The following is a 459,487-nucleotide window of genomic DNA, read 5'->3' on the forward strand; positions in this document are numbered from 1 at the left end:
CACCATATTAGATTAAGTTTTATGGAAAGGTTTACGGAAAAAGTATTACGCAGTAAAATGGGATAGAAGAGGATAGCTTGGCATACCAATTTACCCGTTCCTCAGCCCATTCGCTCTTCTTCAATCATTTGCGGCTGAAGACTGTAACTTAACCAGTTTAGCTGCTTCTTCAAAAACGGCAAATTGAATGCAGCTATTACTTAAAGGAAGCTGATAAATATGAAATCACTTCTGCAAATATTCTCAAAGAAGAAGAAGATTAGTATCGAGTTTTGCCAGAATAATCTGGATCGTTTTTTGGATCCATCCTCATTCCAGGAATTTCAATCGTTTTTAGGGGATACAACGCTCCAATATAAAGAATATACATGCATGAGCGAATGCAAACTATGTAAAAAATCACCTTATGCGAAGGCAGATGGTGACCTCGTAACGGCTGAAACACCAGCAGAATTACTTAAAAAGTTAAAAGATAAAGCTATTATGAACTAGCTAAAAAAGGCGCCTCAATGGAATAAAAGCGGCTCAGATTGTCGACAAAGGGGTCGGAATGTACTCATTTTGTACCCCTTTTGTCATTTCGGTCGCTATTTAAGTACAAAGAGGCCGGTCTTTGCTGGTCTCTAGCATGAAACAGATGCTAAAAGTATTTTCAAATAAGGTGAGTTAAGTCAAGGTAACAGGACAATGCCTGGACGACCGACATTCCAGGTCCCTCCCTCCACCAAGTTATAGGTAAAGGAGAAATAAAGGGTTTCTTCCATTTTACGGATTAAACGGTCCTGCAGACAAGCTGGTCTTAAGCTACCATCTCTACAATCAACGTACCCCATTGGCAAGCCCAACCAAAAAACTGCAGGTAATCTGGATTTTCATCTTGTTAGTCTACAGTATGGGCCCCCCTCCTCGGAATGAAGCGGCTGTGTTTATTGAAACAAGGCAATTTCCCCTATGTTTCCTGCTGCAGAGGTAGCCGGACCGTGAGTCTTTTACTTAAGTTCTGCTCTAATAATTAGCCTGTGTGACGCAACCTCGATCGGATGGCAGGTGATTAATGTTAACAGGGAACGTTTTTTGGTCTCAGCGATTACAGATAAGTCAGTAGGTTTAACCACAAATTTATCAATGACCTTATATGTGTATACTCCTTTGCTGCCTTCCAGGATAATCGTGTCTCCCTTTTCTACTTCATCAAGCCTGTTAAAAAACCTTCCATATGTAAGGCTCCTATGTGCTGCAATGGCTATATTTCCCGGCTCACCCGGCATCGATGTGCCTCTCACATGTCCAGCGGCATTTTTCAGTTCTGATGGTCCAGCGCCTTCTACAACGGGAAGATACAAACCAATCTTTTTAATTTTAATAGTTCCAACAAGGAGCGGACTTTTTTTCTGATTTTTACTGGAGGTAGCGTCTTTCACCACATTATTTCCAGCTGCTTCTGCTGTTTCGCTGATATTTGCGGCGTTTCTAAATGCAATATCCAGTTCTTTGAGACTTTCAACGGCAGACCCCTTGGCAGGCTCATATTTATCTTTATTTTTCTCCCATTCCATAATTAATTGATTAGCTTTGTGGTCAATATACATTTGCTCGATCCAGGGAAACCCTATGGTACCAATGCCGCTCAAAAGTAACAATATTGCTATGACTTTTTTCATCTTTCACCTCGAATTACCAGAAATCGTTATATTCCCCTAAAGAAATACCCAAAGTTTGGAATATCAAACATACAAACAACATTTTTCCTTGTTCACAAACAAGGGCCACCGATGCAAAACAAGATCCATGACGAGCTTTCTAAGGGAAATAAAAGAATCTCACTGCATCTCCCAAAATAAAAAAGACCGATAGAGGGTATCCATCACCCTCGTATCGGTCTTTTACAACATATTAGTTTTCTGCAATTTTCACCTTATTTTCTTCAACAACTGCTTTAAAGCTTTTCACTTCCGGCATTTCAAAGATAAAATCGGCGATGCCATCTTCAAGTTGTTCCTGGATCACCCTGCGGAGCGGTCTAGCGCCGAATGAAGGGTGATAGCCAAGCTCGGCCAGTTTTTCTTTTGCTTCACTTGTAACCTCCAATTCGAGTCCTTGTGCTGCAATTGTTTCATGTAGCTCCGCAAGCATAATATCAACAATCTGAAGAAGGTCTGCTTTTTTCAATGCAGAGAATTCAATAATACTGTCAAATCTGTTTAAGAATTCAGGCTTAAAGTAGTTACCAAGTGATTGTAAAATCGTTGCTTCTTCAACGGCTGAGGAATCAGTACCAAAGCCCATCACTTTTCTCTTTTCTCCTACACCTGCGTTACTTGTCATGATTATTACTGTATCCTTAAAGTTTACCGTACGTCCCTGGCTGTCGGTCAGACGCCCATCTTCAAGAATCTGAAGGAACATATGCATGACATCCGGATGCGCTTTTTCAATCTCGTCCAGAAGGATAATGCTGTATGGCTTGCGGCGGACTTTTTCTGTCAATTGTCCAGCCTCTTCGTGCCCCACATATCCAGGAGGTGAACCAATCAATTTGGATACACTGTGTTTTTCCATGTATTCACTCATATCGAGTCGGATCATGGAATCTTTGGAACCGAATAATTCTTCGGCCAATGTCTTGGAAAGCTCAGTTTTCCCTACACCAGTCGGTCCAACAAACAAGAATGAACCGATTGGACGTGTTTTGGATTTAAGGCCTGCGCGGCTTCTGCGGATTGCTTTGGCAACCTTACGTACGGCTTCCTCTTGGCCTATTACCTTTTTGGAAAGCTCCTCTTGAAGGTGAAGCATTCTTGCTTGCTCATCCTCCTGAAGTTTACCTACAGGAATGCCAGTCTTTTGTTCAATGATTTCCTGGATGTGTTCCACTGAAACGGTCGGTTTTCCGGATACAGAATCAGATTTAAGCATTTTTTCCAATTTTTCTTCTTCATCTCGGAGCTTGGCAGCTGTTTCGTATGCTTCCTGTTTCAGGGCTTCCTCCTTTTCCTTATGGATTTGAGCTAATCTCTCATTGATGCTCTCTTCCTGTCCGCCTTCAATAGTAAGGTTGAGTTTAGAGCCCGCTTCATCCATAAGGTCGATCGCTTTATCCGGTAAGAAACGGTCCTGGATATAACGATGTGACAGTTCCACAGCCGCCTCCAGAGCTTCATCGCTGTAATGGACTTCATGGAAGGATTCATATCTTTCTTTTAATCCATGCAAAATTTCCAGCGCTTCTTTTGTTGACGGTTCGTTCACGGTTACCGGCTGGAAGCGTCGTTCCAAGGCAGCGTCTTTTTCAATTTTCCTATATTCAGCAAGAGTTGTAGCCCCTACCAGCTGAAGTTCACCACGCGCAAGCGCAGGCTTAAGAATATTTCCGGCATCCATAGAGCCTTCTGCAGAACCTGCACCTACTATTTGATGGATTTCATCAATGAAAAGGATGACATTTTTTCTCTCTTGCAATTCAGAGATCAGCTGTTTCATACGCTCTTCAAATTGGCCTCTGATACCTGTATTTGAAACAAGTGAAGCCACATCAAGCATGTAGACTTCCTTAGAACGAAGCTTTACAGGAACGGTCCCTGCCGTAATCTTTAAGGCAAGTCCTTCTGCAATTGCAGTCTTACCAACACCTGGTTCACCAATCAGCACAGGATTATTTTTATTTCTTCTATTTAGTATTTCGATAACTCTGCTTACTTCTTTATCACGGCCGATCACTGGATCAATCAACCCAGCCTTTGCACTCTGAGTGAGGTTGCGACCATATTGATCAAGCAGTCCCCCGCCTCTTCCAGCCTGGGTGTTCGGAACCTTCTCCTGCTGGCTTTGTCCGTTTCCGTTGAAATTGGATGGGTTTCCGAATGCTTTGAAGAAATCTTCGAATCCATTGTGTCCCATGTTCATTCCTCCCATAGCCGCTCCCATTTTATTACGCTCTTCTCTAAAGCAAGTGGAGCACAAATTTAGATTTTGTTGATGGCCATTAACATTAACATGAAGTGTTACATTGGCGTGGTTTTTTTGACATTTCTCACAAATCATATGTGACTCCTCCTTATAATTTTAGGTTTATTTATATCAATTTATTGTGAATTTCTTAGTAGAATAGAGTTTTCAATCCGGTTTGACTTTGACTTTCTTTGACCTTATATTTTTATTATACTCTGACCTTCTTTGACTTTCAAGTCTTTTGCCCAATAATTTAATGGGTTTAAAGATAAGTTTTTAACCCCATCAGTTCTTTGACCTTATTTGACTTTGTAACCATATTATAGTTTGACCTTTTTTGACTTTCAAGTATTTTGTCTGCATTTTGACAATTTTTCTTGAGATGAGGATTTTTGCCACAAATTTAGAGGTTTTTCTGCGAAAGATGTCAAAGTTTAACATATGACAAAATTGTTTACTTCTGAAAGAGGGACGAAAAAATATGGGTGAGCAGTTAAGCCATATCGCAGAATTGATAAAAGACAAACAGCAATTTTTAACAGACAAAGTGCTGACCTTTCAAAATGACCGCGATACTATTCTCAAATCTGATCGAGTGCGGGTTTACACGAAGGAATGCTTGGGCCTGCTTTTTAATCATTTGAATGACACTCTTGTTTCTTGCGAGGAAACGGCCATAAAAAATAACCATATATATGGCTCCGAGTGCGGACAGCTCGCCTTTGATTCAAGCCTTCCCCCGGAAATAGCGGTTGAAGCCTTTATAGAAGTTCGTAATGTGTTTCATGATTATCTCTATAGTTTAGTAAAGAACGGTTTCGCTTCCGCTTTGGCAGTTTTGAGGGCGATTAGAATCATAGATAATCTTATTGATCAAGCCTCCATTTGTTTAATAAACCACTACAACAATATACTGACCACAACCAAATCAGCATTGGCGGAATCCAGCAAAGATTTAAATATTACATTAAAGGAACTAAATGAATTAAAAGATGCATTAAATGAATCTACCATTTTCGCCATCACCGATCAAAAGGACAATATTTTATATGCAAATGACAAATTTTGCGAGATATCAAAATATTCATCGGAGGAGCTGATTGGAAGCAATCATCATATATTAAATTCCGGAAACCACCCAAAAGAATTCTTTGATGAAATTTGGAAGACGATCCAGAAGGGAGAAGTCTGGAACGGAGAAATCATGAATAAAGCAAAAGATGGCAGCTGCTATTGGGTAGATACAACAATCATCCCTTACCAGGACAAGGATGGAAAAACGTATAAGCATATCTCCATCCAAAAAGACTTGACCCAGCAAAAGAAAGCAGAAGAACTTCTCCATAAAACCGAAAAGCTTTCATTAGTTGGAGAACTGGCTGCCGGGATTGCTCATGAAATAAGAAATCCGCTTACTACTATTAAGGGATTTGTACAGTTGTTGAGTAAATCCCTGCCTGAAAAGGATCAGCCTTTTTCAGAAACCATACTTAGCGAAATCGACAGGATTAACTTCATTGTCAGTGAATTCATGGTGTTTGCCAAGCCACACGCCGTATATTTCAGCAAATGCGATGTATCAGAAATTCTTATGAGTGTGATCCACCTGGTCAGCGCTGAGGCACTGCTGAAGAATGTTACGATTATGCCCGAAATGAAAAGTACCCCTCCCATGTTCATTTATGGTGAAATGCATCAACTGAAGCAGGTTTTTTTAAATATGATAAAAAACGGAATAGAAGCTATGCCTTACGGCGGCTCAATCAGTATTTCAATAACTGAAGTTGACGGGAATATACAGATATCCTTTGTGGACAACGGGGTAGGCATGACTCCCGAGCAAATGGAAAGGCTGGGAGAACCCTTCTATACCACGAAAGACTCTGGAAATGGCCTTGGATTAATGGTGAGCTATAAGATTATTCAAAATCACAGAGGCCAAATAAATGTAAAGAGCAATGCATGCGGCGGGACTACATTTGAGATTGTGTTTCCCGCCATTTGATCATCGTATTAGGAAGTATGTAAAATTGTTGCTTATGTAATACGTCTCTCGTTTTGCTTCTTTATTCAGCTGCATTAGTAAGGCCCTCGTTTTTCTTATATCGCCGTAATTAGGGCACGGCTTCTTTTCATTTCAAGTAGTTTAACATGACTCATATAAGGAGCAGTCTTGGCATAATGAAGTTATCGGTGTTCCCCTTCCAGCCAGTTTTTCAATCTTTCTATATCCTGTTCGATCAATGGCCGTAAACCAGGATTATAAAAGATAGAAGCTGGATGGAAAAGAGGATAGATCGTATATATTTTCGCCGTCCATTCATACCTGTCCCCATCGTCGCTAAGCCTCTGTACAGGCTGTCTAAGAAAGCTTCCATGCACCCGTGATATGCTTTTATCCGCTCCAGCCAGCCTCTTAAGGCTTACATTTCCTAATGTCACAATAATAGGCGCATTTACATGTGAAATTTCGTAGTCCAAAATGGGGGCATGGGCTGTAATTTCTCCCCCGGTTGGCGGCCGGTTGTATTTTCTTTTGACAATCTGCCCGCTCCGGTCCTTTTTCTCTCCCCACTTATAAGGTCGGCTTCTGACAACACTGGTAATATAAACCTGTTCACGTGTAACTCCCGCCATGTGCAGGAACTTCATTAATTCATTTCCTGCACGGCCGCTGAACGGTACCCCATTTAGAATCTCTGTTTCTCCAGGCGCTTCCCCGACGAGCATCATCTTCGCAGCCGTGGGGCCCTGTCCATAAACAAATCCCTCCACCTGAAACTCCTTTATTCTTTTCTTTCCCCATTCTGCCAACCATTCAGGTATCCTCATTTCCGCTCACTCTTTCTTGTTTGTATGTAGTGATTCGGTAAAATAAATGAATAAAATTTGAAAACTCAGTGGAATCTAATCATTAGATTTTTATTTTTGTACTTGCCCGGTCTTAGCTTTTACCTTTCCAGCTTGTTTATCAAACAGAAAGTCTATAAAAAAAACCCCTATAAATCCAATATTTACAAAGTATCAATTTTCGGAGAAAACACAAATTAATAGTACAACAGAGCGAGGAGGTGAGACATATGTCAGGAAGACGCCGTCAAAGCGGAAGCAACAGAAGCCTTTTAGTTCAAGGAGCCGAACTAGCAGTGGAACAAATGAAGTATGAAATCGCTGCTGAGTTTGGTGTACAACTTGGTGCAGAAACAATATCCCGTGCTAATGGATCTGTAGGTGGAGAAATCACTAAACGCCTAGTAGCAACAGCTCAATCTCAATTAGCTGGCCAAGCTGGATTTGGTTCTGCAAGATAATTCGATCCCAAAAGCTAGAACAATTTATTTCATATCATAAACAATTTTATACAACTGGCATAAGGCCGCCTGCAGCAGCTGGCGGCCTTTAAATTTGATTTTGAACGATTAATTAATCGTGACAAATTTTAATGAAAGCTGCCTTCTTTTTGGAAGGCAATAAAAAACTCAGTACCAATAATGTACCGTGCTCTGTCTTTATATACTGGTCAGACTGTCCTTACTGCATTTCGGAAAAATCTATTTCAAAACCAAGGTCTTCCAGCATTCGATGATCTGCGGTGCTTTCTTGCCCTTCTGTAGTTAGATAGTCGCCAAAAAAAAATGGAGTTGGCCGCATACAGGCCGAGCGGCTGAAGGCTGCGAAGGTTTACTTCCCTGCCTCCAGAAATTCTGATTTCCTTGCAAGGTTTCACATATCGCATGAGGCACAGAACCTTCAGGCAATATCTTGGATTTAATTCATCCGTTCCTTCTAGGGGAGTGCCGTCAATGGCATGAAGAAAATTCACCGGGATGGAATCGGCATCCAGAACCCTGTAATGACCTCGCCATGTCTATAACATCCTGAAGAGTCTCCCGCATACCCACTATTACGCCTGAACATGGAGATATCCCCTGATGTTTAACGATTTGCACCGTATTTACTCTGTCCTGGTATGTATGTGAAGTGGTTATGCTGTCATGATGATTCTCCGAAGTATTAATGTTATGGTTGTACCTGTCAACTCCAGCCTCTTTCAGTTTCTTTGCCTGTTCTGGTTTAAGGAGGCCCAGGCAGGCACAAACGGTCAGCTTATATTTATCCTTAATTTCTTGGACCGCTGATGCCACATGGTGTATTTCTTTGTTGCTTGGGCCTCTGCCGCTGGCTACATTGCAATATGTCCCTACATTCAGATTATAAGCATTTGCAGCCCCTCTTACATTTGCAGCCCCTCTTAAGATGGATAATGATGGCGGATCAGGTAGGCACCATGCAATAGCTCGAGCAAATCCTCATCTGGACAAGTTAAGATTTGCATCGCCTCAGAATTGGTAATCTCATATCCCTCAAATGACTTGCAAGGCAAGCTCTTTCCAATTAATCATATTACACCCTCCTGGCTCGAATTAGATGGCCCGTTTTAGATTGTTGACCTGGCTCCGGGATGATACCGTTCTTTGGAGCCTGTATCCCATGAATGCAGCGAGCACTGCAAGTATGGTGTCCTTGATAGCAGGCAAAACCATCCATAACCAGGCTATTTTATATGAGAATTCTGGCGGTGCAGCTGCCCAGAATTTCAGGGCGAAATACATCCAGTTTGTACCAAATACATAGTTAACGACCAAGCCGGCGAGACTTGCTGCGATTAAAACAGGTAAAGATTTGCTTTTTTCTGCAATTTTGCCTACAACATATGCGGTAAAAATAAATGAAATGATGAAGCCGAACGTGGAGCTGAATATTGTAGCCACTCCTCCGCCCGCTTTTGCAAAAACTGGTACACCCGCTAAACCAACAAGGGCATATACGGTCATAGATATAGCACCCAGGCGGCTGCCCAAAATCATCCCTGCTAGTAAGGCGAAAAATGTCTGAAGGGTGATCGGGACTGTTCCAATTGTCATAAATGGAACCCAGGATGTAATATTTGCACCGATAGCCATCAATGCTACAAACATACTGGCAAGTGTCAGGTCTAATGTGCTCAGCTTTTTCTTCATGCTTTTTCCTCCAAATCTTTCTTCGTAATAATTTAAACATATAGGCAAAAAACGATATTTGTCAACTTATTACTCATTTTAGTTAACATATAATCGGTTATAAATTTTTGATATGCCAATAAATCGTGGTTTCCCTAAATCTTTCTGCGAAATAATGTACTTCCATACACTGATTTTAAATTTCCTTTGATTTCCTTAATTATAATTATTATAAAAAAACATTGATTTTTTATTAGTACATGCTATCATAAGTCTATGAATATAATTTACATATGAGGTGATTCTTTTTATGAGTAATAACAGGCTTACTACAAGCTGGGGTGCTCCTGTCGGAGATAACCAGAACTCTCAAACTGCTGGCCAGCGCGGCCCAACATTGATTCAGGATGTACATCTTCTTGAAAAATTGGCCCACTTTAATAGAGAACGTGTTCCTGAGCGTGTCGTTCACGCTAAAGGTGCAGGGGCTCATGGCTATTTTGAAGTAACCAACGATGTATCTAAATTTACAAAAGCGAACTTCTTGTCCGAAGTAGGCAAGCGCACACCTATGTTCATCCGTTTCTCAACTGTTGCAGGTGAGCTTGGTTCTGCTGATACTGTACGCGATCCTCGCGGTTTTGCAGTTAAATTTTATACAGAAGATGGAAACTATGATTTAGTCGGGAACAATACACCTGTATTCTTCATCCGCGATGCAATCAAATTCCCTGATTTCATCCATACTCAAAAAAGAGATCCAAAAACTCATTTAAAAAATCCTACTGCTGTTTGGGATTTCTGGTCCCTTTCACCAGAATCGCTTCACCAGGTAACAATCCTTATGTCTGATCGGGGCATTCCGGCAACACTTCGCCATATGCACGGATTCGGAAGCCATACCTTCAAATGGGTTAATGAACAAGGTGAAGGCGTATGGGTAAAATATCACTTCAAGACAGAGCAAGGTGTAAAGAATCTGGATGTAAACCTTGCTGCCAAGATTGCCGGGGAAAATCCTGACTACCATACTGAAGACCTATTCAATGCAATTGAAAACGGAGACTTCCCTGCATGGAAGCTATATGTTCAAATCATGCCGATGGAAGATGCAAACACATACCGCTTCGATCCATTTGATGTTACAAAGGTATGGTCTCAAAAAGATTATCCGCTAATTGAAGTGGGCCGTATGGTTCTTAATAAAAACCCTGAAAACTATTTTGCTGAAGTAGAGCAGGCAACATTCTCCCCTGGTGCATTCGTACCTGGAATTGAAGCTTCTCCGGACAAAATGCTTCAAGGCCGCCTGTTTGCTTACTCAGATGCACACCGTTACCGTGTAGGGGCTAATCATAATGCTCTTCCGATCAACCGTCCAAAATCTGAAGTAAGCAACTATCAACGCGATGGCCAGATGCGTTTCGACAGCAATGGCGGAGGCTCTGTTTACTATGAACCAAACAGCTTTGGCGGACCGAAGGAAACTCCTGAAAACAAGCCAGCTGCACTTGAAATTCATGGATATGCTGATAGCGTTGCGTATGATCACAATGATCACTATACACAAGCCGGAGATCTATACCGCTTGCTAAGCGAAGAAGAAAGAGCACGTTTGGTTGAAAACATCGTGGCTGCAATGAAGCCTGTCACTTTTGAAGAAATCAAACTTCGCCAAATCCAGCACTTCTATAAGGCTGATCCTGAATACGGAACTCGCATTGCTGAAGGCCTTGGTTTGTCTGTGCCAGTAGGAGTTTAAATACTCTAGTAATTTAAATTAGAATATGTTATTCTTATTCTCAATTTTATTCTCGTTTTCTCAATTAACAGGTATCTGCATATGCGGATATCTGTTCTTTTTATATTCTGCAACATAGTTTTATTTGTCACTGACTTTCAAAACTGGTTAAAGGCAGATATCCCTTCATTCTTATTGCATCTCTCATTACCTGGCGCACTTATCATTCTTTTAATTCATAGTATTACAAAAATATTCCGTTAGTATGATGCCAATTATCAATACGATTCATATAAATGAGAGCTTACCCCTTGTGAATGTCCGGCTAATAGTAATGTTCCAACTGAAGGGTACACACACTAGGTGTGGGGATCTATCTGATCCTTTAATTTAATTGGCACCATCTATAAAAGAAGACACACCTCTATTTCATAAAGATGTGTCTTGTATATCGCCATTTTGCAGAAACCCCAACATGTTTTGAAAACCGAGGAACCTGTATATACGTACTTGATGTCGAGCAGACCGGATTTGTCTGCTATTTAGCCTAGTCCGAGAAATTAAAGTTCAAGAAACTCCAAGACTTCTCCATCTGGACCTTTTATAAACAAAGTTTCCCAGCCGTTCTCTAACCGGAAGGGTCCCTCTAGTACGGTTATGCCCGCTCGTGATAATACTGTACGAAATGAAGCCAAATGATCGACTTCAAAGCATATGTGGATATTTTCCGTGAAAGAATGGGTTCCATCTTTTTTAATTAACTCGATCCTAATATTCCCCTTGCTGAGAAACACAATCTCCTCATCTATTATCCTTAATCTTATTTCTTCCAATTGTCCGAAAAGCATTTGATAAAACTCTATCGATCGTTCCAGGTTATTTACTTCCAAAGCTATATGATGGAGCTGCATTATTTGCCCACCCCCTATAAGATTAAGTTTACATCTCCAAACTCATGCCACAGATATTTTTCTTCAACTGCCTGTTGATAGGCCTTGAATAATTGTTCCTTTTGGATGAAGGCAGAAAGCATATCCAAATGGCTGGCTTCCGGTTCATGGAATCCTGTTATGATTCCATCAACCAGCTTTAACTCATAAGAGGAATCAATATACAGGTTAGTCCAGCCTTGGAGCTTTTGGCTGGCAACAGCCGTCTCCAGTGCACGCACAACTGTTGTACCTGCGGCAATAATCCTTCCTCCATCTCCTTTTGTCCGAAGCACTGAATCCATTGTTTGCTGAGGTATCTTATATTCCTCAAGATTTTCATCCGGACCTATATGCCATTTATCATCAAGCAAATAACTTAACCCCGTATGCAGCTGAAGATATGCAATATTGATCCCCTTCTTTTGCAGCTTAAAAAGGAGCTCCCAGCTGAATGCCCTTCCTGCCGAAGGCATTTCAACAGAACCAGGTACAGAGGCAAACACGGTCTGATAATAATCCAGATTCCAAGGAGTGCTAATATACTCATATCGTACAGGCTCCCCAATTCTATATATTTCATTTAACAGCTCCTGACCACCTTTAGAGAAGCACAGGATGGAAAAGGGAGAATCCATTTTCCTTTCGATCACTTCAGCAGTTAGACCGGAAGAAAAGGAAAATACATCCCCTATTCTTACGTCATCTGAAACAATTTGGACCTCCCAGATTTCCTTACTCTTTCGGTGGGCAAGCCTGATTTGAACTTTGGGCCCGGCAGCAGCACTTTCACGTTCCAGTTGTGCGTAAAGGATAGCCGGGATGGTTCGGCTGTTATTCAATACTATAAGATCCCCTGGCTTTAAATAATTCGCCAGATTATAAAAGTCATCATGCGATATTGCACCAGTAAACCGGTTTATTTCCATCATTCTTACATGGTCCCTGCGGACTCCCCTCCGCTCTGGCGGCGTTGTCGCATTCAAGCTGGAAGGAAGGGCAAAGTTAAGCTTAATTGCCGCCATTGCCGGTCACCTCCAAAGAAAATTCCTGTGCTTCAAAACGTTTTCCGCTAATTCCTGCTGATTGGTCAGATGCCAGGTATAGAAATACTTCCACTACATCATTCGGATCAGTAAGCTCGTAGTCACATTCTGGCACTGCCAGAGCATGCATTTCTGTATTCATTTCTCCCGGGTCTACCATGTTTATCTTTATACGTGTATCTTTGACCTCATCGGCCCAGGTCTGGGTCAACCCTTCTATCGCGAATTTTGAAATCCCATATGCCCCCCAGCCAGCATATCCGGTGTGCCCGGCTTCCGAAGTTACATTAATAATGGAACCTGAATTTCTTTGTAGCATTCCAGCAATGACTCTTCTTGTGACCATAAAGGCACTTAATGTGTTGATCCGAACCACTTCTTCAAAATCCTGCTCTGGATAATCCAAAAGAAACGGCATCGGGCTCGGCCCTAAGGTTGAAGCATTGTTAATAAGCACATCCACTCTTCCGTAAGTATCTTCAGCAATTGCTACAAACTTCTCCACGTCCCTTGATTGTGAAACATCTGCTATAACAGCCAGCACTTCTGCTCCCAGCTCCTGTGCTTGTTTTTTCACCTTTAATAATTCATGTTCACCGCGCGCACAGATGGCAAGCCTTGCACCCTGACTCGCAAATGTTAATGCCAATGCTTTTCCCAAACCTTTTGATGCTCCTGTTATCATTATTACTTGGCTTTCTTTACTCATAAGAAATCCTCCTGTAATCTTTCGTGACTTATATACCTATCTTATTTCTTGATCCAATTGTTTTCTTCGCCATTTGGTTTGATGTCTGGCTACAACTTTAGTCGTAAAGAATTGTCAGACCGGCGGGCATCAAAAAAAACCCTTAACCATAAGGCAAGAGCTTTTAAAAGGTAGATATACTTCAGTTACGAAGAGCCTTTACATATTCTTTTAGTCAAAGAGTTATTGCATCCTAGCTGAAAAATGCCTGTGGGTAAATCAACTCCCCTTTTACACTATGTAATGCTCCTGGACGCAGTTCATGCACCCTGAATACCTCATCAGGAACTGAGAACTGGGTCAGCTCTAACCCATACTTCCTCGCCGGCATAAAATGAAACCTTGGATAATAGCCAGGATGGCCAATTAATAAAACGAGGTCATACCCCATAGCCCTGCACCTGCTTAATCCCTCTTTAATTAAGCTGCTTCCTGCCCCGCTTTTCTGATATCCCGGTTTTACAGCAACCGGTGCAAGCACTATAACCTCATGCTCTGTATCGTCATTTATGATCTTAGCTTTACTTAATAGGATATGGCCTATAATTTCAGTTTCATTTTCAGCTACAATCGACAGCTCCGGGATAAACTGTTCAGATAATCGAATCCTTTCGACTAATCTCGATTCATCTTCCCTATTTTGAAAAGCTAAGTAATGGATTTGATACACTTTCTCATGATCAGCTGGTGTTTCGGTCCGGATATTCATATTTTCCCTCCCCCTATAGCGCCTATAATCTACTACGCATCTTCGAATCGTTTTCGATCATTCTATAAACGAAATTATAGTATGCATTCCCTATCACTTAACTGGTGAAAACCAGTACTTAATCTTCTTTGGCAGGATTAGGCCTTTACGAAATAAGGAAACCTATATTAAAGGAGGGATAGAATGATTGTAGAAGGCGAGATTATCTCAGGAGAACTTGATCCATTAAACAAAGAATTCTCTTTGCAGAAAGTAAAAAACTTCTATACGGAATCAACGCTAAAGGAACAGCAATTAAATAACATCTATCAATATTTGAAGAAACACGAAAATGAGGACGATTGGCAAATTATAACCTTATACGACCAAATGCCAGTACGATTATCCCAGGGCGAAATCAAACAGTTCATTAACGACATTGAACATGTACGCGCTTTGTATCGTGAATAATAGAACTTATCGTTCATATGCAAGTCTGCCATTCTTTGCTGATTCATCCCAAAAACCACCTGGCTGCATACCAGGTGGTTTTTGAAGCATATGAGTGTGACATCGGCGTTGGCTCCACAAGATGCGGGGTCAGTCAGCGTTTCCAGGCCCCACAGGACGTGGGGTCGGTCAGCGTTGCCACAGGACGTGACGACTCTAGCCGATGATCCTCTATATCGGTCTAAACCCATCGTTATTTTGATTTCGTCTGGTCTGGTTATATCCGGCCACTCCGGGTGCTCCGAAATTTCCGGACTGCCCTGTCGTTCCAGTGTATCCCTGGCGACCGGATTCTCCTGCACCGCCATAAAGCATGCTGTTTGGAGCAGAAACATTGAAGTCAGCACCAGATGCGTTGCCCATGTAGCCTGCACCACCTCCAGTCTGTCCACCGGTTGTTCCGGTGTTGCGTGCGGCGAAACCTGGGTTCATGCTACCGTATCCAGCATTCTGCACATCTTGGCCAAAATATTGATTTTCCAAGTCTCGTCCAGCCGGCTGATAACTATGAATAAATGTTTTTGCAGTATGATCCTGAAGTGTCGGCACCTGGTACAATCCTTGCTGATTCATGAAAACAAACACTTCATATGCCTGGTTAACACAGTTGACAGCACTGTTAATCAGCATCTGGCGAAGGTTGGGATCAGCGCATTCGAGTGCAGCCCAAATCCCGTTCCTTGCTCCATTTTTATGGCAAAGCAGCACGGCAGCTGCCACCTCTGCATCACTGAGAACGGCATCTGCTTCTGGCCTGAATTGCGGCGGGTTGTTTAATCCATACTTTATATCCTGAGGTTTTATACTTCTGATAACCGTATTTGGGGGAACTGGCGTAAAACCCTTATAATCATGAGTGTATGAGACCATGTCATTATAAGTTCTAATTTCCTCTTGCTGATGTCTAACGATCATATCCAGCAGCTGTGGATTTTTTGCCTCAGTTGCGTAAAAATTAAAGTGCGAAATCATATTAACTTTTTGTAATAAAATCTCATGTACTTCCATTGTTTCATGAGCGCCAAATGGCATAGGGAATCACTCCTTAGAATTTTTTCTAACAAAGAGTAATATCTCCCTTTTTCTTCCTACTATTCATCACATATTTTTAAAATTCATTTTTTGATGTTGAGGAAATTTTATCGGTAAATTTGCTCTGGGTCAGAAAGAAAAGGACACGGAAGGACCTTGTACAGAAGAAACGACATTTTGACCGCAAAGTTATCATTATGATCAGCATATACTTTATCCACTTGTTTAATATTCAGCGGCTGTGGAAAAAGATAAACATTGAACTGTAAGGCATAAAAGAAACGGAGGTGTTTTTATGCAGAAGGATAACGAAAACCGACACAATGACCGGAATGATTCCGCTGATGGCCAAGAGCATGGCGGAATTATGAAAACAGTAGACCAGGCATCCAATGCATTTGTCAATGCTGTGGGAGATGCGTTTACAGATAATGAGGAGACAAAGGATAAACAAAAGTAAAGTAAGTCTGCATATTATGTTTTTGACATAAGAGGAGCCGGGAGATGGCTCCTTTTTTGATTTATATTTCTTCAAAACATTTCACAGCCATCCGTATGAACGATCTTGCTCTAGCACTCTCATCAACTTTAGGTCTTCATCACCCCTATGAACGACCTTTCCCCTGCTCTCTCATCAACTTAGGGTCTTCATCGCCTCTATGAACGACCTTTCCCCTGCTCTCTCACCCACTTTGGGTCTTCATCGACTCTATGAACGACCTTTCCTCTGCTCTCTCACCCACTTTGGGTCTTCATCGACTCTATGAACGACCTTTCCTCTGCTCTCTCACCAACTTTGGGTCTTCATCGCCTCTATGAACGACCTTTCCCCTGCTCTCTCATCAACTTTGCGCCTTCATGTGCGACATAATGCTATTGCCTAAAAGCTGGGTACTCCGTTTTATTTCTGTTATTTAATGAAACCTTCAATGGCAAAGTTAGCTTTATGTGAGCAACACTTGGCTTCTGTGCACTAGCGTAGTTACTTATATAAGGTTGCACTTTTTTAAAAGGGATAGATGTGAGTACGAAAGAAATATGTAAGAATAACTAACATAAAACAAGATATTTTCAAAAACCATGTGAGAATTCCTTACATACATAGTGAAAAGTTATATAAAACAATGTATGATGTAAAAAAAGCGATGGGAGGTACTCAAAATAGCAAGCTTGCTGATTCAATTTTCCATAATCGCTATGGCGCTACTATGTGGCAATTACGCGGTAATACTTCTCCATCTTCCCCTGCCAGGAAGTGTGACGGGTTTAATAATTCTTGTTATCCTTTTGATTACCGGTGTTGTAAAAGTGGAATGGATTGACAAAGCTGCTTCTTTCTTATTGAAGCATTTAACGTTAATGTTTATTCCCCTGGTTATCGGAGTATTTATGTCCCCGGCTCTTAAAGGGATATTTACATGGAATGTAATCCTCGTACTTATATTAAGCAGCTTGTGCTGCTTGCTTGGTACAGCGATTTCGGTTGAGGGCTTTGAAAAACTGAAAAGGAGGAAAAAAGGATGAGCTTACACTTTATCAGCCATGCAGTTTTACTTTCCTTGACACTGGCCAGCTATACGGTATGTCTTAAACTTTTCCGTCGGTTCAATAAAGCCTGGTTGAATCCTTTATATACCTCCAGCCTGATCATTATAATGTTTCTGTTGTTTTTTAATATACCGGTTGATGTCTACCAAAAAGAAAACAAAGTCTTTGGGATGCTGCTTCAGCTCTCCATAGTAGCGTTTGCTTTCCCTTTGTATAAGCAATGGCCTCTTTTACAACGCAATTATCCTAAAATATGCTACGGAGTGCTGTCCGGCACAGCCGCAGGAGTTCTTGCTGTATTTTTCTCATCTCAGATCTTCCACTTTAATCATGAAGTCATTGCATCGCTTATTCCCCGTTCCGTAACACTCCCTATTGCTATAGCCGTATCAAGCGACCTGGGGGGCATAACATCTGTTACCGTATTCTTTGTCTTGTTTTCAGGCTTATTTTCAGTAATTGTAGGCCCGGCATTGTTAAATAAGGCCGGCATTACTAGCAAGGCTGCCAGGGGGCTTGCCATGGGTACCTCCGCACAAATGCTGGGTGCCAATCGTTCTTTAATATGGGGGGAGGAAGAAGGAGCCCTGGGATGTATAGCAATGGCTGCATCTGCTATCCTGCTATCAGCATCTCTGCCTCTTTTTCTGATTTTCTTATAAAAATAATAAAGAAAGAAGGATAAACATGAATATGACTGAATCCAGTGCTCCGGTTTTTTTACAAGGTGTTTCTGAAAAAGATAATGAGGTATTGCTGGCTGAGAAAATCATCCAGTTGGATATTTTAAGGGACCAGCTATATGAAGAGCTAATCATGATGGCTGGCAACCGTACACATGAGTTATTACGGTTCATGCAAAATAAATAACAAGAAAAGAAAAGGAGTGCATCCATATGTCCCTTCATTTTCGTAACGCAATTAAACAGGTAAAAGAATGCTATATTAATAAACTTGTAAAGGCAGGTATATATAAAGAAGCAGACCGGCAGCTTTATCATCTTACCTTAACCGAATTGCATAGCATGACCAAAAAAATTAGAACTAAATAACATTCCTGATAATTAAATCGATCGGGCTGGTGGTGGAGATAGTTTGGATTCATATAAGGAAAAAAAAGTGATTACAATCGGCATTGTCCGGGAACTCACCGGTCTTACAGACAGGCAAATCCGTTACTATGAAGAAAGAAAGCTCATCTTCCCGGAGAGAACGCAAGGCGGGAGCCGTAAATATTCGTTCTCGGATGTAGAACTGTTAATCGAAATCGCAAACAAAATAGAAGATGGTGTACAAACCAACGAAATAAGGGAAGAAATAAAGTATAAACAAGAGAAGGATACCAAATCGGACATCCGCAAGCAGATGCTTCAGGGACAGATTAACGCACATTTTGGCATCCGGAAATATTAGTTAGGTATAAGGGAAAAACGCCAAATTGCCAGGTCTCTAAATAGTATAAGTGTTACGCCAACAGCTGCGTTCTGTTGGCTTTTTTGCATAAAATGGGTGATATTTACCCATGAAGGAAAAATTTGCGATATCATTCGTGAGGGAAAAAGTAATTAGAAAAGGGTTAATTTTGTTGAAGCAGGGAACCAGGTACTTATTTTCATTTAAAAATAGTTTAATCATGCTCCTAGTCGCACATCATGCCGGCCAAGCCTATGGACCGGGCGGCTTGTGGTATTTTCAGGAGGGTGAATCCGCAGATTGGTTAAGAAAATTCTTTGCTGTCAACGCAGCGCTATTCATGAAATTATTCTCTTGCTGCAGGATTAGGCATTTATCGTCTGCTTCTTCCTCTGCCATTCCGTTGCCGGAAGATTCATTTGAAGAATATGATGTAAATGGTTCTTTATGAGCTGCTATATTTTTAAGCAAAGCATAAAGTGATTTTGGCATTTTATGCTTTTTATTTGGCTGTGTGGAACAAGCTGCATCATTCACAGCCACTGAAACTATTTCATACAGCGTTCAAAAAATGCAAAAAGCGGACTGAAACCAATACTGCTTTCCATTCGTAAATAAGGTAATCTCTTGTTCATTAGTTTTATGGAGCCTTACGATAAGATTCTAACGCCGCTTCTCGTATTATAACGATAAAAACCGGGTATACCGCAAAGGGAATGGCATCTGATTCAATCTTATTGTTGAGTAAATTTTGAATGAAAAAGGTGGAGTGTGTAAATGGTTTACTTATGGTGGGGTTTAACCATCCTCTTATTTGTCCTAAGCTTTGTAGGGATTATTTATCCCCTAATTCCTTCTATTGTGGCAATTTGGGGCGGATTTGCCGTTTATCAATTCTTAATTGATTCGAATGAATTATCCTTATGGTTCTGGATCAGCATGGTGCTGTTAAGCGTTGTATTAATAGCAGCAGACATTATTGCGAATAGCTATTTTGTGAAAAAATACGGGGGTTCCAAGAAATCGGAGACAGTTGCGGCAATCGCTACAATTGCAGGATCTTTTATCTTCCCTCCTTTCGGGATACTCATTGTTCCGTTTGCAGCGGTTTTAGTTACAGAAATCATTATCCATAAGGACTTGGCAAAGGCTTCAAAGATTGGTTTCGCTACTATCTTAGGATTTCTGGGAAGCAGCATCGCCAAAATACTCATACAGATCTTAATGATTGTTTGGTTTATTATGGCGGCTATTTTTTAGTCGTTAATTAAATAAATCATTAAAAGACAAATAACTCTCAGATTTACAAAGAGGTACATGCTACAAGGCGTACCTCTTTTTTTGTCTCAGCACTACTTTGCCGGGAATCAGTATGACAAATAAATAGAGATATGAATCAGCATATCTCTTTTACATTGCATATATAATAATAATAATAAATCCGTTGTCCAGCTAAGTTTTTAAAGCACCAAAAAAACAGCTGTTAAAAAACAAATAAAGCATAAGAATGCCTAAACGGCAATCTTATGCTTTTTTAATTTCGTTGACTTAAAAAAAGTTTACTCCACTATGTATGGTGGAGACGGTGGGAGTCGAACCCACGTCCAGACATAACGGCACTTAAGCTTCTACGAGTGTAGTCGATATATTCGTGTTTCGCTGACTCGTTTGCCTATCGACGGGCGTCAGAGCAGCTAGCCTGGTTGTTCTCTTCCTTCATCCTCAGACGGTGGAATCCGGCGTAGCCCACTTAGAGTGAGTCCCTTACCCTACCACATGGGCAATGGAGGGAGGAACCGCAATCAACTGTTATTAAGCAGCGAAAGCGAGGTTGTTGTTTTGTTTGCCAGTTATAGGCGTTGACGTTTTAACGAGGCCGATCCCCTCGACTCGCAACTCAAGCTCGAACTATCCCTGTCGAATCCGTAACGTCCCCTTGATAGAAATGGAACTTACGAGAATGAATAGCCAGCTTCTTTGCTGATATTCAATTGTCATCCTTACTTTTCTTATTATAACAGAAAAACAAAAAAATTCAATTGCCAGACCTTGAAAGAGGCATTACATTTTCTGCCTGTCGCGGAAAGCACGCTCAATATCTCGCTTAGCTTCTTTCTTCTTCAAGTCTTCTCGCTTATCGTATTGCTTTTTACCTCTTCCCAGCCCAATTAAAACCTTTGCGAAGCCATTTTTTAAATATACTCTTAACGGCACGATTGTGTAGCCTGCTTCTTTTGTCTCCCCAATCAGTTTGTTAATCTGTTTTCTATGGAGCAGCAGCTTCCTCGTACGCAAAGGGTCATGGTTATACCTGTTGCCTTGTTCATAGGGACTGATATGTGCATTATGAAGATATACTTCTCCCCGTTCGATTTTGGCAAACGAATCCCTTAGATTAATCTTTCCCGCCCGGATTGATTTGATTTCTGTTCCTTGAAGGACTATTCCTGATTCAAACGTTTCCTCTATAAAATAATCATGATATGCTTTTTTATTTTGCGCTACTTGCTTGCCTTCACCCTTTGGCATTGCTATTCCCCCTTACCGAAAAATTGTAGCAGATTTACAGCTTTACTTCAAACAGCAAGGGAGAGCCTCTCCATGGGGCTCTCCGCTTATATTACTTTTTTCGCCTTCTGCTCTTCCGTTTTGCTGATGGTGCATTTTCATAAAACTTTTTCTTTTTCCTCGGTTTTCGCTCAGAAGACCCTTTACCTTCATTATTGCTCCGTCCACCCTGGAAATCTTCGGACCCTTTTCTCCGTTTCCGATTTCCCGGCGTAGCTTTGAAAATGCGTTTCTCCCCTGTCTGGCGTGGACGGGTACTTTTCATGCCAACTATTTCAAAGTCTATTGCCCGCTCATCCTTGTTGACATTGGCAACCCTGATGGTAATTTCATCTCCGATACGGAAAACCTTTGCTGTCCGTTCCCCAATCATGGCAAGCTGCCGCTCATCAAAACGATAGTAATCGTCTGACATGGCTGTTACATGGACCAGCCCTTCAATTGTATTCGGAAGCTCGACGAACATACCAAAATTGGTAACCGAACCGATAATCCCGTCAAACTCCTCGCCTACCTTATCGAGCATGTACTCCGCTTTCTTCAGTTCATCGGTTTCCCTCTCGGCATCAACTGCACGCCGCTCCATTTTTGAAGTATGGTCCGCTATATCCCGCAGCCTCGCATCCCATTTCTCGCGGGTTGCCTCATCTACCTTGCCCTCAATCAGATATGTCCTGATCAGCCTATGGACAATCAAATCCGGATAACGGCGGATCGGTGAAGTAAAATGTGTATAATAGTCCGCGGAGAGCCCAAAGTGTCCCAGGCTTTCCGGGTCATACTTCGCCTGTTGCATTGAACGGAGCATCACAGTAGAGATAACCATCTCTTCCGGTTTGCCTTGCACCGCCTCGACGATTTCCTGAAGTGCTCGCGGATGGACCGAATTTGCAGTACCGCGAACGATATATCCAAAATTGGTTATGAATTCAAAGAACCTCTGCAGCTTTTCCTCTTTAGGGTCCTCATGGATCCGATATAAGAAGGGCAGTTCCATCCAGTGGAAATGCTCGGCAACCGTTTCATTTGCCGCTAGCATGAATTCTTCGATCAGCCTTTCCGCAACCGACCGTTCTCTTATGACAACATCAGTTGGATCTCCTTCCTCACTTACAAGCACTTTGGCTTCCTTAAAATCGAAATCGATTGCCCCGCGGTTCATCCTCTTGTTGCGAAGAATCTCTGCGAGCTTCTCCATTTCCTGGAACATCGGCACAAGCGGTTCATATCTTTTTATCAGTTCCTCGTCTTTATCAACAAGAATCTTGTTTACATCTCCATAAGTCATGCGCTCGGTTGTCTTGATCACACTCTGGAAAATCTCATGCTCGACAACCTCGCCTTTCGGTGTGATTTCCATTTCACATGAGAGTGTAAACCGATCCACCCTCGGGTTCAAGGAACAGATTCCATTAGAAAGGCGATGCGGGATCATCGGGATAACGCGGTCGACCAAATAAACACTTGTTCCTCTCTCATATGCTTCCCGGTCAATCGGGGAATTTTCTGTAACATAATGGCTTACGTCCGCGATATGGACACCAAGCTTATAGTTGCCATTCTCCATCCTTGTAACCGTAACGGCATCATCCAAATCCTTCGCATCCGCTCCATCGATCGTTACAATGGTTTCGCCGCGCAGGTCCCTTCTATCCTTAATGTGGCTTTCTTCAATAGTCTCAGGGACATCGTTAGCCTGCTGCATGACATCCTCTGGAAATTCCATCGGAAGACCGTGCTTATGAATGACGGACAGTATGTCGACCCCAGGGTCATTTTTATGCCCTAGAATTTGGATTACTTCTCCTTCTGCGCTAACCCGTCCCTCAGGATAAGCGGTTAGCCTGACGACTACTTTATGCCCTTCTACTGCGCCCATAGCAGCACTCTTTGGAATAAAAATATCATTTGCAATCTTTTTATCATCCGGTACAACAAAGCCAAAATGTTTGCTTTCCGAATATGTACCAACAATCTCTGTAACCCCGCGCTCCAGAATTTTTTCGACTGACCCTTCTCTGCGTGAGCCGCTCGTTTGTGAAGAAACGCGTACCAGCACTGTATCGCCGTGCATGGCATTCTTTGTTTCAGTCGGCGGGATGAAGATATCATCCATTCCTCCTTCATCCGGAGTGACAAATGCAAATCCCTTAGCATGCCCGGACAGCTTGCCGCGAATTAGATTCATCTTTTGCGGCAGACCATAACGATTGCTTCTAGTCCTTACAACCAGCCCTTTTTCTTCCAGTTTCACCAGAGCTTTGACGAAATCTTTAAAATCTATCGAATCTTCTACTCCAAGAGCCTCCTCGAGCTCCTGGACGGTTAATGGCTTATATGCTTCTTCTTTCATATAAGAAAGGAGCCTATCCATATGATTTCGAATACTATCTTCCAAATAAAACCCTCCTTTGCTAATCTTCTTGGTGTTTGTTTATATGATTACACTGACCAGTCCAGCTTTTCTAAAAATTGAAACACATCTTCATGGAGCTGGTCGCGTTCTTTATCAAGTGTTATTACATGGCCCGATTCTTCATACCACTTTATCTCTTTTTGGACCGATTCCACTTTATCATAGATAATATTGGCACTCTCCGTATTGATCATCTGGTCATTCCTTGCCTGAACCACGAATACAGGTGCATACACGTGATCAACATGGTTACGGACGTCTGATATTAACTCCTGGAGCGCCTCCAAAGTATTCATCGGCGCAAAGCGGGACATTTCTATTTCGATCTGCTCTGAGGTTTTCCCTTCCCGCTTTTTGAATTCTCGAGCATATTCTAAAACTCCTCTATACATGACTTCTTCGCTCTTTACATACATAGGCGCACACATGGGTACGATACCCTTTATTGGTACAGTGTAACCTAATTTTAAAGAAAATACGCCTCCCAGCGAAAGACCCGCGACAGCTATCTCATCATACCCCCTGCTTTTCAGGTAATCATATGCCATCATAACGTCCTTCCACCAATCCTTTGGGCCTGTTGTGACCAACTCCTCGGGCGGCACGCCATGTCCTTTGTACTGAGGTGCATGGCAGGTATAACCGCGTTTTTCCAAGTAGCGTCCAAGCATCCTGACATCGGCCGAATTTCCAGTGAAACCGTGAAGCAGCAAAACCGCTCTTTTCCCTCCCTCAAATGTGAATGGTGTTGGCATTTTAATTTTCATCAATTATTACTCCTTTTAATGGCACTCTCAGTAATTTATGTAGATACTACTTTAGTGTAGGAAAACACAACAATACTTTCAAAGGATAAGCATATTTTATCCCAATAAGTTTTTTACAAACCCTGCCGCAGACTCGCTTTCTCCGTAACCAATCTTCAAAGAATTTTTATGGTAAAAAAGCTCGTTCCCAAAAGCACGGATATTGATTACATTAGTCATGGCCCCGAGCCGGAACATCTCGTACTAAAGAATATAAAAACCCGGCCATTTAAGCCGGGTTCAATTTCAATATTATAATTTAAAGTATGTCACCAGCAAAGTTAACACAAAGAACAAAACAGCTAAAACGATTGTTATACGCTGTAAAACCAGATCCATACCGCGAGCTTTTTGTTTTCCAAATAGCTGTTCAGCTCCACCGGAAATAGCTCCTGACAATCCTGCACTTTTACCGGATTGAAGCAGCACAGTCGCTATTAGACCAATACAAACGATCACTAAAATAGTTACTAGAAAAGCATGCATATCGAAATACCCTCCCGATTTACCAATAAACATTACTTCTACTGTAACATATTTACCGTTCCTCCACAATGCAGCAAAGAAAATTGTTATCATACTCAGCGCCAATATATGCAACTTTCTACTCAAACAGCCCTGGAATGCTAGTTAACAGAAATTGGGCATACTAAAAAGGCATCCATTATTCCGTAAAAAAACCAGTTTATCCCTTAAATTTCACCAAGCAACAGCGTTATGGAGGAACACCAGATGATTAAACCTGCATCCATTCTGCTTATTTTAACAGCTGCATTTATATTTTTGTCCAGTTGTACAAACCTTCATAAACAAGAAAGAGAAATGAATGGAGTTACAAGCTTAAGGCCGCATTCCGGCAGCATTCCGGTTCTGGTCAATAAATATTCTTCGTTGCCGCCGGGTTACAAGCCTGACGATCTTGTATTCCCAAATGTCCCTTTTCTTTTTACTGAAAAAATTGAGAAAAGGATGCTTCGGAAAGAGGCGGCTTCAGCACTGGAATTGCTTTTTCAGGAAGCCGAGAAAGATGGAATATTTTTGGCAGGCGTCTCTGCATACCGGTCATATGAAGCGCAGCAGGCAATTTTCAATAGTTATGTTCAAGCGCAGGGCATAGAAAAGGCAAAAACCTTCAGTGCGTCACCCGGAACAAGTGAGCATGAAACGGGGTTAGCAGTAGATATCAGTGATAAAGACGGCAAATGCCCTGCAGTAGATTGTTTCGGGCAAACCACAGAGGCTGGATGGCTGGAGAAACATGCACATACATATGGATTTATTATTCGTTATCCCAAAGGAAAAGAGGATATTACCGGATATAAGTATGAACCTTGGCACCTTCGATATGTTGGCCCCCGAATCGCAGCAGAAATAAAAGAAAGAAATATTGCTCTGGAAGAATACTTGAAGGCCGAACCTGTCATAACAAAATCAGATTCGAAATGAGAAGGATCACAAAAAAAGAAATTAAAGCCTCCTTCGCGTATAAAAAGGAATACAGTCTGGCATGAAGAATAGTATGTTGATTTTTTTTGTAGGCGTGAAGATTCCTGCGGCAGCAGCAGGACAGGAGACCCCTCAAGGAGAGGCAGCAGACACTGAGCTCACCGTTCGCCCCGCAGAACGCACAACGCCGCCTGTCACTGCAATCAACAGACCCCTTATTTTACTTCTTCTCGGTATGGCACGAGATTTTCTACAATCTATAAGATATATGTCTTCTAATGTTTCATCCTAATCTGCTGTTTTTAGTGAATTCATAAATATTCAAGGCAATAGAGATGGTTTCATTAACCGTTAAAATTGGCACTGCATAGGATAATATCACTAATGCATGAGGATATAAAATATGAAACCATAATATCGGGTGTACATAATGCACCTATCAAATATTGAAAGGTAACTCCATAGTTGCTGATTATGATCTTACCTGCCTCACGCTTCAACCAAAACTGCTGGGCCGCCAGCCGCAAGTGACCAGGATGGCAATAATGCAGAGAAGAGGAGCGCAATTTCACTGTGCTCAATCGAATATCCTTTATCCTATGTCTCTGTAAAAATATGGTTTACTAAAGTGAGGAATCGAAATGTTTCCATGGAATATGCTTTTTCCCTTTCAAAAAGATAATAAGGATTCCTTTATGAACATGAAACCTAATGAAGTTCAATCCTTTATTAATCAAATATTCTCCCAGGTTATACCGGAAACCATGCAGCAATTAATGGACCAAAATCTGAATAACATGACAACCCCACAGGCTCAGGCTAGTCCAAACAATCCCCCTCAACCAAATTCACTTCAGAATAATACGAACGCCGAAGTATTTGAAACCCATTCACTGGTATATGTACGAATTCCTGTTACCAATACAGACTTAATGGATGATATAAGAGTGTTTCATACCACGAATCAATGCATTATTGAAGGACTTCCGGAAAAAGGAAAAAAACACGTTATTACTTTGCCTGCATTAATTCGAAAAAAAGGCTCCACTGCGAAATATAAGAATGGAACTCTAGAAATCAGATTAATCAAAAATTCAGATGATCAGCTTTCAGAAATTGATGTCACAGAGGAATAACCGTTTAAAGATCTTCTCCCACATAATAAAGCATGGAAGGAAAAACCATTATGGATATGAACAAGCTCCGAGAGTGGATTGAATTATCTCAATCGCATCAAGCTTCACAGTTCTGGCAACAGGTCTTTTCGCAGAACCATGGCCCGGGCAGCCAGACAGGTACCCACACTTCCTCTCAATACATTCAGCGTACTGCCGAATGGCCGATTTACGATATGTACGTAAATGGGGACAGGATTTATATAACCGTTGAAGTTCCCGGAATCGCCAAAGAGGATATTCAAATATCAGTTCATGAAAAAACGCTCACAATAAACGGCTCTTTCAAAACATTTTCCGAAGGGATTCACTATTACGTTAAAGAAAGGCGCCACCAAACTTTTTCCCGCCAAATTGAAATGCCTGACGCAATAGAAAAACATAAAATTCAGACAGTCCTTCAGAATGGATTGCTCATCATGTCCTTTCCGATTGAAACAGATGATATTCCGTCGATATAAGCTAATTCCATGGCCGTTAGATCAACTAGATAATAACGTTGATTGTTACTTTACTTCTGTCAACAAAAACCACTTAACATAATGCTGAATTTCCTGCACATTCAAACCCCATTATTTTACAGATCCTAGACATAAGAACCCCAAAACTTTTGCTTATGTACTCCCCTCTTGCTATATAAACAAGAGGGCTGAACTGTTCCTTTTCGGGTACATTTTTTTCAAAACAAAGGGGTGCATGGTTTAAAAACGGGGTAGGCTGTACTACAATTGAACTATAATTGATTTAAGGAGCTGTTTACATGAGAACGTTTTTAATTGAAAGTGCAGTAGAAATGTTAGTGGATAACTACAGTTCCAAAGAATGCAGAGAAGTTTTCTTTATGAGAGCTTTGGATTATCTTATTTACGATGAGGAAGTAAACCTATTAGGAGATATTCCATTATTAGCTGAAGTTATATATGAAAAAGACGCCCAATTCTTAATTGAGCCTTTAAGAATACATAATCGTAAAGCAGCATTAGAACTTGAAAGATTGCTTGCATAGAAAAATCATACAACTTGAAAGATTGCTTGCGTAGCAAAATCACATAACTAGATGATTGCAAACAGCATTGAACAAAGTGCATGCGAATGTCACATGGTTCCCCTATCCCAGCTGATATTAAATGTATTCCTTGATAGGAACATTAGATAAATTGATGGCATTGTGGTGGATATTGAATGGGTTACAGTGTTTTCTCTGTGCCTTTATCACGTGATGGAAGCATTAGTCTCAATCTTTGACCGTATAAGTAAATTCCTTGAATAAATGAGTGGTATCAGCAAATAAAAAACCCCCTGTTCAGTGTAGTAATTACACATAAACAAGAGGTTTTTAGTAAACAATTGTACGCCTAAATTCAGTATGATGTACTACACAGATCAGACGTCTCCAAACTGTCGTGTACACTGAATTCATGCTTGTTTTTTGCTGATATTATTACTTTTTAAGGTTGTAGAAGCTCTTTAAGCCGGCATAAACTGCTAAATCGCCAAGCTCGTCTTCGATGCGAAGAAGCTGGTTGTATTTTGCAACGCGGTCCGTACGAGACATGGAACCAGTCTTGATTTGTCCAGCGTTAGTAGCGACAGCGATGTCCGCAATTGTAACATCCTCAGTTTCACCGGAACGGTGGGAAACAACTGCTGTGTATCCTGCGCGCTTAGCCATTTCGATTGCATCAAATGTTTCTGTAAGTGTACCGATTTGGTTAACTTTAATTAGGATGGAGTTGCCTACACCCTTTTCAATTCCTTCAGCCAATTTCTTTGTATTGGTTACAAATAGATCGTCGCCGACCAGCTGGACTTTTCCGCCAAGACGGTCTGTCAGCAGCTTGTGGCCTTCCCAGTCGTTTTCATCCAATCCATCCTCAATTGAGATGATTGGGAACTCATTAACCAATTCCTCATAGAAGCCAACCATTTCTTCTGATGTTAAACCCGTGCGGCCTTCGCCTGAAAGGTCATATTTTCCTGTTTCTTTGTTATAGAATTCAGAGGATGCAACGTCCATTCCAAGGTATACGTCTTGTCCTGGCTCATAGCCGGCTTTTTTGATAGCCTCGATGATTACTTCAAGTGCTTCACGGTTAGAACCAAGGTTTGGAGCAAAACCGCCTTCGTCCCCAACAGCTGTGTTCAATCCTTTAGAAGAAAGAACAGATTTTAATGCATGGAACACTTCTGCACCCATACGGATTGCTTCCTTAAATGTTGGAGCCCCTACTGGAAGGATCATGAATTCCTGGAAGTCTACGTTGTTATCTGCGTGGGAACCGCCATTAATAATGTTCATCATTGGAGTCGGAAGCTGCTTCGCATTCATTCCGCCCAAATAACGATACAATGGAAGGCTTACGGATTCTGCAGCAGCATGCGCTACAGCCATAGATACACCAAGGATTGCATTAGCTCCCAATTTTCCTTTGTTTTCAGTACCGTCCAGTTCGATCAATGTGCGGTCAATGCCGACCTGATCTGTTACATCCATTCCGATGATCGCTTCAGCAATGATGTCGTTAACATTACTTACTGCTGTCTGAACTCCCTTCCCAAGATAACGGGACTTATCTCCATCGCGAAGTTCAACTGCTTCATACTCGCCAGTGGATGCGCCGGATGGCACAATTGCACGGCCAAAGTATCCGGATTCTGTCATTACTTCTACTTCTACTGTTGGGTTCCCGCGGGAATCAAGTACTTCACGAGCGTATACATATTGGATAAATGGCATGAAAAACTCTCCTTTTTAATAAGAAATTTTATTTGATTGAATATGTTACTTAATAAGCGATTTTCCGGTCATTTCAACAGGCTTCTCTACATTTAATAGGTCCAGCATGGTCGGTGCAAGGTCACCAAGAATACCGTCATTTCTTAAGCTGATCCCTTCTTTGGTGACAATGACTGGCACAGGGTTTGTGGTATGTGCAGTCATCGGCGACCCTTCCAGAGTTACAACTTCATCCGCATTCCCATGGTCAGCGGTAATGATCGCCGTTCCTCCTTTGGATATAATTAAGTCAACGATTTCACCAAGGCACTCGTCCACTGTTTCAATAGCCTTGATTGTTGGCTCAAGCATCCCGGAATGGCCCACCATATCAGGGTTTGCAAAATTCAGGATAATGGCATCAACCGTATCGCTGTTGATTTTCTCAATTAAGGCATCCTTTACTTCATAGGCACTCATTTCTGGCTTTAAGTCATAAGTGGCAACTTTAGGAGAATTGATCAGGATTCTCTCTTCACCTGGAAACTTGGCTTCCCGGCCGCCGCTCATGAAAAATGTGACATGCGGGTATTTTTCAGTTTCGGCAATACGCAGCTGAGCCAGATTATTCTGTGATAGAACTTCACCTAAAGTATTATCCAGATTAGCAGGATTAAATGCTACATACCCATCTACTGTTTCCGAAAAATGAGTCAAACATACAAAGTGCAGGTTTTTTGGATGGCCAGGCCCTCGATCGAAGGAACGAAAATCTTTATTCGTAAAAGTATTCGATATCTGGATGGCCCGATCAGGACGGAAATTATAGAAAATAACCGCATCATTATCTTTTAGGGTCGCAACCGGCTTCCCATCTTCAGCTGTTAAGACCGAAGGAATCACGAATTCATCGAAAATCCCGTGGTCATAGGAATCCTGCACACATTCCAATGCGGATGAATACGCAGGCCCGTCACCATACACCATAGCACGATACGATTTTTCAACCCGTTCCCAACGCTGGTCACGATCCATCGCATAATAGCGTCCTGAAATGGTTGCAAATTTTCCAACTCCGAGCTCTTTCATTTCGGATTCTGCTTCTCTGATGAACCCTTCTGCTGTTTGCGGACCGACATCACGTCCATCAAGGAATCCATGTACATACACGTTTTTTATGCCTTCATCAGCTGCAAGCTTTAACAGGGCATACAAATGATGAATATGACTATGTACGCCTCCGTCAGACAAAAGGCCAAACAAATGAAGGTCCGTCCCCTTTTCCTTGACATGCTTCATTGCATTTAGAAAGGTTTCATTCCGTTGAAACTCTCCTTCACGGATTGCTACATTGACCCGCGTCAGACTCTGGTAAACAATCCGGCCGGCACCGATATTAAGATGCCCTACCTCTGAGTTTCCCATTTGTCCCTCTGGAAGGCCAACTGCTTCACCGCTTGCAGTCAGCTGGGCATGCGGATACTGCTGCCAGTATCTGTCGAAATTAGGCTTATTCGCCTGGGAAACCGCATTTCCCATTGTTTCCTGGCGGCAGCCAAAGCCGTCCAGGATAATTAATGCAACAGGAGCTTTACTCATTTTGTCCAGCCTCCAGAAGCTTCAGGAAGGAGCCAACTTCAAGGCTTGCTCCGCCGACTAACGCACCATCAATATCTGTCTGTGACATATACTCTTTAATATTTTCAGGCTTTACGCTTCCACCGTACTGGATTCGAACCGAATCGGCACTTTCCTGTGAAAATTGTTTCGCTACAACAGAACGAATATGACTGCATACCTCATTGGCATCCTGTGAAGTCGAGGACTTGCCCGTTCCAATTGCCCAGATCGGCTCATAAGCAATAACCGTTCGTTTAACTTGATCTTCTGTTAAGCCCTCAAGAGCCTTCTGAACCTGGTTTCCTACGAGTTCATTTGTCTTTCCGGCCTCACGCTCTTCAAGAGTCTCGCCGCAGCAAACAATCGGAGTAATGCCATGCTTGAATGCAGCATGAACTTTTTTATTCACGGACTCGTCTGTTTCATTAAAAAGCTCACGGCGCTCAGAATGACCTAAAATGACATAATCAACACCGATGTCTTTTAGGGCTACCGGGCTGATTTCTCCAGTGAATGCGCCATTTTCTTCAAAATACATATTTTGTGCCCCTATTTTCACATCCGTACCTTCCGCGCTTCGCACTAAGTCCGCTAAAAACAGCGCAGGTGCACATACTACAGATTCAACTTTATCCTTATCTGGTACAAGGCTGCTCACTTCTTCAAGGAATACCTTTGCCTCAGAAAGTGTTTTGTTCATTTTCCAGTTACCAGCAATGATTGGTTTTCGCATGTTCTACCATCCTTTCTGTTGTTAAGACGGTTCTCTATAGCATTATGAATGCCGTTTATTTATCGTTTAAAGCCACTACCCCCGGCAGTTCCTTGCCTTCCATGAATTCCAATGAGGCACCGCCGCCAGTGGAAATGTGTGACATTTTATCCGCAAGGTTAAACTTTTCAACAGCAGCCGCTGAATCGCCCCCCCCGATGACACTATATGTCCCTTCAGAATCCGCAAGTGCCTCAGCTACCCGCTTCGTTCCGTTAGCAAATGTGTCGATTTCGAACACACCCATAGGCCCATTCCAAATGACAAGTTTGGAACTCTTAATCACGTCGGCATATAGCTCCCTTGTTTTAGGGCCGATATCCAGTGCCTCCCAATCTGATGGAATAGAATTGATATCTACCTCTTTTATATTGGCATCAGCGGAGAAATCATCTGCCACTACAACATCGATCGGCATATACATTTTTACGCCCTTTTCCTCAGCCTTCGCGATAAATGATTTAGCCAGGTCCAACTTGTCCTCTTCCAGAAGGGATTTCCCGATTTCATGTCCCTGTGATTTGATGAATGTGTACGCAAGTCCTCCGCCGATAATCAAATTATCCACCTTATCAAGCAGGTTCTCGATAACACCGATCTTATCTTTTACCTTCGCTCCGCCAATAATGGCCGTAAACGGTCGTTCAGGGTTAGACAATGCTCTGCCCAGCACATCCAATTCTTTTTCCATAAGCAGACCTGCTACAGCTGGCAAATGGTTAGCAATGCCTTCCGTTGAGGCATGAGCACGGTGAGCAGCTCCAAAGGCATCGTTTACATACACGTCAGCAAGCTCCGCAAAAGCTTTGGCCAATTCCGGATCATTTTTTTCTTCTCCAGGAAAGAAACGCACGTTTTCCAGCAATACGACATCTCCGCCATTTAGCTTTTCCACTTCCGCCTTCGCAGCATCTCCATAAGCCTCGTTTGCTTTTGCGACATTTTTGCCAAGCAATTCGCTAAGACGCTTTGCGACTGGAGTAAGTCTCAATTCCTCCACAACTTGACCTTTTGGGCGTCCCAGGTGGCTTGCTAAAATAACTTTTGCTCCCTGGTCGGAAAGATACTGAATGGTTGGAAGAGCTGCGCGGATTCTTGTATCGTCTGTGACATTTCCATTTTCCATAGGAACATTAAAGTCCACACGGCAAAAAACACGTTTGCCTTTCACATCAATATCCTTGATTGATTTCTTGTTCATCGCAAAGGACCTCCTTGATTATTTACAGGTACAGGGAATTGCCTGTGCAGGCGTCGAGCAGCCTGCCTAAGCTGCAGTTCGAAGAAACGCTGCACATGATGCCCACTCCCGGGATGGGCTGGATACATGGGTGGCTTTAGATTGAATCTACGGCTATTTAGACTGCCTCCGCGCCTGGAAACAGACCTTTCACCTTTTTCTCCGAGCTGACGCGCATTAGGCTATGCATCAGTCGGCAATTATGAGTAATGTCTATTCTAGTTAAAAAGGGAGAGGGCACACAGTGTTCCCATCTCCCCTTTTCCACAGTTTTCATTATAAATCTTTTGTTATATATTATCCAAAATTTACCTTGGAATATTTATTAAAGTCCTTTAGATGCAATGTAATCGACGAGGTCAACCACTCGGTTAGAGTAGCCAGTTTCGTTATCGTACCAAGAAAGAACCTTAACCATGTTTCCATCCATTACCATTGTAGATAGAGCATCGATGGAAGAAGAATATGTGCTGCCGTTGTAGTCTCTAGAAACTAATGGAAGTTCATTGTATTCAAGAATACCTTTTAGTTCGCCTTCAGCAGCTGCTTTTAAAGCTTCATTTACTTCTTCTGCAGTTACATCCTTTTCAAGTTCAGCTACAAGGTCAACTACAGATACGTTTGGTGTAGGTACGCGCATAGCCATACCGTTTAGTTTTCCTTTTAATTCAGGCAGTACAAGAGAAACCGCTTTTGCAGCACCTGTTGTTGTTGGAATGATATTTTCCGCTGCAGCACGCGCACGGCGGTAGTCGCTATGCGGAAGGTCAAGAATTTGCTGGTCGTTTGTGTATGAGTGAACAGTAGTCATCATACCGCGCTTAATTCCGAATTTTTCATGAAGCACTTTAGCAAACGGAGCCAGGCAGTTTGTAGTACAAGAAGCATTAGAAAGAACATGGTGGTTGGCTGCCTCATACTTGTCATGGTTAACACCCATAACGATCGTGATATCTTCGTCATTAGCAGGAGCAGAAATAATAACCTTTTTAGCGCCAGCTTCTAAGTGTTTAGCTGCGTCGGCACGCTTCGTGAAACGGCCTGTAGATTCAACAACCACTTCAACACCAAGGTCGCCCCATCCAAGTTGAGCTGGGTCACGCTCAGCAAGCACTTTTACTTTATGTCCATCAACTACAAGAGAATCGCCATCGACAGTTACCTTTTCAGGCAATGTTCCATGAACTGTATCATATTGTAATAGGTGTGCCAGCATATTTGCATCTGTTAAGTCGTTAATTGCCACGATTTCTACATTAGGGTTCTTTAATGCAGCACGAAATACATTTCGTCCAATACGACCAAATCCATTAATACCAACTTTTACCATGCTTAAGTTCCTCCTTTAAATTAGGAAAATAAAATTTTATATAAAAGGTTATTAACCCTTTAGTAACTCTTGTGCGGCTGCTTCATCTGTAATTAACACAGTGGAAGAAGGAGCCCTCCTCATATATGCGCCTATTGCCTTCGCTTTTGACTTGCCTCCAGCGACTGCAAAGACACTTTTTGCATGTTTCAGATCATCAAGCTGGATTCCAACGGTTTGTACTTTGTGAATGACATCGCCGTTCTCATTAAAATAATAGCCAAACGCTTCCCCGACGGCATGTTCATCTAGTAAAGTACGCATGGTATCCGGAGACGTTTTCCTGCGTTCAGCCATCGCCATTGCATCACCAATTCCATGCACTACCATGTTCGCAGATTTGATCAAGCGAATTACTTCCCTGATAGATGGTTCTTTCATGAAGGATTGATAGGCTTCCTGGCTTACCTGATCAGGAACATACAAAACTTTGTATGTAGCTTTTGCCTTTTCCGCCATCTTCGAAACAATCACGTTAGCCTGGTTTTTCATGTCTTCACCAATGCCTCCGCGGGCAGGAACAAAAGTCAGCTCACTTCCCGGAAGAGCAGGCGTAATCATATCTGCTACCTCGGCCATCGTCGACCCGCCAGTCACAGCTATGATATTTTCCCCAACCCATTCTTGTTTCATACGATTGGCACACGCTTTTCCTAGCTCGCTTTTCATCCATGGGGACTGATCACTGTCTCCTGAAACAACAATTACTTCCTTGACACCAAGTTTTCTCTTTAATTCCTGTTCAATTAAATCTATACCCATTACTTCACGCATTATCCCCTCTAATTGAAAAAGGATTTCTGCTCCATCGGCCGAAAGCTGCATTCCGGTGCTATACACCTCGATCAAATGCTGGTTCTTTAGAAAATCCACTTCACTGCGAAGCGTCCTTTCCGTCAGGTTCAAACTGGTAGCCAGGCTTCTGCGCCCCACAGGCTGCATAGTTTTGATATAACGCAGGATATCATATCGTTTTTGCATAACTGCGAGGAAATCGGGTAATAATTTCCTTTGAACATCAAGCAATGAGCGCATGTATCAAATCTCCTTGCAAATTAATCAGCAGGGACGCATTTCGTCCCGCATAGACATTTATTGTCCCACTTGGTGAAAAAAAATATTCCTGCTTACATTTCTTATTTTAGCAGGAATATCCTCCTTATTGCAACAAATTAGTCCTTTATTTTTGAAAATGGGCGTAAACCATTGATTTATCGATATTTCCATATTGTATAAGCTGTCCGTTCAGTTCCAAAACAGGAATCATCAGAGCGTACTTTTCAATCAGTTCATCATCTGAGTATATGTCTATCTCTTCATAAGTTAGCCCCGACTCTTCGCGGATCTCCTCCAGTATAAGTTTAGCCTTATCACACAGAGGACAGTTTCCCCTGCTGTATAAAATGAATGATGATCTATTCAATGTTCAGCCTTCCTTTTTTAAGCTCATTCTTTCTATCAATTTTCGTACCGTCTCCGCTTTGAGGATGATGGAATCCCAAGCTGTTCACGGTACTTTGCAACTGTTCTCCTTGAAAGGATGATTCCCTGGCTATCTTTGAGTATATTGCAGACATCCTGGTCGGAAACCGGTTTTAGTTTATTTTCTGATTTTATGATGGCCTGGATAGCATGCTTGGCTGTTTCAGACGAAATATCATGGTCGGCCGCCTGCAGTGTCGAGGTGAAGAAACACCTCATTTCAACTGTCCCAAAGGAGGTCTGAACATACTTGTCTTTCACGGCCCTGCTTACCGTTGATTCATGGACGCCCAGTTCATCTGCAACATCCTTCATCGTCATGGGCAATAAAAAGGAAGGGCCGCTACTAAAGTATTTTCCCTGTCTCTTGACTATGATTTTCATCACATTCAGGATGGTTTCCCGCCTTTGGGTTATCGCTCGCGAAATCCACTGATATTCCTGCCACTTTTCCTGCAGGAATTGATCGACCTTTGAGTCTCCGTGGCTCTTCATCTGATTAAAATAACCTTCGTTAAGGCTTACCCCTGATGAATGTGCCTCATAAAGAGAAATGGAGTATTCGTTGTTCTTATATTCCACTGTAACATCAGGAGTTATATAAGCAGCCTTTTCATTATAAAAAACGGCACCCGGCCTAGGATTTAAAGTCTTTATGTAATCGTACGCCTTTTGGATTTCACCGACTGGCACAGACAATTTCTTGGAGAGCTGTTTCCATTTCTTATCGGCAAACAGAAAAAAATCCTCAGAAATGATTCTTTCAGCAAGCCTATTACCGTCCCTGCGTATCTGTATAAGCAGGCATTCCTTCAGATGTCGTGCTCCAATGCCTGGCGGCTCCAGTTCATGAAGCAGAGCAATACATTCCTCGATATCCGTTTCCGGAAATCCAGTGATTGCTGCAGCCTCATCCACATTGATTCGCAAGTAACCATTTTCATCAAGGTTACGAATCATTTGCCTAAAGAGCCTCACACCAGGCTCTGAAATCGCCTTCAAATCTAATTGGGACAGTAAGTGTTCCTCCAGGCTTGAAGTCTCCTGGCCAATTTGTTCGATCCAATTCTTTGAGTTCGAATCGCTTTTAAGCACTTTGTTACTCTTTCTTTTTTTTGAGCCATAATCGGAGCGCAGTGCCTGTGTATGGGATTGATTCAGCGATAATAGCGGGTTTTCCATAGATTTATTCTCCAAAAAAGCGGATAGCTCCTGGGAAGAATACTGCAAGAGCGCAATCGCCTGGCTTAAATCCTGGGTCATCGTCAACTTTAATGTTTGATACTGAAATAGTCCCGCCTTCATCATCCTATCTCCCCCTCATGCCCATTTTACATGAATTGCGTACATTCTTGTATAAAAAGCTTCGAAAATCAATACAGTTTATTACAATTATAGATATGACAGAAAATCCCCAGTGATGCCTCAGTTTTCCCACATAACTGCATCCAGACATAAAAGCCTCCTGCTTTTATGTAAGCAGGAGGCTTTTGGTACGCCCTCGGCAGGAATCGAACCCACATCTCAAGAACCGGAATCTTACGTGCTATCCGTTGCACCACGAGGGCATAATAAAATGTTGTATTGCTGAAGCGATCGAGGGTGATTTATTACAACACGACCCCAAGACACTTTTATATAATAACCAAATTGCTCTTACATGTCAACGCCAAATAAAGGATATATCTTGCTGCATGTATCGTCTGCTTTTTAAAATAAGGATTCACAGGGGACTCGCCCCCTAAAAGGTCTATGTCTTCAGCCTCTTATGAACGCCCGTTTTTGCGGTTTGTCTCCAGTTGGCTACTCATCAATCATATAAGACCCTTCTTTCACTCTTTACTCAGGTTAGTGTCCTTCACTCTCACTTATAGAGAACCTTTTTGCTGAATTTGTTACCAGGTTCGTCACTCGTCACCTTTACAAAGAATCTTTTCACTAGTTTAAGTCCTTCATTACCCTTCCGAACGCTCTTCGATTCTAAATCTTGACGGAAACGGATCTCACACAATTCTGTTATACTTCAGCGGCAAAGAACCTCAGCATAATGACCGTACAAGACCCGGTAGTAAACTAAAGCTCCTGGTTTAAAACAAAAAAGAATGGGTATCATGGTTAAAGTCGCTGTTTTTGGAGAAATTGTCGAACAAATAATATAAGACACGAGTTTGTTTTGTTTGACCTTAATTGACCAAAAAGTGTATCATTACTTACATAAAGGGTTTTCACTGAGAAATCATCCCTAAAACATCTCTCTTTAATAAGGAGGAACAAATTCATGAATTTAATTCCTACAGTAATTGAACAGACAAATCGTGGAGAACGCGCCTACGATATTTATTCACGTCTATTAAAAGACCGCATCATCATGCTGGGCAGCGGTATTGATGATAATGTGGCAAATTCCATTGTTGCACAGCTGCTTTTCCTGGAAGCCGAAAATCCGGAAAAAGACATTACTTTGTATATTAACAGCCCTGGAGGCAGCATCACTGCAGGTATGGCCATCTACGATACAATGCAGTACATTAAGCCAAAGGTATCAACAGTATGTATCGGAATGGCTGCATCAATGGGTGCATTCTTGCTTGCTGCCGGGGAAAAAGGCAAGCGCTTTGCACTTCCAAATAGTGAAGTCATGATTCACCAGCCTCTTGGAGGAGCCCAAGGACAGGCTACAGAAATCGAAATCGCTGCAAGACGTATCCTGTTCTTGCGTGACAAGTTGAACAAGGTTCTATCAGAACGTACTGGTCAGCCATTAGAAGTAATCGAGCGCGATACTGAGCGCGATAACTTTATGACTGCTGATAAAGCGAAAGAATACGGATTGATTGATAATGTAATCTCCCGTAACACGGTTGAGAAAAAAGAAGATAAATAATGTTAGACATAAGAAAGGCTCAAGCGGCCTTATCTGCCATCAGCCTAAGTAAAACAAAGTCATACTTTCTTATCTATCAAAAAAGGATGCCGGTCCCATTTCAGGACGGCATCCTTTTTTCACACATTAGCAGCGAATTTATCAAACACCAAACGTGTCCTATTAAAATCCATGTTTCCAGGTTTTATTCTACATATGATCATTTTCGATGAACGCTTTAAGAGCAACCATGGCCTCTTCTTCATCGTTTCCATCGACTATCAGGCTGATCACCGTTCCTGAACTCACCGCCAGGCTCATCAACCCCATAATGCTCTTCGCATTGACTTTTTTTCCTTCCTTTTCAAGGAAGACATCAGAGCTGAATCTGCTGGCCTCTTGTACAAAAAGAGCAGCCGGACGCGCCTGCAAGCCATTTTTCAACCTGACCTCAACTTGTTTTTCTACCATTCCCTTACCTCCCCGGAAATTATATTTTTTGAGCAGAAAAGGATTCGCCAGCCCTTAATCTCTCTGCTATTTCGTCCAGTTTTCTTAATCGGTGATTGATACCTGACTTGCTTATATTCCCCCCAGATACCATCTCTCCGAGTTCTTTTAAAGTGACATCCTGAAAAGCAACCCGAAGTTCGGCAATTTCCCTCAGCTTCTCCGGCAATATACTTAGTCCTACCGTTTTTTCGATATACTGGATATTCTCCACCTGCCTGAGTGATGCACCGATCGTCTTATTTAAGTTGGCAGTTTCACAATTGACAAGACGGTTAACAGAATTTCTCATATCCCGTACAATCCTCACATCTTCAAAACGCAGGAGCGCTGAATGGGCGCCAATGATACTTAGAAAATCCGCAATTTTTTCCGCTTCCTTTAAGTACGTAATATGTCCTTTTTTTCGCTCCAAGGTTTTTGCCTTGAGATTAAACCCATCATTCATGAGTTTGCAGAGGGCATCGTTATGTTCTTTATATAGCGAGAAAATTTCTAAGTGGTATGAGGATGTTTCCGGGTTATTGACAGAGCCGCCCGCTAGGAAAGCACCTCTTAAATAGGCCCGTTTGCAGCACTTTTTAGCAACCAGGTCTTGAGAAATTGTATGCTGGATGACAAACCCTCCATCAAGGATCTTAAGGTCGTTTAAAACTTCCTGGCCGCCTCCCGACATCCTGACGATGTAAACATTATTCTTCTTTAATTTCATTTTCTTGCGGACCAGCAACTCCACCTGCACTTCATAGCTGCTTTTTATCAGCGTATAAATCCGCCTGGCAATGGCCGCATTTTCTGTCTGAATATCCACAACGAGCTTTCGGTTCGAAAATGAAAGGGAACCATTCATCCTGATAAGAGCACAGAGCTCTGCCCTACCGCAGCATTCCTTTTCTTCCAGCGTTGTCAGCTCTTTTTTGGTTTCTGAAGCAAACGACATGATATTGATATTTCACCCCGATCACAGAACAGCCCCTCAGCTCCCTTGAAGCTGCTGGCTATTCTCTTTATCTACGCAGAAAAACCTATTTGGTTTCATGCAAAAGCATATTGTAAAGGATTTTTGCCACCTTTTTGGTGTCATGTCTAATGACATTTCCTTCAAATTTAAAAATTTGGCCTTCGATTATATTTAATCCTAATTCTTTCAGACTATCGACATCGAAATGAACAGGCTGAGCGTATTCCTCTTTATACCGGTTTGAGATTGCTTCAGGAATCCTCTGATTATTCACTAGTATACTTGTAATAAAAGAGCCATTCATATGGTCATTGATGGCTTTCACATGGTCACTCGCAGTATAATCCAAGGTTTCGCCAGCCTGTGTCATAAGATTGCATATATATACCTTTTTCGCCTTGGAGCGGGCGACCTCTTCGCCCAGCCCAGGAACAAGCAAATTAGGCAGAATACTTGTATATAAGCTTCCCGGGCCTATAACAATAAGGTCTGCCTGCCTGATTTCCTGAATGGTTTCACTTAGAGGTTTTATTTTATCCGGCGTCAGGAAAACCTGCTTGATCTTCTTTCCGGAATAAGGAATTTTCGATTCTCCGGAAACGATGGAGCCATCCTCCATTTCCGCATGAAGAATGACGCTCTGATTCGCAGAAGGAAGCACTTTCCCCCTGACATTAAGGACCTTGCTCATCTCCTGGATGGCGTGAACAAAATCTCCGGTGATGGACGTCATCGCTGCGATTATAAGATTCCCGAGTGAATGGCCCGAAAGTTCATTCGCGCTTCTAAAACGATGCTGGAACATTTGTTCAACTAGCGGCTCGACATCCGAAAGTGCAGCAAGGACATTCCGGACATCACCTGGCGGAGGAATATCCAGTTCATCTCTTAATCGCCCGGAGCTTCCTCCATCATCTGCCACTGTTACAATTGCCGTAATATCAATTGGATATTTCTTCAACCCACGGAGCAGGACAGGGAGCCCGGTTCCTCCCCCAATCACTACTACTTTTGGGCTCTGGCCCTTATTTGGCATCATGCTGTCCCTTCCTCTTCTCAATATCACGATGAGTCACGTGGGTGATGAAATCCTTTTTAAAGTAATTCGCCAGGTACTCAGCCAGCGCAACGGAACGGTGCTGCCCCCCTGTGCATCCGATAGCAATCACTACCTGAGCCTTTCCTTCCCGCTTGTACTGAGGCAACATGAAACTAAGCAAATCGGTTACCTTCTCAAGAAACTTATTGGTTTCGTTCCATTTCAGGACATAGCCTGAAACCTCTTCATCCAGTCCGGTTTTCGGGCGCATATGTTCGACATAGTGGGGATTCGGAAGAAAACGGACATCAAACACCAAATCGGCATCAATCGGCAGCCCATGCTTAAAACCAAAGGACATGACATTTACGGCGAACATCGGCGCCTTATTATTGGAGAATTCTGTAAGAATTTTTTCCCTCAATTCTCTTGGCTTGAAAGTAGAGGTATTATATATAGTTTGAGCCCTGCCTTTTAATTCTTCCAGCAGACTTCGCTCCAGCTTTATTCCCTCAAGCGGCAATCCAGATGGTGCCAGAGGGTGTGTACGCCTGGTTTCTTTATATCTGCGCACCAGCACAGAGTCATCTGCATCCAGAAATAAAATTCTTGGACTTACCCAGGATGTTTCGGCCAGATCGTCCAGCGCTTTAAATAAGTGATCAAAGAATTCTCGGCCCCTTAAGTCCATAACCAGTGCAACCTTATTCATCTTATTGCCCGATTCCTTCATTAATTCCAGGAATTTAGGCAGCAGCGTAGGAGGCAGGTTATCCACACAGAAAAATCCAAGGTCTTCAAAACTTTGGATTGCGACTGTCTTCCCTGCCCCGGACATTCCTGTTATGATGACAAGCTGAGTATCATTTACAGCTCCTGTGCTCATTTTATCTCCCCCTAGAAGCGCATATGCCATGCTTTAAAAATGCGGCAGAGCGCTGATATAGTACAGTAATCCGGATAAACATGAAAAACAGCAGAGCTCTGCACAAGATTCATGTTAACGAAACAGAGCAGCTTACCCAGTCCTTATCACCAGTACTTTTTTATATTGCTTCGCGTATATGTTTTTTGAATAGCAGGTAAGGCATTTTACCTGCACAGCTGTCGTAAAAAATAAAAGCCTTCTTCCAAAAAGAATACGTAAAAATCTATTACTTCAGAAAACATGATAAAAGCCCCCGATTCTGGCACGAACTAAGGACCTTAGGTGAGAGTTGCTGTGTTAAGTGTGCGAATCCCATACTAGAAAATCAACCCGGATCCAGCCTGTAGGAGATCATTTCAAAGTCGGGTGTGTAGGTAAAGGTGCCATAGATGATACCCGTTCCATGGACCATATAATCCAGGATATGATAATCGCCCTCGGCCATCGGCAGTTTCTTTATTTCATCCAACGGCTGCCAATACAGCTCTCCTTCTTCAGATACATCTACATTTACTCCGTCGAATTCAGTTGCATAAAAGGTAAACATCATCCATTCAGATAGGACTTTGTCTCCTTCTTTTATAATAAAAGTGAAAATTCCTTTTATGGAAGGATTTTTCAAATAAATACCCGTTTCTTCCCGGTATTCCCGTATACATGCATCCCGGACTGATTCTCCTGGTTCCATCTTCCCTCCGGGAGCTACCCACCATCCCCGCCTAGGCTTTTTCAATAATAATGCCTGATTGTCTCTGACTAAAACGCAATTAGTTACACGCTGCACTTCCTTCACCTCAATCGACTACTACAACTGTGAATCTATATTGAACCTGGCAAAACATTCGAAACTGCTTCACGCATGCAAAGCTCTATGTTATTGTTAAGAATTAAAATATGTTACAGGATGTATTCTTATTATTATACTATCTTTAATAATCCTCCACAATGAACAAGGATTGTCAATTTACAGGAAAATGCGCAAAAAAGAGGCGCAGAATCAAATCTGCGCCAGCCAGGGTTTATATTTATAAAAGGGGGTCAATTTCTATTCTAAATATACCCAATCATTGTTTCACCCATGTTACAGCATAATTAAAACCCAATTACGAAATGTTAAGATTGGGAATGCGCCATTTTATGCAGCCCTCACGCAGAAATCATTATGCTTTTAATTTCAGCCGTTCCTTCAACTCTTCCACATAATGCTGGGCTGCCTGGGCAGCGATGCTTCCATCTCCTGTTGCTGTTACGATTTGGCGCAATGTCTTTTCGCGAATATCTCCAGCAGCGAAAATCCCTGGCACCTTTGTCTCCATTTGCTCATTCGTCTCAATATATCCATTTTCATTAGTGATTCCAAGATTTTCAAACGGTTTGGTTAACGGCAGCATGCCAATATAAATGAATATGCCATCAGCAGGGAAATTGCTTTCCTCTCCATTTACCGTGTTTACAAGGGTTACACTGCTCACCTTGCCGTCTGTCCCGTTTATTTCTTTTACTGTATGATTCCAGATAAAGTCGACTTTTTCGTTTGCAAAGGCGCGGTCCTGAAGGATTTTCTGTGCCCTTAGCTCGTCACGGCGATGAACGATCGTTACCTTAGAAGCAAATCGTGTAAGGTATACACCTTCTTCAACCGCAGAATCTCCGCCTCCTACGACAACAAGTTCCTTTTGTTTGAAGAATGCACCATCACAAACTGCACAATAAGAGACGCCTCGTCCACCGAGCTCCTTTTCGCCAGGCACGCCAATCTTTTTATACTCAGCACCGGCACTTATGATAATGGCCCTTGCCTTATATTCCTTTGATCCGGCGATGACTGTTTTGTAGTCCTCACCGTCAATGATTTCCTTTACATCGCCATATCCATATTCTGCACCGAATCTTTTGGCATGCTCGAACATTTTGGTAGAAAGCTCTGGCCCAAGAATACTCTCAAACCCGGGATAGTTTTCAACTTCCTCTGTATTCGCCATTTGTCCGCCTGGCATTCCGCGTTCCAACATTAATGTAGACAAGTTTGCCCTTGATGTATATACTGCAGCTGTCATTCCAGCAGGCCCGGCACCAATGATAATGACATCATAGATTTTCTCTTCAGTCACAATGAATCACTCCTTCAATCGCTCCAGTAGCTAAAAAACACTTTAAACTATATCTAGTATTATCCTATATAACAAATAATTATCAGTCCAAGCATTTGCTCAGCTGCAGCAGATTGTTTACATTTTTTATATATTTCGATAGTGTAGAGACCGAAATGAAGTGCTTATCGGATACTTCGTGCTGGCTCTTTTTTTCATTGCGCATTTTATACCATACGTATTCTACAGCCGCGGCCCAGGCTGACGGATTGTTTAGCCTTATGCCTGTCTTGACAGCTTCTGAAAACACAGAAAACCACATTAGGTAGAGACCGGCATCCGTCATGCTTACAGGCTTGTAATATTGATATAAGTGCTCTGCCGTCCTGTCTGCAAATTCAATCGCTGCATGCTTTACATTTTTCTCCATGATCATGTCTGCATAGGCTTTTTCAATTGGGGTAAATAACAGATTGTCTTTATAAAGCTTTTCCTTGATTATTACATCCTTTTGCATGGAATGCTTAGTCAGGAAGATGGCAAGCAGTCTCTCTTCCGTGAATTGACTTTCCAGACGCTTTAAAATTGAAGAGGGATGATGCTCCAATCCATCGGCCTCAGCATGTCCCCAAGGCTCCCTCCCTTCTTTTTCGGGACTGAATTCAATGACTTTCTTCCACGCCTGTTCCGCAGTGCGTTTGTACCCCAGATGGAATGCTGAATTAGCAAGCCAATAATAAAATGATCCATCCCCTTGAAACCCCTGCTTTTGAAGCTGCTTTAGCCACTTGTATGCCAGTTCATGTCTGCCGGTCAACCCAAATGTGGCACCTAGTTTAAACCTGTGTTCCTGAAGCATCGGGCGTATTTTATCAAGGAGCTTTACCAAATCCTCAACCTGATCCTCATTATTAAGATAGTGATGAAATACGAGCCGGTTGCACAAAGCATGGAGATTCCCCAGGTTTTTCTCGAGAACCACGTCGAGGGTCGAAAATGCTTCCTCAGTTTTGCCAAGATAAAAATAGGCTAACGCCAAATTATTATATGCAGACCAGAAATCCGGGTGTTCTTCAATGGTTTCTTTCAATACTTCAATTGCCTTATGAAAATCTCCTGCTTCCAAGTATTCACGGGCTTTCTCCTGTTTAAAAATCAGTCCATCCTGCTGTTCAAGGCTTTCTTCTGTTTCATCTGCCTCAAACGTAATAAGATCCAGCAAATCCTCTGCATCCTCGCTGAACTCTCCATCTTCCTCTTTATCAAGATATTGATTGGCATGCCTGAAAGCCTCTTTGAACATTCCCAGATGGGCATAATTGTTAGCCAGGAAATAGTGACATTCCGTCATATATGGATCAAGGACATCGAGAATATTTTCCAATAATAGATTTGAATAATCATATTCTCCGATTTCCGTACAAGTAATAGCAAGCTGGCAGGCTATCATTGGTTCTGTAGGTTCCAATTCAAGTGCCCGCTCCAGATATTTCTTTGCTTTATATAAATCACGTCTGTGATATAATTTTAAACCCTTTGAGAAGTAATACTCTCCTGTTGGGTGAAAGGATAAGATCTTAGCCTGTTGGCCAAATTTCGCATCATTGCCCATGAAATCCTCCATGTTAAAGTTGATTAGCCTTAGTAGTATACCATAAGAAGAGCCTTTTGAGGAGAACTGCCTCTTTTGAACTATGGATTACCATTTAGAATATCAATAAAACAGGTATCTTTCTCCGAAACACTCCTTTGTTACATTCTTGTAACATAATTTTCAATAGAGTCTTTCTATCTTTCTTTTAAAAGGATATGATTAATCGAGGGAGAAAAAGGTTATGTAATAATAAGGAGTCATTAATCAATGCATTTCATCATATACCTTTTTGATAACAACTTTTGATTACAGCCGACAACATTCAAAAGGAGAAAATATGAATAGAAAAATTATCAAAAAATTACTAGAGTTAACGGGACTATTAATATTCCCCGTTCTGGGATTCATATACGGCTGGTTGAATATGAACCACCAAGATGCACAAATCATATCGACAAAACTGGATTCCTATATTCCCTTTTTGCCGATTTTCATCATTCCTTACATCGTTTGGTATGCTTATGTTTTCGGATATTTACTGTACTTTTGGTGGAAGGATTCAGCAGTATACTGGAAATCCCTGGCTGCCATTTTGGTTGGTGAGGCGATCTGTTTCTTTATTTATTATGTGTTCCAGACAACAGTTCCAAGACCGCAGCTAGAAGGGGACGGCATTCTGATAGATTTGGTATCCGTAATTTATATGAATGATCAGCCCGTTAACTGTTTTCCAAGCATTCACGTTCTCACTACAAGCGTAGTCATGTTTTTTTCTCTTCAAATCAAGGGCTACCATGCCATCCACAAGTATCTCACGCATATTGTAGGCATATTGATTATCCTTTCCACATTATTTGTAAAACAGCATGTGCTCTATGATGTAGCAGCTTCTCTTTTACTGTCTATAACCCTGTACGGTTGTTTCTTCCTTTTCAAAGCTCCTGCATGGCAGCTCGAAAGACGGCCAGAGAGAAAAAAGCGCGAAGAGTACCAGACTTTTTAACACTCTCAGGGAGCCTCCTTCCGAAAGAAGGGTGACTTATAACCTCAAGTCGTCTAAGACCGCCGCATGTGGAAGGTCAGAGCTAATATCGACACCAGTGGAAGGTCAGCTAAGAACGCCAGTCGTGCGGAAACGCTGACGACCACGGTCCAGTGAGCCTGGCGGCATCGGCACATGTAAGTCGAAGCTAGACATCAGTCTCATTTAAAAAGTTGTACGTCTCATCAAATAAAAAACGAGAAGGAATCAGTCCTTCTCGTTTTTTGTATGTCTTTCCTTTAGAACATCCAGTACCCTTTGGAAAGGAAGCTCCTGTTCCTGGAGAAGGACAAACAGGTGGTAAATCAAATCCGCCGACTCCATTGAAAGCTCTTGTTTATTCCGGTTTTTTGCTGCAATGATGACTTCAGCCGACTCTTCGCCCACTTTCTTCAGGATTTTATCGACGCCTTTATCAAAGAGGTAGGTGGTGTAAGATCCTTCAGGCATGGCTTGTTTTCTTTCACCTATCAGCTTTTCCAATTCCAAAAGCAAGGAGGCATTTCCGGTACTTTCTCCATGACTCTCTGAATTCCTATATAAACTGTCGGCAAAACAGCTTACCGTACCATTATGGCAGGCAGGCCCATTCGGCTTTACCAATACCACCAATGCATCCTGGTCACAATCATATTTGATTTCAACCAGTTTTTGGGTGTTTCCGCTCGTAGCCCCTTTGTGCCACAATTCATTTCGCGAGCGGCTAAAAAACCATGTCTCTCCTGTTTCAACAGACAGTTTCAGAGATTCTTTATTCATGTATGCCAGGGTAAGAACCTCTTTTGTATTAACATCCTGTACGATTGCAGGAACTAACCCTCTCTCATCGAATGCAATATTTTCTATAGTCACCGTACCACCACTCCTTTTTGTTTGAGAAACGTCTTTACTTCCCTGACGGATGTTTCCTTATAGTGAAAAATGGAAGCAGCCAGGGCAGCATCTGCTTTTCCCTCCTCGAAGGCCTGCTGGAAGTGTTTTGCATTGCCTGCGCCACCTGAGGCAATGACCGGTACGGTTACAGCTTCACTTACAGCTTTAGTCAGTGCAATATTGAATCCAGTTTTCTCACCGTCTGCATCCATACTTGTCAATAAGATTTCACCGGCTCCACGCTCTACTGCTTCCTTCGCCCAGGCAACGGCATCACGTTCGGCCGGCTTTCTGCCGCCGTGAGTGTATACTCTCCAGGTCTTCCGCTCATGATCATATTTCGCATCAATAGCCACAACGATACACTGTGATCCAAAGTAGCTTGCACCTTCATTTATTAATTCGGGACGCAGCAGTGCCGCTGTATTTAATGAAACCTTGTCTGCTCCAGCGCGCAGGATCCGTTTCATATCCTCCAGTGAATTAATTCCGCCACCTACCGTGAATGGGATGGCAAGGCTCCCGGCGACAGCTCTTACAACGTCCACCATGGTTTCCCTGCCCTCATGGGAAGCCGATATATCCAGGAAAACCAGCTCGTCCGCACCTTCCCGATCATAAAACGCCGCAAGCTCGACCGGATCCCCTGCATCACGCAGAGAGACGAATTGAATTCCCTTAACGACCCGCCCGTCCTTTACATCCAAACATGGGATAATCCGCTTTGTCAGCATCTCAACTACGCACCCTCTTTAAAGCTTCTTCGACTGTAAACCGGTTTGTGTAGATCGCCTTGCCTGCAATCGCTCCTACAACACCTCGGCTTGCTTCCTTTTTCAGAGCCTCAATATCATCTAAGGAACTGACTCCTCCGGAAGCGATCACTCCTCTGCCAGTCTGTTCGGCCATCCTGACCACACCTTCAATATTCGGTCCTGAAAGCATGCCGTCTGTGGAGATATCCGTTACGATAAACAAATCAGCACCGGCGTCAGCCAAAGCTTTCCCCAGTTCGTAAGCATCTGTTTCAGAAGTCTTAAGCCATCCGTGTGTTGCCACCTTTCCATCTTTTGCATCAATTCCAATGGCAATCTGGCTCCCGTATTTCCTGATCATGTCTTTCGTGAATTGCGGATTGGATACAGCCGAACTTCCCAGTATGACCCTCTGGATACCGTTTTCCAGATAGTATACGATATCCTCTTCCGAACGGATTCCACCACCGATTTGGATCTTTGCCGAAAGTTCTTTGGCGGCTTTCACCACAAAGTGATGGTTGACTCTTTCGCCAAGCTTTGCTCCATCCAGATCCACCATATGAATCCAGGAGGCTCCCTGCCGTGTAAAGCCTTCAGCCATGTCAAAAGGAGAGTCTCCATAAATCGTTTCCTGATTATAGTCTCCCTGTATCAGCCGAACGCATTTGCCTCCCCGCATATCTATTGCCGGATATATGTCAAAAATGCTCATTTTACTGATTTCCCCTCTGTTAGGTCTGTAAAGTTTTTCAAAAGCGCCATACCCAGGCCACTGCTTTTTTCCGGGTGAAATTGCATTCCAAATACCGAACCTCTTCCGACCACGGCAGGAACGTCCCCATAATAATCGGCAGATGCAGTAACGACATCTTGGCTGTCAGTATTGACATAGTAGGAGTGGACAAAATACACATAATCCTCCTTCAGCCCTTTCAACAGCGGCGACTCATTCTTGAACTGAAGTTTATTCCATCCCATATGAGGAACCTTATAGCTCACACCTGCTTCGGTTTCACCCGCAAAACGGACGACCTTCCCGGGAAGCAGGGACAGCCCTTTGGCAGGGCCATTCTCCTCACTTTCCTCGAACAATAGCTGCATGCCCAGACATATGCCCAGCAGCGGCTTCCCCGCTGCTGCCCACTCTTTCAGGAACCCTGCGAGCTCCAGCCTGTCAAGCAAAGTCATTGCATCCTTAAACGAACCAACCCCGGGCAGAAGCAGCCCAGCAGCCTTTTCCAGTTCTTCCGGTTTGTCCGAAATAACGGAAGGGACCTCAAGCCGTTCAAGAGCCTTACTGACGCTAAAAAGGTTTCCCATCCCATAATCGACGATGCCAATCATTTACAACATTCCTTTCGTAGAAGGCACACCCTTTACTCTCGGGTCTATCGTAGTAGCCTCATCAAGAGCCCTTGCCAGTGCTTTAAATACTGCCTCGATCATATGGTGGGTATTTTGGCCATAATGGACGATCACATGCAGATTCATCCTTGCTTCTAAGGCAAGCTTCCATAGGAACTCATGCACTAATTCGGTATCAAACGTTCCGACTTTCTGTGACGGGAATGCGGCCCGAAATTCCAGATGCGGTCTGTTGCTTAAGTCCACAACGACCTGTGCAAGGGCTTCATCCATAGGTACAAATGAATTCCCATATCGCTTGATTCCCTTTTTATCTCCCAATGCAGCTACAAGCGCCTGACCAAGGCAAATGCCGATGTCTTCTGTCGTATGGTGGTCATCTACCTCAATGTCACCCCTTGCATCTACGGTAAGGTCAAAATGCCCATGCTTTGTAAACAAATCAAGCATGTGGGTCATGAACGGCACCCCTGTTTCGATCTTTGATTTACCTTCTCCATCTATGTTTAATTGCAATTTTATTTGCGTTTCATTTGTGTTCCGTTCAATATTCGCTGAGCGGCTCATGTTTTTTCACTCCCGTTCGCCCGGTAACCCGGTGAAAATAATTATGATTGATTCTTTCTCGATTCAATAGCTCTCGCGTGGGCTTCCAGGCCTTCCATCCGTGCAAAAGCTGCAATTTTTTCGGCATTATCAGTAAAGGCTTGCTCACTGTACATAATAATGCTGGATTTTTTCTGGAAATCATCCACATTTAATGGACTGGAGAATCGGGCTGTCCCATTTGTCGGCAGGACGTGATTTGGGCCTGCGTAATAGTCACCGACAGGTTCTGAACTATATCGGCCAAGAAAGATTGCCCCGGCATGGCGTATCTTAGCCATATCTTCAATAGGATTGGCTGTCAGTATTTCCAGATGCTCAGGCGCCAGTTCATTGATCGCAGCAATTGCCTCACCCATCGATTTACAGACAATGATCCGTCCAAATTCCTCAATGGATTTGCCCGCTATCTCTTTACGCGGCAGAACAGAAAGCTGCTTGTCCACTTCTGTTTTAACTCCTGCCGCCAGCTTTTCTGATGTAGTCACAAGTACAGCACAGGCTCTTGCATCATGCTCGGCCTGTGACAGCAAGTCAGCTGCCGCTTCAGCAGGGTTTGCTGTTTCATCGGCAAGAATTGCGATTTCACTTGGACCTGCAATCATATCAATTGCGACATCCCCAAATACCTCGCGTTTCGCCAAAGCAACATAGATGTTGCCCGGACCCGTAATCTTGTCGACACGTTTAATTGTTTCTGTACCGTATGCCAACGCAGCGATAGCCTGGGCACCGCCCACCTTGTATATCTCGGTTACGCCGGCAATCCTGGCTGCTGCAAGTACTGCCCCGGAAAGCTTTCCGTCCTTTCCTGGAGGAGACACCATGACAATTCGTTCTACCCCGGCAACCCTGGCAGGAAGAACATTCATCAGGACGGATGACGGATAGGCTGCAGTGCCTCCTGGAACATAGACACCTACCGCATCAAGCGGGGTTATTTTCTGTCCCAGCATGGTGCCTGTTTCATCCGTTGTCATCCATGAGTTGCGTTTCTGTTTCTCATGGAAAGACCAGATGTTTTTAGCAGCTTCCTCTATAATTTTATAGCTTTGCGGGTCAATCGTCCTAACTCCCTCTTCCAGCTCCTCGGCAGTTACTTTGAGGCTGTCCAGCTCGGCCCCATCGAAACGTTCCGTGTATGTAAATAATGCGCGATCTCCGTTTGATACAACATCGGAAATAATGTTCCGGACAGTATCCCGTTGTTCCCGGGTTCCTGAATCTACCGACCTCTTTAGCGAAAGGCCCTCAGTATAGTATTCAATTTTCATATGCCACCTCATTACTGGAAACTATCCTTCTAAAGTTTGATTGTTAATGACAACCGCCAATCGTTCCACGATTTCAGTGATCCGCTTTTCTTTTATCCGGTAGCTTACAGGATTGGCAATCAGTCTGGAAGTAACATCGGCAATCCTCGCATACTCGATTAGTCCGTTTTCCTTCAAGGTTTGTCCTGTTGAGACGATATCCACTATTCGTTCAGCCAGGCCAATCATTGGTGCGAGTTCAATGGAGCCATTCAGTTTAATGATTTCCACCTGTTCACCCTGCTCGCGGAAATAGCTGGACGCAATATTTGGGTACTTGCTCGCAACCTTTGGAGCTACATCACTGATTTTTTTCCCTGGAAGGCCTGCCACTGCCAAATGGCATGCACTTATTTTCAGATCCAGCAGCTCATATACATCCCGCTCTTCTTCGAGCATGACGTCTTTTCCTGCAATCCCGATATCCGCCACGCCGTGTTCCACATATGTAACAACGTCCATTGGCTTTGCAAGAATAAAGCGCAAATCTTCCTCTTCGATTTCAAGCACCAATTTACGTGAATCATCAAATTCAGGGGGAAGTTGAAAATCTGCCTTCCTCAATAAATCTGCCGCTTCTTCAAATATTCTGCCTTTTGGCATGGCAATGGTTAAGAATCTACTCATCCCTTTTGCCACCTCCCTTGCCAATAACATAGTGGACATCCGTAAATGTACGAATGAACGCATCCACATTCTGGACCGCATTGATATCCTGCATGGCGACCCTTACTCCCTGTGTCCGCCTGGTTCTTGCCAGTTCAAGCGCTTCTTTGCGCCGCTCCGGACTGAATAGGACGCACTCGATTGCCTGCGCTTGTACCGGCTCCCCCAAGGCTTCAGCAACCCGGTCCAAACGGATGGCAAATCCCGTGGCCGGCGCCTTAAAGTCAAACTTTTCAAGCAAATGGTCATAGCGCCCGCCATTCCCCACCGTGTAGCCAGCCCCGCTTGCATATACCTCAAAAAGGGTGCCTGTGTAGTAGCTCATATGGCTGACAAGTGTCAGGTCAAACGATATATAATCCTCTATGCCGTAATCACATAATTGAACATACAGCTCTTCAAGCTCCCGCAGCTGCGCTTTGCCGCTTCCGTTCTCCAGAAGTCCGAGTGCCTGGCGGATTGTATCCCTGCCGCCTCTTAATGTAATGAACTGCAGCAGTCTTTGTTTGTCTATCGAAGATAAAGAAAGTGATTTCACATGCTCCCTATAGCCGACATAGTTCTTCTCATATAAAAACTTCCGCAAAACAGAAGCACGATGCTCATTGCCTAGAATGCTGATGAAAAATTCCTGAAGAAATCCAATATGTCCAATCGTAACCTTAAAGTCATCCAATCCAGCTTTCTTCAACACCGATACAAGAAGTGATATTACTTCTGCATCTGCACTGATCGAATCATAGCCAATACACTCAATCCCGGTCTGTTCGAATTCTGCCGGCCGTCCTCCCTCTCTTTGCTGGGCCCGGTAAACATTCTCCGAGTAAGCAAGTCTCAGGGGAATCTGTTCCTTTAAAAGCTTTGAAGCTGCCACTCTCGCAATCGGAGCCGTCATATCAGGACGAAGTACGAGCGTATGGCCCTGCTGGTCTAGCAGCTTGAACAACTGCTGGTCGAGTATGGCGGAGGCCTCACCGACCGTTTCATAATATTCCAAAGCAGGGGTCTCAATAAATTGATAGCCCCAGCTTGTAATCTCCTCACTCATACCCTTTCTGATGGCTGCCTTCGTTTCATATAAAAGCGGGAGAGTATCCCGCATTCCCAGCGGTTTTTCAAACATAAACGGTTTTGCCAATCTAATCACGCCCTTGTATGTAACCATTATCGTAATGCTTTAGTTCGCTAATATGCTAATAAATTGAAGTATACTTGTAGTTTACTCTTCCTTTTCGACACAGTCAAGAAATAAACAGACAATTGTAATTTTTATACTATAATTCATAAAATCCTGCCGATCGTGTTCTTTAGTAAAAACAAGCTCGATGTTTGATTTATAAATAACTACCATGCAGCTGAACAATTGTAGTTATGACATTCAATGCTGCATACCGCATTGAAATAAAATGATGGCAAACCCTTTGATAGTAAAGTCGGGAGTTTTTACCATTTCCATTTTCCCCAATTACCGCCGATTAAATCTATCACTTTGTCTTGGCGCGGTCGCTAAAAAGACTACATGGATCTTCATCCAAAAGAGGGAAAGCACAAGGTCCTGGTCTCCTGCATAATCTGTGAGATAGTTGTGCGGCTGCCTAATTTTCTTTCTTGTTTAAGAATATGACAAACATGGGTAATGAAAACCTTACTATTGATTTAATCGGAGGGTAACATGATTAATGATAAACAGGAGAGCTTCAATAGATTTATTAAGCAGATTTACGAAACAGCTATTGAAAGAGAAGACATGTCCATGGATGAAATTATGACCCGCATAAAAATGGAGCTAACGAATATAGTCAATCCAAAACAAAGCTAACAGGCGGAATGCAATCCCTAAACGAAAATGGAGTAGCCAAGCGTGTTAGCACATCCGCTGCCTGCCGTTAAAATAGCATAGACAGAATATTATAAGTATAGGCCATTTTCACACGGCTTTTTTGTCAATGGCAGGGGTGCACTTTGATGAGTGCACCTTTTTATATTTGTTAAATGACTGGCTAATAGTATGCAATTGTTTTCATATCGCCGGGTTTATCCGGCGTTAGTCATTCTTGTTACTTATTAGTGCTTTTTGTATGTTGCCGGATGGCAAGATTGGAATCGTCTATGTCCAGGGAAAAAAGTTCTAGCATAAATTTTGAATTTCGAGCATAAATCACGAATTTCGAGAATAAAACTGCTTACACCGCCCATAAATACAGGATTTCGAGCAAAAAGCCCGAGTGTCGGTCATAATTGGAGTTCTGCCTAGCAAATTATTATCCTTCTTTTTACATTTTATCCATTTTCAAAAATTCTAAGTGATTTGATAGAAAAATGCGCTATGTTTTTCTTGTTGTTACTCCTTCTTCTCCAATAAATGCCAAAGTGCCAGCTAATGAATTTCCCAGCCGGGATGCCTGGAAAATAACACCGCATATCTTCATTTTGTTTCTCCGGAAAAATCGCCTGCCTTCTGATCGGTTATTATCTATGCTAAGCACACTCGGTATCTGGCGCCAGTTTTTAAAGAAACCCTGGGAGTTGACTAACACGCATGCATCGTCCGAAGCCCACGGCATGTTGTTACGAAACCCTATACCGTGCCGCTTCCAAAAAAAAGACCCGGTATAAGGATTGATGGATCCTTATACCGGGTCTTTTATTAATGCTCTATCTTGATTCAAGCTTTACCAGGAGCTAAACCTTAAGGAATGTATACAAGGAAGCCTTCATCGATCGTCACTATCAATTGCTACTTGCAGGGACCTCTTTAACATTTCTTCTTTTGTGTATATAACCTGCATCGGGTTCCCTCCAACAAAGGAACCGGCTGGGACATCTTTATGGACGAGGGTCCCCGCTGATACAATTGCTCCGTCCCCGATGATTACACCTGGAAGTATCGTAGAATTTGCACCGATCATCACTTCATCCCCAATTACCACGTCGCCCAGCCTATACTCTTTTATCAAATATTCATGTGCCAGTATAGTAGTGTTGTAGCCTATTACCGTATTCCTTCCAACCGATATGCGTTCGGGGAACATAACATCCAGCATGACCATCAAAGCGAATGAAGTCTGTTCGCCAACATCCATGCGCAGAAAAACCCGATACAGCCAATTTTTAATGCCCAGAAAAGGAGTGTATCTGGCAATCTGGATCACTGCGAAATTCTTGACTACCTTCCAAAAAGGGACTGTCTTGTACACATGCCATAGCGAATTGGGGCCTTCAACCGGGAATCTCTCAGTACGCCTCATGCTTTTTCACACCAAGGATTGTAAGCAAATCCCCCATATCATCAAGCATATAATCCGGATTAAATTCTTGGAGATATTCGCGGCCTTTAATGGTCCAGGCCACACCTGCCGTCTTTGTCCCTGCGTTTTTGCCCGCGAGGACATCATGATAGTTGTCACCGACCATTATCGATTCCTCAGGGTTAGAGCCTAACTGCTGCAGGGCTTTTAAAATTGGCTCTGGATCGGGCTTTGCCTTTTCCACCTCGTCCAGTGATACAATTACTTCAAAAAACTGATCCAGCTTAGTGAGGCTCAATCCCTTCAATACAACGTCCCTTTTTTTCGTAGTAACAATGCCAAGCTTATATCCAGCATCGTACAAGTATTGAATCGTCTCAAAGACGCCTTCATACTCCGTTACCATGTCATCATGATTTTTGATGTTATGCTCCCTATAACGGGTAATCATTTCGTCTACGCGCTCTGCATCAATGGAATAAAAAGTATCATGCAGGGTAGGCCCGATGAAAGGTAAAATATCATTTCTCGTATACTGGTCAGGATAATAATGATTCAGCGTCTCAGTAAAAGACGCGATAATTAAATCATTTGTATTGATAAGTGTTCCATCAAGGTCAAAAAGTAGGGTCGTTATCTCACTGTTCATATGCTGCTTCCTTCCTCCGTGTCTGGTATGAACGATTCCAAATAAATCCCACTGCCATAGTCAGCAGGAGCGCCACACTTACCCTTATGATCAAGAGCGGCAGTACCGGAATGCCTAACGGTACAAAAATAAGAGTATCCTCAACAACCGCGTGACAGGCAACCAGGAATATAAAAGCCAGTGTAATATCTTTTTTGCTCACATTATCTTCCTTCACAGCCTGTATCATCACGCCTGCGCCATATGCGAGTCCTATAGTAAGACCGGCAACAAGCGTCATGCTTGCGTTTGGTTTCATGCCAAGAAGCTTGGTAAACGGCGCTAACCACTTTGAGAATTGGTCGAGCCAATGAAGGTCCTTCATAATCTGAATGACCACCATCAGAGGAATGACTATAATAGAAAGCTGGAGAATACCGGCGGCCGCCTTAGTAAGAGCGTGCAGCATAACTTGTGCAGCCCCGCTCACTTCAGCAGCCGGACTTATGAATCCATACTGCGCCATCTCTTGTCCTCCATGCCATACAAGATTGATTATGACAGCTGACGACACGGCAAGCCCAATCCTTACGGTCAAAATAACCCACAATTTAACTCCCGTCTTTAACGCGACTCCTGACTCAATTAGCATATTGTGGCTAAAAGACAGCATAACTGCCAGAATAAATACTTCTTTTACAGAAAGATCCAGAGTGAGAATCCCTGCTATCCCAGCGTAAAGGTTTAAGAAATTCCCCAGAACGAGGGGGATTGCAGCCTCTCCTGGCAAGCCAAGAAGTTTCATGAATGGTGAGATTAGTTTTGTTAGCATGCCAAGTAAAGGTGTGTACTGTAGTATCGTAACGATCAGTGTGACTGGAAAAATAACCTTCCCCAGTGTCCAAGTCGTTCTTAGTCCGGAAAAAAATCCTGTTTTTACTGAATTAATCAAATCGCCCTTCCCCCTGCAACATGCTATTCCTCTAAGTATCTTTTATCGGAATAACCGCGTATTCTTCTAAATACTATGATGGCAAGTGACACTACAATAAGCACAATGGATATGACCTGGGCGATACGAAGATACTCCGTAAGCATAAGGCTATCGGTCCGTAAACCTTCAATGAAGAAACGCCCGATGGAATACCAGATCACATAGGTCAGAAACAATTCGCCACGGCGTAAATTTACTCTTCTCAGCAGCAACAGGATGACCACGCCTGCGAAATTCCACAAGGATTCATATAGAAAAGTAGGATGATAATAAGTGCCATCTATATACATTTGGTTAATGATGAAATCCGGTAAATGCAGATTTTCAAGAAACCCTCTGCTTACTTCGCCGCCATGAGCCTCCTGGTTCATGAAATTGCCCCAGCGCCCGATTGCCTGCCCTAACAGGATTCCAGGTGCGGCTATATCCGCGAGCTTCCAGAATGACAAATTCTTTACCCTTGAAAAAACATAGGCCGTAGCGACCGATCCGATCAGTGCGCCATGAATGGCAATGCCGCCTTCCCAAACTTGCAAGATTTCCGATGGATGCTTAGAATAATAGTCCCATTGGAAAATCACGTAATATATTCGGGCACAAAGGATTGCTATAGGAACTGCAAATAAAATCAAGTCGATAAACGTGTCTTTCGCAAGCCCTCTCCGGTCTGCTTCCCTAACCACCAGCCAGAGTGCCAAAAGTACACCGGTACCGATAATCAAGCCATACCAGCGCACTTCAAGCGGACCCAGGTGTATAGCAACTGGATCCAGCGCTCTAATTCCTTCTTCCATAAAATCTTCCCCTCTTTCCAGGATCTATTTAACTCTGCATGGCAGCCGGTTAGAGCTCCTCATGCTCTCCCTGCGAAATCGCATTATTGAGCCGGTTCGAAAATTGTTCGGCTGCATTTACACCCATTCGCTTCAGACGGAAATTCATCGCAGCGACTTCAATGATAACAGCGAGGTTCCGCCCGGGGCGTACCGGTACCGTCAGCTTGGTAATGTCTGTATCGATGATTTTCATTGTCTCCTCATCCAGCCCTACCCGATCATACTGTTTGTTCTTTTCCCAAAGCTCCAGATTGATGATGAGCGAGATTTTTTTATTGCTTCTGACTGCACCTGCCCCGAACAATGTCATTACATTGATAATTCCCAGTCCGCGTATCTCCAGAAGATGTTCGATCAGCTCTGGAGCATTTCCCACAAGCGTATCCTGGTCCTCCTGACGAATTTCAACGCAGTCATCCGCAACCAGCCGGTGCCCTCTTTTCACCAGTTCCAGTGCAGTCTCACTTTTTCCGACTCCGCTCTTGCCGGTAATTAAAACACCAACCCCATATATATCAATCAAGACTCCATGAACCGCGGTTGTCGGAGCAAGCTTTGATTCAAGAAAGTTTGTAAGGTGGCTTACCAGCCTGGTCGTTTTCATATTAGACCTCATAACAGGCACGGACTCGCGCTCGGAAGCAGCAATCAATTCAGCTGGTACCTCCTGGCCTCTCGTGACAATAATGCCCGGGGTAATATCCCGGCACAGCCCTTCCATCCTCACCTTTTGTTCAGCCTCGCTGAGCTTATCAAAAAATGTCAGCTCCGACATTCCGATGAGCTGAAGCCGCTCAGCAGGATAATAATCAAAAAATCCAGCCAGCTCCAGACCCGGACGCGACAGGTCGCTTGTTGTAATAGGACGGTTAATTCCCTCTTCCCCACTGATTAGCTCCAAATTAAATGTATCGATTACGTCTTTAATACGGACCTTTGCCATAAAGTCATACCACCCTTTCAGAGGTTTTGATATGTAAAGCCTGCCTGTACCTTTTCTGTGTAAAACAGCCCTGACAGCACATAACATATTACGAAACACACTTTGTGATTACCTTTATAAACTGCAAAACGCACTCAAACAGAAGCGTCGCAGAAATACTCCTTTATTTTAACATTTTTTGTGTAAGAACCAAATGCGAATTATTTTTTATGGTTAGGTGCTTGCATGGACAACCCTTGTTTTAGTTAATAAACTATGTATATGAGATTCATCTTTTCAGTCAAAATGAAAAAGGAAGGTACAAGCTATGAAAACTGACAGTTTGCTGCTTTATAACGCTCAAGTATATCTCGAGGAACAGGTAATCGATGATGGGTTTGTTTACATACAAGATGGAGCTATTGTTTCGGCGGGCCCCATTGCGCTGATGCCGAAGGATGACGCTATCAAAAAAACCGAATTGGAGCAAGGTTCAAAAATTATACCAGGCTTTATCGATGTCCATATTCATGGTGCAGCAGGAGCGGATACCATGGACGGAACGAAGGATGCGCTGGAGACGATAGCCACCCAGCTTCCTGCCGAAGGCACTACCAGTTTCCTCGCTACAACCATCACTCAGGGAAAAGACCGAATCAATCAGGCTTTGAAAAATGTGGCGAAATACCTCCAAACTGATAATCTCCCCGGTAAAGCCGAAATACTGGGTGTGCATTTGGAGGGTCCCTTTATCAATCCCTCTAAAAAGGGAGCACAGCCAGAAAACCATATCATCAACCCCGATCTCAAGCTTTTTGACGAATGGCAAAAAGAGTCGGGCGATTCTATCAGACTTGTTACAAGCGCCCCCGAACAGCAAAATGGAATTTCCTTCATCAAGCATCTTACAGAAAAAGGCATCATTTCTTCAATTGGCCACAGCGATGCTACCTTCGAGCAGGTAAAAGACGCGGTTGCAGCAGGTTCAACCCATGTCACCCACCTATTTAATGGCATGCGCGGATTGCATCACCGGGAGCCGGGACTTGCCGGCGCAGCCATCTTAATGGAGAAACTGAAGGCTGAAATCATCGCTGACGGTGTCCATGTCTCTCCAGAAATGGTGAAGCTGGCAGTCAAGGCCAAAGGCACAGACGGAGTGATACTGATTACAGATTCCATGCGGGCGAAGTGCCTCAAGAATGGACATTATGATTTAGGAGGGCAGGATGTCACGGTAGCTGACGGGAAGGCACTGCTTTCGGACGGAACCCTGGCCGGAAGTATTCTAAAAATGATCGATTCGGTATCCAATATTATAGAATTCACAGGATTGGAGCTTGAAGATGCCATTATGATGGCTTCTGTTAATCCCGCAAAACAGTTGGGTATCTATAATCGTAAAGGCAGCATTTCTCCTGGGAAAGATGCTGATATCGCGATTCTGAATCAACAAAATAACGTTGTCCTGACGTATTGCAGAGGAAAAGAAGCATATCGTGCCAAGTGAAAGAATTGGAATGGAGTGCTTAACTTGAATATTAATCTGTTAATCGCTGATAATTACGATGAAATGAGCCGCATGGCAGCAGAAATTTTGATCAATGAAGTCAAAGCGAATCCTTCTATCGTGCTTGGTTTAGCAACAGGCAGTACACCGGTTGGAATGTACAAGCAGCTGATTCAGGACCACCGTTCGAATGGTACAGACTATTCGCAGGTTCAAACGGTTAATTTAGATGAATATATTGGATTAGAAAAAACAGATCCGAATAGCTATTTCCGCTTCATGCAAGAAAATCTATTTAAGTTCATCAATATAGCGGAGGAAAAGCGGCACATTCCGAACGGTACCGCTGTCGACCCGCACGCCGAAGCTGAACGCTATGATCACCTGGTTCAACAGCTGGGCGGGATTGATCTTCAAGTATTGGGCATCGGACAAAATGGACATATCGGGTTCAATGAACCCGGCACTCCCTTTTCTATAAGGACGCATATTGTCAATTTAGCGGATAGTACCCGAAGGGCGAACGCCCGCTTTTTCGATAAATTCGAACAGGTTCCTGAACATGCCATCACGATGGGAATCGCGAATATACTGGAAAGCAGGCACATTTTGCTGCTTGCTTCGGGAGCCAGTAAAGCAGATTCTATAAAACGGCTCATGGAAGGAGATATTTCCGAGATATTTCCTGCTTCTGCATTAAAACTCCATAAAAATGCCACAATCATCGCTGATCAGCAAGCTCTTCAGCTTACCCAGATCAAGTAAATCGCCCGCTCGTGCTTCGCTGTCTTATCATGGCGGATGTGCCAGCGCATTCTCATACTGTCTGTCTCTATATGTACATCCAAGAATCACACATACGACTAAATGAACCAAGCTGCGCATAGGTTCCAGTCTCAGCTGGAATAACACCACTTTAGCAATTTGACCCAGCCACACTTTCAGGCAATGTCAAGAAGGTTGCATTTGGTTTAGTTTTTTTATTATTTTATTAGTCTTTCCGGCTCCTTTTATATATAAATCTTAAGGGGATATTTATAGAAGCCCTTAATCCATTGGGAAAGGAAGTGCTGGAAGAGATGAAAATCGTTTTGGATGCCGGACATGGCTATCAGACAAAAGGAAAAAGGTCACCAAACGGGATGCAGGAATATGAATTTAATCGGGCTGTGGCCGGTTATGTAAAACAAATCCTGACGAAGGATGAACAATGCGAGGTCTATTTCACACATTCAGATGAAAGGGATGTTCCGCTTTCTGAAAGAGTGTATCTTGCTAACTCTTTGGGTGCAAATTTGTTTGTATCCATTCACGCAAATGCTTTTGGCGATGGAAGCTGGAGTACGCCCGGGGGAATAGAAACATATGTGCATTCTTCAAAACCAAAGACTGCCTTGTCCCTCGCAGCAAAACTCCAAGAACGATTAATAGCAAAAACCGGATTAGCAAACCGAGGTGTCAAAGCAGCGAATTTTCAAGTATTGCGTGCAACGAAATGTCCAGCTATTTTATTAGAACTGGGTTTTATGACAAATGAAAAAGAAGCACATCTGCTGAAAACAGAATCCTACCGCAAGGACTGTGCCACTGCAATTGCTCAAGGAATCAGAGAACACTTTACGCTAAGATAACAAGGGGCCCGGCATTTTTTGTCGGACCCTTTCATGTTATTACTCGATGGTTATACTGCCAGACTTTGTTTCCGCAAAAATATGCATAGGCCGCATACTTGCGTCCTTAGTCTCGAATCTTAACAGCTTGTTGACAACTTCGTTCTTCTCTTCAACCACGATGACTTCTTTAAGATTCACTTGGAGACTCCCCATATTACTCTTTAGTTCCCCCTTGGCCTCCCGTCCTTCTTCTAAGTGAATGCAAATCCTTCCTGTAACTGTTTTTCCATGGATATACTTACTTTCAGTGCCGGTAAGTTCACAGGATATATCCCCTGTAAAGCTCTGCGCATCCACCTTATCAAAGCTTCCATCAATTTTAATGGCGCCATTTAATGTTTCTGCATTTAATTTTTCCAATGTACCTTGTTCCACCTTGATGTTTCCGTTTCCGGTTTCATAGTCTGCATGAGATCCAGTATGATTTAAAATGGTAATGTGCCCATTCGCCGTTTTCGCCTTCATTTTGGCTGCATGTATATTTTCCGAATGGATGCCCCCGTTGAACATGCGGACATCGAGCATGTCGTACTGGGATTGTGGTACGAAAATCGTGGCGTCGATCTTCATTGTCTTTTCCTTGGAGTTAAATCGAAGTTCGCCATCTTGAATATCAAAATGCGTCTGCTGTAAAAATAATTCTTTTGCTTCATCCTTGTTTTCCACACGATAAATTTTCGCAGCGCATTCTATACGAATACCATTCTGCTCCCAAGGAATAATTGATGTTTTACCGTTGTTGATATCGACTTGAATTCTATTAATTAATGCATCATCACGCTGAAAAACATGTTCCATTTCTACGTATGGGCCGAAATTGAAATCCAGGTCCGCTTCCTTTACTTTTTTAAACGCAGCATCGACAAAATCAAGCAGTCTACTTTTTGTACCCGTGACTTTTTTACCGATAGAATTCCCAAAAAAACCGTCCTCATTTTCCGAATAGGCATTGTCTTCCACATTCTTGCCGGCATGCTGTTTATCCAGAGCCGATAGGAGAGTTAAAGCTTCATCAACAGACAGCTTTCCATCCTGTACCATCTGCAGAATTCTTTCTCTTTCACTTTTCATACATTTCCCCTGCCTCTACCCTTAATATCACTTTATGATATGTACGTATCAGCCCCATAAAAGTTGCATAATTGTTTTGACAAGTGTGAATGACAATTACGTCAGATTCACTCGAATTTCCCCGGAAATATACGAAAATGCGTTTGGCTCTTTTTTGCTGAAATAGCGATCGAAAAGAGAAAAGGGGTCCGGAATGATAACATTCCGGACCCCTTTTGCCCAGTTTGGGCAGGAGCAATGCCCTGCTCTATACATGTTCATGTTCTTTTTCTTTTATCAGCTTATCCATGCGAATGCGATCGCGTTCCAGAATTGGTTTTAAGTACCTTCCTGTATAAGATTCCTCCACTTTGACAATGTCCTCGGGTGTTCCGCAGGCAAGGATGGTTCCTCCATTGTCCCCGCCTTCCGGTCCAAGGTCGATAATATGGTCGGCTGCCTTGATCATATCCAAGTTATGCTCAATGACAAGAACAGTATCCCCATTTTCCACCAATCGCTGAAGCACATCGAGCAGGCGGGAGATATCATCTACATGCAGTCCGGTGGTAGGCTCATCCAGGATGTAAAAGGATTTCCCGTTAGACCTTCTGTGAAGTTCTGAAGCGAGCTTGACCCGTTGTGCTTCCCCTCCGGACAATGTGGTCGCTGGCTGCCCGAGAGTAATATAGCCAAGCCCAACATCATAAATGGTTTGCAGCTTTCTCTTAATCCTTGGAATGTTTTCGAAGAAAGAAAGAGCATTCTCTACAGTCATATCGAGGATATCAGAAATATTCTTACCCTTGTACTTTACTTCCAATGTTTCACGGTTATACCGCTTTCCATGGCACACCTCGCAAGGAACATAAACATCCGGCAAGAAATGCATCTCGATTTTTATAATTCCGTCCCCCCGGCATGCTTCACAGCGTCCGCCTTTTACGTTAAAGCTGAACCGTCCTTTTTTGTACCCGCGGATTTTTGCTTCATTAGTTGCTGCGAACACATCACGGATATCATCAAATACACCGGTATAAGTGGCAGGATTGGATCTGGGTGTACGTCCGATTGGTGACTGGTCTATGTCTATGACCTTATCAAGATGTTCCGTCCCTTTGATCTCCCGATGCTGTCCCGGTTTAATCTTGGCTTTATGCAGCTTCTGGGCAAGGGACTTATGAAGAATTTCATTGATCAGCGTACTTTTGCCGGAACCGGATACACCTGTCACGGCAATAAAGGTTCCAAGCGGAAACTTTGCATTGACGTTTTTCAGGTTGTTCTCCTTTGCTCCCTTAATTTCCACAAACCTGCCGTCACTTTTTCGTCGCTCTAGCGGAAGCGGGATAAACTTTTTCCCTGATAAATATTTCCCTGTCAACGAATTCGGATCATCCATAACCTGTTCCGGAGTACCCGCCGATACGATGCTTCCACCGTGAACCCCTGCGCCGGGCCCTACATCAATCAGGTAATCGGCAGCTAGCATGGTATCTTCATCGTGCTCGACGACGATCAGGGTATTTCCTATATCCCTCATGTTCTTGAGGGTATCAATGAGCCGGTCATTATCCCTTTGATGAAGCCCAATGGAAGGTTCATCGAGAATATAAAGAACTCCTGTAAGCCTTGAACCAATTTGGGTAGCCAGACGAATCCGCTGCGCCTCTCCTCCGGATAGGGTGCCGGCTGCCCGGCTTAAGGTCAAATACTCCAAGCCTACATTAGAGAGGAAGCCAAGCCGTTCTTCAATTTCCCTAAGTATTAAATGAGCAATCTTTCGTTCTTTTTCTGTAAGCTCCAATTCGTTAATAAATTGGAGTGCTTCATCTATAGATCGGGAGGTTGTATGGCTGATATGCTGCCCATTGATCAATACGGCAAGGCTTTCCTTCTTTAGCCTATGGCCTTTACATGTCGGACAGTGATGCTCCGCCATATATTTTTCCATTTGTTCTCGAATATAGTCAGAACTTGTTTCCTTGTAGCGCCTTTCTACGTTCTTGATGACTCCTTCAAACTGGATATAGTTTTCGCGTACCTGGCCGAAATCATTTTCATAGCGGAAATAAATTTTGTCCTTTGAACCATATAAAATCTTCTCTATATCGGACTCCGAAAGATCCTTCAGAGGCACATCCATGTTAATGCCATGATGATTTGCCACGGCTTCCAGCAATTGTGGATAATATTGCGAGCTTGTCGGCTCCCACGGTGCTACCGCGTGATTCCTGAGTGTCAGGTCTTTATTCGGAATCACGAGGTCCTTATCCACCTCCAGCCTGGCACCAAGACCGTCACAATCCGGGCAGGCACCAAAAGGACTGTTAAACGAAAACATTCTTGGCTCCAGTTCTCCGATTGAAAAGCCGCAATATGGGCAGGCATGATGCTCACTGAAGAGCAGCTCTTCTTGACCGATGATGTCGATGATAACCCTTCCTTCGCCAAGTTTGAGTGCACTTTCCAGGGAGTCAGCCAAACGGGCAGCCACCCCTTCCTTGACTACAATCCGATCCACTACGACCTCAATGGAGTGCTTCTTATTTTTTTCAAGATTAATCTCTTCGCTCAAATCCATTAGTTCTCCATCGACCCGTATACGAACATACCCTTGCTTTTTAGTATCCTCAAGAATTTTCGCATGTGTCCCTTTTCGCCCCGAAACCAGGGGTGCCAATACTTGCAGCTTGGTCTTCTCAGGGTATTGCAGAATCCTGTCTACCATCTGTTCAACGGTCTGGGAGGAAATCTCAATCCCGTGAATGGGACAGGTAGGCCGTCCAACCCGAGCATATAATAAACGTAAATAGTCGTAAATCTCGGTTACAGTCCCCACAGTCGACCGCGGATTTCGGCTTGTTGTTTTTTGGTCGATCGAAATGGCCGGGGATAGCCCCTCGATAGCATCCACGTCCGGCTTATCCATCTGCCCGAGAAACTGCCGGGCATATGCAGACAGGGACTCCACATAGCGCCGCTGGCCCTCTGCATAAATCGTATCAAAGGCCAGGGAAGATTTACCCGAACCAGAAAGTCCAGTAAGTACAACAAGCTGATCCCTGGGAATAGTAACATCTATATTTTTCAGGTTATGTGCCCTGGCGCCCTTTACGATAATTTTATCCTTTGCCATGATTCAATTCACCCTTCCGCTTTTAGCTCAAGAAGCAAATCCCTTAGTTCTGCGGCACGTTCGAAGTTCAGTGCCTTCGCTGCTTCCTTCATTTCTTTTTCCATCCGTGCCATCATTTCGTCGCGTTCCTTCTTGGTTAACTTGCCACGGACTGGTGCTGCCTCGTATTGCGCCTCTTCCTCAGCCGCGTGAGTCGCACGTATAGAGTCGCGAATACTTTTTTGTATCGTCTGCGGAATGATGCCATGCTGTTCATTATATTTCTCTTGCACAGCACGGCGTCGTTTTGTCTCACTGATTGCCAGTTCCATGGAATTGGTCATGCGGTCAGCATACATAATGACATGCCCATTGGCATTACGTGCAGCACGCCCAATGGTCTGGATCAGGGAGCGTTCTGAACGGAGGAAGCCCTCTTTATCCGCATCAAGAATCGCAACCAGTGAAACCTCAGGAATATCAAGCCCTTCCCTTAAAAGGTTGATCCCGACCAGTACGTCGTATTTGCCCATCCTCAATTCCCGGATTATTTCAATCCTTTCTAATGTCTTTACCTCAGAATGAAGGTATTGAACCTTGATGCCGATTTCTTTTAAATAATCGGTAAGGTCTTCGGACATTTTCTTTGTAAGAGTGGTAACAAGAACACGTTCATCTTTCGATGTTCTGTCCTGTATCTCACTGATTAGATCGTCGATCTGGCCTTCAATTGGACGCACATCAATGTTAGGATCAAGAAGCCCGGTTGGCCGGATGATCTGCTCAATCATTTCAGGGGTATGCTCCAATTCGTAAGGACCCGGCGTCGCAGAAACAAATACGGCCTGATGTACCTTCGATTCAAATTCTTCAAAGCGCAATGGGCGGTTATCAAGTGCAGATGGAAGACGGAAACCGTGATCTACCAGCACCTGCTTGCGCGCCTGGTCACCATTGAACATGCCGCGTATTTGCGGCAGGGTGACATGCGACTCATCGACAACGATAAGGAAATCCTCCGGGAAGTAATCAAGCAAAGTATATGGCGTGGATCCGGGTGCCCTCAGCGTCAGATGGCGGGAATAGTTCTCGATGCCTGAACAAAAGCCCATTTCACGCATCATCTCAAGGTCATATCTTGTACGCTGTTCTAATCGCTGCGCTTCCAGCAGCTTCCCGTTATCACGCAGCTCCGTTAATCGTTCTTCAAGCTCTTTCTCGATATTATTTATGGCAACCCTCATCTTTTCTTCCCTGGTTACGAAGTGGGAAGCAGGGAAGATCGCTATATGGTCACGTTCTCCGATAATCTCTCCGGTGAGCGCATCCACTTCGCGAATCCGGTCAATTTCATCCCCGAAGAATTCTACCCGGACACAGTGCTCATCCCGGGAGGCCGGGAAGATTTCCACTACATCACCGCGTACGCGGAATGTACCGCGCTGGAAATCAATATCATTTCTCTCATATTGGATATCCACCAATCTATGCAGTAAAGCATTGCGCTCAAGCTCCATGCCAGTTCGGAGGGATACAACCATTTCCCGGTATTCTTCAGGCGAACCCAAACCGTAAATGCAGGATACACTGGCGATAATGATGACATCCTTACGCTCGAATAATGATGATGTAGCTGAATGGCGAAGTTTATCGATCTCGTCATTTATGCTTGAGTCTTTTTCAATAAATGTGTCTGTTGACGGAACATATGCCTCCGGCTGGAAGTAATCATAATAACTGACGAAATACTCAACGGCATTGTTTGGGAAGAAATCTTTAAATTCGCTGTATAACTGCCCTGCAAGTGTCTTGTTATGCGCGATAACAAGCGTGGGCTTATTCACTTCCTTGATCAAATTGGAAACAGTGAACGTCTTTCCCGTCCCAGTTGCACCGAGCAGTGTTTGATGTTTTTTCCCGCTGTTAATGCCAGCGACGAGCTCTTTGATCGCTGCCGGCTGGTCACCCTGCGGCGAGTATTTTGATACTAGTTCAAACGTATTCTTCACTAGTCAGTCCTCCTATCTCTACTGTTTTTATTCCCTCTATTTAAATAAGAAGGCGTCTGCCTTCTTGAAAAGTTACAATATATCCATAAATGTATGTTTAGTTATATTCACAGTTTAGCACAAAGAGCATTTTGTTAACCAGAAAAAAGCGAACATTCATTCGACATAATTTTCGACAAAACCGTTTCAGGATTGCCCATAGCAAGGTCCGCTCTCATCAATAAAGATCCCCGCCAATAAAAAAAGCACCCATCAGGCACTTCTTGTAGCTTTTCTCATTTTGGACGACAGCCAGAAGCCCGCTGTCAGGGAAAAGGCATCTATCATGATTAACCACCATGCATGTGTATAGCCTTTATAAGAGGACGCAGTGATTAATGCAACTGTCAGCACAAGTCCGACCACATGATTATAAGTGACACGGGAAAACAGCATTACCAGTAAGCCGGGAAAAAACAGTGCTGATAATACCTTAATCATCGTTCCATCTCCTTTAGGCAGAAAATCCTCAAATCCCATATTATTGCTGACACAATAAATTTATTTTATAGCATTTGTAACAAAATTGCCAATAAGGGGATCTGGTAAATTAGACCTACGTTTTAGCGATGCACCGTTACGTGACAAACCGGGTACTCCAGTTGGAATACCCGATTATGTTTTATTCAATATGGATCTGCTGAGCTCCCTTTCTCCTCTGCTTCTTGCGGTGCTGAAGCCGCATTTTTGGCAACGATCGGCTCCCTGTTTGAAGTGGATTCCGCGTTCTTTAATCCTTCCTCCACTCTTCTTCCCTATTCCGCATCACATTGCTTAAACATCTGGAACATCTTCGTTTTACCACACGGAGTAAGCGTATTTACAAGGTTCGTGATCAGCTCATCCTTTTCCCATTGTTCAAACTTGCGATAGGTTTCACCGGCCTGCCCGAAATTATTTTCGCGTTCTATAGATTCTCGCACTAAATTGCTTTCACTGTAGGTGTATGCGGCTTGCCGCTCATCTCAGTCTTTTAGTCCGCCGATTGGAGACGGCTCATAGTTACCATCCGGAATGTCCATTCCGTCGATAAGAATGCCTGTCCCGAATGCAGCCTGTTCTGCTTCGTTAAAATAGTCCTCAGGATGGCGGTCCAGTACCATTCTTCCGACTGGCATCCATGGGAATTTATCATCAGGCCAAAGCTTGGTATCATCTAAGGGATCGAAATCCAGTTGCGGGTGTTCTCATAATTTGGACAAGAAGCTCCCATTCAGGATAATTTCCCCGTTCGATCGCCCCATATAAATCCTGAGTGGCATGGTTGAAGTATTTGTCCTGGATTTGTTCTGCACTTTCCTGGGTTAAATTTTTAATTCCCTGCTTAGGCTCCCAATGATATTTTATCAGCACAGCCTTGCCTTCTTCATTAATCCATCTGTAAGTATTCACACCGGATCCCTGCATTTGGCGGTAATTGGCTGGAATGCCCTATGGGGAAAACAGGGATGTAATCATATGCATAGCTTCAGGTGTGGAGGCGATAAAATCGAAGATCCTTTGAGCATCCTGAAGATTTGTCACCGGATTAAGCTTAAAGATATGAATCAAATCAGGAAATTTCACGGCATCACGGATAAAGGAAACTTTGAACTTTCAGATTGTTTCCTTCTATATCCCAGTGTCCATCTTCCGTATAAAACTTGACTGCAAATCTGCGCAGCTCCCGCAGGTTCTCTGGGGAATGTATACCATGGGTCACTGCGGAAAAATGCACAAACACAGGCGTCCTTTTCCCTTTTTCCTGGAATAGTTTAGCCCGAGTGTATGCAGAACCGGTACATCACCCACAGTTCCATAGGCTTCTAAGTATCCATATGCCCCTGCCCCCGGCCATGGACTACGCGTTCAGGAATCCGCTCTCTGTCAAAGTGGCTGATCTTTTCCAAAAAATTGTAGTTTTCAAGGATTGCTGACCCTCTATTTCCTACCGTCCTTATATTCTCGTTATTTCTGACAGAATGGCCCTGGCGATTGGCGAGTGTATCATCTTGGTCAATCTCCGATTTCCTGTCTTTGAAAGAGTCACGATTATCCACAGACCATTCCTCCCCTATATAAACCTGCGATATATTCATTCTCTAGAATGGTAGTACAAAGTCTTGTTTTGAGGAATCGGCTTAAAATAGGCAAAAAGAAACACATGAATCGATTTTTATATAGTCTTATTTTACTAAATACCTTTTGGCACTTAAGAATTCTCAATAAAAACCGATGAGTAACATATAAATATTGACATGTCATATGTCCTTTTCATTAGACATTTTTTTTACGAAATATTCAGTTTTTTTAATGACTTTGTCAGTATTTAAGTTATAGTTATGGTAGGTGTATTTATTTGTAAATATATACAATTATAGAAAGGCGGCGATCAACATGAAAAGTAGAATCGGGATACTGATAGCATCCATGATGCTGTTTCTATCAGTGTTCTCAGTCACCAATTCTACTAATCAAGCATTTGCAGCAGTCCAGTTCAAAGTAAACGCTTCTGCTCTAAATGTCCGGGAAAACCCAAACACAACAGCCAAAATCATCGGCACCTTTGCTAAGGGCCAGAGCATTTCCGGCCTTCAGGATCTGGGTGGGTGGACCAAAGTCAATGTTGGCAGCAAAACCGGATGGGTAATGTCTAAATATTTAAGTAAACCGTCAGCTGGTACCGCAGTCAAAATTGGTTATGTCAACACATCACAATTGAATCTGCGCCAAAGCTATTCGACCAGCAGCAAATCCCTGGCACTGCTTACAAAAGATACACAGGTTACCATCCAATCTCAAAAAGGTTCGTGGCTCAAAGTATATCTATCATCAAAGAAGCTGACAGGATGGGTTTTAAACTCCTACATATCTGACAAGAAAACAGCAGCGGCCACTTCATCTGCAAAAACGGCCGTAACAGGATCCAAATACTATGTCACCGGCAATGAATTAAATATAAGGACACAGCCGAACACAAGCGGCAAAGTGACCACAAGTGTAAAAAAAGGCACCGCTTTAACTCTTTATGAGAAAAAAGGAGATTGGGGCCGGGTAAAAACAGCAGAAGGAAAGACTGGCTGGGCTTCACTTAAGTTCCTAACGACAAAGGCGCCAGCCGTTGCTTCAGCTCCAACTGTCAAACCAGCACCAGCACCAGCAGTAAAGACTGTAAAAAATTTCATTACGGCGTCGAAGCTGAATATCCGTTCCAAGCCCAGCACGTCTGCTGGTATTGTAACAATTTTGAAAAAGGGCGATTCAGTAACCCTTTACCAGAAAGACGGGTCATGGGGGAAAGTTACAACTTCCACCGGAAAAAGCGGATGGGCATCCCTTTCATATCTGTCGTCCCAACAACCTGTTGCTGCACCGGTCCCTGCCCCTCCAAAGACAGATGAGCCTGTAACCGAAAACCCGGGTAATAACACACCGGAAGATACAGAATTAACACCGGCTCCAAGTGAGACAGTATATTTAAGAGATGACAGCAATATACGCACTGGCCCTGGCACATCCTACAATGTTATTACATTGGAGAAAAAGGGCTCAGCCGTTACGAAAATCGGCGAAAAGGATGGTTGGGTCCAAGTGGTTACGGCTTCCGGCAAAACCGGATGGGTTGCCGCATGGCTAACCGGCACAAAGGAGAAAGGCCTTAAGGGGAAAGTGATTGTCGTGGATGCCGGGCATGGAGGAAAGGACCCAGGCACCAGCGGCATTAACAACACAGAAAAAGCGTTAAATTTAAAGGTAGCATTGGAACTGCAGGCACTTCTGAAATCAAAGGGTGCTACTGTAATCATGACCCGCTCAAACGATACCTACCCTACACTGACTGAAAGGGTAAATGTTTCAAATCAGTATAAGGCCGATGCCTTCATCTCCATTCATTTCAATGCAAATGGAGATAAATCGGTAAGCGGAATCGATACGTTCTACTACGCTAGCAACACTAACGAAAAGCAGCTTGCACAATGTATCCAGGAGGAAGTCATCAAGCAGGCCAAATTGCTTAATCGAGGTGTAAAGCAAGGAAATTTCCAGGTAATCCGCGAGAACAAACAAGCTGCAATATTGATTGAGCTTGGGTTTTTATCGAATCCAAACGAAGAAAAGATTGTTGAAACCAGCGAATATCAAAAAAGAGCCGCTCTTGGCATATTTAACGGTTTGGAAAAATTCTTCAGCTTATAATTATAAAAGTGCTGGAGTTAGAAATTTAGTGAAAAAAGTATATTCTTATCTATCCAAAAGAACTCGGCTGCATTCAATGCAGCCGAGTTTTTGTGTCCAAAAATTTTAATTAGGATTTCATCCCTAGCATTCCCTGCCAACGGCAGCTCGGGACGAGGCAGTTTTAATAGGAAATCTTTCTACAAAACCTTTAAAGTAGTGAAATGACCTCTGGAAAATGGGACTCTGGATAAAGGTATAAATGAACGTAAAGATAAAAACGGGACCGCCCAGTAAAAAGCCAATTATCACTATAATGCTCTCAACAATAATCCGGGCATTGCTCACCGATACCCCCGTTAAATCAGAAACAGTGAGCATAAAGCCATCTCTTGGACCTGCCCCCATTCCTGATGCAACGTACATACCTCCCCCTATACCGGCAAGGACAATACTGGCCCCGATGATCAAAAAATCTACCCAGCTGTGTGTCGCATCGGGAAGTATATCCGTCCAAAGAAAAAAGTCCATAATCGGACCGACAAGCATCGCATTAAGGATTGTTCCGAAATTAATATACTTCCTGTCTATTATCAGGGAGATAAAAATCAAGAAGATTCCGCATAGCACACCCCAGGTCCCGATTGTCAGCCCTAATCTGTTGAATAACGCAACATTTAGAACATCCCATGAATTCAGTCCAAGAAATTGGACCTTTACAGCCATCGCATTTCCCAGGCCAAGTAAAACCAATCCAGTGAAAAACATACACCATCTTATAACGCGAAGCATTCTGGTCTCCTCTTTTCCGCACATTCAAAAATCTGAAAATTCTTTAAATCTAACTATAGCATAGATTTTTACAAACGAGCAGATTTTTGCTTTAAAATTCTTGAACTGTATTTGCATCCATATCAAGCCACCTTCCAGGTGTTTGAATGGAAACCATTATGGTCATTCGTATGTGTGGCCAGAACCCTTATACCTCAAAAGAACATACATTACGGTAATGCCCATTCCGGCAGTGAAGCAAATCAGCATCCCGATGGACAAAAACAATCCGGGTAATCCAAACTTTTCTGCAAAGGACGTGCCATAAATGATTCCAAGGGGAGCAGCTGCTTCGCTATAAATTACTTCTTTCTAAACAGCGCGGCCCAGAGACTGGACGATCCAAACTCTGTATCAGGATCATGTTCCTCCATTTTTCTAAGCTCCAACACCTCAAACTCTTTAAATATTCTTGTTAACTTTTCCTCGGTAAAACCTAATCCTCCCTGCAGGCTTCGAAGACGGTATACTTCATAATCGGAGATAGCTGATCCTCCCAATTCACCACCCTCTACAAAACATGTCAGTGCAAACATACCGCCTGGCTTGAGCGCCTTCCGCAGCAGCTCCAAATAGCTCATTCGCCTATGCGGCGGAATATGATGAAAACATCCTGAATCATAGATAATGTCATAGTTGCTTTCTTTAATAGACAAACTAAAAATATTTTCCTGTATAAAGCAGACTTCTATGCCGCTTTCCAGGGCTCGATCCTTTGCCCATTCTATCGCTTCCCGGGATATATCGACTGCGTCTACCGTGCATCCTTGCTCAGCAAAGTATATTGCATTTCGTCCAGGTCCGCAGCCCAGTTCCAGAACTTGTCCCGGGTTAAATAAGCCTTTTTTAAAATATGTAACTAGATTTTCATCCGGCGAATTTATGAAGAAAGGTACTTTCCTTTCTCGATCCTGATAAAAAGAATCCCAATCAAACCGCCGCTGCTCCTGTAATAGTTGGTCTAACATCTTCAATAAATCCTCATGGGTTTCAATCATCTCGTTCTTTGCCATTGCATATCCTCCTTGGTCAGCCATATAAAATAATTCTAGAAGCCGCTTCCGTTTCCTGCCGTTCCCTGTCATACGAATTTCTCCGCTCTTTTTATAATCCATGCTTCTTCATTTCTTTTGAAATGGACCTACTCTTTATGCATGTCCGAATCATACGGTATCTTGTAAGAAAAGAGGAGGCCGATTATTTGGAAAATCAACTGTTTCAACAAATTCCTTTAGAGAATGACCTTACTCATAATGACTATTTTGACGATAGACAGCAAGGCTACTTCAGCCCTTACTATTATCCAAGGCCAAGGCCGCCGTATTATCCGTACTCCTACCCTCGCCCTCGCCCTCGTCCATATCCTTATTATGGCTATGGTGGAGGATACGGAGGATATGGCTTGCCCGGTGGATACGGTAGCCATGGCGGCTATGGCGGCCATGACGGATATGGCGGCTACGATGGCTATGGTGCCAGTCCCGCTGGATACGGCAGTCCCGCTGGATACAGTGGAAGCCCTGGCGGATACGGCAGTCCTGCTGGATACAGTGGAAGCCCTGGCGGATACGGCGGAACCACTGGATACGGTACTCCTGACCTTTACGGCGGTGGATATGGCAGTACCGGAGGCGGATATGGCAGATACTGAAACAATACGTTTTACCCCAAGCATACAAAAAACCGTTCGATAGTCCGAACGGTTTTTCCTTGATTAAAAAATGCGACTATATATTCTCAATAATGCGATTGCTTTGTATAAACGTTATTTGATTTTTGCCATTTTTCTTGGATTCATATAAGGCATGGTCGGCAAGCTGAATCACCATTTGGGGGTCCTCATGGTCTAGAGGCCATATCGCTCCGCCAATGCTGCAGCCGATTTTCACCTGTTTATTTTCAATCCTAAATGGCCAATTAATGGCTTTAATGATTTCGTTAGCAACGAACTCTCCTTTGGTGTAATAGTCCTTGTCTGCTGCAGGGATTACAACCAGGAATTCATCTCCGCCCAACCGCGCAATAAATGTGCCGGCAAACATTTTAGAGGCGAAACGGGCAGCTGTTTCCTGCAGTATCAGATCTCCTGAATGGTGTCCAAATCTATCATTCACCGTTTTAAATCCATCCAGGTCCAAATAAAGAAAAATGTATGGCTGCAGTTGCTTATCTTTATTTTTTTGAATGCTTTTTAATAACTCATCCAATGCCAGCCGGTTTGCCATGCCAGTTAGTTTGTCCTGATGGGCTAAATCCTCCATACGGCCGAGCCGGGACTCGGTTTTCTGCAGATTATCAAGCAGTTCCTTTAGAGAATCCGATAGAATCTCTATTTCTTTGATTCCTTTGTACCCGGGAATCTTTACTTTTCCTCCGCATCGTGCTTCATTTGCAGCTGATGATATTTTGTTTAATGGGCTAACAATCTTATCGGCCACAAACCATCCTATTATAGCAAACACTATAGCAGAAATTGCTCCAAGCCAAACGATAAATTGTTGAAGTTCCTTTACTGACAAGTAAGCTGTCGAGGCATCCTGCCGTACAAGCACTGACCACCCAAGTCCGGGATAGTTTTCATACCCATCACCAAATGCATATCCTGTTAAATAAGATTTCCCATCTGGCCATTTTTCAACTGTCCAGTTGTTTTTCTTGTCCATTGCTTTGTCGAGGCTATCCAGGTTGAGCGGCTTACCCACAACTGATTTTGGGCCAAGGAGCACCGTATTGTTCATAGAGCTCACAATGAGAATATCTACATCTTTTTTGCTTCTTTGCAGGGATGCACGTAATGCATTTTCTATTGTTTTCGACCATTCCCAGCTCAAATGGGCTGCTAATACACCTACAAATCTTCCGTCCCCGGTCTTAACCGGTGTGCTGATATCAACAAACTGAAGGGGTTCTCCGCCGGGATTGGGAAGAAGCTTTGCCAATAAAACAGCATCATGGACATCACCGGCAAAAGTTTTTTCCAGGGCATTCTTATATACGGGACGATTTGCAATGCTCTTGCCAACCAGTATCCCGTGTGTAGCGGCTTGAACAGTTCCCTGTGAATCTGTAAAACCTACCCAGGAGAAGGATGGTACATCTCTTTTCAGTTGATTCAGCAAAGCCTGAATACTCTCCGTCTCGCCCTGTCTAAACGTTTCCAGGCTGCTAAGCACCTTGATTTCTGCTGATCGTGACCACATATAGTGATCAAGCTTGTCCGCCATCTGATAGGCTGTAGCGGCAAGGGAGTTTCCAATTTCAGCTTCAAGTGTCTCGCTCGATTTCCGGCCAATGCTTACAGTCAGTACAGCAGTAAGCAATATAACCAGAACTGCACATAAGATAGAAAAATAAGTACGCATTTTAATAGACATTAACGGTGCTCAGTCCCTTTTACCTTTTACTAAAAATATCATAGTGTAATCTTCCAAAAACGGCCTCTATTATTCAAGATTTGGTCTACATTAATCCAAGTCCATATCTGAAAAGTAAACTGTCTTTACAATATAGCTAAAAAATCGTGTAGGCTTACTAAATACTCTTCATGCATTTTGAAATCTATATTTATGTTCCAGCTGCCGCTCGAATTCCTCGATGGGCACCGGCGGAGAATAATAGTAACCCTGTACTTCCTCACATCCTAGGTATCTTAATAACTCTACCTGGTTGAGGGTTTCCACCCCTTCAGCGATCACCCTGAGATTTAAGCTTTTTGCCAACGATATGATGGCCGATATTACTTCCTTTTTCTGCTGGATATTGCGGATGAAGGATTGATCGATTTTTAAAATATCCACATTTAACTTATCCAGATAACTTAAGGAGCTGTATCCAGTTCCAAAATCATCGATGCTAATCTTAATGCCCTGCTCCCGAAGTTTGTGAAGTGTACTGTTTACATCATCCTCATTTTTCATTACAACTCTCTCTGTAATTTCCAGTTCCAAGAGATTCCCAGCAATATGAAACTCTGAAATTTTCTCAAGGACGTAAGCTGCAAATCCCTCCTGCAGCAGGGTTATCAATGATATATTTATAGAAACCCGCTTGACTTCCTTGCCCTTTTCCAGCCAATCTGAAATGACCCGGCATGTTTCTTCAATTACGAACCTTTCCAAAGGCACAATCAGTCCGCTTTCCTCCGCCACGGGAATAAAAACATTTGGCGGGATGAATCCCTGTAAATCGCGCTTCCAGCGGATCAGAACCTCTGATCCAATGATTTTCTTATGTACTGTGTTAAATTTCGGTTGAAAATACAGCATTAATTCTTTATTTTCGATAGCCGCCCTTAAATCATTTTCCATATCAAGCTTGTTAAGAGCTGTGTCTGCCATTGCGCTATTGTAAAAGGAGTATCCGTTAGCCCCATTTTCTTTTGAATGGTACATGGCAATATCGGCGTACTTAAACAAATCATCAATATTTGTGGTATGCGCAGGATAGTTTGCTATACCCATACTGGCGGTTAACAGTACCTCGATTCCATTGATCAGCATCGGCGTATTGAATTCAGAGATGATGCTTTCTGCCAGTGGCTTATTTTTTGCAGACGGCACAAGAATCAGGAACTCATCCCCGCCGATTCTGGATACGATTCCCTGGCTTCCGATTAACCGGGACAGCTGATCTCCGATATGAATCAGAATTTTGTCACCGAAGGAGTGCCCGAATGTATCATTTATTCGTTTAAATCTGTCAAAGTCTATCAGCATCATGCTGAAATGTGTGTTTTCCTTGGCTAGCACGGCTATTTCGTTTTTTACCATACTGCGATTCGGAAGCTTTGTCAGTTCGTCATGGTACGCAAGGAATTTAATTTTTTGCTCCGATTCCTTTTTTTCGGTAATATCCTCTACAATGGCAAATGTCCCCATCATCTGATTATTGATCATGCTCCTGATCGGAGTGATTCTTACATTTACAGACGTTCCCTGCTTTTGAAGAATCTGTGTTTCAATATTAATGATCCTGCCGTCCAGTACATTATGTAAAGCGACGTTGATAGCCTGTTTATTCCTCTCATCAAAAAACGAGTCAATCGACAGTCCGATTAATTCCTCGTTCGGATAACCAGTAATTCTGGATGCTGCTTCGTTCGCATTGACAACATTGCCCTTCAGGTCCACGGAGAATACTCCCCCTGGATTGTGGTTAAACAGGGATTTATAAGCGTGACTATGTTTTAAAAGAAGGCGATCACCAAATAAATCAGGTACCAGCATAAGCAATAAATGGGCCAGGATCACAAAGATAAACGGGGTAAGCATCCCTGGTGTAATGGCATTGCCGCCATCCAATCTGATAATGGATATCAGTGTGATAAATGGGATTCCTGCCAAAGCAGCACCTGCTGCGACAGAGCCTATATGTTTCCACTTGCCGATGCCAACATGATCATCATTGGTAATCTGTATCAGAAACCGAAACAGGGAGAAAGAACACCCTAAAGTTAAAAGCCCTGTTACTATAAGGAGACTAACCTTCCAATCCATATCGTCATGGAATAAGAAAGAGTAACCTAAGGCATCTGTGCCAAGAATGCTGATTGCAATCAATATGCTCCCGGATATGTATTGCTTCCCTGTCACGCTCCCTAAATTGGATATCTTTAAAGCTATAAAGGAACCCCAGAAGCAGAAGAACAAACTGACTATAGAGTAAATCCCGAAGGCCATCATAGAGAATGGCACGTCGACCGAAAAGGCTACACTGGCATGAGTGAGCCAAAATGAAACAGCCAGTAAAGCAGAGCCCTGCAGCAACGATTTTCCTTTGCCATGAACTATTCGAACCTTTTTGCTGAATTCAATTCCAATGACACAGCTGGCTACGGCAAAAAAGACAGTAAGTATGATGAATTTATAATCAAAGAAATAAATTTCCGTGAAATAACCCAATTTAACGCCCCCTGCATAGAAGTAACAACCAATGGACTGAGGCTGAAAATTATATTCTTCATAGGCCAATGAAGAATAACCCAGTGATTATCTATTTTTATATCGGTTCACTCCTTTATAATTTATAGAAGAAAACCCTTAATTTTATGGCAAAAAGATAATATAAAAAGAAGGAAGGCGAACTGCCCTTCCTTCTGGTGTATGAACCCGTCCCTATTCTATTTCGATAATTTTATCCTTTTCTTTATGCAGCCGATACAATCGGTATGCATGACTTATTATAACCTTCAATACTGCATAGAATGGAACCCCTATGATCATTCCCAGCAGGCCTCCCATACTGCCTGCCACAAGGAGCACCAAAATGATCGTTAGCGGATGGATATCCAGCTTGCGCCCCATAATATAAGGAGATGTCAGGTTCCCATCGATTTGCTGGACAATTACCGCAACAATAATGACTTTTACAGCCATAAAAGGAGACGTGATCAGTGCAATAATGATGGCCGGAATAATTGCGATAAATGGACCAATGAAAGGAATGACGTTTGTCAGCATGGCAATCACTGCAAGAATGAGCGAATAATCGATCCCGATGATTAAATAACCGATGTACATCATGAAGCCAACGATGAACGAAACAATTGCCTGGCCCTGTATATATGAGCTTAATGCCTCGTCCATGTCCTTAATAATCAGCTTCGCCTCTGTAGCCTGAAAATATGGGAGATATTTCAGAACTCCATCGGAAGCACCCTCCCCGTCCTTCAGCATGTAAAACACAATAAACGGGACTGTTACAATCAATGTAATGACGCTCGTTATTATCCCTATAAAATTGCCGACTTTGTTTCCGAAGCCGGATACATTGGTCTTAAGGTAATCACTTACGGCTGTACTCACTTCATCCAATGTAAAATATTCATTTTCCTGGAATCGTGCGAACCACTTATTTTCCCTTAAATCCACTACCTGATCGCGCAATGTATCAATGATACCCGGGAAATTTTCAATCAGGCTCTTAAACTGCTTCTGTAATTCCGGTCCCAGAAGAAAGACAGCTAAAGTGCCGATCCCCAAGAAAAGCATATATATTAAAAGGATAGCAAGAGACTTCGGCACCTTTTTATCATGGAGAAATATAACGACCGGCCTCAACAGATAATAAATGACCCCTGAAATCAAAAATGGGAGGAATAAGGTCTGAAAGAAAACTACAAGGGGCCTAAACACAAAGTCCACTTTGGTTGCAAGCAGAATGATAATCAACATGATGATAATCGTGTAACCTAACCGAAAGTATTTTGAATTTGGCAATGAAACACCTCTTTTTAATTAAATTTGATAGATAGAAGCTATCGTTCTTTACCCTTCCTTCACAAAAAACATACCTGCGATAACCGATTTAGAACATATTGACAGCCAGCCGGCATCCCCTGTATTTTCATGCATTAAAAAAGAGAGCTTTCTTTCAGCTCTCTCAAGAAATGATTGATCATGGGGCAACCAGCTCCACCTTGATGCGGTCTGGATCCTCGAAAAAAACTGCGTAATGGGTTTTCCCGCCAGCAAAGGGGTATCTGTCGGAGTACAGCAGGGGAATGCCCCTTTCTCTTAATTTCGCAGTCAATTCATCAACATGGGACTGCGATTCAGCCTGGAAGGCCAGGTGGTTAAGGCCTACCCGGGAGCGATGGTAGGGAGGGTCCAGGAATCGGTCTTCAGCCTGGACAAACACAATATACGTATCTTCCAGCTTCCAGCTCCTCCCCTTTTCCCACTCCTGAAATGGACGATACCCCAGCTCCTCCAGAAACCAGCCCCAAAATTCGGTGGTTTTTCCTAAATCGGAAACATTCAATTCTATATGATGGAGCAAGCCAGGAGCCATACTCATCCGCCTCCTATTTTATAAACCACACTTTCGCAATCCTATCACCAATCACTTCATACATTGCCACGGCTTCCAGCTCGATACCATTTGCTCTTCCTGTTATGTATTCGTGGTCAATGACAATGCTGCCATGTGCGATGCGGGCCTTAAGTGCTGCATTCTGGTTCGGATTCTGCTCAAACAATGCTGCATATCTCTCTCTCATTTTTTCCAGTCCGGTGTATACAAGATTATTTGACGGAAAATCCAAGATTTGGACATCCTCGCTATAAACTTCTAAAAATGCATCAATATCTTTTGCGTTGTACGCATCCAATTGCCTCTGCGCAAGCTCAATCGCTTTATCCTTCATGTTTCCATCCTCCTTGTTATCTGAATATGATTGTAACAAAGTTTTGTTCTCAGTTAGCAAAATATATTTCTGTACCTCAGACCCCCTGTAAATATTTAGGTTGATTTTGTATACTTGATGTAAAAACAGGTGCAAAAAATGTATAAAATTCTAATAGTAGAAGACGATTGCAAGATTCGAAGCTTGATTGCCGAATATATAAAAAAATGGAATTTCCAGCCCCTGATCATAGAAAGCTTCGAGGATGTGGATCAGCAGGTGCTGACAGTAAAACCCCATATGGTTCTCCTTGATATTAACCTTCCGAATTTTGATGGCTTTTATTGGTGCAGCAAGATACGGCAGCATTCCGATGTACCGATTATGTTTATATCATCAAGGACACAGACCATGGATATCATCATGGCCATGAATATGGGCGGGGACGATTTCATTCAAAAGCCATTTTCATTGGAGGTGCTCGTCGCAAAGATTAACGCAGTCCTCCGCAGATCCCTTCAAAGCCAAGCCCCTGAAAGACAGGTGCTGGCAGTCGGTGAGATTCATCTGCACATAGAAAACGGCAAGGTCCATTTCCGGGAAAAGGAAGCCACCCTTACGAAGAATGAATTTCATATTTTATATTTGTTAATGAATAAAGCAGGCCATATTATTTCCAGAGATGAAATAATGAGGGCCCTGTGGGAAAACGAAGAGTTTGTCGACGATAACACTTTAACTGTGAATGTCACACGATTGCGAAAAAAACTTGAATCGATAGGGATTGAAAATGCGATCGTCACCAGAAAACGGCAAGGGTACGCGTGCTGCAATGACCATACTTCACTATTTGAGGGACGAAAGGCGAACACTTTGGACGTTTGCATTTATTCTTATATTCATTAATGCAGTCATCCTTCTGGATCCAGAATCGAATATCCACCCAGGCAGCCTGCTGTACATGGACATGGCATCTGTATTTCTCCTTGGCATCCATCTATGCTGCACCTATTTCCGGAAACAAAAATTCCTGGAACAATGGACGCAATACAGCAATTTTGGCGGTACAGCCGCGCTTCCAAAAACGACTTCATTTGAAGAGGGAATATACGTCGGCGCAATCACGAAATTGAATCAAAAACATACATCAGACATAACCCATCTCAATAAAGAAAAACAGGAGTGGCTTGAATACATAACCGCCTGGTTTCACGAAATTAAAACCCCTATCGCTGTAAGCAGGATGCTGTACGAGACACGCGGCAGCATCACAAGCCTGGAAGAAGAAATGGATAAAATCGAGCATTTTATCGAACAGGCCCTTTATTTTTCAAGACTGAATGATTTTAGCAATGACTACATCATACAGGAAATCGATATAGAAATGGCTTTAAAGGATGCCATCAAAGCAAATAGGAAAACCTTTCTGTCGAAGCGGATCAAGCTTGATTTACATCTTGCTTCCTTTGAAGTGCTGACGGATAAAAAAGCCTTGATATTTATAATAAACCAGCTTTTGTCCAATGCGCTCAAGTATACAGGTATGAACGGCAAAATCCTGATAATCATCAATGCTGAAAACAGGACAATGTCTATCTGCGACAATGGAATCGGGATTGCAGCAGAGGACCTGCCGCGTGTGTTTCAAAAAGGGTTCACTGGAAAAAATGGCAGGAAGCAGCATTCCTCTACCGGAATGGGCCTTTATCTGGCAAAAAGAATGGCGGGAAAACTGGGGCATGATATCACCATCAGGTCTGAGGAAGGAAACTGCACAGAAGCAGTGATTTCTTTTCCTGAACTGCATCGCTCGTACTACTTTTGATGGCGATGTTATATTGTTCTTGCATAGAAAAGGAGTGCGCTCTGCACTCCTTTTAATCAGTAACGACATTTTCATATTTAGTAAGAGTGATAAAATAATATAAAGAGTATATTACGATGTATAAACCAACAGAGCAGACAAATGGCAGCAGCATATTTATGTGCAAATACCGGGAGAGAGCAGTAATCAATATAGAACTGTGGCCAATCGCTATCACCAGCGGAAGCATGAAAATGGGCAACAGCTGTTTTGCAATGGCCTTTCGCACTTCGGGACGCCCCATGCCGATTTTGTCTAATATTTCATAACGCGGCCGGTCATCAGCTGCTTCTGTCAGCTGTTTGTAATGGAGCATGCTGCCGGTTGCGAGCAAAGACACCAGTCCCAGGAATGAACTTATAAATATCAGGATGCCGTACGTTTGCATACCCTTCTGATATTCTTGATAGAAGGAGGAAAAAATCGGCGGCTGTCCGGAAGAAGGATTCTGAGCAACAATTTTTTCAACAGCCTGGACAAGGCTCCCGCTTGATTTTTCATGATTTAATTTATAAATTCTCATTTGTGCAGTTTTGCCTTCTGCGATTTTTGCATATAATCCATCATCGATTACCATCGGAAAGGCCCCTAAGCTTTGATTCAACAGCCCATAATTTTGATACTTCACGATCCTTACTTTCTCTGATGAATTCAGTCTTATTTGTTTTCCTGTATAAGGATCCGTAGCTTGATTGATATTGCCATCGTAAAAGACGATTGCTTCATTTATTCCCAGCTCCAGATCATGTTCCTTGTCCATCCTACCTGCAAGCCGGTGAAAATCGGCTTCCGGAATCAGGATAATAGGATAATCGCTAGGCCATCTCCTCGTCGGAGATAAATCGCCTTCGATTTCCGTGTACCGGATTTGATCGGTATAGACTGTATCGGCATCCTTCATCAGCCTGTTAACCTTATCCCCTGATTCTGAACCTGGGACAGTATACATTAAACTGACGGGATGATTCTCGGTTGATATTTTATTCAAATTATTATAAAGCCCTGCTGTTGTGCCAGCAGTAAATATGGTTAAGGTGGCAAATAGGGAAATGACCCATAAAATAAGCACATTCCCTCTCATTCGAAATAAAAGATGCGACAAGCTGATCAAATTTGTGCTCTTAAAGTAGATTCTCTTTATCAGGGACAGACTTTTAATAACAGATACTGTAAAAGTCCTTAAAAATAAGTACGTACCTGTCACGAGGCAGCCCGCCGAGAATAAGATGGCGCGACCGCCCCAGTCTTTCCAAATAGCGGATTCAGCATTCTGCAAAAGGGTCCAATAAGCTGCACCTAATAGCAGCAAGGAACTAAACCCAATTATCACTGAACTCTTTCGCTGTATATCGCCTTTCTTTTCTGCATTTAGAAGCTGAAGCAGGGTAAACCGGTAGATGATCCTATAGTTATTAATGGAGGCGAGCAAAATGATGACGGAAAACACAATGATTGTCTGAACTGCAGCTTTGAAAGATAACGAGAATTCAGCGACAAAAAAAACCCCATTAATTTGACCAGAAGCATGGCGAACAATTTTGATAAAAATGCCCCCGCGAGAATCCCAATAATAATGGCAGCGATTCCCAGCAAGATATTTTCGCAGAACAGGAGCTGTGCCACCTTCTTCTTTGGAAAGCCGAACAGAGTGTATAAGGCAATCTCCTTCTTTCTCTTCCGCATAAAAAAGGCGTTGGAATACCAGATAAAAAATGCTGCAAAGATCAGCAGAAAAATAGAGGAAGCAGCAAATGCAGGCTCTATCTTATCCAACATGCCGGCTGCACCAATAATCTGCCGATTGTATTGAAGAGACACAAACGTAAAATAAATGATGATGCTACATACCATTGGATAAAAATATAACAGATACTGCTGGACATCTTTCTGTATATTCCTTCGGGCGAGGTTAAATACTGTCATATTGCCTGCCTCCTCCGAGAGCTGTCAATATATGTATGATCTGTTCAAAGAATTGTTTTCTCGTATGCTGTCCTTTTCGCAGCTCTGTAAAGATCACTCCATCCTTTATAAACAAGACGCGCGTGCAAAAGCTAGCCGCATATGCATCATGCGTCACCATCAGGATGGTGGACTTCTCTTCCTTATTGAGCTGGGAGAGGGTCTGAAGCAGAGTGAGAGCAGATTTGGAATCAAGCGCTCCTGTCGGTTCGTCTGCAAATATCAGATTGGGGTTTGAGATCACCGCCCTGGCTGTTGCAGTCCTTTGCTGCTGGCCTCCCGAAATCTCATATGGATACTTTTCCAGGATTTCCCCTAAATTAAATATCTTTGCAATCTGTTCAATCCGCTGCTCCATTTCCCTGACCGGCAAATTGGCCAAAGAAAGGGGCAGCAAGATATTTTCCTTTACTGTCAATGTGTCGAGCAGATGGAAGTCCTGGAATATAAAGCCCAGCTGTGCTCTCCTGAACTTAGCCAGTTCCGAGTCCTTAAGTGCATGAATATTTTCCTGGTTTATTTTAACCGTCCCCTGACTGGGTGAATCGATCGTGGAAAGGACATTCAACAGCGTGGATTTCCCAGCCCCGGACGGCCCCATAATCCCCATGAACTCCCCTCTTTCAACCTGTATATCCACCCCGTTCAGCGCACGATATACATTGCCCTTGGTTCCATACATCTTTGCAATTCCTTCAGCCTGTAATACCATTTCCATTGTCGTTGCTCCTTTGCTTCATTTCTATATGTCCACTTTAGAACATACGGAAAATCGCAGCCATAACTTTTCCTTACATTATTTTTGAGGAAGCTTACAATTTTGTCATCTTTACATCACATGTAACGGTTATTTTATTGATCGATGTATATCAGTATCTAAAGCAATTCGCATGTACAACATGAAAGGTAACTGTTTTATTTATATCCATGGATTGGTGTCAGAATTGCGAGACTCCTCTAATGTCTATGCGATGCCAATCCGGGGATATACTTCAGTGTCCTGTGGAAGAACGCCTAACAGCCCCCGCAGCGAGGTACGAGTGAGGAGGCTTGATGGCCAATTTGCGGAAAGCGAGTGATTCTGGCATAAATATTATTAAGATCGCGACCGGTAAAAAGATACGATAAAAACCTTGTTTCTATAAAAAACTTTGGTTCAGTCTTCTTAATAAAACAACCTTAATCATTTTCGGAAAACATATATCTTTTTGTTTTGGCAGAGATATTTAAAATAAGGTTTAATGCCAGCAAGGTTGCCAGTATGGAGCTCCCGCCATAGCTTAACAGAGGCAGCGGGATACCAGTGATGGGCACCAGGCCTATGACCATTCCAATGTTTTCAACAATGTGGAATGTAAGCATGGACGTCACACCCGCGGCTATTAAAATCTCATAATCCCCTTTATGCCTCAGCGCAATGATGATGATTCTATAAATCAGGAAAAAATATAATATTATGACAAGACTGCTCCCAATAAAGCCATATTCCTCCCCAATGACTGTAAAAATAAAATCGGAATGTGACTCAGGGACAATCACATCCCCGTTATTAAACCCCTTTCCTCCGGTTACCCCAGAGCCAATCGCCAGGATGGACTGAGTCAATTGATATCCTATCCCGTTTCGATAACCAAACGGATCAAGCCACGAATGGATCCGATCCAGCTGATATTGATCAAGGACAAGCAAAAGCAACTCAGGGAACTTCAAGTAGATGACAATGAGCGAGCATAACAGCAAGATTCCGAGCACAGCAAGACAGGAAATGAGCTTCCAGTGCACGCCTGATAAAAACAGCATTCCAAGCATGATTGCACATATCACCATCGCAGTCCCAGCGTCTGGCTGCTGAAGAATAAGCAAAATTGGAAGGAATGTCACAAAACCGGCTTTTCCTATTAAAACCAGGTCACTACTTATCGTTCTGTTGGGATGCTTGTCATTGTGCCAGACTATCAGATTTGCTAAATAAATAATTAAGAAGATCTTCATAAACTCAGCCGGCTGCAAAGAAAAATTAATCCCTGGTATAACAAACCATGCCCTGATCCCCTTGATTTCCGGAGCAATGGATTCTGGCGAGATAATAAGGACAAATAAAATAAGTACACCGAATAGATAAGGGATTAAAGAAATCTTCCTGATCTGCTCCAAATCGAGGAAGTAAATAAATGCCGACATTGTAAACCCTAATCCATACCACACCAATTGTTTCAGAGCAAAAGGCTCATCATATGGAAGGTATTTTTGCGAGCTATATATGGAAAGACAGCTGATCAGCATGAAAATGATGATGATAAACAATAAATAAATATCAAAATAATTCCTTGTGGCTCGCGTATCGCTTTCCTCCTTACAATCTGTACCCTATACAAGACTCCATGCCGTTTATCATTACAATAATATTACAATATATTTCCAAAATTACAAATTCCTCCAACCAAAAAAGCAGCTCTTTGCAAAAGAGCCGCCGGTTAACAGATGGTTACTATATACTAATATCCCTCTTCTGGAAAAAGACGAAAGTCAACACGATAAAAATAATATAATATACTCCCAGGATTCCCAGTGACATTGGAAGCGTGACATTTTCCAATATTTTATCCTGCAGGGCATAAACTGTTAAATCCAGATGCGGGAAGATCAGAAATTTTGCCCAGGTAAATTTCTTGGCAAGTACGACGATCAGGGAACCCAGGGCTGATGAGACAAAAAGCACAAAGATTCCGATTCCCACCGCCAGCGCCTGGCTCTTGAATAAGGTGGATAACATGAAGGATATAGTCATGATCACCAATAAGCTTGGCAAATAGTACAACACCTTCAAGAAAAATTGCGCACCGACAATGGTTTCCTTTTGGCCATCTATGGCAAGTTCAAAGATCTTTGCTGAATAATCGCCAGCTCCAAAAAGGACTAGACCGGTGATATACCCTGCTGCGATAAGAGTCACTACCAATATTAGTGAATAAATCAGCAACGATATATATTTGGACAAAAGAATGGACCATCTTTGGTGAGGGCGGATCAGCAGCTGTTTGATGGTGCCATCAGCAAACTCCGCGGAAACACTTGCACTTGACACAATAACCGTAAACAATGTTACCAGGACTGTAAGACCTGTTACCACCGAATTCATAAAATGCCAGTTGGATACCGCATTAGGATTTACATTTTCATCCAGATAATTCTGGTTAATTTCCATTTGTTCTTTAATAAACTTCTTTTCTGTGGCCGGAATTTCTTCATTCTGGAGGTCCTTCTCCGCTTGTGCTATCTGGGATTCGAGGTCCTTGCGCCAATTTTTATCAGGCTCGCCGCTGAAATTATGAAAAATTACACCTATCACGATTGCGGCTAATGCAATGATGATTATATAAATCCAGCTGGCCTTTTTGGTGAATGTCTTCATGAGTTCATTTTTAATTAGCGAGACCATGTGCCCGAGCCCCCTTTGAATCCTTATTGGTTATTTCAAGGAACCGGTCTTCAAGTGTTGCAGCCACACGGCCAATACCATATACCTCTATTCCGTTTTCCACCAGTAATTTATTTGCCATTGCAACTGTTTCCCTGTCCAGGTTCAGCGAAAACTGCTGCGGGGCAAAATGTCTAGCAGAAGGAGTCAGCCCCTTGCCCGTAAGCAGCCGAATGGCCTTTTCGGCATCGCTTACTTCAAATACGACCTCCTGTGGAACCTGCTGATCATCCTCCAAAGATTCGTTCATAGAGGAAATATGGATCAATTTCCCCTTTTCAATAATGGCAAAGCGGTCACACATGAGCTCCATTTCTGATAATAAATGTGAAGAGACAAGCACCGAAATGCCCTGCTTTGCAAGCGAGCGTAAGTAAACTCTGAACTCCCTTATTCCTTTCGGGTCTAAACCGTTCGTAGGTTCATCCAGAATCAAGAGGGATGGATTGTGCAGCAATGCCTGGGCCACTCCCAGCCGTTGGCGCATTCCCAGTGAATAAGTTTTGACCTTTTGTTTGATAGCCTGATCCAGTTCAACGAGCTTTACAACTTCCTGGATCCTTTCCTCTGAAATTTCTACAGCAGCCATGTTTGCATAATGTTTCAGATTTTTATAACCGCTCATATATTTGTAGAATTCGGGATTTTCCACTATCGCCCCAATTTCGCTCATGGTTTCTTTAAATTCTTGATCCAGATTATGTCCATTCACGATGACACTTCCGCCAGTACGTTTAATTAAGCTTACGATCATGCGGATAATGGTGGTCTTCCCGGCTCCGTTAGGACCAAGCAGCCCAAATATTTCTCCCTTTGCCACGTTAAAACTTACATCATCTACGATTGTCTTATTCCCAATCTTCTTCGTTAACGATCTCACTTCTAGTGCGTTTACAGACATACACTCTCCCCCTTTCTTTTTCACTTTCTATGTACCAATCCATTCTATATATATATACGTAAAAATTGTTAAAAAACTACAAAAGTGACATAGCCATCAAAGGGTTGGATTTTATTTCAATTCGTGCCCTGCGTTCCTTTTTCCTCCTTTTGAAATACCCTGGGAATGAACAAATAAGTTCGAAGGCTTTTAAAATCGGATTGTCACAGGAATTGGTCCAAACCCTATATCTGCGGTACTGGCTTTTTTTCCTTTTTGGAAGTTTATGTCTAACAAAGGACAGATGGAATAAAAAAGAGGAAAATAGGAAAATCATAACCCAATTATATAAAAGATAATCGAAGCAGAAAAATTGATTACAATGCAATATAAAGAGGGAATCCTGATTTTCAAGATGGATGATTTAATAACAACTTAAACAGCATGGCCAAAAAAAACCGGCATAGCTGCCGGCTCAATTAATTATTTTATTCATTCGTCCTGCCATGATTCTCGATAATTGCCTGCAGCTCAGCCCAGTCGGTGATCCGAGGGATGGTTAGATGCTGGTTATAGGATTGATTGACTGCATACGCCTTTAGCTTTCCGTCTGAAAGGGTGTCAAGGACAGCAGGCTTGTCATCAAAATAGTAATCCAAATCCAGCTCTGTAATGATTTTTACTTTGTCCTCATCCTTCATCCCGCAGAAAAACCTCCCCTCACGGACCGGAAACCCGTGTTCAATAAGCCAGTTCTTCGTCCGCTCTCCGTGCTCGCTTGGCCGAGCGGTAATATAATAGATTTCATGTCCCTGCTGATCCAGGGCCTGCAGAGTTTCTACTGCATTGGAATAAGGCGGGCAGTCTGTGTAGTACACCTCTTCCAGTGAACTTTCCCACATACGTTTGCCTTCTTCAGCAGATAATCCGAAGGGCTCATGAATTTCCACCGTCTGCAGCGCTTGGAACACATCCAGCGGGATATTTTTATTCAATGTTCTATTGTATATATGGAAGGCATGCTCCCTTAAGTTAATCAGCGTATCATCAATATCGAAGCCAAATTTCATAGCAAAATCCCTTCCAGCGCCAAAAAATTATGAGTCCGCCGCTGCATTTTGAGGATAACCCACAAATTTAAAATCCTTGCCCAGCTGTGTCACAGACACATCCGTAAGCTCTACGGCATCGCGCATTTTATCTATTCCTGTACCTTCTATAAATGTTGGGGCAGTCTTACCCCCAATCAGCTTAGGCGCGTAATAGATGACTACTTTATCTATCAATTTATTTTCAAGGAAGGAAGCATTGATTCCTCCTCCACCTTCGATCAACAAGGAAGAAATAAGCTGCTTTCCGAGTATTTCCAATACTTCAAGCGGATTAACGCGGTCAGGATGATTGGTAACAAAAACCTTTACGCCCCGCTCTTCCAGACTTTTCTTCCTCTCCCTGTGATATGCTTCACTTGTAAAAACCCATGTCTCCGCTAGTTCGTCTGTCACAAGCTTGGCATTCAAAGGGATCTTCAAAGTCGAATCCATCACAACCCGGATTGGATTCCTGCCATTTGGAATTCGTGTCGTCAATTCAGGATCATCTTCAATCACGGTATTGACACCCACTAAAATGGCCATATTTTCATTTCTCAGCTTATGGACATCGTACCTTGCCTCTTCTGATGTAATCCATTTGCTGTCCAAAGATGACGAAGCAATTTTCCCATCCAGTGTGGATGCTGATTTAAGCGTGACAAATGGCAGCTGGCGTACAATAAATTTATTGAAAACCTCATTCATCTTACGCGATTCTTCCTCACGGACACCTATGATGACATCAATTCCAGCTTCCTCAAGAATTTTGACACCATTCCCGGCCACAATAGGATTAGGGTCAAGCGTTGCAATGACAACCCTGCTGAGCCCGGCTTTCACAATCGCTTCCGCGCACGGACCTGTCCTTCCGTGGTGTGAACACGGCTCAAGTGTAACATAAATCGTTCCGCCCGTAGCCTTCTCTCCTGCCATTCGGAGGGCATGTATTTCAGCATGCGGCTCCCCTGCTTTAAGGTGAGCGCCCACTCCAACAATCCGGTTATCATTTACAATCACAGAACCTACTAGCGGGTTTGGATCTGTCTGGCCCTTCATTGCCCGGGCATTTTGAAGGGCCAAGTCCATATAAAACTCATGGCTCGTCATAATTTATAGCGCCCCTCCATCTCCAATATGGCCAGAGCGATTAATCTTGGTCTTTAAATACTTCTCATTAAATTCCGAAATATCTCCCCACAACGGCGTCCTGTCAGACACCTCCATCCCTGATTCCTGCAGGGCAGCCAGCTTTTTGGGATTATTTGTAATAAGGGTTACAGGCTTCGAGCGAAGTGCCTTTAAAACATGGATGGCATCCGTATAATTACGGGAATCATCCACAAAACCAAGACTGATATTCGCATCCACTGTATCATATCCGTTTTCCTGCAATACATAAGCCATTGCCTTGCTGAAAAGGCCAATTCCACGGCCCTCGTGGTTAGCCAGATAAAATAACGCACCTGTACCATGCTCCACGATCATTCTCATCGATTGCTTCAGCTGGAATCCGCAGTCACATCTCTTGCTTCCAAAGATATCGCCTGTGTGGCAAATAGAGTGCATACGAATTAGCGCATCTTCATTAAATTCAAAATCGCCGTACACCAGGACGCTTGACTGCTGATATTCCGCCAGGTTTTCGGATGACAGTTTTTCAATGATTCTCTCGTAATCCTCGGTGACCTCGTTGCAATTTAGCCAGCAGTACCATTTAAATGTAACAGTTTCACCATCTAGATTAACTGGCAGACGTATCGGTCCGACTAAATAAATAGCCCCGGAATCCCTCTTGATCAGCTGGATTTTATCTTCAAGAATTGAAATAATTTTATTTGGAATCTTTGTATTATTCATGTTAAATCACCTTTTTATTTTATTTTGCATCTTTAGTACAAACTCTATGCTATGACAATGCTTAGACCATTATGACAAAGAAGTTTTTGCCACTAAACACATTTACTTAATCGGCTTTTTTTGAAAAATGTTAATACAATCAAGCCGTATGCTAATCATTTATATTATCCAGAACGGAATCTATAACTTACTTTATGTAAGTAAGTGTAAATAGGCAACTTAAAACCGTCAAGTTTTGGCGCGCGCCAGTCATCCCTTGCAAAGGATAGGCAGGAAGGCCAAGTTTTCACCATTAGACCAGGTGAGGCCCCCGTACAATTATCACACAATTTAATTTACATATACATGATCAGATGAAGCTGGACTTGTGCCGAATAATTATCACACAATTCATGCAATAATGTCTACTTACAATTTACCATATTTACTGAGAATCCTTTATTATCTTGCCTGCAACGATGACAAGAGCAGTCTTCCATACGTCCCAGTCTCCGCTCATATTAATGTGCATTCACAAGTACATTCTTTGGTAACAATTTGAGAGAAAGTTCATCTGAAATCGGTGTATTTTACCTCCTCAATTTGTAATACGATATTCTAGAAACTAACTCCTTTGGGGTGTATGAAATAGAATTCTTACCTGTCCATATTTTTTATATCAGTTGCACGGCCAGGAATGAATTTATTCTTTGTTACATATTTTTGGCTTACTTACAGATGACAGAATACAGTTTACCTTTTGTTCCGCTTAATAGGTATTTGCTGAACAGAAGGATAGAATCTTTTGTCGACTACCTCTTTCATATGCATAGGGAAATCAGGGGCACTGCTCATTATTGCCTTCCTGATGTTAATTATGTTTATGTTCCGCTACTCAAAATCCCTGGGTTTTCTTTAGTTCATTTATCGGTTTAAGGAGGCATGATGAATCTAAATCGAACCTTATAATTGGGGCAATAATGGTTACATTATTGGAAAGGACGGTGAACAATTTGGATAAAAAAATGGATGATATCCAGCAAGAGGCAAACGTAGAGCTGGGCGGCATGGGCCTTTTTGGTACGACTTCAAATGTTGAGATTGCAGGCTACGAAGCCACAGGAGATATTGAGAATGCAGGACAGCTGGACAAGTTCAGAAAAGAGGAAGGACACAGGGGTGCAACTGCCTCTTTGCAGGGGAAAGAGCAAAGAGACTGATGATAAAAAATCCTTCTTGATACTTATTGTATTCCAGCACCCGTTCATTCGGGTGCTTTCTGTATGTAAGGAAAAAATAAAAAGGATTCATCCGAATCCTCATTAATTGGCTCTTTTATTATTTATTGTTCGCTGGTAATGCATCCAGGATTGATTTAGACTTTTGATTTCATAAATATTCTTTTCTGAAAAAGCCTTGGCTAATTGCAGCTTAATCCAAGTCGGCATATGATTTGCCCTCCAAATATCTTAATGCCTTTTTTATACCCGGCATCAAAGATATTGAATCAGACAATTTTTTCCATACAGACAGCCTGCGTTTACTTCTTAGCAATAAACTAGGTACGTGCGGATTACTCTTCGCCAGCTTTCAAATTAATTCTCTTCTTATTTAATAGGAACAAATCTCCGTGACACTTTTTGATGACTGTGTCTTCTTCTATCAGTTCGAGCCTTAAAAGCTCTTTTTTTATTTTGCGCAATAATAGCGCTGAAAAAAATATTGTACGATTAGGCTCAACAAGATAGGCCAAATCAATAATCCATTGATCCAGGCTTAGCGATACACCTTTTTTAGTGTAGTGGTCAGAAGTTTTCCAGGGAGTTTTTTTATGCTGATAATGTAAAACATCCTTGGACCAGGTTTCCATGATATTGTGCCTGAGTCTCACCACGTCGGACTCATCTAGTTCTTTTAATTTTTCCCCAATGTAGAGTTTTTCTTCTTTTAATACTTCGATCAATAGCCACCTAAACATATTTGATCGCTTCTTGCCGATTCCATCAATGGTTTCTAGCATCCATTTATCAATATATATGCCAGTGGCCACTTTTTTGTCGAGCAATGCTGCATTTCCCATAATAACAACCCTTCATTGTTTCGTAAAAATCAAAATAAACTGACTGTTTAGTTTATTTCATTATAGTATATTTTTTATACTCTCTCAATATATATCAATATATTTTTACAAAGCTTTTACTCATATATTCCCACTATGATTTTCCTTCATTTCTGTTCTGCATCTAATATATCTGCAGACCTTTATTATTTGGCTTGTATAACGATTTTTCTTTCTATCCCAAGGCAGTTAATAGCTAAATAAATTTATGGATATAACAAATTATTAAAAACAAAATTTTTATACTTTTTAAAATCTTCTAAAAAGTTTATAATAATAATATAATATTTCATTTTGATTGAAACCCTACCGAAGACTTATTTTTGCAAAAACCCCGCAAGACAGCTTAGATAAACGCTTGTGGAGCTTGCATAAGCAATCCGAACAGCAAGCCGCACTACGAACAAAATTACATGAATGAGGTAAGAAAATGCCGCCGATTGTATCAAACGAATATAAAGAAGAGAGAAAACAGATCATCCTTCAAAGCGCCTTTGAATGCTTCGCAGAAAAAGGATTTCAGATTGCTACAATAGACGATATTGTAAAACAATCAGGTATAAGCAAAGGGTCGATTTATAATTACTTTGACAGCAAAGATGACATTTATATTGAGTTAATGAATGCGACCACAAAGGAAAATATTAACCTTCTCAAAAACAATATGCAACAGTATAATTCCACAAAAGATAAGCTGGAATACTTTTTCTCTGTATATAGCAACCTTGAGAACAACGACCAGTATCTAAACTCCGTGCTCGTATACATAGAGTTTTGGTTATACTCCTCCAGAAAATCAGCACTGCGTAATTTAATGATTGACCGTTATCACTTATATCTGGACTTTTTTAAAGATTTGATCATAGAAGGAATTACTAACGGACAATGTTCGCCTACGGCAGACCCTGAAGAAATTTCGCATATTCTATGGGGCATCATTGATGGGGTTTCCCTGCATTATGCCATGCTGACCCCGAATAACTATCCTTTTAAAGAGATCATCAATCAATCCCGTTGTTTCATATTTAATGAGTTGAAAATCTAGTACCTTCTATATTGGAAGGTATTTTTTATTTTTGGGCATGTAAATACCTGTATTGTAAATCGAAGCAAATGATTCTTTCCCAAAAACCCACGATTTTTAAACCTGAGGGGGGCATTACCGGCAGTGACAGTAAGATAGCTATAAGAGCCGCCACTGTGGAGGACCTTATGATTCTTTGTTCTTTGCAGGCAATATAGAGCCCGGTACGGATGATCCAACCACTTCTCATAGCAAGGAAATCAGACAAAAAAGACAGCTGATATAACGATCAGCTGCCTCTTTTATATTATTTTACCGGGTTTTCATCAGTAACGGCTACTTGGTACCAGTCTTCAACCTGTCCACCCTTAATTGTAAGGCCTTTAACACGCTTGTTAGCTCCTGATAATGAGTAACGGAACAATGTAGGAATCATAGGCGCTTCTTCATTTACAAGCTCCTGCCATTCCTTGTATACACCCTTACGTACATTCTCGTCGAATGCTTCAGGAGCGATACCCTTCTTCAACAATTCATCATTCTTATCATTTACCCAGCGTGGGAAGTTAAATGGCTGCGTTTTTGCCCAGATTCCAGATGGATCTGGATCAGAACCAGTACCCCAAGCTCCCTGGAAGATATCGATTTTAGGATCGTCTTTTTGTACTCTGTCATAGAAGGAGTTGAATTCGTGCAGGCGTCCTTCAAGCAATTCTACATCCAATCCTACTTCTCTCCATTGCTGGATATAGTACTTTGCAAGAGGCTCTGCGATGTCATCTCCGCTCATAGAAGCGAAGTTAATCTTGAATGCCTTGCCGTTTGTATCTTCACGAAGGCCGTCGCCGTTTTTATCCTTGTAGCCTGCTTCATCAAGCAATTTCTTAGCCTTTTCCGGATCATACGTAAATCCTTTGATGGATGTATCATGATACTTAGGGAATGAAGGCGGGATTACTGTAGTCGCCGGGAAGCGAAGCCCCTTGTACATTCTTTCGCCAACTTCTTTGTTATTGATGGCATATCCAAATGCCTGGCGGACTCTCTTGTCTGCAAATTTAGGGTTGTCCATTACAGACACACCTTTTTCTGCATCGTAATGTCCTAATTTAAAACCAATGTAAGAATAAGCTAGATCGACAGTTCCAACTAGTTCAATATTTTTAAGGGATTTTGCCTGATCATACTGGTCAGCAGATACTGCGGCAAAATCGATATCTCCCTTTTGAAGGGAAGCTGTTGCTACCTGAGGATTTACCACCTTAAGTGATACGCCAGAAAGCTTCGGCTTGCCTTTCCAGTAATCGTCGTATCTTTCAAATTCCACAGCTTCCCCAGGAACGATTTTCTTCACTTTGAACGGACCAAAACCGATTGGGTTTTTGCGAATTTTTTCTGATGACTCCAATTTCTCGATTGGCACATCGCCCAGATATTTCTTATTTAAAGGTGTTGTCCAAAGCCCAGTCAGCATAGATGGATTTGCCTGTGTCTGCGTAATAGAAATTGTCTTATCATCAATTACTTTAACACCTGAAATCTTGTCTGCTTTACCTGCATGGTAGGCTTCCATACCTTCTACAAGCTGCATTTGCGCATCATAGCGTACTCCCTTGTATTTAGGGCTTCCAATTACAAGGTATGCGTACTCAAGATCCACTGCAGTTACTGGGTTTCCATCATGCCACTTTACATTGTCTTTAATCTTGATGGTGATTGTTTTATTGTCATTTGATAGCTCATAAGTCGCTGCACCGTCCTGGTCATATACCCAGTTCTCATCTGTGCTCAACAGGCTTTCTTCGAAGAATTGCAATACTTCAAAATCAGGCTGGCCTTGGTAAAATGCAAGATTCAATACTCCTTCAAAAGGTGTATCTGAAATAAGACCATAATTTAATGTACCATCAATTTCTTTTTTATCGTTTGAAACTTTAGCTGGAAACGCTGAAGTATCAACTTGCTCCGGGGCTTTCCCCTTTGATTTGCTGGATGAGCCCGACTCTTGGCCGCTGCAAGCTGATAGAAGCAGCGCAGATACTGCTAAAGCACTAAGGACTTTACTGTACTTTTTTACCTTCATGAAATTACACTCCCTTTTATTATCCTCTTCTTTGTCTAGCATCGGCCGAACGTTTTAGCGCTTCACCGATAAAATTTATACTAAGCATCAGCATGAGAATCATGACCGATGCAGGTAACCAAATCCACCATTTGTTTTGAAGAACATCCGGGTTTGTCGCATAGCTGACAAGCGTACCAAGACTCGGCGTGCTTTCCGGAAGGCCGAAGCCCAGGAATGTCAGCCCGGATTCAATCCCCAAATTCCCTGCCAGGTTCAATGTAAAGTTCACGATAATGAGTGAACTTACATTAGGCAGGACCTGGTACAGAATGATCTTCCAATGCGGGGTGCCAAGCGTCTGCGAGGCATGGACATAGTCCAATTCCCTCTCTGCCAGCACCTTGGAACGGATCAGCCTTGCTTTACCTGTCCAAAGGAACGCCGACATAATCAAAATAAAAGCTAAAACATTGAATTTAGGAACAATCGTTACGAACACGATGATCAGCATCAAGGATGGTAGAATGATGATGAAATCGATAATCCTCATCAGGATGTTATCCACCGCTCCGCCAAAATAACCAGCTACAAGACCCACGGTTAATCCAATAAGTGCAGTAAGTGCAGTGATTGCTAGGCTGATGGTAAAGGAATTTCGTGTTCCGATGATCAATTGTCCAAAGACATCGCGGCCGCCGTAATCTGTACCCAGCCAGTAATCGGCTGAAGGCGGCAGGTAAATGGATAGAAAGTCAACCTTCGTAATGGCAGCCTGGTCCATGAATAAAGCGGAGCCATATACTCCTACGAGAATCAGGGCAAGAAATATCAATGAGCCGAGCGCAAGTTTGTCTTTTTTAAACTCTCTCCAAATCGTTTTGAGGCCGGATGGAGATGGACCCACTTCCTGTGTGTTAACCGGACTCGTCTGTTGCTGTTCTGCTTTTAATTCCATTTTTTCCTCACCCTCTTCCTATTCAATCCGTATGCGCGGATCAACCGCACTCAATATAATGTCCGAAAGAAGAGTCCCAACCAGGGTGGCAAAGCTGGTCATCATGATCAGCGCATTGACCACACTGAAGTCCCGCAGCTGGATCGAAGACAGGAAGAGCTGCCCGATTCCCGGATAGCTGTAAATCGTCTCAAGAAAGATCGATCCGCCGATCAACCCGGTAATTTCGTATCCAAGGAATGCTGCAATCGGCAGGAAGGAGTTCCTCAGGACGTGCCTGCTGTAAACCTTTGATTCAGGTATCCCCTTTGACCTGGCCGTGCGGACGAAGTCCTTGATCTTGGTATCGATGATCTCGCTTCGCAAATACTGCACCGTGAACACGGTCTGGATCAATGCACCGCTCATCACCGGCAGCACCAGGTGATTGATCTTGCTCAGTACATATGCAAACGTGCCATTGTCCACCTTTGGATCGACGCTTCCCCCCACCGGGAACAGATCAAGCTTAAACCCGAAGATGAACAGTACGATCAGCGCGAAGATGAACAGCGGTGTGGCAAAGCCCAGATAGTTATAGCCGGTGATTGCCTTATCCGCGAGTGAATCGTTCCAGCGGCCGCTGACAATCCCGAGCGGAATCGCAATCAGGTAACTGACGATCAAAATTCCAAGCGCCAGGAACACCGTGTTCCAGATCTTTTCGCCGATCACGTCCGACACGGCAATCTTTTGTACATATGAGTCTCCCCAGTCACCCTTCAGGACATTGGAAATCCATCGGATATATTGCTCATGTACAGGATCATTAAGACCCATTTGTTCTCTTAGCTCAGCTATCCGCTCAGGACTCGCATTGGGATCCATCGCAGCTCCAGTCAGGGCATCGCCCGGCATGGCCTTCGCAAGCAGGAACACAAGGATACTTAAGATGAACAACTGGGGAATCATGACCAAAAAGCGTCTTACAATAAATTTCCACATTATACTTCCCCTCCTATGGCAATGCCACTCTATGTGTTTCGGAAATCGGCCTTAAATCAAAAGCCCTTCCGGTTTCATCGAAGTATTGGGAGAAGGAACGTTCATACTCTTCTTTTACTCCCCGCCTCATAAGGGCCTTTTCCTCACGGACCTCAGGCTTGATATCAGGAATTGCAGCGATCAGCCGCTTCGTATAGATATGCTGCGGATTTTCGTAAATCTCATCGCTCGTTCCTTCCTCCACCAGGCGGCCGCGGTACATGACGCCCATGCGGTCGCACATATGCCGGATGACGCCCAGGTCATGGCCGACGAACAGATAGGTCAGGTTGAATTCCTGCTGAAGGTCTTGAAGGAAGTTCAGCACCTGTGCCTGTACCGACACATCGAGCGCGGAAACCGGCTCATCGGCGATGATCAGCTTGGGCTTCAGCGTGAGGGCGCGTGCAATCCCGATCCGCTGCCTCTGCCCGCCGGAAAACTCGTGCGGGTATTTGTAGATCGATTCAGGATTCAGGCCTACCTTGTCAAGAAAATTCTGAACGACCTTTTTCTCTTCGCCCGCTGACATCCGCTCAAAATTGCGCAGGGGCTCTGCGATGATGTCGAGCACCCTTTTCTTTGGGTTCAAGGAGGAATAGGGATCCTGGAAGATCATCTGGATATCCTTGCGGAGAGGCTTGACCTGGCTTCTGCTAAGCCTGGCGATATCCTGTCCGCCAAAAAGCACTTGCCCGGACGTAATTTTATTCAGCCTCATGATCGCTTTCCCGGTCGTGGACTTCCCGCTTCCGGACTCACCCACCAGTCCGTAGGTCTCGCCTTCGCGAAGCTCAAACGATACGCCGTCCACCGCGCGGACATTGTCTACTACTCTTCTAAATAAACCGCCCTTGATGGGGAAGTATACTTTTAAATCATTAACTGTGAGCAAGCTCATGTTTCATCTCTTCTCCTTTTTCACCTTCAAAATAAAAGTGCTGATAGCAGGTGCAGCGTACCCAGTGATCTGCGGCAACCTCATGCAGTTCTGGAGACTCTTCGTGCGCATGTTCAGGAATCCAAGAGATTCTGTCTTTAAAGCGACAGCCCTGGCGCGGCATCTTCGCAATCGATGGCACCACACCCTGGATGACATGGAGGCGTTCCTGCTCACTTGTCGCAGACGGGATTGAATTCAGCAGGGAACGGGTATAAGGATGTTGAGGATTATTGAAAATCTCACGAACAGTACCCATTTCCACTACCTGGCCGGCGTACATGACGACTATTCGGTCCGCCACTTCAGCGACGACACTGAGGTCATGTGTGATTAAAATGATACCCATCTGGGTTTTCTTCTGGATTTCCTTCAGCAGGTCCAAAATTTGGGCCTGAATGGTCACGTCCAAAGCCGTTGTTGGTTCATCGGCAATAACGACAGATGGATTGCATGCTATGGCAATCGAGATCATGACCCTTTGCCTCATCCCACCGGACAGCTCATGCGGATATTGCTTATAGGTGCGCTCAGGGTAAGGAATACCCACCTGTGCAAGCAGTTCAAGTGTCCGGGCCTTTTTCTGATTTCTGTTTAACTCGGTATGGTAATCGAGGTTTTCCTCAATTTGTTTCCCTACAGTCATCAAAGGATTCAGGGCGGTTAGTGGCTCCTGGAAGATCATGCCCAGCTCCTTGCCCCTTACCTTGTTCATTTGTGACTCGTTCATGGCAACCAGGTTGTTCCCTTTATAATTGATGGCACCCTCGAATTTCGTCCTCTGATTATTGTGTAATTGCATAATAGATAGGGCCAGTGCACTTTTACCGCATCCCGACTCCCCCACTACGGCAACGATTTCGTTCTCATTCACTGTGAATGAGACATTATCAACTGCTGCATGGTATTCATCCTGTATTCGAAACTTTGTTGTAAGATTCTGAATTTCAAGAACCTTTTTTGCCATTACATAGTGCCCCCCTTACTTATAACCAGGCCTTTCTCCTTAGAAACTGACCAGTAAGTTTTTATGTATCTCTATCTGACTTTATTATTTTGAAAAATTATTAGAATTTTATAATAAAATGACCAGTAAGTTTATTTTAATGTAAGGTACCCTCTTTTTCAATACATTTTTTCTTCTAAAGATTCAAAATTCGACAAACTTTTATGATAATCGCTTACATTTTCTCCACAATATTATCCTGGTTTCTAGCTGGCCCTCGGTATATATCATAGGTAAATGTTACCGTAATATATCTTTCTTATACGCTTTATCGTATATTCGATGAATTGTAAAAAAACTAGTCCATAACAAAAAGGCCCATGTAGGGACCTTGGTCACTCAGGAAGATATTCATTTGAAACCTTATTATTGGTTAGATCCCAATTCATTTTGTGTCTGGATTACAAGCTCTGTGAATTTTTCATTTTCTTCAAAAAGCAGAGAGTGGGCTGATTTTTCAAACCAGATCCATTTTTTGTCCTTCATTTTCAGAGAATCGTAAAAAGCATTGGTTATTTGTGCAGGCACAGTTAGATCATGCGGCAGTTCCAGGCCCGCCATGCAGAAACAGTAAAACCGGCAAACTCCTATCTTGCCCCCGTATGGAAATCCACTGTTTCACACCTCCAAGTTCCAGATGTTTAAGTTCTGAAACGGAATTCTTTTTATTTATTAAAGGCGTTCTCCGTTTTAACATCAATTCCACCATGCTTTCCGTATTCTCACCTTACATACTCCTGCTTAAATCTTGAGAACAAACAAGATTGATAGAACTTTACCTGATAAGGATGAAGATTCATTATCTTAGAAGTTTCCTCAATAGACACTCCTTTTGAAGCATTCCATGCAATCTCATACTCCCTATCACCCAATACCCGTCTTGGGAATTTTTCGATGATTATTCTTGCTAAACAGACAGACAGAACGGATCCTTCCTGCAAGACACAATCAACTCCTTTCAATAAAAGAGCTGGATCCGTCGCTTTTAGAACATACCCATCTGCTCCTGCGGCCATAGCTTCAGTCATTGTCATTTCGTTTTTAAAGGTAGAGAGGATAAGAATTTTGCGATCGGGATAAAGCTGCTTGATGCTCTTTGTCGCATCTATGCCATTCATAATGGGCATGTGTATGTCCATTAAAATTAAATCAGGCTTTAGCTTCTCACACAGCATGATTCCCTCCAGCCCATTCCTGGCCATTCCAACTATTTGAAACGCCGGATTGCTTTCCAGGACAATTTTCAACCCTTTTCTCATAAGCTCTTGATCTTCAACAATCAAAATCCCTGCATGCACCATGACATCCTCCCCGTCCTATAGGGCGCCGAATGTTCCGGGAACCCTTTACCCCCTCTTATGGCTTATGCCGCCATATCAAACGAAAAGCCTAATGCAGGCGGCCATATACTCCTTTACATTCAGTTTAGGATGAAAAAGTCATATGCCTTAGTGACAAACGGATAAAAATAAGTCATGAATAGCCCCGGGGAAAACGCATTGGCCAATTCTCCCGAATGCGGCCTAATCCTCCATAAGCAACCTTGAAAAATGAAGTAACGTTTACAGAGGCATACATAAAAAAGGCTGACAGAAACCAGCCTTTTATCGAACCGTTATTGTTTTTACTTTTTTGGTACAAGACTCTCTTCCATAGCCTTCGTAATCGCAGAGGATCTGTTTTTAACATCCAGTTTTGAATAGATAACAGAAATATAGTTTTTGACAGTTCCCAAAGATAGGAACATAATTTCTGCTATCGCTTTATTTTGCAGGCCCTGAGCCAGATACTTGAGCACCCTCAGCTCCTGCTGGTTCAGGTTATAGGGATTGTCAGGCGATTCCTGGTTTTCCTTCGTTCCAGGGTATTTAGGATCGGCAGATATGTTTTGGAAGACCTCCCTTGCAAACTCCTGCGGCACCAGGGAACCACCATGATGGACCAGTTCAATGCCCCTTATTAAAAACTGCGGATCGACAGCTTTTAAAATATATCCCTCAGCACCGGCATTTAATGCATTCTTCACATGCGTGATATCCTGGAAGGTGGTAAGGATGATCACCTTAGTCTCCGGCCATCTTTCCTTGATTATTTTTGTTGCCTGAACCCCATCCATTACTGGCATTTGAATATCCATCAGGATCACATCGGGAACCTCATTTTCGCAAAGCCTGATTGCTTCCTGTCCATTTTCAGCAAGCCCTATTACCTTGATCTCTGCTTTACTCTCCAATACAATCATCAAGCTCTTGCGGATTAACTCCTGGTCTTCCACAATAATCGTCCGGATCATTTTTTTGCCCCCTTGTTCTAAAAAGCAGATACACGCATGCTGTACTTCTTCTATAATATTCCATTACTATTATCCTACCGTTCAATCAGGACGGTCAATAAAATATTTGGTGTTCACAAAAGGATTTAGACATAAAGACCGTTTACCTCTATGCTGCAAAAGAAATGCAGGTTTTACTTAGCAAAGAAAAAAGAATAGCCCTAATCGGCTATCCTTAAATATGACCATACTAATCAAGCAGGTTAATGTTAACGTCGTCATCCAATGTGTCTATGACAGTTTGTAAATCGGCCTTTGTGGCGAGCCCTTTTTCCGCTTTATTTTGTACATCCTTTATAATGTTTTTCCTCTCTTCCAATTCTTCGTTGGCAAAGTCCTGGACTTTTTTCAATAAGACCGGTGTTTCGGAATCTAAGAAAACATTCATTGCGGCCAGTGTATCATCCAGCTCCGAGACAAGCCGCTCCTGGTGCCGTTTTGTGAGCTTTTCTTCATCCATCCATTTTTCCAAGATGTCGGTGGTGTGATTGATTTTGGTTTCCATCACCTCAGCCCGGCCTGCGAGTTTTTCTCCCTTTGAATCGGCAGAAGAGGTATCTAATTCCACAGAACAACCAGCAAGCACAACAACAAGACCTGTAAAGAACAAACTTAAAATCTTCTTCATTATTAATCCCTTCCTTTTCCCGTCGTGAGGCAAGCGCCGACCGCCTCATAACTGCTTATATGTTTGATTGTTTATAGCTTAAATTTACAGATGGAAAGTAATAAGCATAAGTGACTTATAGCCACTTCCGGGTCACATCTTTTTTAAAATTAGCCTGTGTTAAACTTGGTTGTTGATTTCTGCTCCAAGCGCTTCGCTTTCCGCGGGCGGTACGGGGAGCCTCCTCGGCGCTAAATGCGCCTGTGGGGTCTTCCCTGTGCCGTACTCCCACTGGAGTCTTTGCGCCTCCTGCTCCAACCAACTTATTTATAAAAATCAGCATTGAACAACCTTGATACAGCCTAAAATTAAAATTTTGATGATTCTGCGTGAAAATAAAAAAACATGTCATGCAAAAGTTTGATTAAAACCTTATTGACCATATGAATTTAAGAATAAGATAATAGAAGTAGAATAGTTTGGAAGAAGGCGGTAATTATGGGAGGACTCTCACAACAACGAAGCTGGAATTGGCTGGATACCTTTTTATTTTTTGTAAGGACCTTGTGGATTTTATATCATTCCAGTTGGGTTCTAAAGAGTTATTCAGAAAAACCAAACGTCTGGTTAGTGATCTTTTTCTTATCCGTATACTTAGTGCCTTATATATTTAACCGGCCTGGATATATGAGAATCCATGGCTATCTCGCCGCTGAAACTGTACTCACCGGAAGTCTGTTCGTCTTTCTAAACCATCATTTTCAGGACACTGCCGTCTATGACCTGCTTTTCTTTCCGCTAATGACCATAGCATATGTATGCCAGACCGCCCCCTTTATTTGGATAGGACCAGTCGCCTGGACTTTGATCTTTATATCTGGTGCCCTTGCAGGGGATGCTTCTATGGGCATGGCTTCGATTATAGAACGTTTGATCAATGTTGCCCTCTTTTATATATTTGGTTTTTCATTAGGTAAGGTAACTTTGATGAATCACCGAAAAAAACTGCTGATCCAATCCATCGAAGAAAAAAATAGGACACTGGAGCAATATTCGAAAAGAATAGAGGAGCTTACCATTAACGAGGAAAGGCATCGTGTTTCCCAGGATTTGCATGATACTGTGGGCCATGTATTCACCTCGGTCATTACCAGCCTGGATGCCCTGCCATATGTCATGAAAGCGGACAAACAGGAAGCTGAACGGTACGTGAAAGAAATTTCCCTTCTGGCCAGGCAGGGGCTTGATGATGTAAGGAACACAATCCATCAGCTGTCTCCGGACAAGGAGGAAAATTCCCTGGCAGATTGTCTGCAGGATATCTCCAATGATTTTATGAAGCACACAGGAACACAGGTAGAGGTCGAAATTGACGGTGTTGAACACACGGTTTCCGAAGAGCTGAAAGAAACTTTAATGAGGTGCATGCAGGAATCGCTCACAAATGCAAAAAGGCATGGGCAAGCCAGCGCAATAAAAGTTGCTCTTACTTTTGGCAGGCATAACCTCTTGATGAGGATTAAGGATAATGGTACAGGTACCGATCATCTTGTCACTGGTTTTGGCCTTCGTACCATGATGGACAGAATAACCGTAATCGGCGGTTCATTGGACATCCATTCTTCAGTCACATATGGTACCGAACTTACCTTTGCAATTCCTTTAAGAAATAAACCAGTACCTGTAGAGTAACTGATTTTTTATACTAATCTACAGAAATCCCATCTGGTCCGTTATAGCCGGATGGGATGATTTTCGTTCAAATCACACTAAATCCGCCGTTAGTCTTAGAAATTCGTGTACATTTCCATGAAGGTTTGCAACGGATGCCTGCCAAAATTTTGGCTCCTGCAGGTCTAGCTGCAGATGCTTTTTCCCTATTTCCTCGATGGTTAACCGTGAAGAATCCGTTAATATTTCTCTCAGTATATCCCCTCGATTTGCTTGCTGCTTAATTTGTGCATAAATGCCCGTACTTACTAAGTGCGCGACAGTATAGGGATAATGAACAAACGGTTTCCTTGTCATATAGAAATGGCGCAGCGAAGCCCAAAAAGCCGGCTCATATGTATCAAAAAGATCATTGAAAATATCCTTTTGTTCCGCTTCCATCAGGTCGTTCAGCTGTTGAACACTTAATGCTCCCTTTTTTCTTTTTTCATAAAACTTCATCTCGAAGGAAAAACGGACAAAGCTATTTAGCAGCAATCCGATATCCCTGATCAGCTGGTTATCCAATAACCTAATTTTTTCCCCGACAGAACCACTGTGCCGGATTGCTCCTTCCATGAAGATGGTTTCGAACAGGGTGGAAGAAATTTCAGCAATCGACGGAGGTACATCCTGTAAAAAAATCGGGAGCCCATACATTAAATGATAATGATAGGCATGTCCCAGCTCGTGTGCGAGAACGCCGGCACTTTGCAGATCATTACTATAGCTCATCATGATTCGAGGCTGCTCCCATAAAGGAAAAGAGGCACAAAAAGCACCAGCCGGCTTGTCTTTTGAAATCTTCGCATCAATCCACCGATTCTCAGCTGTCTGTATAACAAACTCAGCGATTTCCTGGTCAAACACTTTCAGCTGCTTTGAAATAAAATGGATCGCATCAGGAAACACAATTTGGGAGCTATTATTTTTTATGGACAGAGGTGCAAATTGGTCAGCCCAGCTCAAGGAGTCTGCTTTCCATAGCTGTTGTTTCCTCTTCAAATAATCCAGCAACGGCTTCCGGTTTTCCTTTATGGTACTCCACATGACCTCAAGTGACTCTTCGGACATCCTGTTTTGGAAAAGGCTATTTTGAAGGATGGTTTGTTCTTGTCGATTCTCGTATACGCGGAGCCTAAACGCAGCAATATTATTGATCGATTCAGCGAAGATCTCCGCTTCCTCGCTCCAAGCCTTTTTCCACGTGTCAAAAAGCACCAAACGTTTACTCCGGTCTTCACCATAATAGACCATACTGCTCGCCTGTCCGATTGGAATATTGACCGGATCCTCTCCATCCGGCATAGATAGCTTCATTTTCCTGACCATCTTTAAATACAGGTCTCCCCAAGCGTGCAAGCCGGTATCTTCTACCTGCTTAAACGCTCTCTCTACGACAGCATTTCCAGATGCAGCAAATGCTTTCAACCTTAATTTTAAAACATCCTTTATCGGTTCCAGTCTTCCTGAGTATAGCTGTTCTTCTTGTCCCCCGGTTAAAGAGGCCAGGAGTTCGTCAATTTTTAAAGCACAGGTTTCATATTTCGCCGCTGCCTGGTTCAGCTTATCAAACCAGCGCGATAGGCTCTCCGCTTCATGATTGATCGACTGGAAGCATACAAGTACCTCCATGGCTTGATACCAATTCACATATACTTCCTGGCTCATTAATATCAGTTCTTCTATGTCGTTAGTTCCGTAGTTTTGACTGTCGGCTAAAAGAGGTATCTTTGATAAGAGCTCTTCTGCTTCAACTGACAATTCCTCCAAAAATCCATCCATGTCTGACATCCGTTCATCACACGTCACTTTATCGACTAGGTCCCATGTATCAAACACCACTGCTCACCTCTGCTTGCATTGTTTGGAATTCGTTTGATTTTACAAGCGCCTCTGCCCCTGCTTGGACAGAGCATATTACTTGGGTTCCTCCTTCTGAATGGGGCTGTACCCTGAATTCCCCTCCAATGGATGATAACCGTTCTTTTAATGTCACATAGGCTGGCAGAAGCTCATGTTCCACAGAGTACTGGCCGTCATCAATTATTTGGAGCGCGACCGAATCCACAAAAGACAACTTCACTGAAATCAAGCTTGCCTTTCCATATCTAATTGCCGCAGTCAATGATTCCTGCAGGCAGCGGACAAGGGTATACTTGATTCTTTCCGCCACGTCGATTTCCGTCCCCTTTATCACGAAATCGACACGCAAGCCGGGGTAATCATTAAAATCACCGACTATAGTAAGGCACAATTTAGACAGACAGTCAGAATGAGAGGCTGGTGACATGTTATGAATGGTTTTCCGCACATCATCGAGCCCTTTTCTTGCAAGCTCTGACATTTCCTTTATTGTCCTCTCTGCTTCGCCTTCATTTCGCCGTATCTGATATGGCAAGGCATCCAGACTCGTAATGACAGCTGTAAAAATATGACCGACCTTGTCATGTATTTCCCGGGAAACCCGGTTCCTCTCCTCGATGATTGTCAATTCCTCAATTTTACTGGCATATTGCTGCAATGTTTCGTTTTTATGATGAATTTGTTTGATTAGCTGCTTGCTTTTTTGATTCAACACGGAGTATCTGCCAAATGCAAAGCCCAATATATATAAGATATACGTATCGACAAGGGCACTGCCAGCCCTTTTAGTCAAGATTTCATATCCTGGCAATGTACCTGTAATGAACATGGCAGCACATATGATAGGTCCAATCCATAGGAATGGTTTTTGCTGGCAAACAAAGGCGATTGTAATAACTGGTACGTATAGAAAACTCGCTAAACCATTCAAATCAGACTGCAGCAATAAAAATAGAAAAAGACTGCCGCTTAACAAGCCTTCTGCAGCCAAATATAAAGGAATTTGCTTGTAGCCTGGCCGGTAGAAAAGACTTGGAACCACGTACACACCTGCAAACCAAACAATCAGCAACGCAGTGTGAGCTCCAGGATTCTCAATGATAACCCCTACCGTAAAAAAGATGATCCATATAGTCCGGAGGAAAAAAATAAAGGTATCCCTCCAATTCCAGCTTCCATTGCCAACGTAAGTCTTCATAATTCATCACCGGCTTTATTGTTCATTAGATTTTTTAAGGACTGCTTCGGATTTCCCTTTTACCACTATTATCCTATTTTCTGCTTCAACCGGTCAATATAATTATCGTTTGCCTTAGTTTCCATTACGGCGAGCCTGCCACAAGGCTGCCTTCCTGCATACTCCTCTATAATTACGATATAAAGTCTCAAAACCTGATAACATTTTAATGAAGCTGTGTATCAAAATTTGTATAGACTGTTGGCATAATTTTACTTAAAATGAATGTGCATTGATTTGATATAAGGGAGCCGAAAATATGTCAGTTTCTGCCCGCCATACGTTAACTGAATAATCAAAAAGGGGTAGAAACCGTGAAAAATAAATCGTTTACCTTTCTCTGGACAGGCCAGGCAGCAGCCAACTGTGCCGATATTCTCTATACAGTAGCTTTGGTGTCCATTGTTTACAGTCAATCAGGCTCAGCGATGGTCGTGGCCATGATTCCATTTGTAGTAACGGCCGCTAAATTTGTCAGCGGTCTGCTTGCACCAATTTTAGTTGATAAATACCGCTTAAAAGCCTTGCTGGCACATTCCCAGCTGGGTAAAACCTTCCTGCTCGGGATTTTATTTGTGATGGTCGTCTGGAATTCTTCCCACTTATCCAATTATCTTATATTTACGCTGGTATGTTTCATTTCATTTTTAGACGGCTGGGCTGCTCCGGCAAGGAACGCGATGCTCCCCCGGCTTGTACAACGTGAGGAACTGGTGAAGGCAAACAGCCTTGTATCCATTGCAGACCAGACTACCCAATTGGGTTCATGGGCAGTCGGAGGGATCCTGGTTGCCAGTATAAATGAAGGGAATGTTTTGTTGATTTCGCTTTTCCTGTATTTGGCCGCCACGGTTTGCATGTATCTAATCCATGATCCTATGGAATTAGAAACTTCCACCGGGGACTCTCAGCCGAAATGGGAGGCTGTGAAAGAAGGCTGGATTCTAATCTGGACAAGATCTTCACTCCGCTCCCTGCATACCATTTTCACGATTGAATACATTGCAAATGCAGTATGGATTGCCGCCATTCTCTATATTTATGTACAGGAAGTACTTCATATGGATAAGACCTGGTGGGGATACATCAATTCCAGCTACTTCCTCGGCCTTATTGCCGGAGGATTTATCGGAATGAAAAACAGCAGCTGGATCGATACAAAACTCAGCAATGTGATCATCATCTCATCCTTTGGAATCAGCGCAATGACTCTGGCCTTCGGGCTTATTTCAACACCATGGCTGGCGCTAGCCATTTGCGCCATCTACGGAGTGATGGAACAGCTGAAGATCATTTCCATGCAAACCGCCCTGCAAAAGAGCGTAACAGTTCAGCAGCTGCCAAAAGTATATTCGGCCCAAAGCGCTCTTATATCAGTCGTATTTGGCCTATCCTCCCTGATGTTTGGTTATATTACTGACCTTTTTAATGTAAGATTTTCCTTTCTCATTGCGGCCGGACTGCTCTGTGCCTCAGCACTGTTTGCGATGGCCAACAGGAATCGATTTGCGAAAATTGAAACGGAGACGCAGTAGACTGCATAACAAACAGGGGCTAAACTGGGTCCCTGTTTTTAATATATTTTTTGTGTGACTTTTGAAAGCTGCCAAATCAAATAAATTGGAGGCATTCCATGCTGATCAGAAAAATCACTATATCCGATGCAGAGAGTTTTCTTTCTTTATGTAAAACACTTGATCAAGAGTCCGCATTCATGATGCTTGAGCCCAATGAACGTACTGCCACTCCTGATTCACAAAGACAGGACATAGAAACACTCCTTTTAAACGGCCGATTCGTCATTTTGGTGTGTGAGCACGAAGATAAACTGATTGGGTATATTACGGCTCTAAGAGAACCCTTCAATAGGCTGAGGCACAGCGCGTATATTGTGATTGGAATCCTTCAGGAGTTTACCGGAAAAGGCATTGGAACGGCACTGTTCAAGGAACTGGAGGAATGGGCCAGGCTGCAGAAAATCCATAGGCTGGAGCTGACTGTCATGACCCATAATGCTCCCGCCATCCACCTGTATAAAAAAATAGGATTTGAAATAGAGGGGACGAAAAAACACTCTTTGATTGTTGATGGACAATATGTCGATGAATACTATATGGCAAAGTTTATGGACTGATTTTAATTCAGGGTTACATCGGAAATATGAAAGGTACAATCAAAGCGTTTTTTTGTGTTTCCTTGGCACAATATCGGCTTAGAAAGTTTAAAAAACTGAAATGCCGGGTAAAAACATCAATTCTATGAATGGTTTTTATAAAGAGAATATAAAATTTACAGACTAGCATTTGCTTATGAGCGATATTCGGAGATTTATGTTCGAAATCCGGATTTTATGAGCGAATTTGTGGTTTTATGCGCTAAATGCAGAATTCATGATCGATATGTGAAATTTATGATCGAATCGCATACCAGGCGCTACGCCATACTGTTCCAAAAATGAGGAATACCGGCAATTTGTACGGATCATGCAAAAAAAGCGGGGGACCGCCTCCCCGCCCTGTCTCACGCGTTATACTCTTCCTTAAGAATAGAATAATAGCTAAGGTCAATAGGCTCGCCCCACTTTACAACATGCTGCCTAAGAGTCCCTTCATGCTTCATTCCAACCTTCTCCATAATCCTCCAGGATCCTGGATTATCGGTAAAGGACGCTGCGAAAATCTTATTCAGGTTCAAGTTTTCAAAGCCAAGCTGAATTAAACGCTCGGCTGCTTCCGTTCCATAGCCTTTTCCCCAGTAAGGTTTGCCAATCCAGTACGCTAATTCTCCCCGTTGGTTCGGTTCATTCAGGCTAATATTTATGATGCCTATCAAGTTTTCTGTTTCTTTTTCTGTGATTGCATATATGACAAGCTTCCCTTGTTCTGCCGCAGCGGTAATGCTCGTTATGAAATCTTTTGCGGAACCTTCCGGATAGGGATGCGGAATGGTAAGGGTTGTCCTTGCTACTTGATAATCCCCTGCCAGCTCCTCCACTCTCGCTGCGTCCTCCAGGGTCAACCCCCGCAAAACAAGCCTTTCAGTATGTAAACTTTTCATGTTATTCTCCCCTCTCTTGCAAAGGCAATTTTTTCCGAAAAACTTTTTGGTAATAAAATAATAACAAACCTTGCCAATTTCAAGAATAGGGAAATACAAAACTAAAATTTAACTATAGTTGATGGCTTGCTTGTTCATCGATAGGGACAATATTCTAAACTATGATTTAAAAGACACTACTTCTCATTCTGGCACCTGGTGAAACAAGGATGCCATCCAAAGACAAACATACCAATAAAAGTTCTGTGCCATTTAAACTTCATTTTGGAAATAAGGACGGTCTAATATTGAAAAGTTCATTCTTTTGACGTCGCTGTTTTACGTAAGCGTTCAGTCTGCAGATCAGATATCAAGAAGATGCTGCTCAGTATAACAAAAAGACCAACAATCATCCCAATTGTAATTTGTTCCTTCAGAAACAAACCGCCCCATATAATGCCAAACAAAGGGATCATGAATGTGACGCTGGATGTTATTGTGGGACCTACACTTGTGATTAAGTAAAAATATAATAGATAGCCTATCGCGGTACATAGAATGGCTACGCCGACGACAGACAATATCACCATAGGTGTAAAGACAGTTTTCGAATCCGGCAAATTGAACATGGTGAACGGAATAAGCAATAAGCTTGCTCCCATTTGCTGCCCAAACGCCACGGATAATGCCGGTGTACCATGAAAATTCTTTTTGGCATAAACAGCAGCAAAACCGTAAGAAACAGTAGAAAGCATGGAAAAGATAACAGCAATAAGCACTTTTGGTGTAAATGGAAGGGGGCTCCATCCGACGAGGATAATCACTCCTGTGATACCAAGGAAAATTCCAGCCCATTTTTTAGAGCTTAATTTTTCCTTCGTCCACCCCCACACAACAAGAGCCGTAAAAAGCGGCGTCATCGAATTAATGATTGCAAGCATAGATGAGTTTAAATGGAGAGACGCTGTAGCAATCAGTGTAAATGGAATGGCAGCGTTTAATGCGCCGATTATGAAATATTGTTTCCAGCGCTGCCCGAATTGCGTTTTATGCCTAATTATCAGCATGTAAATTAATAATGCGATTGCGGCAATGGTTACACGTCCCTGAATCGTAAGCAAGGGCCCTATAGCTGGGGAAGCAATCCGTATAAATAAAAAGGAAGCTCCCCATAATGCAGCCAAACCGAAGAGGGCTGCGATATCCTGCTTTTTCATGAATAGTCTCCTCTTGTTCTTTTTCTATAATCTGTAGGTGTACACCCGAAATATTGATAAAAAATTTCTGAGAAGTGGGCTGAACTTCTATAGCCGGATAGGAATGCTATGTCAGTTATGTTTGTATTGGAGTTTCTAATGAGATTGCCGGCATGCAGCATCCTTATATTCGTAATATATTCCTGCGGTGTACTGCCTGTATTCTTTTTGAATAATCGATGCAAATGATATTTGCTCATTCCCACTTCCTTCGCCAATATATCCAACGTAAGGGCAGCCCCATATTCTTCCTCGATCTTTTTCCGGATGCGTTCAACTATTGCATCATGATTTGGCGCTTCCACTAGGTCCGGCCTGCAACGTTTACAAGGACGGAATCCTTCCTCTACCGCAATGGCTGATTCAGAAAAGTACAGGGTATTTTTTCGGAGAGGGGCCTTAGATTTACAAGAAGGCCTGCAAAAGATCCCTGTTGTCTTTACGCCATAAAAAAAATGCCATCGTATTTGCTATCACATGAATTCACTGCTTCCCACATTATATGATCTTCTAAATCCATCATACATTCCTCACCGCTCCTTACCTCTGTTTTAACATAAACCCTTACCACTTTTCATCCGGAATCTTGCCTTTCAATTTTTTTAAAGAGACCGCTTTAATGTTTTGCCTCTCTGTACGGGTCTGGTTCCCTTTCATGATTTAACGTAACATATGGGGTCTAGCCGCTCTTTAACAATTAAGCTTAACGTACAGGGCTATGATCCCTATGTTTTTTAATCCAACACTCAGGATTTGCTCCCTAACGCAATGCACCATGTCAGATCCCTCGGATTTTAGCCTGAACAAAAAGTCACAAAGAATATGACCAAACGAGTGACTAATGGCACATATTTTATTGACTTTTTGTGTGTAGATTAGTAGATACAAAGGACGATACATAACGGCTGTTGAGATTTCAGTAAGCATGGGATTGTAAAAGGAAGGGAGATACAAAATGACTGGAGCAGTAGAGATTCAGAATGTGACAAAAGTGATTAATGGTAAGACAATCATTGACGGGATCAGCTTCGTGGTGAATAAGGGGGAGGTATTTGGTTTCCTGGGTCCCAATGGGGCTGGAAAGACGACCACCATCAGGATGATGGTAGGCTTGATCGGCATCACTTCAGGCGACATTAAAATTTCTGGTTACAGTATTAAAAAGGACTTTGAAAAAGCAGTCAGCCATGTAGGCGCAATTGTCGAAAACCCGGAAATGTACAAATTCTTAAGCGGGTATGATAATCTAAGGCATTTTGCACGCATGTCAAAAGGCATTACAAAAGAAAAAATAGATGAAGCTGTTCAGTTGGTCGGACTGACAGACAGGATACATGACAAAGTGAAAACATATTCGCTCGGTATGAGACAGCGCCTTGGTCTGGCACAGTGCCTGCTGCATGATCCAGAGGTTTTAATACTGGATGAACCGACGAATGGACTTGACCCTGCTGGAATCAGGGAAATCAGGGACCATCTAAAGGTATTGGCCAGAGAAAAAAACATGGCTGTCATCGTATCCAGCCATCTTCTTTCGGAAATGGAAATGATGTGTGACCGCATTGGCATCATCCAAAACGGGAAGCTGGTGGATGTACAATTAGTAACCGATTTTGTCCAGCAAACTGAAAAAACTTATGTATTGGAAGTCCACCCGAAGCAGAAGTCACTCAAGCTTCTGCAGGATAAGTATGCATACATTCCTATTGAAAAGCACCATGACGGCATATCCATAACAATTGCCCGTGATGAAATTCCGGATGTAATTAAGATCCTTGTCCAAGCAAATATCCAAATTTATGGTGTCAAGGAAACGGTAAAAACGCTGGAGGACCGCTTCCTGGAAGTAACAGAGCAAAAGGGGGAACCACTTCATGCTTAACCTGATCAGAAATGAGTTAATGAAAATATTTAAACGCCCGGGCACATATGTAATGATTGGCATGCTTCTGATGATAGTGGGGATTGCGGGAGGAGTCATTAAGTATCAGGAAAGTAAACAGGATGCCAAGCAAGAGAACTGGCAGCAAACCGTGAAAGCAGAAATAAAGGAATACAATGAACAATTGAAGGCAGTAGATGGAGCACCGGCCTATGTAAAGCAGGAGCTAATGAAGGAAATTGAGTTGCGGGAGTACCGGCTCGAAAATGATATACCCCCTAATGATGATTACAACTTGTGGGGCTTCGTGGACGATGCCTCTGATATGATACAGTTCGCCGGCCTATTCACGATCATCATTGCAGCAGGCATTGTATCTTCAGAATTCAAATGGGGAACCATTAAGCTTGTGCTGATCAGGCCCATCAGCAGAGGGAAAATCCTCTTGGCTAAATATAGCGCCGTGATCATCGTGGCCCTTCTCTTCCTTGCGATTGTATTTGTGTTTTCTGCCTTGGTAGGAGTCATCTTATTCGGAACTCCAGAGAAGGCCGTACCTTACTTAAATTATTTTAATGGAAAGATTACAGAGCAAAGCATGGCCTTCCACCTGATTTTATTCTATGCCATGAAATCCGTCAGCATGGTGATGCTGGCAACAATGGCCTTCATGATTTCGGCTGTGTTCAGAAACAGTTCTCTTGCAATCGGGCTTATGATTTTCCTTATGTTCACCGGAACCCAGCTCACCGGTATGCTCGCCACAAAATTTGCCTGGGCTAAATACATTCTTTTTGCGAACATAGACCTCGTTCAATACTTTGAAGGAACACCGATGGTCGAAGGAATGACATTACCTTTTTCCATCATCATGCTGCTGATTTATTTTGCAGTGTTTCAATTTTTCGCCTATTATATTTTTAAAAAAAGAGATGTCGCCGCTTAATTCATTGTATATTAAAAATATGGAAATATCTGGTCTTCACATATCCTGCAGACCATTCTTTCATTTCCTGCCAGTACATAACCTGCTGCTCACAATGCAGGAGGAACAAAACAGCAAAAACTAATTCAAGGGGGAATAAAAATGAAAGGTTCACTCGATGCCATGCATGCGGATATTATTTCTTCCGCAAAAAAAGGATATCCAATACTGCTCTCCGGTGCCATTGTGTTTTTTATTTTCACCTTCCTTCCAATGGTTTTTCCGATGAAAACAGTGCATTTAATCTGGATTTTCGGGTTAATGGCGATATTTCCGTTTGGGCTCTTAATAGGTAAGATCATGAATATTGATCTATTGGCCAACGATAACCCCTTAGGAACATTGGGCGGTCTGGTCGCTGCTCCACAGGCATTTTTTATTCCTGTATTCATCATCGTTTATATGCATATTCCAGAATATATTCCATTCACCATTGGCTTGCTGGGGGGCTCACACTTTATACCTTATTTCTGGATTTACAAAAGCAAGGCATACCTTACTGTTACATTGGGTGTCTGCGTTTCTTCATTCATACTGGGTTCCTATTTCATTGATCAGGCATTCACTCTCGTTCCCCTTGCCATATCATTTTTTTACTTAGTGGGCGTCTTCCAGATCTTCCGGGAATTACGCCAAGAAAAAGCCTTCCAGCTAAATATGTAAACAAGCATTTAGCGGCATGCTAAGCATACTGATTAGTAGCGGCTTTGCCAAGCCCATCAATATGGGTAATTGTTAAAATGGGATGAGACCTGTACTTTACAAAACGGTTTTTGTTAAATTGGGATGAGACCTGTATTTTACAAACCGCGCTTTCTGTATATCATGATTCCTGTAATGATGGAGATCCAACCCTTAACTGGAATAACCGTTGCAATGGCCCCCTGCTCTTTGATGATTACAGACGCAAAATAAAAAGACGTGGCATTCACGTCTCTTTATTATATCTGTCCGCTTGAACCCGAGGGGATTGCCTTAGCTCTTTTTAGGCTTCGGATGTTTCTTCTTATCATCATACAAATCAATCTCGATTTCTCCATCGGTATTGATATGCAGATAGAAAACCTCCTCGATGGAAAGCTGCATTTCTTTCAGCTTTTGATCCAGCCAGTGCCGATCTTTCCCAGCCTCAGGCAGGGCGTTCGGCAGCAATTTCCCATCGGATATGATGGTATGATATCGTTGGACAGGCTTGGTTTGTAAACCGAGGGTACTGGCGGTCAATGGTTGTTTATCGCTTTTTAACAATACGCTCAAATCCCCCGGGGGTTCCATAATAGCAAATTCAACATCGGCCAGATTAAATACATTCTTTTTTCTAAGTAAAGCTGACAGCTCTTTTAATGAATAATTTTCTTTTTTCAGATTCTCCTCAAGGATTTTCCCATCCTGTATAAAAATCGTACCTCTTCCTTCCACCAAATCTCCAATCCATTTACTTTTTAAGGATAATCTATCAACTGCCAGGGTAAACAATGAAAAAATCCCGATAGCTATTGCTCCGTGAAAATAATGTTTTTCCAATCCCATAATCACCTCGCCGGCAACGCTTCCAATCGTAATGCCTGAAACGTAATCAAAAAAGGATAATTGAGAAAGCTGCTTTTTTCCTGTCAGCTTTGTAAACAAAAATAACACACCGATATACAGAAAGGACCGAAACACAACATCAGCATATTCAGGCATGACCTGCAGCTCCTCTTAACAAGTTTTTCCCTATTGCTTATTAGTGTTCATGCGCTTCCAGAAAAATATCCATTAATTTATAGGAAGTTTTCAGTTGCTGTAAAAAAGGAGCCCTACTTCAGCGGGTCGCGCTTACTCTGCACCTCTCTCTACTCTTAGATAAAATAACCAATTAAACCTAGAGATAAAATTATTGAGGACATTTCTGCACATATCCTGCATTCACCCATACAATATAGCGAAAATATGGGGAGGGACTGAAGTGTCATCTTATTATGATTATTATCCGAATATATACAGACAGAGCAACCAATTCATCAGGAACCTTGAAAGAGCCATAAACGGAGAGTATAGTGTTATAAATTGCTATGAAAAATTGGCCCGCATGGCTACAAACCAAGCGGAGCGAAATCAGATTCAAGAAATACGCCAGGACGAAATACGGCACTTTCAGCAATTCAGCCAATTATATACCAATCTTGCAGGCAGACAGCCGCAGCCTCAAATAACAGAGCAATGCCCAAATTCGTATCGCCCTGGACTGGAGTTTGCTTTCAGAGATGAGCAGGAAACCGTGGATTTTTATTTAGATATGGCAGAAAGTGCAGAAACCCAAGGCATTAAAGAAATGTTCCGGCGGGCAGCCGCTGATGAACAAAACCACGCTGTTTGGTTCCTGTCCTTTATGACACGATTGAGGTGACAGACTCGCCTCTTTGTCGGTTATGCGATATGAACGGTCACCCCTTCCTTTTACGAACAAAGCAAACATAAAAAACGACCAGTTGAGAGACTGGCCGCAGAAATATAGAAAAAACCTTTGTTTTCATTCAAAAAGATTCGACATAGTTTCTCATACCAAAAACTGTGGCACCATATGTTCTCCACTCTTGAATGAATCTGTAAAAGAGCGGTCACCCTGTGTGGAAGGGGTATCACCCTTGGTTACTGCTTTAACTGACTGAAGGGAGTCTGACCCTCGTAACTGTTTAACCAACTGAAGAAGGTCTGACCCCCGGCTATTCCACGTATTGTTTTCTCATATTATAACTATCAGAGAACCAGGTGGTTAATTCATCTGCTGTCATAGGCTTTGCGAAGTAGTAGCCCTGGATTACGGGGCGCTCAGGCATATGTGTTAAGAACTCCCATTGCTCGGCACTCTCGACTCCTTCTACCACGATTTTAAAACCAAGCGTATGGCACAAGGAGATGATGGCCTTTATAATCGCGGAATCCTTGTCTGAGTCAGGTACTCGATCCACGAAGGATTTATCAATCTTTAATGTGGAAATCGGCAATCGCTGCAGGTAGGACAGAGAAGACACCCCCGTCCCGAAATCATCCAGCGCAACCGAAAAACCATGTCTGCGAATCTCACCGACCGAACGGATCGCGTTTTCAATATTGCTCACAACACTGGTTTCGGTCATTTCAAGCTCCAGATTGTCCGCTTTTATGCCGTGTTTTGCAACACTATCCTTAAGAACCCGAATCAACCGGGAGGAAGTAATATAAGGACCAGGAATATTCACCGCTACTTGCCACGCTGGCATGCCTTTTTTCTGCCATTCCGAAATTTGCAAACAAACCCTGTCTATTACCCAGTCTGTAACGTCGAACAATTTGCCGCCTTCCTCCATCACCGGTATGAACATGGCTGGCGATAAAGGCCCATGGACTGGGTGATTCCAGCGTATCAAAGCTTCCAATCCCATGATATCTTGTGTGAAAGGACATACTTTTGGCTGATAAGCGAGGTAAAGCTCATCATTTGCCATAGCTTGATCGATGTCATTCACTAATTGCTGCTCTCTATTATAGATATGCACATTCGGATCGTACTCGACAACTTGATGTTCGTAGGCAGTCAGAGGATGATGCAGCACAGCAATGGCGTTCGCAAATAGCTGGCTGGCATTTTCCCCGTTGTGCCTGGCGGATACAACGGCCACCATGTCTATAAGAACGCTTTGTTCTTGAACGATCAGAGGCTGGCGAAGGATGGCGCACAGCCTTTCCAGAGTTGTTTTGATTTCGGCTGCCGGCTGGTTCTCATATCCAATAAGCGCAAACCTATTCCCTTCAATTCGATAAATCTCCGATGAAGGAGGCTTTAGCTGTAACAGCAAAGTGCTGACTGTCCGTATAATCTGATCGCCGAATTCGTATCCAAATCCGCTATTCCACTTTTCTAATCCGTGCAAATGTACGACAGCCACATTCTTTGCCGAGGTAAACATATCAATAGATTTTTCAAATTGTCTTCTATTCGGAAGCTTGGTCAACGAATCAAAAAAGTTCAGCCTATGGTCTACATATCTGTCCAGTATTCCCGATAAGCCGGAAAGGCCGAGGAGCATGACAATTCCTACAGTCACAGCAACCATTAGAATCGTGATTCCCATTTCATGTACCTCATGATTCAACCCGGAAGCATCGTCCTGCTGATAAAATACCACAGCAGCCATCCCGGTATAATGCATGCTTGAAATAGCCAATCCCATCAACGCGGCTGTGATTATTTTAATGAAACGATTATTCATATGAAGCTGTAATTTTTCAAAAATATAAAGGGCTATAAAGGACACTGCTATCGCGATCAGGATAGAGAATATAAAGATCCATGGCCGGTATGCATACTCCACCGCCATCTCCATTGCCTCCATACCAATGTAGTGCATTGAGGCAATCCCCAGACCCATAACAGTTCCTGCAATCACATAGGCAGTGAGGGAGCGTTTTGGACGATTGGCAATATAAAATGCAATGTGGGATGCCAGTAAAGCAGGGATTACTGAAAATATGGTCAACAACGGGTCATATTTCATACTTACAGGAAGCATGAAGGCTCCCATACCGATAAAATGCATCGACCAGATGCCAAAGCCCATTGCAAGCGATGCGAGCCCAATCCAAACAGAGCGGGGAAAGAAGCTATTTTGCTGAATCCGTTCATTCAGGGAGAGTGCGGTATAAGATGCACAGCAGGCGATGATAATCGATAAGACTACCACGGGCATGGAATATTCGCCATGAAGAATAAACACATCAGATTGAGGAACTGTAAACATGTTTGCATACTCCTTGTCGTAAATTCTTGCAGTCTCGAACTTTTGTAAATCCGCAATCAAACTCGATTGTTCCTGCGATTCACAAAATAATTATATCGGTCAGGAATCTATTTATTTCAGTCTTTCGTCAAAACTACTATATACAAATTAACAAGATTCGTCATTTATTTTTCAGACAAACCTAAATTCCAAATAATAACAGAAAAAAATCATTTATTAAGCAAATAAACAATTACAGAGCAGACAAATAAAAATGCCCTTTAAAAAATTTTAAAGGACATAATTAATTACTGTGGCGAAAAGCGCAGGTTAACCCACCCGGTTTCTATGTCTATTCATGCCTTCCACAAATAGAATTCCCAGTTCGTGATGCTCACCTTCGTAAAGGGCCTTCTGCACGAAGCGCAGCTGTTCATTGTTTCCGATTACCTCAAGCTTGCAGTGCGCCCTGTTTTTCTGGAGCGCCTCATACAATTCGAGTTCATCCCTTACAACAATCCCGTTTACCTTTGTGATGACCTCACCCATCATAAGCCCCATCTTATCCGCCGGGCTCTGGGGCAAGACTCCAAGAATACGGACACCCAACTTGCTTCTTGAAAAATAAAATGGCCTTTTTTCTTCACCAAGCCTTGTGAAATAATGGATCAATTCTCTGCCAAGAACGGCCAATACTACAGCCACCAAGGCCAGAATGTTATACCAGTGGCTGCCTGCCGCAATGGCAGTGATGACGATTCCTAAAACAATCACCTTGCGGCCATGTGCACTGATCGCTTCAATCGGCAGCCGGCCACGCACTTCCTGAGCAAAGCCGATCAAGAACGGCAAAAGTATAGGGGTTACATGAATTTCACCCAGCGAAAAGACCGGCCACCACGCAAATGGAGAAGGAAGGTCCCCGCCAGGTACCAGTGTCAGCACGGGTACCAGCCAAACCCTTTTTGAAATATATGAGCCGACCGTCAGCCCCCGCTTTGAGACAATCAAGGAAGGGGAAACTTTCTTAGAGCCATTCCTTATGATCAGGAAGCCTTCCGCAACCAGCATCAATCCCAATAAAATCGCCATGGCGGGGATGATTGGCTGTTTCAGCGCATCAAAGCTCTCCTGAACATATGGGAGCTCTATATTCCGTCCGTTCACAAAAAACAGCACGAAGAAAGCTAGACCAATCGTATATGCCGGAGACAGGAACCTAAGCCTGAACGTTAGGGCCAGAAGGAATGTAGCAGCGCCGATAAGGATCATTCCTGCCATCGGAAGCACTACGCCCGAAGCTAATGTAATCAATGACAAGATGAATCCCCAAAGGATTCCCAATGGCAATAAATATCTTAACTCGTGGATACTATCATATATACGTATATGAAAGTCACGGCGTTCCCGCTTCACCCGCAGAATCCCGATTGCAATGGCAAGCAAAATAGATATATAAAAGACCGGATGAAGAAATATCGCTCCCAACCCTTTCAAACAAGCATATAGCCATTCTTCAGCCAAAACTCTTCACCGTCCCTTGTCTATCCAAAACTAGTAATATAATTATCTCCTATTGTAGCAAAACAGCACTGTTATGCATACAGGGTCTGTCCGGAAAAACAGAAAAAACCCAGCGATGCACCGGGTCGTGGTTATTTGGTTATATAAAGCAGGGCAGTACGGAGCTGGACGTCATTTTCCTCATCCCTTACTTTATTGATTATGGCCTCTTCCAGCCTTCCAGCCGTTTTGTTATTCAATTCCCCTGTTACGGGCAGCCCTTCTATTCTTTGGAAGGCCTTGATTGCAATCTCCGTTTTCAAATCTAAATAACCGTCTTCCCGTCCAGGCTCAAAGCCAAGACCCTTTAACATTCCCTGCGCATATTTGATTTGAGAGTTAGCCATATCGCGCTTCATTGTTTGATCTACCTGCAGAGGATGGGAATTGAAATAATCCGGCTGCTTTACCTCTACGGTCGGCGCTATCCCCTTTTTATGAATCCAATTGCCATCCGGGGTGAGCCATTTAAACAAGGTCAGTTTAATACTGCTCCCATCCTCCATTTCAATCGGCTGCTGCACTGTCCCTTTGCCAAAGGTCCTTTCACCAATGGTAGGATAGCCTCCAGCCTCCTTCATCGCAGCGGCAAGTATTTCTGCGGCAGATGCACTCCCCTTGTCAGTCAGCACCGCTATCGGATACTCCTTTGGCTTTTTCAAGTCTGTTAAAAACGCTTGTGACTCGCCGTTTCTCGCTTCAATCTTCATATATGGCTTATCCTTCGTTATAAACAATCCCAATATTTCGTTTACACTTACCAATAGCCCGCCAGGATTGCCGCGTACATCAATGACCAGCCCTTCTATATCCTTGTTCTCCAGTTCTTTCAATTGCTTTTTAAACTCTTCTGCCGTTCCCTGTGAAAAACTCGTAACTTCCATATAGCCGATATCTCTTCCGGCGGACTCTTTAATAGAAGATATCACTGTATCAACCGGGATTTCATCTCTGACAATAGTTAAGGTGATAGGCTCAGGAACTCCCTGCCGCTTTATTTCCATCTTTACCTTGGTACCTTTTTTTCCGCGGATCATTAATCTCGTTTCAAATAAATTTCGCCCCTGAACGCTTTTCCCATCAATCTTCAGCAATTCATCCTTTGGCTTAAGGCCTGCTTTTTCAGCCGGGGAGTCTTTATAGGGAGAGACGATGATGATTTTACCATTTTCCATTCCAATTTCAGCACCAATTCCCTGAAAGGTGGATTCGAGCGTTTCCCCAAACTGCTTGGCCGTTTCTTTGTTCATATAAACGGAGTATGGGTCCTTAAGCGTGGACAGCATCCCCTGGATGGCCCCTTCCTCCAGCTTCGTTTTGTCCACCTTTTCCACATACTTCTTCATTATGAGATTATATGCCTCTTCTGCCTTCACCAAATGTCCTTCAGCACGCTCCGATTCCCTCTGATCCGTTTTAGACCCTGCTTCCCGCTCCTCCAAAAAATCACCCAGGGGGTTTTTCTCTGTTCCCGAAAAATAAACACCGCCAGCTGCTCCTGTGGATAAGGAGAGAATAACTGCCAGCGGCAGAGCCCATTTTTTCGCCATATCATTGCTCCTTCGCCATTCGAAATGGTTCCAGCAATCCATCTCTTTTTTTACATCCTATGAATGGCTTGTACAAAATATTACGCAAGACAGGGGCATGATGGAAATACGGGAAAATTTATTTAGATTATCATCATTTCTTGATGGGAAAAGGAATGCAGAAGGGAGTGAACAACATGCTATACGGCAGCATTGCGATCAAACTAATCATCGGGTTTATTGCCCTCCTCATTGTCATGCGCATTATGGGAAAAAAAGAAATGTCTGATATAACCCCATTTGATTTCATATACACCTTCATACTGGGCGGCATTCTGGAAGAGGCCCTTTATAGCAAAAATATCTCTGTCCTCCATATCCTGTTCGCAATCACACTATGGAGTGTTCTTATTTATACAGTTGAGGTCATCGTCCAAAAAGTAGATGTGCTAAGGCGCCCTTTGAAAGGAGTCCCGGACATGCTGATCGAGGAAGGAAAAATCAACCTTAGGGCGATAAAGAAAAACCATATAGAGATGGAGCAGCTTCGTTCCATGCTCCGGCAGCAGGGTGTGTTTTCCATTAAGGATGTGGAATATGCAATTCTTGAGCCAAATGGAGCCGTCAGCATCATACAGCATGAGCCCTCTGCTGCAGAGGAAAATACTGCGCCCAGGCAGCCTAAACCCTCGATTATGTTAATTGATGAAGGACGCATACTGGAAAAAGAGCTAACAAAAATCGGCAAGACCAAGCAATGGCTTCAATCCGAGCTAAGAAAACTGAATTTGTCTTCACCTGAAAGAATTTTTTATGCTGAATGGACTGGGCAGGGAGAGTTTTACGCAAAAGGGTATGATGATTAGGAGAAATTGTAGTCTAAAGTTTTAGTGCGTGCCTTTGCTGGAAATATGACAACTGGGTACTTGCGGGTTCGCTCATAAGACTTGAGTTTCGAGCATAAGAATGCAATATCGAGCATAAATCCCGGATTCCGAGCATAACAATGTGAATTTCGAGCATACACGGCCCTATTTCAAGCATAAAGGACTTGCAAGCCTATTAGAAACTCATAAATTATAACGATAAGCAGGTTTTTATGTAATGTGAGGAACTTTTTAACGGTTTATATCTATTTTTCTTTCAAAAATTCAAATTAAAAAGCGATGAACCTTACAACCGGGAATTTGTCATTAACTTCTTCAAAATGTCGTTATAATCTTGTTACCTACAATTAGAACAATGAATGGCCCACCAAACGGCTAACTGAAGATTTTAAAAGTCTAATAAACCAGCTGTCCAAATTTAACCACAAGAACAGAAGTATAGCACACTAGTTTACATAAACTTGCCCCTTCTTAGTAAAAAAAGAAAAGCCCGACTATTGCCTGCCGGGCCCATCCATTAATCTATACTTCTATTAATAATGAACATAATCTAAAGGATTCACAGCGTTGGATTTTGCAACATTCCACGGTCCTTTGTGGATTTCAAAATGCAGGTGCTGTCCGTATGAGCGGCCAGTGTTACCCATGATACCGACTTGCTGGCCCTTTGCCACCACTTGGCCTGTGCTTACGTTCATGGAGCGCAGGTGAGCATAAACAGTCGTCCAAACCTGGCCATTGATCGAGTGAGTGACCATTACACAGTTTCCATAGGTACTGGACACATAGGCGCGCATGACTACGCCGTCTGCTGCAGACACGATTGGCACAGTGCCCCCAGCAGCGATATCGATACCGGCGTGCTGCTTATTCCATCTTTCACCCATTGTTGAAGTGACTACTCCAGCGGATGGGTTGGTGAACAATCCAGCTGAAACAGCCGGTGCTGGGGCTGGGGCTGGAGCTGGTGCCGGAGCACTTCTGGTCTCAGGTGCTGACTTAGCAGAGCTGCTTGAATTTGAATGGCTTTTCGGCGCAGACTGTGCTGCACGTTTCCTTGCAGCCTCAGCTGCTTGCCTTCTTTCTGCCGCCGCACGTTCCCTAGCCTCTGCAAGCTCGGCCTGGCGCTGCTTCTCAAGGCCAATAGCTTTTTGCAATGCTACCTCTTGAGCCTGAAGCGTCTCTGCTTGTTCCTGAAGACCCATTTTTTCATGTACATGTTCTTTTTCTTCTATTTTCAACTTCTTCATTAAGATTTCTTTTTGAGCCATCTGCTTGGTAAGATTGGCTTTAATCGTTTGCAATTCAGAGAGCATGTCTTGCAGATTGGCAAGCTTATCTTCTACCTCTTTCTGCTTGTCTTCCAGATCTTTTTTGTCTCTTTCTTGCTCTTCAAGGATTTGCTGGTCCGCTTCCACAATGGTCGCAACCGCGTTTACACGGCCGACAAAATCACTGAAGCTCGAGGAACCCAGAAGAACCTCCAAATAATTCACGTTACCGCCTGACTCTTGGAAAGATACTGCCCGTTCCTTTAATAAAGCGTCTCTCTTCTTAATTCGCTCTTTTAAAATAGCAATCTCTTTTTCCAGCTCGGCAATTTTATTTTTCGTGTCGAGAATTTCATTATTCTTTTCTGTAATCTTTCGATTGGATTCATCAATCGCCGCTTCGATCCGCTGCATTTGTTCTTCCAGGCTGACCTGCTGGTCCTGAAGACGGTTGATTTCCTCATTGGCACTATGTATATCCGAACGGATATCCTGTCTTTTTTCCTGAATCCTGTTCACTTTTTGTTCCATGTCAGAGATGCTTTCTGCAGCTGCTCCCTGAACGGAAAAGATACTGGTTAATCCAAGTACGATTGTTGTATTTAATGCTACGATTTTCTTTTTCAATTCGCTTTCCCCTTTCTTTCTCTTCCCTGCAAGTGGAACTTAAAAAGAGAAGGTACAGGCCGTAATTGTACGGCCTCTGACGCCCTCCGCCCTGCTGTCCAGGGCTACCCATGATGTTTTGTCAAAAATCTCGTAACTGCTTTTACAAAAGTCTCGTAACCTATTACTAACTTTATATTTTCAGGAACTTTCTAACGGACATTAAGCTTCCCCAAACCCCGATCAATCCGCCCAACAGCAGCAGGATTGCTGCAATCTGATAGATAAATGGAGATGGCTGAAGTAATTCTACAAATTTAATATTAATCTTCGGATTGACGAAATCGAAAAGGTAGTAGTAAACACCGCCGATAATCGCAATCGGAACGAAAGCGCCCAATACTCCGAGCCATAGCCCCTCAAGGAAGAACGGCCAACGGATGAAGGTATTTGTCGCGCCCACCAATCTCATAATCTCGATTTCTTTTCTTCTTGCAACGATCGTGATTTTGATCGTATTGGAGATTAAGAACATGGCCGTGAACAGCAAGCCCAAAATCAGGACAATCCCGATATTTCTTGCAACGTTCACCACATCAAACATTTTTTCGACATAGCCCTGTCCATATTTTACAGACTGGACATAATTATAGCCTTCCGCTTCCTTGGCCACTTTGATAACATCCTGCGGACTCTTTGTCTTTACGACATATACATCACGAAGCGGATTATCCTGTTCGAACAGCTCGAAAGCCTGTCCGTTTTCGCCCATATCTTTAATTAAATTGTTTAATTCTTGCTCTTTCGGGGAAAAAGTAACTGAATCGACTTCTTTGATTTGCTCGAGCTTTGTACCAATCAGCTGCTGGTCCTGCTCAGTGGCCGCAGAATCTACATGAACCCTGATTTCCACATCTTTTTCGATGTTTCCGGCAATATGGTTCAGGTTCATCATGATGACAAAGAATACCCCGACAAGCAGCAGTGTCACCGTCACTGCGCTGATGGATGCGAAAGTCATCCAGCCGTTTCGCCCGAGATTTTTGCCGCTTTCACGGAAATGCCTGCGAAGTGTATTAAAACTCATAACCGTACTCACCTCGCTGCTCATCACGGACAATCTTACCGCCTTCAATAGCGATAACCCGATGCTTGATATTGTTTACAATGTCTCTGTTGTGTGTAGCCATGATTACCGTTGTACCCCGTTTATTGATTTCTTCAAAAATGTTCATGATATCCCATGATGTCTCAGGATCCAGGTTACCTGTAGGCTCATCAGCAATGACTACCTTTGGCGAATTGACGATCGACCTTGCGATAGAAACCCTTTGCTGCTCTCCACCGGATAACTCTGATGGCAGCATCCGGACCTTGTGCTTCAGCCCCACCAGGTCAAGCACCTCCATTACACGCTTCCTGATTTCCACAGGATGCTTTTCAATAACCTCCATGGCGAAGGCCACATTTTCATAGACAGTCAGCGTCGGAAGCAGCTTGAAGTCCTGGAAGATGACCCCTATATTCCTGCGGAACAAGGGTACCTTTGTATTTCTCAGCTTTGGAAGGCTTATCCCGTTCACGACAATATTCCCTTCTGTCGGACGCTCTTCCCGGTACATCATTTTTATAAAAGTGGATTTCCCTGCACCGCTGGGACCCACGACATATACAAATTCACCCTGCTTAATCTTGACGTTGACCCCGCTAAGGGCAACCACACCATTCGGGTAGGTTTTCTTAACCTCTGACATTTCTATCATAATAATAAAACCACCTATATTTTCATTCGTATTAGACTTATCACATTCAGTGAATCGTTTTGCGCCATTTTACAAGAGGCAATTAAGCCTGGCGCATCTATCAAAAATTATCAGAAATATCTTTTGCAGCTTTACAATGACAATAAACATGAAAAAATAACAGGTTTCCCTGTTACCCAAACACATTATAACATCTAACTTTGTCATTATAAGCTAAATATTATTACAGTTTCATTTCATTTAGATGTATGAACAACTGAACACCCTGCAAATAAAAACGCCCTCCCAAATGGAAGGACGAAAATATATCCTATTTTTTTCCGGCAAGCCATTCCGCAACTTTGGCAGCATCGTCTCCGGTAACAATTTTCGACGGCATAGAGCCCTTGCCTTCTTCAATTACCTTTTCGATATCTTCTTTTGAAAGCCTGCTCCCAATATCATTAAGTTTAGGTCCGACCACACCCTCAAGTTTTTCACCATGGCACCCTGAACACTTGTTTTTATAAATTTCCGCTGCATCGCCGTCTCCTGCTGAAGAAGTTCCGCCTTCCGCAGACTCATTATCATAGTTTCCACCGCCACATGCGGCTAAAATGAGTGCCGTTCCCATAAACAGCGTCAGTAGCTTCTTTTTCATAAGAAGTCCCCCCAAACATAATATACAAGGAATAGTATACCAGTTTTATGCCCGTTTAAAACCTTCACCAAGCACCTCTGAAGCATCGGCAACGATGACGAACGCCCTCGGGTCAACGTTTTTCACGATTTGTTTCAATTTCGTGAATTCCGATTGGTCAACAACACACATCAAGATCGGCCGCTCGTCCTCCGTATAGCCGCCCACACCTGATAATCTGGTCACTCCCCGATCGATTTCATGGATAATCGCATGGCGTACCTCTGGCTCTTGATTCGTGATGACCAAAACCATCTTAGAACGCCCAAGTCCAATTTGCACAACATCTATGGTCTTGCTTGTAACATAAAGGGCAATCAAAGCATATAGCCCTTTTTCAATGTCAAAGATGATGGCTGCCGTCAGCACGATCAGTCCATCAATCACCGCCACACATGTTCCCAGGGACCAATTCGTAAACTTGTGGATAATTTGCGCCGCAAGGTCTGTGCCCCCTGTTGATGCCTTCCCGCGGAACACAATCCCGAGCCCAAGACCTACACCAATCCCGCCGCAGATCGCACCCAACAAGGCATCAGTTGTCCATGGCTCCCAGTGCTTTGTCAGAAAAACAACAAATGGAAGAAATATAGTACCTACCAGAGTTTTCACACCGAACTGCATCCCAAGAAAAATCAGGCCGGCAATGAACAGAGGAACATTCAGCGCCCACTGTACATAAGCCGGTTCCCATCCAAGCGTGGCATCCACAATTGTACTGATCCCGCTTACTCCTCCTGAAGCGATTCTGTTCGGCAATAAAAATACATTAAATGCAATGGCCACGATTGCCGAGCCCAGCAAGACACACCCATACTCACTGAGCTTTGATAAAACAGGATGCTCCGGCTCCCTGTTCCTCTTTCTCATATTCATATAAAAAAGCCCCCTTATGTTAAACAGATTGATGTCTGATTTTGTAAATCATGCTGGCCGGTTTTTACCCAATTCATATTATTTCAAGCAATTTCGCAAGGTTTTCGTTAAAAATCCCTCTACCTATACTATTTCATAAAATAGCAATCTTAGTAGAAGGCCGAATGTAGTATAGCATCCGTTTTTACAAGATGTAAATGCCAGCCAGATAAAGCATTAAAGCAATACAATCTTGTTAGTAGAGTTTTTCATTAAATTCCTTTAGGACCGTGTGTTGGTGTATAGGTTTTTCTGGGTAAAACATACACATCCATTTTGATTAAAGATGCTGGGGAGAACATATGAAAATTGGACTTCTCAAACATTTTGAAGTCAGGGCAACGAAAAAAGATGTTTTTGACTGCGAAAGAATTTGCTGAATGGGTCCATAAATATAATAGATCTGATATTAACGCTGCTTTTACAGCTGTCGAGAACGGACATGGGGAGATATGCTATACGAGTGACCAAATCGGGCTTCGGCATCCTGGTTTCTTTTACTTCCATTTCAAAACCAAGGAAAAAGAAACTGAACTGCGGGCCCACCAATTTTAAAACATGATTAAGGCAAGACCGCATACCAAGATCCTAATATTTTCGCATGGCTACTTTTATAGTACTCGCCGGTTTCTGAAGGAAAAGGGATTTCGAGGAACTCATGGAAGAACTTTAATAAATGAGAATTGGCGGTATGGGACAAATACAAAAGCGGGAGGCGCCCTGAGTGACTTCTAAATGAAGGTGAAACTTGATACTAAAGATTTATTATACAGAATAGACCGGGCAGGGAGAAACATACTTAAAGGCCTACGATGTGGAGTAGAAATAGAGGAACAAGCCGCAAAAACAAGATTTCACAACTAACAGGCAGGCTGCTCGTATCCAGGTTCAATAATTCATACAACTCGATTTTCGAGCATAAAACCCGGTTTCGAGCATAAGATTACAGATATCGATCATAAATCCCTGATTTCGAGCATAGAAAAAGAAACTTAGAGCATAAAACCCAATATATCGAGCATAAATGGGTGAAACCCAATTAAAATTTCTTACTTTTAGCAACCTAGATTCAGGTTTCAATCCAATTCTTTCAGTTTTATAAGATAAAGATTATATTTTTCTTTTAAAAGACTGAAAAAAGAACAGAATATTTTATTTTGCAGGTAACATACAGAAATGATAGTTAGCAGACAAAAGTGAACTACCACACGCAGAGTTAATAAACAGAAACCCCTCCCATTAAATAGCTCAAAAGCTATTTAATTGTGGTTGCAAATTGGTAACATAGGCCTGTACCTCAATTTTGAACAGGTAGACTAAAACCTTTTTCCCAAGCTAGTGAAGGGAAAAGCACTACAATCCTGGCGGGCCTTTCACATAAGACGCATCTTGTAACGGCGCCGTCCATCTGGATAGATGACTTATGACTTGTGGCCGACAAACCGTCACGTCCTGTGCGTTAGAGCTGAGCGCTGGCCGGCTATATGCGCAACGTGTTGGCGGTCCGCTAAAACTACATAAGTGGCAGGGCAGCTAATAACGCCATATATAGAAGGTGAGCTAAACATGCCGTCTCCTGGGACAACTCTGACTTACCTTACGTCCTGTAACGCCTGGCAACATTGCGACCCACTTCCTGTGAGCCTGCCGACGTCACTAGTTCATCACGACCAGCAAAGCCAGCCACTAACCAGGTTTTCAATCCATAATTTCTTAAACTTAAAAAACCCAAAACCATAAGCATCACTCACGGTTTCGGGTTTCTTCCATACATATAATTAATTTAATCTTGAACGCAAATAGGAGTCGATAAACTGGCTGATGTCCCCATCCATTACAGCCTGGACATTCCCGGTTTCTGTGCCGGTGCGGTGGTCCTTGACCATGGAATATGGGTGGAATACATAGGAGCGGATCTGGCTTCCCCAGCCGATTTCCTTCTGCTCACCGCGGATTTCATCCAGTTCCGCCTGTTGCTGCTCGATCTCTCTTTGATATAGCTTAGCCTTCAGCATGTTCATCGCATGGGCACGGTTCTTGATCTGAGAACGTTCTGATTGGCAGGTTACCACTACTCCGGTAGGAATGTGGGTGATCCGCACCGCAGAGTCAGTCGTATTGATATGCTGACCGCCGGCGCCGCTCGCCCGGTACGTATCAATTTTCAAGTCCTCAGTCCGGATATCGATTTCGATTTCATCATTAAACTCCGGCATGACTTCACAAGAAACGAACGAAGTATGACGGCGGCCTGATGAGTCGAAAGGAGAAATACGGACCAGACGGTGTACCCCTTTTTCGGCCTTCAAGTAGCCGTAGGCATTATGACCTTTGAATAGAAGTGTAACACTCTTGATCCCTGCCTCATCACCAGGAAGATAATCAAGTGTTTCCACCTTGAAGCCCTGCTTCTCGCCCCAGCGGGTATACATACGAAGCAGCATGGATCCCCAGTCCTGGGATTCGGTACCACCCGCTCCCGGATGAAGTTCCAGGATGGCATTGTTTTTATCATATTCTTCACTTAAAAGAAGCTGCAATTCGAAATCATTCATTTTCTTCGCGAGCTCAGTGATTTCTTCCTCCAGCTCAGCCTGAAGCTCGGCATCACTTTCTTCCTTTACCAGCTCATAAGTTAAGTCCAGATTTTCAAAAGTCTCATTCAATTCAGTCAACTGATTAACCTGGTCCTTTAAAGCATTCGCTTCATTGATCACTGTCTGTGCTTTTTGCTGGTCATTCCAGAAGTCTGGATCGGACATTTCGTTTTCGAGCTCGGCAATGCGCGCTTCCTTCTCTTCTAAGTCAAAGAGACCCCCTAAAGTCCGCTAAACGTTTAGCTGTTTTTTCAAGCTCATTTCTGATATCTGCTAATTCCATCATTCTTCACCTCATAAAATTTCTATTCATCATGTTATTACTGTAATCGCTAAGTGTTACTTGATATATGGCCGAATACATGAAAAGAGGCGGTAAACATCATTACCGGACCTCTTATCCATCGTTCATTTATCGTATATTATTCCACCTGACCGTGGCAGTTCTTGAACTTCTTGCCGCTGCCGCATGGACAAAGTGCATTACGTCCAATAGAGACACCTTTACGGGTCGGCTTTCTTTTCACAGGTCCATCTTCTTCCTTAGGATTGACAGCCTGGCCCTTAACAACCTCCTGGCGCTCCAGGTTGTTCTGGATTTCAGCCTTCATGATATACCGTGCCACTTCGTCCTCGATCGAGGCAATCATATCCTCAAACATCGCGAATCCTTCCTGCTGGTATTCCTGAAGCGGATTGATCTGTCCATAGGCTCTCAAGTGGATACCCTGGCGCAGCTGGTCCATCGCATCAATATGGTCCATCCACTTGCTGTCAACGGCACGCAGAACGATTACCTTTTCAAATTCACGCATTTGTTCGTCAGAAAGCTGCTGTTCTTTCTCATTATAATGCTCAGTAATTCTAGCCAGCAGCATATCAACGATTTGCTGAGAATCCTTGCCTTTAAGGTCAGCTTCTGTCACTTCGCCCTCGCTCAAGAGATTGCCGTTGATATAGTCAGCCAAGCCTGTCAGATTGTAGTTCTCCTCTTCTTCAAACGACGGAACGAATGCTTCAACCGCACGATTGACAGAAGATGTTATCATTCTTTCCACAATTTCACGAAGATTTTCACTGGCCAGCACTTCAAAGCGCTGTTTGTAAATGATTTCACGCTGCTGGCGCAGTACATCGTCATATTGAAGCAACTGTTTACGCGCATCAAAGTTATTGCCTTCCACTCGTTTTTGCGCGGATTCCACTGCCCTCGTCACCATCTTGCTTTGGATCGGTTGGGTATCGTCCATTCCAAGGCGCACCATCATGTTCTTCATATTGTCAGAACCGAAACGGCGCATAAGCTCATCTTCCATAGAAAGATAGAACTGGGTGACACCCGGGTCTCCCTGACGGCCTGAACGTCCGCGAAGCTGATTATCGATACGGCGGCTTTCATGGCGTTCCGTTCCGATAACTGCTAGACCACCTAGCTCTTTCACACCTTCACCAAGCTTGATATCCGTACCGCGCCCGGCCATGTTGGTCGCAATCGTAACGGCACCCTGTTGGCCTGCGTTCAAAATGATTTCCGCTTCGCGCTCATGGTTTTTCGCGTTCAGGACATCGTGGCGTACGCCCTTCTTCTTCAGGTAATCTGAAATAAGTTCGGAAGTTTCAATTGCCACCGTACCTACCAGTACAGGCTGGCCTTTGGCATTGCGTTCGGCAATATCCTCTACTACTGCACGGAATTTTCCGTCCATGGTTGTATAAATCAAATCCGCTCTATCGTCACGGATTACTGGTTTGTTAGTCGGAATCACAACAACATTCATATTATAAATATTGCGGAATTCTTCTTCTTCCGTCTTCGCTGTCCCTGTCATACCGGAAAGCTTTTCGTACATACGGAAATAATTCTGGAATGTGATTGTTGCCAGAGTCATGCTTTCGTTCTGGATTTCCAGGCCTTCCTTCGCTTCGATCGCCTGGTGCAGACCCTCACTGTAGCGGCGGCCCTTCATCAAACGGCCAGTGAACTGGTCTACGATTACAATTTCTCCATCCTGAACAACATAATCGACATCGCGGTGCATCGTCACATGCGCCTTCAATGCCTGATTGATGTGATGGTTCAGGGAAACATGGCTGATATCAAAAAGGTTATCAATATGGAAGCCCTTCTCGGCTCTTTCGATACCTTCCTCAGTCAGCTGCACGCTCTTTGTTTTTTCATCATACGTATAATCACGGTCTTTTTGAAGTGTGCGTACAAAGGCATTTGCCTGGATATACAGTGTGGTCGATTTTTCAGCCTGGCCCGAAATGATCAATGGCGTACGGGCTTCATCGATCAGGATGGAGTCGACTTCATCGATTACCGCATAGTGAAGCGGACGCTGTACCATCTGTTCCTGATAAAGAACCATATTATCACGTAGGTAATCAAAGCCCAGTTCATTATTTGTGCTGTATGTGATATCCGCATTGTATGCTTCACGCTTTTCTTCGCTGGTCAAGGAGTTCAGATTCAATCCTACTGTCAGTCCAAGGAATTCAAAGAGCTGTCCCATCTCCTTGGCATCACGGCTTGCCAGGTATTCGTTGACCGTTACCACATGAACGCCTTTTCCGGTAAGCGCATTTAAATACACCGGAAGTGTTGAAGTCAATGTTTTACCTTCCCCGGTCTTCATCTCAGAAATATTTCCATCGTGCAGGGCAACACCACCCATTAACTGTACGTAGAACGGGTACATGCCAAGAGCGCGCTTTGCACCCTCTCGGACAACCGCAAATGCTTCTACAAGCAAGTCTTCAACCGTTTCTCCGTTTTGGTAACGCTGCTTGAACTCTTCTGTTTTTGCCCTTAGCTGTTCGTCCGAAAGCTTTTCCGTCTCAGCAGCAAGCGCTTCTATTTGATCCGCCTTTTTTTCAAGCCGCTTGACTTCCCTCTTGTTTGGATCAAATACTTTATTTAATATATTAAGCATATTTTAACGCCCCTCTTATTAAAGAATCTGATCAGCTCAGTACTCTATTAACCGGGTAACATACTTTCGCCCGGGCATTTCTGTATAATGAAAAATTCTCCTTATATAGAGAATCTGACTTTACTTCAAAACATTCACCCTTAATTCTAACATGTATGCAAAATGCAGACAACTTGATGTACTTAAATAAAAGATAGATAATTCGCGGCATTTCCGCTAAAATAAGAATGGATTATACTATCATTTAACAGAGCCTGCACATAATATTAAAAAATTAGAGAAACCACATATGGGATGTGAGAATATGACGATTGGGGACCGAGTTAAACGAATCAGGGAAGAAAGAAAAATATCCATCTCCGAGCTGGCCGAAAAGGCGGGGGTTGCTAAGTCTTATGTGAGTTCACTGGAGCGCAATTTACAAACCAATCCCAGCATCCAGTTTTTAGAAAAGATAGCAGCTGTATTGAAAGTTCCTCTGGATGCCTTGCTATATGATGAAGTCAATACCGAAAACGTCGATGCCGAATGGCTTAAGATTATTCAGGAGGCGATGAATTCCGGCGTTTCAAAAGAACAGTTCCGTGAATTCATTGAGTTTAACAGATGGAGATTGAAAAAGGATTAGAATAAAAACTTGGGAGCACTGGGTTATCTGTGCTCCCTTTTGTTGTGATTCTCTCCGCTGTTGGCCCTCTGTACAATATTTGATGTATGGATAGCAACCCTACAAATTCCAGATTATAATAACGCTAGGTTCAATTGGATTAATATATATTAGAAAAATCGTTCAGATGCTCTTCCTTTAGTATACAGGAACTTCCATTATTAACCACAATTACAAAAAGAAACCCTTCAAAGCAGATAGGATACAGGACTGCTTTTGAAGGGCTTGTTCATAAACATTATCCAGTTTTTCATAGAATCTCCTGACCGCGCGACTTGATTAAAAAGTCCCTGATTTCCTCAATCTTTAATCCAGCGTCCTTCGCTTCAATAATTAACTGCACCCATTCCCGATCCAAATCTAGTTGTTCACAAATTCTAACGAACACCATTCACCCTCCTAAAATACCCATTGTATTTCAGGCAGTCCAGCCGTCATAGTATATACCTACCTTAGACCCGTGACTTTGCGTCCCTAATTTTCAATAGGTTTGCCCTTTTCTGTAAAAATAATCCAAAATTTTCGAACTATAAGGAAATTATAACGAAGAACAAGTATTTACTTTGGAGATTGGTGTCGTAGAATTATAAAAGTTTTCTGTATTTTATTTACAACATGGCCCATATTTCTACAAAAACAAAAAAATACCGAAGGAAATACCCATAAATAGTCAGGTTATTGTCGATATTATAGAGATTATTCTTTCTTTTATACTATTTTTAAAAGTAATATCGAAACAGAATCTTTTAAAAACAGAACAAAGAAACGATAGAGCATTATGTTCATAACCGTTCCTGCTCTCTATGTTTAACAATTCACAAATTTAAGAACAAAAACCCTATGAATGTACTAAATGTGGAATGACCTGTTGCATCAGATTCTGCTAAAGACCGTTATTTTTTACGCTTATCTTCCTTCTGATTTGCTTTTATAATTTCCTCAAGAAACTTTTCATCAATAATGCCAGCTTTTAATCCACTGCATATCAAATCGTTCCAATCTTTAATAACCTTCTTGGGTTCGGTCTCCTGCTTTATACCCTTTGCTGGCAACACAACAAGATCTTGAATGGGGACTTCGAGCACTTTGGCTATTTTTAAAACAACTTCAACGGATGGGTTAGTTTGTATATTTCTCTCCATTTGGCTTAAATAAGATTTTGATATCCCAGTTTTTCTGGCCAAATGTGACAAAGTTAAATTTTTTTCCTTTCTGAGCTCTCTTATTCGTGTCCCCAACATCCCCGCATCCTCCTAATTGCGCTTCCTCCTTTTTGTGTTCATAAAAGACAACTCTGTTCTATTTTAAGAACAAACGAGCCGCACGAGCCCCTCTCCAATTACAATCATCCATTTGTCATTTGACAAGGCATTGTCTGGGTTCATCAATGAACGGGCTTCCTAGTTATTGCACAAACCGGTCTGAAAGTATATTTATATTCCGGGAAAGCCAAACAGGATGTACATCATCCTCTGACATAGCCCGGCCAGTTCAACCTCATTTGTTATACGTACTACCATCAAATTAAGTATAAATATTTTATTTAATGAACAATGTTCTTATTAAAGAACTTTTAATTCGAGTTTAGTATAATTTCCCATTACTTTCAAGAGACTAAAAAGGTTTAAAATCTCCTTAAAAATAAAAAAATCATCGTTTTTCTACACTTTACTCTCTCATTCTCATTCTTTTGTTTTTTTATTGATTTCGACTAAGAGAATAATCTATTAGACTGTAATCAAATCATTCCTAATGTTTCTCTTGGTGATTTTTGATTTTCATCAGTTTTTTGGTTGGAATAAATAAATTCTCGAACTTCATCCAACATCAACCCAATTTCTTTTGCTTGCTTTACGAGTTCGATCCATTCTTGGTCAAATTCCGCCTCCATAGCCAACCTAGCAGTCAAATTAAACCCTCCCTAAAGTATGAATGAAAACATCCCCAATTTAATCTGATCGGTTCCTTCCGATTGATTGGAATTTCACCTGGTATACAGTGTAAGCAAAAGCTCACCTGGCCATTATATAAAAATCATCATGAAATAGTTGCCGATTTATGTAAGGAATATAAATAAACTTTGACCCATTTTATTACATTTTTTTATCACCGGCACTATACGCGAATAGGGTTCCTTCTTCCCAGCTTAATGGCTTTCCTTGTGTCCTTCCTTTGTTGAAAACGTCCTACAAGACCAACTTGGTGAAATTTTTGGTTTGTCAGGTCATGTCCGCATGTTGGACAGATCCAGGTTCCGAATTCGGAACTTCCAAAAGATGGCTTATTGCAGTTGTAACAGTTTTTTTGCAGCATACAAACACCCCTAATTTTTATAGGCTTAGTTATATCGAATTAAAATGCTTGGAATGCATATTATATCTTGCGGCAGAGGTGAATTCTTTTCCGAGTTCTCTTAAGTAGAAAATTCAGATAAGAAAGACCTTACAACCACTCCTTATTTTGACTTTTTAACAGATATAATTCCTCTCTTCGCTTATTAATCTGTTTATTCACTAAAAATTGAACCTCGGCCAATTTTTCTAAGGAGCGAACATCCTGGCTAATATACCTTAATGTCTTCTTCACGTTTTTAGGCAAATTATCGAACTCTTTCAATCCCGTCATCTCCCTTGGGAGAATTGTATTACATGTGAAGAGCTTTGCAAACGGGGTTATTTTGTCGTGAATAGGCGAAGACGTTGGTTTAATTTGTCGGAATGGCATAGGAGTATAGGAGGGGGAAATTACATCCTTTTTTTCGAAATATAGATCATTTTTCACATTCTTTTACCCTGAAGAAAGATCTAATAAACCACTTATTCAGTCAGACAGAAAAAACCTCCGATAAAACTATCGGAGATTTGAATTAACCGAGGAATATGCCTCCATATACAAGCGCACCTGCAATCACGTAAGCAGGATGCACCTTTACTTTTTCCATCAATATAAAACTGATGATTCCGATTGCCAGAGTCTGCAGCCAGCCTACGCTTTCATATGCCGAGAAGAAGAAATCATAAGTCATGATGCCTAAAAGCACAGCAATGACCGGCCTGACTACAACCGTCATCCGCTTGACCTGAGGCGATTCCTTATATTTCATTAACAGACCCAGCAAGCCTAAAAGCAAAATGAGGGAAGGTCCGACCGTGGCGAGAATCCCCATGAAAGCTCCCAGTATGCCTCCCTGTTCATAACCGATGTATCCTGCCATTTTTGTCGCAATCGGTCCAGGCAGCGTATTACCAAGGGCAAGCACTTCACTGAATTCTTTCGTTGTCAGCCAGCCGTATCGGTCGACCACTTCATTTTCGATCAATGGAATGGAAGCCGGTCCGCCGCCATAGCCCAATATGCCAGGTACAAAAAATGCCCAGAAAATCTGCCAATAAATCATGCGTTTGAACTCCCCTTCCGATCTCTCTTAGGAGAATTCCTTTTTACAAGTGCTCCAATCAAAAGAACAAATATGATAATAGCGGGATGTACATGCAATAGCTGCATGAGCACCAATCCTGCAATGATGTAAACAAGGGTCCATACCCAACCCAGGCTCGACTCTCCCGATTTCTTAAAGAACTCCCAGGTCATAGTAAGGAGCATCACGGCCACAACCGGCACGACAGCTGACGCCATCCCTTTCACCCACGGTTCGTCCTTATAAGAATTCAATGCGGTCATCAAAATAATCATCAGGATGATGGTTGGGACCATGGTGGCAATAAGCCCGTTAAGCAATCCCCAAAATCCGCCGACCCGGTAACCAATATAACCCGCAAGCTTTGTCGCAATCGGTCCTGGCAATGCATTTGCCAGAGCCAATACATCACCGAACTCATCCGAGTCCATCCATTTGTATGTTTCGACAACCTCTTTCTTGATAAGCGGAATGGAGGATGGACCGCCCCCATACCCCAGCATCCCCGCCCGGAAAAACCCCATAAAAATGTCTGCCTGCTTCAATTGTATCAACCTTTCTTTGCCTGGTTAGGAAGAGGGTTTAAACGCTCTCTGCCCGTATACATTTTACCAGGCAGCAATGCTTCCGTCAGTACGCGGCTCTGTTCCGCCCAACAATACACCTGATTCCGGGTCACGCCAGATGATCTGCCCGCGTCCAAAACCGCCGGTATCAAGAGCCACTTCGATTTGATGCCCTTTACGGCTCAAGGCCTGGGCAATATGGTTAGGGAAGTGCGGCTCCACCTGCACTTTTTTCCCGCTGATCCATTGCCATCTTGGCGCATCAAGCGAAGCCTGCGGATTGAGGTGGAAATCGACAGTATTCATCACAACCTGCAAATGTCCCTGCGGCTGCATATAACCACCCATGACGCCAAACGGCCCAACAGCCTTCCCGTCCTTTGTCAGGAAACCAGGGATAATCGTATGATATGTCTTTTTGCCCGGTTTTAACGCATTCGGGTGCTCAGGGTTTAATGAGAAATCATGGCCCCTGTTCTGAAGTGAAATCCCGGTACCCGGCACGACAATTCCGGAACCGAAGCCCATGTAGTTACTCTGGATAAAGGAAACCATGTTTCCTTCTGCGTCGGCTGCTGCCAGGTAGACAGTTCCGCCCCTTGGCGGCTGGTACGGAGACGGATCCAATGCCATGTCTCCAATTTCGCTGCGGCGGGACTCTCCGTACTGTTCAGACAGCAGCTCTTCCACTGTCACCTTCATATCTGCCGGATCGGTAATAAATGCCTTTCCATCCGTAAAAGCAAGCTTCATCGCTTCGATTTGCTTATGGTATGTGTCAACCGTATCCTTATCGCCAAATTCAAAGCCCTTTGCGATATTAAGTCCCAAGAGTGCGACAAGCCCCTGCCCGTTTGGTGGAATCTCCCATACATCATAGCCCCGGTAGTTCACCTTGATAGGGTTTACCCATTCTGCCTTATATGCAGCAAGGTCCTCCTTGGAAATAAAACCGTTATACTTTTTCGAGAATTCGTCGATTTTGTCGGCAATCTCTCCGCGGTAGAAGCTTTCTGCGTTTGTTTCTGCAATCGAACGCAATGTACTGGCATGGCCCACTGAACGCCAAATTTCGCCAACTCTAGGCGCACGTCCATCCGGAGCGAAGGTCTCAAACCAATGCTGGAACTCATCATCTGTCAGAATTTGTTTGTACCTGCGGTAAGCAAAATCCCAGTACTTCCCGAGAATCGGTGATAAAGGATAGCCTTTTTCTGCATATTCTATTGCAGGCTGTAAGACTTCCTTAAGCGATAATTTCCCGAATCTGCGTGAAAGCTCAGCCCATGCAGATGGCGCTCCGGGCACTGTTACCGGAATCAGCCCGTGTACCGGCATCGTTTCAATCCCTCTCTCTTTCAGCGCATCGATTGAAATGGATTTCGGAGAAGGCCCGCTTGCATTCAATCCATACAGCTCATCCTTCACCCATACTAGCGCGAACGCATCCGAACCAATTCCGTTAGAGGTCGGCTCCACCACTGTCAAAGCAGCAGCAGTCGCGATCGCTGCATCAATCGCGTTTCCGCCCTTCTTCAAGATATCCAGGCCAGCCTGCGCAGCCAGCGGCTGGGATGTCGCCACCATCCCATTCCTTGCCATCACAGTAGTCCGCTGGGATGGATATGGATGGTATTGATAATCAAAATTCATGAGACACACCTCATTTATGTATTTTTATATTTAGTATACCGAAAGATTACTATTTTTTCAGAAAAAATAAATATTCTTGGGAAATATTTTATATTGATGCACATTGCCATTGTCCTGTATGATGCAAAAGGGACAAATGACCCCCTTAATTGGGAAGTTTTACATACTAAATCCTCATAGATTCATCATTAAGTCACATGCTATGATAATTGTAATATTTCCCACAAAACTATTAATCCTAAATAATAGTAAGAAAGGAAAAACGCGTATGATGATTCCAACCTATCAAAGCAAAACATCAAAGGTCGTACATATCGTGGAAGATCAAAATACGTGCTCGTGCGGGGTCAAGCATAACAGCTTCTACGAACTCAGTAGAAGAGATTTACGAAACATTGTATTTAAACCGGTCGAGGAAGTAACCTGCGAGGCGTGCAGGAAAATGCTGAGGTCATATTCCAACTGACCCAAAAACGCAGTTCTGGAATCCAGAACTGCGTTGCTTTGTGGTTATATTTTAATGTGGAATTTTGTCGATATCAGTTAGGTTCAATCAACCCGTAGCGGCCGTCCTTACGGCGATATACCACGTTGGTTGTATTCGTATCAGAATTCGTATAAACGAAGAAGTTATGGCCCAGCATATTCATTTGGAGAATCGCTTCTTCACTGTCCATCGGTTTTAAGTCAAAACGCTTGTTACGCACAACCTCGAGCTCGCTTTCCTCTTCCTCAAAAGGCACTGCCTCTGGCTCCGCCTCGAGAGTTGTTGCTGCAAATAGCTCAGCCGTGCTTCCATTCGTCCGGAACTTACGGTTAACCTTAGTCTTATGTTTACGTATTTGGCGCTCAAGCTTGTCAGTAATCAGGTCAATGGCTGCATACATATCAGCATTTTCCTCTTCAGCCCGAAGCACTAAATGCGTCATCGGAATCGTCACTTCCACCTTAGAGGTATTATTGTTCACCTTCAGATTGACCATCGCATTCGCATCAGGTACATTGTTGAAATACCTTTCCAACTTACCAATCTTCTTTTCTACATACTCTCTAATAGCTGGAGTTACCTCAATGTTTTCACCGCGAACGTTGTAGTTCATAAAGCGAGTCCTCCTTTGTAAATAAGACTATATAGTTAGATTCTACGATACCCTTTACAAACCCTTCACAAACCACAAGCTAAATGTGTCGAAATTTTGAAAGATCAGTCGTAAATTGGAAACATGAACTGATATCGTATTTACACAATTATAACATTATCTGGCTTGACACCCAAATGATGTCCTTTGGGGAAATGAAAAAACCGCCTGACAAAGACGGTCTTGATTTAATAAGATGATTATTGCTCAATGTTTAACACATTCCATATAATCATTTTCTTTGATCGTAAAACATACCATCAGTCACTATTTTTTCATATGGATTTACATACTTATTATTAGATACCCTTTTCGACTTCACTTGTTTTATATCATGTTGAATAGCTTTTTTTTGTTCTGTTAAAAGTAACATCAGTTTTTGTTCCAGGGATAATAAAGTAAATCCAAGTACCTTATCCCCACTAGTAAATGGTGTAACTATCGTGCTGATTAACGTTTCTCGCCTAGCAAGTAGCTCCTCTATTAAAACTATCTTTTCATCACGACTGTCGGGTTGCATTGTCTCCAGAATTTCAATCAATTCAGTTGTTACCTGGTAATATTCTTGTAGCAAGCCCATTAGATGCGTCCATTTGAAGAATGTTGTTTTTGCCGGTTGATTTGGATAGCCTGCTTCCATGTATCACGGAGCTCCCTGACAAATTGCTCAACCTCTTCCACGATTTCTTTATTGTTGTGTATATTCGCTTCTACCAATCTGCGATACAAGTAATCGTACATAGACATTAAATCCTTTGAAACAGTTACATCCATATTTAAGGTAACCATAAATTCTTGGATGATATTCTGCGCTTTCTGGATATTAATATTTCTTTTCTCGATTGATCCTGAATCAATGGCTTTTTTGGCCTGAGATAAAAATTTGAGACAACCATCATACAACATAAGAGTAAGTTCACCAGGAGATGCTGTGTTTACCGAATTCTGCTGATAGGTTTGATATGGGTTACCAAGCGCCATGTATTACACTTCCTTTTTTTTGCTTTAATATGGATACAGTTTAACTAATTCCTATATTCTGATGCGTCTGTTGCTTGTTAACAGACACAGATGCTTACTAAATTTTCTTATCAACCATAAGGCCAACAAAATCAGTCATTGCCGCATAAATATCCAACAGCTTTTTAGAAGGAATCTCTCGAATCGTCTCATGAGTTGAATCATCCACTACTGTTACATAATATTCATTTAACTTCTCATGAAACTCGAATTTTAGGGATGTATATGCAGGCTGTAGAAACTGATTCAACCCCTTCACAACCTGCTCAAGTTTTTCCTTCTCCTTAGGATTAAGAAATTTTCCATTTTCATCTGACGGTTGTTTATTTTGAGATGACGAGGCCTGCGTACTGTTCTGTTTACTTTCTAATGTTGAATTTGTCTGAGGTGTGGAGACGCCAATTTTATGTGAAATGTGATCTAGCATTCTAGTTCCCCCAAATACTATTTATTTTTATATCGGAGTCTATTCTATTTTTTTTAGTGTAGATAGTTCAGACTTAGGAAAATGATGCAGATGAAAGTGATATTCACTTATTTAAGAAAAATATATTAAATCCGATATATAGATATACAGCAAAAATTTCAAATCATTTAACAACTATTCAGGGAGTGTCATTTTCCAGTTTGCTTTTAATGACTATATAAATTTACACCCAACAGCAATATTGTCTTTTACTGAAACACTCAGTGGGTGTATTCAGATAAAAACCGTTTGAAATCTAATTCTTTTACAAACCTTAATCGCAAAGGAGAACACAGATGAGAATCACCGGCTTTTCAGGATTTGATACCGAATCTATGATAAAGGAATTAATGACTGCTCAAAGAAAACCACGTGAAAAACTAACCCAACAAAAACAACTTGCGGATTGGAAAATGGACGCTTATAGAGAAGTAAACACAAAAATCTCAGAATTGCGAAATATGATGCAGGATATGCGATGGCCAAGCGCGTTTAAAAAATCATCTACCGAATCCACTAATTCTGGAGTGGTCGCTGCTACAGTTATAGGAAGTCCATCCTTGACAACTTATGAAATAAAAGATGTAAAACTGGCAACGCAAGATACAACCAACACAGTGAAGTTCTTTACATCTGGAATCACCGACCCGGCTGTAACAAAATTGACGGATGCTGCAGTAGGTTTGACGGACGGGGATACTATCACCATAAACGATAAATCTTATAGAGTTACTGCAGATTCAACAATAAACGACTTGATAAATGCGTTTGGAACTTCATCTAAGGTCAAGGTTTCATACTCTGTGACAGAAAAATCTATAACAATTGATAGTTTAGGTAAAGGCGCAGCGGCACAAGCAATAAATATCTCATTTTCTAATACAGATGTTGCTAATAGGTTTGCGGGTAAATTGCACATCAAAGCTGGAACAGTAAGTAATACCAGCAACACTTATGCAACTACAACGCCCGATACAAATATTTCATCTGTACAGAGCACAATTAAAGCTCAAGCCCAAGCCACCATCAATGGAATTATATACAAATCTGATACAAACTCCATAAGCTATGATGGAGTTAGATTTGATTTAAAAATGACAACCACAACTGGTACCACACCAATAACAGTGACTCAAAAGCAGGATAGTACTGCTGTTTTTGAGTCGGTTAAGAAATTTATCAATACGTATAACGGCATTGTTGACGACTTGAATAAACTGGTTGGCGAAAGAAAAGCTCGTGATTATAAACCCTTATCAGATGAGCAAAAGGAGGCGATGAGTGAAGATGAGATCAAACGTTGGGAAGCTAAAGCAAAGGAAGGATTGTTAGGTAGAGATTCAGTCATCAGTAATTTATTGTTTAAAATGCGGTATGCCACAAACAATCCCGTAGTCACCATAGATGATTATGGATCAACATCAGCAAGTGTTGCTGATATTGGTCTTGGTTTAGCAGATAGTTGGCAGGACAACGGGAAAATAAAGCTAGATGAAACAAAGTTAAAATCGATGATAGAAACTGATATTACTAAAGTAATCGACGTCTTTTCAAAATCTACTAATAATATAACTGAGTCTACAGAAGCTGCTAAAAAAACTACACAAAATACAGAGAAATTCGAACAAAGTGGTATTGCTGACCGTTTGTTTGATCAATTAGAAGCAACCATGAAACAGTTAGGACAACAGGCGTTAAATGGACCTTCAAGTACAATAGGCAAACAAATTAACCAGTTAGATAACAAAATAACGGAATTTGATAAACGTATGATTGCTATAGAAAATCGATATTATCGTCAATTTAGCGCGATGGAAAAGGCTTTATCTCAAGCTAATAGCCAGAGTAGCTGGTTAGCTGGTCAATTAGGCGGAATGAGCTGAAATAGGTCAATTAAACGTTTAATATTAGCGTAGAGGGAAAGAGACTCTGGCAAGTGCCAGAGTTTCCTGCTTATTATGTATAGAGGTCATCAATGGGCCAAGAAATATTCAAATAATTTCCGACAGAAGTCTTGCACGATTTCTGCTGTATCAGGGTTTCATAATGCAAGGAGTTAATTCACCCTATACTAAGAAACAAAGAAGCATACAGACTAATCAGAATAAATCAGATGCTCTAAATCCAAAAAAGCTCATCTTTGGAAATAGACAGCTCCCTTTTGGCAATCCACAGGATGTAATACCTTACCACCAAACAAACACTTAATGCGGGAAACAATTATGTTCAAATGGCGGCTAATATTAAAATTTTTCTTAGACAATTCTTCTAAAGCAATCGCCGAAATAGCACTTACCACTTTTTTGACGATTAGAATTGCTTCGCTTACGAGATTCGTATGGTTCTTAGAAAATTCATATAAACTTTTAGGCGCTATTAATCTTTTTGTTGATGGTTGAAATAGCATAGCCCTCCTTCATCAAATGTTCCTTGTATTGCATAAATGAGAAGGATGCCGCATTTCTCAAAATGGCAGGCTTGAAACATTCCCTTGGATGTACTAGACTTGCATTTAAGCTCCCAATGTGGCAGATGTTAATGGCAGTCGGCTGATTCTTTATGTCCAAACAACCAACGACAAATTATTCACGATCCACATCACCTAAGAATTGCTTCAACAATTGATGGCCATCTTCTGAACTTCGAACACAGCGATCTTTGTACAGTATGCTAGATTCCTTTACTAGCTTTAGACTAACAATGTCCACTCGCTTTGCAGGCTTTTTCTCCATTTCCATTTTACTTTCAAGTAGTTCCATTTGTTTTACAGGTTTCATTGAGTATTGATTCATTTTTTCTCCTCCTAAAATAGAAATAGCCCCTACTTCGATGATTGCAGTAGAGGCTTAGAACGTTTGTTTCTTGGACATCAGGTGCTCACACAACAACACGTACGTTCTATAATTATAATATTTCTGAATATCTATTTATTACTTGTTATGGATTTTTTGTTACTTGAGTTTCTACATGGATACGAGATTCCGCAGCAGTTAGGTTTTAAGAAGATGTGTTTAGGTTGTTGATTGTGTGTTCTAAACGATTTTAATTCACGCATACGTTGCAAGATATCATGTTTTTCGTTTAATGCACCTTCAGCTGTTTGAAGCAATGAAATAAAATCTTGAGCATTTTTACTTACTTGATTTAACCCACGAATTTGTCCGCGCATTTTTCGGGAACGTATTATGAAGATCAAAACTCCATATAGACAATTTGTTGTCGAGAATGAGAGTGCATAACAAAAGAGACCCTAGGTACATTTCCTAGTGTCTCTTCTACTCTATTTACAATTATTGGATAACAAGATTGTAAGTCGTAGGACTTCCATCTTCAGCAATTGCACTCACTTCCATTGGTGAAGCTCTTATAGTTGTATCATTAGTAACTTCTGTTACTCCTGGAGCGTTAGCAGCATCAGAATAAATTTTAAGGCTACCTTTTCCATCATCGACGGAAAGGCTCGCTTTTATTTGACCTGCTGTTTTCCCATTAGCAACAATTATCTCGTGGTCTTCATTAATTACTGCTCTAACGACTGAGTTTTCTGCTGCAGTAGCTAAGACTGCATCTTCCAGAGTTATAATGTCAGTTGATGACAGAGACACATTACCAGCTGGATCAACTCCATATACGTTGTATTCACCTGCCAACAACCCTGATGTTGCTTAGTCAGCTGCTGTAACAGCAGCCTTACTTGCTGATCCACCTCAATTTTTTCAGCAACATAAAAATTTAAAAATTAGGCACCAGAGAACTTAACAAAGCCTTTTACTCCCTTGCATTAACTCAGATGGCTGGTAAATTTAGTATTTAGCATTGTAAAAATAAAAACACCTTACAGGGAGCCCATTATACACAAAGAGAGTGCATAATGGAGAACCAAGGAATTTTATAAACAGCCAAGTTTAGTACAAAAAAAGAAAGACAGAAGCATCAAAGCTCCCGTCTTTCCTAAATTAAGTAATTACTTGATTACTTTAGATGTTAATGTAACAACTTTAAACTTAATTACCTTATTATTACTATCTACCTCGTAGAGTGCAACATATTTATTTGTCGTTGTATTAACTCCAGTGATATCAGCACCAGTAATATATTCAGCAGCAGGACTGGCTGGAGCCGCTGATAAATATTGTGGAGCAGCGATAGTATCAGTTAGAACTTGATACATCAATTTGTTTCCAGACGCAGGTACCGTATAGAATTTCACTCCCGCAGTAGTTCCAAGTACAGGAGTAGCTTTCAACTCAGCTGCATTGATAACTTGAGTTACAGCAGTAGCATTAGTAAATCCGTTAGCTTCTACAGCAATAGTGTTACTGCCAAGTGGTAACTTTCCAGCTTTAATGGTAATTTTTCCATTTGATGCAGTATAATCAATTTTATTTTTTAGCACTGCACTATTTACAGTAACCTTTGTAATACTTTGTGCAAATAACTTCGTAGTGTCAGTAAAAGTAATATCGATTGGCTTATCAAAATTGTTAGCCGTGTTATCTGCTGTAAAAGTAAGTGCAGGTGCAAGGTTGATTGCTTGACCAGCAGGAGTAGAAGAGAATGTATTCCCAGCTTTGTCTTCCGCCTCAACTATTATCGTTTTTCCACCTAACGCATAAGGGAGTTTAATGTTAAAAGTCCCTCCTGTCTTAGCTTTCTTAGCAACGGTCGATGCAATTAGCTTTTTTGGATTGCCAGCTTCATACACAGAAACCTTAGTATCTGGATTAGCTTTTCCAGTCAATAGAGCAACATCAAATGAAGCAGTTGTAAGAGTTTGGTCTAGAGAATATCCTAATTGTGCTTCGCCTGGAGCCCAAGCTTCTTCACCTTTCAATGTAGCAAAGGGTGATGTTTTTTGACCTGCAGTCACAACAAGGTTTGAATAAACCATGTTTTTGTAATCAACAGATTCGTCTACCCCAACTGTACCAGTATTATCAGGAATATCTTTACCTTCAACAGTTAAGTTATACTTTCCTGCTGGAACAAATAATTCAAACTTGCCTGTCGTTGCTGCAGTTGTAGTCTCCCAAGTAGTAGTACCGTTAGAGGCTTTAACTGTAACACCAGCTAATGGAGTTGTACCATCAGCGGCATAGACTACATCAGATAATAAACCGGTTGTAGCAGGGCTAGCTGTTGTAGGTTCAACTAGTACCAGAGTAGCTTTAGATGGTGATTTACCTGTTTTATCTTCTTTAACTGTCACTTTGGTGTTGATCGTATTTGATGAACCTTTTGAGACTTGTAAAGTATAAACACCCGGAGCTAAAGCACCACTTTTGAATGTACCAGAGTTGTCTGTCACTGTTTGGTTTGACGGTGCAGTTACAGTTGCACCATTACTGTCCTTAATCGTAACAGTTGCTGCATTCACAACGCTTTTTTTATCATCATCAAGAACTTTTAATTCAATGTCTCCCTTGCCATCAGTAGGGTCTATAATAGATGCAAGCGCAGCAGTACTTGGAACAGCAACTGCTACAGCAAGTGCTGCAGCTATAAATTTCTTTGAATATGGAAATCTATTTTTCATCATTAATCCTCATTTCATACTTTTATTTATTATTCCTGTTGTATTTACCTTTGAAAGAGACTCATGAAAGAGTCTCTTCAAATGCTAATTATTAACGTAATAATTGAAGTACGCCCTGAGGCTGTTGGTTAGCTTGAGCAAGCATTGCTTGTGCTGCTTGGCCTAAGATTGAGTTCTTTGTTTGGTTCATCATTTCTTTCGCCATGTCTACGTCACGGACACGAGATTCCGCAGCAGTTAAGTTTTCAGAAGATGTGTTCAAGTTATTGATTGTATGCTCAAGTCTGTTTTGCTTAGCACCCAACTGAGAACGCTCATCCGATACTAATTTGATTGCTGCATCAAGAGTCGCTACTGCTTCTGTAGAAGTAGCTGAATCTGCTCCTAGGTCAATACCATCAACACCTAACGCTGCTGATTGCATATCTGCGAATGTCACATCAATGGTTTGAGTAGTATTAGCACCGATTTGGAATGTGAAAGTCCCACTGTTCCCACCAGTTGTATCCAAAAGGTTCATTGTATTGAATTGTGTTGTTGTCGCAATGCGGTCAATTTCAGCGATAAGGTCAGCGTTTTCCTTCTGGATCTGCGCTCTGTCATCAGCTGTATTTGTATCATTGGATGATTGAACAGCTAATTCGCGCATACGCTGAAGGATGTCATGCGTTTCGTTAAGAGCTCCTTCACCTGTTTGGATCATAGAGATTCCATCTTGAGCGTTACGAGAAGCTTGATCTAAACCGCGGATTTGCCCACGCATTTTTTCAGAGATTGCTAGACCTGCTGCATCATCACCAGCACGGTTGATACGAAGACCTGAAGATAATTTCTCCATTGATTTGCTTTGTGCATTAGTAGCACTGTTCAACTGACGATGTGTGTTAAGCGCTGCGATATTGTGATTAATTCTCATTTTAATTTTTCCTCCTTGAGTTCGGTTCCCACATCCATGTGGTTATTGACTGAAAAATAACAAAGTCGGCCGCCTTGTGTTCTTTATTCAGCTTTACATAACTAATATCGACATGTTCTTGGATTTATTTAGTAATTAATACAAATTTATTTATTTTTTTTAGAAAAAAAGGAACTAAAGTTATCTAAATTATTCCTTTTCGTATTTACAGCCTTATTGTTTTCTTCCTGGATCGATACATAGATTTCTTTACGGTGGATTTCTATGTTCTTTGGAGCATTAATCCCCAATTTTATTTGCTCACCATCAACAGCCAGCACTACCACTTCAATATCATCACCAATCATGATAGATTCGTTTACTTTCCTGGTTAACACTAGCATTTATTTTTCCTCCTGTTCTTGAGGAGAAGAAAATAATTGATGTTTAGTTATGTAAGGACTTCCGCTCATGATAAATTGTTTAGCTTGGTTATTTTGGAGGTTCAATATGACAGGCGCCTGCAGGTTGGCAGTTGTTTTACTGAAGGGTTCTTCCACAGTCAGTATCGTAAAAACCGAAACATCTTTTTCAGACTGAATATCTAATAAGTCTATAACTTCCTTTGATAAAACTATCTCATAGTCAGGGAAAAATGCGAATGGGCTTGTAATTATAAACGCCACCTGTTCATTCTTAATAGATTGAAGGGAAAGCAGCGGAGTGTCCTCAATCGGAAAAAGATAGAATTGCTTTTCATCCAAAAAACCGGGAATCCCTGAGCTGAAATGAATGATTTTGTCTTTATCTATTTCTTGCTCGCCATGAAACTTTGTATTTACATTCATTTTTTATTTATCTCCTATTCACTTTTTTCTGGAAACAAATTAATAAAATCTATGTCCAGTGTGTTCTTTTCCAAAACTTCGACCTTTGTATGTCCAGGAGTATATTCATGTACAGGCTTTCTAATCTCCACTTCTATAATTGGTTTTTGCGGAGTAATCCGTATATCTACCTTTGCTGGTTCATAGGCCAGTTTTACGCTATTGTAGGAAGGAATCCACCCAATGTTAAACGGTACCATGGGCTTTTCTGAGTTTTCCTTCGTCTGAATAGCAATTGGATTTCCTTTGTTCTCAATTTCCATCATTTCTCTTCCCTGCAGAGCTCTTCTTTCCATTCCCTTCAGCCAATCTTGATAGCCATTTTGAGCAAATTCTTCAATGCGTTTGGCAATACTTTTCAAGTCTATATCTTCACGGGCTTTGGTCTGGTCAATGGTCAGCTTGCTAGGTGACGTCCGGATTTCTATTAAGGCCTGTGGCTGTTGAATCGATTGTTTAGCCTGCGGCTGTTCAATCTGTTGAGTCGCTTGCTGAATATCCAGGCCCGTTTTAATGAAATTAGACTGGAGCCGTATTTGTGGCAATTGCATCCTTTCACCTCATTTACAAAAAAAAGCTATCCATAGATAGCTTATCTTAAAAAATCTAATAATGTCGGTTGTATAATCCTGGATCCAACACTCAATGCTGCACGGTGCACGCTTTCCTGTGTAGTGAGTTCCATGATCGTTTTCTCTACATCCACGTCTTCATTGTCAGAAAGAATGCGTGTAGAAAAAACCTCCTGCTGTGACAGCCTGTCTTCCATCAACTCTACACGATTCTGTTTCGCTCCTACATGTGCTCTTGCTAACAGAAACTTGTTTATGTTTTCATCGACGGTTGCCAACATAGTTGCTATGTCCGCAGTATTATTTTGCAGTTTATCCAGCAATTCAGGTATATCGGTATCAATCAAACCAGGGAAGAGTTCCGCTCCCGATAAATTAGCCTGGATCTTAATTCCGGAAAAAACCTCAATATTAATGGCACCAGAATCATAGACCATGCTTTCAGATGGGGGAACATTCGTGTTTCCCCCGTTAAAAATGTACTTTCCGCCTACCTGTGTGTCACCGATATTTTTCAGATGCTGCTGTAATTGTTTAATTTCTTCTGCAATATGGCCTCTCTGATCTGCAGTCAATGTGTCACTGCTTGCTTGGACCGTGAGCTCCCTTATTCGCTGGAGTGCTGTCACCCCTTCATCGACTGCCGCATCCGTACTCTCGATCCAATTCCTAACCTCAGCTATATTGTTAGTATATTGCTCGATACGGTTTAAATCCGTTCTGTAATTCATACCCATAATTGCAGCTACAGGGTCATCGGATGGCTTTGTGAATTTTTTCTGAGTGGAAAGCTGGTCTTGCAATTTCCCCATTCTATCGTAGCTATTACTCAGGTTGCGAAGCATATTATTGGATAACATCGATTGAGTTACACGCATTTATTCCACCCCTATCTGCCAACTACGCCCATTCCATTAATAATTTTATCCAGCATTTCATCAATCATGGTAATTTGTCTCGCGGATGCATTATAAGCATGCTGAAATTTAATCATGTTGGTCATTTCTTCATCCAAAGACACAGCACTGACGGATTGACGATTCTGTTCTACGGAATCAGCCAGAACTTTTGAATTCTTGCTGTTCTTTTCTGCACTTTGTGAATTTACTCCGAGACTGCCGATTAAGCCGGAGTAAAAGGTATCAACACTCCCAGTCAGTCCTTCAGGTATTTCAGATTCATACTTAATGAAACTTTTCCCTTTTAAATCAGCTAGAATGTGAGCATTGCCATTATCACCTGATGCTCCATTGCCCAGTCCAACTGCTAAAAGATCCGGATTATCTAAAATGGTTTGTGATACTGCTATCGTTTTTGCAGCATCCTCTTCAGTAAAGGTAAAAAAGTCTAGATTCGAAGGAGACGAACCACCCAGAGAGTATCCTTCCGAATGTATACGATTAAATTCATTTGCAAACGCTGTTGCCATTTTATTAAGGTTTTCAATCATCTCAGGAAAATACCCTTTGTCGCCATCTGCAGTCTTATATCCATAACTGGTGATCAAACCCTCTAATTGACCAGAGAATCGAAGGTCAGAAATGGATTGTCCACTTGTAAATTTCATTTCCGTAATAAAACCGTTATCTGAATTCACTGCCACAGTGTTCACTCCGATTATGCCTGATGATTTACTTACGGACACCAAATTGATCGGCGGGCTGTACGACCTTGCGTCATTTTGAACGAGCTCGATGTTATACAATCCTTCTGCAATAGCATTTGGGTTGCCATATTCTATAGGAATAACGCTCGTGACCTTTACATTTACGATAGAGGACAGATTATCAACTAGCAAATCACGCTGATCATAAAGATCATTAGGGATATAACCGTTCGGTTCAACTGCTGCGATTTGCTGATTAATATTATGGATATTGGAAATAAGATTGTTGATTTCGTTTACCTTCACATCAATCTGGGCACCGATGTCCTCTTTGATACGTGTCAATGAATTATAATAGTAATTTAACGTATCGGCTACCATTTGTCCTGAAGATACTACTACATCCCGTGCCCCGGCATTTTCTGTATGACTGGCAAGAGTTTGTAAGGAATTCCAGAACTTTTCTAAAGTAGCGTGCAATCCGCTGTCAGTAGGTTCATTCATGATTTCTTCCATCTTTGTGAGAGATTCACTCAATGTACCATAATAACCGACCTTGTTGTTTTCGACTCGATACTGTGCATCCAGGAACGCTTCACGTACACGCTGCACAGAACCTGCTTCCACTCCAGTCCCTATTTGTCCGGGTATTTTTGGGTTATTCATCCCAACCGATGGGTAAGGGGATGTTTGATTAAAATTCACTCTCTGGCGTGAAAACCCTGGTGTGTTTGCATTTGCAATATTATGGCCCGTAGTATATAAAGCACTCTGTTGAGTAACCATCCCCCTCCGTGCTGTTTCCAATCCCATAAAGGTTGAGCGCATGCTGGTACCTCCGTTTTAATAGTGTCTTTTAAGCTCTGGAATCAAACATGCTGTTAGAAGGCTGGCGTTTTTGCCCAGCAGGTTTACCATAATTAAATGTCTGGCTTTGCGGTCGAAGCATGTCCAAAGACAAATTAATGAATTGCAATGACTGATAGACAAGCTGCTGGTTGAGCTGGTTTTGCTCTTTAAGCTGCGCAGCTTCTTCAATCAATTCTTCTTTTAATCTATCTAAATCTTCCGCATGGGAAGTCGACGATAATTCAATAACAGTTGTAATGGTCGCTGGCCCAATTGCCCGCCCTTTGTTTTGCAGGAAGGCTTCAACCGCTGTTTGCCTATCCCTTTCAGTCATCTCAATTGCTTTTATATGTTTTTGCTCATCTATCAACAGCTGGTTGAGGGCTCCGGTGTCCCCTTTCTTGATGATATCCGTCTTCTTAGCGGCAAGGCTGTTTAAGCTTTTATGCAGCTTGATCAGCATTTCCAACGCTGTTTTGATGTGTTCGGCAGACATTCCTTTACCCCCTCAGCTATTTTTAATTTGGTTTGGTAAATTTTTTTGTAGCAATTTTCTCTATTTTTTTAAGTAAAAATCTACAATGCCTTTGGCGGTTTCTTTGGAATTCAGCTTATATGTTCCGTTCTCCACCTGAAGTTTTAAAGCTTCCACCTTGGCCTGTCTCTCAGCAGGTATTTGTGTGCTTTGCTGGAGCTCCTTTGCTGCTGTTGAGATTTCTAATTTATCTGCTTTGTTTACGCTGGTTGCGTTCGATTTGTGTACTTTGTTAAGCTGACGATTATAGGGGTTAATCCCTGAAGGTCCAAAGTTATTTATCTTCATACTGCAACCCTCTCTTTCGATCGATTTGTTTCTCCCTAAAGCTATTATCGGCGACCAGTAAAAAATTTTCATATTTTTTTCAACTTTTTTATTGACAAGTTTTGCTATCAATTGTCGAATTAGGTATATCCAACCGAGACTTTTATCACAAAAAAAACTGCAAGGAATCCTTGCAGCACGATTAGTTAATGACGAGCGAAATAAGTAGCCTTTTTTTCCTTTTCTTCTTGTCTAATCTTTTGTATATTCTCAACCTTCTTTAGTTCCGTTTGCAAGTCACCGCTACAGCTGTTACAAAGCCTTCCGTCCCTCGATATATTTCCACATTTTTCGCATGGCACCCCAAGATTCGGGAATTGAGAGGTTCGGAGCCGACCTTTCCTGACAAATTTAATAATTAAACCCTCATCAACCCCAGTGCCTTCCACAACGTGGTCAATGGTGGCCGTCCGGTTTTCTCGCTTTCGTATAAACTGATAAACCGTTTCAAATGCCTTTTCTTCTTCTTTATAACAAGCATCACATACATCACGAAATTGATTCCTGACAAACAGCGCGTCGCAGTTTGGGCAATTCGATAATTCCATCATTATATCCCCTTTACTTAACCCGTTATATATATTTTATATCGAATATAATGGATAGATATTTAGGGGTCATTGGCTCTTTTCTTCTTACCTTGCCAGAGTTATTGATGTAATTTCCTGCGCACCTGCGTGAACAAGAGCCTTTGCAGCATGCCTCAGGGTCGACCCAGTGGTATAAATATCGTCAATTAATATGATTTTCTTGCCTTCTATCTTTTGCTTATCCATTACTTGAAAGACCTGTGAAATGGAGATTCGCTCTTCACGGGACTTTTTCGACTGCTTTTCACTATGTAACCTGGAAAGGACATTGGCGGCTTCAATCCCTGCCGCTGCAATCAGAGCTTCCGCCTGGTTAAACCCTCTTTCAATTAGCCGTTCGTTACTTAACGGAATCGGGACTATTAGCGCATTTTTCATTTTTGTCAATTTCGGCAGTAAAAATGGTACAAAAGCTTCAGCAAGCGCATAATCCCCACGATATTTAAATGTTGCGATAATCTCTTTTAAAAAATCATTATAATGAAAAAACGACTCATTCTTCTTTAAATATCCCTTCCACTCTGAATCGTTTTCCCACCTCACGCAATCAAGACACTTTCCTTCACTTTGGTATCTCTCATCCAATTCCCTTGAACAGCTGGTACAGCGTTTTCCGCTGATAAATTCTAACTTCCCTTGGCACTCCTCACAGATTTTCCGTACTTCGTCATACCAAATGCTTTTCCAGGTAAATACATGTTTGATCTCATTATTACAGAACAAGCAAATTAGTCGTCTAATCATCAATCAAACCCCGGTTTCGAGCTTCTCTGTTCATCCCTTCGATATGGGAAACAGCCTTAATCATTTCAATACTTTTTCCGTAATGAAAGAACATGACATCCCCTGTAGGCTTAGCTGCATTCCTCCCCACGCGTCCAGCAATCTGTACCAATGCACTTTCTGAAAAGATAGAATGCTCTGATCCGATCACAGCTACATCCAGCTTGGGTATGGTTACACCTCTTTCCAAAATGGTTGTCGTCAGCAGCCCCGGGACTTTCCCCTCCCTCAAAACCATTACCTTCTCCTTCCTCTCAGGGTCCTCCGAATGTACGACTTGTAATTCACTCTGGAGTTGACGGAATAAAGGGAGGACCGACTCCATAATTTTGATACTCGGAAAAAATAGCAAAAAGGGAATTTCATGTTCCAATCGCTTCTTCATCCACTCTCTTACCATCGGAGGGATCGTTTTCTTTTTAAACTGCTTTTCCCAATTACCGCACCATTTCAATTGCGGAACGGGTATGGAATGCCTGTGAAAGCGGGCTGGAATTGTGACACCTGCAAGCTTTGCTGATTTGTATAAGTTCTGCATGCTTTTAGAGGGGGTAGCGGTTAAATAAATGGTTGTAGAGGTTTTCTTTTTCGCTTTCTGAACGGCGTATTGGAGGGAGGTGTCCATCGAATAGGGGAAAGCATCGACTTCATCGATGATGATTACATCAAATGCATTTTGAAATCTGAAGAGCTGGTGAGTGGTGGAGATGGTAAGAGGTGCAAAAAGATGACGGTCTTCGCTTCCTCCAAATAATGAAGCTACAGGAATATGCGGGAATGCTTGTTTCAAACGGGGAGTAAGTTCAAGTACTACGTCAGTACGAGGTGTAGCGATGCAAATCCTTTTATCCTGAAACAGGGCTGCTTCAATGCCTTTAAACAGGACTTCCGTTTTACCTGACCCACATACGGCCCAGACCAGCAGCTCGGAATCAGCAACTACTGCTTGAACCACCGCATCTGAAGCAGTCTGTTGCCCAGCAGACAATTTCCCGTTCCAGACCATTACATTCATAGGAATGTCAAAGACGGCTTCAGGCCCAGTCCAGGTGTACAGCCTGGAACATTGGCTGACCCTGCCCAACATTATGCAGGAGCGGCAATAGGTGCAGCTTTTCCCGCATCTGGCACAAGGAAATGAATAAAACATGGCCTGTTTCTCATTCCCGCAGCGCAGGCATCGCACTCCGTATTTCTCCTGTATAACACCGGCAGTTGCAGCAACCATTCCATGATTCAGGTGCTCTTTCACTAATTCTTGTTCAAAAGGAATTTCTTCAATTAAAAGGGAACGTCCGGATAAATGTTTTTGAAGCTCTTTAGAGTACGGATGAGAGGGGATTGGTGATTCGGTGGATACTAAATCTTTTTCTAAGACTCTCAATAAACAGCCTCCTTTCGCCTTTATATATTCTGCAAATATTAAAAATATCCTGCAAACAAAAAACGCCGAACTGTGCCCTAGTTGACGGACAATCTAATAAAAGTACCTAAGCTGCTAGTAAATGACCCCGTATTGTGCCAAGACGACTTCAGTTATCTTAGTGCTAGCTTGGGGAATAGGCTTTTATATTTCTAATGAGCAAATCACCGCTGGACTAGTTGGTTTTGTTATTGGACTTATATTAAATTTATTTATGTTCTTATTAAATTCCTTTTCCCATGTACCAAAAATTATGCTCAGAAGATAGAGCCCGTCCAAACGGAAGGGCTTTTTAATTTAAAAATAATTCACCAATTGATGGTTTTTCATGAAACAAATGCAAACCATACTCCGTTTAAAGAATTGTAAACAAATTAAGGGAGATGGTACAAATGAAAAGATGGAAATCTGTAACCGCATCAGTTATTACTGCATCCGTAATAATGATGAGTATTCCTTCAGTTATTGGAGCACAGGAAAATCTCAATTATTCAATCTTTACTATGCCGAAAGCCGGCTTGCTTAAGGTAGGTTCTCATGGTTCAAATGTGAAAATTCTTCAAAGAGCCCTGAACAAGGTGATTAAGTCTGGATTAGCTATTGATGGAGTATATGGCCCTAAAACAAAGTCTGCAGTACTTACATTTCAAAAAAAGTATAAGAATCTAAAGGATACAGGTATATACGACCGTAGTACACATGCAGAGCTTTCAAAAAAGGTTAATTCATTTGGCTTTTCGAACGGTGTGTTGAAAGAAGGAAGTCGCGGAGATGCAGTTAGATCCTTACAAAAAGGGTTAAACAATGTCGGATTCAAACTGGTAGTAGATGGTGAATATGGTCCAAAAACTAAAGCTGCAGTTTTAAAGTTCCAAAGTCGCTACCCCGATGTTAAGGACACTGGTATGTTTGATACAGCAACAAAAAATTTGCTAGATAAAGCATTGAATGATTGATTCTTTAAAAAAGTTATAAGCCCCTCCAAATGGAGTGGCTTTTTATATTGACTTAAGCTCCTCATCAATGCGTCAGCGCAACTTTTATCCTTAAATGCGCCTACCTGGACACGATAAAGTTTGTCTGGGGCTGCAGCTTTCACTGCCTTCTCTTTTTGGGGCAGACCCAAGGACTTAGCCGGCAGTGAAATCCTTGTTTTTCCTGTATCAATCCTGCAGATATAGAAACCATTCCATGATCAAGATGTTCATGAAGTAGTTTATGATCAAAGGGAATTTCATCAATCAAGAGGGAACGTCCGGATAAATGGTTTTGAAGCTCCTTGGAATAAGGGATTTTAAGGGGAGAATTGATTCGGTGAACCCTACATTACTTTCAAATATTTTCAATAAACAGCCTCCTTTCGCCGTTATATATTCTGCATACATCTTCAAATATCCTTCCAACAAAAAAAACGACCTACCAAACGGCAGGACGCGATGATTATTTTACTTTATACCAGCCAAGCCCCATGGCGCCTTCACCAAGATGCGTCCCAATGACAGGCCCAAAATAGCCGATGTCAAATTGCACATTAGGAAGCTGGGCCTCGATTTCCGCTCTCCAGGCTTTTGCCTCTTCTTCCCTTTGTGCATGGATGATGACTGCTTTATACTGTCCACCCTTCGTAGCTTCGGCACTAAGCAGGTCCACAATCCGTTTCATTGCCCTTTTTCGCGTCCGGATTTTTTCATACGGAACAATTACTTTATCCTCAAATCGCAGGAGTGGCTTTACCTGCAATAGACTTCCTATTAGCGCCTGGGCACTGCTCAACCGGCCGCCACGCTGGAGATTTGAAAGGTCATCCACCATGAAGTAGGCATCAACAGAGTTCTTCATTTCGTCAAGGCGGGCCACAATTTCTTCCGGGCCTTTTCCTTCACCCGCCATTTGGGCTGCTTCAATGGCGTAAAAGCCTTGAACCATACAGCTTATTTCTGAGTCATAAGCGTAAACTTGAATGCCTTCTACCATATCTCCCGCAGAGATGGCTCCCTGATAGGTACCGCTTATCCCGCTTGATAAATGAATACTTACGACTGCATCGTATTCCTTGGCAAGACGCTCAAATAGCTGAACAAACTCTCCGATCGCAGGCTGGGATGTTGTCGGCAGCTGATCCTGCTTTTTAATTTCTTGAAAAAACTGATCCGCCGTCAGGTCCACTTCTTCCCTGTACTCTTCATTCCCCATGATTACATTCAAGGGGATCATATGTATATTTAGATGATTGCGAACGTCCTTCGGTATATATGCAGTGCTATCAGTAACAACTGCCGTTTTCATAAAATAAAACCATCCTTATAGAAATTTAATAATATTAAACATATGTAACATTTTATATGAAAATGCACGTGAATGCACTTAATTATTAACAGTGTCTTTGTTCATAAAAAAGCAGATATTATAAAAGATACTCGGTACAATCACTTTATACGAATACCCATCGAAGCAACAATCCTACCTTCAACACCTGAATCATCAGTGCACAGACGCCTATTTTATGCCACCCCGATGTATGATTTTTGCAATAAAAAAACAATCCAAGCAAAATAAAGATTACTTTTCTATCATTTCGATACCTATATACTCCGAAAGTTCGATAACCTTCCTCAAAATAGGGATCAAGATCCTATTTAGGTGCCTATTTGACTGATATTTGAAGCATATATACATATTTCTCGTAGGAAGGGCAACGTCATTGAAAGATGGCTACTCAAAAATTTAGGGACTAAATACTAATCGGACTATGCTAGCTAGTTACCGAAAAAGAAACCACTTTAAGTACGGTTCGGAGGAATCTTTTGGAAAAGTATAACTGTGATTTATTAACAAAAAAAGAAGAAGGATGTTTTTGTTAAGGTGGTTGTGGGGTGCTCAAATTTCACTTCTCATATGGCCACTTTTTCTTCACATCATCTCGCTTATCATAGATTACTAAAATCTAACCTTGTTAATGTTACACCTTCCTCATAAATTGTATTTTGCAGTTATAAAATATTGCTAAAACTGCAAGTCTAGCAGTAGAAACTGATTCAATTCCTGCTTCAAAGAAAAAACCAGACCATATAATCGAGGTCTGGTTCGTTCTGTTAGTATCTATTGATTTCGGGCGCCGAAACGAGTTCTGTATAAACAACAAACCGTTCAGGAGCATCCCCGATAAATTCAAACGGATAGCACGTTGTAAGGGTTAAAGTTTCATAGTCAGTCGGGACAGCGACTGTCTTGTCATCGGCCTTGACGACCTTGAAACTCTTAGTTTTATAAACAAAGTCGCCATATGGTGTCGTAAAGGTGACCTTGTCTCCCTTTTTCAAATGCTTCAGTTTGGTGAATACGGTATCGCGGTGTCCACTCAGGATGACGTTACCGCCCTGCCCTGGCAGTGCACTCCCCGCAAAATGACCCGCACCATGTTTTAGCTGTTGATCTTCCGTTCCCTGGACAACTGGTACATTTAAATCGAGCGATGTAAACTTCAATTGTCCTATACCCTCACCAGGAGCCGGAAGAGTAGGCCACGGCTGGTCAAACTTCCTTTTTTCCAAATCTGGTTTGTATTCTTTAGTTGCTGAATGCGCTAGTAGAACGGATTGTTTTGTAAGGTCCAGTCCAAAATAGGCGACAATACCCACACCAATGGCTATAAACAAGCCTGGAATCCCAAAAGCCAACCATTTCCATTTCGACTTAGTGCTTTTCTTCTTTTTCTTTCTTTTTCTTTTCTCTTCCATTATTTAATTATGACTCAAGCGATTTTCTAGATCTAGCGATAGCCGGCATAAGGCCCGCTGTTCCTAGTAGAATCAACATACCGCCAATAGCGATGTATGTAGGATTGTCGGTCGCAGTTTTTGGAAGAGTAGCGCTTGGCATTGGAACGAATTTCCCTTCTGCTTCAAGTTGTTCCTTCGCGTCTACACCCTTTTTAAATGCATTGATTTTAGCTAAAATTGCAACCGAAGAAAGGTCTTCTAGAGTAGGGTCCAAAGTAGCCAGTAGGTTACCGTTCAAATCCTTAATCTGAAGTTGAAGACCTGTTGTTCCTGGCTCATAATCCTTAAGATCAGCGATGCTTAACGCACGTCCTTGGTCATCCACAAATGTTACATCTAAATGAGCTAGTTTGACATTATCCATGAAAAGACGGACTATTTCAGCTTTTTGCGCTGTAGTCAAATCCTCTACATTATTAGTCTTCTTAATAATCTGGTTCGCTCTTTGCGTGTTTTGATTAATCTGTGTTAGTTCCTTCTTGGATAGATCGATAGATTGTAAATAAGAGTAAAGATAATCCACATGATCCAAGTTTAAAGCTTCTAAGGAATCAACCAATTGTTGTGCCGGAGACGTTTGTGCAGCAAATGCAGGTGTCGAAGGAGATAATGCAAATAAAGAAAGTCCTGTCGATAGTGCGATAATTGCCGTACCTTTTTTAAAGGATTGTTTTAATAACATGTTGCCACCTCTTTTCGTTTATGGTATAAAGGGTATCATTTATTACCGTAATTTTCAATTGTTTACAGAAAAAAAGACAAGATTGGTAACATTTCCCTGCACCTTTCAACAAAACCTCCCAAATAATACCTGCCTTTTTTCGCAGACGAAGACTAAAATGCATTGTTTTAAGTTTATAATTTGGAGTATAAATTCTATATATACTTACAACTTAAGCATTTTAATAATTTGAGAGTAGATAAAGCAACTTGCTTTTCAACACGAAAGCTGGCTGTCAAACTTCTCGACATTCTCCTGATTAGAGGCCTTTTGATGTTAGGAAAGTTATCAATGAAAAAAAGAAGATAAAGTTCCCCATACTAAAAAAAGCGCTCTGGCTAAGCGCTTTCTGTTAATTAACTCTATAAATATTAAGTTTAAACTTATGTTTTTCTAACTTGTTAATTAACTTTGCTTTTAAGTCATTACACATGCAGTCACTTATAAGTATTTCGATTTCACACATTCTTACAAAATGCCAATAATACTTAAGTCGATAAAACATTTTCCTCATAACCTAACCTCCAAAGAACTTCATAAACCGTTAGAGCTTCTAAGGAGTCGTATTCGAGAACTGGCTGACTTAGCCCGCAGGACTTTAGCCCCTCTAGTTTTGCGTCCCCATCTTTCAATGAGTTTGCCTTTATCGTACGATTTATGAATATAGTATTATTATCGCACAATCACACTACATATTAATAGGTATATATAACTATTAATTACAGGCTGTTGAAAAAGTTCTTTCAAAAGACTTTTTATTGTTCTCATTACTTAAGATTGGATATAGAGATGGCAAGGTGTAACTGCTAGACTAAAGTGAACAGTTTTTCTAAATAAAAATGAACACTTTTTCACCTTTTTAAAGCTAGTTGAGCTATGGTAGTTTTTCGACATAGTTTAGCTGGAAGATTTGAAAGTTGGAAAAATTACATTTGTATACTCATGTTCATCAATTAAAGAAACAAGGTTTTAAGGTAGCTGCTATCTCCAAGAAGCTCGGTATACCACGAAACACTGTGTACAAGTATTTGGAGATGTCATTTGAAGAGGCAGCGAATTGGGTTGCATCATTGGGTTGCAGAAGTAAAAATATATTCTTACCAGGACCTGATTCTTAAATGGTTAAAAGAACACCCTAATCTTTCTTCTGCACAAGTAGACGATTGGTTAAAGGAAAAACATCCTGCTTTTGAGGTTGTGAGTAGTACCATTTAGGAATTGTATTAGTGAATAAAGGAATGTCTACCACATTCTGAAAGTGCTTCATGTTCGTATAATGAGGCGGTTGAGGAACTTCTGATGGTATGCAGGTTCAGGTGGATTGGGGAGAAAAAAGGGTTAAAAATACAGATAACAAAGAAGTGAAACTGCATTTTATATCTTTTGTTCTGTCGTATTCGAGGTTTAAGTATGTAGCATGGCTGGACAGGCCCATTTACCACAAGGGACACCATTAGGTGTTACGAATATGATTTCAGTACTTTGGAGGAATACCTGAGGAAATCGTTTATGACCAGGATCACCTCATCACTGTAAGCGAACATACAGGAGACATCATCCTGACTGGAGACTTTCAGCGCCTATAAAAAAGAGCGTGGTTTTAGAATTTATCTCTGTAGAAAATTAGATCCCCAAAGTAAAGGCAAAATAGAAAATGTGGTCAAATACATTAAGGTAACTTTGCCAGAACCGTGTATTCTCAAATATAGAAAGCTGAAATGAAAAATGCCTCTCCTGGCTTGAAAGGACAGATAACCATAATGTACATAATACAACCAAAAAAAGACCAGCAGAAGTGTACGCCCTGGAAAGGAACACTTAAGACCAGTCTCATCCCTGCTCTCTTTCGAAAGCAATCTAAGTAACAGTATAACAAGAACTGTCCATAAGAACAATGTTATTAAATACAAATCTAACCGATATTCACTTCCTCTTGGAATCTTCCGGCCCAAGGGAGACAATACGGTTTACATCGAAGTAAAAGAAAACGAGTTGATCATCCGAGCAACTCCGGATGGAGAAATTCTTGCCCGGCATAGATTGAGTAGTGAAAAGGAGAGTTAACAAGAATCGATATTACGCGAGAGATAGCTCCAAAGGCACTGAGGCATATAAGAGACTGTTGTACGCCAATTTTCTGACCTTGATCAGACAAAGCAATTTATTCAGGAATTCACCCATAGATAACCAAGATACTTAAGAGACCAACTACAAGTCATTAAGCAAACTATCATTTCAGTATAGGCTTGCCATTGATGAAGCACTGACACATTGGATAAGAAACCAACTGTGGAGTGGCTAGTGACCTCCGAGATATTGCGCAGGACCTTCTACGGCTCAAAGAAAAGGTAACACCATCCACCTCTCACTTAACCAAATAAAGAAGAAAAACTCCGTAACAAAAGCCCTCGCAGAAACACGGGATTTAACGACTTATGTAGAGATAATGGGAGGCATTCAACAATGGCAGGAACTGTAGAGCATCTTCAGGACAATTCCCTCCATCTTCTGATGGTAGAAATCGCAGACGAACTGCGGGCTTTACTTCAAAGTACAGAAAAGTATCCTTGGACTTATCTTGAATTCATTGAGGCACTTCTTTCTTTCGAACTAAAATGGCGCATAAGGAAAAGAAGCGGGAAAAGTGGCTGAAAAAGGCCAGAGTTCCCTTACTATAAAACGCTGGATGAATTTAAGATAGTAGAACAGCAGTCATTTTAGCTCCCGGCAAATTGAACAGCTTAAGGAACTAAATTGGCAAGATTTTTGCAATACAACATGATTCTTCTTGGACCTCCGGTGTTGGAAAAACACACATATAGCGATAGGACTTGGATTGGAAGTAGTTCATAATGCTTACAAAGTATTTTTAATACCATGGGAGAATTGATTAGCATCCTCAAAACCCAGGAGTACCTTCGGAAATCACAACTCCAACGAAGGCCTTTATAGAAGCAGATCTCGTAATCATAAACGATTTGATGTATATGGCAAAGGATCAAGAAGCATTTATTGTTCCACCTCATTAACGATCAGTATAAACGAAGTTCAGTCATCCTTACATCAAAAAAGGGACCAGAACAATGGGGAGAACTGATGGGTGGCAATTACCACTGCTATTTTGGACAGGCTTCTTCACAGGGTTAAAGTTATTCATCTTAATGGAGAGAATTATAGGAATTAAAAATAGAATGAGCAAAAACTGTTCAAAACTACTTGAGGGTTACACCTTGTTTTGGCAATAGCTCAATTGGACGGAGATCGTCCCCTCATTTATAGCGACCGGGGTTCCAGTAAACTCACCCAAGATTTAAGCGAAGATTATATCAAGCAGAGATTACGCAAAGTATGTCCCGAGTTGGCCGATGTATTGACAATAGTCCAATGGAATCCTTTTGGGGAACGCTGAAAAGTGAAAAGTTTTATCTGGAGAAATATGAGACGTTTGATAAGCTTTGCTATATTTATAGAAGAGTATATTTACTTTTATAATTACGACCGATACCACCAACGATAAACGGCCTTCGCCCTAAGGAATACAGAGTTAAAGCCGCTTAGATTGTGTTTATTATTTTCACTGTCTACTTGACGGGGTGTAGTTCATTATATCATTAGGCCCAGCCGGTAAGTTTTATCCTCACCGACATTTATTTGCTTAAATAACCATTGGGATGACTCTTATGCCAATTCCATGCATCAGAAATAATTTTTTCTAATGAATCAAATTTTGGTTTCCACCCTAATATCTTCCTTGCCTTTTCCGATGAAGCAATGAGAATAGCTGGATCGCCTGCTCTTCTCAACTTTACTTCCGCAGGAATCAGATGATTAGTCACCTTTCTAGCTACCTCAATTACTTCTTTAACTGAGTAGCCACTACCATTACCTAAATTTAAAATTTCACTCGGATTATCTTTTCTTAAATATTCTAACGCTTGATAATGTGCAGATGCTAAATCCATTACATGAATATAATCCCTAATACAAGTACCATCTTCTGTAGAATAATCATCACCAAACATATAAATTTTATCTCTTTGACTAAGTGGAACTTGTAAAATCAAAGGAATCAGATGAGTTTCAGGATTATGATCTTCCCCAATATTGCCACTTTCATGGGCTCCAGCAGCATTAAAGTATCTTAAAGAAACATATTTAATACCATAACCTTGTTCAAACCACTTCATCATTTTTTCCATGGCTAGTTTTGTTTCACCATAAGTATTTGTTGGCTTGGTTTCATCTTCCTCTAAAATAGGGATGTTCATGGGTTCTCCATAGGTAGCTGCGGTTGAGGAGAATACTATTTTTGTAACATTATTATCCTTCATAACATCCAATAGACACATCATTCCATATACATTGTTATGGTAGTATTTATATGGCTTGGCCATGCTTTCTCCAACTAAAGAGTTAGCTGCAAAGTGAATAACCGCTTCAATATTATGAGTTTTAAAAACGTTGTCCAAAGCATCTTTATCTCTAAGGTCTATATGATAGAAATAATCTGCATCAATTGATTTTCTATGACCACTCTGTAAATTATCAACAACAACAACTTCTTCATTATGATCTAAAAAATATCTAACTGTATGGGAGCCAATATAACCTGCTCCCCCGGTTACTAAAATACACATTTTCTTTATTTTTGCCCCCTATACTTCTAACACATCAGCAATTCTCTTACTTGCGAAGCCATCACCGTAAGGATTGCTTGCTTGACTCATTTTTTCATACTCTTTTTTATCTTCAAGGAGTAATTTAAAAGTCTGATAAATATTCTCTTCATCAGTTCCAACCAATTTCAATGTTCCCGCTTCTACACCCTCTGGGCGCTCAGTTGTATCACGCATAACCAACACTGGCTTACCTAAACTCGGAGCCTCCTCTTGAATGCCGCCACTATCAGTCAATATTAAATATGATCTTGATAGGAAATTATGAAAATCCAAGACTTCTAATGGTTCAATGATTCTTACCCTATCGTTATTTCCTAGTATGTCATTTGCAGCTTCCCTTACTACGGGATTCATATGAATCGGATAAATTGCCTTAATTTCCGGATGTTCATTAACAATCCTTTTAATGGCTTTAAACATATTTCTCATTGGTATACCAAGATTTTCTCTGCGATGGGCTGTTATCATAATAAGTGTGCTATCAGCTGCCCATCTTAGCTGGTCATGAGAATAATCATTTCTTACCGTTGTTTTAAGCGCATCAATGGCTGTGTTGCCAGTGACATAAATAGTAGAAGGCTCCTTACCCTCCTTTATGAGATTTTCCTTTGACATCTCCGTTGGTGCAAAATTATACTTCGCTAAAATTCCGACAGCTTGCCGATTAAATTCTTCCGGATATGGAGAATAAATGTTATATGTTCTTAGTCCAGCCTCGACGTGACCGACTGGAATCTGTAAATAGAAACACGCTAAAGATGTTACAAAGGTGGTAGAGGTATCACCGTGAACTAATACTACGTCTGGCCTTACTTCCTCCAATACATCCTTCATTTTTCCCAGGATATTTATAGTTACATCGAATAGCGTCTGTTTTGATTTCATAATGGATAAATCGAAATCAGGGACCACATTAAACGCATCTAATACTTGATCTAACATTTGTCTGTGCTGACCGGTAACACAAACAACCGTTTCCAATTTATCTCGTGTTTTTAGCTCCCTAACCAAGGGACACATTTTAATGGCCTCTGGCCGTGTCCCAAAAACAATCATTATTTTTTTTCTCATTAGTTATTAACCTAACCTTTCTTATATTTTAATTGATACCCCATATCCTTATACAATAATAATACTACCTATTTTGATTAATCCTTACATAAAAAGGGATTTATAACGAGAAAACCGCATACTCTACTCCACCAAAACCATTAACTGATTATTCTTCTTAATCTTACGAATAGATCTTTAATTAACCCTTTATTCATTAACTCTGCCACTAATAAGAATAGTATGCCTAATATTAGTGAGAATACGACAGCATAAGTAATCCAATCCATCCAAGACTGAATGGAGACTGCTACCAAACCATTCATTAAATTTATAGTTATTATTAATAATAAAACATTCAACAGTATTTTTATTAGCGAATTGGTGGGCTTTATGAGTAATATTTTTCCACTAGAATATAAAATAATATCTATCGAACGGTATAAATACGAAACAATACTGCCCAAAAGCACACCATATAGAGCGAAAAACTGCACCGCTATCAGAGATGCAATAACATTAATTGTAGCCTCGATTGCTGCTCTATTCCTGGTTTGAGTATAATGACCCGAGGCTTCAATCAAAGTATTCAGTGGTATTCGATATGCATTGAATAGACCTACAATTAAAAACATAACTGTTAACAATTCATTAGTATATGATGCATCATTAACGCCTTTTGTATATAGTTCAATAAAAGGATTTACCATAATAAACCCTATACAATATAGCCAGGTTGAAAAAGTATAAAATAAAGTTTCGTAATTTTTGAATATCTCAATTAAGCTAGTGTGACTTTCTTGATAAATTAAATTACCAAAACTTGAAACAGTAGACTTTGAAAACAATTGAAGTATTGTTATTAATGCACCAAAAATTAAGTTATATATTCCATAGATACTTGCATCCTTTAAGCCACAAAAAATTGAAACAATTATTAAAGGGGTATTGAATACTATAAGACCCGAGATTTGATGGGAAAGAACCGACCATCTTTGCCCCATTGATGAATAGTCAGGTTTAACTCTATAATTTATATAAGGATACTTACGTTTTATATACTTGGCTGTTAGAAACGTTCTGATCAACATCCCTATAATAAACATACCTTGAACTACTAAATAATCAAAACCGAGATTTATTGCTTTTATTTTTAGTATAGAGGTAATAATTACTGTTAGTATTAAAAAGGTATTTAATATATATGATTTCTGATCGGCTACTAACAGTACTTGCATCTTACCGTTAACGAAATATTCAACTATACTTCCGCCTGACATTACTATAATTAGTATAGTAATTTTATAATAGGCCTCATTCGAATCTATTAATAGGGGATATGCAATACTTACTATAAGGGTTAGTATTAAAAATAAGTATCCCGTCCTTTTATAAAGTTGATTACATGCAGATAAAATGGAGTTTATTTTTGGATAATTACTTTGTCCTATAGGCTTGTAAAGCGCTACAATGCCTGTTAAAGCTATCCCAGCTTCAACCAATTTTAAATAGTTTATTATCTGTGTTATTGTAAGGGCCAAACCATTTATTTCAGACCCAAATGAAATTAGAAACAGTCTTACAACGATAAAATTCATTAGCGCATTTACTAATTGATAAATAAATGATGTGGCTAGCGAATATAAAACATTTTTACTTCTCATTCTTTTCCTTCTTTATAATATTATTGAATTCTGAAATACTGTTACTGTTTTTAAATTGATAATTATTAACGTTATTTTTTATATTCATGTATTGGGTATAATCTACCAAAAGCTCTTTAACAGCTTCAAAAACCGCCTTACCACTTTTGTCAACTATTATTCCCTCTTTTTTATCAACGATAGCTTCCCCTGCACAGTTAAAGTTAGTACAAATAATTGGAACATGTAGTACTAAAGCCTCCATGATTGTTACAGGCAAGCCTTCATAATCAGAAGTTAATACTAGCATATCTGCATTAGCGAGATAGGGATAGGGATTTTCTTTATAACCTACTAATTCAATAAATAGATTTAATTTGTTTTTTATAATTTCGTTTTGTAACCACGTTTTATCCTTACCGCTTCCCACAATGTACCACTTAAAGTCTAGTATATTTTCTTGAACGAGTAACTTAGCACATTCAATTATTCTATCAAACCGCTTTTGAGAATTATCTATTCTAGCAACAGTAACGATATTTTTTTTGTTATTTATCCCAAAGGGGTTAAACTCTAACGATTTTTCTATTATTTCATTTATGTTTATTAGGTTATAAATCAAATACGATTTGTTTATTAATCTAGGCTCCAATTTTTCAAATCTATTTTTGCAATCCTTTGATACGCTAATTATTGCATCAAACTTATTATACAATTTAAAACAATTTCTAGTATTTATACCTAGAACTTCAGGGTTATTATGAATCCATGCTAATTTTTTATTAGTTTTAACCTTATTTAAAACAAAATAATCCCATATCCCAGGCATACCAGTATAAGAAACTGCGACATCAAAGCCTTTTATTTTTTTTATTCTAAACAGTAAAATTCTATATATTACTTTTTCTAATCCTATTTTTGATAGGTATCTAACAGCACCTTTAAATATATAATGTATTTTACTATTTTTTTTCAAATCACTCTTATGCGTAGACATAATTTTAAGTAAAGTATCAAGATACTTTGGTTGGGAAATAATATTTATATTTTCTTTTAGTTGAGAATTCATTTGATTTCCACGCCCAAGTATGCAAATTGTAATGTCATGCATTCTAGACAAATCATTTACGAAGTTAACCAGGGCCTTCTCCATACCACCATTATTTAAATTACTAACCACAAAAATTATTTTCATTTTCAACCCACACTAATTTATCTTTTTTTAAAGCTTATTCTAATAATTCTATTCATCTTTACTGCTAACCATAATTGTATATACTTGTCAAATACAAACATTAATAATATTGTTATATTTAATCCAAGAAATAAACCTAACCTTACGACCATGAAAGTATAAATAAATACAAAGTCTATTGAAGAAGTTTTATATATAAGTTTATCGAGTAGAATTACAAATACACACATTAATATAGAGAAAATGGGAGCACCTACAAAACCAAAATAGGAGTACCCTTGAATTATTAATGGTATTATTTGTGTTAAGGAGACTGAGCCTGTGGGGTCTACCCCATTAAAAAGGTAATTAAAAAAATACACCGTACTGTTTGTCTCATCAAGGCTCAGCATATTTCCTAGGTAGCCCGTCCATAGAAAGAGGTCATTAATCAAGGTTTCAAAATTTATATTACTATTAAACAATTCCACACTTTGTACGCCCAAAGCCACATTTTCCGGTCCGGATACATAAAGCTGCAAGTTATTAGCTAAGAAATTTAAACTTATATCGGTATCTCCCCCATCTGGTCTCCACGATCGTGGTGCAAATAATCTAAAGATTGATATGGCAGTTAGCATTCCTAAACCAAAAAAACTAATCAATACTATAGTGATTTTTCTTTTTGAATAAAAACAGTACCATAAAACCAGAATTACACAAATGATATCCACCAATATATTAGTTCTATTTTCCCCCTGGAAAATACCTACAAATAAAAATGAAACAAGTAAAGATAGTATATAATATATTATGTTTTTGTTATTCTCATATTTTGATGCAAAATATTTTACTAACAACAAATATAATACCATTTTAGAGATGATTAGCAATCTAATATCCAGTCCCCGAAAGTATGATATCGCACCCAGCTTAGCATCATCAATAGAGAAAAATTGAAAATTGCCTAATAGGGCCGGAAAGAGTGCTATCAGTAATGCTGAAATAGCAATAATAATTATATAAACAACATTTGTACTTTTTTTATTTAATACTTTAGGTTCATTTTTCACCTTACCATTTAGTAACAATTTATTTCCCAGTAATACAATTGTTATTACACAAGCTGTAAGTTCATAAATCATTAATATAATAGCCGAATTTAAATATTCACTTTTATACCCTATTGATGAATGCTCCATCCTCTCAACTATAACTAAGATTAAAGGCATTATACTGTATCTAATCATCATTACAAAATACAAAAATCCCAATCCTATATGTCTTGTTGCTAATATTGTAAATCTGGGAAACAGCATTAGTAAAATACTAAATGATAACGGCAAAAAACCAATCATATAATACTTATTTAAACTAAAAGTTATTAAGGAAATAATTATTGCCATAATCATTGAATAAATAATTACAGCAACATGTAAAACTTTATATTTTTCCATAGGAATATCTTTACCTCATTTCCATGCAAACCCCATTCTAAAATAATTTACTCATCTCTTTGGCAATATTCAAATAATGAAATTCATTTGCAGGGAACACATTAGTGTTGTCATATTGTTTTAGGTTATCGAAAACATTTTTTATTGAGTTAACATTATTCTCACAAAGTATATACCTATTGAATTTGGATAGATATGAATAAAGAGTCTCCTTTGTTTGTTCATCTCCATCAATAATAAATATAACCGGTTTATTTGTAGCGGCATAATAATTAAGTTTGGCTGGTATTTGTGTTCCCTTTATATTACACACTCCAATTAATATATCTACCTCAGATTCAACTTTTTCAATTTCATTTAATGAAACTCTTGACTTAACAGTAATATTTTTCGTCGTTTTCAGAGGAATGTCGGTATTTCCATATAAATGTAAATGAATATTATGATTGCTACTAATATAGGAATATAAAGGTCCTAAGTTTCTTACGTTAGTAAAATAATTACCAAAATATCCCACTTTTAATTCAGAGTAATTAATAGGCTTTTTCTTATATATCTTTTCTTTTATATAAGGAATAGGAATAAAGTGCATTTTATTGCCAAATCTCGGGAAAATTTCTCTTTGTTTGTTTAAAGTTAACGGAGAAACATATATCACTTCATCTGCATTTTCGATTAATTTTTCTTCTTTATGTTTTATATAGGAGTTAGGAAGCTTTAGCTTATTAGTGATGTCTATTAATATTGGATCACCATATAATTGTATCCACTTACCATAACAATTTCTGTGGTTTTTAAAAATCCATTTGCCAATTAAGTGAGATGACTTTGGGTCTGAAGCAGTAATCATTACATCATAATAGTTATTAAAAATATTTAGCGTAAATAACTTTTTTACTAGGATTTTATAATGGTCAAATAAAGAAAAACTATGAAATAATTCCCGCAATACCTTTTTTGCAGTGTATTTAATTTTAGAATTCTCACCATCCTTTGCTATAATAGTAGCTGTTCTATAACTTATTGGAACTATTTTTGCCTCATCTAATCCAAGGGAGCTAATTAATTCCTTATTATATAATGATGGTGATTCAGCGCATAAGATTGTAACTTTATTACCAAGTGCTAAAAGCCCTCTTATAATTGCTATATTACCTATATTTGCAGAACTGGTATTTGATATTGGTGAAGATGTAATATACAATATTTCCACGACTAACCCCCTATTTGATAAACTCCATAACTCTTTGAATAAAGTGATTATCCTCATCTATGATTTTAGCAAGTTCATTGTCACAGTCTAACCTGAATTTACCGATATCCATTCTCAAATATTCATGATATAGATCATCTGCCAAACTATTACTATCCAGATCTACGTTTATTCCTATACCGGCCTTACTAGCTCTTTCCCCAGAATGCACTTTGGGGTTAGCCCAAAAAGGAATTTTATATATTAAAGAGTCATAGTATTTGTTTGGCATTGCATATAAATTAGCATAACTTCCCGTTCCATAATATGCATTTATAATATCAGCGTTTGCTAATAGATTCATTTTTTCTTTTCTATTATACTTGCCTGTAATTTTTACATTAAGAGAGTTATCCTCACAAAATTGTTTGAATTTATCTGAAGTTACACCATAACCATGATAAGTAATATTAAATCGAACATCATTTGCCAATTTCAAAGCTATTTTTTTGTCAATTTCAAAATGTCTTACCGCTCCAATAAAAGTAATATTTATTGGTTCTTCAATCCCTTTTGACCTTTTAAATGATTTGGCTTCTTCTATTTCTTCTCGTATTATGTTATGAGATACTACATATTTATTTGATGATGGTAAAAATGTCTTAAATTTATCAGAAGAGATCGTGGTAAAAAATGAATTCTTTATTACCATGTTTTCTATCAATTTAAATGGATATAACTTTTCAAATGTGTAGTCCCTGATATCAAAAATATATTTATTTTTATAATTCTTGACCAAAAAATCACACATAAAAATACCGGTTAATGTAGTAAGAATTATTAACTTATCATATTTTCGTTTGCTAATAGTCTGTAAAACAAAATTTCTAAAGCCTAACAAATCCTTAATCTTTTTACCATATGATGAACTTAGCTTAGAAGTCTTGTTATAAACAATTGATTTATATTTTTCTGGACAATCGGGAGCTCCTAATCTATTCCAATAAATCACTTCAAAATCTTCATTTTCTGATTCTAAAACATCAATATATTTTTGCATATATGGTGCATAAGTTGTGTTTAGTAAAAATACTATACCTACCATATAATTCCCCTTAATTCAATTATTGACTTTATTTTTTTAAATATTTTAAGAAAATTGTTTATCTTATTCTTATTATCCAAACTATTTCATTTAGAGACTAATTGATAAATATTTTGCAATTTACTTTTGGACTTTTCTATACTAAACCTTTCAACAGTATCTTCATTATATAATCCCATTTTGTCTCTTAACACTTTGTTACTTTTTAATTCTTTTATTCCATTTGCAAAGCCATTTATATTTTTCGGGCTGTAACTATAACCAGTTTTACCATTCACTGAATAATCTACTATTCCTTGTATATTCGAAGTTATAATTGGTAGCCCAGAGGCCATAGCCTCAAGAGCAGCAATTCCAAGGCCCTCTCGTTTTGATGGAAAGGCAAATAGATCGGAAGCCTTACACATTTCAGCAATATCCTTACGGACACCTAATAGCCTTGTTTGGTGTTCAATTCCAAGCTCTTTAGATAAATCCCTTAAATGCTTCTCTAATGGACCTTGTCCACAAATTATATAATAAATCTTGGCATCATTAAGCATTGCTATAGCTCTAATAATTGCTTCATGATTCTTCCTTTCACCTAACTCACCTACTGATAGTATAAGAAACGCGTCATCAGGCACCCCTATTTCGCTGCGTTTCTTAGTCCTGTCCACAACTACTTCATTAAATTTTTTAGTATCAATCCCCACTCCTGGAATATATTCAATTCTCCCAGCTTTAAATGACTTATTAGCTCTTTCATAGTCTTCTTTATTAATTGTAATTAAAATATCTGTATATCTTGCAAGGTAGCGTTCAACCGGGTAGTATACTAACCAGTCTTTAAATGAAGCACCTTTATAAAAGTGAAAACCGTGCGCAGTATATATCACCTTTACATTATCAACTTTTTTACACGCAAGCCTAGTACACACTGAGGCTACTGGAGTATGAGTATGTACAACATCATATTCTCCCTCGATAATAAGCTGTTTTAACTTTTTATAAGCAACTATATTCTGTTTTTTAAAAGGTGAGCGTTGAAACTTTATATTATAAACTTTACAACCACGATTCAATAATATAGGACTAATTTCCCTATTAATATTGCAGGCTATATGCACTTCATGTCCCTGATCTAATAGCATTTCAATATGAGGAATCATAAATGCATTTATTGTATTTGAAATTGTAGACACATATAATATTTTCATAAAAAATTCTCCTGCCAATAATAGTAACTGAATGAGACTACCTTTTTATTTTTTTATTTTAAGTTCATTAAACTTCATCATATATATTCCTTCATCATACATTCCCATTTCACTAACATTAATATCTCCATTTACATTATTGATAATCATCCTTGGCACGTTTACCCCACTCTCAAACGCATGCGGGTAGCCTCCACCAAAACGAGGATTTACTTCAGAGATGTAATATTCACCTTTCACTTTAAAAATATCAATATCAATAATACCTTTAAACCCAATTATTTGAACTAAATTCTTAATTAATTCAAACAGCTGTTTATCCTTAATTGAAACGGATTTATCAGTTTCACCAGCCCTCATTTTTATTTTTTCCTTTGTAAATATTGCTACTGGCTCATCAGAAAAAATGTCGATATAAACATCAGCCCCGTATTCTGTTCCATCCATAAATTCCTGAATCATTAAATTATCAAATCTACTAAATAATAGTTCAATTTCCTCTTTCGAAGTAACCTTATTTATATTGATACTTGCGCTACCTTTCACAGGTTTTACAAATACTGGATAATTAATGATTCCTGCTTCCACATCTTTATAAAATTGCTCTTTGTCAACATAACTTTTAACGGTTTGGAATCCATTTTGAACCAAAAATTTAAACATTGTATATTTATCGAAACACATTTTAACTACTTCCAATTCTGAGATAATAGGGAGTGTACCAATATCTACAAATTCCTGTTTATGTTCTGCAAGGAAACTAAGTTCAGGATCTATTAGCGATAAGACAGCTTTAATATTATTTTCCTTGCAAATTGAAAGAATAACGTCTAGGTATCCTTCATCTCCCACTCTTGGAACAATAAAATGTTTATCTGCTTCATATAAAGCAGGTGCCAAATCGCTACAATCAGTAGCAATAACAAGCCCACTGCTGCCTAGTTCTTTTTTAAAGTACTGTACAATTTTATTTCTTGTCCCGCAGCTTAATATTAGTATATTTAACTCGTTACCCATTCGTCAGATCCTCCCAAAGGCTAGCCTTTTAAAAATCTACTGATTTAATTAGCTACATTGCTATAATCAAATAAACTTTTCCATTAATACTAAATCCTTATATTCACCTTTAATAAATCGTTCATCTTTAAATTTTCCTACTTTTTCATAACCTAGGGAGTGCCACATATGTGTAGCTGATTCATTATCAAATACAACATTTAACTTTATTTTTCTCAAGTTTAAATACTCTTTCGCAAATCGCTCAATTAATCTACATGATTCTTTTCCATATCCTCTACCCTGGGTACTTTTGTTTCCAATGTAGAGGCCTATTTCACTTGTACGATGAATCCAATTAATACTATATAAACCTACCATTCCAATAGGTAGATTTTCATTATCACAAATGATAAATCGCTTATTATTACCTGTAGTATCTATCATAGAGTCCATCCACTTTTCTTGTTGATCTATAGATGTTGGCATAAACCCCCCACCTAAATAACGATAAGTTTCTTCATCGTTTTTCCATTCATTTAAGAAAGTAATATCTTCTTTGAGAATAGGCCTAAGATATACTTTTTCTCCTTTGATCACATTCTCACCACTTTCATTTGTAATTGCCGACCCTATATAGACTTTTTTGTAGACTTTTTGTCAGTTTCCATATAGATATTTTCAGATTTAAAAAGCTTAAACACTGTTTTAAACAAAATCTTAATATCAAGCCATACATTAAATTCATCAATATATTTGTTATCTACAACAATTCTGTCATCCCAGCTAACTGAATTTCTTACTTTTACTTGTGCTAACCCTGTTACTCCAGGGTGCACTGTAAAACGTTTTTTTGCCCAATCAGGATAGTTTTCAAATCCATCGTATGGATAATAAGTAACCGGTGGGCGAGGGCCTACAAGGCTCATTTGTCCCATTACAACATTAAAAAGTTGGGGTAATTCATCAACACTTGTTGCACGGAGTATTTTACCTACCTTTGTTATTCGATTATCATTTTTACTTTTTACTGTTAATCCATCCCCAAGTTTTTCAGCATTAACAACCATTGTTCTAAATTTAATGATTTTAAAAATCTTACCATTCTTTCCTAAACGATCTTGTTTAAAAAACACAGGACCTTTTGATGTCAACTTAATAGATATGGCTATGATAATAAGAATTGGTGAAATCATAATTACACCAATTAGACTTCCAAAAAAGTCTATTAACCGTTTAATAAATAAATTCAAGACTCTCATTGATTATCTCCACAATCCTTTAATTATCTTAACAACTCTTTCTAATTCTTCATCCGTCATCTTTGTATCAGACGGCAAACAAACACCATTCTCAAAAAGTTTCTCCGATACACCTTCACCAATAAAATCAAATTTCTCAAAGAATGGCTGCATATGCATAGGTTTCCAAACCGGCCTTGATTCGATATTCTCAGCTTCCAATGCTTTAAATATATCAATAGGTCTAACTTCACAAGATAACGTTATCGAGCTTAACCAATAATTTGGTTCCTCCCATTCATTGCTAGGCATGAACTCCACACCTTCAAGCTCACCAAGCTCTCTCTTATAAAATTCAAAAATATAATTCTTTTTCGCAACTCTCTGATCTAACACTTTAAGCTGCCCTCTTCCAATCCCGGCAACAACATTACTCATACGGTAATTAAAACCTAATTCACTATGTTGATAATGTCTTGCTTGATCTCGGGATTGAGTGGCCCAAAATCTCGCCTTAGAAATTCTCTCTTCATTATTAGAAACAAGCATTCCACCCCCGGAAGTTGTGATAATCTTGTTTCCATTAAAAGAAAAGATTCCATAATCACCAAAAGTCCCAGTATGCTTACCTTTATAGTAAGTACCCAATGACTCGGCAGCATCTTCTATAACGGCTACATTATGTTTCTTACAAATCTCCATTATCTTATCCATATCTGCAGACAAGCCATATAGATGCACAACAATGACTGCCTTTACTTCTGGATACTTCTCAAATGCTTCTTCTAATGCTTTTGGGCTCATATTCCAAGTTTCATAATCACTATCGATAAATACAGGAATAGCATTTTGATAGATGATTGGATTTGCAGTAGCAGAGAAAGTAAGTGTCGGGCAGAAAACAATATCCCCTTCTCCGACTCCTGCTGCTTTAAGAGCCAAATGAATAGCAGCTGTTCCTGAAGACAGTGCTGCAGCAGCTTTAGAACCAACCCTCTCAGCAAGCTCTCTTTCAAATCCATTTACGTTTTCACCAAGGGGCGCAATCCAGTTTGTATCAAAAGCTTCCTGTACGTATTGTATTTCATAACCTTCATCACTCATGTGTGGAGAAGAGAGGAATATTCTTTCTTTCACTTTTGTCGATTCCATTTTCTACACTTCCTTCCAATTCGGGCAAAAGTTAAGCCCCTTTCCCTAAGAATCTCTGAAGGAAAAGGAGCTATATACTAATTACCTTTTGATAAATAAGAATCTGGCATTGCTAGGTTGCTAATGAAAGCACTTTGTTTTCTTTTCTGTTAGCAAGATTTATTACGTAAGTTTTTAATTCATTTGTTGAAAAGCCGTCAAACTGATCAAGTAAAAAACTGATTTCCGCTTCCTGTTCCAAGACAGCCTTTCCAATGAAGATTTTCGGAAACACAGGTTCTGGATAAACTTCTTTTTCATTCAACAATTCTTCAAACATTTTCTCGCCGGGTCGAATTCCTGAAAAATTTATGCCGATTTCTTCTATTGTATAACCAGAAAGTCTGATGAGGTTTTTAGCCAGATCAACAATTTTGACAGGTTCACCCATATCAAGCACAAACACTTCTCCACCACGAGCCAGAGTTCCTGCCTGAATAACAAGCGTCGAGGCTTCCGGAATTGTCATAAAGTACCTAGTCATTTCTGGGTGGGTAACAGTTACTGGCCCTCCAGCCTGGATTTGTTTCTTGAACAAAGGAATGACACTGCCTCTGCTTCCTAGTACATTACCAAAACGAACGGCAACGAATTTTGTATTACTAGTTTTGTCTAACTTTTGAATAATCATTTCAGCAATTCTCTTGGTAGAACCCATTACGTTAGTAGGATTAACAGCTTTATCTGATGAGATGAGAACGAATGTATCTACACCGAAGGTATCTGCGGCCTCCGCTACATTTTTTGTACCAAAGACATTATTCTTCACAGCTTCTCTTGGATTATACTCCATCAATGGAACATGTTTATGGGCTGCGGCGTGATAGACTACGTTAGGTTTGTATTCTTCCATTACCTCAAACATTCTTGTTCGATCTTGAATATCGCCTATAACAGGAATAATTTCAACTATACTGCCATATTGGTTTCGAAGTTCCATTTCTATCTGATAAATACTATTCTCTCCATGTCCAACTAATACAACCCGCGAAGGTTCGAACGAACAAATTTGCCTGCAGATTTCCGATCCTATCGATCCACCTGCACCGGTAACAAGAACAGTCTTTTCTTTTACATATTGGGAAATGGAGTCAATATCCAGGTCAATTGGTTCACGGCCTAATAGGTCCTCTACTTGTACATCTCTAAATTGGTTAACAGACACTTTACCAAGCATAATATCTTCTATCATCGGCATAATCTGAGTTTTCGCATTTGTTTTCGAACACTCTTTAAAAATACGATTTAGCTCTTTTTTGTTCAATGAAGGAATGGAGATAATAATTGTATCAATTTGCATTAATTGGACTATCTTCCCGATACTACTGGTTTTGCCTACTACAGGTAGACCCAGAATATCCAACTTAAATTTTTGCGGATCATCATCTATAAATGCTACTGGTTTTAACTCTATATCATGATTGTTTAAAAGCTGACGAGCCACCATTGTTCCAGCTGAACCGGCGCCGATAATTAATGTACGCTTTTTTTTGAGATTTGTTTTTATATAACGATCTCGGAACATACGCCAAGAAAAACGTGATCCTCCGATTAATAAAAGATGTAGCATCCATGTAATTAATAATGCCCTTATATAAACATTTTGGAATGCCAAATATTGCACTAAAGCTGTTACAATCATCGAATAACTTATCGCTTTCGAGATGGAGATTAATTCTCCTACACTCGCATATTGCCACGCCTTATAATACAACTTATATTTAGCCGCAAACATATGGTGACTTACTAATAAAGTAATAGATGTCACTAAAAGAGTGGGAATCTTAAAGATACCAAGGTCAGGATTTAAGATTAAATAACTAAAATAAATAGCAGTAACTACAATAAATGAATCTAATAGCGGCAGAAATGTTAATCGCTTTCGGTACGTCAACCAAATAGCCCCCCTTTAAGCATCATCTTCACCATAAATCAAAAAACCGTAATTCACCCAGACGGTTAAACCTCTATCCGAAAAATTAAACTAGTGTTTCTTGTGAAGAAACAACTTCTTTTAAATACTCTAAAATGTCTTCTCTTAAATCTTTGTGCTGCAAGGCAAATTCAATCGTTGTTTTAATAAATCCGAATTTCTCCCCTACATCGTATCGAATACCTTCAAAGTCATAAGCAAATACTCTTTGGATGTCATTCAACCTCTGGATGGCATCTGTCAATTGAATTTCTCCACCCGCACCTGCTTCCTGTCGATCAAGAAACATAAAAATCTCTGGAGTTAAAATATAACGTCCCATTATCGCTAGATTGGAAGGAGCCGTTCCTTGTTTTGGTTTTTCTATAAAGCTGTGCACTTGATATCGGCGTCCATCTTGACTAGCCGGATCAATGATCCCATAACGGTTTGTTTCTGTATCAGGCACAGTTTGTACCCCAATTACAGAGGATAGTGTTTCTTCATATTGATTTATTAACTGCTTAAGACAGGGAGTATCACTTTGAACTATGTCATCCCCTAATAAAACAGCAAACGGTTCATCACCTATGAAATTACGGGCACACCAGATAGCATGTCCTAATCCTTTCGGTTCTTTTTGGCGAATATAGTGGATATCCGTCAGATTAGTAGAATATCGAACCTTATCTAATATATCTAACTTCCCTTTTTCAAAGAGATTCTGCTCTAACTCAAGTGCATTATCAAAGTGATCCTCAATCGCACGCTTCCCTTTTCCTGTAACGATAATGATATCTTCAATACCGGAAGCTACTGCTTCTTCTACTATGTATTGAATAGTAGGCTTATCCACAATTGGCAGCATTTCCTTTGGCATAGCCTTAGTTGCCGGTAAAAACCTTGTCCCTAATCCCGCTGCTGGAATGATAGCCTTTCTTACTTTCTTCAAATATATCTCCTCCTCATTAAGTTGTCACAGGCAGTTAAATACAAAATGGTAAAACACAGCTTTAACCTATGTTCTATCATTTAATATTTAAATTACCAGCTAAACAAATTGCTTCTTAATCCGATAATAAACAAGATGGAGATTACATAATGTTAAAATTGATATTAATAAAGTGGGCATCTAACCCGTCCTCACAACATACTATTGGCGACAAGCACCTAAGGATACCTATAAAAGGCACCCCACAGTATGATCGAGTACTCCATCGGTAACGGATAGGAAGCCTCGCCGGTCAGGATGTCACTGACAGTATTACAATTATTTAAAAGATCCCAAGGAATTTTTTTACCTTCACTTTCTGAGGAATCTCTTTATAAATGGCATTGCCTTTAACTAATAGTTCAGCATTCTCGATAAAGAAATATACCATATCTGTGCCATATTGTTTTTCGACAAGATCTAAAGATTCGGAAAACATAAATCTCCGATTCGAGACATTATGAGCATCTGAAGAGATAAAATGAGCAAGATTCGCTCCTATTAATTGGTTGGTAAATTTGCTAATCTTCTTTCCAAAATAACCAACCATACTGGATGCCGTAATTTGGGTCAATGCCCCTTTCTTTACAAGCTGATATAAAATATCTGGATTCTCTATGATTTCCTGATTTCTTTCGGGATGAACAATAATTGGAATTAGGCCTTCCATCTGAATGTCATATAACAGTTGATCTGTATAACGCGGTACATGATTTGAAGGAAATTCAATGAATAAATATTTGTAAGTATTATTTAAAGTTAGTAATTCTCCGTTTTGATAACACTCTAGCATTTCCCCATATATTCTAGGTTCCTGCCCTGGCAAGATTTGAAGGGATAGGGATTGCTGTTTCAATACCTCATTTAATTCATCCACTTTTGATAAAATGGCGTGTTTAGTATTTTCATATTTCCCATTTCTATGATGGGGAGTTGCAATGATTGATGTGATTCCCTCTGAAATCGCGATCTTTGCCATTTCGATACTCTCATTGATAGATTGTGCGCCATCGTCAACGCCCGGCAAGATATGGCAATGTATATCAATCATTACATTCTCCTCCTATATTTTTCAAAATATTCCATCAATGAGCACTATGTCCTATAATATAACATGTTTCTTACATTATTGGGAGTAATTTGGAAAATTTTTTTAATTTGCACCGTAGTAATAGTAGTAATTATTGTCCTGGGTCTTTTTATTGTTCAAGACGACCCCTAACAGTTTCCCATTGGCCGTACTCAGTAATTCTTTTGCTTTCAGAATACTTTCTTTTTCCGTTTTCCCACTTGACACTACCAAAACTGTTCCATCGCAGCTATTTGATAGAATTTGTGCGTCTGCGACTGCCATGACTGGCGGTGTATCGAATATAATGAGATCGAATTCCATCTTGGCCTTCTCGATAAATTGTTCCATTGCCTTAGACCCCAATAACTCAGCAGGATTGGGTGGAATCGGGCCACTTGTAAGGATATAAAGGTTATTTTCCTCTGTCTGGTTGACTGCATCCGTCAATTCCATTTGCTTAGTTAACACATTGGTTAATCCAAAGGTATTGGTTATATTGAAGGTATAGTGGGTGGTAGGTTTCCTTAAATCCGTATCAACCAGCAAAACATGCTTGCCCTGTTGAGCGAACACCACAGCTAGATTAGAGGCGGTAGTCGATTTCCCCTCTCCAGGTCCTGCCGAAGTCACAAGCAGTGTCTGCAGATCATTGTCGATAGAAGAAAATTGTATATTCGTACGGATTGTCCTGAACTGCTCAGAGATTGGTGACTTCGGATTCAGTCTGGTTATTAATTTCCTTTTATGTTCGAACATTTTCTTTTTGGAATTTTTAAGAGCCAACAGTCTCACTCCTCGCCTTTGTGCTGTCTTGTTCTCCGATTATCGTGATTACACCCAATACAGGAAGCTCTAGTAATTGTTCAATGTCCTTCTCTGATTTAACAGTGCTATCCATATACTCAAGAAGGAAAGCTAGCCCTACTCCAGCCATCAGCCCAACCACTAACGCAATAGCGATGTTTAACAGTGGCTTTGGTTTTACAGGTGATTGTGATTCTGCAGCATCTGCCTTGGCAAGGATTTTTACGTTATCCACCTTCATGATATTAACGATTTGTGTCTGAAAGACCTCGGCTGTCTTATTGGCAATCTGTACAGCTTTGTCTGGATTTTGATCCTGGACTGTAACATTGATGACTTGGGAATCTTGTTCACTGCTGACAGTGATCTTCCCATTCAATTCGCTTGGTTTCATGTTTAACATCAAGTCGTCACTCACGATTTCTAGAATAGCTGGACTTTTAATGATCACGTTATATGTATTGATCAATTGAAGGTTTGTCTGAACTTGATTCATATCGTATAACGCTTTATCATCTTTTGACTGGTTTACAAGTATTTGTGTAGATGCCTGGTAAATCGGGGTTAAGAAAAAGTAGCTGATGATCCCACTCACCGTAACTGCGAGTAAAGTGATGACGATAATAAGACTCATTCTTTTTCGCAGTGTTTGAAACAACTCTTTCAAGCTAATCGTTTCTTCCATCATTTCCTCCTGCTCATGTCGTATAAAAACAATGAGTGTATTATACCATAATTTTGTAGATTTATAATGATTTTGCTGTTGTAATTTGTCAAAGTTGTTGTCATAATCGTAGTAAAAATGTCTCCCACGGCTATTAATATTAATACTAATGACACGTGGTTGAATAGTAGTTTGTCGTTATTGGTAGTAATTACATGTTTAACTGTAGTTTTTTTGGGGTTTATCAAAAATTCGGAGGTCCTTATGAAAGTATTCTTTGTGTCGATTGCTGCAATTGTTTGTGCCGCTGTGCTGGCTTTTGGCAATATTCATTATAATGACAAGATCAATACTACAGTTGGTGCAGCTCAGGGGAAAACAGATTCAGTTAACCCCGGGTCCAGCAGTAACAGTTCGGATATCACTTCTCTTATTTCTAATTGGCCAAAGGATAGTCAAAAACTATTCCAGAAGCGACAAAAGGAAAACAAACCCTTTAGACTTCTAATGGTTGGATCAGATACCCATTGGACTGAGCCTGTCGTGAATAGTTTAAAAGAAACTTATAAAGGCATTGTGGTCGAAGTTCAGCAATATGAACTAAATTCTATGGAATTTATTCAGCTGGGTAAATACGAAGAACTACGGCAGGAAAAGGCAGATTTAATTTTATTGGAGCCTTTCACGTTAAAAGATAATGGGGAAGTTCGGTCAGAGGATTCCTTTGCTAATATCAATACGATAATGGATCGAGTAACTCAGGATAAAAAAGATACAGCTTTTATCCTGCAGCCGCCTAATCCGTTATATAATGCCACGTATTACCCTATGCAAGTTGCGGAATTGAAAAAGTTTGCCAAGGAAAAAGGTATTACTTACATGGATCACTGGACATCCTGGCCAGATCAGAAATCTGAGGAGATGAAAGGATATTTAACTTCAGATGGCAGCACGCCAAGCGACAATGGCTACGAAGTATGGAGCCGAGCGGTAACTGACTTTTTGATTAACAAGGTTAAATAGAACACTAATACCCCCCGAATAAAGGATACTACAATCCTCTATCCGGGGTTTTTTATGTAAGGATTTCAAAAGTAAAACATAATAATTCTAGAAGGTTTTAAAAAAACTTGTTAGTATGGTCGTTAAGGAAAATAACCAAAAAGTCTAAAGCACTAATATTTATATTATAAAAAGAAGTATGGGAGATTACGATAAATGCTTAAAAATAACATAAATCAGTATAACCCTGTCTACATCTTCTTCAGCATCATTTGGGGTGCAATTCTCTTTTTCTGTATATGCGTTGCCAATTTTGATGGTACGTTCTTTCATTTCGAAGCAGCTGATTTTAGATGGAATCCTAATCCTAACTTTAGAGAACTTTTTATCTTAAGTGACCTGACACAAATCCACGAGTATTTTTTACTAATCAAAACAGGTCACTTTGTAGGTTTTGCGGTACTTGAACTTTTGTTGTTTGCAGCGTTTAGACGTAAAGGGCTGACCGTGCTTTTAGGCCTTCTACTTGCAATTTCGACAGAGGTGTTGCAATTATACTTCTGGCGGGATGGCCGGATTTACGACATGATCATTGATTCAGCGGGAACATTTTGTTCGTACTTAATAATAAGATCTAAGATTCAGCGAAGTGAAAAATAGATTGATTTCCTTTCAATATCTCCTTTGAATTAATTTCTACGATTACCACAGTTCTGCTCCGGGTAAAGTGTATCAATCCGAAATCAGAGGGGTACTCTTGTCAATTACAAAAAGAATATCTTATTGGTGGCACAGAATCCAAATCAATTACCACTACACCCTTTTAGAAGGGTGTTTAGATAAACAGCTTCGTGATCAATTGGAATCAAAGATCCATTTTCATAGAGAGAAGGTAAAGGAAGTACACTTCTCAACGTACATTTTAAAAAGTTAATAATCTATTTTCTATCGACAACTACTTTTGACAGCCTTTTAAACTTACTTTAATTAAACTAAAGTCAAGTTCTAAACTTGCGAGGTGTTTATTATGTTTAAGAGGCTGCCTGGTGGTTTTAAAGTAGTTTACACCTGGAGAAAGTTCAGAATTATCTACTTACAACTAATGCTGGAAAGCTGTTTTGACGAAAGCATCAGGAAGAAACTTATACATAAAATAAACTATCACAAAAATAAGCTGGAAGAATTATTTGAAGCACCTAGGTAGGTGCTTTTTATTTTACGCAGTGGAAGCGGTCCTGATTTTTAATTTATTCAAATGTAGAGAATAATTTTTTATCTAACAAATCTCAATCTAATAATGGTATAATTTTCCTAGTTTGTTTACCAGGAGAGGATATAGATGAAAAAGAGTTTTAGTATTTTATTAGTAGTTTTGTTATTATTATCCGCTGCATCCTTCGACTCTAAGAATGCAAGCGCTGCGACCATGTCATTTTCAACGAAAGTTTCGAAGACTAAATCCTTAAGTTCTTTAAAGACGGTTTTGACCGGCTCTAAATGGTATCACGTAGAATATGATACCAATGGAAAAAATGTGAGGTTTATGGCGTTTAAGAATGTCAATCCGTATGGAGGGGGTACAGGATTGGCAGTATTGAGGGCTCAGAAAATAGGTGGCTACTATACTGACGTTACTATCGCAAACCCACAAGACAAAGATGTACTCTATGCATCAAAAAGAGTCATGCAGCTCATCGGAGTGCCGGTTGACCAAAAGAGCTATTTCAGTATTATTGATAAGGCGATGAAGTATAAGAAAGTTTACTTAGCGAAGTGGGGCAAATACCAATTCAGGGTTTATTATGACTCAGTTAATAAAGGGCTCTATCTGTTAGAGACTGAATATAATAAATTTAAATGAGGCCTATATGAAAATATCAAATCGCCTATTGTCTTTTCTGATCACCCTGATAATGTACGTCCTGTTTTTTCTTTCTGTCTCCAATGTGGAAGGTGATGAATCCAGCAATTCAATCATTGCGGCTGGCGCATTTGTCGCCATGACCTGGTTCGTAAACTTCCCGCTTGCCTGGTTTATTATGTACAAAATCTTAAAAGCCGCCCGGAATGATAAATAGTATTTTAATCTATATAAGTTGAACTAAAGATTTTTGACTTTCATTTGGTTTCATCTATATTTAGGAACCTGTTGATTGGAGCGGAAGGCGCGAGACTCCTGCGGGACAAGCGGCATAGGGAGACCCCGCAGGCGCCAAACGCGCCGAGGAGGCTCCCTGGCTGCCCCGCGGAAAGCGGAGCGCCTGGAACGGAAATCAACAGCCATATCTTTAGGGATAACTTGAGTAATGCACTTTTAAAATAAAAAATCCTGAGCCTACAAACAGACTCAGGGAAAAGATTAGTTATTTATGAAATCTTATTCATTAAAATGATAGACATCCCAAATATCAGGTGTCTCGGACCCGATATACCAGGCTGCCGCACCGCCCAGGTGATACTGTTTCACCTGGTTCATACGGAGCGTAATCGATTTTTGATCCTCTATCCATATTTGATGTTTTTCTTTATTTACCGTGTATTCTACATAATACTGTCCGGTTTCCGGTTTCCAAATCTTTTTAAGGTTTTTGGCAGAAATGATTTTCTCCACCTCAGGCATGGTCCGATCTATGCTCTTTACTTCCTTCGTGTCGAGGTCCGTCACCCATTCTCTTGTATAAAAGGGTACAGCCAGAACGATTTTATGGGAAGGAACATCTTTCATAAGAAGTTCCAAACCTTCCTTCACCCACGGCATGGAGGCCACTGAACCTGCGACCGGGCTATTGCCCCAATGCTCGTCATACCCCATCATAATAATATAGTCTGCGATGTTCCCGAGCTTCTTTCGGTCAAGGCTTCCTGACCAGAACGGATCCCCATTCTCCCTGGTGACATCCACTGCTACCTTCATTCCATACGGCTGGATTGCATTCTTAAGTTCGGTAATAAAATTGACATAATCCTGCTTGTTCTTCGGATCAATGTTTTCAAAATCTACATTAATCCCGTCACTGTTTGTAGCGGCCAATGAATCCCTCAAGGCAGAAACCAGCTTCTGACGGCTTGCAGCATTACGCAACACCTTATCAGTCAATTGAGGATCAAAGAGATTCCCAATCAGCGGCCACACCTGCTTGCCATTGTTATGCGCCGTCTCCAGATATTTTGTATCAGCAGAAATCGCAACGAAATTCCCTGAATCCGCCAAAGTATACCAGCGCGGAGATACAACATTCAGGTTTTCATGGTTCAATTGGGCAGAATAACTCGCGGCCGTACCTTTAAATTTCCAGCCCATCACGATACGACTCTGTGTTTTTTGCGACAGCTGCGATTTTTTGACCCAGCCGTTTTTGCCACCCAGCAATTGTACCTGAATATAGTAATCCGGGATATTCAATTTCCGTCCAATTTGAATTATAGAAGAGCTCAAACGGTTCAACTTAGTTATGTCGGACTGCGACACGCCATATTTCTTAGCAAGGGCTGATAATGTATCCTCTTGTACTACGCTATGAATTTTGTATACTTGCGGTATTTTTAGCTTTTGGCCTACTAAGATTTTTGTGGATGTAAGAGAATTAGCCTTCTGCAGCTCATTTACGGGTACATTATATCGCTTGGAAATAACAGATAAACTCTCCCCTGCAGTAACAATATGAACGACTACATCAGCTGAATCTCCTGCTAATGTTGTAAGCACCGGGTATTCTTCCCCTTTTTGTAGTACCGCAACTACAGCCGATCCTTGTTTAGGCTGGCTATAAGCCTTAATGCCATTCGCCTTAACAGCCCCTATTGCAAGCTGGCTGGCTGCTTCTCCTTTAATAGGTGCAATACTTATGGTAACAAATAAAATGATGATAAGTTGCAAGAATTTAAACATTGAAACCAACGTCTCCTCTAGATGGTAACTTCGATAACTTAACTAGTTTAATATTCTGTGAGCCTAAAAGATACCGGCAGTTTGTGGGGAAGTTACCAACAGAAGAATAGGCAGATGGTTTGACTGGTTTCCTGAATTGAACACGACAACATTCGATGCTTCATATCTTAGTTCAGATAAAACTACGGCAAAAAAAGAAACCAGACACCAAACGGCATCTGATTCCTAACAAATCTTATTTAACTTCAACCCAGCCATTCTTGATTGCCAGGACAACAGCCTGGGTACGGTCGTTTACATTCATTTTTTGAAGGATGTTGCTTACGTGATTTTTGACGGTTTTTTCACTGATGTACAGTGTTTCACCAATTCCACGGTTGCTCTTTCCGTCAGCAAGGAGCTGAAGGACTTCACATTCGCGGCGAGTCAACAGGTGAAGCGGCCTTCTGATTTCAATAGCATGGCCATGCTCGCCTTCATTGCCTTCCTCAGACGCCAGTCTGCGATACTCCCTCACCAGGTTGTGAGTGACCTTCGGGTGAAGGTAGGATCCGCCATCAGCTACTACCTTTACCGCTTCGATCAATGCGTCGGCATCCATTTCCTTCAGCAGGTAGCCTGATGCACCTGTTTTCAATGCATGCTGTACATAATTTTCGTCATCATGGATGGAAAGAATGATGACTTTTGTCTCCGGGTATCGGTCAATCAGCATTTTGGTTGCTTCTACGCCATTGATGTTTGGCATGTTAATATCCATAATTACTACATCCGGATTATATTGTTCAACGAGGGCCATTGCCTCGCTTCCATCGTCACCTTCTGCCACAACGTCAAAAGATGATTCAAAATCCAAAATCCGCTTTACTCCCTCACGGAATAATTGATGGTCGTCGATAATAATAATACTTGTTTTCAACGACTTCGCCCCCTCGTCCAGTACTCGAATTATTTTATATAAATTTATTTTTTCATCATTGTTTAAATGGAACCTGGATATAAACCATAGTTCCTGCGCCCGGATTGGATTCGATTGTGATTTCCCCATCCAGCAGTTCGACTCTTTCCTTCATGCCCATCAGGCCGAAAGAACCTTCCTTCTTCTGGGTAGAATCAAACCCTTTTCCGTCGTCTTTTACCACAACGGTAACAAAGTCCTCAGTCATTGATAATTTAACCTGTATCAGCTTAGGACTTGCATGTTTTAATCCATTCTGGACAGCTTCCTGGATCAGCCGGAACAGCGCAACCTCCATTTCGGAAGGAAGCCGTTTCTCTTCCCCAAGATTGGCAAAGGTCAGCTGGATCCCATCGTTATACTCTTCCGTAGTAAGAAGGTACTTTTTCAGTGTAGGAATCAGCCCCAGGTCATCCAGAGCCATCGGCCGGAGATCGTATATAATCCTCCTGACCTCATATAAGGCATTGCGTACCATGAGCTTAAGATTGCGTATTTCCCCAAGTGCCTCCTGGGCTCCACGCTCACGATACACCCTTTCAATGAGATCTGAGCGCATCATGACATTGGCCAGCATTTGCGCCGGTCCATCATGAATTTCACGGGAAAGCTTTTTCCTTTCCTCTTCCTGCGCCTGGATAACCTTCAGCCCGAATTCCTGCCTGCGCTGGGCATCCTCCAACGCTTCCCCAACCTGTCTTAAATCGCTTGTAAGATAATTTAGAACCACTGAAATCTGGGTGGCAAGATGCTCAGCCCGGTCGATTGTCTGTTTGAGGGTCTTAAGCCTTCTCTCCAGATCGTCACGCCTGTCCCGAAGCTGCTTTTCCAGCTGGCGATTCATCTGCAGGTCAATCTGCAGCTTGTGCGCCCTCTCGTAAGCATCCCGAACCTGCTCCTCAGAGAACTGCTTGAAATTCATGCTTACCTCGGACAGCCTCTTCCGTGCAAGGCGCGCCTTTGTTTCCAATGCGTCTCCTTCATTGATGATGAAAGATACTTTTCCCCGGATTTCTGTGAGTTCTTCAGTGAAACTTTCAAAGTCCTTCCGGCATTGTTCCTCAATCTCGAAAATTTCCGACTTGCTCTCCCCAACAGTGTGAACCATCGTCTCGAGTATTGAGTCAAGTGCCTGGCTGTCTACCTTATTAATGGCCATACATCTTCCTCCGCTTTGGCCCAACAGAGTCCTGATCGTTTTGTATGTTTCATAGATTTGTTGGTTATGATAAAAATTCCATGCCGTGGCTTCTCATAGAAAGGGCCACTCAAAATGTAAAGTCGAAAGAAACTGACCACTGACCTCTTATGTACATAATGTGACAAAAAGCTTAACTCAGTTATATCGTATCATCAACCAAACGACTATAAAAAGGGAAAACATTGCCTGCAGGTTTTTCATGAAATGTGTTGACATTCTACTATTATCCTAAAGCATATTCCCGGGCGGATGCAAACTTATTGAGCATCACCCAGCCAGTGAACCGGTTGTCACCTCTATATTAAGAGACAGAAATCATCAGCATCTGATAAAAAAATCATTCTTTTTCACGAATAATATTCTTTTAAGCATATGTTACTATCTTAAAATAGTACTATATGCTGTATTTATTATAGCATGATGTTTGGTGCTTTATATTAAGATTCCTTTACATAACCTTACTGTTTGTTTACGATTTTTCAAGCCATTTCTGCCACTTATATCCTTTATTATTATACTTGACTCAAGGAATTTGCCACACTATGTCGCAAAGCCTATAATTAAATATACAAATTAAAATGTCATTTTCTTTACAAACTATAATTATTTTTATCAGGAGGTTTATCATGCTTCCACGTTATTTAACAGTCAGTACAGAAGCGGGAGAACATGAAATCGCGATCCAGAAGTCCCGGTTCATTGCACATATAAAGAGAGTAGAAACTGAGGCTGAGGCCCAGGAATTTATCCAGTCCATCAAGAAGAAGCACTGGGATGCAACCCATAACTGCTCTGCATATATGATCGGGGACAGGGATCAAATCCAAAAAGCGAATGATGATGGGGAACCGAGCGGGACAGCAGGCGTACCGATTCTGGAGGTTATCAAGAAAAAAGGATTAAAGGATACGGCTGTAGTTGTCACCCGATATTTCGGTGGCATTAAACTTGGTGCTGGCGGACTCATCCGCGCCTATAGCGGAGCTACGTCCGAAGGAATCAATCATTTGGGCATCATTGAGCGCAAACTGATGCGCATCATGCAGACAAAAGTAGATTACACCTGGCTCGGCAAGCTTGAAAACGAACTCCGCTCCTCCGTCTATGAAATAAAAGAAATCCACTATCTCGATAATGTAATTATAGATACGTATGTCGAGGAAGGCCAAAAACAGAATTTCACGGATTGGATGATTGAGCTAACAAACGGCCAGGCGATCATTACAGAGGGAGAAATGCTTTATCTTGAAAAGAAACTATAGCAAATCTCGAATTCCTTCTCCTCAAAGTCATAATAGTCCTCAGCAATATCAGGTACCTGACTTTCGAATATAACCTGTTTGGTCATATTTATAAGGAATACAAAGACTGGACTGCTGCGCGTCCCTTCATTTGCGCATTAAGTATCATAACCGGTCTATCTTTGAAAGATAGGCTTTTTTTACTGTCTTCCAGCAGGTTTATATGAAAACAATATAACTATTTACCACATTTACAAATAATGGTATATTAACCTCCTAAAACTGATGTTAGGAGTGTACAGAATAATGAAAAAATTTATTATAGGTTCGTGCCTGGCGTTAGCCATATCTACTGGAGTACCTGCAATTACTAATATTGGAGTTCACGAAACTGAGGCTGCCTCAGTTGCTGGAAAATCTTATTCCTACTATCTTTCCAAATCTCAGGCCAAAAGTGTTTATAAAAGCATGAAAAAAGCTGAAAAAGTTGGAGGTTGGGCAAGTATTTTTCTAGGACTGATTGCTAAAGGACAGGCAGCCAGTGTCGGCGTTGCCCTTTCAGCTAGTTCCGTTGGTAAAAAGGAAGTCGAAAAGGCATATCACAAAGGTATGCGATTAAAGGTTACTTATACTTATGGAGTTACCATGTCGTTAAATAAAACAACTTTTAAAGCAGTCAAATAAGACAAAAACAGTATTTGAGATATTTTGGGTTTAACCAAGAAGGATAATCACCTTACTGAAATGGCAAAACCCGTGTTTTCTTCTTGTCTGTGAGCCAAATAATCTTAAAACAAACTTACATTGCCAGAAATGTAGTTCACAAAGCACTCTTCGGGGTGCTTTTTTGCGTTGTCGGCAGGGAATTTGAGAATATGCTTGATCAAGTCGTGCGAACAATCAAAATCAAAAGCAATAGAATGATAAAACCTAATAGTTTCCAATGCGCAAGAGTCTCAAAGAGTCAAAGATATCTATGTTCCACAACAGTTAACAGAATGAGGTTTATGTGCAACGGATTCTATTGCTTACTGTATTAGAAAGATTTCCAAAAATTCGCTACTCTCCTAGATAAATTTTATTTTACGAAAGGTATAATCCATTGTAAAATAAAGTTTAGTCGATTTTTGCAGTTTTTTGAGATTAATGGATTCATCGTTTGATATATTGCAAAAAAGGAGAAACCATATGCCTACAACAAGACGCATATATAAGATAAAGAAGAAAAAGAAACGAAAAAGAAGAATATTGCTCCTTATGCTTCCGATTCTATTGCTCGCTTTAGGGGCTTCTGTCTATGGCGGCTATTTGATTACAAAAGCCCAATCGATGTTGGGAGATTCGTTTGAATCTATAGGAATGTCCTCCAAGAGGGATGAAAAAGTAGACCCTATGGCAGATAATGTGTCGCTGCTGTTTATTGGTGTCGATGACAGTAAAACCCGGAACCAGCAGGGACATTCACGCTCGGACGCTTTAATGCTGGCGACCTTTAATAAGAAACAGAAGAATATCAAGCTGGTCAGTATCCCGCGTGACTCGTATGTGTATATTCCCGAAAAAGGCTCTAGGACAAAAATCAACGCAGCTCACGCAATTGGCGGTCCCAAAGCTACAGTGGAAACCGTTGAGGAGCTTCTTGATGTACCTGTTGATTATTATGTCCGCATGAACTTCAATGCATTCATTGATGTTGTTGATGCACTCGAGGGAATTGAAGTGGACGTACCTTACGAAATCAACGAAATCGATTCAAAAGATAGAAAGAGAGCCGTTCACTTGATGCCGGGTCTACAGACTCTCAACGGAGAAGAGGCCCTTGCACTTGCCCGTACAAGAAAACAGGACAGTGACATTTACCGCGGACAGCGCCAGCAGGAAATCCTGAAGGCAATCATGAAAAAAGCCGCAAGCGCTGGCGCCATTACTAAGTATACAGACGTAATCGAGGCAGTTGGCGACAATATGACAACCAACCTCCAGTTCAGTGAAATGAAGGCCTTCATTCAATACGTGACCAATTCATCTGGCCTCGACATTGAATCTGTAAAATTAAATGGATCTGACAGTTATATTAACGGTGTTTACTACTACCAATTGGATGATGCATCGGTAGCGGAAGCACAGGCAGCATTGAAATCTCACCTGAATATATCTTCACCAGATTCGATGTCAGAGAACACTCAAACTGATAGCAGCTCAGATTCTTCTGAATTTTGATATAGTATTCCAACGAAAGGACGCCATACAGGCGTCCTTTTTGCTTATTTACATTTTTATATTACATTTTGGCTGTATAAGACACCCTCGATTCTGATTCTGTAAATTACACACGATTAAGCAAAACCGTCACTACTGCTACTATAGCAATTGTGATTGCAATGTATGTGCTTATAATGATTTTCTTTTTTCTTAATTTCTTTCCATAAATTTCTTCGGCTGTATTCCATCGGTTTTTATACATCAAATACACTCCTCATGTTTGATGGCAGCTGGCTGGCATTGTCTGTAACAGTAGCCCCTCTAGCTTTGCGTCATTATTTTTCAATAATTTTGCCTTTCAATATGAAGTGTACGATAACGCATCATCCAAAATAAGGTTCATTTTACTTATTTTCCACATCTTTCATAGGTGTGCTCATAGTACTAAGCCCATCCACTTCTATACGAATCTGTCTATCTCACAGTACTTATCGTACGGTATTAAAAAAACCCGGCGTTAGCCGGGTCCACTCATTTTTTGTTACTGAATATTTTGAGCAATGGTTGATAATTGGAGCCTACCAGCCCAATCTTTTCTACAATAAGTTCGATTGTGATAAGAAGAATTCCGACTATGATCAATGCTCCCCACATGGTGGCAAAAGAGAAGATGATCGCAGCCAGTCCAAACGCGGAAGCAAGTGCATAAATAAGCAATACTGCTTGTTTATGGGAAAAGCCTACACGTACCAGACAATGGTGGAGGTGGGACTTATCAGGAGCAGCCAGAGGCTGTTTATTGACCAGGCGGCGGATGATAGCGAAGAATGTATCGGAAATCGGAACACCAAGAATGATAATCGGTACAATCAAAGAAATCATCGTTACATTTTTAAATCCAAGGATCGATAGCACAGCTATGATATAACCAAGAAAAAGGGAACCGGTATCCCCCATGAATATTTTTGCCGGGTGAAAATTGAACTTCAGGAATCCAAGTGCCCCGCCAGTCAGAATAAGGGCGGTTGTAGCAACAAAGATATCCCCCATAATGATTGCCATGACTGACATGGTGACTAGTGCGATAGTAGAGACTCCCGCTGCCAGTCCATCGAGGCCGTCAATCAGGTTGATTGCATTCGTTATCCCAACGATCCAGAGAATCGTGATCGGTATACTGAACATGCCGAACTGCAATTCCCCGCCAAAAGGAAGGTTAATGAAGGTAACCTGCAGGCCGCCCCACATGATGACAATGAGAGCAGCAGCTACCTGGCCAAGAAACTTGGTTCGTGCCCTCAGTTCATAGATGTCATCAAACACACCAATAAGCATCACCAGTGTCGCACCAGCCATAATCGGCAGCATGGTAGTGTGATTGGGAGTAAGGATTAATCCTGCTATAAAAAAACTGATGAATATTGCGAGCCCGCCCATGCGAGGCATAATCTTCTGATGAACTTTTCTTTCATTAGGCTTGTCGGTGGCCCCAACCTTATTTGCAAGTCGGATGACTAGAGGGGTAATAAGCAAAGACAAGGAAAATGATAGCAATAAGGCCAAAATATACATAGACCCACCCCATAATAATATACTAAAGATTGAATACCCCTCGCAAGTTACGATAAAACCGGTCTGGGCCCAATCTATTTTCTCTATTCCTAACTAAACATTATAAAGGCTTTCGGCAATTTTCACCATAGAAATTTACTTTTTGGAATCAAAATGTAAATTTTGTGTAAATTATTTTCCAACAAACAAAGCCAAGCTACCACTCCCATAATGAAAAAGTTCAGCACCTTCTTCTATTACGATAACCAAAAAAAGTGCCTATATGAGCTCAACGTTCCATAAAACCAACAGTATACCCTTTTAAACATTAGACGCAGTACTGATGCCGAAGGTTTCATGAATTCCGCTATATTTTTACTGTTTCCTGCCCTTGGCCACATGGAGGATAAATAGCGGAAGCACCAGCATCCTCCTCCATCTGGAAGGCTGCTTGATCAGTCTGTACAGCCATTCCAGGTTCAGCTTCTGCCAGATCACAGGTGCCCTGTTCAGCTTTCCTGCAAGAATATCAAAGCTTCCTCCAACACCCATGAACAGCCCCTTTGGGAATATGGAAATGTATTTATGTATCCATTGCTCCTGGCGCGGGAAGCCTAATGCCGTCAGTATAATGTCAGGCTTCAGCTGCGCGATCCTTTCCGCAATTTCTCTTTCATTAATATCGATAAAACCGTGATGATAACCGACCAGCCGGAGGCTCGGATACTGCCGCTTCACATTTTCTGCAGCTTTCTCAATGACGGACTTTTCCGCACCAAGCATATAAACCTTAAGTCCCTTTTCGTTGGCGATCTCAAACATGTCGTGCATGATATCAAATCCTGCAACGCGTTCCTGCAACGGCTGTTTTATCATCTTTGAAGCAATGATGATGCCTATTCCATCAGGCGCAATCACATCAGCCTGGTCAAGGATATCTTTATACTCCGGATGGTTGTTTGCATATTCCACAATTTCCGGATTGGCAGTTACGATGAAGCGCTTCTGGCGGTTTTCCAGCGCAGGTTTGATGATATTCTGAATCAGATCTTTCCTAGTCGTATTTATAAAAGGGATATTTAAAACCTTTACTTTTTTTTGCATATTCTCAGCCTTCCTTTTAAACCTCAACAAAATTCCATCTGTTTTCAATCAAGCGGTTTTCCGCAATTAGTATTAATTATTAATGAACGCATTATGAAAAGAAAGAAAAAATAACAAAAAGCGACGAAAAATTCGCAGCCTTTCTTTATGCTGCCTGTACTTCCGTGTTGTCCTTTCTGGCTTTTTCAGCTTTACAGTCGGCACAGGAATAATGAATTGGGAATTTGGCAAGTATGCAATCACCCTTGCAGTAAAACGCTGCTACTCACTGTGGCTGCGAATACAAACAGCAGTCCTGACGGCGTCCACCATCCGGTTGGTAGCCATACCCTCAAAAATACAACGGCGTCGGATGAATGACATAGATTCCCATAGAGTATTTCCCAATGGAGGTAAGAATCTTCCCGGCGAAAAACGTATGTGAAATTTTTGGATACAGGGATAACAAAAAAAGTACAAAGGCAGGAATATAAAATAGATTTGCAGGTCTGGTAGACGTTAAGATTCCATTTTTCATAAAATTCATAAGTAATTCCAAGCAGGATCGCCGTGAATAATAGAAGGAATTCACGGCGGTATTTTTTTGCAGCAGCCAATACATCCTCCCAAAAATAAGAAAGTACCCCGCCAAGAACGAAATAACAAATCCAATGGACTACAAAAGAACGATCCAATAGAACAGTATGTATCAAATCATTATCTACTGTTTCCCAAACGACAGTTTAAGACATCAATATATAATTTGCTGTTCTGGTCTACGACAACTAAATTCTAAGAAAATCCTAGAATCATATAGCAGTTTGCCCTGCCATCTCAAAAAAGTTAAAAAATATGGGAACTACACACCATTTCATAAGGAAATCTTCCTCATAATAACAGCACTTCCAACAAACATACCTGACTTTAAGGACCGATGGCTTATGTAAATTATCTCATCTGTTACACAATTGTTAACTAACTGTAATATAATGCCCGAAACGGTTGCTATACCCATATATAGAGGTAAATAAACCTTCTTCGACAAATAAGACGAATAAAATATTATGTTACTATATCTCCATTGGATAATAGTAGACAATTAAACTACTATTTCCACATTCTTTTACTTTTTTCCAAATAACCAGACAGGAGGAACCATGAGAAAGGTCACAAAAAAATTCAGTTCACTATTACTCAGTTTTTCTTTAGTTTTTTCAGCTCTGCCTATTTATAGCTCTGCTGCTGTAAATGGAAGTACTGCTGAAAATACCATTGTCACTTCTGAAACAGAGGAAGCCATGTCGCTATGGAAAGATGAGAAAACAGACAGCGAGCTTGTGGCTTCGATTCCTAGCGGGTCAGAAATTACAGTATTAGAAAAAGGTGCTTCATTTACATATGTAAGCTACCTGGAGTTATCAGAACCAGTAGAGCATACTGGCTATGTAGAGAACAAGTTTATCGTGAATGCGGAAGACACAGCAAATACGGATTCCGAGCTTCCGACAGCAGATTCGGACACTGCGGTCTCTGAAGGATCTACACCTCAGCAAAATGCTGAACCCGCTGACAATTCTACTGAAACTTCAGAAAGTTCTGCTGCTATCCCTAAAGCTTCAAGAGCTTCCATTAGCAGTACTGCAGAGACAGGCAGCAGTGATCAAACATTAAACAGTGCAGGTACTGATCATACTGGAACTGCAGCGAGCACAGAGGATGCAAATAGCACAGAAACAGAATCAGCCGACATTCAAGCTTCCGGCATTACATCCACACAGTCCACCGGCACAGAAGTCGAAGCTGCTGCTGAAGAAGGTGCAGAAACCGAGCTTATGACAGGGATTGCCCTGAAAGGCCCGACAAATATTTATGCACAGACGAATGAGGAATCAAGAGTCCTAAAAAGTTATGCGCAAGGCACGCTGCTGAAATATCAGTCCTTCACCACCAGCTGGTATAGGTGTACAGTTTATATCAACGGCAAAGCAACAGCAGGATTTATAAAGAAAACAGATGTTGAAAACACAGTCGCTCCCCAGGTATGGATGACGGGTGTTACACTGCCCGCCATCATGAATGTGTATTCAAAGGCTTCTATTACCTCCAAACCTTTAAAGAGCTATCTACAGGGTACAGTAGTGAAATATAAAACTTTCATTTCTGGCTGGTATCAATCTACCGTCTATATCAATGGAGTCGCTGCCATATGCTATATAAGGAAGAGTGATGTCGAAAACACGATCACACCCCAACAGTGGTTAAACGGAATCTCCTTAAATACGACAATGAATGTTTATAACAGGGCTTCCACTGCCGGTAAGGTGTTAAAAACCTATCCGCAGGGTACTCTATTAAAATACAAGACTTTTTCATCCACGTGGTATCAATCAAGCGTATATATAAAGGGTAAGGCGACAGTCGTCTACATAAAAAAAAGCGGTGTGGAAAATACGGTTTCTCCTCAGAAATGGGTGAAAGGAATCGTTAAATACAGCAAACTGAATGTATATTCCAGAGCTTCCACCTCATCCAGGGCATTAAAGTCCTATGTCCAGGGTAGCATTTTGTCATATAAGACTTTTACTTCAGGATGGTATCAATCCACCGTCTATATCAACGGCAAGGCGACCACCTGCTACCTCAGAAAAAGTGATGTGGAAAATGCTGTATCAGAGCAGCAGTCCTTACGAGGTGTTACCCGCTATGCCAAAACGTATGTGTATTCCCGTGCGTCTGCTTCCTCCACTGATTTGAAATCTTATGCGCAGGGTTCGGTTTTATCCTATAAGACTTTTACCTCCGGCTGGTATCAGTCTACCGTGTATATCAATGGCAAAGCGACTACCTGCTATATCAGGAAAAGCGATGTCGAAAACACAATTTCACCGGTTCAGAATCTGGAAGGGCTCACGATGAAGGAGCCTGTTTCCATCTACAGTAAGGCAACAGGAAATTCCAACATTCTAAGAAACTATAAAAAAGGCGTCATCCTAAAGTTTTGGCCGCTAACGTCAGACTGGTATGAAACGAATATTTATATAAATGGCAAGGCGACCAGGGGATATATCAAGGCAGGTGATATAAAAGTGCTGGAAGATGACATAAACTTCGTCAGGGAATCAACTGATTACGGCCTGTCACTTGAAGAGGCAGCAGATATGCAAATGAAGGTCAACCCGCAGACTGACTCCTCAGGATCATGGAGTACAGCACCAAGGTCAGAGGTGGAACATTACCTGAATCCTGCCAATTTTGCACAGACATCGACAGCCTACTATCAGTTCCTTGTCCTATCCTCCTATGCAGGCACAGACCAGGATGAGCTGAACAATAAGATTCTCGCAGGAAAAGGTGTACTAGAGGGCAAGGGATCCTCTTATATCACTGCAGCGAAAGAGTATGGAGTCAATGAAATTTACTTGGTGAGTCACTCTCTTCTCGAGACTGGAAACGGATTAAGCCGTCTAGCCAATGGAGTTGCGGTTAATGGCGTAACCGTCTATAACGTTTACGGCATCGGTGCAATCGATTCGGACCCACTGGGCGGAGGATCCCAATTTGCTTATGAGCAGGGCTGGACCTCTGTTGAAAAAGCGATTGAAGGCGGAGCAAAATTCGTGGCCGACAACTATATCAGCAAGGGTCAAAACACATTGTACAAGATGCGATGGAATCCCGATGGCATGGAGCGATACGGATATGCCAACCACCAATATGCTTCGGATGTAGGCTGGGCTGTAAAACAGACCGATCGAATCGTCAGCATGTATAATCAATTATCGCGTTATACACTTGTGTTCGATTTACCGACGTATTACCTTTAATATAACGAAGCGTGCCTTAAACATCGGGCACGCTTTTTTCAAGCAAAGATAGTAGTTGTCTAACAAAGAGGATGTTTTCCTATATTAGCTTCATCCTTATAAAAAGCAAAAACCCTGTTTTCCGATAACAGGGTTCTTCCATCATGAAGCTATTTTCTCACAAGCATATGAAAGGTTTTGCAGGCATGCTTTCCTAAGGAATTCATCGCATACAAAGTCATACATCAGCTCGTGCTCCAGGGTTGAATATGCTTCAGATATGCTCGCTTCCTTTATTTCTTCGCCATTTTTCTCAAGGTAGCTTAAAATTTCTCTCTCAAAATATTCCACACTTCCAAATAATACAGTCAATTCCTGTAGGCCCACCTTTCTTTATGATTTTTGAGTCATCCGAACACCGATTAGAGGCAAGAACCAACCTACTTTTCGCCATATGTCTACCCATTTACCCAATTTTCCCCATACCAAACGCCAAAAGGAAAAGTCCACCAAAAAAGGCAGGCGGACTGAAAGAGCAAATGAAAATATGCTTCCCAGGTGCGATTCCGTACTGTGTGGCAACCCGACTATCGTAGTACTCAGACCTTAGACTCGTGGCTTTGCGTCCCTATTTTTCAATAGGTTTGCCTTTTCAATTGCTTTAATCATAAAACTTTAGTATGAATTTTTCAACAGCTTTCGACAACATTCTGGTAAACCAGTCTAAAAATAGTAAAAAAGGACCAAATGACAACAGAAAAAAACCCTGGTTATAACACCCGGGGCTCTTGTTCTCTATGTTTATGCCTTTGCCATGCTCCGCCTTTTTGTTGCATCCTCGCGAAATTTCTTCTGTTCGGCTTTGGACATCGCCTTGTATTCCTTCAAGAACTTCTCATATTTCGGCATGACCTCTTCAATGGGGCCATATGCCTTTACCTCGCCATGCTCGATCCACAGGGCCTTTTGACAAAATTGCTTCATTTGGCCAAGGGAATGGCTGACGAAGAACATAGTCTTTCCACGTGCTTTGAACTCATTCATTTTATCAAGGCATTTTTCCGCAAAGGCCTTGTCGCCAACGGACAGCGCTTCATCAATAATCAGAACGTCCGGGTCGATATGCACTGAGATGGAGAAACCCAGCCTTGATTTCATCCCGCTGGAATAGGATTTGACAGGCTGGTCAATGAACTTTCCAAGCTCGGAAAACTCAATGATCTCCGGCTCCAGTTCCTTGATCTGATTCTTGTCGAAGCCCATCATCAGCATTTTGAGCTCGATGTTTTCGCGTCCTGTAAGCTGGTTATTCAGCCCGGCTGCCACAGCAATCAGGGCAGTCTTGCCATCGATCTGCACATTGCCGTCTGTCGGAGGGACAATTCCGGCGATGATGTTGGAGAGGGTTGACTTCCCTGAGCCATTGACACCAACAAAGCCGATGACATCGCCCTTTTCTGCTTCAAAGCTGACATTTCTAATGGCATAGAAATCCTCTCCGTAGTTTTTCGGCAGGATGAGGTCCAATAATTTCTCAGATGTTTTATTATATAGTTTATATCGCTTCGTAACGTTTTTTACGACGACTGATTTTTCCAAAATATTCACTTCCATTTACATGAAATCTGCAAATCGGTCCCTGAATTTCACATGTAGGGAAGAGCCGATTAAGAAAAGGACAATCACTGCTCCCCAGAAATATAAAGTGTACTCCCAATTTTCGATGATATACCATGACCCGTTCACTAGCGATGCTCGATAGCCCTGGACTATATAGAATAAAGGGTTGGCCTTCATAATCGTCATGATCCACTGTGGCAGGTCCTCATGAAACCAGAGGATTGGAGTCAGGTAAAACAGGATCCTTACAAATGACGTAACCAGCATCTGCACATCCCTTACAATGGTTGCGAGGGTTGACACGATGAGTGAAAAAGATATTAGCAGAACCACAGCTGCAATGATAAAATATGGCAGCTGGATGATATACATACTAGGCAGGTAGCCAATGAAGGCCAAAATGACAATGGCGATTCCCAGTAGCATCAAATGCTGGTACAAACGAGCGAAGATGACATATGTCGGGATGACGCTCATCGGAAAGCTCATCTTTGACACCATGCCAAGCCTCGAATAAATCGATTTGGATGCCTGGGTAGTTGCCGGGTTCACAAAGAACCAGACCACAATACCGGCAAGCAGCCAGGGGAAGAATGGAAGGCCCTGCACTTCCCTTCCTTCGTTAAACATAAGAAAGCCAAAAACAAGCCAATAGATTGAAATTTGAATCATCGGGTTGATGATTTCCCACAGTATGCCTAAATAATTGCTACTGTTGGTGGCCTTCATCTCGTAAGCCGAGAGACGCCTGATCAGATAAAAATTTTTTATATGTTCTTTTATCACGGTTAAAGCAGACTTCATACTATTACACAGACCTTCCTGAAAACACTTTTTCTACTACGCGACGGGAGGCATTCCCATCCTCCAGGCCGCAAAACTTCTGATGAAATTCCTCAAAGGCCGGGTGCACAGCCATACCCTGCTCCTCAAACCTTTTAATCTCAGCTATTACAGCGTCTGTTGTCTTCACAAGAGGTCCAGGTGCAACATGTTCGAAATCAAAATAAAAACCTCTTAGTTTATCACGGTACCTATCAATATCATAGACGAAAAACAGCATCGGCCGTTTTAAGTTGGCATAATCGAAAAACACGGATGAATAATCGGTGATCAGGAAGTCTGAAATAAGATACAGATGGCTGATATCAGCGTAATTGGAAACATTATAGGCGAATCCTTCATAAACGGACAAATCAAGATTTTCCGAAATAAGATAGTGGAGCCTTAAAAGAATGACATAATCATCGCCCAGCTTATCCCGCATTTCTGCCAGCTCGAGCTTTAGGTTGAACTTGTATCTGCCCACACCATGGAACTCGTCATCCCTCCAAGTCGGTGCATATAATATCACCTTTTTCCCCAGAGGAATTTCCAATTTATCCTTCACCGAATGTATTGTACCACTATTATTTCCATTGTAAAGAAAATCATTTCTTGGGTAACCCGTTTCGATGATCCGCTCCGGTTCTACCGCAAATGCCCTTGTGAATATTTCGGTTGAATACGCATTAGGAGAAATCAGATAATCCCACTTGCTCGACTCCGAATGGAAGTTCCGCTTATATTTCTCCGTTGTCGTCCCGGGCATATGGACTTCCTTCATGTCAGCCGCAAGCTTCTTGAGGGGAGTTCCATGCCAGGTCTGTAAATAGACTGTAGCCTTCGGTTTTGGGATCCAGAGAGGCATCCGGCTGTTCGTCACCCAGTACCCTGCCCTAGTCATCTTTAACAACCAGGGGATGGAGAACCGCTTAAGGAAGGGAATACCCTCCTTTTCGAAGATGGCCGTATGCCTTTTATCAACACTCCAGTACATCTTGTAATTTGGATGATGCTCCTTTAAATATTCATAGATGGCCCGCGGATTGCAGCTGTACTGCTTGCCAAGGAAACTCTCGAATATGATCAATTCTCTGTCCTGTGGCAGCTTTGCCATAATGCTGAATGCCTTTTGATATATCCTGGTAAAGAGTCCTTTACCAATTCTTTTTATCTTTGAAAGATACTTCATTAATTTCTCATCCTTTAAAAGAGCTTCATGCTAATTCCCTCAGTTGAGTTTCTGATTTCAGCCCTGCTTGAATTAAATCTGTTTGTCGAATAGAACGCATATATCGTTTATAGTAACATAAAACAATCGCAAGCGGATTTGGAAATATATGAACTGAGCTGCTAGGCTGTTTTGATTCTTACGGGCTAGACTGAGGTCTTTTCCGTCAAAGTCCCCACATCCAATCAGGTTAGGCGGACCTCTCCGCTGTTCATCTGCCTGCTTCCAAGACTATCTACCCGTTTATTACAGCAAACACTCCTGGGGACGAGGCTCTTTTTCGCAATTTTCATCAAAACACAGCGATATTGCAAATAAAGGACCTCTGATATATATCAAAGATCCTTCATCATTTACTTTTTTAAGACGTGCTCTATGACTCGCTCGGCGGCTCTTCCATCTTCAAGTCCATTGAATTTCTGTCTAAAGTCCGCGTATTTCTGTGCATATAGCTTTTGTACTCCATTAATATTCTGGACAGCGTTTATGATATCATCGGTATCCATCAAGAAAGGACCCGGTGCTTCCCTTTCAAAGTCGAAATAGAAGCCCCGGATATTATCGCGGTAATCCTCCAAATCATAGGTGAAGTACAGAATCGGGCGGTTCGTGTTCGCAAAGTCAAACATGACCGAAGAGTAGTCCGTCATAAGAATGTCACTGATCAGATAAAGCTCCTGAATATCCGGATAGCTGGAAACATTCATGACAAAATCCCTGTATTCTTCCGGAATGCGCAGCTTATTGCTTACCACCACGTGCATCCTTAGGAGCAAGATGTACTCATCTCCCAATGCCTCCTTCATCTTCTCCAGGTCAAAGTTCAGCTCGAACACAAATTTATTGTTTTTCGAAGTCTGGTTATCCCGGAAGGTAGGTGCATATAGAATTACTTTTTTACCAGCTGGTATTCCAAGACGCGCCTGGACCGTCTCGGCAATCTCCTTTGCTTCCTCCTTGAAAAAGAGGTCGTTTCGCGGATAACCCACTTCGAGAATTTCACCGTCATAGCGGAAAGCACTCCGAAATGCATTTGTTGCATATGGGCTCGGCGATATCAGGTAATCCCAGGTTTTTGTAGCTTGGTGGACACGTTCCAGATATCCCTCATCCCTGCCCTGGATATTTTCAATATCAAAGAGCATTTTCTTCAGAGGGGTTCCATGCCAGGTCTGGATGTAGGTTGTCTCTTTCCTTTTATCCAGATAGGTAGGGAAGTTCTGGTTGTTCACCCAGTAGCCCGCCTTGGCTAAATAGTAGTAATATTGCGGGCTCAATCTTTGTATTTGCTTGGTCCGGCTGTCCTTTACAGGCAGAGGATCGTTATAGACCCAAACCTTCTTGATGTCCACATTCCTGTTCACGATTTCTTCAAAGATGACACGTGGACTGTCAGCATATTGCTTTCCAACGCCGCTTTCAAAAAGGATCAACTCCTTGTCCACCTTTACTGTCCGCATCATGATCTTATAGGCGATCTTCATGATTGGGAAGTAGTATTTGGAACGGCGGAAACGGCGGAAAAATGCCTGATAATAGCTGTTTTCGCCAATTTTTTTAGCAAGGCTCTTATCAAGATTAGCTTCTTTGATTACCCGGTAGATCCGGTCATTTGCTCCTTCGTCCCGATGCTTTACGAACTTGTTCGCTCTTCTTGCAAACTCGTCCTCCATCACAAAACCGTTTTTACTGTAATGCTCGGTCAAGGACAGCACACTTTCCAGTTCATAAGCAATCCGTCCCGGAAGGTCCCTGTCCAGGTTCAAATGGGATGGGCGTTTTCCGATAAAGCGGCCACGGTCAAATTGATAGTACACAACCGGCTTATGCAGGAAGCTGAAATCAAAGGCCACACTTGAATAATCCGTCAGCATCATCGCACTCTCCTTGATGAGCTGCTGGACGTTCACTTCACCCTGGCTGATTACACGGACCGGTGAGTCCTTGAAATAGGAAGTGAATTTCTGCATATTTGGGTGAAGGCAGAATATGATCTCAAAGCCATAGTCAGCTGCCATCTTATGGAGTGCCGGATGGTTCACCAGGGTTTTGTACCGGTCAAAATATTCACTCTCCAGGAACACTTCATCCGTTGTGATCCAGTCCCTCCACGTCGGAATGATCAATAGCTGGCGCTTTGTTTCAGTATCCTTCTTGAATAAGGAATCAAACCGCGACAATCCAGTCACGAACACCTGCTCCTCATCATAACCAAAGTCCGTTACAATCATATTTCTCTCAAAATCCGAGCTGACAAGAAAAAGGTCGGTATCGAATCCTGAAGCTTTTTTTCCATAATTGGCAATCATGTTCTTTGTTCCCATGACGCCATGCTGAAGGAAAATTTTTATGGCCTTTACTTTCCTCTTGAAATACTTTGTGCGCATAGGATACAGATAATCAGGATGGTGGGACGAGATGACCCTGGTCGAAATCAGGGTGTTCCAGACATGCTCTTTGGATTTGAAATACAGGACATTCCCAAGAGGTTCGACATTCCTTGCTTCCGGCGACTCCTTTTCAATGACGTAGTACACTTCCTTTTCGGGGAATTTTTCTCTCATATATTTAAAGAAATGATAGCCGGTATCCTGAGCCTTATAGCTCCTCTCCCCTACAAGCCACACATTTTTCCCCTTATTCATCAGTCTGTGGAAGAATGAAAAGCGAAGCCTTTTCTGCATGTATTCGTAGGTTTCTGTAGGAAAACCATATACCTCAACAGATAAATTGAAGCCTTTAAAGGTAAAGTAAGGATTCAGGATGGACATCTTATCTCCGGCAACAAATGTAGTATCTTTCAAGAAAAGTTTTACCCGTCCTGTTGGTCGCCCTATGCGGACCAATTTCGGTTCTTGCTGGTCGTGGAGCTGCAGGTCGATAAAGAAATCCATGATATCATCATCATTATGGCCGGAATGGAGCTTGTCCAAGCCGATTTCTGCCTTATAGCTATAACGATTGAAGCCAAACTTCATCCGGCTGACTTCCCGATTATGAATGAAGGATATGGGATCGGTGAAAGTCCTTTTACGGTTTCTGCCCTTTACGAAGAGCTGACCTGATACAATTTTAGAGCTTTTCGTAAACAGCTGACCTTCGATGACCATCTTGCCATCTCTATAATATAGTTTATCGATTTGGTTTTTCACGGAAGCAGCCGGTGTTTGGTTGACCAGAAGGGCTATGTTCCCCTTCTTGGTAATATAAACAGCAGCCCTTCTCTCACCGGATTCATATGGGTAAACATCCTCAATATCCATATACTGAAAACGGCCAAGCTTGATGAAATACTCTGCAAAGCGGTTTCCGCCTTCTTCAACGAATTCAGCCTTTGCCCCATCAAAATTTTCTAAATCTATTGCCTCAATCGGTCTTCTTATCTTCAAGTAAAAGTCATACACACTGGGTTCGTCAGTCATAATCATGGACAGACCCTCATCCAGGCTTACATGAAAACTGAACACCGAACTTGGCTTTTCTTCCGCCACTCGTCTTAAGTCTTCTTCTCCCCGCGCTTTAAGCCAGACCTCTTTCGCCCAATAACTTTCATCGGCAAATTCGCCGCTGATTTTCAGCATCCCCCGTTCCTGGCTTACAGCTAGTTGATGACGGAGTTTCTTAGCGCTACCTTTATTTAATTTTCGTCTCAATCTTCGAAGTAAATTTATCGCCATGAGTAACCACCCAAATGAATTTTATATACTTATCACCATATTATTTAACCATTAAAATGATAAACGTTTTCCCCTTATTTCTCAACACTTCATTATTGGAATATATGGACGGTAATTTTCAGCATAACTACTTTGACAATAGAAAAAGCACAAGCGTCCCGTTTAACAGACTAGCTAAGACACATCTTGCATTGAGCCTGCCTTCTGCACATTTTTAGGATTCATAACAACCAGTGTTACTTTGGCAATATAAATAGATGACTGATTTTTCGTTTGAGCCAGGGAAGAGATAGTTGGCCCACTAAGAAGTCATCTCCATGGCGGCATCGTTACTCGATCGATAGCTTGCCGGCATACTAAATAACAGATCCTACTTGCTCAATCTAAAAAAAGCCCTCCTTTTTGGAGAGCACTAGTACCGTTATTCTTGTCTTGCCAGAAGCAAGCCTAGATTATTCACTTTCGTTGTGTAGAACTCGACTTTCCTGCCATTATGGCTAATGTGATTTTTTAAGATTCTTTTTATGTTCAATAACTGGTACTCGTTATAGCGGATAAATATCGTAAACAAGGAGTCTTCTAGGGCATCTAGTTGTTCGAGCGGTATCTTGAAACTGCCGAAATTCCCATCTAGCTTAAACGGACATACTATTTCATTATCAAATCGCTTTCTGTCCCTAATGAGAATTGAATTGATATTGTCTATATCCTCCCCGTACACCTCAAACATCTGGTGGAAGACATCATTGATTACATAGGAATCGAGAGCCCTTGCAAACATCGGGACTCGAATGAATCGGTAGTTATCCGTAAATAGAGGCACTTCATAATAGGGCAGGCCATCCTTAATGGCAAAGTGCTTGTTCTTCTCTTGTTTGAGCCATACAAATAAATTGATTAGGTCATCAATCCTGCCCTCCATGAATAAGTCCACTGCACGCCTGTAAAAAGGAGTCTTAAACTCAGCAAGAATATCATATCTGAGGTCCTTTGCCATCTCCATAGCCTGCCTTAGAATGTCGATGAATTCTTCCTTTTTGTCCGATTTAACAAAAAGCTGGCTGTCAAAGGTTTTGACTATGTCATATTCATAAATTCTAGTAAGTGCTGCTTTTTCTTTTTCAATCGGCAGCTGCTTTTCCATAATGTACCGGATAACCTCTAAGTCAGCTCTTCTTTTGGTCAAAACATCGGTAACCCTTGTGAGTGATCCAGAATTTTCAGGCTTCCGATTCACAAAATAAATCGGCCATGTAGTTGTCGAAACAGTATTCGCGTGAAAGAAAACATCAGAGAAAAACAGCTTATCTTCCCCGAATTTAATATCAGGAAATCCTATTTCATTTTCTTTTAATAGAGATAACTTTATTAGCCGAGCTGTTGGGCCCATGTGATAAAAAAAGTGAGGAACAGCGAATGGGGTAATACTTCTTCTTTCTTCTACCGATGCGAATTCTCCAACTACAGCGGTATCCGTATCACTTGTATACTTGACGGTCTTACCCACGACATAATCGTCGCCTGTTTCCTCTAAGATGCTGTACAACCTTTCTATCCCATCCTCAGCAAACCAATCGTCCGCATCAAGAAAGGTGACATATTTGGCTGTAGCCAGCTGGACTCCAATATTCCTCGGTGTCCCAGGGCTACCCGTATTACTTCCCAATGTAACAAGGCATATGTTCGGATATTGTTGTGTATAAGATTTTACAATTTCATTCGTCCGATCGGTCGAACAGTCATCTACAATTATATATTCAATTTCGTCAAAGCCAATTGTCTGGTTTATGACTGATCGAATCGTATTTTCGATATATTCTTCAGCATTGTATACAGCCGTTATGACAGTAACCTTCTTTTTGTTTCCTTGCCATTTTTTCTTGATGCTTGAGGGATGATTAATGACGTTCATTTTTCTCTCGCTAATGATTCGCTTTGCACTTTGAAGTATGGATGAAATCACGAAATCTCCTCCTTGATTACAACTCTTTTAAAATTGTACTTATGCCGTCTGTAACACTTCAATTTTTTATCTTAATGTAGTGATGGATGACTATATACAAAGTTTGATTAATGGCATAAAGTATAATTTATAGGAAATAGTACATTCTAAACAATATGTACTTATACCCATTATTTTGTCGTATAAACCATTTATATCCAGTCCGATTCCCTCTTGTTACAGATATCCATAATCATTTCTTATTTATTTTCTCTTGTTATGGATACAAAAAAACAGTAAAATTATTACTGGTGTATCAAGTATATCAAAGATTTGTAAAATCTTTGTTGTTTAATCGTAAATTATTTCGGTTATAATTATGTAGATATGAAAACCTATGAATATATGAAAAATTCTATTTGTCGCTAAATGTCGCGGTTTGTATATGCAGAAACATTCTGACTCTAAATTCTCTAATTGTTTAACAGGAGGAAAAACCATGAAAAAGGTCATCACATATGGAACCTTTGATTTGCTTCACTGGGGACATATTAACTTACTGAAACGTGCAAAGGCTCTTGGAGATTATCTGATTGTAGCCATTTCATCGGATGAGTTTAATGCATTGAAAGATAAGAAAGCCTATCACAGCTTCGAAAACCGCAAGGCAATCCTTGAGTCAATCCGTTATGTGGACGAAGTAATCCCAGAGGATACGTGGGAACAAAAGCGCGAGGATATTATCCGTGAAGGCGTCGATGTCTTCGTAATGGGTGATGATTGGAAAGGGAAATTCGATGATCTAAGCGATATATGCGAGGTTGTATACCTTCCAAGAACCATCGGGATCTCAACCAGCAAAATCAAGAAAGACCTTCTCAAAGTCAACAATGGTTAGAGACCTTGCGATAGAGGGCTATCTGCTTATATTCAGAGCGGTGTTCTCTTTCTTTCGTTTATTTCCATTAAAGAGCAAGGCTGTCTTTGTTTCCTCGTTTGGTGACAACAGCTGGTTCATCCTGAATGAAATGGACAAGCAGCAGCTGCCCATTAAAAGAGTGGTCCTGAAAAAGAAAAGCTGCAAAATCGATATCAAAGGCGATGGGGATACCATCGTCTTTCACTTTGAGACAAAGAATCTGATTCACATGCTATTATCTATTTATCACCTGGCTACCTCCAGATGGATTATTGCCGACAACTACTTTGGCTTTTTATCCGCGGTAAACTTCAAAAAGGGGGTGAAGGTGGTACAGATTTGGCATGCAGCAGGTGCAGTGAAGAAATTTGCGAGTAAGGACCCTTCTATCAAATTTAGAAGTGAGCGTGCGAGAAATCGTTTTTTAAAAGTATACAGCCAGTTCGATTATGTAACGGCAGGTTCTGATATAATGGGCGATATCTTTAAGGAAAGCTTCCAAATCGGGGATGGTAATATCCTGAAGACAGGAGTGCCGAGAACGGATTTCTTTTTTGATCAGAAAGCCAAGCAAACCGCGTACCGTGCCTTGAAGAAAAGCTTTCCCGAGCTGGAAGGAAAGCGGACGATCCTGTATGCCCCTACCTACAGAAATGAAGAGTTGAAAACGGACAAGCTTGCCTTGGACCTGGACCTCCTCTACAGGGAATTGGAGCATGAAGATTATGTATTGCTGCTTAAGCTTCATCCGGCAGTTACAGCCGATATAGATTTCAGCAGCAAATATCCTGGATTTGTATATGACTTATCAACATTTCCTGACGTCAATCAGCTTTTGTTAATCACAGATGTATTGGTTACAGATTACTCCTCGATTCCGTTTGAATACTCCCTTCTTCAGAAGCCAATGATTTTCTTCGCCTATGATTTAGAAGAATACAGCAAGGAACGCGGATTCTGGGAGGATTATAAGGATTCGATGCCCGGCCCTGTGGTTTATACCACTGCCGATTTGCTTATGGAATTAAAGAAACATGACTATGACGTTGTAAAAATCGAGCAGTTCAGGAAAAAGTGGAATCACTATTCTGACGGACATTCCTCCAAAAAGCTTGTTTCATTCCTTTTCGGTGAACAAAGTCAGTAATGAACCCCCCGGCAGCGGCCGGGGGTTTTTGATTGCAAAATAATCTCCCTGGATTAGCAGTTCGAGTATAAATGCCGAATATCGAGCATAAAATTACCGATATCGAGCGTAAATGTTTCATTTCGAGCATAAACCTCGCCTTTTCAATCATAAAGTCTCCGATATCGAGCATATTAAAAGCTGGCTGCCAACCAAAATATCACTTTTAACTTTTTAAACCTTCGCAGGGATTTTTTATGTAGAATTTTTTAATTTTGGAGTTTGGAAGGCTTGAATTTTTTACAAAAACGAAACTTCTTTTAAATAATCCAAATACTCCCCCTTTATCCTTACATAGCAAGTACCCAAAGCATTGCGCTAAACCATCACAACGCTACCCAACAACCACACTTTATCACCTGGGACAAAAGTAACAAAATTCATTGTTTTCCACCATTTTCTACTATGTATATTTTTACCCTGATATAATTACAGTGTACGAGCATAATAGACTGGAGGATTCATGTGAGAAACTATAAACCATTATATGTATTGTCTCTATTATTTTTGGCAGGCATTTTCTTTTTTGCTTCAGGAAGTGGAGCTATGGCAGCTACTTCAACACTAACATTAGTCAACAGTGCCAGCTCAGCAGCCAAGACGTTACAAATACAGATCACCTACCCCGGTAAAGCCACTGGAAAGAATAATCCAGTGAAGGAGTTTACGGCAGCAAAGCAAAAGTATGCCACAGCCTATAAGGCAGTGAGCAAACTTCCAGCTGGCAAAACAAAATCCGAATATATCGCGAGATTAAATTCTGTCAACACAATTATAGTTCGCGGCGAAAGATACATAGACGCGGTTACAGCCGGCAAATTAATAGACAGGAAACGTGCCGAGCTTGAAAAAACGCTGCTGCCCAACAAATATGACCAAACCGCCCATCAAGCATATAACGCATTAAGCAGTGCTTTGAAATCAGGGAATGCAAAAATAAGCCTTGTGTACGGCCCAAAAACACGGGATCTGTTCAAAAAATATACAGTACCCGCGGAATCGCTTAAAACAAAATTGCTTTATCCATCTATTGTCAAACAGGCCATCAACGACACTGATATACTGTCAGGCAACTCTCTTACAGACCCGAAGCTGTTACCTGCCTACAAAAAAGTGATTCTTTATATGGACTCTGTGATCAATAAGACATATAAAGCGCAGCTAACAGCAGAATTTCAGCCTATTCATGATTCGCTTGTGACAAAAACGAATGGCACTGACACTGACCTTGCAAAAACAGTATTGCTTGAGCAGCGTTTCCAAGAGCTTGACAGCCTTGTCTCACCTGGAAAGTCAGATTCGAAGGTTCCTGCGCTGTATGATTCGTTGCAAATTGAAATGAATATATTAACAGCTTCAGAGAGAAACCTTTTCGCAAAGAAAATCTCTGCGGTTATGTCAGAATTAAACTATAGTGTAAAGGACTTAAAAACTCTTTTAACCAAGAAGGCAAAGGAGAATGGCATTCCTCCTGAAATTGTGAAGGCTATAGCCCTTGCTGAAAACTCTTCATTAAAACAGTTCACAGCGAATGGAGAAGTGTTTAAGTCGTCTGATAACGGTTTTGGGATCATGCAGGTTACTCCTCTATCCAATACAGATGTCCGGTTTGACTGGGATACAGTGAAGTACGATATAAGTGGAAATATAGATACGGGAATCAGCATCCTCAAAGAAAAATGGGGTTGGACATCTAAAAGAATACCGCTTATTAATAACCAGGAAGCTGCAATACTCGAAAACTGGTATTTCACATTGATGGCCTATAATGGCCTTTCAAGTACAAATGACCCTAACCAGGCTAAGGGAATTCCGTATCAGGTAAGGGTATATAACTATATTATTAATAATGGACAAGTGAAACCCTATTTACTGAAAAAGGAAGAAGTAAAGATCACGAAGAACGCAACTAGCGGAATACTCAGCTTCCAGGATAAAATGCAATATACGACACCAAAGAAAACCTTATCGACCCAGCTTTATAAAATGGGCGAAACTTTCGAGCTAAAAATTCAACTCCGTTTCAGGAGCACACCGACAACCAGCAGCAAAGAAAGCTATTCACCTAAGGGAACGAAAATTACGATCATAGACGGCCCTTATGAAGATGACAAAGTAGCTAACTTCTTCAATTGGTATAAGGTAAAAACTGTAGGCTCCAATACAATCCGATATATAGCATCTTCCAACCTAAAAATAGGTGAAGATGTCATAAAAAAATAGATTTACAGTTCCAAAGAAGGGCTGTCCGAAAAGCAGTTTTTACAGCAAAAATGATGAAAAATAAAAACCCAAGAATGCTGTTATTTCAACACATTCTTGGGTTTTTATTGTGGGAGTATTCTACTCTATAACGGACTTTCTGGACAGAGCCTTTTTCCAAGGTTTTTACAAAAAGTAGAGGCTGCCTGCAGGCAGCCTCTATTTTTTATTGATATCTCGGAACATCATACTCAAGGGTATAACTGTCGAGCAACTGATATAGTTGGTCCATATATTTCGTTTGTTTCGATGCCCAGCCTATATCCGTAGCATACTGGTGTGTCGGATAACCCTTTGCTTCCAGTCCTCCTGGATTCCAGCGCATTTCATACAGGGTATCCTGCCCGTCATGGATATATTTCTCGGCTGCGAATTTTGCCCCTTCAATGATTGCCTTCTCCACACTTGTCCAGCCTTCATTAAAGGCTTTCCTCGCGCCACATGTAACAGCACAGCTGTCTAATGCTCCAATGCCATACATGTTATAGACGATTGCTTCATAATCTGTCGCATCCTTGGAAAGCACAACAATTTCCTTTTCACCAGTCGTTTTATTTACAACCGGCAATCCATTAGCATCGAGCTTTTTCTTCACTTTTACTCCATTCGCTAACTGGGAAGTCCCGTTCCCGGTCTCAAGCGAAGAATGGGAAATGAGGTAAATTTCATTCACATTATATTTAAACCCTGCTTTAGTGAATGCTGATGCCCTGTTTTTCCTGATATCCTTCGTTCCATTAAGAATTTTGGAGTTAATTTCCGACTCATTTAACCCCGCAAAGGCTGAAAGCTTAAGAAATTGATAGTTTTGCGGTGCTGCAGTCTCGAAGTTTACAGGATTGATATAATACTCCACCTGGTTGGACAACGCATTTACCCATTGCCTCGAAATCTCATACCACAGCTTGTCATCCTTGCCGCTGACCATGTTATTAAGGATTTTGACCGATTCATTTTTAGCCAGGGTCCCCAAATTGCGGGATACCATATTTCCGGCATCGGAATATATAATTGTCGCCGCTTTTGCAGTACCAGTTTTAAGATCTTTAGATAAAGCTATCGCGTCGCTCGGAACATAGGCTCTGACCCCATTTTTCTGGTCGGTCTGCGGCTTTGTACCTGATATATTCATTTGCTTGGTCAATATTGTATCCAAAGTCAGGGCATAGTTTGTATAAGTGACTGACTTCTTCTGGCCTGACGCTGTCAAATTCACCTGGATTTTTGCCTCACCCGATTGATCAAAATATTCCACTTTGATTATGTGGATGCCTGCTTCAAGATCCAAAGTAATATTGAACGGATTAGTTCCGTTCTTCCACAAATCTACTTTCTTTTCTCCATCTACATAAACCCGGATCCCATCATCAGCTCCGCCGGAAAGCACATAGGTTCCAGTCATTTTCAGATTCGTTCTCTTTTCAAATTCTGCAGAAAAATCCTTCGGTACAGACGGATTAGGCTGTGCATCGAGCCAGTCAAACCTTAGATCATTGAAGGTAGTCTTAACTGCGTTGCCCTTTAAATCAATGGTATCGTAATAAGTAGCTCCCCACTTTTCAAGAGGAACAATAGCTTCGGCATCTGCCAGATTGAATGTCAAGCCGGCGGAAGCATCCCTTTCGTAATACTCTACTTTGATCAAATGCTCCCCTGGAGTCAGGGAAATCTGCTTTTCAAAGTTTCGCTGGCCGTCCTTCCAAAGGTCCACCTGCTTGACTCCATCCACATAAATTCGGATTCCATCATTAGTTTTTCCCATAAGGACATATTTACCTGCCTTGGTGATTGGAATCTTCCGCTGGAACACAGCAGAAAATTGATCCTTCGGGATACTTGTGTGCGGCGACCTTGTGCCCCAGTTTAAATTCAACGTCTTTACCGTTGTCTTGTACGGGGTCCCGGTTAAATTGACTGTAGGATAGAAAGAAGCAGCCCATTTGTCTGTCGGTATTTCTTCGGATGCCTCTTTTATATTTACATTGATCGATGCATGATATTTGTATTCGTAGTATTCCACCCGTATCTTATGGGTTCCCTTTGCCAGAGAAACATCCTTTGAAAAATTGCTTAATCCCTGTTTGCCCCAAGTATCTACCTGTTTGACACCGTCGACATAGATGCGCACACCATCATCCGAGCTTCCAGAGAATCGGTACTTCGCAGACTTTGCAAAAGACATTTGCCTTTCAAATATGGCGGAGAATCCATCCTGTGGGATCGCTTTATTTGGTGAGCCGGATTTCCAGTTGAGATTTAATGAATTGACAGTGGTTTTTACCGGTACACCGGCAAAATCAAGCTTTGGAAACAGTGTCGCACTCCACTTATCCGTCGGAACTGGGTCGATTACCTCTTTAAATCCAACACTTATCGCTGCTGAAGAGGTGCGTTCGTAATACAATACCCGGATTTTATGCGTTCCCTTTGCGAGCATAATATCCTTGTTGAAGGTATGGTTGCCCGCTTTCCAATAATCAACCTTAAGACTTCCATCGACATAGATTCGGATTCCATCATCAGACTTTCCTGACAGTCTATATTTTCCTCCCTTCGAAAGGATTACCTGTTTTTCAAAAATAGCAGAAAAATTATCCTTTGGTATTTTGCTATCCGGTGATTTAGCACCCCATGAGAAATTAAGCGTGCTGGCCGTCTTTTTCACAGGCGTACCTTTAAAGTCCAGCTTTGGATAATAAGCTGCAGACCACTGCGTTGTGGCCGCCTCTGCCTTGATACCGCCAGCCAGGTTGCCTGTACACAAAACCATAATCAGGGTGAACAAGGAAACAATCAGTACGTTTGGTTTGATAACTAACTCACTCCCAAATTTCTTTTTCTAGTATCTTTCTATATCTCTATTATCCTAGAAATTTTTTCATTTGTTAACACCTATTACAAATTACGGCATTTTTTACAGTTTAATGACCCATTACTTTTACCTTGATTTGTAGGGTTCTTAAGGGTTCACTGTGAAAAATTTAGGATTTTATGGGTAAAATTACTAAAAAATTTCGGTCTAAATGTGTGTATCTTTTCCATCTCACTGCTGATAAAATTTAGATTATTGTTGATATGATACTAGATTACTGGCGAATTACTATTTGGAGATTATGTGTTTCATATAAGTGATTTTATTAAAGAAAGAAGATGACTGGAGAATGAAAAAGAAGCCTTTATTGCCGCTGATCGCCGCATTGGCAATCAGTCTGTCAGGCAATGCAGCCGTTAATGCAAAAGAGATTGATTTTAGCCCGAAGGCTTCACCAGTCTTTAACAAAGCAGCAGAGTTCGCGGATCAGGAACTTGTTATAAGGTTCAAAAGCGGGATTGCAAAAGAAGAGAAACTGAAGATCATGAGCAAAGTACAAGGGAAAGAACTGGACAAGCAATCCAGGGGGAATTTTTCACTGGTTTCCGTCCCTAAAGGAACCGATTTAAAACAAGCTGCAGCAGCTCTCATGGACTCCAAGTCAGTGGATTTTGTCGAGCCGAATTACCAGCTGCAGGCCCAATACACGCCTGCTGATCCGTTCTACAGCAAACAATGGTATTTAAATAAAATCGGAATGCCGAAAGCTTGGGATACGAGCCGGGGTACTTCTGATGTTGTGGTAGCCGTAGTCGACGGCGGCATACAGACTAGCCATCCAGAATTATCCGGCAAAGTCTATCGCCCATATAATTCGATAACAGGAGGCAAAACAGTGCCGCCTGATGACCACGGTACTCATGTAGCAGGGATTATTGCTGCCTCTTCCGATAACAAAGGCACAACCGGAATTGCGCCAAATGTCAAAATCATGCCTGTGAATGTTTTTGACGGGGAGTATGCGGACGCCTATTTTATAGCCGATGGCATCATTTATGCCGTAGATTCTGGAGCGGATATTGTGAACGTAAGCCTGACAACGGACGAATATCCCGCCATTGTCGATTACGCGGTAAAATACGCAGCCGATCATGGTGTCCTGATTGTGGCAGCGGCTGGAAATGAGGGTGTGAAAAAACTGCAGTATCCAGCAGCCTTAAATTCAGTGCTCGGGGTAAGTGCCGTGGACTCGCTTGACAAGATTACCGCTTTTTCCAATTTTGGAACGTATATTGATTTTGCGGCTCCAGGATTGAACATATATTCGACAGTGTCCAAAAGTTCCTACCACTATATGAGCGGGACTTCCATGGCTTCACCAGTCGTTTCTGCAATCAGTGCACTCATTTTATCCAAGAATCCATTCCTGACTCCAAACGAGGTCACGAATATTTTAAAGGCATCTGCAGTGGATCTGGGTACCGCCGGGCGTGACAGCCAGTACGGCTATGGAAGGGTGAATGCCAGCGACGCTCTGGTTAAGACGCCTGCTCCGTTATCCCCTGTTACCTTATCTGATAAAACATTAATCGAGAATGGCACAAACAAGGCTAACATCTCATTTGACGCACCAAAAAACACAAAGGTATCTCTATATGTGCAAAATTCCCAGGGGAAAATCGTTCGCCATTTGATAAAAGACAAGCCCTGGAGCGGCGGAACGGTCAGCTTTGCGTGGGATGGCAAGCTTGGCAGCAACGCGTATGCCCCCGACAGCAGGCTGAAAATCGTCGCCAAAGCAGTGAAAAAGAGCCATACTCGATTGAAAGGTACTTATCTTTCGGTGGATGATCAAATTGTCCCTGAAATCAATTTCAGCGGCAGCCCTGTGACTTTCTCACCGGCTGTTAAAGGAAAGGTAACAATCCCTTTTTATGTAAATAAAAATGTGGCTGGATTAGCCGAAATTCGAGATACGAACGGGAATGTAGTCAAATCCCTGTTCACAGATAAACCATTCTTTGGCGGCAACCGGCTATTGGAATGGGATGGAAAAAACACAGCTGGAGCAAGGGTAAAGGATGGGAAATATACTGTCCATCTTTCCATGAAAGACAAGGACGGCCGTACAGCGCCTGAAGCTGTATTCCCAATCACCATAGATACAGCCGCACCTAAGGCCGCTGTATCGAATTCAACCTCCATATTCAAAATGGATGGCAAAACAAAAATAACAGCCAATATACGTCTCTTCGAACAGACAAAGCTCTCGGTCAACGTAGTCAATTCAAAAGGGACGATTGTCCAAAAGCTTGTCTCGGGTAAAACCTTTTCCGGCAACGTGACGTCCAGCTGGTTTGGTAAGACGTTAAAGAACGTATATGCAAGTGATGGAAGCTATCATTTCCAAATTACTTTGGCCGATCCTTCAGGCAACACAAGGGTTATAAACGTCACCCCATTTAAGCTCATCAATCTAAGGAAATAGCTACAAGTCCAAGTACTAGCCAACAGGAATAAAATTAAAAAAGCCCAAGAATGTTGATTTATATTAGCATTCTTGGGTTTTTCTTTTATCTGGCTTTAAACAGAAAATATCACTTTAAGGCCATCCCCTTTTTTCATGAGAAATATGGGAGAAATCAAGGTATTGAAATGCAGTTTTACCCTTATTTAAATAAAAACCCGGCATAATCGTCTTGGCAGCTTAATAAATTTTATGATCGATGTCTGCACTTATATGCGCGCAATGCAGGATTTATGCTTGTAATCGGCACTTCTATGCTCGAACCACAAAATCTATGCTCGAACGGCTAAAATCAAAGTTTCAATTTTTCACTTTACCACCAAACTTTTCCTACACTTCCTATTTTGTAACACAATTGTAATATTTGGAGATTGTATAACTTGGTAGAATTATGTCAAAAGGTGATTACGGGGGACAAAAAATGAAAAAAAGTGTTGTTGCTTTATCGGCTGCGGTCGCTTTATCTGCCACATTCGCCTCTAACGCGATGGCAAACACTTATACGGTAAAATCAGGTGATACTCTCTCTAAAATAGCAAAACAACATAAGACGACTGTCGCAAACATAAAGCAGCTTAACCGATTATCGTCTGATCAGATACATATCAATCAAAAGTTAATCATCTCCATCACCCAGGCTGCAAAGCAGGAGGCTAAGACTACAGCTGTGTATACAGTTGTAGCGGGAGATTCATTAAGCAAAATAGCAAACAAATTCAATATGTCGGTAGCCGAGCTTAAATCCCTCAATAAGTTAAACACAGATACCATTTATAAGGATCAAAGATTAACCGTTAAAAAAATTGCTGGCTCACAGCCGTCCGCTCCCGTTCCAGTGCAGCCTCCCGCACCTGCTTCTGATGAAATGTATGCGGCTCTTCCGGGCGACAGCTTATGGAAGATAGCGAATAAATTTGGCATCAGCATACAGGAATTAAAATCAGCCAACCAGCTGAAATCCGATTCCGTGTACGTGGGCCAGAGGCTGGCCATTCCAAGATCTGCGGCAAGCATACCAGATTCTCCTTCTCCAGGAGAATCTGTAAAAGCGGACACTCCGCCACCTGTTCAAAATGATAATCTAATAGAATTAGCGAAATCCCTTATTGGCGTCTCATATGCATGGGGAGGTACCACTCCCAAGGGGTTTGACTGCAGCGGATATATATATTATGTGTTGAACAATTCAGGGAAACAGATATCGAGAACTTCTGCTTCCGGATACTTTGCCAAAGGTGCGACGGTAGCTAACCCTAAGGCAGGAGACTTAGTGTTCTTTTCTTCCTCTCCCAGCAATAAAAAAATGATCACCCATATGGGCATATACCTCGGCAATGGTGAATTCATTCATGCAAGTTCAAGCAAAGGGGTGCGCATCGATACCTTGGGTCTGTCTTATTACCAGACGCGCCTGGCAGGTTTCAAATCCTTGTAGATTCAAACCATAACGGACTCTCTGTGGGTCCGTTTATATTTTGGGCTTCCCAATATTCTCTATCCCCAGCATTCATCCAATAGTTCATAACTTATAAGGAGAAGAATATGAAAAAATTAATCTATCTATGTACTGCAGCAATAGCCCTTTTTGTGATGCCCCTATCCTCCACTGGAACGGTCTACGCCCAATCCTATTACGTAAACCCTAACCAGGTGTACTCCTATTCCGATATGATTGCTGACATAAAGGAATTGAAGAGGGCATACCCGGACCTTATTCAATATAAATCCATCGGCAAATCTGAGTATGGCCGCAATATTTATGCCGTCTCCCTCGGAACCGGGCCTTCCAAGGTTTTTATAAATGGCTCCCACCATGCCAGGGAATGGATGACTACAACAGTAAACATGAATATGATTGATAAATATGCCTTTGCCTATAAAAAGCAGCAGAAGCTCGGAGGCTATGACGTTCAAAAACTATTGAAAAACACAACAATCTGGTTTATTCCAATGGTAAATCCGGACGGTGTAACCCTGCAGCAGGGCGGATTAAAGTATTTTCCGAAGAGTGTACATAGCGCCATCATCAAAATGAATAATGGCAGCAAGAACTTCAAACGCTGGAAAGCAAATGCAAAAGGTGTGGATCTTAACAGGCAATACAATGCCAAATGGTATGGAATTGAAGGACCTAACTCCCCAAGCTACAAAAATTACCGCGGGAAAGCGCCGCATACTGCAAGGGAAGTACAGGCCGTCCTTTCCTTCGTAAACAGCATCGATCCAGAAGTAAGCATCTCGTATCACAGCTCCGGCCAGATCATTTTTTGGAATTATGAACAGTCAGGAAGCCGGTATACTAGAGACTATGCATACGCAAAGACGCTTGGAAAAATGACAGGCTATGACCTTGTCTATCCAAAGTCTTTTAAGAGCGGCGGGGGCTTTAGCGACTGGTTCTCCAGAACGACGCTCAAACCTGCCTTCACAATCGAAATAGCACCATATGCCGGAGAAACCCACGTACCAGTAAGCAGATTCCCGGGAGTATGGCAAAAGAACAGCACCATTGGACTTTATGTTTCACAGGAAGGATTCAAGCTTTTCGATAAACGAAATATAGCTGCAAGCAAAAGCCTTGAAGCCGCGGTTCAATCATTCCTAAAGAGTGCTGACGATCTTGAAAGCTACTACTATAGCAGGGTGAAATCGGAATCCGACCTGAGGATCACAGAAGCGCATGAACAGCTGTATGCTAAAGTCCAGGCCGGAATCAAAAAGAATGAAACAGCCATCGGTAAGCTCCCAGTTTCATATCGAACCAAGCCGCTTGCTGCCCTGAAACCGGCAAAAACGTATAGAGACAGGTCTCTCTCCTTCATGAATACTGTAAAGACAGGTGACAAATTGCTATCGGATATATCAAAGCTTGAAATTCCCCTAAATCAAGGGTTGTTAAATAACAGCACGATTGCTTTATACAATTCATTAGCCAACTCCATCCAGGCTGCCGAAACTAAAATAAATTCAGCCTACGGAGTAACGGTTCGTAATATTGCCCGTTCTAAGTACGTTTCTCCGTCAAAAGATATGCAAAAAAATATTGGCTATGAAATACAAAGATATCAAATGCTCACAGGTATGCAGAAAAAGATTCATGATGGCAGGTATGACGAAACAGAGGCTGACCTTCAAAAGTTATATAATATAAATGAGCAGTCCAAGAAGCTAAAGTCCAGCGATCCATCAAGATATAAAACCTATACCAAGCTGGAAAGCACTCTTATGCAAATGCAGGCCGATATAGAAACTGCATTAGAGAACAAGCCTGAGCCGGAACAAACTGATCCGAACACCCAGACGGGTTCTGAAACGGTAACACAGACCGAACCAGCGGATGCAGCTGAGTAATTCCGGATTCGCCCCTTATACTCAAATCAAAACAATATTATTAATTTTACACACAAAACCAAGGCGGCAAGACTGCCTTGGTTTTTGTATGCAGTTTATGGGCATATAGTTCGTTTTTCATATTTTTTTACAAAGAACACAGCGATAACCATGACAAAAGTAATAAGTATTTTTTTTTTGGCAAAAACATTGTATAGTTAGGTAATGACCAGCAATTGCTTTTGTAGATTAATGTTTACTATATAGATAGAACCAAAAACGGTTCAGGGGGATACTATGAGAACAGAAAAGAGGAAAAAGAAAAAGAAACGAAAAGTGCTTAAAATAGTTGGCATATTTTTTCTTCTGTTTTTGGCTGCGGGGGGAGTATATGCGTACAGTGTCTATGATTCTTTAAAAACTGCGGTGAGCACTATGCAAGGTACCGATCATACCAGCGATAAGCGTGAAGGTAAGATTGAGTTCAAAGAAAAAGATCCATTTTCCGTACTTATTCTTGGAGTGGATGAGAGGGCAAATGATTCGGGCCGCTCCGATACCATGATTGTCATGACTGTTAATCCGCAAAAAGAGTCAGTGGAAATGCTAAGCATTCCCCGGGATACCCGTACAGAAATAGTCGGTAATGGCACCACGGAAAAGATTAACCATGCCTACGCACGCGGCGGCATCAAAATGTCCATAGCGACGGTAGAAAACTTTTTGGATATTCCAATAGACTATTATGTCAAAATGAACATGGATGGCTTTAAAGACATTGTGGATGCTGTCGGCGGTGTCACAGTGGAAAATGAAGCGACCATCTATCATAACGGCAAGGAATATGCACAGGGTACGCTCACACTGAACGGCGAGGATGCCCTCATCTATTCAAGAATCCGGAAAGGCCCTAATGCCGGTGGAGACTTTGGACGCCAGAAGCGCCAGCGTCAGGTCATTTCTGCGATTATCAATAAAGGAGCCAGCCTGTCGAGCCTGACCAATTATGATGAAATCTTCAAGGCACTAGGAAAAAACGTGGAAACGAATCTTAGCTTCGATGAGATGATGGACATTCAGATCAATTACAAAACAGCAGTTAAAAACATGGAGCAATACACCATTGAGGGCGATGGCCAGTACATCGGAAGCCTCTGGTATCTCATTGTTCCCGAAGAGGAACGCATGAAAACCCAAAACCGGATAAAGGAACACCTTGGTTTGCCGGCTGTTACAAACTCCGCCCAGCTTCATTGAAGCTGGGTTTTCCCTTGTACTCAAATACTCACATTTCCCCGGGACTTCTTGCATCCCGTTATATTCTATAGGTTTGTCATAAAAGACTGTCGAAGACTGTAAATCTTTGTTAAACCTTGTATAACTATTAATTTATTAGTAAAATAAGTAGGATTGAAAATTCCATATCTTCCTATGTTAATAATGGGAAATCATCCGAAATTTGCTTACTATAGACAGAAAGGTAAGGGACCATGCTATTTAGTTCTACAGTATTTCTATTTTTATTCCTGCCTATTGTTTTGATAGGCTACTTTATTATTCCCCGTACCATTAGAAATACCTGGCTCCTTGCAGCCAGCCTGTTCTTTTATGCATGGGGAGAACCAAAGTTTGTAATCATAATGCTTATCTCAATAGTATTAAACTACTTCTTTGCCTTGATTGTTGAATCGAACCGGAATAAAAAAACGGCAGTAAAATGGATAATGGGCGGAATGATCGTTTCAAATCTACTGCTCCTTGGAATATTTAAGTATGCAGGTTTTATTGTTGCCAATATTAATTCCATCCTACACACTTCACTTGATGTTCCCAATATCCCTCTGCCATTAGGGATTTCTTTTTTCACCTTTCAGGGTATGAGCTATGTAATTGACGTTTATCGCAAGGATGGGGCATTACAAAAGAATCCATTAAACATGGCGCTTTATATTGCCTTGTTCCCGCAGTTGATTGCCGGACCTATCGTCCGATACCAGACGGTTGCCGACCAAATAAATGTTCGAAAAGAGACCGTGGAAAAATTCGTTTATGGAATTAAGCGATTTATCATTGGATTGGGCAAAAAAATGTTCCTTGCAAATAATTGCGGCTGGATTGCAGACCAGATATTTGCCTTGGATCCTTCTGAAATGTCGGTTGGCCTGTCCTGGATTGGAATTATTGCGTACTCGCTTCAAATCTATTTTGACTTTTCAGGATATTCGGATATGGCGATTGGCCTCGGAAAAATGTTCGGGTTCGATTTCCTTGAGAACTTTAACTATCCGTATATTTCTCGTTCCATAGCCGAGTTTTGGAGAAGATGGCATATTTCATTAGGAAGCTGGTTCCGTGACTATCTTTATATTCCACTGGGCGGGAACCGTGGCAATAGCTGGATGGTGTATCGCAACCTATTGATTGTCTGGCTCGCTACTGGAATTTGGCATGGCGCAAGCTGGACCTTTATCGCCTGGGGCCTCTACTACGGGGCATTCATAATGATGGAGAGAGCTTTCCTTGGTAAGGTTTTAAAAGCATTGCCGAATTTTGTGCAATACGCTTACGCATTAATTATCGTCGTCATTGGATGGGTTTTCTTTAGGGCCGAAACCTTTACCTATGCAATTGATTATATCAAGACCATGTTTGGCCTTAATGGGATCGGCTTATGGGATACAAACGCCGGCTATTACTTCTCGCAATATGGCATACTACTGCTATTAGCGATAATCGGTGCGACACCATTGCTCAAAACCATCAACAAGGCTGTTATGTCAAGGCTCCGTTCAAACGAAACCAAGCCTGCCCTGTCTGTCTCCCTGTGGAACGGCACACAGACAGCGTACTATATCCTAGTGCTGGCGATTGCCATCGTAACAGTTGTATCCAGCACATTTAATCCGTTCATTTACTTCCGTTTCTAAGAATCATGGGAGGACTGGCAAAGAATGAAAACTAAAGTAAGTGACTTTCTGTTACTCTTCGTTTTCCTTGGAGTGATCTTCTCCTTTACCATCTGGTTCTGGGTAAAAGGCTCAGACTCCACTTCCATCCTGGAGAACAGGACCCTGGCACAACGGCCGGATGCGACCGCAAAGAATGTCCTCACAGGGGATTACCCGAAGAGATTTGAAACATTTTATAACGACCAGTTTCCTGCACGGGAAACTTTTGTGGAAACCAACTCAAAAATGAATAAATTTTTATTGAGACAGGATGTCGTCAGGAATGTATACGTCCATAAAGACGGCTACCTGCTTAGCCCGGTTCCGGAGTTCAGCCTGGATAGGGCAAAAGATATATCGCAGCGCATAAATACCTTTGCGCAAGATACGGATAAGTTCGGAGCGAAAACCTTCTTCGTATTGATGCCAAACAAGGCAGTGATGATGGAAGATAAGTTCCCTGATTATTTTCCAAGCTATGGGCGCAAGGATTCCAAACAGCTGCTTGGCCTAATCGACCCAGCTGCCAACCCTATATACCCATTTGATGCAGTAAATAAGCATTTGTCGGAAAAGAATATGTATTTCTATTCTGATCATCACTGGAAAGCAAAGGCTGCGTTTTATGCCTACCAGGATGTCATAGGAAAAATGGCTAAGACTTCTCCAGAAATCGGAAAGGCATTGCAGCTGGATGAGTTCACATGGACTGAGAAAGGGAAGCCTTTCTATGGTTCAGACTCAAGGAAAACTACGAAATCCTATGTGAAGCAGTCGGATACAATCACCGTAGCGACGCCTAAAACCAAAGAAAAACCATTTGAAATCCGTTATCGTGGCAAAGACGGTCAGTCTTTTTATAAGGAAAGTTTCTTAACTGACAATGAGCTTTATGCTAACCGTTATGCAGCTTATATGGGCGGTGACCATCCAGAAACAGTAATAACGAATCCAAATAAGCCGGAATCAGCACCAAAGCTGCTGATTATCAAGGATTCCTATGCAAATCCAACTATACAATTCTTCTCCAGACATTTTAAAGAAACCAGAGTGCTGGATTTGCGCCATTTCGATAATATGACGGTCCCGGAATATGCGAAGAAGCATAAAATTACCCATGTTATGATCCTTCATAATGTGAATTCCATTTATGTAACACCAAGCCTGACCAACTATAATAATCCTGGACAAGGGGAAAATCAGTAAAAAAATCAGGACAATAAATAAAGATGCCCCAAAAAGGGAGGCAATCAGATCGAGTACCATTGGAGCTGGAGAAATTCAGCTTTTATTATGGGAGGAGCAGATATCGTGGATAACCAAAACCAACTAAACAGCCTTATAGAACAATTAAAGAAAAACCCGCCAAAAATTATTGGCGGCTATAAAAAGCCTGGCTGGGCATTAAAGGTTCTGGACAAAATCAGCAATGATGCGGTGGAGGTTGAGCCTGATGGCCAAGTCACCGCCAAAACAATCCTGGAAGCGAATGATCAAACCTATTATCCGGCTTTCTTAACCATTGATGTTTCTAAAAAGGGCATAATTTCTGGAGCATACTTAATTTCAGAAGCTGCAGAGCAATTTGAACTGCTTCCTTTTGAAATAGCCAAGCATTTCGTTGGAAAAGCCGAAACTGACATCACTCCATTCAAGTACCGCACAATCGAAAAGGTTGATGGAGATGAGCAGCAAAAAAACTGGCCTGATTTTTCATAATACCAAACCCCGGTCTCACATGAGACCGGGGTTCTTTTTGCGTGTCTGGAGGCGCTGCTGCCCATTCACCTGCACCCTGCTATAAAAACCATTAGTTACCTGGAGGATAAACCTTCCACTTTTCTAATTGAGGTGCTTCTTTCGTGATAAGCCCTGCCGGGAATACAAACGTCCAAGGCTTGCTTGTATTCGCCTTGACTTCCAGGTCTTGAAGAGTAAAGCCTCCTCGAGCTACAATATCGCCTTCTGCATCCTCTACGACCAAAGGAATCTGTTCAAGCTTGATTGATTTCTCGCTCCCGTTGCGGATCAGCACTACGGCAGCAAGAGATCCGTCATCCTTCATGCTCGCCTCGATGCCCATGATATTCACTTCACCGGCAGCCAGCTTCGGCAGTCCTGCGACCATTGTTTCCAAATGTTCGCGCTGGGCAGGTGTCAGGCTGCTGCCCCATCTCTCATCAATATCCAGTGCATGCTCCTTTGCAGTGTTTGATTTCAGCTCAAAAGCAATCGTCCATTCTTCAGGAAGTGCTTCACCAAGCCGGTCTTCTTCGAAGAATAGGAACCGCCACGGCATGCAGGAAAAGGCTGGGATTTCCCCTATATCATCAACTTCAAACTGCTTCTTCGCAAAAGGGGTTCCTTCACTGTCCAAAAGCAGCAAATCCACCGTCTCGAACCGGATACCCCTGTCCAAGGTATTTCTCAAAAAAGCGACAACGACCAGATCCCCGTTTAATTCCTTAAGCTCAAGCCCCGTGATTGACAGCTGGTTTGGCAGTAGCGGAGCCAAATTTTGATGATGATATCTATAAACATATCTTTCAGCGGTGGACATCTCCCAATCAGGATGGAAAAACAAACTGGTGGCAGGTGTTCCGTCCTCCCTGATCGTTTCTTTTCCGTCCTGGCGTATTTCTATTTGTTCTGCCTGAATCTCCGCCAGTTCTTCGGGATACTTTGGCTTTCGTTTAAATAATCCCATCTTGGTCCTCTTCCTCTCCTGCATCTTGGACGTCAAACTCACTCTTAACAAATTCCATAAATCTGACGCTTATCCCCGCTTCGATATCCAGCATCAGCTGATTGAATTCATAAAGGGCTTCTTTTTCAAAAATGATATAAGGATCTTCCTGTCCATAGCTCCTTAGCTGGATGCCCTCTTTAATCTGGTTCATTAGGTTCAAGTGCTGGATCCAGTTCATGTCAATCTGCTGAAGCATGAACAGCCTTAACTGCTGGCCCAGCTCGGCATCCTCTTTTAATGCGATAATCATCTCTTTCAATGCATGGAACTCTTCCATTACAAGTCCTTGAACCTCCTGGGGCTCAAGGTCATTTATTTCGTGTTCTGTCCATGGAAGCTTAATGAAGATCAGCGAGAGCTCTTCAAGCATCCCTTTCTGATTCCATGCCTCTGCATCTTCCGCATAATGCTTTGATACAATATGGTTTAGATAACGTTCCATATACTCCAGCAATTCGATAAACATTTCATCCGAAGAGAGCCCAAGAATCCTGTCACGGGAGGAATAGATGATCTTGCTTTGCTCATCCATCACATTCTCCAGCTTCAACAGATGGCTCCTGGCGGAATAATGCATATTTTCTATCGTTTCCTGTACCTTTTTCACATACTTGACCGGGTCTGGGGCTATTACGAGACCCGTTTCATCTGTTTTGATTTTCTTCTCATATCTTTCTTTTTCGTCTTCATCATAATAACGGAACAAATCATCCTCAATCGAAATGATGAACTGCGAAGAACCTGGATCCCCCTGGCGGCCTGCCCGTCCGCGCAGCTGCATATCAATCCGGTTGCTTTCATGCCGCTCTGTCCCGATGATATGAAGTCCGCCGAGCTCTTTTATACCTTCACCCAACAGGATGTCGGTCCCTCGGCCCGCCATATTGGTAGCAAGCATGACCTTGCCCTTTTGTCCGGCCTGCGAAATCATGCCTGCCTCATCTTCTTCCGTTTTTGCATTAAGGATCTGGTGATTGATCTTCTCCTTAACAAGCAAATCGGAAAGTTTTTCAGATTGCTCGATGGACGTCGTTCCAATCAAAACCGGACGTCCAACTTTATTCATCTCTTTAACTTCTTCGATAATCCGCTTTACCTTTGATTGGTAATCTTTATAGACAAGGTCTTCATGATCGATTCGCATCACTGGTTTATTGGTTGGAATGGTTACGACGCGGAGGCGGTACGTCTCCCAGAATTCCTTCTTCGAAGGGGTAGCGCTCCCTGTCATGCCTCCCAAGTTTTTGTAAAGCCTGAAATAATTCTGGATTGTTACAGTCGCATGCGTTTCGTTCTCCTCAGAAATATCTACGCCTTCCTTCGCCTCAATCGCTTGATGAAGCCCTTCGCTGAAGGTACGACCTTCCATGATCCGGCCTGTAAATTGGTCGATGATAACGATTTTTCCGTCCTTAATGATGTAATCGACGTCCTTCTTCATGAGCACACTTGCACGGAGTGATTGCATAACATGATGCAGCAGCTCCTGATGCTCGGCATCATACAGGTTGTCAATGCCAAAAGCCCCCTCGATTTTGGCTGACCCTTCTTCTGTCAGGAATGTCTGCTTTGTTTCCTGATATAGGTCGTAGTCTATATCTTGCTTGAAGCCCTTGATGATTTCTGCCGTAATCATGAATAGCTCTGCACCTTCACTGGACTGGTTTGCGATGATTAGCGGCGTCTTGGCTTCATCGATAAGGATACTGTCGATTTCATCCACGATGGCATAGTGATGGCCTCTCTGCACCTTATCTTCACTTTTGTAAACCATGTTATCGCGAAGATAATCAAAACCGAACTCGGTACCTGTTCCATAAGTGATATCCGCTTCATAAGCATCCTTTTTTTCCGAAGGCTGCATCTGGGAAATATTAAGCCCAACCTTTAAACCAAGGAACTCATGAATCTGTCCCATTTGCTCTTTATCACGGCGCGCCAGATATTCGTTAGCTGTGATTACATGAACACCTTTTCCTTCAAGGGCGCGCAGATAGCTTGGCAAGGTAGCGACTAGCGTTTTTCCTTCACCGGTGTTCATCTGAGCGATGCTTCCCTCATTCAGCACAAAACCGCCGATCAGCTGGACATCATAATGCCTCATACCGATTACACGCTTGGCTGCCTCTCTGACTACCGCAAACGCATCCGCCTGGATATCCTCGAGACTGCTGCCATTTGCAAGCATGCTTCTAAATTGCTCTGTCGTTTCCCCTAGTTCTTCATCGGAATAACCTACATATTTTTCTTCTAATCTATTAACCTGTTCCACTAATTTATTTAACCTTTTTAAGTCCTTCGAACTGTCGTCAAACAGCTCTTTTACTCTAGAAATCATGGTTTTCTCTCCCATTACCATAATAATATTCTTTAGTCGAATTATATCATATTAAGTAATATTATGTTCCGATGGTAAAATTTACTGTTTTACGGCTTTTATCATATAAAAGCTTAGGTTTCAGGCGTTTAATCAATTAAATTTTTTAAAAGTATAGGAAATTGGCATGGTATCTTATATTTCACGATAGTTATATTCAGCTAGTTTTTGTAAGTCTTTGGTATGTTTTATCGCGAGGTTTTATTGTAATGCATAGGGAAATCTCCAGTGTCTGCATAACAGTACTTTTTCTCACACTGCAGTAATTTTCTTTAATCCAACTTGTCTGCGCCAGACTAATTCATATAGTTAGGAAGTCTACTTTGGGTTAAAATATTCTGTAGTTATTTAAGTGAATACCTAGATTCCCCTATGAACTGTAAGAACTCTCCAGTTGTTAGCGGTTCTATGTATTTGGTATTAAAAAGGACCAGAGACACAGTCCCTGGCCCTTTCCTTATTCATTATTGGTCTATCCTATCAATGGACACACCAGGTATGGATATTTGACCACCCATTGTGGAATCATAGGTGATTAACCCAGCGGATGTTCCCATGATCGTGATCACATCATCTTCTAACACCCTTGAATTAACAACAGCAGAGTCGAAGGAAGCAAACAGGATCGTATCATAATCACTATTAACGGCAAATCTTATTTGAGTTTCTCCATCACCTTCAATTACCTGTACAACCTTGCCACGGAACTTCACTTTTTCACCCATATATTTATCAGGAGTCCTCGCCAACTGGCTGTAGGTAATACCTGTGTTGTAACCTTGTTTTTCTTTTTCTTCTTGCTTTCGCTGTTCTTCGGCGGCTTTTCTTTCAGCCTCTTTCTTAGCAGCTTCTTCCTTCGCTTTTTCAGCGGCTAGACGTTTTTCTTCGGCGGCTTTCGCTTCAGCTTCCTTCTGTTTGCGCTCTTCTTCTTGCAATTTAAAGAATGGTTCAGCCTCTACCAATTTGTCATTCAACTTTCCATTTTCACCTTGCAGTCTTTCTATTTCATCACCGCGCTCATTTGCCTTTTCAGCGTTGTCATTTGCTTTGGCTACAACCTTATTATACTCTTCGGTTGAAGGACCCATATTCGCTCCAATAATCAGAGCAATAAATGCAGTAAGAATATATCTCCATCTTCTTTTCGCAAATCCTAAAACTTTGTTCACACCATTCATCCTTTTCTTATAAATTGATAAATAAAAAGAACCGGGTATATAGTTCCCAGTTCCAAAGTATAGCAATAATATTCTTTAATTTGGTAAGGTACTTATTACCAATGTCGTAAAACAGTAAATCCTCACGTATTTACAGGAACTCTGATAAAGGTTTTTGTTCCTGCTCATTGTAGCAGGAAAGGTTATTTTTACTTATATTCAGGAAGGGTAGCAGTGTAAACCTTCCGTGAAGCATATGCCCCTAGCTCAATTCTTATTCAGGTACTATATTTTACTTAATTATTGGTATATCGATACTTTATCTAGCTCTGTCTCGATTTGGTGCTGTTGTCGAAAATTTTTAGGAAGAATATTGCAGGATTTTAGCACTATTCCTCAGAATATATTAATTTAATGAAAATAATGACTGAATATTCATTCATTTTTTTCATTAATATATTCTATTAGGGAGGGAAGTTATGAACGGACTTTTTCAATCGGAAGGACGCGGTGGCAGAGGATTTTTAATTGCAATCATTGCTGTGTTATTGGTGCCGCTTGTATATGTGGCCATAATTCTTACTGCCAGCTGGGGTCCCTACGACAATCTGTCCAGTTTGCCTGTTGCAGTAGTCAATAATGACGAGGGCGGCATGTCGGGTGAAACGCCGATCAATGTCGGAAAAGACTTGGTGGAGAACTTGAAGAGCAATAAAACCTTAGGATGGGATTTTGTTGATTCTGAAACAGCCGCAAAAGGAATAGATGATCTCAAATACTATATGGTCATCGAAATCCCAAGCGATTTTTCTCAAAAAGTAACCACAGTTCTGGACGAAAATCCTCAAAAGCCCGAGTTGAAATATACTCAGAACGAAGGCCTGCACTTTATGGCTGCCCAGGTCACCAGCAATGCAGCTGAAAGAATCCGCAGCCAGCTTTCGACACAGGTAACTGAAACATATACAAAAACCCTTTTTGCGAGTCTCGGTGATATCGCAAAAGGATTCAAGGATGGGGCAGACGGCTCATCCAAATTGAGTGCCGGTGCAACAGAACTGCATAACGGTACTACTACGATGCTTAACTCTTTAACCGAAAAAGCAACTGATATCGATAAGCTCGCAGCCGGCACTATGGAACTTGAAAATGGAACTGGCACAATGCTTAAATCCCTTCAGGAAAAGTCGGGAGATATATCCAAGCTTGCGGATGGTTCAAAAAAGCTGGAAGCTGGATCTAGTGAGCTATTAAAATCTCTCCAGGACGGATCCGGAAAGATTGGGCAGCTTGCCGATGGAGCCAAGCAGGTTTCAGCAGGTGCTGCCGAGCTTGAAAAAGGCTCAGGCCAACTATTAGCTGGTTTACAGACGGCTAAAAGTGGAAGCGCTTCCTTAAATGGCGGACTTGCCCAATTGGCGCCAGGAAGCAAACAAGTAGCTGACGGCGCAACAGCAATCAGTGACAATTCATTACTGCTTGCTGCAGGAGCTGCACAAATAGCAGCCGGCCTGGAACGAATGGCTCAAGCCCAGCCTCAGTTAATGCTGAGTCCGGATTTCGTCAAGCTTAAGGAAGGCAGTAAATCGCTGGCACAAAATATGCAGCGGTTATCCGCAGGAGCTGAGGATCTTAAAAATGGTGCTGGCCGTGTCGCTGATGGCCTTGCACAGGCAGCTCCGGGAGCAGCCAAACTCGATGGCGGACTTAAGCAGCTCGTGGACGGCCAGGCTAAACTGAACCAGGGTGCCAAGCAATTGGCAGCAGGTTCCAAGACGCTGGCTGCCGGTAATGATACCGTCAACTCCTCATGGGGCAAGGTAACAGCTGCCGTTTCTACCATTAATGGCGGTTTGTCACAAGTAAGTGACGGAAACCAAGCCGTTAAAGAAGGCTGGGGTACTTTAACAGCGGGAACGGCAAGGCTCAATGATGGCATGAAACAGGTCAGTGCCGGGAACCAAACGGTCAAAACCGGCTGGGGCACTCTAACCGATGGAGTGAAGAAGGTTGATGGCGGAGTCGGACAAATTGAAGACGGCAGCAAGCAGTTAGCTGCCGGATTGGCAGGCGGCGCCGAAAAGACAAGTGCACTGAATACAGCTGATTCAAATGTTAAAATGTTCGCAGCACCTGTCCAAACAGCTGCGGAAGTTCAGCACAAATTTCCGATGTACCGCTACGCAAATGCGCCATATATTCTGTCTCTCGCATTATTCGTAGGCGCACTCGTCATGTCGCTATTATTTGACTTAAATCGTCCGGCAGTTACTGCTGTTACACCGATTAGATGGTATGCAGGCAAATACGGTACAATGGCAGGCCTGGCTGCAGCTCAGGGATTGCTTGTATCCTTAATCGCTGCTTTCCTGGTCAAGTCAGGTTTTACAAATGGACTGTATATGATTGGTTTATCTGTCCTGGCAAGCGTCACATTTATGACGATCATTTTCTTCCTGACTGTCCTAGCAGGCAATATCGGCCGATTTATTGCTTTTGCATTTTTGGTATTGCAGCTTTCTACAACAGGCTCGGCATTGCCGATCCACATGCTTCCCGACAACCTCCAGGCATTAAGCAACTTCTTGCCGCTTACTTATTCGATCGGGGCATACAAAGCTGTCATCACCCTTGATAACTATAGCTCTTTCTGGACAAATACAGGCACTCTGCTGATATTCCTTGCTATCGCAGCTGGATTGACTGCAGCAGTAGTCATGTTCCGTTCAAATAGGAGAATCGAACAGGCAGATGTGGCAGCATAACCGACAATATTAAGGGCCGGAGTCAATTCGGGGAAAAAGCCTTTCCAGTTTGTGCTGGAAGGGCTTTTTTTTATGAGGTCAGAATGGTAATCTTCTTATTTTTGAGAGAATTTATTACAGTCAAACATACAAGCAAGCTGTTGACTCATAAATTCGGCGTTCGCGCATAAAATTGCAATTTCGAGCATAAAGTTATAAATTTCGCATATAAATGCGAGATTTGTGAGCATAAAGTAAAGTTATACATTTCGCGCACAAATCCCTGAATATCGAGCATAACCCGCTGGCAGGTTAGTAGTAAAATAGTATTCTCAATAAATTTATAATGGTTATAACAGCTTTTTGCATGAAAAACACTTAAAATCTATCGTACAAACAAAGGAATTGGTGTCGTCGCAATGAAATTGAATAGCTAGCAACTTTCAATATTGTTACTTGCGCTTCCAACATCGATACGTTTTATATTTTTTTCTACTAAGGACCTTTCCTCCCCTAACTGATCTAATTTATCCTTTCATCTTTCTTCTACTGCTCTTCCGGTTTGAGGTTTCACCCTCCTTATACGTCACGTAATCGCATTTTGCTACACCCTGCTCCGCTAATTCTTTATAGCTTTGGCATGCCTATTAAAAAACTAAACCTTCCCACGTTACACTGGAAGGCTTTTAATGTCCATAATACAGACAAACTTAGCTCTAACAATTTGAAAAAGATTGTCGATAAAAGTAGTAATAGAAATCATAACGCATTAATGGTACAAAACATGGATCGTAAACAGCAGGCTTCTGTCCCCTGTTTCCTGGTTTCATTCGAGCCACAGAAGACACGGACAAAAAAACAAAATAGGGTGTGTAATGTGAAAAAAATAACTTTTATTATTGTGTTATCTTTGCTTATTGCCCCTCTCTTCCCTTTTAGCGAAACAAATGCAAAGGCAGCAACGGACCCGCTTTACAATTTAATCTATCAGGGCATTGTTTCCTACAAAGATTCTATTTCACTCGGAAAATATGGTACCAGCAGAGAGAAGATTTATACAACATACCAAAAGGTTCTGGATGACCATCCTGAAATATTTTTTTTAAATAATACATATAGATACAACGTTTCATCCGAATATAGCAGCGGCTATTTTTACCCCAGCTATAGTTTTCCTAAAGCACAAATTGCTACCATGAAGACAGAGCTCGACAAGAAGGTCGCATCAGTCTCCAATAACGCTAAGAAACTGAAATCCGAGCTCGACCGGGTTTTATACATACACGATTACATTGTGAATAACACGACATACGATTATGGTAATTATTTATCAGGGACCATTCCACAAAGTTCATATTCAGTATATGGTGCGCTCATTGGAAAAAAAGCGGTTTGTGATGGTTATGCGAAGGCGGCAAAGCTGCTTCTAAATAAAAGCGGAATTTGGGCAGTCAAAGTAACCGGATATGCAAATAAAGACCTTCATGCCTGGAACCAGGTTAGAGTTGATGGAAACTACTATTATATGGATATTACATGGAATGATCCGGTCTATAATGATATGAGGCCAATCCTTAGTTATAATTATTTCCTTGTGCCAGAGAGCCAGCTTTCCAGGGACCATGCTTGGAATAAAAGTGGCTTAAAAAAGGCCACCAGCATGAAATATAAGGCCCTTTATTCAGCGAAGGATTTTATCCGAAGTGGGTCCTACATTTATTATTCTAATGAAAAAGACCAACGGAAATTGTATCGGATGACATTGACAGGTTCAGGGAACAAAAAAATCTCCAACACACGAATGTACTCATTGGAGCTGCTGCGCGGTGCCCTTTATTTCAGCAATCTATCGGATTATAACCGCCTTTACAAAATGAAATTGAACGGCACTGGCCTGAAAAAGTTGACTAATGCACCTGCATATGGTCTTTACGTAAACGGCAGCTATCTTCACTATACAAACCAAAATACAAAAAAAGCAGGAAAACTGAAAGTATACTAGGGTGCTATAGCGGCACCCTTTTTATTAGTTTTATGTAAGGCATGATGCTTTAGAGTAAGATTTCACAAGAAGCCTTATTCCACACAACAAACAATGAATTATTCCGGCTTTTTTAAAATCCAACATTTAAAATGCTATTTATGTAAAGTTTCAGCAGAAAACGGATAAATTAAGAGGATTATTCATGAATTTCGGAAAAAGCCTTTATCAAGAAGATATTTTACTAACCTGCCAAGCTGGATATGCTCGATATCCCGGAGTTTATGATCGAAACTTTTAGGACCCCTTAATCCATTGGACACCGAAAATGCCTAACCCTTACACTAGGTACAAGTAAAAATAAGGGGGTGCATAAATGCCCAAAAGGAAAATTGATGTCATTGAGGATGTAAAAAAGCAATATGTCCGGATGGCGCTGGAAAGTGGAAGAATGGCCTCCATTGCCAGAAAGGCAGGAATTTCGACGAACACAATAAGAAAATGGATCAATGAATACGAGGATGAAGTCCGTGATGGCATGGAGGCTGAAGGGACTGCCGTCCTTTCAGAGAACCCTACGAAAGATGAACTGATGGAGAAGTATGAACAGGCGATGAAACTGCTTGGGGAAAAAGAACTGGAGGTTGCGATGTTAAAGAACCTGTTAAAAAAAAACAATTCCCCTAAGTAATCGTCTGGAGGAAATATACCTCTGGGCCAGCGAAGGTTTTCCAATAAAGCGTGCAGCCACCGCACTGGGAGTGAATCGATCCTTGTACTACCATCACTATAAAGAAGAAAAAAGAGACGAAGAAGGAACGGCCAGGCGTGGAAGGCCCTTCCCGAGCTTCTCTGAAACCCTGTCGGGTCATAGGATATCGGATGAAGAGATCGAGGAGTTCCTGATGGAGGCAGTCGAGGGGGAAGAAGGCATTTACGGATATAAAAAGCTGACCCACCACCTTAAGGTAAGGTATGGTCTGAAGATCAACAAAAAGAAGGTCATGCGGCTATGCAGGAAACTTGGGATCCTCTTGCCTGTACGGCATGCGCCCTCCCCTTATCCAAGAAGGCTGGCCAGGCAGCACGTGATCAACGGGCCAAATGAGCTGTGGCAGGTGGATATCAAGTATGGCTCCATCGAGGAGAGTGGCAGGTTCTTTTTCCTAGCCAGTGCCATTGATGTCTATGACCGGAGCATTGTCGGCCATTACCGAGGGTCAAGCTGCAGGGCAGAGGACATTACGGAGATGCTTAAGGAAGCACTCAAGAGCCGTAAAGTGGCGATTCCAAAGAAAGAGGATGAGTATTCCATCATCATCCGAAGCGATAATGGACCACAATTCCTGAGTAAGCATTTTGGTGAATTCTGTATGGAACAGAAGGTGTACCATGAACGGATCCCACCAAAAATCGCCCAACCTGAATGCCTATATCGAATCCTTTCACAGTATTATTGAACGGGAGTGTTACCAGCGACATGTTTTTGAGTGCTTCGAAGAAGCCTACTACTGGATCGATGACTTTATGGATTTCTATAACAACAGGAGGTATCATGGCAGCCTGAAATACCTCTCCCCTTCGGGTTACCACCAGCTTTTCATGGAGGAAGGGCCTGTTGAGGAGAGAGCAGTAAGCCTCTGATGTGCAGATTGACTCCTTCTTCACCTACCAACCAGGAAAGTGATGGAGCGAAAGTGTCAAGCGAAGTGGGCTTGACACTGCAGAGACATCATTTACAATCGGCAAAGGTGAAGCAGGAGGATAGGAAAATGAAAAAGATAGCTAAACGGAGAAATTAGTAGATCGTGTCCTAAATTAGGGGGCCAAGCCGGAAATTCCAGTTTTACGCGCGAAATCCACAACTTTATGCTCGAATTCCATATTTTATGCTCGAACTACACAATTTATGAGCGAACCGCTTGCTGGTCATACTTGAATCCAAATTAGTTACTACAAATATATAAATGCTCAGGCGTTCGAAATATTTCATCTGCACACTCCGCCCATTCGAACAACCCCTTGTTACAAACACACCTAAGCCTTAAGTCTTAACTCAAAATATAGCTACAGCTTATATTAACGATGCCTAAAAACATATACCATCAACTTATAAAAAACGAAGAGGTCGTGATTCTAAATGAAAAAGATCATCCCGATTTTCCTGGGAATCCTTCTGCTTTATTTTGTGGTAAATGGTTTGAATATCAGCTGGCTGCCATTCTCGAACAGTTCAACTGCTGAGGCTGGAGAGGATATTGGAACCATTGATATTCACATTGCAGGGGGAAGCACCGTCATCATTCCTGAAGATAGAACGGATGTAAGCGCAGAGTTAAATGGCAAGGGCAAGGCTGTTGTAAAAGAAAAAGGCGAGCGCATTGAAGTAACGGTAGAGCGCAGATGGTATGAATCGTTCCCCTTCTATAAAAAGGGTGATCTAAAGATTTACATTCCCGACGATTATACTGGGAGCATAAATCTTAAACTCGGTTCAGGAAATCTTCGCTTTTCAGGACTGTCTCCAAAAGAGCCAATGGAATTAAACAAACTCACCGTCGATGTAGGGTCCGGGAATACAAAGCTCGAAAATTTATCTGTAAATCGACTTACGGTCGACGAATCGTCAGGCAGTGTGGAAATCTCGTCTATGCGTGCAAAACACGGGACATTCGATATTAGTTCGGGCTCAACCCGGCTGGAGAATTACACCGGCGGCATCGAAGCTGAGCTCTCTTCTGGCAAATTTTCCGCCCAGCTTGATGATATCAATGAGGATATACTTCTAGATGTTAGTTCGGGCGAAGCTGTCATCGATCTTCCTGCTGATGCTGATTTCACTTTAAAAGGGGAAGCTGGTAGTGGACAGATTACCTCTAGCTTTCCTCTCAAAGGAAATGCGGGTACCGACAGCAATAAATTCGAAGGAACTTACGGCTCAGGAAAAAACCTGATTGAAGCCGAGGTTTCCAGCGGTTCCATAGATATAAGATAAAATAAAACAAGGAGGAAGCCGGTTCTTCCTCCTTTAGTAAATTTAATAGTCTGTTGACCTCATAATTTCCATATATCGTTCTGTGTTGCTTAATGGTTTAAAGCCGAATTGAGAATATAATGTATGGGCGTCATTTGTAGCCAGCATGAATCTCCTTAATTCCGAAAGCTCCGGATGCTCCACAATATTTTTCACCAGCCATTTGGACAAGCCCTGTCCGCGATGCTGCTTGAGAATAAATACATCTGCCAAATAAGCGAATGTAGCAAGGTCAGACACTACCCGTGCAAATCCAATTTGCTGAGCAGCCCCCTCTTTAGGATTTCCTATGTATATACCGAAACACACAGTGGAGTTTGTGATTGATTTTTCAATGACCGACCTGGGTCTCCCCTGAGCCCAATAAGATTCATCAGCCAAAAATTTCTCTATTACACCTATATCCAGGTATTTTTTATTGGTTGAAATATAAAATTCCCCGTTAGTCAATAATAGCTCTTCCATATGGTTCTCCCCTTTCCTACATGTTTGTTCTATTTTACTTTTCAGCATAAATTGTATCAATAAAAATCATATCCCGTTCATTTTTCAATAGTAACAAAAACAGCTACAATGAGAACAGAAATATCTTAGAAATCGGAAAGGACGAGAAGTTATATGGGAGGAAAAACAGCCCTCATTGCGGGGTCGACTGGGCTTGTTGGCAGGGAATTGCTTTCTATTCTTTTACATGCCAAAGAGTATGATAAAGTGATCTCTTTGGTGCGAAGCCCCCAGGGCATTAACCATTCTAAACTGGTTGAGAAGGTAGTCGATTTTGATCATCTTCACGCAGTGCAAGAGAGCTTTAAAGCAGATGATATATTTTGCTGTTTAGGGACGACCATTAAGAAAGCAAGGACACAAGAAGCCATGGCAAAGGTGGATGTTGACTATCCGCTTTCCATGGCACGGCTCGGAAAACAGGAAGGTGCAAAGCAGTTTGTCATCATCAGCTCCATGAGCGCAAATCCTAATTCCTCCATCTGGTATTCGAGAATGAAAGGAAACTTGGAGGAACAGCTCACGCAGATAGACATTCCGGCTCTCCAGATTGTACGTCCCTCTCTATTATTAGGAGACAGAAAGGAATTCAGGCTCGGGGAATCGGTGGCAGGCCGGCTGTTTCCGCTTTTATCGTTTGCCTTCTTCGGACCATTGCGGAAATATCGGGCGATTCAGGCTAAGACGGTGGCTCAGGCTATGTACCATATCGCACAGCAGGGGAGGCCCGGAGTGAACATCTATTTGTCGGACCGAATTGAAGATGCATCGAAGCAGAAAAACCTTTAGTACTATGCAACTAAAGGTTTTTCCTGTTTCTATCTATATATATTTTTGGAGGAACTGTACCATTGTCTTATATACGGTAATGGCATTTTCTGTTTTGGAAAAGCCATGGCCTTCATCCTCAAGAACCAGATATTCAATGTCCTGGCCCTGCTGTTTCATTGCCTCTACAATGACATCCGATTCCACTTTCACTACCCTTGGATCATTGGATCCCTGTATGACGAGCATGGGCTTGGTCATCTGGTCGATATAAGTCATTGGCGAATCCTCAATCAGTTTATCCCGATCAGCTACTGCGTCACCAATCGATTCAGCGTCCGCAGCCTTCCAATGCTCAGGCGCCGTTTCCAATGTTGTAAAAAGGTTGCTCGGACCGAATAAATCCACGAATGCTTTAAATCTGTCGGCATGCCTTCCGTGAAGAAGAAGCGTCATATAGCCGCCATAGCTCCCTCCGACACAGAACCACTTGTCGCTTGAGGATTTCCCCTGCTTATCGAGCCACTCCATCCCGGTGATGATGTCGAGCCTTGGGCCTCCTCCCCAATCCTTGTTCACCAGCTTCATGAAGCTTTCTCCATAACTGGTGCTGCCTCGGAAGTTCGGCGTAAATACACGGAAGCCCTGTGTGCATAAATACTGGATCACCGCTTTGAAAGATTTCCTTTCCGCCCACTGGGGACCCCCGTGCGGCCATAGCACAGTATAGCCATTATCAAGCTCTTCCTTCGGCTGATAATACAGGGCTTCAATCTCCAGCCCGTCGAAGCTTGGATAACGCAATACCTCCGGCTCTGAAAGCTCTTCCCTGCCCCTGCCGATAATCTTATGTTCGGTGATTTGCTCCCATGCCTCTAAGTCTGCGCTTCTATATATATTGGCAGGTGCAGTACTGGATTTTCCCAGAACAAATATCGTCCCTTTTTTTCCTGCTACGATGCTGTCCACAATGTCGACCGGGATTTCCAGCCTTGATGCCTGCCTCGTTTCAAGGTCATATACATATAGATGGTCTTCCACGCCCCGCTGAGCAACAAAAAATGCACGATTTCTCTCCTTATCCAAAGTTAAATTGACAAATTCATAGCCTTCAACTTCGGTCAATTTTCCAAATGAACGATCTGCCACATTAAAGGTTGCAAGATAGGTAAATTCGCTCTCGAAATTAGTCAGTACGAGAACTTCTTTGTCATTCAGATATTCAACTTGGCTTACACGGTGAGGAGTATCCTGTGATGGGGTCACCGGTATATGCTCTCCCTGTTGGGAAATATAGCCGAATACACTGGTATTTCCTACAGCTCTTGAGAAGGCAAACGAGCTTTCATCAGGGCTGACAGAGTATAAATAGCTTGGCCCTTCTTCCCCTTTGAAAAGAAGTTCCTTTTCACCGCTTTCAAGACGCAGCTTGTGTAGGTTCAAAAAGCTCGGGTTCCCTGCGCTCGTTATGTAATAAAGCGTTTCTCCATCCTTCGACAGGTCCCCATAATAGAATTTTTCACCTTTTTCCTGAAGGACAGGCGTTGTTTCACCGCCATGCATCGGAATGGCATAAATATGATAATCCTCGTCCCCGTCACGATCGAAGCCCGTTAATATAAACCTTCCTTTTGGGTCGTACTTTACAAAGGAATGCATTTGGTTTGCTGTTGTCATCTGGTAAGGATAGCCCTTATCCAGCTTCATGGCCCAAAGATTATAATAGCCATTCAGGTTCGTGGAATAAATCAGCTCGGTTTCATCCGGACTGACATCAAAGCCAGCTATATTCAGGGTTTGAAAAAAGCTTTCCACACCCGGTTTATTGAATGTAAACATGTATGCCCCCTATATCTTTATACAAGTATAATTTTATTTCTTGTCTGCTCTATATTCTGCATCCTATGTGAAAAACCCTTTTATTCGTTAAAAAACCCTGCAAAGTCTTCGGATATCTTAAAATGTCCATGTAGCACGGCCTTGTTTTTATTTTCGTGCTTTTTTCAAGGTCGAGTAATAATCGGATGAAACTTGGATTGTTCATCGAATTGCAATAATAAAACCCGAATCGAACCTTATCGGAGTGCGTTAATCGGGCTATGGTTTATTTTTAATGGGAATTCACATATGCACCATGATTTTTATACTTTTTTCAATAAAGAGCGGTCGATTTCCTTAATGGACTTCTTGCCTGCTAATGCCATTGTCAAATCAAGGTCGGCGAGGATATTCCTTAAAACCTGCTTCACTCCGTCTTCCCCAGCCAATGCCAATCCATAAATATATGGCCTGCCGATTAAGACAGCCTTCGCTCCCAAAGCAAGCGCTTTCACAATATCCGCTCCTCGTCGGATTCCGCTGTCCATTAAGACCGGAATTTCATCTCCTACTGCCTCGCAAATTTCTGGCAATGCATCCAATGCAGCAATAGCGCCGTCCACCTGCCTTCCGCCGTGATTGCTTACGATAATGCCATCTGCACCATGTGCCAGCGCAAGCCTTGCATCTTCAGGATGAAGTATCCCCTTCAATAAAATAGGCAGTGAAGTATGCATGCGAATGTATTCAAGGTCTTTCCATGTCAGTGTCGGGTTTCCAAACACCTGTGACCATAACATAATGGCGGATTGCATATCTTCACTTGGCGGGCGATTCAACCGTGAACAAAACACCGGGTCTTCGAGATAATTTCCAATTCCCTGGCCCATTAAAAAAGGAAGGTAGGCATGTTCAATATCCTTTTCCCTCCATGCCATCATCGGAGTATCCAGGGTGATTACAATAGCCCCATATCCTGCGCTCTCAGCCCTTTTTACCATGCTCGCAGCTATTTCACGATCCTTGCTCCAATATAATTGGAACCATTTTGCGCCGTCACCTGCTTCGGCTACCTTTTCCAGGCTATGCGTGGAAGCTGTGCTCGAAATGAATGGAACCCCTGCTGCGGCAGCCGCCCGCGCGGAAGCCAATTCTCCCTCAGGATGGACAATGGACTGTACACCGACAGGAGCACACAGTATTGGAAACGCATGTTTTTGCCCAAATAGCTCTACACTCAAATCCCGTTCGTCCGTATCACAAAACATCCTGGGTACAATCTTCCACTTATAAAACGCTTCCCTGTTCGCCCGCGCTGTTTCCTCAGCACCCGCAGAGGCAGCTACATAATAATATGGTCCATCTTCCAGCTTTTCCTTTGCTTTTCTTTCCAGCTCTTCGTAGGTTACCGGCACCACATTTTTCTCTAGATTTTGATAGACTTTCAGTTGCACTGTATTTCCATAATTCATGTCTTTCTCCTCCTTCATTCCAATGATCAAAAGATCTTGCCCTATATTATTTTACCATTAGCATCCAATTGTTGTGGGAATATTTAGTTAACTTTCGACATCCTGTAATTGGTTTATGACAATTGGCCTTAAGTATAAAACCTATTGCATAGAAAAATCACAGGCAAAAAAAGTGAAGGAACTTAGAAATTCAAAAAGAAATACTCATGACAAAAACCGGACCATAAAAAAATAGACTCAAAACGAGTCTGCGGCATGCTTATCCTTTTAACAGAAATTGATTCCCATCTTCATCTACGAACTGGACAAAGGTACCCCACTCCATTTTATTAGGTTCACCAAGCATTTCTACACCGTTTTCCTTCAGTCTTTCATATGTAGCCAAAATATCATCGCATTCAAAAACAATGGAAGCTTTCATGTTTTCATGGCCCTTCATCATTGATTTTGGATAGATGACCAGATGTGAATCTGCACCCTGTGGCGCTACCTCCAGCCAGAAAGCATTCGGTCCCATTTGATGTTCTGCAGCCACTTTGAAGCCAACCTTCTCCGTCCAGAATTTCTTTGCCTTTTTCTGATCTTCCACATATACCGCTACGGTCGCTATTCTCTTGATCATGGCCTTTCCTCCTTAAACAACTATTATTTTGCTACTGGAATTATACCTAATGCAAATTTACTTATCCAGATAACTTTAAATAAAACCGAATTATATTTAATACTGTGTTTTGATCCGCCCTTGCATTGATTACAAACATGTATAGAAGGAGGAGCTAAAATAAAAAAAGCTGCGCTTGCAGCTTTTTTGAACATTAGTACCCTATAAAAGAAGCGCCAATGATGATCAAAAGAATAAAAAGAACAACGATAAGCGCAAAACCGCCGCCGTAGCCATATCCAGCCATTTGTTTCACTCCTTTTCTTCATTTAAGAAGGGATCTTAAATGATTTATTCCTTACATACTATGTAGATTGGTCCCCGAAGGAAAGCCTGTTTTTTGGTGGGAGTTGTCACATGCACTTGTCTCGGCAAGCAAGCGAAAAATATGGCATCCATAACAGACGGGCTTTTTATTGCCAGGCATAAAACGCGACGTGCGAAGATGCAACAAAAAATTCAAAGTCTCTGACGAATTTTGCAGGTTTTAGCGGCTAATTAGCGAAATTAAGAAATAGTCTAAATTACCTATACGTGCTAGGAGGCTCCCATTACATGCTGGAGGACATCAATCAGCTTTTCAACCAGATTCTTATTGTCCTTGCCCTTATACATATTTATCATTTGTTTTTTCATGAGAACAGAACAAAAAGAAAAAAGATTACATCAAAATTGACCTTCATTCTGCTAATCATGCTATTGCTTATCATGACCATCCCTCTTATCTATAGGGATGGCTATCTATATGACTTGAGGATGATTCCCATCATCCTTGCCTTTTTTTACTGCGGTTTTCATTCAGGCTTGCTTATTTTCGGTGTTATGTTACTTTACCGCTTCTACCTGGGAGGCCTTGGCTTTTATGTTACACTGATCACATATTCTTTTATTGTGATCATTATATTATTCTTGGCCAACCGATTTGAAAAGTTGGCACTTAAGCGTAAACTTATTGGAGTTTCCTGTCTTTATTGGTTGTACTCGGTCACAAAAGCGATCACCCTGTGCTCAGCCCAGGAGAAAGCGCAGCTTCCTTTCATGGTTTTATTTTCTGTCATCACTTGGGCCGTACTGATTACAGTCTTATTGGTCATAGAAAATGTGAATGAGCAGGTCATGATACGTGATGAGCTGCAGAGGGCAGATAAATTGAACGTTATCAGCCAGCTTGCCGCGTCAGTTGCTCACGAGGTCCGCAATCCTATGACATCAGTCCGCGGATTCCTTCAACTTATAAGCAAGGATGAGAATCTGCATGCTTCCCAAAGAGACTACATCAGGATTGCCCTTGATGAATTGTCGCATGCACAGTCCATTATCAACGATTACCTGTCATTGGCTAAACCCAATACCGGAAAATTAAGGCTCCTAAACCTATCAGAGGAAATCCAAAACATAACTGATTTGATGACCTCATATTCCAACATCCAGAATATCTCCATTTACTCCTCGATTCAGGAGGGCTTATTTATTAAGGGCAATAAAGATGAAATCAAACAGGTTTTGGTCAATATCATGAAGAATGGGATCGAAGCTATGGAAACAGGCGGGTCCATTAATATTAGAGCATATTCAGCTGCAGAATCAGTTTTCATTGAAATAAAAGACAACGGAAAAGGGATGACAAAAGATCAGCTCAAACTGCTGGGAACCCCTTTTTACTCCACAAAAGAGAAAGGTACAGGGGTAGGGCTGACAATCTCATATCAGATTATCGAATCAATGAAGGGGATAATCACAGTAGAAAGTAATGTAGGACAAGGTACTAAATTTACAATTAAATTACCCCAAGTTGTGAAATAATTCCTTTATAAAGCAGCCTCTTTTTTAAAAAAAGGGGCTGTGTTTGAACTTGAAAAAGTTTTGTCGATTGCAGGTTTTACAAATTGTTTAATGGGTAAATATAATTTGGCGTATTGTTTGCATGCTGTACCAGGCAAGTAGCAGAAGGTTTTCGCTGAACCGAACCTGATTAATTACGTAGTGCATCGATGAATTCATGTTTCAATCTATTCATTCTTTTTTCTCGCTGGCTTTCCAAAGTTTTCTCTAAAAGTTATATTTCCAGATTATAACATTTAACGATGATTGCAGGAGTAAAGATACGATCTGGCGAATTGGCTGAAATATGGAACCGAAACACAAAAAACCACCTTAGGAGAGTTACCAATGAGTAAGATAGTAGCCATGATCATAAGTCTGCTGACTGCCATCGCCATGTTTTTAGCGGCCTAATTATGTTATTGCCGAAGCTGACTTCATCTTTATATACTATATGGATTTCCGATGAGCGACTATTCCCTTACATAATTCTACAATTTCCGAGGAAATAACTGCTTGCTTTAACTTGCCCTGAAAAATAGGCTGACATTGCGGCCTGCCATTTACTGATTCCCTCATATGAACCTTCCGTAAGTTAATCCCCCTCTTTTTCATCACTAAATTATAAATAAAAGCCTCCCTAAATAATGGTATAATACTTCCATCAATATCTATTTTAAAAGGTGGCGTTGTCATGAAACGGCTTTTGCCTCACATCTATATTGAAAATTGCAAGGAAGCATTGGATTATTATCAGCAAATATTCGGAGGGGAAATTAAAAATACACAGCTTTCTGACCATGTGGAAGGCTTCGAAGGACAGGAAGGGAAATACATACATGCCGAGCTGCATATTAATGAACACTGTACTATTTTTTTCGCCGATGTGTTTAGGCCTCTTACCAGCGGTACAAACATCTGGCTGATGATTGATTTGGAGTCCGCTGAAGAAATTGAATCTGCCTATTCCCTGTTATCAAAGGATGGACAAATCCAGATGGAACTTCAAAACACATTCTGGAATTCTACATACGCAGTTGTAAAGGACAAGTATGGAATCACATGGGAATTGAATTTTTCCAATCTGCCACCTTCTAAAGAATGATCGACGACCAAAACCGCAAATATAACTTCCAGCCTTATGCTGAGTTATTAAAATGAAAGATCCTTAAGCGGATTTACGATTCATGTCTATGAAGAGTGGAGAAAGCTTAGAGATAAAGCCAAAAAGCCATTGCCTCTGCATTGGCTTTTTTTCATTAAAGTGGAGGACACGATCCTGCAACTTTTGTCTTATAAAAAAACATTATTTTACCAGTATAATAGAAATTCCGCCTATGCTACGATATTTACAGGAATTGTCTTCCTTTTATTTAAAATAAAAACAGATAAGGAGAAATTAATCAATATGATCACTAAAAAAGCAATTGCAGCTTCCGTTCTGGCCACATCGCTGTTATTTTCAGGAGCAGCCGTTTCACCGGCCATCCCTTCCGTTTCCGCTGCAACTCAAATATCAAAATACCAATCTGAATTGAATACGTTTGCAACGCACTACGCTAAAATTCTGCATACTTTGGATGGATATACAAAGAAATTGGAACAGGCAAAAACAGAACAGGAACTAGCAAAGATTTACGATCAATATCTGACTTATTTTGATAGAGCTTTAGAGGATGATGCTGTCATTGCAAAGCTTAATCCTGAGATTCAAGGAATGGATGCTTACATTTATGACAGCCTGGTGGAAATGTTTAATCTAGAAGTGGATTATGTGAATGGCGATTTGACCGACGCACAATTCGAAAAAGCATACAATACTATGCTGAAATTTGTGGATGCACAGGATGCCAAATTCAAGAAGGCAGCTGCTGCATATAAGGCCAAGCATAAAGTCACATTCAGCCGTGATATGCTTTACCTTCTGGACCAGGAGCCGGAAGCACCTGCCAGTACAGCAACATATACTGTGAAAAAAGGAGATAATCTCTACCGCATTTCCAAAAAGTATAACACAACAGTTGCGGAACTTAAGAAACTCAATAACCTTAAGAGCGACTCCCTGAAAGTCGGACAGGTATTGAAAGTTTCTGCTGCAGCAGGAACGGCCGTCCCTTCTACCTACAAAGTGAAAAAAGGCGACACTCTTTACAGCATAGCCAAAAAGGCAAAATTGAGTGTTTCGGACCTCAAGAAATTGAATAATTTGAAGAGCGACCGCATCAATATTGGGCAGGTTTTGAAGTTAAAGAAATAAGTGGATGAAACATAAGCAGCGGGGCGATCCTTGCTGCTTTTTTGTTGTCGGTATACCTTGAAAGTAGTATGACCTTTAGTAAAAGCGATGAAGATGATATTCTTCTAGTAATCCAACTCATTTCTATTCTTCATAAGGGTTGTAAAGTACATCAAAAAGACTTTAGTCAGCATTCCCCAGTGATGACACATACCCCAGTTGATTGATGCTTGTGCTCTTATATAAACATTTGTAAAACAAAGAAGGAGCCCTCATCCCCAGATGATGGCCCCTTCTGTTATTTTACCGTTACAGTCTGTTCCTGGTGCTCATGGATTTCGTCTTTTTCAACATGAACGACTACTTGATACTGTCCCGGTGCTGCAAATGTATGATTCAGATTATACTCTGCGCCCGCCTGCTCTTTTGCTTCCAGAAAAGCATGTTTCTGCTCACCCTGCTTCCAGATCTCAAAACGGACTCTGGCTGCTGTTAAAGGCTGGTCTTTATGCATGATATGTGCGTTCAATGTAACTGGCTTCTTGGAAGTGACAGCTTCGTCGATGTCAAAATGAATGGCAACTTCTGCATTTCCGTGATGATGTTCGTGCTCAGGAGCTTCTTCTGTACTTTCTGGATGTTTTTGTCCTGCTATTGTGTCAGGAGTTCCTACAGTAATCTTTGTACTCGGCATATTATGCATATCGCGTGCGGTGACATGCGCTACCACAATATAAATCCCGTTGTCCTTAAATGCTTTCTTGATCGCGTAGACTCCGCTTCCCTGATTCTTGGCGTCAACCATTTCAGATTCTGCCTCGCCCTGTTTGCGGAATTCGAATTGCACTTCGTCTGCATCGTCTACCTTCTCTTTGCCCTGCGTTACAGTGGCTTCGAAGGTTACCACTTCATTCAGCTTCACTTTTTCAGGAGCTTTTATGGAAACTTCTATAAACTCCGGGGTTTCTTGTTTTGACCCGGAATTGTCATTTTGAGCACAGCCCGCTAACAGTAAAAACATACTGATGAATAAGATATAATATTTTTTCATGTCGATCCTCTTTTCATGTAGTTATCCATGATCATACATATTCTAATTATACTCCTTTTCCCTTTCAAGAAATGTGTACAAAAACGAAATACTTATTTGGGCTTTTTCAGGCAATCATAAGTGGTGGAAATGTATGTTTAATCAAATCAAATGATATAGCTTCCATAAATAACTTGTTTGGACATGCAAAAGCATGATTGTAAACTAACGAAAGTAACAAGGGAGGACTATTTTTGGAGGATCAAAAAGTCAAATATAGCTTGCCGAGCACGAAAATCTCCGCCTACCTTCAGCTCGCTTTAAATGTAGCATTATTATTCCTTTCCATTACTTTATGCGTTTTGCTTGCCAAGGAAATTATCTATTTTATTAGCATCTCTATCTTTACACCAAACCTCGATATCAAATATGACCACCTGGAACGGATACTGGTTTTCTTTTTGTACTTCGAGTTCATTGCGATGATCGCTAAATATTTCCAGGAGGAGTACCACTTTCCGATTCGGTATTTCCTGTATATCGGGATAACGGCCATGGTCAGGCTCATCATCGTGTATCATGATAACCCGTTACACACATTATTGTTTACTTTAGCCACTCTTGTTCTGATCCTTGGCTTTGTCCTCATGAATTCGGCTTCCGGAAGAAAAGGAAGGATGTAGCTAAGACACAGATCGACCGAGCCAAGATTATATGTTTTACGATATGAATTAATAACAAAAGCCGTGAACCCTGCAGGCAGGATCACCCTTTTGTTTTTTTTTGCTCATATAGACTATTATCAATGCGGCCATTTTCCAACTTTATAAATTATCTTTCCATAATTTACCTTGTATCTTTTATCCATAAACATGGTAATATTATCCCGTAATTCTTACCAAGGGGGATATAAATGAAAAAACATCTATTGTTCTTAGCCTCGTTCTTATTATTCCTTTCCATCTTGCCGACACAATCCTCAGCACACCGGGGAGCGTATGACAAGCTGGGCGGCCATTTCGACAACAAGACATGCAATTACCTGTTGCACAAGCCAACTACCTTAGCAAAAACAGCTAAATCAAAAGCTGAGCTTGTCTCGCTGGTTAAAAAGTATAGCAGCAACTCGTGCAAGAATAAGCTGATAACAAGCAAATTACATCTGGAAGGCATGTCATTGCCGACCGGGACTGCCGCAGCGCCTAAAGCACCAGCTGTAAAGCCGACTTTGAATACAAAATACACAGCTTATTTATCTTCTTGTACCGACGGGGATACAGCTAACTTTAGAATCAACGGCAAAGTAACGAAAACACGCTTCCTGTTCATCGACACTCCCGAATATACAACTACAAAAGAAAAGTACGGCAAGGAAGCAAGCCAATATACATGTAATCGTTTAAAGAAAGCTAAGAAAATTACACTGGAGCTTGACGGGAAAGACAAATACGATAAATATAACCGGTTGCTCGCCTGGGTATGGGTGGATGGCAGATTGCTGCAGGAGGATATCACAAAAGCAGGCTTAGTAGAGGACTTTTATGACTACGGAACATATCGATATGAAACTAGGGTCCGTACTGCCATGACCTATGCCAAGGTGCATAAATTAAATCTATGGAAGTAAACAATGCTAGACTCTCCTTTTTGGAGGGTCTTATTTATTTTCAATTACACCCAAAGTTCACTGCGTATTTCCGTGCTCAACTAAAAAAACCGATTAATGAAGTATGTGCTTCATTAATCGGTTTTGCGTTTTCACAACCGGATTGTTCCATATTTAAGCTATCAATCTGTACGATTTCCTTGCGGATTGCATCGATTTCGCCAAGGTTGAGGAAGAGCTCATCCGGATTAAGCAGGGTCACGAACCCCCGTTCAGTCATCATAACTCCTGTTACATAATTGATCTTGGAGCTGATGACCCCATCCATTCCCCTTAGATCTTTATGATCAACGTCCAAGATCTGTGTAGCTTCCTCTACCACCAATCCAATGGACAAATCACGAAAATACACCAGGATTATTTTACTTTCTTCATTACTCTCAAAGCCGGTTTCATACAGAACTTGGGCTACATCCAATATTGGTACCACTCTATCCCAAAAGTTGGTTATGTCAACCACCTAAATGGTAAAAAATTCTACTAACATTCTCTTTTTTTTGTCTGAATGAATGTATTTTATGATTGAAGGAATTTTAATTGATGTCGAAATATGGAGTTTTATGTCTAAAAACTATTGGACAACAGGATAAATAATCCATATGATACATACAGATGCCATTATGCCTATATCTTTTACAGTATTTGTTTATTTGCCAGGTGCCTTACACAACGTGAATTCATAGAGATTACTGGAATCTACGCGTTCCCATATTAGGTTTAATCTATATATACATAAAACAACAAGGAGACGATTTAACATGAAAGATTTGTCTATTTATCACCAATTTGAGGCCAATTGCAGAAGATTGAGAGCTTCTCTGAAAAATAGCAAAGTAAAACCAATCTCGCCCGAGTTAGCATTTCATTTATTCACGCAATATTCATCTGAAGTGGATTTAAAAATAATCAATAACAATATTGAAAAAATCCTAAACCGGAATGGCAACGCAGGCAACTACCTCTTAATGCTGATTGAACCGCTTCAAGAAAAGCTAGCAGCACAGAACGTCCATCCTATTCAGATTAGTATGGAAACAAGCACACAAAGCATAGAGAACGTTGCTTCCTCTTTTTAAAACAATGTTTTTGTTCTCCTGTAAAGATAGCCATTCATGTTCTTAATGAGTTCAAAGTGTACCAACTCAAGAAGCTGGGTATATATATATCATCATTAACCTGGGGTGGTACACTTATGGAACGAATCCGGCTTTATGCAATCAACGAATACAAATATGCGATTATCGCTGCGTCGTGCAAGGAAGACGCATGCCAGCTATTCTATGATACAGTAAAAGATAAATTCAATGGAAGTGTCCTATTTTCAAAGAACTTCATTACTGAAAAAATGATGCTGATTGACTCCATCAGTCCAGCTTATAAATATTACAGTTCCCAACTCCCTGAAAATGTGACGCTTCCCTATATCATCCTGATTTCCGATTAATCGCAAAAAGCCAGCTTAAGGGCTGGCTTTTTTATGTTCCAACTGTTAATTTTAATACAATTTATTAATTTTAGCGATCGCCTGCTTCAAGCTGCCCATTGTCTGTATATCTTTGAAATCAATCCCTAAACCTACCATAGCCTGGGCAATTTCTGGACGGATGCCTGTGAAAGTGGGCTTCACTCCAATCATTTTTAGAGCATTTGCAACCTGGAACAATTCAGAAGCCACCATTGTATCGACAACAGGAACACCGGATAAGTCTATTATAAGCTCGGAGTTTCCAATGGAAGCACACCTTTCAAGGGATGTTTCCATTAAAATCCTTGCTCTATCTGTGTCCAGCTCGCCTACCAATGGCAAAATCGCGATTTCATCTGAAAGCGAAACAACCGGTGTGGAAATTTCTACAATAGCCTCCCGAGCCATGGAAAGGGTTTTTTTATAGTTTTCGACATACGACACACTGAACAAATACGCTGCATGGTCCATAATCGAGTCAAGAATTTCATTCATCTTTAAAATGGTATCGATCCTGGCGTTTTCTTTGTCGATATGTTCTTTCAAAAAATCCCATATGACAGTACGATATACTTTGTTTGTACTGAGCAGCTGATCTATGCTTATTCCATAATTCACTGCTTCTTGTCCCGTTTGCCTGGACCAGTCCGTCACCTCATCCCACACACTATCTGTGTCCAAAGACATTAACGCGGTCCCTATGTATCCAATTAATTTGCCCCGCCATTTCACGATCTCCAGGTCCTCTAGACCGCTTTCTCCAAGAAATTGGTTGTACCTCTCTTTTAATCCAGTACTGATTCCTCTTGATAACTCAAGCTGCTGCTCTACAATCTGTTTCCCCAAAAGTTTAGCTGTCTCCAACGGTGCTCCCCCTCAAAACCTAAAAACTTATAACATGTAATTCTTTATTTTTCTAAATTATCCTCCTTTTCGGGCTAGCAGCATTTTTATAAGAGGAAAAATAATAAAGCCCCATAAATTTTATGAGGCTTTTAGATATTTAAAATAAGGTTTTATTATCCATCGGCAGTGTGTTGTGCGTTTTCGGCGGCGCTGGCTGCAGCTCTGGCTTCGGCGCTTCCGGTTTTGGACTGGTTTCATATTTAAATGAGCTATGCCCGTCCAGGCTTTCACCATTCGCCCATCTTCCAGTACTGCTTTCCTCACCTTGTGAGAAGTTATACAGCGTAAAGGCTACATCCAACCTCTCCTGTTCACGCGGGAAAGTACTTGGCACGAGCAGCCCTTCTTTTTCCTCCAGCTCCACTATGGCAGCTGCCCATTGGTTTTGATGATAGGAGTCGCGGGCGATCAGTACGGAAAGCAAGTCCTTCACTCCACGGTCGTCACTCATTTCATACAGCCTTACCGCTTGAAGGCGTCCCTGCGATTCCGCGTTAAGATTCGCGCGGAAGTCGGCCAATAAATTCCCGCTGGACGCAATGTAACTTCCCATCCATGGGTTTCCTACACTGTCAGTAGGCCTTGCTCCAAGACCAGACACGATTGCATGCTGAGGATTCATGCCTCCAAGCACGGCACCGATCACCGGGTCTTTTGCAGCCTCCTCCTGCTGGTCGACTGGCGCGTTGTCCAGTAAACGTGCTACCATCGTAGCCAGCATCTCAATATGCCCAATTTCCTCTGTACCAATATCCAGCAGCAGGTCACGGTATTTTTCATTGCCCCTCGTGCTCCAGCCCTGGAATAAGTATTGCATCGCTACGCTCATTTCTCCAAATTGCCCGCCGATCAGTTCTTGCATTTTTTTTGCAAACAGCGGGTCCGGCCTATCGGGTTTAGCTTCGAATTGCAGTTCTTTTACATGGTAGAACATTCTTATTCAGCCTCCTAATAGTCTTTTGTAATCCTTACCTCCATTTGATACCCATTGTTTCTGCCTGAAAACGCAGAACTGGAAGGTTCCAAAAAAATAGGTCTATAGACCTATTTACTTTTATTCTAGCTAACAGAATTAATTGTGGGTTTTTGTTTAACGTTATCGAAATTAGGATATTAGAGGAATGTACGTACAGACACACAATCTTTCTTAGGAGGGAAGTATTCATGGCTGAAAAAAACGATGGAAAAATGAGCAGGGAAGAAGCAGGACGAAAAGGCGGAGAAGCTACTGCCCGAAATCATGACAAGGAATTCTACCAGGAAATTGGCAGAAAGGGCGGAGAAGCTACCGCTGAGAATCACGATAAAGACTTCTATCAGGAAATCGGGAAAAAAGGCGGGGAAACTACTGCCGAAAATCACGATAGGGAATTCTACCAGGAAATAGGCAGAAAAGGCGGAGAAACTACTGCTGAGAACCACGACAAAGATTTCTATCAGGAAATCGGAAGAAAAGGCGGGGAAGCTACCTCCAAGAACCATGACAAGGAGTTCTATCAAGAGATTGGTGAAAAAGGCGGGAACGCGCGTAACAATAACAACAAAGATTAATCATTAATAAACGGTCAATTGCCTCCATTCAGAAATGAATGGGGGCATTCTTCGTGGTAATTCCTATCAATTCGGCTAGGAGAAGCACGTCTCCTTTATTTTCCCGTTAACACCAGCCCTTTTCTGTCCATGATATATTGAAGTGCTTTCCGGAAGGTCGAGAACGTTGTGAAATCCCGGCTTAATGACAATCCGGATCTGACTAACTCCTGCGATACTCCTGGTGTAAAACCTGAAAATATGACCTGCACGCCCATTAATTTTAATGCAGCATGTATATTCTCTATATATCTGCCAAATGTATCCATCTCACCGATTTCCTTAACAGAAATGGCAGTAAAATCTACGACAAGCCAGCTTACCTCTGATAACCGGGAATAATCCATCAATTTAGCATATATAATTTCAAATCTTTCAGGCGATAATTTACCCGAAACAGGAAGCAGCAGTGTATCTGGAACAACAGATTGGATGATCGGTACAGAAATGTCCTGTATTAGCTGTTCATATTCTTTTATTTTATGTTTATACTGCTCCATTTGCTCTTGCAATAATTCCAGCTCAGTCTTCTGCATACTCTCACCCCATTAATAAAATCCCTGTTTTTTTATTTGTATACTAGAAATGTAACACGCTCTGGCATCTTTCACCACTATTATATATATAACTCTACGACTATTTTTGCCAAGGGCTTTTAGGTATATGGCACAACAAACGGGGTCTGACCCCTGTAACGGCTTAAAGAACTAAAGGGGGCCAGCCCCCAGGAAATGGTTTAAAGCGCCACATATGGTCTGACGAACGTCAATAAATTTTAAGCTTCATATGGGCTCTGACCCTCATCAATAATGGTGAGCTTCAAACGGGCTCTGACCATCAATAATCTTGAATTTTAATCGGGTCCGACCTCATCAATAATCTTGAGCTTTGATCAGGGTCTGAACCTCGGCAATGGATGAAAGCGGAGAAGGCCGCCAAATTTGTGGCAGCCTTCATGGTTTTCAATATTTAGTGGAGTTCGTCCATGTTGCTCATGGAATCCATATGGCTCGCAATCATTGCGATGATGGTTCCTGCTTCTTCTCTGCTGAAGATAAAATTCGTTTCGTCCTTGATTATGTCATCCTCTTCTGTCCAGATGCGATTTACCCGTCTAAGAACACCGTCGCCTGTTTCCTGGACAACCCCAAATTGGTAGGTTACTTCTACTTCATCCTCTTCGAAATAGGCTGTAACCTCAGGTGTTTCCCATTCCACATCAATTTCACCGTAGACTTCGACATCCCCGTTCTCATCCAGCTCGCGCAGGTCATCTTCATTTACAAAGCCTTCTTCGTATTCGTCATCATCATCAAGGTATACTGTTTCAACGTCATCCCCATCATCCACATCAATATCATCGTCTGCATAAGATACTTCAGACATATCGCCATTCATATAATCATGGAAGCTTTCATGTACGGCGTCGACGATATCCTCGATGTCGGGAAGAACAACCTTGCTGATTTGGCCAAACTCGTCATCGATGGTCTCGATATAAAATTCCTCATTATGGGGGTCATAGAAGAGCGTACAGAAATACTCCCGATCCATATCCTCATCGCTTTCAGCATAAAACTCGATTCGTGGATGCTTGGCCCCGCGCTCTACAGACATCTCTCCTGTCTGGTCATACTTGTCACAAATCGACTCAAGACTATCCTGCAGCTCACCGGTAACTCTGTCAAACCATTCTAAAGACATGGAATTCCCACCTTTCTAAGGGTTATCGATTATATTATTGCCTCGAATGGCTCTTTTACCATGCCATATGGTGGTAACCAAATTTTAAGAATGCAAAAAGCCCAATCAGGGCAAATTACATTCATAGAGCACAACGCGAAAGGAGACTGACATTGTGAATGATAAAAATCGAGAAGCTTTCACAACTAATGATGAAAGTGATACCGTACAGGGAGTGAACAGGCTTACAAAACATATCGTCAGCGCTGTTAAAGAAACCTTCGGAGAGGATCATCAACAACCAGAAGGTAAAGACAACAATCAATAAAAAAAGAAGCCAGCTCGAGCTTGCTGACTTCCTGTACATATTACAGTTTGAATCGCGAAATTGCCTTTTGCAGATCTTCAGCAAGGCTGGAAAGAGAATGGGCTGAAACAGACACTTCTTCAATCGTGGCAAGCTGTTCCTGCGACGCAGCGGCGCTCTCCTGCCCAGCCGCAGCACTTTTTTCACTGATTTCTTTTACCACGATCACTGCATCAGAAATGTGGCTGCTTGCCTCAGTCAATTCACTGACTGACGAAGCCACCTTTTCGACCCTGGACACCACTCCATCTATGGAATCAGAAATGTGTTCGAAGGCTTTTTGAACTGCTTCTGTATCCTTCATGCCCTCTGTTACCTGCTGATTTCCTTCCTTCATGGCTGCCACCGCTTGTCCTGTTTCACTCTGGATTTCAGCAATCGTGCCTGTAATTTCACCTGCTGATTTCCTGGACTGCTCTGCCAGCTTCCGCACCTCATCGGCCACTACGGCAAAACCTTTGCCATGTTCCCCTGCCCTGGCTGCTTCTATCGCAGCATTCAGCGCAAGGAGATTGGTCTGATCGGCAATACTTGTAATCATTCCGACAATCTCGTTTATTTCACTCGACTTTGCCTCGAGAGATTGTATAAGCTTAGTCGCATGGGATACGGATTGATGAATATTCGTCATTTGATGTACGACATGGCCGACCGATTCGGTTCCTTGTTTCGTGGTGCCCTTAGCTTGTTCTGTCGCCTGAAGCATTTGCTCACTGTTTTGAGAAATATGTAAGATTCCTGCTGTCATTTCATTGACTGAATCGCTCACTTCTCTAAAATGGCTGAGCTGCTGCTCCATCCCTTGAGAATTGCGCTGGGAAATTTCAGCTACCTGCTTGGCGTTCGCAGTACTTTGCTCTGCACTTGCAGCCAGTTGCTCACTGCTGGCAGCAACCTGTCCCGATGATATATTCACCTGGGTAATTACATGCTTTAAATCTCGAAGCATCTTATTCAAGGATTGAGCAAGCTCCCCAATTTCATCTCTATTCTTGACCTGGATCTCTTCAGTTGTTAAATCCCCCGCCGCCACGCTCCTAAGAGCCTGGGATGCTTTTTTGACCGGCTTTGAAATAATACGGCTGATATAAACGGCAAGCAAAATTCCAATTAACACTGCTCCGATACATGAAATGGCAACAACGGCCTTCGTGAAAGAGACAAACTGTTGGGTTTTCCCCTTTTGAGCCTCTAGCGCCTCACTTTGATGCTTGATAATACGATCAGCATAACTGTTAACATCCCCTTCGGCCATCTTCGCAGTTGTTTTTAATACTGATAAATATTCAGAGGTCTTATTCTGGGCCCTTAAGTCAATTTCATGCTTCACTATATCCTGGAATTTTTGATGGACACTTTCAAGTTTTTTCATCATGTCCCTGACTTCAGCGGACTCGTGGGTCGATTCTATTTCATTCACCAATTTGTCAAAGCGTTTAACAGAAGCATAATATTCGGTAGTATAGTAAGACTCTCCTGTTAATAGATAACTGCGGACTGCATTGGAGGATTGCTTAATTTCCAATTTTAATTCCTTTACATCTTCCATTGTCTTTACTTCTTCTTCCATCAAATGAGAATAATTTGCATCCATGCTTGTTACAGCATAATTTGCATATCCTCCCGCTCCCCCTAACAAAAGGAGCACAATGGCAAAACTTCCGACCAGTTTTTTACGCAGGGAAAGCTTAAAGGAACTACCCTGCTTTTTTTGATCGGTTTTTTTCGTGCGGATATGGGCTTTTACCTTAGCAGACTTATTTTTTTTCATAAGAAAACAGCCTTCTTTTCCTGTAATTTTACAATGATAGGCTTTATATCGGATAAAATTACCAAAACATAAGGCCTTTTTTCTTATTTTTCATGAATTTTCTGGAAACTAAGCTTCGTTCGAGAGGTATTATAAATCGGACACAGCGCTCTGTGCCCAAATACGATTTGTAGCAGATGTCCAGTAAAAATAGTCACTCTAAAAACTGGCTGCTTCTACGCTTTTTCCCTTTCATTTACCTGACTTATTCAAGAGTCGGTCCAGCTTTTGGTCAAGCTGTGTAAACTTGCGGTTAATTTGTTTATATGTCAAGAATCCAGCAAAGGCTTTGACGGCAAAAAACAATACGGCTCCCATTGTAATCAGCACATAGTTATGCGCCAATCCACCAAGAAATTCATTTATTTTCATATATAAATCCTTTGTCTGACGTTTTACCCTTACTTTGGCTAAATCACTGAAATTTTATGCCCGGATTCAAGCCTAAGTAAAAAGCAAAGACGGCGTGAACATTAGCGTTTAGGTATTGTTCACGCCGGCCCTGTCCTTATCGTATTACCTCTCCTGTACATTGCCTGCCTGGCCATGGCTTCCCTGCTTGGCCAATGTGATTTTTACATTGGAATAATAAAGGGTAGTCAGACCCTCAAATCCAGAGTCCGTGCCAAAAAATGCCCACAGCTCCCCATTCGAATCTGTTTTTACGATAATAGGTTTCGCCATTTTCAATTTCTTCATTTCATACAGTTCGCCAGTCAGATTGTTTTTCGCAATATTGCCTATAACCTGAGCATTAGTACCGGAAACTGCTTGATTTCCTTTGTTTACATTCATCTGCAGATTGCCTTTTACTGCAACTGCTTTTGGCTCCGCAGGGGAAACACCAGCTTTTACATATACACTTTCACCAGGCGAGCCGCCGACTCCCATTAGGCCTTTTTCCACGTTTGTGTAAAATTCTACTTCCATGGAAAAAAGGTACGTACTATCAGGGACCAACCCTTCCGTTTGGCCAATCTTTTTCTTGGCATACATAAACAAATCATCACTCCGGTTCATCCCGCTTAGCATCAAACCCTTTTTAAGTGCCTCCCCTTTTAGCGGTATCATTTCATATCCAAAACGCAGAGCATAATCTTCCTTCTTATAATTTACAGGCAGGTCCGCAAATCCGCCGGCCCATCCAGAAAGGTTCTTGTCAAAGCTGTACTCAAGCACGACATTGCTTAGTCCCTCCTGCACGATGAAAGAAATGATTTTGTTTACATGCCATTTTTTATTTTCTGCCAGAAGATTATAAACAACGCCTTTTTTATACGGTTTTAAGGGCTGGATTTTCAGGGCCTTTTTATTTTTTGAATCAATATAGACTTTTACGGGGTGTATGCTTTTTGATCCTTGCTGGCGCACGTTCACCTTAAAATTTTTCAAATCAGACTGTCTCAGTGTACGGCCTGCGTCCACTGTCCAAACCTTTTTCACATCCGTAGTCGTTCGTACATTGCCGGAAGTGCTCTTGACCGGGTTATCGAAAAGCGGCTTACCAGTATCAGAATCCAGGGCCGTTAATGTAGTGTATGGCGGCAGGTTCACTCTGCCAACTACATACGGATACGTAATCACTGTCAGGTATTTCTTGTCCTTTTCAGGCAGTTCTTCCTTAAAATAAAGCTTCAATTGTTCAAATATTTGTTCCTGCTTTACCAAACGTAGCCCATAGCCTGAGCTCGGTTTTGGACCTAACGAGAACACATACAGCGACCCTTCCTTGTGAATGCCTTTTTGGGTTTTTACGTTCTCCACAAATGCTCGTTCTGACTCTGTCAATTGGTCCATTGTCAGCACCTGGAATTCCTGTGAAGGTTTTTGCGGTTGTATACCATTTTGTTCAGCAGATACCATGGATGTAGTGGAAATTAAAAAAAACACGCTCAATGCTGCTAGGATTTTTTTCAATTTTGACTGCCCCCTTATCTATTTTCCCTTAGTATGACGCAGGAGCGATCAAAAAAGTTTCATATATCTGGAAATTAACTTAAGGACAGAATAAAAGAGAAAGGAATTTAGACCTTTCTCTTTATCGTCTTACTCTATTGGAATTTTGGTTTTTAGCCCATCAGAATTCGAATGAATAGTTAGCTGTACTCAGCAATCGCAGTCGCAGTCAAAATCCCGGTGAGGATAGCCTCCATACATTCCCGGATAGCCGCCATGTCCATAGTGATGGCCGTACGGGTAACCGCCATGACCATAGTGTCCATAGCCTGGGTATCCTCCGTAGCCTCCGTAACCATGGGATCCATGGCCTGGATAACCGCCCATTCCCGGATAGCCGCCCATTCCCGGGTAACCGCCCATTCCCGGGTAACCGCCCATTCCTGGATAGCCGCCCATTCCCGGGTAACCGCCCATTCCCGGGTAGCCTCCGTGCATGCCTGGGTATCCTCCGTATTGTCTATCCATCTTATATCTCCTCCTCAAGTAATTTCAAAGATAGTGTATGTGTCCCATGCTAAAGCGGCATAGACGGCTGCCTATTATCAAAAGAATGCGCCTTCACGAAAATATGGCTTAAGGATACAAGGACTATGGATGTGTAACAATTTGAGAGGAAGTAAAACTTTTTGGGACGCTGTATTATGCCAACCATTGATTTTAGCTGCAGGCGGAATCCTGATATACAGATTGGAAATCCGAAGAAATGATTTTTGACCAAGTCATTTTTTAATGAAATTGTGTCATTCCCCCCATATCCACATAAGATAAATCAACCCATATTAGTACTTCCATATTAAAAATACGAAAGAGGAGTTGAACGCAATGGCTGACGGCGCAGTTGGATTTGCCGGTGGTGGTTTCGCTTTATTGATTGTGTTATTTATTCTTTTGATCATTATCGGAGCTAGCTTCTGGGGAGGATATGGCTGGTAATGAGCAAGGCGGCCCATGCAGGCCGCTTTTTTTTACTTTATGTTTTCAATGAAATGGCTAACGATTTTCACTCTCGTGGAAATCATGTGATCGATGATCTCAATCAGAATATGAAGCTCATTCAGCTGTAATAGTGGACAGACGGCCGGGGTCTTTTGAGGAAAATAACTGATGTGTTTATTTTAACTCTGGGGTTAACACTGTGTATTTTTAAATTTAATCAATCGTTTGATTAAATTTCCTCGAGTCCTTTACATTTGTCAGAGCCCGGTCGATGTTTTGCTTCAAGTCACAAGCACTTCTTTTTCGCGCTCCTCCGCCTGGTCCTCCACTTCCCTCAAGCTGGGAAGAAGGAATGCTAGCGATGCAACGGTTACCATAAGCAATCCAATCCCGATAAACAATGCCGGGATGCCCCATGCTTCGGCAATCGCTCCTCCTGCTGCCGCCCCGAGCGGAGTTCCAATTGTAGAGAAAAGCATCCGGACAGCAAATACTCTGCCCAACAAATTCTGGGGTACCCTCTTTTGATACAATGTCGTATTGTTGACTGTCATAACAGGCATGCAAAAGGCTGAAATGAAGATGAGAAGCAGGGACATCGGAAAAAATGTGGATATCCCCAATACGGCTGTTGCTGAACCATCCAGGATGACGGAACCAAGCATAATGTTCCGAAGGCTCTTTGGTTTTTTATAAAATCCGACCATGAGCGTACCTGTCAGCATCCCCAAACCCATAAAGGATTCAAAGAACCCGAAGTGAAGCGTTCCCCCGCCTACGACTTCTTTTATATAAGGAAGGAACATGGGAAAGAATGCACCTTTGCAGATGTTTAAAATCACGAGGATAATAGCCATCCAAAGCAGGAAGGAATTATCCTTATAAAAACTTAAGCCTTCGCGAAACTCAGTAGACCATGAAGCACGTTTCTCCTTATTTCCTTCTGTTAGATTAGGTAGGAAGATCAGCAGAAAGCCAGACACGAAAAGTACAGACACTAAGATCATTAAAACGGTGCCAATACCGAATAAGTAAAGAAACAGTCCGCTAAGTGCCGGCGAAACCAGCATCATGATTTGAGACAGGCTGTCATTTAATGAATTTGCTTTTATTAATTGCTCCTTCGGCAGCAGCTGACCAATATGAGCCATGCTGGAAGGCAGGTAAAGCGGGCTGAATAAACCGGTGATCATCAGAACGGCAGACAGGTGCCATACCTCCAGCTGATTGGTTATATACAGTATGAAGGGAATCAAGAAGGCTACGGCCCGCACCCATTCCGCGATGATCATGATATATTTCCGGTTCCACCTATCAAGATAAGGGCCAGACCATAGCAGCGAAATCGAACGTGATACAAGGAAGAACACCATCATGCCGCCCATCATCAGTTTCGACCCTGTCAAAGTATAAACAAGCCAGCTGATGACAAAAGACGAAAACGTATCACCGAGGCTGGATGCTGTATTACCCAGCAAAATAAAGACAAAACCGCGGTTCTTCAATAATTCCTTCATTGCCGCCCTCCATAGTTATTCAATTTTTTTTGAACAAAATTATAGTTTCATTATAATTAAATGTTAAAAAGTGTCAATATTCTATTTGAAAAAGGGAATGGCAAAACTAATCAAATAACCGCGTAGTTGATACGGATTAATCTCCAACTCACCAGGCGAATAGGCAAAATCCTACAGCGGAATGTTTTTTTACGCGAGTCGCAAAACTATCCAATTTGATTAGGACCCCTCCGTTTGTACATACCTGTAATGAACTTCGGTAGTATGCAAATTACCAAATTGGTAAAAAGTCGGTTCGAGCATAAAACGGCGGATTTCGCACATAAATCCTGGATTTCGAGCATAAAAACATAAATTCCGCGCATAATACCTTGGATTTCGAGCATAAGCTGTTTGCATCCTTTGTAAAAAGCATTCTCTGAGCTGTTTTTTTACCTTATTTCCTAAAAAACAGCCCCTCCTTGCCAATTAACTGATCATATGGGTAATAAAAATGCGTACAATTTCAACTCTTGTCTATGAGCTTTTAACTTGGATCATTCATCCTTGCTCCAGAATAAAAAAACACCTTCCTACTATGTAGAGTCAAGCATAAAATGACGGATTTCGCTCATAAATCCGGGATTTCGAGCATTAAAACATAAATTCCGTACATAAAACCTTGGATTTCGAGCATAAGCCGTTTATATCCTTTGTAAAAAGCATCTAAAAAATTAGAAACCCGCCTCTGATCTGTTTTTTACCTTATTTCTTAAAAAACAGCCCCTCCGTTTCCATTAACATCACTTATTAACAATAATAATGTGTACAAGTTCAAAGCTTGTCTATGAGTATTTAACTTAGATCATCCTTGCTCCAAATACAAAAAACACCTCCCTACTAAGTAGAGAAGTGCCTATGATTTTTATTTATGATCCGAGTACATATTCCTCAAGAAGTTCCTTTAACTGTCCGAACATATCCGGCCTTACTTCATACCGGTCATGCTTGTTCGATAAGTCTTTAATGCCGCGCACAAGCCCGGCTGTCCTCAAAAGGGTAAGATGGTAATGCAAATTGCTTTTGGAAATTTGAAGCTCCCGCGAAAGCTCGGTTAGATTATAAGGTTTGGAAGCCAGGATTCTAAGGATTTGAAGCCGCTTATCATCCCCCAGCGCCCTTGTCAGCCTGGATAATCGCATTGGTGGAATTTCCTTGTTTTCTCCAGGAATCTCCACCGGGAAAGTGATCATCAATATTTCATTGAGCGGCGACACGAAGTTCATAGGAGTGATATGATAGCTTGGAATCATAATCACTTGCTTTGTTACTTTATCAGGAACAATTTTTATGCCATTCGTTATTTGCTCGATTAGCTCCACAGAGTCCATGGAACCCACCGAAGATTCCACACCGGCTGCCTTTTCAGCAAGCTTATCAAGGATGTGCTCCGAAATGGGATACTTCTGATGCCAATACCTTAATACTTCAGCATAATAATCCCGAAACTCCCCTAATTCACCTGGCAAACCTGCAGACAAATAGGGCGACAAAAGCTCGTAAATATCGCCGGCTGAAAGCCCCTTGAGCCATTGTAAAAATGCAGGTATATCTTGTTTTTCAGGAGATTTGTAAATTAGCATCGTCATATAATCGACAAAAGGAAGCGGATCAGATTGCTGCATCTTTGTTAGAAAATCCTCGTTATCCATTCCGGACTTGATCTCATTCACCCATGTTTTCCCCAGGTCATGGTAATTGTTTTTTACCGTAAAAACGAATAGGCTTGTGAGCAGTTCATATACCGGGCTTACATCCGTTTTGATTTGTAACATACCGCAACCTCCCATAAGCTCATACCCTTATATTAAATGACATTCCTCTTTCAATCCACTAAATGGTATAAAAGGGTTGAAGAAGGCATGCATTCAAAAAAGGTAGAACAGGAGGCCTGGTAAGCGCGGTTATCTTCAATATATGAAAAAATTCTACCCTAACTAATAGACAGCTTCCGCATCAATTCATCTTCCTGGGAGTAATCATACGGCTCGCTGTCTTTCAGGCTATGTTCAAGCTCCCATTCGATCGTCTTTTGCAGTCCTTTTTCATATGAAACGGGTTCAGCATAGCCTAGTTCTTTACGAATCAAAGAGGAATCCACTACAAGCAATTGGTCCGTATTGATATTAGCCCGTTGCGATTCATCCAGCAAATCCGCCTTCACATTAATGACCTCGCCATTCCAGCCATATACTTTTCCAATATCCTCAATCCATTCCTTGTTGGAACGCGTGTGTGCTTCACCTATGTTAAAAATCCTGGATTCCGGCAGCGGCTTCTCTACTGCCTTGACGATCCCCGCCGCCACATTCCCGACAAATCCTTTTGTCCACTTCCAGTACCCATAGCCTTCATCCAGAAAGATCGCCGGGCGGTTATCCTTCATGCGCCGGATATATTCCAAGGCTCTGTGCTGATAATCGTATGGACCATACACGACAGGAAGCCTTAGAATCGTAGATTGAAAATCAATATTTCTCATTAGCTCCTTTTCATAAAGGATTTTCTCGTAATCCCCCCTGCCTTCGACGTCTTTATAAAGAAACAGGTTTTCCCTCACATCCGACTTCTCATCGATGATGCCATTCTCCGGCTCGCCTCCCTCGATTCCAACGATCCGGCCAAAAGCCTTATATACATCCATACTGCTAAGTGCCACGATCCGATTCGTGATTCCCTGTGCGACAGACAGCAATCCCTGCGCATCAGACTGTGTCATCGGAATCATATCCAGAATCACATCAGGGCGAAAACTATTGAATTGATGTTTATAGTCCGCCAGATTCTTTCTGTCTCCTAAAATATTTACCACAGGCTGGTCACTATCCGTCATGCCCCTATGAAACAAAGCAACCTCATGCCCCTTTTCCAAGAGCTGCTCCACCACAGCTCTTCCTATGAATCTCGTCCCGCCTATCAGCAGTACTTTCATCCAGATCACCCCATCCTAATCATTTTTCAGGTTTTACTGCATCGACAATCAAGGAAACAAAGCCTAGCTTGCCCCTCATGTTCCCGTGGACCAAACCGTTTGGACCTGCAAATAAAGCCTTCCTTCTTATCCCAGTCATTGAAATGAAAGTTTCCTTCCTCATCGCAATACACCCAGTAGCTTCACCCCAAAGCCCTCTTTTTCAAATTCATTCGTTAGTTCCCCCTTTTGATAAAGAGCTCAAATGCTCGTGTATCAATTTCCATTCTCCTCTAACCCTCTTAAAGACATTCGTAGCTCGCCCACTCCCGCTTACCTTGTCTCCTTTGTAAAAACCCTCCCAATGATGGTCATACAAACACATGGCTATACTTTCACTTTCACCAATCCAATTTATATTTCGATATGCTGTATACCTCCTCCTGTATAAGCCTCCATGTGCTGGGGAAATATTTCTCGATTTCCGGCAAGCCTTTGTATTCATTCTTTTGAAACCAATACACTGCAACGTTTGCCCATAACGTCGGACCTGCTGAAAATCATGGCTATTGGTCGCAGCTATGTATCCTAATAACGTTTGATGAACCTCAATCGTTACACGCCCAAAACTTTACTTGCTGCAGGAGAAAACTAAGAATAAAGGAATGCGCATTCTTCTTTTGTATTCTTCCAAGTCCCCAATATATTCCGGCTTCGGTGCACACTCGCTAAAGTCTTCAATTTTAAACCCGCTATTTTTCAGCAGCCTGTAATAATCCTCAATAGTCCTGTGATATTTGACCACTATCTGATCCATCCAGGGCTCCTCCCGCTTTCCTGTTTCAAAATACTGGTCAACAATCCAGTTTGTACGTCTGCCGGATATAGCCGCACTCTCTGTATGGGAAGTGAGGACAGGATGCTGGACACTGAACACAAACCGACCGCCTGTTTTCAGTGCAATATTTATCTTGTTAAAAATGGGCTGTACATCTTCAATATAGTGAAATACTAACATCTAGAAAGAACTGCATCATATTTTTCGGCAGGGAAACGCCAGTCCTCGAGGGAATAATGGTGAATTTTAGATGGGGTTCCTAACAGGTTCCGACGGGCTTCCGAAGCCATGTTCAAGGATCCTTCCACGCCTTCAAAGAAGGCACAGCCTTTCTGAATCAGCTCATAGCCATACCTTCCATCCCCGCACCCTAAATCAAGGATGTCCTTCCCTGAAACATCCCCGACCATTTTGGCAAAAACAGGCTGTTCTATCAGATTGTTTGGGCTTTCCAACCGATTTCTCTTACTCGTAAAAGCTTGAAAAAAATCATGATTGTCATATACCGTTGAACCCTTATAAACCATCTCATCCACCCTTTCTGCATAAAAAAACTAATGGCAGAACGCCATTAGTCCGTTAAAATCAGAGAAGCCATGTTTTCCATATTTATTTTGACAAAAATAGTATTGGAATCCATGCTGCTCCTCCTCACTCAATTTACATAATTTTCTATACGATAGTATACTGAACAGGTGCCTGAGTCAACATTTTATTATTATAGAGAAACAACTTACATGGGGATGAGTTTTAGATGGAATCGACAACACAAAGCTTCATCGGGAGCCGCTCTCTGCTTTAACGGAAGCTTCCATTAAACAGCTAATTTTGAATGGATTTTTAGATTACTTTCCAAAGAAAGATGATTCGTTTAACCCTGATATATATAATCATTTATAGTTTTATTCCCAACCAAACATATTGCTGGTCGGTAAAATGGATGCAGAAGTAGTCTGTACCGGCAGACTTATACAGGATTCCTATAACAAGGCAAGGATGGTCCGCATGTCAGTGGCAACACTTTTACAAACTTGGTTTTCCATTCCTCGTTCTTGAGGCTTTGGAGAATAAAGCAAAAAACCGTAACTTTAAAAGCTTGTAATAGAGACCACTTCCGAGTGGGAAAGCCCTATCAATATGTATAAGAAGTTTCATTATGAAGTGGACAGAATCGAGGATGGGTAAATTCATTTCATAAAACAGCTTTAATTGATATACAGACAGTCAGCTTTCAACAAAATGTTTTATTATTGGACACTAGCTGACGAAGTAGGTCGCAAAATCGGTTTTTTTATTTGATTCTTTGCATCCCAAATCCCTATATAATGAATCTGTGAAACATACATATTGGAAAGAAGGGATAGAACCTTTGAAAAAATTCAGTCGTATTTTATCCGTTTCCGCACTTAGTATCTCCCTTGCATTTTCGTCCGCCGCTATTACAAATCCTGTACAAGCTGCAGCCGCCACTCAAACACAAAAAGAAACCCTGCAATATAATCAATCCGATTTTTATAACTATATGGCCTATGATGCGTTATTGCTGAAAAGAATGGAGAATGTTACAGATAAATTCGAAAAGGCCACTAAAAATATAACGGATGTTTCTCCTGAATACATTACAGCTAACAAAGTATTCCTGAAAGATCTTCAGGCCATCGAAAAAAAATACAAGAGTTATACCATTAAAAATAAGGATTTCGCTGGGTTAAAGACAATCACAGCCCGGTCTATGAAGAGAATTACAGGCTTACAATCTCTTACAGTTCAAGTCTTGGATACCCAGGATGAAAAGCTGGCATTGGAATTAGACAAACAGCTTAAGGATTTTGACAGGCTGATGGATAAAGACGACAAAGACTATACCACCCTTGCCCAGAAAATAATAAAGAAATATAAAATTAAGCGAAATGCCGCCATCAATTACGCTGTATATGGAGACGAAGGTAAGACCATAAGCCCTAGCGTCATGTCTTACATCGTTAAAAAAGGTGATAGCCTTGCCTCGATATCCAAAGCCTTCGGTGTAACGGCGTCTGACCTAAAAAAATGGAACAATCTTAAAGCAAATCCAAAGACCGGGCAAAAAATCAAGATTCAAATAAAATAGGAGAAGAACTCCAAAAAAGTTAGCATGTTAACACACGCTAACTTTTTTCCAGTCTAAACTTTTTACAGCCCATAAAAACTTTCATGATAGGAAAACAGTTCCTCGTTTACGCATTCCACGCCTTCACCGGCCTATCATCTGGATATCCATATTGCTCCCGATGCCTTTTCCTTTCTGCGGTGAAGTCCCACCAGTTCTTTTCGCTGCCAGGGTTATTGGCATGATAAACCACACATCTTAATGAGTCCTCCACACAAGGATCCATCCAAACGCCATACTTTTTCTCAAGCTCAATTATCAGCTCTTCGCCTTTCTTGCTGCGTAATTGCTCAAAATCATAATATCCTAAATCGATGACTACATTATGTGCTAGATTAGGTCCTATAGAAGGGATGGATTGAAACAGGGCAAGAGCAATCAGCTCCCTTGCACGTTCCTGTGTACTACCTAATATCCCGGCTAATTCTTCGGGTCTATAGCTCTTAATTTCCGCTAACTTAATTTTATTTTTCCGGAGATACAAGCGCTCCTCCTGTGTCAGATCCAGCTTTGGCGTTTTACCCTTTCCCATCGTGATCTCACCCATTCATTCCAATCATGGCCCCTCGTTCATCAAATATGGATTTTGGGTTGAAGGCCACTTCCCATGCATTATTTTCCGGATCCAGAAACACGAACGTCCGCCCGCCCCAAAACGCATTCTCAGGGTTTTTAACAATCTTGCCGCCTGCCTTTTCTACAGCGATTGCCACTGTATCCACTTCTTCTGGAGAATCCACATTAATGCTTAGGGTGATTCCCCTTAAGTAATGTTTTGATTCAGGCTTCGGCAGTGATGCATCTTCCGCCAATTCTGATATGCCCCAAATGGAAAACATACAGCCTGCTGTTTGAAAGACAGCATACTCATCTGAACTCCATTCAGTCTCCGACCATCCCAGACGTTTATAAAACTTCCGGAGCTCCGCTACATTCCAGCTTCCAATCGTTACAAGACTCAACCGCTGCGGTACCATATGATCCCCCTTCCTCCGGATTTTTTATATAGATATATTTCGTACAGCACCCAGTATCTCCTCTTTCAGATACAAAAAAACCAATGGCAAAATACCATTAGTTTTTCGTGAGGTTAGCTCGCTGCTTGCTCTTTCTTCTTCGTTTTGGGCTTAATATACAGTCCTAATTCCTTCTGATCCGCCATCAGAGATTTATATAGGGAAACTCCCATTAAAATCATGATGATGGAGAATGGAAATGCAGCTACAACCAAAGCGTTTTGCAGGCCTTGCAATCCTCCGCTGTATAAAAGGATCACCGCTACAGCAGACTGCAAAATGCCCCATGTTAGCTTTACAGAATTCGGCGGATTGAGCGAGCCATGGGTGGTCTGCATCCCCAGTACGAATGTAGCAGAGTCTGCAGAGGTGATGAAAAACGTCCCGATCAGCAAGACACCGACTATAGAGAGGATATTTGACATTGGAAATTCACTGAACACACCAAACAATACCTGTTCAGTAGCCAGTTTGGTCAAGTCGATACCGCCACCCTGCTGAACATCGATTGCTGATGTCCCAAATACGGCAAACCAGATAAAGCTGACCAATGCTGGTGCCAGCAAGACTCCGATCAAGAATTCCCGAATGGTCCGTCCGCGGGATACCCGGGCGATGAAGATTCCGACAAATGGAGACCAGGAAATCCACCAGGCCCAGTAGAAAATGGTCCAGCCATTGATCCATTCCCGATCCCCGGCCTGCAGCGGTGCAATCCTGAAACTCATTTGAACGATGTTTTGCAAATAAGTTCCGAGGGTATCTGTAAATAAATTCAATATGAGGACAGTCGGTCCAGCTACAAACACAAGCAGAAGCAATAATACCGCAAGAGCGATATTCGCATTGCTCAGATATTTTATTCCTTTCCCCAGGCCAGACCAGGCTGAGATCATGAAAAGGACCGTCACGATAACAATAATGATGACCTGAACGGTAAAGTTGATAGGGATATCAGTGAGGTAAGATAAACCGCCATTAATTTGTGCTGCACCAAATCCTAGTGTTGTTGCAACCCCTATAACGGTGGCAAGAACGGCCAATATGTCGATCAAGGCCCCGATTTTTCCTTTTGAAAATTTGCCCAGAAGCGGGGTTAGAGTGGCACTAATGAGACCTGGCTCACCTTTGCGGAATTTGAAGTAAGCCAATGACAGAGCAACAAGCGCATAAATTCCCCAGGCATGCAATCCCCAGTGGAAGAAGGAGTAACGCATGGACTCTTTAACCGCAGAATTCGTTCCAGCTTCTGCGAGCGGCGGATCAACGGCAAAATGCGATAGTGGTTCTGCTGCTCCCCAAAAGACAAGCCCGATCCCCATGCCTGCAGAAAACAGCATGGCGAACCATGAAACCGTCGAGAACTCCGGCTTTTCATCAGGTTTCCCTAAGCGGATCATGCCTATCGGACTGATGATTAAAAAGATACAAAAAATAACAATGATTGAAACAAGAATTAAATAATACCAGCCGAAACTGGAAGTAATGAAATTCTCTACATTTCCGGCAGCCTTCTCTAACCCTTCCGGAAATGCCGCACCGGCAATCACCGCAGAGATTAACAGGGCCACCGAAACCCAAAATACAGTTGATACTTTCTTCATCCAATTCCCCTTTCGAAGTAAAAATATGAAATAGGTTACCTGCTTGCCGATGATAAACAGCAAGAGTCCTCACCTTAACAAAGATTGTATTCATTTTCAAAGGAAAGCCCTTATTCCCTGATTTTCCCTGTTGATATTTTACCTAAAAGCCAGTATTTGAAATTTATTGGTTATCTAATGGAAAGTTAACTCATGTGAACTGGAAGAAATTCAAATGACTTTAAACAACTGGATTAACAAACGAAATGAATTAGAAACAAAAAAAACAGGCATAAAAAGGAACTCTATATCCATAAAATAGGTCTCGTTACTTTAATTCTAGTTTTTATTAGTCATAGAAGCGTAAAAAAAGGACTAAAAATTAGTCCCCTTCAATCAAAAATGATTGTGTTCAGTCTCAGTAATATATAGGCCCCCATCAACTGGCGTTACTCTAAATTCATATCTTCCCCATCTAACTAATTGTGCATGGCCGGTTGATTTTGCTTTATTTACTACAGCCCAAAATGTTTTAGCACTTACCGGAACACCGGCTAGTTGCAACGATCGTTTAGCAACTTCTAAAACATCTTTATCCCTGGGATTTGCGATTGTCACATCAATATAATATCCGCCTATTTTCTGGCTACGTAATACAGCGACGGCTGTACTTAAGCCACCATAGTAATTGACCTTTTTGAAAGCAAAAAATCTAAGGTTCTTCCCCTCTTGGTCATACTCAACCTGTTGCCATTTTGCATTTACTAAAACTTTTTCCAGTGTGACGAATTTTTTGGCAGCAGTTACTTTAGTTGAAAATGTTGGCGTTTTGGCGGCTACGATTACATTGGTTTGTTCTAGCATAAATCCGAATACCATGATTGAAACTAGTAATATCGTAAAAAATTTTTTCAAAGATACTGACCCCATATATTTTTGAATACAGAAAGATAATACCATTTACAAAGGTTATTTAACAATAGGTTACATACATAAATCAGTGAGACAAATATAGCATGCTGCACACACGATCTTAGGTTTTTTAAAGGCCTCCTGTGGCAACATTGTAAAAAGGAAAAAGCCTGCAGACCTGTCTATACGCTAGACACCTTCTGCAAGCTTTTTATTAACGGTTAAAATAGTTTTCCAAACCTTTAGTGATTGCTGAGGCTGCTTTTGTCTGATAGGAACTGGTAGAAACAATCTTCAGCTCAGTCGGGTTTGAAAGGAATCCAAGCTCTACCAAGATGGCCGGATATTTGTTTTCACGAATGACATGGAAATTTCCAATCTGAACTCCTCTGTCATCCAATCCTGTTTGTTTGATAAGCTCTTCCTGGATACACTCAGCGAGTTCACGCTCATTAACATTGGATGCATAGTAGAAAGTATCAATACCGTCCGCACTCGTGCTTGTGCTTGAATTGTAATGGATGCTGATAAATGCGTCGGGCTTATATTGTTCGGCAACGTCCACACGCTCTGATAATGTCAGGTACTCATCGTTGGAACGGGTCATGATGACATTAGCACCCTTTGATTCCAGCATCGCTTCAAGCTTCAGGGCTGTTTCGAGATTCAATTTCTTCTCGACAGCTTTAGCTCCCGGATCCTTTCCGCCATGCCCTGGATCTATGACAATCGTTTGTCCTCTCACACCATTCGTAGGAGCAGTACGCGACAAGTACGGAAGATATGCCCAGCCAGAAACACCTGAACTGGTCGTAACTTTTCCCCAATTTCCGCTTGCTCCGGATACATTCAGCGCGGTACCGGCTTTAACAGCAGTAATGACTGCAGAATCCGTATTGGAGCCAGCCCTTACATTTAACGTGGACGTTTTCACATAGTATTTTACTTCCACATCACTTTTCCTGATATAGGCGGTTTTCGGTACGCCATTGACATACACGGTGGATTGATACCAGCCAGAAGTGAAGGTTTTATATTTTAATACGGCACCCTTGCTATAAGATTTTATTGGCGCTGAGTAAATTGTAGGTTTTGAATACACCTTAATGCTGCCGTTCAGGGCAACCCCTGTTAACGAAACCTGAGGGGATGCTGCGTTTTCTACGTTAGTTTTTCTAATATAGCAGGTGACAGCCTTGCCTTTAATATATACGGTTGACTGATACCAGCCAGACGTAAATGTTTTATATTTCAAAACAGAACCACCGGCATATGACTTCAAGACTGAGGAAGAGGTTGATGCCCTTGAATAAACATTGGTTGTGCTATTGGTTCTTCCAGTCAGCGATTTTTGTGTGGAGACAGCCGTTTCAACATCACTTACTCTTATATAGCATGTGAAGGATTTGCCATTTACATAAACGGCCGATTGATACCAGCTGGAGTTATAAACTTTATATTTTAATAGAGTACCCTGTGTATACTTCTTGAGTACGGTTGATGAAGTGGAAGCCTTGGAATAAACACTCAGGCTACTATTTTTGACAATTCCTGTAACATAGCTGCTGGTCGCTGCTTGTCCATGGATTTCCGTGAAACCATATAGCGGGAGACATGAAAGGAGCAAAACGAAGGCGAGCTTACGGGCAACAGTTTTTGTAAAACGTAACATGATTTCCTCCTATTGTATTTTAGGAAATACATACATGATATATGAAATACTTACAAATCCACCTATATTTCCCCAAGGAATATGTTAACATATTTACCTATATATAAAAGACTAGAAAATAATTCCAAACAGTTACTATTTGACTAGATTGCCCATTGCCACTGGTTTCATAAACCCATATTACAAAACTATTACTTATTTGTTACAAAGTTTACAGGAATAGAAGATTCTATTAGTAAATAAATCCACCATTCTCTTATTTAGTTGATATTACAAACAACAGGACAAAATAATTTTGTAATCGTATTGTAATAATCCAATCTTGCAAGGACGACCTCCCCTAACCATTTAAGGTTTAACTAGAGACGGAAGAGGGTATATAAATCCCTTTTAAAATGGTGATGAAATCAAGCTCCAATAGATGATCAGTATACATCTACACCTATATCAAAGGACCCGAAATAAATGATTTCTATAAAAGGTATTCAATCTTGTATTTCTTAATCTGTTACTATAAGCAGATAGGTGATTAAAAGGAAGTAAAATCTTGTAGGTTCATACGACTTTTGACAGGATTTTGGCGCTAGTTTTTTATTTCCTCTGGGTAAAACTCCTCATTTTGCTGAATTACCCTAGTATTTTAAGCTGATATGTTTAAAATAGATGAGGGTTCAGGAAGAGCCAAGTAATTACAACATCTAGGGGTTGATTTTCATGTTTAAACAATTACTAATTGCAGGTATGCTGATCAGCGGCGGCTTGTTGGCCGGATGTTCGTCTGATGATGCAGCATCAGGAAGCAGCGAATCGAAGGAAGAAGCCAAGCCATCAGAACAGAAGGCAAAGGATAGTGTTCCAGAACCAAAAAAAGATGAGAACGGGAATACTATTTTAGAAGAGCCAGGACAAAAGGCTGAGTCAGAAGAAGCGACTGCCGAATTATTGAACATCAAAAAAGTAAATGAAACAGTAAATATTAAACCTATAAAAGTGACTATCCAGGATATCAAGTTAATAAAACTGACTGACGTATCCAACGATTATGCTCTCAATGTATCGATGGGGTCACAAATAGATTCTGAAGTCTTGGAAAAAGGATTTTCATATATCCAGGTGAAATACACTGCTGAAAACACAGAAGACCGCAATATTGAGTGGTATGATCTCATGAATGTCGTGACCGATAAAGGTGAACAAATAGATGGACAAATGGTAGATTTCATTACTGATGAAGGTGACACAGATTCAGAGTTTATCGGAAAAGTGAAAAAAGAATTTGTGGATGGTTTCGTGGTAAAGAACGCGGATATCAATAAAGTGAAGCTTGTATTCGGTTCTTCAGTAGATTCCAGCACCTATGAAGATATTACCGGAGAACAGACAGTGGAATATTCATTTGAATAAGGGGGAATTCCCCCCTATTTTTTTGTCCCATATGCAATCCAGATTAACAAGGTCCCAACCGTCTACTTAGCGTGTTCTACATACTATTTTCGTCCTCTAGCCTCCCACATATCTTTTATAGATGATTGCGACAAGGCTGACCATCATCAGCAAGAGCCAGATGTAACTTCCAGAAATACGGCGTGTCAATCTCCTGAAAGAGAAATACAACAGGATAAAGACACAAACGAATAGGAGCAAGGCCCAGGCATCAGACATATACTTTCATCCCATTCTCAAAAACGTGCAGGCCACTCATGTTTAACCCTTCCCTTCATACATCCTATATTCTCGACAATCTATAAATTTCATAATAATATTCAAATAATTTATTCGTCCATCGCAAACCGGAAACCTCAGGCAATAAATCCCTATGCTGCCCCCAGTTCAAAATATGGATATCCTGGAGCTCTCTACTGGGGACCGATGCGATCTTTACGGAATTGTAGGCAGGTTTGTGGGCATGAATCAATAACCTTTCAGCCAATTCAATTTCCCTCGACCACACATCTTCAGACGGAGCCATCTCTCCCGCCAGCCTCCCCACAAAAATCCTTATGGAGTCAGCATCATAGTTGGTAAGCCAGCCTTCCTGAGAAAGCTGATTTCCAAAAGTATCCAAGTCTGCTTTGCCTATGTATAATAAAACTTCGTTTCCATATAAGGGATGCTTTCCGTAAATCTGATATAAACCGTAATCAAAATCTCCATGCTTCAATTCTGGGATATCATTTAATGTATATGCGCCATCCCACTGAATCTGTATAATTTGTGTATTAATCGCCGCCATACAATCACCTTTTTCCAATTAAATGTTCATACAAACCGTACAAGCTGATCTAACCTTACTTTGGCTAGGGAAACCGCTGCCTCGATGTATAATTCACCAAATATTCCCAATATCCTTCCTTGTCTATCAACAAGGTGAAAAAATGCTATGTTCTAGTCTATGTTCACATCCTGGTAAACAGGAAATATCCCTCCGGCTGTCAAATCTGTATAGCAAGATTATGAGATCCGGAGGGTACCATGGGAAATTATATCAGGCATGCAAAAGGGGAATTACTGGACATTCTGCAGGCTCAGGATAAAATGCTGTACTTTGTTAAAAATTATCTGCTCGAATTCCATGATTTTGAGGGCGCAAAAACAGGACTGGAAAATTTGCACGGGGAAATGTCCTCCTATTTCATTGAAAAATATGAAGGTGGCAAGCTTCGTGATACTCCCTACTGGTTTTACTTTTTTGAGATATTATCTAACATCACGCACTCTTTGGCCATTTGCCACGCATACCTAAAAGAACCCCGCAAAGCGGCAGAACTCGCGGACCAGGCCACAACCTTCAGCATGATTTTAGGTGCGGAATATCAGGAAAAAATAGAAACGCTCATGCAATTGGTCACCTGGGCTTACCAACACAAGCCCGATGAAACACCATCTCCCCTACTCTATGATTTAGCATGGAAAGAGCAAACTGGAAACATGGAAAAGAAAATCAGGCTCTGCTATAATGCCCTTCGAGTCAGGGCTGATCAACTGGGTTAAGCGAATTGTGTCAAAATTGTTTTAAGGTCTGCCTCAGTTAATTTTCTGATAATTATTCAAAGTCAACCTTCCTGAATGGTTCAGAAGCCATATCTTAACTTTTTGTATTTCGGGTCGATATATGTTGATATCTATTGAATTCTTTTTCAGCAATATTAAAAGGAGCATTATATGTCGTACTCTCGATACGTGTCAAAAATCGACCCTGAAAACACAGGAATGTTTTTTAAGATAAAAAAAGTTGGTGATTCTTTTATACACACATGTTGTGAAGGAGAATTGCTGTATCAATTAGGATTGGTTCCGAACGATGTGGCAGGCAAAGAAATTCACGACTTTTTCCCTCTGGATTTAGCAAAGGCTAAGATAGATTTTTATGAAAAAGCCTGGGCAGGGGAATTTCTGCAATATGAGACCCTTTTCAATGATGTTTGTTATCTGACTACCCTGAGGCCGATATTTCTCCAGGGAATAGTAGTAGAACTAATCGGCACAGCAATTAATATTTCCGATAAAAAAAGTAAAGAGGAAGAACTCCGCCATAAACAGCTGTTGTACCATTCTGTAGTCACAAATATGACAGAAGCAATCTTTATATTAGAAAAAGGCGGAAAAATAACAGTCTTGAACGAAAATGTGGAAAAGCTTACAGGTATTACAACAGGGACATACAACGGGACCACAGCCGCACAATTCGGCATTGAATTTTTTAATGAAGATGGCTCTAAAATGTCCTACAAGGACTGGCCTGGATTCGTCACGATTGATACAGGGAAACCCTGTCATAATGTTATTGCCAGAATTCAACGGAATGAAAAAACAAGATGGTTCAGATTGAATTCAAATCCATTGAACATCTCCGGTGACACCGCAGCCCTTGTATCGTTTTTTGAAATAACGATTGAGAAAGAACAGGAAATCCAGCTTAGAGAATCCTATGCCTTCCAGAAAACATTGCTTGACAACCTCGAAAGCGGAATAATTGCAACCGATCACGAAGGAAAGATTACGTTAATCAACCAAAAAGTGCATCAAATGTTTGCCCTGGAGGAAGATATAGAATTTTATATCGGCAAAAATGCAAAACAGTTCTATGGCTTATGGCAAGAAAAAACGAATACAACGAGCATGATGCCGGATTCTATACCAATTGAAGAAAGAACACAGATTACAAAGGAAATAGATACCACCAGCGGATATACTTTCGAAACCAGCTATATCCCTTTCAATATAGAGGATCGTTTTAGCGGCAATATATTTGAATTCACTGATATAACAGACAGAAAGAAGATGGAAAGAGCCCTGATCCGTGCCAAAGAAGAGGCAGAGAGGGCAAATAAAGCGAAGTCTGAGTTTCTGGCGAAAATGAGTCATGAGCTGCGCACTCCGCTTAGCAGTGTACTCGGGTTTGCTCAACTGTTGGAAATGGATCGTTCATTGAACATAGAGCAGCTAGATTCGGTCCAGGAAATCATCACCGGGGGGCGGCATCTTTTACACCTTATAGATGAGGTACTGGATTTATCAAGAATAGACTCTGGAAAGATTAAAATGGAGCTGTCCATAATTGAATTTTCCAATATCCTCAATGATTGTATCAAGAGTATCCAGCCGCTCGCCATAAGTAAAAACATCAGCGTAAAAAAACATCTGGATGGCTGCCGAAAAGTGTTTGTCAAAGCTGATCCTACTCGCTTAAAACAAGTAATACTAAACCTTCTGTGTAATGCTATAAAATACAATCGCATGAATGGTGAAGTCCTGGTATCCGTTCATTTACATGCTGACAGGCTTGAAGTCCATATTAAAGACACGGGCATTGGAATCCCCAAGGATGAATATCAAAATATTTTTCAGCCATTCTATCGGATTAATGGGACCGGTGAACAAGGGGCCGGAATTGGATTGCCGCTAGTCGAGCAGCTTATGCGATTAATGGATGGCAATGTGGGTGTATCCAGCGTTTTAGGAGAAGGCAGTGATTTCTGGTTTGAGCTAAAAATCGAAGCGATAGCTGAATTGGATGGTAAATCTGGTGTTGAGCATACAGAAACTCAACTAACAAACAGGGAGCTAAAACGTGTTTTATATATCGAGGATACTGAATCAAACATCTATTTAATGAAGCGCGTTTTTAACCTGGAGCCTGGTTATACACTTATAGTGGCTCGTAACGCACAAGAAGGATTGGAATTAGCAAATACAGAAAAGATTGATATCATTCTGTTGGATTTAAACCTGCCTGATATGAGCGGGGAAGAAACGTTCACACTTCTGAAAAAGAATAAAATTGTGGCGGATGTCCCGATCATTGCTTTAAGTGCAGATGCAAGACCTTCTGAGGTTAAAAGGTTAGTACAAAAAGGATTCACACATTATCTCACCAAACCTCTGGATATCGCAGAATTATTACAACTGCTAAATAAACTACAGCCCGTTTACTGAACAAAATGAAAAAAAAGATAACTTATCACAGCATCCTATAGAATTACATCTATAGGGTGTTTTTTGTGGAAAATGAACACTTCTGCACCTCTAAAGTTGAATTGTATTTCTCTCATACTTTATTCGGTTCGCTGCCATCCCACAAAATCTGTTCCCATTTATTAGCAGCCTATATTATAATAAAACCTGAATAATAAAAAAACCAGAGAGAGACCTTTGTCCCTCTCTGCCAATCTATTATTCACCTTGAATTTTTCTGGATCTTAGGGCCAGTGCTCCCAATACGATGAGGAGTGAGCCGGCAATGTAGAAACCTATTCTAGAAGATTCACCTGTTTTTGGAAGAGTGCCGCTTTGCAAGGTAGTATCATCTGATAACGCAGTTCCAGCTGACGTTATATCAGATATTACTTCAGATTGTGGCGCATCCTCTCCATTGTCATTATCAGATCCTAGGTCACCAGGTGACGCTGGTGCTTCTGGATTTTCAATGACCACTTCTTCATCTCCCGGTACAGTCGGAGTTGGTATTTCCGCTCCAGTATCTATCGATGGTTCTGGAATTCCAGTTCCAGGTCCAGCCGGTGGAGTTACTGTGCCAGGATCGGTTCCAGTTCCGGGATCGGTTGGCGGTAAACTTGTTCCAGGGTCAGTTCCTGGATTTGTCGGCGGTAAGCTCGTTCCTGGGTCAGTGCCTGGATTTGTCGGCGGTATGCTCGTTCCAGGATCCGTACCCGGATTTGTCGGTGGTGTGCCTGTTCCTGGGTCAGTGCCCGGATTTGCTGGCGGTGTACATTCACATGGGTCGGTTCCAGTTCCTGGGTCAGCGCTTACATCGCATTCTATTGTAATGACAAGCGTTCCATGCACCAGGCTATAGTGAAACTTATCTGTGTTTGAGAGCGGGAATGTTTTTACTTCCCCATTTATTGTTACCTGTATAGATTGAATTTTGTTAAAATCAACACCGGTCTGCAGGAGAAACTCTAAAACCGCTGTACCAGAATTCAAGTCAATGATTGTTTCATTCTTCAATACCAGCTTAATATTCTGTATAGGTGCTTTGCAGCCATCAAGGATCAGCTTTACTTTGCCAATTATGATGCTCTGTTGATCGTCTGCTGGCGGGATGGCCGGCGGCTCAGTTTCTATCAATCTTGAACACTGCTCGAACCAATAATTGATGGTTCCATTTGCTTCTACACCCACTCGCAGCTCAGCCGGTGTGACGACCAATTCTTTACCCGATAATGTAACAAGCTTGAATGCCTTCACATCGTCTTTTACAAACTCCCCTCCATCCTTCATCTTATATAGAGGAGAACTGCCCGGATTCGATAAAGTGAACCACTTGTCCCCAATCTGTACGGAAACTTCCTTTACTAATTTCGCACATTTTTTAAGATGCAGATGGATTTCGGTAGCTTTGTTCTGATGAGAGCCCTTCTCTGCTTCCCTTGCTTGTTTTTTAGCTTCCCGTTCTGTATGTCTAGCTTGTTCTTCAGCTTCCTGTTTTGCTTGTCTTGCTTTTTCTTTGGCTTCCCGCTCTGCCTGTTTCGCTTTCTGTTTGGCTTCCCATTCTACTTTTCTAGCCTGTTCCTTGATTTCTTGCTCTGTTTGTCTAGATAGCTTCTTTGCTTCTTTCTCTGCTTCCCTGGTTTGTTCTTTTGTTTCCCTTGCTAGTACTTTTGCTTCTTTTTCTAAATCCCGTGCCTGTTCTTTCGCTCCTTTTTGTTCAGATTTTGTTTGTTCTGTGTCATGCTTCTCTATGTCTTGACTTGTTGCTTTTTCTGGATTCGCTTGTGGAGAACTCTCAACTTGCTCTTTCTGTTCCTCAGACCCGGTGACATTTTGTTTATTCGTGGTCGCGTTCAAATCCAGCTCCACTTCCTTCTGTCCATTTTGGCCTGCGCTGTTTTCAGATGCCTTTGCCATCCCTATTGGAAAAACAATACTATAAATCAGTAAGAATGCGATAGATAGCGCATACAACCCTCTAATTCTTGTTTTCTTCAATTCGATACCCCTCCAAAGTAAGTAAGATAAATGATGAATGCATTACCGACCCTCCCTTTACATTTCTTTGCACCACCCCATTTAGGATTGATATTTAATTAAATTAAAGGATAAAATCCTTTAATAAAATCACGACAATAAAAAACGCCACAATTATGCTGATTGTGGCGGTCGGACGATCATAGTTATGAGTATTGCCTGCATAACCTTAGACTCCAGACTTTGCGTCCTATACTTTCGAATAGTTTGCCTTTAACTATGTAAATATATGGTTATATAACTACTTCTTTACAGTAGAGGAAATACCCGGGTTATTGCCTTTATAAACATAAAGCCTCACTTTTTTACAATTTCCATGATAAAAGTAGCAGGCGAAAGTGTCATTAACAGGCAAAATGTGTGTGATGCGGTCGTCCGAACGACCGAAATGTTTGGTATTTCAGAAATATAGACAAATTGCCTTATTTATTTTAGCCTAGAAGGAGAGTAAAACTCAGTACGATTACATGAAAGTATATTAAGGGAGTAAGCCATGGATTTTCAATATGATAAAATACTGCTCCAAATGCTAATGGTTTTATTTCCAATCATCCTTTTCTTAGCACTGGGGGCTGATCGATCTGGAAAACGGGGGAATATTGTTTGGGGGATCGTCTGCGGCTTTACCATGTATTCCAGTATGCTGGTCCCCATTACGATTGACGACGGAATCTTTCTGGATTTACGATTAGTCCCCTGGTTTCTGGCATTTATTTATGGCGGGACATGGATAGGCATCTTTGTCACCATATTTTTCTTCATCATCAGGTTTTTGTTAGGAGGCGTAGGAATGATTCCAGCCTTCATCGTCCTAAGTTTAAGCAGTTTAGTCATGTTTTTTTATAGAGAGAAATATATGGCATGGCCACGGCGTACCAAGATTACATATTCAGCAGCCTACCTGACTATTTCTTCTGCCATGCTGCCCATAATCGGCACGGTCATTCTGCATGACCCATTGACCCCAGTCAAGCTGGTTAGCTACATTTTCTTTGTCATAGCAAATGCGATCATGATCTGGTTTGCGATCTATATGCTGGAATCCCATCAGGAAAAGCTGGATTTAATGGCCGAGATTCAGAGAAATGAAAAATTGTATGTTGCTGGGCAATTGGCCGCAAGCGTTGCCCATGAAATACGAAATCCGATGACAAGCATTAAGGGCTTCCTGCAATTGCTGTCTATATCTAAAAATACTTCTGATGCTGAAAAGGAGTATATAAAAATATCTTTAGAAGAACTAGACCGGGCAAATGAAATTATTTCAGACTATTTATCATTGGGAAAAAACCAATCCAGCAGACAATTCACAACGCTGAATATAGGCGAGGAAGCGAAACGATCCGTAAAGGCCCTATCCTCTTTTTCCAATTATCATGGCGTCCAAATAGCACTTGATATCATCGGCGATATACGAATTTTTGGCATTTCAGGCAGGGTTCAGCAGCTGTTTATCAATATTATAAAAAACGCCATTGAAGCTTCCAAGATTCCTGGAACGGTACAGGTAAAGGTTTTTGCCGAAGACGGAACAGCCATGGTAAGGGTATCCGATAATGGGGAAGGCATGGACAAACAGCAGATCCAGAACCTGGGTTTCCCTTTTTATTCAACCAAGGAAAAAGGGACTGGACTCGGCTTAATGGTAAGCCTGCATATCCTTAAAGAAATGGGCGCAACCTTTAAAGTTACCAGTGAAAAAGGCAAAGGGACACAGTTCTTATTAATGTTTCCGCAAGCATAAATGGCGCTTTTTGTGATCATTATGAAAATGAACAACCTTCCAAAAACAGGAATATTATCGGATTTTGTAGAATAGATAACTCTTAAGTAATATATTGGGGGTATCATAAAGATGTTTTTCAAAAAGACATGCCATTTCTGCAAGAAGAAATTCCGTAAGACTACATTGTATTTTGGGACGTCCAAAATTCATGTATGCGATTTGTGCAAACCTTATGCCGAGAGACGCGCATTCAAAAGGCTATAAAGAGTGTTGTGAGAAGATCATTCGATGAACAAAATCCTTTTTCTTCAAAATAAAGATAAACCACTCATACTCCAGCAAATCAATTCATCTTTAGAAACAAAAAATAGATTACTGAAGCTTATAATCACTAATCCAGATAAAAAAACCAGTATAACCGTCAGCAGGGAAAAACGATTTCGGTATGAGGAGCAGATTATGATGCTGGAGAAAATCAAAGACATGGTGATTTCTTGCAATAGCCGGGACCAGCTGAAAAAGATTAATTCCATGATTGAGTATTATAATTCTTTAAGTCAATAAGTGCTGGATGGTCTGTCCGGCGCTGTTTTTTACTTTCAGCCTTTTCTACAACATATAAGCTAAAAATAATTTGCAATAGATTTACCGGAAAATCAAAAAAATCAATTATGACAGCTTCAGCAGGTTTGGGATGTATTAATTTCAGAGACTTGTGTGAAATTATGCTCGAATTCAGCCACTTTATGCCCGAAATATCAAATTTTACTCGATATATGGACTTTAATGGGCGAAATTCAAAATCTATACGCGATATGGATTTTTACCATTGAAATCAGATCTTTTATCTAAAATTTCAACTTGTACCTGGAGAGGAGTAGGAAGAACCCCATTAAAATTTGTAACGGATTCTGCTGAGTCAGAAAAAGGACAATTCACACACTATTTGGGGAAGCAATTCGCATAGCCAGCAGCTGCTCTTTTTTTGTTGTGACATCAATATTTCCACGTTTATCACATACATATACATTACCCAATTGATATGCTTTTCTTCGATGATCGGATCGTCCCAGATTTTGCACGCATCACCAGGGAATAGATCGTTCGGACGCCCTCTAAAACATTACTGACATAATGTATAGAACCTTAAAGAAAAAAAGAAGAGCTGCTTAAACAGGCGTTAAGCAACTCTTCCATTCAGTTTAATAATGCTGACTGACTTTTTGATTATCTATGAACCTCGGCTTTGTATATTCAATTAGTTTTAGCTGGTGCTGACTATTTTGATGCGAGTGGAAGGATAATTGTAAAACTAGTACCCTTATTCTCTTTACTTTTGACCTTAATCTCTCCGCCCATGGCTTTAACAATACTATATACGACCATGGTGCCAAGTCCTGTGCCTTTGTCTTTCGTTGTGTAAAAAGGTGTTCCCAGCCTCTTCAGTTGCTCTTCGCTCATCCCTGTTCCGCTGTCTGTGACACTTAATGATGCATGAGAACCCGCTTTTGTTATAGCGACACTAAGCTCTCCCCCTTCTGGCATTGCTTCAATCCCATTCTTGATCACATTAATCAAGCATTGATGAAGCTTGGCGGCCTCTCCGGAAATATACACTTTTTCCTTAAAGGATACATCAATATGTACATTATTCATATTTGCATATGGGCTTACAACCGTTAAAACATAATCCAATTCTTCAGTCAAATCCAATACCTTTACGTTTTCAAGCGACGGCTTGGCAAAGGTCAGATAATCCGTAATAATATGTTCTGCACGTTCCAGCTCATCCAATGAAATCGTGAGATACAGCATCTTATCCTCATCAGTATGATTACGCTCCTTTAACAGCTGCAGAAATCCCTTAATTACAGTTAGAGGGTTGCGCACTTCATGAGAGATGCTCGCAGCTATCTCACTGACTGTCTTCAATTTTTCAAGTTCCCTCATTTCTTTCGCCAATTCCCTAAAATTATTCGTATAACGGCTGATGATAAATACAGAAATAACAATTGCAATAATGACTACAAAAGATCCTATGGTTATAAAATTCCGGCCAATTTGATTCGCAGAAACCGCCAAATCTTTTTTTCCAATAACCGATATGTATTTCCAGTTTTGATTTGCCGAAGTGGTCACATGTAAAACAGATTTTTCGCCGTCTACGTTTGCCTCAAATATGCCGTCTTGCCCGATTGCTCCCAATTCGGGAATGTTCAATTTAGAAATTGGTTCAAAATTTAGTTCGGGCTTTTTAGGATGAGCAATAATCGTGCCATCTCTTTGCGTTAAAATCACATACCCTGTACCGCCTATTTTCACATCATGCATCAGGCTTGTCAGACCGTCGAGACTGACATCCAGCCCCATTACCCCGATTCTTTTGCCATCACGTTCAATGGTGACAACATTACTGACTATTTTATGGGGTATTCCAGATGAAACATAAGCACCTGTCATCAATACTTCGCCTGGATCCTTCAAGGCCTTAACATACCAGGGCCGCTTTCTTGGATCATATCCTGGGAGAGTGGGCCCTTCAGGGTATTGGACATACCTGCCATCCTCCGTGCCCATATACACATACATTGCATCAGGATGTTTTTTTCCAAAGTGAGAGAAAACTTCATAAATTTCCTTTTCCAACGCACCATTTTTGCTTGGCTGCATCTGGACGAATGTCCCTTTCTTTTTCATATCCTTATATGTCGTTATGCTGCTGTCCGCCTTCAGCACTCGCCGGTCAGTCGCCTGCATATTTAAATCTTCCTCTAATCCCTTAAAATACAGCGAGATTGCGTTATCTACCTTTTCGATTTCTCTTAGACTAGAATTCACATACTCCTGTTCAGTCATTTCCCGGACCTTTCCATTGGCAAGAATCGTAATAATGGAAAGGGGAATTAATAAAAGAAGGAGCGAAAACAATATCAGCTTCTTCTTTACTGAAAACCATTTAACTTCCATGACAAACTCCTTTTATCGCTAAACTGAAACATAATAATAATGTCAATTTCCAGGTATATTCTCCAATCTTAATATATTTTTTTGACTGATTAAAACCCTGTATTTGTTTTATTTTTTTATGAAGTCTACTACATTTCAGTGTTTCTTCTTATGTATGGTAATTGGCTGAACAAACGTAATCCTCTACTACACTTACCACAGGCTAATCTCTGTCATTCAGAAAGAGACAGAACAATAGGTCGATATCATGAAAGATGTATTTGAAAATGCACAATAGGGTGTAGAAATATCAGTTGAACTTCAAATAATTCGCTAGAATCCTAGACAGCACCCGAACCATCAGTCCGCAAATTGTTGAATTACCGACGGTGCAACAAATATCCGTCACCGTTCAGGAATTTGCATAGTATTATTACCTTATTGAGGAGGGAGTTAATTACACATGTTAATAACTGCAAGAATAAAAACGTAGCTGAATTATTTTAAAAGCCTACATAACGGGCTAATAAATAATACATTTTTATTACATTCCAGAAACACAAGCCCTCCACTTTGATAAAAATCTGCCTTTTTTGACCCGTTTTTTCGCATCATAGATACAACATAGTACCTACAAACCAGAAGATAAATCCACCCATTTAGCTACTTTTGGCACTATCACCCGAATTTTGTAATCTAATTGTAATATCCCTGTGAAATTGTCGTAAAATGTTTGTTATATAGTAGGTTTATCAGCCACACCAGGAGGGTAAAACACTATGTTAAAGAAAATTGTCGCAATAGTCACTCTTGCCATAGCAATCATAATAGTATCACCAACCTTAGGTGAGGCAGCAACACCAGCAAAAACAACCATTAAATATGTAAATGTCGTAAACGACACTTTAAATATGCGCACCACTGCTTCAGCAAACGCTAAGATCATCACTGAGCTAAAGCCTGGAACTCAGGTATCTGTACATAATGAAGCGAACGGATGGGCTAAGGTAACAGCTTCCGAGAAACAAGGCTATGTAAATGCAAGATATCTTTCCGCAACTAAGCCTATTGCAGCCACTGCAGCATCATCATACCGTGCAGTAGCAATCAACGTGGCAAAAAGCAATCTAGGGGTCAAATATAGATGGGGCGGAATTACTCCAAGCGGATTTGACTGTTCTGGACTTGTGAAGTATTCCTTTGACAAGGCAGGCAAAACTTTACCGAGGACAGCTGCACAAATGTACAGCACAGGTGCACGCGTTTCATCTCCTCTTCCTGGGGACCTGCTATTCTTTGCACCAAACAAGGCGTCTAGACCAACACATGTTTCCATCTATCTTGGAAATGGTCAGATGATTCACTCTGCTTCATCTAAAGGAGTTTCCTACTCCTCTACAAGCAATTCATACTGGAAACCCAAGTTTATTGGAGCAAAGCGCATATAATATCTCAACCACCAATCTGTTGATTGGTGGTTTTTAATGCATTTACGCATAAGGGCTACAGAATCTGGTGCGCCATCGCTGCCTTAAGAGACAATGAATTTTCCAACTTCCGAAAGATACGAATGGGTGCTGACATGTACCTGGACGGCAGTGGATCTACTACATATACAGCCGAGTCCCCTACCGAACACTTTTTATATTAAATAGACCATCCGACTGGAAGGAACGAAAGGGTAGCAAACTCAATATTGCTGGTTTCTGCCCCCTCTGAGTGCTGTTTCTGCCATACATTCAACCACAAGGGATTTAATAAAATTTCTTGTAAAAGTGGAAAGGTGTTAAAAGAGGAAGACATATTCAATAACGGAGTGACGTAAACGCGAAGTCCTCTCAGGATGGTAAGCTACTTGGTATAGCTATGTAGTTGTCTAGGTATTTCTTCACAGGAGAAGATATAGGGATGATTGATCCGGTGGCCCAATTACTTCTCCTATTCAACTATATCCACCCAAATATTCTGCAACTGTGAGGTGGATATATTTCTATTATTTATTTATATCATTCCTTGACCTTTTTTATATTCCTTGGATGCCACTTCCACGCACTCTCTATAATTTGTTCCAGTTTTATTTCTGTTTCCCAGCCTAATTCTTTACGTATCTTATCTGAGGCAGCTACAAGTCTGGCAGGATCAATTGTAATCCGTGCCAAAAACTGAGATTTTATCTCTTTGCCCCAGTAAATGCTGATGAATAATAAGAATTAAATGAGTCTCAGGATCATGATATACCTGGACCGGCAAGCCGAATCGGAGCAAAAGCGCAACATCTCATTCCTTTATCCCTGATTATTCGAATCGATAACACTACGGTATTCGCTGTATAATAACTTATAATTTTTAGGTTTTCATATACGAAATTTTTTCTCTTCCATTGGCATGTTGAACCCTATCTATCTACCCAGCTAAAGATCTTAGGGATACCATTGAATCAAAAAAAGAAAAAGCCACTCACCAAATCTCCCCTGTATTGAGAGCTTTGGTGATCGACGCGCACTGTCACCGTTTAATACATATCTTTTCTACTCGATGCTCTGCTTTAAAAGGGAAGCTTTTTTCTGCTACTATTCCAGATTTTTATATAGTGGTGTCCTTCCTCGGTCCTGAATACCTTAATACCTAGCATCCTAAAAGGTGTCCAGATTTCCTTCATTAATAACAAAGGCATGTAATCCTTTTCATCCTCTTTGCGGCAGCCCGACTATCATAGTTATCGATTCGGTAACATTAGATTCGTGGCTTTGCGTCCTTATCTTTCAATAAGTTTGCATTTCTCCAAAATTATTGCATGTTCTTACAATTATTATAGAAATAACTTCCAGAGTTTTTCCATGATAACTTTTCCAATAATTATTACAATTTTCGACTTACACCTATCAACGAAGAGATAGATTGTTATTATCCATATTTCCATTAAAAAATGAACTAGCTTTGTCACTAGTCCTTAACATTGAGTTCAACTTTTATTAGTTTTAGTTATGGTGTAACCAACAACAGACAACGGCATACTTTTCAAATCTGACAATCCTCATCAATTAAGGTCAGATCTTTTGCCTTAGGATGCATTGTTAATAGTGTTAAATCCTCTAATGACACCGCAGCAGCACATACATGCAAATCTTCATACCTCATTTCGCCAACACTTATATCGGTTACCATTTTACTACCGTTTTTTATAGTAACAGTTAAGCTCTTTGCTGACTAAATCCTTTGATATCCTTACATAGCTATTTTCATAAACTGAAATAGCATCGCTGCTTCTTAGCTGGTTGGTAATGTCAGTATTAGATCGACACAACAGCAACAAAATTTCATACCCCTATCCCACTGTACAAAAAATATGATACAATAGACTTACTCAAATGGTAAATTTTTCTCAAAGCAAAAACATCCCCTCGATCAAAGGGGATGTTTTTCTTATGATGCGAATATTTCATGTGTTGAATAAGCTTTAGTTAATTTAACGTTACTTAAGCCTGGCTAATGCAATTCTCAAATAAAAACTGTTCTTGTTAAGCAGCCTTTGGCTCGACTTGGTAGCCTGCTTTTCTCTTTCCGACTCTTCGTTTTACATTACCTACTATATAACTGCCAAATGGCAAAGCATGAATAATTTTAATAATAACTATTGATACCGCCAGGGTAATAAAGAAAAGACCGATGACCCTTGTGCTTGTATGTTCAAAATATGGGGCGACATAGGGAGCCAAAAACCGTTGAACCTGCCAGTGCACAAGATAAATTCCAAAAGAATAGTTGCTTATCAGATTAATGACTTTAAGGTTCGGTACAAGCTGGCCCCATGCAAAAACAGCAACGATGATGGCAAGTACTAGAGGAAACAGGTCATGCCTGTAAGATGCCACCCTAAAGTTTCCAGATTGATAAGACATGAAGAAGTAAAATATGGCGATAGCGACTCCCACTAACGAAAGCCATTTATACTTCCAGATTTTTTTGGCGAAAGATTGATAATGCTTCCCTATTATATAGGCTATTGCAAAATAACCGATCCAGGCTGTAAACGGAATTTTTAAGTGATTTCTATTTTCCTGTACAAATGGAAGATTTCCATTAAGTATTGTTAAATGGGCGACCATAATCATCAAACTAGCTGGAAGCAGCCAGTTGGTCGGGATTTTGTACTTGGTAATCACATAATGGAGCAAATAAAATTGAAAAATGATTAAAATAAAATATCCTTCATAATTTCCCATGACTAAATTGAGAAATATTCTTTCACCAAGATCGGTGCCAGGAGTAAAGTGTTTCGTAACAAATGCATCGATAATCGCAAAGGCCGCATAGGGCGCGAAAATCCACTTAAATCGTTTGGACCAGAACTTTTCCGGCAGACGATCAGGATATCGGTTTGCAAGGATGATTTCTGAAAGGACTATAAAGGTAGGAGTCGCATAACACAAAGCTGTCCGCAGCATATTATAATGTTCAATCTCTGGATAGCCTACTGCTCTGCCTGTTTGTGTTGTACTATGCAGGAAAACAATACTCAAACAGGCAATGGTACGCAGTAAATTCCACTCTTTTATCATCTCAGATACCTCTCTACGTTTTTTCAACATATAATTTTCCTTTTCCTTACTAAGGTAACATGAAGAAAATGTTGAAACAACAGGCATATGGTACCATATCGTTATATCTATATCTTTTTATTAACCTTTTATAAATATGAATGAAAACAATTATAAAAATTAAAAGGTATATTGATATAAGAACACACAGAGAGAGGACCTAAATCTTTAAATGAGGATATAAAGCTGGTAAAGTTCTTGCTTAACTTTCTTCATAAGTCACATTTTTAATGCGTTTAGCTATATTGTAAGATTTAATCTGTTAATTTAGCTTAGGAGGGGGTTGAAGCGGTTGACAGAGGAATTGTAATAATACCATTATTGAATGTTTTATGCAGTGGGAATGTTTGTAACTTCAGGCTACTTTGAACCAAATCTATCAAACTTTAAGATAACTAAAATTAAGAAGAAATAAAAAGGACATGCGCTCCGTACATACCGGATTCATGTCCAATAAACGCCGCCTAACGAAATCACTAAATTCACACGGTAGGTTACTTACCTATAGTGTTTTCAAGCATTCTCGGTAAATTATCTATCGTTCTATAAATAGAAAAAAGCACTCATTATGATGAACGAAAGAACGGATTGGCTTGTTGGAATCCAGCTTTAGTTCGAGAAGAGGACTTCCAATTGCTTTATCGAACCGTGAAGGTGAATATTTGAGTTCCACCAAGCTTTGTCCCTGTAGTCCCTTTCAGATTCCCACTGATGTCCACGCGGTATTTATGCTTGGACCTAATATGGACATCATTCACATTCAGCAGGATTGTATTATTCTTCAATACAGTAATCGTCATATTTTTTGTAACATCCACTTTCCCGCTCGTAACATCATAAACCTTGACGTATCCTTTTATGTTTTTCTGTGTAGCGGACGACAGCAGCTTACTCAATACAAATTCAACATAATTGTCTTTTCGGTCGCCGGATTGTGCATCTATATAATACTTTTCAACTCCAGTCGCCCCATTTTGGATCATCGTTTTAGCTCCATAGCTTGGGACGGTTTTTTCTACTCTATAAATCCTTAATGCATTCACAACTGCGGTGTCATATTTAAAACCAGAACGCTCCAATATCACACCATTCACTGCGACTGCGTATTTTCTATTATTGATGAATGCAGGTGTAACCTGGCTTATCGTTAATCTTCTGCCATCTGGAGAAAGTGTGACTTTCCCTGTCTTCCGTAGTTCCGTACCTGTTACGATGACTCCTTCAAAATCCTCCAATTTATAGGACTTAGCCAGCTGTAATTCTACTGATGAATTAGAAAGGACACGCGCTACTTTAACAACTGGGTTTAATCCAGAGATTTTTTTAGTAAGATATTCTATCTTTCCATTTAATACTTTATTCACGGCTTTTGTAAGTACTTGACGGTTTTTAGGCCCGTATACTTTTTCAATGGCCAAATATGCCTGATTCTTCTTATATTTAGCTAAGCCAAGGGTGCCACCCAGCGCTTTTACATTTTTAGACTGGGACGCTGTATCGATCTCCTTATAGAAGCTGGAAATTGACCTTAGTGCTGTCACATACTTCTCGGATCTTTGAAGATATATTTTATAGCTATCGAGGATAGCCTGGTATGCTGTAGCATCTTTCCCACCGTAAAGTGTTACGTCTTTGGTCGCCGCTTCATAGGCAGCTTCCCCTTTTTTGATAAGTGCTATCATGTTTGAGGCAGGGACTGTCTTGCCCGTATTCCCTATCTTGTTAAGCTCTGCAAAGGGTGCGTACATTGCTTTCTTGGCGTTTTCTACTGTTGTTTTTAGATTAGTAGCTGCTGCTGACTGGATTGGTGCAACAGCCGCAATAGTCGAGAACCCAATTGCTGATACTGTTGCAAGTTTAATAGCCTTCTTTTTCATCATTTTCTCATATCTCCTTATTGTTTGATAACGTTCGAGAAAAACTGTGAATAAAAACCAATCTTTTACAATAAGAAGATTATAATAAAATTTTTAGAAAAACAAGATAAAAAAATTAAATATTAAAAGTATGCAAAATAGTCTAAAAACATACGGTTTATTTAGCTATTTATCGACAATATTTCATTTTTTTCGAGTTACTATTTTCCATTGTGTGTATAAGTAACAAAATGGGAGAATCGCGATATCATTGTTTAAATTGGTAGGTACCTCATCTTCATATGTCACTGAACTGGCATAAAATTAAAAGAAAAAAGAACCTTTGCTTCGAAAGGCTCCAATTACCATTTCCAACGATATGGTTATACGTTTTTTATTTTTTAATCCTTCTTAGTTAGGCTATTAACCTTTATTTTTGTCCTGAAAACTACCCTATATAATCTATGCCCTTTTTAATTTTTAGTCATGCAATAGGTCAAGGATTTTATTTAGTATTTATCGTACATATTTGTTGCTAATAAAACCGATAAATGATTTATTGTTCACATTATACTTAACCTTATACCACTCATTTTTCGACCCAGAAACCGCAATGAGATTTACTCGCGTACCATAAGGAATAGTTATAATCACCTTGGATTTTGAACTAGCTGATTTTCTTAAATACAATCCATTCACACTATCAATAACGGCATAATCTGCTGAAATGTAATTCGCGGATATATATTTTGTTTGAACATATCCTTTAATCATCTTTCCGCCACGTGTTTTGTGAGTGACTTGCACCCAGTGATTAGCTACGAATTTTTTTACTAGGAGAGTATTAGGGGTTGGAATGGGATCGTTAGATTCATTATAAGATTGGTTAATTGTAGCGATTTTTTTGCCTACGGGTTTATTAAAAATATCTGCTTTTTTACCTGTTATATAAACTATATAGTTGGATTTCGGACTATTTGTGGTTGCAAAAGCAGTTTCACTTGATTGAAAAGGAAGCAAACTTATTAAAATGACGAACATAATAAAAGCACTGCGTTTATTCAATGAACACCCTCCTTACTGATGATCAGTTCTTAGTACTTCAAATCTTATTCGTTACATTACTCTTATCCGCCCAAGTAGAAGAATATCTACTGTCATAACAATCTGGTCCTCGGCTGTTCCACCCCTTTCCCCATTTTCATGTTACATTCATAATAAAACATCACAATTTTAGTACGTCAAGCAAAACTTTCGGGAATAAATCACCCTTTCAAATCATGTATTAAGCAATAATTCTTCTTCATGTTACCAATAATCACTTTATGATTCATTTACTTTTCGGTGTAAATTTCCAACAAATCACGACTTAAAATTCAGGATCTATAAAAAACACTACCGTTTTTCCTACCCTGGCTTCTTCATCAGTAATGTGTGATAAACAAATATTCGTGTAAAACCCCACGAAGGAACAATTTAACCAGTGTCTAAGAGCATTTTTGATGTAACTGTATAGTACTTCAATATATACGGTAGTCTATCATCACTTCACTCAGACTTTTGTGACTAAAAATATAGATAAAGATGAACCGGGTTATACAGTGGTGTTTAAAAAAAGGCGGTATTACACAGCAATGAGTAATATAAATCTAATAATTATCTCCAAGTTTCCTAAGTATGATCTGAGCAATATTTTTGTCAATTAGTGTCGCACAGTTTTTTGTAATATTCGAAATAAGTAATAGAACTTGTAGCGTGGTTGAAATATAATTGGGAAAAGAAGTAAGAAAGAATTGTTCCAGGAGGAGATGAGCCCAAAAATATCAGTTATGGCATTGATACTTCCGGTCATGAACATAGGAAAAATAAATAGTGCGGGTGTGGGGAATTGAAAAAAAATATTGCTCTTATTGGTTTGTTTTTGATGTTGGGGGTATTGGTTTTTTTGGGTTTACAGGAGGGGGTCGCTTTGGGTTCCTCCAATGATTCGACTCAAGTCATAACTAAACATATTACAAAAGATATAACTGTTGCAAACAAGCAATTTGCTGAACCAGTACTGACTTTAGTGGACTCGAGAAATGGAACCGTAATAAGAAAAGTAAAACAATCATTGCTCAGTGATAATCAAGCTGTACAAACTATAGCAAAACAGCTAGAAGTAAAGTTTGATCGCCCAATGATTCCCATGAGGAAAAAGGACAGTCGAATTGAACCGGGCCAAAGCCGTGTCGTACTTGACAGTAAAGAACTTGTGCACAGATTGACAGGGGCAACGGCCTTCCAGAGAGAAATAGATGTGCCAATAAAAGAAACAAAGCAAAATGTACACAAAAATGATTTGTCCAATATAGGACGTTCAGTATTGGCTTCTTATACAACGAGCTTTAACGGATCCGTTGTAGGGAGGAGCAAAAATATAGAGCTATCCGCTCGAGCGATAGATGGAGTCATCCTTGGACCAGGAGATCGGTTTTCGTATAATCTTATTGTGGGCGAACGTTCGGTTGAAAGAGGGTACCAAAAGGCAAACGAAATCGTCAACAAACAATTAGTTGAAGGAATTGGCGGTGGAATTTGCCAAACATCCAGTACTTTATATAATGCAGTAGAACGATCTGGCTTAGAAATAACAGAACTTCACCATCATTCAAAACCAGTCGGGTATGTGCCTATCGGAAGGGACGCTACTGTATCATATGGCGGGTACGATTTTAAATTTACAAACAACAAAAGATTCCCGGTTATGATTAACACCGTTTACCAACATGGAAGTATTCAAGTACAAATCACAACAGCTCCACAATATGTAGCTAATAAATAAAAAGACAGGTCCCATTGATAGCCCTGCCCCATTCATACACTAAGGAAAACCGCCTTTTTCAGGCGTTTTTTTGTTGAAGAAAAAAGAGTAAGAGGGATATTGCATCAGTTTACATGTTTTATTCGCATACGTTGAGTCAATGTTAAGGGAGCAGCTCCCCCTCTCGTTATAGCAAACAAATACCATTTTCGTTACGAAAGGGACCGGGTACTCTCTCTTTGACTAATCAGAAAAAAATACAGGGTCTCTTGTTCCCATTTTAACCGAAATCATAGAAAGAATGATTCTTATAGAAGAACCCTTCAGCAAGATTGGACAGCCAGCTATTAGAACATAAATAAAAAAAACAGCATCCAATTAGCCAAGTTGGATGCTGTGATTACCTAGGTTGGAATGTCCCTTGCTATTGTTTCTACGTTCCTTTGCATTTTATGAAACCTAGTACTCTAATACTTCTATATTCCTATTTCTACAGTGACCTTAAAAAGACTTTATCACCCGATACAGTACACTACGTTTTTTGTCCAATGTTGCTAGAAATTCCTGTTCTGAAGCATCTGCACTCAAAAATTTCGTCCTATTAATCTTTTGAGCTGTTACCTTTTTGTTGATATTCCACACCTCCTGAGTAACTTTTAATGTAATTCCGTTTAGGCCTCCATTATCTGCTGGAAGCTTATTTAGTTTTATCTCAGTGTAAGATTTTCTTTCATTAAAGTTCTTATCTACTAAAATATCTGTTTTTAGGAAGTTTCTCTTATCGAACATTCCTGATTTTTTCATCTCAGGTAATGATTTTTTAAATTCCGCCTTGAATTCCAGTAGCAAGTTTTTAAGCTCTGTTACAGAAACTACTGTATCGTCTCCTGTCACTTTATTCAATTCGTTGACTACAGTAGCAAATTCTTTAAGAGCTTTTTGGTCCCTTGACAGGTTATCAAGAAATGTTAACAATAGTCCTGGTACCTCATTGGCAAATACTTCAGCATGAATTTTGTGGCCTTTTACATTCTCTCCATTTACCTTATAAGATATATTGGTATCAACATTAATATGTTTAGGGTTGGGCAGGTCCTTCACCACTGAAGGAAGCAGTTTGGATTGAATGTTTTGAACGAATTTTTCACTTGAACCTGCATCCTGCATTGGAAGGCGGATGGCCTTGGAAGCCTGATCCAGAAGTAGTGACATTTGTGTTTTATCGGAATATAACTGGAATGGAATTTTGCCTTGTTTAAGCTGAACAAATCCGCCAATTGAGAAGGTGTCAGCGTTTTGCATTTTTGTCTGAACATGAAGCTTGGAATTATCCAAAAGATCCAATACTTTTAGATACTCCTTATCTTTTATGTCCGATTTTTTATAAGCAAGATCGAGGGATACGACGGTGTAGCTTTGACCCGATTTAATCTTTGCGTTATTTAAAATCATTTGATTTAAATTAACACCTTTAATCGAATCGCAGGCGGTCATTAACAAAATAGAGACAATGATAACTAGAAACAGTTTTTTAAACATAGAGTTCTCCTTTTCCTTTCGTTTTTTCCACAAATATACAAATCTAGCGACATAGCATAATTATAGCATATTTCCATTTATTACAAATGTAAACTAATAGAAATAAGTATCTCATTTGGAAAACAATCGTTTATATACACTGGGCACATAATCGTGTTACAAGCATCAAAGTCCTATTATTGGATCATAAAATGTGGTACCCGTGAAAACGAAAGGGGCTATCATATCTCATAAAAGCATCTCTACACTAAAGGAAATTTTCAGAAAAAGGTATAATATTATCATTAGGAGGTGACAAATTTATATGACCAGTTGTTTTTATATCTTAAGCTGACCGTTTACAGAGAAAGGCAGGCGGAAGTTCAAGGGAAAATTTATTACCACTTAATAAAAATGAAAGTGCAGCTATTTCCTTCAGCAAACACTACAATAAAGATGCCACGTTATATCAATGACACACTCAATAACAAATTTCTAACTCACCGACGACTACAGTAAATTATTCTTTTCACCAAGATATTGGTAAGAAAAAATCAAATAGGAGCATACGAAAATGAATAATATTATGAAAGCAATAGTTGCTCTCGTTATGGTTTGTTGTGTTTTTTCTTCGATCCCCATAGAATCACATGCCTCACCTATACTTTCTGGTACGGTCACAGCCAGCAAACTGAATCTCAGAGAAAAAGCCACTGCTTCTTCCGCTAGACTTGGTTCCATACCAAAAGGAAGCATCATCCATGTGTATTCGCTCACTAATAATGGATGGTCAGAGACATGGTTTAATAAAAAGAAGGCCTTTGTACAAACCAAATATATAAAACTATCCCCTCAGATAAGTTTCAAAAAGGATAAGAAGAAAGTGTACACCTATTGGGAATCAGGAAGCATCGGTACCCAGCGTTATTTACAAAAAATAAAAGGTAAGAATGTATGGGAGGCACAAGGAAACGGATATCATATTAGCTATATTGAAGATGAAACTAAAAATGGATTATATTACGAAACATCCGACGGTGGAAGAAAATTAGTCATTCCGTTTCCACTGGTGAGCGGGAAAACATGGTATGACGGCTCCAGACAAATAAACATTATTACTTCTTTAACTAAAACGGTTAAAACACCTGCAGGAACATTTACAAATGCGATAGAAATTAAAAGTGGTTCTCTTACATTTTATTTCGCCAGAAACCATGCACATATCAAAACCATAAATAATAATAGGGTCATTACACTGTTAAAAACCATTTCTTATAGAAAATAGGGATTTCAGATCCATCCAATCATCATTTAGTTCGCTATGTACTTCAGTAATTCCAAATGATTTTAAAAAGCAAGACGTTCATTATATCTCCGGGGATTTAATGAACGTCTTTTGTATAGATGTAATATTAGCTGTTGAAATTTTTTGATTATGACAGTACAATTTCCTCTAGCATTTATTTTTCGACTCTTAACAATATTACACTTTCGCCTAAAAGAATCCTTTATGTGAGTTAATCCAGGTAAGGGCATGTGAATGTGTGCCGCTTGTTTCATTTGACCACCAAGCAGCATGCTCATATACGGAATTAGGCAGCTATTGAAGAATTTTTATGATATCTTGAAAGAGGAACTTTAATTCTGGATAATATTATTGTTTATATTTGCCATCATATTTCCACTGATTTTCTGATGATTATTATTTCATCAAGAACACATGTTCCCACCTCTAAAATAAAGCCCATTTCTATCTAACAACCATGAATTGTTGCAGAATTTAATCCCCCTCTAAAAAAACCTGTTTTTTTACTTTCATCGACTAATGAACAGATATATTTAAGTGGCAATCATATTTTAATTCTAACGAATAAAAAAAGGCTTCTATGGAAGACTTAGAATAACCTAATAGCACCAGTTGGTTACTACTATTGATTATTAATATGTAAATGACATAAATTAAACCCAGGACAAATAAACAGTATAATTTCCCGTCCCCCTGGTATCTTATAGTAAATGAATACCAAAAGAAAATATATCCCCAACAAACCGCCACCAAACATGGCTACATTAAGCACAGCCAGAATCTCCATCTCCTGAGCAGTAAAACACATTATTACGAGTATTTCAATAAATCAAACCAATAATATCTTCCAGAACCTTATTGCCAGCTTCATGGTCAGTTTTACTAGTTTCCAATTACATTTGGAATATACCCAATTTTAAAAGCGTAATATGCTGCCGCTATCAATGCCAATGTAGCCACAAAACTTGAAATAGGTCTTGGTATATCGATAGAGCGCATAATCAAAAAGACAACTGAATAAACAACCGCACAAGCTATAATCAATAGGATCATGCCGGTAACAGCATGATCTAAAAAATCCGTTAGTTGACTGAGAATTTCATCTACCATCAAACCACTCCTTTATTTATTCTAATTCGACAACCTGGTATATTTTCCCTTTCTTCACCATATGTTTTCTAGGCAAATTATCGACCCTATTAGAGCCGAAGAAAGTGGTCACTTCTTCTGTAACTTTTAGTTTCTTCTTCTTCGACAACTAAATTCCAAATAATTACAAAATACACCCATCGACTTATTGTTTTTTCACATGGTAGCATAGTAATAAATACTGCTGGGTGTTCTGGTCCAGCGATGTCTGGAGGGAATTATGTCTGATCATAAGGAAATAAAAGTTATGTATAGAGGGAGCGAATATATATTGTTGCACAAATATGAATCAGGTTATTGTGAAATTCGTTCCATGGAGAATTTATATAAAATTGAATTAGTACATTATAACGAATTAACCTTCAAAGGATAATTTGCATGCACAATACCCCTCTTTATTATCCACTGGATATAAAGAAGCTTTTCTTTTAACTTAACTATTCTTGTAACCATCTCCCAGGAAAGAACATACCATCCCCGGCCATACAACATGGTATTCTGCTTGCTCGCCAGTCAGTATCAGGCAACAAGGATATTTCTTAGAAATTGTTAGATAAAAAATTGGGTTGACAAGGGGTTTTTTTTACAATTTTGTGAACAGAAAGGATTATGCGTAAACAATCAAGAAACACACTGAAAAAGGGGGAACTTTATGGAAACGAATATAATCGTACCTGTTCATTGTTCATGGTGTCGTAAAGAATTGGAAGCTATAGACTTAGTAGCAATTGATGAGTTGAACTATCTAACTCATATTCAATGCACTACTAAAACGGATACGCCACTAAAGGATTTAGGATATTATCAAGATATCGTAGAGAAATATCACTATAGCAAAGAATGAACAAGCCCTTCCACTTCTGGAGGGGCTTTTGTTAGGTTTTTTTAAGTCTGCATATTTCACATTTAGTGTACGCTTTCCATTAGCCTACGAGGGGCTTTCTCGATATATTCTTTAAGGTCCATTTCATAATTCTTATTTTATATTTACCTCTTCTATGGATTCGACTTATGAACCATCACATATGTCATAAAGTATCAAAATGCAACGACAAACTAATTTACAATAAAAGGAATTTCTGTATCAAAAGAGAAATAATGAAGTAGAAATATGAAGGGGGCATAGCAGGATGGCAACTATAATAACTTTAGGGATTGTTACATTTTTGGTTGTGACAATTATTGAAGAATACAGTAATTATTTTCTTAATAAATAATACATGTTTGGGAGCTAAGTTGATTAATAGGAGTATATAAAATTGTAAAATGCATACAGCTCTGATTTTGCCGTTAATTCAAAGGATAAATAATTTAGTAAAGGCTCGTTCTGAGTTCTCTGAAAAAACCAGCAGGCTGCAAAAAAAAGAACAACTATAAGGTAATCATAGGTGTTCTTAAAGTTAAATTGTTTGATATTCTTATTTTACGGGAAGTGTAATTCAATATCTTCTTCCGCCAACGCCACAAAGTCCAGTAGCTGCCTACCATAATTGGTATTAGGTTCAATCCTAGCTAGGTTTGCCTGCACCTGGTCGGTATAATACCGGGCATTCTCTTTCGTTTCTTGATACAATGCATAATAGTACGTCCTGCCAACGACCGCTTCATCTTCCGTTGCAGTGATTTTCTCAGTCAATACCCTTGCATAGGCTTTGGTGAGCACATCACGAACGCCGGGTCCATATACATTCTTAAATGCCGAAGAAGCACGGCTTCTGTAATACTTCATTTGATTGAATTCCGAAATGAATTTATCTTCAAAATCAATACGCGGGCTGTTCAACACGGAATCGTAATGGTCATAAACAGATTGAACGCCTTCCAATGCACCGACATAATAACTGGACCTTACCAGATATCGCTTGTAATTATCGAGACTGGCCTGATAATAAGATTTCTTTTTTCCACCATACTTTTTGATGATACCAGTGGCCTTCTCATAAGCATCCTGGCCTATCACAATATATTTCTGAACTGTTTCCTTAGGAACCGTTTTGCCCGAATGTTGGGTCTGATAATACTTGTCGAATGGAGCTTTCATCTTCTTTTGGGCCTTGGTTACTTCTGACGCCACGTTTATGGTTGCTGCTTCGGAATGTGAAGGGTAAAACGCAAAAGTAGATGAAGCCGCAACAATAAGAGCTGTCATGAATTGTAAAATCGTTTTCTTTAACATACCATCAATCTCCTGTATATCTAATATATGAATACCCCCTTTTAACTTTCATTATATAGTAGATTTTCTTTTCAGAAAACAAGAAATAGAAGTGGGAAATTTACCTAAAATCATTAATATAACTCATCCCCCTTAAGGTTTTGAGATATGCCAGCCACTTTGAAGGATTAATCCAGTAGTATCCTGTAAGATTCATATCGACTATGGACTGTTCAAGCTTAGGTTATTCTTTTAATGGAAGAAGTGAGCGGACCTCCCATTGCATCCCACGAAAAGTGTGACAGCTCTGCCTACAAATAATTCATTATAAAGACCCACTAATTTAAACAAATGGAAAAGGTTGTTCCACTCTTTTTTTGTTGCTTTACCCAGATGTTGATGTACTGCAGAACCGCTCTATACCGGCGATTCTTATTACTTGCACTAAATCTCAACCCAAACATATAAAAGAAGATACATCCTCTACTTCTCCTCTAATTGAGGCTAAATATACATCTTAAAAGAGCAATCTGAATGGAGAAAAGATAAAGCGGATATTTCGGAACATTTAGATGGCGATTAACTGGCAGAATTACACAAGGAGCTACTAGAATGAAATATTTAAATTGAAAGCCCATCATTGTGAACAGATTTATTAAGTTTGATGTCCCTGCTTTATAAAAGGCCCTATGGTACTTTCTATGGATTTAGCAAACTTCAATAAGACTATCAAGTACACAAATTACTTATTTGGGGAGGAGGAGGTTTAAATCTAGCATTCAAACATTTGATGAGATATTCAGTTTTAATTCCTATTTAAATGTGTTTCAAGCAGGGAAATCAACCATGATGTTTCTTCATAAGACAAAGTTAATCCCAATTCATGTTTCTCCTTAATTCTTTTTAAAATCCATCTAGTTGATTCATGAACATTATTTAAATTAATTTCTATCTCATTCATATATTACACCTACATTATAAGAATTTAACTCACCGTTATTTCGAGTAACTCAGACAAGCGCAGAAAAAAATGCCGTTCGGTTTTCTCCCGCCAATTTTATATTAAATATCAATAACTAATTTTCGCCAAAATCATTTCTTTTTCCTGCATAGGAGTACATCCATATTCCAGTCCTTTTTGAACTTCCGTATTTTGATTCGTTTTCTTCCAATCAACTGTATGTCCTTGTTGCTACTATAAAAATGAGCGAATAAACTCTATTTCGTATCATACTCGGTCACGCCCCCAGCCAAGAATTTATTCCGCAATTTCATTTTGTTCATCATAGGGTGCATCATCTATACCGCCGCAACCCAGCATTTGATTTTAAGCTTAATTTTCATGATCAATGAAAGAATGCCCCTCATAACCGTTTGCCAATGATTTTTTTCATTGTGAGCTATCTTCTTAACATCTTCTTGTGCTCCCATTGTTGAAAACCTACTATAACATAACGATGGTAACAAAGAATTGAAAACAATAGGTCCCACTAATATTCACAACTAAAACTGCAATTGATAAATAAGGATTCTAACTGATAGCTTCCTCGTATGAAATGAATAAAGAATAAATAGACATATCCTGAGACAAAAAAACAAAAGTAATAGATTTATATTATCCTCTTCAATCAATACACTTTTCCCCTGTCACTTTCACCCAAATTTAAAAGTCTCTAAGTCTTACTTACTAACCTGTCTCTTATTAAACAAGTAACACCCCAGTTTCATAAAGATACCTGATCAATATTACAACAAACCGAGTCTACTCTTTACACCGGCTCGGTTTCCAGCATTTGCATCATCTGTGTCAGCCCATTCAAACAGACTGAACATAATATTATATTATAGAAGTAAAGAATATTAATAGTGTTAAAAAGCATTAAGAACCTTAGTGTTTAGGAAGCTTACTGACATTGAGACCAAGTGCAACAATGAAACTGACAATCACAATCACGATGGCCGACAGGTAAATAACTTGACCAGTTGTTACTTTCCAATAGAGAAAAAATTTTTTGGTGCAGGAATTGATGAATCTAAAATGGAAGTTAACTGTAATAAATCAATGATACACGGCAAAGTGAGAAATTAATAATAGGAGGACAATGAAATGACACTTCAATCACCTGAATGGATGTTGAACGACGCTTTTTCCTCAGCTCTTTCTTACTCAATAGAAATCCTAGAAGACAAGGCACCAAGAGAAGAATTACTGGCATTAGTAAGTAATTTTCTTGAGCAAGCTGCTAAATTAAATCAGATTTTACAGAAAAGAAATGAATCTGAGAGATTACGCAAAGAATTTCTTGCTCAGGAAATATGGTTGTAATATAAAAAACAAAGCCACTACTTCTATAATCGAACTCCTTAAAGAACCCGCAGCGTCAACAAACACATATGAGATGACAAACAGAAAAAAGCAGAGTATTCAAATAAGAATTGCCTCTGCTTTTCTATTGATTTGAATGGGTTGAACCAAGTTAACAGCATAAATCGTCCGTAATTAGACAAAAAAATAATTTCGTAGGTAACTGAAAAAAATTTCCTTTTTATTGGAACAGTCGTTAATTACAATATATTTTGTTCTATAGAAACAAGGTAAAATAAGACCGCATACAGTTACGGTCTTATTTTATGTCAGATTGCCTTACGGTATACATAAGAGGAATACCCGCTGTATAACTTTTTCCCGTTTACTATTTTATAGGTCTTACTATTAGTTAACCCTTAATTTGCTTATGTTCTGAACCAAACAAAAAAGAGTATAGGTAAACCTACACTCTTTTCGATATAAGCTGAAATGTTCTTTGCTTATTAATCTTATCTTTTCGCTAAGGCTCCATTTATCATTTCAATGGCTGCAGGAATTAATGGTTCTTGATTGATAAAAGTGAATAAGTCCAATAATCTTTTTTCTGTCCATTCCCATTAACTTTATATACATATACCATATTGCTTGCTGCACTTGTGAATAAGTTGCGACACTCCTCGTATTTAATCGCTTTTACCGCATAGGAAATACTGTCCTTTGTCTCATTCCTGTTGAATTACCATATCGCAGTCGGTGTTATTAACTGTTGGAGGATGAACCATTTCTATTTCCTTTCTGATCACTGTATAAAAAATAAGATGCAAGGCGGAACGGTGTTAATCCCTTTTTGAACTTTCATGCGAGTACCAGAAGGAATCAACGTCTCTTTATTTAAAAAGCTAAATAAATCGACTTTACCTTTACCCTACCTTGCCAAGATCATAAGACATTATAAATGCATTCTCTTTAAAACAGGAGTATCTTATATTACAGATGTAAAAGGAAATTCAGGAGTTCTTAATTATTTTTGAAGAGGAAATAATTGTATGGAAGATTAATTACTGAAACAATAAGTGGCGATCTATTAGATGTGTTGCTGATATATCTAGCATAATTTACAACACCTTTACACACAAACAGACTCCAAAATGTTATCATGGCGTTTAGATAGTAGATATTTGTTGGGCAGGTATGCTGATTGTCGAAAAATTATTGGATTTAAATCTTACAGCAATATTGTCGATTTCGTAACGATTTCTGTTTGTGCATAGCCTCTATTTATACTTCAAAATTGATAAATCAGAATACCTTCACTGTTAGGATACTACAATTAATAGTAGAAATGTTTCCAAATAACTATTCACTTTTTAAAGGAGAAATAGTATGCAAAAAAGACTGAAGGTTTTGATTATTTTGGTATTGTCTGTGACGGCTCTTTCTACATTAACTGTTATCAAACTAGTAGATGATAGAAACAACAAGACACAAGATTCGTTTACGAATGCAAAAAATGTAATAATTTTCATAGGTGATGGCATGGGGCCATCCCATCGACAGGCTATTCAGCTGGCAACTGTAGGCCAATCCGGCGAATTGGCCATGGATGACATGCCTCATTCAGGAATAATCCATACAAGCTCCACTTCAGGCGTAACGGATTCAGCCGCCGCAGGGACTGCCATAGCAACAGGCGTAAAAACCTACAACGGGGCTATTGGCGTGGATGAGAATAAAAAACCGTTGAAATCAATCCTCGATTACGCCAGCCAAGCTGGTAAAGCAACCGGATTAGTCACTACAAGTCAAATCACAGATGCAACTCCTGCTGCATTCGGTTCAAATGTTACGGACCGTTCAGAGCATAGTGACATTGCCAAGCAATTTATCGAAAATAGTAAGGTGGATCTATTATTAGGAGGCGGAGAAGATTTCTGGTTCCCTGCTGGAAATGCCGGATCCTACCCAGATAATCCAGCCAAGGACCCTACAGAACAAAGCAAAGGGTCCGAGGGTAATCTGGTAGAGAAAGCAAAATCGCTTGGATATTCATATGTTACAGATCGTGCACAACTTCGAGATACAAATAGCAAAAAAATACTAGGGCTATTTGCAAATGAGGAGATGTTCGAATATGGCGAAGAAAGTGGGGACCAATACCAACCTGTTGTTCCCCTTACAAAAATGACAAAGACAGCTATAGATACGCTTTCACAAAATGATAAAGGCTTCTTCCTGATGGTGGAGGAAGAGGGAATTGATGCAATGTCTGAAGATAACAATGCAGAACTAATGATTAAAGCCGGCCAAGAACTAGATAAATCCGTGGCAATTGCGAAAGATTACGCCAAAAAACATCGCGACACATTAATTCTCGTATTAGCGGACCATGAAACAGGTGGATTGAGTATTGAAGATGCTAGTGGCCAAGTCACGTCTAATGATGGGACTTCTGAAGAACAGGGCCCATTTAAAATTGCCCATAGCAAAAAAAAATTTAAGACGCACTGGTCTACAAAAGAACATAGTGATAGAAGTGTGCCATTAACTGCTGTAGGACCTGGTTCTGAAATTTTCACTGGTAGTTATGAAAATAATCATATTTTCGATAAGTTGAAACAAGTGTTGGGTTGAAGAACAATTAGACTTTTTGGAATAACTCTTTTTTACAAAGGTATGTGCGGAACATTTACATTGAGAAACGATGAGCTTCCGAGCTTTTCACTGTAGGACTGATCATCATCTTTATCAAAGAATTCAGGTTATTGAGAAAAATCTCTTTTATTACTCCGAACCGTTTCCTCACTAAACCGGGCTTTGGGTCATTAAAGAAAGACTGCTGGATTTCTATTTATTTTTGACCCCATTTATTTTGATAAACGATGATCATATCTTCTGTGGGAATACGTTCATAAACGCGATTCGTAGTTAAATTGGCAGCACCATTTCATCAGCCATTCATTCAAGCCTAGCCCCCATTGCCAGCATGTTGTGGCAAATGTATGACGGTACGAGTGGGGGTGGAAATGATTGGTTTCAGCGTTAACAAATAAAGGCCCTGTACTACATGCTTCGGCTCCTTGGCAGCCGCAAGACGAAATAGTTAATATTCACTGGAAAATGCGAAAGAAAAACCTGGCCAAAGCCAGGAGTACATTGTATTTATTTTATTAAGGAAGAAGTTAAGTGATTCTCTCTCCTATATACGGAATCTTTCTGATTAGGTATGCTGCGATAAAACTTAAAATAAAGATACAAATCGCTAGTAGTGGAATCGAGAATACAGGGTTAAAAGTTATATTAAAGAACCCTGCCTTCATCAATAAAGTTCTGATCATATCGTGAACTAAATACATGCCAAAACTATACTTAGAAAGAGTATAAATTATGCGTAAATTCGGCTGTCTAAACTCCCTTTTGTTTAAAATATTTTTAGCAAATATAAATAAAGCAATACTTGTAAAAAATACATTGGCTCTTAAATATTTATAAAAAAAGACATCAGGAGCCCCTTTTTGCACAGAAATCTGAACCGTTGCTAAAATAGTAAAAAATGCAAAGAAAATTCCAAGAGTGTAGATCACCCGTGTTAGGGATTTACTTAGGTCGAATCGGGAAAAATAGTAGCCTGCCACAAAATACATAACATATCCCAATACTACATTAACATCAAAGTTCTCAAGAAATGGTGAAATTAGATTAAAGGGATAAAAATGGCCTAATGTAGGTAGTAGGCTGGAAAATACAAATGCTATGAGGAGGAAATATTCAATATCACTCTTCTTAGCGTTTCGAATAAACACCCTTAGAATTGGGGCAATAATATAGATGCCGATTATCATGTATAAAAACCATAAATGATAATGAGTGTTCCCTTGAATAATACTCAAAAGGGTTTCATACAGAAAATTAGTATCTAGTGGTTCTTGCTTATATAGTATTTTTTTATAAAACTCATAAATAAACGCCCACACCAAAAGGGCCGTTAAAATTCGTATAATGCTTTTGAAATATATGGATTTTACTGAAATGTCCCTTTTTATATTTAAGAAGAACATCCCGCTAAGCATTACAAAGATTGGTACACACCAACGGACGATGCTATCGTAAATATTTAGTACATTCCATTCAAAAGATGTCGGATTTAAGTCATCAAAACCAACCGCACTTACATGTATTATAATTACTGCCATAGTAGCAATGACTCTTAATAAATCCGCATATACCACACGGTTTTGCAATTTCCTGTCCTCCAATGATGTAAAGTAAATTAATGTTTTAGACATTTGTTCTCATATCTATAATATTACAAGTTTCGACAAATATCTAACAAAAGCTTGTAATTGGTAAAAAAGTTAACAACGCACATAAGGACAGACGCAAGTGAATTTTTCACACATCATGAAAGAAAGCAATACACACAAAACATTTGATCACTTGGTAAAAGTGTAGGTTTGATCTTATTCAGTAATCGCTACGTTCCGGCTAATTTGAATCCTCTATGATGCAGCGTTACTGCAAGGATATTTACGCTACAGGAGAGTTATCCAAACAGATAGATGTTTTCGCAGCTTACTATAAAACCCTAAATTGCGAAGGATTCTACATAAACTATTGGGTAGCTTTAGTTGAATAAGAAACTTAGGTATCGTAGTGTCAGAACATAAAAATTATGACTTAACAAGTTCTTACCTTGATTGTCAACGCCAGCGACGCAGTGACAGTATGTAAGAATAGTTTATTACTTTGTGGCATAAATAAATGGGATAGCCGAAATCTACAAACAAACAATTTAGAGGTTCGAAAATGGATTGGCAGGCATTCAACGAACTATTAGTGAAATTACAGCCAGAAGATACACTCATCGTCACCAAACTCAATCGCTTTGCCAGAAGTATGAGAGATGGCAGTGACCACGGCAAGGCTGTTCATTAACAAAAGTACAAAGGTTTATATACTGATTATCGGCATCATGGATAACAAGTCTGCCAGAAAACTCATTAGTAATACCTTCAGCTCATTCACGGAATTTGAACGTGATATGATTATCGAATTTACATAGAGGGTAAAGCTACTTGCAGATTTCAGAGAGGGCAGGCCGAATAATTATAGTAAGAAGCAAAATTCAACATGCGCTGCAATTATTGAAAACTAATTCGTATACAGAAGTAGAGAACTTACAGGAGTCAGTAAGAGCACCCTTATCAGAGCTAATAAGAAACTCGGGACAGTCTAACGTGACTGTCTTATTTAATGTTGGGTATCAAATTATCTAACATGTTCTCCTAAAGAGTTTTTGAATTTTTTTTACATTAGCCACACCAATTAAACATAAGTACAGTTCTCGTACAGTATATTCTACTCCATTACTTGAACAGCAAAATACTCAATGCCAAACATGGCGAGCTTTTTATGTCAAATGTGCAACACTTCTGCTATTTACTGGTGTTTTTGCAAGGAAACAGTCGTTTCGTTTCCTTTGTTGTCCTTGCCTTGCATGTCTTGGGCATATTAAAGTGTTCAGTCCCTATCATTCTTTCTATAACTACAAGAAGAGGGAATCCTTGAAGGGTATTGCAATAAATTGCGATGAAAAGTTGTAGTAATAAATGTATATCTGTCTATAAAATGGTGTTGCGGGCTTAGTTGCCCTTGCCCTTAACAATATGCTCTATATTAAGATCGTTACATTCATTCTTGTATGTCTATCCTATCAAATCTCCTGAAAGGCAGGTGTCCTCTTTCTTTTTTACGCAATGAAAACCAGTAGTCTCGCCACGGACAAATGATGGAGGTGTTTAGGATGAAATGGTTCGTCTCGACAGCAATCGCTGTCCTTTTGTTTGCCACGAGTGGAATAGGCGGTGTTCACTTGGCACTGGCTAAGAATACCGGGGAACCGGCGGCTTCGGTACAGGCCAAGAAACACGCTAAACAGATTGCCTTGGAGCAGTTCCTCGCCTTATCCATCCAGAAAAAGCATGACAAGGCATACGGATACCTGAGCAAGGTCACCCAGAAAAGGGTATCAAAAAACAACTATGTCAAAGTCCAACGACTGTACGACCAGTACGAAGCATTCACCAGCTTCAAAGTGTCCCTCACCAAGAATCCAAATCAGCTAAAGGTCACATTCAAAGCAAAGAACTTTTATGACAACAAGGTGTACTCGAACTATTACATCCAGCAAATGAGATATGAAAGCGGGAAGTGGAAGGTGGACCTGTCCGGCCTGGATTGGGCTTCCGCGTTATCGGAGGCATATCTGTATCTTGGGGTCATGTACTATGATGGGAAGGGAAAGCCGAAGAATGTAAAGGAAGCCATGAAGCATTTCAATCTGTCTTTAGCCGCAAAAAAAACCTTCTGGGGATATTTCTTCCTGGGGCATGCGAATCTTACTTTGAATAAACCGAAGGAATCCATTGCCTATTTTGAGAACTCGCTCAACTTCCCTGCCGGTAACGCGGATAAAGCGGTGTCGGTCTACAACATCGCATACGCTTATTACGTACTGGGTGATTTCGCGAATGCTGAAGCCTACGCCGAACAATCCTTGCAGCTCGACCCGAACTATCAACAGGCCAAGGACCTGCTTGCAGAAGTGCAGAAAGGACAATAAAAGGAACGCCTTGAGTGCATGGTGCTCAAGGCGTTTTAACAGGTTGGGACTATCACTTTTTGTTTTTATAAGTCACGGTAATTACGAACTCAATGAATGAAAGGTGCGAGTATCTTGCTTGATTCAAGTCAGTCAAAAGGCCAAAAACAGGAGCCAACAAAAACAGATATAGCCAAGCAGGGCGAAGCATCATAGAAAGATCCTAGATCAACCTCACCTGATGATGCATAGGAAACGATGAATCGAATGTTAGATTGGGTGAAGGCTGGAGTTTATGCCATATGGTAATAATCCTTTCTCATCCAGAATTTGGGGCAGTTATATGATTTTCAAAATACCGATACTTTGTTAGATCTGTCCATGAGGATAGCAACAGTATTTCCTGCATTATGATGAACCTCATAGACCGATGGAATTAACCAATAATACCCTTCGATATGTCACAGTTGTCACTAAGGATATGGGCAAAGTAAAAACTGTTCAAGTGCTTTTTCCCGAGTTTGAATCGTACATAGGAAAAATCCTAAAAGGAAATGATGACATAACGGCTACTAATTTGAATGAAGCAGTGACAAACTATCATCGTCATCCTGTTCTAGCGTCTTGTCGAGAAATAATGCTGTATCGTTAAAACACTTGGTAATGTCGCTAAAATTAACATAATTAAAGGTACTGGCCTACAATAAGTCTATTTCGGGACATCCATTATCACCGGAAGCTATGAAGAAGAACAGGAATACTTCATTCAGGTAAAAGGGAAAAAACATTTTTTCTGATTGTTGAAGGGTGTTGACTTCTGCCGGTTTAGATTCTAAATGAATGTGCTAGGTATTCATTTAATTGATCCTTAGCAATGATATTGCGGGGGACATGTTCGAATTATCGGATTAGACCTAGATTGATATTTGGTTATATTTACTTATTACAGTTTATCTATTAATATAGGAAAAAGGAATCAGATGGTTATATTAAACATAGGGGAGAAAAAACATGAAGAAGTATTTGACTATCATTTTTGCAACATTCCTATTTCTAAGTTCTTCATCAGTTACGGAAAAACACGTATTAGCTGCGAGTAAGACATTTAAATGGGGCAAGATAGATTATCAGGTGAATTTAATTGGAAAAATTAGTGTTTTAAAGGATACCAAGAGCGTTATCATAAAAAACGGCAAATTGATCGCCGGTAAAACTTATAAAAAGGGCACGGAAGTGGGAGTTACGAATTATCGAAAAGATTATAACGGACTTTATGAGATATCAAAAGGCATGTATATAAAAAAATCTACAACTATAAAATATTATTCTCTATCAAAAGATCCATTGGCAGACAGTAAATTCGAAAAAGATTTCATCAGTAGGATAAATCAGGAGAGAAAGAACCAAGGTCTTACCCCGTTGGTTACCAGCTCAATTTTGAATAAGGCAGCCAAATTTAAAAGTGCTGATATGGTGTTAAATAAAGACCATGCCGAAAATTCTAGGATATTGGGTACTCCAGAAAGCATACTTGCCAATAATGGGATGAAAAACTATATTGATGCATACTGGATACAGCGAACACCCAAAGATCTGGAATCTACTATTCAAGAACAGTTTAGTATTGGCTCGATGAAGGAAAGATATTTGTCTTATAAATATGATGAGATTGGTGTAGGTTACATTAATCATCAAACATTGGGAAAAAAATTATTCATATTTCTAGTGCAGACAAAGGAGAAGGAAGATCCAAATCTAATTTCTATTTCTACATTGAAAGAATTACCTGAAGTGGATTATATGCAAGCACAACCTTCGCCAGCAATGAATACATATTCTTATTATTTGAAATTTAATCATACAGAAAGAAGAAATATTTTAAACGGTAAGGTTAGATACATACATTATCAATCAAGTTTTTCACCCGTTACCCATTTCAACAAAGAGGCATGGAAAAGTGCTTATGATATAGATTGGCTAGTTGGGTATGGAGGTTCCAATAATGATTATGCTACAAATTATATTTATATTATTTTTTTAGACAATAATCGGCAGCCAATTGGATTCGAAGAAGAAAGGTATGATTCAATTAAAATCAAACCTACTTTAGCTCCACTATATAAAGAGGCAGACTCTGCGGATTCTATTAGGGTGAAATTTCAAATATCAAACAATAAATATCTTTATGTGTACGATTTAAATGCGGCACAACCAAATGAACAGTATGCTTACTATACTATTCACTACACTGATCAAAAGAAGTCTATTACGGATTTATTAGAAAGCGGTAATGAGGAATTTAAATCAACACTGAGTATGGGAGTCTCTCCTAATGTAAGATTTAAAAACATACAGGTGTTCTATGCGACAGTTATCGCATACAATAGTGAGTTCCAGGCTGTCTCATCATTAACTAAAGAATTTAATTTGAGCGATTTTAAATAAAGTAAACTTTAAGGCATCCTTTATTTAAGGGTGCTTTTTGGTCATTTGTCACATCATTAGAGAGAATTCAAAAGAGTTCCTTGAAATCGGTCAAAATAAGTTACCACTATTACGTCAATACAATTATGCTCGACTAAAGACAAAGTTTTATATCACCATCCCGACCTTCTTCCTTAGTCTCGCTTTTTTCTTCATAAATGAAAATTTCCTTTAAGTGAAAATTATTATTTTTACAATAATCTTCTATTGCGCTACATTGATTGGGAATACTTGCTTTGGGTTGTAGATTCCCGATGTTCTTGCATACCCTGCTGCTGTTCTTACGTAATCCATTAATCCAATTCCTTCATATTTATCAGGTATTGATGAGGGATCAGAAATCTCTTTAGCTACATGATGTATCAGAACAATAAATCGAATCATTATCAGCGGCAGTTTCATTGATGGTAGTTCAGAAATATATGTGTGTTCCTTTCTATCAATAATAGACAAAAACTTTTTACCTTTAGCTTTTCGGTTAAGAGCTTACTTATCTCCGACGAGTTTCTATTTGGAGAGGGGCCACTTTATCGGCAACTGTTGGTCCAACTTCCTTAATAAAACCTTTTTATACACCTCGAAGACCAACCCTCACTGTAACCATTATGAACACACGCTCCCTTTCCTTATTATATCAAGTTAAGGAAACGGCTAAATTAAGAGGAACAGATGCAGTTAAAGAAGGCGGTGCAAGAGAAATTAAAAATTTATGAAGAAAAACAAATGGAAATAAATAAACTGCTTGAATAGGAGCCTTTTAAGACACGATACAATGAAATAACTAAGATAAAAAATAGAGTAGTACGTGAAGATACGTTAAAGCATTTGCACCAGGAAATGAATTAGGTTTTTAAAAATAAAAAGAAAGACGTTAAATAAATATTTAAATTAATGCTCTATGAAAATTTAATGTTGACATTTTATTATAATAGAAAAAAGGACCTATATTTCAGGTCCTTTTTTCATGTCTTATTTCACTAAAATTTCCTCAGTATAAATAGGAAAATGAGTACTACAGCCACCCTTATTCAAACACTTTTTAGTTTCTTTTCAAAATGTATAAGTTCTATACTAGAAAGACTTTGTTCTCTTTAATAGGAAAAACTTTATAAACACCATTAATTAACATAAGTAAAGCTATCTACCACTTTTTCTATTCATTAAGCCTATAAATGAATGAAGTGCATTTTGCAATCAAAAAATGCCGTTTATGGCAGTATGTTTTCTTTATGCAAAATAAAGAATTATATACAATCATGAGATCTTGGATATAACTCCTTATTTAGAATCTATGCTCATTTCATTAAAGCATCCCTGAGTTTAACTAGAAATATGCACATCTCATATTCATTTTAACATAAATATACAATAACAAGATTTTCTACTTTCTAAATCAACCTCTACCTCTAAGATGCCCCTAATTTTTAAAATCACTATTTAAAACACGAGCAAGTGATGTTGCAAACTACTAAAATAACATGAAAAAATGTCGAAACAACTTACATCTTGTTCCAGTTCGTTATATCTAAATAACTTCAATTTATCTTACAAATCACAACCTGATGTCTCCATACCTAATTAACACGTACGCTCTTTTTAGATATACCGTTATTCCGATTGTTATAATTATAGAAAGAATAGGATTTATTAACTATACAAACTGGAGTGAATTAATTGTTAAAAGAATGTAAAAAAAGAAGAGCCTTTTAAAAGACTCTCCTAAAATCGTGGGGACTGTCCCCCATTTCCCGATTATTTCCCAGCTGTATTTGCTTTACTTTTTTATTATGAAAGGTTTTGTACTCTTCAGCTCTTTATGTGTGGAATCAAAGACAACGAATCGATATTTCTCCTTTGCGTGGATGCTCGCTTTACTCACTGTAAAGATAGCAGTATCATCCTTGCTGCCCCTCCAGATTACCCTGGTGATGCCTCCATCTTGATCGACTAACTTCGTATACTTAGGGGCACCATGTACCTCCATAACATAAGCATTTCCTTTAGTAGACAAGCTTTGAAGCTCCATCTGTTTCATTTCCCCAAGAAAATATGATTTATCCGGGTGCACATTCATGTTTGCTGTAGTGTCTACCGAGTAGCGTTTTCCGTGAAGCAAATCATATTGAATGAGCTTTAAATCAAGCATTTCTTTTGACGGACTTCCTATTTCCTTTTTAAATTTTGCATAAGGGATGACTGACTTTTCCTGTTCCCTCAGATTATCTAAAATAGCGGTAACGTTATTACCTTTTACACCAGCCATTTTCAGGGATAGGGCGCTAAACTGATTGGGTGATAGATTAAGCTGCTGAGATTGATTTCCCTCAGACTTCCAGATAAAGTAGGGAACACTATGGGTGGTTATAAAATCATCGTAGTCGTTCAGCATATTATTGGCAATTTTCGTTCCTTGCTTTCCGTAAACCAAATCGTTCGACGAAAAGGTTGGATAGTGATCCCCGAAAAAGATAAGAATCGTTGGTTCCGGTCGTTTTTTCACTTCATTGATAAGGCGTCCCAGCTCATTATCCACGCTATGAATCAGTTCAGTATATCGATTTAGGTATGTCCTTGTTTTCTCCGGAAGAGTCCCTTTCTGAAGAAACTTAGAATCCTGAAGCGGCTGATAGGATTGATGAGCCTCAAGCGAGACGGCGTGAATGAAATCGGGTCCATCTGTACGGTCAAGCTGCTGCAGGATTGTATCCGTCATATGCTTATCCTTCGGGTAGCCGTAACCAGATCCATTGACATGTTCCAGATCCATAAATTCCCCAGAAATAAATTGCTGAAAACCAAGCATTTTATATACTGATTGTCTTTGATAATACCAGTTATAAAAAGCGTGAACAGCAGTTGTATGATAGCCTGCATCCCTTAATGCATAGGCCACTGAAGGCAGCGGATGCTTCACGAACTGTTGATAAGCCACCACGTTATCTGGGAGAAACTGCCGGCTTAGCCCGGTAAGTGCTTCAAATTCAACATTCGCAGTTCCGCCGCCAAATTCCGGCGAATACATCGTTCCATGCAGCGACTCGTCATATAAACGATGAAAGTTGGGAATCGGGTCAGCTGTAAAATGCTCTTTTCGAAAGTGCAATGGATCCGTGAAGGCCTCGCTCATTATATAGATTACATTCGGCTTTACAGCAGGCTGCTGTGGTGATGCTGGCTGATACTTTTCCCCTATCGATTTTACTGTATCTTTTGAATACCCTTTTGGCGGCTGGATTTGACCTTGCTTGGCCATTAAAATAAAGTTTCCAATCAGTCCATTTCTCATGGTGCCTAGTTCAAGCCGCCAATATGTATTTTCGAACTGAACTTTTGCCATAGGAGAAATAGGAAACCCTGTCCATATAACCGCCCAGGCGGCAATTGACAAAACAAAAACCCCTGCTTTTAGTATCCATCTGTCTTTAAAGCGCGGGACCAAATAAATTCCTATAAGGACAAGAAGGATAGCCGCAGCAGAAATGATGATTGCCATTGTATTAATATCTATAGGCTGCTCAAGCCCTTTGAGTTCTTTAGATAAGGCAAGGTCTCCAATTGTAATCGGCGAATTCCTTAATTCTAATTTTATTTTATTTGCAATGGCAAATATGATAAGGAAGCCACTTAACAAAACACTCATCATCATATAAAGTCTGCGCGGAAGAATATAAAAAATATTATAAAGAGCCAGGATCATAACCATATTTAAAGCAAAACGCTTTGTGTACTCGCCTGTCCAATGTGTAAAGGGCATCCATAAATAGCTGCGGACGATCATTTCGCAGACAGCTAAGGTCATCAGCGGCAAAATCAGCATGAAAAACGCAGTCAGTAAATGAAGGGCAAGAGCTTTTTTTCTTGAAAGTATATATTCTAGAAATATAGCTTTTTTCTTAGAAGTATCAATGTTAGGTAAAGGACTTTGGGTCAAACTTACTCCTCCTATATTTTTCAAACAAATTAATATCAGAAAATTATATAGCTTTTTTAGTTGTTTACTTGTCGTTTTATATTTGAGATATACTAAATTTATCGACAACTTTTGCATTACCTAAACATTTTTATAATTTTTATAAGGGGGTTAAAGAAAAACAGAAAGCTTTAGCTTTCTGTTTTAATAGATTAATTATTGATCAGGTAAGTCGGTACATCTAATTGGATGCTATATTGAGCTAGTAAACTATACATCTCGGATATTTTTGAAGTCTGCTTGAAAACTGCATTCATTACAACCCCAAATATCTTCCCAAACTTTATCCATATTACTTGCCCCTTTAACATATCAGTATGCAACCTTCTCACTGTATGGTTTATCATATATGTGGATACAAAAATAAATTTTTTCATCTCTATAAGAACTTTGTTATCAAGGCTTTATTATCATATTATTAAACTTCATTAAGCTCGTTTCCCAATTTACAAACTCAGCAACTACGTGGTTTCATTTAGTTGCTGTTACCTCAGTGAGTAATCAAGTAGACCTAGTAACCCCCTCAATAGTATGCAGTGGTCACAATAAAAAGCCCTAAGGGATTTTCCTGAGCCGTTATCTTTTGTAATACCCGCAGGTATAAAAATATATATCAAAAGCAGCTATAAATCCATACTGTTTATCAGCTGCCTAATATTTAATAGGCAGTTGCTTATTGGTGTGCGTTTTTGCATGCTAAAAGACTTACTTATAACCTTCTTTTACATTCACTTTCCATTAGACTCCCATAGCTATCAAACCATACTCTACACCTTTCTTTGCCAACTGTTACGATAGCTGTATACTCTTGTAGGGAACCCCATCCACTAATTAAGCTAACAGAATGAACCCTTTCAATTTCCGGATGTATTTCTAGAAAATGTTTAGCTGCGTATCTCTCTGGCTTGTAAATGAACTCATAATACATACAAGCAATAAACATCGATACTATTGTTGATGAGCTTACTAAAAATATGAATGTCCATTTTATTATTTTTTTCTTCAAATGGTTCTCCATCCCATAAATTATGTTATTATTTTTTAATTTCGTAGCTATGTTGTTTAACCTAACCTCTCCGTTACAATAAGCCACTTGTCGATTTTACCACAAAATACCTCTTAATAATGCTAAAAGCAGTGTGATTTCGATTGTGAAATCCACTGCTTTTCTACTTGTTTTTATATATGCGATTTCCTGTGCGGGTGCTTCAAAAGAGAACGGCTCACTTAGGATTTTCCCTCAGGCTTTAAAATAAATAAATCATTCACCATATTCATCCAACATCTTTTTGTGCTCTTCAATCTCATAAAATTGAAGCAACAAGGACCGTTGAAAAGACCACCCCATTCGAAACAGCCGTTAATGTAGCAAGGATTGCAAAAAAAATATTTCGACATCACAAAATCTTAAATCAATGCCTTGTTAATACACATTGATACTTGCTTCGAATAGAGATCAATGGACTGAACCATATTAGTTCCGGACACTGTGACAGCTATGAATAAAGAACATTATTCTTTCTTTTCCTTCTGGTGCGGACAACTTGCTTTATCAACCAACCATTGACTTGACTTTATTCGTAAAAAAGTTCTTGAAGCATTTACAACAACAGAACTGAAGTTACATTTGTCTCTACCAGTTTTTCGCTCCTGAAGTAACAGAAGTTGAAGATGGTGCGACTGTATTGCTTACTCATTTTGTCTTTAAAATGCAAATAATCAAGCACATTGGTGCGGAAGAAGCCACTGCTGCCATCCAGTGACGAACAGAAAGATAATCAAGTTACAATAAAGAAAGCGAAGCTGTGAAGAATTCATGTTACAAATTCCCCTAACATACTTTTAACTATCTTGTGTCTTTTAGACAAAAGTCTCTTGCTTTTTTAATATTGCATAGTTACTATATCAGGGGTCTCAAATAGTTTGTATTAAAAAAACATGAAGTTTTCCAGGAGGAAGAAGAATTGAATTATGAGGTGTCTATAAAAGAAGCATGTACGTCAAATTCCTTTTGGTCTTGTTTAGAGCCAGCGGATTGGTTTCAGTTTGCATCTGCTATCATAGCGATAGTATCGGCAGGAATAGCCCTTTATACAGTCAAAAAATCATGGGAGGCAGCTAATAAACAGTTAAAAGAAACTGCTCAGCAAAGAATAGATACATTTAGACCTGAACTCTTCATTAAATACATGCAATATCATTTTTGCTATGACAGAAAAAAAGTGAACCCATCAGTAGCCCACGGAGTTTTTTCCAACATTCTTGAAGTAAACCCTGATTATAAACCATCTAACTTATATTTAAATATTAAAAATATTGGGGAATACCCTGCAAAGAAGATACAAATTAATTGGGACTTTGAAATATCTAAATGCATTGAATTTATAAAAGCAACTCAAAATAAAAAACAATATATTATATCTTTTCAAGAAGGATATCAAGTTATCTTTAGAGAAAGCAGCACTACATATTTAAAAGAAGACTTAAACTGCTATTTCCCATATTGTTTTGAACAAGGTGAGGATACTAAAATCACTTTACCTTATTCTTATACAAAAATTCTCTCGATTTTAATCCACTTATACATTGATGAAAAGGAATTTCTGAATGATAACATTCCAAAATTAAAACTGTCCCTAACATTTGAAGACGTGTTAAAAAATCAATTCCCTCCAAAAGTGTTTACGATTAAACCCCATTTTGAAGGAAACAGTCTTGCAAAGGCCGATGATATAGTTATTAGTTATGATGGGAAAATAAATTTGCAAATTGAGGAAGTATCGTAAAAAAGTCGCTCGCTAACTCGATTTGTTTATGTAACTGGGAACTATATGGTTTATCATGGAAATAAAAGGTATGAAAGGGTGCATACTTAATTGAAGATTACTGTTCAATCATTAGTTATTTCCTTTGTAATTCATTTAATCTATATAGTAGGAACATTGATAGTAGGCTATATAAAAACAAGAAATTATAAACCCGATATCGCAAATAAATGGGAAAAAGTAGAAACACTTCAAAATGAAGTGGCTTTTGGGGTAGTAGGCTCTCCACTGTTTTTCCTATTTACCTTCATCGGGGTAGCATTGATTTGCAGATTAATAATCAGGAGATTGTTGAGTTAAAATAAATCAAATATTTTCAACACACAAGATAGGGATACCTGCAATTATTGTAGCTTCCCTTTAATTTGTTTTATTTTTGGCTATGTTAAAGTTGTTGGTTGATTTTAATGATAAGGACAAAGACTACATTTTAGATTATTTATCTCGCCATTTCTCGCCGTCTGCCTCACAACAAGGCGCTTTCTCTGCTTTAGACTACAAAAAGGAATAAAGGATAAACATTTATCCTTCTCTTCTAAATAATTTACTCCCTGAATGGGCGGGATTAAAATTATCATAATGAACATGTAGTGGTTCTTCTGCTACAAATACTTCTTTAGCAGCTACCGGACCAGCAATAATTACTCCTAACACCCCCCAATTTGATTGCTTAACTTATAATTTAATATACATTGGACTCTTTTTGCTGGCTGCTTCTTCATTTGCATTCCTCCTTCCAGTAGTTCCAATTGCTGTACTGCTTGTACTTCATACGCTTGCATTAAGTTTCCCTCCTAAATAGAAATAGTCCTAACTCCTCGGAAGGAGTTTAGGCTTATTATTGATATACAAATACATAATATATATTTACTTTTCTGTTAGATTCATTTATTTCTATATAAAAGAAAACAGAGAGCTATATACTCTCTGTTTTCTTTTATGGTTATTAAGCAAATTCTTTAGCTACCGATATTATTTATCAGGTGATAACGAGTGCAGATTGATTTCAGCCCTGTAAAGCCATTTATGGACGACTTATTTATTAACTTTTTGTTCCCTTTGTACTTTCGATTGTAATCAGAATCATTCTTATTAAAATTAAAATTCTCAGAACCATCACTTCTACTATAACTATTTTTTTGTTCATTTTTGGAGCATACAAGATTTTAATTATGAAACCGGTAAGGTGCCATGCCGAAGAGAATTGATATTGCGTTATATTTAAGGATGGGCCAAAAGTTCTTAGGAAACTTCGAAAGCTGGATATCGATCTTGTATTCCCCGATAGCGCCTTTTCTTTCCGCAACGTTGTTATTTATTTTTCTGTTAGTTGCTGTTTCTCAGTGTTTTTAGACTCCTGTTGGTCACCCGACCTTTTAAATAACTTCTTTATAAAATCCATTTGTTACCCCTTTTTAATATCGTGATTAATTCTTGTATCGGAGTAAAAGTGATTTTCTCAAGTAGATAAAGCATATAATACAAAATAGTGCTTTCTGCTGTTGTGTCTAAACAAAGGAAAACAGAGAGCAAAATACTCTCTGTTTTCCTTTGTTTAGACACAATTATGTGTATGCGTGAAGGGAGCAACACATCTCGTAGCAATCATGGGGTGTACTCGTATCACTAGCAATTGGAAAAAGAATTAGGAATAGAACCTGTCATCGCAAGTAAGTTTGAATTAATTGAAGATGATTGGATAATTGAATATTATCAAAACAAATGGACCTTGATCACTGCATTGTACACATATCCAACCTGTATTTTCTACATCCATCGTTGCAACACCCCTAGAAGTGGGGATTTTTCAGCAGGAATTACAAATATTCAAAGTTCTTAACGGATCATGCGTATAAATTCCCTCCTCAATAGAATAACAAGGAGACCGCAGCCGCGGTCTCCTTATCATATAGCCTCTCTATCGTTATTTACTGCTAGTAAATCAAGAACATGTTGAACTGCCTTCATTTGCCCTGCATTAAACAATTTATAATGCGAATCACTCTTGGTCTTTAACCAATTAACCTGTCTGCTAATGTCGTCTTGAACCATTTCTAGTAATAATTCATACTCCTGGGCTGAAATTTTCATGAAATTCCTCCTAAAAATTATTATATTCCATACCACAAAAATTGAGGTATGTAGGGAGGAACTTCACCAAGGTAGAATGCATTATCCTACCTTAGTACCAATTTATGCTTGGATATGCCAAATTTCAGTTTATTTCTATCTATCCATAACCAAAAATAAAAAGAGAGCCTTGGTAGGGATTTCAGCGTAATTTTGCAGAAAAGGGCGAAAAAGAAACGCCTTACTTTTCTTTACTGTAGGCAATTTTTACTTTTAAACTTTCTTGTAAACCATCACTAGTCTTACTCACCCAGATAAATCCTGCCTTTTTCCCTAATTGATCTAAAGGTATACTAATGCTGGATGAGTTAGCCTTCACAGTCTTAATTAGTTTCTTTGAACTTGAGTATATTTTGATAACGTCATCTTTTTTTATTTTAGATATATTAATAATATCTTTCTTTTTTGTATTAAATACTTTCACTTGGCTAGCTGATAGAGAATTTGTAACCTTAGGCGCTTTCAACTTTATCGCTGTTCTTTTGCCCTCTACCCCAAATACATTTGTTACTGATAAATATATTTGGTTAAGCTGACTTGGTAAGTCGAATCCAAAACTAATCCACCCCGAGTGCGCATCAACAGAACGTAATAGTTTACCACCTGTTGGTTTGTCATAAATTTTAACAATATCTTGGGGTTTTAATGTTTCCAGTGTGACACCTATTGATTTACCCTCTTGGGTTACTTGTATTTCTCTTAATGAAAGTGTTCTAGGTTTAATAGTTTCAGGATTCCTATCATTTATATTTACTATTCCGTTGTAACTTTGATAATATCCATGAAATTCAGGAAGCACAATCAATCTTTCACCGTTTGTAACATTGATACTAGTGCCTTTAGGAATAGCGAAAGAATATTTATCTTGATTATTCGGTTTTACATCCCCAAGTTTATTTACAACTTCATAACCGGAATTTTTCGTTACATAAATTCCATAAGAGACAATATTTTTTTCACTTCTTGGCTTTTTCCAAGTCACTGTTCCAGAAACTTTATTCGTTTCGTTGTCACTGTCAACAAATCTTGTTTCTTCAATATTAGAAATAGGAAAATTTAAGAGTCCTACCGCTATGTACTCTTTGCTTTCTCCAAGTTCACTTTTTGCAAAGACACCAATTGCGGCAGCATTGTTAGGTTTATTTGCACTGGTGAGTTTCGGGAGACGAATATCATTCATTCCATCTTCTAAAAACAGCTGGCCAATTTGCTCTATTTTATTTCCCGCCGCGTCTAAGTAATACAATACTGCCATTCGAATGTCTTCTGGTGCATATTCTTTATACTTATCTTTAAAACTCCAATCTGTAATTCTATCCTTCGTGTACACATGAATCCAAGGGGCTAAATCACTTGAATTCATTCCTGCTTCCCATTCAGAATAACTTACAAAGATTTGGTCTCCTTCAATATCTACATTTTTAGGTGGTACCGCTGATGTATTGTCTAATAATCCTGCTGTCATTCCTAACCAATCAGATGAAACTCCTGGCTTGTAAGTCATATCTACACTAATCCTACTGGTATTTTGAGAAATATCTGTATTTTCAGGTATGAAAAATATATATTCATTTTTTCCTGTTGCTTTTAAGCTTCCAATCTTTTGTGATTTATTTTGATTATCTTCTAGTGTTATTTCATAACCACTTAGCATCTCCGTATCATTTCCACGCACATTGATTGTTAAATTTCCGCTAATCTCTCCTGGCGCTGGATCTTTGTCAATAAAAGTAATGCTTTCAATACTAGGTTGTTCTAAAGTTTCTGCGTGACCAATAAATTTTACCGGGAAGAAAGCAAAGACAATAGCACAAATGCAAAGTAAAAGTTTTTTCATTAGTGTGTAAGAACTCCTCATCTAGTTATATTTTAGTAGATCACTAGGTAATTATAACCAATAATTACTAGACATTGAAGGTTCTTAAGTCAAATTCTTTTAATAACATATAAATTTTTTTATTTTTATCTTTTTTGTATCACTCCAGGGACCAAAAATTTCATATTTTTCTTTTAGCTCTAGCAATAAATGTGAATAATTTTTTAGAATTTCAAATTTATCAAATATGAACTTTACGATTTCCGCCTCCTTGTTATTAATTTGAAGATATCGTTCATCATCAAGATCGTATCCAAATGGTGTATTATTTTTATGGAATTTTCCAAGAGACTGCATGCGTTTTCTTCCATCTTTTAGTCTGTCCGCCCGGAAATTATTTTCCATTTCAACTTGCAGACCCGCCATTGAAATCTGTATGGGTGTTAACTCTATGCTATTAGCATTTTGCATTATGCTTAGTACTCCAATGCCTTTATGTTTCAGTGCGGTTACTGTCTTAGTAAACTCTAACGAGTCGCGATTCAGTCTATCAAAATTTGAAACGACCACTGTATTAATGTATTCCATATCTAGTCTAGTCATCATCTGAATATAACTGTCTCTTCCTTGAACTTTTGTCCCACTCTTACATTCATCTACATAAATCTGGTGTAGTTTAATCTCTTTTTCATGACAATACTTTTCTATAGACCTTATCTGATTTGGAATACTCGTTTTCGGATTAATAAGGCCTGAGGTTCTTGCATACCCGACAGCTGCTTTAAAATTCAATTTAACTCATATCAATAAAATCAATAAAAGTTAAAAAAGGGAGCTGACTCAGATATAGTTTAGACCTTTTCCTGAATTGCTCTTCTAATTCTGCATCTGTCATAGTGTTAAAATAAAATAAGATAACATCGATAAAGCTTTGTTCATAGCAATAATTTGAAAGAAGCTTTGTATTTTCATTCAACATTAATCGCTCGGTTTTCACCGGCATTTCCAGATTTTTAATTTCACCCTTTCGTTCTAATAAACGTTCTACCTTGCGCGCTATTTTCCAACTCTTCATTTGGTATTGTACAATGAGCTTGTCCATTATCTTTTTAAATATCAGTATATTTTGGTTTTGAAACACATAGTCTGATAATTGTTTTTGAATTACAGAGCTTACCTTGTTCTTTTCTACATTTATTGAACATTTGACACAAGATATTACTTCTTTATTATTTTGTAGAATGGTTCCACAAAATCTACATATCATAATAGTAGGAAGTGGATGTGTTTGGTTTTTCTTTCTCCCACTAGTTTCAGATAGTAACTTATGCTGCACCATATGGAAAATTGTCGGATCAATAAGACACTATACATTTGCTTCAGGAATGTAGTAGTGTTCTGACTTATTTAACCCTCCGGACAGTACACCAATGTATGCTTTATTTTGTAGAATCCACTGTACAGATTTGTAATTCCAAGTAGCCCCACGCCTGGTTAGACCAAACTTATGATTTAGATCTTTAGCAATTTGACGTAGAGAGCTATTATCAAATAAATATGCCATAAAAATATATCTTACGATTTCTACTTCTTGTTTCTTGATTTCGCTCACTTCTATCGTATCTTCGTTAATAATTAGTCGGCCATCTTTTTTGTCTACACTATAGCCAAGGGGAGGATAGTTACCATCAAAATTTCTATAATAGGTCACCTTCGATTTCCTGCCATCCTTCAGCTTGCCTAGTAAGATGTCTCTCTCTTCTTGTGCCATCGAAGAGTAAATTAAAAAAAACATATTAAAATGCTCAGCTACGGTGGATATGCCCTGCTTTACGAACGTAACCTTGCCCACTTTCTCAATAATCGATGATATCAAATCAATATTAATCATTGTATCTCTTCCCAATCTGTCGATTGAGTATATTAACACTTCATGGATTTGTTCATCACAGTCATCCAAGAAGGAAAAAAGGTCTGTTAATTCCGGCCGCTTGAGTTTCGTCCCCGAAATCCCAACATCAGTAAACTCTTTTATAACTTGCAGATTATTATTGTCAGCATATTCCCTGATTTTTAACTGCTGATACGCAACGCCTTCCTCTTTACTTTTTCTCCCATCCTTTACGGATTTACGGTAATATGCAATCGCTCGATTCTTATCCATCAATAACCTCCAAAAAATAAAAAAAGCAAACCTAATCTCTATCTCATTAGAAATTAGGTTTGCTTTTGTTGTCCCTCAATGTCATGTAATCTATTCATTATTAATAATTTGCATAGATAAGATAATTACGATACATACTATTTTTTTTATAGTGGGAAATGAAAATTAGGTAGTTCTAACGATAGATATTGTTGAGATAAAGCAGATTCATACTACATAAAAGCCACCTTCTCTTAGTCCTAAAAGGTGGCTTGAAATTAGTACTTTGTTACGATATTTAATAAATAGAAAAACAGAGGGCTGAGTATGGACCCTCTGTCGTTTTCACACCCCACAATCAATGCATGCATGAAGGGAGCACTGCTTTTACCGTTGCAATTAATGGGGTGTAGTGCTATATTAATTCCCTTCGCCTGTTTTACTACTCGTAGCTACGCCGTCTAAATTACTTATGGTGCTTGTGTAGCCTTGTTTGCTATCCAAAGCTTCTTCAATGTAGTTCTTTAATTCACCGATTGTTGTAAATTCAGTAGAAGTTGATTTTATAGCGTAATACATAACTTCTGTTTTCTCCGTGGGCTGATCATTATATTCCAAATGTAGCTCGTTTAATATTGATTGGAATTCTACTACCGAACTTACTTCTTTAACCTTCTTTAACTTGCTCTTAAATGCAGCAATCTTCTTGGTGACTGTATTCATCATTTTATCTATATTATTAAAAGTCTCAAGATTAGGCAAAAGTTCTTCACTAATGACTTTGCGACCATCTTTTCCAATGTTAATGTAATCATCTCCTAGTTCATTGATAAGGAGAGTTTCCAATTCTTTTGCAGTTTTTATTGTTTTAAAATTTTCTTTTGAATTTATGTCCTCAACCATTTCGTTAACTTTCGTTCTTGCACTATATTCTTTATATATTGCTTGATATCTCTCTTCGAGATTAGTTTTCAATGGACAAAATGAAGCCTCGTGTATAGAGAAAGAAATCTCCTTTAATTGTTGATTGTCGATACTTTCTGGATTGTCTTCTAGAACCCGTAGTAAATCATTGGCCGTATATAAAAGCTTTAGTGTAATGATTCTATATTTAAATTCTTCCACATCATTAAGAGTGGAAAGGTTAGATAGTTTCGATTCGATATCTAACAATAATTGCTTATCAGTCACAGTAGCCTTTTCAAGATGCAATAATTTGTCTTCGATATCGTTCCTTAGAAATTCGAAGTTATAGCTTTCGGTAGAAGTGACACTAATATTATACTCAGTCAAAGAATTAGTAAAGGGATGTTTGGTAAGATCTTGTGCTGTTGAAAAAGGTACATCTTTAAAACAGAGGGCTAACATTGTGATTCTCCTATCCTAATTGTATTTAACAATAGTTTTGTCAAATAAAAATTGACCAACCATCCTTTATAGGAGGTTGGTCAATTAATATTTCTACATTAGCAATTATTGAGCGTTAATTGCAGTTTGAATTGCTTGTTTGATAGCGCTAAGTGAAGTAAACGGAGTTTGAAGATCACCAGCGTTGTCTCCAGTTGCAATAAACGTTAAGTTACCTTTGAAAGTTTCTGCAACTGCCAATCTATCTGTAGTAGATAGGCTATCAAATGCAGTATAATTTACAGCATTTAGTGCTGCTTCTACTTGTGAGAAACTTGATGAAGATGTTAACGTGTTAACACCATTCAATATAGTTACATGCGCTTGAAGTGCACCAGCACCAACAGTAGCTCCAAGAGATGCTTTTACAGCTTCTGCGTCTGCAAATACTGGGTTCGGCGTATTATCGTTACGATCTGCCAACACTAACTCAGCAACTTCAAGTTTTGATTGATTGCTTAGGTCTAGGTACGCACCATCAACATCAGAACCTGCATCTGTAGAAACAAAGTCGACTAATGCTGCACGAACTTCAGCAGGAGTTGTAGCTTTGTTTAAAGCAACCACTGCGTTAATTGTGTTGATTGCATTTTGTAACGTAGCCTTATCCGTAGCAATAGCTGTAGCAGAAATATTGCTAGAAATGATTGCTTTGTCAGTCGCGTATGCATCGATATTTGCATCAACAACATTTTCAAGAGCCAAATGTTGTTCTTTCAGAAGTGTTAAGAATGTTGCTTTCAATGCATCTGTATTAACAGCAAGATCAGCAGCTGTTTGAATAGCATCCATTGCATCAGTCACAGCAGCGTCATTTTTAGCTACAATTACATCTTCAATAGCTGCAGCTTTTGCTGCATCTGTAGCAGTTGTCCAGTTAATAAGTGCTTCAGGATCATCTGCTAACTGTACTTCTGTCTTAAGAGCGTCGATATATGCACCTGCTAAAGTTGTATCTACTTTAGTTTCATCAAAATCGGAACTTACAACACCTAAACGGTTCAATAAAGTAACAATAGTTGCTTTATCAGCTGCAAGGGAAGAATCTAGGTCAGTTGGTGTAGCTGCACCATCTACAACAGTTGTGACTGCATCTACAGCTTCTTCAAGTTCTTCAGCATTTACAGCGTCTACCAATGTTGTTTTGATATTAGCATCACTAGATAGTGAATCTTTTACTGATGCAAGTTTTGCAAAGTACTCAGTTGCTAATGCGTCATTCACAACAAGAGTTGTAGTAGATAGCACTGGGTTCTTAAGTGCTTCAAGTAATGCTGAAGCGCTAGCTGCATTTTTCACAGCATTAACTGCTGCAGTTGTTTTAGCAGTTGTAGAACCCGTAATGATTTGAGTGTTGATTTTTGTTGCAGTATTCAACGCAACGTTTTTATCTTCAACCGCACTAAATACAGTCCAGTAAGTTGACTTATCAGCATCGGCAACTGTCAAACCAAGTTCAGTTGACTTTAAGGCAGCTAAAAGCTGGTCAGCATTGTTAGCATTGATAACATCCAAAATTGCTTTTACATCATCAAGAGCAGAAACAAAATCAGCTTTTGTAGTTGTTCCAGCGACATCATCTTTAACGAATGCTAGAGCATCTTTAGCAGCTTGATATTTTTCTGTTGTTACTGCTTCAGCATTTGTAGATCCGCCTTGAGCAGCTTCTACTAAGCTATCAACAGCTGTAACGTTTGCTGCATCAATTTGCGCTTGTACTGCAGCAACAGTTGTTTCATTTCCATCAATGCGATCGCCGCCAACTGTGTAATTAACAATAAAGGCAGTATTTACACGGGCAAAAGTATCTGTGTTATTGTTAAGTGCTGCTGCAATGTTGGATTGAAGACCAGAATGAACCGCTAATAATACTTCTTTCAATGATACATATGAATCTAACTCAGCTTGTAGGTCTTTCTTAGGAGTTGGATCACCTACAACTGTGCTATCAGCCGGAAGGGCATTCACAGCAGCTTGTGCTTCGTTGATTAGAGTAGCTGTTGGAACACCTGCAGGTAATACGCCTGTGAATGCTGCTTCAACTTCATCAACTTTTGTTTGTGCTGCAGTTACTAATGCTACAGGTGCAGGATTAATGATCTTAGTTTGAATTTCAGAAATAGAATCCACATTAGCTGAACCAGTAATTGCAGAACCACTTGCATCAACTGCAGCGGACACATAACCACCGAAATAAACATCTAAATTCACATTTGTTAAAACGCCTGTTTTAGCACCGTATTCAATAGCAGCAAACAACTTAAGTTGGTCTACAGTATTAGCAGTGTTATAAGCAACAAATGAATTTTGAACTTTTTCAACTGTATTTACAGAGTAAACAGCAGTTTGAATATCTTCAACTTTTGTTTCAGCTGATATTTCAGCAGCATAATCTAGTAGAAGAGTTGCATCGTAATCAGTAAAGAATGCTAGTTCTCTGTCTAGAGTAATCTGGTTTCCTGCAGTAACAGCAGCATTTACAGCAGCAACTTTAGCAGCAAGTTGATCTTCTACAGCCTTAGCTTTTGCGTCAACTTTAGCCTGAAGTTCAGCTTTAGCATCTTCTTTAGTTACAGCAGTAACTGCATCTTGAGCTGTCTTCTTAGCTTCATTTACAGTAGCGATGTCAGCATATTTAGCAACTGTTGCTGCTTCGTAAGCTGTTACAGCTTCTGTAGCTACTACTACAGTGTTGTCGAATGTTACTTCTTTGGACTTTGTAGCTTTGTTTCCAGCAGCATCTTCAGAAGATACTTCGAAAGTAGTCTTTCCAGCTTCTAGAGTGAATTCTTTAGAGAATGAACCGTCTTCTCCAACAGTTACTTCTTCACCATTCACTGAAAGTTTTGCGCCAGCTTCAGTTTTACCTTCAACTTTGAAAGTATTTTCGTAAACTGTCACAGCATCTTCATTAACTTCCAATGTAGGAGCTTGTGTGTCAACAGTGAAGTTTACTGTAGTTGTAGCTGTTAGGCCGTCACGTGTAGCTGTCACTGTCAATTTGTATGAACCGTCAACAGTTACTGCAGAACCAAGTTCATAACCATTTACTGCTACTCCATCTTTTTCAAGAACTGCAGAGTATTGAACACCTTCTACACTTGTTACTACAGGTGTTACAGACTTCGCAACAACGCCGTTACCAGATACTACTGGAGCTTCAGGTGCTACTGGATCTGGAGTTACAACTGGAGCTGTATATTTGAATCCTGATTTAGCTAATGTTTTGCCGTCAAGTTTAACTACATATTCTCTACCGTCATTTAGAGCAGGAGAAATGTCGCTAAGTGTTACAGTCTTTCCATCTTCAGAAACAGTAACTTCTCCAACTTCACGTGTTTCTTGACCTTGGATTGTTACGCCTTCGAACTTTTCAACTGTAGTAGTGTTCTCAAGTTTCAATTCAACAGTTGTTGCGTCAATCGCACTTGCTGATGCAACTTTTGGAGCAAGCGCTTCAAGAGCAGCTTCAAGTTGTTTGATGTAGCTTTGAGAAATGCGGTTGAAAGCAGCTTTTAAAACTGCACGGTTGTTTGGTCCGTAAACTTTCCCGATACCAACATGACCTTTGTTTTTAGAATTTTTCAAAACTGCAATAGCTGCTTTGATTTGTGCTTCATTTTCTGATGTAAGAGCTGTTTTAGCTTGCGCGTAAATTTTAGTAACTTCATTTAACGCTGCTACATACTGCTCAGAACGAGTTAAGTATACTTTATAAGCATCAAGTTTAGCTTGAAGCTGTTTCGAAGATTTACCAGCTTTTTTAACTGTAGCAGAAGCAGATTTGTAAGCTGCCCATCCTTTTTTAACTTGTGCATCTACCGTTGAAGCAGAAACTGTTTTACCAGTGTTGCCCGTTTTGTAGTATGTGTCGAATGGTGCTTTCATTGCTTTTTGAGCATCTGTAACTGTCTTTGTATAATTTACAGCTGCCTCGGATTGTACTGGAGCAACTGCTGCAAATGCTGAAGCTGCAATAGCAGAAGCAGTTGCTACTTTGATTGCTTTCTTTTTACTCATTTGGTAAATATTCTCCCTTCGGATATCTAAAGTTTGCATTGGATCAGTTGGAGCAATAGAACCTAATTTCCAATGGCTAACAAAACTAACGACGATAGCACCAGATACTTTGAAACACTTTGTGTTTATCTATGTTCCCCCGTAAAATCTAGTACCTAACTCACACAAGAATAAATTCTAGTAAATTACCAATTCATTCTTGTAAATCTATAATAATACAAGATTTTAGGAATATCTAGCTTTTTATTCATTTTTTTACCTAATTAGACTAGTAATTACTTCCAATATAACACTAATATTCCATTAATATTACTAAATGATACAAAAAAATACATATTTAATTACGAAAGAATAACATGAATGTCATTTAATGTAGTATCTATTTCGTATATCTGAAGAACTATCGACAGGAAAATTCATGGTTTTTATTCCATCAATTAGGTTATATAACTTGTCGTTTTTTAATGGTTTTTGTTTCTCCTGAAGGCAAATATAAGATGTCCTTAGGTTAATAGACTTATTGCTTCGCCATTTTTATGAGGGATACTCTCTATTTATCGCCAATAAAAAACAACAGGTGAGAGAGCCTGTTGTTTTTTTATTCTATTATTTTTCCGCAAATTTCTTTAATACCGGCATGGTCTTCTTAACCACATATGGACTTCCGCCTTTTTCTTTTACATCCTCCATCATCCAAGCCATAAGCAGATTAGGATTTTTGATGTTCATGACGACGAACCAGCCATTTTCCTTCCCGTTTTCGCCTTTGGTCTTCTTCATTTCTGCTGTTCCTGTCTTTCCTGCTAGAGGAACTCCAAGCTTGCTGGCAGCATGTGGTGTACCATTCGGATCCTCAATGACACGTCCAAGCATTTTGAGTATCATCTCTGCCTGGTCCTGTTCCAGAGCTTTTTCCTTCCATGCCTTTTTCTCAGCAGCGCCTCCCTCAATAATTAGAGAAGGTTGTAGAATATTCCCTTGGTTAAGGAACATTGTATAGGCTGTAGCAGCATGAATGGTGCTCATCTGTGTCTGCGCCTGGCCATAGCCGCTGTCAGCCAGCCTTCCTTCATTGTCAATCTTGCCTACCTTCGAGGAGGTAATCGGATAATCAAATGGAAGCTTTTCTTCATATCCAAATGATTTGAGACCGTCGGAGAACTTCTTGGTTCCCAGTTCAAGTGCCTGACGCGCGAAGTAGATATTATCTGAGTAAATTAACGCAGTCTGCATATTTACCGGTTTACCTGGATCATGTACACGGGTAATGGAGTGATCTTTCCAATTTTTCTTGGCCCAGGATAACCCTTTTACATTTATTGTTTTAGCTGGGTTGATGTTATTCTTTAATGCAATCGCCGCAGTCAGCGGCTTCATTGTTGAGCCTGGTGCATACACAGAACTGAATCGATTCAATAGCGGCTGGCGCGGATCTTTTTCAAGTGCTTCCCTTTCAGCTTTTGAAATTCCAAGGACAAATTTGTTCGGGTCGAATGACGGTGAGCTGACAAGAGACAACGTTTCCCCGGTTACCGGGTGAATGACTGCTGCTGAACCGATATCCTTCCCTTTTTGGTATTGGCTGTATATGCTCTTTTGCAGCACCGCATCTATCGTTAGCGTAATAGTTTCTCCTTCTTCCGCAACCTTTTCTGCAATCACCTTTTCCTCTCCATTTTCTGCTTTAATGAAGATTTTTGCGCCACCTTTCCCTTTCAGGCGTTCCTCAAGGATTTGTTCAAGGCCCCTTTTCCCGATCGTGTCGTTTGCCGTGTAGCCTTTGAGCTTTTTCAGGTCTTCAGCTGATACAGGACCGATATAGCCAATGAGATGTGCAGTTACCTCCTTATATGGATACACTCGTTCCGGGACTTTATCTATTGACACTCCTGCTACCTGTCCCACTTGCTCAATTAACGAAGTATTGGAAGGGTCTATCTTTTTGATCGGTACCCGAAGTGATGGCTGGACCCAAGGTTGGTTCAGCTTTTTCTCAATTTCTTCTTTCGACATATTTAAAAGATTGCTAAGCTTTGCTAAAACAGAAGCCTCTTGTCCGGCCATTTGCTCAGGCACGATGGAGACTTCCGCTACATGACCGTTCAAGGCGAGTCCCCGTTCAAACCGGTCGACAATTTCCCCGCGTACAGCAGGTGATGTGGAGATGCTGATTTTCTCCCCGTTTTTTAACTCTTTAAAGATAAAACCGGTATTCCAGTTAATGTACCAGTTTGCTTTGTCATCCTTTCCTTCCCGAACCATGGATGCTTTTTGATCAAACGCTAGCTCACCAGCCATCGTGTCCATTTTTACGGAAAACGGGAGATTAGCCTTCTCGTCGTGCTCCTTCGGTTCCTCGGGTTTTTTATAGGTAACCTTCAGATTCTTGACTTCTATATCTTTATATATTTTTTCATATCGTTCCTTGAATTCCTTTTTACTAATCTCTTTTCTGGCATCCGAGGATAGGTAGCCATACATTTCGTCAAACTTTTGGTCGTTCCATAGTTTTACATATTCGGCAAGCCGGTCCTCTGGTTTCGGTTCATCGTCTGAGCATCCGGCAAGAAGCAGGATGATGGCAGCCAACATGCCGAAAATGATTGGTAGCTTTTTCATAGCATTCCTCCTCGTTTTATTCATTCATTACCCATATTACCAAAACGAGGGGGATTTCGTTTACTATTTGTATCCAATTTGTAGATAAATCGACATAAAAAAAGGAAGAGCAGCATGCCCTTCCTTTCTTTCTATGATACTAACTTACTGATTTTCGCCATAAAGTCTTCCATAACGGAAGCTAGTTTCTTTTCCGCTTCCTGCCTTGAATCTCCCTGTACCCCGAAATAGAACTTGATTTTCGGCTCGGTTCCGGATGGCCTTAAGCAGACCCATGTACCGTCCTCAAGGAAGTACTTCAATACATTGGATTTTGGAAGATTGATTGTTTCTTCTTCCTTCGTTGTATAAGAGATTTTCGTACTATTTTTATAATCCTCCTGGCTGACTACCTTCTGTGATGCCAGCTCCTGGGGCGGATTATTGCGGAACTCATTCAGTATGCCCTGTATTTGGGATGTTCCCTTGATTCCCTTTAAGGTTAGTGACTTTAAACCTTCCAGGTAGTAGCCATATTTGTCGAATACAGCTGTCAGTCCATCATAAAGAGTTTTGCCTTGTTTCTTATAATAAGCGCAGACCTCGACAGCGAGTAAGGCAGCCTGTACAGCATCCTTATCCCTTGCGAAATCCTTGATCAAGTATCCATAGCTCTCTTCATATCCGAACAGGAAGGTCTGACTGCCCGTTCCTTCATATTCCTTGATCTTTTCGGCTATGAATTTAAATCCAGTCAGGACGTCCACACTCTTCAGGTTAAAGCTTTCCGCAATCGTTCTCCCCAATTCAGATGTAACGATTGTCTTGAGAACGACTCCATTGCCTGGCAGCTTACCTTTTTCCTTCTTTTGCGAAAGGATATAATCCAACAGGAGCGCACCGGTTTGGTTGCCCGTTAATACGACATATTCCCCTTCATCATTTTTAACCGCAACACCCAGCCTGTCTGCATCCGGGTCAGTTGCGATCAACAGGTCTGCTGATACTTCATTCCCAAGTTTAATAGCAAGTTCAAAAGCCGCATGCTCCTCAGGATTCGGGGAAGTAACAGTCGAAAAGTTCGGGTCTGGAAGCTCCTGTTCCTCTACGACATATACATTCGTGTAGCCCAATCCTTCCAGTCCGAGCCGGACAGATTTGTTTGCTGTTCCATGCAGCGGAGTGAAGACCACTTTAACATCCACCTCTTTAGCAAGGGATGGGTCTTCAGATACCGTCATAAGCTTTTCGTTGTAAGCATCATCAAGTGCTTGTCCGATTATTTCTATTAATCCTTGCTCTTTTAAGCTGTCTTCCTCTCCCACTTGAATGGCCAGCTCATTTTCTACGGCGTTTACATATTCGATTACCTTATCAGCCGGTTCCGGAGGCAGCTGAGCCCCATCTGGCCCATATACTTTGTATCCATTATATTCAGGAGGATTATGGCTTGCAGTGACGACGATTCCTGCGTAAGCATTAAGATGACGTACCGCAAATGATAGCTGTGGAGTCGGGCGCAGTTCATCAAATAGATATACCTTTATCCCGTTTGTTGCAAGTACCTTCGCTGCCTCCATCGCGAATTCCGGGGATTTATGGCGTGAATCAAAGGCGATGGCAGTTCCGCGAGCCTTCGCTTCTTCTCCAAACGAGCTTATATAATCCGCTAACCCTTTAGTTGCTTTTCTTACAGTATATAAATTCATCCGGTTTGTTCCGACACCGATTTCACCGCGCATCCCGCCGGTCCCGAATTCCAGGTTCTTATGAAAAGCATCCTCCAGCTTTTCTTCATCCATACTGATCTCATCGAGCTGCATACGCAACTCTTCTTGTAGTTGAGGGAAGTTTTTCCAGGACGTGTAGCTCTCTTTCCAGCCCATCATATCTCTCCTTATTTTGTATGTTTTTGATACTTATAAGATATCATTCTTCTATTGTTATTTATATGTATTCGACAGTAAAAGTGCTAATACGTCAAAAGCTTTCACAATCACTTACAAGCCTTTATTTTCAATATGCACGAAAGAATGACGATTAATATTATTTAATATGGGTAGAAGAAAATGTATCGGGCAATAATGACAATCTTGGAGATATCAGCCTTTGGACAATCAGTACAAATTGATTTGTAAAGGAGACAAAGAGATGTCAAATGTAAACTTAGCAGTCATTTACTACAGCTCTACTGGAACAAACTATCAACTCTCCAAGTGGGCAGAGGAAGGCGCAAAGGAAACTGGTGCTGAGGTAAAAGTTCTGAAGGTGCCGGAGCTTGCTCCACAATCGGCGATTGACTCAAATCCGGCATGGAAAGCCCATGTAGAAGCCACTAAGGATGTACCAGAAGTATCACTCAATGATATTGAATGGGCAGATGCCATCATCTTCAGTGTGCCGACACGTTTTGGAAACATGCCCTCCCAGATGAAGCAATTCCTTGATATGACAGGAGGCCTGTGGTTCAACGGAAAAACAGTGAACAAGGTGGTCAGCGCCATGACATCCGCGCAAAACCCCCATGGCGGACAGGAAGCAACAATCCTATCATTATATACCACCATGTATCATTGGGGAGCAATCGTTGTGACGCCGGGTTATACGGACCCTGTGTTATACGGGGCAGGCGGCAACCCTTATGGTACCAGCGTATCTGTGAACCAGGACGGAAAAATGGTTGAGGATGTCGAGGCTGCGGTAAAGCATCAGGCGAAGCGTACGGTTTCGATAGCTGAGATGGTGAAGAAAGGTAGTCAGTGAGGTAAGAAGCAGAAGGGATCTATGAACCTTCTGCTTTTTTTTATGTATATTTCAGTTTTTTAGCTTAATTTTTTGCATCCCCCAAATTGCGGTTCGAGCATACATATAGGATTTCGAGCATAAAACCTTTGATTTCAAGCATAAGTCCAGGATTTCGAGCATAATCATCCAGATTTCGAGCATAAATCCATGAACATCGAGCATAACCATCTTGCAGGCAAAGGAATAGGCCTTCTTTCATTATAAATCTATCAGTTTTAAGCATAATTGCGACATTGAAAGTGGATAATCATAATAAAGTTATTAGTTTTTCCAATAGTTATCGGTTTTTTTGATTTCGAAAGTTTGAACTTTAACAGATTTAATCGCAGCCTTATTTCCGCATTCGAAGTATTTCTCATCTTGGTCCAACTATACCCAACCGCAACCACATATGACTCCCATCATATTCCGTCCTCATACAACCAAAGTTCATTGCAAAATAACTTACTCACAACACTCAATCCTATATTGTGCATTCTACATATTTACCATAAAATACTAATATATTAACCCTTAGGAGTGGTTTAGTTGTTTTGTCCAAACTGTGGGGCTTCCCTTGCCCAACGTTCCAATTATTGTCCGGGCTGCCGCCAAAAGATAAAATCTAAAACTAACAGGTTTATGATATTTTTAGTGACTGCCTTGGTCCTTGTTTGTGGAGGCGTGGTTTCATACGCGGCTATTCTATGGAAGGAAAATATGACGGCAGAACCAGTCGTTCAGGTAAAGAAAGAGGAAAGTAAGGAAGTGGCTGCACCCGCCAAAACCGCCGAGGTTGTTTCAAAACCGAAGCCGCAGGCAGCTGCCAAACAGCCTTCAAAGACTGTGGCTCAAATCATTAAAGCTGCCCAGCCTAAAGTTTTTACGATTTTTGCAGGCCAGGCACAGGGATCAGGTTTCCTAATAAACAAACACGGGGACGTATTGACGAATGCCCATGTTGTGGAAGGAAGCCTCGATGTTATGCTTCATAATAATAAAGGTGAGGAACTGCAAGGCACGGTGATCGGCTATAGCAACAACATCGATATTGCCGTAATCCGGGTAGATGCCCTGGCAGGAAAAGAGCCCACGGCGCTTGAGACCAGCAAGAAATCTGAATTAGGCGATGAAGTGATTGCCCTTGGCAGTCCACAGGGCTATGAGAATACTGCAACGCTTGGGAATATCAGCGGAGTTGACCGAAGCTTTGTGATTGAACCCCGCACATATGAGGATATTTATCAAATTACCGCGCCCATTGCTCCTGGTAGCAGCGGCGGTCCACTGCTGGATAAAAAGTCAGAAAAAGCCATTGCAATCAATTCTGCAAAACATAATGGCGAAGACAATATCGGCTTCAGTATTCCTTTATTTAAAGTGATGGGAATCATAAATGGCTGGGTTGAAGCTCCAATGAGTGCTTCTGATATTTCGGAGTTATTTTACAATCAGGCAGGCAATTACTTCTATCAGGATATGTACGGCAGTGATGGCGAATATTACTTTGACGGCGGTTCCTATGATGATCAGTATGGGGATTATCAGGACTACTATGATGACTACTATGGCGACGATTATAGTGATGAAAGTGACAGCCAGAGCTATAGTGATGACTACAGTGACGAGTCTTATGAAGATGAAAGCGACAGCTACAGCGATGATTCATCAGATGAATTCGATGACGATGGCTCCACTGGTGAATATTATGATGAAGAAGAATCTGAAGATGTTTACGAAGATGGGTCAACCGATGAATATTCCGATGACGAATCTGATGAATACTTAGAGGATGGAACCAATGAGTCAGAAATCGAGGATGAGTATATAGACGAAGAACCAGAATCTGAGGAAGTTCCTGATGATGAAATGGAATATGAAGAAGAGGTTAATGATTCATTGAGTAATGAGTCAGTGGATGATAGTGATTTGTAAGAATATAATCAGATTGTAGCCCGAGACATACCTGTTTCGGGCTTTATTAATTTTGCCTGTATTTCCTCTTACTGTGGATTCCGCTGAAAATTAGACAGGTGGTCACTGTAAGTCGTGCTGTGCACATATTTCTATTAAGTTCCAAGAAGCTGGTATAATTTCTTTCAATGTAAACATACAAGAAAAGGCAGCTGACTCACTGTTTCTTATTGTTTTCCGTCCAAGTAATGAACACAATTTGCTAGTTTCGGATAAGAAGATAATTTACGCTTGATATCAAATGTCCATTTCCAATAACTAAAAAATCGTTACTATTACTATTGGATAATATTCTTTTGCATTTCTACTTAAATGAAGCCGATTAAAGATAAAAAGACAATTTTTTAGACATCATTTAAATGATTAAAAATGCCAGAATAAGATATTCTGAACCATAAATAACCAATTGTTTTATATAATGAACAATTACCTGCTGTATACTCCCCTATTCTCTATATTTCTAACTTTTTTAGATTTATTGTTTTATATAGTGAATCATCACTTCATCAGATTACAGAGGGCCAGATCCCTTCACTCTGCTAAAGCCAAAATTTAATCAATCGTTTGATTAAATCGGATTGCTATGCCAAAAACTGGATTGGGATTATACTTAAAGAGAGAAACTGATTTAAGGAGGTAATATTCCATGAACAGACGTCCGGAGCAGGATGAGTTTCATAGCTATTATTCTACATATGTGGCGATGGTACCCGAGGGAGATATCATTACGATTTTAGAAAAGCAGATAGAAGAAACGATTGATTTGCTGGAGGATTTATCAGACGATCAAGCTCTTTTCAGGTACGGAGAGGATAAGTGGAGCATCAAGGAAGTGCTTGGCCATGTTACGGATACGGAAAGAGTGTTCAGTTATAGGCTGTTAAGCATTGCAAGAGGTGAAACTGCGGCACTGCCCGGCTATGACCAGAATGCCTATGTCGAGATGGCCTCCTTTGATAATCAGCCACTTGTGCTGCTTGTAGAAAACTTCCGTGCGGTCCGTCAATCGACGCTGTATTTGCTGAAGAGCTTGAACGAGGATACATGGCTGCTGCGTGGAAATGCGAACGGATCAGATGTCACTGTGCGGGCATTGGCGTATATGATTGCAGGCCATGAGCTTCATCATCGGCGCATACTGCAGGAACGCTATCTGAAATAGCAAATAAAAATGGTCCTGCTCCCATTTGGCAGGACCATTTATTAAAATAATTGCTTCTTTCTGCTTTTTTGTTCTTTCATCCAATTCTTCAAAGCAAAAAAACCCAGGATTAATGAAATGACAATTCCAGAGAGAGCCGTAAAAAATGAAATATATTCAAACATGGAATAGTCGGGCACTTTGCCCCAGCGTGTTTTCCCCTTCCAATCTTCAATTACTAAGTTCATTCCAAAGATACCGGATATCACGGTATAGATGGTCAGGATCTGCAGGAGATAGCTGCTTCGTTTGCTCGAAATCTTCTCCTGGTTTTGATAGAGGCTGGCAAGCGTCTTTTTCACGTCATTATAGAGTGTGTCAATATTAAAAACATCCTTCACCATATGGAACATTTCCTTGCCTGAGTATGTGCTGTTTACTTCTGCGAACAAGAATTTTGCGGAAAACTCCGTAATCATGACAATCAAAAGTTCTGTATCTGACTGGTCTTTCTCAATGTCAACAGCAGCATGCTCATGCGTCAATTTAAGCAGGACTATTTTATAATAGAAGAAAAGCAATAATCCATAATAGTTCTGGCCATACATTTGCCTCGCTATTTGTGCCTCTTTCTTGTCATCTGCCCGTGTGATCGAGGTGAAGGAGTATTCACTGAATACATAATACGTCTCATCTCCCCAGCGGTCATATACCCTCTTTTTGAAATACCGGTTGATATATTCATCGCTGTTCGCTCCGACAAACGGTTTTCCTGCCTCATCATAGCCGCTTAACTGGCCGGCGCGGAATAAATCCCCTTTGGTAATCTGGCTGTCTTCTTCGAGCGCTATATGGCCGATGACATACATCCTTTCATCAATGAAAAAGGGCAGGCTCCCGAAATAGGAGGAATCTGCTTTCATTTGGTCTATGTAGTCCTTGAGCATGGGTGCGAGTTCGGAATAAATCAGGTCCTTCACTTGATTATGCATTTTTTTATCCTTAAGGCCTACGCTTGTATGCTGCTCATCCTCCACAATGGGCTCCATTACACGAAATGTATTGCCGAAATGAAGCACATCCGAGTATTTTAGATTCTCAGGCAGTGCTATACGTATATTCATCATCCCTATGTGAAATGGGCACAAAAAAATATCCAGGGAATTTATAGTAAAATCGGTATCTAACTGAGGAGACTTAAAAGTTCCTTGCAGATTTAACTTTTTGGAGAAACGGCGGAAACCTTCCCTTTCCGTATCCTCGGCAGGAAATAAGATCGGCTCGACATTCGGCAGGAAGAACTTTTCAAGTTCCCTGTGGAAAACTTTTACGCCGCCATAAAACTCTTCCTGAAGATCGAGATCCTTCAGTTTAAAAAATGTGAATCCTTCCTTTTTTAAACTTTCGGTAATATCATTCTTCGGTTTTTGGGACAATGCGAACGGGAAAACAAATTGAAGCATGGACCTCTTTGTTTTCAATTCATGAAGGTGATTCGTATTTTTTTCCTGAAAATCACTCATGCTTTCACCTCCCTTTAAAATCGCATCTATTATAGTACCCTATTTTGTAAGGAATAAACTGATACATTATGTAACCTTCAGTTTTGGATTATTTATTTTTTATTTCTTCCTCTCCTCGGCTAATTCCTCCATTTAATCTCTATGTCGACTTTTTTCTTTCTGTACTGACAGCATTTTTTTGTGCTGGGATTGTTTTAGAATGGGTAAAAGGAACTGGAAAAATATAGTGAACTTATCTTTACGTTATTATATAATGCAGGGTGGGCCAGGCAATATGGCCACGTGATTGCAAAAGTACATAAAAAAATCCCACAGAAGTATTTTCTGCGGGCCATCGGCCTTCCTGATCGGAAGACCACGAATTCGGGTACTAGAAACTGAGGTTTCCAGCAAGTCAGACTGTTGCGGGAACGGAATCCCTTCGTAAGCACTGACTGGCACTCCATTAATGACGGCTGTTCATACTTTCATCAGATAGAACAGTTCAAAATTATTTAAACATTTCATGATGCATATGATAAACTCCCGTTTTTGCTTTAAATTTTGCATTTTAGGTGATTTACGCCCTTTATCTGAGGTTTAAACAGTAAACCTGTATAAAAATATAACTAAAAGAATATTTTTTGTGCTTTGACGTAGTATTTGGTTGCTTTTCACAAAAAAATCTAACAAAAACATTAAAAAAATATTATATATGCGGTTTATTGAAACAGGCAGCGGGTATAAGTGAATTAGCGAAGTATGTTAGTGCGAAGATATCAGTCTATACTATATCACTCAGCAAAGGAGAGACAGCATTGAAACTGGACCGATTAAAGCTGACACAGTCAGCTGCAAGGAAAGAACCAAAAGCAGGAATCCAAATCAAATCATCCAGCCGCAGCCAGCGCCAGCAGATGATTGATTTTCTGGATAAACGTAAAAAATCAAGCGCAAACTAACCCCCATGGCAAAACCATTGTTGTCGTGGGTTTTTTGTTTACATTGTTTAGTTCGCAAGCTTTGTACGCTCTTCCTGCTGTAGAAAGCATGTTTTGATTCCACACATCTTAAGGAACTGCTTTATTTTTTCCAAGGAAAGAGCTTCGTATTCCTTCACAATGGTGAATTCTTTTATATATGCCACTTTTTCACTGATCCTGCTGACGCTCTCATTTTTCACCAACCTCCCTACAGGTGCCTCACATGTATAAATAATCGCTTCCCCCAGCTTCTTTAGCTTGTCGTGAAAATAAAACGAGAACACAATCGCGCATTCTTCATCATAAAAAGAAGGACGAACCCTCATATTAATATCTATCATATTATTGCACCCCTCTCTGATTTGTTATAATCACTATATCAAAATCACAAAAAGGATATATTTCCTATTTACAACTGATAAATGCATATATACCAGCATATATACCCACTACTCTGCCTAAGCTCCAAAACATATAACTTTAGGAATATTCCTGTAAGAATATTCTCAATTGTTTTTGGGTTGTCATGGGGTCTGCCCCACTTTATTGTATTAAAATACGCCTCCGGTCATGGAGGCGTATTTTTCGGGTACTACCCTGGTGCATAGTGTTTTTGTATAATATTAATAGATTGATGGCAGCTCTTGAGTGGTAACACCCGGTGTAACTGTTGTGCTGTATATTGATGGAAGCTCGTTGGTAGTAGATGAAGATCCTTTTTTCGTGCTGTATATAGAAGGTAATTCCGCAGATGCAGTTGCAGCTCCTGTGCCCGCTGCTAGAAGAAATGCTGCCGTGATTCCTATTAATTTCTTTTTCATTAGGTAATTCCTCCTTTTTTGGCGAAAAATATTGGTTTTATTAGAAAAAACTTCTATAGTTATATATAACCACATAATAAAAAAGTAGTATTTTTTGTTATTTGCCCGTTTTTAATTAAAATAGACCTTTCTATTAACTATTTTCCTTCTTTTTTAGTTAAAAATATAACTTTAGGAATATTTAAGGGGATCTGTTATGGATTTTTCTGCAGTTGGACAAAAAATCAAAGAACTTAGGAAAGAGATGGGTATATCTCAGGGAGAATTAGCAGAGGGAATATGCACTCAGGCTCAAATCAGTAAGATTGAAAAGGGAGATGTGTATCCGTATGCATCCACTTTGTATTTAATTTCTCAGAAATTGGGAGTGGACGTAAACTACTTCTTTGATATTGGAATGACACCTCGACTGGATTATGTGCAGGAAGTGTTCCAGCAGCTCAAGCTGGCAAGGCTCAGCATGAATTATAACGAAATTCGCCAGATTGTTAAGGCCGAAGAAAATAATCCATTATTCACACAGAACTCTAGGAACTACCAAATACTGCTTTGGCATAAGGGTATCTGTGAATATGAAATGAACAAAGATTATAAAGAAGCTATTAAGTATATCGAGCAAGCGATTTCCTCCACACAAACTACCGAAAAAAGATATTCGGAACGTGAAATTGAATGCCTAGTGAGTATTGCTGTTATATATTTTGAAGAGAAAATGTATGATAAAGCACTCGAAATAAATAAAGATGCCCTAAAATACTTAAACAACCTTCCCTATGTATCCGATAACAATCTCAAAAGTCATTTAAATTATAACATAGCCCGCATTTTGACTAGAATGGGAAGATATGATGAATCTATAGAATACTGTAAAAAGGGGATCAAATGGTGCGTCCAGCACAACCTATTGTTTGCCTTACCAGAATTCCATTATCATCTTGGATATAACCATGAATTGAAGAATGAATTTCAGGAAGCCAAAAATTATATGGACAAAGCATACAATATATTTGAAGTTACAAAGGAAACACGCTTTTGTACCTTCATTAGAGAAAAATATGCAAAATGGAGAAACGAAAACAAACTGCCATCCTAAACGTAAGGTTAAGGATGGTTTTTATTTTGCTCTCTCCTGGTTTCTTAAAAAATCAGAGCCCCCCGTTCAAATTCACTATAAAAATGAAGTATAATAATGAGATACGCGGAAATCCATTTCGCTTTGGTGACATACGTACTAACCGGGGCCGAGTCCTCTAGGCTTTCCACGTTTAAGCGGTAGTAGCGCTTATTTGGAAGGTTTCAAGCACTATTGAGGTCGTTTTAAGTTCATCTTTCGTTTCTGTTAATAACGCTTGATCGCTGTTCCACTTATATTGCTACGCTTTTTTGACGATATTGGCTCTTATGGGGTTTAAGTGATTATATTTGCTTGTTTGCGAGAATCGGTTTTGATTTAAATATCCGGAGTAACATCGGGCCTCAAATGGATAGCCATGCAAGTCGTGGCGATTATTGAATTGCTCGGAGGAAATGATATTCCAGTCACTATTAATCAATCCTTTCTAAATAAATTAGGGTTTTGCACGCGCCGTTGGAATACCATAAATGGGTTCTAAACATCTATATTTCTTTAACTCACTAAACGGGGTCCGGCCCCCCGCAATTCTTTAACACAGTAAACGGGCCTGATTCCTTGAATTTTTTAACAAACTAATACGGTCTGACCCTTAAAATACTTTAACACAGTACTCAGGGTGTGACCCCAGCTGGGAGGTTGTGTATGTCGAGTGAGTTGATGTTATTTGCTGAGAAGCTGGCAAGGCTGCTTGATCCGAAGAATGAAGTGGATTCAGCTGTTGTCCAAAAAGGGCTTAACCTCCACCGTCAGGATTTGGTTTATGGCAAAACTGAATCGCCTGACGAAATGAAGGCTACCATCCAGGATGTTATTCCTGTCCAGGTGTCATTGAATTTGCTTGATCCGGCAAGCAGTACCTGTGAATGTGACCCGGAAGGCTTTTGTCGCCATAAGCTTGCCCTGTTCTTTTCGTCCTACTCAGAGGTTGCAAGCATAAGTGACTGGCTGCGCAGCTGGCGTTCGAATTCTCCCATCCCTAAGAAGCCGGCAATTGGCGACCTTCCTATCCAGCGGGCAAGTGACCTTCTGAAGGCAAGACAGGCCATACAGCCTGAGAAGAGCTATGACGGCTGGAAGAAGTTCGTACAGAACAACTTTGAAGATCATCTTGAGCCGCATTTGAACCTTCCCGGTTATGTAGTCGAGGATAAAATTAATACATTTATGAAGAAGCTTAAAGCCCAGGAGCCATTCGAACGGGAGTGGAAAACCCTATATTCTTTCGTTGTCAATTTTGCTGTTTTACGCCTTCTTGTCGATATCCTGCAGAAGGATTCCTACCAGCAATCGGTGCTGCGCGCTCTGTATGCGTTCGCTGATGACATGATGGAAGAACTGCATCATTTACTGCAGCATCTTGGGCGCCAGGCCCGCCCTTTTGCCTTTGATCCTTTCTTTGTAGGCATCCGTAATGATGTACCAGCTCTCCTTTCGGGGAAGGATGGTCTTGATTATGAGAAGACCGAGGTATATCGGGCTATCTGGAGTCTTCTTCTGACGAAGTCCAATTGGCGGCAGGAGGAACGGTCCTTTATCAAAGAGCGCCTTGAATCCGGCGAGCTGAATGGTGCAGAGATTACGGCCCATAAAGTCGCAGCCATTCATCTAGCACTTCTGACCAGCCACCAGGACGAAGCAGAAAAAATTCTTCAGGGCCTGGACAGCGATGCCTGTCCGTATATGTTTTATTGGCTTAATTATTTGGCGGAAAATGACTCGGATTACCGTAGTGCCGCCTTTATCGAATTTCTCAATTCACATATTCGGGAATACATTAAAGGACTGCGTGATTACTATAGAGCCACCGATTTTGTACGGACTTTCACCTCCCAGGTGAGTTCTTATTGCTACAGAGCCAAGCGGCTTGATTTGCTGGAAAGATTTTATCGGGAGTCCCTTCCCTATAGCTACTGGAATTACGCAAATTTCCTATTTGAACAGGGTTCTTACAAAAAATGGGTGGAAATGCATATTTACTCGGAAATCAGCATTGATGTGATTAGCACAGAAAACATCAAAAAGGTTGTGGCCGAGGATCCATCCCTGGTCCTGCCATTGTATTACCATGCCGTCCAGGACAATGTCAGCATGAAAAACCGCTCAGCCTATAAGCAGGCTGTCCGCTATCTCAAAAAAATGCGGACCATCTATAAGAAATTAAAAAAAGAAGACTTCTTCCACGATTATGTGGCACATCTTTCGGAATCGACAAAGCGATTGCGCGCTTTTCAAGAAGAGCTGAAAAGAGGTAAGCTGATCGATGCTTAACATAGGAAAATTAAAAGTACAAGTTGACTTATTGGATAATCGCAAATACGCCATTTCCGTTACCGATGAGCAAGGTCAACCTATAAAACCACAGACGGTACGCAAGCTGCTTTTCACATGGGACGAAGCAAGCTATTACGGAACGAGGCTTGAACACGAAGACCGGGACGGGACTGCTATATTTATACTGGATGCCTGGGGACTGCTTCACCTATTTGCAAAGGAAGGGTTCAATTCCTTTATTGATTGGGAATGGTCAGAGCTTTCTTCCCTTCTCCTGTCTGCAGCTCCTATCCTTTATGAAACGATTGGCGAGGGAATCCCCATTCCTGACTTTGGGAGCCTTCAGCAGGGAGCTGTAGCCTGGCATTTGCCTGAAGAAGTGGTTGATGAATTCAATTCCGCCTTCTGGGAGGACACCATATATCCTGACGGTAATAAGCCGATGACCGTACAAAACTTTATCAGCAGCCTTTATAACGAAGCTGCTTCCAGGTATCTGGAAGTGTATTCACCGGTGCGGGACAAGTGGAAGCAAGCCGTTTCCGCCCTCCAGGATACAAGAATGTCACCGGATGAGCTTCAGGCGTTCTTTGACCGCGACAGCTGGCTGGAATGGCTCGGTGTGGAGGATGACCCTAAACCGTTTAAAACGGGGCTTCGATTATCCGAACCTCTCGACGGAGAAGGGCCCTGGAAGCTTGAAATCGTCCTTCGCTCCAAAAAGGATGAGACTGAAACCGTTGTATATCCTGCAAAGCGATTGCCGCGCAAATATACACAAGAGGTTGAGCAATCCGTCTCGCGCTGGTTAAAAGCCGTACCATGGCTTGAGGAGGATTCTACTTTTAAAAAGGAATTATCCGAATTTGAAGCCTGGGATTTTTTGACGGAAGCAAGTGAGAAATTGATATTCCTCGGTGCTGAAATCCTGCTCCCTTCCTGGTGGATGGCATTGAAGGAATCGTCCCTTAAGGTTAAGGCAAAGGTAAAAGGCCAGATGTCCAGAGGCCCTTCCTATGTTGGCCTTAACGCGCTGATGGATTTCGATTGGAGGTTCTCTGTCAACGGCGAGGAATTATCTGAGGATGAATTCCAAAAGCTTGTGGAGGAAAAAAGGCGCCTTGTCTATATACGGGGCCAATGGGTCAAGCTGGATGAATCCTTCATTAAGCAGATTCAGGAGCTGATGGAAACCGCTAATCAGAAAGGACTTCATTTAAATGACCTCCTCCAGCAGGAATTTATAAGCGATGCCGTGGATGAGGATGAAGATTCTGAAGAGGGAGACATGCTAAAGATTCAGTTCGAATTGAATCAGGATCTGAAAAAGCTGGTCAGCCGCCTTAGGGAAACAAAGAATATCCCTGTATTGCCCACTCCTGAGGATCTCCAAGGAGAGCTGCGGCCTTATCAGATGCAAGGAATGAGCTGGCTTTTATTTTTACGTGAGAATGGGTTTGGTGCATGTCTTGCGGATGATATGGGTCTGGGGAAAACAGTCCAAATGATTGCGTATTTGTTATATGTAAAGGCCCATGAAGAGGTGCATGCCAACGAGTTTATGTTCGATTACCATGAGCCGGTCCAGCATTCCCACACAGTGATTGTGGAACAGGATGAAGATGCCCAATCAGAGCATATCGATGAGGCTGAGTTTGAACAAGACTTGCGATCCGGAGACGAAACTCCGGTCACACCAGTAAAGGCTTCTCTGATTGTGTGTCCAACATCCGTACTGGGCAACTGGCAGCGGGAATTGGAACGCTTCTCACCCGAATTGAAGGTCCATCTGCATTATGGTTCCAACAGGGCCAAGGATGATCGTTTTGTACCAAGAATCGCTGATTGTGATGTTGTGCTCACTTCATATGGCCTTACTCACCAGGACTTTGATGAACTGACATCCGTACAGTGGAACAGTATTATTTTGGACGAAGCCCAGAACATAAAAAATGCTGGAACCAAGCAGTCCCGTGCTGTTAGAAAGCTGAAGGGCCGCCATCATGTCGCTCTGACCGGCACTCCTATGGAAAACAGGCTGACGGAGCTTTGGGCGCTATTTGATTTTATCAACAAGGGCTATCTTGGAACTCTCGGACAGTTCCAGCAGAGATATGTCTCTTCCATTGAACGCGATGATGAAAAGGAAAAAATTAAAGAGCTGCAAAGCTTGATTCAGCCATTCCTTTTGAGAAGGACGAAAAAAGACAAGGATGTGGCGCTGAATCTTCCGGATAAGCAGGAACAGAAGGAATTCGTTCCGCTTACGACAGAGCAGGCTTCCTTATATGAGCAGCTGATCAAGGACACGTTTGCCAATATTGAAGGACTGTCAGCATTCGAGCGGAAAGGCTTGATCCTTCAAATGCTGGGAAGATTGAAGCAGCTTTGCAATCACCCTGCCCTTTATTTGAAGGAAGAAACGTCTGACCTGGATCAGGCGTCTAAGAGGTCCGGAAAGCTTGAAAAATTGGCAGAGCTAGTGGATGCGGTCCAGGAACAGAGCGAAAGCTGCCTGATATTCACCCAGTATATCGGCATGGGGAATATGATCAAAGAATTGCTGGAGAAGCGCTACGGAATGGAAGTTCCATTCCTGAATGGAAGCAACAACAAGCAGCAGCGTGATGACATGATTGCGAGATTCCAGGACGGCGAGTTCCCAATCTTCATCCTTTCGCTTAAGGCAGGCGGTACCGGCCTGAATCTGACGGCCGCCAATCATGTCATCCACTTTGACCGCTGGTGGAATCCGGCAGTCGAAAATCAGGCGACCGACCGCGCTTACCGGATCGGGCAAAAGCGATTTGTTCACGTCCACAAACTGATCTGCACAGGTACTCTTGAAGAAAAAATTGATGCAATGATAGAAAAAAAGCAGGCGCTTAACGATGAAATCATCAGCAGCGATAATTGGATCACCGAATTATCCACAGAAGAAATCAGAGATTTAGTGGCACTGCACTAAGTTAAGCAGGTTGGCTTAGAAGATCACCAAAAGGTTGGCTAGACAGCCTTCTGGTGATTTTTTTTATGGATATCACATTTAATCAAACGATTGATTAAATTACTTTTTGAAGTGGGGACTGGATTGATCGAGTTTAATCAAACGATTGATTAATAATTAGCATCATATTCTCCAGTTCCTTGGCAGGCTTTTATTGAATCTACGAAAATTATTATCCATACGATGAATCACCCGCTAGCGCACCACTCAACACCGAAGCTTTCAGGCGGTCTTTTTTATTGCGTTTTGCTCCTTTCCCCTTAGGAATGTACGTAAGAAAAACAATTTTGTTCTCAGCTTTTATCCCGATTCTTTGGACGATATCATATAAGCTTTCTTGCCTGGAAGTTTGATAGATTGTCCCAGCTTCATTTATAGCTTCTTCTGTATGCTGCTTTTTGTTAATCGTAATCTTTTTTTGATGGGCGGTAATTTGAAGGCGGGAGTAGTCTGGGTGGCCAACTGAGTGGAATGTAACACAGATGTCTTGTTGAAGCTTGTACAACTCATATTTGATTTGTTTGGAATTTGACCATTGTTGCAATGCATCGAAGAAAGTAAAGGTACCTAGCTGCGTAATCCCATTCGCATGGACAGTCCGTATAATTACTGCCGGCTTCTTGTCCTCATTATTCTCAGCTACCTTTTTCAAGAAATAGTTCTCCATGTGTTTCCCTTTTCCATTTCGTATTTTAACCTCTTAACTTTCACATGCCCTTAGTAAAATCCTGCGTATTTTTTACTGGTGATTTGAACGATTTATGAAGTGCAAATGATGCATTTCCCCTATGGGTATAGTGTAAAATTGCTGTTATAGGCCTAGCTCGGTCTTCTCTTAGACGAAGAAGTGTAAGTTTGTTCTAATGGAGAACAATTGTTTTTGTTCTAATACGTGTCATAAACCCATTTTTCTCCCTTTGAGTTGTACGTTAAGGTAAATGACGAAAACGGAGAATGAACAATGAGCTTAGCAGACAAGCTACGGGAAATGCGTGACGGAAAGGGTTGGTCGCAGCAATATGTTGGCAATAAGCTGAATATCAGCCGCTCGGCCATTTCCAAACTTGAAACCGGAAAACAAACTCCCTCAATTGAAATTTTAAAACAATACGCAAAGCTTTTTCATATTGATCCCCAAGATTTAATATCCGAGCTGACCGGAGGAACTATCAGCAAGGAAGAAAGGCCTGCTTATCGATACAAAAAATCAGATGAAGAACGTGCTTTGGAAGAGCTATATAAACGAAATCCTAAACTGAAAAGGACCCTTTTGGAGCTAGAAAAATATCCCGCCAAAGAACAGCAGCGCACCGCGGAATTTCTGGAGACGTTTGTGAAGGGATTGCGGAAGAGCTAAAGTGAGACTAATAAACTTCTATATTCAGTCTCAACTGACTGTCCATAGGAGTTCTTTTATGGGAAAGCGTCAATAAACCATTATTATCTAATAGTCTTCAAAACGTTGAAGGAGCAGTACAAGGGTATTCATATGCCTGGCAAGCTCAGTAGAATAATATATCAAGAACCTCCCGGATTACAGGAGGTTCATTTTTATCTATCAGTAAAATTACTGTTTCGCCTCAACATTCTCTAAAAACTTTCCCACTACCTCAACATATTCCTGTTGCTGTTCAACATAACCGCAATGTGAGCTTTCTTCGAAGACATGAAACATAGAGCCCGGCACCAGACTGCTGAAAAATTCAGCGGATGCAGGTGTCGCCTCATCAAACCGGCCGCACAGAAATAAGGATGGCTCGCTGATCTCATGCAGCCTGTCCGTACAGTCGAAGTCTTTTAAATTTCCTGTAACGCAAAATTCAGACGGACCCCACATCAAATTATATATTTCTTTATTGCCAAGCTTGGAGGCTTGCTCCATGGATTCCGGCCGAGGATCTAGCCGGCAGAGGTGCTTCCGGTAATACTGCTTTGTCGCTTCCTCATATTCCTCTGAATCCGTGGTTCCCTCCGACTCACAGCGCTGGATGATTTCCTGAATATCTTCCGGCATGTCCTTTAACAGTTCAGTTTGATCATCTGCCCATCGAGGCGCACTCAGGCACGGACTTGAAAAAATCGCACTCTTAATCCCGGTTGGTTTAGCAAGCAAATATGCTGCTAGCAGCGTTGTCCCCCAGGAATGTCCCAAAATATGTACCTGATCCAGTCCCAATTCTTTTCTAACCTGGCCTAACTCCTCCACAAAGCGCTCCAGCTTCCATAAGGACGGATCGGTCGGCCTCTCAGAATAGCCAGATCCCAGCTGATCGTAATAAATTACGGGCCGGCCTGCAGCCAGTTCATCCAGAGTTCTTAACGCCAGATGATTATTTCCGGGACCTCCATGCAAAATCAATAGCGGTGTGGCTGTTTCGTTCCCCGCTGTTACTTTCCTATACCAGACTTTGCCGCCGGTTACCGTTACTAACCCTTCTTCAACTGACATGTTCTATTTCTCCCCTTGCCTTATCTATTATCAACTTTATCTTAACATTTTCGTTGATTTGACGTTCGTGCATTTTTTGCTTTTTATGGTTCGAGCATAAATTTTCTAATTCAAGCATAAACTCTGGAGTTCAAGCATAAACTGCCACACTTCGAGCATAACACTCTGAATATCGCGCATAATATATGTTATTTCGCTCTTAAGCTTTTCTTTTTACTGTTTTGCATCGCAATCGGGTTTATTTAAGGATTGAACCAAAAGGAAAGGAAAGATTAACAATTTGATAGAGAAGGACCTAATTTTTTACGTGGCGGAGGTAGTTTTTTACTATTCGAGCATAAAACTTGTGGTTCGATCATAAATCCCGGATTTCGAGCATAAACTGGCGCTTAGCGAGCATAACAGCTCTAGTTCGAGCATAAAAGCACATAAGCTTTTCTGTTTACTCTTTTGTACGTATTTTAATCATGTTTATTTTAAGATTGAAACAAAAACAAAAGAAAGATTAACAATTTGATAGAGAAGCACCTGATTTTTTACGTGGCGGAGGCAGTTTTTTACTATTCGAGCATAAAACTTGTGGTTCGATCATAAATCCCGGATTTCGAGCATAAACTGCTACATAGCGAACATAACTGGACTTCAGTCAAGAAAGTGGACAATAGGCTTTGATTTTATTTTGTTCTAAATCTCTAGCGCATTTCGTTTGCTGAAGGTTTCTGAAAGTGATCAGTCAAAAACCTGACTGTTCACTTCATACCCAAATGGTGAAATTATTAGTTATAAACTAGCTTGCGAAACCCATATTTCTCTCGAATTGATTAGGTGAACAGAAGCCTAAAGTCGAGTGTTTCCTTCTTTGGTTATAAAAACTGCTGATGTAGTAATTGATTGCTTTTGTTGCTTCTGCCCGAGACTTAAAACGTCTTCTATAAATTAACTCTTTTTTAATTGTCGCATGAAACGATTCTATGCAGGCATTGTCGTATGGATTGCCTTTTCTGCTCATGCTGATTTTAACGTTAAGTTCCTGCAGCCTCTCCACATACTGGTTAGAACAATACTGGGATCCTCGGTCAGAATGGTGGATTAATTCCTTTGTAGGCTGCCGCGTCAGGAGCGCCATGTTTAAAGCCTGCAGCGGCAGTTCCTTTTTCATATGGGAATCCATGCTCCATCCCACTATTTTTCGGGAAAACAAATCCATCACGGTCGACAAATAAACCCATCCTTCCAGGGTCCAAATGTATGTAATATCTGCTACCCATATCCGATCCCGCGCTTGCGCACGAAATTCTTGATTTAAAAGATTAGGATAAAGGCGCAAATCATGATTGGAATCCGTGGTCACGACAAATCTTTCTTCCGGGATAGCACGCAAACCTAAATCCTTCATGATTCGTGCGACCGTTTTTTTTGAAATCGTATATCCCCATTCGATTAAATCATGATGGACCCTGGGACTTCCATAAGTTCCTTCACTTTCATAGTAAGATTTTTTTATTTTCTGCTGGATTTCTTTCTTGTAAGCCTCTCTTTCGAGGTCGACCCTATCTTTGTTATCTATCCACTTGTAATATCCACTCTTCGATACTTTTAAGACTTTACACATCATCACCACAGTATGTTCATCCCGATGAGCATAGATGAAACTGTAAATTATGCTTGGTTTTTTGTGAAGATGTGCATAGCCTTTTTTAGAATTTCATTTTCCTCTCTTAACTGCTGAATCTCTTTTTCATGCTGTTTTTGTAGTTTTTTAAGTTCTGCAGGTGTTATATATGTCTCTTTTTCTGTCCCGTTTCTTAATTTCTTCTTATATTCACTAACCCACCTGCGAAGAGTGGGATACGGCACTTCCAGCTCGTATGCTACTTCCCGGGCTACCCGGCCCTCCTCAACCACTAATTTAGCTACATATTCTTTAAATTCCGGATCACGATGTTTCCCCACTCTGAACACGTCCTTTTAATAATTATGTTTATTATAAGTTATCTTTTTTACGTGTCCACTTTTTAGACTAACTTGATAACAGCTCCAGTTTCGAGCATAAAACCTCGGATTTCGCGCATAAGCTTTTCTTTTTACTGTTTTGAATGTATTTCACTCGGGTTTATTTAAGGATTGAAACAAAAACAAAGGAAAGATTGATAAATTAGTATAGAAGCAACAGACTTTTTACATTGTGAAGGAAGTTTTGTACATTTCGAGCATAAAACATGTGGTTCGAACATAAATCCCAATTTCACGCATAAACTGGCGCTTAGCGAGCATAACAGCACCCGTTTCGAGCATAACCCCCTAGATTTCGCACATAAGCTTATCTTTCTATTATTTAGAATGCATTTAAAATCTGATTTTTCAAATATAGGAGCAACAATAAGAGGAGAAACTGCTTTTTAGATTGTAGAGGGCTTTTTTATAGTCACATTATTAATTTTGATACAATTTTAGATTTTGGTTAGAAGGGATTAACAGATTAATGAAGAATAAAATATAAAAACATAGAGAGGAGCATATTATTGATAGCCAAGCAGCGTGAAATACCAATTATATTAGCAAAGTTGCAAGCCTTATTGCGCCGTCTGCCGAGTCAGCATCCAAAGAGGCAGCTTATCGAAAAGGATATGGCAAAACACAAAGCAGGGTTCAAAGGTGAGCAGTCCGTAGATTACCATTTGAAGAATATATCAGAGAAAGATTACTATATTCTCCACAATTTACGCCTCACTGTTGAAGAGGAAATATTTCAAATTGATGCACTGTTTGTTTCCCAAGCCTTCGCATTAACCATTGAAATTAAGAACATTTCCGGCACCCTTCTATTTGACCCCACCTACAAACAATTAATCCGAATTTATGACGAAAAAGAGACAGGATTCCCTGATCCAGTGTCACAGGTAAAACGCCAGCGAAGGCGACTGTTATCGTGGCTGAAGTCTATGAAATTCCCGCCAATGCCGATTGAATATTTGGTAGTGATCAGCAACCCTTCAACCGTTATAAAAATTAGTAATCGCCACTCTGGTGACTATAAAAGGATTTGCCATGCCTCAGAGGTTGAGGAAAAGCTTAAGCTTTTCGAGGAAATTCATACTACAACGACCCTGGAAGTTAAGGAAATGAAAAAATTATCACGACACCTGATTAGGCATTATACTCCTCAGGATGTCGACATTCTCGCAAACTATCAAATTAAACCGGCTGAATTACAAACGGGAGTTTTTTGCCCTGATTGCGGATTTTTACCGCTGAAACGACAGCATGGTTGCTGGCATTGCCCTGCGTGTAATACTAAAAGCCTTAACCCGCATGCAGCGGCTCTTGATGATTATTTCCTCCTCATAAGTCCCACTGTAACAAACACCGCTTTCAGAAACTTCCTTCAAGTCCCCTCAAGGCATGTCGCTTGCCGGTTGCTTCACTCACTAAATCTCCCTTTCAACGGCCACAACAAAAATCGCGTATACTTTCCACTCAATAACTAGCACTCACAAGAAAAAAAGCATGTACCGGGCCTCCCCAATGCATGCTCTTTTCATCTACCAAGGAAATATTTCATCCTTTTTTGTCCCAATACTGCTCTCTGGCACGAGTCTGTAATATAGCTCCTTATATTTCGCTGAGGAAGCATCCCAGCTGAAGTCCAGTGACATGGCACGCTCTGCTAGCTTTCTCCATCTATTCCCCTGGTATCTATACAGCCACACAGCCTGCTCAATAACATACAGCATGTCATGAGCATTGTAATTCGTGAAGCTGAATCCATAGCCTTCCCCCGTAAATTCGTTGTATGGCTGGACCGAATCCTTAAGCCCGCCTGTCTCCCTCACGATTGGAATTGTGCCGTATCGAAGGGCCAGCAGCTGGCCGATTCCGCATGGTTCAAACTGGGATGGCATTAAGAACATATCGGACCCTGCATATATTTTGCGTGCAAGGGTGTCATCAAAGTAATTCTCGAAACGGACTGTGTCCGGGTTTTCTGAAGCTAATGCCCTTAATGCGTTTTCATACTTCCAGTCACCTGTGCCAAGGATCACCAATTGTACATTTTGGCTCAAGATTTCACGGAAAACATGCAGGACCAAATCGATTCCCTTCTGATCCACCAGCCGCGTAACCATCGAAATGATGGGCACACCTTCATCCACCCGCAGATTCAGTCCCTGCTGGAGCTGTGCTTTATTTTCCATCTTACCTGCATAGTCCGTATAGTTCGTAAACAATTGAGGGTCGGCGGCTGGATTATAATCCTCCGCGTCAATCCCGTTCAGGATCCCTTCCAGCCTGTCACTTCTCTTTCGCAGGAACCCGTCTAAATTTTCCCCATAGTATGGCATCTGGATTTCTGAAGCATAGGAAGGGCTTACCGTTGTCAAATAATCAGAGTATGCAAGCCCTGCTTTCAGATAGCTCACATTTCCATAAAACTCAAGGCCGTCCACATTGAAATAAAGCTCACTCAGGTCGAGAAGCTCGGCCAATACATTTTTTGGGTAGACCCCTTGATAGCGCAGATTGTGTATGGTGAACACTGTTTTAATATTCTTATACAATGGATCTCTTCCATAATGCGCCTTTAAAAAGACAGGAATGAGCCCGGCCTGCCAGTCATGGCAATGAATGATGTCCGGTTTGTCGTCCAGGTATGGCAATGCTTCGAGCACCGCCCGTCCAAAAAAAGCAAACCTTTCTCCATCATCAAAAAAGCCGTAGCTGCCATGGCGTTTAAAATAATACTCATTATCAAGGAAGTAATAGCTGATCCCGTCCTGCTCCAGCTTTTCAATGGCACAGAACTGCATTCTCCAGCCAACAGGTACTTCAAGATCCGTGATAAACTCCATCTGTTGCTTATATTTGAAGTCCAGGTCGCCGAATTTAGGTAAAATGACCGTTACTCCAACGCCTTGGTTTTTCAATGCCTTTGGCAATGCGCCAATCACATCGCCAAGCCCTCCGGTTTTAATAAATGGTGCACATTCTGATGCAGCAAATAGTACGTTCATCGTTGTCCTCCTGTTATATGACTTCTGCTTTCTTTATGACTTTAGGCTGGGACCCACCAACGATAACCTTCTCTTTGCCCACCTGAACCTGCTTGTCCATAATCACATTCTCAATGTATGCCCCTTCGCCTATATCGCTTTTCTGCATGATGATGCTGTTTTTGATCACTGCACCGGGATGAATTTTCACTCCCCGGAAAATTACGCTGTTTTCGACGATGCCTTCAATTTCGCATCCGTTAGCAATCAAAGAATTGATGACATTCGAAGTCTGCGCATATTTGGCGGGAGCTTCATGCTTTACCTTGGTAAAGATATCCCATCCATCATAAAAGAAGGAACGGACCACCTCAGGATCTAGAAAGGCCATATTGCTGACATGATAGCTCTCGACGGAGTGTATGAATGGCATTTCGCCTGTAAAATTATACCCATTCACCTGCAGGCGGTGAAGGTTTGCTTTTACCGCATCCTTCAAGAAGTCATATTCATTGTTTTCGATGCACATCTTGATCAAGTTGATCAATCGTTCTTTATTAACCACATACATTTCCAGGCATACGGAATCTCCTTCTCTTGGAACTGTATATAAATCGATATCAGAAATTTCATTATCCGATTCCAGTATACAAGTATGATAGATTGGTTTTTCGACGGACCCGCCAACATAGTCCTTCACCACCACTGTGATATCAGCACCCGAGTTTCTATGCTGTTCCACTACATCATCAAAATCAATCTTACAGACATGGTGGCCTGGCGTGATGATGACCGTTTCATGAGGGGACCGCTCAAAAAACTCAAGATGATCATAGAATTGCTGAACATCACCTTTTATAGCTTCATCCGGATGAATCGGAGGCAGGATAAACAAGCCGCCATTTCTGCGGTCTAAATCCCATTCCTTCCCTGAATTCAAATGGTCCATAACGGAACGATATTTATCCTTGGTAAACACAGCGACCTTGGTAATATTCGCATTTACGAAATTTGACAGTGTAAAGTCAATCAAGCGGTATCGCCCAGCAAATGGAACTGAGGCCAAGCAACGGTTTTGTGTCAACTCTCTTAAAAATGATCTTTCATTAATCAGATTGATAACTCCAAGTACCTTTTCCATATTCAGCGCCCCTTGTGTTAGTAGTGTAATTAAGAAAAGGCTGTTATTTGCTAGTTTATAGTTTTTCAAACAACAGCCTGAGTACGTAGTTAGCTGCATTCTTTCCGTAATCCCTTGCTGACATGTAAAGGGTTTACGAAAAGAGGCTTAGGAGGGATCTCCCTTAAAATACTTCATCCATTTTCTCTGATCGGGGATAGTATCCAATCAGCTTTATATCTTCCGGGCTTGCCGGCTGGATGACGGTTCCTTCCTCTATCACTGAATTGCTGGTAATAATCGCCTTTTCAATAATGACATTATCCTGGATGACGACATTTGGCATAATGACAGCATCCTTAATGCGGGCGCCTTTTCCGACGCGGACATTGTAGGAGATGACAGAATGATCTATGTTTCCATGGATGATACTGCCTTCATTGATCAGCGACTGGTTTACTTTGGCATCCGGTGAAATGTATTGAGGCGGATGGTTAGGATTACCTGCGTAGACCTGCCAGGATGGGTCATTCAATTTGAATTCCGGTTCAGGTTCCAACAGGTCCATATGCGCTTCCCACAGACTCTGGATCGTACCGACATCCTTCCAATATCCGTCAAAACGGTATGCGAACATATTTGTTCCATCCTTAAGCATCTTAGGGATGATATCCTTTCCAAAATCCTTTGAGGACTCAGAATTCAGCTCATCCTGGACTAAATATCTTTTTAACAGCTTCCAATTAAATAAATACACACCCATGGAGGCCAAATTGCTTTTTGGTTCGGCAGGCTTTTCGTCAAAATCTGTGATTTTATCAGTCTCATCCGTGTTCATGATTCCAAAACGGCTAGCTTCCTGCCATGGTACCTCGATTACAGCGATGGTTGCACCGGCTCCGTTTTTCACATGTGACCGAAGCAGCTTTCTATAATCCATCTTGTAAATATGATCTCCGGAAAGAATCAGTACATGTTCAGGCTCATACGCATCAATGTATTGGATGTTCTGGAACACGGCATTCGCTGTACCCTCATACCACTGACCGCCCTGTTTGCCCATATAAGGAGGCAGCACAGACACTCCGCCGTTATTTCTGTCGAGATCCCACGCCCGGCCATTGCCTACATAGGCATTCAAAAGATGGGGCTGGTACTGGGTCAGCACACCGACTGTTTCAATCCCTGAATGAGTACAATTGCTCAAAGCAAAATCTATAATTCTATATTTTCCGCCGAATGAAACGGCCGGCTTAGCCAGTTCCGTTGTCAATTCTCCAAGTCTCGATCCCTGTCCTCCTGCCAATAGCATCGCGATCCATTTTTGTTTTTTGGCCATTATGATAATCTCCCCTGTCGTTTTTTAGTTTGTTTCATAAAAATAGCTACTCCCAATGGAGGGATGGTAATTTCCATGCTGTACTGCTGATTATGATACGGCTTTTTTTCTACCAGAAGTGGGTTCTCATTTCGTACTCCGGAGCCTCCATAGGCTATGTCGTCACTATTAAAAACCTCTACATACCGTCCGGTTGAAGGCACACCAATCCGAAAATCCCTATATACGTCGGCTGAAAAATTGCACACCACTATACAGTAGTCGCCTTTACGCCTGCCTTTTCTGATAAAAGAAATGACACGTTCCTTTTTGCTGTTGGGATCAATCCATTCGAATCCTTCAGGATCATGATCCAGACGCCAGAGACACGGCATGGATTTATAGAAATGATTCAGCTCGGCGAGATAGACATTCACTTTTTGGTGGGATGGATAATCGAGCAGCATCCAGTCCAGCTCCTCTTTATCCTTCCATTCGGCAAATTGGCCGAGTTCGCTGCCCATGAATAACAGCTTTTTGCCTGGGTGCGTCATCAAGTACCCATACAAAAGCCTAAGATTAGCGAACTTTTGCCAGTAATCACCCGGCATCTTATTTAATAGGGAACGTTTTCCATGGACTACATCATCATGGGAAAACGGAAGTACAAAATTTTCAGAGAAAGCATAGAACATAGAAAAGGTTAAGAGGTTATGATGGTATGGACGGTGGCTCAGTTCATGCTTCATATAGCGCAGGACATCGTTGACCCACCCCATATTCCACTTGTAGTTGAAGCCAAGGCCTCCTGCATCTGTCGGTGCGGTTACACCGGGCCATTCAGTAGCCTCCTCCGCCATCATGAGGGCATTCGGATATTTTTGAAAGATCGTTTCATTCAACTTCTTTATAAAATCAATCGCCGCAAGATTTTCCTCACCGCCATATTTGTTGGTGAGCTTTTCCGGCAGAGGGTTGTCGTGGTTCAAATACACCATGGAAGACACAGCATCAATCCTGAATCCGTCAACATGGAAAATATCCATCCAGAACATGGCATTGGAAATCAGGAAGCTGATTACTTCTGGCTTTTCATAGTCAAAATTATATGTTCCCCAGAGCGGCCGTTCCGATCTCATGGGATCCACCGGTTCGTAAAGGGGTGTTCCGTCAAAGCGCCCCAGTCCATGAGCGTCCTTGCAGAAATGGGCAGGAACCCAATCCATAATCACACCAATACCCTTCTGGTGGCACTGGTCAATAAAATACATCAGGTCCTCCGGCTTGCCAAAACGGCTTGTGGCTGAAAAATATCCGGTAACCTGGTATCCCCAGGAGCCATCAAATGGGTGCTCCATCACTGGCATAAGTTCAATATGTGTAAATCCGTGTTCAATCACATAGTCAATCAATTCATCGGCGAGCTCCCGGTACGTGTATAAATCGCCATTATCCTTTAGCTTCCACGATCCGAGATGGACCTCATAAATCAGCATCGGCTTATTATATGGGACTTTTTTTACCCGCTTCGCCATCCACTTTTCATCACGCCATACATATTTGTCCAAACGTTGGACTATAGAGGCAGTTTTCGGCCTCACTTCAGAAAAAAAAGCATATGGATCCGATTTAACGACGAGTGAGTTGTCCGGCGTCAGAATTTCGTACTTATACAGATCTCCTTCTTTGATCCCTGGAATGAATGCAATCCATATACCGGATTTTTCAACCCTTTCCATCACATGACGATCCCCATCCCAGTGGTTGAAATCGCCAACGACCGACACTCTCCTTGCATTCGGAGCCCATACTACAAATTGGACTCCCTCAATACCCCCTTTCACATGGATATGAGCGCCAAATGTTTTATACGCTTCGAATAATGTACCTTCATGAAAAAGGTACAAATCAAAATCACTTGGGCGGTTATTCGCCTTTATTCCCATCATGTTTTTCACTGGACCACCCTCCTTCGACGTCTGCTGTGTAAACTATGAACACTTTAATCTTCTATGCAAAAAATGCGATTCCTTTAACGAAAAAGCACTTTTATTGTCGAAAGTGTAAAAATATTAAAATGTAACAGAACTGTAACAAAAAGGGAGGAGTGCTATACAATTATGGGATGTATATGCATGTGCAAGGCTGAACAATGAAACCCCTGCTTAAGCAGGGATGGAGTTATGATTTTAACTTTATGAAGGAGGAGGGAGATATTATGATTGATTTCTTTCGTTTATTTTTGCTGATGCGAATGAAAGGTGACAGGAACAGGAACTGTCTATCGTTTTAGATGTTTTTTGATAACGTCTAACTTTCTCTTTTTCGCTATGATTGGCTTAAATGGTAGATCGCAATTTTAAGAATTGAACTAGTAAAAAGAGAGTCAAACCTTGCATCCTTATTCCCATAATTCCGTCTTTTACTATTATGCGGCTTTAACGGTAGACCCCAACTTTATGATTGAGCTAGAAGGAAGATAGATAAAATTTGGAAAATGCGCACTTTACTTTGGATATTTTAATAGTGTAAATTCCTTTTATCATGAATAACCTCGTCTGAGCAGTTTGTTACATGCTTGGAATCAGAGGTTTATACTCAAACTACGGTATATATGATCGATATTGCAAGTTGTATGGGCGAAATCTCAAGTCTTATGCTCGAAATTCGATTTTTATGCTCGATTCCTAAAACAGGTAAATTACCTTAAAAACAAACTGGTTTTTTTTATAGTTTTGTGGTTGGATTGTCTTTTTTCATTATTTTCTGTTTATCTAACACATTAAATCCATCCAAACTCCATTTTGAACTTCTTTATGCTCGATATTAGGCTTTTATGCTCGAATCAGGAAAATTATGCGCAAAAAGCCAAGGTCTATGGGCGAAATCTCAAGTCTTATGCTCCAAATAGCATTTTTATGCTCGATTTCCTAAAAAGGATGAATTGCCTTAAAAACATGCTGGACTTTTCACATTTTTGTAGTTTGAATGTCTTTTTTCCTTATTTCCTCATTATCTAACACATTAAATCCATTCAAACCCCATCCTGAACTTCTTTATGCTCGATATTTAGGCTTTTATGCTCGAATTATGAAATTTATGCGCGATAAGCCAAGTTGTATGAGCGAATTCTCAAGTCCTATGCTCGAAATCCGACTTTTATGCTCGAACTCCGAAATAAGGCCGGACAGCGCAAAGCCATTTCGAAAACTAAACAAAATGCAGTTACGAGACGCATCATACACCTGCCGCATATCCAGGCCTGATAGCTAAGCGGAAATAAAAAAGCAAGGACTGAGTCATCCTTGCTTTTCTTACCTATTATGCCGCTTTGGTTAACTTTTTGTCGGCCTTGCTCTTCTTCTTTGGGTGGAACAGGCTGTATAGCACCGGTACGATAATCAGTGTCAGCAGCGTGGACGTAGTCAGTCCCCCAATTACTACCACAGCAAGTGATCTTGATACCAATCCGGCATGGCTGGAAATGGCCATTGGCAATAACGCTCCTACGGTTGCGATCGCCGTCATCAGGATCGGGCGAATCCTCACTACCCCGGCTTCCAGCAATGCCTGGTGCTTCTCCATACCCTGCTTCTCATTTTGCTTCACTCTGTCAAGAAGCACAATCGCATTCGTCACGACGATTCCATTCAGCATAAGCAGCCCGATCATGGCCGGCATTCCGATCGGTTCGTTCACTGCCCACAGGCCAATGAGTGAGCCGATTGCCGAAAACGGGATGGCGAACAGGATCACAAATGGTGCTTTTCCTTCCCCAAACGCCACAACCATAACCATATACACTAAAAGGATGCTCACGGCAATCGCGATCGCCATATTTTTGAAGCCTTCCTCCATGGCAGCGGAAGCACCTTCCTTATACCAGGAAACTCCCTTGGGAAGGTCAAGCTTGTTCAGAGCATCGTCTGCTTTCGCACTTACTTCTCCCGTGTTTGAATCGGTAATTGTCCCTCTTACAAACACATACTCTTTTCCGTTCAAATGATTGATCACCATACGGCTGTTTACTTTCTTCAGCGTGCCGATTTCATTCAGTGCCACTTGCTGTCCCATCATGTTTGTGATCTTTTGCTCACCAAGTGTTTCCACTGAATCAATATCATCGAGCTTCATGGTCAATTGAAGGTCTGTTGTTTCTTCATCAATGGACACCTTCGTAACGGTTTCACCTGTAATGAAGTTACGGACGGACTGGGCTACCATGGCAGGCATCAAGCCATGCTCGGCAAGCTTTTCTTCGTCCATGTCGATGGTAATCTCCGGTTTGTCGCCCTCCAGCGTAGTACGGACATCCGCGAGACCTTTCACATCTTTCAAGGCTTCTACCATCTGCGCACTTCCGGCTTTAATGTCATCAATATCTGGACCGTTCACGATGATCTGAAGGTAGGACTGACCGCCTCCCGTCATGTCGCCCGTGCTGCTGACCGTAATTTCCTTGGCTCCATCAATCTTGTCGAACTCTTTTCTAAGGTCGGCCGTGACCTTATTAACATTCTCTACACCGTCTTTGATTGTAAATGCAACAGAAGCACTTCCTTCTCCCACATTCGTACTTAGTTGTTTAATATCATCATTGTTTAATAGAACGTCCTCTATTTTTCCTGTAATCTCATTCGTTTTTGCTGAATTAATGCCCTGGTCCATTTCGATGGAGACATTGTATTCCAGCATCGTTTCCTGCGGCAGGAACGTAGTACCCAGTCTTGGTGCGATTACCCCAATGCTGAGCCCAAGAATCAGAACGGCTGCAAGCAATGTCTTCCAGCGGTTTGACAGGCTCCAGCTAAGCGTTTTTCGGTATACCTTCTGAATCTTGTTTTCTTTGTGCTCCGCAGGCTTAAGCTTTAATAGGAAGATGCGGGACATTAATGGAACTACCGTCACAGCCACTAAAAGCGAGAATAACAGCGAGACTACAATTGTCCAGGCCAGCGGAGCAAAGAATTTCCCGACAATTCCCGGTACAAATGCCATCGGAATAAATACGGCAACCGTTGTGATTGTTGAAGAGGTGATCGCTGATGCCACTTCCCTTGTTGATTCCTCTACCAACTGGCTGTTTCTTTCTTTTGCGGCACGGACCCTTCTGAATACATTTTCAATAACTACAATCGAATCATCCACGACCCTTCCGACCGCAACCGCAATGCCCGCAAGTGTCATGATATTCAAGGTATATCCTAAAGACTTCAATACCATTAATGATGCAAAAATCGATAGTGGAATCGAAATAATCGCAATTAAAGTTGACCGAATGTTCCGCAAGAATAATAGTGTTACCACTACAGCCATCAAAGCTCCAAGGAACGCCTCGCGAAGCATGGCAGATACTGAATCCTGGATTGATACTGACTGGTCGGAAAGCATCTTTAATTGATTCCCCGCCGGTATATCCAGCTCTTCAAGCTTGTCTTTTGCCTCTTTTACAATGGCAACAGTATTTGCTCCCGGTTCTGCTGTTACAGCAAAAGTGACGGCTTCTTCTCCATTAATTCTTGTATAGCTTTTCGTACCGCCGTTTCCATAGGAAATATTCGCAATGTCACTCAATTTAACAGCCTTTGGCTTTGCAGCAGGCTGGCCGGAAGCTGTTGGCATTTGCGGTAGAAGGATATCAATGTCCTCAATCACCTTTAACGAGGAGAGCTCCTTGCTTACCCTGACCGGAAGGACCTGATCATTTACGATAATTTCCCCGGTCGGTATAGAAAGATTATTTCCGCTGACAAATTGTTTTACCTGATCCGCTGACAGGCCATGCTTTTTTAACTGTTCCGGCAAAAGCTCCACATATACCTTTTTATCATCTATTCCCGCTGTCTCTACTTTTGCGACTCCCTCAATTCCTTCCAATGAAGGCTGCACAGTATCTTTTACAAACTTTTCAATTTCCGCTGTATCCCCTTTTGTTACGAAGCCGGCAGTAAATATAGGGAGGCTATCGAGACCCTGGCGATGGAACTGCAGCTGCCCGGCTGTTTCTGGAAGCTCCAGTTTCGAAAAAGCTTCTCTCGCTCGCTCTTCTCCTTCGTCCATCGTCACATCCATAGCGAACTCAAGTGTCAGCCAAACACCCCAGGCCGTTGCGTCACTATAAACATTCTTAACACCTTTAATATTCATTGCTTCTTTTTCAAACGGTTCTGCAATATCCTTTAAAGCTTGTTCAGGAGATGCCCCCGGGTATGTGATTTGTACTCCAAGGTATGGAATATCCACTCCGGGATACTTCTCCACATTCATTTCTCTCACTGCAAAGATTCCGCCGCCTATTAACATTACAATCAGCAAACAGATGGCGACAGTGTTTTTCATGCTAAAACGGATTATCGATTTCATCTCATAATTCCTCCATATTTCATTCCAGTTTAAGTATGATTTAACAAAAACTTCCTTAATAAATCTACCACACTAATGATTATAAAGAACTATTATTTTTCCATTAATAACCTTTAGTTTTATTTTTAATAAGCCTTAAGGCTTATAGATTACTCACTGCCTCCTCTTATTATTTTCGTAGACTACAAACTCGCCAACTCATTTCCATTTTCACCTAAGCACTTTTATGTAACTAAAGCTTATAAAAACAAAGTCACACCTGGTAGTGACCTTCAGCTAAAACTGGAGTGGTTACCTTCCACTATCAACCTGACCTTTTTCAGGCAAAAGGTGATATTGGTTACAGAATGAAATTGTCTGGAAAAATACTTCCTTATCACCGATCTTTTTTCAGACATAAAAAAATCCCCTCCATTAGGGAATACCTCGTTATTAAATAAGTTTCTTCGGACTGGTAGCATTCAGTGATACGGTACCCTGTCTCAAATTGTTGTTGCCTAAGCGCCATACAACCGCCATAAGAGAATGCCGCTCCAGGTCTTTTATTTATAAAAAATATTTGTTCTTCACACAAAAAAAAACATTCCCCATTTAGGGAATGTCTTGTCACAGATTGATTTTCTTCACGTCGTCTTCCACAGTTGCCAGGAGAAGGTACGATAGGGATACAGCCCATGCCAGCGGTGTATTTCCGTTTGGAACGTTCTTGCCGCCGATGTATAGCTCTGGAACCTCCCAGTTGTCAGGTACGATGTCTTTTGTTTTCCTAATATATTCCTGGACTTTATCGGTCATTCCAAGCTCCAGATAGCACATTCCCAGCCACGGCAGCCCGAAGCACCATTCCGCTTCGCTTCCTTCGTTATAATAACGGTCATTTTCATAGCGGATGCAGCCGTATTTGCGCTCAAGCCTGGTCGATACATCATTTATGATCTGTAAAGCAGTCTGTCTGTCCACAATTCGGTACGGATAGATTAGGGAAAGCAATGCAAGGTCAGTCACTTTTGTCTCACTTTCATGAGGAAGCATGAATCGTAATGTCTCCTGCCCTTTACGGATCAGGTCTTCATCTACCTGGACAAGCATCTTCACTGCAGAGAGGCCGGCGACACACGCTCCAACGCTCGAGGCGTGGATTTCCATATTCTCTTCCCACATTCCATTATCCTTAGCCTGCCAGTACTGGAGACATTCCAGATAATGAACCAGCTTTTGGACAATTTCCAGGTCTTTTTGATCACGGATCACTTTCTTGCCATGGCTGATCCCTTCACCAATTCCCCACAGAAAAGCACCAATTGCATCATTTTGTGCATGTCCCCACTCGACAGGAATCTCAGTCAGGTCCTTGGAATATCGTGCGTGAATGAATTCAAAAAGAAAGACAGGCTTCTTTTTTGTATGAATATCAATTTTCCATTCATAATTCCTGAAGAGATCGAGCAGGCTGTGATAGGCTTTTTCATATCGTTCACAAGGCGTATGCAAGAAAGGCAGAACTGTATACACGACGTCTCTTATCCATACATAGCTATAATCCTGGGAAGTACTGGCGGTATAAGCTCCATTGGGTAACCTCATCTTATCAAGAACAACTATTGCTTTATCGACATTCATGAATAATCACCCCGTTTATAATATTTACTCACATTTTTATCCAAAATAGACAATTATAAACAAGACATAAGGATATTGAATGCGCTTACTTTATTCTCCCTGAAATTGATATTTAATATATACTATGATGGGAGGAGCTTTTTTGACAACCTAGTTAGCTTGTATTTTATAATAGGAATAAGCACTTATTCTGTCGGAAAAGTCCGTCGACTATTCATACTTTTACCCAAAAAATTACAGGAATAATCCTCAATATCTTTCCTATGGCGATAAAAAATTCACATGCTAATTTTTAAGTGTGAATGCAAATATCCAATACACCCCTACAGATTAACGGGCCTTTCGAAATAACCGCACCAACCAAATATACAAGCATTAATTTATCAGTTCATGTAATGTTGTGAAGGCGAAGAAAGTTATCGCTTAAAAATGGTGCAGTTTTGCTCATGCCCGTGAAGGTCGGTTCTTCTAATCCGTCCTAGACTTACTAATGTCGAGAAGATAAAAAGCCAACTGTTCCTGGTTGGCTTTGGTTTATAGTTCTTTAAGCCATCATTATGACCATTGGCTGCTTTTCAGGACTAAAATGAACGGCTCCCAATTCCCGGCATCGGTTTTCCATCCAAAACTATTTTATCCTCTAATGAATTCCTATCCTGGCCGGGAAAATAATAGCCTGCGGCAGGCATCCAAGCATGTACCAATAGGTTCAGTTATTTCTAATGCAAAGGACGGTTCGAGGCTGATACTTTTTTCTGTTAAAAAAGCGGATACACGTATAAACTCATATATTCCATATAAAACGCAAAGTGATCCGGCTAACAATGCTGTTCTGACACCTCCCCCAATGGGTGAAATCCTTCTTTACACCATCCCCCAGCTAAAAAAAAGCTACCCACCGTTCTTCTATAACATATGCCGCTTCTAAGTCTAAATTTCTATAAAAAGCAATCGATTCTACTGGATTCCAGGTTTGATTTTGTGTTTCATGCGATTTCACCTTTCTCATACATCATGCCTGCATTTGTTTTTTATATATACAGATTATTGGAAGCATATGACGATTAAATCGAAACTTGAGATGAGAAGGCTTTCTGCTTTAGTCTTATTCATTGGTAATTTTATTGGGCTCCCTATCACTTCCCAGGGTACTCGCTGAATTGCCTCTGCTGCTAAGCAGGTACATGGAATCAAGCATGTATGTCAGCGAATATGTAATATCCCCCTGAATCAGTTTATCCGGTATCATGTGGAACACTTTTTTCAAAGCGATAATGTCACCAATTGGAAAAACCAGAGGGACATGTATGCCCCTCTTCTGGCCAACCTTTACAGCATATATTTCAAAGAAAAATCCTCTCCGCTAATCCTTTTAAATAATTCATTATATTTGTAACGTCCTGACGGATTGATGATCTGTTCTTTTAAGAAGGCACCAAACTCCTTTGGCTTATCTATGATGGCCGACCCATGCTTTTGTTCGAAAACCTTCGAAAGCATTTCACAGGTTACATCACCCATAAAATAATTATGAAGATAAATCGGGTGGGTTGTGAAGTGGATCATGAAAGCCCAAGGCGGTTCAGCCGTATAGGCTCCCTCCTGTAAAACCTCCTGCTGGTTTTTCCAATACAGATCATAAATGTCATCCAATGTGGCAATATCATTTTTATACAAGCTGTGGTCGAACAGGATTCTGCTTATTGCACGCAATGAATTGACCTTACGATGCCTCATCCTTGAAGAATTTTTTGTAAAAAACGGGACTGTACAGAAATCCCTGGAAAAGGTTTGCGATCCCTTCACTGATAATGCCGCTGACTCCCTTGTTGAGGATTTCTTCCTCTGGATTTAACAGGAAGGAATGGACGGCATGGCCTGTTTCATGCAGCAACACTCCATATTCATGATATTTGTTTTTCACATTGGCCAATATCCTTGAATCCCTGGCATTTTCAATTGGGAAATTATAGCCCCATTCCGATTTATTTGCTCTCGGAAAAATATCATATGTAATATTGAATTTTGCTATGTCGATATCAAATAATTGGAATAGTTCATCTATATTTTCATAATAATCAGACATATCAACAGATTCATTTAATGCAGGTGCGATTCTCGCATCAATATAGCCCTCATCCCATGGAAACATGCGGTCATCGTGTAAAAACTCATTCGCATATCTGCCCCTCGTTTCTTTCATAGCCGGCAGGATTTCATGAAGCTGCGGAAGCCAATTTTCAAAAATTGAACTATCCAGTTCGTTTTCTTCCAGCTTAAACGAGATGAAATCCTTCGAGCCATATTGCCTGGCATATTCTTTTCGCAGATTAATCAGCTCAATGAATCCTGCATCAACCAATGCTTTATTAATCTGATTCTTTGCTAAATAGGCTTCTTCCCTTAGCTTCCGGTCATCCTCACTGTTTAATACCTGATTCAATTCAACAGAGGATACCTCTTTTCCGCCAAACTGAAAACGGAAGGTATTCAGCACTTTGGATAATTCGTTTGTTTTCGTTTGAATGGCCATATTTAGTTCATTCAGCTCTTTAGACTGATGATAAGGTTTGAAAGTGTTAAAAACGAGCTCGGCCTTCCTCGCTTCCACTGGCGATAGTTCCTGCTCATAGTATTCTTTGACGATTTCAAAGGCTTTTTCATCCTTTAATGCATCGACCAATTGTTCATATTGCTTCTGAATGCCGAAGTCATAGCCGGTTGTATAGAGCGTCCAGCTCAGCTTTAAATGCTCCACACCCAGCCTGTGTATTTTTGAATAAATCTCATCAAGTTTTATCATGTTCTGCAACTCCCGAAAAATAGTATTTTATGCTTATTCTATTTCAATAGCAGAAACCCTGTTTTTTTATAAAAAATATTTCGGTGCTGCTATACAACTCAAGTTACAGGTATTAAATACCAACATTTTTAAAAATATCGATTACCAATAGCTGGGACATGTGATAAAATACCTATGTGCTTATACATTTTACATAAACGAGAAAATCTAATTATACTATTTTATATTGGAGAGGTTTATATGCGTATAGAAGGGATTGCACAAATCGTAAACAGTTTATGTGATGAACGAAAATATGCCCAGGCGCGTCACATGATCTCAAGCGAATGGAACCGGATTACGGAAAATAAAGCCTACCAGCTGCTGAATGACGATGCTAAACAACTGGTCAAAATCATCAGTGATGAAAGTATGAAAGGCACCCTCTCCAAAACAGAAAAGAAAATATTAAACCTGATCAATGAATCCATAAGGGATCTGAATCTCTCCTATGCGAAGCGGATCTTTATAGAGAACCAGGAATGGATCAAGAAGCCGGAAGCACAGGGATGGCTCACGGCAGATGCGAGATATCTTTGCGAGGTTTGGACCAAGGCAAAAGATGAAATACAAGTGTAACTGAATATAATGCAATAAAAGAGGCAGTGCCCCTTTTTTAGGGGACTGCCTCTTTTTCATTATTATTGTTTTGTGATTACGACTGTTTTTGTGGTTTTGTGGCCTGCAAGGTCAGTCGCTTCGAATACAAATGTATTCTTTCCTTTTGTAAGCTCCAGTTCAATGCCGCTGATTGTCTTCTGGAAGCTTCTCATCGCATACGGCTCTTTAAATTCATTATAGAAAATTTCACTGCCGTCAAGATACAGCCTGATTTCATCAAAGTTATCCGCTACAGTAACACTGACTTTAGGGTTGTCTCCCGTAGCTGATACAGTATTTTTTTTCGGAAGTCCGCTGATCGTCAGAGTCGGTGCCTTCGAATCCACGATCACCCTTCTGTTAATTGAAGTAGAGTTGCCCGCATTGTCCGTAGCTTTTACGATAATGCTATGGACACCATCAGTAAATGTTTTCGTGGTCGAGAAGGTGTATCTTTTGTTCACTGAATCGTATGTCAGCGGAACAGCCTTCCCATCTACTGTAAATTCCTTCACTCCTGACGGTTCAACCACATAACCGGCTATCGTGACAGAGCTCATGGAAGAGACGCTCAATATTTCAGGGCTCTGTATATGGATTTCAGGAATGGTAGTATCCAATTCCGGTGTATCAGCATTGAGATTGCCCTCAGCTGATGCTGAGTTGCCTGCAAAGTCAACGGCTATTACTTTAACTTTTGAGCCGGTGACTGTGTCCGGAATTGTATATTCCTTTGTAGCAGGTGCAAGAGGCTTATCACCCAGTATCGATTTTCCGTCGACTTGTACATCATAATAGTGCAAGCCTGAGCCGCCCACATTGTCAGAGCCGCTAAGCGTAAGGACCTTGCCTTTCTTGGCGAACTTCACCGACGGGAGACCTGTATCAACCTTTACCGGAATATTGAAGGTTTGGGCCTGCGCTCCCTGAAAATCGATCACTGCTTTGACCTGGTAAACATATTGGCCATCCGCAGTAAGTACATTTTTCACCTTTCCATCCCATTTGCGTACAGGATCCAGTGAGTACATGGCACTTTTACCGCCATCATAATAATTCTTACGGACATTATTTTCCGTACGGAGTTTGCGCAGCACTTTCCCGTTTGTGTCTAGAATACTGTACTCTACTGATTTCGCATTTCTTAAGAATGATAGAATCGGGATCACATCATCCTGGACGCCATCATTATTCGGAGAGAATGCAATCTTTTCTTTGCTTAAAGCACCCGTAACGACGTCTTCACCCAGGAAGTTAAAGCTGTTTCCAGCCGTAGTTACAGCACCTGTCAAACCATAGAAGGAATTGTCCGGGTTATCGTAAATAGAACCGTCAATGATCGGTGCCTTGTCCCAGTTCCCTTTGAAGCCTGCATATGGAACATGCAGCTCAGGATTTGTGTCGGAAGAATCCTTTAAGGTAACATATCCTTCCACAAAATAACCGTTAGGGAACACTGTATCAATTGCAACCGGCGTTTTTATGTCATTAGCCAAAACCTTAGCATTTGAAAGGTCGGCAGTGACTTCGAACGTTACAGATCCTTTAGCTGGCACTCTCACTTTCGCATTGTCCGAACCATTCACTTTAATGGATGCATCCAGGATCTTCTGTGTTTCCAGCACATTGGCACTATAGCCGAGCTGCCCAGCTCTTGAATAATCAGTTTGAAGATTTGCATTTACATCATATTCTACAGCCTGGTCACTGAAGTTCTGTGCAGTTAAAGCGAAATTAAAAGTATTTCCTTTTACTTCTTTAAGCGCTACTTTTGCTTCCTTGGTAGATGCTTCGGTGACTACTACAGGTGTTTTTAGAGCCGAATGCAGCTGCATCACACCTGCCCCCTGGCGGCGCGGCGAATACGGAAGATTCCATTGTAATGCTGCATTCACTGTTCCTTTATCAACCAATGGCTGAGCTGTATTCATTAAAAGTGTTTTGGCAAGTGCTACACGATCAAATCCAGCTGCACCAAAGTCCTTATCCACCCTTTGAAGAACGAGGGCAGATCCTCCGGATACATGCGGTGCCGCCATTGAGGTTCCGCTCATCATGCCATATTCATTGTTGTTCAAGGTTGAATAGATTTGTCCGCCTGGTGCTGTGATTTCCGGTTTGAAATCCAGATTCGGAGTCAATCCCCATGATGTAAAATCACTCATTTTTCCTGTAGACGGGTTAGCTGCTTTTACCTTGTCGCCATTAAATGTAACCGGGACTGTTTTTCCGGCAGCAAGCGCAGCCTGGATTTTGTCCCCATCAGATTTCAGCATAAAGAGCTGTGGGATCGTAATGCTTGAGTCGGTTGCCATAGAAACAAAGCCGTCCACATTATTATAGATAATGACACCTGCAGCACCTGCAGCCTGGGCATTTTTCGCCTTATCTACAAAGCCGATAGTTCCCCGTTGAATCAACGCAAATTTGCCTTTTACATCTACTGCAGCAAGTTCTTCTGGTTTACCTAACCCTGCATACACAAGATCATATGTTTTCTGATCCAAAGTGTTAGGATGGACACTGCTTGCCGACATGAATGGAGCTTTGGTCGATGTGCCGTCAATGTTATAGGTAACAGCATCCAAATCCATGAAATTATTTTCTACAGAAGCAACCTGAATGGAATCATAGGACAGTCCAGGTGCACCCGATACTCCTATATCAGGATTTGATGCATATGGATTCGCAAAACCGTTCCCGAAATGCGCAGAGTTGCCTGCAGAGATGGACATGACAACACCATTATTCACTGCGCGTGTGACAGCCTGCTGTTCAGGATCTTCAGGACTTACAAATCCCGCCGTTGAGCCCAAGCTCATGTTAAGCACGTCCGCTCCCAAAACGATTGCGTCATCAATGGCTTTTACATAAATATCTCCCCACGTAGTAGAAACAGCCGGGTCATTCCCAAAGACCTTTAATGCAAGAAGCTGGGCTTCTGGCGCAACTCCTTTGATGCCGCCATTCTCTTCGTCCCCATTTGCGCCTACAGTTCCTGCGACATGCATGCCGTGCATAGAAGCATCCGGGCCTAAATCACGAATCTCCTCATTTTCATCCATATAGTTATAACCGTATGGGACTTTTTCAGAATAAAATTTTCCTGGCAAACCGTTCGCAGCTGCCAGTTCCGTAACCTTGGAAGATGTAAGGTCACGCGGAGAAGTAGAGCTTAATACCATATCGCGATGTGACGGGTCGATACCGGTGTCGATGATCCCGACAACCATACCTTCCCCTTTATATCCGTAATCCCTCCATACCGCTTGAGCCTGAACCATTTCTTTGCTGTACAGCATGTCCGGTTTTTCTTCTGGACGCTCATATTCATTTACGATATGGACCTCTTTTACCTCTGGAATCGATTTAAGGCTTTCGATTTGTCCATACTCCACCTCGGCGCTAAAGCCGTTTACAACCGTGGTGAAAGCCTCTTTTTCTTGGAACTTAATATTCTTTTTTCTTGCCTGATCCTTGACGCGTTTATGTTCGGCCAGCCTGTCAGCCTTCAATTGTTTTTTCGTACTGCTTGGCAGGTCTTTATAACGTTTGCCCTGCTTTTGAGCAGCCGAAATCGCAGGCTCTCCTTTTGTTTCAACCACGATACGGACATTGTCTTTACTTCCGTATTTCTTATCCAGCGCATTTTGTTTTACTGTTTGCTTGTTTATGGTCTGTCCCTTTTGTCCTGTACTGCTATCCCGCGGATCCAACTGAGCTGCCGAGACTGCCGCCGTAAAGGACAAAAGAAAAATCAAAAACATCGCAAAGCTGCGTTTGATTAACATGTCGCTCCCCCTTATCCGATAATTCAGAATTTTATATCTACCAACAAAAGTAACATATTTAACCAGCAGGGTTCGCGGTATAATAGTCCCTATTTTTTATAGATTCGACAGGTATAAAGGACCATATTTTTATAGAATCGATAAAATAGGAGATTTTTGCAGAATATAAGGGGGAACTATGAGTCTTAACCGTAAACTTCTTTTAGTCGCTACATTTCTTGAGTACCGAAGGGCTCGAGCATAAATACTGGATTTCGCGCATAAAGCAGTGGTTTCGAGCATAGAGTCACTGATTTCGCGCATAATAATGAATTTTCGAGCTTAATAATGAAATTTCGAGCATATACTTTTAAACTTCAATCATAACAGCCAGCTGCCTATGAAAATATCCTATTAAAATTCAATTTTTACCGCAATGAAGCCCTTTTCTAATTTACCCTGTTAGAAAATCTCCATTATCCCTTCATTTTCTGCTGCCTTTTAAAAAATAGTTTGACTCTACTATTCAAAAGATTGATACTTGCAATGCACCCCGGTATGCACACAAAAAAATCCTGCCGCTTAATATCCCGGCAGGATTAATCATAGATATATAATGTGATACTAGTTTTTCATCCGCGGATCCAGGGCATCCCTTAGCCCGTCACCCATTAAGTTAAAGCCTAATACTGTAAGCATGATTGCCAGGCCTGGAAAAAGAACTGTCCATGGTGCCTGCAAAATGAACTCACGGGAGTCTGCAAGCATTTTGCCCCATTCCGGTGTCGGCGGCTGAGCCCCAAGACCGAGGAAGCCAAGGGCCGCACATTCAATAATGGCAGTAGCGATCGCAAGCGATCCCTGCACTATGATAGGCGCGAGGCTGTTTGGCAGAATGTGATGGAAAAGTATTCTCGAATCCTTCATTCCTATCGATTTGGCTGCCGTAATATATTCCTCTTCCTTGACACTTAGTACCCTAGATCGCAGCAGCCGGCCGAAAGTAGGAACGTTAATAACCGCAATTGCTATAAGAGCATTTCGGAGGGATGGTCCCAAAACTGCCACCACTGCGATGGCAAGCAAAATACTCGGGAATGCAAGAATAATATCAAAGATTCTAGAAATAATGGAATCTATCCATTTTCCATAATAACCGGCTATGATTCCCAGCAATGAACCTACTACAACGGATCCAGCTACTGAAATAAAACCGACCCACAGGGATATCCTTGCTCCATAAATAATGCGCGTCAAAATATCACGCCCAAACTCATCTGTACCAAACCAATGCTCAGAAGAAGGTGATAAATGTTTATCCGCATGTGTTACCTTATCAAATTCATAAGGTGCAATCACATCTGCAAAAATTGCTATTAAGATAAAAAATACCACGATTGATAGGCCGACAATGGCTAGCTTATTCTTTTTAAAATTCCTCCATGCTTCTTTCCAGGGCGAAATGGCTTTTCCCTCAGCTTCCTGGATCTGTGCAGGCAACACGGGAGGTGCATTATTCGCAAGTTCCGCCATGATTCTCCCCTCCTATTTATACTTGATTCTCGGATCGATCGCTGCATATAACAGATCGACAAGCAGGTTAATGAGTACAAAAATGGTTGCAATGACCAAAATGCCTGATTGAATGACCGGGTAGTCCCTTGAACCGATTGCATCGTAAATATATGTACCAATTCCAGGCCATCCAAAGATGGTTTCTGTCAAAATGGCTCCTCCGAGCAAAAGGCCCGTTTGAAGACCAATCACCGTCACAACCGGGATTAAAGCGTTCTTTAAAGAATGCTTGTACACAACCCAGAACATTCTCATCCCTTTTGCACGTGCAGTCCGGATAAAGTCAGAACGCATAACCTCCAGCATCGAGGAACGTGTCATCCTGGCGATAATTGCCATCGGTATTGTCCCGAGCGCAAACCCAGGCAGGATAAGATGCTTAATGACCTCGATGAATTGGTCCATTCTGCCGGCGAGAAGGGTATCTATTAAGTAAAGATTCGTGATTGCTTCTACCGGGTCCCTTATGTTATCCCTTCCAGTGGTCGGCAATAGATCCCATTGAATGGATACGATATATTGCTCCATTAAACCGAGCCAAAAAATCGGCATTGATACGCCAATCAAAGCAAGAACCATAGCAGCATAATCAAACCATGAATTCTGGAACCATGCTGATACAATTCCAGCATTCACACCGATTACAACTGCGAATATCATCGCTACCAGCGAAAGCTCCAGTGTAGCAGCCAGATATGGCCAAAGCTCCTCTGATATAGGTACGCCCGTTTTAAGAGAAACCCCCAGATCCCCCTTGAAGATACCTGTTAAATAGTCCCAGAATTGACTGAACCAAGGCTGGTCCAAGCCCAGTTCCTTTGTAAGAGCAGCCACAGCTTCTTTGGTAGCCTGCTGCCCCAGGATAAGCTGGGCCGGATTTCCGGGAATAGCCCGGATCATCATAAAAACTATGAATGCCATTCCGAGCAGTACTGGTATTAGTGCCCCCAGCCTCCTGATCGTATAAGCGAACATTATATTCACCTCTTTTATATAACATCTTTATCTTGTAATAAATTAAATTGATTTTGCAGTCAATTGGAATTCCTTCCTATGTATCGACCGTCAGCTCATCGTGCATATAACAAATAAAAATAGGGAGCATGAACCAGCCATACTCCCCAATTTCATTAAAATTACTTTAACGACGTGTTTATAAAGGACTGGGAGCCTGTTGGATGCGGTACGAAGCCTTCAATTGCGCTAGACCCAGCTAATTGCGGTTTAGAGTGTACAAGCGGAACCCATGGTGCATCTTCATGTATAATAACCTGTGCTTGTTTGTATAGTTCATTTCGCTTATCTTCATCAGATACAGTTTGTGCTTCAACTAAAAGCTTATGAACCTGCTCATTGCTGTAGCGAGAATAGTTGTTGGAACCAATTGTATCTTTGTCTAGCAATGTGTAAAGGAAGTTATCGGCATCTCCGTTATCTCCGGTCCAGCCAAGCATGAAAGTAGGTGCTTCTCCAGCTTGAACCTTTTCAAGATAAGTACCCCATTCAAACGTAACAATATTTGCTTCAATATTGACCTGCTTTAAGCTAGCCTGGATCGCTTCAGCAACTTTCTGTCCGTTTGGCATGTAAGGGCGTGGAACTGGCATTGCCCAAAGGTCCATCTTAAATCCTTTTTCAAGTCCTGCCTTCTTGAGCAATTCCTTTGCTTTTTCTACATTGTACTCGTAGTCCTGAACTTCATCGTTATACCCGCCGACAGATGGTGGCATTGGGTTCTTCGCAGGCTCTGCAGTACCTTCAAAGAAGTTGGTGATGATATCTTCTTTATTAATCAGGTGGCTGATTGCCTGGCGTACTTCTTTTTTATTGAAAGGTTCTTTTTCAACGTTAAATCCAAAGTAGCCAACATTCATGGAAGGGCGCTCGAATAATTGAAGCTTGCTGTTCTCTTTTACCTTGCTGATGTCACTAGGATTCAAACCGTCCATTAAGTCGATTTCACCCTTAATTACAGCATTCAAACGCGCTGAATTGTCTTTAATGACCTTAAAAGTAACTCCATCCAGCTTAGGCAATCCTTTTCTCCAGTAATTGTCGTTTTTGACTACTACTATTGTGTCATTCGCCTTATAAGATTTGAATTTAAATGGTCCTGTTCCGACCGGATTCTTCTTTAATGCATCTCCGCCCTTTTCAAATTCCTTAGGGCTGGCAATTGCAAATGGGCTCATGGCTAAGTTCTTCAAGAACGGTGCCTGAGGACGTGCAAGAGTGAACACGACTGTGTTTGCATCAGCTGCCTTCACTTCCTTGATTACATGGCCTTCGTCACCTTCGAATCCGCCAAACATGGAAGCATAATAAGCGAATTTGGCTTCGTCCTTGCTCTTTGCCCAACGCTGGAAATTCTTCACGACAGCATCTGCATTGAAATCAGATCCATCATGGAATTTAATCCCTTCATTCAGCTTGAAGGTATATGTCAAGCCATCCTGAGAAATTTCCCACTCCTTCGCTAAAGAAGGTTCGATTTCAGTATTGTCTTCACCATATTGAACCAAGTTTTCATAAATCTGTTCCGTTACGATGAATGATTCACCTTCAGTAGTCATGGCAGGGTCAAGGGAAGTGGAGTCTCCGCCACGTCCGTAGATTAGCATCCCGCCGCCTTTGTCTCCACCGCCATCGGAGCTGCTGCTTCCGCTTTCCTTGTTACTGCTGCACCCTGTAAGGGCAAGCGACAAAACAAGGGCCAGTGTTAAAAACAACCACAATGTTTTTTTCATGTTTCTATCCCCCAATTTTTATATAGTTGCCAAAAAATATTAGTACGCGATGTCATTCATATAAATGACAAGCTGCGTAGTGGCCTGGTTCAATTTCTTTCAGTACAGGTCTGACTGATGAGCATACATCCATCGCCTTCGGACATCTCGTGTGGAAAGGGCATCCGAGAGGCGGGTTCGCAGGGCTCGGCACATCCCCTTTAAGGATGATGCGCTCCTTCTGAAATTCCACGTCCGGTATCGGAACCGCTGAGAGAAGGGCCTCTGTATATGGATGCTTTGGATTTTCATATAGCTTTTCACTGTCTGCAAGTTCGACTATATGCCCTAGATACATGACACCCACCCGGTCGCTTATGTGGCGTACCACTCCCAAGTCATGCGCGATAAATAGATAGGTGAGATCAAATTCCTTCTGCAAATCCTGCATCAGGTTTAGGACCTGTGACTGTATGGACACATCCAATGCCGAGACAGGCTCGTCCGCAATAATCAATTTAGGATTAACAGCAAGCGCCCTCGCAATCCCAATCCGCTGCCGCTGTCCGCCGCTGAACTGGTGCGGATAGCGCTTCGCATGATAGCTGCTCAGCCCAACCACCTCAAGCAGCTCTTTTACGCGTTTTTTTCTTTCTGCCTTGCTGCTTACACCATGCACAATCAGCGGTTCTTCCAATATTTTTTCCACTGTATGGCGTGGGTTCAATGAAGCAAACGGATCTTGGAAGACCATTTGCATCTCCCTGCGCATTTTTCGCATTTCACTCTCTGAAAGTGCTCTAAGGTCCTTGCCCTCGAAATAGACCTTCCCCTCAGTTGCCTCTAAAAGCCGGAGCAGCAGCCGGCCGGTGGTGGACTTGCCGCAGCCGCTTTCACCCACCAGTCCCAGCGTTTCTCCTTTATTTATGAAAAAGGATATGCCATCGACTGCTTTTACTTCGCCAACCGTTTTACCAAGCAATCCTCCCTTTATCGGAAAATGCTTCTTCAAATTCTCAACTTTGACCAATGGCTCTGTCATGCTTGTCTGCTCCTTTCTGGTCTTCATACAGCCAGCAGCGAACCTGCTGTCCGTTTTCGAAAGGTGTAAGAGAAGGAGTCTGGCTTATGCATATGTCCATGGCATGTGGACACCGAGGAGCAAATTGGCATCCAATCTTCAGTGACCCCGGCTTAGGGACATTGCCAGGAATGGAATAAAGCCTCTCCTTCTTTTCCCGCATATCCGGAACGGATTGAATAAGGCCCACTGTGTATGGATGCTTTGGATTTTGGAATATTGATTTTACATCGCCTTCCTCGACGATCTTTCCAGCATACATGACAACGATCCGCTCGCACATTTCAGCGACTACTCCAAGATCATGTGTAATCATCATGATGGCGGTATTTGTCTCTTTGTTAAGCTTTTTCATTAACTCAAGAATCTGAGCCTGGATGGTAACATCAAGTGCAGTCGTAGGTTCATCCGCAATCAGCATCTTTGGCTCACAGATCATGGCCATCGCAATCATGACTCTCTGCCTCATGCCCCCGGACAACTGGTGGGGGTATTCGTTTAAAAGCTCCTTCGCTCTCGCAAGACCGACAAGCTGAAGCATTTCGACTGCTTTGACCCGAGCTTTCTTCTTGTCCCATTTCCTATGTATACGCAAGGATTCTATCAACTGATCTCCTATTGTAAAAACAGGATTCAGGCTGGTCATCGGCTCTTGAAAAATCATTGCGATTTCATTGCCGCGAATCTTTCTCATTTTTGCTTCTGACGCATTTGCCAGGTTTTCTCCATTAAATAGTATCTCTCCGTCAACCTTGCCTGTCCGGGAATCGAGCAGCCCCATAATGGAAAGAGAGGTTACACTTTTCCCGCAGCCTGACTCTCCCACTATGCCGAGAACTTCGCCGGGCTTTATATGAAAATCTATGTCATTAACGACTGGTATTTCTCCATCATCCGTAAGAAAGCTGGTTCGTAATCCCTTTACTTCAATAATGGGATTGATCATATAACATTCACTCCTCTCTCCTTGCCAACCCGCTGCTTGTATGAGTTCACTCTGAATTATGCCATTTTTGAGAAAATAACACAATACTAAAATCCGAATATTGTATTAATACAGAATAATACGAATAGTAAAAAGCTCCCATATTTCCGGGAAATATGTCGGTTTCTAATCCAGTAAAAAATTTTTTCTCTACAAAAAACGACTGCCTTAATTTTGGCAGTCTCAAGCTTTTTTCATCAAATTTGTATTATTAAATGCCTGGGCGGCCTTTAATAAAATGAAGCAGGTATGAGGAATTTTTTATCTTTCTGTGAAGGTTAGAGAGGATTCTTGCGGGGTGAGTTTTAAGGAGAATATTCCAGGTTTATAATGATTATTTGGTGAGGGATTGCAGGCGTGTTGTTTTAATGAGTAGCGGCTTATCAACGGCCAGCCAAGGAAGCCCTGACTGTTCCAGTGCCATAAGCCTTCGGGATAGTTCATCATTCTTTTCTTCCAGCATTTTATATTTCTGTTCCCAGCTTTCTGATGCCATTTGAAGCTGCACGATAAGGAATTCAGTATTGCTTGCTTTTACATGGGTTTTCCCAATAATTCTTGTAAGATCCCCAATGATCTCTTCCATTCGATTAAAACGCTGTTCAAAGCCGGCTGTTGCCACATCTCGATCGATCTGAGCCGCTAATATATTATGCCTGCAAAAACGGCACTGTAATGACTGTTCTTTCACACCAGCCATAACAACCCTCCTCTCCGGATTTAAATTTCTAATGCCTGTGGTACTTCCATTTTCTGCTCTTGGGGCCGTTGTCCAACAAATCGGACAGATTCTGCAACTACATCCGTAACATATACTTTTCTGCCTTCTTGATTATCATAGCTCCTGGTTTGTATTCTCCCGGTTATCCCGATGATTGAGCCTTTCCTGCAATATTGCGCTGTATTTTCGGCCGTTCTCTGCCAGATGGTACATTGGACGAAATCTGCATCATATTCTCCGCTGGCATTCCGAAAATTACGGTTTACAGCCAATGTAACATTTACAACAGCTTTTCCTTCCGGCGTATACCGCAGCTCTGGGTCCCGAGTCAACCTTCCTACTAAGGTTACTTGATTGATCACTTTATTCATCTCCTTTCTGCTTGCAATAAGCATATTCTAAAATTGACCATCTGAAAAATCGGCAAAAATAGTCCAAGTTGCCATTCTAGATGACAAAAAACTACAATATATGCTACAAAACAGATTTTTTTGTATGCATTTTGATTAATAATCCAGTTTTATATAGAATGAATAAATTTTTTAGAAAAAAACTTGTTCATCATTGCAACACAACCAGCCCATTTTCCTCAGACACAATCAAATTAAAAAGGCTTTTTTCCTTTTAAATATTGAGGTTTATCAGTTATGCTAATAACACGAATGGATTCCAAAAAGGATCTGCGGACAAAATGATGTAAAAGAATAGGAGGTACTGCCATGAAAACATTTAAGCTCATTTCGCTTCAAATATTGACTAAATCGAATGATTATGTAGAGGTTGAGCTTTCCGATGGATTAATCATCAATAAAGAAGACGATCAATCTACCTGGCTGATCGAAGCTTTTATTAAAGAAGAGATTCTCGCTTTATTCGATGATTTTAATCAAGATGATGAGCTGCTTGTCCAAGCGGTCATTACCAAAAAGGACAATGATCCGGTTTCGTTTAAAACTACCTTACGGACCGTGCAAACCGTAGACGGTCACGCCAGCATACTTCTCGAAGGACATCTCCGTAAAACACGCAGCAAGTATGCTGAACTGCTCCTTGAAAATTTAGTGGACAAAGGATTCGACGGCCAAGAGCTTTTGGAAGAATTTAAAGAAAAAATCCGCAGCCGTCCCAAGCTATCCGCACTTAATAAGTAATCAGCATAAAAATGGCCGGCTGGAATTTTTACCAAGCCGACCCTTTTTGTATTTACCTGTCATCATCATTATTATTGTTGTTTCGGTCAAGACCTGTGTCGTCTTCAATAATGTCCCTGCCGCCGTCGTCATTATCTTCATTATCATTGGTAGGGTCTAAATCGCCATCTTCTGCGTCATTATTATCCCTGTTGTTATTATTTAAATTGTTATTATCGTCATCTAAATTAGGAGCATCAATATTGTTATCGTTGTCATCGTTACGATTGTTCATATCATTTTGTTCAAGGTTCCCGTTGTTATCCTCTGGTGCGGGATTATCATTGTCATTATCGCCGCAGCCAGTCAGCAGCATGGTTGACATGAAAGAGCCAATCAGTAAGACAAGAAGTCTTTTTTTCAAAATGCCCAAACCTCCCTTCCCTATGTACTTGACCTGTGAGTCCTGGTCCTACTCATATTCTGCTCCAATACATTCAAAAATATAGACAGGAAAAACATCTTAGTAAGCTTCCTGATTCATTTTTGGGCAAAAAAAATCGGCCAGGCTATTAAAGCCTGACCTTTAAAAAAGGGAGAATAAAAAGTTACGGTTTACCAAACCAAAAAGTAAATAATAGATGACCATTAAATAATGGTGCTTCCACTCTATATTTACACACTTTTTCTCACCCTTAAACCTCTTTCAGTAAAAATCGTTCAAAAGAAGTTTCTAATTCCCATAGTCTTCCTGAATATGTATACAAAGACACAGGATATTTACATCATTTATTTACTGTAGTCACCACAAATCCAGATGCACTTATTCGTTTGCCCCGAAGCCGAACATGATTTCCGCCTCGCATGCAACTTCTCCTTCAACGGTTGCAATCGCCTTACCTTTGCCAAATGAACCACGCAGGCGAGTCATTTCAACCTCCAGGCGAAGCTGGTCGCCGGGCTTTACTTGTCTTTTAAAGCGGCAATTATCAATCCCGGCAAAGAATGCTAAACGCCCTTTATATTCTTCTTGTTTAAGTATGGCAACCGCTCCTACCTGGGCCAGGGCTTCAATAATTAAAACACCGGGCATTACTGGATAGTCGGGAAAATGCCCATTAAAAAAATCTTCATTAGCGGTCACATTCTTAATGCCCACTGCACGCTTCCCATCTTCCACTTCCAAGATTTTGTCGACCAATAAAAACGGATAGCGATGCGGAATGATTTCTTTAATTTGCTTTATGTCCAACATATTTATGACCTCCTAATAATCACTGCTTCTATGATAACATAATGAAAATATGAATGACCATGCCGCCCGTAAAAAAGAGACAGAAACCGCGGGACGACTGCACTGGGTTTCTGTCTCTTACATATCCTTATTAACAAGGTCTATAATATGGGTCCAGGTAGACTTCTTGAACACATCTGTTGCCTTACCGCCGCCAATTACACTATAGCCTACAATTGCTCCTGCAAGCATCGAAATAACGATCAGAACAATTACTACAATGAGCCTCAGCCAGATGGGAATCAGCCTGATCCTTACTTTCGCTTTCTCATCAGACGCTGATTTTGTGTCTTTTTGCTGCCGCTTAAATTCTTCTCTGGTCAATTTTTTCTCTTCCATGCGCTATTCGTAAGCTCCTTCAATCCTGTTTCATCAGTAATATTCTCGCACAATACGGAAACCGGAAAAGTCGTTATCGAATTCCATTTACCAACCCAAGCATTTGATCGGCAAGCGTGACTGCCCTGGCATGGAATTGATACTGCCTTTGGACAGTAAGTAAATCCGTCATTTCTTGAGAAAGGTCTACATTGGAACCTTCAAGTGCTCCCTGCCGCACCGAGATTTCCTCTCTCCTGGCGCCATACAGCCTTGTCATGATATCCTGTTCAGTAATCCCGAGCTGAGCCATATTGGCTGGAAGACCAAGCAAATTATCGCCCGCACGTTCTAATAATTGTGGCTTCTGGACTGAAACAATACCCAGGTCAAAAACCTGTTCGCCGCCGTTATCCAATTCGACTCTGAGCTGGCCATCTTTTGCAAATGTGACCTGTTTTATATTTCCGTCCGTTATAATTGGCTGGTCAGCATCATCAAGAACCGGATGCCCATCTCCCGTCACCAGCATCATCTGATTAGACCCATCAGAAACTGGGGTCAGAAAGAATGCACCGTCTCTGGTCAATCTTATATTATTCCCTTCACCAACACGGAAGAACAAATCTTCTTTTTCCAGGGCTACATCCAAAGGTCTTTCTGTATTTTTGATCGCCCCCTGGCTTAATGTGATCATTGCCTGGCTGATTCTTGCGCCATTACCTTGCCTGAGGCCCTGAGGTGTCAATCTTGGAGCTTGGTCTCCACGCTGATTATTGAGTTGCTGGACCAGCAAATCATTAAAATATGTTTCTTTTCGCTTATATCCATTTGTCTGGATATTGGAGATGTTTCCGCTGATTATATCCATTTTTTTCTGAAGCTGCCCAAGGGTATTCGTTGCAGTTATCATCGTTCTGTTCATTTTTTCTCCCCCCTTTTCTGGTTAAACTACTTATTTATATGAATTTTGATTTATCCAAGTTTGCCAACTTCATTTACTGCCTTTTCCATGCTGCGGTCATAGGCCTGAAGGATTTTTTGGTTTGCCTCAAAGGAGCGATAGGCAGCCGTCATATCGGTCATGGTCTTAGAAATGTCCACATTGGAAGCTTCAATAGCACCCTGCTGAAACTGAAAGCCCGCAGCAGGATTGTTAAAGGCACTTTCAAGCGGCTGGCCGGTTTGTCTAAGAAGGCCATCTCCCTCTTTTACCAGTGTATAAGGATTAGCTGCAAAAGCGGCTCCGAGCCTTGCTATCTGGATCCCATTTTCCGATATATATCCTTCTTCATTCACATTGAAATTTTCGCTCTGAAGCTGAATTCGATTGGAATTGTCATCAAGTACATAATAGCCGTCTGGAGTTGTCAAATACCCCTGCTGATCAATGGTGAAGTTGCCATTTCGGGTATATCGCGTCTCACCGGCACCATTAAGGACGGTAAAAAATACAGTACCTTTGTTTCCATCTGCAGCTACGGGCATGTTGGTATCCAAAAGGGCTATATCCGTTTTCCTCTGGGTTTGCTGAAGGCTGCCCTGCAGGAAATTCGGAGCCGCTTCCTGCATATATACCCCGGTATTCAAACTGCCTATCGCAGCATTTACCGGGAGGTTCAATCCTTTTTCGGTTGGAACGGTGGTTTCCCCCATGCGCCGTATCAGCATTTCCGGAAATGCCCTCATGCTTGACTGGTCCGCTTTATAGCCGGGGGTGTTAGCATTCGACATATTATTAGTCAGCATTTCAGTGCGTCTTTGCTGTGCATACATTCCGGAGGCTGCCGTGTAAAACCCTCTTAGCATATTGTCACCTCGTGAATGGAAAGAGCCGTCCTCTTTCCATGTAGTCGTCTTCTATATGTTTTATCGGCCGGGGACAGGTGGATTAAAGGCGAAAAATATTTTTTTGCGTTAAAAACAAAGGAATGGTGTTAATTCCCTTTAAATGGGGTATATCAGTATGGGGCGAATCCATTTCCTGATGAATTCGCCGCATAGACCATCCCTTCTTGCTTATCATGTTAAAATCTTATTATCCGCGTATCACGCAAACCGGCGGCGCTGAAGTTTATCCATATTATCCAGCATGATTCCTGTTCCAATAGCTACGCAATCCATTGGATTTTCAGCAACAAGAACCGGTACCTTTAATTCCTCTGAAAGCAGAGTATCGAAGCCGTGGAGCAATGCTCCTCCGCCCGTTAGAATGACTCCCCGGTCGATAATATCGGCAGATAGCTCTGGAGGAGTGCGCTCAAGAACATTTTTCGCGGCATGTACAATAACAGCTGCGGATTCACGAAGTGATTCTTCTATTTCTTCTGAATTTACCGAAATAGTGCGCGGAAGTCCTGATACCATGTCGCGGCCGCGGATTTCGATTTCTTCCTTACGGGAGTCGGGAAAAACGGTACCTACTTTGATTTTAATATCCTCCGCAGTCCGTTCCCCAATTAACAGCTTATACTTGCGCTTTATATAATTCAGTATTTCATTGTCAAACTTATCACCGGCCATTTTAATGGAAGCCGAAGTAACAATATCACCCATAGACAGGACTGCTATATCTGTTGTCCCTCCGCCAATGTCCACAACCATGTTTCCGCTCGGCTGGAAAATATCCATTCCAGCACCGATTGCAGCAACCTTTGGCTCCTCCTCCAGGTAGATCTTTTTGCCGCCGCTCTTTTCAGCCGCCTCTCTAATGGCTTTTTGCTCTACACTGGTGATGTTTGTCGGACAGCATATTAAAATGCGGGGCTTGGATAAAAAGCCCTTCACATTCAGCTTGTTTATAAAGTACTTAAGCATCGATTCTGTTACATCAAAATCAGCAATGACCCCATCCTTTAACGGGCGGATTGCGACTATGTTTCCAGGTGTACGCCCAACCATCTTCCTTGCTTCCTCACCGACGGCGAGCACCCGGTTTGTATTTTTATCAATAGCGACCACAGACGGTTCGTTTAACACAATTCCTTTGCCTTTAACATGTATCAAAACATTGGCTGTCCCAAGGTCGATTCCAATATCTCTCGCAAACATTCTTTTATTTCCTCCTTGAATATCCACTCATTACTACGACTTCTGTCCTAATTGTTTATTTTACCATAATTACCATAGTGGAAGTAAGATGCAATTACAAATTAAAGTAACTAATTGGATAATACTGTCGAACATACAAATTGAATTCATAAGAAAAATAAATCACAAGACGCAAAAACCGGATCACTGCGATAAACTTAGGCTTAAGGGATTTCCTCCTCGCCAGTTCATCGTCGCAATCCGGATCCTCAATTTCTCCAATGTCCTGCATTATACTACTTTAATATTTCCTCTTCTTTCTCTGAACGCTTGTATTTCATTTTTGTTGCCTCTCCGCCCCTAAGATGGCGGATTGATTTATGGTAATCCAAAATATCTTTTACTTCGTTTGCCAGCTCAGGATTTATTTCCGGTAATCTTTCTGTTAAATCTTTGTGGACAGTACTTTTGGAGACACCAAACTCCTTCGCGATTACGCGAACCGTTTTTCTTGTTTCCACGATATACTTTCCTATCTTGATAGTTCTTTCTTTGATGTAATCGTGCACACCACTCGCCCTCCCCAAATTGGATGTGAGAAGTGTGAAATGAGATTCGCTCCTGTTGGGAATTAACAGCTACCCCGGACATAACGCATGAATATATCTGCAACTATATATGAATTTTATTAAACGATTACTCACCTCAAACACTCTCTTTAGTTATGGTTTGTAACAGTTTATTAGCTTGGTTGAGGATATATGCACAATTTACTGAAACAGGACAACTTTCGTATGATTTTCCTGTAAATATACAGGCTGTAACGTTGCAGTGTTTTTCAAGTATTCTTAATTCCCTTGTTTATTTCCCGAGAAATTTGTCGAGAAACCTGATATAAGTTTGCTCCGGCACTATCATACAGTTCAATCAAAAGAATCCTTTCGTCATGTATGATTTCAGGTTCGCGTCCGGGTCTTTTTAACCCAATATTGCCCGAGCATCCCTCGAGTAAAACCGACCGAAGGAAACGGAATTTCATTTACAGTTGACTCATTTGTTGTAAAAAGTAAAAATAAAAAACCCGTGGCTAGACGGGTTTCTGAACCAAATTTTCAGTTGCGTTGTTTACGGGACATATACATGCTTCGCTTATGATTATCTTATTGCTCGACGTGGGAATCTGTTGATTCCTCTTTGCTGCTAGTGTCTTCCTGTTTATTGTCAGTATCCGTTTTGTCAGTGCTGTGTTCTGTAGTATCGTCTACATTTTCTTGAGTGCCATTTTCACTGGATGGTGTTGTATTGTCTATACCTTCTTCATCTTGTGGTGTTGTTTGAGTTTCATCCTGAACGGAAGCTTTTTTCTCTTTGGCTGTGTCAATTGAAGATAGCTGTTTGTCCAATACATCGATAGGGTTCACAGCAACATCGTCTTTCCGGATTTCAAAGTGTACATGAGTGCCTGCATCTTGATTCAGCAGACTTTTTCCAGCTTTTGCAAGAACTTGGCCCTGTTTCACTTCGTCTCCAACTGCTACTTTTACATCTGTGACAGATTGATAGTGAGTAACAACTCCATTGTCATGTTCTACCTGAATTTCATTGCCAAGAAGAGAGTCGTCTTTAACTTGTGTTACAATCCCACTCAATGATGCTACTACATCAAACGTCTTGCCATCCTTCGTTGCGATGTCGATTCCTTTGTTCGGTTGATAGATATTGTTGTAGGATACAAGTGCTGCTTCTCTTTCTTCTTTCGAACCTTTGACATCATAGAATTCTTTCTTGATGACCGCTGATTCTGCATCCGTTAAAGGATACATAATATTCTCCAGCTTACTGTTTACCTCAACTGCCGGCTGCTTGCCCTGTTCGGTGGTTTTAGCAGTTTCCTTGCCTTTTTCAGTAGATGAATCAAATCCATTTTGAACAAAGATAGCGACTGAAAGGACAATGGCTGCGCTGGCAATATAAATGGCTGGCAGTGCCCAACGCTTCTTGAGTATGCGCCGGAAAGTAGATTTTTGAGAAGTTTGTTTCTTTTCTTCCTCTCTCATAATTATCACCTCAGCAATCATTCTGAACAGATTGCTGGGTTTATATACATTTTGCGTGAAATTTTTTTGGATTTATTATGTGCTTTTCCACATTTGGCTATGCAAATTTATTTTATAAAAGCATTAAAGCCCCCTTTTCATTCCGCTTTTCCTTATATTCTGTTAAAATGGCCTATATCACATAATAAGGAAGTCATTGAATGAAGAAAATACTTAAAGCTAGTTTAACGATGCTGCCGATTCTTTATATGATCTTAATCTGGACGCTTTCCAGTCATCCTGATTCTGCCGTGGTAGAATTGAAGGACGATAAAGTGGACAACATCCTAAAAGAGTCATTACATCTCATAGAATTCGCCATTCTTTATATGCTATTCGCTGCCGCTTTGGCAGCTCATGGAAAGCTGACGCGATCATTTAGCTTATATGCAGCCCTTGCAGCTTGTTTATACGGGATTACCGATGAAATCCATCAATCATTTGTACCCTCCCGCAGCTCCAGTTTGATAGATGTATTGAAAGATATAATCGGGGTAACTGCTGCCTATTTTCATGTCAGATACCATTATTTCAAACGAAACCGGGGTTTTCTTACGATTATAGAAAGAGTAACTAACAAGTAGGCTTCCAAGGCAGAAGCATTACAGCTTCTTTGCATTAGATTCCTCTTGTATAGCGCCAAGCGATATAGAGATTTTAACATAATCTAAAACCAAGCTTTTTCGGTGTTATGGGACTCAGTAAAACACATACAAACAAAAAGAGATGGACCACATGCTCCCATCTCTTTTTGTTATCATTTTTTTGCGGTCATGGTATTTAAAAATGGATTGGAGGATTGAATGGCAACCCCTTTATAGTAGTGCTTAACGATGTCTTTATAATTTTTCCCCTCCAATGCCATTCCATTTGCACCGTATTGGCTCATTCCAACACCATGTCCGTAGCCTTTCGTTGTAACTACAATCTCGTTGCCTTTACGCTCCCAGCCAAAATCGGATGACCTTAATCCCAGAAGCTCCCTAATCTGTTTCCCCGTTAGCTGCTTTCCGCCGATTTCAATGACTCCTACTCTTTTTCCGGAAGTGCGTTTAATAATCGTTCCAATCGTTTCTGTCTGGCCAATCATTACGCCAAGCTTCCGTTCGAACTCTTGTACAGGTATGGCCGTCTTGCCGTAAAATTTGGGTGAGATCTTATCCCATGGACTTGCTACACTCTTTAAGTACGGGTAGGCATTTCCCCAATAATCCTCAGAGTCTTCGGTATATCCATTGCTCGTAGAAAAAAAGGTCGCCGTAATCGGATTCCCTTTATACGTAAGAATCTGTCCAGCTGTTTCGTTAACCGCTTCTGTTACCTTTTTTATTTTTTTGTCATAGGCGCTGCCCCAATCTTTCTTTAATTGCTCGTCGCTTCTGTATACCTGGTGAGCGATTGTATCCGTAACATCCGCTCCCTCAGGCAATCCCTTCTTGCCTTTCTGCACAAGCTGGCTCACTATATACGTACGCGCTGTTAAAGCTTGTGCCTTTAAAGCCTCCATCTCAAATTCCGCAGGCATTTCAGCAGCTACTACGCCTACAATATACTTTTCAATGGGGAGCTCCTCGACTGTTTTTTGTTCACTCCGGTAGACAGCCACATCCACCGAAGATGAATAGGCAGGGCTGGCTTTCTTTTTCTTGTTCACTTGCACCTCCAGCCTTTCCACTAATTTTCCAGGGGTTGTATCCAATGAGAATGGAAGCACAAGCACTGCTGGAATCATGATAATTACGAAGACTGTTACAACGAATACTGCTAACATCGGTTTTATTGCCTTCAATCTCCTGTTGCCTCCCTGTACATTTTTTCACTCCTTAAAATGTATGGAGGTGGACAAGCAAATATGACGGCATTATTAGGGTCTGGCCCTTGGCATCACTCTAAACCAAGAAAGAGGTTGTGGCCATCTTCATCGCTCTACATTGCCACAGAGGCTCTGCTCTTTCTGTTACTTTCACAACTGAAGTTCATGACAGGCCTGTAGCTATAAAAAAAGCTCCTGAATGATTCAGGAGCTTTCGTCATTTTATATTATGCATTTTCAGCTGCAATTGTTTCCGTGGCAGTAACTGTTTCGTCATTTACACGTTCCACATCTGCACCAAGCTCAGCCAGTTTTCCGTGGAAATTTACATAGCCGCGGTCCAAATGTTTTAATTCAGTAACGCGAGTGATTCCATCAGCGACTAAACCAGTCAGGATCAAAGCCGCGGCGGCACGCAAGTCAGTAGCTGCTACTTCGGCGCCTTGAAGATTGGACGGGCCATTCATAATAACAGAGCGGCCTTCGATTTTAATATCAGCGTTCATGCGGCGGAATTCTTCCACATGCATAAAACGATTTTCAAAAACTGTCTCTGTAATCATGCTAGTGCCCTGGGCACGCAATAGCAATGCCATCATCTGAGATTGCATGTCTGTAGGGAATCCAGGATGAGGCATAGTCTTGATATCAACAGCCTTCAACTTCTCCGGTCCGATAACACGAAGACCATCTTCTTCTTCAGTGATTGTAACGCCCATTTCCTGCATTTTTGCAATTAATGAAGACAAATGCTCCGGCACTGCACCCCTAACAAGAACATTTCCTCCTGTAATTGCTGCAGCAGTCATAAATGTACCCGCTTCGATGCGATCAGGGATAATATAGTGCTCAACACCATATAATTTATCGACACCCTCAATTTTTAAAGTGCCTGTTCCAGCACCTTTAATCTTAGCACCCATTTTATTGAGGAAGTTTGCAAGATCGACAATCTCAGGTTCTTTCGCAACATTTTCAAGGATGGTTGTACCTTCTGCAAGAGAGGCTGCCATCATAATGTTTTCCGTTGCGCCTACACTTGGGAAGTCAAGGTATACTTTAGCGCCCTTAAGCCTTCCATCAACGCTTGCTTCAATAAATCCATTACCAACCTTTACTTTTGCTCCCATAGCTTCAAAACCTTTTAAATGCTGGTCAATCGGACGAGAGCCAATTGCACATCCGCCTGGCAAAGCTACGCGGGCCCGGCCGTTTCTTGCCAATAGGGAGCCCATTACCAATACTGAAGCACGCATTTTTCGGACATATTCAAACGGCGCTTCATCAAAAAGCTCTTTTGATGCATCTACAGTTACTGTGTTATTTTGAAAGACAACCTCTGCATTAAGATTGCGTATAACTTCATTGATTGTATATACATCGGAGAGCGTTGGCACGTCTTTGATGATACTTTTTCCATCACTTGCTAATAATGTTGCAGCGAGTACCGGCAAAACGGCGTTCTTTGCACCTTCGACTTTTACTGTTCCGCTTAGCCTTCTTCCGCCGCGGACGATGATTTTTTCCAAGAGTATTCCCCTCCGCGTCCAATTTCTCTATATTAATATTCAAACGTGATGATTGGTGTGCCAACTACAAAGGTAGTCTTCCCGCCCAATCCTTCTGTTCTTAAAGCAACCTGCAAATTTAACTTTTCCATAGACAATGTGCGTTTAAATAAATCGGTATGCGACGAGACAGAAACAAAATTCTTTTCCTTAACGCTTTCTACTTCGTCTGCATGAAACAAATCTAGCAACCTTTCAGTTTCAGAGGTTAAAACCGTATCAATATTATCACTGAAAACACCCTTAACACAAGAGAAAATTGAAGGTTTTCCCCGAAATATGTCATTTATCCTGCTTTCGAAAACATTGTTAAAAAAAGCCTTGCCCCCATTGTCCCAATTATGCCCTTTAATCTCATAAATAATATAGGAATTAGGGACATTATTTTGACGTGAAGCTACCAATTTAATAGATTCTGTTAAACCGGTATCAGCATTTTTTAACACTCCGGACACCTTCATAGCTTGATCAGCGCCACTATCCAGTTTCCAGTCAAACTCGTGAAATTCGTGCTGCAGTTTTTTTGCTTCTTGTTGAAAATCATGCAAGTTCCTTACAGTGGTGCTGTTTTCCCTTGCGATGACAGACCATTCCTCTATGTTTAACTTTTGCTCTTGTTGAATAGTTTCAGCTATCGTAACGATATCGTACTTGCTTTTTGCCACAATCGTACTATTCCCAAACACCCATATTATGAAACCAAGAAATAATATGTATGGTAATAATTTTCTATAAAGAACGATCATATCCATCCCTCCCTTGCTACCATTGTCGGCTAGAAGGGAGGAAACCATACTTTTATTTTCTCGTCAGTTACTGACAACTTTCTAGTTGTTTTCTCTAGAATTCCATAGAGAACAGCACGGAGCCACTAGTTACATATTTCACATACATAACTATAGAGAGACCAGTAATCGATTACTCCTGATTAAACATGAAAGGAAGTTGCCGTGACCAGGATATATAATCCAGGAAGAAGCCGCTGACAGCCGACCCAATGGCTACGGTTAGCAATATATAAAGGATTCTTGCTTTCACTACTGAATTTGATCTGAGAAGTTTTTCAAAGTTCAAAGACTGAAGTGCCCACCAGGTAACCGCAATGAAAAACAAGTGTGAAAAGATTCCCGTCATCGCTTGTTGTCCAATCGCTGAATACATGAATAAACCTCCTTCAATGCTCATTAAACTATTGTAACACAACTGAAAAATAAAATTGGAATAAAAAAGGAAGAAGATTAAATTTTTTTTATTCACTTTTTTCAGAAAAAAAGAAGGGTATATATATCCCTTCTTCTTTACGTGGTTTTTGACTCTGTTTCATATAACTATGAAACCCTGCATGTCTATGAAACAAATAGAATCATGGCTGATGCCTATCCGCGCTGGAGTGTGCCTCTATTTCCAGCAGGACATTAGATTGGAGAATTAAGCCTACTGTTACAAAAATCTACCAAAGGCTAATTCTTTAGAATGTCAGAAAAATTCCCGAATTGATTATGGAGAAAGTCCAATGCCAAATTAGGCGCGACCCCTAGCATAACCGTTCCAATACCTGCTATTCCCAGAACCGCGGCTATTCCCGCAGGCACCTTAAAATCCTCAGTTGAATACGACGGTCTAAAGAACATCTGGGTCATGATTCCAAAATAATAATAATAGGACACAACCGTAGTACCTATCATAATAGAGGCCAAAACATAATGTCCTTGTACTTGTGATAATGCTCCCAGGAAGATGTTAAGCTTTCCTATAAAACCGGCCGTCCCCGGGATTCCAGCGAGGGATAAAAGGAAGACAGCAAGTGCTATAGCAAGAAATGGTGACCGCTTGTACAAGCCGGCAAATTCAGCAATGTCCCCCGAATTGGCACGATCCGAAACAAGCTGGATTACCGCAAATGCTCCTATATTCATCAGTACATACGCAAATAAATAGAACCATATCGCATCAAATAGAAAATTGTTTACATCCAGTACAGCCACCGCTACGAGCAGGTATCCTGCATGGGCAATGCTGGAATAGGCAAACAATCGCTTTATGTTCCTTTGCCTTAGTGCGATCACATTGCCTATAATCATCGTTATTCCTGCAAGAAATGACAGGTAGACTCCATTTTTTTCAAAGAATAAGTATATGCCTTCTGCATCTCCCGGTGCCCTGTAATACACCGATAACAGTATTCGAAGCAGGATTATAAATCCTGCCGTCTTCGACACAGTGCTCAAAAAAGCAGTGACAGGAGTGGGAGCTCCCTGGTAAACATCCGGTGCCCACATATGGAATGGGGCGGTTGCAATTTTAAAGCTCAATCCCACAACAATCATTAAGAAGGCCAGGGTAAAAAGGTATCGAAAATCTGCTTGAACTGGACCGGACATTGCATTGGATATTTCCTGTAAACTTGTACTGCCTGTAATCCCATAGAGATAACTCATCCCAAATAATGTAAAAGCCGTTGAAATACCACCATTAATCACATATTTCATCGCCGATTCATTGGACCGGACATTCTTTTTCCTCATACCCGCTAAAATGTAGGAGGAGATGGACAACAATTCAAGCCCGGTGAACAAGGTGATTAAATCACCGCTGGAGGCCATGATCATGGATCCCAGAAGAGCCGCAAGGAATAAATAATAAAACTCTCCACGATATTCGTTAAAGCCTTCTTTTGGCTCATAGCTATGAGCAAGCATTATGACCAGGGCTGCCCCCGCCAAGAGAATCAGCTTAAAAGCAATGGCAAAGGAATCCAGACGGAAGGTGTCTCCCAATATACTCACAAAGCCATTGTCTAAAAGTCCAATCAGGCTAATGAAGGAGAGCAGTATCCCTGTCAGTGCCATCCATGCCAGAGACCTTCTGTTTATGGTTTTCGGCATAAATATATCCATAATGCTAAGGAGGGTGGCGACTCCGAGGATGATCAACTCAGGAGCCATCGCTCCCCATTCTATAGAAAGCATTGTTTTCATATCCATTGTTGACTACCCCCCTATCCCTAACATGATGGCTTCTATTGACCCTTTTAACGGGGTACTCAATATGTTTGGATAAACTCCGATAATGATAATCAAGGACAGCAGTACAAGCACCGGAGCATATTCTATTCCATTAATATCATGAGAAGCTCCTCCAGCTGTACTTTCTGTCTTTCCAAAAGTCATACTCAGCACCGCTCTAAGCAAGTATAAAGCTGTCAAGATAATGCCAATCGCCCCGATTGCAGCCAGCACAGGCTGTTCCTTGAATAAACCCATAAATGCCATGAATTCACTTACAAAACCGGACATGCCAGGCAGCCCCAAAGATGCCATTGCTCCTGCCAGCAAAAATCCTGATAAAATGGGCATCGATTTTGCGAGTCCACTTATTTCCGGTATGAAGGAAGTCTTTAATCGGCCATGCATGACTCCAATTAAAAAGAACAAAAGTGCAGCAATTAATCCATGTGACACTACTTGAAAGATGGCACCCTGTATTCCCGCCTCGTTCAATGAACCAATCCCGATTAGCACAATCCCCATATGTGAAATGGAGGAATACGCCATAACCAGTTTGAATTCATTTTGAATCAGAGCCAAGAATGCTCCATAAAGGAGATTGATTACTCCCAGGACAGCCACAAAGACGGCAATTGTTTTAAATTGTTCCGGAAAGATTCCCATGCCGAAACGAATGAGGCCAAATGCTCCTATTTTTAACAATACTCCCGCATGAAGCATGACAACTGGCGGAGGAGCTTGAACGTGGACGCGCAGCATCCATGTATGAAGCGGAAATATAGGTAGCTTGATGCCAAAGGCAGCCAAGATTGCTAACAATAATCCATATTTCATAGTTTCTGATATCGGGGCAATCAGGGAAACTCCCCCAACAGTCATAATATGCCGTAATGCTTCGATGTTTGTTGTACCTATCCTTGCAAACAGGATCATGATCACAACCAGTAATATCGCTGACCCAACACCATTGTAAAGCAGGAAGTTATAAGCCGCCCTCTCCTTCTCCAGATAGCCCCACTTTCCAATTAAGAAGAACATTGGAATCAAGGTGATTTCAAAGAAAATAAAGAACAGGACAAGGTTTTGTGCGGTAAAAACACCAAGCATTCCTATTTCCAACAGTAGGAGCAGAATGAAATAGCCTTTCCATTCCTTCTTGATTTGTATCGAAGCAATTGCAGCCAGTGTTGATAAGACGGCTGTAAGAATTACCATGATTAGGGAAAAACCGTCTATAGCAAGCTCGTAATCCACTGCAAAAAGATTCGGGTCAAATTGCCTTAAGTTTGCAAAGGTAATCCAGTCTATCTTAACAGCAAACCTGGAGAGGTCGTTTGTTTCCGAATAGTAATTATATAAATACAAAGAGCTGATCAGTGATGGAATAGTTCCAAGAATGCCGAGCCTTTTAAGATTCTTTTCATCTTCCTTCGATATCGCGGCAATGAGCAAGATACCCAACAGGGGAGAGAAAACCAGAAATGTAAGCAAAAATGTACTCATCTAAAATATCCCCCTGTCCAGGCAAAAATCACCATAAGAACGGCCAATCCAAAAAAGGCGACAACTCCATATACCTGTACCTGTCCATTCTGGATCCTCGAACCAATCCTGCCTGCAGTCTGGACCGTTTGTGTCACTGCGTTCATCAGCCCTTCGACCAGGAATCTATCCACATATGAAAGGAAAAGGCTGATCCATTTTGTCACAGAGCCAATCGTAAATTGATAGGTCTCATCTATAAAATACTTATTGTACAAAACTGTAAATATCATAGAGTCTTCGCCGCCAAGCCAATCCCGGCTGATAGATTTTTTGGCATATATCAGATAAGCCAGCAGGATGCCAGATAGCGAAACCAGAGTCGCTGCAAACATTATCCATAACGGGCCCTCCGAATGGCTCTGGGAGAGGTACTGATCGCCTTCTGTAAGCCAATCCCCTAAAAACGTTCCGAGCCAAGGAGTATTGACATAGCCGCTGACCACCGCTAGGATCCCCAGCACCAGCATAGGCAAGGTCATAACAGAAGGAGACTCGTGTATATTATGCTTACGGCCGACCCTTTCCGTTCCTGAGAATACCATAAAGAACAGGCGGAACATATAAAAGGCCGTAAAAAACGCCGCTAGCAACGCCGTCCAAAACAGCAAGTGATGGCCATGTTCCCACGCAGCAATCAGAATTTCATCCTTACTGAAAAAGCCGGAAAACAGCGGCACACCTGAAATGGCAAGCGTACCAATAAGAAATAAGGGACCGGTTATCTTCAGCTTGTGCCATAGGCCACCCATTTCTTCTATGTTTTGAGTATGTACTGCATGAATGACACTCCCGGCTGCCAGGAAAAGCAGCGCTTTAAAAAAGGCGTGAGTCATTAAATGAAACACTCCTGCCACATATCCAGCCGACCCAAGGGCAAGCATCATATAACCCAGCTGGCTGACGGTCGAATATGCAAGCACCCTTTTAATATCCTTTTGGACCAGACCGATGCTTGCCGCAAAAATGGCGGTAAACGCCCCTGTAGCCGCCACTACCGTTAATGCCGTTTCACTTGCCAGATACAGCGGAAACATGGCCGCAACCAGATATACCCCGGCAGCTACCATCGTCGCTGCGTGAATTAAAGCAGAAACGGGGGTCGGGCCTTCCATAGCATCCGGGAGCCAGCTATGAAGCGGAAATTGCCCCGATTTTCCCATTGCCCCTATAAATATGAGCAATGCGGTTAAAGTAATCATTCCTTCTGAGATGCTCCCGGAGGCAGCAGCCGAAAATATTTCATCATATTCGAAACTGCCAACCTGCCAGAATAATAGGATCATACCGATTAAAAGCCCGACATCCCCGATTCTTGTCATGATAAATGCCTTTTTGGCTGCGTCTCTCGCTTCACTTTTATAGAAATAAAAGCCGATCAACAAGAATGACCCTAATCCTACAAGCTCCCAGAATACATATAGCTGCAATAGATTAGGGGACATCACCAGGCCTAGCATCGCAAAAGTAAAAAGCCCAAGATATGAGTAAAATACCGGAACCCTTTCATCGCCCGACATATAACCTTTGGAATAAACATGTACCAGAAAGCTAACTAAAGAAACGATCACTAACATTAAGGCATTTAATTGATTTATTTCTATACCCGCTGTCAGATGTACATCCCCTATATTTAGCCAGTTGGTTTCAGACTTATAGGTCGGATGATCAAACCGCTCAATTAAAACCAGCACTGAAAAGATTAAGGATGCAAACGCAAACAGCATTCCCAGAAGTGAACTGCCTGTTTCATTTAATCGTTTGCCGAATACAAGAAGTATCAGGAATGAGATAAGCGGGAATAGCGGTATTAGCCATGCATTCTCCATCATCGTATCAAATCTCCCCTACTAGAAAAGCGCAAGCGCCATTTTAAATATGAATCTCAACTAAACCCTGCCGCAAGTGGAAGGTCAGTTAAGAACGCCACGTCATGTGGCAACGCTGACGACCCACATCCTGTGAGCCTGGCAACATTGACGACCCGCATCCTGTGGACCTGGCAACACTGACCGACCTCACCCCTGATGCCAGCAAAACTCGGATGATTTAGAGACTTGGACCCCAGACGCACTTTTCAATTTTTACAGTCTCATATATTTATTATATTTAATGTTTCATTGAATCCATTTCATCGATATTGACTGTTTTATGGTTCCGGTATAGTCCCATTAAGATTGCAAGTCCGACTGCGGCCTCTGCCGCCGCAACAGTAATCGTAAATAGTGAAAAGATCTGGCCTGTAATAGAGGGAGTTACTCCAAACTTGCTAAAGGCAACAAGGTTGATGTTGACTGCATTTAGCATTAACTCAATTGATATCAGAACGATTACAATATTTGTTTTTGTCAGGGCACCATATAAGCCGATACAGAACAATATCAGTGCAAGAACAAGATATCCCGAGAGAGGAACCGTTGTCATGAGCGTCCCCCCTCCTCTTTATCATCATTCTTCGCCAGTAAGATTGCTCCGACAAGTGCAACCAATAAAATGACCGAAGTAATTTCAAACGGAATGATATGCTTCGAGTAAAGTGCCATACCAATCTTTTCAGTATTAGATTCATGAAGAGCAGATTGCTGTACCGGGATATCCAGCTTGTAAATGCCTAAATATACTGCCGCTGCAAAGCCTGCTATCCCTGCTAATAAAGCAATACGTCTCCAGGTGTTTATCTTCTTTTCCTGGTGGTCATTGTGCTTGGTAAGCATAATACCAAACAGCATGATGATTGTTACTGCTCCCGAGTAAATCAGTACTTGGACTGCTGCCACAAATTCTGCCGATAACATGACGTAAATACCTGCAATGCTGATGAATGAAAAGACGAGCGCAACCAGCATATGAATAACTCTTGTCAGGTTCAATAAAAGCAATCCGCCTGTTATCGCAACCAGTGACAGAGATATAAAAGCTAAAAATTCACCTGAAAGGTTCATACCTTGTTCACCTTCCGGATGTTTGTATCATTTTCATCAAGCCATTCCAGGTTCTTAAACAGCTGATCGCGGCTATACTCAGCTAGTTCGAAGTTATTTGTCATCACGATTGCTTCAGTTGGGCATACTTCCGTACACAGGTCACAAAGTATGCAAATTTCGAAATTGATATCATAAGTATCGATAATTTTTCCTTTCTTAGTCGGATCCGGATGCTTTTTGCCGGTTAATTGGATGCAGTCTGTCGGACAAATATTGGCACATTGGTTACATACGATGCATTTTTCAGGATAAAATTTTTGAATCCCCCGAAATCGGTCCGGTAAAGGCAGCGGTTCGTGCGGGTAACCATATGTTACTTTTTTTCGGGTTAGATTTTTCATCGTATAGCCCAAACCCTTGAATAAACCGCGCATATTTTCACCCCTTGTTTTACTTTCGTTTTCCGTCGTTTACTTTTTAGAGAGCGTTAAAGATTTCCTTTAAAATTGCTGTAAGTAAGATATTTGCCAATGCAGCTGGCAGCAGGACCTTCCACCCCAGTTCCATGAGCTGGTCAGCCCGCAGGCGCGGAAAGGTCACGCGCACCCATATCAGCAGGTAAATGACAGCACTGAATTTTAACGCGAACCAGACGGCTCCCGGTATAAATCCAAGGAACGGCAAAGGATGCCAGCCTCCCAAAAATAATATGGTTGTCAGTGACGCCATCGCAAACATATAAACATATTCAGAAAGCATAAAGAATGCCCAGCGAAAACCTGAATATTCGACATGGTAACCTGCTACCAGCTCAGATTCTGCCTCAGGCAGGTCAAAAGGTACCCGATTTAGCTCTGCAACCGAAGCAATCAAAAATATTACAAATGCAACTGGCTGCAATACGATAAACCACAAGTGTTCCTGTGCAGCAACAATATCGTTCAAGTTCAGGCTGCCTGTCAGCAGTATAATGCCAACCACAGACATCACAAGCGGTATTTCATATGAAATCATCTGGGCTGCGGCCCTCATTCCCCCAAGGAGGGAATATTTATTATTGGACGCCCAGCCAGCTGCTACGATACCTACCGTCGAAATTCCTGATATAGCAATATAATACAATAAACCTACCCCAATGTCGGCAAACTGATATCGTTCTGTAAACGGAATGGTTGCCAATACCATAAAAGATGGAGCAAATGCGATTATTGGAGCAATAACAAACAGCGGCTTATCTGCCAGCTTCGGGATCGTATCCTCTTTAATTAAAAGCTTCAAGACATCAGCTACCGTCTGCAGGAGACCCCACTTGCCTCCAACCTGGTTTGGTCCTACCCTCATTTGCATAAAGCCCATTATTTTTCGTTCAGAAAGAATCCCATAGGTGACAAATCCCAGGACAACGAACAGCAAAATTAGTGCCAGAAAGAAGAAAATAGCAAAATTCAATAGGCCCGGTGAGGATTGCAGCAGATTTTCAACCATCATCCATCCACCTCCCCCAGCACAATATCAATTGCACCCAGGATAGCAATGAGATTCGCCATATTTTCTCCCTTCAGCAGTTTAGGGAGAATTTGAAGATTATAGAAAGACGGCCTTCTAAATTTCAGGCGGTACGGTTCCTTTTTTCCGTCACTTGCAATATAGCATCCTATTTCACCGCGTGGAGATTCTATCCGCACGAAAGCCTCTCCCTTCGGTACTTTAATAATTTTCGGAACCTTAGCTATTACTGGTCCATCCGCCGGAAATTGTTCAACAGCCTGTTCTATAATTTTCAAAGATTCCTCAATTTCGTCCATACGGCATAGGTATCTGGCCCAGGCATCGCCTCCCTGACGTACAGGGATGTCAAAATTGAACCTGTCGTAAATCGAATAGGGTTCATTTTTCCGAAGGTCCCATTTTACACCTGCACACCTAAGATTTGCTCCGCTTAAAGAATAATTAATTGCTTCTTCCTTTGTGTACCTGCCAACACCTTTTACTCGATTAACAAATATTTCATTTCCTGTTACCAATTCATGATAGCCCTTCAACTGTTGCCTCATATATGGAACGAATTCGCGGACCTTTTCTATCCATCCCTCAGGCGCATCCCACTTTACGCCGCCTACACGCATATAATTAAAGGTTAATCTTGCACCCGATAGCTCATTTAAAAGATTAATAATCATTTCCCGTTCCCGAAAAGCATACAAAAATGGGCTTGTTGCCCCAATATCCAGCAGATATGTACCCCACCACACTAAATGGCTTGCAACCCTTCCAAGTTCCATGGTAAGGACACGCAAGTATTCTGCCCGTTCCGGGATTTCTATGCCCATCATTGTCTCGACAGCATGACAGATGACATAATTGTTTGTCATCGCAGCAAGGTAATCCATCCGGTCTGTATACGGAATGATCTGTGTATACTGCAAATCTTCTGCAAGTTTTTCAGTGCCTCTGTGCAGGTAGCCGATAACAGGTGTTGCTTCCTTGATAATCTCTCCATCAATCTTGATGACGAGTCGGAATACACCATGTGTACTTGGATGCTGCGGTCCTACATTGAGCAGCATTTCTTCCGTCCGTATCACTTGCTACACCTCCACGTCGTAAGGTTCATAATCTTTCCGTAGCGGATGCCCCACCCACTCTTCTCCAAGGAGGATTCTTTTCAAGTTCGGATGCCCTAAAAACACTATTCCTAATAAATCATACGCCTCACATTCTGGCCATTCAGCACCCTTCCATAGCGGCACGAGCGAATCGACTTCAGGGTTTGTCCGGTCCAGCTTGACCTTTAGCGCGACAGGCTGCTTATTCCTAAGAGAATAGAGGTTAACGTAGATTTCCATATGGGTTTCAAAATCACTGCCATGTATTTCGGACAAATATTCAAATCCTAATTGTTCATTATACTTTAAGAACTCCGCTACTTTTTTATATGTATGTGGCTTCGCAATCAAGGTTGGAATATCTTTAGATAGTTTATTAATGTACGCATCAAGCAAAACTTCATTTCCCAAATGGTTTTCGATGACGCTAATGTATTTGTTTAGAAGATGTTGATTCGGTGATGGAACTGTTTCTGTGCGGGTATCCTGGTCGGCAGCCTTCGTTTGGCCGGATTTGGCTCTTGCCGCCGCAGCTGCTTTCGCCTTTGCTGCGGCAATTGCTTTTTCCTTTTGATCCGCAAGGTCACCTTCTTGCGATGCATTCTCTGTGACTTTAGCGTGCCGTTTTGCCAGCGCGGCCGCTTTTGCTGCTGCTACCGCCTCTGCCTTTCTCTTTGCCAAGTCTTCTTCCCCTACGGACACTTCTGCCTCCGGAGTCTGTGCCTGGGTTTTTGCCTGTCGCTTCGCCAGTGCTGCTGCCTTTGCTGCTGCCACCGCTTCTGCCTTTCTCTTTGCCAGATCTTCTTCCCCTACAGACACTTCTGCCTCCGGAGTCTGCGCCTGGGTTTTTGCCTGCCGTTTTGCCAGTGCTGCTGCCTTTGCTGCTGCTACCGCTTCTGCCTTTCTCTTTGCCAGGTCTTCTTCCCCTCCGGACACTTCAGCTTCCGGAGGCGGTGCCTGGGTTTTTGCCTGCCGTTTTGCCAGTGCTGCGGCCTTTGCTGCTGCTACCGCTTCTGCCTTTCTCTTTGCCAGATCTTCTTCCCCTACGGACACTTCTGCCTCCGGAGTCTGTGCCTGGGCTTTTGCCTGTCGTTTCGCCAGTGCTGCTGCCTTTGCTGCGGCGGCCGCTTCGCGCTTTTGTTCTTCTAGGCTCTTGCCATCGCTCACAGCTAAATCACCTTCTTCCCGGTTTTAGCTTCATACCGGATTTTCTCTTTTAGCTTATTTATTCCGTATATTAGTGCAGCAGGGTTCGGTGGGCAGCCCGGTATATAAACATCTACCGGCACGATTTGGTCTACGCCCTTCACTACGGAGTATGAGCGGATATAGGGTCCTCCTGCTGTGGCACATGAACCCATGGCAATGACCCATTTAGGTTCAGGCATTTGATCATAGAGTCTTCGTAATATCGGGGCCATTTTCTTTGTAACCGTACCAGAGACGATCATTACATCCGATTGCCTTGGTGAAGTACGGAAGAAAGAACCAAACCGATCGAGATCATAATGGGATGAACCAACACCCATCATTTCTATCGCACAACAAGCAAGTCCAAAAGTCATCGGCCATAAAGAATTGCTTCTGGCCCACGCCTTTACCTGCTCGAGCGTTGTCAGAAAAACACTTCTGCGCATTTCTTCCATTTCTTGAGAGGAAATTCCATCCAGCTTTAAATCCATTTCAACACCTTCTTCTTCCATGCGTATGCCAATCCGATAACCAACATAAAAACGAAGATAAGCATTTCAATCAAAGCAAAGATACCGAGTTTGTCATAGGCTACTGCCCATGGATATAAAAACACTGTTTCTATATCAAAGATCACGAACATAAGGCCAAACATATAATATCTGACATTGAATTGTACCCGTGAATCGTGAAAGGGCTCAATTCCGCTCTCATACGTTGTATATTTCTCATCAATGGGTTTATACGGCCTGAGCAGCTTACCTAGGAATATTGCTACGATTGGCAATAAGACACCGAGAAATAAAAATACAAAAACGATAAGATAGTTATTCTGATAAATATGCAAGGCTTCCATTTCCTATCCCCCATTCCTAATTTACAAGTAAAAAGGTTGTACATTTCGGAAGGCTATGTATGGGTTGTGAAACTTGCCTGTATTTTCCTTTTTGTAAGCGTATACATTCTTACATCGCAGGCTTATACTGGCTAAGCCAGTTTCGAAATATTCCATCTCTCCATTCCGAAAACACTTATTTCTATATATCTTATTAGTTTGATAAACACCCTTTAATTACCTTTTTAATTTTGTGAAAAAATTTCTCTTTTTTGTTTCGAATCTTGTTTCGAAAACAGATCTACGCTGCTATCATATGCTGACTGATACCTAAAAAGACATAAAAGCTGTGATGATAATAGATTGGTAAATCCTTCTGATCGTAATGGAATGCATGTTGGAAAAGGGATTATTTAGCGCATTAGCTTTTATTATGTTATTGATAATTCAGGAAGTTCACAAAAAGGTCCACGTTTATTGTGAGATAATAATTCTTTTACCAATGAGAGAAAGACTTTTTTATTGTCGAGGTTAATTCCCAAAACATACAAAAAAGCACCATCTCCCTTAAGAGATAGTGCTTTCTATTAAATCCTGCCTTCAGCAACAGATAAACGGTTCACTGCACGCTGCAATGCTAGTTCTGCTCTTCTTGCATCAACATTGTCTTGTCTATCCTGCAAGCGTTTTTCAGCACGAGCCTTAGCAGCCTGAGCACGCGCTACGTCGATGGATTCCGCTCTTTCAGCAGATTGAGCCAAAATAGTTACGACATCAGGGCGCACTTCAAGAAAACCGCCATTCACTGCCAAATATTCAGTACCTCCGTCTTTCTTTAAGCGAACGGCACCGATTTTCAGCGGAGCAACCATAGGGATGTGACCGGGTAAAATACCCAGTTCCCCGCTTTGTGCCTTAGTGCTTACCATTTCGACTTCAGCATCATATACTGGGCCATCGGGAGTAACAACACTGACTTTAACGGTCTTCATTTAAATACCCTCCTTTGGTCCCTTATCAAGCCATTTGCTTGGCTTTTTCAACTACTTCTTCAATTCTTCCTACGAGACGGAATGCATCTTCCGGAAGATCATCGTATTTTCCTTCAAGTATTTCCTTGAAGCCTTTAACAGTTTCTTTTACCGGTACATAAGAACCCTTCTGTCCAGTAAACTGCTCAGCTACGTGGAAGTTTTGAGATAAGAAGAATTGAATACGGCGAGCACGAGCTACAACAAGCTTATCTTCATCAGACAACTCATCCATACCAAGGATGGCGATGATGTCTTGAAGTTCCTTATAGCGCTGCAATGTCTGCTGAACTTGGCGTGCAACTTCGTAGTGCTCTGCACCAACGATTTCAGGAGATAATGCGCGTGATGTTGAAGCAAGCGGGTCAACCGCCGGGTAAATACCCATCTCAGAAAGCTTACGCTCAAGGTTAGTAGTTGCATCCAAGTGAGCGAAAGTCGTAGCCGGAGCCGGGTCAGTGTAGTCATCCGCAGGAACGTAGATAGCCTGGATAGATGTTACAGAACCCACGTTTGTAGATGTAATACGCTCTTGTAATTGTCCCATTTCTGTAGCAAGCGTAGGCTGGTAACCAACCGCAGATGGCATACGTCCCAATAGGGCGGAAACCTCAGAACCTGCTTGTGTGAAACGGAAGATGTTGTCGATGAAGAACAAAACGTCCTGTCCTTGCTCATCACGGAAATACTCAGCCATTGTCAAACCTGTCAAAGCAACACGCATACGAGCACCAGGCGGTTCATTCATTTGACCGAATACCATTGCTGTTTTCTTGATAACTCCAGAATCACTCATCTCATGGAAAAGGTCATTCCCTTCACGAGTACGCTCACCTACACCAGCGAATACAGAAATACCGCCGTGCTCTTGAGCGATGTTATTGATAAGCTCCTGGATTAATACCGTCTTACCAACGCCAGCGCCTCCGAATAGACCGATCTTTCCACCTTTAATATATGGTGCAAGAAGGTCTACTACTTTGATACCTGTTTCAAGGATTTCTACTTCAGTAGAAAGGTTTTCAAAAGTTGGAGCTGATCTATGAATAGGGTCTCTGCGCACATCGGCACCTAACGGAGAGTCAAGGTCGATATTTTCCCCCAGTACGTTAAATACACGTCCAAGTGTAGGTTCACCCACCGGTACAGAGATTGGAGAGCCTGTATCAACAGCTACTGCTCCACGAGTTAATCCGTCAGTAGAAGACATCGCAACTGTACGGACTGAATCGTCCCCAAGGTGAAGGGCTACTTCAAGAGTTAGGCTTTTGCCAGACTCTGAAAATTCTATTCTCAACGCATTATGGATTCTTGGAAGCTGGCCGCTTTCGAATTTTACGTCAACAACCGGACCCATAACTTGAATAACGCGTCCTTTATTCATTCTGTTCCCTCCTAACATTACTTTTAACACAATCAAAAATCCGGAACGGAGGCTTGATTTCTGCCTCCTCCGGTTAAAGGTTATATGTTTAGCTTCAGCGACGAGCGCTTATGCTTTTCGTTTTATTCTAACGCTGCTGCCCCACCGACGATTTCGGTGATTTCTTGTGTGATGGCTGCCTGACGTGCACGGTTATATACCAATGAAAGGCTATCGATCAATTCAGAGGCATTATCCGTTGCATTTTTCATAGCAGTCATACGTGCAGCATGCTCACTTGCTTTTCCATCTAAAAGAGCACCATAAATCAAGCTTTCTGCGTATTGCGGCAGAAGGACTTCCAATATTTCCTCAGCGGATGGCTCAAATTCATATGATGTCATTTTGCCGGAAGGCTGGATGTCTGTTAAAGGAAGAAGTTTCTTCTCCGTAACGTCCTGCTGAATGGCACTGACATAGTGGTTGTAATACATGTAGAGCTCGTCAAATGACCCGTCAGAGAACATTCCGACTGCTGTACGTGCAAGTTCACTGATATCAGTAAACGAAGGCTGGTCAGGAAGCCCAACCACTTCAAGTGCCACGTTCATATTCCTGGCTGTGAAGAAGTCACGGCCTACTCTTCCGATGGCGATGATCGAGTATTCATCCGTTGATTGATGGCGCTTTTTAATGGTTTGGAATACTTCACGCAAGACACTGCTGTTATAAGCCCCAGCTAATCCACGATCCGAGGTTATTACGAGATAACCGGTCTTTCGAACTGGACGGGATACAAGCATCGCGTGTGAAGCACCCGTATTTCCGCTTGCAATGCTTCCAACGACTTCCTGGATTTTTTCCATGTACGGCACGAATGATTTAGCATTTGCTTCCGCACGGCTCCATTTAGAAGCGGATACCATCTGCATCGCTTTAGTAATCTGGCTCGTCTTTTTAGTAGAATTTATACGGCTTTTTATATCGCGCAATGATGCCATTCAATTTCACCACCTTATTTAACAAATATTAGACCTATTACTCAGAGATTACGAAGCTCTTTTTAAACTCGTTAATCGCAGCAACTATACCATCGTCCTTAGGCAGGTCGCCTGAAGTGCGGATGTGGTCTAATAGTTGTGTGTGGTTACGGTCTAACCAGCTAAGGAATTCATCTTCGAAGCGGCGAATATCCCCAACCGGAATGTTGTCCAAATGTCCGCGTGTCAACGCGTATAAGATCATAACCTGCTTTTCTACCTTAAGAGGCTTGTTCAAATCCTGCTTAAGCACTTCAACAGTACGTGCACCACGTGCAAGCTTAGCTTGAGTAGCCTTATCAAGGTCTGAACCAAACTGGGCGAATGCTTCCAATTCACGGAATGAAGCAAGGTCCAGACGAAGTGTACCGGCAACCTTCTTCATCGCCTTGATCTGTGCAGACCCACCTACGCGGGATACAGACAAACCAGCGTTGATCGCAGGGCGTACGCCTGAGAAGAATAAATCAGATTGTAAGAAGATCTGTCCATCAGTGATAGAGATTACGTTTGTTGGAATATAAGCCGAGATATCTCCTGCCTGCGTTTCAACGAACGGAAGTGCCGTGATGGAACCTGCACCGTGTGTGTCATTCAATTTTGCTGCACGTTCTAACAAACGTGAGTGCAAGTAGAATACATCCCCTGGGAATGCTTCACGGCCTGGAGGACGGCGTAACAGCAAGGAAAGCTCACGGTAAGCAGAAGCTTGCTTAGAAAGGTCATCATATACGACAAGTACATGCTTGCCGTTAAACATGAATTCTTCACCCATAGTTACACCTGCATATGGAGCAAGGTATAACAATGGAGCTGGTTGTGAAGCGGAAGCTGTCACAACGATTGTGTAATCTAATGCACCATGCTTACGAAGTGTTTCAACAGTTCCACGAACTGTAGATTCTTTCTGTCCGATCGCAACATAGATACAAATCATGTTTTGATCTGCCTGGTTAAGGATAGTATCAATTGCAACAGATGTCTTACCAGTCTGACGGTCACCGATGATCAACTCACGCTGGCCGCGGCCGATTGGAACAAGAGCATCGATCGCTTTAATACCAGTTTGCAATGGCTCATGAACGGATTTACGGTCCATAACTCCAGTTGCTGGGCTTTCAATTGGACGAGTCTTTGTAGTATTGATTGGTCCAAGTCCATCAACAGGCTGGCCAAGCGGATTAACTACACGTCCGATAAGTTCCTCACCTACAGGAACCTCCATGATACGTCCAGTGCGGCGAACCTCACTGCCTTCACGAATGTCTGAGTATGGTCCTAAGATAACAATACCAACGTTGTTTTCTTCAAGGTTTTGTGCCATACCCATGACACCATTAGAGAATTCTACGAGCTCTCCAGCCATGACTGTATCTAAACCATGAACACGTGCGATACCGTCCCCTACTACGATAACTGTACCTACATCGCTTACTTTAATTTCTGACTGATAATTTTCGATTTGCTTTTTAATCAGTGCGCTGATTTCTTCAGCTTTGATGCTCATAAATTTCACCCCTATTCTCGGAATGTTAACCTAACAGTTCTCTTTCAAGGCGTTCAAGCTTTCCGCTGACACTTCCGTCAAAAATGCGGTTGCCGATGCGAAGCTTGATTCCGCCAAGAACACTGCGGTCTACAATATTTTCAATGCGTAACGTTCTTTTGCCGACTTTAGCTGCAAATGCAGCCGATACTGCTTGCTGTTCTGATTCAGTCAGAGGACGAACAGTATAGATCGTAGCTTCTGCCACTGACTTTTCTTCGTTTGCAAGCTCTATGAAATCCACAGCCATTTGTGAAATAACATCCGTACGATGACGGTCCGTCATTAACAGCAAAGTATTGCGGACTAAGGTTGAAAGATTAGCAAATGACTCTGCGATAAATTGCTTTTTGCGTTCTGCATTTACTTTAGGATGCTGAAGAAATGCTAGAAGGTCATCATTGCCAGAAAATACTTCTCTTACTGCACGGAGCTCTTCCACTGTTTCATCCAGAAGGTTCTGCTCCTTTGCGAGTTCAAAAAGAGCTGTGGCATAACGCTTTGCTACTGCAATATCGCTCATCGCTCTTCTCCTGCCTCTTTAATATACTCATTGATCAGATTTTGCTGATCAGCTTCAGACAATTCCTTCTCAATAACTTTGGAAGCAATAAGGACGGATAGGGAAGCAACTTGTTCACGCAGCTGCGCAACAGCCTTTTCCTTCTCCTGGACGATTTCGCGCTTTGCTGATTCTTTAATGCGTTCAGCCTCTGCACGTGCTGACGTGATAATATCTTCACGCTGCGCCTCGCCCTGCTTCTTGGCATTTTCAATAAGTTCCCCTGCTTCAGTGCGTGACTGTTTCAGTAATTCACGCTGTTCCTCCAAAAGCTTGCTCGCTTCAGCACGGCTGGCCTCAGCATCGCTGATTTCTTTAGCGATTAATTGCTCACGCTCTTTCATGATGCCCATTAACGGACCCCATGCGAACTTTTTAACTAATGCTAACAAAATAATGAACATGACAAGCTGGAAAATGATATCCCCACTATTAAAATGAAGACCGCCTTCAGCAGCTGCTCCTAAAATAAATCCACTTGTTAACACGATCGGCTCACTCCCTTCAACCGTTTCACTGTATAACCTAAATTTTCAAATATCGAGATTTGAAAAGAACATTCTATATTTAAACAACTTGAATACTTTTGAATGTGAACATAAAGGAATGGCGAAGGTTCGCATCGCAATCTTCGCCATTACCCGTTTATCTTACTTTCTGCAAGTAACCTTGCGACACCTATTAACGTCCTAGAACGATAAATCCAATAACTACCCCAATGATTGGAAGTGCTTCAACTAACGCAACCCCGATGAACATTGTAGTTTGCAGCATACCACGAGCTTCTGGCTGACGAGCCATCCCTTCGATTGTACGACCAACGATAAGACCGTTACCAATACCAGCACCTAACGCACCTAGACCAACTGCAATAGCTGCCGCTAAAAGACCAATAGAACCTGACATGAATTATTTCCTCCTTGAAATGATAATTTTTTTATTATTGCTATAAATGATTGTCCAAGATTTCGGACATATTTTATAATTAATGGTCCTGACTCACTTTGTGTGAGATAAAAACCATCGTTAACATTGTGAAGATAAACGCTTGGATGCTTCCAACGAAAACAGAGAACCCTTGCCATGCCAGTGTCGGCAAGATTGCGGAAACTGTTCCGATAATACCGCTGCCAACTGATTCAGCATAGCCGCTGGTCGCTAGACCTGCGAGCAAGCTTAAAAGAATTTCCCCGGCATAGATGTTACCGTAAAGCCGCAGACCCAATGTAAGCGTGTTGGCAAATTCTTCGATAAGCTTCAGAGGGAACATAAAACTCATTGGCTGGAAAAAGCTTTTCCCATAACTCTTGGCACCCAACATTTTGACACCATAATAGTGGGATAATCCCATTACTAGTACAGCAAGCGTCATTGTAATCGCAGGATCAGCCGTCGGTGATTTCCACCAAAGTTCGTGCCCTACCACTACGGCGAATGGCAAGCCCAGCATGTTAGATACAAATATATACATGATAAGCGTCATTCCGAGCACAAGAAAGCGGCCGCCTGTGTTCCAATCCATTGTGCTATTGATAATCCCTTTTACGAAATCCATTACCCATTCCATGAAATTCTGGATTCCTGAAGGTCTTAGCGCAAGCTTGCGGGTGGAAACTACAGCGAGTATGAAGACTATGAGACTTGCAACAGTTATCATCATGATATTAGCCAAGTTGAAATGCAATCCCATAAACTCCCGAATAGGAGCTTCATGATTCATTAGTATTCACCTCTCTTTTTCTATCGTCGTAAATTTTGAACGAAATAATCTATCATAATGACCACATACGCTGTCATTAATCCTATAACCACACTTACAATATTAAAATGTTCTGGATACCTAAGCGCAATCACCGCAGCGAGAGCTCCGATCGTTAACCGTGTAAGCGACCCGAGGGATTTCACTTTCTTACCGGCTGAAACTGCTTCGGAAAACTTTCTGTTTTTTCGGACCATGGACCAGAAATTGAACAGACTGAAGGCAGTGCCAAGTATCAGGCCGTAGAAAATACTGTGGTACGGCGTTACTGCTCCACCCAGCAAATATAGCGCCAAAAGGAACATTATGTACTTGCGTTGCCTGGTAAACATCACTTCAAGTTCTGGCATTATAAATTTTAATCTCCTGAGAAATATTGTCGGACTGTCCGCTGCACAGCAAAAACCCCTGCAGCAAGCCCTATTAGAAGACCAACCACTAAAAACAGAGGTTCGAAACCCAGCCTTTTGTCTAGCCAGTTCCCGCAAAAAATTCCGAACAAGGTACATCCGGCCAATTGCGTTAAAATAGCAGACATTAGTGCCATTGCTCTAAATGGGTGGCGATTATTTCGACGCATTTTTGCATCCTCGCGGTTAAAAGTAGATGGATAAGAAATTTTTCATGGTTGAGAGTGGGTAATATCGTTGTCAAGAGTGTGGAAACCCTCACATTTCATATCCTTTGTAAGCATACAATAGGCTCGTTATTCATGTCAATCGCTGACTAGTGAAATTTGTCACACCCCTGCAATAGTTAACTAAATGTTCACATTTAATTTTCTTGACTTAACATCAACTTTCTGCTTATATTTAAGTTTTACTCAAAGTACTTATTTATATTAAATTTTCACTTTGTGAAATAAATTTCACTTACGTATAGTGCACTATAAAACTTGAAAAGGACCTGTAAATCACAGATCCTTCCTTCACTAGTATTAGTTGATTACTATTATTGAGTTTATTCTGCTTTCTTTACCCCCTGTTCTAGCAAAAACAACCGCTTTATATATACCTTTTTCCGGTATTTTCTCTTCTGATATTTCCTTGCTGACCATCCCGCTTGGAAGGTGTCTGCCCCAATCCAAAAAACCAGAAAACCTTAAGCTTTCTTCCTCATACAAGGCGATTCCAAATTCTTCAGCACCACCCGGCAAATACGCTTCATATTTATAAAGCCCTTCCTTGTCTCCGACCCCAAAATCAAATCCCATGACCCTTGGATAATCCGGTACTTCTTTTACATACAGAAAAGGAATATTCATCCTGGCCGTTCCTTCACGCATCGTTAAATAACCATCATAAATACCTTTCTGCAGCTGCCTGGGGTTAATTTGCAGCCCTAGTGCGACTGTTTTTTTACGACGCGGCCCGATTGAGAAAGAGGACGGAAGGTCCCAGGAGATCCCCTTTTCCTTACGGGGCATGTCAAAGGAATAATGCTTTGTTGATGACCCTGTATTTTCAATTGTTATATGCTGCTTGTGTTCATCAATGCCGCTTTTCTTTTCAAACATGCCAAAACCCAGTGTATTGGGAGATAATAATGTATCGGCTCGTATTGCCTGTTCAATTTGAAGCCTTCCAGCACCCTGCTCAAATGCCCGGTAAAATTCAAAATTACTTCTCTTCAAAGGTTTAGCTGTGCTCATTAACGCAGATTTGATCTGTTGGGGACTCCATTCCGGATGGGCCTGCAGAAGCAGCGCACATGCTCCAGCTACATGAGGGGCAGCCATGCTAGTTCCCTGCAATGACATATAGCCGGACGGAATGGTACTTTCAATATTCACTCCCGGAGCCAATATGTCCGGTTTAATGGCCCAGGTTGAAGTCACTGGCCCACGGGAGCTGAAGTCAGCAAGCAGGTCAAATTCATGCTTATAAAAAAAATCCCCCAGTAAACCATTGCGTGATACAGCTTCACGCCTAAGCATTTCCCCTTCATTCCTGGAAATGGATACGGCCGGGATTTTTGATTGTTCTTCGAGCGTACCAACGAAACTGCCCTTCATGTTATTAAAGATGATGACGGCCTTAGCCCCCGCCCTTTCCGCGTTTCTTACCTTTTTATCGAATGTGATTTTACCTCGCTTCACAAGCACAACTTTACCGTTGACATCCCGAAGATCGTCCTCCTTTCCCAAGCCCCCATATACTACTTGTTCAGAAAAGGATAACCGCCAATCCCTCGCTCCCTGAAGCGGCATCAATCTGACAGTCCTTTTTCGGCTGCCTAAACCATAACTGAAGTAAGGAACCTCCAATGGGGGCGTAGAGGCTCCTACAGAAATTGCCTTTTCCGCTGTTCCTGGTGAACCGACCGTCCAAAGACCGGGACCGGAGTTTCCATTTGACGCTACCGCGACAATTCCTCTATCCACAGCTTTATTCAATGCCATAGAAATCGGAAGGTCCGGCCCATTTATATTATTTCCAAGCGAAAGATTAATAACGTGGACTCTATCCTTTATAGCAGCTTCAATGGCTGCCAGTATTTGCTCGGTGGTTCCTGTTCCCCCCGGTCCAAGAGCACGATACGCTATGATGGAAGCTTCCGGAGCCACTCCCTTCATTTTGCCATTCGCTGCGATGATTCCCGCAACATGTGTGCCATGCAAGGTTGATTTCCACTTGCCACCCTTTGTCTCCATTGGATCATCATCGCCATCAACTAAATCCCTCCCATATGCATAGGATTTTCGCAAGTCAGGATGTGTATAATCCAATCCGGTATCTATTACGCCGACCCTGATGCCTCTGCCAGTAATACGCTGGTTCTTGCCATCGAATATGTTTCGGATCCTGTCAGTGCCTACAAAGGAGATACTCTCTCCCATTTCAGCACGATACTCCGAAACTTGATTTATACTTTCCACTGCGGTATCAGCCCTTAATTTTTTTAAGGCTTCCGGGCTGGCCGTAACGGATAAACCATTTAATGCTAATTTATAGACTTTTCTGATCTCGATATCGGGATATTGGTTTTTAATACGTGTGATCTGGTCTTCTGCAGCTGCTTTCAGGGTCACAATCGCAGTTTGTTTTTCAGTAGAAGATAGTGGTGGCAGAGGAGGAATTTTTACATCTGTGAATGCGAACGCTGCAGATGGCTGTACAATAAGCAACAATGCAAGAACCCATGTTTTTTTCATACTAATCCCCCTTTTTTCATAGGTTTTCTCTAAACAGTGATGCTATTCATCAAGAAAAAAGTATGGGATAAACAAAAAAACCGCCCAAATGGACGGTACATGTTGAATAGAGAAGTATTTGGCCTATGGCAGTTATGGCCGGAATGGTTCTGGCCTTCGATCAGTCGCTTTAAAATGGAAGCGGATGGCTTCTGCAATTCGACTCGAAGCATCCCCATCTCCATAAGGGTTCGACGCAACAGCCATTGCGCGATGAGCATCAGGATTGGCCAATAATTCACGGGCCATCGTATAGATGGTTTCTTCCTCTGTTCCTGCAAGCTTCAGCGTGCCTGCCTTGATACCCTCCGGACGTTCAGTTGTATCGCGCAGGACCAATACCGGCACCCCAAGTGAAGGCGCCTCCTCCTGAACTCCTCCGGAATCAGTCAATATCATATATGCCCTCGATGCAAAATTATGAAAATCAAGAACATCCAAAGGTTCTATCAAATGAATGCGATTATTGTTTCCAAGAATCTCATTCGCCAGTTCGCGGACAACTGGATTTAGATGGACTGGGTAAACAACTTGGACATCCTTATTTTCGTCTACGATCCTTTTTACCGCACGGAAAATATTTCGCATTGGCTCGCCAATATTTTCGCGCCTATGGGCAGTCATAAGGATGAGCCGGTCTTCAGCCAACTTTTCCAAAACAGGATGTCTGTATGTTTCTTTATTGACGGTCGTTTTCAAGGCATCGATAGCCGTATTCCCTGTAATATAAATGCTGTTCTCCTGCTTATTTTCCTGAAGCAGATTCCTCGCAGACTTTTCAGTGGGGGCAAAATGGATGTCAGCCATGACACCTGTCAGTTGACGGTTCATTTCCTCAGGGAATGGAGAATACTTATTCCAAGTCCTCAAGCCTGCTTCTACATGCCCGATGGCAATTTGATTATAAAATGCAGCCAGGCTGGCAATGAAGGTGGTAGTCGTATCCCCATGTACAAGTACGATATCCGGCTGGACCTCTTTCATCACCTTATCTAGCCCTTCCAGGCCCCTCGTTGTAATATCCACCAGGGTTTGCCTGTCTTTCATAATGTTCAGGTCATGGTCTGGAGTGATTCCGAAAATCTCAAGGACCTGGTCGAGCATTTGCCGATGCTGCGCTGTTACGGTAACAATTGACTCAAAATTTTCTGGCTGGTTTTGAAGCTCAAGAACTAGGGGCGCCATTTTGATTGCCTCCGGCCTTGTGCCGAATATGGTCATCACTTTAATGGGTCTGCTCATCATTTTCTCCTCAGCGGATGATTATTTTGTGTCTAACAACATGTCTTTGTATACCTTAGCTGCTTTTTATTTTGTTTCGAACAACATGTTTTTTTTATAAATTTTCTATTTCTTATTTTGTGCCGTACAATCTGTCTCCTGCATCCCCTAAGCCAGGTACAATATATCCGTGGTCATTTAGCTTTTCATCAAGTGCGGCAATGTAAATATCCACATCGGGATGTGCTTCACTTAAAGCATCGACCCCTTCCGGCGCTGCTACAAGGCACATGAATTTAATATTAACCGCCCCGCGTTTTTTAAGAGAATTAATTGCTTCAATCGCAGATCCACCAGTTGCCAGCATCGGGTCAACCACGATAAAATCTCTTTCCTCAATATCGCTTGGCAATTTTGCATAGTATTCTACTGGCTTCAGTGTTTCCGGATCACGATATAGTCCTACATGCCCCACCTTCGCCGCAGGAATCAATTTCAGTATTCCATCGACCATTCCAAGTCCCGCGCGAAGAATAGGAATGACACCCAATTTTTTTCCGGAGAGCATTTTGAACTTCCCTGTTGAAACCGGTGTCTCAATTTCCACCTCTTCAAGCGGCAGGTCTCTAGTAATTTCAAATGCCATGAGTGTTGCGACTTCATCGACCAATTCACGGAATTCCTTAGTTCCTGTATTTTTATCACGTATGTACGCTAATTTGTGCTGAATTAAAGGATGATCGAATACATAAACCTTCGCCATAATGGTATCTCCTTCTTCCATGGTTTTAATGTTTTACAGCCGAAAATTACGGTTGTTATTTTTCCTGCAAAATGACACTTCTACTCATTCTACAAAAAACCACGGCATACTTGCAACAAAATGATGAGCGCTTCGATTTAGCCGGATTGTTCAGCATATAAAAACAACCAGATAGCGCCTGTACACAAAAAGACCGCTCCATTAGCCGGAGCGGCCTTAAGAAAAATTAAAATGACGGGTAAAGCTGATACTTTGCAGAAAGGGCAGCAACTCTTTCTTCAGCTTCCTTAAGTTTGGTCTGATCTTCGTGATTTTTTAACACCAGTCCAATTATGGACGCAATTTCGTCCATGTCTTCCAGGCCAAAGCCGCGGGTAGTCACAGCGGCAGTCCCAATTCGGATCCCGCTTGTTACAAATGGGCTTTCCGGATCAAATGGAATCGTGTTTTTGTTAACCGTAATACCGATATCATCCAAAGCTTTTTCAGCAATCTTTCCGGTCAAGTTGATCGAACGGAGGTCCAATAGCAGAAGATGGTTATCCGTACCTCCAGATACCAAATCCAGACCCTCTTTTTTCAAAGCTTCACCAAGGCGGTGAGCATTATCGATTATCTGCTGTGAGTAGCTTTTAAACTCTTCTCGCAAAGCCTCTCCGAATGCGACAGCCTTTGCGGCAATGACGTGCATTAACGGGCCGCCCTGGATTCCCGGGAATATGGATTTATCTATTTTCTTCGCAAATTCTTCTTTGCAAAGAATCATTCCTCCGCGAGGTCCGCGAAGAGTCTTATGGGTTGTTGTAGTAACAAAATCTGCATAAGGCACTGGGCTAGGGTGATGCCCTGTCGCAACAAGTCCCGCGATATGAGCCATATCAACCATCAAATAGGCGCCTGCTTCATCAGCAATTGCTCTGAACCGCTTAAAATCTATTTCACGAGGATAAGCACTGGCACCCGCTACAATCAATTTAGGTTTATGCTGCTTTGCCTTGGCAAGAACATCCTCATAGTCTATGAGATGATTTTCCTGATCGACACCGTATTCTACAAAGTTATACTGCACACCGCTGAAGTTAACGGCGCTTCCATGTGTTAAATGTCCCCCGTGTGAGAGATTCATCCCGAGGACCGTATCACCAGGTTCCAGAACCGTAAAATACACAGCCATATTGGCCTGGGCTCCAGAATGCGGCTGTACGTTGGCGTGATCTGCACCAAAAATTTGCTTCGCACGGTCGCGAGCCAAATCCTCGACTACGTCTACATATTCACAGCCTCCATAGTATCGTTTGCCTGGATAACCTTCCGCATACTTATTGGTTAAGACCGACCCTTGAGCCTCCATAACAGCTTCACTTACAAAGTTTTCTGAAGCAATTAATTCAATCTTGCTTCTTTGACGGCCTAGTTCATCCTGAATGGCTTTAAAAACTTGTTCATCTTGTGTGGCTAAACGGTTCATGGAAATCCTCCTTTGGTTTGCGGTACATTTTTGATTTTTATGTACATTCCTATTTCGTGTTTCCGAAAATTCCCCTTTATTTTAACAGAACCATTCTGCGAAAGGTAGTAGTACGAAAAAGAAATTATCGAACGTTTTAGGTAAAATTTAAATAATCATTCGTGTATTTGTTGAATGGTATCGTTCATACGGAATATCACCGATGCTTGTCTTTAATCGAAAGGGCTTTCCCGCTGTTGTTTCACTGTAGTGTCTTGACTCTCTCGTTTTTCCGCAGGATAGTAACTACAACTTCGAAATAGATACCGCACAGTGGAAATGTGATTGTTAACGTGCAATTCACTCTGTTTATTTAACGCCCGATAAAATACTTAAAGATTTCACATTAACGCATAAGCGATATTTAATATAATGAATGTGAAGATTCATTTTAAGATAGGATGTGGAATATGCATTATAAATCTCGGACTGAACCGGTAGAATCACTGATTCTGAAATCTTTAAACTCCCGTATGAGTTTGCGGAATAAAGACAAACAGCATTATTACAATCTTAAAAAAGGATATGAAGGGGAACTGCTATTTGATTCATTGACACAAAACCTTGAGAGTGAGGTGTTTATTTTAAATGATTTGCTGTTTAAGCTGAATCAGACTGTGTTTCAAATCGACTCACTGATTATAACTTCAGAAACGATCTATTTGTTTGAAGTGAAAAATTATGAAGGGGACTATTATTACGATTCAGATCGATTATACAAGAGACCCAAAACTGAAATTAGTAATCCTCTGAACCAGCTAAGGAGAAACGAATCTTTGCTGCGCCAGCTATTGGAAAACCTCAAATTTGATATGCCCATTTCTGGTTCTGTCGTCTTTATCAACCCCGAATTCACCTTATACCAAGCGCCCATAAATACACCGTTTATTTTCCCAACCCAGGTTCGAAGATATTTGAAAAACCTTAATTCGAGCCCTTCACACTTAAACGGAAAACATAAGTTGCTAGCTGACAAATTAATTTCATTACATATTAAAGATTCACCTTATAAGCTGCTGCCCTCTTACGATTATGAGCTTTTACGAAAGGGACTTACTTGTGAAAAGTGCGCCTCATTTTCAGTTATTGATAAGGAAAAGTTTTATATCTGCAGTCACTGCGGACATGAAGAAGGCGCTGAAAATGCTTTAATGCGAAGCGTTAAAGAATTTCAACTACTTTTCCCTGATTGGAGCATATCAACAAATATCATTCATGAATGGTGTAACGCAGCGAAATCCAAAAAGAGTATAAGAAGAATCTTACGAAAAAACTTCAAAGCGGTAGGGGTTCATCAATGGACCTTCTACGAATAAATTTAAAAATAATAGGCGTCCAGTTTCAAATAATTCCTGTCACTAGTTTTGTTTTTGATCCTTCTAAAGACGACTCTTGACAACGCTGTCAGCAGATTTGTCTTTCATCCACCTCATGAAGAACCTTCCTCGATTCTTCTAACTAGTGTTGGTCCTTCACCGACCTGATGAACAATCTCTTCACAACTCTAACAGCCAATTTGAGCCATCATCTCGCCTATGAAGAACCTTTCTCGCATTTTCTCACTGATTTTGGTCCTTCATAGACCTCATGAACGACCTCTTCACCACTCTATCACCGAATTTGGGCCATCATCTCGGCTATGAAGAACCTTTCTCTCATTTTCTCACTGATATTGGTCCTTCATCGACCTCATGAACGACCTCTTCACAACTGTATCACCGAATTTGGGCCTTCATCTCGCCTATGAAGAACCTTTCTCTCATTTTCTCACTGATATTTGTCCTTCATCGACCTCATGAACGACCTCTTCACCACTCTATCACCGAATTTGGGCCTTCATCTCGGCTATGAAGAACCTTTCTCGCATTTCATCACTGATAGTGGTCCTTCATCGACCTCATGAACCACCTCTTCACCACTCTATCACCGATTTTGGGCCTTCATCTCGGCTATGAAGAACCTTTCTCGCATTTCCTCACTGATATTGGTCCTTCATCGACCTCATGAACCACCTCTTCAAAGCTCTATCACCGATTTTGGGCCTTCATCTCGGCTATGAAGAACCTTTCTCGCATTTTCTCACTGATTTTGGTCCTTCATCGACCTCATGAACGACCTCTTCACCACTCTATCACCGAATTTGGGCCTTCATCTCGCCTATGAAGAACCTTTTCCGACTTCCCTCACTGGTTTTTGGCCTTTATCGACCTCATGAACGACCTCTTCACAACCATCTCCCCGATTTCGGTCCTTCATCTAAGCTATAAAGAACCTTACTCCATTTTTCTAACTGATTTTATACCTCATCGACCTCATAGACGACCTCTTCGGAACTCTCACCCCTTTTCAGATCTTCATGAAAACAGTTTTCCCATTCCTAATTTGGCACATGACAAGTCCCATGTTATATATATCCCTAAATTAAAAACCCTCTTTTCCAAACCTACGAAAAGAGGGTTTCCCACATTGAAATCTAATCATCTGCAACTTTCATTTTCTGGCCTCGGCTCATATACCGCCCTGCTGCCTCCAATTAATTTAGGGCGTGTTTTTGCCATTGTTACGTGGGCTTCCCCAATTTGCTTGATTGTTCCTCGTACCGGAACCGCAACATGTTTTAGATGCATGCCGATGAAAGTATCGCCAATGTCAATTCCAGCATCCGCCTTAATATGCTCTACCACGACGGCATCCTTTAGCATGGAGAAAGCATGTGTAGCCATCGCACCGCCCGCATTCCTTACAGGGATCACCGACACTTCTTCATATCCCCTTTTTTCTGCCGCCAGCCGTGACAGCACAAGTGCCCTGTTCAAATGCTCACAGCATTGAAAAGCCAGATCCACCCCGGTCTTCTTTTGAAAAAGGTGCAGTTCCTCATATATCATTCCGGCTACATCAAGGGTTCCCTGTGTGCCAATGCGCTTTCCCATCACTTCACTGGTGCTGCACCCGATCACGAATAATTGGCCTTCTCGGAGCCGGGCTTCATTTTGGAACTCATGCAACAGCGTTTTGAATTGCTGCTTCCAATGCAACAATTGATTCTCCAGTTCAGAACGTTCTATAGCCAAAAAGATCACATCCCCTTTTTCAATCAGAAGTTTATAAAAGGTCTGCTGTGCAGTCATGTGTCCGTTTAAAATTAAACATAGACTATGTTAGCTTATGACGATCGGATTCCTCCAAGTATCCCGTCATCAGCTTTAACTACAGATTCTTATCTTCATATTCCTTAATCTTCGCCAGGCGATTACTATGCCTGCCTCCCTGGAATTCCTCACCAAGCCAAGCGTGTGCGATTTCCCTTGCCAAACCTGGTCCTATTACTCTTTCACCCATAGCCAGCATATTGCTGTCATTGTGCTGGCGTGTGAGCTTTGCACTGTATACGTCATGCACGAGCGCGCAGCGTATACCTTTTACCTTGTTAGCAGCAATGCTCATTCCTATACCGGTTCCGCAAATTAGTATTCCTCGGTCAAATTCACCCGCAGCCACTTTCTGAGCGACAGGCAGAGCAAAATCCGGATAGTCCACAGAGCTGGCACATTCACAACCAAAATCCTCGTATGGAATCTTCAGCTCGTCCATGAGCTGTTTAATTTCTTCCCGTATTTTCATTCCTCCGTGATCAGAGGCAATAGCCACCTTCATCGTAAATCCCCCTAAAACGAATCCAATCTTTCCTTTTATTTTGTCACAATTGAACGAAAAGATAAAGCCGGGCGAATGGAACCCGAAAATTCAAATAACATGACCGGTCCAAGTTAAAGTTTTTCAATCGTTATCACCCTACACGCAATTAAAAAGGCCAGGCAAAACGCCCGGCCGAGAACTACCTCTCATTATGAACACAATCACTATTCTTCACAAAACAGGGCTCCATACGAAACTGTTGTCGATCTCTTTAAAGATGCCTATTCCTTTTATTAAAGTTGAAAACGGGTGATTGTTTTTTTCAATTCCTCCGCTTGGGCTTTCAATTCATTTGCAAGCCTATCCACGTTCTCGATTACCATTGTTTGGCCTTGGGTAGCACTGGTGACTTCCTCCGCCCCCGCCGAAGTTTCTTCAGCAATGGCAGCTACCTCCTGGGACTGCTGTGACGTTTCCTGGATGCTCTCCATTTGCTGGCCAACCAAACGGGTGATATCCTCCACCGCTGCTGCGACCTTATGGATCGTGGCTGTCATTTCTTCAATAACATCATTGGTTTCCGAGCCTTTTTGGGCCTCTTTATTAGCGGTATTCACCTGGTCACTGATTTGTTTCACCACAACATGGACATCTGATTGGATGTTCTTGATCAATGAAGAAATACCCTGGACCGCTTTTGCACTTTGGTCGGCAAGCAAACGTACTTCTTCCGCAACAACCGCAAACCCCTTCCCGTGGTCTCCCGCCCGGGCGGCTTCAATGGAAGCATTTAAGGCAAGCAGATTTGTTTGTGCTGCAATGTCACCTACTAGTTGAATAATTTGTTCAACCTTCTGTGTATTTTCTTCAAGCCTTTTTACTGACTGCAGCGATCCTTGATTTTCTTGTGCCAGGTTCTGGATTCCTGTCACGAGGGAGTGGATGACCTGCTTGCTTTTTTTCAGTTCATTCACCATCTCCATCGCAATGCCGGAAGATGAATTAGCCTTGCTTTGTACTTGCTCCGCAATCATTATTACATCATCGACAGACTCGGCTGTATGTTGGATAGAAACCGCTGAATTATCCGCGCCAAGGGAGATTTCCTGGATCGTTCTTGCGATGTTTTCTGCTTGTTCAGCAGCCTGTGAAGATTCTCGGGAAATCCGGATCACACGCTCGTTTGTTTCACGGAAATTTTCATCTATACGGCTAACCATTTCACGAAGATTTGAAAGCATGTAATTAAAAGCGACTCCAAGGGAACGAATTTCATCATCCGCATTGGAAAGCTCCACATCCTCTTTAATGTTGCCCTCAGCAGCCATAAGAGCTACCTTTTCCAGCTTCTGCAGCGGCTTTACGATAAAGCCTGCTGCAAAAAAAGCAAGCACCCCGGACCAGAAAATACCAAGCATAAGGATGACCGGCGTAAAAACCGCCTCGCTTACATTTCCAAAGAATAATGGATAGACAAAATAAATAAAAACGCCGCTCGTGGAATAGGTAATAAGTGCCAAAGCTGTAATAAACAGAACCAGTTTCTTGCGCAGGCCAAATTTATATTTCTTTTTCTCTTCCGACAATGCTGCTTCCCCCTGTAGCCTTTCGTCAATCCTTAAGCTTTCCCACCAGTTGATCGATTAAAGCCTGAAGTTCTTGAAAGGTGCTATTATATATTTCCTCCGATCCCCCAAACGGATCAGAAACATCATAATTTTTAGCGTCCCATTGGACAAACTCCTTTAACGTGAAGGTCTTCTCTATAGCCTGGGGATAAGAGGACATAACCAGCTGTTTATGGCTTTCAGTCATAGTGAAAATATGGGTTGCCCAATCTATTTCCCGTTCTGTAAGCGGTGTTGAAAAATGCGCATGCTCGATCGCATTGTCAGCCAACACCTTCTTCGCAAACCGTGATGCATCCTGCCCTTGGGCAGCAAATACCCCCGCTGATTTAACTTCTACCCCGGGAATTCTTTTATGTTTCAAAATGGCCTCAGCCATTGGACTTCTGCAGGTATTACCGGTGCATACAAATAAAACTCGAATCACACCTTTTCCTCCTTTGTACCCATTATAATCCATATTTACATGCTTCAATAGTATCTGAAAGTACTTGATAAGGTAAAAATAACATAAATTCACTTTTCTGTAACATCTTTAATGCTAGAATCGCAACGCTTCACCCAGATACTGACGGAAGGGCGCTTTACATCATTTTTTCCTTTACACTATCAAGTAAACTACATACCCCTAGTAAAAATATAAAAACCCCTCACCGGGGCAGGGTCATAAAGAAAACAACAGCTTCAAGCCGAAAGCGCACAGAATGCTTCCCCCCAGCACCTCACTATAGACCCCGAGAAGCCCTTGTACCTTTCTGCCTGCCAAGAGGCCAACCCATGTCAGGACAGTAGCGGCAAAGCCGAAACAGGCAACCGCCATAACTGTTTTTGCCCCGTATATCCCTAAGGTTAAACCGACTGAAAAACTATCCAGACTGACACTGATGGCAAAAACCAGCAAGCCAAATCCCACAGGCGCGAGCTTGGCTCCTTCTCCTCCTCTAATGCCAGAGACAAACATTTGAATACCGAGCAGCATAAGCAGCATCCCCCCGGCATAAACGGCAAATGTCCCGAATTGACCTGAGATGAAACGGCCAGCTGCCATTCCCAATAAGGGCATCCATATATGAAAAAAGCCAACTGTTAAACCGATAAGAAAGATCTGTCTAAGCCTTAGCTTAAACATCCCCATTCCCAGTCCAACAGAAAAGGCGTCCATACCAAGTGCAAACGCCATTAGCATTAATGTTATCAATTCTCCCATGATTGTATGCAAACCTTCTACCTCCTTGGACGTTGCGTAGTTCATGATATGCCCGTCCAACAGGAAATAGAATCGGCATGTCTCAAAAATCATGGATAGGCCAATTCTGCAACTCAAAAAAGCTGCCCCGCGTTCTTATACACGGAAACAGCCATTTACGTTATTCTTGATTGATGATGTGGTTTCCCGCTGCCTTCATCAGCCGGTTCATGATAGCTTGTCCTATTCCATTCTCCGGATAAACCTCCCCAAAAATGATATCCACACCTAAATCATCAAATCTTCTTAGAGTGTCATACAGGCCGGCAGCCACAGAATCCAAATCATCAAAACCTCCAGGCGACAAGACATGGCTCGCCCTAAAGACATTTTCATGTTCTTTGGCCGCGAAAATTCCGACCTTTAACCCATGCGCCAGCTTTTCATCGACCAATTCCTGCAGGAACACAGGGTCGCCATTCACTAAAATAAAAGGGGACCTGGGAGCATAATGGGTGTATTTCATCCCCGGAGATTTTGGGGCAGCTGTGCTGTTTTTTAACGCTGCATCAAACCCTACCTCCCCGATAACCTCCTGCAGTTGTTCTTTTGTTACACCACCCGGACGCAATATCACTGGAATATCCTCTGTACAATCCAGTACAGTGGATTCAAGACCTACTCCCGTTGGCCCCCCATCCAAAATCCCACTTATTTTTCCACTTAAATCGTCTGCAACATGGCTCGCTGTTGTCGGACTCGGCCTCCCAGATGTGTTGGCACTCGGAGCAGCGATAGGAAGCCCAGCCTCTGCAATAAGACTTAAAGCTATGGGATGGTCCGGCATTCTTATCGCCACCGTCTCCAGTCCAGCCGTAACAATCTCAGAAACCGCCCCTTGCTTCCTTTTAAAAATAAGTGTTAACGGTCCTGGCCAGAATACGTCCATCAGTTTTTTCGACGTATCAGAAACACTTTGTACAATTTCCTTTAGCTGTTCGATGGATGCTATATGTACAATCAACGGATTATCTCCCGGGCGGCCCTTCGCTTCATATATCTTTTTAACCGCTTCATTGCTTTTAGCATTGGCTCCCAGCCCATAAACGGTTTCTGTTGGAAAAGCAACTACTTCATTGTCTATTAGCATGTGGGCAGCTTGTTTAATTTGGGGATAACTTTGCAAATTATCCACAGTTTTATCCACTGTCCAGTATTTCGTTTCCACTATACACACCTTCTATTCACTTTTCATCTTTGCTGTGGACTAAAAGCCAGTATATCCTACTTTCGGCCCCTTAAATGATGAATGATTATCTAAAAGTTACCCTGAAAGTATAAAAGAAGTATTAACATATTACAAGTTTTATCCACAAAATGTGGATAAACATAATAAAATAGTGGATAACTTTGTGGATATGTTGAATAGTTTTGGGCACAATGCGTTCTTTATATAGGTTATATTCTTGATAAAGAACAGATCAATCTGTCTCTTAAGGCTTCTATGAATCTAAACTGAATTCACATAAAAGAGTGTTGACCCAATCGAGTACCAGATTATGAATTATAATTACACTATTATCCCGCCAGCCTTTCATTTTCTTGCTATTAGATGCCAGGCTTATTGTTAATTAGTTCTCAACTGCTCAGGTTTCATCTTTTTCAGTAAGGGGTAAGCAAGCATACTTTCATGCAACCCCTTTCCCCCTCAAACTAACTGGATTACTGTTCCTTTGCACAAATTTTGCAGAGATCCGAAGCAAAAATTTTATACTTGTGGACAATCTGGGGATAACTTCTAAACCATGCTGAAAATTACAACACATCTAATGTAAAAAACCGCTGGATATATTCAGCGGCATTATTAATTAAAAAATATCCTGGACCAATTCTGCGAAGAAGGATTTAACCACAATCGGAGACTCATCCTGTTCCACATAAACCTGTTCCTTCGCTGCCGTTTTTTCATTCTCCAGGCTATCAGAATCAATGTTAGCCTGACTCTGTTCAGCATTCGCCTGATCAGATGGAACACTGGATGCTTCCGGTTCCTCCTGTTCAGGATACGGAGTCTGACTCACCGCTGTTCCGTTTGAAAAATCAAGGAAGCACAGTGGCGGAAATAACACACACCACCAATTGTCTCCCTCCCCTTCACCCAGCGTAATAACAATTGCCTCGTACTCGCCAGCCGGGTATAGATACTGGCCATACAATTTGGTGGGGAACTTGGCGTTTCCAAATTTCACTTTGACATTTTGCTGCTTGCCGTTCTTTTTTACGATATCTTCTGAAATGGTTTGAATATCCGGCAAGTGGGATTTAATGACCCTTCTTGCTTGGTCCAGAGACGTCAAATCCTGGACCCATCCTGTAATATTCTTATTCACTTCATCCCTGATCAGACGCTTCAGTGCCTGGTCTTCCTGTGAATTACTGTTTGCCAGAATCCTTAGCCTGATTGCTTCCTTGGGAATGACCACACTTTCCGCCTTGACAGGTTCAGCTTTAGGCATATATATACTGCATATGGTTCCTATAGTCAGAATTAATAGATACGCAATGGATAGATATTTTCTGTTCATCTTTGTCTCTCCTCCCCGTCTTACAAACAGTCTGGCCACTTTTCTACTTTCTTAAACTAGCAAAGTAAGAAACTTTCTCGTAAAACGCAACCGCACCGGGGAGGCCCAAATACGTTCAGTGTTTTACCTACCTTATACCCAGTTCACCTGTGGTCCAGTGCCATTCTTCCACGGAGATCCCTCATCAAAATGAATATACTTCAATCCATAAATCTCTTTTCTACTACCCTTGTATTCTGTTAAAAGCATAGGCAGACTGCCATATGTACTAATGCCATTCCACCCATCACCCGATAACTGCAAAAACCCGGCTCCGCTGCATGCAAAACCGGGTTCAACTTATTTTAAATGCGCAAAAACCATCCTGTCTTTTCCGTTTATGTCATATTCAACTGAAACGGATGCTTCAGGAAATGTCTCTTTTAACAATCCAGCAATCTGCGTCCCCTGCCCTGCACCGATTTCAAAGCCTATCAGCCCAGGTGTTTTTATAACCCGAGGGAGCTGCAGCATGAATCGGCGATAGAAATCGAGTCCATCTGTGCCTGCAAAAAGAGCTCGATGCGGTTCATGGCCAGTCACAACTATTGACATTGTTTCTTTGTCAGCGTCAGGAATATAAGGAGGATTTGACAATACTATATCAAATTTTTCCCCTGCTTCTATTGCCGGTTGAAGCAAGTCTCCCTGGACAAATATTATTTCTGCATGTAGCGCATCTGCATTGCATTTCGCTACCTTAAGCGATTCGGCTGCGATATCAGTTCCTGTCACCATCAGACCCGGCTTTTCCAATTTCATCGTGATGGCGATGGCACCGCTGCCCGTGCCTACATCAATGAGCCGGAGCGTTTCATCACCCTTGAAAATAGCAGGAATCTTGTTAATGGTATGGTAGACTAGTTCTTCGGTCTCAGGCCGTGGAATCAATACCTCTTCGTTCACCGTAAATGTACGTCCATAAAATTCTTCTATTCCGGTGATATATTGAACAGGGACACCGGTTATGTGGTCTTGAACTGCGTGGGAGAATCGTTCAGCCTCTTCGGCAGAAAGTTCATAGTGCAGGTTCGCCAATAGCTGCGGCCTGGTCATTTTAAGGAAAAATTTTAACAGGATTTCTCCTGCGTTCTCATCTCGTCCATGCTCCTTGAAAGCAGTAGAGGCCCAATTCAGGGCCTCGTATACCTTGCAAGCTGAATTAATCATTGTCATTTTGAAGCCTGGATGATTGATCTTCGATGATCAAGGCATCGATAATCTCATCCAATTTTCCTTCAATTATTTGGTCAAGCTTCTGAAGCGTCAAACCGATGCGATGGTCAGTCACCCGATTTTGCGGGAAATTATACGTACGGATACGCTCAGAACGGTCACCTGTACCGACCGCAAGCTTTCGGTTTTGATCATACTCAGCCTGGGCTTCCCGCTGGAACTTATCATAAACCCTTGCACGAAGGATTTTCATGGCTTTTTCCTTATTCTTCAGCTGGGACTTCTCATCCTGAATGGAAACAACTGTGTTTGTCGGGATGTGGGTCACCCGTACTGCTGACATGGTTGTATTTACGCTCTGTCCGCCGGCACCGCTGGATGCAAATGTATCAACCCTGACATCTTTGTCATGGATTTCCACTTCCACCTCTTCCGCTTCGGGCAATACAGCTACAGTCGCAGTTGATGTATGGATCCGGCCTCCGGACTCAGTTTCAGGAACACGCTGTACTCTGTGTGCCCCATTTTCAAATTTAAGCTTTGAGTAAGCTCCTTTCCCGTTGATCATAAAGATGATTTCTTTGTACCCGCCCAAACCGGTGGGACTGGCATCGACTATTTCTGTCTTCCAGCCTTGGGTTTCCGCATAGCGGCTATACATCCGGTAAAGGCTTCCAGCAAACAACGCAGCCTCATCTCCACCCGCAGCTCCGCGTATTTCCATGAAGACGTTTTTATCATCATTCGGGTCCTTCGGAATCAAAAGAATCTTCAGCTTCGCTTCAAGGTCTTCCAAGTTCTGCTCCAGCTCGCCGATTTCCTCTTTTACCATTTCACGCATGTCTGCATCAAGTTTATCTTCAAGCATTGCTTTTGCATCCTGCAATTGAGAGCGTACTTGCTTATATTCCTTATACGCCATTACCGTGTCCTGAATATCTGACTGCTCCTTGGAATACTCCCTTAGCTTCTTTGAGTCATTTATAATATCAGGGTCACTCAATAATTCATTTAACTTTTCATATCTATCTTCGACAGCCTGCAAACGATCTATCACGTTATTTCACCTCATAAAGAATACCTTATTTAATACTGCCTTTTTCTCAGCGTTTCTGGCAGAACGGACCTCCACCGTGCACTTTTTTACCTTTGTTCATTATAGTATAGCCAGGCAATCAACGTCAAAGCGAGATTTTTCACCCTAGAGAAGGGTGTACATTTCCAATTCAATATAACTGCCTTGGCAATAAAAAAAGCTTAAAGAAAGCAATCCTTTAAGCTTGTTCTGCGTTGTTTTCCGATAATCTTAACGCTATTTCCTTCATATCTTCATTTTTCCCCGGAATTTCATGGTGATGCCTGCAGCGCGGTTCATAGGATTCAGATGCACCGACGAGAATAATCGGGTCATTATAGCCGGCCGGAGAACCATTTATCAAGCGCTGAGTCCTGCTTGCTGCAGATCCGCAAACGGCACATACTGCTTGGAGCTTTGTTACAGATTCAGCAAGCGCCATTAGCTTCGGCACCGGACCAAACGGTTCGCCCCGGAAGTCCTGGTCCAATCCAGCAAGGATTACGCGATAACCACTATCCGCAAGGTGCTGGGCTACCTCGACAATTTCCTGGTCAAAGAATTGCACTTCATCGATCGCAATCACATCCAGCTCTTCAGTAAGATGTTTAAAAATCTCTGTCGAGTGCGAAATGGGCCTCGCCATAACGGATGTACCATTATGTGAAACTACAGCCTCTTCCGCATAACGGTTATCGATTACAGGCTTAAATACCGCAATCCTCATTTTGGCAAAATGCGCCCGGTTTACCCGTTTAATCAGTTCTTCGGATTTACCGGAAAACATGCTGCCGCAAATTAGCTCCATCCAGCCTGATTGTTTCATTTCGTACATTGAAACTGCCTCTCCCTTCCACACTGTTCCTTCAAACCATAAAGATAATTTATATCTGTAAGATGTTTTTATTCATATGCGGGATGCCTTGTCACACTTTTATACAAAGATCTCACATTAAGCATCATTATACAGGCTCAAACCAGACAAATCCCTAGGTTATTAATACCGGGTCCAATCCATTAAAAAAACAGGCAAGAGGAACTTGCCTGTTTTTTTATACAAACGGAAGTTATTACTTAATGCCGTATTTTTTGTTGAAACGGTCAACACGTCCGCCAGCTTCAGCGAATTTTTGACGTCCAGTATAGAATGGGTGGCATTCAGAGCAAGTCTCAACACGCACTTCATTTTTTACAGAACCAGTTTCAAAAGTATTACCGCAAGAACATGTAACTGTTATTTTTTTGTAGTTTGGATGAATTCCAGCTTTCATTCTTTTCAGCTCCTTTTGCCCTGAATCATTCGAAACAGAGTTTATATTCAGCATGTGAAGACAAATCCTCACAGATATTGTAAAAACACATTGAACTCATTATAACAAGATTATATCTTTTTTGCAACCATAGAGGGATAAGTTTCTTTTCCAAATCTGTAAAACTGCATTATTGAAATACAATAGGTGACTCCCTTTTCCAAGGACGATCCGTCGAGCCTCCCCCCGCGTACATTACTGCGGGAGCTCAACTGGCTCAATTTTCGCAGACCTGGAGCTAGAAACCTCGAGTAACCAGTTCACGAAGGAAATGCCATGCCTTTTCCAGGAGTCGCGAATTCTATGATATAAAGAAACAACAGTTTGAATGAACAAAGATTAAAGAAATATTATTGGCTGCTGCTGCGTTTGACTCCTGCTGCAGCCCCTTTTTTCATCTCTTCTTCCAGCCTGCTGAAAAATTCCTCATTGCCTTTGGTCTGCCTTAGGCGGCGAAGAAACTTCTCGGCAAAGTCCGGAGTATCTGACATTGTCTTGCGGATGGCCCAGAGCTTGTCCAGATGATCCTTTGGAATAAGAAGTTCTTCTTTACGCGTACCGGAACGCCGGATATCGATTGCCGGGAATATCCTTCTTTCGGCAAGTGCCCGATCGAGATGCAGCTCCATGTTGCCTGTACCCTTGAATTCTTCGTAAATAACATCATCCATGCGAGATCCGGTATCTACCAGTGCCGTAGCCAAAATCGTCAAGCTTCCGCCTTCTTCAATGTTCCTTGCAGCTCCAAAGAACCGTTTCGGCCTGTGGAAGGCAGCCGGATCGATACCTCCGGAAAGAGTTCTTCCACTCGGAGGAATTACTAGGTTATAAGCACGTGCAAGGCGGGTAATGCTATCCATTAAAATAATGACATCTCTCTTATGCTCAACGAGGCGCATCGCCCTCTCCAGCACCAGTTCAGCCACCTTAATATGGTTTTCAGGGACCTCATCAAAGGTAGAGCTTACAACATCACCTGCAACTGAACGCTCAATATCTGTAACCTCTTCGGGGCGTTCGTCGATTAATAGAACTATTAATTCAGCCTCAGGATGATTGGTCGTGATAGCATTTGCAATTTCCTTCAGCAACATCGTTTTACCTGCCTTAGGCGGGGCCACTATCAAACCACGCTGTCCAAATCCAACCGGTGCCAGTACGTCCATGATCCTTGTAGACAGGTTTTTAGGAACCGTTTCCAGCTTGATTTGTCTGTCCGGATACAGCGGAGTAAGAGCCGGAAAGTGCACGCGTTCCTTAGCTGACTCTGGGTTGTCCCCATTTACAGCCTCTACATGCAACAGACCGTAGTACCGTTCATTTTCCTTTGGAGGACGTACTTTTCCTGATACCTTATCGCCGTTCCTTAGGTCAAATCTCCGAATCTGGGAAGCGGAAATATATATATCCTCCGAGCTAGGAGAATAGTTGATGGGGCGAAGGAAACCAAAGCCCTCTGAAGGGATGATTTCAAGTACGCCTTCCATGAACAATAGACCATCCTGTTCAGCCTGCGCTTTTAAAATGGCAAAAATAAGTTCCTTTTTTGTAAGTTTGCTGTAATAAGATACCTTATACTCACGTGCAAGCTCATATAGGTCCTTCAGTTTCATGTTTTCAAGATTGGAAATTGTTAAATTCATTATGACACCACACTTTATTTGTTTAGGCTATGACTTTTTGTAATAAGGGATTATTTGTTTCCTGATTTTTTTACGTTTAACATCACCGGTTTGGAACGTTTTCGTCTCATTAACTATTTAAATTTGTATAATTTTAATTCACAAGCACTGCAGTTTTTCCGTAGACAGATGAGGAATCCGGCAGGAAAAATATACCCCAAGCGTTTTGACAACGCGCACCTGCCTCTAACCTTGCCAGCCTTACCGTTCCCTCGTTAAACCACCAGGCCGGATGCCCACGAACCTCTCTTCAGAGCAATAGGAAACTGCACCTTTTTTTTGCTCAGAACAGGAAAAAGAGTCATGCAGGGCATTTACACTTTTCGTTTTAAGAATAGAAACAATCCGGATATTGAAGAAAAGAGTTTGAGGCTTCCTGTACTTCTTCCGCTAGGAAAATAAAGCTGCTTGTTCCCACCAGGATATGAAAGCTACTATTTTCCATGAGGATTTATAAAGCCGCTTCTTTCCGACAGGAAATAAAGCTAAAGTTTGGAGTATGATTGCAGAAATGGTCAATTTGAAAATGCTCTAAAAACAAGCTTTATTTTACTTTCTTTGAGGTAAATAATCAACTATATTTTGATGAAAGACAAAGCGAGCGAATTTATCGCCCGCTTTAAAGGAAAAACACAGGTGCCCTCGTAATCAAGAAGCTCTTTTTCCTGTGTGCTTATTCTCTTTTAAATGGCCGCATATCTTTAACCATTATAGACAGAATTACTATCATTTAATCACTAGATTTGGTTTCTTTTTCAAACTGTGGCGGCCGTCCACAAAACGAACTGTCCCCGATTTGGCACGCATAACCAGAGAATGGGTTTGACCGTAGTTCCCTTTGAACTGTACACCTTTAAGCAGCTCTCCATCAGTGACCCCTGTTGCCGCAAATATGGCATCATCACCACGTACCAGGTCATCCATGAGGAGCACCCTGTCCAGATCTATACCCATTTTCATACATCTGGCAACTTCCTGGTCGTTTTGGGGAAGAAGTTTCCCTTGCAATTCCCCGCCAAGGCATTTAAGTGCAACAGCTGCGATTACACCCTCGGGGGCGCCGCCAGAACCAAACAAAATATCAACCCCTGTTGTATCAAAGGCTGTATTAATGGCCCCAGCTACGTCCCCGTCATTGATCAGTTTAATCCGTGCGCCGGCTTCCCGCAGCTCATATATGATCCTTTCATGGCGTTCCCTGTTTAAGACTGTGGCAACCACGTCCTGAATATCCTTATTCTTTGCTCGAGCGACTGCTTTCAAATTATCCAATATAGAAGCATTGATATCAATTTGTCCAACCGCTTCCGGACCCACAGCTATCTTATCCATATACATATCAGGGGCATTAAGCAGATTCCCATTATCGGCAACAGCGAGGACCGCCAACGCGTTCCAGCCGCCGGAGGCGACTATGTTCGTTCCCTCAAGGGGATCCACTGCAACATCTACGCGGGGGCCGTATCCAGTCCCAAGCTTTTCACCAATATAGAGCATCGGAGCCTCGTCCATTTCCCCTTCACCAATCACCACTGTCCCTTTCATCGGGACCGTATCGAAAACATCACGCATAGCTGAAGTAGCTGCCCCATCAGCTTCATTCTTTTTCCCTCTTCCCATCCAGCGGGCGGAAGCCAATGCAGCTGCTTCCGTCACCCGCACCAGCTCCATAGATAAACTTCTTTCCATTCCAGGTCCCCCTCAGCGCTACTTTATAAAATCAATAGTATGACACAATGATAATATTATTGTAACACATTGGACAGGAAGATGTGATTAACTTTTCAACTGTTCTACTTCTTCTTGCGACATTTTCTCACGCCAAATAGTCGCTCCCAATCCAGATAGTTTCTCTACCAAATGACTGTATCCGCGGTCAATATGCTCAAGTCCTGTAACTTCTGTAATGCCTTCTGCCATCAGCCCCGCAACAACAAGGCATGCACCCGCCCGAAGGTCGCTTGCTTTCACTTTCGCTCCCTGCAGCTGTATAGGCCCATGAATGATGGCGGACCTTCCCTCAACTTTAATATTTGCATTCATCCTGCGCAGTTCATCAATATGCTTAAAGCGGGCACTATATATTGTATCCGTAACAACGCTTGACCCGGCTGCCTTTGTCAAAAGGGCGGTAAAAGGCTGCTGAAGGTCGGTCGGAAAGCCGGGATATACAAGTGTCTTAATATCCACAGGCTTAAATTGAGACCCGGGAGAAACAAAAATCTGATCATCACCGGTTTCAACATTCACACCCATCTCGCGCAGTTTTGCGGTGAGTGACTCCAGGTGCTGCGGGATTACATTGTCGATCAATACACCATTTCCGGCAGCCGCCGCTAATATCATGAAGGTTCCGGCCTCGATCCGGTCAGGTATGATAGTATGCCTGCAGCCGCTAAGGTTTTCTACCCCATCGATACGGATTACATCTGTTCCTGCCCCTTTAATACGGGCACCCATATTTGTCAGCAATGTAGCAACATCGATGATTTCCGGTTCCTTAGCGGCATTCTCGATAATCGTTCTTCCTTTAGCCTTGACAGCGGCAAGCATGATGTTTATGGTAGCTCCTACACTAACAACATCCAAATAGATCCGTGCACCCCGAAGCTCGTCCGCCCTTAAATAGATTGCACCTTGTTCGTTTGTAACCTGTGCGCCCAAGGCTTCGAACCCCTTGATATGCTGATCGATAGGCCGCGGCCCCAAATGGCAGCCTCCAGGCAAGCCAATGACCGCTTTTTTAAACTTCCCAAGCATGGCACCCATTAAGTAGTAAGAGGCCCTTAGTTTTTTAACCCGGCCGTTTGGAAGCGGCATAGAAATCATCCTGCTTGGGTCAACTGTCATCTCTCCGTCTCGGAACTCTACTGTTCCTCCAGTTTCCTCAAGCAAACCTTTTAAGATTTCCACATCGGAAATATCCGGGAGCCCCTCGATAGTGACAGGGGAATCAGCTAGAATCGTTGCAGGGATAAGAGCGACAGCACTGTTTTTTGCACCGCTGACGCGGATACTGCCTTTTAGAGGATATCCGCCGGCTATTTTAAGTTTTTCCATTATTAAGCTCCCTTCTACACAAAGCAGTTGCGAAAAGTCTATCAAGATAATACAGGCATTTTTTACCATACCAAATCATTGGATTCCGGTAGTCTTAAATCTCTAACCTATAGTTTACACAAAAACTCATAAGTCATGTACTAAAATGAATAAAAAATGCCAGATTATTTCCAGAACATTTTCTTTGCATTGGCATAAGAGTTTCATATCCTTTATCAAGCCTCGTTTCGGGAATTCCAATCAGCCAGGAATGCGTCAATCCCCTTTTCCGTTAAGGGATGATTAAAGAGCTGCATAATGACCTTGAATGGCACAGTGGCAATATGCGCCCCCTTTAACGCTGCTTCTGTAATATGCATCGGATGCCTGATGGAAGCGGCTATGATTTCCGAAGGGATATCATGAATCGCAAAAATATCAGAGATATCTGAAATGAGCTGTAAGCCGTTAAAGCCGATGTCATCAAGACGTCCCAGGAACGGAGACACGTAAGTAGCTCCTGCCCTTGCAGCTAACAAAGCCTGGTTGGCGCTGAAAATAAGCGTCACATTTGTTTTTATACCATCCTTCGCGAGCGTTGAAACAGCCCTTAATCCATCGGGTGTCATAGGTACTTTAATTGTAATATTGGGTGCAATGGCAGCAAGCTCCCGAGCCTCTTTCATCATCCCTTCATAATCTAGAGAAATAACTTCAGCACTTACTGATTCTTTTACAATGCTGGTAATTTCCCTCAGCCTTTCGTGAAACGATACGTTCTTCTCCTTAGCAACCAGGGACGGATTAGTAGTAACCCCTGCTAGTATCCCCAGTTCGTAAGCCTGGCGTATTTCGTCAATATTGGCAGTATCAATAAAAAATTTCATTATATTCACCTCTCTGGTTTTTTCACTTATCTCTATGTATACCACAAAATCCAGCAGCTTGTATCTGATTATTCTAATAATTTAACATAAAGTTTTGCCATGTGCTTGCCACATTTTAATAGTAAAGGGAGAATGACTATTTCCAAGGGTTCTCGCCCTCGTTTGAACGGCAGACAGCCGGACTCAGGTAAAAATGTTAATAAGAAAAGGGGCCCATCTTAAGAGAGCCCCTATCCTGCTTATTAAGCTTTACCAGCAGATCCAAATTCACGAATTTTGCCGACGACAGTTTCTTTGATAGCCTCGCGTCCAGGAACAATGTACTTTCGTGGATCATAGACTTCAGCATCATTGTTAAGAACTTCACGAACAGCCTTTGTAAAAGAAATTTGGTTTTCAGTGTTGACATTGATCTTAGAGGTTCCCAAAGATATCGCCTGTTGGATATCCTTTGTCGGGATTCCTGTCCCACCGTGAAGAACTAATGGAATTTTTGTCAAATCACGCACTTCTTCCATTTCTTTAAAGCCCAGGTTAGGCTCGCCCTTGTAAGGACCGTGAACAGAACCCAATGCAGGGGCGAAGCAGTCTACGCCAGTGCGTCTAACTAATTCTTCACATTCTTTAGGATCAGCATAAATAACACCGTCTGCTACGACATCATCTTCCTGTCCTCCAACGGTACCTAGTTCAGCTTCTACGGATACACCTTTGGAATGTGCAAATTCTACAACCTTGCTAGTTGTCTCAATATTTTCTTCCAGCGGATGGTGAGAAGCATCAATCATAACAGACGTAAAGCCTGCATCAATCGCTTCCTTACATTTATCAAAGCTTGAACCATGGTCCAAATGAATTGCCACAGGTACAGTGATTTTCATATCTTCAAGAAGACCCTTAACCATCATTACAGTTGTGTAGAAACCGCCCATATGGCGAGCAGCACCTTCTGATACCCCAAGGATGACAGGAGATTTTTCCTGCTCTGCTGCAGCCAGGATCGCTTGAGTCCACTCAAGGTTATTAATATTAAATTGGCCTACTGCATACTTTCCATCTAATGCTTTGTTTAGCATCTCTGTCATTGAAACTAAAGGCATATTTCTTTCCTCCCTAAGCAAATAATTATATTGCTTGAACAGATTCTCTCTAAAATTCTCCCTTAATTATGTATTTCCTATACGCTGGGAAAAGAAAGAGAAATCAAAATCACCTATAGCATATCAATACATGAAAAAAACTACAACAAATAGACGATTTGGCTGAAAATTTTTTTTATTTAAGAGATCATGTAAGTGCAAACATTGGAAAAACAAGGTTTATCAAAAGAAAACTAGTATTGCTTTTCAACTAATTATAGTGTCCTTTCTTAAAAAAGGCTGTATTCTTTTTGAATACGGCCTAGGTCAATTGGAGCATAGATTAGTATATCAGTAATGTGCATGATGGATAATCAGTTTGAACTGACAGCTAAATATTCTTTGACAGCCTGACGGATATCATCAATATCGAACGGTTTGGCGAAATGAGTCATCGCACCCAGGTCCTTCGCCTCCTGAATCATATCCAGCTCTCCGTAAGCTGTCATGATGATTACCTTAATTTCCAGGTTTATCTGCTTCATCCGCTTGAGTATTTCTATTCCATCCATCCCTGGAATCTTCATGTCGAGCAAAACCAAGTCAGGAGAATGCTTAGTCACGATGTCTAACGCCTGAACTCCGTTTGCAGCCTGGTAAGTCGTATATCCTTCCTTGCTAAGCACCTCGTTTAACAATATTCTAATGCCGAATTGATCATCTACTATCAGGATTTTCCCTTTCATTGTCCCACCCTCTTTCGAACTTATTGCAACCAACACACCCTTGAATTTATTGAGTATCAAAGGTCTTGTCCTATCCATTACATTATTTCCCTTAATTCTTATATTCGCTACATTTTTTGCAAATCCTTCTTTCCCGCATTTTCATTTGATTATTTTTATAAGATAAAGCGGCGGCTGTAGATTCGCTTTCCATTTTTGATTGATTTATAATAATGCCAAGTGAAAATCAAAGGAGTAACGACACATGCTAAAAATGTTTACCACCCAGATAAGCGGTTTATTTAAGAGAATCATGGATGCTGAAGAATTTTCGTTTGAGGACAGCGCCCGTCTTTTGGCACAGGCCTCTATTGGCGACGGAACGATTTATATCCAGGGGTTCGGAGAAATGAAGGGTATTGTATCCGAAGCTATGGATGGACAGGAACCATTCCCCAATGCCCGGCCGCTCGATGAAATTGATCTTATAAACATCACCCTTGCCGATCGGGTCTTATTGTTTGCACGCCATTCCACTGACGAGGACGCCATAAAGCTGGCCAGACAATTGCAGGACAGCCGGATTCCTTTCACCGCTGTTTCCACTGTCATAGATTCATCGGATGAGTCGCTGCAAGAGCTTGCCGATGTGCATATCGACCTTAGACTCCAAAAAGGGCTTTTGCCTGATGAAACAGGAAACAGAATAGGATTTCCATCTCTTATGGCAGCTCTTTATGTTTATAACTGCCTTAAATTCACTTTAGAAGAAATCCTTACAGAATTTGAAGAACTTGATTAAGTGATGCCGAATATTCATGCAGCCATTGCCCATAAATAGGAAAAGCCCGGCAGGAATCGACTGGCCGGGCTTTCAACTATTATTAAGAATTATTGCTGTTCACTATACTTTAGTGATGCTTCAACAAAGTCCCGGAACAATGGCTGCGGACGAGTCGGGCGGGATTTAAATTCCGGATGGAATTGGGATGCAACGAACCAAGGGTGGTCCTGGATCTCGATGATCTCTATTAAGCGTCCGTCCGGGCTTGTACCTGAGAATACAAATCCTTGTGCCTCCATTGCCTGACGGTAATGGTTATTGAATTCAAAACGATGGCGATGACGTTCATATACCACTTCATCGTCATATGCCTGCATTGCTTTTGAACCTTCTGTAAGTTTGCATGGATACAGGCCAAGGCGAAGAGTTCCGCCAAGGTCCTCTACATCCTTTTGCTCTGGCAGAAGATCGATGATTGGATGTGGAGTTTCAGCATTAAGCTCTGTAGAGTGTGCCCCTTCAAGCCCCAATACATTGCGCGCAAATTCGATGGAAGCCAGCTGCATTCCAAGGCAGATGCCCAAGAAAGGCTTCTTATTGACACGCGCGTACTCGATAGCCAGGATTTTCCCTTCTACACCGCGGTCTCCAAATCCTCCTGGAACGAGAATTCCATCTGCGCTTTCCAGCAATTCATGGACGTTTTCGTGCGTTACATGCTCAGCATTGATCCAGTTAATTTTAATATCGGAATCAAATGTATATCCAGCGTGCTTCAGTGCTTCTACTACAGAAATATAAGCATCCTGAAGTTCTACATATTTACCTACCAATGCGATGGTAGTAGTTTTAGATAGGTTTGTTACTTTATGGACAAGCTGCTTCCACTCTGTCATTTCTGCTTCACGGCAATTCAATTTAAGATGGTCGCAGACAATTTGGTCCATTTTTTGGTCCTGAAGTGCTAAAGGAACAGAATATAATGTTTCTGCATCGCGGCATTCTATAACTGCTTTTGTATCAATATCGCAGAATAGAGCAATCTTATCTTTCATATCCTGCGAAATTTCCATCTCGGTACGGACAACTATGATATTTGGCTGAATACCAAGGCTTCGAAGCTCTTTTACACTGTGCTGGGTCGGCTTAGTCTTCATTTCACCGGCAGCCTTGATGTAAGGCACAAGCGTACAGTGAATATACATCACATTGTCGCGTCCGATATCACTTTTTATTTGACGGATTGCTTCAAGGAACGGCAATGATTCGATGTCACCCACAGTCCCGCCAATTTCAGTAATTACTACATCAGCATTCGTTTCATGCCCTGCACGGAAAACACGTTCTTTAATTTCATTTGTAATATGGGGGATAACCTGTACAGTTCCGCCAAGGTAATCACCGCGGCGCTCTTTCCTTAGAACAGTTGAATAAATTTTCCCTGTGGTTACGTTGCTGTGCTTGCCAAGATTGATATCAATGAATCTTTCATAGTGCCCTAAATCAAGGTCCGTTTCTGCACCGTCATCTGTAACAAACACTTCTCCGTGCTGATACGGGCTCATAGTTCCCGGATCAAGGTTGATATATGGATCGAATTTTTGGATGGTAACATTGAGACCACGGTTCTTTAAAAGCCTTCCCAGTGAGGCAGCTACAATTCCTTTACCTAATGAAGAAACTACACCGCCTGTAACAAAAATATACTTTGTCATTAACTTTCCCCCTCTTTTATCCTAAACAGAAAAACCATTTCCTTCTTCCAGAAAATCATTTGACCGGTTCACGTGCGCTATACCCGTGTAGTTTTTCCCTTTTACAGGGAAACCATTACAACACAGTTTTCTAAAAACAAAAAAATGATGCCTGCTGAATCATTCATTCATCGGTTCACCATTTTTTGATTTCCGGCTAAAGTTTGCACGAAAAAATAGAAAAACGCTCCGCTTACATTGTAAGGGAGCGTGATATTTTATCATTGTGTCCTTTTTTAAGGAGCCCAAAAATGATTCTACAAATTTCGGTATGAAATGTCAAGCTATAAGATGTTATTCCTTTTTGTCATCATCGTAATCTTCAAGCTCTTCCTCTTCCTCTTCTTCATCCTCATCGTCTTCAAGTCCGAACTCCTCATCCTCATCCTCATCATCTATAAGGTCTTCATCCAGCTCTTCATCATCGTCGCTATCTTCTAATAAGTCATCATCCGCTAAATCATCTTCATCAAGGTCATCAAGGAGATCATCTTCCTCTTCATCAAGATCATCAAGGAGATCATCTTCCTCTTCAAAGTCAAGATCCTCATCATCAAGATCCTCGTCATCCACGGCCTTCCTTGCCTTCTTCTTCTTAGGCTTGGCTGTATGTACAACTTCTTCTTCAATCTGATCGACCGGATACCAGGTCTTTAAGCCCCAACGGTTTTCTCCCAGTGAAGTGAACCGTCCATCCACATTTAAATCGGTATAGAACTGGGCCAGCCTGTTTTGCAAATCCTCGTCAGTAAGGTTTTGCAATTTCTTAAGCTCATCCACAAGCTCTTTAAATGACACCGGCTGTTTTTTTTCTGCCATTATTTCAAACGCAAGTTCCAATAATGACATTTCCATGATTTGCTCTGTAGAATATTGATTTAAACCCAAAGCCCGCACATCCTTTCTCTATTCCCAACACGAACGTGTTTTATATAAAATATCTCAGCATTGTTATTCGGTCAATATTTTTCCTTTTCCTGCAAGACATACTATTCATTATAAACAATACATTTGGGTTTATGCCAGTTCTATCTTTAACAGAAGCCAAGAAATACTAGCCGGAATGCTTATGAGTCAAAAAAACGCGAAGCCTCCTATTAATGGCTATGTTTTTTATTGTTTTTATTCCTCATTATAAGGCATCCTGTAAAGAAAAATATGGATAATAACAAAAAGGCAATGGCACCTAATGCATGTTCGTACAAGAAAGCGAATAAATACATAAAAAGTACGGATGCCAATCCATATAGGAAGTACTTCAATGCGACTCCACTCCTTACATTCAGATAAAACAATGCTTCAATTAGAAACCACCGCTCAATGAGCTATCATTATTACCCAGTTTAGTAGATTTTATAACCTATAGAAGTCATTATTATTTATATTCGGAAAGTGTTTTACACGAAAAAGGACTGAAACACTCTGTTTAAGTGCTCCAGATCCCTACCGTTAATCATCAGATTCATTTCTTTTGGTCATTACATATTTCTTCTATACTGTCCGCCCACTTCGTAAAGGGCTCTCGTAATCTGGCCGAGGCTGGCGACTTTGACACACTGCATTAATTCCTCGAATATATTTCTTCCATTGACGGCGGCCTCTTTTAATCTTTTTAAAGCAATTTCACATTGAGCCTTTTCAGCTTCCTGGAATAGGCGAAGATTATGGATCTGGCCTTCTTTCTCATCTTTGGTCGCACGTGCAACCTGCATGCTGTCCAGATGTTCCTCTGAAGGTGGATTTGGATTCAAGTAGGTATTTACCCCAATGATCGGCAATTCTCCTGAATGCTTCTTCATTTCGTATTCCATCGATTCATCCTGTATTTTACCCCTCTGGTACTGTGTTTCCATGGCACCAAGAACTCCACCGCGATCATTAATGCGGTCGAATTCCTGCAATACAGCCTCTTCCACTAAATCTGTCAATTCTTCAATTATGAAGGAGCCCTGGAGTGGATTTTCATTTTTTGATAGTCCCAGCTCTTTAGTGATGATCATTTGTATCGCCATGGCTCTTCGTACGGATTCCTCGGTTGGAGTGGTGATGGCTTCGTCATAGGCATTGGTGTGCAGCGAATTACAGTTATCTTGGAGGGCCATAAGCGCCTGCAACGTAGTTCGGATATCATTAAAATCTATTTCCTGGGCATGAAGGGACCGGCCAGAAGTCTGAACGTGATATTTCAACTTTTGGCTCCGGTCGTTCGCACCGTATTTATCCCGCATTACCGTTGCCCAAATTCTCCTTGCGACCCTTCCGATCACTGTGTATTCAGGATCTAGGCCGTTCGAGAAAAAGAAAGATAGATTAGGTGCAAAATCATCGATATTCATGCCGCGGCTCAAATAGTATTCGACATAGGTAAATCCATTAGACAATGTGAATGCAAGCTGGGAGATAGGGTTGGCACCCGCCTCTGCAATATGATATCCGGAAATGGAAACAGAATAATAATTCCTTACCTTATTGGCGATAAAATATTCCTGGATATCTCCCATCATTCTTAGGGCGAATTCCGTCGAAAAAATACAGGTATTCTGTCCCTGGTCCTCTTTCAATATATCAGCCTGTACGGTCCCTCGGACATTTTGGAGGGTATATGCCCTGACTTGACTAAACTCTTCCGGAGTCAGAACTCTCCCAAGCTCTGCTTCTTTTCGCTGTACCTGCTGGTCTATTGCCGTATTCATAAACATCGCCAATATAATGGGTGCCGGCCCATTGATGGTCATAGAGACCGAGGTGGATGGCGCACATAAATCAAAACCATCATACAGCTTTTTCATATCATCCAACGTGCAAATATTTACGCCGCTTTCTCCGACCTTCCCATAAATATCGGGGCGGTAATCGGGATCCTCTCCATAGAGGGTAACAGAATCAAAGGCCGTGCTTAGCCGTTTTGCATCGTCATCCTTGGACAGATAGTGGAATCTGCGATTCGTCCTGACCGGGGACCCTTCTCCCGCAAACTGTCGTTTCGGGTCCTCTCCTTCACGCTTAAAAGGAAAAACACCCGCAGTGAATGGGAATTGGCCCGGTACGTTTTCACGGTATACCCAGCGCAATATTTCCCCATAGTCGACAAACTTCGGTAAAGATACTTTGGGAATCGACAATCCTGACAGACTTTTTGACTTTAATGCGGTAATGATTTCTTTATCCCTGATTTTCGTTACAAAGTGCTCCCCGGAGTATTTCTCTTTGAATTCGGTCCAACCGCCGAGGATGCTGGATGATTCGGCTGTGAGCTTCGCTTCTGTTTCCGCACGCAAGGCCTGTAAGGAAGCAAGTATACCGGCATTCATTTCTTTTTCTTTGACGGCGTCGATTGCTCCGTCAAGCTGAAATAGCCTCCGGGCAAATTGCACCTGTTCTTCAGCTTTTTTATGATAATTACGGACAGTATCCGCAATCTCGCGTAAATAATAGCGCCGGTCATTTGGAATAATCACATTCTGCTTGTAAACATCTGCATCTTTGGAAAACTGTGTGCCCCACTCCGTACCCATTTTTTCGTTTACGACCTCAATCAAAGCTGCAAAAAGAGCGTTCGTTCCAGGGTCATTAAACTGTGACGCAATGGTACCGTATACAGGCATTTTACTTACGTCGTGATCAAACAGCATATGGCTTCTTTGATATTGCTTCTGTACCTGCCTTTTGGCATCTTCAGATCCTTTTCTCTCAAACTTGTTAATGACAATTAAGTCTGCAAAATCAATCATATCAATCTTCTCAAGCTGGGAAGGCGCACCAAACTCACTTGTCATCACATACATGGCAACATCGCATATTTTCGTTATTTCTGCATCACCTTGGCCGATTCCGCTTGTTTCAACGATCACTAAATCAAACCCTGCCGCCTTTACAACTGCTATGGCATCCTTAATCGCAAGGGATAATTCGCTTTTGGAGAGACGTGTGGCAAGGCTTCTCATGTACACTCGATTGGAGAAAATGGCATTCATGCGAATTCGGTCCCCCAGAAGGGCTCCGCCAGTTTTTTGTTTTGTCGGGTCTATAGACAGAACTGCTACCTTTTTCTCTGGTATTTCGTTAAGGAAACGACGAATCAGTTCATCTGTCAAGGAGCTTTTTCCTGCCCCGCCTGTTCCAGTGATTCCAATCACAGGTACATTTTTTGCCGATGTCTTGATTTGTTCAAGGAGGCTCTCTGCTGCAGCTGCAGCCTCTTCACTATGGTCCATTCTATTTTCCGCAAAGGTAATGTACTGTGCGACCGCAGTAGTTTCACCCTTGATCAGGTTTGAAAATTGATCCTGCAGGGATTGTTCCACCGTTGAAAAATCACATTCCTGAAGCATTACATTAATCATGCCTTGCAGGCCATTTATTCTTCCATCCTCAGGCGAAAAGATCCGGGCAATGCCATATTCATGCAGCTCCTTGATCTCACGCGGGAGGATCACGCCGCCGCCTCCGCCGTAAATACGGATATGGGGAGCCCCTTTTTCCTTCAACAAATCATACATATATTTAAAATATTCTACATGTCCACCCTGATAGGAAGATATCGCAATACCCTGAACATCCTCCTGTATAGCCGCGCTTACAACTTCTTCTACAGAACGATTATGTCCCAGATGAATGACTTCCGCCCCGCTGGATTGAAGAATCCGCCGCATAATATTGATGGATGCATCATGGCCATCAAAAAGGCTTGATGCTGTCACAAAGCGAATGTGGTTTTTCGGTTTATACACTTCAACTGTACCCACGGTTTAGCCCCTCCTTTTATGATCACGTACTTGTTTTCAAAGCCGGATTCAAACTAAGGCCATTCAATAACAATTCGGTCTGTAGCTCTATATACTCTTCCAGGGTATAAATCCGTTGCAATGCCCAGCGCCTGAATCCCCACATCTGACCCTGCACAAAAATGTTATGTGCAGCCAGGTGGATTTGATGTTCCGATATGCTGAGCTCGCCGTTTTTCACACAGCGCGCAATTACCTGCTCAAACATCCTCACCATTTCAATTTCCTTTTTCAACACATAGGGAAGCGCATCCTTAGATAGTGATTTGGCTTCCTGGTACATAACCAAAACCTCATCCTGCATGTCATCCATCACTTGAAAGAAATATGCAATCGTCAGCTTCAGGCTCTCCAGTGTGCCCTTGTTCATCTCTAGATCCTTTTGAAGCCGTTCTTTTACTTCATCATAAATAAAGTCACAAACGAGATATAAAACATCATCTTTCGTCCTTATATACTCATATAGAGTGCCGATGCTGAATCCAGCAGATTTAGCTATCTCCCTTGTAGTAGTCCGGTGGAAGCCTTTCTCCTTAAAGAGATTTACCGCACCCTTTATCATTTGGTTGCGCCTCATTCTCACCAGCTTCTCATCTTTAACCGAAGCATGCACCTCTCTTTTTTTCATAAGCCACCTCCACAAGAAAAGCATTGCCTCACACGGCTCCATACACCGGGTCAGCAGGGTTGTTTGCCAGGAACAACCCTATACCCGTTTTTATTCATGATTTCCAGCCAAACTACGACACTTTGGGGATTCCATCAATCTTTTGTGATCATTCTCGAAATGACCAGTTTTTGTATTTCTTGAGTACCTTCGTATATTTGTGTAATTTTTGCATCCCTCATAAACCGCTCGACTGGATAATCCTTCGTATAGCCATATCCGCCGAAAACCTGTACCGCTTCTGTAGTAACCTTCATTGCCGTATCGCCAGCGAACAGCTTTGACATAGCCGATTCCTTTCCATACGGGTGGCCTGCTGATTCAAGCCATGCTGCTTGATAGGTTAGCAGGCGGGCAGCCTCGACACTGGTAGCCATTTCAGCAAGTTTAAAGCCAATTCCCTGCTGCGCTGCAATTGGCTTTCCAAACTGTACCCGTTCCTTGGCGTATTCCACTGCTGCATCCAGGGCTCCCTGAGCGATACCAACAGCCTGTGCTGCTATTCCGTTACGTCCGCCGTCCAGGGTCATCATAGCAATTTTGAAACCTTCCCCTTCTTGGCCAAGAAGATTTTCCTTAGGAACCTTACAATCTTCAAAAATGATTTCTGTTGTTGGCGAAGATCGAATTCCCAGCTTCTTTTCTTTCTTGCCGACGCTGAAGCCGGGAAAGTCTTTTTCGATTATGAAAGCACTTGTTCCTTTTTGTTTAGACGATGGATCAGTCAGGGCAAAAACTACATAAGTGTCAGCGATTCCGCCGTTCGTAATAAATATCTTAGACCCATTTAAAATATAATGGTCTCCTTCCAATCTTGCCGTTGTTCTCATTCCTCCTGCATCTGAACCTGAACTTGGCTCCGTAAGACCATAAGCACCAATGGTACTGCCCTGAGCCATCGGCTTTAGGTATTTTTGTTTCTGCTCCTCGCTGCCAAATTTAAAGATCGGCCAGCCTGCAAGCGAAGTATGGGCGGATAAAGTGACACCTGTAGACGCACACACCTTCGAAAGCTCTTCGATGGCTATGCAGTATGCAAGATAATCGCTGCCAATTCCGCCATATTCCTCTGGCCATGGGATTCCCGTCAGTCCCAGTTCAGCCATTTTATCGAAAATCTCCCTGTCAAAGCGTTCCTCTTCATCCCTTTCAGCAGCACTAGGCGCCACTTCGTTTTTTGCAAAGTCGCGTACCATTTTTCTAATCATTTCATGTTCTTCTGTCAGCTTAAATTGCATGTTCGAATCCTCCAGTGTCTAATTTCTATAGATATTTAGTAATGACAATCCTCTGTATCTCGCTAGTTCCCTCGTAGATTTCTGTTATTTTGGCGTCTCTGAAATACCTCTCAACCGGATAATCCTTCGTATATCCATAGCCTCCAAAGATCTGCACCGCTTCAATCGAAACGTCGACGGCCGTTTTTGAAGCCATCAATTTGGCCATGCTTGCTTCCTTGCCGCAAGGAAGTCCCTGGGAACGCAGGTAAGCCGCCTGGTACACCAATAGCCTGGATGCTTCGATAGCGGTTGCCATGTCAGCAAGCTTAAATCCGACCCCCTGCTGGGATGCAATCGGCTTTCCGAATTGGATTCGCTGCTTTGCGTAGCCAACAGCCTGGTCGAAAGCACCTTCAGCAATCCCCAGCGCCTGTGCGGCGATGCCAATGCGGCCCGCATTTAGATTTGCAAGGGCAATCTTAAACCCCTCTCCCTCTTCGCCCAGGCGGTTTTCAGAGGGAACGAGCATATCCTCGAATGTAAGCTGGACAGTCCTCGAGCCATGCAGGCCCATCTTATGTTCATCTTTGCCTATAATAAGACCGGGAGTCCCCTTCTCTACGATAAAGGCGGTCACTCCTTTATTGCCGGCTTCCGGATTGGTGGAAGCAAAAACGGTATAGACATCTGCTTCCCCACCGTTGGTAATGAAAATCTTGGATCCATTTATTTTATAGGAGTCACCTTCTCTTGCAGCCCTTGTTTTCAGATTCCCTGCATCTGATCCAGCACCGGCTTCCGTTAAGCAAAACGCACCAAGGAATTCCCCACTTGACAGTTTAGGAATATAATTTTGCTTTTGCTGCTCCGTTCCGAAATACAGAATCGGGTTTGTACCCACAGAGGTATGGACTGATAGAATGACTCCAATAGTAGGGCTGATCCTGGAAATCTCATTGATTGCAATAATGTAAGAAACAAAATCCATGCCTGAGCCGCCATATTGTTCAGGAACGGGTATGCCCATCAATCCAAGTCCGCCCATCTTGTGCAAGATTTGTCGTGGAAACACACCTTGTTCCATTTCATCTACAAACGGGGCTATTTCTTTTTCAGCAAAATCACGAACCATTTTTCGCATAATGTTTTGGTCTTCTGTAAACCCAAAATCCATAACCTAGCCTCCCGGTGTCTCCGATCGTTTTGTCGTTCGTACCGCAGCGCATGCTCACCGGAGATGTGTAACGTGATGTTTTCATCTCTGTGCATGCACAAAATTCAGCCTCTAGTTATAGACGTAAAAGCCCCGGCCGGATTTTTTACCGAGCCAGCCTGCCTTGACATATTTTCTAAGCAGCGGGCACGGACGGTATTTATCATCACCAAACCCCTCATGGAGCGTTTCCATGATATACAGGCAAGTATCCAATCCTATAAAATCAGCAAGAGTAAGAGGGCCCATAGGATGATTCATCCCAAGTTTCATAACATCATCTATTGACTCTTTTGATGCAACTCCCTCATACAATGTATAAATGGCTTCATTAATCATCGGCATCAGGATGCGGTTTGACACAAAACCAGGAAAATCATTAACCTCAACCGGAACTTTGTCCAAGGATTTCGCCATTTGTTCGATTGATTTATACACTTCTTCTGCCGTAGCAAGACCTCTGATGATTTCCACCAGCTTCATGACTGGAACGGGATTCATAAAGTGCATTCCAATTACTTTTTCAGGCCTTGTAGTCGCAGCGGCAATTTCAGTTATCGGAAGTGATGATGTATTGGAAGCGAGAATTGCATGTTCAGGCGCTATTTGATCCAGATCGTTAAAAAGCTTTGTTTTTACTTCCATATTTTCAACGGCCGCCTCAATAATCAGGTCTGCCTCCGCAGCATTTTTTAGGTCAATCGAAGGCAACAGCCTTCCCAGGGTATCGTTTTTCTCACGTTCTGTGAGCTTTCCCTTTTCGACCGAGCGGGACAAATTTTTATCGATTACAGCCAAACCTTTATGCACAAACTCTTCCTTTAAGTCATGCAGGATGACGTCGTAGCCGCCCATCGCGCATATCTGGGCAATGCCAGATCCCATCTGGCCTGCGCCGATGACCATTACTTTCTGAATGTCCATATGACCCTCCAACTCTATAAATCTTGTATACTTTTATTGCTTAGGCACTTCTATAAGAATGGCATCCCCCTGGCCTCCGCCGCTGCAAATGGCGGCTATTCCAAGCCCTCCGCCACGTCTCTTCAATTCGTACATCAGTGTAATGATAATTCTGGCGCCGCTTGCTCCAATGGGATGGCCAAGTGCCACTGCCCCGCCGTTTACGTTAACTTTTTCCGGATTTACATTTGCAAGCTTGCCGCTAGCCAGTGCCACTGCCGCAAAAGCTTCATTGATTTCAAACAGATCAATCTCTTCGAGAGATTTCCCTGTCTTTTTTAAAAGCTCGTTAATGACCAGACCTGGTGTCTTCGGAAAATCCTTTGCCTCCACGGCAATTTCCGCATGCCCAACAATATAGGCAAATGGAGTTTTTCCTTCCCGCTCGGCCCTTTCTTCACTCATTAAAACAAGTGCTCCAGCCCCGTCATTAACCCCCGGTGCATTTCCGGCAGTGATGGTCCCTTCATTGTTAAAAGCAGGACCAAGCTTAGCAAGTTTCTCAACGGAGGTATCTTTTCGCGGCGCTTCATCCTGCTCTACAGTTACGGGTTCACCCTTTCGCACAGGTACATTGACAGGAACTATTTCTTCTGCCAGCACACCATTTTCAATTGCCGAAATCGCCCTTTGATGGCTTCTGAATGCCCAGTTATCCTGCTCTTCACGCGTTAACTCCAGTTCGGCAGCCGTGCTGTTTCCGTAAGTGCCCATATGGACGCCAGTGAAACTGCAGCTTAAGCCATCATGAATCATTAAATCCTTCAATGCTCCATCACCCATACGAAGTCCCCATCTCGCATTTGGAACGATGTATGGTGCATTGCTCATTGATTCCATTCCTCCTGCCACGATTACCTCTTCGTCACCCAGCCTGATGATCTGATCGGCTAATGTTACGCTGCGGAGCCCTGAAGCACACACTTTGTTAATGGTTTCTGTCTTTACTTCCCATGGAATGCCAGCATGACGGGAAGCCTGCCGGGAAGGAATCTGCCCCTGTCCAGCCTGGAGCACATTTCCCATAATGACTTCGTCAACCTGGCCGCCATCAAGCCCGGCACGATTCAAAGCCTCCTTTATAGCAACTCCACCGAGCTCAGAAGCAGTCAAACTGCTTAGTGACCCTCCATATTTGCCAAAAGGTGTCCTGGCACCGCTTATAATCACTGTTCTTGCCATAATGCTCCTCCTTTTTATGCTTCATTTATATATAAATATTTCATAACCAAGTTGACTGAACGCTCGCTCAATAAAGATTCATAAAAAACTGCCCTTAAAAATGAAAGCGCTTAATTTAATATTACACGAAAAGTTGGAAAAATTTAAATATTTAAAGTGATTTTTTATAAAAAAGCCCGCTCCTTAAAATATCTTATATTTTTAGAAGCAGGCTTTTCGTGTGAGCATAATATTAAAAATGTAATATACAGCGCGTACTATATTAGGCTATATCTTTTTAGGATACCAATTGCTTTTGTTCTCCAAGAATGGATTTCTCAAGCAGCTCGGCCACATCGTATGTTTTCACTTCATCTTCCACTTCTTTGGCCTTTGTTCCATCCGTTAACATTGTTAAGCAGTACGGACAGCCTGAACTGATTACAGAAGGGTTCACCGCCAAAGCCTGTTCTGTTCGTGCAACGTTAATGCGGTGGCCTGTTTCTTCTTCCATCCACATTAATCCGCCGCCTGCTCCACAACACATGCCATTCTGGCGGTTACGTTCCATTTCTACAAGCTTGACTCCCGGAATCGATTTAAGGATTTCCCTTGGTGGATCATAGACCTCATTATAGCGGCCCAGGTAACAGGAATCATGGAAGGTGATCGTTTCATTAACGGCATGCTTCGGAACAAGCTTGCCCTCTTGTACAAGTTTAGCAAGAAGCTCTGTATGATGATATACCTCAGCGTTCAAGCCAAAATCAGGATATTCATTTTTAAAGATATTGTATGCGTGAGGGTCGATTGTTACAATCTTCTTCACTTCGTTCTTCTCGAATTCTTCAATATTCTTTGTGGCGAGTTCCTGGAAGATAAACTCATTTCCTAGGCGGCGTGGAGTATCGCCGGAGTTTTTCTCTTTATTTCCTAGAATCGCAAACTTCACTCCTGCTTGATTTAAAAGCTTTGCAAAGGATAAAGCGATCTTCTGACTGCGATTATCGTAGGAGCCCATTGAACCTACCCAGAATAGATATTCAAACTCTTCGCCAGCCTTGTTCACTTCTTTTACTGTAGGAACATCAACATCATCGCGCAGTTCTCTCCAGTCTTCCCTTTCTTTACGATTAAGGCCCCAAGGGTTTCCCTGACGTTCGATATTTTGAAGTGCTCTCTGTGCGTCCGGGTTCATTTTCCCTTCTGTAAGCACTAGATAACGGCGCATATCAATAATCTTATCAACATGCTCATTCATGACCGGGCATTGATCTTCACAGTTACGGCAGGTCGTACAGGCCCATAGCTCCTCTTCAGTTATAACTTCTCCGATTAAAGCCTGGTTGAATTCCACTGCTGCTGCCGACTCCTGTGCCCCTTGCCCAGCACCTGCCAATGCCAGCTGGTTTCCTTTTGTATTGGAAAACACAAATGTAGGCACCCACGGCTGTTTAGCTGTTATGGCCGCACCTTTATTCGTTAGATGGTCACGCATCTTAATGATGATATCCATCGGTGACAGCATTTTTCCTGTTCCAGTTGCCGGACACATATTCGTACAGCGCCCGCACTCTACACATGCATATAGATCAATCAATTGGTATTGGTTAAAATCTTCAATCTTCCCAGCTCCAAAAGACTCCTGGGATTCATCTTCGAAGTCAACCGGTTTCAATTTTCCTGGATTGTCCAATCTGCTGAAATAAGTATTTGCTGGTCCTGCAATCAAGTGAGCATGCTTGGATTGAGGTACATACACCAGGAAGGATAATAGAAAAATCAGGTGAATCCACCATGCGATATAGAAAACAACTGTTGCGGCGGTAGCGCCCATCCAGCTAAATGCGGCAGCAATGCCGGAGGCCACCGGTTCTGACCATGTTCCCTCATGCCCATGCCAAATCATGCTCATTCCATTCCCCAGAAGAACTGAAAGCATTAGGCCACCTATGAACAAAAGAACCAAACCGGCTTTAAAACCGCGCTTTAACCGTACAAGCTTTTCAATATAACGACGGTAAAACGCCCAAACTACTGCAACCAATATCATCAGAGTTACGATTTCCTGGAAGAACGTAAATGCAGGATATAAAGGGCCTAAAGGCAAATGTGCTCCGGGCTTAATACCCTTGATGATAAAATCGATTGCTCCAAATTGAACTAGAATAAACCCATAAAAGAACATAACATGTATAGCACCGCTCTTTTTATCTTTCAAGAGCTTTTTCTGGCCGAAGACGTTAACCCATACCTTCTCCAGTCGTTCTTTGACACGGTTATCAAACTCTGCCTTCTTCCCGAGCTTAAGGTAAGCAATCCGTGTTCTAATGAGATAAACAAACAAGCTTATTGCGTAAGCGGTTACAAGTAAAAACGCAATAAAGTTAATCCATAGCAAGCCATTCATATTACTTGCGCCCCTTTCTATACTTTTGCTTAGACCCAAAATTAGAAACAGTTGTATTTTTCTGAATTTGTTACTCTTATTATATAATGAATGAGCGTTCAGTCAACTTTTTTCTGTTCTATTATGACGTTTTTATTCCGTGATTTTTAATCCCCCTCCAAATGATCATCTTGCACTTGGTTTCTGTGGGGGTCGCCTGATGGATGAGCTGGTTCACACTGGGTAAAAATACTGGTGTAAGTCTGAACAGACTGTGGAGGTATTTTTTCCTTTCTATAAGGGTATGGATTAAACATGGTTATAGAATTCTGCAATACTGGCGGGTTCCCGGTTTAATTGCATATGAACCAACTGCTGACTATTTGGGCGTAGTTTTTCATCATGATTTTACTTGATTCCATGTTAGAGGCTTACGATCAAAGATATATGTTGAGACCTGAATCACAAATGAGGCAGCTCTAGAGTCTATGAATGTGCGTTTGACCATTCTTGTTCCAAGAAATTTAGTTTTTTGCAAAGGAGGAGGACTTTATGAGAATACGGTTTGGTTATGTATCCACCGCTACTTCCCTTTGGGAGTGTTCTCCTTCAAGGACAGTTACCTTCAAAAGATATTCAGAGCTGCCTGAAGCTGAACGAATGCAGAAATTACTTGAGATAACAGCTCAAAATATACAAAATACAAAAAGAATCTTGTATTTCAACCTGGCTCACGAAATAGAGGTTTATCGCCTTTCAAGCTCTATTGTACCGCTTGCGACACATCCGGAAGTAGAATGGGATTTTGTAACACCTTTTGAGACAGAATGGAGGGAATTAGGAGATCTTATAACAAAAAACAAATTGAGAGTTAGCTTCCATCCTAATCAATTTACGCTATTTACAAGCTCCAAAAACAGCATTACACAAAATGCCGTAAAAGATATGGCCTACCACTATAAAATGTTTGTAGCGATGGGTGTGCAGCACAATTCATATCTGAATATACATGTTGGAGGAGCCTATGGAGATAAGCCGGCATCGATTGAAAGATTCCATAAAAATCTTGCTGCACTCCCTGCACATATCAAACACAAGATGACTCTTGAAAATGATGATAAAACGTATACGGCAGAAGAAACACTGGCCGTATGCCAAAAGGAGTCCATCCCGCTTGCATTTGATATACATCATCATATGGCCAATCCAGGTACCCTTTCACTTTCAGAACTTCTTCCGAAAATATTTCAAACGTGGGAGCATACAGGAATTCTGCCCAAGATTCATATTTCCTCACCAAAGAATGAGAAGGAGTTCAGATTTCATGCTGATTACGTGGATTTAGATTTTATCCTGCCTCTTATTAATGATTTGAAGGCACTGGGCAAGGACGTAGATTTTATGGTAGAAGCGAAAACAAAGGACAAAGCAATGCTGAAATTGATTGAGGATATATCAAAAATCCGGAGTATAAAGAGGATTAGCGGTGGTGCAGTTCAAATAAAATGATAGGGTGAGAGATATTTAGGGCAGCAAATCCATACTCCGTTTTTATG

Annotated in this window: 397 protein-coding genes, 1 tRNA gene, 1 other RNA gene, 11 pseudogenes and 7 riboswitches; of the genes and pseudogenes, 115 read left to right on the forward strand and 295 right to left on the reverse strand. The window is 41.3% G+C overall.

Annotated elements, in window-relative coordinates:
* Nucleotides 1-219 precede the first annotated feature (219 nt).
* Nucleotides 220-492 (forward strand): DUF1450 domain-containing protein, encoded by a 273-nt coding sequence (locus V1500_RS21905; RefSeq protein ID WP_409302592.1) that lies wholly within the window; start codon nucleotides 220-222, stop codon nucleotides 490-492.
* Between the two features lie 497 nt (nucleotides 493-989).
* Here V1500_RS21905 and V1500_RS21910 read toward each other — a convergent pair whose 3' ends face one another.
* The gene (locus V1500_RS21910; RefSeq protein WP_409302594.1) at nucleotides 990-1,661 is read right to left on the reverse strand and encodes a class D sortase; all 672 of its coding nucleotides are present in this window, start codon (nucleotides 1,659-1,661) and stop codon (nucleotides 990-992) included.
* Between the two features lie 232 nt (nucleotides 1,662-1,893).
* Nucleotides 1,894-4,041, reverse strand: coding sequence for an AAA family ATPase (locus V1500_RS21915; protein WP_409302596.1), 2,148 nt, complete (start codon nucleotides 4,039-4,041; stop codon nucleotides 1,894-1,896).
* A 388-nt stretch (nucleotides 4,042-4,429) separates the two neighbouring features.
* On the opposite strand from V1500_RS21915, the gene V1500_RS21920 reads away from it, so the two are divergent.
* The gene (locus tag V1500_RS21920; RefSeq protein WP_409302598.1) at nucleotides 4,430-5,953 is read left to right on the forward strand and encodes an ATP-binding protein; all 1,524 of its coding nucleotides are present in this window, start codon (nucleotides 4,430-4,432) and stop codon (nucleotides 5,951-5,953) included.
* 182 nt (nucleotides 5,954-6,135) lie between these two features.
* Here V1500_RS21920 and V1500_RS21925 read toward each other — a convergent pair whose 3' ends face one another.
* Nucleotides 6,136-6,780, reverse strand: a complete 645-nt coding sequence (locus V1500_RS21925; protein ID WP_409302599.1) for a uracil-DNA glycosylase — start codon at nucleotides 6,778-6,780, stop codon at nucleotides 6,136-6,138.
* A 248-nt stretch (nucleotides 6,781-7,028) separates the two neighbouring features.
* Between V1500_RS21925 and V1500_RS21930 the strand changes: the two genes are divergently transcribed.
* Nucleotides 7,029-7,259: a small, acid-soluble spore protein, alpha/beta type gene (locus V1500_RS21930; RefSeq protein ID WP_409302601.1), complete on the forward strand. Its 231-nt coding sequence runs from the start codon at nucleotides 7,029-7,031 to the stop codon at nucleotides 7,257-7,259.
* 220 nt (nucleotides 7,260-7,479) lie between these two features.
* Here the strand turns inward: V1500_RS21930 and bioB are convergent.
* The 3 genes and pseudogenes from bioB to V1500_RS21945 form a co-directional block, all read right to left on the reverse strand.
* Nucleotides 7,480-8,186 (reverse strand): annotated as a pseudogene (gene bioB / locus V1500_RS21935) (biotin synthase BioB); the annotation flags it as partial.
* A gap of 32 nt (nucleotides 8,187-8,218) precedes the next feature.
* A pseudogene (locus tag V1500_RS21940) lies at nucleotides 8,219-8,351 on the reverse strand (biotin synthase BioB); the annotation flags it as partial.
* Between the two features lie 21 nt (nucleotides 8,352-8,372).
* Nucleotides 8,373-8,969, reverse strand: coding sequence for a biotin transporter BioY (locus V1500_RS21945; RefSeq protein ID WP_409302603.1), 597 nt, complete (start codon nucleotides 8,967-8,969; stop codon nucleotides 8,373-8,375).
* 289 nt (nucleotides 8,970-9,258) lie between these two features.
* Between V1500_RS21945 and katA the strand changes: the two genes are divergently transcribed.
* Nucleotides 9,259-10,710 (forward strand): catalase KatA, encoded by a 1,452-nt coding sequence (katA, locus tag V1500_RS21950; RefSeq protein ID WP_409302605.1) that lies wholly within the window; start codon nucleotides 9,259-9,261, stop codon nucleotides 10,708-10,710.
* A 539-nt stretch (nucleotides 10,711-11,249) separates the two neighbouring features.
* Here katA and V1500_RS21955 read toward each other — a convergent pair.
* The 4 genes from V1500_RS21955 to V1500_RS21970 all read right to left on the reverse strand — a co-directional run bounded on the left by V1500_RS21955 (nucleotide 11,250) and on the right by V1500_RS21970 (nucleotide 14,121).
* Nucleotides 11,250-11,600: a VOC family protein gene (locus V1500_RS21955; protein WP_409302606.1), complete on the reverse strand. Its 351-nt coding sequence runs from the start codon at nucleotides 11,598-11,600 to the stop codon at nucleotides 11,250-11,252.
* 14 nt (nucleotides 11,601-11,614) lie between these two features.
* Nucleotides 11,615-12,643, reverse strand: coding sequence for an S-adenosylmethionine:tRNA ribosyltransferase-isomerase (locus V1500_RS21960; protein WP_409302607.1), 1,029 nt, complete (start codon nucleotides 12,641-12,643; stop codon nucleotides 11,615-11,617).
* Nucleotides 12,630-13,373, reverse strand: coding sequence for an SDR family NAD(P)-dependent oxidoreductase (locus V1500_RS21965; RefSeq protein WP_409302609.1), 744 nt, complete (start codon nucleotides 13,371-13,373; stop codon nucleotides 12,630-12,632). The genes V1500_RS21960 and V1500_RS21965 overlap by 14 nt, the downstream gene beginning before the upstream one ends.
* 232 nt (nucleotides 13,374-13,605) lie before the next feature.
* Complete coding sequence (locus tag V1500_RS21970; protein WP_409302611.1) at nucleotides 13,606-14,121, reverse strand: GNAT family N-acetyltransferase; 516 nt, start codon at nucleotides 14,119-14,121, stop codon at nucleotides 13,606-13,608.
* 183 nt (nucleotides 14,122-14,304) lie between these two features.
* Here V1500_RS21970 and V1500_RS21975 point away from each other — a divergent pair, with 183 nt between their 5' ends.
* Nucleotides 14,305-14,571 carry a hypothetical protein gene (locus V1500_RS21975; RefSeq protein WP_409302612.1) on the forward strand — a complete coding sequence of 89 codons (267 nt, stop codon included), beginning with the start codon at nucleotides 14,305-14,307 and terminating at the stop codon, nucleotides 14,569-14,571.
* A 210-nt stretch (nucleotides 14,572-14,781) separates the two neighbouring features.
* On the opposite strand, the gene V1500_RS21980 is transcribed toward V1500_RS21975, so the two are convergent.
* A complete protein-coding gene (locus V1500_RS21980) occupies nucleotides 14,782-15,642 on the reverse strand; it encodes a spore coat protein (RefSeq protein ID WP_409302614.1) in 861 nt (286 codons plus the stop codon).
* A 295-nt stretch (nucleotides 15,643-15,937) separates the two neighbouring features.
* Between V1500_RS21980 and V1500_RS21985 the strand changes: the two genes are divergently transcribed.
* The 8 genes from V1500_RS21985 (at nucleotide 15,938) to V1500_RS22020 (ending at nucleotide 19,863) form a co-directional block, all read left to right on the forward strand.
* Nucleotides 15,938-16,102: a hypothetical protein gene (locus tag V1500_RS21985; RefSeq protein ID WP_409302616.1), complete on the forward strand. Its 165-nt coding sequence runs from the start codon at nucleotides 15,938-15,940 to the stop codon at nucleotides 16,100-16,102.
* Between the two features lie 737 nt (nucleotides 16,103-16,839).
* Nucleotides 16,840-17,166, forward strand: a complete 327-nt coding sequence (locus V1500_RS21990; RefSeq protein WP_409306082.1) for a CidA/LrgA family protein — start codon at nucleotides 16,840-16,842, stop codon at nucleotides 17,164-17,166.
* On the forward strand, nucleotides 17,163-17,852 hold the full coding sequence (locus V1500_RS21995) for an LrgB family protein (protein WP_409302618.1): 690 nt from the start codon (nucleotides 17,163-17,165) through the stop codon (nucleotides 17,850-17,852). The genes V1500_RS21990 and V1500_RS21995 overlap by 4 nt, the downstream gene beginning before the upstream one ends.
* A 25-nt stretch (nucleotides 17,853-17,877) precedes the next feature.
* Nucleotides 17,878-18,060 carry a hypothetical protein gene (locus V1500_RS22000; protein WP_409302620.1) on the forward strand — a complete coding sequence of 61 codons (183 nt, stop codon included), beginning with the start codon at nucleotides 17,878-17,880 and terminating at the stop codon, nucleotides 18,058-18,060.
* Nucleotides 18,061-18,086: 26 nt separating this feature from the next.
* Entirely contained in the window at nucleotides 18,087-18,242 is a 156-nt protein-coding gene (locus V1500_RS22005) for a Fur-regulated basic protein FbpA (RefSeq protein WP_409302621.1), read from the forward strand.
* 43 nt (nucleotides 18,243-18,285) lie between these two features.
* Nucleotides 18,286-18,603: a MerR family transcriptional regulator gene (locus V1500_RS22010; RefSeq protein ID WP_409302623.1), complete on the forward strand. Its 318-nt coding sequence runs from the start codon at nucleotides 18,286-18,288 to the stop codon at nucleotides 18,601-18,603.
* Between the two features lie 109 nt (nucleotides 18,604-18,712).
* A complete protein-coding gene (locus tag V1500_RS22015) occupies nucleotides 18,713-19,054 on the forward strand; it encodes a hypothetical protein (RefSeq protein ID WP_409302625.1) in 342 nt (113 codons plus the stop codon).
* Between the two features lie 326 nt (nucleotides 19,055-19,380).
* Nucleotides 19,381-19,863 (forward strand): DUF456 domain-containing protein, encoded by a 483-nt coding sequence (locus tag V1500_RS22020; RefSeq protein ID WP_409302627.1) that lies wholly within the window; start codon nucleotides 19,381-19,383, stop codon nucleotides 19,861-19,863.
* Between the two features lie 314 nt (nucleotides 19,864-20,177).
* Here V1500_RS22020 and ssrA read toward each other — a convergent pair.
* The 5 genes from ssrA to secG all read right to left on the reverse strand — a co-directional run bounded on the left by ssrA (nucleotide 20,178) and on the right by secG (nucleotide 24,879).
* Nucleotides 20,178-20,539, reverse strand: a transfer-messenger RNA (tmRNA) gene (gene ssrA / locus V1500_RS22025).
* Nucleotides 20,540-20,664: 125 nt separating this feature from the next.
* Nucleotides 20,665-21,132 carry an SsrA-binding protein SmpB gene (gene smpB / locus V1500_RS22030; RefSeq protein ID WP_409302629.1) on the reverse strand — a complete coding sequence of 156 codons (468 nt, stop codon included), beginning with the start codon at nucleotides 21,130-21,132 and terminating at the stop codon, nucleotides 20,665-20,667.
* A gap of 91 nt (nucleotides 21,133-21,223) precedes the next feature.
* Nucleotides 21,224-23,545 (reverse strand): ribonuclease R, encoded by a 2,322-nt coding sequence (rnr, locus tag V1500_RS22035; RefSeq protein WP_409306083.1) that lies wholly within the window; start codon nucleotides 23,543-23,545, stop codon nucleotides 21,224-21,226.
* 68 nt (nucleotides 23,546-23,613) lie between these two features.
* A complete protein-coding gene (locus V1500_RS22040; RefSeq protein WP_409302631.1) occupies nucleotides 23,614-24,354 on the reverse strand; it encodes an alpha/beta hydrolase in 741 nt (246 codons plus the stop codon).
* A 291-nt stretch (nucleotides 24,355-24,645) separates the two neighbouring features.
* Nucleotides 24,646-24,879 carry a preprotein translocase subunit SecG gene (secG, locus tag V1500_RS22045; protein WP_409306085.1) on the reverse strand — a complete coding sequence of 78 codons (234 nt, stop codon included), beginning with the start codon at nucleotides 24,877-24,879 and terminating at the stop codon, nucleotides 24,646-24,648.
* 246 nt (nucleotides 24,880-25,125) lie between these two features.
* Here secG and V1500_RS22050 point away from each other — a divergent pair, with 246 nt between their 5' ends.
* The 4 genes from V1500_RS22050 (at nucleotide 25,126) to V1500_RS22065 (ending at nucleotide 28,020) form a co-directional block, all read left to right on the forward strand.
* The gene (locus tag V1500_RS22050) at nucleotides 25,126-25,839 is read left to right on the forward strand and encodes a D-alanyl-D-alanine carboxypeptidase family protein (RefSeq protein ID WP_409302633.1); all 714 of its coding nucleotides are present in this window, start codon (nucleotides 25,126-25,128) and stop codon (nucleotides 25,837-25,839) included.
* Between the two features lie 695 nt (nucleotides 25,840-26,534).
* Nucleotides 26,535-26,975: an Hsp20/alpha crystallin family protein gene (locus V1500_RS22055; protein ID WP_409302635.1), complete on the forward strand. Its 441-nt coding sequence runs from the start codon at nucleotides 26,535-26,537 to the stop codon at nucleotides 26,973-26,975.
* A 50-nt stretch (nucleotides 26,976-27,025) separates the two neighbouring features.
* Nucleotides 27,026-27,475, forward strand: coding sequence for an Hsp20/alpha crystallin family protein (locus V1500_RS22060; RefSeq protein ID WP_409302637.1), 450 nt, complete (start codon nucleotides 27,026-27,028; stop codon nucleotides 27,473-27,475).
* Nucleotides 27,476-27,774: 299 nt separating this feature from the next.
* Nucleotides 27,775-28,020 (forward strand): hypothetical protein, encoded by a 246-nt coding sequence (locus V1500_RS22065; protein ID WP_409302638.1) that lies wholly within the window; start codon nucleotides 27,775-27,777, stop codon nucleotides 28,018-28,020.
* 435 nt (nucleotides 28,021-28,455) lie between these two features.
* Here V1500_RS22065 and eno read toward each other — a convergent pair whose 3' ends face one another.
* From eno to V1500_RS22110, 9 genes are all read right to left on the reverse strand, one after another.
* The gene (gene eno, locus V1500_RS22070) at nucleotides 28,456-29,751 is read right to left on the reverse strand and encodes a phosphopyruvate hydratase (RefSeq protein ID WP_409302639.1); all 1,296 of its coding nucleotides are present in this window, start codon (nucleotides 29,749-29,751) and stop codon (nucleotides 28,456-28,458) included.
* A 45-nt stretch (nucleotides 29,752-29,796) separates the two neighbouring features.
* Nucleotides 29,797-31,329 carry a 2,3-bisphosphoglycerate-independent phosphoglycerate mutase gene (gpmI, locus tag V1500_RS22075; RefSeq protein WP_409302640.1) on the reverse strand — a complete coding sequence of 511 codons (1,533 nt, stop codon included), beginning with the start codon at nucleotides 31,327-31,329 and terminating at the stop codon, nucleotides 29,797-29,799.
* Nucleotides 31,322-32,083 carry a triose-phosphate isomerase gene (gene tpiA / locus V1500_RS22080; protein ID WP_409302642.1) on the reverse strand — a complete coding sequence of 254 codons (762 nt, stop codon included), beginning with the start codon at nucleotides 32,081-32,083 and terminating at the stop codon, nucleotides 31,322-31,324. The genes gpmI and tpiA overlap by 8 nt, the downstream gene beginning before the upstream one ends.
* Nucleotides 32,084-32,138: 55 nt before the next feature.
* Complete coding sequence (locus tag V1500_RS22085; RefSeq protein WP_409302643.1) at nucleotides 32,139-33,323, reverse strand: phosphoglycerate kinase; 1,185 nt, start codon at nucleotides 33,321-33,323, stop codon at nucleotides 32,139-32,141.
* A gap of 364 nt (nucleotides 33,324-33,687) precedes the next feature.
* The gene (gene gap, locus V1500_RS22090; protein ID WP_409302645.1) at nucleotides 33,688-34,692 is read right to left on the reverse strand and encodes a type I glyceraldehyde-3-phosphate dehydrogenase; all 1,005 of its coding nucleotides are present in this window, start codon (nucleotides 34,690-34,692) and stop codon (nucleotides 33,688-33,690) included.
* Between the two features lie 51 nt (nucleotides 34,693-34,743).
* The gene (locus V1500_RS22095) at nucleotides 34,744-35,766 is read right to left on the reverse strand and encodes a sugar-binding transcriptional regulator (protein WP_409302647.1); all 1,023 of its coding nucleotides are present in this window, start codon (nucleotides 35,764-35,766) and stop codon (nucleotides 34,744-34,746) included.
* 145 nt (nucleotides 35,767-35,911) lie between these two features.
* Nucleotides 35,912-36,154: a glutaredoxin family protein gene (locus V1500_RS22100; protein ID WP_409302649.1), complete on the reverse strand. Its 243-nt coding sequence runs from the start codon at nucleotides 36,152-36,154 to the stop codon at nucleotides 35,912-35,914.
* Between the two features lie 35 nt (nucleotides 36,155-36,189).
* Nucleotides 36,190-37,521 (reverse strand): RNA polymerase factor sigma-54, encoded by a 1,332-nt coding sequence (gene rpoN, locus V1500_RS22105; RefSeq protein WP_409302651.1) that lies wholly within the window; start codon nucleotides 37,519-37,521, stop codon nucleotides 36,190-36,192.
* A 188-nt stretch (nucleotides 37,522-37,709) separates the two neighbouring features.
* Nucleotides 37,710-37,781: transfer RNA gene (locus tag V1500_RS22110), tRNA-Arg, on the reverse strand.
* A gap of 710 nt (nucleotides 37,782-38,491) precedes the next feature.
* On the opposite strand from V1500_RS22110, the gene clpP reads away from it, so the two are divergent.
* Nucleotides 38,492-39,097 (forward strand): ATP-dependent Clp endopeptidase proteolytic subunit ClpP, encoded by a 606-nt coding sequence (gene clpP, locus V1500_RS22115; RefSeq protein ID WP_409302653.1) that lies wholly within the window; start codon nucleotides 38,492-38,494, stop codon nucleotides 39,095-39,097.
* A 189-nt stretch (nucleotides 39,098-39,286) separates the two neighbouring features.
* Here clpP and V1500_RS22120 read toward each other — a convergent pair whose 3' ends face one another.
* The 7 genes from V1500_RS22120 to V1500_RS22150 form a co-directional block, all read right to left on the reverse strand.
* Nucleotides 39,287-39,547 (reverse strand): HPr family phosphocarrier protein, encoded by a 261-nt coding sequence (locus V1500_RS22120; protein WP_409302655.1) that lies wholly within the window; start codon nucleotides 39,545-39,547, stop codon nucleotides 39,287-39,289.
* 19 nt (nucleotides 39,548-39,566) lie between these two features.
* Entirely contained in the window at nucleotides 39,567-40,526 is a 960-nt protein-coding gene (gene whiA / locus V1500_RS22125) for a DNA-binding protein WhiA (protein WP_409302657.1), read from the reverse strand.
* 85 nt (nucleotides 40,527-40,611) lie between these two features.
* Nucleotides 40,612-41,583: a uridine diphosphate-N-acetylglucosamine-binding protein YvcK gene (locus V1500_RS22130; protein WP_409306087.1), complete on the reverse strand. Its 972-nt coding sequence runs from the start codon at nucleotides 41,581-41,583 to the stop codon at nucleotides 40,612-40,614.
* Nucleotides 41,573-42,472 carry an RNase adapter RapZ gene (gene rapZ, locus V1500_RS22135; RefSeq protein WP_409302659.1) on the reverse strand — a complete coding sequence of 300 codons (900 nt, stop codon included), beginning with the start codon at nucleotides 42,470-42,472 and terminating at the stop codon, nucleotides 41,573-41,575. The genes V1500_RS22130 and rapZ overlap by 11 nt, the downstream gene beginning before the upstream one ends.
* Nucleotides 42,473-42,839: 367 nt before the next feature.
* A complete protein-coding gene (locus V1500_RS22140) occupies nucleotides 42,840-43,298 on the reverse strand; it encodes an NUDIX hydrolase (RefSeq protein WP_409302661.1) in 459 nt (152 codons plus the stop codon).
* A 376-nt stretch (nucleotides 43,299-43,674) separates the two neighbouring features.
* Nucleotides 43,675-44,625: a thioredoxin-disulfide reductase gene (gene trxB / locus V1500_RS22145; protein ID WP_409302663.1), complete on the reverse strand. Its 951-nt coding sequence runs from the start codon at nucleotides 44,623-44,625 to the stop codon at nucleotides 43,675-43,677.
* Between the two features lie 82 nt (nucleotides 44,626-44,707).
* Nucleotides 44,708-46,216, reverse strand: coding sequence for a tetratricopeptide repeat protein (locus tag V1500_RS22150; RefSeq protein ID WP_409302665.1), 1,509 nt, complete (start codon nucleotides 46,214-46,216; stop codon nucleotides 44,708-44,710).
* A gap of 319 nt (nucleotides 46,217-46,535) precedes the next feature.
* On the opposite strand from V1500_RS22150, the gene V1500_RS22155 reads away from it, so the two are divergent.
* Complete coding sequence (locus tag V1500_RS22155; protein ID WP_409302667.1) at nucleotides 46,536-47,201, forward strand: phosphatase PAP2 family protein; 666 nt, start codon at nucleotides 46,536-46,538, stop codon at nucleotides 47,199-47,201.
* A gap of 246 nt (nucleotides 47,202-47,447) precedes the next feature.
* Here V1500_RS22155 and hisIE read toward each other — a convergent pair whose 3' ends face one another.
* Genes hisIE through V1500_RS22195 form a run of 8 tightly spaced genes read right to left on the reverse strand, consistent with a single transcriptional unit; the run spans nucleotide 47,448 to nucleotide 53,959 of the window.
* The gene (gene hisIE / locus V1500_RS22160; protein ID WP_409302668.1) at nucleotides 47,448-48,092 is read right to left on the reverse strand and encodes a bifunctional phosphoribosyl-AMP cyclohydrolase/phosphoribosyl-ATP diphosphatase HisIE; all 645 of its coding nucleotides are present in this window, start codon (nucleotides 48,090-48,092) and stop codon (nucleotides 47,448-47,450) included.
* The gene (gene hisF / locus V1500_RS22165) at nucleotides 48,089-48,847 is read right to left on the reverse strand and encodes an imidazole glycerol phosphate synthase subunit HisF (RefSeq protein ID WP_409302670.1); all 759 of its coding nucleotides are present in this window, start codon (nucleotides 48,845-48,847) and stop codon (nucleotides 48,089-48,091) included. The genes hisIE and hisF overlap by 4 nt, the downstream gene beginning before the upstream one ends.
* 1 nt (nucleotide 48,848) lies before the next feature.
* Nucleotides 48,849-49,583, reverse strand: a complete 735-nt coding sequence (hisA, locus tag V1500_RS22170; protein WP_409302672.1) for a 1-(5-phosphoribosyl)-5-[(5-phosphoribosylamino)methylideneamino]imidazole-4-carboxamide isomerase — start codon at nucleotides 49,581-49,583, stop codon at nucleotides 48,849-48,851.
* On the reverse strand, nucleotides 49,580-50,215 hold the full coding sequence (gene hisH / locus V1500_RS22175; RefSeq protein ID WP_409302674.1) for an imidazole glycerol phosphate synthase subunit HisH: 636 nt from the start codon (nucleotides 50,213-50,215) through the stop codon (nucleotides 49,580-49,582). The genes hisA and hisH overlap by 4 nt, the downstream gene beginning before the upstream one ends.
* Nucleotides 50,216-50,803 carry an imidazoleglycerol-phosphate dehydratase HisB gene (gene hisB / locus V1500_RS22180; protein ID WP_409302676.1) on the reverse strand — a complete coding sequence of 196 codons (588 nt, stop codon included), beginning with the start codon at nucleotides 50,801-50,803 and terminating at the stop codon, nucleotides 50,216-50,218.
* A gap of 41 nt (nucleotides 50,804-50,844) precedes the next feature.
* Complete coding sequence (gene hisD / locus V1500_RS22185; protein WP_409302678.1) at nucleotides 50,845-52,116, reverse strand: histidinol dehydrogenase; 1,272 nt, start codon at nucleotides 52,114-52,116, stop codon at nucleotides 50,845-50,847.
* Between the two features lie 21 nt (nucleotides 52,117-52,137).
* Nucleotides 52,138-52,782 (reverse strand): ATP phosphoribosyltransferase, encoded by a 645-nt coding sequence (hisG, locus tag V1500_RS22190; protein WP_409302679.1) that lies wholly within the window; start codon nucleotides 52,780-52,782, stop codon nucleotides 52,138-52,140.
* Nucleotides 52,775-53,959, reverse strand: coding sequence for an ATP phosphoribosyltransferase regulatory subunit (locus V1500_RS22195; RefSeq protein WP_409302681.1), 1,185 nt, complete (start codon nucleotides 53,957-53,959; stop codon nucleotides 52,775-52,777). The genes hisG and V1500_RS22195 overlap by 8 nt, the downstream gene beginning before the upstream one ends.
* Nucleotides 53,960-54,493: 534 nt before the next feature.
* Here V1500_RS22195 and V1500_RS22200 point away from each other — a divergent pair.
* The gene (locus V1500_RS22200; protein ID WP_409302683.1) at nucleotides 54,494-54,640 is read left to right on the forward strand and encodes a hypothetical protein; all 147 of its coding nucleotides are present in this window, start codon (nucleotides 54,494-54,496) and stop codon (nucleotides 54,638-54,640) included.
* Nucleotides 54,641-55,535: 895 nt separating this feature from the next.
* Here V1500_RS22200 and V1500_RS22205 read toward each other — a convergent pair.
* From V1500_RS22205 to hprK, 5 genes are read right to left on the reverse strand one after another with little or no spacing between them, the layout of a single operon-like run.
* Nucleotides 55,536-56,069: an acyltransferase gene (locus V1500_RS22205; RefSeq protein WP_409302685.1), complete on the reverse strand. Its 534-nt coding sequence runs from the start codon at nucleotides 56,067-56,069 to the stop codon at nucleotides 55,536-55,538.
* Nucleotides 56,056-56,718 carry a pyrophosphatase PpaX gene (gene ppaX / locus V1500_RS22210; protein WP_409302687.1) on the reverse strand — a complete coding sequence of 221 codons (663 nt, stop codon included), beginning with the start codon at nucleotides 56,716-56,718 and terminating at the stop codon, nucleotides 56,056-56,058. Before ppaX ends, V1500_RS22205 begins: the two co-directional genes overlap by 14 nt.
* The gene (locus tag V1500_RS22215) at nucleotides 56,708-57,649 is read right to left on the reverse strand and encodes a nucleoside recognition domain-containing protein (protein WP_409302688.1); all 942 of its coding nucleotides are present in this window, start codon (nucleotides 57,647-57,649) and stop codon (nucleotides 56,708-56,710) included. The genes ppaX and V1500_RS22215 overlap by 11 nt, the downstream gene beginning before the upstream one ends.
* A 23-nt stretch (nucleotides 57,650-57,672) precedes the next feature.
* Nucleotides 57,673-58,485, reverse strand: a complete 813-nt coding sequence (gene lgt, locus V1500_RS22220) for a prolipoprotein diacylglyceryl transferase (protein ID WP_409302689.1) — start codon at nucleotides 58,483-58,485, stop codon at nucleotides 57,673-57,675.
* Between the two features lie 49 nt (nucleotides 58,486-58,534).
* Nucleotides 58,535-59,470, reverse strand: a complete 936-nt coding sequence (gene hprK / locus V1500_RS22225) for an HPr(Ser) kinase/phosphatase (RefSeq protein WP_409302691.1) — start codon at nucleotides 59,468-59,470, stop codon at nucleotides 58,535-58,537.
* 307 nt (nucleotides 59,471-59,777) lie between these two features.
* Here hprK and nagA point away from each other — a divergent pair, with 307 nt between their 5' ends.
* The 3 genes from nagA to V1500_RS22240 all read left to right on the forward strand — a co-directional run bounded on the left by nagA (nucleotide 59,778) and on the right by V1500_RS22240 (nucleotide 62,590).
* Entirely contained in the window at nucleotides 59,778-60,959 is a 1,182-nt protein-coding gene (gene nagA / locus V1500_RS22230) for an N-acetylglucosamine-6-phosphate deacetylase (protein WP_409302693.1), read from the forward strand.
* Between the two features lie 30 nt (nucleotides 60,960-60,989).
* Nucleotides 60,990-61,724: a glucosamine-6-phosphate deaminase gene (gene nagB / locus V1500_RS22235; RefSeq protein WP_409306088.1), complete on the forward strand. Its 735-nt coding sequence runs from the start codon at nucleotides 60,990-60,992 to the stop codon at nucleotides 61,722-61,724.
* A 290-nt stretch (nucleotides 61,725-62,014) separates the two neighbouring features.
* Nucleotides 62,015-62,590 (forward strand): N-acetylmuramoyl-L-alanine amidase, encoded by a 576-nt coding sequence (locus tag V1500_RS22240; protein WP_409302695.1) that lies wholly within the window; start codon nucleotides 62,015-62,017, stop codon nucleotides 62,588-62,590.
* A gap of 39 nt (nucleotides 62,591-62,629) precedes the next feature.
* On the opposite strand, the gene V1500_RS22245 is transcribed toward V1500_RS22240, so the two are convergent.
* The 5 genes and pseudogenes from V1500_RS22245 to V1500_RS22265 all read right to left on the reverse strand — a co-directional run bounded on the left by V1500_RS22245 (nucleotide 62,630) and on the right by V1500_RS22265 (nucleotide 70,926).
* Nucleotides 62,630-63,703, reverse strand: a complete 1,074-nt coding sequence (locus V1500_RS22245; RefSeq protein ID WP_409302697.1) for a DUF4097 family beta strand repeat-containing protein — start codon at nucleotides 63,701-63,703, stop codon at nucleotides 62,630-62,632.
* 247 nt (nucleotides 63,704-63,950) lie between these two features.
* A complete protein-coding gene (gene uvrA / locus V1500_RS22250; protein ID WP_409302699.1) occupies nucleotides 63,951-66,821 on the reverse strand; it encodes an excinuclease ABC subunit UvrA in 2,871 nt (956 codons plus the stop codon).
* Nucleotides 66,822-66,829: 8 nt separating this feature from the next.
* Nucleotides 66,830-68,809: an excinuclease ABC subunit UvrB gene (gene uvrB / locus V1500_RS22255; RefSeq protein ID WP_409302701.1), complete on the reverse strand. Its 1,980-nt coding sequence runs from the start codon at nucleotides 68,807-68,809 to the stop codon at nucleotides 66,830-66,832.
* A gap of 252 nt (nucleotides 68,810-69,061) precedes the next feature.
* On the reverse strand, nucleotides 69,062-69,289 hold the full coding sequence (locus V1500_RS22260; protein WP_409302703.1) for a CsbA family protein: 228 nt from the start codon (nucleotides 69,287-69,289) through the stop codon (nucleotides 69,062-69,064).
* Between the two features lie 185 nt (nucleotides 69,290-69,474).
* Nucleotides 69,475-70,926, reverse strand: a pseudogene (locus V1500_RS22265) (catalase).
* A 298-nt stretch (nucleotides 70,927-71,224) separates the two neighbouring features.
* Between V1500_RS22265 and V1500_RS22270 the strand changes: the two are divergent.
* Nucleotides 71,225-73,024: an SH3 domain-containing protein gene (locus V1500_RS22270; RefSeq protein ID WP_409302705.1), complete on the forward strand. Its 1,800-nt coding sequence runs from the start codon at nucleotides 71,225-71,227 to the stop codon at nucleotides 73,022-73,024.
* Between the two features lie 123 nt (nucleotides 73,025-73,147).
* Here the strand turns inward: V1500_RS22270 and V1500_RS22275 are convergent, their stop codons facing one another.
* Together V1500_RS22275 and V1500_RS22280 are read right to left on the reverse strand one after the other, a co-directional pair.
* The gene (locus V1500_RS22275) at nucleotides 73,148-73,795 is read right to left on the reverse strand and encodes a YczE/YyaS/YitT family protein (protein WP_409302706.1); all 648 of its coding nucleotides are present in this window, start codon (nucleotides 73,793-73,795) and stop codon (nucleotides 73,148-73,150) included.
* A 341-nt stretch (nucleotides 73,796-74,136) separates the two neighbouring features.
* Nucleotides 74,137-74,847, reverse strand: a complete 711-nt coding sequence (locus V1500_RS22280; protein ID WP_409302708.1) for a class I SAM-dependent methyltransferase — start codon at nucleotides 74,845-74,847, stop codon at nucleotides 74,137-74,139.
* A 188-nt stretch (nucleotides 74,848-75,035) separates the two neighbouring features.
* Here V1500_RS22280 and V1500_RS22285 point away from each other — a divergent pair, with 188 nt between their 5' ends.
* Nucleotides 75,036-75,485, forward strand: coding sequence for a hypothetical protein (locus V1500_RS22285; protein WP_409302710.1), 450 nt, complete (start codon nucleotides 75,036-75,038; stop codon nucleotides 75,483-75,485).
* Between the two features lie 76 nt (nucleotides 75,486-75,561).
* Here the strand turns inward: V1500_RS22285 and V1500_RS22290 are convergent, their stop codons facing one another.
* From V1500_RS22290 to V1500_RS22310, 5 genes are all read right to left on the reverse strand, one after another.
* Nucleotides 75,562-77,208, reverse strand: coding sequence for a diguanylate cyclase domain-containing protein (locus V1500_RS22290; RefSeq protein ID WP_409302712.1), 1,647 nt, complete (start codon nucleotides 77,206-77,208; stop codon nucleotides 75,562-75,564).
* A gap of 168 nt (nucleotides 77,209-77,376) precedes the next feature.
* On the reverse strand, nucleotides 77,377-79,734 hold the full coding sequence (locus V1500_RS22295; RefSeq protein WP_409302713.1) for an EAL domain-containing protein: 2,358 nt from the start codon (nucleotides 79,732-79,734) through the stop codon (nucleotides 77,377-77,379).
* A gap of 213 nt (nucleotides 79,735-79,947) precedes the next feature.
* Nucleotides 79,948-81,051, reverse strand: a complete 1,104-nt coding sequence (locus V1500_RS22300) for an AI-2E family transporter (RefSeq protein ID WP_409302715.1) — start codon at nucleotides 81,049-81,051, stop codon at nucleotides 79,948-79,950.
* A 178-nt stretch (nucleotides 81,052-81,229) separates the two neighbouring features.
* Nucleotides 81,230-81,625 carry a VOC family protein gene (locus V1500_RS22305; protein ID WP_409302717.1) on the reverse strand — a complete coding sequence of 132 codons (396 nt, stop codon included), beginning with the start codon at nucleotides 81,623-81,625 and terminating at the stop codon, nucleotides 81,230-81,232.
* A gap of 13 nt (nucleotides 81,626-81,638) precedes the next feature.
* Nucleotides 81,639-81,980 (reverse strand): nuclear transport factor 2 family protein, encoded by a 342-nt coding sequence (locus V1500_RS22310; RefSeq protein WP_409302719.1) that lies wholly within the window; start codon nucleotides 81,978-81,980, stop codon nucleotides 81,639-81,641.
* A 138-nt stretch (nucleotides 81,981-82,118) separates the two neighbouring features.
* On the opposite strand from V1500_RS22310, the gene V1500_RS22315 reads away from it, so the two are divergent.
* Together V1500_RS22315 and V1500_RS22320 are read left to right on the forward strand one after the other, a co-directional pair.
* Complete coding sequence (locus V1500_RS22315; RefSeq protein WP_409302721.1) at nucleotides 82,119-82,865, forward strand: response regulator transcription factor; 747 nt, start codon at nucleotides 82,119-82,121, stop codon at nucleotides 82,863-82,865.
* On the forward strand, nucleotides 82,792-83,784 hold the full coding sequence (locus V1500_RS22320) for a sensor histidine kinase (protein ID WP_409302723.1): 993 nt from the start codon (nucleotides 82,792-82,794) through the stop codon (nucleotides 83,782-83,784). Before V1500_RS22315 ends, V1500_RS22320 begins: the two co-directional genes overlap by 74 nt.
* Before the next feature lie 52 nt (nucleotides 83,785-83,836).
* Here V1500_RS22320 and V1500_RS22325 read toward each other — a convergent pair whose 3' ends face one another.
* The 9 genes from V1500_RS22325 to V1500_RS22365 form a co-directional block, all read right to left on the reverse strand.
* Nucleotides 83,837-84,892: a hypothetical protein gene (locus V1500_RS22325; RefSeq protein WP_409302725.1), complete on the reverse strand. Its 1,056-nt coding sequence runs from the start codon at nucleotides 84,890-84,892 to the stop codon at nucleotides 83,837-83,839.
* A 299-nt stretch (nucleotides 84,893-85,191) separates the two neighbouring features.
* Nucleotides 85,192-85,746: an FtsX-like permease family protein gene (locus tag V1500_RS22330; RefSeq protein ID WP_409302727.1), complete on the reverse strand. Its 555-nt coding sequence runs from the start codon at nucleotides 85,744-85,746 to the stop codon at nucleotides 85,192-85,194.
* Nucleotides 85,733-86,503, reverse strand: coding sequence for an ABC transporter ATP-binding protein (locus V1500_RS22335; RefSeq protein WP_409302729.1), 771 nt, complete (start codon nucleotides 86,501-86,503; stop codon nucleotides 85,733-85,735). The genes V1500_RS22330 and V1500_RS22335 overlap by 14 nt, the downstream gene beginning before the upstream one ends.
* Nucleotides 86,504-86,964: 461 nt before the next feature.
* Nucleotides 86,965-88,089 (reverse strand): FtsW/RodA/SpoVE family cell cycle protein, encoded by a 1,125-nt coding sequence (locus V1500_RS22340; protein WP_409302731.1) that lies wholly within the window; start codon nucleotides 88,087-88,089, stop codon nucleotides 86,965-86,967.
* Nucleotides 88,090-88,273: 184 nt separating this feature from the next.
* Nucleotides 88,274-89,224: an ABC transporter permease gene (locus tag V1500_RS22345; protein WP_409302733.1), complete on the reverse strand. Its 951-nt coding sequence runs from the start codon at nucleotides 89,222-89,224 to the stop codon at nucleotides 88,274-88,276.
* Nucleotides 89,208-90,164, reverse strand: a complete 957-nt coding sequence (locus tag V1500_RS22350; RefSeq protein WP_409302734.1) for an ABC transporter ATP-binding protein — start codon at nucleotides 90,162-90,164, stop codon at nucleotides 89,208-89,210. The genes V1500_RS22345 and V1500_RS22350 overlap by 17 nt, the downstream gene beginning before the upstream one ends.
* A 467-nt stretch (nucleotides 90,165-90,631) precedes the next feature.
* Nucleotides 90,632-91,213: a 5' nucleotidase, NT5C type gene (locus V1500_RS22355; RefSeq protein WP_409302736.1), complete on the reverse strand. Its 582-nt coding sequence runs from the start codon at nucleotides 91,211-91,213 to the stop codon at nucleotides 90,632-90,634.
* Between the two features lie 27 nt (nucleotides 91,214-91,240).
* Nucleotides 91,241-92,344, reverse strand: coding sequence for a bifunctional diaminohydroxyphosphoribosylaminopyrimidine deaminase/5-amino-6-(5-phosphoribosylamino)uracil reductase RibD (gene ribD, locus V1500_RS22360; protein WP_409302738.1), 1,104 nt, complete (start codon nucleotides 92,342-92,344; stop codon nucleotides 91,241-91,243).
* 3 nt (nucleotides 92,345-92,347) lie between these two features.
* Complete coding sequence (locus V1500_RS22365; protein ID WP_409302739.1) at nucleotides 92,348-93,094, reverse strand: GTP cyclohydrolase II; 747 nt, start codon at nucleotides 93,092-93,094, stop codon at nucleotides 92,348-92,350.
* 992 nt (nucleotides 93,095-94,086) lie between these two features.
* Between V1500_RS22365 and V1500_RS22370 the strand changes: the two genes are divergently transcribed.
* On the forward strand, nucleotides 94,087-94,293 hold the full coding sequence (locus V1500_RS22370) for a hypothetical protein (protein WP_409302741.1): 207 nt from the start codon (nucleotides 94,087-94,089) through the stop codon (nucleotides 94,291-94,293).
* Between the two features lie 102 nt (nucleotides 94,294-94,395).
* On the opposite strand, the gene cmpA is transcribed toward V1500_RS22370, so the two are convergent.
* Nucleotides 94,396-94,521, reverse strand: a complete 126-nt coding sequence (gene cmpA, locus V1500_RS22375; RefSeq protein ID WP_409302743.1) for a cortex morphogenetic protein CmpA — start codon at nucleotides 94,519-94,521, stop codon at nucleotides 94,396-94,398.
* A gap of 125 nt (nucleotides 94,522-94,646) precedes the next feature.
* The gene (locus tag V1500_RS22380; RefSeq protein WP_409302745.1) at nucleotides 94,647-95,153 is read right to left on the reverse strand and encodes a hypothetical protein; all 507 of its coding nucleotides are present in this window, start codon (nucleotides 95,151-95,153) and stop codon (nucleotides 94,647-94,649) included.
* A gap of 469 nt (nucleotides 95,154-95,622) precedes the next feature.
* Here V1500_RS22380 and V1500_RS22385 point away from each other — a divergent pair, with 469 nt between their 5' ends.
* The gene (locus tag V1500_RS22385) at nucleotides 95,623-96,237 is read left to right on the forward strand and encodes a TetR/AcrR family transcriptional regulator (protein ID WP_409302747.1); all 615 of its coding nucleotides are present in this window, start codon (nucleotides 95,623-95,625) and stop codon (nucleotides 96,235-96,237) included.
* A gap of 286 nt (nucleotides 96,238-96,523) precedes the next feature.
* On the opposite strand, the gene opp4A is transcribed toward V1500_RS22385, so the two are convergent.
* The 8 genes from opp4A to V1500_RS22425 all read right to left on the reverse strand — a co-directional run bounded on the left by opp4A (nucleotide 96,524) and on the right by V1500_RS22425 (nucleotide 105,165).
* Nucleotides 96,524-98,299, reverse strand: coding sequence for an oligopeptide ABC transporter substrate-binding protein (gene opp4A, locus V1500_RS22390; protein WP_409302749.1), 1,776 nt, complete (start codon nucleotides 98,297-98,299; stop codon nucleotides 96,524-96,526).
* Nucleotides 98,300-98,318: 19 nt separating this feature from the next.
* Complete coding sequence (locus tag V1500_RS22395) at nucleotides 98,319-99,236, reverse strand: ABC transporter permease (RefSeq protein ID WP_409302750.1); 918 nt, start codon at nucleotides 99,234-99,236, stop codon at nucleotides 98,319-98,321.
* Nucleotides 99,237-99,254: 18 nt separating this feature from the next.
* Entirely contained in the window at nucleotides 99,255-100,220 is a 966-nt protein-coding gene (opp4B, locus tag V1500_RS22400; protein WP_409302751.1) for an oligopeptide ABC transporter permease, read from the reverse strand.
* 13 nt (nucleotides 100,221-100,233) lie between these two features.
* On the reverse strand, nucleotides 100,234-101,160 hold the full coding sequence (locus V1500_RS22405) for an ABC transporter ATP-binding protein (protein ID WP_409302753.1): 927 nt from the start codon (nucleotides 101,158-101,160) through the stop codon (nucleotides 100,234-100,236).
* On the reverse strand, nucleotides 101,141-102,166 hold the full coding sequence (locus V1500_RS22410; RefSeq protein WP_409302755.1) for an ABC transporter ATP-binding protein: 1,026 nt from the start codon (nucleotides 102,164-102,166) through the stop codon (nucleotides 101,141-101,143). Before V1500_RS22410 ends, V1500_RS22405 begins: the two co-directional genes overlap by 20 nt.
* Before the next feature lie 761 nt (nucleotides 102,167-102,927).
* Nucleotides 102,928-103,506, reverse strand: coding sequence for a response regulator transcription factor (locus V1500_RS22415; RefSeq protein WP_409302757.1), 579 nt, complete (start codon nucleotides 103,504-103,506; stop codon nucleotides 102,928-102,930).
* Between the two features lie 323 nt (nucleotides 103,507-103,829).
* Nucleotides 103,830-104,498 (reverse strand): response regulator, encoded by a 669-nt coding sequence (locus V1500_RS22420; RefSeq protein WP_409302758.1) that lies wholly within the window; start codon nucleotides 104,496-104,498, stop codon nucleotides 103,830-103,832.
* Nucleotides 104,499-104,727: 229 nt separating this feature from the next.
* Nucleotides 104,728-105,165: a lipoprotein gene (locus tag V1500_RS22425; RefSeq protein WP_409302759.1), complete on the reverse strand. Its 438-nt coding sequence runs from the start codon at nucleotides 105,163-105,165 to the stop codon at nucleotides 104,728-104,730.
* 477 nt (nucleotides 105,166-105,642) lie between these two features.
* On the opposite strand from V1500_RS22425, the gene V1500_RS22430 reads away from it, so the two are divergent.
* Nucleotides 105,643-106,836, forward strand: a complete 1,194-nt coding sequence (locus V1500_RS22430) for a sensor histidine kinase (RefSeq protein ID WP_409302761.1) — start codon at nucleotides 105,643-105,645, stop codon at nucleotides 106,834-106,836.
* Between the two features lie 72 nt (nucleotides 106,837-106,908).
* On the opposite strand, the gene V1500_RS22435 is transcribed toward V1500_RS22430, so the two are convergent.
* Together V1500_RS22435 and V1500_RS22440 are read right to left on the reverse strand one after the other, a co-directional pair.
* Nucleotides 106,909-108,696: a M3 family metallopeptidase gene (locus V1500_RS22435; RefSeq protein WP_409302762.1), complete on the reverse strand. Its 1,788-nt coding sequence runs from the start codon at nucleotides 108,694-108,696 to the stop codon at nucleotides 106,909-106,911.
* Nucleotides 108,689-109,918 carry a sensor histidine kinase gene (locus V1500_RS22440; RefSeq protein WP_409302764.1) on the reverse strand — a complete coding sequence of 410 codons (1,230 nt, stop codon included), beginning with the start codon at nucleotides 109,916-109,918 and terminating at the stop codon, nucleotides 108,689-108,691. The genes V1500_RS22435 and V1500_RS22440 overlap by 8 nt, the downstream gene beginning before the upstream one ends.
* A gap of 353 nt (nucleotides 109,919-110,271) precedes the next feature.
* On the opposite strand from V1500_RS22440, the gene V1500_RS22445 reads away from it, so the two are divergent.
* Nucleotides 110,272-111,492 carry an MFS transporter gene (locus V1500_RS22445; RefSeq protein WP_409302766.1) on the forward strand — a complete coding sequence of 407 codons (1,221 nt, stop codon included), beginning with the start codon at nucleotides 110,272-110,274 and terminating at the stop codon, nucleotides 111,490-111,492.
* A 98-nt stretch (nucleotides 111,493-111,590) separates the two neighbouring features.
* Nucleotides 111,591-112,091 (forward strand): GNAT family N-acetyltransferase, encoded by a 501-nt coding sequence (locus tag V1500_RS22450; RefSeq protein ID WP_409302768.1) that lies wholly within the window; start codon nucleotides 111,591-111,593, stop codon nucleotides 112,089-112,091.
* Nucleotides 112,092-112,477: 386 nt separating this feature from the next.
* Here V1500_RS22450 and V1500_RS22455 read toward each other — a convergent pair whose 3' ends face one another.
* The 4 genes and pseudogenes from V1500_RS22455 to V1500_RS22470 form a co-directional block, all read right to left on the reverse strand.
* On the reverse strand, nucleotides 112,478-113,014 hold the full coding sequence (locus V1500_RS22455) for a GNAT family N-acetyltransferase (RefSeq protein WP_409302770.1): 537 nt from the start codon (nucleotides 113,012-113,014) through the stop codon (nucleotides 112,478-112,480).
* A 296-nt stretch (nucleotides 113,015-113,310) separates the two neighbouring features.
* Nucleotides 113,311-114,210, reverse strand: a complete 900-nt coding sequence (locus tag V1500_RS22460; RefSeq protein ID WP_409302771.1) for a DMT family transporter — start codon at nucleotides 114,208-114,210, stop codon at nucleotides 113,311-113,313.
* The gene (locus V1500_RS22465; RefSeq protein WP_409302773.1) at nucleotides 114,207-114,554 is read right to left on the reverse strand and encodes a helix-turn-helix domain-containing protein; all 348 of its coding nucleotides are present in this window, start codon (nucleotides 114,552-114,554) and stop codon (nucleotides 114,207-114,209) included. The genes V1500_RS22460 and V1500_RS22465 overlap by 4 nt, the downstream gene beginning before the upstream one ends.
* A 63-nt stretch (nucleotides 114,555-114,617) precedes the next feature.
* A pseudogene (locus V1500_RS22470) lies at nucleotides 114,618-114,716 on the reverse strand (Ada metal-binding domain-containing protein); the annotation flags it as partial.
* Nucleotides 114,717-115,204: 488 nt separating this feature from the next.
* Between V1500_RS22470 and V1500_RS22475 the strand changes: the two are divergent.
* The 3 genes from V1500_RS22475 to V1500_RS22485 all read left to right on the forward strand — a co-directional run bounded on the left by V1500_RS22475 (nucleotide 115,205) and on the right by V1500_RS22485 (nucleotide 117,779).
* Nucleotides 115,205-116,131 (forward strand): ABC transporter ATP-binding protein, encoded by a 927-nt coding sequence (locus tag V1500_RS22475; RefSeq protein ID WP_409302775.1) that lies wholly within the window; start codon nucleotides 115,205-115,207, stop codon nucleotides 116,129-116,131.
* Entirely contained in the window at nucleotides 116,124-117,077 is a 954-nt protein-coding gene (locus V1500_RS22480) for an ABC transporter permease subunit (protein WP_409302777.1), read from the forward strand. Before V1500_RS22475 ends, V1500_RS22480 begins: the two co-directional genes overlap by 8 nt.
* A 141-nt stretch (nucleotides 117,078-117,218) precedes the next feature.
* A complete protein-coding gene (locus V1500_RS22485) occupies nucleotides 117,219-117,779 on the forward strand; it encodes a DUF7010 family protein (RefSeq protein ID WP_409302779.1) in 561 nt (186 codons plus the stop codon).
* Between the two features lie 312 nt (nucleotides 117,780-118,091).
* Here V1500_RS22485 and V1500_RS22490 read toward each other — a convergent pair whose 3' ends face one another.
* Complete coding sequence (locus V1500_RS22490; RefSeq protein WP_409302781.1) at nucleotides 118,092-118,802, reverse strand: DUF421 domain-containing protein; 711 nt, start codon at nucleotides 118,800-118,802, stop codon at nucleotides 118,092-118,094.
* A 262-nt stretch (nucleotides 118,803-119,064) separates the two neighbouring features.
* On the opposite strand from V1500_RS22490, the gene V1500_RS22495 reads away from it, so the two are divergent.
* Nucleotides 119,065-119,505 (forward strand): ferritin family protein, encoded by a 441-nt coding sequence (locus tag V1500_RS22495; RefSeq protein WP_409302783.1) that lies wholly within the window; start codon nucleotides 119,065-119,067, stop codon nucleotides 119,503-119,505.
* A 316-nt stretch (nucleotides 119,506-119,821) separates the two neighbouring features.
* Here the strand turns inward: V1500_RS22495 and V1500_RS22500 are convergent, their stop codons facing one another.
* The 3 genes from V1500_RS22500 to V1500_RS22510 form a co-directional block, all read right to left on the reverse strand.
* Nucleotides 119,822-121,876 carry a putative bifunctional diguanylate cyclase/phosphodiesterase gene (locus V1500_RS22500; protein WP_409302784.1) on the reverse strand — a complete coding sequence of 685 codons (2,055 nt, stop codon included), beginning with the start codon at nucleotides 121,874-121,876 and terminating at the stop codon, nucleotides 119,822-119,824.
* A gap of 309 nt (nucleotides 121,877-122,185) precedes the next feature.
* Nucleotides 122,186-123,379 carry a PDZ domain-containing protein gene (locus V1500_RS22505; RefSeq protein WP_409302786.1) on the reverse strand — a complete coding sequence of 398 codons (1,194 nt, stop codon included), beginning with the start codon at nucleotides 123,377-123,379 and terminating at the stop codon, nucleotides 122,186-122,188.
* 131 nt (nucleotides 123,380-123,510) lie between these two features.
* The gene (locus tag V1500_RS22510; RefSeq protein WP_409302788.1) at nucleotides 123,511-124,968 is read right to left on the reverse strand and encodes a S41 family peptidase; all 1,458 of its coding nucleotides are present in this window, start codon (nucleotides 124,966-124,968) and stop codon (nucleotides 123,511-123,513) included.
* A gap of 176 nt (nucleotides 124,969-125,144) precedes the next feature.
* Here V1500_RS22510 and V1500_RS22515 point away from each other — a divergent pair, with 176 nt between their 5' ends.
* Entirely contained in the window at nucleotides 125,145-125,813 is a 669-nt protein-coding gene (locus tag V1500_RS22515; RefSeq protein WP_409302790.1) for a DUF421 domain-containing protein, read from the forward strand.
* A gap of 554 nt (nucleotides 125,814-126,367) precedes the next feature.
* Here the strand turns inward: V1500_RS22515 and V1500_RS22520 are convergent.
* From V1500_RS22520 to V1500_RS22540, 5 genes are all read right to left on the reverse strand, one after another.
* Nucleotides 126,368-127,732 carry a murein hydrolase activator EnvC family protein gene (locus V1500_RS22520; RefSeq protein ID WP_409302791.1) on the reverse strand — a complete coding sequence of 455 codons (1,365 nt, stop codon included), beginning with the start codon at nucleotides 127,730-127,732 and terminating at the stop codon, nucleotides 126,368-126,370.
* A gap of 172 nt (nucleotides 127,733-127,904) precedes the next feature.
* The gene (gene ftsX, locus V1500_RS22525) at nucleotides 127,905-128,798 is read right to left on the reverse strand and encodes a permease-like cell division protein FtsX (RefSeq protein ID WP_409302793.1); all 894 of its coding nucleotides are present in this window, start codon (nucleotides 128,796-128,798) and stop codon (nucleotides 127,905-127,907) included.
* The gene (gene ftsE, locus V1500_RS22530; RefSeq protein WP_409302794.1) at nucleotides 128,788-129,474 is read right to left on the reverse strand and encodes a cell division ATP-binding protein FtsE; all 687 of its coding nucleotides are present in this window, start codon (nucleotides 129,472-129,474) and stop codon (nucleotides 128,788-128,790) included. The genes ftsX and ftsE overlap by 11 nt, the downstream gene beginning before the upstream one ends.
* A 310-nt stretch (nucleotides 129,475-129,784) precedes the next feature.
* Nucleotides 129,785-130,114, reverse strand: coding sequence for a cytochrome c551 (gene cccB / locus V1500_RS22535; RefSeq protein ID WP_409302796.1), 330 nt, complete (start codon nucleotides 130,112-130,114; stop codon nucleotides 129,785-129,787).
* Nucleotides 130,115-130,159: 45 nt separating this feature from the next.
* Complete coding sequence (locus tag V1500_RS22540) at nucleotides 130,160-131,023, reverse strand: YitT family protein (protein WP_409306090.1); 864 nt, start codon at nucleotides 131,021-131,023, stop codon at nucleotides 130,160-130,162.
* Nucleotides 131,024-131,377: 354 nt separating this feature from the next.
* Here V1500_RS22540 and V1500_RS22545 point away from each other — a divergent pair, with 354 nt between their 5' ends.
* Nucleotides 131,378-131,623: a hypothetical protein gene (locus V1500_RS22545; RefSeq protein ID WP_409302798.1), complete on the forward strand. Its 246-nt coding sequence runs from the start codon at nucleotides 131,378-131,380 to the stop codon at nucleotides 131,621-131,623.
* 1,223 nt (nucleotides 131,624-132,846) lie between these two features.
* Here V1500_RS22545 and prfB read toward each other — a convergent pair.
* Both prfB and secA read right to left on the reverse strand, forming a co-directional pair.
* A protein-coding gene (gene prfB, locus V1500_RS22550) for a peptide chain release factor 2 (RefSeq protein ID WP_409306091.1) occupies nucleotides 132,847-133,948 on the reverse strand; the annotation gives its coding sequence in 2 pieces (ribosomal slippage) (nucleotides 132,847-133,875 and nucleotides 133,877-133,948; 1,101 coding nt in all).
* Nucleotides 133,949-134,087: 139 nt separating this feature from the next.
* On the reverse strand, nucleotides 134,088-136,601 hold the full coding sequence (gene secA / locus V1500_RS22555) for a preprotein translocase subunit SecA (protein WP_409302800.1): 2,514 nt from the start codon (nucleotides 136,599-136,601) through the stop codon (nucleotides 134,088-134,090).
* A gap of 304 nt (nucleotides 136,602-136,905) precedes the next feature.
* Here secA and V1500_RS22560 point away from each other — a divergent pair, with 304 nt between their 5' ends.
* Nucleotides 136,906-137,229: a helix-turn-helix domain-containing protein gene (locus V1500_RS22560; protein ID WP_409302802.1), complete on the forward strand. Its 324-nt coding sequence runs from the start codon at nucleotides 136,906-136,908 to the stop codon at nucleotides 137,227-137,229.
* A gap of 289 nt (nucleotides 137,230-137,518) precedes the next feature.
* On the opposite strand, the gene V1500_RS22565 is transcribed toward V1500_RS22560, so the two are convergent.
* The 11 genes from V1500_RS22565 to flaG all read right to left on the reverse strand — a co-directional run bounded on the left by V1500_RS22565 (nucleotide 137,519) and on the right by flaG (nucleotide 145,491).
* On the reverse strand, nucleotides 137,519-137,659 hold the full coding sequence (locus tag V1500_RS22565) for an anti-repressor SinI family protein (protein WP_409302804.1): 141 nt from the start codon (nucleotides 137,657-137,659) through the stop codon (nucleotides 137,519-137,521).
* 27 nt (nucleotides 137,660-137,686) lie between these two features.
* Nucleotides 137,687-137,773, reverse strand: a riboswitch (cyclic di-GMP riboswitch).
* 388 nt (nucleotides 137,774-138,161) lie between these two features.
* Nucleotides 138,162-138,509: a helix-turn-helix domain-containing protein gene (locus V1500_RS22570; RefSeq protein WP_409302806.1), complete on the reverse strand. Its 348-nt coding sequence runs from the start codon at nucleotides 138,507-138,509 to the stop codon at nucleotides 138,162-138,164.
* Nucleotides 138,510-139,006: 497 nt separating this feature from the next.
* Nucleotides 139,007-139,177 carry an anti-repressor SinI family protein gene (locus tag V1500_RS22575; protein WP_409302808.1) on the reverse strand — a complete coding sequence of 57 codons (171 nt, stop codon included), beginning with the start codon at nucleotides 139,175-139,177 and terminating at the stop codon, nucleotides 139,007-139,009.
* Between the two features lie 533 nt (nucleotides 139,178-139,710).
* On the reverse strand, nucleotides 139,711-139,884 hold the full coding sequence (locus tag V1500_RS22580) for a LytR family transcriptional regulator (protein ID WP_409302810.1): 174 nt from the start codon (nucleotides 139,882-139,884) through the stop codon (nucleotides 139,711-139,713).
* Between the two features lie 250 nt (nucleotides 139,885-140,134).
* On the reverse strand, nucleotides 140,135-140,665 hold the full coding sequence (locus tag V1500_RS22585) for a chromate transporter (protein WP_409302812.1): 531 nt from the start codon (nucleotides 140,663-140,665) through the stop codon (nucleotides 140,135-140,137).
* Nucleotides 140,662-141,231 carry a chromate transporter gene (locus tag V1500_RS22590; protein WP_409302814.1) on the reverse strand — a complete coding sequence of 190 codons (570 nt, stop codon included), beginning with the start codon at nucleotides 141,229-141,231 and terminating at the stop codon, nucleotides 140,662-140,664. The genes V1500_RS22585 and V1500_RS22590 overlap by 4 nt, the downstream gene beginning before the upstream one ends.
* A 63-nt stretch (nucleotides 141,232-141,294) precedes the next feature.
* Nucleotides 141,295-142,905, reverse strand: coding sequence for a gamma-glutamyltransferase family protein (locus tag V1500_RS22595; RefSeq protein ID WP_409302816.1), 1,611 nt, complete (start codon nucleotides 142,903-142,905; stop codon nucleotides 141,295-141,297).
* Between the two features lie 539 nt (nucleotides 142,906-143,444).
* On the reverse strand, nucleotides 143,445-144,005 hold the full coding sequence (hpf, locus tag V1500_RS22600; RefSeq protein ID WP_409302818.1) for a ribosome hibernation-promoting factor, HPF/YfiA family: 561 nt from the start codon (nucleotides 144,003-144,005) through the stop codon (nucleotides 143,445-143,447).
* A gap of 271 nt (nucleotides 144,006-144,276) precedes the next feature.
* The gene (locus V1500_RS22605; RefSeq protein WP_409302820.1) at nucleotides 144,277-144,684 is read right to left on the reverse strand and encodes a flagellar protein FliT; all 408 of its coding nucleotides are present in this window, start codon (nucleotides 144,682-144,684) and stop codon (nucleotides 144,277-144,279) included.
* Nucleotides 144,624-145,025, reverse strand: coding sequence for a flagellar export chaperone FliS (fliS, locus tag V1500_RS22610; RefSeq protein WP_409302821.1), 402 nt, complete (start codon nucleotides 145,023-145,025; stop codon nucleotides 144,624-144,626). The genes V1500_RS22605 and fliS overlap by 61 nt, the downstream gene beginning before the upstream one ends.
* Nucleotides 145,026-145,122: 97 nt before the next feature.
* Nucleotides 145,123-145,491 (reverse strand): flagellar protein FlaG, encoded by a 369-nt coding sequence (gene flaG / locus V1500_RS22615; RefSeq protein WP_409302822.1) that lies wholly within the window; start codon nucleotides 145,489-145,491, stop codon nucleotides 145,123-145,125.
* 335 nt (nucleotides 145,492-145,826) lie between these two features.
* Here flaG and fliD point away from each other — a divergent pair, with 335 nt between their 5' ends.
* A complete protein-coding gene (gene fliD / locus V1500_RS22620; RefSeq protein WP_409302823.1) occupies nucleotides 145,827-147,413 on the forward strand; it encodes a flagellar filament capping protein FliD in 1,587 nt (528 codons plus the stop codon).
* Nucleotides 147,414-147,664: 251 nt separating this feature from the next.
* Here the strand turns inward: fliD and V1500_RS22625 are convergent, their stop codons facing one another.
* The 16 genes and pseudogenes from V1500_RS22625 to V1500_RS22700 all read right to left on the reverse strand — a co-directional run bounded on the left by V1500_RS22625 (nucleotide 147,665) and on the right by V1500_RS22700 (nucleotide 159,494).
* The gene (locus V1500_RS22625; RefSeq protein ID WP_409306119.1) at nucleotides 147,665-147,937 is read right to left on the reverse strand and encodes a hypothetical protein; all 273 of its coding nucleotides are present in this window, start codon (nucleotides 147,935-147,937) and stop codon (nucleotides 147,665-147,667) included.
* Between the two features lie 43 nt (nucleotides 147,938-147,980).
* Nucleotides 147,981-148,262, reverse strand: a pseudogene (locus tag V1500_RS22630) (JAB domain-containing protein); the annotation flags it as partial.
* A gap of 311 nt (nucleotides 148,263-148,573) precedes the next feature.
* Nucleotides 148,574-148,708: pseudogene (locus V1500_RS22635) on the reverse strand (flagellin); the annotation flags it as partial.
* A gap of 112 nt (nucleotides 148,709-148,820) precedes the next feature.
* Nucleotides 148,821-149,183 carry a hypothetical protein gene (locus tag V1500_RS22640; RefSeq protein WP_409302825.1) on the reverse strand — a complete coding sequence of 121 codons (363 nt, stop codon included), beginning with the start codon at nucleotides 149,181-149,183 and terminating at the stop codon, nucleotides 148,821-148,823.
* 311 nt (nucleotides 149,184-149,494) lie between these two features.
* Complete coding sequence (locus tag V1500_RS22645) at nucleotides 149,495-151,069, reverse strand: carboxypeptidase regulatory-like domain-containing protein (protein ID WP_409302826.1); 1,575 nt, start codon at nucleotides 151,067-151,069, stop codon at nucleotides 149,495-149,497.
* Between the two features lie 88 nt (nucleotides 151,070-151,157).
* Nucleotides 151,158-151,982 (reverse strand): flagellin, encoded by an 825-nt coding sequence (locus V1500_RS22650; protein WP_409302828.1) that lies wholly within the window; start codon nucleotides 151,980-151,982, stop codon nucleotides 151,158-151,160.
* 146 nt (nucleotides 151,983-152,128) lie between these two features.
* Nucleotides 152,129-152,365, reverse strand: a complete 237-nt coding sequence (gene csrA / locus V1500_RS22655) for a carbon storage regulator CsrA (RefSeq protein ID WP_409302830.1) — start codon at nucleotides 152,363-152,365, stop codon at nucleotides 152,129-152,131.
* Entirely contained in the window at nucleotides 152,366-152,809 is a 444-nt protein-coding gene (gene fliW, locus V1500_RS22660) for a flagellar assembly protein FliW (RefSeq protein WP_409302832.1), read from the reverse strand.
* A 14-nt stretch (nucleotides 152,810-152,823) separates the two neighbouring features.
* Nucleotides 152,824-153,399 (reverse strand): DUF6470 family protein, encoded by a 576-nt coding sequence (locus V1500_RS22665; protein WP_409302834.1) that lies wholly within the window; start codon nucleotides 153,397-153,399, stop codon nucleotides 152,824-152,826.
* Between the two features lie 41 nt (nucleotides 153,400-153,440).
* Complete coding sequence (gene flgL, locus V1500_RS22670) at nucleotides 153,441-154,298, reverse strand: flagellar hook-associated protein FlgL (protein ID WP_409302835.1); 858 nt, start codon at nucleotides 154,296-154,298, stop codon at nucleotides 153,441-153,443.
* An 11-nt stretch (nucleotides 154,299-154,309) separates the two neighbouring features.
* A complete protein-coding gene (gene flgK, locus V1500_RS22675; RefSeq protein WP_409302837.1) occupies nucleotides 154,310-155,854 on the reverse strand; it encodes a flagellar hook-associated protein FlgK in 1,545 nt (514 codons plus the stop codon).
* 28 nt (nucleotides 155,855-155,882) lie between these two features.
* Nucleotides 155,883-156,371: a flagellar protein FlgN gene (locus V1500_RS22680; RefSeq protein ID WP_409302839.1), complete on the reverse strand. Its 489-nt coding sequence runs from the start codon at nucleotides 156,369-156,371 to the stop codon at nucleotides 155,883-155,885.
* Between the two features lie 60 nt (nucleotides 156,372-156,431).
* Nucleotides 156,432-156,698, reverse strand: a complete 267-nt coding sequence (gene flgM / locus V1500_RS22685) for a flagellar biosynthesis anti-sigma factor FlgM (RefSeq protein WP_409302841.1) — start codon at nucleotides 156,696-156,698, stop codon at nucleotides 156,432-156,434.
* A 185-nt stretch (nucleotides 156,699-156,883) separates the two neighbouring features.
* Nucleotides 156,884-157,288, reverse strand: coding sequence for a TIGR03826 family flagellar region protein (locus V1500_RS22690; protein ID WP_409302843.1), 405 nt, complete (start codon nucleotides 157,286-157,288; stop codon nucleotides 156,884-156,886).
* A gap of 84 nt (nucleotides 157,289-157,372) precedes the next feature.
* A complete protein-coding gene (locus V1500_RS22695) occupies nucleotides 157,373-158,071 on the reverse strand; it encodes a ComF family protein (protein ID WP_409302845.1) in 699 nt (232 codons plus the stop codon).
* The gene (locus V1500_RS22700) at nucleotides 158,064-159,494 is read right to left on the reverse strand and encodes a DEAD/DEAH box helicase (RefSeq protein ID WP_409302847.1); all 1,431 of its coding nucleotides are present in this window, start codon (nucleotides 159,492-159,494) and stop codon (nucleotides 158,064-158,066) included. Before V1500_RS22700 ends, V1500_RS22695 begins: the two co-directional genes overlap by 8 nt.
* A 431-nt stretch (nucleotides 159,495-159,925) precedes the next feature.
* Between V1500_RS22700 and V1500_RS22705 the strand changes: the two genes are divergently transcribed.
* Nucleotides 159,926-160,489 carry a peptidoglycan-binding domain-containing protein gene (locus tag V1500_RS22705; RefSeq protein ID WP_409302849.1) on the forward strand — a complete coding sequence of 188 codons (564 nt, stop codon included), beginning with the start codon at nucleotides 159,926-159,928 and terminating at the stop codon, nucleotides 160,487-160,489.
* Here the strand turns inward: V1500_RS22705 and V1500_RS22710 are convergent.
* From V1500_RS22710 to V1500_RS22725, 4 genes are all read right to left on the reverse strand, one after another.
* Nucleotides 160,414-160,632, reverse strand: coding sequence for an SPOR domain-containing protein (locus V1500_RS22710; RefSeq protein ID WP_409302851.1), 219 nt, complete (start codon nucleotides 160,630-160,632; stop codon nucleotides 160,414-160,416). The genes V1500_RS22705 and V1500_RS22710 overlap by 76 nt on opposite strands.
* 341 nt (nucleotides 160,633-160,973) lie before the next feature.
* The gene (locus tag V1500_RS22715; protein WP_409302853.1) at nucleotides 160,974-161,819 is read right to left on the reverse strand and encodes a DegV family protein; all 846 of its coding nucleotides are present in this window, start codon (nucleotides 161,817-161,819) and stop codon (nucleotides 160,974-160,976) included.
* A gap of 395 nt (nucleotides 161,820-162,214) precedes the next feature.
* Nucleotides 162,215-162,301, forward strand: a riboswitch (cyclic di-GMP riboswitch).
* A gap of 324 nt (nucleotides 162,302-162,625) precedes the next feature.
* Entirely contained in the window at nucleotides 162,626-163,270 is a 645-nt protein-coding gene (locus V1500_RS22720) for a class D sortase (RefSeq protein ID WP_409302855.1), read from the reverse strand.
* 7 nt (nucleotides 163,271-163,277) lie between these two features.
* A complete protein-coding gene (locus V1500_RS22725; RefSeq protein ID WP_409302857.1) occupies nucleotides 163,278-163,994 on the reverse strand; it encodes a cell wall anchor protein in 717 nt (238 codons plus the stop codon).
* A gap of 605 nt (nucleotides 163,995-164,599) precedes the next feature.
* Nucleotides 164,600-164,685, reverse strand: a riboswitch (cyclic di-GMP riboswitch).
* Between the two features lie 280 nt (nucleotides 164,686-164,965).
* On the opposite strand from V1500_RS22725, the gene V1500_RS22730 reads away from it, so the two are divergent.
* The 4 genes and pseudogenes from V1500_RS22730 (at nucleotide 164,966) to V1500_RS22745 (ending at nucleotide 167,217) form a co-directional block, all read left to right on the forward strand.
* On the forward strand, nucleotides 164,966-165,151 hold the full coding sequence (locus V1500_RS22730; RefSeq protein WP_409306092.1) for a helix-turn-helix domain-containing protein: 186 nt from the start codon (nucleotides 164,966-164,968) through the stop codon (nucleotides 165,149-165,151).
* The gene (locus V1500_RS22735; RefSeq protein ID WP_409306120.1) at nucleotides 165,075-165,248 is read left to right on the forward strand and encodes a hypothetical protein; all 174 of its coding nucleotides are present in this window, start codon (nucleotides 165,075-165,077) and stop codon (nucleotides 165,246-165,248) included. Before V1500_RS22730 ends, V1500_RS22735 begins: the two co-directional genes overlap by 77 nt.
* Nucleotides 165,249-166,496: 1,248 nt before the next feature.
* On the forward strand, nucleotides 166,497-166,685 hold the full coding sequence (locus V1500_RS22740; protein WP_409302858.1) for a hypothetical protein: 189 nt from the start codon (nucleotides 166,497-166,499) through the stop codon (nucleotides 166,683-166,685).
* 360 nt (nucleotides 166,686-167,045) lie between these two features.
* Nucleotides 167,046-167,217, forward strand: a pseudogene (locus V1500_RS22745) (ATP-binding protein).
* A 463-nt stretch (nucleotides 167,218-167,680) separates the two neighbouring features.
* Here the strand turns inward: V1500_RS22745 and galE are convergent.
* The 17 genes from galE to V1500_RS22830 form a co-directional block, all read right to left on the reverse strand.
* Nucleotides 167,681-168,670 (reverse strand): UDP-glucose 4-epimerase GalE, encoded by a 990-nt coding sequence (gene galE / locus V1500_RS22750; RefSeq protein ID WP_409302860.1) that lies wholly within the window; start codon nucleotides 168,668-168,670, stop codon nucleotides 167,681-167,683.
* An 18-nt stretch (nucleotides 168,671-168,688) separates the two neighbouring features.
* Entirely contained in the window at nucleotides 168,689-169,783 is a 1,095-nt protein-coding gene (wecB, locus tag V1500_RS22755; protein ID WP_409302862.1) for a non-hydrolyzing UDP-N-acetylglucosamine 2-epimerase, read from the reverse strand.
* 140 nt (nucleotides 169,784-169,923) lie between these two features.
* The gene (locus tag V1500_RS22760; protein WP_409302864.1) at nucleotides 169,924-171,426 is read right to left on the reverse strand and encodes a lipopolysaccharide biosynthesis protein; all 1,503 of its coding nucleotides are present in this window, start codon (nucleotides 171,424-171,426) and stop codon (nucleotides 169,924-169,926) included.
* Nucleotides 171,416-172,600, reverse strand: coding sequence for a glycosyltransferase (locus tag V1500_RS22765; RefSeq protein ID WP_409302866.1), 1,185 nt, complete (start codon nucleotides 172,598-172,600; stop codon nucleotides 171,416-171,418). Before V1500_RS22765 ends, V1500_RS22760 begins: the two co-directional genes overlap by 11 nt.
* 17 nt (nucleotides 172,601-172,617) lie before the next feature.
* Complete coding sequence (locus V1500_RS22770; protein WP_409302868.1) at nucleotides 172,618-174,036, reverse strand: O-antigen polymerase; 1,419 nt, start codon at nucleotides 174,034-174,036, stop codon at nucleotides 172,618-172,620.
* A 37-nt stretch (nucleotides 174,037-174,073) separates the two neighbouring features.
* Nucleotides 174,074-175,249, reverse strand: a complete 1,176-nt coding sequence (locus V1500_RS22775; RefSeq protein ID WP_409302870.1) for a hypothetical protein — start codon at nucleotides 175,247-175,249, stop codon at nucleotides 174,074-174,076.
* 10 nt (nucleotides 175,250-175,259) lie between these two features.
* On the reverse strand, nucleotides 175,260-176,333 hold the full coding sequence (locus tag V1500_RS22780) for a hypothetical protein (RefSeq protein WP_409302872.1): 1,074 nt from the start codon (nucleotides 176,331-176,333) through the stop codon (nucleotides 175,260-175,262).
* 86 nt (nucleotides 176,334-176,419) lie between these two features.
* On the reverse strand, nucleotides 176,420-177,532 hold the full coding sequence (locus V1500_RS22785) for a glycosyltransferase family 4 protein (RefSeq protein ID WP_409302874.1): 1,113 nt from the start codon (nucleotides 177,530-177,532) through the stop codon (nucleotides 176,420-176,422).
* Nucleotides 177,533-177,577: 45 nt separating this feature from the next.
* Nucleotides 177,578-178,549 carry an ATP-grasp domain-containing protein gene (locus V1500_RS22790; protein WP_409302875.1) on the reverse strand — a complete coding sequence of 324 codons (972 nt, stop codon included), beginning with the start codon at nucleotides 178,547-178,549 and terminating at the stop codon, nucleotides 177,578-177,580.
* A gap of 66 nt (nucleotides 178,550-178,615) precedes the next feature.
* Nucleotides 178,616-179,128: a GNAT family N-acetyltransferase gene (locus V1500_RS22795; protein ID WP_409302877.1), complete on the reverse strand. Its 513-nt coding sequence runs from the start codon at nucleotides 179,126-179,128 to the stop codon at nucleotides 178,616-178,618.
* Nucleotides 179,129-179,160: 32 nt separating this feature from the next.
* Nucleotides 179,161-179,790, reverse strand: a complete 630-nt coding sequence (locus V1500_RS22800) for a sugar transferase (RefSeq protein ID WP_409302879.1) — start codon at nucleotides 179,788-179,790, stop codon at nucleotides 179,161-179,163.
* Between the two features lie 3 nt (nucleotides 179,791-179,793).
* Nucleotides 179,794-180,906 carry a DegT/DnrJ/EryC1/StrS family aminotransferase gene (locus V1500_RS22805; RefSeq protein ID WP_409306094.1) on the reverse strand — a complete coding sequence of 371 codons (1,113 nt, stop codon included), beginning with the start codon at nucleotides 180,904-180,906 and terminating at the stop codon, nucleotides 179,794-179,796.
* A gap of 127 nt (nucleotides 180,907-181,033) precedes the next feature.
* Entirely contained in the window at nucleotides 181,034-182,854 is a 1,821-nt protein-coding gene (locus tag V1500_RS22810; protein WP_409302881.1) for a polysaccharide biosynthesis protein, read from the reverse strand.
* 85 nt (nucleotides 182,855-182,939) lie between these two features.
* Nucleotides 182,940-183,824, reverse strand: coding sequence for a UTP--glucose-1-phosphate uridylyltransferase GalU (galU, locus tag V1500_RS22815; RefSeq protein WP_409302883.1), 885 nt, complete (start codon nucleotides 183,822-183,824; stop codon nucleotides 182,940-182,942).
* Nucleotides 183,825-184,146: 322 nt separating this feature from the next.
* Nucleotides 184,147-184,914, reverse strand: a complete 768-nt coding sequence (locus V1500_RS22820) for a tyrosine-protein phosphatase (protein WP_409302885.1) — start codon at nucleotides 184,912-184,914, stop codon at nucleotides 184,147-184,149.
* 102 nt (nucleotides 184,915-185,016) lie between these two features.
* The gene (locus V1500_RS22825; RefSeq protein ID WP_409306095.1) at nucleotides 185,017-185,691 is read right to left on the reverse strand and encodes a CpsD/CapB family tyrosine-protein kinase; all 675 of its coding nucleotides are present in this window, start codon (nucleotides 185,689-185,691) and stop codon (nucleotides 185,017-185,019) included.
* A gap of 16 nt (nucleotides 185,692-185,707) precedes the next feature.
* Complete coding sequence (locus V1500_RS22830; protein ID WP_409302887.1) at nucleotides 185,708-186,424, reverse strand: YveK family protein; 717 nt, start codon at nucleotides 186,422-186,424, stop codon at nucleotides 185,708-185,710.
* A 243-nt stretch (nucleotides 186,425-186,667) separates the two neighbouring features.
* Here V1500_RS22830 and V1500_RS22835 point away from each other — a divergent pair, with 243 nt between their 5' ends.
* From V1500_RS22835 to V1500_RS22850, 4 genes are all read left to right on the forward strand, one after another.
* Nucleotides 186,668-187,426: an SGNH/GDSL hydrolase family protein gene (locus V1500_RS22835; protein ID WP_409302889.1), complete on the forward strand. Its 759-nt coding sequence runs from the start codon at nucleotides 186,668-186,670 to the stop codon at nucleotides 187,424-187,426.
* Nucleotides 187,427-187,621: 195 nt separating this feature from the next.
* On the forward strand, nucleotides 187,622-188,065 hold the full coding sequence (locus tag V1500_RS22840) for a VanZ family protein (RefSeq protein ID WP_409302891.1): 444 nt from the start codon (nucleotides 187,622-187,624) through the stop codon (nucleotides 188,063-188,065).
* 679 nt (nucleotides 188,066-188,744) lie between these two features.
* Nucleotides 188,745-189,266, forward strand: a complete 522-nt coding sequence (locus tag V1500_RS22845; RefSeq protein ID WP_409302893.1) for a hypothetical protein — start codon at nucleotides 188,745-188,747, stop codon at nucleotides 189,264-189,266.
* 7 nt (nucleotides 189,267-189,273) lie between these two features.
* Nucleotides 189,274-189,483 carry a hypothetical protein gene (locus V1500_RS22850; protein WP_409302895.1) on the forward strand — a complete coding sequence of 70 codons (210 nt, stop codon included), beginning with the start codon at nucleotides 189,274-189,276 and terminating at the stop codon, nucleotides 189,481-189,483.
* Between the two features lie 299 nt (nucleotides 189,484-189,782).
* Here V1500_RS22850 and V1500_RS22855 read toward each other — a convergent pair whose 3' ends face one another.
* From V1500_RS22855 to V1500_RS22865, 3 genes are all read right to left on the reverse strand, one after another.
* Nucleotides 189,783-191,294, reverse strand: a complete 1,512-nt coding sequence (locus tag V1500_RS22855; RefSeq protein ID WP_409302897.1) for a LysM peptidoglycan-binding domain-containing protein — start codon at nucleotides 191,292-191,294, stop codon at nucleotides 189,783-189,785.
* Between the two features lie 235 nt (nucleotides 191,295-191,529).
* Nucleotides 191,530-192,213, reverse strand: a complete 684-nt coding sequence (locus V1500_RS22860; protein WP_409302899.1) for a response regulator — start codon at nucleotides 192,211-192,213, stop codon at nucleotides 191,530-191,532.
* Between the two features lie 55 nt (nucleotides 192,214-192,268).
* Nucleotides 192,269-193,411: a sensor histidine kinase gene (locus tag V1500_RS22865; protein WP_409302901.1), complete on the reverse strand. Its 1,143-nt coding sequence runs from the start codon at nucleotides 193,409-193,411 to the stop codon at nucleotides 192,269-192,271.
* Between the two features lie 668 nt (nucleotides 193,412-194,079).
* Here V1500_RS22865 and V1500_RS22870 point away from each other — a divergent pair.
* The 3 genes from V1500_RS22870 (at nucleotide 194,080) to V1500_RS22880 (ending at nucleotide 196,914) form a co-directional block, all read left to right on the forward strand.
* Complete coding sequence (locus V1500_RS22870; RefSeq protein WP_409302903.1) at nucleotides 194,080-194,715, forward strand: YigZ family protein; 636 nt, start codon at nucleotides 194,080-194,082, stop codon at nucleotides 194,713-194,715.
* Nucleotides 194,716-195,000: 285 nt separating this feature from the next.
* Nucleotides 195,001-195,378, forward strand: coding sequence for a hypothetical protein (locus V1500_RS22875; RefSeq protein ID WP_409302905.1), 378 nt, complete (start codon nucleotides 195,001-195,003; stop codon nucleotides 195,376-195,378).
* A 504-nt stretch (nucleotides 195,379-195,882) separates the two neighbouring features.
* Nucleotides 195,883-196,914, forward strand: a complete 1,032-nt coding sequence (locus V1500_RS22880; protein ID WP_409302907.1) for an LCP family protein — start codon at nucleotides 195,883-195,885, stop codon at nucleotides 196,912-196,914.
* Between the two features lie 106 nt (nucleotides 196,915-197,020).
* Here the strand turns inward: V1500_RS22880 and V1500_RS22885 are convergent, their stop codons facing one another.
* The 3 genes from V1500_RS22885 to V1500_RS22895 all read right to left on the reverse strand — a co-directional run bounded on the left by V1500_RS22885 (nucleotide 197,021) and on the right by V1500_RS22895 (nucleotide 199,551).
* Nucleotides 197,021-197,158, reverse strand: a complete 138-nt coding sequence (locus tag V1500_RS22885) for a hypothetical protein (protein WP_409302909.1) — start codon at nucleotides 197,156-197,158, stop codon at nucleotides 197,021-197,023.
* Between the two features lie 20 nt (nucleotides 197,159-197,178).
* A riboswitch (cyclic di-GMP riboswitch) is annotated at nucleotides 197,179-197,262 on the reverse strand.
* A gap of 165 nt (nucleotides 197,263-197,427) precedes the next feature.
* Nucleotides 197,428-198,468 carry an MraY family glycosyltransferase gene (locus V1500_RS22890; RefSeq protein WP_409302911.1) on the reverse strand — a complete coding sequence of 347 codons (1,041 nt, stop codon included), beginning with the start codon at nucleotides 198,466-198,468 and terminating at the stop codon, nucleotides 197,428-197,430.
* 354 nt (nucleotides 198,469-198,822) lie between these two features.
* The gene (locus tag V1500_RS22895) at nucleotides 198,823-199,551 is read right to left on the reverse strand and encodes a WecB/TagA/CpsF family glycosyltransferase (RefSeq protein WP_409302913.1); all 729 of its coding nucleotides are present in this window, start codon (nucleotides 199,549-199,551) and stop codon (nucleotides 198,823-198,825) included.
* 1,136 nt (nucleotides 199,552-200,687) lie between these two features.
* On the opposite strand from V1500_RS22895, the gene V1500_RS22900 reads away from it, so the two are divergent.
* On the forward strand, nucleotides 200,688-203,354 hold the full coding sequence (locus tag V1500_RS22900; RefSeq protein ID WP_409302915.1) for a glucosaminidase domain-containing protein: 2,667 nt from the start codon (nucleotides 200,688-200,690) through the stop codon (nucleotides 203,352-203,354).
* Between the two features lie 141 nt (nucleotides 203,355-203,495).
* Here V1500_RS22900 and V1500_RS22905 read toward each other — a convergent pair whose 3' ends face one another.
* From V1500_RS22905 to V1500_RS22930, 6 genes and pseudogenes are all read right to left on the reverse strand, one after another.
* A complete protein-coding gene (locus tag V1500_RS22905; protein WP_409302917.1) occupies nucleotides 203,496-203,705 on the reverse strand; it encodes a hypothetical protein in 210 nt (69 codons plus the stop codon).
* 202 nt (nucleotides 203,706-203,907) lie between these two features.
* Nucleotides 203,908-203,992, reverse strand: a riboswitch (cyclic di-GMP riboswitch).
* Between the two features lie 142 nt (nucleotides 203,993-204,134).
* Nucleotides 204,135-204,932 carry a teichoic acids export ABC transporter ATP-binding subunit TagH gene (tagH, locus tag V1500_RS22910; RefSeq protein ID WP_409302918.1) on the reverse strand — a complete coding sequence of 266 codons (798 nt, stop codon included), beginning with the start codon at nucleotides 204,930-204,932 and terminating at the stop codon, nucleotides 204,135-204,137.
* A gap of 15 nt (nucleotides 204,933-204,947) precedes the next feature.
* Complete coding sequence (locus tag V1500_RS22915) at nucleotides 204,948-205,757, reverse strand: ABC transporter permease (RefSeq protein ID WP_409302920.1); 810 nt, start codon at nucleotides 205,755-205,757, stop codon at nucleotides 204,948-204,950.
* Between the two features lie 4 nt (nucleotides 205,758-205,761).
* Nucleotides 205,762-206,982: pseudogene (locus tag V1500_RS22920) on the reverse strand (CDP-glycerol glycerophosphotransferase family protein); the annotation flags it as partial.
* 377 nt (nucleotides 206,983-207,359) lie between these two features.
* Entirely contained in the window at nucleotides 207,360-210,683 is a 3,324-nt protein-coding gene (locus V1500_RS22925) for a CDP-glycerol glycerophosphotransferase family protein (RefSeq protein ID WP_409302922.1), read from the reverse strand.
* Between the two features lie 421 nt (nucleotides 210,684-211,104).
* On the reverse strand, nucleotides 211,105-212,646 hold the full coding sequence (locus V1500_RS22930; protein WP_409302924.1) for a glycosyltransferase family 2 protein: 1,542 nt from the start codon (nucleotides 212,644-212,646) through the stop codon (nucleotides 211,105-211,107).
* A gap of 478 nt (nucleotides 212,647-213,124) precedes the next feature.
* On the opposite strand from V1500_RS22930, the gene tagD reads away from it, so the two are divergent.
* The 3 genes from tagD to V1500_RS22945 all read left to right on the forward strand — a co-directional run bounded on the left by tagD (nucleotide 213,125) and on the right by V1500_RS22945 (nucleotide 216,953).
* A complete protein-coding gene (gene tagD, locus V1500_RS22935) occupies nucleotides 213,125-213,523 on the forward strand; it encodes a glycerol-3-phosphate cytidylyltransferase (RefSeq protein WP_409302926.1) in 399 nt (132 codons plus the stop codon).
* Nucleotides 213,516-214,691 carry a CDP-glycerol glycerophosphotransferase family protein gene (locus tag V1500_RS22940; protein WP_409302928.1) on the forward strand — a complete coding sequence of 392 codons (1,176 nt, stop codon included), beginning with the start codon at nucleotides 213,516-213,518 and terminating at the stop codon, nucleotides 214,689-214,691. The genes tagD and V1500_RS22940 overlap by 8 nt, the downstream gene beginning before the upstream one ends.
* Nucleotides 214,692-215,195: 504 nt before the next feature.
* Entirely contained in the window at nucleotides 215,196-216,953 is a 1,758-nt protein-coding gene (locus V1500_RS22945) for a transglycosylase SLT domain-containing protein (RefSeq protein WP_409302930.1), read from the forward strand.
* A 205-nt stretch (nucleotides 216,954-217,158) separates the two neighbouring features.
* Here V1500_RS22945 and V1500_RS22950 read toward each other — a convergent pair whose 3' ends face one another.
* The gene (locus V1500_RS22950; RefSeq protein ID WP_409302932.1) at nucleotides 217,159-219,756 is read right to left on the reverse strand and encodes a PA14 domain-containing protein; all 2,598 of its coding nucleotides are present in this window, start codon (nucleotides 219,754-219,756) and stop codon (nucleotides 217,159-217,161) included.
* A gap of 397 nt (nucleotides 219,757-220,153) precedes the next feature.
* Between V1500_RS22950 and V1500_RS22955 the strand changes: the two genes are divergently transcribed.
* The 7 genes from V1500_RS22955 to V1500_RS22985 all read left to right on the forward strand — a co-directional run bounded on the left by V1500_RS22955 (nucleotide 220,154) and on the right by V1500_RS22985 (nucleotide 230,328).
* Nucleotides 220,154-222,292 carry a S8 family serine peptidase gene (locus V1500_RS22955; RefSeq protein ID WP_409302934.1) on the forward strand — a complete coding sequence of 713 codons (2,139 nt, stop codon included), beginning with the start codon at nucleotides 220,154-220,156 and terminating at the stop codon, nucleotides 222,290-222,292.
* A 460-nt stretch (nucleotides 222,293-222,752) separates the two neighbouring features.
* Nucleotides 222,753-223,766 carry a LysM peptidoglycan-binding domain-containing protein gene (locus tag V1500_RS22960; protein WP_409302936.1) on the forward strand — a complete coding sequence of 338 codons (1,014 nt, stop codon included), beginning with the start codon at nucleotides 222,753-222,755 and terminating at the stop codon, nucleotides 223,764-223,766.
* A gap of 107 nt (nucleotides 223,767-223,873) precedes the next feature.
* Nucleotides 223,874-225,682, forward strand: coding sequence for a M14 family zinc carboxypeptidase (locus V1500_RS22965; RefSeq protein WP_409302938.1), 1,809 nt, complete (start codon nucleotides 223,874-223,876; stop codon nucleotides 225,680-225,682).
* 276 nt (nucleotides 225,683-225,958) lie between these two features.
* A complete protein-coding gene (locus tag V1500_RS22970) occupies nucleotides 225,959-226,918 on the forward strand; it encodes an LCP family protein (RefSeq protein ID WP_409302940.1) in 960 nt (319 codons plus the stop codon).
* A gap of 233 nt (nucleotides 226,919-227,151) precedes the next feature.
* Nucleotides 227,152-228,588, forward strand: coding sequence for an MBOAT family O-acyltransferase (locus V1500_RS22975; RefSeq protein ID WP_409302942.1), 1,437 nt, complete (start codon nucleotides 227,152-227,154; stop codon nucleotides 228,586-228,588).
* Between the two features lie 24 nt (nucleotides 228,589-228,612).
* Nucleotides 228,613-229,815 (forward strand): DHHW family protein, encoded by a 1,203-nt coding sequence (locus V1500_RS22980; RefSeq protein WP_409302944.1) that lies wholly within the window; start codon nucleotides 228,613-228,615, stop codon nucleotides 229,813-229,815.
* A gap of 87 nt (nucleotides 229,816-229,902) precedes the next feature.
* Nucleotides 229,903-230,328, forward strand: coding sequence for a hypothetical protein (locus V1500_RS22985; protein ID WP_409302946.1), 426 nt, complete (start codon nucleotides 229,903-229,905; stop codon nucleotides 230,326-230,328).
* Nucleotides 230,329-230,419: 91 nt separating this feature from the next.
* Here V1500_RS22985 and V1500_RS22990 read toward each other — a convergent pair whose 3' ends face one another.
* The 3 genes from V1500_RS22990 to V1500_RS23000 form a co-directional block, all read right to left on the reverse strand.
* On the reverse strand, nucleotides 230,420-231,316 hold the full coding sequence (locus V1500_RS22990; RefSeq protein WP_409302948.1) for an accessory Sec system S-layer assembly protein: 897 nt from the start codon (nucleotides 231,314-231,316) through the stop codon (nucleotides 230,420-230,422).
* On the reverse strand, nucleotides 231,303-233,696 hold the full coding sequence (gene secA2 / locus V1500_RS22995; RefSeq protein ID WP_409302949.1) for an accessory Sec system translocase SecA2: 2,394 nt from the start codon (nucleotides 233,694-233,696) through the stop codon (nucleotides 231,303-231,305). The genes V1500_RS22990 and secA2 overlap by 14 nt, the downstream gene beginning before the upstream one ends.
* Before the next feature lie 503 nt (nucleotides 233,697-234,199).
* A complete protein-coding gene (locus V1500_RS23000) occupies nucleotides 234,200-234,904 on the reverse strand; it encodes a toxin regulator (RefSeq protein WP_409302951.1) in 705 nt (234 codons plus the stop codon).
* 467 nt (nucleotides 234,905-235,371) lie between these two features.
* Here V1500_RS23000 and V1500_RS23005 point away from each other — a divergent pair, with 467 nt between their 5' ends.
* The 7 genes from V1500_RS23005 (at nucleotide 235,372) to V1500_RS23035 (ending at nucleotide 242,612) form a co-directional block, all read left to right on the forward strand.
* The gene (locus tag V1500_RS23005; protein ID WP_409302953.1) at nucleotides 235,372-237,657 is read left to right on the forward strand and encodes a YhgE/Pip family protein; all 2,286 of its coding nucleotides are present in this window, start codon (nucleotides 235,372-235,374) and stop codon (nucleotides 237,655-237,657) included.
* Between the two features lie 856 nt (nucleotides 237,658-238,513).
* The gene (locus tag V1500_RS23010) at nucleotides 238,514-239,638 is read left to right on the forward strand and encodes a DUF5050 domain-containing protein (RefSeq protein WP_409302955.1); all 1,125 of its coding nucleotides are present in this window, start codon (nucleotides 238,514-238,516) and stop codon (nucleotides 239,636-239,638) included.
* 355 nt (nucleotides 239,639-239,993) lie between these two features.
* Nucleotides 239,994-240,308, forward strand: a complete 315-nt coding sequence (locus tag V1500_RS23015; protein WP_409302957.1) for a transposase — start codon at nucleotides 239,994-239,996, stop codon at nucleotides 240,306-240,308.
* 82 nt (nucleotides 240,309-240,390) lie between these two features.
* The gene (locus V1500_RS23020) at nucleotides 240,391-241,077 is read left to right on the forward strand and encodes a transposase (RefSeq protein ID WP_409302959.1); all 687 of its coding nucleotides are present in this window, start codon (nucleotides 240,391-240,393) and stop codon (nucleotides 241,075-241,077) included.
* The gene (locus tag V1500_RS23025; RefSeq protein ID WP_409302961.1) at nucleotides 241,010-241,261 is read left to right on the forward strand and encodes an integrase core domain-containing protein; all 252 of its coding nucleotides are present in this window, start codon (nucleotides 241,010-241,012) and stop codon (nucleotides 241,259-241,261) included. Before V1500_RS23020 ends, V1500_RS23025 begins: the two co-directional genes overlap by 68 nt.
* Complete coding sequence (locus V1500_RS23030) at nucleotides 241,261-241,419, forward strand: hypothetical protein (RefSeq protein ID WP_409302963.1); 159 nt, start codon at nucleotides 241,261-241,263, stop codon at nucleotides 241,417-241,419. The genes V1500_RS23025 and V1500_RS23030 overlap by 1 nt, the downstream gene beginning before the upstream one ends.
* Nucleotides 241,420-241,757: 338 nt before the next feature.
* Nucleotides 241,758-242,612 (forward strand): DUF4097 family beta strand repeat-containing protein, encoded by an 855-nt coding sequence (locus V1500_RS23035; RefSeq protein WP_409302965.1) that lies wholly within the window; start codon nucleotides 241,758-241,760, stop codon nucleotides 242,610-242,612.
* 42 nt (nucleotides 242,613-242,654) lie between these two features.
* Here the strand turns inward: V1500_RS23035 and V1500_RS23040 are convergent, their stop codons facing one another.
* The gene (locus V1500_RS23040) at nucleotides 242,655-243,116 is read right to left on the reverse strand and encodes a GNAT family N-acetyltransferase (protein WP_409302967.1); all 462 of its coding nucleotides are present in this window, start codon (nucleotides 243,114-243,116) and stop codon (nucleotides 242,655-242,657) included.
* Nucleotides 243,117-243,269: 153 nt separating this feature from the next.
* Here V1500_RS23040 and V1500_RS23045 point away from each other — a divergent pair, with 153 nt between their 5' ends.
* The gene (locus tag V1500_RS23045; protein WP_409302969.1) at nucleotides 243,270-243,944 is read left to right on the forward strand and encodes an NAD(P)H-binding protein; all 675 of its coding nucleotides are present in this window, start codon (nucleotides 243,270-243,272) and stop codon (nucleotides 243,942-243,944) included.
* A gap of 33 nt (nucleotides 243,945-243,977) precedes the next feature.
* Here the strand turns inward: V1500_RS23045 and V1500_RS23050 are convergent, their stop codons facing one another.
* The 4 genes from V1500_RS23050 to V1500_RS23065 all read right to left on the reverse strand — a co-directional run bounded on the left by V1500_RS23050 (nucleotide 243,978) and on the right by V1500_RS23065 (nucleotide 248,121).
* The gene (locus V1500_RS23050) at nucleotides 243,978-245,762 is read right to left on the reverse strand and encodes a S9 family peptidase (protein ID WP_409302970.1); all 1,785 of its coding nucleotides are present in this window, start codon (nucleotides 245,760-245,762) and stop codon (nucleotides 243,978-243,980) included.
* 302 nt (nucleotides 245,763-246,064) lie between these two features.
* Nucleotides 246,065-247,213 (reverse strand): lactate 2-monooxygenase, encoded by a 1,149-nt coding sequence (locus V1500_RS23055; protein ID WP_409302972.1) that lies wholly within the window; start codon nucleotides 247,211-247,213, stop codon nucleotides 246,065-246,067.
* A gap of 259 nt (nucleotides 247,214-247,472) precedes the next feature.
* Nucleotides 247,473-247,835 carry a VOC family protein gene (locus V1500_RS23060; protein WP_409302974.1) on the reverse strand — a complete coding sequence of 121 codons (363 nt, stop codon included), beginning with the start codon at nucleotides 247,833-247,835 and terminating at the stop codon, nucleotides 247,473-247,475.
* A gap of 193 nt (nucleotides 247,836-248,028) precedes the next feature.
* Nucleotides 248,029-248,121, reverse strand: coding sequence for a YjcZ family sporulation protein (locus V1500_RS23065; protein WP_409302976.1), 93 nt, complete (start codon nucleotides 248,119-248,121; stop codon nucleotides 248,029-248,031).
* A gap of 308 nt (nucleotides 248,122-248,429) precedes the next feature.
* Between V1500_RS23065 and V1500_RS23070 the strand changes: the two genes are divergently transcribed.
* From V1500_RS23070 to V1500_RS23080, 3 genes are all read left to right on the forward strand, one after another.
* On the forward strand, nucleotides 248,430-249,677 hold the full coding sequence (locus V1500_RS23070) for an ATP-binding protein (protein ID WP_409302978.1): 1,248 nt from the start codon (nucleotides 248,430-248,432) through the stop codon (nucleotides 249,675-249,677).
* A 712-nt stretch (nucleotides 249,678-250,389) separates the two neighbouring features.
* Complete coding sequence (locus V1500_RS23075) at nucleotides 250,390-250,800, forward strand: VOC family protein (protein ID WP_409302980.1); 411 nt, start codon at nucleotides 250,390-250,392, stop codon at nucleotides 250,798-250,800.
* Nucleotides 250,801-251,103: 303 nt separating this feature from the next.
* Nucleotides 251,104-251,952, forward strand: coding sequence for a LysM peptidoglycan-binding domain-containing protein (locus V1500_RS23080; protein ID WP_409302982.1), 849 nt, complete (start codon nucleotides 251,104-251,106; stop codon nucleotides 251,950-251,952).
* Nucleotides 251,953-252,229: 277 nt separating this feature from the next.
* Here V1500_RS23080 and V1500_RS23085 read toward each other — a convergent pair whose 3' ends face one another.
* Complete coding sequence (locus V1500_RS23085; RefSeq protein ID WP_409302984.1) at nucleotides 252,230-252,982, reverse strand: FixH family protein; 753 nt, start codon at nucleotides 252,980-252,982, stop codon at nucleotides 252,230-252,232.
* Nucleotides 252,983-253,215: 233 nt separating this feature from the next.
* On the opposite strand from V1500_RS23085, the gene psiE reads away from it, so the two are divergent.
* Complete coding sequence (gene psiE / locus V1500_RS23090; protein WP_409302986.1) at nucleotides 253,216-253,644, forward strand: phosphate-starvation-inducible protein PsiE; 429 nt, start codon at nucleotides 253,216-253,218, stop codon at nucleotides 253,642-253,644.
* Nucleotides 253,645-253,874: 230 nt separating this feature from the next.
* Entirely contained in the window at nucleotides 253,875-254,588 is a 714-nt protein-coding gene (locus tag V1500_RS23095; RefSeq protein WP_409302988.1) for a thermonuclease family protein, read from the forward strand.
* Between the two features lie 76 nt (nucleotides 254,589-254,664).
* On the opposite strand, the gene V1500_RS23100 is transcribed toward V1500_RS23095, so the two are convergent.
* Nucleotides 254,665-255,045, reverse strand: coding sequence for a chemotaxis protein CheW (locus V1500_RS23100; protein ID WP_409302990.1), 381 nt, complete (start codon nucleotides 255,043-255,045; stop codon nucleotides 254,665-254,667).
* Nucleotides 255,046-255,385: 340 nt separating this feature from the next.
* Between V1500_RS23100 and V1500_RS23105 the strand changes: the two genes are divergently transcribed.
* Both V1500_RS23105 and V1500_RS23110 read left to right on the forward strand, forming a co-directional pair.
* Nucleotides 255,386-255,703, forward strand: coding sequence for a hypothetical protein (locus V1500_RS23105; protein ID WP_409302992.1), 318 nt, complete (start codon nucleotides 255,386-255,388; stop codon nucleotides 255,701-255,703).
* Nucleotides 255,704-255,819: 116 nt separating this feature from the next.
* Nucleotides 255,820-256,071: a hypothetical protein gene (locus tag V1500_RS23110; RefSeq protein ID WP_409302994.1), complete on the forward strand. Its 252-nt coding sequence runs from the start codon at nucleotides 255,820-255,822 to the stop codon at nucleotides 256,069-256,071.
* 51 nt (nucleotides 256,072-256,122) lie between these two features.
* On the opposite strand, the gene V1500_RS23115 is transcribed toward V1500_RS23110, so the two are convergent.
* Both V1500_RS23115 and V1500_RS23120 read right to left on the reverse strand, forming a co-directional pair.
* On the reverse strand, nucleotides 256,123-256,956 hold the full coding sequence (locus tag V1500_RS23115) for an STAS domain-containing protein (protein WP_409302996.1): 834 nt from the start codon (nucleotides 256,954-256,956) through the stop codon (nucleotides 256,123-256,125).
* 139 nt (nucleotides 256,957-257,095) lie between these two features.
* On the reverse strand, nucleotides 257,096-257,932 hold the full coding sequence (locus tag V1500_RS23120) for a manganese catalase family protein (RefSeq protein ID WP_409302998.1): 837 nt from the start codon (nucleotides 257,930-257,932) through the stop codon (nucleotides 257,096-257,098).
* A 230-nt stretch (nucleotides 257,933-258,162) separates the two neighbouring features.
* On the opposite strand from V1500_RS23120, the gene gsiB reads away from it, so the two are divergent.
* A complete protein-coding gene (gsiB, locus tag V1500_RS23125) occupies nucleotides 258,163-258,549 on the forward strand; it encodes a glucose starvation-inducible protein GsiB (RefSeq protein ID WP_409303000.1) in 387 nt (128 codons plus the stop codon).
* Nucleotides 258,550-258,644: 95 nt separating this feature from the next.
* Here the strand turns inward: gsiB and V1500_RS23130 are convergent, their stop codons facing one another.
* Both V1500_RS23130 and V1500_RS23135 read right to left on the reverse strand, forming a co-directional pair.
* Nucleotides 258,645-259,124 (reverse strand): STAS domain-containing protein, encoded by a 480-nt coding sequence (locus V1500_RS23130; RefSeq protein ID WP_409303002.1) that lies wholly within the window; start codon nucleotides 259,122-259,124, stop codon nucleotides 258,645-258,647.
* Between the two features lie 433 nt (nucleotides 259,125-259,557).
* The gene (locus V1500_RS23135; RefSeq protein ID WP_409303004.1) at nucleotides 259,558-260,292 is read right to left on the reverse strand and encodes a hypothetical protein; all 735 of its coding nucleotides are present in this window, start codon (nucleotides 260,290-260,292) and stop codon (nucleotides 259,558-259,560) included.
* Between the two features lie 154 nt (nucleotides 260,293-260,446).
* Between V1500_RS23135 and V1500_RS23140 the strand changes: the two genes are divergently transcribed.
* The gene (locus tag V1500_RS23140; protein WP_409303006.1) at nucleotides 260,447-260,599 is read left to right on the forward strand and encodes a hypothetical protein; all 153 of its coding nucleotides are present in this window, start codon (nucleotides 260,447-260,449) and stop codon (nucleotides 260,597-260,599) included.
* Between the two features lie 40 nt (nucleotides 260,600-260,639).
* On the opposite strand, the gene V1500_RS23145 is transcribed toward V1500_RS23140, so the two are convergent.
* The 4 genes from V1500_RS23145 to V1500_RS23160 form a co-directional block, all read right to left on the reverse strand.
* Nucleotides 260,640-262,409 carry a methyl-accepting chemotaxis protein gene (locus V1500_RS23145; protein WP_409303008.1) on the reverse strand — a complete coding sequence of 590 codons (1,770 nt, stop codon included), beginning with the start codon at nucleotides 262,407-262,409 and terminating at the stop codon, nucleotides 260,640-260,642.
* 231 nt (nucleotides 262,410-262,640) lie between these two features.
* The gene (locus tag V1500_RS23150; protein WP_409303010.1) at nucleotides 262,641-262,820 is read right to left on the reverse strand and encodes a hypothetical protein; all 180 of its coding nucleotides are present in this window, start codon (nucleotides 262,818-262,820) and stop codon (nucleotides 262,641-262,643) included.
* 144 nt (nucleotides 262,821-262,964) lie between these two features.
* Nucleotides 262,965-264,365, reverse strand: coding sequence for a protease complex subunit PrcB family protein (locus tag V1500_RS23155; protein ID WP_409303012.1), 1,401 nt, complete (start codon nucleotides 264,363-264,365; stop codon nucleotides 262,965-262,967).
* A gap of 189 nt (nucleotides 264,366-264,554) precedes the next feature.
* Entirely contained in the window at nucleotides 264,555-264,872 is a 318-nt protein-coding gene (locus V1500_RS23160) for a hypothetical protein (protein WP_409303013.1), read from the reverse strand.
* A 357-nt stretch (nucleotides 264,873-265,229) separates the two neighbouring features.
* Here V1500_RS23160 and V1500_RS23165 point away from each other — a divergent pair, with 357 nt between their 5' ends.
* Nucleotides 265,230-265,340, forward strand: a complete 111-nt coding sequence (locus V1500_RS23165; RefSeq protein WP_409303015.1) for a YjcZ family sporulation protein — start codon at nucleotides 265,230-265,232, stop codon at nucleotides 265,338-265,340.
* The gene (locus tag V1500_RS23170; protein WP_409303017.1) at nucleotides 265,340-265,471 is read left to right on the forward strand and encodes a hypothetical protein; all 132 of its coding nucleotides are present in this window, start codon (nucleotides 265,340-265,342) and stop codon (nucleotides 265,469-265,471) included. The genes V1500_RS23165 and V1500_RS23170 overlap by 1 nt, the downstream gene beginning before the upstream one ends.
* Before the next feature lie 153 nt (nucleotides 265,472-265,624).
* Here V1500_RS23170 and V1500_RS23175 read toward each other — a convergent pair whose 3' ends face one another.
* The 6 genes and pseudogenes from V1500_RS23175 to V1500_RS23200 form a co-directional block, all read right to left on the reverse strand.
* Nucleotides 265,625-266,860 (reverse strand): MFS transporter, encoded by a 1,236-nt coding sequence (locus tag V1500_RS23175; RefSeq protein WP_409303019.1) that lies wholly within the window; start codon nucleotides 266,858-266,860, stop codon nucleotides 265,625-265,627.
* Between the two features lie 908 nt (nucleotides 266,861-267,768).
* Nucleotides 267,769-268,674 carry an ArsR/SmtB family transcription factor gene (locus V1500_RS23180; protein ID WP_409303021.1) on the reverse strand — a complete coding sequence of 302 codons (906 nt, stop codon included), beginning with the start codon at nucleotides 268,672-268,674 and terminating at the stop codon, nucleotides 267,769-267,771.
* A gap of 158 nt (nucleotides 268,675-268,832) precedes the next feature.
* On the reverse strand, nucleotides 268,833-269,831 hold the full coding sequence (locus V1500_RS23185; protein WP_409303023.1) for an NAD-dependent epimerase/dehydratase family protein: 999 nt from the start codon (nucleotides 269,829-269,831) through the stop codon (nucleotides 268,833-268,835).
* A 19-nt stretch (nucleotides 269,832-269,850) separates the two neighbouring features.
* Nucleotides 269,851-270,050: pseudogene (locus V1500_RS23190) on the reverse strand (SAM-dependent methyltransferase); the annotation flags it as partial.
* Nucleotides 270,040-270,315: a nuclear transport factor 2 family protein gene (locus V1500_RS23195; protein WP_409303025.1), complete on the reverse strand. Its 276-nt coding sequence runs from the start codon at nucleotides 270,313-270,315 to the stop codon at nucleotides 270,040-270,042. The gene V1500_RS23195 and the pseudogene V1500_RS23190, both read right to left, overlap by 11 nt.
* Before the next feature lie 126 nt (nucleotides 270,316-270,441).
* Nucleotides 270,442-271,175 (reverse strand): annotated as a pseudogene (locus V1500_RS23200) (class I SAM-dependent DNA methyltransferase).
* Nucleotides 271,176-272,017: 842 nt separating this feature from the next.
* On the opposite strand from V1500_RS23200, the gene V1500_RS23205 reads away from it, so the two are divergent.
* Nucleotides 272,018-272,758 (forward strand): LysM peptidoglycan-binding domain-containing protein, encoded by a 741-nt coding sequence (locus V1500_RS23205; protein ID WP_409303027.1) that lies wholly within the window; start codon nucleotides 272,018-272,020, stop codon nucleotides 272,756-272,758.
* Nucleotides 272,759-272,864: 106 nt separating this feature from the next.
* Here V1500_RS23205 and V1500_RS23210 read toward each other — a convergent pair whose 3' ends face one another.
* The 5 genes from V1500_RS23210 to V1500_RS23230 form a co-directional block, all read right to left on the reverse strand.
* On the reverse strand, nucleotides 272,865-273,329 hold the full coding sequence (locus V1500_RS23210; RefSeq protein ID WP_409303029.1) for a helix-hairpin-helix domain-containing protein: 465 nt from the start codon (nucleotides 273,327-273,329) through the stop codon (nucleotides 272,865-272,867).
* Nucleotides 273,330-273,336: 7 nt separating this feature from the next.
* Nucleotides 273,337-273,774 (reverse strand): VOC family protein, encoded by a 438-nt coding sequence (locus V1500_RS23215; RefSeq protein WP_409303031.1) that lies wholly within the window; start codon nucleotides 273,772-273,774, stop codon nucleotides 273,337-273,339.
* Between the two features lie 113 nt (nucleotides 273,775-273,887).
* The gene (locus V1500_RS23220) at nucleotides 273,888-275,417 is read right to left on the reverse strand and encodes a glycine betaine uptake BCCT transporter (RefSeq protein WP_409303032.1); all 1,530 of its coding nucleotides are present in this window, start codon (nucleotides 275,415-275,417) and stop codon (nucleotides 273,888-273,890) included.
* Nucleotides 275,418-275,792: 375 nt separating this feature from the next.
* Nucleotides 275,793-276,311, reverse strand: a complete 519-nt coding sequence (locus V1500_RS23225; RefSeq protein ID WP_409303034.1) for a hypothetical protein — start codon at nucleotides 276,309-276,311, stop codon at nucleotides 275,793-275,795.
* A 211-nt stretch (nucleotides 276,312-276,522) separates the two neighbouring features.
* Nucleotides 276,523-277,980 carry an N-acetylmuramoyl-L-alanine amidase gene (locus V1500_RS23230; RefSeq protein ID WP_409303036.1) on the reverse strand — a complete coding sequence of 486 codons (1,458 nt, stop codon included), beginning with the start codon at nucleotides 277,978-277,980 and terminating at the stop codon, nucleotides 276,523-276,525.
* Between the two features lie 714 nt (nucleotides 277,981-278,694).
* Between V1500_RS23230 and V1500_RS23235 the strand changes: the two genes are divergently transcribed.
* On the forward strand, nucleotides 278,695-279,384 hold the full coding sequence (locus V1500_RS23235; RefSeq protein WP_409303038.1) for a hypothetical protein: 690 nt from the start codon (nucleotides 278,695-278,697) through the stop codon (nucleotides 279,382-279,384).
* A gap of 96 nt (nucleotides 279,385-279,480) precedes the next feature.
* Here the strand turns inward: V1500_RS23235 and V1500_RS23240 are convergent, their stop codons facing one another.
* Nucleotides 279,481-279,642: a hypothetical protein gene (locus V1500_RS23240; RefSeq protein ID WP_409303039.1), complete on the reverse strand. Its 162-nt coding sequence runs from the start codon at nucleotides 279,640-279,642 to the stop codon at nucleotides 279,481-279,483.
* A gap of 64 nt (nucleotides 279,643-279,706) precedes the next feature.
* On the reverse strand, nucleotides 279,707-280,213 hold the full coding sequence (locus tag V1500_RS23245) for a hypothetical protein (RefSeq protein WP_409303041.1): 507 nt from the start codon (nucleotides 280,211-280,213) through the stop codon (nucleotides 279,707-279,709).
* A gap of 239 nt (nucleotides 280,214-280,452) precedes the next feature.
* Between V1500_RS23245 and V1500_RS23250 the strand changes: the two genes are divergently transcribed.
* Together V1500_RS23250 and V1500_RS23255 are read left to right on the forward strand one after the other, a co-directional pair.
* Complete coding sequence (locus V1500_RS23250) at nucleotides 280,453-280,971, forward strand: hypothetical protein (protein ID WP_409303043.1); 519 nt, start codon at nucleotides 280,453-280,455, stop codon at nucleotides 280,969-280,971.
* 171 nt (nucleotides 280,972-281,142) lie between these two features.
* Nucleotides 281,143-283,416 carry an ATP-binding protein gene (locus V1500_RS23255; RefSeq protein WP_409303045.1) on the forward strand — a complete coding sequence of 758 codons (2,274 nt, stop codon included), beginning with the start codon at nucleotides 281,143-281,145 and terminating at the stop codon, nucleotides 283,414-283,416.
* A 237-nt stretch (nucleotides 283,417-283,653) separates the two neighbouring features.
* On the opposite strand, the gene V1500_RS23260 is transcribed toward V1500_RS23255, so the two are convergent.
* Nucleotides 283,654-285,432, reverse strand: a complete 1,779-nt coding sequence (locus V1500_RS23260; protein ID WP_409303047.1) for an LPXTG cell wall anchor domain-containing protein — start codon at nucleotides 285,430-285,432, stop codon at nucleotides 283,654-283,656.
* Nucleotides 285,433-285,595: 163 nt separating this feature from the next.
* Nucleotides 285,596-285,693: riboswitch (cyclic di-GMP riboswitch) on the reverse strand.
* A gap of 271 nt (nucleotides 285,694-285,964) precedes the next feature.
* Between V1500_RS23260 and V1500_RS23265 the strand changes: the two genes are divergently transcribed.
* Both V1500_RS23265 and V1500_RS23270 read left to right on the forward strand, forming a co-directional pair.
* Entirely contained in the window at nucleotides 285,965-287,215 is a 1,251-nt protein-coding gene (locus V1500_RS23265; protein ID WP_409303049.1) for an ATP-binding protein, read from the forward strand.
* Between the two features lie 270 nt (nucleotides 287,216-287,485).
* Complete coding sequence (locus V1500_RS23270; protein WP_409303051.1) at nucleotides 287,486-287,761, forward strand: hypothetical protein; 276 nt, start codon at nucleotides 287,486-287,488, stop codon at nucleotides 287,759-287,761.
* 714 nt (nucleotides 287,762-288,475) lie between these two features.
* On the opposite strand, the gene V1500_RS23275 is transcribed toward V1500_RS23270, so the two are convergent.
* Entirely contained in the window at nucleotides 288,476-290,164 is a 1,689-nt protein-coding gene (locus tag V1500_RS23275; RefSeq protein WP_409303052.1) for an ATP-binding protein, read from the reverse strand.
* 758 nt (nucleotides 290,165-290,922) lie between these two features.
* Here V1500_RS23275 and V1500_RS23280 point away from each other — a divergent pair.
* Nucleotides 290,923-291,591, forward strand: a complete 669-nt coding sequence (locus V1500_RS23280) for a C40 family peptidase (RefSeq protein WP_409303054.1) — start codon at nucleotides 290,923-290,925, stop codon at nucleotides 291,589-291,591.
* A 558-nt stretch (nucleotides 291,592-292,149) separates the two neighbouring features.
* Here the strand turns inward: V1500_RS23280 and V1500_RS23285 are convergent.
* From V1500_RS23285 to V1500_RS23300, 4 genes and pseudogenes are all read right to left on the reverse strand, one after another.
* Nucleotides 292,150-292,375 (reverse strand): annotated as a pseudogene (locus V1500_RS23285) (hypothetical protein); the annotation flags it as partial.
* A 462-nt stretch (nucleotides 292,376-292,837) separates the two neighbouring features.
* A riboswitch (cyclic di-GMP riboswitch) is annotated at nucleotides 292,838-292,929 on the reverse strand.
* Between the two features lie 732 nt (nucleotides 292,930-293,661).
* Nucleotides 293,662-294,732, reverse strand: a complete 1,071-nt coding sequence (locus tag V1500_RS23290) for an acyltransferase family protein (RefSeq protein WP_409303056.1) — start codon at nucleotides 294,730-294,732, stop codon at nucleotides 293,662-293,664.
* A 647-nt stretch (nucleotides 294,733-295,379) separates the two neighbouring features.
* On the reverse strand, nucleotides 295,380-296,621 hold the full coding sequence (locus V1500_RS23295; protein WP_409303058.1) for a hypothetical protein: 1,242 nt from the start codon (nucleotides 296,619-296,621) through the stop codon (nucleotides 295,380-295,382).
* A gap of 492 nt (nucleotides 296,622-297,113) precedes the next feature.
* Nucleotides 297,114-297,662 (reverse strand): SH3 domain-containing protein, encoded by a 549-nt coding sequence (locus V1500_RS23300; protein WP_409303060.1) that lies wholly within the window; start codon nucleotides 297,660-297,662, stop codon nucleotides 297,114-297,116.
* Between the two features lie 823 nt (nucleotides 297,663-298,485).
* Here V1500_RS23300 and V1500_RS23305 point away from each other — a divergent pair.
* Nucleotides 298,486-299,421, forward strand: a complete 936-nt coding sequence (locus tag V1500_RS23305; RefSeq protein WP_409303062.1) for a VanW family protein — start codon at nucleotides 298,486-298,488, stop codon at nucleotides 299,419-299,421.
* Between the two features lie 480 nt (nucleotides 299,422-299,901).
* Here the strand turns inward: V1500_RS23305 and V1500_RS23310 are convergent, their stop codons facing one another.
* Nucleotides 299,902-300,939: a hypothetical protein gene (locus V1500_RS23310; protein ID WP_409303064.1), complete on the reverse strand. Its 1,038-nt coding sequence runs from the start codon at nucleotides 300,937-300,939 to the stop codon at nucleotides 299,902-299,904.
* A gap of 553 nt (nucleotides 300,940-301,492) precedes the next feature.
* Between V1500_RS23310 and V1500_RS23315 the strand changes: the two genes are divergently transcribed.
* Nucleotides 301,493-302,203 (forward strand): SH3 domain-containing protein, encoded by a 711-nt coding sequence (locus V1500_RS23315; protein WP_409303066.1) that lies wholly within the window; start codon nucleotides 301,493-301,495, stop codon nucleotides 302,201-302,203.
* A 903-nt stretch (nucleotides 302,204-303,106) separates the two neighbouring features.
* Here the strand turns inward: V1500_RS23315 and V1500_RS23320 are convergent.
* Complete coding sequence (locus V1500_RS23320; protein ID WP_409303067.1) at nucleotides 303,107-303,334, reverse strand: hypothetical protein; 228 nt, start codon at nucleotides 303,332-303,334, stop codon at nucleotides 303,107-303,109.
* Nucleotides 303,335-304,025: 691 nt separating this feature from the next.
* On the opposite strand from V1500_RS23320, the gene V1500_RS23325 reads away from it, so the two are divergent.
* On the forward strand, nucleotides 304,026-304,217 hold the full coding sequence (locus tag V1500_RS23325; RefSeq protein ID WP_409303068.1) for a hypothetical protein: 192 nt from the start codon (nucleotides 304,026-304,028) through the stop codon (nucleotides 304,215-304,217).
* 579 nt (nucleotides 304,218-304,796) lie between these two features.
* Here V1500_RS23325 and V1500_RS23330 read toward each other — a convergent pair.
* Together V1500_RS23330 and V1500_RS23335 are read right to left on the reverse strand one after the other, a co-directional pair.
* Nucleotides 304,797-305,549, reverse strand: coding sequence for a hypothetical protein (locus V1500_RS23330; RefSeq protein WP_409303070.1), 753 nt, complete (start codon nucleotides 305,547-305,549; stop codon nucleotides 304,797-304,799).
* Between the two features lie 784 nt (nucleotides 305,550-306,333).
* Nucleotides 306,334-306,489 (reverse strand): hypothetical protein, encoded by a 156-nt coding sequence (locus tag V1500_RS23335; protein WP_409303072.1) that lies wholly within the window; start codon nucleotides 306,487-306,489, stop codon nucleotides 306,334-306,336.
* A gap of 1,146 nt (nucleotides 306,490-307,635) precedes the next feature.
* Here V1500_RS23335 and V1500_RS23340 point away from each other — a divergent pair.
* A complete protein-coding gene (locus V1500_RS23340; protein ID WP_409303074.1) occupies nucleotides 307,636-307,854 on the forward strand; it encodes a hypothetical protein in 219 nt (72 codons plus the stop codon).
* Between the two features lie 1,365 nt (nucleotides 307,855-309,219).
* Entirely contained in the window at nucleotides 309,220-310,467 is a 1,248-nt protein-coding gene (locus tag V1500_RS23345) for an alkaline phosphatase (protein ID WP_409303076.1), read from the forward strand.
* A 548-nt stretch (nucleotides 310,468-311,015) separates the two neighbouring features.
* On the opposite strand, the gene V1500_RS23350 is transcribed toward V1500_RS23345, so the two are convergent.
* Nucleotides 311,016-312,074, reverse strand: coding sequence for an acyltransferase (locus V1500_RS23350; protein WP_409303078.1), 1,059 nt, complete (start codon nucleotides 312,072-312,074; stop codon nucleotides 311,016-311,018).
* A gap of 565 nt (nucleotides 312,075-312,639) precedes the next feature.
* On the opposite strand from V1500_RS23350, the gene V1500_RS23355 reads away from it, so the two are divergent.
* The 4 genes from V1500_RS23355 (at nucleotide 312,640) to V1500_RS23370 (ending at nucleotide 316,879) form a co-directional block, all read left to right on the forward strand.
* Nucleotides 312,640-312,768: a recombinase family protein gene (locus V1500_RS23355; protein ID WP_409303080.1), complete on the forward strand. Its 129-nt coding sequence runs from the start codon at nucleotides 312,640-312,642 to the stop codon at nucleotides 312,766-312,768.
* On the forward strand, nucleotides 312,737-312,895 hold the full coding sequence (locus tag V1500_RS23360; protein WP_409303081.1) for a hypothetical protein: 159 nt from the start codon (nucleotides 312,737-312,739) through the stop codon (nucleotides 312,893-312,895). Before V1500_RS23355 ends, V1500_RS23360 begins: the two co-directional genes overlap by 32 nt.
* A gap of 741 nt (nucleotides 312,896-313,636) precedes the next feature.
* On the forward strand, nucleotides 313,637-314,455 hold the full coding sequence (locus V1500_RS23365) for a tetratricopeptide repeat protein (protein ID WP_409303083.1): 819 nt from the start codon (nucleotides 313,637-313,639) through the stop codon (nucleotides 314,453-314,455).
* Between the two features lie 990 nt (nucleotides 314,456-315,445).
* Nucleotides 315,446-316,879 (forward strand): CAP domain-containing protein, encoded by a 1,434-nt coding sequence (locus V1500_RS23370; protein ID WP_409303084.1) that lies wholly within the window; start codon nucleotides 315,446-315,448, stop codon nucleotides 316,877-316,879.
* Between the two features lie 243 nt (nucleotides 316,880-317,122).
* Here V1500_RS23370 and V1500_RS23375 read toward each other — a convergent pair whose 3' ends face one another.
* The 3 genes from V1500_RS23375 to V1500_RS23385 form a co-directional block, all read right to left on the reverse strand.
* A complete protein-coding gene (locus V1500_RS23375) occupies nucleotides 317,123-317,371 on the reverse strand; it encodes a hypothetical protein (RefSeq protein WP_409303086.1) in 249 nt (82 codons plus the stop codon).
* A gap of 1,321 nt (nucleotides 317,372-318,692) precedes the next feature.
* Nucleotides 318,693-320,849 carry an LTA synthase family protein gene (locus V1500_RS23380; RefSeq protein WP_409303088.1) on the reverse strand — a complete coding sequence of 719 codons (2,157 nt, stop codon included), beginning with the start codon at nucleotides 320,847-320,849 and terminating at the stop codon, nucleotides 318,693-318,695.
* Between the two features lie 748 nt (nucleotides 320,850-321,597).
* Nucleotides 321,598-321,894 (reverse strand): hypothetical protein, encoded by a 297-nt coding sequence (locus V1500_RS23385; protein WP_409303090.1) that lies wholly within the window; start codon nucleotides 321,892-321,894, stop codon nucleotides 321,598-321,600.
* Nucleotides 321,895-322,852: 958 nt separating this feature from the next.
* Here V1500_RS23385 and V1500_RS23390 point away from each other — a divergent pair.
* Together V1500_RS23390 and V1500_RS23395 are read left to right on the forward strand one after the other, a co-directional pair.
* Entirely contained in the window at nucleotides 322,853-323,674 is an 822-nt protein-coding gene (locus tag V1500_RS23390) for a hypothetical protein (protein ID WP_409303092.1), read from the forward strand.
* Between the two features lie 90 nt (nucleotides 323,675-323,764).
* Nucleotides 323,765-324,013 carry a hypothetical protein gene (locus V1500_RS23395; protein WP_409303094.1) on the forward strand — a complete coding sequence of 83 codons (249 nt, stop codon included), beginning with the start codon at nucleotides 323,765-323,767 and terminating at the stop codon, nucleotides 324,011-324,013.
* 347 nt (nucleotides 324,014-324,360) lie between these two features.
* On the opposite strand, the gene V1500_RS23400 is transcribed toward V1500_RS23395, so the two are convergent.
* From V1500_RS23400 to V1500_RS23445, 10 genes are all read right to left on the reverse strand, one after another.
* Nucleotides 324,361-324,495, reverse strand: a complete 135-nt coding sequence (locus V1500_RS23400) for a hypothetical protein (RefSeq protein ID WP_409303095.1) — start codon at nucleotides 324,493-324,495, stop codon at nucleotides 324,361-324,363.
* A 1,123-nt stretch (nucleotides 324,496-325,618) separates the two neighbouring features.
* A complete protein-coding gene (locus V1500_RS23405) occupies nucleotides 325,619-325,804 on the reverse strand; it encodes a hypothetical protein (RefSeq protein ID WP_409303096.1) in 186 nt (61 codons plus the stop codon).
* 220 nt (nucleotides 325,805-326,024) lie between these two features.
* Complete coding sequence (locus tag V1500_RS23410) at nucleotides 326,025-327,680, reverse strand: hypothetical protein (RefSeq protein ID WP_409303097.1); 1,656 nt, start codon at nucleotides 327,678-327,680, stop codon at nucleotides 326,025-326,027.
* Nucleotides 327,681-327,779: 99 nt separating this feature from the next.
* A complete protein-coding gene (locus V1500_RS23415; protein WP_409303099.1) occupies nucleotides 327,780-328,451 on the reverse strand; it encodes a recombinase family protein in 672 nt (223 codons plus the stop codon).
* A 1-nt stretch (nucleotide 328,452) separates the two neighbouring features.
* Nucleotides 328,453-328,998, reverse strand: coding sequence for a hypothetical protein (locus V1500_RS23420; protein WP_409303101.1), 546 nt, complete (start codon nucleotides 328,996-328,998; stop codon nucleotides 328,453-328,455).
* Between the two features lie 27 nt (nucleotides 328,999-329,025).
* Nucleotides 329,026-329,823 carry a recombinase family protein gene (locus V1500_RS23425; protein ID WP_409303102.1) on the reverse strand — a complete coding sequence of 266 codons (798 nt, stop codon included), beginning with the start codon at nucleotides 329,821-329,823 and terminating at the stop codon, nucleotides 329,026-329,028.
* Between the two features lie 399 nt (nucleotides 329,824-330,222).
* The gene (locus V1500_RS23430; RefSeq protein ID WP_409303103.1) at nucleotides 330,223-331,170 is read right to left on the reverse strand and encodes a hypothetical protein; all 948 of its coding nucleotides are present in this window, start codon (nucleotides 331,168-331,170) and stop codon (nucleotides 330,223-330,225) included.
* Nucleotides 331,171-331,275: 105 nt separating this feature from the next.
* On the reverse strand, nucleotides 331,276-335,229 hold the full coding sequence (locus V1500_RS23435) for a hypothetical protein (RefSeq protein WP_409303105.1): 3,954 nt from the start codon (nucleotides 335,227-335,229) through the stop codon (nucleotides 331,276-331,278).
* Between the two features lie 606 nt (nucleotides 335,230-335,835).
* Nucleotides 335,836-337,848, reverse strand: coding sequence for a penicillin-binding transpeptidase domain-containing protein (locus tag V1500_RS23440; protein ID WP_409303107.1), 2,013 nt, complete (start codon nucleotides 337,846-337,848; stop codon nucleotides 335,836-335,838).
* A 131-nt stretch (nucleotides 337,849-337,979) separates the two neighbouring features.
* Nucleotides 337,980-339,713, reverse strand: a complete 1,734-nt coding sequence (locus V1500_RS23445; RefSeq protein ID WP_409306096.1) for a phospho-sugar mutase — start codon at nucleotides 339,711-339,713, stop codon at nucleotides 337,980-337,982.
* A 265-nt stretch (nucleotides 339,714-339,978) separates the two neighbouring features.
* On the opposite strand from V1500_RS23445, the gene wrbA reads away from it, so the two are divergent.
* The 3 genes from wrbA to V1500_RS23460 all read left to right on the forward strand — a co-directional run bounded on the left by wrbA (nucleotide 339,979) and on the right by V1500_RS23460 (nucleotide 343,747).
* The gene (gene wrbA, locus V1500_RS23450; protein WP_409303109.1) at nucleotides 339,979-340,590 is read left to right on the forward strand and encodes an NAD(P)H:quinone oxidoreductase; all 612 of its coding nucleotides are present in this window, start codon (nucleotides 339,979-339,981) and stop codon (nucleotides 340,588-340,590) included.
* A 741-nt stretch (nucleotides 340,591-341,331) separates the two neighbouring features.
* Nucleotides 341,332-342,546, forward strand: coding sequence for a S1C family serine protease (locus tag V1500_RS23455; protein WP_409303111.1), 1,215 nt, complete (start codon nucleotides 341,332-341,334; stop codon nucleotides 342,544-342,546).
* Nucleotides 342,547-343,231: 685 nt separating this feature from the next.
* Nucleotides 343,232-343,747 (forward strand): DinB family protein, encoded by a 516-nt coding sequence (locus tag V1500_RS23460; protein ID WP_409303113.1) that lies wholly within the window; start codon nucleotides 343,232-343,234, stop codon nucleotides 343,745-343,747.
* Nucleotides 343,748-343,788: 41 nt separating this feature from the next.
* On the opposite strand, the gene V1500_RS23465 is transcribed toward V1500_RS23460, so the two are convergent.
* Nucleotides 343,789-345,249, reverse strand: coding sequence for a hypothetical protein (locus V1500_RS23465; RefSeq protein ID WP_409303115.1), 1,461 nt, complete (start codon nucleotides 345,247-345,249; stop codon nucleotides 343,789-343,791).
* A 797-nt stretch (nucleotides 345,250-346,046) separates the two neighbouring features.
* Here V1500_RS23465 and V1500_RS23470 point away from each other — a divergent pair.
* Entirely contained in the window at nucleotides 346,047-346,190 is a 144-nt protein-coding gene (locus tag V1500_RS23470; protein ID WP_409303117.1) for a hypothetical protein, read from the forward strand.
* Between the two features lie 47 nt (nucleotides 346,191-346,237).
* Here V1500_RS23470 and V1500_RS23475 read toward each other — a convergent pair whose 3' ends face one another.
* Both V1500_RS23475 and V1500_RS23480 read right to left on the reverse strand, forming a co-directional pair.
* Nucleotides 346,238-346,552, reverse strand: a complete 315-nt coding sequence (locus V1500_RS23475) for a hypothetical protein (RefSeq protein WP_409303119.1) — start codon at nucleotides 346,550-346,552, stop codon at nucleotides 346,238-346,240.
* 282 nt (nucleotides 346,553-346,834) lie between these two features.
* Nucleotides 346,835-347,032 carry a hypothetical protein gene (locus V1500_RS23480; RefSeq protein WP_409303120.1) on the reverse strand — a complete coding sequence of 66 codons (198 nt, stop codon included), beginning with the start codon at nucleotides 347,030-347,032 and terminating at the stop codon, nucleotides 346,835-346,837.
* A gap of 196 nt (nucleotides 347,033-347,228) precedes the next feature.
* On the opposite strand from V1500_RS23480, the gene V1500_RS23485 reads away from it, so the two are divergent.
* The 3 genes from V1500_RS23485 to V1500_RS23495 all read left to right on the forward strand — a co-directional run bounded on the left by V1500_RS23485 (nucleotide 347,229) and on the right by V1500_RS23495 (nucleotide 353,406).
* The gene (locus V1500_RS23485) at nucleotides 347,229-348,125 is read left to right on the forward strand and encodes a tetratricopeptide repeat protein (RefSeq protein ID WP_409303122.1); all 897 of its coding nucleotides are present in this window, start codon (nucleotides 347,229-347,231) and stop codon (nucleotides 348,123-348,125) included.
* 684 nt (nucleotides 348,126-348,809) lie between these two features.
* A complete protein-coding gene (locus tag V1500_RS23490; RefSeq protein ID WP_409303124.1) occupies nucleotides 348,810-350,435 on the forward strand; it encodes a hypothetical protein in 1,626 nt (541 codons plus the stop codon).
* Complete coding sequence (locus tag V1500_RS23495) at nucleotides 350,428-353,406, forward strand: DEAD/DEAH box helicase (RefSeq protein WP_409303126.1); 2,979 nt, start codon at nucleotides 350,428-350,430, stop codon at nucleotides 353,404-353,406. Before V1500_RS23490 ends, V1500_RS23495 begins: the two co-directional genes overlap by 8 nt.
* Before the next feature lie 211 nt (nucleotides 353,407-353,617).
* On the opposite strand, the gene V1500_RS23500 is transcribed toward V1500_RS23495, so the two are convergent.
* Nucleotides 353,618-354,097, reverse strand: a complete 480-nt coding sequence (locus V1500_RS23500; protein WP_409303128.1) for a hypothetical protein — start codon at nucleotides 354,095-354,097, stop codon at nucleotides 353,618-353,620.
* 309 nt (nucleotides 354,098-354,406) lie between these two features.
* On the opposite strand from V1500_RS23500, the gene V1500_RS23505 reads away from it, so the two are divergent.
* The gene (locus V1500_RS23505; protein ID WP_409303130.1) at nucleotides 354,407-354,802 is read left to right on the forward strand and encodes a helix-turn-helix domain-containing protein; all 396 of its coding nucleotides are present in this window, start codon (nucleotides 354,407-354,409) and stop codon (nucleotides 354,800-354,802) included.
* Nucleotides 354,803-355,012: 210 nt separating this feature from the next.
* On the opposite strand, the gene V1500_RS23510 is transcribed toward V1500_RS23505, so the two are convergent.
* The 3 genes from V1500_RS23510 to V1500_RS23520 form a co-directional block, all read right to left on the reverse strand.
* Nucleotides 355,013-355,894 (reverse strand): proline iminopeptidase-family hydrolase, encoded by an 882-nt coding sequence (locus tag V1500_RS23510; RefSeq protein WP_409303132.1) that lies wholly within the window; start codon nucleotides 355,892-355,894, stop codon nucleotides 355,013-355,015.
* A gap of 787 nt (nucleotides 355,895-356,681) precedes the next feature.
* Nucleotides 356,682-357,557 (reverse strand): IS3 family transposase, encoded by an 876-nt coding sequence (locus tag V1500_RS23515; RefSeq protein WP_409305893.1) that lies wholly within the window; start codon nucleotides 357,555-357,557, stop codon nucleotides 356,682-356,684.
* Nucleotides 357,554-357,847 carry a transposase gene (locus V1500_RS23520; RefSeq protein ID WP_409300131.1) on the reverse strand — a complete coding sequence of 98 codons (294 nt, stop codon included), beginning with the start codon at nucleotides 357,845-357,847 and terminating at the stop codon, nucleotides 357,554-357,556. Before V1500_RS23520 ends, V1500_RS23515 begins: the two co-directional genes overlap by 4 nt.
* A gap of 569 nt (nucleotides 357,848-358,416) precedes the next feature.
* Between V1500_RS23520 and V1500_RS23525 the strand changes: the two genes are divergently transcribed.
* Nucleotides 358,417-359,382: an NERD domain-containing protein gene (locus V1500_RS23525; RefSeq protein WP_409303133.1), complete on the forward strand. Its 966-nt coding sequence runs from the start codon at nucleotides 358,417-358,419 to the stop codon at nucleotides 359,380-359,382.
* 54 nt (nucleotides 359,383-359,436) lie between these two features.
* Here the strand turns inward: V1500_RS23525 and glgA are convergent, their stop codons facing one another.
* The 8 genes from glgA to V1500_RS23565 form a co-directional block, all read right to left on the reverse strand.
* A complete protein-coding gene (gene glgA, locus V1500_RS23530) occupies nucleotides 359,437-360,906 on the reverse strand; it encodes a glycogen synthase GlgA (RefSeq protein WP_409303135.1) in 1,470 nt (489 codons plus the stop codon).
* Nucleotides 360,907-360,919: 13 nt separating this feature from the next.
* Complete coding sequence (glgD, locus tag V1500_RS23535; RefSeq protein ID WP_409303137.1) at nucleotides 360,920-362,026, reverse strand: glucose-1-phosphate adenylyltransferase subunit GlgD; 1,107 nt, start codon at nucleotides 362,024-362,026, stop codon at nucleotides 360,920-360,922.
* Nucleotides 362,027-362,189: 163 nt separating this feature from the next.
* Nucleotides 362,190-363,344, reverse strand: a complete 1,155-nt coding sequence (locus tag V1500_RS23540) for a glucose-1-phosphate adenylyltransferase (RefSeq protein WP_409303139.1) — start codon at nucleotides 363,342-363,344, stop codon at nucleotides 362,190-362,192.
* Nucleotides 363,344-365,272, reverse strand: a complete 1,929-nt coding sequence (gene glgB, locus V1500_RS23545) for a 1,4-alpha-glucan branching protein GlgB (protein WP_409306098.1) — start codon at nucleotides 365,270-365,272, stop codon at nucleotides 363,344-363,346. Before glgB ends, V1500_RS23540 begins: the two co-directional genes overlap by 1 nt.
* Before the next feature lie 1,372 nt (nucleotides 365,273-366,644).
* Entirely contained in the window at nucleotides 366,645-369,686 is a 3,042-nt protein-coding gene (locus tag V1500_RS23550; RefSeq protein ID WP_409303141.1) for an efflux RND transporter permease subunit, read from the reverse strand.
* A 606-nt stretch (nucleotides 369,687-370,292) separates the two neighbouring features.
* Complete coding sequence (locus tag V1500_RS23555) at nucleotides 370,293-371,306, reverse strand: glycoside hydrolase family 15 protein (RefSeq protein ID WP_409303142.1); 1,014 nt, start codon at nucleotides 371,304-371,306, stop codon at nucleotides 370,293-370,295.
* A gap of 1,329 nt (nucleotides 371,307-372,635) precedes the next feature.
* Entirely contained in the window at nucleotides 372,636-373,019 is a 384-nt protein-coding gene (locus V1500_RS23560) for a hypothetical protein (protein ID WP_409303144.1), read from the reverse strand.
* A 10-nt stretch (nucleotides 373,020-373,029) separates the two neighbouring features.
* Nucleotides 373,030-374,109, reverse strand: coding sequence for a peptidase M3A and M3B thimet/oligopeptidase F (locus V1500_RS23565; protein WP_409303146.1), 1,080 nt, complete (start codon nucleotides 374,107-374,109; stop codon nucleotides 373,030-373,032).
* A 240-nt stretch (nucleotides 374,110-374,349) separates the two neighbouring features.
* Between V1500_RS23565 and V1500_RS23570 the strand changes: the two genes are divergently transcribed.
* Nucleotides 374,350-374,727 carry a hypothetical protein gene (locus V1500_RS23570; protein WP_409303147.1) on the forward strand — a complete coding sequence of 126 codons (378 nt, stop codon included), beginning with the start codon at nucleotides 374,350-374,352 and terminating at the stop codon, nucleotides 374,725-374,727.
* A 62-nt stretch (nucleotides 374,728-374,789) separates the two neighbouring features.
* On the opposite strand, the gene V1500_RS23575 is transcribed toward V1500_RS23570, so the two are convergent.
* From V1500_RS23575 to ssb, 8 genes are all read right to left on the reverse strand, one after another.
* A complete protein-coding gene (locus V1500_RS23575; protein WP_409303149.1) occupies nucleotides 374,790-378,539 on the reverse strand; it encodes a S8 family serine peptidase in 3,750 nt (1,249 codons plus the stop codon).
* 603 nt (nucleotides 378,540-379,142) lie between these two features.
* Nucleotides 379,143-380,051: an ABC transporter permease gene (locus V1500_RS23580; protein WP_409303151.1), complete on the reverse strand. Its 909-nt coding sequence runs from the start codon at nucleotides 380,049-380,051 to the stop codon at nucleotides 379,143-379,145.
* A gap of 12 nt (nucleotides 380,052-380,063) precedes the next feature.
* On the reverse strand, nucleotides 380,064-381,068 hold the full coding sequence (locus V1500_RS23585) for an ABC transporter permease (protein ID WP_409303153.1): 1,005 nt from the start codon (nucleotides 381,066-381,068) through the stop codon (nucleotides 380,064-380,066).
* A 161-nt stretch (nucleotides 381,069-381,229) separates the two neighbouring features.
* Nucleotides 381,230-382,840, reverse strand: a complete 1,611-nt coding sequence (locus V1500_RS23590; RefSeq protein ID WP_409303154.1) for an ABC transporter substrate-binding protein — start codon at nucleotides 382,838-382,840, stop codon at nucleotides 381,230-381,232.
* A gap of 52 nt (nucleotides 382,841-382,892) precedes the next feature.
* Entirely contained in the window at nucleotides 382,893-383,861 is a 969-nt protein-coding gene (locus tag V1500_RS23595; protein WP_409303155.1) for an ABC transporter ATP-binding protein, read from the reverse strand.
* A complete protein-coding gene (locus V1500_RS23600; RefSeq protein ID WP_409303157.1) occupies nucleotides 383,836-384,846 on the reverse strand; it encodes an ABC transporter ATP-binding protein in 1,011 nt (336 codons plus the stop codon). The genes V1500_RS23595 and V1500_RS23600 overlap by 26 nt, the downstream gene beginning before the upstream one ends.
* A 373-nt stretch (nucleotides 384,847-385,219) precedes the next feature.
* Nucleotides 385,220-385,585 (reverse strand): hypothetical protein, encoded by a 366-nt coding sequence (locus tag V1500_RS23605; protein WP_409303159.1) that lies wholly within the window; start codon nucleotides 385,583-385,585, stop codon nucleotides 385,220-385,222.
* A 20-nt stretch (nucleotides 385,586-385,605) separates the two neighbouring features.
* Nucleotides 385,606-385,968, reverse strand: coding sequence for a single-stranded DNA-binding protein (gene ssb, locus V1500_RS23610; RefSeq protein WP_409303160.1), 363 nt, complete (start codon nucleotides 385,966-385,968; stop codon nucleotides 385,606-385,608).
* A gap of 357 nt (nucleotides 385,969-386,325) precedes the next feature.
* Here ssb and V1500_RS23615 point away from each other — a divergent pair, with 357 nt between their 5' ends.
* Nucleotides 386,326-386,757 carry a YwpF family protein gene (locus tag V1500_RS23615; protein WP_409303161.1) on the forward strand — a complete coding sequence of 144 codons (432 nt, stop codon included), beginning with the start codon at nucleotides 386,326-386,328 and terminating at the stop codon, nucleotides 386,755-386,757.
* A 52-nt stretch (nucleotides 386,758-386,809) separates the two neighbouring features.
* Here the strand turns inward: V1500_RS23615 and V1500_RS23620 are convergent, their stop codons facing one another.
* The 8 genes from V1500_RS23620 to V1500_RS23655 form a co-directional block, all read right to left on the reverse strand.
* Nucleotides 386,810-387,160 (reverse strand): hypothetical protein, encoded by a 351-nt coding sequence (locus V1500_RS23620; protein WP_409303163.1) that lies wholly within the window; start codon nucleotides 387,158-387,160, stop codon nucleotides 386,810-386,812.
* Nucleotides 387,161-387,559: 399 nt separating this feature from the next.
* A complete protein-coding gene (gene fabZ / locus V1500_RS23625) occupies nucleotides 387,560-387,991 on the reverse strand; it encodes a 3-hydroxyacyl-ACP dehydratase FabZ (RefSeq protein ID WP_409303165.1) in 432 nt (143 codons plus the stop codon).
* A gap of 117 nt (nucleotides 387,992-388,108) precedes the next feature.
* On the reverse strand, nucleotides 388,109-388,369 hold the full coding sequence (locus tag V1500_RS23630; protein ID WP_409303167.1) for a DNA-directed RNA polymerase subunit beta: 261 nt from the start codon (nucleotides 388,367-388,369) through the stop codon (nucleotides 388,109-388,111).
* Between the two features lie 73 nt (nucleotides 388,370-388,442).
* Complete coding sequence (locus V1500_RS23635; RefSeq protein ID WP_409303169.1) at nucleotides 388,443-389,273, reverse strand: flagellar hook-basal body protein; 831 nt, start codon at nucleotides 389,271-389,273, stop codon at nucleotides 388,443-388,445.
* Between the two features lie 50 nt (nucleotides 389,274-389,323).
* Nucleotides 389,324-390,157: a flagellar hook-basal body protein gene (locus tag V1500_RS23640; RefSeq protein ID WP_409303170.1), complete on the reverse strand. Its 834-nt coding sequence runs from the start codon at nucleotides 390,155-390,157 to the stop codon at nucleotides 389,324-389,326.
* A 240-nt stretch (nucleotides 390,158-390,397) separates the two neighbouring features.
* Nucleotides 390,398-391,399, reverse strand: a complete 1,002-nt coding sequence (locus V1500_RS23645; protein ID WP_409303172.1) for a rod shape-determining protein — start codon at nucleotides 391,397-391,399, stop codon at nucleotides 390,398-390,400.
* 275 nt (nucleotides 391,400-391,674) lie between these two features.
* Nucleotides 391,675-391,947, reverse strand: a complete 273-nt coding sequence (gene spoIIID, locus V1500_RS23650; protein WP_409303174.1) for a sporulation transcriptional regulator SpoIIID — start codon at nucleotides 391,945-391,947, stop codon at nucleotides 391,675-391,677.
* Nucleotides 391,948-392,538: 591 nt separating this feature from the next.
* The gene (locus V1500_RS23655) at nucleotides 392,539-393,435 is read right to left on the reverse strand and encodes a peptidoglycan DD-metalloendopeptidase family protein (protein ID WP_409303175.1); all 897 of its coding nucleotides are present in this window, start codon (nucleotides 393,433-393,435) and stop codon (nucleotides 392,539-392,541) included.
* A gap of 200 nt (nucleotides 393,436-393,635) precedes the next feature.
* Here V1500_RS23655 and V1500_RS23660 point away from each other — a divergent pair, with 200 nt between their 5' ends.
* Nucleotides 393,636-394,058, forward strand: coding sequence for a VanZ family protein (locus V1500_RS23660; RefSeq protein WP_409303177.1), 423 nt, complete (start codon nucleotides 393,636-393,638; stop codon nucleotides 394,056-394,058).
* 173 nt (nucleotides 394,059-394,231) lie between these two features.
* On the opposite strand, the gene spoIID is transcribed toward V1500_RS23660, so the two are convergent.
* The 29 genes from spoIID to glyA form a co-directional block, all read right to left on the reverse strand.
* Entirely contained in the window at nucleotides 394,232-395,263 is a 1,032-nt protein-coding gene (spoIID, locus tag V1500_RS23665) for a stage II sporulation protein D (RefSeq protein ID WP_409303178.1), read from the reverse strand.
* Nucleotides 395,264-395,514: 251 nt separating this feature from the next.
* Nucleotides 395,515-396,816, reverse strand: coding sequence for a UDP-N-acetylglucosamine 1-carboxyvinyltransferase (gene murA, locus V1500_RS23670; RefSeq protein ID WP_409303180.1), 1,302 nt, complete (start codon nucleotides 396,814-396,816; stop codon nucleotides 395,515-395,517).
* A gap of 32 nt (nucleotides 396,817-396,848) precedes the next feature.
* Nucleotides 396,849-397,601, reverse strand: a complete 753-nt coding sequence (locus tag V1500_RS23675; RefSeq protein ID WP_409303181.1) for a YwmB family TATA-box binding protein — start codon at nucleotides 397,599-397,601, stop codon at nucleotides 396,849-396,851.
* Nucleotides 397,602-397,773: 172 nt separating this feature from the next.
* The gene (locus tag V1500_RS23680; protein WP_409303182.1) at nucleotides 397,774-398,016 is read right to left on the reverse strand and encodes a DUF1146 family protein; all 243 of its coding nucleotides are present in this window, start codon (nucleotides 398,014-398,016) and stop codon (nucleotides 397,774-397,776) included.
* A gap of 299 nt (nucleotides 398,017-398,315) precedes the next feature.
* Nucleotides 398,316-399,839: an NADH-quinone oxidoreductase subunit NuoN gene (gene nuoN / locus V1500_RS23685; protein WP_409303184.1), complete on the reverse strand. Its 1,524-nt coding sequence runs from the start codon at nucleotides 399,837-399,839 to the stop codon at nucleotides 398,316-398,318.
* Between the two features lie 6 nt (nucleotides 399,840-399,845).
* Complete coding sequence (locus tag V1500_RS23690) at nucleotides 399,846-401,366, reverse strand: NADH-quinone oxidoreductase subunit M (RefSeq protein WP_409303186.1); 1,521 nt, start codon at nucleotides 401,364-401,366, stop codon at nucleotides 399,846-399,848.
* Nucleotides 401,363-403,237 carry an NADH-quinone oxidoreductase subunit L gene (gene nuoL / locus V1500_RS23695; protein ID WP_409303188.1) on the reverse strand — a complete coding sequence of 625 codons (1,875 nt, stop codon included), beginning with the start codon at nucleotides 403,235-403,237 and terminating at the stop codon, nucleotides 401,363-401,365. Before nuoL ends, V1500_RS23690 begins: the two co-directional genes overlap by 4 nt.
* A gap of 277 nt (nucleotides 403,238-403,514) precedes the next feature.
* Nucleotides 403,515-403,829: an NADH-quinone oxidoreductase subunit NuoK gene (gene nuoK / locus V1500_RS23700; protein WP_409303190.1), complete on the reverse strand. Its 315-nt coding sequence runs from the start codon at nucleotides 403,827-403,829 to the stop codon at nucleotides 403,515-403,517.
* Entirely contained in the window at nucleotides 403,826-404,347 is a 522-nt protein-coding gene (locus tag V1500_RS23705) for an NADH-quinone oxidoreductase subunit J (protein WP_409303192.1), read from the reverse strand. Before V1500_RS23705 ends, nuoK begins: the two co-directional genes overlap by 4 nt.
* The gene (gene nuoI, locus V1500_RS23710) at nucleotides 404,344-404,763 is read right to left on the reverse strand and encodes an NADH-quinone oxidoreductase subunit NuoI (RefSeq protein ID WP_409303194.1); all 420 of its coding nucleotides are present in this window, start codon (nucleotides 404,761-404,763) and stop codon (nucleotides 404,344-404,346) included. Before nuoI ends, V1500_RS23705 begins: the two co-directional genes overlap by 4 nt.
* Before the next feature lie 43 nt (nucleotides 404,764-404,806).
* Entirely contained in the window at nucleotides 404,807-405,814 is a 1,008-nt protein-coding gene (gene nuoH, locus V1500_RS23715; protein WP_409306099.1) for an NADH-quinone oxidoreductase subunit NuoH, read from the reverse strand.
* Entirely contained in the window at nucleotides 405,814-406,914 is a 1,101-nt protein-coding gene (locus V1500_RS23720; RefSeq protein WP_409303196.1) for an NADH-quinone oxidoreductase subunit D, read from the reverse strand. Before V1500_RS23720 ends, nuoH begins: the two co-directional genes overlap by 1 nt.
* A gap of 3 nt (nucleotides 406,915-406,917) precedes the next feature.
* Complete coding sequence (locus tag V1500_RS23725) at nucleotides 406,918-408,102, reverse strand: NADH-quinone oxidoreductase subunit C (RefSeq protein ID WP_409303198.1); 1,185 nt, start codon at nucleotides 408,100-408,102, stop codon at nucleotides 406,918-406,920.
* 2 nt (nucleotides 408,103-408,104) lie between these two features.
* Complete coding sequence (locus tag V1500_RS23730; protein ID WP_409303199.1) at nucleotides 408,105-408,617, reverse strand: NuoB/complex I 20 kDa subunit family protein; 513 nt, start codon at nucleotides 408,615-408,617, stop codon at nucleotides 408,105-408,107.
* Entirely contained in the window at nucleotides 408,608-408,982 is a 375-nt protein-coding gene (locus V1500_RS23735; RefSeq protein WP_409303201.1) for an NADH-quinone oxidoreductase subunit A, read from the reverse strand. Before V1500_RS23735 ends, V1500_RS23730 begins: the two co-directional genes overlap by 10 nt.
* A gap of 566 nt (nucleotides 408,983-409,548) precedes the next feature.
* Entirely contained in the window at nucleotides 409,549-409,953 is a 405-nt protein-coding gene (locus tag V1500_RS23740; protein WP_409303203.1) for a F0F1 ATP synthase subunit epsilon, read from the reverse strand.
* A 25-nt stretch (nucleotides 409,954-409,978) separates the two neighbouring features.
* Nucleotides 409,979-411,376, reverse strand: coding sequence for a F0F1 ATP synthase subunit beta (gene atpD / locus V1500_RS23745; protein ID WP_409303205.1), 1,398 nt, complete (start codon nucleotides 411,374-411,376; stop codon nucleotides 409,979-409,981).
* Nucleotides 411,377-411,498: 122 nt separating this feature from the next.
* Nucleotides 411,499-412,356 (reverse strand): F0F1 ATP synthase subunit gamma, encoded by an 858-nt coding sequence (locus V1500_RS23750; protein ID WP_409303206.1) that lies wholly within the window; start codon nucleotides 412,354-412,356, stop codon nucleotides 411,499-411,501.
* Nucleotides 412,357-412,393: 37 nt separating this feature from the next.
* On the reverse strand, nucleotides 412,394-413,902 hold the full coding sequence (atpA, locus tag V1500_RS23755; RefSeq protein ID WP_409303208.1) for a F0F1 ATP synthase subunit alpha: 1,509 nt from the start codon (nucleotides 413,900-413,902) through the stop codon (nucleotides 412,394-412,396).
* Between the two features lie 25 nt (nucleotides 413,903-413,927).
* Nucleotides 413,928-414,464 (reverse strand): F0F1 ATP synthase subunit delta, encoded by a 537-nt coding sequence (locus V1500_RS23760; protein WP_409303210.1) that lies wholly within the window; start codon nucleotides 414,462-414,464, stop codon nucleotides 413,928-413,930.
* Nucleotides 414,461-414,991 carry a F0F1 ATP synthase subunit B gene (locus V1500_RS23765; protein WP_409303211.1) on the reverse strand — a complete coding sequence of 177 codons (531 nt, stop codon included), beginning with the start codon at nucleotides 414,989-414,991 and terminating at the stop codon, nucleotides 414,461-414,463. The genes V1500_RS23760 and V1500_RS23765 overlap by 4 nt, the downstream gene beginning before the upstream one ends.
* Before the next feature lie 193 nt (nucleotides 414,992-415,184).
* Nucleotides 415,185-415,409 carry a F0F1 ATP synthase subunit C gene (gene atpE / locus V1500_RS23770; RefSeq protein WP_409303213.1) on the reverse strand — a complete coding sequence of 75 codons (225 nt, stop codon included), beginning with the start codon at nucleotides 415,407-415,409 and terminating at the stop codon, nucleotides 415,185-415,187.
* A gap of 79 nt (nucleotides 415,410-415,488) precedes the next feature.
* Entirely contained in the window at nucleotides 415,489-416,223 is a 735-nt protein-coding gene (gene atpB, locus V1500_RS23775) for a F0F1 ATP synthase subunit A (protein WP_409303215.1), read from the reverse strand.
* 20 nt (nucleotides 416,224-416,243) lie between these two features.
* The gene (locus tag V1500_RS23780) at nucleotides 416,244-416,612 is read right to left on the reverse strand and encodes an ATP synthase subunit I (protein WP_409303217.1); all 369 of its coding nucleotides are present in this window, start codon (nucleotides 416,610-416,612) and stop codon (nucleotides 416,244-416,246) included.
* An 8-nt stretch (nucleotides 416,613-416,620) separates the two neighbouring features.
* A complete protein-coding gene (locus V1500_RS23785) occupies nucleotides 416,621-416,842 on the reverse strand; it encodes an AtpZ/AtpI family protein (RefSeq protein ID WP_409303218.1) in 222 nt (73 codons plus the stop codon).
* Nucleotides 416,843-417,199: 357 nt separating this feature from the next.
* Nucleotides 417,200-419,416, reverse strand: a complete 2,217-nt coding sequence (locus tag V1500_RS23790) for a S8 family serine peptidase (RefSeq protein ID WP_409303220.1) — start codon at nucleotides 419,414-419,416, stop codon at nucleotides 417,200-417,202.
* Nucleotides 419,417-419,548: 132 nt separating this feature from the next.
* A complete protein-coding gene (wecB, locus tag V1500_RS23795) occupies nucleotides 419,549-420,697 on the reverse strand; it encodes a non-hydrolyzing UDP-N-acetylglucosamine 2-epimerase (RefSeq protein ID WP_409303222.1) in 1,149 nt (382 codons plus the stop codon).
* A 112-nt stretch (nucleotides 420,698-420,809) separates the two neighbouring features.
* Nucleotides 420,810-421,439, reverse strand: coding sequence for a uracil phosphoribosyltransferase (upp, locus tag V1500_RS23800; RefSeq protein WP_409303224.1), 630 nt, complete (start codon nucleotides 421,437-421,439; stop codon nucleotides 420,810-420,812).
* 226 nt (nucleotides 421,440-421,665) lie between these two features.
* Nucleotides 421,666-422,907 (reverse strand): serine hydroxymethyltransferase, encoded by a 1,242-nt coding sequence (glyA, locus tag V1500_RS23805; protein ID WP_409303226.1) that lies wholly within the window; start codon nucleotides 422,905-422,907, stop codon nucleotides 421,666-421,668.
* Nucleotides 422,908-423,419: 512 nt separating this feature from the next.
* Here glyA and V1500_RS23810 point away from each other — a divergent pair.
* The gene (locus V1500_RS23810; RefSeq protein WP_409306100.1) at nucleotides 423,420-424,262 is read left to right on the forward strand and encodes an NERD domain-containing protein; all 843 of its coding nucleotides are present in this window, start codon (nucleotides 423,420-423,422) and stop codon (nucleotides 424,260-424,262) included.
* A gap of 1,161 nt (nucleotides 424,263-425,423) precedes the next feature.
* On the opposite strand, the gene V1500_RS23815 is transcribed toward V1500_RS23810, so the two are convergent.
* The 17 genes from V1500_RS23815 to V1500_RS23895 form a co-directional block, all read right to left on the reverse strand.
* Nucleotides 425,424-426,020, reverse strand: coding sequence for a TIGR01440 family protein (locus V1500_RS23815; RefSeq protein ID WP_409303228.1), 597 nt, complete (start codon nucleotides 426,018-426,020; stop codon nucleotides 425,424-425,426).
* A gap of 136 nt (nucleotides 426,021-426,156) precedes the next feature.
* Nucleotides 426,157-426,603, reverse strand: a complete 447-nt coding sequence (gene rpiB / locus V1500_RS23820; RefSeq protein ID WP_409303230.1) for a ribose 5-phosphate isomerase B — start codon at nucleotides 426,601-426,603, stop codon at nucleotides 426,157-426,159.
* Nucleotides 426,604-426,878: 275 nt separating this feature from the next.
* On the reverse strand, nucleotides 426,879-428,171 hold the full coding sequence (locus V1500_RS23825; protein WP_409303231.1) for a methyl-accepting chemotaxis protein: 1,293 nt from the start codon (nucleotides 428,169-428,171) through the stop codon (nucleotides 426,879-426,881).
* A 25-nt stretch (nucleotides 428,172-428,196) separates the two neighbouring features.
* Nucleotides 428,197-428,592, reverse strand: a complete 396-nt coding sequence (locus V1500_RS23830) for a low molecular weight protein arginine phosphatase (RefSeq protein WP_409306101.1) — start codon at nucleotides 428,590-428,592, stop codon at nucleotides 428,197-428,199.
* A 285-nt stretch (nucleotides 428,593-428,877) separates the two neighbouring features.
* Nucleotides 428,878-429,399: a manganese efflux pump MntP family protein gene (locus tag V1500_RS23835; RefSeq protein ID WP_409306102.1), complete on the reverse strand. Its 522-nt coding sequence runs from the start codon at nucleotides 429,397-429,399 to the stop codon at nucleotides 428,878-428,880.
* Nucleotides 429,400-429,580: 181 nt separating this feature from the next.
* The gene (locus V1500_RS23840) at nucleotides 429,581-430,627 is read right to left on the reverse strand and encodes an L-threonylcarbamoyladenylate synthase (protein ID WP_409303233.1); all 1,047 of its coding nucleotides are present in this window, start codon (nucleotides 430,625-430,627) and stop codon (nucleotides 429,581-429,583) included.
* Nucleotides 430,628-431,267: 640 nt separating this feature from the next.
* Nucleotides 431,268-431,984 (reverse strand): stage II sporulation protein R, encoded by a 717-nt coding sequence (spoIIR, locus tag V1500_RS23845; RefSeq protein ID WP_409303235.1) that lies wholly within the window; start codon nucleotides 431,982-431,984, stop codon nucleotides 431,268-431,270.
* A 339-nt stretch (nucleotides 431,985-432,323) separates the two neighbouring features.
* Nucleotides 432,324-433,193 (reverse strand): peptide chain release factor N(5)-glutamine methyltransferase, encoded by an 870-nt coding sequence (gene prmC, locus V1500_RS23850; RefSeq protein ID WP_409306103.1) that lies wholly within the window; start codon nucleotides 433,191-433,193, stop codon nucleotides 432,324-432,326.
* Nucleotides 433,186-434,256 carry a peptide chain release factor 1 gene (gene prfA, locus V1500_RS23855; RefSeq protein WP_409303237.1) on the reverse strand — a complete coding sequence of 357 codons (1,071 nt, stop codon included), beginning with the start codon at nucleotides 434,254-434,256 and terminating at the stop codon, nucleotides 433,186-433,188. The genes prmC and prfA overlap by 8 nt, the downstream gene beginning before the upstream one ends.
* 217 nt (nucleotides 434,257-434,473) lie before the next feature.
* Nucleotides 434,474-435,109: a thymidine kinase gene (locus V1500_RS23860; RefSeq protein WP_409303239.1), complete on the reverse strand. Its 636-nt coding sequence runs from the start codon at nucleotides 435,107-435,109 to the stop codon at nucleotides 434,474-434,476.
* Between the two features lie 235 nt (nucleotides 435,110-435,344).
* Nucleotides 435,345-435,545 carry a 50S ribosomal protein L31 gene (rpmE, locus tag V1500_RS23865; protein ID WP_117323237.1) on the reverse strand — a complete coding sequence of 67 codons (201 nt, stop codon included), beginning with the start codon at nucleotides 435,543-435,545 and terminating at the stop codon, nucleotides 435,345-435,347.
* A gap of 389 nt (nucleotides 435,546-435,934) precedes the next feature.
* On the reverse strand, nucleotides 435,935-437,227 hold the full coding sequence (rho, locus tag V1500_RS23870) for a transcription termination factor Rho (protein ID WP_409303242.1): 1,293 nt from the start codon (nucleotides 437,225-437,227) through the stop codon (nucleotides 435,935-435,937).
* A gap of 765 nt (nucleotides 437,228-437,992) precedes the next feature.
* Nucleotides 437,993-438,955, reverse strand: coding sequence for a class II fructose-bisphosphatase (glpX, locus tag V1500_RS23875; protein ID WP_409303244.1), 963 nt, complete (start codon nucleotides 438,953-438,955; stop codon nucleotides 437,993-437,995).
* 87 nt (nucleotides 438,956-439,042) lie between these two features.
* A complete protein-coding gene (locus V1500_RS23880; RefSeq protein WP_409303246.1) occupies nucleotides 439,043-440,326 on the reverse strand; it encodes a UDP-N-acetylglucosamine 1-carboxyvinyltransferase in 1,284 nt (427 codons plus the stop codon).
* Between the two features lie 215 nt (nucleotides 440,327-440,541).
* Nucleotides 440,542-441,192 (reverse strand): fructose-6-phosphate aldolase, encoded by a 651-nt coding sequence (gene fsa, locus V1500_RS23885; protein ID WP_409303247.1) that lies wholly within the window; start codon nucleotides 441,190-441,192, stop codon nucleotides 440,542-440,544.
* Nucleotides 441,193-441,434: 242 nt separating this feature from the next.
* A complete protein-coding gene (locus tag V1500_RS23890; protein ID WP_409303249.1) occupies nucleotides 441,435-442,292 on the reverse strand; it encodes a class II fructose-bisphosphate aldolase in 858 nt (285 codons plus the stop codon).
* A 353-nt stretch (nucleotides 442,293-442,645) separates the two neighbouring features.
* Complete coding sequence (locus V1500_RS23895; protein WP_409303250.1) at nucleotides 442,646-443,017, reverse strand: response regulator; 372 nt, start codon at nucleotides 443,015-443,017, stop codon at nucleotides 442,646-442,648.
* Between the two features lie 244 nt (nucleotides 443,018-443,261).
* Between V1500_RS23895 and V1500_RS23900 the strand changes: the two genes are divergently transcribed.
* Nucleotides 443,262-443,798, forward strand: coding sequence for a DUF2529 domain-containing protein (locus V1500_RS23900; RefSeq protein WP_409303252.1), 537 nt, complete (start codon nucleotides 443,262-443,264; stop codon nucleotides 443,796-443,798).
* A gap of 89 nt (nucleotides 443,799-443,887) precedes the next feature.
* Here the strand turns inward: V1500_RS23900 and V1500_RS23905 are convergent, their stop codons facing one another.
* The 9 genes from V1500_RS23905 to V1500_RS23945 form a co-directional block, all read right to left on the reverse strand.
* On the reverse strand, nucleotides 443,888-445,495 hold the full coding sequence (locus tag V1500_RS23905; RefSeq protein WP_409303254.1) for a CTP synthase: 1,608 nt from the start codon (nucleotides 445,493-445,495) through the stop codon (nucleotides 443,888-443,890).
* Between the two features lie 333 nt (nucleotides 445,496-445,828).
* Entirely contained in the window at nucleotides 445,829-446,431 is a 603-nt protein-coding gene (gene rpoE / locus V1500_RS23910; RefSeq protein ID WP_409303256.1) for a DNA-directed RNA polymerase subunit delta, read from the reverse strand.
* 581 nt (nucleotides 446,432-447,012) lie between these two features.
* Nucleotides 447,013-450,279: a fused isobutyryl-CoA mutase/GTPase IcmF gene (icmF, locus tag V1500_RS23915; RefSeq protein WP_409303258.1), complete on the reverse strand. Its 3,267-nt coding sequence runs from the start codon at nucleotides 450,277-450,279 to the stop codon at nucleotides 447,013-447,015.
* 22 nt (nucleotides 450,280-450,301) lie between these two features.
* Nucleotides 450,302-450,946 (reverse strand): TetR/AcrR family transcriptional regulator, encoded by a 645-nt coding sequence (locus V1500_RS23920; protein ID WP_409303260.1) that lies wholly within the window; start codon nucleotides 450,944-450,946, stop codon nucleotides 450,302-450,304.
* A gap of 134 nt (nucleotides 450,947-451,080) precedes the next feature.
* A complete protein-coding gene (locus tag V1500_RS23925) occupies nucleotides 451,081-452,223 on the reverse strand; it encodes an acyl-CoA dehydrogenase (protein WP_409303261.1) in 1,143 nt (380 codons plus the stop codon).
* 25 nt (nucleotides 452,224-452,248) lie between these two features.
* On the reverse strand, nucleotides 452,249-453,379 hold the full coding sequence (locus V1500_RS23930; RefSeq protein ID WP_409303263.1) for an acyl-CoA dehydrogenase: 1,131 nt from the start codon (nucleotides 453,377-453,379) through the stop codon (nucleotides 452,249-452,251).
* Nucleotides 453,380-453,490: 111 nt separating this feature from the next.
* The gene (locus tag V1500_RS23935; RefSeq protein ID WP_409303265.1) at nucleotides 453,491-454,342 is read right to left on the reverse strand and encodes a 3-hydroxybutyryl-CoA dehydrogenase; all 852 of its coding nucleotides are present in this window, start codon (nucleotides 454,340-454,342) and stop codon (nucleotides 453,491-453,493) included.
* A 33-nt stretch (nucleotides 454,343-454,375) separates the two neighbouring features.
* Nucleotides 454,376-455,563, reverse strand: coding sequence for an acetyl-CoA C-acetyltransferase (locus V1500_RS23940; protein WP_409303267.1), 1,188 nt, complete (start codon nucleotides 455,561-455,563; stop codon nucleotides 454,376-454,378).
* 277 nt (nucleotides 455,564-455,840) lie between these two features.
* Entirely contained in the window at nucleotides 455,841-457,952 is a 2,112-nt protein-coding gene (locus tag V1500_RS23945; RefSeq protein ID WP_409303269.1) for a heterodisulfide reductase-related iron-sulfur binding cluster, read from the reverse strand.
* A 531-nt stretch (nucleotides 457,953-458,483) separates the two neighbouring features.
* Here V1500_RS23945 and uvsE point away from each other — a divergent pair.
* The gene (uvsE, locus tag V1500_RS23950) at nucleotides 458,484-459,440 is read left to right on the forward strand and encodes a UV DNA damage repair endonuclease UvsE (RefSeq protein ID WP_409303271.1); all 957 of its coding nucleotides are present in this window, start codon (nucleotides 458,484-458,486) and stop codon (nucleotides 459,438-459,440) included.
* Nucleotides 459,441-459,487 lie beyond the last annotated feature (47 nt).

This window comes from Peribacillus sedimenti (genome assembly GCF_046237635.1).
GTDB lineage: Bacteria > Bacillota > Bacilli > Bacillales > DSM-1321 > Peribacillus > Peribacillus sedimenti.

What these genes read in the sequence shown, in the direction of transcription:
- V1500_RS21905 (WP_409302592.1), top strand. Translation starts at nt 220, where the DNA reads ATGAAATCACTTCTGCAAATATTCTCAAAGAAGAAGAAGATTAGTATC.
- V1500_RS21910 (WP_409302594.1), bottom strand. Translation starts at nt 1,661, where the DNA reads ATGAAAAAAGTCATAGCAATATTGTTACTTTTGAGCGGCATTGGTACC.
- V1500_RS21915 (WP_409302596.1), bottom strand. Translation starts at nt 4,041, where the DNA reads ATGATTTGTGAGAAATGTCAAAAAAACCACGCCAATGTAACACTTCAT.
- V1500_RS21920 (WP_409302598.1), top strand. Translation starts at nt 4,430, where the DNA reads ATGGGTGAGCAGTTAAGCCATATCGCAGAATTGATAAAAGACAAACAG.
- V1500_RS21925 (WP_409302599.1), bottom strand. Translation starts at nt 6,780, where the DNA reads ATGAGGATACCTGAATGGTTGGCAGAATGGGGAAAGAAAAGAATAAAG.
- V1500_RS21930 (WP_409302601.1), top strand. Translation starts at nt 7,029, where the DNA reads ATGTCAGGAAGACGCCGTCAAAGCGGAAGCAACAGAAGCCTTTTAGTT.
- V1500_RS21945 (WP_409302603.1), bottom strand. Translation starts at nt 8,969, where the DNA reads ATGAAGAAAAAGCTGAGCACATTAGACCTGACACTTGCCAGTATGTTT.
- katA (WP_409302605.1), top strand. Translation starts at nt 9,259, where the DNA reads ATGAGTAATAACAGGCTTACTACAAGCTGGGGTGCTCCTGTCGGAGAT.
- V1500_RS21955 (WP_409302606.1), bottom strand. Translation starts at nt 11,600, where the DNA reads ATGCAGCTCCATCATATAGCTTTGGAAGTAAATAACCTGGAACGATCG.
- V1500_RS21960 (WP_409302607.1), bottom strand. Translation starts at nt 12,643, where the DNA reads ATGGCGGCAATTAAGCTTAACTTTGCCCTTCCTTCCAGCTTGAATGCG.
- V1500_RS21965 (WP_409302609.1), bottom strand. Translation starts at nt 13,373, where the DNA reads ATGAGTAAAGAAAGCCAAGTAATAATGATAACAGGAGCATCAAAAGGT.
- V1500_RS21970 (WP_409302611.1), bottom strand. Translation starts at nt 14,121, where the DNA reads ATGAATATCCGGACCGAAACACCAGCTGATCATGAGAAAGTGTATCAA.
- V1500_RS21975 (WP_409302612.1), top strand. Translation starts at nt 14,305, where the DNA reads ATGATTGTAGAAGGCGAGATTATCTCAGGAGAACTTGATCCATTAAAC.
- V1500_RS21980 (WP_409302614.1), bottom strand. Translation starts at nt 15,642, where the DNA reads ATGCCATTTGGCGCTCATGAAACAATGGAAGTACATGAGATTTTATTA.
- V1500_RS21985 (WP_409302616.1), top strand. Translation starts at nt 15,938, where the DNA reads ATGCAGAAGGATAACGAAAACCGACACAATGACCGGAATGATTCCGCT.
- V1500_RS21990 (WP_409306082.1), top strand. Translation starts at nt 16,840, where the DNA reads ATGGCGCTACTATGTGGCAATTACGCGGTAATACTTCTCCATCTTCCC.
- V1500_RS21995 (WP_409302618.1), top strand. Translation starts at nt 17,163, where the DNA reads ATGAGCTTACACTTTATCAGCCATGCAGTTTTACTTTCCTTGACACTG.
- V1500_RS22000 (WP_409302620.1), top strand. Translation starts at nt 17,878, where the DNA reads ATGAATATGACTGAATCCAGTGCTCCGGTTTTTTTACAAGGTGTTTCT.
- V1500_RS22005 (WP_409302621.1), top strand. Translation starts at nt 18,087, where the DNA reads ATGTCCCTTCATTTTCGTAACGCAATTAAACAGGTAAAAGAATGCTAT.
- V1500_RS22015 (WP_409302625.1), top strand. Translation starts at nt 18,713, where the DNA reads ATGAAGGAAAAATTTGCGATATCATTCGTGAGGGAAAAAGTAATTAGA.
- V1500_RS22020 (WP_409302627.1), top strand. Translation starts at nt 19,381, where the DNA reads ATGGTTTACTTATGGTGGGGTTTAACCATCCTCTTATTTGTCCTAAGC.
- smpB (WP_409302629.1), bottom strand. Translation starts at nt 21,132, where the DNA reads ATGCCAAAGGGTGAAGGCAAGCAAGTAGCGCAAAATAAAAAAGCATAT.
- rnr (WP_409306083.1), bottom strand. Translation starts at nt 23,545, where the DNA reads ATGGATAGGCTCCTTTCTTATATGAAAGAAGAAGCATATAAGCCATTA.
- V1500_RS22040 (WP_409302631.1), bottom strand. Translation starts at nt 24,354, where the DNA reads ATGAAAATTAAAATGCCAACACCATTCACATTTGAGGGAGGGAAAAGA.
- secG (WP_409306085.1), bottom strand. Translation starts at nt 24,879, where the DNA reads ATGCATGCTTTTCTAGTAACTATTTTAGTGATCGTTTGTATTGGTCTA.
- V1500_RS22050 (WP_409302633.1), top strand. Translation starts at nt 25,126, where the DNA reads ATGATTAAACCTGCATCCATTCTGCTTATTTTAACAGCTGCATTTATA.
- V1500_RS22055 (WP_409302635.1), top strand. Translation starts at nt 26,535, where the DNA reads ATGAACATGAAACCTAATGAAGTTCAATCCTTTATTAATCAAATATTC.
- V1500_RS22060 (WP_409302637.1), top strand. Translation starts at nt 27,026, where the DNA reads ATGGATATGAACAAGCTCCGAGAGTGGATTGAATTATCTCAATCGCAT.
- V1500_RS22065 (WP_409302638.1), top strand. Translation starts at nt 27,775, where the DNA reads ATGAGAACGTTTTTAATTGAAAGTGCAGTAGAAATGTTAGTGGATAAC.
- eno (WP_409302639.1), bottom strand. Translation starts at nt 29,751, where the DNA reads ATGCCATTTATCCAATATGTATACGCTCGTGAAGTACTTGATTCCCGC.
- gpmI (WP_409302640.1), bottom strand. Translation starts at nt 31,329, where the DNA reads ATGAGTAAAGCTCCTGTTGCATTAATTATCCTGGACGGCTTTGGCTGC.
- tpiA (WP_409302642.1), bottom strand. Translation starts at nt 32,083, where the DNA reads ATGCGAAAACCAATCATTGCTGGTAACTGGAAAATGAACAAAACACTT.
- V1500_RS22085 (WP_409302643.1), bottom strand. Translation starts at nt 33,323, where the DNA reads ATGAACAAGAAATCAATCAAGGATATTGATGTGAAAGGCAAACGTGTT.
- gap (WP_409302645.1), bottom strand. Translation starts at nt 34,692, where the DNA reads ATGGTAAAAGTTGGTATTAATGGATTTGGTCGTATTGGACGAAATGTA.
- V1500_RS22095 (WP_409302647.1), bottom strand. Translation starts at nt 35,766, where the DNA reads ATGCGCTCATTGCTTGATGTTCAAAGGAAATTATTACCCGATTTCCTC.
- rpoN (WP_409302651.1), bottom strand. Translation starts at nt 37,521, where the DNA reads ATGATGAAGGCGGGACTATTTCAGTATCAAACATTAAAGTTGACGATG.
- clpP (WP_409302653.1), top strand. Translation starts at nt 38,492, where the DNA reads ATGAATTTAATTCCTACAGTAATTGAACAGACAAATCGTGGAGAACGC.
- V1500_RS22120 (WP_409302655.1), bottom strand. Translation starts at nt 39,547, where the DNA reads ATGGTAGAAAAACAAGTTGAGGTCAGGTTGAAAAATGGCTTGCAGGCG.
- whiA (WP_409302657.1), bottom strand. Translation starts at nt 40,526, where the DNA reads ATGTCGTTTGCTTCAGAAACCAAAAAAGAGCTGACAACGCTGGAAGAA.
- V1500_RS22130 (WP_409306087.1), bottom strand. Translation starts at nt 41,583, where the DNA reads ATGCCAAATAAGGGCCAGAGCCCAAAAGTAGTAGTGATTGGGGGAGGA.
- rapZ (WP_409302659.1), bottom strand. Translation starts at nt 42,472, where the DNA reads ATGAGCACAGGAGCTGTAAATGATACTCAGCTTGTCATCATAACAGGA.
- V1500_RS22150 (WP_409302665.1), bottom strand. Translation starts at nt 46,216, where the DNA reads ATGGGCAATGATGCGAAATTTGGCCAACAGGCTAAGATCTTATCCTTT.
- V1500_RS22155 (WP_409302667.1), top strand. Translation starts at nt 46,536, where the DNA reads ATGAATAGAAAAATTATCAAAAAATTACTAGAGTTAACGGGACTATTA.
- hisF (WP_409302670.1), bottom strand. Translation starts at nt 48,847, where the DNA reads ATGCTGACAAAGCGGATTATCCCATGTTTGGATGTAAAGGACGGGCGG.
- hisA (WP_409302672.1), bottom strand. Translation starts at nt 49,583, where the DNA reads ATGAGCATTTTTGACATATATCCGGCAATAGATATGCGGGGAGGCAAA.
- hisH (WP_409302674.1), bottom strand. Translation starts at nt 50,215, where the DNA reads ATGATTGGCATCGTCGATTATGGGATGGGAAACCTTTTTAGCGTCAGT.
- hisB (WP_409302676.1), bottom strand. Translation starts at nt 50,803, where the DNA reads ATGAGCCGCTCAGCGAATATTGAACGGAACACAAATGAAACGCAAATA.
- hisD (WP_409302678.1), bottom strand. Translation starts at nt 52,116, where the DNA reads ATGAAAATTGAATACTATACTGAGGGCCTTTCGCTAAAGAGGTCGGTA.
- hisG (WP_409302679.1), bottom strand. Translation starts at nt 52,782, where the DNA reads ATGAGTAGATTCTTAACCATTGCCATGCCAAAAGGCAGAATATTTGAA.
- V1500_RS22200 (WP_409302683.1), top strand. Translation starts at nt 54,494, where the DNA reads ATGATTAATGATAAACAGGAGAGCTTCAATAGATTTATTAAGCAGATT.
- V1500_RS22205 (WP_409302685.1), bottom strand. Translation starts at nt 56,069, where the DNA reads ATGAGGCGTACTGAGAGATTCCCGGTTGAAGGCCCCAATTCGCTATGG.
- ppaX (WP_409302687.1), bottom strand. Translation starts at nt 56,718, where the DNA reads ATGAACAGTGAGATAACGACCCTACTTTTTGACCTTGATGGAACACTT.
- lgt (WP_409302689.1), bottom strand. Translation starts at nt 58,485, where the DNA reads ATGGAAGAAGGAATTAGAGCGCTGGATCCAGTTGCTATACACCTGGGT.
- hprK (WP_409302691.1), bottom strand. Translation starts at nt 59,470, where the DNA reads ATGGCAAAGGTCCGTATTAAAGACGTAATCGATACATTTAATTTGGAG.
- nagA (WP_409302693.1), top strand. Translation starts at nt 59,778, where the DNA reads ATGAAAACTGACAGTTTGCTGCTTTATAACGCTCAAGTATATCTCGAG.
- V1500_RS22245 (WP_409302697.1), bottom strand. Translation starts at nt 63,703, where the DNA reads ATGAAAAGTGAAAGAGAAAGAATTCTGCAGATGGTACAGGATGGAAAG.
- uvrA (WP_409302699.1), bottom strand. Translation starts at nt 66,821, where the DNA reads ATGGCAAAGGATAAAATTATCGTAAAGGGCGCCAGGGCACATAACCTG.
- V1500_RS22260 (WP_409302703.1), bottom strand. Translation starts at nt 69,289, where the DNA reads ATGATTAAGGTATTATCAGCACTGTTTTTTCCCGGCTTACTGGTAATG.
- V1500_RS22270 (WP_409302705.1), top strand. Translation starts at nt 71,225, where the DNA reads ATGAAAAGTAGAATCGGGATACTGATAGCATCCATGATGCTGTTTCTA.
- V1500_RS22275 (WP_409302706.1), bottom strand. Translation starts at nt 73,795, where the DNA reads ATGCTTCGCGTTATAAGATGGTGTATGTTTTTCACTGGATTGGTTTTA.
- V1500_RS22280 (WP_409302708.1), bottom strand. Translation starts at nt 74,847, where the DNA reads ATGGCAAAGAACGAGATGATTGAAACCCATGAGGATTTATTGAAGATG.
- V1500_RS22290 (WP_409302712.1), bottom strand. Translation starts at nt 77,208, where the DNA reads ATGTCTATTAAAATGCGTACTTATTTTTCTATCTTATGTGCAGTTCTG.
- V1500_RS22305 (WP_409302717.1), bottom strand. Translation starts at nt 81,625, where the DNA reads ATGGCTCCTGGCTTGCTCCATCATATAGAATTGAATGTTTCCGATTTA.
- V1500_RS22310 (WP_409302719.1), bottom strand. Translation starts at nt 81,980, where the DNA reads ATGAAGGATAAAGCGATTGAGCTTGCGCAGAGGCAATTGGATGCGTAC.
- V1500_RS22315 (WP_409302721.1), top strand. Translation starts at nt 82,119, where the DNA reads ATGTATAAAATTCTAATAGTAGAAGACGATTGCAAGATTCGAAGCTTG.
- V1500_RS22320 (WP_409302723.1), top strand. Translation starts at nt 82,792, where the DNA reads ATGACCATACTTCACTATTTGAGGGACGAAAGGCGAACACTTTGGACG.
- V1500_RS22330 (WP_409302727.1), bottom strand. Translation starts at nt 85,746, where the DNA reads ATGACAGTATTTAACCTCGCCCGAAGGAATATACAGAAAGATGTCCAG.
- V1500_RS22335 (WP_409302729.1), bottom strand. Translation starts at nt 86,503, where the DNA reads ATGGAAATGGTATTACAGGCTGAAGGAATTGCAAAGATGTATGGAACC.
- V1500_RS22345 (WP_409302733.1), bottom strand. Translation starts at nt 89,224, where the DNA reads ATGGTCTCGCTAATTAAAAATGAACTCATGAAGACATTCACCAAAAAG.
- V1500_RS22350 (WP_409302734.1), bottom strand. Translation starts at nt 90,164, where the DNA reads ATGTCTGTAAACGCACTAGAAGTGAGATCGTTAACGAAGAAGATTGGG.
- V1500_RS22355 (WP_409302736.1), bottom strand. Translation starts at nt 91,213, where the DNA reads ATGAAATTTGGCTTCGATATTGATGATACGCTGATTAACTTAAGGGAG.
- ribD (WP_409302738.1), bottom strand. Translation starts at nt 92,344, where the DNA reads ATGACGAGCCATGAGTTTTATATGGACTTGGCCCTTCAAAATGCCCGG.
- V1500_RS22365 (WP_409302739.1), bottom strand. Translation starts at nt 93,094, where the DNA reads ATGAATAATACAAAGATTCCAAATAAAATTATTTCAATTCTTGAAGAT.
- cmpA (WP_409302743.1), bottom strand. Translation starts at nt 94,521, where the DNA reads ATGCCGACTTGGATTAAGCTGCAATTAGCCAAGGCTTTTTCAGAAAAG.
- V1500_RS22380 (WP_409302745.1), bottom strand. Translation starts at nt 95,153, where the DNA reads ATGGGAAATGCAGCATTGCTCGACAAAAAAGTGGCCACTGGCATATAT.
- V1500_RS22385 (WP_409302747.1), top strand. Translation starts at nt 95,623, where the DNA reads ATGCCGCCGATTGTATCAAACGAATATAAAGAAGAGAGAAAACAGATC.
- opp4A (WP_409302749.1), bottom strand. Translation starts at nt 98,299, where the DNA reads ATGAAGGTAAAAAAGTACAGTAAAGTCCTTAGTGCTTTAGCAGTATCT.
- V1500_RS22395 (WP_409302750.1), bottom strand. Translation starts at nt 99,236, where the DNA reads ATGGAATTAAAAGCAGAACAGCAACAGACGAGTCCGGTTAACACACAG.
- opp4B (WP_409302751.1), bottom strand. Translation starts at nt 100,220, where the DNA reads ATGTGGAAATTTATTGTAAGACGCTTTTTGGTCATGATTCCCCAGTTG.
- V1500_RS22405 (WP_409302753.1), bottom strand. Translation starts at nt 101,160, where the DNA reads ATGAGCTTGCTCACAGTTAATGATTTAAAAGTATACTTCCCCATCAAG.
- V1500_RS22410 (WP_409302755.1), bottom strand. Translation starts at nt 102,166, where the DNA reads ATGGCAAAAAAGGTTCTTGAAATTCAGAATCTTACAACAAAGTTTCGA.
- V1500_RS22415 (WP_409302757.1), bottom strand. Translation starts at nt 103,506, where the DNA reads ATGGTGCATGCAGGGATTTTGATTGTTGAAGATCAAGAGCTTATGAGA.
- V1500_RS22420 (WP_409302758.1), bottom strand. Translation starts at nt 104,498, where the DNA reads ATGATCCGGACGATTATTGTGGAAGACCAGGAGTTAATCCGCAAGAGC.
- V1500_RS22425 (WP_409302759.1), bottom strand. Translation starts at nt 105,165, where the DNA reads ATGAAGAAGATTTTAAGTTTGTTCTTTACAGGTCTTGTTGTTGTGCTT.
- V1500_RS22430 (WP_409302761.1), top strand. Translation starts at nt 105,643, where the DNA reads ATGGGAGGACTCTCACAACAACGAAGCTGGAATTGGCTGGATACCTTT.
- V1500_RS22440 (WP_409302764.1), bottom strand. Translation starts at nt 109,918, where the DNA reads ATGAAGACTTACGTTGGCAATGGAAGCTGGAATTGGAGGGATACCTTT.
- V1500_RS22450 (WP_409302768.1), top strand. Translation starts at nt 111,591, where the DNA reads ATGCTGATCAGAAAAATCACTATATCCGATGCAGAGAGTTTTCTTTCT.
- V1500_RS22455 (WP_409302770.1), bottom strand. Translation starts at nt 113,014, where the DNA reads ATGAAAAGTTTACATACTGAAAGGCTTGTTTTGCGGGGGTTGACCCTG.
- V1500_RS22460 (WP_409302771.1), bottom strand. Translation starts at nt 114,210, where the DNA reads ATGAAAAAGCAGGATATCGCAGCCCTCTTCGGTTTGGCTGCATTATGG.
- V1500_RS22475 (WP_409302775.1), top strand. Translation starts at nt 115,205, where the DNA reads ATGACTGGAGCAGTAGAGATTCAGAATGTGACAAAAGTGATTAATGGT.
- V1500_RS22480 (WP_409302777.1), top strand. Translation starts at nt 116,124, where the DNA reads ATGCTTAACCTGATCAGAAATGAGTTAATGAAAATATTTAAACGCCCG.
- V1500_RS22485 (WP_409302779.1), top strand. Translation starts at nt 117,219, where the DNA reads ATGAAAGGTTCACTCGATGCCATGCATGCGGATATTATTTCTTCCGCA.
- V1500_RS22490 (WP_409302781.1), bottom strand. Translation starts at nt 118,802, where the DNA reads ATGCCTGAATATGCTGATGTTGTGTTTCGGTCCTTTCTGTATATCGGT.
- V1500_RS22500 (WP_409302784.1), bottom strand. Translation starts at nt 121,876, where the DNA reads ATGTTTACAGTTCCTCAATCTGATGTGTTTATTCTTCATGGCGAATAT.
- V1500_RS22510 (WP_409302788.1), bottom strand. Translation starts at nt 124,968, where the DNA reads ATGGCGAAAAAATGGGCTCTGCCGCTGGCAGTTATTCTCTCCTTATCC.
- V1500_RS22515 (WP_409302790.1), top strand. Translation starts at nt 125,145, where the DNA reads ATGCTATACGGCAGCATTGCGATCAAACTAATCATCGGGTTTATTGCC.
- ftsX (WP_409302793.1), bottom strand. Translation starts at nt 128,798, where the DNA reads ATGAGTTTTAATACACTTCGCAGGCATTTCCGTGAAAGCGGCAAAAAT.
- ftsE (WP_409302794.1), bottom strand. Translation starts at nt 129,474, where the DNA reads ATGATAGAAATGTCAGAGGTTAAGAAAACCTACCCGAATGGTGTGGTT.
- cccB (WP_409302796.1), bottom strand. Translation starts at nt 130,114, where the DNA reads ATGAAAAAGAAGCTACTGACGCTGTTTATGGGAACGGCACTCATTTTA.
- V1500_RS22540 (WP_409306090.1), bottom strand. Translation starts at nt 131,023, where the DNA reads ATGAGAAAGAGGAACAGGGAGCCGGAGCATCCTGTTTTATCAAAGCTC.
- secA (WP_409302800.1), bottom strand. Translation starts at nt 136,601, where the DNA reads ATGCTTAATATATTAAATAAAGTATTTGATCCAAACAAGAGGGAAGTC.
- V1500_RS22560 (WP_409302802.1), top strand. Translation starts at nt 136,906, where the DNA reads ATGACGATTGGGGACCGAGTTAAACGAATCAGGGAAGAAAGAAAAATA.
- V1500_RS22565 (WP_409302804.1), bottom strand. Translation starts at nt 137,659, where the DNA reads ATGGTGTTCGTTAGAATTTGTGAACAACTAGATTTGGATCGGGAATGG.
- V1500_RS22570 (WP_409302806.1), bottom strand. Translation starts at nt 138,509, where the DNA reads ATGTTGGGGACACGAATAAGAGAGCTCAGAAAGGAAAAAAATTTAACT.
- V1500_RS22585 (WP_409302812.1), bottom strand. Translation starts at nt 140,665, where the DNA reads ATGATTTATTGGCAGATTTTCTGGGCATTTTTTGTACCTGGCATATTG.
- V1500_RS22595 (WP_409302816.1), bottom strand. Translation starts at nt 142,905, where the DNA reads ATGAATTTTGATTATCAATACCATCCATATCCATCCCAGCGGACTACT.
- hpf (WP_409302818.1), bottom strand. Translation starts at nt 144,005, where the DNA reads ATGAACTACAACGTTCGCGGTGAAAACATTGAGGTAACTCCAGCTATT.
- V1500_RS22605 (WP_409302820.1), bottom strand. Translation starts at nt 144,684, where the DNA reads ATGGAAGCAGGCTATCCAAATCAACCGGCAAAAACAACATTCTTCAAA.
- fliS (WP_409302821.1), bottom strand. Translation starts at nt 145,025, where the DNA reads ATGGCGCTTGGTAACCCATATCAAACCTATCAGCAGAATTCGGTAAAC.
- flaG (WP_409302822.1), bottom strand. Translation starts at nt 145,491, where the DNA reads ATGCTAGATCACATTTCACATAAAATTGGCGTCTCCACACCTCAGACA.
- fliD (WP_409302823.1), top strand. Translation starts at nt 145,827, where the DNA reads ATGAGAATCACCGGCTTTTCAGGATTTGATACCGAATCTATGATAAAG.
- V1500_RS22625 (WP_409306119.1), bottom strand. Translation starts at nt 147,937, where the DNA reads ATGCTATTTCAACCATCAACAAAAAGATTAATAGCGCCTAAAAGTTTA.
- V1500_RS22645 (WP_409302826.1), bottom strand. Translation starts at nt 151,069, where the DNA reads ATGATGAAAAATAGATTTCCATATTCAAAGAAATTTATAGCTGCAGCA.
- V1500_RS22650 (WP_409302828.1), bottom strand. Translation starts at nt 151,982, where the DNA reads ATGAGAATTAATCACAATATCGCAGCGCTTAACACACATCGTCAGTTG.
- csrA (WP_409302830.1), bottom strand. Translation starts at nt 152,365, where the DNA reads ATGCTAGTGTTAACCAGGAAAGTAAACGAATCTATCATGATTGGTGAT.
- fliW (WP_409302832.1), bottom strand. Translation starts at nt 152,809, where the DNA reads ATGAATGTAAATACAAAGTTTCATGGCGAGCAAGAAATAGATAAAGAC.
- V1500_RS22665 (WP_409302834.1), bottom strand. Translation starts at nt 153,399, where the DNA reads ATGCAATTGCCACAAATACGGCTCCAGTCTAATTTCATTAAAACGGGC.
- flgL (WP_409302835.1), bottom strand. Translation starts at nt 154,298, where the DNA reads ATGCGTGTAACTCAATCGATGTTATCCAATAATATGCTTCGCAACCTG.
- flgK (WP_409302837.1), bottom strand. Translation starts at nt 155,854, where the DNA reads ATGCGCTCAACCTTTATGGGATTGGAAACAGCACGGAGGGGGATGGTT.
- V1500_RS22680 (WP_409302839.1), bottom strand. Translation starts at nt 156,371, where the DNA reads ATGTCTGCCGAACACATCAAAACAGCGTTGGAAATGCTGATCAAGCTG.
- flgM (WP_409302841.1), bottom strand. Translation starts at nt 156,698, where the DNA reads ATGAAGATAAATAACTTTGGACCTTCAGGGATTAACCCCTATAATCGT.
- V1500_RS22690 (WP_409302843.1), bottom strand. Translation starts at nt 157,288, where the DNA reads ATGATGGAATTATCGAATTGCCCAAACTGCGACGCGCTGTTTGTCAGG.
- V1500_RS22695 (WP_409302845.1), bottom strand. Translation starts at nt 158,071, where the DNA reads ATGATTAGACGACTAATTTGCTTGTTCTGTAATAATGAGATCAAACAT.
- V1500_RS22705 (WP_409302849.1), top strand. Translation starts at nt 159,926, where the DNA reads ATGAAAAGATGGAAATCTGTAACCGCATCAGTTATTACTGCATCCGTA.
- V1500_RS22715 (WP_409302853.1), bottom strand. Translation starts at nt 161,819, where the DNA reads ATGAAAACGGCAGTTGTTACTGATAGCACTGCATATATACCGAAGGAC.
- V1500_RS22720 (WP_409302855.1), bottom strand. Translation starts at nt 163,270, where the DNA reads ATGGAAGAGAAAAGAAAAAGAAAGAAAAAGAAGAAAAGCACTAAGTCG.
- V1500_RS22725 (WP_409302857.1), bottom strand. Translation starts at nt 163,994, where the DNA reads ATGTTATTAAAACAATCCTTTAAAAAAGGTACGGCAATTATCGCACTA.
- V1500_RS22740 (WP_409302858.1), top strand. Translation starts at nt 166,497, where the DNA reads ATGGCAGGAACTGTAGAGCATCTTCAGGACAATTCCCTCCATCTTCTG.
- galE (WP_409302860.1), bottom strand. Translation starts at nt 168,670, where the DNA reads ATGTGTATTTTAGTAACCGGGGGAGCAGGTTATATTGGCTCCCATACA.
- wecB (WP_409302862.1), bottom strand. Translation starts at nt 169,783, where the DNA reads ATGAGAAAAAAAATAATGATTGTTTTTGGGACACGGCCAGAGGCCATT.
- V1500_RS22760 (WP_409302864.1), bottom strand. Translation starts at nt 171,426, where the DNA reads ATGAGAAGTAAAAATGTTTTATATTCGCTAGCCACATCATTTATTTAT.
- V1500_RS22765 (WP_409302866.1), bottom strand. Translation starts at nt 172,600, where the DNA reads ATGAAAATAATTTTTGTGGTTAGTAATTTAAATAATGGTGGTATGGAG.
- V1500_RS22770 (WP_409302868.1), bottom strand. Translation starts at nt 174,036, where the DNA reads ATGGAAAAATATAAAGTTTTACATGTTGCTGTAATTATTTATTCAATG.
- V1500_RS22780 (WP_409302872.1), bottom strand. Translation starts at nt 176,333, where the DNA reads ATGGTAGGTATAGTATTTTTACTAAACACAACTTATGCACCATATATG.
- V1500_RS22785 (WP_409302874.1), bottom strand. Translation starts at nt 177,532, where the DNA reads ATGAAAATATTATATGTGTCTACAATTTCAAATACAATAAATGCATTT.
- V1500_RS22790 (WP_409302875.1), bottom strand. Translation starts at nt 178,549, where the DNA reads ATGGGTAACGAGTTAAATATACTAATATTAAGCTGCGGGACAAGAAAT.
- V1500_RS22800 (WP_409302879.1), bottom strand. Translation starts at nt 179,790, where the DNA reads ATGAGAGTCTTGAATTTATTTATTAAACGGTTAATAGACTTTTTTGGA.
- V1500_RS22820 (WP_409302885.1), bottom strand. Translation starts at nt 184,914, where the DNA reads ATGATTGATATACATTGCCATATCTTGCCGGGCGTTGACGATGGCGCA.
- V1500_RS22825 (WP_409306095.1), bottom strand. Translation starts at nt 185,691, where the DNA reads ATGTTCGAACATAAAAGGAAATTAATAACCAGACTGAATCCGAAGTCA.
- V1500_RS22830 (WP_409302887.1), bottom strand. Translation starts at nt 186,424, where the DNA reads ATGGAAGAAACGATTAGCTTGAAAGAGTTGTTTCAAACACTGCGAAAA.
- V1500_RS22835 (WP_409302889.1), top strand. Translation starts at nt 186,668, where the DNA reads ATGAAAGTATTCTTTGTGTCGATTGCTGCAATTGTTTGTGCCGCTGTG.
- V1500_RS22840 (WP_409302891.1), top strand. Translation starts at nt 187,622, where the DNA reads ATGCTTAAAAATAACATAAATCAGTATAACCCTGTCTACATCTTCTTC.
- V1500_RS22845 (WP_409302893.1), top strand. Translation starts at nt 188,745, where the DNA reads ATGAAAAAGAGTTTTAGTATTTTATTAGTAGTTTTGTTATTATTATCC.
- V1500_RS22850 (WP_409302895.1), top strand. Translation starts at nt 189,274, where the DNA reads ATGAAAATATCAAATCGCCTATTGTCTTTTCTGATCACCCTGATAATG.
- V1500_RS22855 (WP_409302897.1), bottom strand. Translation starts at nt 191,294, where the DNA reads ATGTTTAAATTCTTGCAACTTATCATCATTTTATTTGTTACCATAAGT.
- V1500_RS22865 (WP_409302901.1), bottom strand. Translation starts at nt 193,411, where the DNA reads ATGGCCATTAATAAGGTAGACAGCCAGGCACTTGACTCAATACTCGAG.
- V1500_RS22870 (WP_409302903.1), top strand. Translation starts at nt 194,080, where the DNA reads ATGCTTCCACGTTATTTAACAGTCAGTACAGAAGCGGGAGAACATGAA.
- V1500_RS22875 (WP_409302905.1), top strand. Translation starts at nt 195,001, where the DNA reads ATGAAAAAATTTATTATAGGTTCGTGCCTGGCGTTAGCCATATCTACT.
- V1500_RS22880 (WP_409302907.1), top strand. Translation starts at nt 195,883, where the DNA reads ATGCCTACAACAAGACGCATATATAAGATAAAGAAGAAAAAGAAACGA.
- V1500_RS22885 (WP_409302909.1), bottom strand. Translation starts at nt 197,158, where the DNA reads ATGTATAAAAACCGATGGAATACAGCCGAAGAAATTTATGGAAAGAAA.
- V1500_RS22890 (WP_409302911.1), bottom strand. Translation starts at nt 198,468, where the DNA reads ATGTATATTTTGGCCTTATTGCTATCATTTTCCTTGTCTTTGCTTATT.
- V1500_RS22895 (WP_409302913.1), bottom strand. Translation starts at nt 199,551, where the DNA reads ATGCAAAAAAAAGTAAAGGTTTTAAATATCCCTTTTATAAATACGACT.
- V1500_RS22900 (WP_409302915.1), top strand. Translation starts at nt 200,688, where the DNA reads ATGAGAAAGGTCACAAAAAAATTCAGTTCACTATTACTCAGTTTTTCT.
- V1500_RS22915 (WP_409302920.1), bottom strand. Translation starts at nt 205,757, where the DNA reads ATGAAGTCTGCTTTAACCGTGATAAAAGAACATATAAAAAATTTTTAT.
- V1500_RS22925 (WP_409302922.1), bottom strand. Translation starts at nt 210,683, where the DNA reads ATGGCGATAAATTTACTTCGAAGATTGAGACGAAAATTAAATAAAGGT.
- tagD (WP_409302926.1), top strand. Translation starts at nt 213,125, where the DNA reads ATGAAAAAGGTCATCACATATGGAACCTTTGATTTGCTTCACTGGGGA.
- V1500_RS22940 (WP_409302928.1), top strand. Translation starts at nt 213,516, where the DNA reads ATGGTTAGAGACCTTGCGATAGAGGGCTATCTGCTTATATTCAGAGCG.
- V1500_RS22955 (WP_409302934.1), top strand. Translation starts at nt 220,154, where the DNA reads ATGAAAAAGAAGCCTTTATTGCCGCTGATCGCCGCATTGGCAATCAGT.
- V1500_RS22960 (WP_409302936.1), top strand. Translation starts at nt 222,753, where the DNA reads ATGAAAAAAAGTGTTGTTGCTTTATCGGCTGCGGTCGCTTTATCTGCC.
- V1500_RS22965 (WP_409302938.1), top strand. Translation starts at nt 223,874, where the DNA reads ATGAAAAAATTAATCTATCTATGTACTGCAGCAATAGCCCTTTTTGTG.
- V1500_RS22970 (WP_409302940.1), top strand. Translation starts at nt 225,959, where the DNA reads ATGAGAACAGAAAAGAGGAAAAAGAAAAAGAAACGAAAAGTGCTTAAA.
- V1500_RS22975 (WP_409302942.1), top strand. Translation starts at nt 227,152, where the DNA reads ATGCTATTTAGTTCTACAGTATTTCTATTTTTATTCCTGCCTATTGTT.
- V1500_RS22980 (WP_409302944.1), top strand. Translation starts at nt 228,613, where the DNA reads ATGAAAACTAAAGTAAGTGACTTTCTGTTACTCTTCGTTTTCCTTGGA.
- V1500_RS22985 (WP_409302946.1), top strand. Translation starts at nt 229,903, where the DNA reads ATGGGAGGAGCAGATATCGTGGATAACCAAAACCAACTAAACAGCCTT.
- V1500_RS22990 (WP_409302948.1), bottom strand. Translation starts at nt 231,316, where the DNA reads ATGGGATTATTTAAACGAAAGCCAAAGTATCCCGAAGAACTGGCGGAG.
- secA2 (WP_409302949.1), bottom strand. Translation starts at nt 233,696, where the DNA reads ATGATTTCTAGAGTAAAAGAGCTGTTTGACGACAGTTCGAAGGACTTA.
- V1500_RS23005 (WP_409302953.1), top strand. Translation starts at nt 235,372, where the DNA reads ATGAACGGACTTTTTCAATCGGAAGGACGCGGTGGCAGAGGATTTTTA.
- V1500_RS23015 (WP_409302957.1), top strand. Translation starts at nt 239,994, where the DNA reads ATGCCCAAAAGGAAAATTGATGTCATTGAGGATGTAAAAAAGCAATAT.
- V1500_RS23025 (WP_409302961.1), top strand. Translation starts at nt 241,010, where the DNA reads ATGAACGGATCCCACCAAAAATCGCCCAACCTGAATGCCTATATCGAA.
- V1500_RS23030 (WP_409302963.1), top strand. Translation starts at nt 241,261, where the DNA reads ATGTGCAGATTGACTCCTTCTTCACCTACCAACCAGGAAAGTGATGGA.
- V1500_RS23035 (WP_409302965.1), top strand. Translation starts at nt 241,758, where the DNA reads ATGAAAAAGATCATCCCGATTTTCCTGGGAATCCTTCTGCTTTATTTT.
- V1500_RS23040 (WP_409302967.1), bottom strand. Translation starts at nt 243,116, where the DNA reads ATGGAAGAGCTATTATTGACTAACGGGGAATTTTATATTTCAACCAAT.
- V1500_RS23045 (WP_409302969.1), top strand. Translation starts at nt 243,270, where the DNA reads ATGGGAGGAAAAACAGCCCTCATTGCGGGGTCGACTGGGCTTGTTGGC.
- V1500_RS23050 (WP_409302970.1), bottom strand. Translation starts at nt 245,762, where the DNA reads ATGTTTACATTCAATAAACCGGGTGTGGAAAGCTTTTTTCAAACCCTG.
- V1500_RS23055 (WP_409302972.1), bottom strand. Translation starts at nt 247,213, where the DNA reads ATGAATTATGGAAATACAGTGCAACTGAAAGTCTATCAAAATCTAGAG.
- V1500_RS23060 (WP_409302974.1), bottom strand. Translation starts at nt 247,835, where the DNA reads ATGATCAAGAGAATAGCGACCGTAGCGGTATATGTGGAAGATCAGAAA.
- V1500_RS23065 (WP_409302976.1), bottom strand. Translation starts at nt 248,121, where the DNA reads ATGGCTGGATATGGCTACGGCGGCGGTTTTGCGCTTATCGTTGTTCTT.
- V1500_RS23070 (WP_409302978.1), top strand. Translation starts at nt 248,430, where the DNA reads ATGCTGGAGGACATCAATCAGCTTTTCAACCAGATTCTTATTGTCCTT.
- V1500_RS23075 (WP_409302980.1), top strand. Translation starts at nt 250,390, where the DNA reads ATGAAACGGCTTTTGCCTCACATCTATATTGAAAATTGCAAGGAAGCA.
- V1500_RS23080 (WP_409302982.1), top strand. Translation starts at nt 251,104, where the DNA reads ATGATCACTAAAAAAGCAATTGCAGCTTCCGTTCTGGCCACATCGCTG.
- V1500_RS23085 (WP_409302984.1), bottom strand. Translation starts at nt 252,982, where the DNA reads ATGAAAAAATATTATATCTTATTCATCAGTATGTTTTTACTGTTAGCG.
- V1500_RS23095 (WP_409302988.1), top strand. Translation starts at nt 253,875, where the DNA reads ATGAAAAAACATCTATTGTTCTTAGCCTCGTTCTTATTATTCCTTTCC.
- V1500_RS23105 (WP_409302992.1), top strand. Translation starts at nt 255,386, where the DNA reads ATGAAAGATTTGTCTATTTATCACCAATTTGAGGCCAATTGCAGAAGA.
- V1500_RS23110 (WP_409302994.1), top strand. Translation starts at nt 255,820, where the DNA reads ATGGAACGAATCCGGCTTTATGCAATCAACGAATACAAATATGCGATT.
- V1500_RS23120 (WP_409302998.1), bottom strand. Translation starts at nt 257,932, where the DNA reads ATGTTCTACCATGTAAAAGAACTGCAATTCGAAGCTAAACCCGATAGG.
- gsiB (WP_409303000.1), top strand. Translation starts at nt 258,163, where the DNA reads ATGGCTGAAAAAAACGATGGAAAAATGAGCAGGGAAGAAGCAGGACGA.
- V1500_RS23130 (WP_409303002.1), bottom strand. Translation starts at nt 259,124, where the DNA reads ATGCAGAAGACTGAGCTGGAATTATTGCAAGAGCAAATGGAGCAGTAT.
- V1500_RS23135 (WP_409303004.1), bottom strand. Translation starts at nt 260,292, where the DNA reads ATGTCTTTAGAATGGTTTGACAGAGTTACCGGTGAGCTGCAGGATAGT.
- V1500_RS23145 (WP_409303008.1), bottom strand. Translation starts at nt 262,409, where the DNA reads ATGAAAAAAAATAAGTCTGCTAAGGTAAAAGCCCATATCCGCACGAAA.
- V1500_RS23150 (WP_409303010.1), bottom strand. Translation starts at nt 262,820, where the DNA reads ATGAAAATAAATGAATTTCTTGGTGGATTGGCGCATAACTATGTGCTG.
- V1500_RS23160 (WP_409303013.1), bottom strand. Translation starts at nt 264,872, where the DNA reads ATGGATAGACAATACGGAGGATACCCAGGCATGCACGGAGGCTACCCG.
- V1500_RS23165 (WP_409303015.1), top strand. Translation starts at nt 265,230, where the DNA reads ATGGCTGACGGCGCAGTTGGATTTGCCGGTGGTGGTTTCGCTTTATTG.
- V1500_RS23170 (WP_409303017.1), top strand. Translation starts at nt 265,340, where the DNA reads ATGAGCAAGGCGGCCCATGCAGGCCGCTTTTTTTTACTTTATGTTTTC.
- V1500_RS23175 (WP_409303019.1), bottom strand. Translation starts at nt 266,860, where the DNA reads ATGAAGGAATTATTGAAGAACCGCGGTTTTGTCTTTATTTTGCTGGGT.
- V1500_RS23180 (WP_409303021.1), bottom strand. Translation starts at nt 268,674, where the DNA reads ATGTTACAAATCAAAACGGATGTAAGCCCGGTATATGAACTGCTCACA.
- V1500_RS23185 (WP_409303023.1), bottom strand. Translation starts at nt 269,831, where the DNA reads ATGAAAGTACTGCTGATAGGCGGGACGAGATTCATAGGAAGAGCTGTG.
- V1500_RS23195 (WP_409303025.1), bottom strand. Translation starts at nt 270,315, where the DNA reads ATGAATACAAAGGCTTGCCGGAAATCGAGAAATATTTCCCCAGCACAT.
- V1500_RS23210 (WP_409303029.1), bottom strand. Translation starts at nt 273,329, where the DNA reads ATGGGAAAGGGTAAAACGCCAAAGCTGGATCTGACACAGGAGGAGCGC.
- V1500_RS23215 (WP_409303031.1), bottom strand. Translation starts at nt 273,774, where the DNA reads ATGGTACCGCAGCGGTTGAGTCTTGTAACGATTGGAAGCTGGAATGTA.
- V1500_RS23220 (WP_409303032.1), bottom strand. Translation starts at nt 275,417, where the DNA reads ATGAAGAAAGTATCAACTGTATTTTGGGTTTCGGTGGCCCTGTTAATC.
- V1500_RS23230 (WP_409303036.1), bottom strand. Translation starts at nt 277,980, where the DNA reads ATGTTACGTTTTACAAAAACTGTTGCCCGTAAGCTCGCCTTCGTTTTG.
- V1500_RS23235 (WP_409303038.1), top strand. Translation starts at nt 278,695, where the DNA reads ATGTTTAAACAATTACTAATTGCAGGTATGCTGATCAGCGGCGGCTTG.
- V1500_RS23240 (WP_409303039.1), bottom strand. Translation starts at nt 279,642, where the DNA reads ATGTCTGATGCCTGGGCCTTGCTCCTATTCGTTTGTGTCTTTATCCTG.
- V1500_RS23245 (WP_409303041.1), bottom strand. Translation starts at nt 280,213, where the DNA reads ATGGCGGCGATTAATACACAAATTATACAGATTCAGTGGGATGGCGCA.
- V1500_RS23250 (WP_409303043.1), top strand. Translation starts at nt 280,453, where the DNA reads ATGGGAAATTATATCAGGCATGCAAAAGGGGAATTACTGGACATTCTG.
- V1500_RS23255 (WP_409303045.1), top strand. Translation starts at nt 281,143, where the DNA reads ATGTCGTACTCTCGATACGTGTCAAAAATCGACCCTGAAAACACAGGA.
- V1500_RS23265 (WP_409303049.1), top strand. Translation starts at nt 285,965, where the DNA reads ATGGATTTTCAATATGATAAAATACTGCTCCAAATGCTAATGGTTTTA.
- V1500_RS23270 (WP_409303051.1), top strand. Translation starts at nt 287,486, where the DNA reads ATGAACAAAATCCTTTTTCTTCAAAATAAAGATAAACCACTCATACTC.
- V1500_RS23275 (WP_409303052.1), bottom strand. Translation starts at nt 290,164, where the DNA reads ATGGAAGTTAAATGGTTTTCAGTAAAGAAGAAGCTGATATTGTTTTCG.
- V1500_RS23280 (WP_409303054.1), top strand. Translation starts at nt 290,923, where the DNA reads ATGTTAAAGAAAATTGTCGCAATAGTCACTCTTGCCATAGCAATCATA.
- V1500_RS23290 (WP_409303056.1), bottom strand. Translation starts at nt 294,732, where the DNA reads ATGTTGAAAAAACGTAGAGAGGTATCTGAGATGATAAAAGAGTGGAAT.
- V1500_RS23295 (WP_409303058.1), bottom strand. Translation starts at nt 296,621, where the DNA reads ATGATGAAAAAGAAGGCTATTAAACTTGCAACAGTATCAGCAATTGGG.
- V1500_RS23310 (WP_409303064.1), bottom strand. Translation starts at nt 300,939, where the DNA reads ATGTTTAAAAAACTGTTTCTAGTTATCATTGTCTCTATTTTGTTAATG.
- V1500_RS23315 (WP_409303066.1), top strand. Translation starts at nt 301,493, where the DNA reads ATGAATAATATTATGAAAGCAATAGTTGCTCTCGTTATGGTTTGTTGT.
- V1500_RS23320 (WP_409303067.1), bottom strand. Translation starts at nt 303,334, where the DNA reads ATGGTAGATGAAATTCTCAGTCAACTAACGGATTTTTTAGATCATGCT.
- V1500_RS23325 (WP_409303068.1), top strand. Translation starts at nt 304,026, where the DNA reads ATGGAAACGAATATAATCGTACCTGTTCATTGTTCATGGTGTCGTAAA.
- V1500_RS23330 (WP_409303070.1), bottom strand. Translation starts at nt 305,549, where the DNA reads ATGTTAAAGAAAACGATTTTACAATTCATGACAGCTCTTATTGTTGCG.
- V1500_RS23335 (WP_409303072.1), bottom strand. Translation starts at nt 306,489, where the DNA reads ATGAATGAGATAGAAATTAATTTAAATAATGTTCATGAATCAACTAGA.
- V1500_RS23340 (WP_409303074.1), top strand. Translation starts at nt 307,636, where the DNA reads ATGACACTTCAATCACCTGAATGGATGTTGAACGACGCTTTTTCCTCA.
- V1500_RS23345 (WP_409303076.1), top strand. Translation starts at nt 309,220, where the DNA reads ATGCAAAAAAGACTGAAGGTTTTGATTATTTTGGTATTGTCTGTGACG.
- V1500_RS23355 (WP_409303080.1), top strand. Translation starts at nt 312,640, where the DNA reads ATGGATTGGCAGGCATTCAACGAACTATTAGTGAAATTACAGCCAGAA.
- V1500_RS23360 (WP_409303081.1), top strand. Translation starts at nt 312,737, where the DNA reads ATGGCAGTGACCACGGCAAGGCTGTTCATTAACAAAAGTACAAAGGTT.
- V1500_RS23365 (WP_409303083.1), top strand. Translation starts at nt 313,637, where the DNA reads ATGAAATGGTTCGTCTCGACAGCAATCGCTGTCCTTTTGTTTGCCACG.
- V1500_RS23370 (WP_409303084.1), top strand. Translation starts at nt 315,446, where the DNA reads ATGAAGAAGTATTTGACTATCATTTTTGCAACATTCCTATTTCTAAGT.
- V1500_RS23400 (WP_409303095.1), bottom strand. Translation starts at nt 324,495, where the DNA reads ATGCAAGCGTATGAAGTACAAGCAGTACAGCAATTGGAACTACTGGAA.
- V1500_RS23405 (WP_409303096.1), bottom strand. Translation starts at nt 325,804, where the DNA reads ATGAAAATTTCAGCCCAGGAGTATGAATTATTACTAGAAATGGTTCAA.
- V1500_RS23410 (WP_409303097.1), bottom strand. Translation starts at nt 327,680, where the DNA reads ATGAAAAAACTTTTACTTTGCATTTGTGCTATTGTCTTTGCTTTCTTC.
- V1500_RS23420 (WP_409303101.1), bottom strand. Translation starts at nt 328,998, where the DNA reads ATGGTGCAGCATAAGTTACTATCTGAAACTAGTGGGAGAAAGAAAAAC.
- V1500_RS23425 (WP_409303102.1), bottom strand. Translation starts at nt 329,823, where the DNA reads ATGGATAAGAATCGAGCGATTGCATATTACCGTAAATCCGTAAAGGAT.
- V1500_RS23430 (WP_409303103.1), bottom strand. Translation starts at nt 331,170, where the DNA reads ATGTTAGCCCTCTGTTTTAAAGATGTACCTTTTTCAACAGCACAAGAT.
- V1500_RS23435 (WP_409303105.1), bottom strand. Translation starts at nt 335,229, where the DNA reads ATGAGTAAAAAGAAAGCAATCAAAGTAGCAACTGCTTCTGCTATTGCA.
- V1500_RS23440 (WP_409303107.1), bottom strand. Translation starts at nt 337,848, where the DNA reads ATGAAAAAGCTACCAATCATTTTCGGCATGTTGGCTGCCATCATCCTG.
- V1500_RS23445 (WP_409306096.1), bottom strand. Translation starts at nt 339,713, where the DNA reads ATGGGCTGGAAAGAGAGCTACACGTCCTGGAAAAACTTCCCTCAACTA.
- wrbA (WP_409303109.1), top strand. Translation starts at nt 339,979, where the DNA reads ATGTCAAATGTAAACTTAGCAGTCATTTACTACAGCTCTACTGGAACA.
- V1500_RS23455 (WP_409303111.1), top strand. Translation starts at nt 341,332, where the DNA reads ATGACGGCAGAACCAGTCGTTCAGGTAAAGAAAGAGGAAAGTAAGGAA.
- V1500_RS23460 (WP_409303113.1), top strand. Translation starts at nt 343,232, where the DNA reads ATGAACAGACGTCCGGAGCAGGATGAGTTTCATAGCTATTATTCTACA.
- V1500_RS23465 (WP_409303115.1), bottom strand. Translation starts at nt 345,249, where the DNA reads ATGAGTGATTTTCAGGAAAAAAATACGAATCACCTTCATGAATTGAAA.
- V1500_RS23475 (WP_409303119.1), bottom strand. Translation starts at nt 346,552, where the DNA reads ATGATAGATATTAATATGAGGGTTCGTCCTTCTTTTTATGATGAAGAA.
- V1500_RS23480 (WP_409303120.1), bottom strand. Translation starts at nt 347,032, where the DNA reads ATGAAAAAGAAATTAATAGGAATCACGGCAGCATTTCTTCTAGCAGCG.
- V1500_RS23485 (WP_409303122.1), top strand. Translation starts at nt 347,229, where the DNA reads ATGGATTTTTCTGCAGTTGGACAAAAAATCAAAGAACTTAGGAAAGAG.
- V1500_RS23490 (WP_409303124.1), top strand. Translation starts at nt 348,810, where the DNA reads ATGTCGAGTGAGTTGATGTTATTTGCTGAGAAGCTGGCAAGGCTGCTT.
- V1500_RS23495 (WP_409303126.1), top strand. Translation starts at nt 350,428, where the DNA reads ATGCTTAACATAGGAAAATTAAAAGTACAAGTTGACTTATTGGATAAT.
- V1500_RS23505 (WP_409303130.1), top strand. Translation starts at nt 354,407, where the DNA reads ATGAGCTTAGCAGACAAGCTACGGGAAATGCGTGACGGAAAGGGTTGG.
- V1500_RS23510 (WP_409303132.1), bottom strand. Translation starts at nt 355,894, where the DNA reads ATGTCAGTTGAAGAAGGGTTAGTAACGGTAACCGGCGGCAAAGTCTGG.
- glgA (WP_409303135.1), bottom strand. Translation starts at nt 360,906, where the DNA reads ATGAACGTACTATTTGCTGCATCAGAATGTGCACCATTTATTAAAACC.
- glgD (WP_409303137.1), bottom strand. Translation starts at nt 362,026, where the DNA reads ATGGAAAAGGTACTTGGAGTTATCAATCTGATTAATGAAAGATCATTT.
- V1500_RS23540 (WP_409303139.1), bottom strand. Translation starts at nt 363,344, where the DNA reads ATGGCCAAAAAACAAAAATGGATCGCGATGCTATTGGCAGGAGGACAG.
- glgB (WP_409306098.1), bottom strand. Translation starts at nt 365,272, where the DNA reads ATGATGGGAATAAAGGCGAATAACCGCCCAAGTGATTTTGATTTGTAC.
- V1500_RS23550 (WP_409303141.1), bottom strand. Translation starts at nt 369,686, where the DNA reads ATGAAATCGATAATCCGTTTTAGCATGAAAAACACTGTCGCCATCTGT.
- V1500_RS23555 (WP_409303142.1), bottom strand. Translation starts at nt 371,306, where the DNA reads ATGAATGTCGATAAAGCAATAGTTGTTCTTGATAAGATGAGGTTACCC.
- V1500_RS23565 (WP_409303146.1), bottom strand. Translation starts at nt 374,109, where the DNA reads ATGATAAAACTTGATGAGATTTATTCAAAAATACACAGGCTGGGTGTG.
- V1500_RS23570 (WP_409303147.1), top strand. Translation starts at nt 374,350, where the DNA reads ATGCGTATAGAAGGGATTGCACAAATCGTAAACAGTTTATGTGATGAA.
- V1500_RS23575 (WP_409303149.1), bottom strand. Translation starts at nt 378,539, where the DNA reads ATGTTAATCAAACGCAGCTTTGCGATGTTTTTGATTTTTCTTTTGTCC.
- V1500_RS23580 (WP_409303151.1), bottom strand. Translation starts at nt 380,051, where the DNA reads ATGGCGGAACTTGCGAATAATGCACCTCCCGTGTTGCCTGCACAGATC.
- V1500_RS23585 (WP_409303153.1), bottom strand. Translation starts at nt 381,068, where the DNA reads ATGTTCGCTTATACGATCAGGAGGCTGGGGGCACTAATACCAGTACTG.
- V1500_RS23590 (WP_409303154.1), bottom strand. Translation starts at nt 382,840, where the DNA reads ATGAAAAAAACATTGTGGTTGTTTTTAACACTGGCCCTTGTTTTGTCG.
- V1500_RS23595 (WP_409303155.1), bottom strand. Translation starts at nt 383,861, where the DNA reads ATGACAGAGCCATTGGTCAAAGTTGAGAATTTGAAGAAGCATTTTCCG.
- V1500_RS23600 (WP_409303157.1), bottom strand. Translation starts at nt 384,846, where the DNA reads ATGATCAATCCCATTATTGAAGTAAAGGGATTACGAACCAGCTTTCTT.
- V1500_RS23605 (WP_409303159.1), bottom strand. Translation starts at nt 385,585, where the DNA reads ATGGCTGGTGTGAAAGAACAGTCATTACAGTGCCGTTTTTGCAGGCAT.
- V1500_RS23615 (WP_409303161.1), top strand. Translation starts at nt 386,326, where the DNA reads ATGAAAACATTTAAGCTCATTTCGCTTCAAATATTGACTAAATCGAAT.
- fabZ (WP_409303165.1), bottom strand. Translation starts at nt 387,991, where the DNA reads ATGTTGGACATAAAGCAAATTAAAGAAATCATTCCGCATCGCTATCCG.
- V1500_RS23630 (WP_409303167.1), bottom strand. Translation starts at nt 388,369, where the DNA reads ATGGAAGAGAAAAAATTGACCAGAGAAGAATTTAAGCGGCAGCAAAAA.
- V1500_RS23635 (WP_409303169.1), bottom strand. Translation starts at nt 389,273, where the DNA reads ATGAACAGAACGATGATAACTGCAACGAATACCCTTGGGCAGCTTCAG.
- V1500_RS23640 (WP_409303170.1), bottom strand. Translation starts at nt 390,157, where the DNA reads ATGCTAAGAGGGTTTTACACGGCAGCCTCCGGAATGTATGCACAGCAA.
- V1500_RS23645 (WP_409303172.1), bottom strand. Translation starts at nt 391,399, where the DNA reads ATGTTTGCGAGAGATATTGGAATCGACCTTGGGACAGCCAATGTTTTG.
- V1500_RS23655 (WP_409303175.1), bottom strand. Translation starts at nt 393,435, where the DNA reads ATGAGAGAGGAAGAAAAGAAACAAACTTCTCAAAAATCTACTTTCCGG.
- V1500_RS23660 (WP_409303177.1), top strand. Translation starts at nt 393,636, where the DNA reads ATGAAGAAAATACTTAAAGCTAGTTTAACGATGCTGCCGATTCTTTAT.
- V1500_RS23675 (WP_409303181.1), bottom strand. Translation starts at nt 397,601, where the DNA reads ATGATCGTTCTTTATAGAAAATTATTACCATACATATTATTTCTTGGT.
- V1500_RS23680 (WP_409303182.1), bottom strand. Translation starts at nt 398,016, where the DNA reads ATGTATTCAGCGATTGGACAACAAGCGATGACGGGAATCTTTTCACAC.
- nuoN (WP_409303184.1), bottom strand. Translation starts at nt 399,839, where the DNA reads ATGGATATGAAAACAATGCTTTCTATAGAATGGGGAGCGATGGCTCCT.
- V1500_RS23690 (WP_409303186.1), bottom strand. Translation starts at nt 401,366, where the DNA reads ATGAGTACATTTTTGCTTACATTTCTGGTTTTCTCTCCCCTGTTGGGT.
- nuoL (WP_409303188.1), bottom strand. Translation starts at nt 403,237, where the DNA reads ATGATGGAGAATGCATGGCTAATACCGCTATTCCCGCTTATCTCATTC.
- nuoK (WP_409303190.1), bottom strand. Translation starts at nt 403,829, where the DNA reads ATGACAACGGTTCCTCTCTCGGGATATCTTGTTCTTGCACTGATATTG.
- V1500_RS23705 (WP_409303192.1), bottom strand. Translation starts at nt 404,347, where the DNA reads ATGAACCTTTCAGGTGAATTTTTAGCTTTTATATCTCTGTCACTGGTT.
- nuoI (WP_409303194.1), bottom strand. Translation starts at nt 404,763, where the DNA reads ATGCGCGGTTTATTCAAGGGTTTGGGCTATACGATGAAAAATCTAACC.
- nuoH (WP_409306099.1), bottom strand. Translation starts at nt 405,814, where the DNA reads ATGGTTGAAAATCTGCTGCAATCCTCACCGGGCCTATTGAATTTTGCT.
- V1500_RS23730 (WP_409303199.1), bottom strand. Translation starts at nt 408,617, where the DNA reads ATGGATTTAAAGCTGGATGGAATTTCCTCTCAAGAAATGGAAGAAATG.
- V1500_RS23735 (WP_409303201.1), bottom strand. Translation starts at nt 408,982, where the DNA reads ATGGAAGCCTTGCATATTTATCAGAATAACTATCTTATCGTTTTTGTA.
- V1500_RS23740 (WP_409303203.1), bottom strand. Translation starts at nt 409,953, where the DNA reads ATGAAGACCGTTAAAGTCAGTGTTGTTACTCCCGATGGCCCAGTATAT.
- atpD (WP_409303205.1), bottom strand. Translation starts at nt 411,376, where the DNA reads ATGAATAAAGGACGCGTTATTCAAGTTATGGGTCCGGTTGTTGACGTA.
- V1500_RS23750 (WP_409303206.1), bottom strand. Translation starts at nt 412,356, where the DNA reads ATGGCATCATTGCGCGATATAAAAAGCCGTATAAATTCTACTAAAAAG.
- atpA (WP_409303208.1), bottom strand. Translation starts at nt 413,902, where the DNA reads ATGAGCATCAAAGCTGAAGAAATCAGCGCACTGATTAAAAAGCAAATC.
- V1500_RS23760 (WP_409303210.1), bottom strand. Translation starts at nt 414,464, where the DNA reads ATGAGCGATATTGCAGTAGCAAAGCGTTATGCCACAGCTCTTTTTGAA.
- atpE (WP_409303213.1), bottom strand. Translation starts at nt 415,409, where the DNA reads ATGTCAGGTTCTATTGGTCTTTTAGCGGCAGCTATTGCAGTTGGTCTA.
- atpB (WP_409303215.1), bottom strand. Translation starts at nt 416,223, where the DNA reads ATGAATCATGAAGCTCCTATTCGGGAGTTTATGGGATTGCATTTCAAC.
- V1500_RS23780 (WP_409303217.1), bottom strand. Translation starts at nt 416,612, where the DNA reads ATGCCAGAACTTGAAGTGATGTTTACCAGGCAACGCAAGTACATAATG.
- V1500_RS23785 (WP_409303218.1), bottom strand. Translation starts at nt 416,842, where the DNA reads ATGCGTCGAAATAATCGCCACCCATTTAGAGCAATGGCACTAATGTCT.
- V1500_RS23790 (WP_409303220.1), bottom strand. Translation starts at nt 419,416, where the DNA reads ATGAAAAAAACATGGGTTCTTGCATTGTTGCTTATTGTACAGCCATCT.
- wecB (WP_409303222.1), bottom strand. Translation starts at nt 420,697, where the DNA reads ATGAGCAGACCCATTAAAGTGATGACCATATTCGGCACAAGGCCGGAG.
- upp (WP_409303224.1), bottom strand. Translation starts at nt 421,439, where the DNA reads ATGGCGAAGGTTTATGTATTCGATCATCCTTTAATTCAGCACAAATTA.
- glyA (WP_409303226.1), bottom strand. Translation starts at nt 422,907, where the DNA reads ATGAACCGTTTAGCCACACAAGATGAACAAGTTTTTAAAGCCATTCAG.
- V1500_RS23810 (WP_409306100.1), top strand. Translation starts at nt 423,420, where the DNA reads ATGAGTTTGCGGAATAAAGACAAACAGCATTATTACAATCTTAAAAAA.
- rpiB (WP_409303230.1), bottom strand. Translation starts at nt 426,603, where the DNA reads ATGAAGGTGGCTATTGCCTCTGATCACGGAGGAATGAAAATACGGGAA.
- V1500_RS23830 (WP_409306101.1), bottom strand. Translation starts at nt 428,592, where the DNA reads ATGGCTGAGGCCATTTTGAAACATAAAAGAATTCCCGGGGTAGAAGTT.
- V1500_RS23835 (WP_409306102.1), bottom strand. Translation starts at nt 429,399, where the DNA reads ATGCTAATGGCGTTTGCACTTGGTATGGACGCCTTTTCTGTTGGACTG.
- spoIIR (WP_409303235.1), bottom strand. Translation starts at nt 431,984, where the DNA reads ATGAACAGAAAATATCTATCCATTGCGTATCTATTAATTCTGACTATA.
- prmC (WP_409306103.1), bottom strand. Translation starts at nt 433,193, where the DNA reads ATGATTAATTCAGCTTGCAAGGTATACGAGGCCCTGAATTGGGCCTCT.
- V1500_RS23860 (WP_409303239.1), bottom strand. Translation starts at nt 435,109, where the DNA reads ATGTACGAAATGAAACAATCAGGCTGGATGGAGCTAATTTGCGGCAGC.
- rpmE (WP_117323237.1), bottom strand. Translation starts at nt 435,545, where the DNA reads ATGAAAGCTGGAATTCATCCAAACTACAAAAAAATAACAGTTACATGT.
- rho (WP_409303242.1), bottom strand. Translation starts at nt 437,227, where the DNA reads ATGAATTTAACAATTTCCAATCTTGAAAACATGAAACTGAAGGACCTA.
- glpX (WP_409303244.1), bottom strand. Translation starts at nt 438,955, where the DNA reads ATGGAAAGAAGTTTATCTATGGAGCTGGTGCGGGTGACGGAAGCAGCT.
- V1500_RS23880 (WP_409303246.1), bottom strand. Translation starts at nt 440,326, where the DNA reads ATGGAAAAACTTAAAATAGCCGGCGGATATCCTCTAAAAGGCAGTATC.
- fsa (WP_409303247.1), bottom strand. Translation starts at nt 441,192, where the DNA reads ATGAAATTTTTTATTGATACTGCCAATATTGACGAAATACGCCAGGCT.
- V1500_RS23890 (WP_409303249.1), bottom strand. Translation starts at nt 442,292, where the DNA reads ATGCCTTTAGTTTCAATGACAGAGATGCTAAACAAAGCATTAGATGGA.
- V1500_RS23895 (WP_409303250.1), bottom strand. Translation starts at nt 443,017, where the DNA reads ATGAAAGGGAAAATCCTGATAGTAGATGATCAATTCGGCATTAGAATA.
- V1500_RS23900 (WP_409303252.1), top strand. Translation starts at nt 443,262, where the DNA reads ATGCTAAAAATGTTTACCACCCAGATAAGCGGTTTATTTAAGAGAATC.
- V1500_RS23905 (WP_409303254.1), bottom strand. Translation starts at nt 445,495, where the DNA reads ATGACAAAGTATATTTTTGTTACAGGCGGTGTAGTTTCTTCATTAGGT.
- V1500_RS23920 (WP_409303260.1), bottom strand. Translation starts at nt 450,946, where the DNA reads ATGAAAAAAAGAGAGGTGCATGCTTCGGTTAAAGATGAGAAGCTGGTG.
- V1500_RS23925 (WP_409303261.1), bottom strand. Translation starts at nt 452,223, where the DNA reads ATGCAATTTAAGCTGACAGAAGAACATGAAATGATTAGAAAAATGGTA.
- V1500_RS23930 (WP_409303263.1), bottom strand. Translation starts at nt 453,379, where the DNA reads ATGGATTTTGGGTTTACAGAAGACCAAAACATTATGCGAAAAATGGTT.
- V1500_RS23935 (WP_409303265.1), bottom strand. Translation starts at nt 454,342, where the DNA reads ATGGACATTCAGAAAGTAATGGTCATCGGCGCAGGCCAGATGGGATCT.
- V1500_RS23940 (WP_409303267.1), bottom strand. Translation starts at nt 455,563, where the DNA reads ATGGCAAGAACAGTGATTATAAGCGGTGCCAGGACACCTTTTGGCAAA.
- V1500_RS23945 (WP_409303269.1), bottom strand. Translation starts at nt 457,952, where the DNA reads ATGAATGGCTTGCTATGGATTAACTTTATTGCGTTTTTACTTGTAACC.
- uvsE (WP_409303271.1), top strand. Translation starts at nt 458,484, where the DNA reads ATGAGAATACGGTTTGGTTATGTATCCACCGCTACTTCCCTTTGGGAG.